Here is a 368734-nt window from a genome sequence, read left to right as displayed (position 1 = left end):
CACCGCCGAGCCGGAAGAACAGCTCCTGAATCTTCTGATCAGTCCCCACATACGCGATGTGCTGCACGTTGTCCGTCGGGGTGACCCAGCTCGTCAGGCTTGTGCGGAATCCGACCTGGATGCTGTGGGCGAAGCCGGGTGAGTTCGGGTGCCACAGGCCCGTAGGATACAGCGCGCGTACGGCGGCGATGTCGCCTGCAGACAGGCCGTTGCGTTGTCCCATCACGACACCCGGTGGCAGTTCCTTGCGCGGCACGATTGTGTCCTGCCCATTCGAGCTGAACGCATTTCGCGGGTAATGCATGATCGATCCGAAGTCGTAAGCACCGATATCGTCACCGTCGGTGATGTGCTGGTCGAAGTTGTGAGCTTCGCCGGGAATAATGTTGTCGAACCGGACATCGATGAACGTGTTTCTGTCTTCACGGCTTTGCTCGTGCCAGAGACCGATGGTATGGCCCATCTCGTGAATCACACTGCCCGTCGGGGCGTCGGCGCTCACCTCGATGTCTTGCCGTCCGCCCTGCCGACCGACTCTTGAGCGGGTCGCGTCACTTGGTACAAACCGCACGAAATCCGCTTGTGCTGAACGTGGGGTGAAACGCAAATGCGTGTTGGCGTGCCAGTGCGCGATCGCATCGGTGACTCGCCGCTGATCGGTGAGCGCGTCGTCGATCTCGAACGGAATCGTCGCGTTTAGCCACAGGGTTCCGGTGGTACCTATGCCCTCCAGGTCTTCGGGGGTTTGAACCTCCTCGAGTGCGCCAAGCACGATATCGCCTTCGAAGACGGCCAAGCCGTCGACGGCTGCGTACGTGACGCGCCTCTGACCTGCGGTAACGCTGAAAATTGTGGCGGTCCCTGCCGCCGGCCCCGAATGTAGCTCTCCTGTGTCGACGAGAGTAGTTGTGTTTGTCGGTGTTTCGAGGATTGTCATCGCTTCACTTCCCTCAACGCTAGGGTCCGCAACCTCAGGGGAGGCACCGCCCGGGCGATCTGTCGCAGGGCGGCGGAAGTTGCATTTCGATCGTCGCCAGGTCCGATCAGGGGCGCGTGAGTACCGAACTACCCGGGTTTCGGAAAGTGCTACCTGTTGGACCGCACGACAGCGCTCGTCGCCACCGTCCGGCTCGAGAAACTAGGTTTCCGTTCACTGCCCAGAGCCGAAGCCCATGCCGCCGGCGGTTAAGGGCACGGCTGGACGCTGGTCGAGTCCGCGCTCGCTACAACATCGCTTAATTCGCTGACGTACGCGTGCTGATTGCCTGACCCATGAGCCCATCGCATCCGTGGGACACGGGCGACATTCACGCAGACTGGGCCGCCTACTTCATTCCTGGCACTGACGGTCGACCTTCGCGCAGCTAGTCCGCTGCGCATCAGCTCATGCAGGTAGCCGCTGACTGTCCGACAAATGATAGTTGCATCTGACGGCGTCCCTAGTCATCGTCCGCTGGAGGCAGATGCGGCGACTTAGCTCCTCCCTCGCCCTTCGCGCCCCGGCGCCGAAGGATCGCGGCGAACAAGTGCGCTCGGGTGGTCAGCGTTGCCGAAATGGCGCTAGCGACGTCCTTCAACGGCACGTCAGGTCCGAGAGGGCGTCGACATATCACCTAGATCAGCCAGCGTGAGGACAGCGTGGACGAGTCTCGGGAGCGTCGTGCCGACCGTCGCCTGGTGCGCGGCCGGGTTGGAGCCCGTACAGCAGTCGCTGACGACGGTCGTGTGCAGTCCAGCCTCGAGAGCGTCCCGTGCGGTGGAATCGACTTCGATGTCTGTCCGAGCGCCGGCGACGATAACCCGGCCAAGCTGGGACGCCGCAAGAGCGGCGAACAATTCCGGATTGGTGAAGGCCGAAAGTCCGGCGAAGGGCTCGAGGACGATGTCGTCCTCAGTGGCCGCGAGTTCGGGATGAATATCAGCGCCGCGCGTGCCCGCCCGTAGGATGCCGGCCTCAAGAATCGCTTGCTGACTCGGCGTCAGCGTTGGCCGACCGCCCTCCGGTTGCGCCATCGGCGCGTAGATCACGGTGATGCCGGCGTCTCGCGCCACCCCGACGAGCCTGGTCAGGTTCGACACATCACCGGCGAGCAGGTCGGACTGCGGTGCCACCAATATGACTGCCGTATCGGCTGACCCATAGTGGAGGTGGGGCCGCATCCGGGCGGCGATGAAGCCGCGCATGGAGCGGTCCATCATCCGGTTGACGACATTCATGACACGAATTCCGTCGTAGTCATCAGCTTGTGGACAACGTGTCGGAGGGAGCCATTGACGGAAGCATCGTGGTCGGCTGGTGTCCAGGCTGCCACGGCGTCAGTCAGCACGGTGACGTGATAGCCGAGGTCGACACCGTGGCGGGCAGTGGACTCGACGCAGGTGTTGGTGAGCAGTCCACAGATCACGATCTCCTCGATCCCGACCGATCGAAGGTGCGCATCGAGGTCGGTACCCCCGAATCCGCTCGATACCTCGTGTAGGGAAGCGACGAAGTCTCCAGCCGCGGGGGCCAACTCGGGGTGAAATCGCCCACCGAAGCCATCGAAGAAGCGGATCAGCCGTATGACGTCTTGGTTGGGTGTGGGATACCGATAGGTTCGCCGTTCCCCTCCACCTCGATGCGGTGCGTAGACGACGGGCATGCCGCGGTCACGGGCTGCAGTGATGGCTGCTCGCATATTCGGGATCAGGCCGACGTCGTTGGCCATATAGCGGAGCATCGGCCATCCCTTTCCGCGGCGAGATACGAAGTCGTTCAATGGATCGACGACGACGAGTGCTGATGTCATGGGCGGCCCACCGGTTCCCTGAGTTGGCTGTTCAGCGAACTTAGCGTGAACAGGTACCGTCATTGCGATTCCCCTCCTTTTCTCACAGCGGTTCGGTTCGTCGGGGGCGAGGTTCTGGAGTGGGCTCGATAGTCGATACGCGGATCGGGAGACCTCGCCCCAGCTTCATGCGAGTCGACGGGATGGCGCGCCTTCTGATGCAACCGTGAGGCTCAACGCGGCGAAGGTCAGCGACAAGAAGGCAATTGCCGCGAAATGGGCTGTATCAGAACCCGACGCAGCACCTGCCGGGACGCCAAAACAAGCCACTGCGGCCAGAATCGGCACGAAACGCGCCGCCCCGGAGGCTCGGTCCTCGCGAAGGACAAGCGCGGCGGTACTGATCAGGCCAACGAGAGTGATTAGAAGCCAGAAAGACAGCAGTACCGGCGGGAGGTTGTCATTGAAGATGCAGGCGATATGCGCGGGGACGCCGAGCGCGAAGCCGACGGCGACCGGGAGATAGCTGCGTCCAGCTCTGAAACACCCGGCGGCGAGTATTGCGAGGGAGAACGCCGCAATGATCATGAATGGCATGGTCGGTGGGGTCGTAAACGTGCTGTACAAGCCGAGGCCGGACAGGAGCAAGCCACCTGAGGCGATGAGTCCACTGGCGCGGTTCATGAGAAGGTCCTTTCGATATCGAATGTGATCGAGTTCCTGAAGTCTCGCGGCCGGAGAATCACAAAGAGAAGGTCAGTTCGACCCATACCGCCGGGACGTTGCCCGCGGTATCTAGGTTGATTTGCCTAGTGATCTAGGTAGCGAGATCAGGCAGGATCAACTCATGGATTCGCGACGTAGGCTTCGGGGCCACGTCGTCGGTGCCGGGGTCCTGTTGGTGGTTGCTGTCGTGGCGGCCGTCGTCGGGGACTTCGCCGCGGGGATCGATGGCGCAACGGCCGTCGATTCCTTCCAGGTGCCCAACTTGATGCTGGGTGTACCCGCGGCCGCGTGCGGACTCCTGATTGCGTGGCACCGCGCGGGTAACCGGCTCGGCTGGTTTCTGATCGGCGCGGGAGCGGCAACCGTTGTGTCCGCGCTGTCGGTTCCGTTGCTTCACGCCTCCTTCGAGCGCGGCTGGCCGTTCGCGCTGCAACGGACGCTCGGGACGACATACACGACCTGGACCGCGTGTCAGTTCCTGTTCGTGCCGCTCGCGGTGCTGTTTTTCCCCGATGGTCGACTACCGAGCCCGCGGTGGCGCCCTGCCGTGGTCTTTGTGTGTCTCACTTTCGTCGTCGAGGCGCTTCGCTTTGCCAGCCTCGGCAACAACCCGCTCGACAGCGTGCCGCGGTGGCAGGACATCCACGCCCCGACGTGGCTGGCAAGTTCTGCGTTCGAGAACTTCGGGGCCGCGCCGGCGCTCGAGTTCCTGGACTATTTCCTGATCTTCGCCGTCATCGCCGTTCGCTATCGCCGCGGCGACGAGCAGGTCCGGCGTCAGCTCTTGTGGCTCCTCTGGGCACTGACGGTAGCGGTGGGACTGATCGTCGTTGACCTGACCGCAGTATCGACGGGCACACTCGTTCCGATCTTCATACTCGGGTTTGTCGGTCTGATCCCGGTGGCGATGACCATCGCTGTCCTGCGGTATCAGGTGCTCGACATTCGTTTGGTCTGGTCGCGCACCGTTGCCTGGCTAATCCTGACCGCTCTGGTTTTCGGCACGTACTTTGCCCTCGTCACTGCCACCGAACCCGTGCTCGCGGGAGTGGTCCCGGCTTCGGCACCCGCGGCTGTGATAGTCGCGGCTGGATTTCATCCAGCCCGGATGCGGCTTCAACGGGCGGTCGATTCCCGGCTGTACGGCGAGCGAGCCGACCCGGTCCGGGCCGCGCGCTCGGTTGCGGCGCAGATCTCGACGACGGTCACCACACCTGCGGAGCTGCTGGTGCCGATCCGTTCCGCGCTCAGGTTGCCGTACGCCGAACTTCGGGATCGAGCGGGGTTGGTGGCAAGCAGTGGTGAACGGGTATCGCTGGTGGAAACGATCCAGCTCGAGCATGCCGGCGCACACCTCGGCGAACTCGTCGTCGGCGTTCGGGTCGGGCAACGACGACTTTCAACGGCCGACCAATCGGTGCTCGCATTGATTGCTTCGCCACTCGCACTTGCCATTCATACCGCGACCCTGAGCGCCGAAGTCCAACGATCGGCCGAGGAGGCTTCGCGCGCCCGCACCGCCGAGCGGCGCCGACTTCGACACGATCTGCATGACGGTCTGGGGCCGCTGCTCACGGGCATTGCGTTCCACGCCGACGCGGCGGACAACCTCCACGTCCGCGATCCCGAACGCGCGCACCTACTCGTGACAAGTATCCGCGAGACGGTAGCTGAGGCGATCTCCGAGGTCCGGGTTCTGCTGGACCAACTACGGCCCACCAGCGTCGAGGAGCTCGGCCTCGTCGGGGCGATCGAGCATCACGCAGTGTCGATGTCGCAGCGTGCGGACGGGTCGAGACTCATGATCGTGATCGACGCTGATGACCTCCCGCAGCTGTCACCTGTGGCTGAAACCGCCATCTTCCGGGTTGTCAGTGAGGCGCTCAACAATGTTGCGCGGCACTCGGCTGCCGAACGGGTCGATGTCGAGATCACCAGGATCGACAACCGACTCACGGTCTGTGTCCAAGATGACGGAGGATGCGGCGCCGAGTGGACACCCGGGGTGGGACTGCGCTCAATGCGGGAGCGAGTTGTCAACCTCGGCGGGCGATTCGACGCCGCCCCTGGAAAGATCGGCGGGCGAATCGTGGCCGAGATTCCGGTAGAGGTGACTTCATGACGATCCGCGTCCTGCTTGCCGACGACCATGTCGTGGTGCGCGAGGGACTGTGCGCGCTGCTCGGGTCCATCGACGGCATCGAGGTCGTGGCAACCGCCTCCACCGACGCCGAGGCTATCCGCAACGCCGTGGTGGAAAAGCCAGACGTAGCAGTCCTTGATGTATCCATGCCGGACCACGGCGGACTGCATGCAGCGCGAGAGATCAGGCGCCGCGCACCGGAAGTCGGCATTCTCATGCTCACCATGCACGACGACGACGAGACGGTGCGCGAAGCGCTCGCGGCCGGAGCGCGCGGCTACCTTCTTAAGGGCGCCGACCAGAAACAGGTCGTGCGCGCAATAGAGACTGTCGCTGCTGGCGACGCTGTGTTCGGCGGCAGCATAGCGGGGCAAGTCATTGGTACGAGCGGGCGGCGTCCGCGCGCTGCGGACTACCCATTTCCGAGTCTTTCCGCCCGCGAGCGTGAAGTGCTGGCACTGCTCGCCAGCGGGTTACCGACCGGGGCGATCGCCGATCGCCTCACAGTCAGTCGAAAGACGATCAGCAACCACCTGTCGTCAATCTTCCCCAAGCTCGGGGTCGGTACTCGCACGGAAGCCGCGCTTCGCGCGCGCCGCGCGGGGATCGGTGACTGAACGACCACCGGCCCGAATCCGGTCGAGAGTTACGTCCGCCGATCGCTGCAGCAACCCCGCGACGAGAAGGCGATCCAGCCATCCTTCGTAGTGCTCAGCTGACCATCTCTGGTCGCGCGCGAGGAGTGGCCACCGTTCAATCGGACGCCTGCGGGAACCGGATCGTCCATGCCATCAGCGTGCCCCGGAGGGTCCCAGCCGTTGGAGAAACGTCACGGAGTAGCAACTGAACGCAACTCGGACCGTTGAGAATCAGGCCGTTAGGCGTTGAAGCGGTAGAACGCTTCGGGTACCTGCTGGTCGACGCCCAGGTAAGCGATGTGCTGCGGCTGGTCGTTCGGGGTGTACCGCAGATCTGCGCAATAAATGCACTGTTAGCCGTGGTGCAGGTCCATCGAACCCGGTGGGTCGATCGTGACGAAAGGGATGTCGGTGCGGTCTTTGCGCGCGTCTGCGTAGCGGTCGACAGCATTCTTCGCCTCGCCGACCGCAGCGGGCGGCTAGCCCGTCGGCAGCGCGAACTCGCTTCGGATGTCGTCGAAGGAGAACGCGGTCGCCGATAGCCGTTTACCCATGGTCGCGACGGTACTAAATGACTACGTCAATGCATGACCACCTGGGCCATCCTGCGCGAAGATGACCTGAGGGCATCCACCCGATCGCCACAGGGATTGCGGGAAATATGAAGCTCGACGGTATTCGAATCGCCCGCGACGTCGTCCGCTCCGGCTTGTCCCGAGTCACGGACATCGCCGCGGCAATCAAAGCAACTGATGAGCCGGTGGGTGCCGATGACGGCTACTTCCCCGAAGGGTCGATGATCCGGCGGGTCCAGTCCGAACACACAGTCGGGCTCCTTTACGGGTCGCGTGCCATGACGATCGGCGTGATGGACCCGCGAAACTTCACCGGCACGGCAATGCACACCTTCGACCGGAAACGGTTCTTCGTCCGGATGGCCCACACCGGAACCGTCTTCGAAACCATTTTCTTCGGCACGAAGGCCGAAGCTGATTTCGCCCTCGCACGCGTGCACCGACTTCACGAAAATGTTCACGGCGCGCTACCCCAAGACGTCGGCCGGTGGAAGGCGGGAACTCCGTACGCGGCGTTCGGACATGAGGAGATGGTGTGGACGGTTGCCGTCATCTTCGAATCGGCGTTGACCATCTACGAATTGCTCGTGGCGAAACTCAGCGATGCTGAGCGGGAACAGCTTTGGGCGGACTACCGGCGTTGGGGCGAACTCTTCGGAATGCCCGGCGATGCCGCACCAGCCACCTATCCCGATTTCGTCGAGTACTGGAATCAGCGAATGACCAGCGGTGACCTGTGCCTTTCGGAAGAGGCCAAGGTCATGGGGTACAACCTGAGCTTCGGTGCACCGTTGCCGTTGCTTCTGTTTCCGGCGAAATCGATGATCGAGTTGATCCTCAAGGGCAGCCTTCCCGATTGGATTCGCGACGCCTACGGGGTGTCCTACAACATTGCCGATGCCGCGCAGTTCGAAGCGCTCACGCGTGGCATTCGAGGGTCCCGCCTCGAGCGCCCGACCTCGGTATCCCGCACACTCTCGAAGGCCTATGGAACACCGTGGCGTGGCGACAACGCCGCGTTCTTCGATCTCGTCGCGCGCACCGAGAGGAACCGCGTCAAGCGCGGGCGAACGAGCATGCCCGGCTTCTCGGATGTGGAGTAGTCCGGCTGTTCTACCAGCCGAGTCCGCTTCGGCTGGCACAGTCGACAAGGATCTTCTCGACGGCGTTGAAGACCTCCTGGAGTGAGCTTTCGGCCGCAGGAACTGCCGCCGTGAACGCGGCGAAACCATGGATCAGCGTTGGACCAGGCACATGCTCGACGGCCACACCGAACGATGACAGCCGCTCAACGAATGCCAATCCTTCGTCACGCAGCGGGTCGAACTCGGCGGTCGCCACCACCGACGGCGGAAATCCGGTGAGGTCCGCGTGCAGCAGATCGATCTCGGGAGCCTGCACCATCCATGCTTCGGGCAGGAGCTGATCGAGGAACCAACGCAGATCGCCCGCCGTGAGGAAGTAACCTTCGCCGCTCTCGCGGACCGACGGGTGCGACATCGTGGGGTCGGCGGGCGGATAAAGCAGCAATGCCGCATCCACCCGGGGGCCGCCATCGCGCGCCCGCATGGCGGCACCGATCAATAACGCCGCGCCGGCACTGTCGCCCGCGACGATGTGTTTCCGGTCCGGGTACGTTTTCGACGCCCAGGCCAGGACCGTCGAGACATCTACCAGACCGGCGGGGAATGGGGACTCGGGTGCGAGCCGGTATTTCACCGACACGACCCGCGCACCGAGACTATTGGCGATCCGGCGGGCGAGGGGGTCATGGGTGTCGAGGTCGCCAACCACCCATCCACCGCCATGCGCATAGGTGACAACTCGCCCGCGATCCTCCACCGGTGTGTATACCCGGATGAGGATTGGCCCCGACGGAGATTCCACCGACTGATCCGAAACGTCGCTGACCTCCTCCGGGACATAACCGGCGACTCGTCGAGCCATCGAAAGAGCCTTGAACCGGTCCCGCGCCTGCTGGGCGGAGCCGCCGCTGAAGGGAGTAAGCATGCCGGCGGCGTCGAGGTTGTCGAGCATCGTCGACAAGTAGGGGTCGATGGGCAATTCAGCCACGTCCGATCTGGTGTGCCCGGCGTTCATAGCGCGCCGGTGGTGCGGAAATGTTCGATGGACCTAGACGCCGGCGCCGAGGAAGGGCTGGCAGGTGATCGGTCGCGCGTGCGCGGGGTCGAGGGCGTTCAGCACGAGGCTGAAGACATTCGGGTCGAAGGTGAGTCCGAGGTGTCCACTGCTGTCGGCGGGGCACACGTCCTGCAGGACGATGTTGGTGACGTTCGCGCCGGGGATGATTCCGCTGGTGTACGGAGTTATGACCTCGTCCAACGTGGTCACGATATTCGTGTACTTCGGCCGTGCCACCGCGACGCCGCCGGCGTTCATGTTGGTGATGAAGGTCGAGTCGGGAGCGAATTCCTGGCACGATTCGCAGCCACCGGCGGCGAGGATCGGGGTGATCCCCGTTTCGTTGGCGAGGGTGAGGATGCCTTGCGCGGTTGAGCCATGGTATCCAGGGCCTAACGCGACAAAGTTCTTTACCTTGGCGGCGCCGTCAAGGAACTTCAGGTAATACGCGGTGACCTCGGTACCTTCGGAGTGGCCCACGATGTCGACCTTGCGGGCACCTGTGGACGAGAGGACCTTGTCGACGAAGCTGCTGACTTGGCCAGCGCTGGTTTCTATTTTTGCGAGGCCGCCGACGGTCGGTCCAAAGTTGGTCGTGCCGTAGGTCTGGGAGTACACGCAGTAGCCGGCCGCGGCGAGGGTCGGCGCGAGGGTGGCGTAGGTCGACGAATCGTTGGCACCGAGGCCATGGAGCAGCACGACCGGCTCGGGGTGCTCTGCGCTGGGTTTGCATGTCCAGTCGTTGTATCCCGTAGTACCCGCGGCTGAGGCGGATGGTGCGACGGCGGCGAGAATGCCGGCCGTCGCAAGGGCGGTGAGCGCGGTTGCTACAAGTGTCGAGCGCATAAGAGTCTCCTGGGGTCGCCGTTGACGGATCCCAGTAGAGCAGGACTTCATGTTATGAACAAGCATACGTTTCCGTAGCAGGAACGCCAGTCGGATAACCTTCGGAGTATCTGCTCGGGCGCTCAGTGCCTGGTCAGAGCGGTTCTGACACTCGCATCTCCACGGACAAAAGCCCATAGGTCACCGCCATGAAGAAGTTATGCAGATCACGGACCAGGCTGACCACCGCTGTCTCGTCGGAGGGGTCGGCATCGAGCGTCCAGTCGGCGACGATGTCGACCATTCCGCCGGCAACTCCGTTCGCAACGCCAGGAACACTGGTCGTGGAGACAACCCCGTATCGCCGCCAGATGCTCTCGATGAATACCGCGGTCCAGCGCCGGTTCAGACGACGCTGACGCTCCGCGCCGGGCGTCGCGGCGCTGCCTTCGCCGAAGGCCACCTTCGCCAGACGGACATCGTCAACGAACGCGTGCGCGAACGTCTCAGTTAGCGCCAACACACCGGAGACTTGGTCAGTAGGCGCATTTTCCAGCGCAGACGCCATGATTGCCGCGATGTGCACGCCACTTCGCTGTAGCAACGCGACATAGACAGCTTCTCGGTTTTCGAAGACCTCGTAGAAGCTCTTCGTGCCCACATAGGCCGCCTGGCAGATCTGCTCGATCGACGTGTTGAGGTACCCCTGACGGGCGAATAGGTCCAATGCTGCATCGAGGAGATCGTTGCGGCGCTGCTTGCGCCGCTCGTCCGCATCGAGGCCTCGAATTCGACGACCAGCCGGTGATGGATTCTGCGCTGCCATGGCTCCAAGCTACATGTTGGCCATTTCCCGACAAGCCGTCATGTTCCTAACCAGCGGATTAGTCGACTGCCATGATCCGCAGCGTCAGGCGCTCGCAGTCGGTGACAAGTTCGTCCCGCGTCGCCTCGAAATTGCCGGATTGCCAGGCGAGGAAGATTGCCCCGATCGCACCAAACAGGCCAATGCTCACAATCGCACGCTCGCTAGGCCGGCCAGTCCGCGGCAGTGTTGTACGGATCAGCTTGGTGAACGTGGGAATGGTCGCAAGAGTGATGGCCCGAAGCGCGGGATCACTGAGTGATTCCACGATAAAAAGACGGCCTTTACGCGGATCCGCGAACGCGAAGTCGACGATGGTCTCCGCCAGTGCACGGGCAAAAGCTGCAGGGTCGCCCTTCGCGGCAGTCTTGGCGATTGCGTCGGATACCTCCTTGGCGACCTGCACATAGAGATTGACAAGCAATTCGTCGCGACTCTCAAAGCTCTCGTAGAAGTAGCGGTCAGCCAAACCCGTCTCGCGACACAACGCTCGCATAGTCACGGCCGCAGTCCCCTGCTCACCAATGAGGTCGAGCGCGGCTGACATGAACGCCGCTCGGCGCAATCCACGGCGCTCATTCAACGTCCCCCCGCTCCGATGAGCGTCCTCGCGTTCATCCGCCTGCGCCATGACACCTCCACTGTGACGTGCATCACGAGGATCCCCAATTGACGACCCATCCCTACTGGGCGCATTGTAGACAGACGCCAGCTGCTGGCGGGTGCCTACAGCATATGCCTACTGCATATGCCTGCAGTATCAAGAAGGGGGCCAAGAGTGCCTGAAAGAGTGTTTGTCATCGGCGTCGGAATGACGAAGTTCGAGAAGCCTGGACGCCGCAAGAACGAAGACGGCAGCCAATGGGACTACCCCGATATGGCACGCGAGTCCGGTACCAAGGCACTCGCCGACGCCGGCATCGACTATCGCGAGGTCGAGCAGGGCTACGTCGGCTACGTCTACGGCGAATCGACGTCCGGTCAGCGCGCGCTCTACGAGCTCGGCATGACCGGCATCCCGGTGGTCAATGTGAACAACAATTGTTCGACCGGATCGACCGCGCTCTATCTCGCGGCGCAGGCAATTCGGGGCGGTCTCGCCCACTGCACGATGGCCCTCGGCTTCGAGAAGATGCAGCCGGGTTCGCTGGAGTCAAAGTGGGACGACCGCGAGCAGCCCATGGCCAGGCAACTCATGGCCTTAGCCGAGATCTCCGAGGTTCTCTTCCCGCCGGCGCCCTGGATGTTCGGCGCGGCAGGTCGCGAGCACATGCAGCAATACGGTTCCACCGCAGAGCATTTCGCCAAAATCGGGTACAAGAACCACAAGCACTCGGTCAACAATCCGTACGCGCAGTTCCAGGACGAGTACACCCTCGACGACATCCTGAACGCACGCACCGTGTACTCGCCGCTCACAAAGCTGCAGTGCTCCCCCACGTCCGACGGCTCCGGTGCCGCCATCCTGGCATCGGAGTCGTTTGTCGACCAGCACGGGCTCGCCGCGCAGGCGGTGGAGATCGTCGGTCAAGCCATGACGACCGACTACCAAACGTCCTTCGACGGCAGCTGCAAGAACCTCATCGGCTATGACATGAACGTCCAGGCCGCGCGCAAGGTCTACGACCAAGCCGGTCTCGGCCCGGAGGACTTCCAGGTCATCGAGCTGCACGACTGCTTCTCCGCCAATGAGCTGCTGCTCTACGAGGCACTGGGACTGTGCCCCGAAGGTGATGCCGGCAAGCTCATCGACGCCGGCGACACGACCTACGGCGGCAAATGGGTGGTCAACCCCTCGGGCGGACTCATCTCGAAAGGCCACCCACTCGGCGCCACTGGCCTGGCTCAGTGCAGCGAACTCACCTGGCAGCTCCGTGGACAGGCAGACAAGCGCCAAGTCAACGGAGTCACCGCTGCCCTGCAGCACAACATCGGACTCGGCGGCGCCGCCGTCGTCACCGCATATCAGCGCGCAGACCGCTGATTCACCCCACAAGAAAAGGAACAAGAAAAATGGGACACATCGAAGCTAGCAAGGACCTCGCGGCCAGCCCCGAAGCGATCTGGGCCGTGGTCGCGAACCCCCAGACCTGGGGCGACTGGTTCACCATCCACGAGAAGTGGATGGAAGAGCCGCCCGTCACGCTCACCGTGGGCGCCAAGCTTGTGGACAAGATCGTCATGCTCGGCATGGCCAACAAGCTCGAATGGACGGTGGCCGAAATCAACGCCCCGACCGCGCTCGTCGTGACCGGTACCGGGATGGCCGGGGTCAAGATCACCTCGACGTTCGCAATCGAGCCCAAGGGCGAGGGAACCAACTTCACTGTGTCTGTCGACTTCGACGGCGCGCTAATCAAGGGCGCACTCGGCAAGGCCGTCGAGAAAGACGGATTGCGTGAGCTCGAGAAGTCGGTCGAGGCCCTCAATGCACTCGCGGTCCAGACGGCCTGACTGTCACCATGTCTGACGAGTACGTATTCAACGACGATGCGGTCGGCACCTGGACCGAGCCAACGGCATTCGAGGTAGCCCGAGAGCGGGTCGCCGAGTATGCCGCGGCTACCAACGATCCGGTGCCGGCCCACCGGAGTGGCGACCTCGCATCGCCGGTGTTCGCGATCGTCCCGGTTTTCGAGGCGATGATGGAACCGGCCTTCGAAGTGCTGCCGATCCAGGCGATTCCGCGGATCGTTCACGGTGAGCAGGACTTCCACTTCCACCGGCCGATCACACCGGGACAGACGCTGTCTTCTCGAGCCCAGATGTTGGGTTACGACGGACTCGAGAACGGCACCGCGGCCGCCGCCCTCATCGAATGCCGGGACGAGGCAGGCAACCTGGTCAACGAGCAGTACGTGACGGTCTTCGTCCGCGGGATCAATGCCGGCCGCACCGTCGGTTCATTGGGCCCGACGCACAAGTTCGACGAATCATTGCGGTCTGTCGCACCGGTTGCCAAGGTGGCCCAACACATCGACGACGACCAAACGTTCCGGTACGCCGGGCCGTCCGGCGACCCCAACCCGATTCACGTCGATGCTGACGTCGCACGCGACGTCGGACTCCCCGGGATCATCAACCACGGCTTGTGCACGATGGCGTTCGCGTCGTGGGCGGTACTCACTGAGGTTGCCCATTCGGACGTCACCCGGCTCACCCGATTCGCGGTTCGCTTCGCCAAGCCCGTCCTGCCCGGTCAAGACATGGAAACCACGATCTGGCTCGTGGGCAGCGAAGGCGGCTTCACCACCTACCAATTCGAAACGACGGTCGGCGAAGACGTCGTCATCAAGGACGGTCTCGCGGTCATCGCGGACTAGAGGAGATCACCATGGGAGCACTTGAAGGACGGGTCGCCGTCATCACCGGGGCGGGCCGCGGAATCGGGCGCGAGCACGCGTTGCTGTTCTCCCGGGAGGGCGCCGCGGTCGTCGTCAACGACCTCGGCGGAAGCAACGCGGGCGAGGGCACTGACACCGGTCCGGCCCAGGCCGTCGTCAACGAAATCGTCGCCGCAGGTGGTCGGGCGGTCGCCAACACCGCCAACATCGCCACCTGGGACGGCGCGAAAGGCCTCGTCGACCAGGCGATTTCGGAGTTCGGACACCTGGACATCGTGGTGAACAACGCCGGCATCCTCCGCGATGGATTCATCGCCGGTCTGGAGGAATCTCAGTGGGATTCGGTGGTGGCCGTTCACCTGAAGGGCCACTTCAACGTCCTCCGGCACGCCGCGGCGTACTGGAAGGACCAGGTCAAAGCGGGCAAGACACCACTCGCCTCGGTCATCAACACCGCGTCGGCGTCGGGTGTCACCGTGCCGAACGCCGGCCAGGCGAACTACGGGGCCGCGAAGGCGGGCATCGCTGCGTTGACCCTGGTCGCCGCAGACGAGCTCGAGCGCTACGGCGTGCGAGTCAATGCCATTGCGCCAATGGCTCGTACACGGCTCACCGTGGCAACCCCCGGCATGGGCGCAATCCTCGGCGCGGCCGTCGAGGAAGGTGAATTCGACGGTTTCAGTCCGGCGAACATCGCGCCGCTCGTGGCGTACCTGGCGACCGAGAAGTGCCCGCTGACCGGCAAGGTCTTCTCGGTCACGGGCGGGGCCATCTCCGAGCTCGGCGGCTGGCACGACGTGAAAACGATTGAAACCGACGGCATGTGGGAGATTGACGACATCGCGAATCGCCTGCCATGACGTACACGACGATCACCTACGAGGTCGCCGACCGCATCGCAACGATCAGTCTGAACCGGCCTGAGGCCCGGAATGGATACACCATTCCGATGTCCGACGAGCTGAACTCGGCTTTCGACCGCGCGGACGGTGATCCCGAAGTGCGGGTCGTCGTGTTGACCGGCACCGGCAGCAACTTCTGTGTCGGTGCCGATCTGGCGGGCGGCTTGGAAGGCGGCGAAAACTGGGGCGACGGCGAGGACTGGAACGAGCCCGCGGGTCGGTGTTCGATGCGCATCTTCGAGATGAACAAGCCGGTCATCACGGCTATCGAGGGCGCGGCTATCGGAGCGGGGTCCACGATCGTGCTCCCCGCGGACTATCGGCTGGCGGCCACGACCTCGCGCTTCGGGTTTGTCTTCGCGCAGCGCGGGATCTATCCCGAAGGTGCGTCGGTGTGGTTCCTGCCCAAGCTCGTCGGACTCGGCGCGGCGCTCGACTGGATGGTCAGCGGGCGAGTTTTCGGAGCCGACGAAGCCCTGAACAAGGGGCTCGTGCACAGCCTGCACGAGCCGGGCACTGTCCTCGACGCGGCCTACAATCTGGCCCGCGAACTCATCACGAAGTCAGCGCCGGTGTCGGTCGCGGTCATCCGGCAGATGCTGTACCGGCTGTCGTCGCTGGAATCGCCCTACGCCGTTCAGCGGATCGATTCGAAGCTGATCGCCGGCATGCTCGAGCAAGACGACACGATCGAGGGGATGTTGTCATTCCTTCAGAAGCGGGCGCCGGAGTTCACCGGCAAGGTCCCGGACGACATTCCAGCGTTCTTGCCGTGGCGCGGCGACACGCTTTGAACACAGCTGAATCGATCGTCGAGGTCGGCGCCCACCGAGTCAACGTTGTTGACGTGGGCGCCGGCCCGGCGATCGTTTTCGTGCACGGCTGGCAAATGTCATGGCACAGCTGGGCGTTCCAGATCCCGATCTTCGCGCAGACGCACCGCACAATTGCCTTGGACCTGCCCGGCTTCGGCAACTCGGGACCTCCTGTCCCGCCGGTGACAATCCCCCACTATGCCGAGCTCGTCCTGCAGGTTTGTGATCGGCTCGGTATCGAAAGTGCGGTCTTCGTCGGCAATTCCATGGGCGGGCTCATCGCGACCGAAATCGCACTCATCGCACCGCAGCGGGTCCGTGGGCTGGGGCTGGTGACGGCGATCGGAATGAGTCGCCGCATAGTGTTTCCCACGATGCTGATTCGGCATCCGATCGGCGCAGCCGTCAGCCGAGCGCTCTTCGATCCCACGCTGCACCCCTGCTGGACGAGGGTTCAACGGCTCGGAGTGAAGGCGCTTTCTCAATTGTCGATGCGCATGGTGTTCGCCGACCCGAGTCGAGTCCCCGATCAGCTCCTGACACAGATTCAGCAAGGACTCGGTGCACCAGGCGCTTACGTCGGGGTACAGGCATGCGTGCGCCACGAGAACCGACAGCTGATGAAACGTATTTCGTGTCCCACGTTGGTGGTGTGGGGTGCCGACGACCGACTGCAGCCGGTCCGCAACGCGCATCGCTATGCGCGGTCATTGCCGAACTCTCAACTGGTCGTCTATCCCGACACCGGGCATTGCCCGCAGATCGAGCGACCACACCGGTTCAACGTCGATCTCGCGGACTTTGTGACAACCCTTCAGAGCACATTGTGAATGCGTGCGTCGTACTTAGCCCGTGCCGCGGAATCGCTATGCCGCATGACCGTGTCGAGGCCCATGATCCGGGCGGCGAGCCATTGTAGCCGTTCAGGTGCGGGATGCAACGCGAGCGCAAACGTTCCAGCCAACCGCGGGACTACGCGCAGTCCGCTGTCGCCACTGGTGACAGCTCCTACGATCGCCTGCGAGATGTTTTCGGGCTCGACGAAGCCGAAATGCCTGACGAACCAACTCGGCGCGAGGCCGGCAATGAGCTCGGTATTCACGAACCCCGGCGCGATCGTCGTCACCGTGATGCCCTGCGGCTCCAGTTCTTGCGCCAAGGCCTGCCCGAGCCCCACAACCGCAAACTTCGTCGCGGAATAGACCGCCGCCCCCGGACATGCCGTAAGCCCAGCGATCGACGCAACGTTGACGATGTGGCCATTACGCTGCTCGGCGAAACGCTGCCCAGCAAGCCGCGACCCGATGATCACACCGCGCAGGTTGATATCCACGACAGCGTCCGATTCCGTCGGCGCTTGGGACACGAAGTCCCCGGTGGGCATGATGCCTGCGTTGTTGATCAACACGTCCAGTCCGCCGAAATGCGATTCTGCGGCTGCCAGGAATGCGGCGAAGGACGCGGAGTCGGTGACGTCGAGGCGTACGCCGTGGGCCGCGTCGCCGATCGATTTCGCCAGCGCCACTGCACCGACAGCGTCGATATCTCCGATGCATACCGAAGCGCCGCGCTCGACGAATGCCCGTGCAGTTGCGGCCCCGATTCCTCGGGCACCGCCGGTGATCGCGACGACGCGGCCAGTGAGATCCTTTTTGCTCATGTCATCAGTCCAGGAAGATGTCGGTCGCCAGGTCCGCATCACTGCCGGCCTCGCTGTTTCGATAGCCCGAGAGATCGGTGATCCCGTGCGCGGCGAGGATTTCGTCGTCGATGAAGAAATTGCCGGTTGTCGAATCGGCAGGCGAGGTGAGGATCGCGTAGGCGGCATCGGCCATGATCGTGGGCTTGCGTGACGAGTTCAGCATGAAATCGCCACCGACCATCGCAATCGCAGCGGTCGCGATCGTTGTTCGTGGCCAGAGTGAATTGACGCCGATTCGCACAGCCTTGAGTTCGTAGGACAGACCAAGCGTCGTCAGGCTCATCCCGTACTTCGCGATCGTGTAGGCGAGATGGTTGCCAGCCCATTTCGGATCGAGGTTCAGGGGCGGAGAGAGCGTGAGAATGTGCGGGTTGCCGCCAGCGTCGGCCGACTTTCGCAGGTATGGGATCGCCGTTTTCGACAACAGGAAGCTGCCCCGGCAGTTGATGTCCTGCATCAGGTCGTAACGCTTCATCGACTGGTGTTCGGCCGGAGTCAGATCGATCGCGCTCGCGTTGTTGAGCACGATGTCGATTCCGCCGAATCGTTCCACCGTCGCCGCGACCGCCGCAGCGACAGAGTCGTCGTCGCGGACGTCACCCACGAACGCAAGCGCCTGACCGCCCGCAGCCTCGATTTCTGCCGCGGAGGTGTGCACGGTTCCCGGCAGAGTGGGATGCGGCTGATCTGTCTTCGCGATCATGGCGACATTGGCGCCGTCGGCGGCGGCTCGGAGCGCAATCGCGAGTCCGATTCCGCGGCTTCCACCGGACATGATGATCGTTTTGCCGGCGAGCGTGGGGGTCATGAGACGAGTCCTGTCGAGGGTTAGCGGCCGGGCAGCACGCGCAGCAGCCGGATGATGGGAGTTCGGACGTGGCGAGCGAGGTCTGCCGGCAAACCAAGTGGGCTGTCTATTTCGGTGTATGCCGTGCCCACCGTTTGGCTCTCGCAGTACTTGAGCAGCCCTTCGGGACCGTGCCTCCGGCCAAGACCAGAGACACCCATGCCGCCCATCGGCGCCGCCAGGCTCCCGAACGCGACACTGTAACCGTCATCGACGTTGACCGTGCCGGCTCTGAGCCGGGCCGCGATATCCTCGCCCGCACGGGCGGAACCCGCGAAAACACTTGCGTTCAAGCCATATTCGGTCGCATTCGCCCGACGGATCGCCTCGTCCACGTCGGCCACCGGATACACCGATACCACCGGGCCGAAGGTCTCGCCCGCGAAGCACGCCATCTCCTCGGTGACACCGGTGAGGATCGTCGGTTCAAAGAATGACGGGCCCAGGTCGGGTCGTGCCCGACCACCAGTCACCACGGTCGCGCCCTTCGCCCGAGCGTCGGCAACGTGCGCGTCCACAGTCTCCAGGTGTTGCGTTGAGATGAGACTTCCCATGGTCGCGCTGAAGTCGTAATCCGGCGCGACCCGAATTGCCTGGGTCTGTTCGACGAACCGGTCCAGGAACGCAGACGAGACGCTTTCCTCGACGTAGATCCGCTCGATCGACAGGCATAGCTGTCCGGCATTGTCGAAGCATGCGTGCGCAGCGACCCGCGCGGCCCGGTCCAGGTTCGCACCCGCGGTCACGATCATGGGGTTCTTTCCGCCCAGTTCGGCGGAGAATCCGATGAGCCGCCGCCCGCACTGCTCGGCGAGGTGGCGACCGGTCGCGGTCGACCCAGTGAACATCAGAAAGTCACAGCTCTCGACGATCGCCGAGCCCACGACCGACCCGGGACCGGGGACCACCGCGAGCAGATCCCGCGGCAGGCCCGCCTCGAAGAGGAGCTCCGCGCAGGCGAGCACCGAGAACGGGGTATTCGAATCGGGCTTGATGATCACCGCATTGCCCGCGACCAGGGCCGGTAGCGCATCGCCGATCGTCAGCGAGATCGGATAATTCCACGGCCCGATGACGCCGACGATGCCCTTGGGCTGATAGCGGACGACCGTCTTCGTCAACACCGGCAGCAACGGATCAACGCCTCGTGGAGCCAACAGTTTTGGTGCTTGAACAGCGTAGTACCGGGCGTTCGACGCAACATCGATGACCTCGGTCTGCGCGATCCCGCGGGCCTTGCCGGTCTCGGCTTGCAACACATCCATGACGTGATCGGCCCGCTTCAGCACCAATGTGCTGAAGCGGTCGAGGACGGCGGCGCGATCGGCCACCGGCCGCGACGCCCATTGCGCCTGTGCCGCGCGGGCTTTGGCGACAGCGGTCACAACGTCATCCGCGGTGCCCACGGGGACACGGCCGAGTTCATCGCCGGTGAATACCTCGGTCACGGATTGCGCGTCGCGCACGGAGCGGTCCGATATCGCGACCAGTCCGACCAGTCGCTCGAAAGTTTCTGTGGGAATATGCATGTCAGGCTCTTAACAGACCCTTGGCGACGTGCGTGATCTGCACTTCGTTCGCGCCGGCGTAAATCATGAGCGACTTGGCGTCTCGCGCCAACTGCTCGACGCGGTACTCCCGCATGTAGCCGTTACCGCCAAATAGCTGGACCGCGTCCATCGCCACGTCGGTTGCCGCTTCGGAGGCGTACCACTTCATCGCGGACGCTTCAGCCAGCGACGGCGTCTTGCCGTCCTTCTGCATGGCAAGCACCTTGAAAAGCATGTTCTGCACGTTGACGCGGGCGACTTCCATCTTCGCGAGCTTGAGCTGGATCAGCTGGAAGTCAGAGATCGGCTTGCCCCACAGTTCGCGCTTCTTCGCGTAGTCCAGCGAGACGCGCAAGCACTCCTCGATGACGCCGAGGCTGAGTACGGCAAGCCCGACGCGTTCCTGCACAAACCCAGATTTCGCGCTCTCACGCCCATCGCCCTGGCCATGGTTCTCGGTCTCGCCGAGAAGCCGGTCCGGAGTGAGACGGACGTTGTCGAAGAACAGTTCACCGGTCGGCGACGAGTTGATGCCCATCTTCTTGAACCGCTTGCCCTGCGTGAGGCCTTGCATACCGCTGTCGAGGACGAAAGTCAGCACCTTGCGACGCCGCTTGTCCGCGCCGTCGCCCTCATCGAGCTTGGCGTACACGACGATGACGTCCGCATCAGGGCCGTTCGTGATGAACGTCTTCTGTCCGTTGAGGATGTAGTCCGCGCCGTCGCGGCGAACGGAGGTCTTCATTCCGCCGAACGCGTCCGATCCCGAGTCCGGCTCGGTCAATGCCCATGCGGCGATCTTCTCGAGCGTGACCAGCTCAGGCAGCCAGCGCTTCTTCTGAGCCAGCGTGCCTCGCGCCATGATCGTCGAGGCGCCAAGCCCGATGCTGACACCCATGATGGAGCACAGTCCCATGCTGACTTTCGTCAGTTCCTTGGTCATGATCAGCATCATGGCTTGCTGTGCGGCCATGGCGTCTCCACCGCCTGATGACTTCGTCCGCTCCGCCTGCTTTCCCGCCTCGCGGTCGGCTTGCTTCGCAAGCATCTTCTCGACGGATTCACGCGCCATTGCGTCGATACCAAACGTGGCAAAGAGCTTGCGCAGCAATGGGTATGGCGACATCGTGCCGTCTTCAAGCGCATCGATGTGCGGCCGGATCTCAGCATCGACGAAGTCGCGAACTGCCGCCTCGACGAACTGCTCGGTTTCATTCCACTCGTACATGGGACCTGCCTTGGAAGGGAAGTAGTGACTTCAGTTCAGTCGGCGATGAGGATCGCCCGGAGGGGACAACTGTCGATCGCGAGGTAGACCTCATCGACCAGTTCCGACGGAACGTCATCGACGAGCACCTCGGCATTACCGTCTGCGCGCAACCCAAAAACGCTGGGAACGAGCGCAACACACATCGCGTGGGCGTCACAAAGGCGCTGATCAACCGTGATTTTCACGACTCGAGCCGCTCCAGGCGGACGGGCATGCCGTCGATGGGAGTTGGTCCCGTCGCCCAGCCGAGTTCCGGTTCGTAGCCGTCGGCAATACTCACTCGGAAGTCCAGGAGCAACTGGTGGACGATCGACTTGACTTGCAATCCGCCGAAGTACTGGCCGATGCACTTGTGAGCGCCGCCACCGAACGGAGCCCAGGCAAAGCGATGCGCGTCATCCTCGTGGCGCTCTTCGGTAAACCGTTCGGGGTCGAACTCGTCCGGGTCGATCCACGGTGCCATTCGCATCCCGGCGTACGGACTGGCGATCACAATCGTCCCCTTGGGAATGAACCGGCCACCGATCTCGGTGTCGCGGACCGCTTGCCGAGCGTGCTGTCCAACCGGCGCGTAGAGGCGCAGGGTCTCCTTGAACACCAGCTCCAGGCTCGGCAGCTGGCTGAGATCGTCGAAGTCCAACGTTTGTTTGCCAAGAGCCTGAGACTCCGCCCGCAGACGGTCTTGCCACTCGGGGTACTTCGCAAGGTGGTAGAGAACCATGGTCGTGGTGACGGTCGTCGTGTCATGTGCGGCCATCATCAGGAAGATCATGTGGTCGACGACGTCGTCGTCCGTGAAGGTGTGGCCCTCGTCGCTCTGGATGTGACACAGCGCGCTGAACAGGTCGGTTCCAGTTCCCGCCCGCTTTGCCGGCATGTCGCGGCGGAAGTACTTCTCAAGCAGTCGCCTGCCCGCCAGTCCACGCGCCCAGATGCCGCCAGGGACATCAGCGCGGATCATCGCCTGCCCGCCGTGGACCGCATCCTCGAACGCGTCTTTCAGACGGGTGGCCTCGGGCCCGAGTTCCGTGCCCATGAATACTTCGGCAGCGATGTCAAGCAAGACCGTCTTGACCTCAGGAAACACGTTAAAGGAGGCGTTTGGTTGCCAGTTGCGTACCGCTTGTTCGATGCGCGGATTCGCCAGTGCGAGGTACCCCTCGAGGCGTGGCCGGGTGAAGGCCTTCTGCATGATCCGGCGATGGTAGATGTGATCGTCGAAATCACGCAGCAGCAGGCCATCTTTGAAGAACGGGCCGATCAGGAATCCGTAACCGCCTTTGGCCGAGAAATCATGGTTGCGATCCAGCAGCAACTGCTCCGTGAGCTCGGGACTGCCAAAGCCAACGACCTTGCGTCCCAAGACGCCGAACCACGCGATATCACCCTCTCGTTGGAACAACTCGCGGGAGAAGCCGAGAGGGTCAACGAGAGCATTCAGGCTGTACCCGATCAGCGGCGGTCCGTACGACCCCATCACGGGGATGAGGTCACTGCCAGGAGGCGGCGTTGCCAGAGGCGTGGAGCGTTGTGGGTAAAGCTTCGAGAGTGAAGCGCCGGCAGTTTGAAGCCGCCGGGAAAGTGTCGTGAGCAAAATGCCCCCTTCGCGTCATTGCGATGGATCGTCGTTACAAATCGAACTCGATCCGGTTCGTAGGACAGTACGCCCTCCGAATGTCCTACGCTAGGCCTGGCGCCGATATGATTCACTGTGTGATGACCGCAACAGACCCCAGCGAATCCGATGGCGATCGGTGGCGAATTCGGGATCAGGCCACAGATCTGACTCGCGAACGAATCGTCGATGCCGCGATCAGCGAATTCGCCGCGCGCGGAGTCCGTCAGACGTCGATGGAACATGTGGCGCTCGCCGCCGGCCTGGCGCGATCCGGGGTGTACCGGTACTTCCCTTCGAGACCCGAGCTGATCCAAGCGGCACTGATGCAGCAGCTGTCTCGGTTCCTCGTCGAATTCGACCGCGCCACGCAGCATTTGCCCGACGTCGCAGATATCGCGGTCGAGGGATTCGCTTTCGTGGTCAGCTTCGGTAGGCGCAATCCTTTGCTCGCGGGCGTGCTGACCGGCGATTCCGACGAGCTGATGCCCTATCTCGCAGCGCATGAAGCGTCCATGATCGACATCGGCCGGCAATTCGTGACAGCTCGACTCGACCGCGTTGTGGCCGATCATGTCCCCGCAGAACTGAAGCAACAACTTGCCGAGACTGCTGCACGACTGACGCATTCGTTTCTGGTGAACCAGCAAAGCGTTGTCGATCTCGATGACCCGCGCGCGGTTCGCGAATACGCACGGGCCTTCCTAGCCCCGTTGGCGGCTGGACTGACGGGACACGACAGGTAGTGCCGACTAACGCCGCTGGTTGAGCCGCTTGCCGAGCAACTGAGCCGCGATCGTGTTCTTGAGCACCTGGATCGTGCCGCCAGCGATCGAGGAGACAATGACGTCGCGGAAGCAACGCTCCGGCGGGAAGCCCGTCACCAGCCCATTTCCGCCGAGCACTTGCATCGCCTTCCAACACACATCGCGAGCCATGTCCGCCGCATGGAGCTTGGCGACCGAGACGTCGAGGGCGTTAGGAAACTTGCCGTTTGCGGCGGTCAAGGCCGCCTTGTAGGTGAGGTAGCGGACAGACTCGATCTGTGTCCACATCTCCGCAATGAGGTGATAGACGGCTTGGAATTCGTTGATCGGCTGACCAAATTGCTCGCGCTCATGGGAGTAGGCGACCGCTTCATCGAACGCTCCTTGGGCCAGGCCCAGGCACATCGATGCGATGTAGAGGCGTTCCATGTTGAACGCTTGCATCAGCGTGGGGAAGGACCCCTCCCCGAGTAGCAGGTTCGACGCAGGAATGCGGCAGTCCTTGAAGTACAACTCTCCGTGCGACGAGCCACGTGAGCCCATGTATTCCGGCCCCTCGCCGAGGGTGAATCCTGGAGTGCCCTTTTCGATGACCACCGCGCCGATGCCCTTCATACCCGGCGTGCCATTGAGTCGCACGAAGGTGACGTATACGTCGTAGTCCGGTGCACCCGTGATGAACCGCTTCTCGCCATTGATGACGAGCTCATCGCCGTCGAGGTAGGCCGAAGTTTCGATGTCGGTGACGGCCGAGCCGTGCTTAGGCTCGGACAGTGCGATCGCGGCAGTCTTCTCCCCCGACGCGATCATCGGCAGGTAGCGCTCGTGCGCCGCCTTGTTGTCGGAGATCATGATGACCGACGGTCCGGTGCACGTCGTAGCAAACAGGATGTCTCCGGCCATCCACGATTTCATCGCGCGACAGGCTTCCTCGACCGCAAGCGAGAACTCGATTGCGGTCAGTCCCCGCCCACCGTATTGGGTGGGGATCGTGAGTCCGGCGAGTCCCAACTCGACGGAATGCTGGACCATCTCGGCGATCGGCGCCGAATCGGCACGGTCGATCTCGGCCGCCCTTGGCGCCCACTTTTCACCGAATAGTCGTGCCCTCGCACGAATGTCCTGTTGGACAGGGGTCAGGTCGAACGCTGAAGAATCCACGGTGGTCCACTCCTCGATGAAGATGCGCAAAGTTTAATCGATATTAAATTAAAAATTGAACAGGTGACGCTCTCGTCAGGACGCCGAAAATCCGATCAGAGCCTGCGCAACTCGCGCTTGAGCACCTTTCCCGTCGGGTTGCGGGGCAATTTGTCGATGAACAGCACGTCGCGCGGGACCTTGTACCGAGCGAGGTTCGACTTGACGTGGTCCTTGACGTCCGCAGCCGTGACCGCATGACCGTTCCGGACAACCACGACAACCCGGAGGCGCTGGCCGTACTGCTCGTCGTCAACGCCGAACGCGCTGACTTCTTCGATCGACGGAAGCGCAGCGAGCAACTCTTCGACCTCCCCGGGGAAGACGTTCTCACCACCGGACACGATCATGTCGTCATCGCGCCCGTCGATGAAAAGTCTTCCGGCCGAGTCGAAGTGACCGACATCGCCAGAGGCCATCAACCCATTGATTCGGTCCTTGTCACCGCCCCCGGTGTAGCCCTCGAACTGGAGGGAGTTGCCGACGAAGATGCGTCCGATGGCGCCGGGTGGAACCTCCTTGCCGCTGTCGTCGTAGATCTTCACCACAGCGCTGCGAACAACACCCCCAACACAGGAAGGCTCGGCGGCCAGGTCGGCCGGGGTAGCAATCGTCGCGTACCCGACCTCGGTCGAGCCGTACATGTTGTACACGACGGGGCCTAGCGCATCGGTCGCCCGCTTGCACAGGTCGGCACCCAAGTGTGAACCGGCCGCCCACACGATCCGCAGCCTGCTCAGGTCGCGTCCAGCGCGCGCGTCAGGACCGAGATCGACGATGCGCCCGAGCATGACCGGTACCAGGACCATGGCGGTGGCGCCGTGCTCGGAAAGACTGTCGAGTGTCTGCTGCGGGTCGAAGCGACGGCGAATCACCAACGTGGAGCCGAGAATTGCAGCCAGCATGACGTGCGCGAAACCGAGGGTATGAAACAACGGCGCCGGGCACTCGGTGACTTCCTCGGTGCGAAACGGAACCTTGCTCAACACGGCGCCAAACGGCGCGAGAGACTTTGGCTCGCTCCGCGGTGCACCCTTCGGAGTACCTGACGTGCCGCTGGTGAGAAGGATGAGTTTCGGCTCCATTGTGGCCGGTGGCGGCGCTGCAGACGATCCGCTCGCGATCAGTGCCGCAAGCGAGTCCTCGCACGGCGTATCGGTCCAGGCCCGGAATCGGCCGCGACGAGTTTCGACACCGACGAGGATGTCGGAGTATTCGTCATCGAATACCAGCAGGTCCGCACCCTCGCGCGCTGCCACTTCACGCAGCTGCGGCCCGGCAAAGTCGGTGTTCAGCAGCACGATCCGCGCTCCGCACTTGGCCGCGGCGAAGACGGCATAGTGAAAACCGCGGTGGTTGCGGGCCAGGACTGCAACTCCCTCACCCGGCTGGAACCCATTGCTGCGCCACGCATTTGCGATCGCGTTTGTGCGGTCGTCGAGCTCGCGGAACGTCACCGTCCCGAGCTCGTCGATGATCGCCGCCCGGTCGCCGTAGCGTATTGCGCCAATCGTGGGTATCGCGCCGATGACACCGCTGCGACGAACGGCCGCGATCATTCTCACGAGTTTGTCCGGCCGTTGCGGTGTAAGCAGGCCGGCCTCGGCGGCCAACTTGGCGTACGTCGCTTCGTCGACGACACGGTTGACTGTGCGTGCGGCGCGGGACAGTAGAGCCTTCGTCATGAGTTGCTCGCTGACTCAGGAGTCCGAGTCCACACGTCCTCGAAGGCCGCCGCCTTGGTCGGCGGCGGAGTCGGCACGTTTGGCGGAGTTCGCGAAAATCGTGGCGCGGGCGCGTGCTGAGGGATGTTGTCGATCGCGACAACAGACTCGCGAGCCACCAGGTGTTCGTCCACGATGGCTTCGGCGAACGTGAGGACGGGCGTCACACAGGCGTCGGTCCCCCGAAAGACTTCCGTCCACTCGTCGCGTGTTCTGGCGGCGAATGCCTCGGTAAACAGCTTGGCGAGGTGCGGCTGACCCGCCGGATCGTATTGGGCAGGCAGTCCGTCCGGATTGATGCCCAACCCGCTGAGCAACTGAGCGTAGAACTGCGGTTCGATCGCGCCGACGGCCATGTACTTTCCGTCGGACGTCTCGTATGTGTCGTAAAACGCCATTCCACCGTCAAGCAGATTGACCCCACGTTCGTCGGACCAGAATCCCGTTCCACGCATGCCCCAGATCAGATGGGACAGCGCGACCGTGCCGTCGACCATCGCCGCGTCGACAACCTGTCCCTGGCCGGAATTCTGCCGCTCGAATAGCGCGGACATAATGCCGAAAACCAGGAACATCGAGCCGCCGCCGAAGTCGCCTACGAGGTTCAACGGAGCTACCGGTCGCTCCCCCTTTCGACCCATGGCGTGCAGGGTCCCGGTCATCGAAATGTAGTTGATGTCGTGGCCGGCACGGTCCGCCATCGGCCCATATTGACCCCACCCGGTCATCCGGCCGTAGACGAGTCGCGGATTGCGGGCCAGACATTCGTCCGGGCCCAGGCCCATCCGCTCCGCGACACCGGGCCGATAGCCCTCGATGACAACGTCGGCCTTGTCGATCAGGTCGCGCACTCTCTCAAGATCAGCCGAGTCCTTGAGGTTGGCCTCAACGATCGTGCGTCCGCGCGACTGCGGGCGGTCGGGCGAACCCACCAGCTGGCCGGGTCGCTGCACGCGCACGACATCGGCACCGAGATCTGCCAGCAAAAGAGCCGCATGCGGACCCGGGCCGATCCCGGCCAACTCCAGGACCCGCAGTCCGGTCAGCGGACCGGCACTTATGGTTGCCTTCATTTCAATTCCTTTCTCATGGGTTGAATGGCGAGGGTGAGAATCCAGGTGGCCGCGAATAGCGCAGCGATGAGGACTCCCGACTCGCCGAAATCGATGTGCGTCGTCCAGCCGAGCGGCCCGACGACCGAGACGATTTCCTGAACACCGATCACGAGCGCAACTGCCACTGACAGTCCAGTGACGGCCACGTTGTAAGTGAGCTTTCGACCCGGCCTCGCGAACGCCGAGCCGTAGACGCGGGCCATCAACGAACTGTCCAAGACGTCGAAAAGCACCATCCCGGCCGAGAACAAGATCGGCAAGACCAGGATCGAATACCACGGCAATCCTTTGCCGGCCGCAGTGCCGGCGGTGGCCAACAAGCCGATTTCCGTCACAGTGTCGAAACCCAGGCCGAACAGGAATCCGACGGGATACATGTGCCACGGCTTCCGGACGACATTCATGAGCGGACGAAGGACACGGTTCAAGAACCCTCTCGAATCCAGCTCGCGATCGAGAAGTTCAGCGTCCGATCGCGCTCGAAGGATGCGGACGAGCGAAGCGAGGTTGAGTAGTCCGATGACCACCAGAAAGACCCCGGAGACGGTTGGCCCCAACATGCCCGCGGCGCGCTGCAACGGCGAATCCGGGTCGATGACGTCAGTCGCCCCAACCCCGATCGCAGTCAGCGCCACAAGAATGACCACAACCGTCGAATGCCCGAGCGCGAACCACATTCCGACCGATACGGGCTTGACGGTCGGGCGCACGAGGCGTCGCGTGGCGTTGTCGATCGCGGCGATGTGGTCGGCGTCGAACGCGTGCCGCAGGCCAAGCGTGTACGCGGTCAGCCCGAGCCCGATCCCGAGCGCGCCCGGCCTTTCCAACACGAGCAGTCCGCCGAGGCCGACCAGATGCAGAAGTACAACGGTCAGCCACATGCGGCTCACCTCATGCCCCACGAGCCGCAATTTCGTCGTGTGCATGCGCCAGAGCCGATGTCCAGACGGCCTTCACCGTCCGACCGGTCTCCTGGGCAACCCGGACACAGTCGCGGTGCTCCGGCTTCAGGTTGACGATTTCGTCGCCGAGCAGGCCGAGCTTGATGCTCACCGGGTGGCCGTCGACGTGCACGGTGATGAACTCGCGTTGTAGCGCCCATCGATGTTCCGAGCGTCGAGCACGAACCCCAAGAGCGGTCGTATGACGCAGGATGACATCAGCGACAGGTCGTTCCTTGGCCTCCGGGACCAGCGCACACAGGGTGATTCCCGGCCGGCCGCGCTTCATGACGATCGGCGTCGTCCACGCGTCGGCAGCGCCGGCCGCGAGGCATGCGTCGATGATGTCGGGGACGAATTCCGGGACGAGGTCATCGAGGTTTGTTTCCAGCACGATCGGTCCGCTCGATCGGTCGAGCCCGGCCGTGCGTTGCCCGATCAGCGCCCGGACGATGTTCGGAACGTCCTTCGAATCCCGCTGCCCGGCACCACAACCAACCGATGCCAAGGTCATGACGGGAATGCCGCCGAAGCTCGAGGCCAGTGCCGCAACGAGGGCGGCGCCAGTCGGGGTCACCGTTTCGCCGGGAACGACAGCTCCGGACACCGGTACGCCTCGCAGCAGCGCCAAAGTGGCTGGCGCGGGAAGCGGTAACAGTCCATGCGCGCCCTTGGTGACACCTCGCCCGAGCGGCAACGGCGAGCACACGACTTCGTCGATGTCGAGATCCTCGAGAGCCAAAGCGACGCCACAGATGTCGGCGATCGCATCGTGCGCACCGACCTCATGAAATTCCACCTCGTCGGGCGATACGCCGTGTACATGCCCTTCGGCGATGGCGAGCAGTTCGAAAGCTTTGTGGGCCCGGACACGTGCACGTTCGGGCAACTCAGCGGAATCGATGATCGCTCGCACGTCGCGCCAGGTCCGATGTGAATGGTCGTGACCCGTCACCGCGACGTCGAGCAGGAGCGCGCCCGCGCCTTGCCGCTCGACCCGCTTGACCTGCAGCTCGACGCCCACAGCGGGCAGTTGTGCCTGGATTGACGTCAACGAAGCGCCGGCATCGATGAGCGACGCCATCAGCATGTCGCCGGCGATGCCGCCGACGCAGTCGATGTACAGCACGTTTCCGCTCATAGCGTCACTCCTTGTCGTGGCATCTTGACGAAATAATACGATTACTATTATTTTTAGTCCAGAAGGAGGTCCCGATGACGACGAATGGCCAGCCCGAAGCCAAGCAGGATCGCTCACGTGCCAACCGCGAGTTGCTCGTGGACGCATTCCTCGAACTGCTGCGCGAGAAGCACTACTCCGACATCAGCATCGCCGAGGTCGCTCGCCGCGCCGGACTCACCACCGGTGCGGTCTACGCCCGATTCGGCGATAAGAGCGGTGTCGCGGTTGCGGCGCATGACCGGTTCGCCGAGGAATCAGTTCGAACGATGACCGCGTGGGCCGGCCAATCCCGATGGGAGACCGCCACACCCGCGGCGATCATCGACAGCTGGACGCGTGGCGCCATCAACTTCGCGCGCACGTATCAGCCGATGCTGGTTCTCATGTTCGCCGACCCGGCGGTCGGTCAGCGGTATGAGTCGCTCATCGCGGAACCTCCGGAACTCCTGTCCCGACTGCTCAGCCGCGTAATGCCAGAACGCGAAGGATTCCACGACGACGTCGTGTGGGCCGGACGAGCAGCTCTTGTCGTCATCGACCGCTTCGGCCCGGATTCCGCGGACCTTGCCGAGCGGATTCACACGATGCTGCACAAACTAATCGGAGTGTCCTGATGTTCATCACTTCCGCGATCGTCGCAATCGACGACGAGAAATGCGTTGGCTGCCGTCGTTGCACCGCCGTATGCCCATCAGAAGCGCTCAGCATGGACGGCCACCTTGCGGTGCTGACCGACTCGAAGTGCGTCGGCTGCTTCAAATGCGTCGAAGCCTGCTACCCCTACAGCGCGATATCGATCAAGCGCGATCCGCAGCCGCGTGAGCTTAAGGTGCCCGAAGCCGACTACCCGCAGCCGGAAGTCGACGACCTCTGCGCGAAGGCGAGATTCGCGCCCGACGCGATCGTGTGCGTGTGCACGCAGACGACGGCAGCGGAGATGGCCGCGGCCATCGTCAACGGAGTTCACACCCCGGAAGAGTTGACGCTCGCCACCGGTGCACGCACCAAGTGCGGTATGTGGTGCCTCACTCCGACGATGCGATTGCTCGACGCGCATGGAGTCACGATCGACCGACCCGCCGCCGACCGTCGCATTTATCCAGAGGGCTCGGGCACCGAAACCGCGATCTGGACCATTCCGGAACACGTGGCCGCCAAGTACCCCGAATACCGCATCGCCGAGAACATCGCCGCCATCGAAAACGGCACCAGTCCCCAGGCGCAGTTGTTCCCAGATATTCAACCCGGCAGGAGTGACTCATGATCCGGCCAGCGGTGACGCCTCCCCCACTCGACTTCTCCTACTTCGCCTACGGACGCACGCCGCCCGCCACCCGTGCTGCCGAGTTACCCGGCATGTGTTCGGTCGCGGTGCAGGACCTCTTCGACGACCTGCCCGATCCCATTTACAACAGCGGCGGTGACCCCGCGCCCGTCCGTAACGCCGCGCATGAGTCGCTCGCCGGCGTCGACATGGCGATGATCGGACCCGACGACTCGGTGAACATTCTGTGCTCCGAACACGGCTTCGCGTTGATGGGCGGCCACGCGTACGCCGAGTTGCTCAAGACGATCCGGGACGAGGTGGTCCAGCGGACCGGCACCGCGAACATCAAGCTCGCGCTGTCCTCCGCGTCGAGCAAGTTCGAGCGGTTCGAAATCCTTCCAAAATATGGACTCGACACGTACTTCGAGGGCAAGGTCATCAGCTTCGGCCCATATGACACCGGTATCGAGATCGAGACCGAAATTGGTGTGCTGTACGGGATTCGGGCCGCGTACAACGCCCGGTGGCTCATCCACGTGCACTACGACGACCCGCGCGAGGTCCACTATCACCACGTCAACGGCCGACTCCTGAAGTCGTTCACGATGAGCTACGCCCGCATGGAAACGCGTTCGATCTTCCACACGAACTTCCCCACGCGCAGTGCCAACATCGTGCCCCGCGCGATCTACGAATCCATGTATATCCAGGAGCGATTCGCCTTTGCGGTCGCGCTCAAAACCGCGCCCACCGGCGTGATGGGCGTCGACGCCGACAACGATCTCATCGCGCTAGATCACCGCGTGTGCGGGCACATCTTGCGGCGATTCGGAAAGATGCTCGAACTCTTCAACACGGTCGACTCGTGTTTCGTCGTCGCCGACGACACCCGATGGCTGCCCTATCAGCACGCCGGCGGAATGACCGCATGCGCGTTGTACGCGGCCGGAACCGACCATCTGGACCTCGATTTGCCGACCGATGGACAGGTCCATCACGTCAGCAAGACGTCGCTGGGCGGACCAGTCAAGGCGGTCGTGCTGAATTACGCGTGGAAGCTGTTCTTCGCGCACAATCTGACGATCGCCGCTGGCGCCGTCGTCGGCAAGGACGCGCAACGAATCCACGCCAATCGTGAAGTCATCGTCGCGACAGACCTCGCCGAGGCAGTGCGTATCGCCGCTGAACGGACCGGCACCGAACGGGGCATCGTCTTCGACGGCTCGTACGGCGCGATCAACATGACCCGGGCGATGGCCGAGTATCTCCTCGCGCAAGCGCCCGAAGTGTCCCGCCGCGTAGACGAAGAACTCATGCCGAAGTGGTTGCGCCAGCGCAACCTGTCCCCTGTGGCCTGACCATGGCGCATACATTTCGCGCGGCAATGACGCCGCCGTACGACTTCGGTCCGGGTTCGGTGGAGCGCACGGTCGAGTTCATCCAGTGGGCCGAATCGATTGGCTACCAAGATGTTTGGCTTCCCGATGCCGGACGGATCGACGCGCTGACACTCGCCGCAATCGCTCTCGCGCGTACTGAGCGGATGCGGGTTGGCATTGCGGTCGTGCCGGCATTTACCCGTACTCCCGCAGTGCTCGCGGCGACCGTTGCCACCCTTGCGGACATCGCACCCGGCCGGTTCGCGCTCGGGTTGGGATCGTCGTCCGAAGCGATGATCGAGGGCTGGCATGGGTTATCGCTCGACCGGCCATTGACCCGGATGCGAGAAACCCTCACGGTGTTGCAGCAGATGCTCGATGGAAAGAAGACAGACTTCACCGGCAGTCTGGTGCGCAGCACTGGGTACCAGCAACCACCACTGAGCAGAGACGTTGCGATACTCCTCGCCGCACTCGGCCCAAAGATGACCGAGCTCGCCGTCAGCTCCGCCGACGGGATCATTCTCAATTTGTTTCCGTTGCAGGTGCTCGACGAGACGATTGCCCAGATCCGGGCAGCAGCTCATTCAGCCGGGCGCGAGCCCGGTGACATCGAGATCGGCAGTCGGTTCCAGGTGGCGGTAACCGACAACGTAGACGAGGCACGCGCGATTTTTCGTTTCGCGTTTTCGCCCTATTTCACCAACCCGGTGTACAACCGCCACCTGGCCTCGGCCGGCTACCCCGAAGAAGCAGCCGCGATCCTCGAAGCAGGGTCGACGCGCGACTGGACGCGTGCACGAGCTGCGATGACCGACGACCTTGTCGATTCGATCGCCGTGATCGGCGACAAAGAGTACTGCCAGGAACGCGTTCGAACCTACGTTCGCGCTGGCATCACAACGCCAATGCTGTTCTGCCTGTCGTTCGATCCGAACGTCCAGCGCGACACCTTTGCCGCGTTCGCGCCCAAGGAGTTCCAACCATGACCGATCCACGAGCACTGCTCTTCGCCGAAATCGTATCCCAGCAGGTCACAGCGGCAATTATCGCTCACGAAAGTGGCATTGTCGCCGGAGTCGACGCCGCGACGGACGCTGCCGCAGCACTGGGACTGACCATCGTCGACAGTACGACCGACGGTAAGCCGGTGTCCCCGGGCGATGAAGTCATCCGGATTTCCGGAACGCCGCTTCAGATCGCTCAGGCTGAGGAACAGTTGATTGGCCTCCTCGGGAAGCCGTCGGGTATCGCGACCGCCGCCCGCGTGTTCGTGGACCGTGCCGCCGGAGGTCCACGCATCGTCTCCGGGGCGTGGAAGAAACTGCCGTTATCGCAAAAGGACATGATTCGCGCGGCGATCACCGTCGGCGGGGCCAGCCCTCGAATCGCTAAGTGGCCGTTCGCCTACCTCGATAAGAACATCGTCACGATGCTCGGCGGAGTCCAGGCGACGATGGATGCCGTTGATGCCCAGCCCGGACTGAACGGATTCCGAACCACGATCCAGGTCACCAATGGCGAGGACGCCGTCATCGCAGCCCGCGCCGGCGCGGACATCGTCTTCGTCGATACCGGTCGTATCGACGATGTCCGGGCTGCCGATTCGCAGCTCCGGGAGTCAGGATTTCGAGAGAGCGTCGAGCTCGCTTTCGGCGGCGGCGTCCGGCTCGAGGACATCGATGAACTACGCGCCCTCAAAGTCGACATCGTCGATATCGGCCGGGCCATCGTCGATGCACGACTCCTCGATATGAGCCTGAAGGTCGTGGACGTCAAATGACCGCCCCCGAATGGAACTTGCTGGAAAAGACCGAGTTCCGCATCGAAAACATCGCGCTGACGGGCGCCAACCTCACCGAGGTCGCCGCTGTGGTCGCGGATGTTCTCGGCTTGCCGCGCGCGGACGTCGTCGTCATCGATGCCCGAGACGAATTGCTCACTCTCGACATTCTCCGCACAACGCTGGACCCCTATGCGGTGGCTGGCAAGCAGTCGATGCTTCTTAAGGCGTTGGGCCAACTGCCTGGAATCAACGTCGACGAGCGCACTTCCGTCTGCTCGGAAGGTGTTCTTGGCTGGCTCGCAGCGGATTCGGCGGAAGCAGCCCAGGCACTCGACCGTTCGATAGAAATGGCGAGCGAGATCACGCGCCGCATCGCAAGCCGAGCGATCGTGTTCTCCACCGGGCCGGAGGTCATCTCCGGACAAATCGAAGACACCAACAAGCCGTGGATTTCCGAACGACTGCGTGGCGCCGAATTCTCCGTCACCGAAGGCCGCAACCTGCCCGACGATTCCGAGCTCATCGCGGCGACGATTCGGCAAGCGGGTGAGGAAGGCGGCTACGGGCTCATCATCACCACGGGTGGCGTCGGTGCCGAGGGTAAGGACGGCACGGTCGAAGCTTTGCTGTCGCTCGACCCGGAAGCGGCAACGCCCGCGGTCTTCTTTGTCGAGCAGGGGCACGGGCGACATGTGAAAGGCCAGGTCCGCATCGGTGTCGGCACGGTCGGCACCGCGATCGTCGTATGCCTCCCCGGCCCCCATACCGAAGCGACTTCCGGAACGGACGCGCTTCTCGCGGCACTGAAGTCATCGCGGGAGCCAGCCCGACTAGCGGCCGCTGTCGCGGACACGCTGCGGGCCCGACTCCGCCATCATCACGAGGCGCACTGATGACCCCCGATGTGATCCTCGACTTCGAACGCACCCGCCGGATCGGTATCAGCGAGGCCGTACTGTGCGATCCGAAGACCGACGCCCAGATCGTTTCGGTGCTTGAGAAGGCCGACGCAGCGTGTCGAGCCATGCTGTTGACGAGGCTCGACGCAGACCGATTCGAGCGACTTCCGGCGGATTTTCGCGACCGCATGGATTACGAGGAACTGTCGCGGACCGCGTTCTTCGGAGCGCCCACCGCACTCTCGACCACAGCGCACGTAGCCGTCGTCACGGGCGGCACGTCGGACATCCCCGTCGCGCGCGAAGTTGTGCGCACGTTGGCCTTTCATGGTCATCGCGCCGACGAGACGTACGACGTCGGGGTGGCCGGCCTGTGGCGAATCCAGCAACACGTCGCAGAGATCGCTACCCACCAAGTCGTCATCGCCGTCGCGGGAATGGACGCGGCGTTGCCGACCGTGCTCGCCGGTCTCGTCCCCGGAGTGATCATCGCTGTGCCGACCTCCGTGGGCTACGGAGTGTCGGCCGGCGGAACCACCGCACTGCACAGCGTGCTTGCCAGCTGCGCGCCCGGACTGGTTGTCGTCAACATCGACAACGGTTATGGAGCGGCCTGCGCCGCGATGCGGAGCCTGCGGTGACCAGCCAATTCGATGCACTGGTCGCACATTTGCGGACGCTCCCACCGATAGCGGTCGCGGTCAGCGGCGGAGTCGACAGCCTGACCCTCGCCACGCTCGCGCATCGCGTCCGCGGCGCGGACACCGAGATGTTTCACGCGGTCTCGACAGCCGTTCCCGCCGAGGCGACCGGCCGCGTGCGCGAATACGCGCTCCGCGAAGGCTGGACGCTGCACGTCATCGACGCAGGCGAAATGAATGATGCTGCATACCTGCGTAATCCAGTGAACCGCTGCTACTTCTGCAAGACCGATCTCTACGGATCGATTGCCGCGCGGACGAGCGCAATACTGCTCTCCGGTACGAACACCGACGACCTCGGTGACTATCGGCCGGGACTCAAGGCCGCGCTCAAGCATGGAGTCCGGCACCCCTACGTCGACGTCGACATCGACAAGATGGGCGTCCGTGCGATCGCCCGCCAGATGAACCTCGACGACGCCGCCGAGCTGCCCGCAGCACCCTGCCTCGCGAGCCGGATCGAAACCGGCATACCCATCGCACCCGGGCGATTGATGTTCGTTCATCAGATCGAGCGCGCGCTCACCGAACTTCTCAACCCGGAAACCGTCCGGTGCCGCGTCCGGGACGACGGCGTCGCCATCGAACTCGACGAAGCCGCGCTGCGACGCATGACACCGATTCACAGACAGCTGATCGCCGCCGACGTCAGGAAGCTCTGGCCGGACGAAACACCACCTCACACCATCGAATTCGAGTCCTATCGGCGCGGTAGCGCCTTCCTCCATTTACCGAAAGCGAACTGACATGACTGATCTCAGCGGAAAAGTTGCCCTCGTCACCGGCGGCAGTCGCGGACTTGGGCGCGAGATGGTGCTCGCGTTTGCCGAGCACGGCGCCGACGTCGTCATCGCGAGCCGCAAACTGGATTCGTGCGAGAAACTCGCTGCCGAAGTACGCGAACGGTTCGGGCGCAAGGCATGGCCCGTCGCGGTCAACGTGAGCAATTGGGAGCAGTGCGACGCCCTCACCGAAGCCGCGTATGCCGAGTTCGGACGCGTGGACATCCTGGTCAACAACGCGGGCATGTCTCCGCTGTTTCCCAGTCTGTCCGGCGTGACCGAGGCACTCTTTGACAAGGTCATCGGGACCAATCTCAAGTCCGCGTTCCGGCTGTCGGCAACGATCGGCGAGCGTATGGCGGCCGGCTCCGGCGGCACGATCATCAATATCTCGTCGTTCGGTTCCCTGCGCCCCGACCCCGTGTTTCTGCCCTACGCCGCGGCCAAGGCCGGACTCAACGCACTGACCGAGGGCTTCGCCAAGGCCTACGCACCCAAGGTGCGCGTCAACACGATCGTGTGCGGAACCTTCGCCACCGACATCAGCAAGGCCTGGACACCGGAGATTTTCGATCTCATCAGTAAGCAGATTCTTCTGGGACGGGTCGGCGAACCCGCCGAGATCGTGGGCGCTGCGCTCTACTTCGCGTCCGACGCTTCGAGCTACTCCACCGGCACCCTTTTGCGACTCGACGGAGGTCCGCGATGACACACGTCATCACCCAGCGATGCTGCAACGATGCGAGCTGCATCGCCGCCTGCCCCGTCGACTGCATCCGCCCGAATCCGTCGGACCCGGATTTCTCCACCACCGAGATGCTCTACATCGATCCCCAGACGTGCATCGATTGCGGAGCGTGCGCCGATGCGTGCCCGGTCGACGCGATCTTCACCGAGCACGACCTGACGGCCTCACTCGCGCGCTACACGGACATCAACGCTGCCTACTTCGAGCGCAATCCATTGACGCCATCTGTCGCTCAGCCGACTCCGCCGCCACGCATTCACACCGAGGTCGGGCCGCTTCGGGTCGCGATCGTCGGAGCGGGTCCGGCCGCGTGTTATTCGGCGGTCGAACTGCTGACCCATACGAACGCCCAGGTCGAGATGCTCGAACGACTGCCGACTCCGTATGGCCTCGTGCGAGCCGGCGTCGCTCCGGATCACTCCGGCACCAAGGGCGTGACGGCAACGTTCGAATCGTCGTTCAAGCGGGCGGCGTTTCAGTACCACTTGAATGTCGAAGTCGGCAAGCATATTTCACACGAGGAACTGCTCGAGCATCACCATGCGGTGATCTATGCGGTCGGCGCGTCGACAGATCGCCAGCTCGGGATTCCCGGCGAAGATCTGCCGGGCAGTGTGGCCGCGACTGAGTTCGTCGCCTGGTACAACGGTCATCCCGATTACGCCGATCGGAAGTTCGATCTCTCTGGCGAACGGGTGATCATCGTCGGCAACGGCAACGTCGCGATTGATGTGGCACGGATTCTCACCATGAGCCCCGGCCAACTAGCGCGCACTGATATCGCTGATCACGCGCTTGAAGCGCTGCTTCAGAGCAACGTCAGGGAGGTCGTGCTGCTGGGCCGACGCGGGCCCGCGCAGGCGGCCTACACCTCCCCCGAGTTCCTCGCGTTGGGCTACCTCGACGGCGTCGACGTGATAATCGACGATGAGCTGAAGCCTTCACCCGAGCTCAAGGTCCAGCTTGCCTACGAGTACTCGCAGCGTGCGGCCAGCCCTGACCATCGTCGGATCGTGTTCCGCTACTTGGCTTCACCCGTCGAGGTGCTCGGCGCCGATCGAGTCGAAGGCGTCCGGATCGTCAAGAACGAACTTGTCGCCGACGGAGCAGGGTTCAGCGCCAAGCCGACCGGCGAGACCGAGACGATCGAAGGATCGCTCGTGATCAGGTCGATCGGCTATCGCGGGGCGCCGATCAGTGGTCTGCCCTTCGACGAACGCCGCGGTATCGTCCCGAATCACGAGGGTCGCGTGCTCCATGACGGCGAGACCATCGCCGGGGTCTACGTGTCCGGTTGGATCAAGCGCGGGCCGCGCGGGGTCATCGGCACGAACAAGACCGACGCCGAACAGACCGTCGCAGCCCTGATCCAGGACTTCGCCAACGGGAAGTTGGACCGACCCGTCAATGATCGGAAATCGCTGGACGAATTGCTGGCCGAGCGTCAGCCCGATCGAGTTGACCGGGCTGGATGGCACGCAATCGACGAAGCCGAGCGACGTCGTGGCAAGCCGCAGGGGCGGCGACGGATCAAGTTCACCAAGGTCGACGAGATGGTCAACGTCGCTCGTACAAGTACTGACAATGTTTGAACGCGAACAGATTTCGACGGGGACAGCCGACTTCACGAAGGGAAACCAAGCATGTCTGCCGTGATCGTTGATGTCGTTCGCACGCCGTCTGGGAAGGGCAAGGCCGGTGGAGGTCTGTCCGGCATTCACCCGGCCACGCTGCTCGCGGGGGTGCTGCAGGACCTCATCACCCGCAACGACCTGGACCCCGCACTCGTGGACGACGTCATCGGCGGCTGCGTCACCCAAAGCGGCGAACAAGCATTCAACATCAGCCGCACCGCCGTACTCGCCGCCGGATTCCCCGAATCGGTTCCCGCCACCACGGTCGACCGCCAATGCGGGTCAAGCCAGCAGGCCGTGCACTTCGCCGCCCAAGGCGTGATGGCCGGCGCGTACGACATCGCCATCGCGTGCGGCGTCGAGTCGATGAGCCGCGTCCCCATGTTCTCCAACGCCCAAGGCCACGACGCCAACCGTGGTCCCATCGAGCACCGCTTTCCCGGTGGGCTGATCGGCCAAGGCATCGCCGCCGAGCTCATCTCGCGGCGTTGGAAACTCGACCGGGCCACCCTCGATGAGTTCGCGGCCCGCTCACACCAACTCGCGGCTTCGTGCGCCGCAGCGGGCGGCTTCGACAACGAAATCGTTCCGGTCGGCGACTTTGTAGCTGACGAGACGATCCGCGCGACCACCACTGCCGAAGGTCTCGCGGGTTTGAAGCCGGCGTTCACCGACGACACCATGCACGAGCGCTTCCCCGAGATCGAATGGTCGATCACGCCGGGTAACTCCTCGCCCCTGACCGACGGGGCCTCCGCCGCTTTGATCATGAGCGAAGAAAAAGCCAACGCCCTCGGTCTGAAGCCGCGCGCACGTTTTCACTCGTTCGCCGTGACCGGCGGCGACCCGCTGCTCATGCTCACCGCCGTCATCCCCGCCACCCAGAAAGCGCTCGCCCGGGTAGGCCTGACGATCGACGACATCGACGCCTACGAGGTCAACGAAGCCTTCGCGCCGGTACCGCTCGTCTGGGCGCATGACCTCAACGCCGACCCCGCCAAGCTCAATCCGCGCGGTGGAGCGATCGCGCTCGGACACCCGCTCGGTGCATCGGGCACGCGCATCCTGGCCACCATGCTCAACCACCTCGAGCAGACCGGCGGCCGCTACGGCCTGCAAACCATGTGCGAAGCCGGCGGCTTGGCGAACGCCACGATCATCGAACGGCTCTAACCCATGACGATCGAACTGTCGCACTCCCCCAACGTCACCGACCTCGTCGAACGCACCCGCCATCTCGTCGACGAGATCGTCCTGCCGGTCGAAACAGCGCACCGCGGGTCCGGACACGATGCGCCCGATTCGGTGCGCCGCGCGTTGCAGACCGCAGCCAAGGACGCCGGGGTGTTCGCACCCCACGTCTCCGCTGAGTTCGGCGGACTCGGACTCAATATGCGCGACCGCGCACCCGTGTTCGAAGCCGCCGGGCACTCGGTGTTCGGGCCGCTCGCGCTCAACTGCGCCGCACCCGACGAAGGGAACATGCATCTGCTCGAGGTCGTCGCGACCGAGCAGCAGAAGCAGAAGTTCCTCGCGCCACTCGCAGCGGGCGACACCCGCTCATGCTTCGCCATGACCGAGCCCTCGCCCGGTGCCGGGGCCGACCCCTCAGCCTTGAGCACCGCCGCGACCAAGACCTCCGCGGGTTGGCTCATCAACGGCAGTAAATGGTTTATCACCGGCGCGAACGGCGCTGGTTTCGCGATCGTCATGGCCCGCACCAGCGGCGAGCCAGGTAGCCGGGGCGGGGCGACGATGTTCCTCGTCGACACCGACACCCCCGGCTTCAAGCACGTCCGCGACATCGACACCCTCGACATCAGCATGTTCGGCGGACACTCCGAACTGTTGTTCAACAACCTCGAAGTCGGCGACGACGCCGTCCTCGGTGAGGTCGACAAGGGCTTCGAATACGCTCAGGTCCGCCTCGGCCCGGCCCGCATGACGCATTGCATGCGCTGGCTCGGCGCCGCCCGCCGCGCCGCCGACATCGCCATCGAACGAGCCGCCACCCGCAAGGCCTTCGGCGGCCGGCTTGGCGAGCTTGGCATGGTCCAGCAGATGATCGCCGACAACGAGATCGACATCGAAGCCAGCCGCGCCTTGATTCTCAAGGCCTGCTGGGACCTCGACACCGGGGCACCGAGTGCGCAGATCACCTCGATCGCGAAGACCTTCGTCGCCGAAGCGGTCAACCGGATCGTCGACCGATCACTGCAGGTCTGCGGCGCACTCGGTGTCTCCGGCGACGCACCCCTTGCCCTGATCTACCGCGAGGTCCGCCCGTTCCGCATCTACGACGGACCCTCCGAAACACATCGCTGGGCCATCGCCAAACGCGTCATCCGGGAAAGGCAGCGGACCTCGTGACCGCCACCGCGTTGATCACCGGCGGGTCCAAAGGAATCGGCGCCGCGATCGCGGCCCGCCTCGCCGACGAGGGTTACGTACTCACCCTCGCGGCACGTAGTCAGGACGACCTCGATAACACGGCTGCTCGTTTGAACACCGAAGTCCACACGGTCGTGGCTGACATGAAACGCGAGGAGGACGTCCGCGCGCTCGCCGCATCGCACCGAGAACGGTTCGGCCGGCTCGACGTACTCGTGATCAGCGCCGGCGTCGGCACCGCCGGACCCATCGCCGACATGCCTATGCGCACCTACGAACGCACCCTCGACGTCAACCTGCGTGCACCAATCGTGCTCATCCAGGAGACCCTTCCGATGCTGCGGGCCGCCGCGGCAGCCAACCCGAAAAGCGGCGCGAAAATCATCGTCCTGTCATCGATCACCGGCGTCGCCGGCGAAGCCAACCTCGCCGCCTACGGCGCCAGCAAGGCCGCGCTCATCTCCCTGTGCGAAACCGTCTCCCTCGAAGAATCCGCCCGCGGTGTCGCCGCAACCGCCATCTCCCCCGGCTACGTCGACACCGACCTATCCGCCTGGAAACAATCCGAACTCGACCCGTCAGCGATGCTCACCGTCGACGACGTCGCCGAGCTCGCGATGGCGATCACCCACCTGTCCGCCAACGCCGTCGTGCCCAACATCGTCCTCTCGCGCGCGGGCAATCAGCTCTGGCGCGCGTGAGCACTCTCCTGAACGGCAAACCATGGTGAACACGATCTGTGGTGCCCCGATGCCGCCGGAATAGCGGCGGCCACCAGGTCCCTCATCACGTGATTGAAAACCGCGACGAGCAACTCATCGTTCAGCCGGGCACACCGACATGCTCAGCCGATTCGACATGGCTCAAGGGCGGACCTTGAGCCACTCGATGACGTCCCTCATGACGGTCTCTTTCTCGGGTTCGTTGAGAACCTCGTGGTAGAGCCCGTCGTAGGCCTTGAATGTCAGATCCGTCGACGAGACGGTGTCGGCGAGGATCTGGCCACTCGACGGCGAAACGATCTGGTCGCCAGTGCCCTGCAGGATCAGCAGCGGCAACTCGATCCGGGGCAACCGGGACTCGAGGTTCTCTGCTGTCTTCAAGATCTCGGCGCCGGTTCGCGCTGGGACTTGGCCGTGATGGTTCAGCGGGTCGTTCGCATAGTCGTGAACGACTGCTGGATCGCGGCTGACCTGTGACGGTTCGATAGCCACGACCCCAAGGTTGGGTGCAAGGCGCGACAAAATCGACGCTGCTAGCCGCTCAAGGGCTGAGCCAACGGTGATCTCGACCGCTGCACCCGAGAGAATCAGTCCACGCAACGCGGCCGGTGAACCCGACATGTATTGCATCGAGATCAGGGCGCCCATGCTGTGGCCCAGCAGGTATACCGGAAGACCGTGGTTCTTGTCGCCGGCGATACCGATGAGAGTGTGCAGATCGGCGACGACACCGTCCATGCTGTCGATGTTGCAGCGTTTTCCGCCGGACTTTCCGTGGCCCTGATGGTCGATTGCGTAGGACGCGTAGCCGTGGCTCGCGAGCTGCTGCGCGACCCAGTCGTAGCGCCCGCCGTGCTCGCCCACGCCGTGGGAAAACACGACGACGCCGATTGGTGGATTTTCCGGAATCCAAGCTTGCCAATGGATGTGGTCTCCGGACGCCCCGGTGAATCCGTCGTCGATGTGGGTTGTCATTAGAGGGTCCTTCCAATAAGTTCTTTCATGATTTCGTTAGTGCCGCCGTAGATCTTCTGCACTCGGGCGGCGGCGTACATCTGCGCGATCGGGTATTCCATGACGAAGCCGTATCCGCCGAAGAGTTGCAGGCAGCGGTCGATAATCTCGACCTGCTTGTCCGTGCCCCACAGCTTGGCCATGGACGCGGTCGCGGCGTCGAGCGTGCCGTCGATGCAGCGCTGGATGCAGTAGTCCATGAGCGTGCGGCCCGCGAGGAGCTCGGTTTTGCATTCGGCGAGAACGAACTTCGTGTTCTGGAACTCCAGGATCGGCTTGCCGAACGCCCGGCGGTCTTTGACGTAGGCAATGGTTTCGAGCAACGCGGCTTCGGCCATCGCGAGGCCGCCGACTCCGATGATCAACCGTTCCCGTGGGAGTTGCTTCATCAGCTGGTAGAAGCCCTGGCCCTCGACCCCGCCGAGCAGGTTCGCCGCAGGCACGCGCATGTCGGTGAAGGACAGCTCGCGGGTGTCCATGCCGTTCGCGCCGATCTTGTGCAGCACGCGACCGCGTTCGAATCCGGGAAGATCCTTCGTCTCGGCGACGAGCAGCGAGATTCCCTTCGACCCGAGGGAGGGGTCGGTTTTGGCGACGACGATCACCAGGTCGCAGTGCGATCCGTTGGTGATGAATGTCTTTGAACCGTTGACGACGTAGTGGGCACCGTCGCGAAGGGCTGTTGTGCGCACGGCCTGCAGGTCCGAGCCAGTGCCGGGTTCGGTCATGGCGATCGCCGCAACCAACTCACCGGACGCGAGCTTGGGCAGCCAGGTGCGCTTCTGCTCGTCGGTGGCGAACGCCTGGATGTAATGGGCGCAGATCGTCGAATGCACGCTGAAGGCAATCGCCGTGTCGTGGGCGTAGGCAATCTCCTGCCACACGGTTGCCTCGTGCCCGAAGTCCCCGCCGCCCCCGCCGAACTCCTCGGGGATGTCGGTGCACAGGAGTCCGGCGGCGCCGGCCTTGTTCCAGAAGTCGCGGTCGACTTCGTGCTGCTCAGCCCACCGTTCCTGATGGGGTGTGGCTTCTTTGCGGAAGAACGTCGACGCATGTTCGCGCAGCAGTCCGTGTTCCTCGGTTTCCCAGGTGGACCGGTAGTCGGGGAAGAGTGCGTTCACCAGGGATTGCCTTTCTAAAAGTGAAGCTCAGACGCGCCTTAGCGACTACCGGGACTTTGGTTATTTGCTTTCCGCGGATCGACACCTTCACGCTCGAAGGCCTCGCGCGCCCAGGGCACGTACAGAATGCTCAGCGGAAGCCGGTTGAGGATCGGATTGAGGCCACGCATCATCGCGGCGAAGGTTTGGAAACGTCGCTCCTGCGCCTCGGACCACGGCAGCTCGCAAGCGGCCTTCATCTCGTCCGGCAGCGTGCCGACGATGACATTGCGGATGAATAAATTCAACGGTGCCGCAACCACATTCCATACCGGCCGGGGGATCCCCCTTGGACCTGGGACGCCCTTCCGGATATAGCCGGTCGCAAAGAGGATCGTCTTGTGCGGGACGAACCGAGTGAGCATGTCGTTCCAGTACTCGACGAACTCGTCGTAGTTCTGCGGCTGACTCCGCGAACTCACGCCATACCGGGAGTACCAGACCTTGCTCTCCTCGAAGATCTGAGACTTCTCCTCGTGACTCAACCGCCTGATGAAGGTATCGGTCATGGTGATGACCTCATCGACGAACGTCGCATGGGCCCAGTAGTACAACTCTGGGTTGAGCGCGTGGTAGCGCGAGCCGTCGGAAATCGTGCCCTTGATCGACTTATGGAAGTCACGAACAGTCCGGCCCCACTGCTCGGCATCTTCGGCATACAAAGCTTTGTTGATCGGGGGTGCTGACCGCCGACCCCGGCCGAGGGGGTCGGTGAAAGCCATGGAGTGGTCGAGAACGCCCTGGCCCAGCTGCTCGATGGAGTTCTCAGTCCCCGCCAACCGCTGAAATCCAAAGAACTGAACACGCAGGTCGCCGAAATACTTCCAGGTCAAACTGTCGGGTCCCAGCAGTGTCGTCGACGACGGCTCGGCTGCACCCAACCCGACCAGCATGGGTTCGGCCTCGCGAATCCTCTCGTCAAAGTGCGCGTGGCCGATTGTGTCGACTCGTTCTGTCTGCGCCATGCATGCTCACCACTTCCATCTCGTGTCGTGAGACATTAGCGCAGAAGTGTCCCATTGTGCCGTAACGTGCGTCACTCCCCGCGAAGGACCATGGGACAATGTTGTACATAAGTACCGCACGGGAAACCGGTCCCGACGGAGAGCGAGGGTTCCTCACGTGAAACCAGAAGTCCGCGATGACGACCCGCTCTTTGCAGCCGCGCTGGTCGAGTTTGAGCGTTATGGAATTCGCCGTGCGAACGTTGACGACATCGCAAAGCGGGCCGGCGTCAGTCGCAGCACCTTCTATCGCCATTTCACCGGCAAAGACGACATTCTGAATCAGTTGGTCATGCGGTACGTCGACCAGTTCTTCGGGGCCCTCCAAGCGACCGTGACGGGCCTCGGACCGGGCGAGGCGATTATTCAGGCGTTCGTTGCGGGAATCAGTCTCGTTCGCCAAGTCCCACTCTTCGTTTCGATTCTCGAAAGCGAGCCGGACCTGATGGTGCGCATGAACGCCGTGGCAGAGGGAACCGCCATCGTCGATATTTCAGCAAAGGTGGCAAGCACACTTCGCCAAGCCGGCGCGACATTGAGCGACGAACGCCTACGCGAAGTCTCCGAACTACTGCTCCGAATCGCGATCTCTTTCATCGCTTTTCCGAACGGCGGAATCGACGTCGCCAGCGATGGTCAGGCGCGTCGCTTCGCCGAGGATTACCTGGCACCGTTGATCGACAACGGTGGTGGCAACCACCACTAGGCGAACCGAACCGAGGTGCGCGAGATCGGCTCGCCACAGTGACCGCAGGCTAGGACTGAGGTGAACCGCTCCCCACACGGAAGGTGCGTCAGCGGGACCGGTGGATTGCCGTCAGCGAGCCAGCGATCACCCCACGTCATCATCGCGAGCGGCACGGGATAAAGGTCGATCCCCTTGCGCGTGAGTCGATACTCATGACGTAACGGCTGCTCTTGGTACGGAACACGGTCCAGAACCCCGAGCTCAACGAGGCGGTCCAAGCGCTGGGCCAGGATGTTCGTAGCGATCGAAAGTCCCCGCTGAAAGTCGTCGAACCGGCGCACGCCGAAGAAGGCCTCGCGCAGGATCAACGCGCTCCAGTGCTCTCCGAGGACCTGCAGCGTCCGCGCGACCGACGACGGCCGCTCGCGTTCGAGGAGAGCCAAGTCCGGCGTCCGATGACGCCGCGAATCCGCGCGGCCGGGCCGGGGGCGGCTTTCAAAGCGCACCGCTTGAGCCTCGACCCGGTCGTGGCAATGCGAGCACCGCACTTCGGCTGACATCCGCTCACCGCAGCCGATATGGGTCACCACGTGAGGTATTCCGGCGTCGTCGGCAAACCAACGGTCACCCCACGTCAGCGCGAGAATCAGGCACCCGAAGAAGTCTGCGCCACGGTCACTGAGCAGGTAAGCCCCACCAGGTCCGCGCCGCAGCACGTCGCCCGCAACCAGATGTTCGAGGCGCGCTGCCAACGTCGAACGGGCAACACCCAGCCGAGATCGGAAGTCCTCAAAGCGCGTCACGCCGCTGAAAATCGCTTCGCGCAGGACCAACCACGACCAAGCGTCACCGATCACAGTGACGGTGCCGAAGACCGAATCTTCGCCCGCCAACACCGACATCTCGTCAGACATAAAAATCACCCTACCGGTTACTTGCATAGCGAGACTCGTTCGACTTAGTCTCTATATGCAAGTGACACCAACTAGGAGGTTCCCATGAGCACCGAGACATCCCCATCCCCCTCCGGCAAACTGCTGGTCAGTCGAGACGGCCAGATCACCACAATCACGCTGAACCGACCCGAGTGCCACAACGCACTCGACAAGGAACTGTCGGCTGAGCTCAACGTCGCAATCAAAGACGTTTCGGTCGACCGGAACTGCCGCATCCTCGTGATTCGCGGGTCCGGGAACACGTTCTGCGCCGGCGACGACATCAAGGACTTCACCAGCTGGGTGCCCGAAGACCTCATCTGGCAGATCCGTCAGTACCAGGAAACCGTGAACCTCCTCGAGAACCTCGTCCCGATCACCATCGCGGCCGTCGACGGGATCTGCACGGGAGGCGGACTGGAGCTGACCCTCGCCTGCGATTTCGTGGTCGCCACCGACCGCAGTCGCTGGGGTATGCCCGAAATCAACTGGGCAATCACCCCTGGTTGGGGCGGCGTCTCACGGCTGGGCAAGTTCGCCGGACGGCGCAAGACGAAGGAATGGAACATGATCGGCGGCCTCTTCGATGCGGCCACCGCCGAACGGTATGACCTCGTCAACCGCCTGTGCCTGCCCGAGACGCTCGATCGGGACGTCAACGCCCTGATCGAGACCATTCTCGACAAGGACCACCGGGCTCTTCACGTCACCAAGTACTACCTCAACAAGGCGGCAGAACTGAGTGCGGAGCAGGGCATGTGGTTCGAGGGCGCACCTCAGCGACCACTGGATGGGGCCGGCATCCTCGACTTCGTGATGCCTGAGACTCGCGAGCGTCGCCGCAACCTGGCGATGAATCTCTGGCAGGACTGACACCCGGCGCACACCACGCTGAAACGCGACCACGCCCGCCGTTCGGTACGAACGGCGGGCGTGAGTGGCCTTCACGATATCCAGAACAGCGCTCACCCACCCAGTGATCGGCGACCTCGCAATGTTGAAGACAGCAACGGAGCAACACTCAGGCCCAGCACAGCTGCGGAGTGTGTCGTACACGCAGATCGCGCACGCAGCCCTGCGGAAGTCGGTGCTGGCGGCTGTGGACGAAGTCGTCCGGGACGTCGGCTGGGCGGCCACGACGATCGGCGCGGTTGCCACCCGGACCGGCGTCAGCCGACAGACCGTTTACAAAGAGTTCGGTTCCCGTCAGTCGATCGCCCAGGCCTACGTCATTGATCGGCTCGACAAACTCGTCGACTCAGCGTCGTCCGTTGTGCGCAGGCATGCCGATGATGATCTCGAGAAGGGTCTTCGTCAGGCGCTGGGTCTCATTTTCGATGCCTTCGACGAGCCGCTTATCCAGACGGCGCAAGCCGGCGGAGGGATCGGTTCGCCGGAGCTGATGATGCTGATGCAGACCGCGAACGAGCGCGCGACGATCAAGGTAAGTGCCCTCCTGAGCGACCTTCGCCCCCAGCTCACGAGCCAGGACACAGTGACCTATGCCGATGGCTTGATCCGCATCGCACTCACCCTCGGAATCGCACCTACGCGTCCCCGCGCCGAGGCCCTGGACCGGATGGTGAAGATCGCCATGCTGATTGTCGGGGAGCCCACTGGCGTCATGACGCCGCTACCCGGCTCGTGAAGCTGCCATGAAAGCCTGGGAAGAAGTGGCGGTCCAGCCGCGCGACGGCGATGGGAGCCCTGGAGGGGTCACGTGCGTCGAGGACGACGAGAGCCGAGCGGTGTTCGGCAGCGATGTAGACCACCGTGAGCAACCACCCGTCATCCTCGGCCGCAGTCGCGGAGCGGGGCACGAAGATCGGCTCGCCGACCGCGTCACCTGGTTCGAAGACGTGCTCAACGTGCCGAGCAGTGTGTGCGTCGACTTTCACGATCCGATTGACCGCACCCGGGCGGGAGTCGAGCGTGGTGTGGTAGCCGTACCGGTATTCGCGCGAGGTGCGTCGCCAATCATGTTGCGGCAGCTCGGTTTGCTGGTCGCTGAAGTCTTCGACGGTGACCTTGTCCGCGGTGCCGACCCTTACCCGCGACGCGAAACCGCCCACCACAGATCTCGTTCGGAAGTCGCGTGCCCGATCGAAGAAATCGTCGTAGTGGTCGTACCGAACAAGATCGATGACCACGTCACCACGATCCTCGAAGGCGTTGTTGATGTGGATGTACATCAGCGGCGGGCATTCGATCTCGCGGTGCCGGCCGCCAGCTCGAGGAACGAGCACAATCTTCGTGCCAAGGTCGGGTCGATGAGACATCGCGCGCTCGGCTGTCTTCAGCCCTAGCATCGCCTGGACCGGATCAAGAACGATCGGGGCGAGGACGAACACGAGGTAGTGCTCGGTGATCGCGAAGTCGTGCTGAATGTATGCGTAGCGCAGCGGAACAGTCGCTTGGGTATGCAAGCGGCCGGCCCGATCGACCCGATAGCAGTGCATTGTGATCGGGAGCTTCGCCGACAGATGCGGTGTGAAGTCGAGCCCAAAGTTGAACATCTCGCCGGTGACCGGGTCGAACCGTGGATGCGGTGAGAACCGCGACAGCACGGGCAGCTTTCCGTCGAAGTCACAGGCGCCGCGTGTGGTGAGGTCGTCCAAGTCGATCTCCCACGGACGGCCGGCATCAGAGAGCGCGAGCAGCCGGTTGGCCTGCACAACTGCGTGAGTGTTGGCGCTGTCAGCCGGGAAGCGACCGATGTTGGCGAGAATCCCGCCGGGACGCTGGTTGCCCATGCCTCGAACGGCGGCGCCGTTACCTGCCTCCTCCTGCCGGAACTTCGAGGTGCGGACGTACCGACTCTGAAACCGCACCGCACCGCCGTCGATGACGAACTTCGAGATGAGCCCGTCCCCGTCGAACGCATGCTGAGCCACGAAACCACCGCCCTCGAAACGGCCGGGCCCATTGCGATAAAGCGTGCCGCGGAGCTCTGCCGGGATCTGTCCGGTGACGTCGAGGACAATCTCGTCGGACACCTCGCGCGCCGGCGAAAGTGCTGGGTGGGCGTTCGAGTTCAACGCTGAAGTCGTCATGACACTCCTGAACAATCGGTTTGTTGTCGAGCGGTGTTGTGAGCCGGGGCCTACTTGGCGCCGTTGATCAGCAGGAGCGGACCGATTTCACGCTGGCCGGCCCCTGCGATTTCCGCTGGGCCAGGCCTATTTGCCACCCGAGCTACCGCCTGGTGGTACTCAACGCCTCCGCCGATCGCTTCTTGCGCCGCGATGATCGCGGTCTTGACGGCAGCGCGCATCGGCTCTCGCACGACCGCAGGGATATTCGGGTAGCGAAATAGTTCTCGTGCCCAGTCCGGCAATAGATCGATCGCGATCCACCGCAACACCGACCATGTCACGCCGGCTGTCCCCGTCACGGTCTTCCCCTCGAACGGTGCGATCAGTCGCAGGGCGTCGTAGGACAGGGCCAACTGCGGGCGGATGTAATCGAAGTAGTCCTCGATGCCACGCATCGTCGTAGGTATGTCGGCCGCCCCGAGTGCGGTCCCAATCACCGCCCAGTCGGCGATGTAACGGTCGAGATCATGGTCATTCAGTGGCGCGGGATGGTATCGCCGATGCGCGGTAGCAACGCCGTAGGCGAGGTTGGCGTAGGCGAAGCGCAACGGTTCGGGGTCATTCGCGGCGTAGGGAAGCCCGTTTCCAAGAGTGCCGTTGACCCGGCCGTGCATCGCACGCACGATCCGGCACGACCGGTCGGCGACTTCGGTGGACCCGAAAGTGACGCTGGTGAGGAACGATTGGGAACGACCGAGACGCTGGAAGATGCCGTTCCACCCGGTCTCCGGGCGGTACATCACGGAGTGCTCGGTGACGCCGCGGGCCAGGACCGGATGACCCGCTTCCGCCCACAGACCGGAGAGACCTCCCAAGCCCGTCGACAGGTGCGAGTGGACGTACCAAATCGCACTGTCCGGCCCGAACCAACCCCGATCGCCCGGCGGGTCGGTGAATTGCACGCCGGGCAGGCTGCCGGCCCGAACCGCCTTACTGACGAAGGTGTCGAGCGCGCTCGACACTGGAGTTGCGCGAAGCGCACGTCCCGCGACATTTCCGAAAATCGGGCTGACACTGCGTTCGGTCATGATGCCTCCTCGTTGAGATAGGACGAGCGTAATCCGAGCAAATGCTCGGTTTCTACTCCGTTTTTGAAAACGACTTCACTAGGATGGGATCCATGCCATCAAGCCAGTTCCCGGTACGTGCTGCCCCTCGACAGGCCCGATCTCGGCAGACGGTCGAGGACATCATTACGGCCGCCGCTCAGGTTTTGGCGAAGGAAGGCTACGACGGCGCATCCACCAACAAGATCGCTGCGAAGGCCGGCGTCGGCATCGGATCGCTCTACCGGTACTTCACCGACAAGGAAGAGATCGTCACGGCTGTCGTGGGCCGGGTCATCCGTCGGTCCGAGGAGGAACTCAGCGCAGCGATGCTCGCCGCACTGAGTGAGCCGTTTGAGACGGCGTTGCGGACCACACTCTTGGCGCTCGTCTCAAGCCTCGAACGCGACGCCGACTTGGTTCGCGTTCTGCTCGAAGAACTACCACGCTCGGGCGGCACGCACCGGCTTGGAGGCACCGAGCAGCGCATGTTCCAGGTCGGGCGGGCAGCGCTCGTCCACCTTCTCGGTCCCTTGCCGGCGACGGACATCGCCGCAATCAGCTACCTCGGTGGGAGCACGCTACTGGCCCTCTCGGTGCGAATCGCGCTTGAACGCCCACCCGAGATCGAACGAGAACTCCTCGTCGACCACGCCACGCGCTTGTTGAGCGCGTGGCTTGGTCAGTACCGGACAGCCCCCTAGAAAGCCGCGTCGTCAAGGTCCATGACGTCCTTGTCGATCGACTCGATGATCGCCCGCACCGCCGACAGATGCGGCAGAACGTTGCGTGCAAAGAATTGTGCCACGGCAACTTTGCCCTGGTAGAAGGCCACGTCCTTACCGATCGCTCCGGCGTCCACTGCGGCCAGCGCGACCTGCGCCCCGACCAGCAGTCGCCACCCGACGATAAGGTCACCGACCGCATGCAGGAAACGCACCGATCCAAGACCGACGCGGTAGACCTCCGTCCGGTCACCGGCCGCACCGAACGTGTAGAGAGTCAGCGTGCTGACCATTTCCTCGACGTCCGACAAGGCCGTGCTCAGCAGCTCGCGCTCCACCTTCAGCTCGGGACGACCGCCATCGACCGTCGCACGAATCTGCGACACGACATGACCGAATGCCACTCCGCCATCACGGATGAGCTTGCGGAAGAAGAAGTCGAGCGCCTGAATAGCGGTAGTGCCTTCGTAGAGACTGTCGACCTTCGAATCGCGGATGTACTGCTCAATCGGATAGTCGCACAGGTAACCCGACCCCCCGAGCGTTTGCAAGCTCTCGGTGAGCAGCTCGTAGGCCTTCTCGGACCCGTATCCCTTGACGATGGGTAACAGCATGTCGTTGACCCGGGCGGCCATTTCTGCGTCCGCGCCTGAAACGAGGGCCGCGACCTCCGGATCTTGATGGGCCGCTGCGTACATGTAGAGCGCGCGCAATCCCTCGGCGTGCGCCTTCTGTGTCATGAGACTGCGGCGGACATCGGGGTGCCGAATGATCGCGACCCGCGCCGCATTCTTGTCCATCATCTCGGTGAGGTCGGCGCTCTGAATCCGCAGCTTCGCGTATTCGAGGGCGTTGAGATAGCCCGTCGACAGCGTGCCCGCAGCCTTCGTGCCCACGCCCATCCGCGCGTTTTCGATGACTTTGAACATTTGCGCGATGCCGTCGTGTACGTCGCCGACAAGCCAGCCGACGGCCGGAACGCCGTGCGCGCCGAAGGTCAACTCACACGTCGGCGACGCCCGCAAACCCATCTTGTGCTCAAGACCCGTGGCGAACACGCCGTTGCGGGTCGTGAGTTCAAACGTCTGCCGATCGAACAGGAACTTCGGCACATAAAACAAGCTCAAGCCTTTGGTGCCCGCGCTTGCCCCTTCGGGCCGTGCGAGCACGAGATGGAATGAGTTGGGCGCGGTATCCCCGACGTCCCCACCGGAGATAAACCTCTTGACCCCCTCGATGTGCCAGGTGCCGTCAGCTTGGGGAATCGCCTTGGTCTTTCCGTCGCCGACGTCCGAGCCCGCATCGGGCTCGGTGAGGACCATCGTCGCGGCCCAGCCTCGCTCGATACCTTCCTTCGCCCATACCTTCTGCTCTTGCGTTCCCAGTTCGTAGAGCACGGAACTCATCAGCGGGGCCAGGTTGAAATACAGCGCGGAACTGTTCGCCGCGCACAAGATCTCACTGACCGACCACTGCAGCGCTGCGGGGACCTGCACGCCACCGAGCGCCTCGGGTATTCCCACGCGCGACCAGCCCGAATCCTTGATCGCCGCAAGAGTCTTCTTCATCGACTCCGGGACGATGACCTCATGGTTGACCGGGTCGAACCGCGTGGGGTTGCGGTCCGCGTCGGCGAACGATTCGGCAATCGGTCCTTCGCCCAGGCGGGCAACTTCGGCCAGAATGTCGCGGACAGTCTCCGCGTCGAGGTCACCCCAGACCCCGGCATCGAGTAGCCCGCCGATCCCGAGTACTTCGAACAGGTTGAACTCGAGGTCGCGGACGTTGCTTTTGTAGTGGCCCATCAGCTTTCATCTCCCAACTGCAGGCCGTATTTCGCGCGCGCCGCGGCGGTCAGGTCGGGCAGGAACTGGGTCGGCCAAGCGCCCGGTGCGGGTTTGTATCCCTTGAGAACTTGTCGGGCGATGATCTGCTGGTGCACCTCGTCGGGTCCGTCCATGATGCCCAACAGCGGCGCGGTGAGCCAGAGCTTCCCTAGCGGCGTCTCGTTGCTGACACCGAGTGCGCCGTGGATGTGCATGGACCGGTAGACGACGTCGCGGTACACGCGGCCTGCGGCGATCTTGCAGGCCGAGATCTCCGCTCGCGCCTTGGAGGTTCCCACCTGATCGCACAGCCAGGACGTGTGCAGCACGAGCAGGCGGAACTGGGCGATGTCGAGGTAACAGTCGGCGATGGCGGCTTGTACCAGCTGCTTATCCGCGAGAATCCCGTCGCTGACCGTGCGAGACAGCGCTCGCTCGCACAGCATGTCCAAGGCCTTCTTCACGGACGCGACCGTGCGCATCGAGTGATGCAGTCGTCCGCCGCCGAGCCGTTCCTGGGCAATGACGAAGCCGGCACCCTCGGGTCCGAGAAGTGCGTCGGCACCGACGCGGACATCGGTGTACTTGAGGTGGGCGTGCAGGCCGCGGCCAGTCGGTTCGCCCATGACGCCGAAGTCGCGCAGGAACTCGATTCCCGGAGTGTCGGTGGGGACGATGAACATCGACATCCGCGCCAGGGGATGCGCGTCCGGGTCGGTGACCGCCATGACAATGAGGAAGTCGGCGTTTCGGGCATTGCTCGTGAAGTATTTCTCACCGTTGATGACCCAGTCGTCACCGTTCCGGATCGCACGGGTGATGAACAGGCGAGGATCGGCGCCCGCCTGCGGTTCGGTCATGGAGAACGCGGAAAACAGCTCGCCATCCAGCAGCGGCTGGAGATACAAGGCCTTCTGTCCTTCAGTGCCGTGTATCGCGAGGATTTCCGCGTTGCCCGTATCCGGTGCCTGGCAGCCAAAGACGACCGGAGCCCACAAGGACCGCCCCAGGATTTCGTTCATCAGGGCCAACTTGAGTTGGCCGTAGCCCTGACCGCCGAGTTCTCCGTCGAGGGCACAGGCCCACAGTCCCTGGGCTCGAACCTGGTCCTTCAGTGGGTTAATGATCTTTCGGAACTCGTCATCGAGCTTCTGGTACTGACGTTCCGGGAAGGCGAGGTCGAGAGGTTCGACTTCCTCGCGAACGAATGTGTCCATCCAGTCGAGCTTTTTCTGGAACTCGGGTTCAGTGGTGAAGTCCCACATGAGTGTCTCCGATCAGTTTTTGCGCGCGGCCGAAGAGGCCGAGTGCGAGCGAGTGAAGGAAGTCGCCGGTCGCGACGGGCGCCTTGCCCGCGCATGCGCGGGCATGCGTGCCTTCCAGGACGATGCCGAGCTTGAAACAGGCCAGGACTGCGTACCAGTCGATGGCAGACAGGTCGCGGTCACTGTGTTCTGCGTAGTGGGCGACGAGTTCTGCAGGCGACGGGAGCCCGCCCGCCAGGCTGATCGAACCGGCCAAGACTCCGATCGCATCCGAGCCGGGCCAGGTAGCCAGGAGCCAGCCGAGATCGAGCAGTGGGTCTCCGATGGTGCACATCTCCCAGTCGACGATCGCCGCGAGAGCTGGGCCGTCATACGCGAACATCAGGTTGGCCAGGTGGCAGTCGCCGTGCATGATGCCGGGCTGCCAGTCGGCCGGACGGTTCGCCTCGAGCCAGGCTGCAACCTTCTCGAGTCCGGGGATTTGCGGGCCGGCGTAGCCGTCGAGAGCGTTGTAGGACTCGAGCTCGCTCATCCAGCGGCCGACCTGACGCTCCAAAAACCCGTCGGGTTTGCCGAAGTCGGTCAGCCCAGCCGCCTCGTAGTCGACGGCGCCAAGTGCGGCGATGCCGGTTGCCGCGTTCAGTCCCATCTGGTGTCGAATCGCGGGGTCGCCGGCGTGCAACGCGGGAAGCATGGTGGCCGGGTTGAATCCGTCGATCGGCTCCATCAGGTAGAACACCGCGCCGCCCAGGATGCTGTCGTCCGCGCATCCGGCGATCAGTCGCGGAGCGGGGACCGGAGTTGATTCGAGCGCGCCCAATACCCGCATCTCTCGGCGCAGAACCTCGTTGCTCTTGGCCCGCAGGTGCATCGGAGGGCGCCGAAATACGTAAGCCTCGCCGCCACGCCGGAACCGGTACATCAGGTTCTGCGTGCCTCCTTTGAGGGGCTCGACCTCGACGATCGGACCATCCGGCAATCCCTGTTCGTTCATCCACTCCGCGATCGCGGAGAAGTCCATGTCTGGCATGAACTCACCATAATGCATACGCATTAATAGTCAATATGATTGAATGAACCAATGTCAGAGACTGCCGAACGAGCGACCAATACCCGCGAGAGTCTGATCGCCACCGCGGCGACACTTTTCGCAGAGCAAGGCATCACCGGGGTGTCACTGCGGGAGATCCTGCGCGCGTCCGGAGTTCGCAATACAACGGCACTGCAATACCACTTCGGCGATCGCGCCGGATTACTGCGAGCCATCCTCGACAAGCACAACAGCGCGGTCGAGGTGGCCCGGCACACGCTGATGGATGCGTACGAAGCCGGGGGTAACGCCGATATCCGCGCCTTGGTGGCAGCACTTGTCCGACCACTGTCGGCAAAGCTAGACGGTGCCGACGGGGGCCGGGAGTACCTGCAGATTCTCGGCGAATTGGCGAACCACCCCAGGCCGGAGCTGCCCACCGATGATCTTGAATCGAACGACAGCCTTCTCCGCTGGCGGTCGCTGATTGGGCCGCTCCTCGAGCCCGAAGCGGTACGGATGCATCGCCGATTCGTCGCCATCAGATTCACGTTCATCGAACTCGGGCGTCGAGCTCAAAGTGGTCCACACACCGACGATCGGCTGTTCATCAGCCACCTCATCGACCTCGTTGTCGCCGTACTGGTCGCGCCGCTCAGTCCCGAAACGCTCCGTCTCGAGACCGAGCGAAATGCTCTGCAGGACAACTAAAGGCAGGCAGTGAGCAACCCCGCTGGTTAGTGGCTCAGCCCGCCCCGGCTGATCAGCTGACTGATGATCACGTTGCGCTGGATCTCGTTCGTCCCCTCGCCCACGATCATCAACGGTGCGTCGCGGAAGTAGCGCTCGACGTCGTATTCGGTGGAGTAGCCGTAGCCGCCGTGGATACGCACTGCGTTGAGAGCAACCTCCATGGCAACTTCCGACGCGTACAACTTCGCCATTCCGGCTTCCATGTCGCATCGCTGACCCGATTCGGCTCGCTGCGCGGCGTGCAGAACCAACTGCCGGGCGGCGGTGAGCTTGGTCGCCATGTCGACGAGGTAGTTGCCGATCGACTGGTGCTTCCAGATCGGCTGACCGAATGTCTCGCGCTCCTGCGCGTACTTGAACGAGTCGTCGAAGGCCGCCTGCGCGACACCGAGCGCCCGGGATGCGACCTGAATGCGGCCCGTCTCCAGGCCCTTCATCATCTGGGCGAAGCCCTGGCCTTCTTCTTCGCCGAGCACCGCATCGAGCGGAGCGCGGTAGCCGTCGAACGCGAGCTCGCAGCTCTCCACGCCCTTGTAGCCGAGCTTGGGCAGATCTCGCGACACCGTCAGTCCAGGACCGTGCTCGACCAGCAGGATGCTGATGCCCTTGTGCCGCGGCCGGGCATTCGGGTCGGTCTTGCACAGCAACGCAATCAGTCCGGAGCGGCGTGCATTGCTGATCCATGTCTTCGAACCCGAGACGACGTACTCGTCGCCGTCACGGCGTGCGATCGTCGTCATTGCCTGCAGGTCTGAACCGCCACCCGGTTCGGTGAGGGCCATCGTGGCCCGCATCTCCCCGCTCGCCATCTTGGGCAGGTACTTCTCCTTCTGTGCCGCGGTCCCGAAGGTGACGAGCAACTTGGAGACGACAGTGTGCCCGCCCATCGCACCCGCCAAGCTCATCCAGCCACGCGCGAGTTCCTCGGTGACGCCGACATAGCACGGCATCGAAACCGGCGTTCCGCCGAATTCCTCGGGGATTGCCAGCCCGAAGATCCCGAGTTCTTTCATGCGGTCTATAAGGGACTCGGGATAGGTGTTGGCCTTCTCGAGGTCGTGCGCGACGGGCCGGACGTCGCGGTCGACGAAATCCCGAACGGTCTTGACGACGAGCAGTTCGTCCTCGCTGAGCATGGTCATATCGTCCTCGCTTATGCAGTCGCGCGTGCGGAGCAGCGGCTTTCGGCGAATCGAACCGCGTCGCCCCATTCCGTGCGCTTGGTGATGAGCCCGCTGAATTTCATGATGTCGGCCTGGCCGTTGAGGGTGAGCGCGCCTGACAGGCGGTCGCCCGCCCGGTAGAGCGCGGTCAGGCGGTCGCCGCGGTCTTCGATCGTGACGATCTCGTCCGCGTCCGGGGACCCGACGAACTGGATGCGCGATCCGTACCAGTCCGACCAGAAGTAGGGCACCGTCGAATATGGTTTGGCCGCATCGGGATTGAGCGCATTGCGAGCTGCCGACGCACCCTGCTGCGCGGCGCTGGTCCAGTGTTCGAGGCGCATACGGCGCCCGAAAAGCGGGTTGTGCCAGTTGGCCACATCGCCCGCCGCGTACACCCCCGGAGTCCCGGTCCACAGGTTTTCATCGCACACGATGCCGTTGTCGATCCTCAGGCCGGAACCACGCAACCAGTCCGTCGCCGGGACGGCGCCGATGCCGACGACAACGAGGTCCGCGCGGATTTTCGTCCCATCAGACAGGACAACCAACTCCACTCGGCCGTTTCCTTCGAGCCGTTCAACTCCGGCGCCACATCGCAGTTCAGTGCCGTTTTCGACGTGCAAGCGGGCCAGGCGTGAGCCCATTTCCTCCCCCACCGCTCGGATCAACGGCGTGGGGAGCGCTTCGATCACCGTCACCGGTAGTCCACGCTTCCGCGCGCCGGAAGCGATCTCGGACCCGATGAATCCGGCGCCGATCACCACCGTTCTCGCGCCCGCATTCAGAGCAGCCCGGATCTGCGCGGCATCGTCGAGGGTTCGCAATGCGTGGACGCCGACGAGACTGTCGGTGCCCGGCAGCCTTCGAGCCGTGGCACCGGTCGCAATGACGAGTGCGTCGTACGTCAGTTCGCGACCGTCAGCGAGGGCGATCACCCGCGAATCGGTGTCGAGACCGGTTGCGGCGATACCCAATTCGAGTTCGACAGCCAATTCACCGCGCAGAGTCACCTCGTCGCGGAACTCGACGGTCGGCGGTTCCGCGTCGTCGAGGTAGGCCTTGGACAGCGGCGGCCGGTCGTACGGCAAGTGTTCTTCGCTGCCGACGAGCGTGATCTGTCCGTCGAATCCGGACTTGCGTGCGGCCTCGACCGCGCGCAAACCCGCCAGTGAAGCTCCGACGACTACCAGGCGATGCGTCATCGCACGAGGCGCAGGGCCGCGGTTGGGCACCCCGCGATTGCCTCTTCGACACCCAGGAGTGTGTCGTCGGTGACGTGCTCATCGAGCAGGACCAGCTCGCCCTCGTCGTTGACTTCGAAGTGCTCGGGCGCCAACGACTCACAGATACCCAGACCGGTGCATTTGGTGCGGTCCACAAGGATTTTCATTGTTCACTCCACTGGGAACTGGCCGTGGATCTCATCCACGACGATCTTGGCGGTCTCCGCACACGCGGTCGTTCCGCCGTTTCCGTACTCCTTGACCGCATCGCCGACATTCCACAGGTTCGGGATAGGCGTCGCATACGGCATGTCATAGCCGGCGACGGCACGCTGCGGCGGCCAGCCGTCGCGCGTGACGTTGATCGACAGAATCCGCGCCTCGTCGAAGCCCTCGATCTCGTCGCGAAGGTCTTGCAACACGAGCTCGGTTTCGGACTTCTCGTCGAACTCACCGACGGAGGGCTTCGGGACGCCGGTGCCCTGATAGAGGTGCCAGCCCTCGGGAGCCATCTCGGGGCACAGCTCGGTGAAGTTCGCGACGTAGCAGAGACGACGGGTGGTCGCGAAGCTCAAGAGACCAGGTGCGGTGCTGAGCTTGCGACGGCTCGCGAAGTTGACCGAGATCATCGCGCAGGGCCGGTTGCCCTGTTCGATCTGTGCCACGTAATCGGCTGGGAGGTTCTCGCGGCCCACCAGATCGAGGGTCGCGAACGGACCGATGTCGCTCACGGTGAACCGACTGGTCACGTCGGTGGTTTCCCCACCGCGGCGGATCGAAGCGCCGGTGATCCGACCGTCGGTCAGCGTCAGCTCAGTGACCTCGGCGTCGAGCCACACTGAACCACCGTTGTTCTCGATCACTTCGGCGAGCGCCTTCCAGACGCCGATTGTCCCGTCCGGGCAGAAGCCGAACTTCTTGAACGCGCTCTTGCGGGTGAAGTACGTCAGGAACACGCGGGCCGGCAATTCTTCCGACCCCACCGCGAACACCGAACCGCACATGTTCCGGAAGATGCCGTGGACGGATTCCTTCTTCGTGTACTTGCGCACCCAATCCGCGGTCGAGATCTCGTTCTCGGGCATGCCGCTGTCGTTGCGCGCGGCACCTAGGCCCGTCACCAGCTTGGCGCCCTGACGGGTCAGCTTCGACAGGAGGAATCCCCAGCCACCACCGGTGACGTCGACATCCTTCTTACCGATGCGGTAGAGAATCGGCGGCTGCGGTCGGCGAATGTCGAACTTGGCGCCAACCTCCTCGAACGTCTCCTGCGTGATGCCGCCGAGTTCGATGACGATCGCGCCGTTGTTGACCTTGAAGCCTTCGACCTCGTCAGTGGATGCGCGTCCGCCGACTTTATCGAGCCGTTCGATGACGAGAGTCTTGTATCCGAGGTGCGAGAGCCGGGCCGCGGTGAGCAGCCCGCCAGCGCCGGCACCGATGACCAGGGCATCGAAGTTATTGTCAGTCATGTTCTATCCCAACGGGTTCGAGCCGAGCTCAGCGCTCGACAGGTCGGTGATCTGGTCCCACTGGGCGGCAACCTCGCCGATTCCGGGTGGGGAGGCGAATACGGCGCCCTTCGTCTGGAACTGCGCAACGCGGTAGACGCGACCGCCGCCCGCGACGACGACCGTCGAGGTGTCCGAGCACTCATCGCTGACGAGGAAGCCGACCACACCGGCAACGTGCGCGGGAGGCAGCGTGTCGAGGAGTGCCTGCGGTGCGACATCCTCCGTCATGCGAGTCGCGGCCAGCGGAGCAACCGCATTGGCGAGGATGTTGTAGCGGGCACCCTCGATGGACAACGTGTTGATGAGTCCGACGAGACCCGCCTTCGCGGCGCCGTAGTTGGCTTGGCCGAAGTTCCCGAACAATCCGCTCGTCGACGTCGCCATGACGATGCGCCCGTGCTTCTGCTCGCGAAAGTAGGGCCAGGCCGCCCGGCTGACGAAGTATCCGCCCCACAAGTGCACGCGCTGCACAGATTCCCAGTTGTCCACGGTCATCTTGTGGAACGCGCTGTCGCGCAGAATTCCGGCATTGTTGACGACGGCATGTACCGCTCCGAATTCATCGATGGCGGTCTTGATCAGGCTGTTGGCGCCTTCTTCGGTGGCCACGCTGTCGTAGTTGGCGACGGCGGTGCCGCCCGCGGCGCGAATCTCGTCGACGACCTGGTCGGCCATCGAATGTCCCGCTCCGGTGCCATCGCGGGACCCGCCGAGGTCGTTGACGACGACTTTGGCGCCCTCACGAGCGAGCAGCAATGCATATTCGCGGCCGAGTCCCCCACCTGCTCCGGTGACGACGACAACGCGATCTTGTACTCCTGGCATGTTCGAGAATCTCCTAGTAGGACGCAGGAAGGTTGAGGCTCGTCTGAGCCACGAAGTTGAGGACCATCTCGCGGCTCACCGGCGCGGTCTTGAGCAGGCGGGCAGAGAACCAGAGTTCGGCGAGGCCGTACTCCTTCGACAGTCCGTTGCCACCGTGGGTCTGAATGGACTGGTCAAGGGCTTTGAGCGAGGCGTCCGCGGCAGCGAACTTGGCGATGTTGGCAGCCTCCGCGGCCGGTTCACCGGCGTCGAACAATTCGACAGCCCGATAGGTAGCCATCCGGGCGAGTTCGACAGCGATGTGCGATTCGGCCAGCGGATGCGAGATGCCTTGGTGCGCGCCGATCGGCGTCGACCACACCGCGCGGTCGCGGGCGTAGGAAACCGCCTTATCGACCGCATACCGGCCGATGCCGCAGCTGATGCCCGCGGCCAGAATGCGTTCGGGGTTGAGGCCGGCGAAGACCTGCTTCAGCCCGTCGCCTGCCGCGCCGATGAGCGCCTCTGGGCCGACCCGAACGTCATCGAGGAACACCGTGAACTGACTGTCTGGGGAGACAACGGCGGTCGGTAGTGGCTGCAGCGTGAGGCCGGGATCGTCGGTCGGGACCACGAACATCGACAGCGGCGATTTCCGGGTTCCGACGAAGTCGGCATCGCGTGCAATGAGCAGCACCGCGTCGCACTCGTCGATCGCGGAGATGAAGTACTTGCTGCCGGAGATCACCCAGCCGTCACCATCGCGGCGGGCCGTGGTGGTGACGTTGTGGCTGTTCGAACCTGCGTCCGGCTCGGTGAGTCCAAATGCCATCTTCTTACTGCCATCGGCGATGCCGGGAAGCCACTCTCGTTTCATCTCGGTCGAACCGTGAGCGGCGAGAATCGATCCACAGATCGCTGGCGAGATGACCGTGAGTAGCAACGGGATGCCGTGCGCAGACAGTTCCTCGATGACGACGAGAAGTTCGGCCAAGCCGGCTCCCCCTCCGCCGAACTCCTCTGGGAGGTGAACGCCGAGGAGCCCCGCCTGGCCGAGTTCGGTCCACAGTTCGTCGACCTTCTGGCCGGCGCGGGACCGTTCCAGGAAGTATTCCTGGCCGTACTTCTCGGCGATCTTGGCGACGCTCTCGCGGATCAGTTTGTGCTCGTCAGAGTCGACGACGAATGCAGACAAGGTTCCTCCTCTTTTCGAATCTAATATAAATTAAGTTTCGTGAAGGAGGCAAGACCCGGCTTCCGCGAAGCCGAACATGGAACTACGGAACGTCAGGAGCCTCGCATGACCGATCTCGCTGCTTGCCTGTCCGGCTGGCACCCCGAACCCCTCGTCGAGCACGACGACATGGGATCTGCCGAGTCAAGCCACTTTGCCGCGCTGCTCGACTCTCCCCCACCGGACAACGGGCTACTGCCGCCGTTGTGGCACTGGTTCCACTTCCTCAAATGGCCTGCGCAACGGGACATCGGCCTCGACGGACACCCGGCGAATGGTCACTTTCTGCCGCCGATTCCCGATCGCCGTCGGATGTTTGCCGGCGGTCGGGTCACGGTGGAACGCCCACTCGAACTGGAGGTTCCCGCAGATCGTCACGTGAGTCTTCGTAATGCCGTGGTCAAGCATGGCCGATCCGGCGAGATGGCGTTCATCACCGTGCGCAGCGAGTATCGCCAGAACGGCGAGCTATGCGTTCTCGAGGATCAGGATCACGTCTATCGCAGCGGCGATGGACCCGCACGTTCGTTCAACGCACCGAGCGGAGAACTTCCGGACGCCACCTGGCAGTCCTCGCCAGTCGTGGACCAGAGTCTGCTGTTCCGCTTCAGCGCGATCACCGCCAACTCGCACCGAATCCACTACGACGAGCCGTACACGCGCAACGTCGAGGGTTACCCAGGGCTGGTCGTCCACGGGCCCCTGTTGGTGCTGCTGATGCTCGAACTCGTGCGCGATCGGCAGGTCACGTCGGTCGACTATCGGCTGCAACATCCAGTCTTTCTGGGCGACAGCTTCCGCGTGATCGGAGAACCTGCAGGCGATCTCGCGGTGGTCAGCCCTGGCGGCACCAAGAACGCGGTCGCGAAAGTCCGCTTCCAGTGACCTTTCGAGAGAAGATCGCACACGCTCAGACATTCCTCTTCGTCCCTGGAGATCGTCCGGAACGCTTCGCGAAAGCCGTGAACTCCGGTGCCGACGTGATCATTCTCGACCTCGAGGACGCGGTGGCTGACGACCAGAAGAACGACGCGCGCGAAGCAGTGGCCGATTGGCTGACGGACTCCCCGCACGCCGTTGTGCGGATCAATGCCGCCGGAACCTCGTGGCACCGCGAAGACCTCGCGATGATCTCGGCGTTCGACTGCGCAGTCATGGTCCCCAAGTCTGAGGAGCCGTTCGTGTGCATGCTCCCAGTGATTCCACTGATCGAAACCGCCGCCGGAATTCTCAATGCGGTCGAGATCTGCCGCGGCACGATGCGTCCGGCTTTCGGCAGCATTGATCTCGCCGCTCAGCTGCGGGTCGATCCCGATGACCGCGACGCCCTCGCGACGGCTCGCTCGACGCTGGTTCTCGCTGCCGCGGCCGCGGGCGTAGCCGCCCCGATTGACGGCGTGACCACCGCGTTGTCGGACTCAGGCCGACTGGCCGACGACGTTCACTACGCGCGGCGGCTGGGATTCACCGGCAAGCTCTGCATCCATCCGTCGCAGATCGCTCCGGTGCATCACACGCTCGCGCCCACTGCGGCTGAGATCACGTGGGCAGAGCGGATTGTCGGTGCGGCTGGAGGCGGTGCGATTGCCCTCGATGGCTCAATGGTCGACAAACCGGTCATCGAACGCGCCCGCCGGATACTTGGTTTGGTCACCGAGCCAGGTCTCGGCCGATGATTTCCTTCATGATCTCGGTCGACCCGGCGTAGATGGTCTGGATCCGGGTGTCGACGCACGCCCGCGCGAGCTCATGGTCAGCGTCATAGAGGTCGCGTTGCACGGTCGGATTTCTTCTCATTGCCAACGACCGCCGCGAACGAGACGCAGGCGCCTGGGCGACCGCCGAGGTTGTGGGTGAGGGCGAGGCGCGGGTCTGCGAGTTGGCGGTCCCCTGCCTCGCCGCGAAATTGCAGCCAGCATTCGTAGAGCATCCGGAGGCCGCTCGCTCCGACCGGATGACCGAACGACTTCAACCCGCCGTCGGGGTTGATCGGCAGGCGGCCGTCGAGATCGAACGCGCCGTCGAGGACGTCTTTCCAGGCCTGACCGCGATCGGCGAACCCGAGGTCTTCCATGAGAACGAGTTCGGTCGGGGTGAAGCAGTCATGGACTTCGGCGAACGAAATCTCCCGGCACGGATCGCTGATTCCTGCCTGTTGGTAGGCATCCCGCGCGGACCGGACGACTTCCGGGAACGTCGTGTAGTCGTAGTCCGGATCCATCCCGCCGCGCCCTGGACCCGCCGCCAGCGCGAGACCCTTCACGTACATCGGAGTGTCGGTATAGCGATGCGCATCTTCGGCGCGGACGATCAGCGCGCACGCAGCACCGTCGGAGACGCCCGAGCAGTCGAAGACTCCGAGGCGGCCGGCTACCAGTGGAGCTGACGCGATCTTCTCCTTCGACACTTCCGACCGGAACTGGGCCTTCGGATTGAGTGCACCGTTGCGGTGGTTCTTCCACGCGACGTGGGTCATCGCGTCGCGCATCGCTGATGCGTCGACTCCGTACCGTGCGCAGTAAGCGGGGTCGAGCAGGGAGAAGGCAGCCGGCGCCGTCAGGGAGAGTTCGGCGGCGGTGCCATCGCTCGGCGGGTCACCACGCAAAAGACCCGAGAATCCGGAATCTTTGAGCTTCTCGGCACCGATCGCGACGACCCGGTCGTAGGCACCGGACGCGACCGCGTAACAGGCGTTCCGAAACGCCTCCGACCCACTCGCACAATAGTTTTCGACGCGGGTAACGGGCGTGAAGTCCAGACCAAGCGCTTTGCTCACCACGAGGCCGCTCTGCCCGCTGCTGAGCGTGCCGAACCAGTAGGCGTCGACGGAGTCCCGGTCCTGGCCACGGAAGCACTCGTCCATCGCTTCGATGATCAGGTCTTCGACAGATGCGTCCCAGCGCTCACCGAACCGAGTGCAGCCCATCGCAACGATGGCGACCTTGTCGCGGATTCCGTTGCTACTCATGCAACTTTGGCTTTCCAGAAGTAGTTGTGCACTCCCCCGGCGCTGTGCAGCCTCCGGAAGGTCGTGGCGACCCGGGCACCGACCGCTAGACGGTCACTCCCATCGGTCACTTCGAGCGTGTACCGGCCGCCGCCCTCGAAATCGACGACTGCCTGGGCAACCGGCGGAGCCAACGAGTAGGCGAGTCGGTCCACGGTGAAGGTCGCGACAGTGCCGCCCCGGCCGCCCCATCGAACGGGCGTCATGGCGTCGATCGCACTGCATTTCTTGCACACGCGGGCGGGCGGGAGGTGCACGAAACCGCATGCTGTGCATCTGTTTCCGGTGAGCCCGAACTTCCAGGCCTGCGATCGCGCCGACGGGGGCGCGGCTGCGCGATCAGGTTCTGGGCGCCGTGGTGGTTCCTGATCGAGAAGCCCGCGCCAACGCAGGTACGTCAGATAGTCGACCGGTGAGCCCGCTTCAACCTGGGTCGCAAGGGGCACCGGCTGCCGACGTTCAGCGGAACGTTCGGTCGTGCGTAGCAAGATCGCATCGCAGCCGTCGGCGGCCGACACGACCAGAATCGTCTCGTCCGGTTGGGCCTGATCGAGAACCGCCGCCAACGCTAGGCCCACATCGGCCGTACCCGCATGCCCAATCGGCGACAGAACAGTAGATACTTTGCCACGCAATGACTTTGACGCTCGCTTGGCCAGGGCGAGATTGGGTGACGCGATCACCACGTGGTGCGCCGGCTCGAAGTCCTTCGTCACGGCTTCGAGCAAGGGCAAGTACTGCTCGACGCCGAAGCGCTCCTCCCACTGCGTGCCGTAGATCGAAGACGGGTCGCGCCAGCGGTCGAGAAATTCAGCGGTGACCGACGACTGCGAGACGACCTCAGCGAGCGGATCCGCGCCGAACAGGAATGCAGCAGCGCCATCGCCACCCGAGCGTTCGTCGGCCGATCCGGGCCGGCCGGTACGAAGGTCGGACAGCACGGCGAGCCCACCGGATGCCTTGGCGGCGCGAAGTGCGGCGACCCCACTGCGCGCCGATCCGCAAAGATCTGCGGCGAAACTCCCGGGCGGCATACCGAGCGCCGCATGTATGGCGGTTGCGTTCGTCTTGTCGAGATACGCAGGCGACGTGGTGGCGAAGTAGAGTGCCTCCGCAGATCGACCACCGAGAGCGACTGCGCCCGCCGCGACGCCCATTGTCGTGCTGTCTTCATCGAACGACGCCGCCACGCGCTGCGACCGGCCGATCGAAACACGATGTGCGGGAATGTAAGTCCCGTAGCTGACGATCCCGTTCACGGCGCCTCGAACAGCGCAGCAATGCCCTGACCGCCGCCCACACACATGGTCTCCAGCGCGTACCGCCCGCCGCGACGCTTCAGCTCGTGCAGCATCGTGGCGAGAATTCGCACTCCGGTCGCGCCGATGGGATGGCCTAGTGAAATGCCGGAACCGTTGACGTTGATCCGGTCGATGTCGTCGAAACCCCAGCCCTTCATGACGGCAAGCACCTGCACCGCAAAGGCTTCGTTCACTTCGACGAGGTCGATGTCGTCGAAGGTCAACCCCGTCCGAGAGAGCAGCTTCTCCACGGCCGGCACGGGTCCAATGCCCATCCGCGAGGGATCACACCCCGCCGCGGCCCAGCCGACAAGAAACCCGAGTGGCTCGAGCCCGAGTTCGTCGAGCTTGTCTTCAGCCACGACCAGGCATGCAGCCGCCGCGTCGTTCTGTTGGCTCGCGTTTCCCGCAGTCACCGTTCCGCCGGGCACGATTGCCCGCAGTTTTCCGAGCCGCTCGACAGAGGAGTCCGGCCGGACGCCTTCGTCGCGATCGAAGATCAGCGGATCGCCCTTCCGCTGCGGAACAGTCACCGGCACTATCTCGTCCGCGAACGTGCCTGACTCCCACGCCGCTGCTGCGCGCTGATGGCTGCGAGCCGCGAACTCATCTGCGGCATCGCGGGTGATGTTGTAGTCGCGGGCGAGGTTCTCGGCGGTTTCGATCATTCCGCCGATGTGCCCGAACCGAGCTTCCGGCTGGGACCGCTCGCGCCCCCTGTCGAGCCGGTCGTAGAACACCGTGTTCCCGGCTCGCGAGCCCCAACGCATGTCTTGCGTGTAGTACTCGATGTTGCTCATCGACTCGACTCCACCGGCGAGCACGACATCAGCCGCGCCGGTCTGCACCATCATCGCGGCGGTGACGACGGCCTGCAGACCACCCCCGCAGCGGCGATCGATCTGGAAGCCCGGCACCTCGATGGGCAGGCCCGCGTTGAGCGCGGCCCACCGCCCGATGCACGGCGCTTCCGAATTCGCGTACGACTGTGCGAAGGAGACGTCGTCGATCCGTGCCGGGTCGATGCCAGACCGTTCGACGACGGCCTTGATCGCCGCGGTCGCGAGTTCTTCCGCACGAACCGACCGCAACGATCCACCGAACGCACCGACCGGGGTGCGCAGCGGGCTGACGATTGCCGCTCTCCTCATGCGTTCTCCTGCAGGGCATCTCGGTGATTTGGGTGAGCGATCGCGAGCATTCGTTCGCGGCGCTGGCCGAGCGTCAGACCGCGGAGGTCGGCGACGCCGAATTCGGTGACGAACACCCCGGCGTCGGCCCTGGCGGTAGTGACCGGCCCAGACAAGCGGCTCACGATGCGGCTCTGCTGCCCAGCCGTCGACGGCAGCGCGACGATCGGGATCCCGCCCACCGAACGATGCGCGGCGCGAAGGAATTCACCGCCGCCGCCGACTGCGCCGACATAACGGCCACCGGCGGTTTCGGCATTGATCTGACCGGTCAGATCGACCTCGATCGCGGAGTTGATCGCGACGAATTTGTGCTGGCCGGCCAGTCGTTCCGGGTCGTGGGTGTAGCTGATCGGGCATAGACACACGTTCGGGTTGTGGTCGACGAAATCGAACAGCCGAGCCGAACCCATGAGCAACGTGGTCACGGCCTTGGCGACGACGCCGCCTTCCATGAGGCCGACTGCGGCATCGGTGAAGATTCCCGAGTGGATCCCGAGATCGCGGTGTTTGGTCAGGGCTCCGAGAACCGCTTCCGGGACCGCTCCGATTCCGAACTGGAGCGTCGCGCCATCGGGAATGAGTTCGGCCGCCAGCCCTGCAATCGCGTGCAGGTCGGCAGTCGGCGCGGCGAAGACGTTCTCCGGAACGGACCTCGAGGTGTGCACCACCACGTCGATGTCCGCGTCGGTCAGATACCGGGCGCACGTGGAGAACGGCAATTGATCGTTGACCTCTGCTACCACGACCCGAGCCGAATCGATCGCCGCCGATAGGTAGTCGTCCGCGAGCCCCAGGCTGTACCGGCCGGCCTCGTCAGCCGGTGTGCACTGGACAAGGACAACGTCGGCCCGCGAGACGAACTGCGGCAACGTCGAATAGGCCCCGGGATAGATGTCGAGCAGTCCCGCGGCGGCAAGGTGGCGGTTCGTGCCGGTGCCGCAGTAGCTGACGAACCGAATGTGGTCGGCGTGTTCTGGGCGAACCGTTCCCGCGACCGGAATTCCGATGAAGCACGTGATTCCGCCCAGCTCCGCCCGTTGGCTGAGCAACTGCTCGACGAGAGGCACCGGTTCGGCACAAGCCTGCCCCCAGACAACGAAATCGCCGGGGCGGATCAGCTCAGAGAAGTCGATCATCTGTTCTCACGCCACCGATCGGCTGATGGGTCGAGCAACTGCTCGAGTCGCCCTTCGGGCAGCCAGACGAGCGTCTCGAGTTCGAGCGCGTCGAGGTACCGGACCCGGCCGGACTTGAGGTCCTCCAGTCGCAGGCGCGGGCCATTCGCCGCGGCGTCGACCTCGACGCGGACGTTGGCGAATTCGCTGCCGACAATCTCGGACATCAGATCAGGAACCCCATCGTGGGAACCGCCTCGGCGTTGTTCACGAGCAGGACGGTCTTCGCGACCAGCCGCATTCCGTCGTGGGTGTTGCGCAGGCGATAGATGTAGCGGCCGCCCCAGGTCACCAGGCCGCGGGGCTTCGATTCGAGCAGCAGAAAATTCGCGCCGACGAGTACGTCGCCAGACTCGCTACCCAGGATCTCGACGTTGGAAATGCTGCGGCGCAGGTTGGACGGCGGCGACTGCGCGTACCGTTTCCCGGTCCGAAGCTGAGCGAGCCGCGTACTGATCCGGCGGCGGTTGTCGTAGATGATCGACACCTTGCGGTCAGGGTCGATCAGTGAATCGCTCGTCGGGACCCAATACACGGCGTCGTCGGTCCACAGCGCCTCCCATTCGTCGTAGTCGTGTTCGTCGGCGAACCGGGCCTCGCGGTAGAGGAACTGCTCGATCGCCCGAATATCGACGCTCTCCTGCACGCTTGTCATCACTGCTCCATGAGGTTCTTGTAGTGCTGCCAGAACGCCCGCATCGCCGTCTCGTCGGTGGCACCGCCGATCCGGAAGCCGTCCGGATCAGTGCTTTCGCGGCCGACTCCGCGCCGAATGTCGAGCCATTCGGGTAGACGCTGTTCCACACCGCGCTGGTTGCGCTCGTACATCTCGGTGTCGTCGGCGAGCAGCATTCCGGCCGGTCCGACCGAACCGATCGACTGCGACAGCATGCGCTTGTTGAGTTCCGGTGCGCCATCGAGTTGGACGGCGGTCGAGAACTGGACGCACTCGTTGTAGGAGATCGGCTGGATGTTGAACACCTGGATCTCGGCGACGAACAGGTTCGGGAAAACCATCACGTGGGGAGCACCCTCGATGAGAATCTCTTCCGCTGCGTCACCGTGTTTGGCCCGCATTGCCGCAACGTATTCGGGAACCCGGTCCGGGGTTGTGCCGAACCATCGCATCGGCTCGGCGAACTTCCGGAACTCCGGCCGCAGATCGTTCTCGCTGTGCCCGTTGCCGAGCGCACGGGTCACCGCAGTCGAGTTGTCGCTGTATAGCGGACCGATCGTCGAACCCGTCACCGAGAAGATCGACCCATGTACGAACTGCGGGTGATACCCGTCAGTCTCGTTCTCCGCGAGCAGCTTCCAGTTCGCGTGGGTCTGGTGACGCAGCCACCCGGCATCGAGGGAGACGGTACCTTCCGGCGATAAGCGCGCCAGACGGTCGAGTTCACCCGCAGCTGCGCCGAGGTGTTCCTTGAGCGGGACGACCTCGGGATTGAAGCTGCCGAACACGAAGCCGTGGTACGACTCGACGCGTGGCACGACACCGAGCTTGAGGTCGAGATTTCCCTTGCCCCCGTACCCCTTGTTGTAGGGGTAGCCGAGCAGCTCACCGGTGTTGCGGTACGTCCATCCGTGGTACGCGCAGCGAAACGCACTCGAGTTGCCGCTCGGCGCATCGCAGACCAGGTTGCCGCGGTGGGCGCAGCGGTTCACGAGCAAGTGGATCTCGCCCGCCCGGTCACGCGTCATGATGATGTCCTGCGGACCGATGTTCTTACGCACATAGTCGTTCGGCTCGCGAACCTCGCTCGCGTGGCCGACGAAAACCCAACCGCCGTACCAGATCCGCTCGAGCTCATCGGCGAAGATCGCGGGGTCGGTATAGAGCGAGCCGTGGACCCTGGTCGGTTGAATGAGAGCCGAATAGTCCACTCGTGTTGTCGTTGTCATGGGAGTTCCTATCGCCCAGTGAAGACGGGTGTGCGGCGGGAATGGAAAGCCGAAATTCCCTCGGCGAAGTCGTAGGTATCGAAGAGCCGAACTTGCGCGTCGACCTCGTGGTCGAGGAGCTCCTGCGGGTCACTCGGCCATCGGGACAGGAGCGACTTCATCGCCGCGACGGCCATCGGCGGCATCGCGGCGATGCGCTCGGCATCGGCGATCGCGGCTTCGAGCGTCTGTCCGGACGGGACGACCGCATCAGCCATCCCCAAGGTCACGGCGTCAGTACCCGAGATCCGGGCCGGAAGCAGCATCAACTGACGGGCCTTGGCCACTCCCACCCGCGCCGGCAATGACGCGAAGATGCCCATGTCCCCGGCGAGACCGACGCCGGTGAAGGCGGTGCTCAACACCGCGTCGTCGGCCACGACGACCCGGTCACACGCCAGCGCGAGAGAAACTCCTGCTCCGAAGGCCGATCCTTCGACCGCCGCAATGACCGGCTTTGGTCCACCCCAGATCGCTCGGACCACGCGCTGTGCAGCCTCGGCGCGCGGACGCGCCTTCTCTTCGGGCATCCGCGCCATGGTCGAAATGTCTCCACCCGCACAGAAACTCGTGCCCGCACCGGTGAGGACGACCGCCCGGATCCCGGGGTCGGCCATCGCTGATTCGATTGCCTCGGCGAGCACCACGCGCAAGGCCATATCGATCGCATTCCGGCGCTCGGGCCGGTTGAGGGTGATAATCCGGACCGGGCCGCAATCGTGAGTCAGAACGATCATCGCGAACCGAACCTCGGTTCGCGGCGTTCGATGACCGCCGCGAGACCCTCTCGGGAGTCGGCCGTACCGGACAGTTGGGCGACGGTGCGCGCCTCTTCGGGGAGCCGATCTGCCAGCGTCGCGCCGACGCCACCCCACAGCAGGCGCTTGGTGGCACCGATCGCCTCAGGTGCGGAGTTCACGAACTGCCGGGCGCAATCGAGCGCCGCGGTTTCCAGCTTGTCGTCCGGAACGACGCTGGTCAGAAGGCCGATCTGGTGAGCCTCGGCGGCACTGAGCACCTGGTTCGTCAGGAGGATTTCCATCGCCTTCCGAAACCCGACGAGCTGCGTGAGCGTGACGGAAACTCCGGCGTCCGGTGCCATCCCGACGCGGACCGCACCCGACATGAACTTCGCCGATTCGGCCGCGATCACGAAGTCCGATGCGCACACCAGGCCGAATCCGCCGCCACCGGCAGCGAAGCCGTGCACGGCCGCGATAACCGGCACGTTGAGCGAGGTCAATGCCGCGATCGAGATCTGCAGCCACGCCGTCGCCTCACGCAAGTAGTCCGGCAATTGCTCGCCCTTCGAGGCGAAGACCTTCACGTTGCCCCCGGCACAGAAGTTCTTACCCTCGCCCGATAGCACGACCGCCCGAATCCGGGGGTCTGAGTGGATGGCGAGAATCGTCGTGTGCAGAGCCTGCAGAAATGGCACATCCATTCCGTTGGAGGTGTGCGGGCTGTTCAGGACGAGGCGGGCGATGCCATCGTCGTCGACCGCGAGTCGTACCAGGTCTGTCATGACCGTGCCCCCACTCCGGATTCGACGACATGGGTCAACACGGCCTGAAACTCGAGGTCGAGGCCATCAGCGAGCGTCGTGTCCTGGCTGGCGTTGACGAGCTGCTTGACTCGGGCCAACGCAACGGCATCTTTGGCGGCCAACCGATCCGCGAACTTCTTTACCCCCGAATCGAATTCGGCTGTCTCGAAGACCCGGTAGGCCAAGCCCCACTCGAGCGCATCGGTTGCCGTCAGACGATCTCCGGTGAGGATGTGCGCGAGTGCACGCTGTCGTCCTACCAGGCGAGGAAGCCGCTGGGTGCTCCCGCCGCCCGGGATCTGACCGAAGCGGGTGTGGGTGTCGGAGAGGACGGCGTTCTCGTGAAGAAGCACGATGTCGGCGGCTTGGATCAGCTCGAACCCGCCTGCCATCGCGTAGCCCTCGACCGCGCAGATCACCGGGACGGGCAACGTGGCGATGACATCACACGCGGCGCGGAAGTTCGCAAACAGCGGCGCCATCGCATCGCGACCGTGCGCACGCAATCGTTCGAGCTGCCGAAAGTCTCCGCCAACACAGAAGTTGCCAGCGCTGCCCCGGATGACGATCACGTTCACGCCCCTGGCGAGCAAGACGAGCGCATCGCGGAGCTCACGGCCGAGCTCGACAGTGATGGCATTCATCTGTTCGGGACGATTGAGGACAATCGTCCCGACGTCACCGTCGACAGTGGTCAATACCTCGCTCACATCAATCGCCCCCCGCCGACTTCGAGAACCGCTCCGGTCATATAGCTCGACAGGTCGGAGGCGAGGAACAGTGCGACACCGGCGACCTCATGCGGCTCGCCGGCCCGCTTCATCGGGATCGCCGCTTCGCGCTCGGCGAAGACCTCCGGCGGCATCGCGGCGGTCATCGCGGTGCGAATCAGACCAGGTTGAATTGCGTTGACTCGCACGCCTTTATGCGCAAGCTCCTTCGCCGCCGCCTTCGTGAGCCCGACGATGCCCGCCTTGGCCGCGCTGTAGTTCGTCTGCCCCGGATTTCCCGACTTTCCCGACAGCGAGGACATGTTGATGATCGAGCCGGAGCCCGCATCGCGCATGACCGCCGAGGCGGCACGGACTCCCAGCCACGTACCGCGAAGGTGCACGGCGATCACGGCGTCGAAGTCATCGGGGGTCATCTTGCGCAGCGAGGCATCGCGCGTGATTCCGGCGTTGTTGACGTAGATGTCCAGCCGTCCTGACCGCCACAGAGTCTCGTCGACGAGTGATTGAACGGACGCCTCGTGGGTGACATCGCACTCGACACCGATCGCACGTTCACCGAGAGATTCGGCGGCCGCCTGGGCCGCATCGACATCACGATCGGCCAGCACAACGCTGGCTCCGTGGGCGTGGAAGCTTTCTGCAATCGACAGCCCGATTCCGGTGGCTGCGCCAGTGACGATGGCGGTCCGGCCGGTCAGCAATCCGGTCATGCCACGAACCTGGCAATCGACTCGGCGACACAGGCTGGCTTCGGCGACCCTTCGACCTCGATGGTCGTGCTCATCTTCGCCTGGACTCCGCCGGGAACGCGCTCGACCGAAGTGATGGTCGATGTTGCGCGGACGCGCGCGTTCACGGGCACCGGCGAAACAAAGCGCACCTTATCGAAGCCGTAGTTGACGGCCATGGTGATGTTGTCGACGCGATACAGCTCGTGGGTCAGCACCGGCAGGAGGGACAGAGTCAGCAGGCCGTGCGCGATCGTCGATCCGAAGGGTCCGTCCGCCGCACGCGTCGGATCGCTGTGAATCCACTGGTGATCACCCGTCGCCGTCGCGAACGTGTCGATGCGCGTCTGGTCAATCGTGATCCAGTCCGTCGTGCCGAGCGAATCCCCTTCCGCGGCAGCCAGTTCGTCGATTCCTCCGTAGACCTTCACGCCCACTCCTTCGCCAGATTTGAATTTAATATAGATTCAAAACAGACGCCGGGCAAGCCCCCGGGATAACCGCCCAACCCAAGCTCGATGCGAATACCCTCGGTGTGAAGATCGCAGAAGGTTGGCAGCGATGTCGTCGAGTAGGCAGCCGCAGCACGGTGACCTGAAGTCGGGTCCAAAGCTGTATTTGGTGTTACTGACTTCCGTACTTGTTGCGGCCGGATGCTCGAACCTCGGAGTCCAGACCCCGACGATTCCCCACATCATCGCCACGATCGACCCGGCGACCGGCCCGATTCGGGACGTGGCGTTTGACGGCCGGCGGCATCGCGCATACCTCACGAGCGAGGGCGGCCGGTCCATCGTCGAGATCAGCCCGCGTTCGGTGGCTGCCAAGTTCGGTCTCGCGTCGGCGCCATCTGGCGCGGCGATCGATGAATCAACGCACACCGCGTTTGTCACGGCTCCGGCCGACAACCTCGTCATGGCCGTAGACCTAAATACCGGTGAGACCACAGGCACCGTCCGGGTCGGTGCGGAACCACAGGGCGCAGAGGTGGACCCGGACCTCAATGCCCTCTATGTCGCCAATGTCGATGACGGCTCGGTGTCTGTAGTCGACCTCCGGACCAGGGTGGTGAAGGCGGTCATCGAGGTTGGCGGGAAACCGTCGAAGATGGGTGTCGATCCGAACAGTCACCGGCTCTACGTGGCGAATTCGAGTGGCGGGATATCGGTGATCGACGGGCATTCGCATAGAGTCGTCGCGACCATTCCCGACGACCAGAGTCCGCGGGACGCAGCTGTCGATCCGGCGACCGGAGCCGTGTACGCCCCCAACTTCGACGACGGCTCCGTATCGGTGATCGGCACTGACTCCAGCGCGGTCATCGACACAATCAAAGTCGGTGCGCAACCGAGCGCCGCGACCGTGGATTCGGTTGCGAACCTCGCATACATCACCAACTTCGCGGACGACACCGTCACCGTGATCAACACCAAGACGCGGATTGTCGCCGGCACGATCAAGGTCGGGGATGGACCACAGTTCGTCGCCGCCGACCCCGTCAGTCACGTTGTCTGGGTCGTCGACGCGAACAGCAACACGGTCACGGTGCTCGGTTTCTAGTACGTCGTTTCCTGGGCAGACAAGGCTTGCCACTTGCCGTCGATCCGCACAAACACATCCGTGAAGCGCTCTCGGCCCACCAGCTTGCCATCCTGCATCAGCGTGTTCACTCCATGGATGACCGCGGTGTCACCGACGATGTCGACGATTTGTTCAGACGGGTTCATCGTGAACGGGAGCGGCGTCATACTCGCCATCTCCCCCGCCCGGTCGACGAGTTTGCCGTCGCTGCTGATGTGTCTGAAGCCTTGCGCCAAGATGCCGTCGACCGTCGCGCGGTCGCCCGCAGTGATTGCCGCGAGCCATCGCCCTTCGAGAGCAAGCACGTCGTCGGTCGGAACGCTCGTCACCGAAGAACCTGAGTCGTTGGGCGCCGTGCTTGTTCCGCACGCGGCGAGCGGGCTCGACAACGCGGTTATCACCATCAGAGCGATCAGGAATCGTTTCATTGTCAGCCTCAGGTTGCGGCGCAAATCGTCGTCCCACAACCGTCGCACAGCGGGCGGCGCCAAAGTGAGGATTAGCGTGCTCCACGGCCTTTTCTCCAGGAGTCATATAGTTTCGTGACGTGGTCAAGAAGACGGCACCAGCCGCGCCGAACGCCGACGAGGGCGCCGCAGACACCAAGTCCGCGCGCACCCGGCAACGAATCCTCGACGCGGCAGCGAACGTCCTGAGCCGCAAGGGATATGCCGGCACTCGGCTGTCTGAGGTCGCCGACATCGCCGATCTCCAGACGCCCGCCATCTACTACTATTTCCCCTCCCGCGACGACCTCGTCGAAGAAGTGATGTGGTCGGGCATCGCCGGCCTCAAAGAAGAGGTCACAGCCGTGCTCGCGGATCTCCCTGCCGATACCCCGCCGATCGAACGGATCATGGTGGCCGTCGAGACGCACCTGCGGCACGAACTGGAGGTCTCGGACTACGCGACCGCGTCGATTCGCAACTCCGGCCAGATTCCCGAGAAGATGCGCACACGCCAGAAGGAAGAGGATTCCGCCTACGGCAGGATCTGGCGAGAGCTTTTCGATGACGCGGCCGCCGCGGGTGACCTGCACCCCGAGCTACACCCGGTCATTGCCCAGATGCTGGTCGTTGGCGCGCTGAACTGGGCGGCCGAGTGGTGGTCACGCAGCCGGGGCTCGCTCGATGACGTCGTCCGGAACGCCCAGTTGATGATTCGGAACGGACTCAGTCCCGACCGAGGGTGACCGTCGCGGAGGCGATCACTCGCTGTTGCGCTATCTCGACCTCGATCACTGCAACCCGGGCGCCCACCCGCTGCACAACAGCCTCGGCAATCATCTCGCCGCCGATGCGTGCCGGTCGCTGGAGGTTGATATCGAGACTCAACGTCCGGAAGTCCTCCCCCAATTCGTTCCCGACAACACCGACTGCCAGGTCTACGAGCGCGATCGGAATTCCGCCGTGAACGATCCCGTAGGGATTCGCCATCCACGGCTCCGCCACCGCGCGCAGACGCGCACGATCCCCCCTTGCCTCCAACTCCTCGATGCCGAGAAGATCGGCCAAGCTCCCGCCCGCAACCTCGATGTCCGGCGGCGACTCGGCGACCGGCGCGACAACACCCGGCACGACGATGAACCGCGCCGACACCGATGCAACGAGCTGCCCGGCTGCGGTCCGTAGGTCGGCGACCGCGAGCACATCACCGCCCGCAACATCTTTGACCAGGGCATACGCGTCCACGACATCGCTGGTCCCCGGCCTGCCGCTGCCCGTTTCGAAGTGAATCGTCGCGGTTCGTATCCCTCGGTCTGCGGGCACGACCCCCTGCACTGCGCGTCCGGTTGCGAAGTCGGCAAGCACGCCGAGCCAACCGAGTTCTCGGCCCTGGGCGATTTGCTTGGCCGTGACCGCCTGTGCGGAAAAGCCGGTTTGGACAACGCCGAATCGGTTCTCGGGCGCGGTGTTCGGGAACCGTGCAACGTCGGCGGCGCGAGCGTTCCGTCCGCTTGCTGGCGTCTCTGAAATCACGACATCCCCCTTGTACATGCTTTCTAATATAAATTAGAATCGAATCCTGACAAGGGAGCTCGGATGACCATCGAACTGGCAAAGCGCTTATATGAAGCACTGGCGACCGGCGACCGCGCCACGTTGACCGAGGTACTGCACCCGGACTTCGAAGGCCACACGGCAGCCGGCCTCCCGCTGTCCCTCGGTGGCGTTTACCGCGGACCTGACGCGATGCGCAAGGAATTCTGGGGCGTTGTCGCTCGCCACTATCAGGCTCGGGCGACCCCGGAATCCTTTGAACCTCTCGGCACCGAATCGCTGCTGGTCATCGGCCGGTACATCGGCGTCGCCAAGGCCTCGGGCCGAGAACTGAACGCCGGATTCACGCACCGGATCGACGTCGCCGATGGCCAGATCCGGCGGCTCGATCAGCTGACCGACACCCAGGCCTGGCATGACGCGCTGGACGGCGAACTCGAGACGATCGACTACTCGGTGCGCGACGCGGTAGCGACAATCTGCCTGAACCGCCCCGCGGAACGAAATGCGATCAATCAGCAACTCGCGGATGATCTGCTGACGGTCGCCCGCCGCTGCGCCGAAGATCGCGACATTCGCGCTGTGCTGATCACCGGCAACGGACCCGCGCTCACTGTCGGTGGCGACATCGACTACTTCACCCAAACGCCGACAGCCGAGTATGGGACGCTGTTTCGGCAGATGACCGGTCCGTTCCACGAAGCGTTCCGGATTCTGAGCCGGTTACGCGTGCCGATCGTCACCGCCGCGCATGGCTCGGTCGCGGGTGGCGGCCTCGGATTTGTCTACATCGCCGACTTCGTCCTCGCGGCACCCAACACGAAGTTCGCCACCGCGTTCGCTGCCATCGGGTTGTCCGGCGACGGCGGTGGAACGTGGTTCCTCCCCCGGCTCGTCGGCCCCCGCCGCGCGGCACGCATGTATCTGCGCAATGAAGTGCTCGACGCCGACACCGCCGCCGAATGGGGCCTGATCACCGAAGTCGTTCCCGCAGAACAGCTTCAGGAGAACGCTCGGCAGCTCGCGATCGAGCTCGCCGCCGGACCCACCGAAGCCTTCGGGCACATGCGGGCACTGCTGCGGACCGCATGGGACAACACACTCTCCGAGCAACTACTCGAAGAGACCGAGTCGCTCGCACTGACCGGATCCACCGACGACGCCGCCAACGCGATCGCAAGCTTCGTGGAGAAGCAGCGCCCGACCTTTCGAGGTCGACAGTGGACCTAGGACTTCGCGAATCACGGGTTCTCGTCACCGGCGGCGGTTCGAACATCGGGCGCGGCATCGTTCACGGTTTCGCGCGCGAAGGATCGCGCATTGTCATCAGCGACATCGACGGACCTCAAGCCCAGCGGGTCCGCGCCGAGGCGCTCGAACTCGGGGCGGCCGAAGCGGAGGTCCACATCGGAGATCTCACGCAGCCGGGCGTCGCGGACGCTGCGGTTCAGCAAGCCTGCAACCGCTGGGGTGGACTCGACGTCGCGGTCAACAACGCCGGTTGGAGCGTCCCCGGTTTCATCGCCGAAGACACCGATCGAGCCAAGTGGCAGCGAACGGTCGAGGTCAACCTCTACACCGCGATCGCCACCACCCAGGCCGCCATTGCCCCCATGCGCGCGGCGGGCAGCGGCTCGATCGTCTTCATTGCGAGCGACGCCGCATTCGGCCAGATCCGGCAAGGGATCTACGGCGCCACCAAAGCCGCTCTCATCGCGCTCGCTCGGACAACGGCCCGTGAGCACGGCCGCCACGGAATCCGCTCGAACGTCATCTGCCCAGGTCTCGTCATCCCGGAGGGTCCAGAGGCCGTGGGCGAAGCGAGCCTCTGGGCGGTCGGTGACGACGCCGTCTTCAATGACAATCAGATCGAATTCCTGCGGAAAGACATTCCCCTGCAGCGCCTCACCACCGCACTGGACATCGCCAACGCAGTGGTGTGGATCTCGTCCGAGACGGCCGCACGCCAGGTGACCGGGCAGGTCTTCTCGGTCAGCGGCGGGTACACGATGCCATGACGACTCCAAGCCGGGACCGCATCCTCGCAGCCGCAGCCGCGGTTCTGTCTAAAAAGGGCTACGCCGCAACCAGACTCACCGACATCGCGGATGTCGCCGAATTGCGCGCGCCCGCCGTTTACTACTACTTCCCGTCGCGCGAAGCGCTCGTCGCCGAAGTCATGATCACCGGCCAGCACTGGGTTCGCCGGCACGTGGAAGAAGCGCTGGATGCACTCCCCCACGACGTCACCGCACTCGACCGGATCTGCGCCGCAATCGACGCCCACCTGCGTGTGGAACTCGAACTAAGCGATTTCGCGACCGCAGTCACCCGGAATGCCGGACAACTCCCTCCAGACGTTCGCGATGCGGTGGCGAACGAGAGCGCTGAGTACCACGCACTGTGGAGGCACCTCTTCGCCGATGGTCGCGCAGACGGATCTGTGCGCGTCGACATCGATGCCAGCTCGGCCCGCATGCTCATCATCGGCGCGCTCAACTGGGCGCCCGAATGGTGGAGCGGCACAAAAGAACCCATAGCTGCGCTGATCAAGACAGCGCAGACCCTAGTGCGTGCCGGCCTCGCCGCGCGCAAAGAAGGAGAGTTAGATGCCTGAGGCATACATCGTCGACGCCGTCCGGACGCCCGTCGGCCGCCGCAAGGGCGGATTCACCGAGGCGCATCCGGCAGACATGGGCGCGCACGTCATCCGCGCACTCGTCGAGCGCGGCGACTTCGACCCCAGTGCCATCGACGACGTCATCTTCGGTTGCCTCGACGCGATCGGCGCGCAGGCCGGCGACATCGCACGCACGTCGGCCCTCGCCGCCGGACTACCGGAAACGGTGCCGGGCGTCACGATCGATCGTCAATGCGGATCGTCCCAGCAGGCCGTCCACTTCGCGGCACAAGGCGTCATGAGCGGAACCCAGGATCTCGTGATCGCGGGTGGCGTGCAGAAGATGACGCAGTATCCGATTCTGTCGTCGTTCAGCGTCGGCGAGCCGTTCGGTGCGACCGACCCATGGCGGGGCTGCAAGGGCTGGGAGCAGCGCTACCCGACCGACATCAATCAATTCCGGTCTGCCGAGATGATCGCCGACCAGTGGAACCTCACACGCGAGGAGATGGAGATCTTCGCGCTCGAGAGTCATACGCGGGCGATCACGGCACGGACCGAGGGTCGGTTCGATCGGGAAATCGTCCCGTTCGGCGAACTCCGCCATGACGAAGGCCCGCGTGACACCAGCTTGGCGAAGATGGCAGCGCTCGACACGCTGGTGCCCGGCGGACGTCTGACGGCCGCGGTCTCGAGCCAGATCTCCGACGGCGCAGCTGCGCTTCTCATTGCCTCGGAGCACGCAGTGAAGTCCCACGGATTCACTCCGCGGGCCCGGATTCACAACCTGACCGTGCTCGGCGCCGACCCCGTGATGATGCTCCACGCTCCGATCCCCGCCTGTCAGCGAGCTCTCGATCGCGCGGGAATGAGCATCGACGACATCGATCTCGTCGAGATCAACGAGGCCTTCGCGTCAGTTGTCATGGCGTGGGTGCACGACCTCAAAGCTGACCACGCCAAGGTCAACGTCAACGGCGGCGCCATCGCGCTCGGGCATCCGCTGGGCGCGACTGGTGCACGCTTGCTCACGACGCTTCTTCATGAGCTCGAACGAACCGGCGGTAGGTACGGGCTACTGACCATGTGCGAGGGCGGCGGTCAGGCGAACGTCACGATCATCGAGCGGCTGTAGCGGTGAGGCACCGCCGTTAGTTCTCTCGCTTCGCGTCCGCAATCGCTCGCTCGATGGCCGCGACCGCGGCGGGCGTGAAGTGCTTCACCAGCGTCGTTCCGTCGACGTCGAGCGATCCGTCGATCCATCCGAGGATGGCTTCGAGAAGCCCGCCGACGACCATGAAGGCGGCGACGTCGACGCCCGCGCGGCGGTCGCTCGGGACACCGGATTTTTCGCACGCGAAGGTGGAGAGCAACTGCGCTGAGCCGTGCAGATACGCGACCCGTCGCCGCATGACCGCTTCACTGCCCCACGCTTCGATGAATCCGATGCGCATGGCCCGTTCGTCGCGGCTCATGACGACGAACGTTTCCCCCACGGCGCGCACCGCGCTCTCGATCGTCGCGCCCGGATCGAGGAAGACCTGCGTCGATTGGCCCAATGTTCGAGTCGTCACGTCATCGAATACCGCAACCAGGAGCTCGTCGATGTTCGCGAAGCTCTCGTAGAAATACCGGCTCGACAAACCTGCTCTGGCACATACGGCACGCACACTCGTACCAGCTGTTCCCTCGGTGCCGAGCAGGTCAAATCCCGCCGCGACCAAGCGTTCTCGACGTTCCGCGCGGCGCTCGTCGGCGAGCTTTCCCGCGTACGGCTTTTCGGTGGTCACACCGAACATCTTGACAAATGCGGAACACAGACTCAGAGTGAATACGCGCGTATTCAGATACAACGAACGTATCCAGATGGAGGCATCGCTGCCATGGCCGCTACGATCCCGAATACCCGGCAATACAACGCCCGCGCGTTCGAGGACGCCCGGGAAGTCCCCCGCGAAGTCGAGCTTGCGCTGATTGGTGTTGTGCCCCAAGAACTTCAGGGAACTCTCTATCGAATCGGACCGGGCCGATTCAACTCTGGCGGATTCGCCGCCGACCACATTTTCGACGGCGACGGCCTCGTGTCGAAATTCGTCATCGAAAGTGGCACTGTCCGCTTCCAGTCTCGGTACGTCCGCACTCCGAAATTTCACGCGCAGGAAGCCGGGCGTGGCGGGCAGGTGCGGGGGCTCTACACCCAGGCCCGCGGACTCCGACACAACGCCGGTCAATTCCCGGCAGACAGCGCCAACACGCATGCGGTCGTCCACGCCGAGAGGCTCCTCGCCCTCAGCGACATCGGCCGTCCCTGGGATATCGATCTCGACGACCTCACCACGAAAGGCGTGTGCGATTTCGACGGCCGCCTTCCTCGCCTCACCAGATTCTCGGCACACCCCAAAATCGACCCGGTCACGGGCGAACTGTTCAATTTCGGTCTCGATCTCGCCCCGCGACTGGGGATGCACATCCCCGCCGGGCTCCGGTGCTATCGCGTCGATCCGAGCGGCCGCCTGACCACCATGGGCGTCGTGCCGCTCGAGGACGTCATCGTCCAGCACGACTTCGCCATCACCGAGCGCTATTTGGTGTTCGCACTGTCGCCCATTTTCGTGGACCCGATCAAGGGTGCGCTGGCGCTTGCCGGATTCGGGACCACCGGGGATGCCGCCGATTACCGCCCGGAGAAGGGAATGAAGATCGTGCTCGTCCCTCGGGACGGTGGCCGGCAGCGTGTGATCGAGTGCGATCCGTTGGTCTACTTCCATGTCGGAAACGCATATGAAGACAACGGAGACATCGTTCTCGATGTCGTGCAGCATGAATCGTTCGAGTTCCTCTCCACCGGGCTCAAGACATTCCGCGATGGCGTTCTTCCGAACGCCGCGTGGCCCACCCGGCTCCGTATTACGCCGCGCGGGCGAGTTCTCCGCGAAGAGATCGAGATGGCCGCGTGCGAATTCCCCACCCATGATGAGCGCCGCACGGGACGCGAACACCGATTCACCTATTTCACCGAATATGTCGACGGCTCCAGCGTCATCGCCAAGCTGGACCATGTCACCGGCGAGCATCGCCAACATGCATTCGAGTCGAGCACCACGGCCGGGGAGCCGATCTTCGTACCCCGCTCAGACAACGCCGCCGAGGACGACGGCTGGATTCTGGTCCTTACCTACAACGCCGCCGAGCACCGGACCGAACTGCACATTCTGGACGCGGCCAAGATTGAGGACGATGCGGTGGCAATCGCCCGCCTGAACGGCCACTTCTTCCCTGGTTTCCACGGCAGCTTCACGCCGCGGGTCGCAGTATCGAAGGCATGACCGAACTCGCCTTCGGCGAAGATGCGCCGCTGTTGAACGTCATGTCGACGATGCGTGCCATGCGGCGCCTGAAGCCCGATCCGGTCCCGCGCGAGCTCATCGAGAAGCTCATCACGGCGGCTACATATGCCCCGAGCGGTGGCAACAATCAGAGCTTCACGTTTCTCGTCGTGACCGATCGGGAGCAGATCGCTCGCCTGGCTCCCGTGTGGCGGCGCATCGTCGACTGGTACATCGGAACGCAATCGCCACCGCCGCACATGACGCCGGAAAAGTGGAACGGCCTCATGAAAGCCCTTCGCTACCAGGCTGATCATTTCGACGAGGTGCCCGTACTCATCGTCGCGTGCTACGAGTTGCGCGGGATGCTGGGACGGATGGCGAAAGCCCTCAATCGGCAGGCGTCCGCCTTCGCGAAACTCGGTGTAGCGGACTCACTGCGGTCGCTGCGGAACACTCGACGCTCCCTCGAGATCGGTGAAGCATCGTCGATCTATCCAAGTGTGCAGAACCTGCTACTCATGGCCCGCGCCCTCGGATTGGCCGCGACCATGACCACCTGGCACACGATGTTCGAGCAGGAGTTCAAGTCGATTCTCGGCGTGCCCGGCCACGTGAATATCTACGCGATCGTGCCGGTGGGTTGGCCGGCCGGAAAGTTCGGGCCGGTGTCCCGACGACCGGCGGCCGAAGCGATCCGCTGGGAGCGGTGGTAGTCAGGCTGTGGGTTCGCGGAGAGAGGGAAAGCCAATGGCGACTGTCAAACGCACGCCCAAGGTCGTGATCATCGGAGCCGGCGTCGCCGGTATCACGACCGCGGTCACGCTGCAGAAAGCCGGGTTTCACGATTTCCTCGTCCTCGAGAAGGGCGGCGACGTCGGCGGCGTTTGGTATTGGAATCACTACCCTGGCCTGACCTGCGACGTTCCGTCCAGCCTGTATCAGTTCTCGTTCGCGCCAAACCCCGACTGGTCGCACATCTTCGCTCCGGGTTCGGAGATCCAGCGGTATATGAGCGACGTCGCCGACAAGTTCAATCTTCGCGCCCACACCCGCTTCGATGCCGAGGTCGTCGCCGCGAACTACACCGAATCCGGTTGGCACGTCACGACCGCCGACGGCACCGAATACAACGCCGACTTCGTCATCGCTGCGACCGGCGTGCTTCACCATCCCTCCATGCCGGACATCGAAGGTCTCGAATCGTTCGAGGGAGACGTCGTCCACACGGCCCGCTGGGACGACTCACTGAACACGAGAGGGCGGCGGATCGCGGTCATCGGAACCGGCTCAACCGGAGTCCAGGTCGTCTCGGCGCTACAGCGCGAAGCCGCGCGCATCACCCACTTCGTCCGCACGGCCCAATGGGTCGTGTGGGCCCCGACCGGTATGCCGCAACTGCCCCTCACCGGTGCTGTTCTCCGCCGACTACCGCGAGTCAATCGCGCCGTCTACGACACGCTTCTCTGGGGCTCCGGGTTCCTCGCCGACATCACGACCAAGCCGACGTGGCGCCGCCGCGCGGTCCAAGGTGCCGTACGGGCAAGCCTTCGCGTTCAAGTTCGGGACCGGGAGCTTCGCGAACAGCTCACGCCAGACTACGAACCGTTCTGCAAACGCCAGGTTGTGTCGGGCTCGTACTACCGGGCGATCCGGGCCAGCAATGCGGAACTCGTCAACTCGAAGATCGAGCGCATCACTCCGACCGGAATCGTGACGGCCGACGGGCGCCACCACGACGTCGATCTGCTCATCTTCGCGACAGGCTTCAAAGCCCATAACTACATGCGGCCGATGAATCTGCGTGGACGCGATGGCCTGTCGATCGATGACGCGTGGGACAAGGGCCCGCGGGCGTACTGCATGTCCGCAATCCCAGGGTTCCCGAACTTCTTCACCGTGCTCGGCCCGAACTCGCCCACGGCCTCGATATCGCTCCAGTACTCCTCTGAGGTCACTGCCCGGTACATCGCACGCTGGCTGGAGCGGTTCCGCGACGGGGAGATCTCGACGGTCGAGGTAACGGAGGAAGCCACGACTCGATTCAACGACGGCGTTGCCGACGCCCTCGGACCCACGGTGTGGAACACCGGCTGCAACTCGTGGTACCTGACCGAGGGCGGAACCGTCGACCTCTGGCCGTACGACCGAGCGACCCTGACCCGGATGCTGAGCAAACCCGACGACCGGGATTACCACCTGACCTAAGGCAGACGCGCCCTAAATCATCGGCTTCCCGAGCCTGCGCCGTATGCGCAGGTTCCAAGCCATCCAGTTCGTCGGGACGCGGCGGAGGGCGAAGGGCAGCGGACGCGAGACGGTACCGAGCAATCGCATCAACCGACGGAACGTCCGCTCGTCGCTTTCGGTCCACTCCAAGCCCAGTTCATCGCGCAGCTCCCGCGGCAGGAAGCCGATGTTGAAGAACCGCATCGGCGCACCGAAGAACACCTTGAATACCTTCTGTGCACCCGGGAAGAAATCGGAATTCACCAGGTTACGGGCATAAGCGCGCGTTTCATCGTCCCAGTGCGTCTGCCGCATTCCGTCGGCCCAGTACGTCTCGAATGCCTGACGATTCGGGTGCCACATCTCCGCTGGGATCTGCAGCGTGGTGCCCATCCGCGAGGACGCCTGGAGCAGGTCTTCCTCCTCCTGATCGGTCAACGGTCCGTGCAGGCCGATGGTCATGTCTCGAAATCCGTAGTAAAGGCAGCTCGCAACCCACAACTGCAGGTGACGATTGAAGGCGTTGTACTGAACCGGACTCGCATCAGTCGAGTGAATATGGCGGTGTGCACCGTTGATCGCATTGCGGTAGTCCGCACGGAGTTTGTCGTCGCCGAACAAGGAGATGTCGAGGTAGCCGACCGTCGTACGGAAGCGCTTGAACGGATGCTTGAGTACGGACCCGGACTCGACCTTGCTTTCGGTGATTCCGCGCGCGACCGGATAGTTGGACATCTGCATCACGACATTGGCCGGTCCGGCCAGAAATACCGCCGGCCCGAGCCACAGTCGACGTACCAGCGCCTCTTGACTCTCTGTTCGGGCATCGGAATAAGGAGCCTGGCTCCCCTGTCCTTGGGTCACCTCAATAGCTTGACGGCTGTTCTCGAGCTTTCGGGCAGACATCGTTGACTCCCTCCGCTTGCGCGGCAGCAATATGTGCGGAACCACATCCGCTTGTGATAGAAGTATCGACCCTTTCTATCACCACGTCAACGACTGCTGATAGATTTCCATGAGAGTTCTATCGCCCGATTCGTCGATTGCACATCGGCTTACGGGACCCTTTGCCGTAGAAAGAGTTCTCATGGACTTCGGTTTCAAGACTGTTCACACACCCACGATCATGCGGTTCTTCTACGCCATCGCGCCGCTGGGACTGGTCGCGCTGTGGGCGCTCCTCGCGGGCCTGGGTTTCTGGTGGAACACGTGGGCTGGCCTGGCCGCCCTGTTCGTCGTCGGGCCTGGACTGCTGGTCGGCGGAATGCTCGTCCTGCGTGTGTTGTGTGAACTTGTCATGCTGGCGGTGCGCGCCGCCGACGATGTGCACGCGATGCGCACCGCACAATCCGGTTCGGACAGCTGACCCCCGTGAAGGCACAAGCAACACAGAAGGGCTCGGCGCTTTACCGCCATTTCGGCGACAGCCGGGCCGGGTTCTTCGCGGTGCGCGCACTGCTGCTCCAAGTCATGCATCCCGACGTTGGCGCGGGTGTCACCGACCATTCGGACTTCAAAAATGAAGCCTGGAAACGGCTCACCGAGACCGTGATGTCGCTCGCCAACTGGGTTTATGGCGGCGAGCGCGGCTCGATGCTCGAGGCCGCCCGACTGCGTGAGCTGCACGTTCGCATCGCCGGAACCCGACCCGATGGCGAGCGCTACACCGCGTTGAACCCCTCTCCGTGGGCGTGGGTGTTCGCGACGCTGCTCAAAGGGTCGCTCGATGCGCAGCAGTACTTCGGCCGCCAGCTCAAGCCCGAACTCCTCGAGGAGATCTATCAGGAGGGCCGAGAGCTCGGCGCCCTCATGGGAATTCGGCCGCACGATCTGCCGGAGACGTATCCGGAGTTCGAAGTGTATTTCGACGATATGTGCACGAACACCTTGCGCCGAACACAGGCCTCGGATGACGTGCTCGACTTCATCCTGCATGTCACCCGTCCGAAGCCGCTGTGGTTCGTACCGCGGTTCCTGTGGCGGATCATCGTATGGTTCCCGGCTTGGCTGGCGCTGATCGTCACCGCCGGAACGCTGACCCCGCAGCTTCGCTCGCAGCTGGAGCTGACCTGGTCGCGCTTCGACGCCGCGGTCCTCGCGACGTTCCGCGGAATCGTGCGGGCGCTGACGTTCCTCCTGCCGCAGTCGGTGATGGTGCTGCCATCGGTGCTGCTCGGGAAGGTGAGTCTGCTCGTCTTGGAGCAACGCGCGCTGTCCACCCGGAACGAGAATGCGATGAAACGGGCTGGTCAGTTCGATACGAATTGGTCGTACGCCGACGTCCCGCTCCTGGAACTGCCGGCGCAAGCTGGCCTTCAGTGCCGGCCTGGCCCGAAGCTGGCGCTCACGTCAGTTCCGGACCTTCGCAACACCGAACAGCGTATTCGCCAGTTCCCACCTCCCGACCGGTCGATCAAAAGCTGGGCGGACGTCGCGCTCGAAACGGGCTAACGCGGCAACGCGAGCCGCGTCTCGTCGACCCGCCCGCGCAACAAGACCGACTCCCCCAGTTCCCAGTTCGCCGCCTCCTCGGCGCTCGCTGCCGAAAGTGTCGCTTCAGATGCCACGAGCAGGGAGTCGTACTGTTTCGAGAGGTCACACAGACGCGCCGCCTCATTGATCGGGTCGCCGATGACGGTGTACTCGAACCGGTCTCGCGCACCGATGTTGCCGGCGACCGCAGTGCCGTACGAGACACCGATACCGACCGAGATCTCCGCGACCTCCGCTTTGAGCCGACGAGCGATCACGCGCCCGGCGGCCAACGCCTGGCCCGCCGGGTCCTCGATCTCGAGCGGCGCGCCGAATACCGCGAGTGCTGCGTCGCCCTCGAATTTGTTGACGAACCCGCCGTGCGCGTCGATCTCGGCGACGACGACATCAAATACTCGGTTCAGGATCTCGACGACCTCCTCGGGCGGACGGGTCGCGGCAAGCCTCGTCGAACCGATGAGATCGAGAAAGAACGCAGCCACCTGACGCTCTTCTCCGCCGAGCGTCGGGTTCCGCTTGACCGCCTCGGCCGCGACATCGCGACCGACGTGGCGACCGAACAGATCGTGGATGCGCTCGCGCTCGCGCAGGCCTTCCGCCATCCGGTTGAAGCCACCCTGAAGCTGGCCCAATTCCGTTCCGTCATAGACGGACAGGTGAGTCGTCAGGTCGCCTTCGGCGATCCGCTGCATCGCCTGGGTAACGGACCTGATCGGCTGGACCATCAAGCGAACCGTCAAGGTCGTCAGTCCGAATCCGATCACGAGGCTCAATAGCGCGAGCCCGCCGGCCGCGCGCGCCAGCTGCGGAACGGTCGTCGGATGCGACAGGTTGCTCAAGGCGACGAGCAGGATGCTCGCCAACGGGATTCCGGTCCCGAGAATCCACGCCGCACGAACGCGCGAGGTGACCTGCGGCAGACGACCGCGGTCTACGGCACCGGTTTCGATGACAACGGCGGCGACGGCACGAAACGAGAATTCGGCGAGCTGGTAGCTGAAGGCCGACACCGCAATCCCGGTGAAACCGATGGCGAAGAACAGCTTGGGGATCGCCGATGGGTCGATCTTTGCGGCGGCGACGATATACAGAACCGTCGCGGCCAGCCAGAAAAGGCCCTGCAGAATCGTGAGTCGTCGGGGCAAGGCAAGCGAGCGCGCGGACTCCTCCGCGTTTGGCGTTCGGCCCTCGTAGTGCCATCGATTCGTCGCGAGCCCCAACCGGGTCCCCACCGATCCGGCGATGACAAAAGCGCCGAGGACATAAACCGGCAGCACGACGAAGTTCATCGTCTGCCACGCAGGCGTGAAGATCGACGGGGTCGGCAAGACAAACAGCACGAGCACGATAGCTATCGCTGCACCGATACCGTTCGCGGCCACGAGAAGTGCCGTCGCCACGATCTGAACGCGGATTCGCTGCCGGTTCAGAGGGTCGGTCGGAGCGCCCAACAGCCGTGAGCCCAAGGGCGCATCCGCCAACCGTGGAATGCCGAGGCGCATAGTGAACTGTAAGTCCGGCGCGCTCGACTACGTGCCGAATCGCATGTCAGGTGAGTGCTGCATACCGGTCGAGATGCCATTCGCGCGAACCGAATTCGTACTCGATCGCGGTCAGGCGCTTGAAGTAGTGGCCGATCGCGAGCTCTTCGGTCATGCCCATCGCGCCGTGCAGTTGGACCGCGTTCTGGCCGACGAACCGGGCCGCCCGAGCGATCGTCGCCTTCGCCGCAGAAACCGCACGTGCTCTGACCGCAGGCTCGGCATCGAGCTTGAGCGTCGCGAGATACTGCGCTGCCGCCGCCTGCTCGACCTCCATGTACATATCGACCATGCGGTGCTGCAATGCCTGGAAGCTGCTGATCGGTACGCCGAACTGCGAGCGCTGCTTCGTGTACTCGACCGTGTCGGCGAGGACCTTCCGCATACACCCGACCGCTTCCGAGACGATCGCTGCGGCCCCCTCATCGCGGGCTTGTTCCAGCGACGCCCAAGCGTCCTCGACCAGCAACGCGTCAGCGGGCAGACGCAACCCATCGAACGTCAGATCAGCCGCGGTGCGGTCATCGATCGTGCGCATCGGCTTGACGGTCAGTCCGGCGCGGGTCTTTGTGTCAAGCACGAACAAGCCGATTCGGTCACCAGTGCGCGCACTCACGAGCAGGTGTGTCGCGATCGGCGCGGCAACCACGGCGATCTTCTCGCCATCGAGCACCCATTCATCGCCATCCTGCCGAGCGGTGGTCGTCACGTCCTCCCACTCGGTAGCCGCGACCGCGATGACCGCGTCGCCCGCGACGATCTCACTCAACAGATTCTCTGCGCCGGCCCGCTTCAACAAGCCACCCGCGAGCACCACAGTCTCGACGAATGGTTCGATGACCAGCGCGTTTCCGAGTGCTTCCAGGATGATCATGAGTTCGGTCGGACCGCCATCTAGGCCGCCGACCGACTCCGGGAACGTGGCTCCGAGGATGCCGAGTTCGTCGGCGAAACCGCGCCAGACGTCCGGTTGCCAGCCCTTGCCAGTCTTTGCCGCCGTGCGACTCTTGTCCAGGTCATAACGCGCCGCAAGGAACTTCGAGACAGTGTCCCGCAGCATTTCTTGTTCGCTGGTGAAGGAGAAGTCCATCGTCTTCAGAGCCCCAATGCTGCTTTGGCGAGAATGTTTCGCTGAATTTCGTTGCTGCCGGCGTAGATCGAGCCCGCGCGGTCGTTGAAGTAACGCAGCGGGGCTACCGCCTGCCAGGGTTCGCCGCTGACGTAACCGTCAGCCGGTCCGGTGAAGTGCGGGACGTGGCCACCAGGCATCGTGGCGTGCGGTTGGTACAGCCGGCCGCGAGGACCAGCCGCTTCCAGTGCCAGCTCGGTGATCGCCTGGCTGAGCTCGGTGCCGAGAATTTTGAGCATCGACGCGGCCGGACCCGGGTTCTTCCCCTGAGCGATCGCCGACACCGTCCGGAACTCGACGATCTCCAGCACATCGGTGCGAATGCGAGCATCGGCAAGTCGCGATCGGAAACCCGGACTGTCCATCAACGAACCGGCTTGCTCGGCAATGTCGTTGACCCACACCTGCAGCATCGGTGCCATCGCAGCACCGCCACGCTCGAAGTTGAGCAAGTACTTGGCGACCGTCCAGCCGTCGTCGATCTGACCGATGACGTTGGCTTTCGGAACCCGGACCTGATCGAAGAACACCTGGTTCTGCACTTCTTCACCGGAGCTCATGACCAGCGGACGAATCTCGATTCCGGGCGCGGTCATGTCCATCAGGAGGAAGGTGATGCCCTGCTGCTTCTTGCTCGTGCGCGACGTACGCACGAGGCAGAAGATCCAGTTGGCCTCGGTCGCGTGCGTTGTCCAGATCTTGCTTCCCGTGCAGATGAGGTCGTCGCCGTCCTCGACCGCCGCCATCGACAGTGACGCCAGGTCTGAGCCTGACTCGGGCTCGGAATAGCCCTGGCAGAAGAAGACCTCGCCGGTGAGGATTCGGGGCAGGAAGTAACCCTTCTGCTCCTCGGTCCCGAATGCCGAGATCGCATGCGCGACGAATCCGATGCCCATCGGTGACAGCAACGGCGCACCGGCGAGCGTGCATTCTTTGCTGAAGATGTAGTGCTGCATGAGCGTCCACTTGCACCCGCCGTACTTGACCGGCCAGGTCGGAGCCGCCCACCCCTTCTGCCGAAGGATCTCCTGCCACTTCATGCTGGACTCGTGGTCCGGATAGACGCTCGTCATGAGCTTGCCGGCCCGTCGGATGTCGGGCGTGAGGTGTTCATCGAGGAACTCGCGCACCTCGGTCTGGAACGCCAGATCCTCTGGCGAAAGACTGATATCCATCAGGCGTATTCCTTGCGTAGCTGCGGTTTGACGACCTTGCCGCTCGCATTGCGCGGCAGTTCCGGCACGATCACCAGGTCCTTGGGGTGCTTGTAGCGCGCGAGCCGGTCGTTGAGGAAGGGTTCGAGTTCGGAGAGGGTCAGTGAGTCGTCACCGGCGACAATCGCGACCGGTACCTCGCCCCACTTGTCGTGTTCCCGCCCGATGACCGCTGCCTCGCGAATCTTCGGGTGGCTGAACAGCACATTCTCGACTTCGGCGCAGTAGATGTTCTCCCCACCGGAGATGATCATGTCCTTCTTGCGGTCGACCACGTAGACGAAGCCTTCGTCGTCGACGCGGACGAGATCGCCCGAGTGGAACCAGCCACCTTCGAACGCCTCGGCGGTCGCCGCCGCCTTGTTCCAGTAGCCCTGCATCATGGTCGGACCGCGATACACGATCTCGCCGATCTCGCCGGGAGCGACGTCGTTCATCTCTTCGTCGACGACTCGCGTCGCGATCGTCGGGATCGGTTTACCGACCGAGCCGAGCTTGCGGATCGCGTCGTCGCCGTCGAGAACGCACGTGATCGGCGACATCTCGGTCTGGCCGAACACCGCGACGTTCTGCGCGTTCGGAAAAACGTCGGCCATCGCTTTGAGCACCGAATCCGACGCCGGCGCCGCGCCCCACGAGATGGTTTCGAGTTTGAGGTTGCGGTCGCGGACAGTCGGGTCCGCGCACACGATCTGCCATTGCGCGGGCACGAGGAACACCGAGGTGGCGCCTTCGCGCTCCCAGGCATCAAGCGTGTCGGCTGCATTGAACAAGCCAAGTGGCTGGATGACCGTCTTGGCACCAAGCAGGATGTTCGGCGCGATGCTGCCCAGGCCCGCGATGTGGAACAGCGGGGCTGCGCAGAAGTAGATGCTGTCCCGACTCGTTTGCAACGCTCGAATGCACGTGAACGCCTGAGCCTGCATGTTGCCGTGCGACAGGATCGCACCCTTCGGGCTGCCCGTGGTGCCCGACGTGTACATGATCAGGGCAGGGGTGTCCTCCGGGACGTCGACGTCCGGATGCGGCTCGCCATCCTCGGCGATGAGCGACTCGAAGGCCACCGCATCACCGACTGGTTCCGAACCCAGGACGATGCTCAACTCGATGCCGGGAACCTGCTGGCTGACCGCGGCAATGAGCTTGACGAGCATGCCGTCCGTGATGACGACCTTCGCGCCGCTGTCGCTGACGATGTACCCGAGTTCTGGCGGCGTGAGCCGGAAGTTGACCGGCACTGCGATGGCACCGAGCAGGTTGATCGCCAGCACCGACTCGATGTACTCGGTGTAGTTGAGCATGACGATCAATACGCGATCGCCGAAACCGACTCCCCTGCGCGCCAACGCATCCGCGAGCTTTTGCGAGCGGTCGTGCAGTTGCTTCCACGTGGTGTCGACGCCGCTGAATTTGAACGCAACAGCGTCAGGCCGCATGTCCGCGTGGATCGCGACCTGGTTGTTCCAATGGTTGCGTCGGGAACGCAGGGGCTGGTCGGTCATGTCGTTGTCCCTTAGCTTCGAACCGAGATCGGGTCGCTGACGAGCGAGCTCAGCCGGCCACGGATGATGTCTTCCGACTCGCTGACCATGCGCTCGACCAGCGCCGCGACGGTCGGAATGTCGGTGATGAGGCCCTGGCAGATGCCGGCGGTCCAAATGCCCGCGTCGACATCGCCCTCTTCGAAGACTTTGCGTCCGCGCTTTCCGGAGACAAGGTCCTGAATGTCGGCGAAGGTTCCGCCCGCCTTCTCGATCTCGACGACCTGACGGCTGATGGCGTTGTCTGCCACGCGCGCGGTGTTATGCAGCGTGCGGAAGATCAGCTTGGTGTCGAGCTCGCTGTTGGCGACGATCTTCTCCTTGACCGACTGGTGGATCGACGACTCCTGCGTGCACAGGAATCGGGTGCCCATGTTGACGCCGTCAGCACCGAGAGCGAGAGCGGCAACCAGACCGTGGGCATCGGCGATACCGCCGGACGCGAGCACCGGAATGTCGAGCTCACGGACCGCGGCCGGGATCAGGACGAGCCCCGGAATGTCGTTCTCGCCCGGGTGTCCGGCACATTCGAAGCCATCGATGCTCACGGCGTCCACACCGACGGACTGTGCCTTCACCGCATGCTTGACGCTGGTCGCCTTGTGAATGACCTTGATGCCGTGCTCTTTGAGGTGCGCGGTGTGGGTCGCCGGGTTCGCGCCCGCGATCTCGACGATCTTCACGCCGCTGTCGATGATGGCCTGGCGGTATTCCTCGTACGGCGGCGGCGTGATCGACGGCAGGATCGTCAGGTTGACGCCGAACGGCTTGTCCGTGAGCTCCCGGGTCCGCTCGATCTCGAGCCGGAGGTCGTCGGGAGTCGGCTGGGTCAGCGCGGTGATGAAGCCGAGGGCTCCGGCGTTGGCCACCGCGGCGACGAGCTCGGCCCGGCCGACCCACATCATTCCGCCTTGGACGATCGGATGTTCGATTCCGAACGCCTCGGTGAATTTTGTACGCAACATGTGTTCGTTCTTCCTCTGCGAGTTATTTGTCGTATCGCCAATTACCCGCAGCATATGTGACAACCTTCGTTGTCCAAAGAGATAATTCCGGCCAGTCTTCAGACCGGCCGAGACAACGCTTCCGACCGCGATCCGTTCTCTAGAACGGGCACTTCCCCGGCTTTTCCTCGGGCTTGAACGAAGTGAGCCCGGCGTCCAAATAGGAGGCGGCCATCTGCTGGTACTGCAGACGGTTGTAGGCCAGCGGCGTGTAGTGGAATCGCTTGGGGAGATAGCGGTACGCGAGGCGAACGCCCTGCGTCAGCACCTTGAACTCCACGTCATGGCGCCGATTCCAGCGAAATCCCGTCAGTTCGCGCACGCGTTCGTGGGCCGCTCCAAACGACAGCACCGCGAACGTGTGACCGACGACCGGACCGGCAACCAGCCACAGCGGAGCGAAGACCCGGGGCAGGAAGTTCGGGTAAGGCGAGCGCAGGAGCAGATCCATTGCCTGCTTGATCTCCGGAGTTGCCTCGAGTTCGGCTTGGACCATCCGCTCGTAGAACTCACACACCCCGTCGTAGGTCGTCGGCAGTGCACCGTTGCCAGAAAGCTGAAGCCCGTCGCTAGCGTGTCGCCAGTAGTCCCAGAAGTCCTGACCGTCTTGTGGCGTGAGCTTTTCGCCGGTGATCGGTTCGTAGGCATTCCGCAGCGCCATGAATGCACTGACGAGGATGAAGTTCCAGACGTCGGGTTCATAGGCATGGAACTTCTGGCCGTTCCGGCCAATGCCCTTCACATCACGATGCAGACGGCGAAGGCGCTCGAATTCCACCCGCCGGTCCGCCTCGTCGCCGTACAGCACGATCTGGTCGGCCACGCCCGTGCGTAGAGCCCTCCCCCAGGGGTCGTCGCGGAATCGGCTGGTCCAATCGATGGCCGCCGCAACCGGAGGCAGTGCCGCCTGGTCGTACACGCCGAAGAAGTACAGACCGGTGAACGCCGACGCGGCGTACCACTTGAACTTCTCGAAGCGGACGGTATCAACGCTGGCGTCAGCGGTGGGGACTTGCGCTACTGCAGACATCAGATCGCTCCTTTGCGATAGGATATGAGCAATTTTCTATCACCAACTACCGATAAAGCAAGGGAAACTTCGCCGTGGCATTTCGTAGACTTGTCGCGAGATGACAAACGACGCTGGTCGCGGGCCTGAAACCGACCCAACAACAACGCGGATCCTCGACGCCGCTCGGGACTGCTTCGCCGAGACTGGCGTCCGAAAGACGACCATGAACGCCGTGGCCGACCGGGCCGGCGTCGGCGTTGCGACGGTCTATCGCCGCTTTCCCCAGAAGCCCCAGCTCGTCCGCATGGTTCTCTTTCGCGAAGCGACCCAGTTGGTCGACGGCGTCGATGCGGCGATCGTCGGTGCCACCACGGTTGAGGATCAACTGCTGACCGGCTTCGTGGCCTTCACGCGCGAGTTTCAGCAGCGAAAGCTGCTGCACGACGTTGGCGACTCCGACGACATCGCCGACGCCTTGAAGGCGCTCCCCGGCCACGGATCGCCGATCCTCGGTTTGGGCCGCATGTACCTTGCTGATCTCATCCGCAAGTGGCAGGCCAACGGACAACTCAGCGACGATTTCGACGCCAACATGGTCGCCGAGATCTATGCCCGGCTCGCCCATTCACTCGGCATGATCCCTGACGGCGTAATCCCCCTGAATGACCCCGCCAAGGCGACCGCCTTCGCCCGCAAGTACCTCTTGCCGCTTTTGCGGCCAATTCCCGAAATCTGACGGCCGGCGACCCTCACCACCCGCGGATTCCCTTGGGGATATTGGAAATTCGGTAGATTTCGGTTCCAGCTACCGGCCAGCTACCGTTTGAGCCAATGTCCGATTCTGGCCGAAGTTGATCTCTTGTGACCAGGTCAACATGACCTGCCATTTGTCCAGGTCAGCATGTCCAAGGAAAGCTACTTGCCGGTAACCTCGGGTTGTCTCTTTGTTTGCCAACCTGTAACCATAGTAGCCATGGCAACTACTCATTTGATGGCTCCGGGCCATCTCGCAGTCAATGACGACTCGGCGGTTGAGAAGCTGCCGATGGCCGTTCTCACCGCTATGTGTCTGGCACTCGTTCTCGTCGTCGCTTCGGTGACCGCGATCAACCTGACGTTGCCGGACCTGGCTCTCGGCTTGCACGCGTCGAACACCCAACTGACGTGGGTCGCCGATGGCTACACCGTCACCCTGGCGGCGCTGGTCCTCCCCCTCGGCGCCCTCGGTGACCGCATCGGCCGACGCCGCCTGCTCATCGCCGGCGCGGCAGTGTTCGCGATCGCGTCCTTCTTTGCGGGTCGCGTCGACACCGTCGAACAACTCATCGGCTTCCGTGTTGCCATGGGCACCGGCGCCGCGATGATCATGCCGGGCACGCTCGCCACGATCACTGCTGTCTTCCCCGCCGAACTTCGTTCCAAGGGTGTCGCGGTGTGGTCCGGTTGCGCCGGAGCGGGTGCGATCTTCGGACTTCTGGTGTCTGGCTTTGTGCTGGAACACTCCGACTGGCGGATGATCTTCACGATCAGCGCGGTTGCCGCCGCCATGGCCGGCCTCGGTGCCCTGATCTTCGCGCCGGAAACTCGCGACGAGAACCCCCCGAAGGCCGACTACTTCGGATCGCTGTTCACCGGCCTGTCGATCGGCTCGCTCGTGTACGCCATCATCAACGGTGCGCGCCGCGGCTGGACCGACCACATCGTGATCGCGATGTTCGTTCTCGCCGTCGTATCGATCGTCGCTTACGTCTTCACTGGCTTGCGCACGAAGCACTCCGTCCTGGACCCCCGGTTCTTCGCCCGCCGCGGCTTCCTCACCGGCTCGGTCACCGTCGTCATGCAGTTCATGGCAGTCATGGGCTTCTTCTTCGTGGGCCTGCAGTACCTCCTGCTGATCCGCGACTTCAGCCCGCTCGAGGCGGCGGTCGCACTGCTGCCGGTGGCCGGAGTCATGCTTCCGGTTGCAGCCCTCACCCCGACCCTGCTGCGTTTCGTCTCGGTGAACATAGCCACCGCTACGGGCCTGTTCCTGATGGCCGGCTCCATGGTCTACGCCTCGACGTTGACCGCCACCTCGAGCTACGACCAGTTCCTCGTCGGTCTGCTCGTGTCCGGTGTCGGCCTGGGTATCACCAGTTCGACCGGAACGAACCTCATCGTGAGCTCGCTGTCGCCGCAGCAACAGGGCACCGCCTCGGCGGTCAACGACTCGACGCGTGAGGTCGGTTCGGCCGTGGGTATCGCGCTCATGGGTTCGATCTTCGCGACGAACTACCGCAGCAACCTGCCCGATCTGTCGATGCTGAAGCCGGACGTGGCGACCCACATCCGGGACTCGGCGCCGAGCGGCATCACCATCACCCAGCACATGGGTCCGGCTGCGGCGAACCTCGCCGAGGGCGTCCGCACCGCGTTCATGCACGGATTCTCGACGTCGCTGATGATCGTGTCGATCTTCCTCTTCGTCGGCGGCGTCGTGACGCTGTTCGCACCGAAGCGCATTCCGGTCGGACACGGGCACTAGCCTTTAACGACGCGTTGGAACCTGACCAGTTCCAACGCGTCGTTGCCGCACCGGCGGCTGAAAAACCACTTAGGATCAGGGCTCGTGTTGACCACCCTGATCTTTCTGCTGCCGCCGGGACGTCTGAAGAACCGCCTGCTCTGCCGACTCGGTCACGACATTCATCCGTTGGCTCATGTCGGCATCTGCCTCGTTCGGGGCGTTCGTCGCTTCGAACTCGCCGAAGGCGTCAAGATCGGACACGGCAACGTCTTCCGCGGGCTGCTACTCGTCAGAATCGGCCTCGGCGGCTTGATCCATCAATTCAACTGGATCAGCGGGGACTCCGGCGCCAACAAGGACCTCACTGAGCTGCCCAATGCGCGATCGCTGATCATGGCGAGAAATTCGCACATCTACAGTCGCCATTACATCGACTGTGGGGGCGGTATCGAGATGGGTGAGGACACGTACATCACCGGCGTGCGGAGCACGTTCATGAGCCATGGCTACGAGCCAACCAGCGGACTGATCGTGCTGTCTCCTACACGACTGGAGGCCAAGTCGATGATCGCCTTGTGCTCGACGATTCTCCACGGCACAGTCGTGGGTGCGGGAACCTTCATTGCCGCAGGCGCGGTGACCAAACCCAATCAGCAGCTCGAACCGCATTCCCTCTACGGCGGCTCGCCGGCGAAACGGATTTCCGATTACGAGATCAACGAGATCACGTACGACATCAACCGCTATATCCCGAAGTAGTCCCCGAGTTCGCGACGGGCGCGTGCGTAGCCTGTGACCCGATGTTGGGGCGAACGAGCCGGCCGTAAGCCGGATTTTGTTGGAGCGGTCATCCATCTGGGCACACCGTCGCCGGGTACCTCGAGCAGTCCACCCGCAGGCTCGGGCGAGCAGCCCTCAAACGCCTGCGCAGCCGCACGGTAAGGTGCGGCCTTCGACCTTGCTCCGGGTGGGGTTTACCTAGCCACCCCAGTCACCTGGGGTGCTGGTGCGCTCTTACCGCACCTTTTCACCCTTACCTCGGTTTGAATGAATCCAAGCCGCGGCGGTCTGTTTTCTGTGGCACTTTCCCGCGGGTCGCCCCGGGTTGCCGTTAGCAACCACCCTGCTCTGTGGAGTCCGGACTTTCCTCGGCAGCGGGCAGCGACAGCAAGCTGCCCGTTCCCGCCGACGCGACCGCACACCGACTCGTTCGCTCGTGAAATGGTACCCGGCCGCGGCGCCATTCCTGGACTGCGCGACCGTCGCGCTAGGCTCTCCGGTAATTACGTTCAGTCCCACACGGAGGTGCATGCTTTGTCACTGGGTGACAGGCGCGGCGGCACGCGCGAGATTGGACCGTTCCTCAAGGGCCGTTCGCTCCTGCTGTCGGACTACTACGAGGTCGGACGCGAGAAGGTCCGCGAGTACGCCAACGCCGTCCAGGACATGAACGCAGCCCACTACAGCGAGGCCGCCGCGCGCGAGCTCGGCTACGACGGCCTCGTCGCTCCTTGGACGTTCCTGGCGATGTGGTCCTGGAACTGCATGCTCGAATTCCTCGACGCCGAGGGAGTCGGACTGGACTTGCGTTCGCTCGTCCACACCGAGCAGGAATACCAGTTCCACCAACCGATCATCGCGGGCGATCGGCTACGCGGGGAATTCCACGTCGACGTCTACCGCGAAATGGGCAAGATCGCGACGATCCGCGCACGTACCGAGGTCACCAAGATGGACGGCGATCCGGTTGCCACCGTCATCAGCACGCTCGTCAAGCACGACCGCGGACTCGACATCGAGATCCCCGGACTCTGATTACTTCAGATACGACGTGTCGTTGACGAGCCGAACGGCAGATCCGCCGTCGGGATAGAACTCGGCGATACTCAACGACGCCAGATCCAGGTGCAGGCGGTACAGCAGCGCCGGACCGACACCCAAAGCCAGCTGGAGCAACGTCTTGATCGGCGTCACGTGGCTCACCACAACCACCGTCTGATCGGTGTACCGCTCGCAGATGGCGTTCCGCGCGGTGATGATCCGCTCCCGAACGGCGGCAAAGCTTTCGCCGTTCGGCGGCGCCACCGTCTCGTCGGCAAGCCAGCGCCGATGCACGGCCGGATATTGCGCAGCGGCTTCGGCGAACGTCAAACCCTCCCACGCGCCGAAATCGGTCTCGATGAGGTCGGGCATGACCACCGGCTCGATCCCGATCGCCTTGCCCACTTCGGCAGCCGTCTGCATCGTGCGACCGAGCGGCGAGCACACGATCGCGCCGATGTCCGCACGTTTGGCGATCGACTCCGCTGCCGCCTGCGCCTGCGCGAGACCCGTCTCCGTGAGCGGCGGGTTCCCGCGGCCCGAGTAACGCTGTTCGATGGACAGCGCGGTCTGTCCGTGGCGAAGGAGCAACAGTCGCGTGGGTTTGCCGGTCGACGACGTCCAACCGGGTGAGCGGTACTCCCCTGCCCCGGCCTTCGCAGGCTCCATAGCGGCGGCGCCATCCATCGCCTGGTTCGCGAGCGAATCAGCATGAGAGTTCTCGGCCCGTGGAATCCACGTGAACGTGATGCGGGAGAAGCCTTGAGCGAGGTCCTGCGCGCGGCGGAACCGCGATTGCATGTCGGCATGCTTGACCTGCCAACGCCCGCTCATCTGCTCGACAACGAGTTTGGAGTCCATCCGCACGTCGACCTCGTCGGCGCCGAGCTCGATCGCGGCGGTCAGTCCGGCGATGAGTCCCTCGTATTCGGCGACGTTGTTGGTCGCCGTGCCGATCGACTCGGCACGTTCGGCCAGGATGTGCGCGTGATCTCCGGTGAAAACGACAGCGCCGTAGCCGGCCGGGCCGGGATTCCCGCGCGAGCCGCCATCGGCCTCGACGATCACCTTCACTGCGTCAGATACCCGACTCGTCCGTGCGGATGAGGATGGTGCCGCATTCCGGGCACGTCACGACCTCGTCTGAAGCCGCGTTGGTGATGGCCGCCAGGTCGCCGCGATCGATCTCGATGCGGCAGGCTCCGCACTGACGGGCGCGCAGCAACGCCGCGCCCAACCCGTAGGTCGCACGCTGCCGCTCGTACGCGGTGGCGAGTTCGTCGGGAATGTTGCCGATCAAGGACTCGCGTTCCGCGGACTTCGCCAACGACGCCTTCTCGAGTTCGGTGACGGCGTCTTCGAACGCTCCCCGCGCGGCCGCGAAATCGATTTCGAGTTTCGCCAGCTCATCTGTCTTCGCGCTGAGCTCTGCGACCGCCGTCTCACGCCGCTCCATGACCTCGAGCAGGTCCTCTTCGAGATTCTCCTGACGCCGATGCAGCGTCTGGAGCTCGTGCTCGACGTCGGTCTGCTGCTTTGCCGGAAGAGCGCCTGACGCGAGCAGCTCGTCATCGCGCGTGATGCGCTTGCGCACGCCGTCGACATCGGCCTCGAGTTTCTTGATATCGCGGTCGAGGTCATCGATCGTGATTTCCACGGCGACGGCCGCGTCCTTGCTGGACTGACGGCTCTCGGCCAGTCGAGCGACTTGCGCCTCTTCCGGAAGCGTCTTGCGCTTGTGCGCGATCCGCACCAGCTCGGCGTCGGCAGCGGCCACGGTCAGCAGGCGGGCTTGAACGAATGGGTCGACCTTCACGCGGGTTCGCTCTCCAGTTCTTTGTGCCAGCAGTTAAGAGCTAACCGTACCGACCGTCCACGGGTCCGTGCGCACGGTACTGACGCGGACCTCGACTCCGAGTTCCCGCGCGACGATGTCGGCCGCTTGGCCGCACCACGGCGACTCGCTCGCCCAATGGGCGACATCCACCAATGCCGGGCCTCCGCCACGGAGATGTTCGTCGGCCGGATGATGACGCAGGTCGGAGGTCACATAGACGTCGACCCCCAAACGTTTGACCGTGCTCAGGAACGAATCGCCCGAGCCGCCGCACACCGCGACCGTCTTGATCAGGCGGTTCGGGTCACCTGCCGCGCGGATCCCCCAGACCGTCTTGGGCAGCGCGCGCTCGACTCGTTCCACGAACGCGGCCAACGTCTCGGGTTCGGGCAGCTCGCCTACCCGTCCAATGCCGATCTCGCCGGGAACGCTGGCAAGTTCGACGATGTCGAAGGCCGGTTCCTCGTACGGGTGAGCCTCGAGCATGGCCTTGGTGACCGCGGTACGCAGGCTCCGGTCGGCGACGAGCTCGATGCGGCCCTCACGCACCGTCTCGACGCGGCCCACGGCCCCGATGTGCGGGTTCGCACCGTCGACGGGCCGGAATTGGCCAACGCCCTCGACGCGCCAACTGCATTCGCGATAATCGCCGATCGCGCCGGCGCCCGCGTCGAACATTGCCTTCTGGACTTCTTGACCCATCTTGAGGGGCACCATCACGACCCACTTGTCGAGCGGGCGAGATGGCGCAGGCTCGATGGGGCCGGTGATGGTGAGGCCAAGAGCCTCGGCCAGCGCGTCGTTGACGCCGGGCTTGGCCCGATCGGCGTTTGTGTGGGCACTGAACAGTGCACAACCGCCGCGGATGAGTTTGTGGAGCAGCGCACCCTTCGGCGTGTGCGCGCCGACCGTATCGACACCACGCAACAGCAGCGGGTGATGTACGACGAGCGCCTGCGCACCCCAGGCCAGAGCCTCGTCGACCACTTCTGCGGTCGCGTCGACGGCGAACAACACTTTCTGCACGTCATCGGCCGGGTCGCCCGCGACAAGACCCACCGAATCCCAGCTCTCTGCGAGCTCGGGCGGATACGCCTTATCGAGCGTCCCGATCAGATCCGCCAGTTGGACGGTCACAGCAGCTCCCTCAACACAGAGATCAAGCGGTCGATGTCTGGTCTGGTCCGAACCGCCAGACGCAGATAATCCGGTCCCAGCGATGGGAAGGTATCGCACCGGCGGACGGCGATTCGATGATCGCGTGCGAGCCGGTCTCGCACTTCCTCCGCGCGCGGCACGGACACCAGGAGGAACGGGGCTCGGGCCGGCTCAGTGACGCGCAGCCCGAGTTCGGTGAGTTGGTTGATGAAATGGTCGCGGTCTGCACGCATGTCCGCCGCCTTCGCGGCAGCCTCGGCCACCGCTCCGGGCTGCGAGCACTGATAGATCGCCTCGAGTTGCAGAGTTCCGAGTGGCCAGTGCGGGCGGCGCGATTCGAGGCGCTTGACGAGCTCGGGTGAGGCCAGGAGGTAGCCGCACCGTAGTCCAGCCAGGGCCCACGTCTTGGTGAGGCTCCGCAGCACGATGACGTCGTCGCAGGCGTGGCGTGCCAACGACTCGGGTTCGTCGGCCTCCGCGTCAGCGAATGCCTCGTCAACAACGACGACCCGTCCCGGTGCCCGAGCCGTAAGGATGGTCTCGCGCGGATGCAGCACGGACGTCGGGTTGGTGGGGTTGCCGACGACGAACAGGTCGGCGTCCGTGGGGATGCTCGTCAGCTCCAGGCCGAACCCTTCGTCGCACACGACGGGACTGACGCGGACACCGGCTTCGCGAAGTACGTGCTCGGGCTCGGTGAAGGACGGCTGAACCACCGCCGCGTGCTTCGATCCGAGGTTGGCCAGCAGGGCAAAGCCTTCAGCCGCCCCAGACAACAGCAGCACGTCATCCGGGCGTCGATGGTGGCGCGCTGCGACCGCGTTGCGTGCCCGTTCTTCGTCCACTTTCGTCGGATAGCTCGCGAGGTCCGTGAGCCGAGCGGTCAGTCGATCCTGGAGCCAACGCGGAGGTTCGGCCAGCCGCACGTTGACCGCGAAGTCCAACATGCCCGGCTCGACGGCCTGGTCTCCGTGATAACGCAGCACGGGATGGAAACTACCGTGCTGCTGACCGTCCAGCGGCAGCACCTCAGCCGTTGAGTATCAACGGAACCAGCTGCTGGCGCGCGAAGTCGCGCATCTCCACCTCAGTGTTCAGGCGCGGTGCCGCTTCCGGGGTCATGACCAAGGAATGCAGCAGGCGAGCGATTATTGCTGCGATCAGATGGGCGTCTCGGCGTTGAGGCACCGCGACCAGTATCCGGTCGGCGACAAAAGATGCGGCGTAGTCGATGATCGCGCCGGCATCGCGAGTCAGTGCAACATACGTTTCCGCTGCGTCGACGGCGAGTGCCTTCACCAAGATCGTGTTTGTTCGCAGTGATACGAGCGTTGTCACGAACCCTGCGATCACCCGTTCGCGGTCGTCTTCGATGGGGTCGACCGACTGGCCGATCGAATCGAGGACGTGGGCCGCTTCGCGTAACAGTGCCGCGCGCACGATCGCGTCCTTCGACCCCATGCGACGAAACAGCGTAGCGCGGTTGACCCCCGCCTCGCGAGCGATGTCGTCGATTGTCGTCCGCTTGATGCCGACTTCGGCGAACAGTGTCAGCGCGGCGTCGAGTATCCGGGCATCGGTGCTGGTGGGCGCGGGCGTGGTGGGCATCACATCGAATCGTACTGGTGACTTGTCGGACGGAAGCCTTGTGCCAATGGGCGCCCAATGCGACTATGTGATTAATATAGTCGCATTGATGCACTGACGACAAGGAGGTCGGCATGACATCGACAGAAGCGGTGAATGTGCCGGAATCGGCTCCGCTCGGACCTAGTTCTCTGACGTGGAAATATCTCGGCGATCGCCGCGTGCTGCTCTTTCTCGGACGTACCGGAACACTGCAGAACATGCACCCCGCTGTGGGAGCGGCCTTGCAGGACCACTCGAACTTCTTCGACGACCCCTGGGACCGATTCGTCCGATCAATCCCCCAAATTCTCGGCACCGTCTACGACGCGGACACCGACACGAGCGCCGTAAGGGTCCGCGACTATCACAAGGATCTCAAGGGTTCCGACTCGCACGGCCGCCGATACCACGCCCTGAATCCCGACGTGTATTGGTGGACGCACGCCACATTCATCGAGCTGATCATCACGGTCAACGAATACTTCGGAACACCACTCAGCACCGCGGAGAAGAACCAGGTCGTCCGCGAGGGCGTCACCTGGTGGCGCTCGTACGGGCTGTCGGACCGCCCGGTCATCGACAACTACGTCGACTTTCAGCGGTATTGGAACCACATGCTCGAATCCGAACTCGAGTCGAATGCCACTACGGACTACGCCATTCACGCCGCGACGGTGAACGTTCCCGCTCCGCCCGGACTGCCAGGTCCGCTGTGGGCGGTCTTGCAGAAGCCGGTAATGATGTCCAACGTGTGGCTGCTCAATGCGCTGATGCCCGAGCGCGGTCGCGACATCCTCGGCCTTACCTGGTCCGCCAACGACGAGCGCCTGTTCCGAGCCACCTCAACCGTCATCCGCCACGTCTGGCCCAAGCTGCCTGAGCGGGTCCGTTACTACGCGCGGGCCTACGAGGGCATGCAGCGAGTTGCCCGGACCGCCGGCTAACGCGCTGCCCGCCAGTCATCGACAACGCGTGGTGGCGCCAGCGCAAGCCACGCGTCCTCCACCAGCTCCGCGAGGACGCTCGGCTCGACCTCCTCCAATTCGACCAGGACGGCGTTGAACCCATTGAAGTGCTCGATCGTGAAGACACCGGAATGTCCTTGCGCGAGAACCGCTTCCTTATCGGTTTGATCAGCGACGCGGAACGCGACGATTGGCTGGCTCGGAATCGGTGCGGTGCCGAATCTCTTGATGTCGGCCTTCGAGAACAAACGCTCCCACGCGAACGTCTTGCCACCGACCGACCACGTACGGGTTCCGCGCCGGTCGGCTTCCTCTGACTCCGGGAGATCGGCGACAAGCTGTGCAATGTCATCGAGTGTGGCCATGACTGACACTTACCCGGCCCCGGAGTTGCGCGCATGTCGAACGGGTGGGGACTTCCAACCCCTTGGGTTGGTGTTCGCCCGGATTGTTCGTCGACAAGATCAAAAGGACCCGCCTCGACAGAAAGTGCGCCCATGACCATCCTCACCGCCGCCAGTCTTGTCACCGTTGTGTTCGGCGCGGTCATTCGCCTTGGGACACGCACGCTTGCCGAAGAGTCCGAGTGTGGTCCGTGGACAGTCGGCCGGCGGTGAGTTGGCTCCGGCTCCGCTGACGGCAAGACGCCGACAGCTGATTCACTGGAGGCGTGACCGACATTGATCAGCTGGTGCAGGCGAATGAGTGGTACCGCCTCAGGTTTCCCGAGCCACGACCACGGAAGCCAAAGCGGCAGCTCGCGATCGTGTCGTGCATGGACTCGCGCCTGGACCTGTTCAGTGCGCTCGGTCTCGACGTGGGTGACGCCCACATCATCCGAAACGCCGGCGGCCTGGTCACCGACGATGTCCTCCGATCGCTTGCCATCAGTCAGCGCGAGATCGGCACTCGCGCGGTCATGATCGTGCAGCACACCAATTGCGGAATGTTCGGCTTCGACGACCAGAAGTTCCGCCGGAGGTTGCTCGACGAATCCGGTCAAAAACCCGCCTGGGACGTCGCGGGCTTCTCGAGTCTCGAGCGCAGTGTCCGAGAGTCGATCGCGAAGGTAGCAAGCTGCCCATGGCTGATTCGCGGTGGCGAAGTACGCGGCTTCATCTTCAACGTGACGAGTGCCGAAGTCACCGAGGTGCCCCGAGTCGCGGAAACGCCGTCCACGTCTGCCTAGCCCACCCTGTGGCATCGTGGTCACATGACTGCTGGTGGTCCCCTGGTGACGGTGTGCTTCGTGTGCACCGGGAACATCTGCCGATCCCCGATGGCGGAGAAGATCTTCGCGGCGCACCTCGTTCGTGAAGGCCTCGACGCCGCCGTGCAGGTGACAAGCGCCGGAACCGGTAGCTGGCACGTCGGCGACGAAGCCGATCCGCGAACGATCCGTGAGCTGCGCGAACACGGCTACCCGACCGCGCACATCGCCGCCCAGTTCGGTCGTGAGCACTCGCGCTCGGACTTGGTCATCTCGCTCGACGCCGGGCATGACCGGGCGCTCGCACGACTCGGTATCCCAGCGAACCGCCGACGGCTGCTGCGCAGTTTCGATCCGGCCGCGGACGGTACGGATGTCGCCGACCCGTACTACGGCGGGCGTTCGGGGTTCATCGAGTGCCGCGAGCAGATCGAAGCTGCGGTGCCGGGCATGCTGGAATGGGTCCGAAACCGACTCGCCGCCGACGACGACTAAGTTTGTTGGCGTGCGACGACTGAGGTTTCTGCTGCGACCGAGCTGGATCATGCTCGCGGTCGTCGTCGCCGCTTTCGCGTACCTGTGTTTCCACGTCCTGGCTCCGTGGCAGCTCGGCAAGAACCACACGACGCAGGAGCGCAACGACCTCATCCAAGCCTCGATGAGCGCGGACCCGGTGCCGGTTGCGAGCGTGCTCGGCACAAACGAACCGAAGAAGTCCGACGAGTGGCGCCGCGTCAGCGCGAGTGGCGTATACGAAAGGTCGAACGTGCTGGTCCGGCTGCAGTCGTACCAGGGCTTTCCCGCCTTCATGGTTCTGACTCCTTTCCATCTCGACGACGGTTCATCGGTTCTCGTCAACCGTGGCTATGTGAAGGCCAGCGAAGCGAACCAGCCGCCGACCCTGGCGCCAGCGCCGGCCGGCCACGTGACGATCGAAGGGCGGCTGCGTCTGCGCCAGATCGCGGCCGAAGACAAGAAGCCGGTGTTCGAGTCCGGCTACTGGCAGATCTACGCCGTCGACCCGATCGCGGTCGGGAGCATTCTCAAGAGCAACGTGCCCTCGGGTTACCTGCAGTTGTCCGACGGCCAACCCGGTGGCTTCGCGGCGGTCGAACTCCCCCAGCTCGACTCCGGGCCATACCTCTCGTATGGCCTCCAGTGGCTTGCATTCGGAGTGATGGCCCCGCTCGGTCTTGCCTACTTCATCCGGGCTGAGCTGCGGGAACGTCGCAAGGAACAGCCGGCGAAGGTCGCTGGGTCACCGACTGCCACGCCCACGCCTCCGACGTCTGCGGACAAACTCACCGATCGCTACGGCAAGCGTCGCTGAACTGACCACGGCACCCGCCTGCACCGCGGACGACAGTCTCACCGCCCGTTTGAGATCCGAGACCGTCGGTGCCGGACCGTCGCCCAGGGACGGGCGTTGTTCGACTCCGTGCGCATAGACCGTCGTGCCGCCGAGACCCACGCCCAACGCCCCCGCCATCGCCGATTCGACGACGCCCGCATTCGGGCTGGGGTGCTTGCGTGCATCCCGTCGCCACGCCCGAATGGCACCGCGCGGACTGCCCCCGACGACAGGCGCGGTCGCGACAATGAGAGCACCGCACAAACGGGCCGGGACATAGTTCAGAACGTCGTCGATGCGAGCCGACGCCCAACCGAACCGCTCGTACTTGGCGTTCCGATAGCCGACCATCGCGTCGAGAGTGTTCGACGCTCGGTATCCCGCGATACCCGCCGAACCGCCGACCGCACCCCAGAAGAGCGGCGCAACCGTCGCATCGGAGGTGTTCTCCGCAACCGACTCGAGTGCCGCACGAACCAGACCCGCCTCGTCGAGCGACTGCGGATCACGTCCGCACAGCCACGGCACGAGATCACGTGCCGATTCCAGGTCTCCGGCTTCGACATGCTCCGCCAACTGCAACGCGGTCCGGCACAGTGACCGGCCGCCGATCGCCGACCACGTGGTCATCGCGACGGCCACCGTCCCCTTTCCGCGGGAACCGACCAAGGCTGCGCCGGTGATGAGCGCGGCGGCGTAGAGAAGCCCCGCTCCTCGAGTGTCTCGGTAGGTCAGCGACTCCAGCCGCCCCGCGACCGTGCCGAAGCCCGCGACCGGATGGAAGCGTTGCGGGTCGCCGACGGCCAGGTCGGCGGCGTAGCCCGCCACCAACCCAGCCGCGCGGCGCTGAAACGGATTCCTCACCGAGCCGACCCCGCGATGGCGGTCCGGCGTTCGAAGTCCAGCAGGTAGCGCTTGGTCTCGACCCCACCGAGGTAGTTACCAAACGATCCATCCGACCGCACAACCCGGTGACACGGCACGATGACCGGCAGCGGATTCGTCGCGCACGCGGTGCCCGCCGCCCGAACGGCCTTCGGATTTCCCACCGCCGCAGCGACTTCGGTGTAGCTCTCCGTCGCGCCGAATCCAATCTGGACCAGGTGCTCGAGAACCGACAGACGGAATCCCCGGCTGAGCCGGAAATCCAACGGGAGGTCGAAGCGCCAACGCCGGCCTTCGAAGTACTGGTCAAGCTCGCGCGCCGCAGTGTCGAGCCGAGCCGGAGTGCGCAGGATGCGCGGGCTCACGGTCGACGCCAAGCTCTCGAGTACGACGTCGTGGTCTTCGTTGGCGAACGCGAGTCGCACGAGTCCCTGGTCCGTCGCGGCCAGCAGCAGGCTGCCGATCGGCGAATCAATGGTCCGGTAGGCGACGTCGATCAGCCCCTCGGCCTGTGCCTCCTCCGCGAGCCGTCCGCGTAGTTTCTCCAGCGTGTCGGCCTCAGTTCGCATCGCTGTCCCCCTTCTGTCGGTTCTCTCGCACCTGTGCCCGTAGTGCGCGGATTCCGTCCGCCGCCGCTCGTCGTGCCGCCGCCTCGGTGCCACCGCTGTGCTCGGCGACCTCCGCGTAGGACATGCCGTCGAGATAGTGCTGCGCGACCGCCGTTCGCTGTCGGACCGTCAGCAGGGCCAGGTCGAACTCGGCATCGATCTCCGCTGCCTCCTGGATCAGGTCGGGAAGCCTCCCAACCGGGATCGGTCGGCGGACGGCTGACCGCACGAAGTCCAGTGACCTCCGCTTGGCTATCGTGACGAGCCACGCCTCGGCGTTGACCTCGACATCGAGGTCCGGGTAGGCACGCAGCGCTGACAAGAATGTCTCCGACCAAGCGTCTTCTGCCTCATCGGGACCCAGCAGCGCAGCACAGATACGCAACACGGCAGCACCGTGCTCGTGGACGAGCGACTCAAACGGTTTTTTGTTCCGCACACTCTGTAGACGTTCGTGAGCGTCACTTTGTGAGGTCATCACGCGAATTCTCCTCCGGTCGGTTGGACGATCCGCGGTCATGGTGTGGCTCCGGTCTGACACAACCGTCTTACCGGACGCCCTGGCTGTGGATAACCGTGGACCGGGTAAAGGGCCATCGTCGACCCGAAACCGGCGGCTGCCATATCCTCGACTCCAGATCCCATGCGGAGGTTCAATGTCGATCGATTTCACGCCTGACCCGCACCTCTATCCGTTCGAGTCACGCTGGTTCGACTCGAGCGCCGGACGACTTCATTACGTCGATGAGGGCACCGGTCCAACGATCGTCATGTTTCACGGCAACCCCGCCTGGAGTTTCCTGTACCGGGACATCATCGTGGCGCTCCGGGATCGCTTCCGCTGCATCGCCATCGACTACTTGGGCTTCGGCCTGTCGGACCATCCGGAGAACTACGGCTACACCGCCGCCGAACATGCGAACACCGCCGGAGAACTGCTCGACAAGCTCGATCTTCGCGACTTCGTCGTATTCGGACACGACTGGGGCGGACCGATCGGGTTGCACGCCGCGGCCGCGCGGGCCGGCGACGTCCGCGGTCTGATCTTGGGCAATACCTGGTTCTGGCCCACCGATACGAAGCTGCTGCGCACCTACGGAAGGGTGCTGTCGCTACCGCCGCTTCGGTTCGCCATCCGAGCCCGCACGACGTTCGCCGAACAGCTGATTCTGCGCACGACTGCGACGAAGCTCGACGACGAGATCATGGCGCACTATCGCAAACCACTGCCGACTCCGGCCTCGCGGCGAGCGGTCGCCGAGTTTCCCCGGCAGCTCATCGCGGCACGTCGATTCCTGGGCCAACTGGCCCAGGACGTTCCCGCCAAGCTCGGGTCGAAACCGACGCTTCTGGTGTGGGGGATGAAGGATCTGGCCTTTCGGCCAAGCATGCTCACGCGAATGCAGGGCGTCTTTCCCAACCACACGACGGTGCCCCTCCCGGATGCCAAGCATTACATCCAGGAGGACGCACCTGAGGCGATCGCCGAGGCGATCATCTCCGTCTTCGGGTGAGCTAGTGAGACTCCCCGTCGCTTCGCTCGCCCTTACTCGCTGAGCAGGGCGATCGTCGAGTCGGCGAGATAGAACGGCTCGAGGCGCTTGCGGATCTCGGCAGCCAGAACACCGTTCTCGTTGAGCTTCGCGATCGCAGTCGGGCCGAGCAGGCTCGCGAACTTCGCGAGGTCGTCCTTCGCGAGGCCGGTCTTGTCGAGCAGCGTCTTGAGATCGGTGTCGCCGTAGAGCTTGAAGACCATGTCGATTCCGCCGTCGACGACGGCCAGGACGTAGTCGCGGTCGCGCGAGGACTTGGCGATCTGGTGACCCAACTCGGCGATTTCCTGCACCTCAGCGAGGGTGGCGTACTTGCGCTGCTCGCTGATCGGCTCGTTCGCGTGCAGGTCCCAGATCTCCATCGCGGCCTGCTTGAGCGGGCCGTCCTTGAGCAGTTCGCGAACGGCCTGCTCGGTGACCTTGAGAGCCATCACGGCGCCGCGGTCGGCAGCCTTGTCGAGGTTCGTGGCCTTGGCGGCGGCAGACGCGAGCTTTCCACCGAGGGAGAACGCCGAGCCCATACCCGGGATCTTTTCGGCCTTCTGACGCTGAGCCCCGACGATGCCGTCGACGATCTTTCCGGTGAACGCTGAGGCGACGAGTGCCGCGGACGGGCTCTCCAGAAGCTTGTCGAGGAAACGGTTCTGACCTGCACGGTTGCGCAGCACCGCTTCGACGATCTTCTCGACCTTGTCGCGGTCGACGACGTCGCCGAGGGTGTTGTCCGAGGCAGCCGGCAAGTTGTAGAACATCTCGGCCGACGGCGCGATGAGTTCGTCGATCAGCGAACCCTCGCCAACCTTGTCGATTCCGAGGCGCGCAGCGGCCTTCACGTCTGCGGGATTCACGACTTCGGCCAGCTTCAGCGTGGCGGCCGTTTCGAGTGCCCAGTCGAGCTCGCGGCTGACCGTGTCGGCGAAGCGATCGGTCACCTCCGCGACGAGATGTTGTACGTGTGCGTCGAGTAGCTTCGCGGCCAATGCCTGCGGATCGGTGCTCATGTGGCTGACGCTAGCAGGCGACATTGTGATCCAAGTAGGGTCGCGGCGGAATGTACTGAACGATCAACGTGGGTCCGCCAGTAAATTCTTTTCCGTTGCAGAATTGCTTGGCGTGCTTGGCGCTGTAGGAACCCATTGCGACCCAGTTCGGCCAGCCTGGCTTCCATCCGCCCGTGATCTGCCACCACAGTGACGGAGTGGAGTACACACCGACGGTCGAGATGCCCCGCTTCTTCAGCGCGTCGTACGTGCCTTGAATGCTCGCGCGGTTCTGGGCGTAGTTCTTCGTCCAGTCGTTATCGGTTTCGACGTCGAGCCACCATTTGTCGCTGACGATGTGGGAGTCCATGGCGACCTTGTGGGCGTGTACCGCGGCATTGAATCCGTAGTTGTAGGCCAGGCACACTTTGTCGTTGTCGCGACACCGCTTTGGCGAATTCTTGTTGACGCCCTTGGTCTGTCCGTGCCACTCCGTATTGACATAGAGGCTGAGGTTCGGCCAATGGATCCCCTTCGTCTGTTCTTTCAGACAAGGGTTTTTCGTATACGGCCTACCGCCGTTGACCCCGACAATCCGGTACGCGACATCGGGCTGCGCGGCCCCGCAGTTCGGCCAGGAGATGTCGATCCCGATTTTGTTTGTCGGGTATCCCCCTGAGGCTGCCGCGGGCGCAAAACTACCCAAAAATGAGATTCCCACCGCTGCAGCAACTCCGACCCAAATCCGCTTCACGCTGAGGAAGGTACCGGTGCTCGGATAACGGGCATAAGGGGCGTTTCTGAGCGGTTATCGCTAGCAGGCCAGATCGTGATCCAGGTTTGGACGACGTGGAATGTATTGCACGAGCCACGTCGGGCCGCCGGTGAAATTATTTCCGGCACAGAAGCGCTTGGCCTGGAAGGTATTCTCGGTGCCCGTTGCCACCCAGTTCGGCCAGCCCGTCTGCCACCCCGCAGTGATGACATCCCACTGGTACGCAGTCGAATACACACCGACCGTCCCGACACCGCGAGCCTTGAGCGCATCGAACGTGCCCTGAATGCTCGCGCGATTCTGGTTGATGTCTTCGTTCCAGCTATTCATGGTCTCGACGTCCAGCCACCATTTGCCGCCGCTGAAAGCCTTTGCAGCGACGGCGGTGTCGAATGCCTGCCAACCCGAGTTGAAGCCGTAGTTGTAGGCGACGCACACCTGGTCCGCGGGAGCGCATTTCTTGGGCGCAGTGGGGTTGATGTTCGGCGACTGATCGTTCCAACCGGTATTGACGTACAGGCTGAGATTCGACCCGAAAGCCGCCGCCTGCGCGGCCAGACATTTGTTCTGCGAATAGGCGGTGCCACCGGTCACGCCAACGATTCCGAATGCAGCTTTGGGCAATGCGACCCCACAGTTCGGCCACGAAACATCGAGGCCAACCTGGTTTGTCGGGTACACGCCGGCCGCGCTGGCGAGACTGCCGATCAGCGAGAGACTCACAGCGGCGACAAGACCAGACAGTGCGCGCTTCACCCGGCGAAGGTACCGGCGGCTTCATAACGATTAAGGAAGGCGCGTCCGGGCGGTTACCGAATCGCTATAGCCCCAGCGCCGCTCCGGCCCCGGCACGTGCCTCCGCCGGCGACGACGCGGCCAGCGCCGCAGCCGCCGCATTCTGGCATTGTTCGAGGGTCACCGTCGCCAGTTGTGCACCCACGCGTGGCAACGCGTTCGGGGCAGCGGACAGCGACGTCACCCCGAGGCCCACAAGCACACAGGCCAGGCGCGCATCCGCGGCCGCCTCACCGCACACGCCCACCGCCTTGCCCACGCCGGCACCGGCCCGCGCGGCGATCGACACGAGCGCGAGAAGGGCGGGCTGCCACGGGTCCGTGAGGTCCGCCAACGGCGCCGACATCCGGTCCGCGGCCATCGTGTACTGCGTCAGGTCGTTGGTGCCGATCGACAGGAAGTCGACATGGTGAAGGATCTGTCCCGCGAGCAGCGCAGCCGCCGGAACTTCGATCATGACGCCCGGCACCATCCCGCGGTCGCGCACTTTCTGTGCGAAATCGCGTGCTTCCTCGACGGTCGCGATCATCGGCGCCATGACCCATGGGGTGCTTCCGCTGCGGGCGCCTGCCTCGGCGATCGCATCCAGTTGCCGATCCAGAAGTTCCGGGTAATCCCGCGCGATCCGAACGCCGCGCACACCCAATGCCGGGTTGGCCTCGACCGGGCTTGGTACGAACTTGAGCGGCTTGTCCGAACCCGCATCGAGCGTCCGGATGACCACTTTCTTCCCCGGGAATGCCCGCAGGACATCGGTATACAGCGCGGCCTGCTCGGCGACCGTCGGCTCGGTGTCGCGATCGAGGAACGCGAGTTCGGTGCGGAACAGCCCGACTCCCTCGGCGACGCCACGGCCGGCCGCCTGCGCCGTCTCGCCATCCTGAACATTCGCGACGATGGCGACGCGGTACCCGTCCCGCGTCGAGCCCGGACCGCTCCACGAACTCGCCACGTCGCGCGCAATCCGGTCCTCGGTGACCGCGCGGGTCGCCAGCTCAGCGTCGGGTTCGATCTCGATGACGCCCGATTCACCATTCACCAGAACGGTCGTTCCCGCCTCGATCGCACCCAGGCCCGCCGCGGCGACCACGCACGGAATGCCCAACTGACGCGCGATGATCGCGGTGTGGCTGGTCGGGCCACCGAACTCGGTCACGAGGGCGACGATCGAGCGCGGGTCCAGTCCCGCGGTGTCCGCCGGCGCAAGGTCATCGGCGAACAGCACCGACGGCGTTGCCGGCTGCGGTATTCCCGGTTCGGGCAGGCCCTGCAACTCGGCGACCATGCGGTTTCGAATGTCGCGAAGGTCGGTGATCCGTTCGGCCATCAAGCCGCCGATTCGCTCGAACTTCACCGCGAACTTCTCGATTGCCTGGTCGACCGCGTGGGGCGCGGGAGTTCCGGCGTCGATGAGTTTCATGGCGTCACGGTTCCAGCCGCGGTCGACCACGAGTGATGCGGTGGCCGTCAGCACCTCGGCAGCCGCGCCTGAGGCGTGCGTCGCCCGCAGGCGGATGCGGTCCGAGACGGTTGTCGCGGCGGTGTGAAAGCGAGCTGCCTCATCGATTCGGGCAGACTCGGGCAGAATTCCACATTCCGCAGCAAGCTCCGGCATCGGGGCCGGCCGCACGACCGATCCATAGCCGATACCTGGCACGACGGGCGTTCCCACAAGAACTGTTCGGGTGGTCATTCACTTCTCCCTGACCTCGATCTGTGAGCCACGTTACTCCGCGCTATTGACATGTCAATACATTCGGGCGTAAAACAACATATATCAACATGAAGCGGGTGGATATGTACGCAGAGGAACGCCAGCAGGCAATCGCCGCACTGGTCACACGCGACGGTCGCGTCTCCGTCAACGACCTAGCTGACGACTTCAACGTCACGACCGAAACCGTTCGGCGCGACCTCGCCGCGCTGAGTCGTTCCGGCCTGGTTCGGCGCGTGCACGGCGGCGCAGTCCCGGCCCGCACGCTCATCTCGTTCGAGGTCGACGAGGCCGAACGGTCCGCACAACAGTCCGCCGAAAAGGACCGCATCGCGAAGGCCGCACTCGCGTTCCTGCCCAAGTCCGGCGGCAGCGTCCTGTTCGACGCCGGAACCACGACCGGACGGATGGCAAGCCTCATGCCTAACGATGTTCCCCTCACGGCGGCCACTCACTCCCTACCGATCGCCGCGACGCTCCTGTCGCTTCCCACGATCAGCCTGCAACTCATCGGTGGCCAGGTCCGATCGCTCACCCAGGCCGCCGTCGGGGCCGATGCCGTCGCCGCAATCTCGGCGCTCAAGGTCGACGTCGCCTTCGTCGGCACGAACGGCATCAGCATCGAGCACGGGCTCTCCACCCCCGATGCTGCGGAAGCCGCGGTCAAACAGGCGATCGTGCGCGCGGCTAAAACGGTCGTCGTGGTGGCGGACTCGTCGAAGGTCAACACCGAGACACTCCGCTCGTTCGCATCGTTCGACGAAGCGGACGTACTCGTCACCGATTCGGGTATCTCCAAGGAAGCACTGCGGCAATACCGTGCCCAGGGACTCGAAGTGGTGGTCGCATGATTCTCACCCTGACCGCGAACCCCAGCATCGACCGGACCATCGCCCTTTCCCAGCCGCTCCGTCGTGGCGAAGTACATCGGATCGCAGCAACGTACGACGAGGCCGGTGGCAAGGGCGTCAACGTCGCACGGGTTGCCTACGACTCCGGACTCGACGTGCTCGCCCTCTTCCCCAGCCCGGCCCGCGACCCGTTCACGATCGCCCTCGGCGACTCCGGTCTCCCCCACCTCGCGATCGATTCCGTGCTTCCGGTTCGCGCCAACCTGACGATCACCGAGCCCGACGGCACCACGACGAAGATCAACGCACCCGGCGGAGTCGGGTCGCCCGGAGTTCTGACCCTGTTGGCATCGGCGGTCGTCGAAGAAGCTCGAGACGCCAAGTGGGTCGCACTGTCCGGATCTCTGCCCGCCGATGCCCAGCCCGACTTCTACGCACGCCTCATCACCGAACTCCGCAAAGTGACCCGCGCGCGCATCGCTGTCGATACGTCCGACCAACCGTTGCTCGAAGTCATCGCTCATCTGCCCGCGAGCGCACCGGACCTGCTCAAGCCCAATGCCGAGGAGCTCGAACAGATCACCGGCGAGACCGGCCTCGAAGAAGCGGCCGCATCCGGAGACTTCGCGCCGGCGGCGAAAGCTGCCCGCACACTCATCGACCGCGGTGTCGGCACTGTCCTCACCACGCTCGGGTCCGCGGGCGCGCTGCTCACGACCTCGGTCGCCAGCTGGGTCGCCACGCCTCCCCCGATTCAGCCGAAAAGCACAGTCGGAGCGGGGGATTCGGCACTCGCGGGATATCTCGTGGCCGCGAGTGCGGGACTTCCCGAGCCGGATCGCCTCCGCTACGCCGTCGCGTACGGGAGCGCCGCCACCGCTCTCCCGGGGACCCGGCTACCGACTCCCGCACACCTCGACCTCACCGCAGTAACCGTCACTCCCCTAGCACCATAAGGACGCACCCAAATGTCCACTCCGGTCATCACTCCCGAACTCATCGTTCTGGACGCTGATTTCGGCCCCGGCAAGGACGGCGTGATCAACGCACTCGTCCAACGCCTCACCTCCAGCGGCCGCGCGAACAGCGCACAAGGCCTACGCGACGCCATCGATGCACGCGAAGCCCAGTCGGCGACGGGCCTCCCCGGAGGCATCGCGATCCCGCACTGCCGCAGCGCCGCGGTCGAGACAGCGTCCCTCGGATTCGCGCGCCTGGCTCAACCCGCCGACTTCGGCGCTGCCGACGGACCCGCCGACATCGTGTTCATGATCGCGGCTCCCGACTCGGCCGGGTCGGCCCACATGAAGATCTTGTCGAAGCTCGCCCGCGCGCTCATGAAGAAGGACTTCGTGGCCGGACTGCGCAGCGCAGCGACCGCGGATGAGGTCGTGGCACTGGTCGATTCCGTGGTGAATCCGGCACCCAAGACGGTCGAGGCCAAGACGGTCGAGGCGCCAGCCGTCGCCGCGCAAACCACTGCCGCTCCGGCCAAGCGCACCTCGATCCTCGCGATCACCGCCTGCCCGACGGGAATCGCCCATACGTACATGGCCGCTGAAGCCCTGCAAGGAGCGGCCGCCTCCGCCGACGTCGACATCGCGATCGAAACCCAGGGCTCGAGCGGAACCACCCCGTTCACGGCCGCCCAGATCGCCAACGCCGACGCGGTCATCTTCGCGACGGACGTCGGGGTCAAGGGCAAGGAACGTTTCGCCGGCAAACCGGTCGTCGCCTCGGGCGTCAAGCGAGCCATCAACGAGCCCGCCAAGATGATCAATGAAGCGGTCACCGCCGCGAAAGACCCGAACGCCCGCCGGGTGGACGCCCAGGCCGCATCGTCAGCCGAGCCCCAAGCCGGTGAACTCGGCTGGGGTACCCGCATCCGGCAGATCCTCCTGACCGGCGTCAGCTACATGATTCCGTTCGTCGCGGCCGGTGGCCTGCTCATCGCCCTAGGCTTCCTGTTCGGCGGATACGAGATCACCAAGGTCGCCGACGACATCGTCACCACGAACACCCTCACCAACCTGCCCGCCGGCGGACTCATGACGTACATCGGTGCGGTCCTATTCAAAATGGGCGCCCTGGCGTTCGGGTTCCTGGTACCCGCACTGGCCGGTTACATCGCGTTCGCGATCGCAGACCGTCCCGGAATCGCACCGGGATTCACCGCCGGTGCCATCGCCGTCGCGGTCGGAGCTGGATTCATCGGTGGTCTCGTCGGCGGTCTGATCGCGGGATTCGTCGCGTATCAAATCAGCAAACTCAACGTTCCCAGGTTCGTCCGCGGCCTGATGCCCGTCGTGATCATCCCGCTGTTCGCGACCCTCATCGCCGGCGGCGCCATGTTCCTCGTGCTCGGACGTCCGCTCGCCGCCCTCACCGAGGGACTCACGAACTGGCTGAACGGAATGTCCGGCGCCGGGGCCGTCCTGCTCGGCATCATCCTCGGACTCATGATGTGCTTCGACCTCGGTGGACCGGTCAACAAGGCGGCCTATGCGTTCGCGGTCGCGGGTCTGTCGGTCACCAACCCGGCGTCGCTGAAGATCATGGCCGCCGTGATGGCTGCTGGCATGGTTCCGCCGCTGGCCATGGCGCTGGCGACCGTCATCCGGCCCAAGCTCTTCACCGAAGCCGAACGCGAAAACGGCGTCGCCGCATGGTTGTTGGGTGCGTCGTTCATCTCCGAAGGTGCGATCCCGTTCGCCGCGGCCGACCCACTGCGCGTCATCCCGTCCATGATGGCCGGCGGCGCACTCACCGGAGCGCTCATCATGGCCGAAGGCGTCACGCTCTCGGCGCCCCACGGCGGACTCTTCGTGTTGTTCGCGATCGGCGGGCCAATCAAGTTCATCGTCGCCCTCGCCGCCGGAACCGTGCTCGGGGCGGCTGCCGTCGTCGCCGCCAAGTCGCTCACCACTCGCCCCGTCCCGGCACTCGCCGGCTGACATCGCCCCTCAAGAAATCGAAGGAAATCCCATGGCAAGCACCACCGTCGTCGTCGGATCTGCGATCGGATTGCACGCCCGACCTGCCGCGATCATCGCCGAGGCCGCCGCCAAGTACGAGGACGAGATCCTCATCGAGTTCGATGACGAGGAGGCGGACGCCGCGTCCGCACTCATGATCATGGCGCTCGGTGCCGAAAACGGTGCCGTGGTGACCGTGACCTCGGACAACGAGGAGGCTTTGACGGAGATCGTCGCGCTCGTGGCACAGGACCTCGACGCCTGAGCGGCTATCGTCGTTCTCGTGTACGTGAAGATCTGCGGGCTGACCTCGATCGCTGCGGCCGAGACGGCGATCGCCGCCGGCGCTGACGCGATCGGCGTCGTGATGAACAAGACGAGTCCCCGCCGACTCGACATCGACGCGGCTCGCGAGATCCTCTCGCTCGCCGGAACGCAAACGGACACGGTCCTCGTGGTCAATGACATGCCCGCCGCCGACGCCGCCGAGATCGCTCTCAAGATCGGCGCCGGGGTCGTCCAGCTCCACGGCAACTACACCCGTGACGACTTCGCCGCGGCGCTCGAAGTCGGCCCGCGCGTCTGGCGCGCGACCTCCCTCAAGACCAACCCGAACCTCACCGTCGGCGCGTTCGGCGAGGAGATTCTCCTCCTCGACGCTCCGACGCCCGGGTCCGGCGAACGCTGGGACCTGTCCGCGCTGGCCACCGCCAAACCCACTGGGCAGTGGATTCTCGCCGGCGGGCTGAATCCGGAGAATGTGGTGGGGGCGATCCAGGCGGTTTCTCCTTGGGGTGTCGACGTCTCAAGTGGCGTCGAAGCCAGTCCGGGCGTCAAGGACCTGGCGAAGATCCGTGCGTTCATCGCGGCCGCACGTAGCTGCTGAACCTCCGTCTGAGGTCGTCGCACTGATTCCGGACTTCTGTACCGGGTAGTTCCGGAGATATGGCGGACACTCTTTCTGCCCGCCTCGGAAATGTCCTGATCACTGGTGGCGCCTCCGGACTTGGCGCAGCAACGGTCACCGCAGTGGCCGAGGCCGGCGGAACAACACTCGTTCTCGATGTCACTGCACCCAATCGTCGTCGGGCCATCGACCGAAACCTCGTGACCCGCACGTGCGCTCGGCGCCGCCGGTTCGGTGCAGTTGATCGAGAATTCCGAGTTCAGACCGTTAGAACGCCGTTTGGCAGGGAACTCAACCCATACCAAATGACGCTGTAGGAGGCCAGTCATGATTGCATTGGGAGTAGTTCTCCTGCTTCTCGGATACCTTCTGGGAGTGCCGTTCCTCTGGACGCTGGGCATCATCGCCCTCATCGTCGGAGCGGTCTTCTGGATCATGGGCTCGGCTGGCCGTCCAGTCATGGGTCGCCGTTACTGGTATTGATCAACCCATGAGTCCTCGACATGAGTGATTTGACTCAGGAGGACTGGAGCCTCAAAGAGAGGCATGAAACATCGGCTCAGCGGCTGGACCGCAACTGGTCTAGCCTTCTGCAAGAACTTCGCGTCGTGCAGACCGGGGTCCAGCTGCTGACCGGGTTTCTCCTCACCCTTCCGTTCCAGCAACACTTCGACACTCTTTCGCCGCTTCTCAAGGGCGTATACCTCGTCGCCGTCGCCGCATCTGTGATGGCGACGTTGTTGCTTGTCAGCCCGGTTGCGGCGCACCGAATTCTCTTTCGGCAACGCAAGCTCGAAGCCACCATCATGACCGCGCACCGGTTGGCGCTCGCAGGTCTGGGTCTGCTCGGCATCGCTTTGGCCGCAGTCACATTCATCATCTTCGCCGTCGTCGCCGGGAGCCTCTGGTCGATGGTGGCGTGTGGGGTCGCGGTGGCCGCCTTCGTCATCTTCTGGATCATCGTGCCGACCATGCAGAAGCCGTCCCACGATTGACGATGGAACCGTTTACCCACTTTGCGCGGGGGTAGGCCGACATCTGTACGGGTTTCGTCCAGGGAGAAAGGAATCGAAACCATGCCCAAGCTCAGCAAGCGCGGAACAGTCAGGCAGGACGAACTCCCCGACACGCTCAAGCGCTCCCCCAAGAAGGCGCAGCGGACGTTTGCGAAAGTTCACGACTCGGCCGCCCAGCAGTACGGCGACGGTGAACGTGCACATCGCGTAGCGTTCGCCGCTGTCAAGGACGGCTTCGAGAAGGTCGGTGACCGCTGGGAGGCCAAGGACAAGCGTGGCCCCTCCGACGAACGTTCCAAGAGTGGTGGCCCGAACGCGACGGGGCGCGCCGATGAGGGCGTCAATGCGAACTCGACCAAGGTGCACCTGTACGACGTCGCCAAGAAGCTGGACGTCCACGGACGGTCGAAGATGAGCAAGCGCGAACTCGTCGAGGCGATCAAGAAGGAAAACCGCCGCCGTTCCCGCAGTTCCCAAGATCGATCGCGTTGAGGCGCTAGGCCGCGATCGCGAATTTCGTCGGCGTCACCTTACGCACGAACTCGCCGATCGCGGCGACGGCCTCGAGCGCGGGCCGTGTCGCGAACGCCGCGGCCGGGAACGCGTGAATCTGGCCCTTCCACACGTGCAGGTCGACTGACCGGCCGGCAGCGACAAGTCGTTGCGTCATGAATTCGGCATCCTGCAACAGGAGCTCTTCGGCGCCGGCGTGAATCTGCACCGGCGGCATCGCGGACAGATCGGAGTCGACGGGCGACTGCAGCGACGTCCACGTCCCGTCTTCGGCAAACCGGGCCTGGACCACATGCAGATGCTCAATGAATGCCTCAACTGCTTGCAGTGTGAAGAGTGCGCAGCGGTCGGCGTTGCGGTGCCGTGCCTTGCGAGCCACATCGAGATCGGTCAGCGGCGACATCGCGACGATGCCGGCCGGAGCCGGTAAGCCACTCTTACGCAGCGCGAGCGCCGTCATGAAGGCCAGGTATCCCCCGGCGGAGTCGCCCGCCAGGACGATGCTGTTGAAGCCGCGCGCGTAGAGCCACTGATAAGCAGCAACCGCATCCTCGACGGCGTCGGTGAGCGGGTGCAAGGGCAGCATCCGGTATTCGAGGTTGAGCACCACCGAACCCGCGGTCTGGGAGATCCGCGCCGCGATCGGCCGGTGCGAATTGAGCCCACACGCGACAAACGCTCCGCCGTGCAGATACAGAACGGCCCGTGTCGCAGACCACCGTGGATTGGACGCGGCGGCTTCGGTGAGGCCACGGCTCGCACTGATCAGCTCAGCGCGGCACTGCGGGACGTGCACTGTCGCGATCGTCGTGCCCCGTGGCAACGGGAAGATTCGCGCGGTGTCATCGATCAATCGAAGCGGCCACGCGAAACCCCGCGTTCGGGTCCACACATTGATCGCCGGCCGGAATATCCAGCGCGCGGCGGCGGTCGCGATTCGGCCGCTTTCGGCGTGATGGAATGTCACGTGATTGCGGATCTCCGATGGAAATTCAGCGAGCTCCGCGGGCCTTGCGTCGGTAATCCGACGGCCTCTCGAATCCTTGTCGGTTGCGTAACTTTCCATATCTAGCGAATACCCTGCTAGTGACCCCTAAAACGACCACTAAACGACCGAGATCCACGATGGACGTGTTTAGCCACTGACCTCTCGGGTACGCCTTCTTATGCAGGGAACAACTGCAAAACACGGAAGGATTTCTCACGTGACTGAACACAAGAGTGGCCCACGCGAAGGTGTCGAAGGCGTCGTCGAAGGCGTCAAGGGCAAGGCGAAGGAAGCCGCTGGCCGCGTATTCGGCAATGACCGACTCGAGGACGAGGGCCGTGCTCAGGCGGACAAGGCAGAGCACCAGCGCAGTGCCGCCAAGGAAGAAGCTGAGGCTGAGCGCGAACGCGCGGCGGCCAAGGCTGACGAGGCAGTGCAACGCGCTAACGAGCGCTGACTTCGAAATCACGAGCCTGTGTGGCGCCCCAACGGCGGGGCGCCACACCCCTGTTCGGGCTACTTTCGCTGCTTCCGGCGATGCGAGGTGTCGCACAACGGATAGTTCGCGCTTCGGCGGCACATGCAGACAGCGACCACGAATCGGTCCGAACACACGTGAGTACCGTCCGGGAGCACGATGTCCACCGGTCCATCGATCAGCATCGGTCCATCGGGCATGATGCGAACGCGCCGGCTTCCTTCACTCACTCGTCTTATCGGCACGGTCACGAGCTTTCTCGTCGTTCTACGCCAATCGAATCCGCGAGTTCCTCGCGCGCTTTGCGCATTGTCTGATCATCCGGACCAAGATTGTCGCCAAGGTGCTGCATGATATCCAGCAATGCGGTGGCTACCGCATTCAACTTCTGCTGAACCGCATCGTTTGCCCGCGATTCGCTATTCTGAAACAGGGCCACGAGAAGGAATGTGATGATCGTCGTCGCGGTATTGATGACGAGCTGCCAGGTGTCGATGTTTCGAATAATCGCAATTGACGGAAACCACACCACAACCAATGTCACGCACATGGCGAAGAACCACGCTCTCGACGCGAACTTCGACGCCGCCGACGCCATTCGATCGAAGAACGAGATATTCGACGTGACCTGCAACGGCATGGTTGCCGACTTCTTGTCGTCCATCAGCGTCGACATCTCCCTCCGTTGGGGACCAACGAAGGGAGACGTACCCAGCGGCGTCCGCATCAAACGGCTCCTCGCTGACGGTGATGCGCCGGCGAGTACTCGACGCGTGTCACAACGCTGCCGGTGGTTTGGTGGACACCGGCAAGGGTCGCAACACCGTTCCAGTTCTCAGTGACACGTCACGGCGACGGCTGCGGCAATTCCGGCTTCTTGCACTCGCCGACGTGCGGGTTCAAGCCCATGTAGTTCAGCGGGCCCGAGATAACCGTGAGCACGACAGTGCCGATACCTTCGCACGTGTCGTTCGATGAAGTGAAATACCCTCGCTGGCCGGCGGCAATTGCACCGATGATCAGCCAGATGAGAATAATTCCCGATCCAATTCGCATTCCTTCGATATACCCATTTTGAGGGCTGTTTGAACAGAGGCACCCCGGGTAGCCGCAGGGCATGAGGGCGCGACTATCGAGCATGACCGGATCGACCCTCGGCGTCGAAGAAGAGTTCCTTCTCGTCGACGCCGAGGGAATACCGACTCCGCAGAGTCCAGCGCTCCTGGGGAAGTTGCCGTCGAACTTCAAGCCCGAGTTGCGAGCAAGCCAGATCGAGGCCGTCACACCGCCCCGCAAGACGCTTGCCGAACTGCGCCAGGATCTCGTCGAATCGCGTGAGCACCTTGCGGTTACGGCACACGAGATGGGCGTGCGGGTGCTTCCGGTCGGCTCGCCGATCCGGGCAGACGAACCAGCGTCGGACTTCACCACGACCGATGCACGTCACCGCGGAATTCATGATCTGTATGCCGGTTCGCTCCGTGACTACAACGTGTGCGCGTGTCAGATACACGTGTGCGTCGAGGACGACGATCTGGCCATCGCGATCCTGAACCAGGTTCGCGAATGGTTGCCTATTCTCCTGAGCCTGGGCGTCAACTCCCCATTCGCGAATTCGGTCGACACCGGATTCAGTAGCTGGCGAGTAATTCAACAGTCCCGATTTCCCTGTTCGGGACTTCCGCCGTATTCCACGTCCGCCGACCAATACGAGGACCGCATGTCAGTGTTGACGTCGGTAGGCGCCCTTTTCGACGATCGCACCTCGTTCTGGCTCGCGCGACGCTCCCCGCGCTACCCGACGATCGAATTTCGCGTCGCGGACTCCGCGGCAACGGTCGATGACGCGATTCTGCAAGCCGCGCTGTGCCGTGCTCTGGTGAACACGGCCATCGCTGACCTAGAACGCGGGCTCGAACCGCGCAATTTCGACGAGCAATGCGGATCGGCGGCAGTATGGACAGCCGCGCGGTACGGATTGACCGGCCCGTCGATCGATCCAGTCACCGGAGAAAGCTTCAGCGCCACATCGCGGGCTGCAGAACTGTTCGACTACGTCGCTGAGGCACTAGCCGACACCGGGGACTACGACCTCACGGCGCAACTGCTCGACGACATCGAGAGACATGGAACCGGTGCAGCCAGGCAGCGAAAGCTCGCGCAGGGCGGCCTCGACGCTCTCATCGACGGGATAGCCCTGACGACCGGGTCCGGAAGCATGTCTCGCCAGACGGGAGAGAACTCCGTATGACCGCTATTTTGCCGAGTCCACGCGGGCCGCTCTCGGAGCAACTGATCGACGTTCTGCAGAACGACCGGTCGAACCCGAAGCTGCCGCGACCCATCATCGATGACCCACTCGACGAAGACGTCCAGCTGGCGCTGTACACCTGCTACGAGCTTCATTACCGCGGCTTTGCAGACGTCACTGCGGACTGGGAATGGAACCCGGATCTGCTCAGGTGGCGCGCGTACCTGGAAGTCGAATTCCGGCGCTTCCTACGATCGGTGACTTCGGGGGGCGATGACGTCGAGCGCACGATCGACCAGCTGACCCTGGTCCCCGCCGAGGAAGTCGGGATGTCGTTTCACATGCAGCGACAGGGCACGTGGGACCAGATGCTGGACCTGTTCAAAGCCAGGTCGATGTATCACCTGAAGGAGGCAGACCCGCACGCGTGGTCGATTCCCCGCCTGACCGGCCAGGCGAAGGCGGCATTCGTCGCGGTCGAGTTCGACGAATACGGCGGCGGCCGCGGCGAGCGCATGCACTCGGTTCTCTTCGGCGACCTGATGGAGGCCGCTGGATTGAGTCGCGACTACCTGTACTACCTCGATGACGTTCCCGGCCAGGCGTTGTCGAACGTGAATTTCATGTCGATGTGCGGACTGCATCGCGGTTTGCGCGGCGCGATGGTCGGGCTGTTCACGGCCGGCGAAATCGTCAATGCACCATCCTCCCGCCGCATGGTCGAGGCCCTGACACGCCTCGGCGCCCCATCGGAATGCATCCGCTTCTACGCCGAACACGTCGAAGCCGACGCGATGCATGAACAGGTCATGCGAAACGATGTACTGCGCGACCTCATCGAACGAGAGCCCGAACTGCGGCGCGACGTCGTGTTCGGTGTCGAGTCCGCGGGCTACCTCGAGTCTCGCCTGGCGACTCACTTGATTGAAAGGTGGGAGTCGACCGCGGCGGCCTGAGAGTCGGCCGCCGTGCCGCGTCGGAAGCTAGTCCTCGACCGACGCGCGCTCGCGAAGGAACTGCAGTGTGCGAGCGAGCATGCGCGAGATCTGCATCTGCGAGCAGCCCAGCTTGGTGGCGATCTGCGATTGCGTCATCTCATCGAAGAACCGCATCTTCAGCACCGCCCGTTGTTCATCGGACAGGAGCGCCAGCAGCGGCTTAACGCTGAGGAATTGGTCGACGAACTCGAATCCAGTGTCATCGACGGCCAGCCGATCGGCCATCGTCCGCTCGTCGTCCGAGCCGGCATGGGTCGCATCGATCGACTCCGGGGTGTGCGCGAATCCCGCCAGCAGCGCATCGTTGACCGCCTCGCGGCCCAACCCGATCTCCCGGGCGATCTCATCGATCGTCGGTGCCCGGCCGAGCCTGGACGTCAGGTCCTCGACCGCCGGACCGATGCGCAGATGGTTTTCCTTGGCGGCGCGCGGAACCGACACTGACCAGCTTCGATCACGGAAGTAGCGACGAACTTCGCCCATCATCGTCGGGATCGCGAACGACAGGAACGACGAACCCTTGGACGGGTCGAAACGGTTGACAGCGTTCACAAGCCCGATGCGGGCTACCTGCTCGAGGTCTTCGAGCGCTTCTCCCCGGCCCTTGAACCGCAGTGCGATGTGCTTGGCGAGCGGCAGGCAGATGGTGATGATGCGAGACTCGAGTCGGTTGCGAACGGCGTCTCCGTCCACGAGCGAGTTGAGCGTGAGGAGCAGCGGATCGACGTCGCGATAGGTGATGGTCTCCCGGCCGGGCTTCTCAACCCTGCTCGGTGCACGACGCGGACGAACGCTTCGCACAACGGGAGCCGCGGCACTCGGGCATCTCTGATTTGAGAGCACGGCGGTCTCGAGGGGTTGCTGGACTGACTGTTGAGTGGTCGGGGACATTGGTTTTACACCTCCATGGCGACCACAAGTGCAGCGAGGAACTTCCTCAGAAGCCGGACACTTGATGAAACAGACAAGTCTGTCTCGATCGCCTCTAAACGTTCTGTACCCCGCGATGCGGATACGTTAAACCTGATTTCCACCCAAAGATTCAGACAGGTCTGTCTCTGGGTAGGCTGGAAGTAGAGGATTGATATGGCAGACGACGACAGCCCCACCCTCGATCCGAACGGCCGGACAGTATCCGCTCGCGAGCGAATCCTTCAGGTGGCTTACCAACTCTTCACCAGGCGCGGCATTCGCGACGTCGGGATCGATGAGCTCATCGCGCGTGCGAAAGTCGCGAAGGCGAGCTTTTACCGGCACTTCCCGTCCAAGAACGACCTCATCCTGGAAGTGCTGCAGCGCCGCGAACAGTTATGGACTCACGGGCTGGTCGAAAAGCAGTCCCGGGAACGGGGCGCGACACCGGAAGAGCAACTGCTAGCGATTTTCGATGTCTTCGATGACTGGTTCCATCACCACGAGGCATTCGATGGCTGCTCGTTCATCAACGTGCTCCTCGAGATGGGCAGCTCCCACCCCGCGGGCAAAGCCAGCATTAGATACCTCGAGAACATTCGCGCCATCCTGCAGGACCGCGCGCAACAGGCCGGGCTACGCGACGCCGAAAATTTCGCGCGGTCATTCCACGTTCTGATGAAGGGCTCGATCGTTTCCGCGACCGAGGGCGACCTTCTCGCCGCCCAGCGCGCCAAGACGATGGCTCGGTCCTTGATCGATTCGCACCGCTGACGAGAGTCAGAGCCCGACGGACCTCTCCAACTCGTCGAGCGCGGAGTCGATGTCGACGGCGATCTCGTCCGGCTCCGGCACGACGTCACTCGCCGCCGTGAGGCCCACACTGATGCGGTCACACTGGCTCACACATGTGATGTTGAGGGCGAGTCCGGAAACCGGTATCGACAACGGGTGAATCTCTTCGAGCAGCGCTCCATTCCAATACAACGGCTCGCTGGGGCCCGGAATGTTCGAGATCACGACGTTGAACGGCGGGTTGACCAACAGATTCCGGCCGAGCATCACCATCGGTGCCAGACCAGCCACGGCGGCCGCACTGGTGACCAGATTCTGGGTGGCATTGTGACTGGCGATGAAGTTCTTTCCTTCGCGCATCCGCGCACTGACGTGCAACAAGCGCTCGCGGGCATCCGGAATGTTGGTTCCCAGGCTGCAGGTCAGCAAGCCCACCTGATTCCCCGCTGTCGTGTCGTCGGACTGCGGGCGCATCGACACCGGCACCATCGCCACCAGTGACTTGCGCGGCAACTCCCCCATCTCGATGAGGAATTCGCGCAGCCCGCCGGCGCACATGGTCAGGACGACATCGTTGACCGTGCAATCGGCACTCTTGGCGATGAGGCGCAGCCGCTCCAGCGGCCAGGACTTCGCGGCGTAGGCACGCTCTTCGGAAATGTCCTGTGTGAAAACCGTTTTCGGTGCCGAGATGGACAGCGGACCGCCGCGCGAGGCGAGCGACCGCAGAGTCATATCGGCAAGCGCGGGTGCGGTCGACACCCCGTCCTTGACGAGCGACACGAGAGATCGAAGCGGACCCGCACCGCTGTGAGACGGCTGTTCCTCGGGCGCCGCGTCCACCCACGGAGCAGGCATCTCGCGTATGTCCGGATCGTCGGAGAGTCGGCTCCGCAACAGCGAAAGCGCTGCCACACCATCGGCGACGCTGTGGTGGATCTTGGCGTACAACGCGAACCGGTCCAGTGGAAGACCCTCGATCACGTGGATCTCCCACAGCGGCCGCGAACGGTCGAGACGTTCCGAATGAAGCTGTGCGCACAGGGCCAAGAGGTCACCTTCGGACGCACCCGGCGGCAATTGGTGTCGCTTGACGTGTTGATCGAAGTCGATGTCGGCGTCGTGGCGCCAGGTCCACGCAGTCCCGGCGAAGTGCGGCTCCGCGACATTGCGCAGGAAGTCGGAGACTCGCCGGTCTTCGAGCGCTTGGTTGATGAGGTCTGACGAGGTTGAGTCCTCCGGCGCACCGAAAATGAGAAGGCCACCGACATGCATCGGCTGTTTGTCGGTCTCGGTCAGCAAGAACAGCGAGTCGGTCGGCGACATGAAAGCCATGGCATCGTCCTTGTCTTCGGGTGAAAAGTGAGTCCCGGGCGGACGACGACGACGGCGATTTCCCAGAAGGCGGACCTACCGTCTGGTCGTACCCCGCGTTCTCGCCGACAAACCCGCACGAGAAATATTTCGAGAACGTCATGTCGGCTGTTTGTGCCCGGATTCGTGGGCAAACGAGAGTTAGCCTCGGAATCGTGGCTGAACTGATCGAGATTCCGGCCGGCGACGGCACTACGGAGGCGTACCTCTCCCGACCTGAGGGAGATCCGAGGGGTGGCGTTCTGTTCTTCATGGATGCCATCGGGTTGCGCCCCCGCATCGCCGAGATGGTCGACCGAATCGCTTCCTGGGGCTACGTCGTACTGGCACCCAATGTCTTCTACCGCTGGGCGACGTCCGCGGACCTCGCACCCGACGTCGACCTCCGCGTTCCGGAGAATCGTGCGGTCTATTTCGCGAAGGTGCCGATCATGCAGTTCATCGGGAAGCTCACGCCCGAGCTCTCTGCGCGAGATGACGAAGCGTACGTTGCCGAACTCGACCGTCACCTCGGTCCGGAAGCGAAGCTCGGCTCAACCGGTTACTGCATGGGTGCGCGGCTGGCTACTCGAGTGGCGTCAGAATTTCCGGACCGGTTCGTCGCGGTCGGCGGATTCCACGCTGGCGGCCTCGTGACCGACGCTCCGAACAGCCCGCATCTCGTCGTCACCGGCAGCGTCGAATACCTCTACCTCCACGCCGACCACGACGCGGGAATGAGCCCAGACCGGGTTGCCGAATTGGCCCGAGCCCTGGACGCCGTTGGCGCGACGTACACCAACGAAATCTGCCCCGGTGCGATGCACGGCTACACGATGTCGGACACGGCAGCGTGGAACGACGACGCGACGGAGAGGCACTTCCGGGAGCTGAAGGCGTTGCTGGGGAGAAGGATCGACTGACCCTATCCAAACCTGGCGGCGCGAAGCGGATCGTCGCTGGTTAATCGGGCCCTGTCGGGGGTAATCAACCACAGGTCCGCGGCCCGTACAACCGCGATTTTGGAGGGAATCCTCCACTCCTCCTGTACCGCGGCGGTAAGTCGACGGCCACGAGCGACGGTCCGAGATGGAGTGACAGATGATTGGTGCCGCCGTCTTCATCGTCGGGTTGAGCCTGCTCCGGGCAACGGGCCAAGCTGCCGGCGGGGCTCGGCGAATCGCCGATCACCTACCGCGACCGACTCCGCGCCGCACACCACGCGATGAGCACCCCTCCCTGGTGGAAACGGCGGAGGAAGGCCACGGCGGCCTGGTTGGGCAACCACACACCCCCGAGGAAGGCGAGCTGATCATCGCCGCGGAAGCAGACGCGACCCGGATCAGAACCTCGGAGCATCCACTTGGTGAACCCGGACGCCGTTTCGATCGTCGTTCACCGTTCATGATCGGAATGTTCGCCACCGCGGGCGTCGCGGTGACCTACGGCGCGATCGAATTGATGATCGCCGCCAGCGACATGCTTATTCTGATCGCGATCTCCCTTTTCCTGGCTGTCGGTCTCGAACCTGTGGTGTCGCGACTGGTTCGCCCGCAGTTTCCGCGGTGGGCAGCTGTGACCGCCGTATTCGTCGTGGTCGCCGGCCTGTTCGCGGGGTTTCTCGCGGCCGCAATTCCGCCGCTCGTGACTCAAGGGGTCGCGCTTTTTCGTCAGGCCCCCGGGTATGTCGACCGGCTTGCTGAACGCTACCCAGTGATCGGCTCGATCGAATCCCGATTCCACGTGCAGGAATGGCTCCAACAAAGCCTCGGCGCCGACGCTTCGAGCGTGGTGCAAAATGTGTTGGGCGCCGGTGAGATCATCTTCAGCGTTGTTGGTGCGACAGTGATCGTTGTGGTCCTGACCGGCTTCTTCATGGCCAACTTCCCACAGATTCGCACCTCGACCTACCGACTGTTTCCACGATCGCGCAGGCCCCGCGCAATCCTGCTCGGCGACGTCATCTTCGCCAAGGTCGGCAGCTACATCTTGGGGAACGTGCTGATCTCGGTCGTCACCGCGGTGCTGACGTTCGTGTGGCTGCTTGTTTTCGATGTTCCATACCCTTTGCTCCTGGCCGTCCTTGTCGCCGTCCTCGACCTGATCCCGATCGTGGGCTCAACCATGGCCGGGATCATCGTGGCGCTCGTGACGCTGACGGTTTCGCTCCCGGTCACCGTCGCGACCATCGTCTTCTTCGTCGCCCTCAGACTGATCGAGGATTACTTGCTCGTCCCGAAGATCATCGGGAGAGCCGTGGAGGTACCGCCATTGGTCACCGTGGTTGCTGTTCTTCTCGGCGGCGCGTTGCTCGGCATCGTAGGTGCCCTGCTTGCCATCCCGATCGCGGCCGCCGTCCTACTGCTCGTGCGCGAAACCGTGCTGCCGCAGCTCGATAGTCAGAAGTAGCGGTCACCCGCAGAGCTGACGACAGTGGCACTCGATCCTGTTTACAGAGCCCATGAACGGGTAGATCGGACGCGACGGCAACTCGGTCTGCGACGCAAGTCGCCCCCGAATTGTTCCACTCCGTCTCCTTCAAGCACCGAATCCAGGCCAGATCATCATGATCGTTCTCGGAATCATTCCTATCGTTGCCGGACTGCTTCTTGGAATGTCCCTGCGCCCGCGGTCCGCGGAAGCGTGATGGGTCTCAACCCCAACAGTCACGAATTGCCGCGCTCTGCATCCCAACCCACCACAACCCATCGGCGCACTCGCGCGAATCCTGTTGGGAACGAAATCAACCCCGACAGTCGATGCTGCAATCACAATCGTCAGGAACGAAAATGGATACCAGCTCTATCGTCTGGATCGTTGTAGCGGCAGTCGCTGCACTCCTCCTCGTCGCACTACTCGTAGTGCTATCGCAGCGGAAGCTCAAGGAGCACCACCGCGAAGAAGCCACCACCATCCGCGATCATGCCGCTGAACAGGCACATGAGGTCGGGCAACGCGAAGCGCGCGCCGACGAGGCAGCCGCCAACGCACGTGTGGCGCAGGCGCAAGCCGAGGCGAAGGCGGCAGTAGCGGCGCGCTTGCAGCACAGTGCAGCCACTCGCCGGACTGAGGCCGTCTCCGCACGCGCCGAGGTCAACAAAGAGTTCGAACGCGCAGACAAGATCGACCCCGACTCCCAGGCACGCCAGACCCGCGACAATTCCCGCACGGACTCCCAGGTCCGCGAGAACACCCGCAAAGACTCCCAGGCCGACGAGCCTGACTCGGGAATCCGCAAGGCGGGATAGGGGTCTCGGCCGGGTCCGACCGACGGATCGTGGCCGCAGTCTGACGGGGTTGCTGCGAGCCCCTCCGGTTCGTCGACTCCGGCAGGAGCTACCGCAATGTCATTCAACAAATCTCCATCGATCGCGACCGACATGGCGGCCCTGGCGCAGAACGGCGTCTTGGAGTGGTGCGCACGCGGCGGGTTCGTCGTGAGTGGCTTGGTTCATCTGATCATCGGCTACATCGCCGTCCGGATTGCTTCCGGCGGTAGGAACGGGGCAGCCGATCAATCCGGTGCGCTTGCCGAGCTGGCGAGCAAGCCCGGTGGGACTCTCGCGCTATGGGTGGCCGTGGGCGCGTTTGCGGCAATGGCATTGTGGCGGCTCGCCGAAACGTGCCTCGGGCGCTCGACCGAACCCAAGTCCCAAGGCCGGTTAATGGAAGTGTTCGACCGAGCCACGGCGTTTTCGCTGGCCATGGTCTACTTCGCCCTCGCATTCTCGACCTACGGGTTCGCCCGGGGTGCCGGAGAGTCGAGCAGTGCGCAAAACGCGAGTGTCAGCGCGCGCCTGATGGAGTCCAATGTCGGCAGAGTGGCGCTGATCGCAGTGGGGTTGATCATCCTCGCGGTCGGTGGCTACCACGTCTACGAAGGTGTGAGTAAGAGCTTTCTCGAGGAGCTGAAGGGGGTCTCGAGCGCCCTCGTGCGGCGACTGGGAATGATCGGGTATGTCGCGAAGGGCTTGGTGATCGCGGGGGCCGGAGTCCTGGTCGTAGTCGCGACGATCTACTCCGAGCCGGAGAAGGCGACTGGTCTCGATGGCGCCCTCAAGACTCTCGGGGCGCAGCCCTTCGGTGCAGTTCTGCTGATCGTCGCTGGTCTCGGAATCATGACCTACGGCGTCTTCAGCTTCGCCATGGCCCGGTACACCAAGATGTAACAGCAACGGCCTTACGGTGCAGAACGAGATGCCGTAAGAAATCACGGAGTGGGCGCGGAGGGTTTCGAACTCTGATCCGACCGCCGGTCGCCGGTTTGAAATCCTCCCTACCAGTACCTTTGACATCACTGGGGATATGTGCCGATCACTCGTTTTCGGAGTCGATTGTGCTCAGAATGTGCTCACACAAGGCTGTTCCCATCTGCGGGAATGCGGCGAGTCCTCCAACATCGCGGAGCGGTTCTATCCGATATTCGAGCAATGACCGACCATACGTTCCGTACGAACAGCGATGCCGTCGACGGCGACCTTACGATCCGAATCGACGACCAGCGGCAAACCGTCGTCCTCGAGCATCGCCACGAACACGGCGTCGCAATCATCGACCTGGACGGCGACGTTGCGATCGCAGTTGCCGATGCGCTCCGCGCCGCCGGCGAACAAGCGGACGCCGCGGTCGACGCGTATTTCGCGAATGCCTAACGAGATCGGCGACGCGTACCTCGGGGGTCGCAACGCGACTCGAGGCGCCGTGAATCCGTTCGTTCCAGCACTGGACGAACGGACACAGTTCCTCGCGCGAATGTGGTGGGCCGGGTACGGATCTACGCACTACCCGCCGGACAAACTGCCGGACCGGACCGCCGATGTCGACATCGCGTTCGGCGACACAACAGACGACGACGGCGTCGGTCGCTACCTGCTCGAACGACGGCGGCGGGGTCTACCCAGTCCGTAAGGCTCTATCTATCGCGGGAACGCTTACCGCGACGTTTCTTGCTCGTTGACGGTGGCCAGCGCACGAGGTCTGCCCAGCCGTCTGCGCCCTCAGCTGGCTCCGCCTTGCCTGATGCAATCTGCCCACGAATTAACTTGATGCTGACGCTTTTGGGACCTGCGGCTGGCTTTGCGATTGTCACGACCTCGGGCTGAGGAGTCGGGACGCTGATCCTTCGCACGCGCGGATTCACCGGGGTGGCCGGCGGATGCTTCGGTCGATCGTTGTCCCACAGTTCGTCCCACGTCGCCTGCACGCGAGCTTCCCGCTCCGAGAGTCCCCGTTCTATCAGATAGCGCGCTCGAGCCTCGCGTAAGGAGTCCAAGTGAGTCTCGTCCTCGGCGTACCCGCGTGACTGCGATCGGGACGCATTTGCCCAGACGCGGTCGAACTCCGAGATCGGTCGCGTGACCTGCGCGGGTTCCGGCTCGGAGAGATGCACCGCGTTCGCGCGCTGTTCAGCCGCCCTCTGCATGAGAGTGTTTGCGCGAGAGGTGATTGGAGTCAGGTCCCCCAGGATGTCATACGCAAACAGCGCCATTCCAACAGCTTCCGCCCACTCGATAGCAGTCTTGGCATATCCAGCTGAGAAGAAAAGCTTCTCCTTGTGCGGCTCAACGGCGCATGCTCCGAGAAAAAATTGGAGTTTCGGGCGTCCAGTGTCAACCGCTTCCCGCTTCACCTGAGCCAACGCCCCGCCCGCACGAACATCGATCCCGCTATCGGCGCCAGAACCTGTGGCTTGCGCGTCGCTAAAGCCGAGTTCACGCATGCGGACGACCGCATTCGATTCGGCTTCCTGCCACGACCTGATGAATTGCGGTGTGGTCAACTTCGACGGCCTCTCCAAATGATTCGTGCAATTCCGGCAGACCGTTAGAAAACGTACCGGGCACGGCTTCCCTCCGCGCCCGGTTCAGGCAGACACTACGAGGACGGTCTGACAAGCCCCGCTGCCCGACGACACGATCGGGGCTTGAGCATCCGGCAAGTCGTGCGAGGAATTCGGCGACGGTCGCGTACATAGTCGGTTTGCTATGACTGCGGATCGCGGTTCTATGAGGCGCGCAAGCTGACGCCGAAACTCACACACCGAACGACCCGCGGCAACCGTCATAACGTCCAGATTGCACCGGACGGCAGACATTCAGTGCTGCCGCCCCGACTCCGTCGGGTTGCCTACGAAACCGCAAAGCCGTCACCATGACGCCGCTACCCGTGCCCCTGGGCGCATCGTGCGACCGCCTCCCCCGCGTTGCTTCGCCAAATGGAACGCACGCCGGTCGAACGCGATGATCGATGCGATCGCAGCGTCAATCTTCCGGGCCGAACCACGTTTGTCCTTGTAGATCAGATCCCCCATTGGCGTCGACTTCGCGACCGCGTTCCCGAAATGATCCGCGAGACGCTGATCCCCGTCATGCGTGACGGTGCCGTCGACGAGTGCTTGATACATGCGGTCCGTTGCGGGTGCCATTCGCGCTGCGGCACCGGTGTTCCACTCGATCACCTTGCGACGCCAGCGTCGCGACCAGGACTCGAGTTCCGAACGCCATCCCCACGGGTCTGCTGCGAGCTCTGCAACGTCGTAGGTCGTGAATGCTGCCGTGACAGCGTCGTCGACCTCCTCGCGAGGCACACGCCAACGCGGATCGTCCTCCGCGCGTTCCCACAGTCCGACGACGAACAAGTGACCGTCCGTTGTGCATCCGATCAATGCCGTCGAGTCGCCCGACGCGGAACCGTCAAACGCCAACCACACTTTCTCGCCGGGATGCACGATCCGTCCGGCATCCTGCCGGGACTCCCACAACCCCCACGGAAGCCACCTGTCGACCTGCCCGACCCATTGACCGAGGCGCAGCTGCCGGAACACGGGTTCCCGCAACGTCCGGCGTGCCGCCTCGAGGCCATCTTCCGCGAGGAACGGATCGCGGCAGGACAGAGCCGGGTTAGCGACCCGCCACGCGTCACGATCGGTCGTCTGACAATCGTCCGGCGCGGAGTACTCGGTAAGGACGAAGGCGCGGTCGTCACGGTTGCCGCGACCGTAGGCGACGAGCCGCCACATGACCGACTCTGTCGAGTTGGCCGGCGTACTGATCGCAAGCGTCAACGACTGCGGACGCTTACCCGTCATCGACGTAACTGCTTCCCACACGGACTCGGTCACGACATGCAATTCGTCGATGATCAGCAACGACGGGTCGTGACCATGCAACGCGCCCGGTTCCGCCGGTAGCGGCAACAGGATCGAATCGTTCTCGGGAACCGTGATCCGATCGGCATAGATATGCGCGCGGTCCGCGAGCTCCGGATTCAACTCGATCATTCGCTTCGCCATACGTAGCGTGATGTTCGCCTGACGCTGATCCGACGCCACGACCAAGACTTCCGCCGACGGATCTCCGACGAACAACTCCGCGACCGCCAACATCGCAGCTAGAGCGGTCTTTCCGTTCGCTCGAGGAATGCTTACCAGCGAGGTCCTAACGCCAGAGGCGAACGACCGCCGAATTATGTCCCGCTGGAAATCGCGCAACCGGACCGGTTTACCCGCGCCAAATCCCTTCGGCACGACGAGGTATTCGCGAATGAACTTCTCGCGACGCTTCGCGCGGTCCCGCGGCCACCCCGTGAAGTCGAGCGCAATCGCGTCGATTTGTCCCTTTGGTCCAGCCTTCATGCCAAACTCCCGGCATGGGATTCTCCGTACACCTTGACGCACACAAGAAGAAGGTTCTGTACTTCGACGACAGCGTCGAATATGACATCACCGATGGGGGTGTACTCCGGATCTCGGTACCGGGACGCGATGACGTTGATGTGTTCGCGCCTCATGCGTGGCACCACATCTTCGATCGCCCGATTCACCTCGAGGACGAAGACGAGGACGACGACTCGGACACCGATGATGACGACGAAGGAATCGGTTCCCTCAAGTAGTTCATACGCCCGACCGGAGTGAGTCCCAAACTTTGCTAGGCGCGGGGCAAACAGGACGGACGGGGTGGCGGGTGTTCCCCCCTGGGGCCTGTGTGGCTGAGTGTTACTGCTGGTCATTTGGCGCCTTTGCTCGAGTTGTGTCGTCGGCATAGGACTTGCACATTTGTTGGGTCGTTGGCTGCTGCTCCGAGGATTGCGCGCGGGATGATGTGGTCGGCGGTGAGATCTTCTGTTGTTCCGCACACTGTGCAGTAGGGCTGTTCGCGTATGGCGCGCTGTGCGATCTCTCGCCATTGGCGTGTGTCGAATCCTGTGTGTGCGCGTCGCTGCTTCTTGTGCACGTCGGCGTGGTGTGCGCAGTCGGGGCAGCGTGTGTGCTCCGATGGCTCACCGCAACCGATGCAGGCTTTGAGCAACGTCATCGCGTTATCGGATTCGGGGGGCGGTGCCGCGGTTGCGTGCCTGTTGTTCTGCTCGCTTGCGTTCCTCGAGCTGGTCGAGTTCCTGCAATCGCGCTGCATAGCCTTCCTTGTTGCCGCACCACGACAATTCGGCTCCTGCCCTGTGTGCGTCCCATGGGTTTCCGCCGCATCCGAGTTCGTGAACATCGATCGCTGGGTGGTGCAGGAGTCGGGCGTCGAGGGCGCCGCGGGTGACGCTGAGTGCAGTCCAGAGGTTGCCGAGATATTGGAGTCGGTCGACGGCGAGCGTTGCTGCGTGCCATTCGCTGCCGACGCCGGATGCCAGGACTTCTGTTGCGACCGCTTTGGTCGTGAAGCCGGGTGCCTTGTCGACGATGGTTCGGATTGCGGCGTATGACACTTCGGCGGCGGCGCTCATTTGCCCGATGATGTCGTCTTTGCATGCGGCGATCGCGTCGTGCTCGAGGTGTAGTAGACGCTGCTCGAACGCGGCCCGTACTTCTGGGTTCCTGAGGGTGAGTGCGTCGAGTGCGACGCGAATGTTCTTCGAGGGCTTTCCGGTTGTGGCTTCCTCGAGCATGCAGGCGGCGATTTCGTCGGCGGGATTGTTGGACTTGGTTCGCTTGTCGAGTTCGACGCGCAACAGTCCGAGGTTCTTGCGCGCCTCGGTGATGCTGTCGGGGATGGTGACGCCGGCGCGGCTTGCGTCGTTGATGACGGTCGAGAATCTGAGGTTGCTCACTCTTGCTCCTGGTCGTCGTATTGGCTCGGGCCGGTGAACATGCGGTCGACGGCGCGTGCGAACTGTTCGGAACGATTCGAGGGCGCTGTGTGTGTTGGCCCGATCGTGCCGAGGGTTTCGAGGCCGCCGGCGGATCGCCCGAACTGGCTTTCAGCCCATCGCGCGAATGCGCGTCCTGCGTTGCGATCGGGGTCTCTTGCGTCGGCGACGACTTCGGCGAACTGGTCGTCGCTCAAGTCGGCTAGGGCTTTCACAAGATCCTGTCGCCGGATTCGGTTCGGTCGGTTCATGCGGTTTTGTCTCCTATGGCATCGGCGGGTGTGAGCCATTGCCCGGTGCTTGTTTGGCGTCCGTAGCGGCGTGCGAGCCGGTATGCGGTGCTGTCTGAGCAGCCGAGGCGGTGCTGTATTTCGCCGGTCGTGATCCAAGTTTGTTCGTCACGAGTTTTTGCCTGACCGATGTCCGTCATGTGGGTGTCTCGGAGTAGGCAGTAGTACTGCGCGTCTGGCTCGAGGCCGCGTCGGTTCAGGTCGGCGATGCGGCTTGCGACGAGGCGTTGTATTAGCGGCAGGTGGTCGAGAATCACTGCGACTCCTGGTCGAACAGGTCCGGTTGTTCCGCGTCGAGGTCGGGGTGGTGGACGCATCGGATCGCTCCGGTGCCGTCTTGCGAGACGAGACTGCGGCACGGTCCTTGTCCGTGGTGTCGGGGTGCTCCGCAGACGACGAACGTTGCGAGTGTGCGGGTTTTCACGCGGCGTCCTCGGGGTTGTTGGGTATCTGGAACAGTCCTCGAGCCTTCGTCGGAGCCGCCATTGATTCCGCGTGCGATCGCATAGATTCCATTGATTCCGCGTCTAGATCTATGGGTTTTGGACCGGAATCTTTGGAATCTATGGAGGGATCGACGGAATCTATGGACCAGTGCCATGAGGCGCCGGGTCCGAATCCGATCCGTTTGGTGTGGACACCGATCGACTTGCGAACCTTCTTTACGGCGTTGTCGGTGAAGCCTGCGGCGCGCGTCACCTTGAGCACGTCGCCGGCGGGCGCGGTTCCTCCCTCGCGCGTCATGTAGTCGTAGATGACTTCTTTGATTTCTGATTTCTCGGAGTCATCGTCGATGGGATCGGCGCGTTGCTTTGAGGCTTCGTGGGAGTCGGCGATGTGTTGGCTGATCGATTTGTCGGAGTCTCCGATGACCTCGAGGACGGGCACGGTGCCGTCGTCGTCCTCGGTCGGTTCGAACCGTTGGATTGCTCTGATGCGGAACTTCGTCGCGGGCAGTTTTCCGGTGGTGTTGGACTTCTCGGGTCCAACGATCAGGACGCCTTCCTCGTGGTCGTCCGCTTGTGCGAACAGCGTCATTCGCGCTTTCTGGCGCAGCGTTCCTGTTGCGCCGTACTTGTCGCGTGCGTTCGCGGTGGCTTCCCTGTTGGTGTGGCAGAGCAGTAGGACGGCGGCGCCGGTCTTGGTGGCTGCTTCCTTCCATGGGTGAAGTGCTTGCCTTGCCTGTTGCGGGTCCCGCACTGCGACTCGGGTGGACACGGTGTCGAGCCATGCGTCGATGACGACGAGGTCCGGTTGCGGGTCTGCGTCGAGGACGAGTTCCATCGATGCGGAGCCACGCGCGAATGTCGGCGCGCCTGATCCGTCGGGTTCCTCGCAAATGACGCGGATGCGTGTGAGGTCGGCGTCGGCTTGCTCGAGCCGCGGACGAACGACGGTCGACCAGTCGTCCTCGGTGACGACCAGGATTACTTCGCCGGGGTTGCGTTCGGGGATTCCGATTTCTGGGAGAGCGTGACCGCGGGTGACGGCGGCAACGAAGACGACCCACAACAACGATTTGCCGATGCCTTCGTCGCCGATGAGGAGCGTGATCGCGGCGCGCGGGATGCGTCCCTTCGCGAGCCAGTCGGCACGGGCGGCTTCCTCGAGGTCGGTCGCGTTCCAGAGTCGCGGGCCGTGGTCGAGCTCGTCGTCCTGGGCGTGATCGTCGTCGTTCACGCGGCCTCCTTGCCGAGGATCATGTCGGCGGCTTCTCGGAGCCATCCGTGTCGAAAGTCGTCGTCCGCGATCACCTGCGAGAGTTTTGCGCGGAGTAGGTCAATGCAGAGTCTGTCGGTCGCCCGGTTTCGGGTGACCGATGTCCGTCTCTGCGATCCCCAGATGTGGGTATAGAGCGGATCGCCGCCAGCGGTGCGCTGTGAGGCTTCCCGCCGGCGCATAAGCTGTGCCTGTCGTTCGGAGTAGGTCCGAGTGCGGGTCGTCCCCGCCGCGTGAGAGGCGGCGGGGACGTTCTGGTCACTGGCCATCGGGCTTCGGGTCGGCGCAGTCGTCGCATAGACCCGCGGTGTAGGTGATGCAGCGCTTTACGACCGACACGACGGTCATCGATGCGCCGCGACAGTAGGTGCCGCATCCGTCGCATGTCTTGTTCTCGATCCGCTTCGCCGCGAGTGTGTATTCGCAGCGTCGGCAGACGATGACGCCGCGACGCCACGCGACCGCGAACAGAGGTTGGGGTGACTCCGGTGTCGGGTTGTGCGTGCATGTCTGCCATTCGCCATCGACAAATCCACGGACGGCGTCCTCGAGGTCCTTGCGCATCCATGCCGGTGTCTGGTTTGGCGTGACGATGTCGGCACCCGTCAATTCGCCGACACCGAACAGCAACTCGAGAGATTCGCTTTCGGCGGCATCGAGTTGGTCGCGAAACGCGCGCCGGCGGAGTTCGTGGTGTGACCGACCGGACATTAGGCGGACTCTTTCGCGAGCTTGTCGTAGTGGTTGCGGACGTCGTCCCATCGGTAGAGGACTTTTCTGCCGTCCTTGATGAACGGAATTCCGCGTTGGAGGTAGCGGTCCTGGGCGAGGCGTTGGACCGTGGTCCGGCCATAGCGCGCGACTTCCGACGGGATCGCGTAGGGACTCCCGCCATCGTCGATGGTGTGTGCCTTTTGAGGGTGCCTGTGGCTGTTTTGAGGTGTCGGTTCGATCACGGCCATCAACGTAGCGGAGGTCTATGAGATCCCGCAATATCTCCACTAATATCCGCAGAATGACCACAGACCACGAGAGGCCGAAGCGGAGACGAGTTGAACTCGGGCCGACCGGCAACACGGTTCGCGAGAATCTGGCCCGTTTTCGTAAGCTGCGGAGTTTATCGCTGCGCGAGTTGTCCTCGCGGATGACAGACATCGGACGCGTCCTGTCGCCGAACGCGTTGAGCGATATCGAGATGGGTGGTCGGCGCGTCGATGTCGACGACTTGATGGCGTTGTCGATCGCGTTGAACGTTCATCCTGCATCGTTTCTGACGCCAGACTCTGCGACGAAATCCGAGCTGTTCGCGGTGACGGGTGCGCGAAATCCAGTACGCGCCGACCACGTTTACGAGTGGTTGCACGCTGGGAGTTCCCCTGTCGCGGGTGACATCGTCGAGTACCTCGAGGGAACGTGGCGTCCGCGTTGGTTCCGCGAGTCGAAGCATGCTCGCCTACTCCGCGAGTACCACGACCTACAGGACAAGCTGTACGACGAGAAAGATCCGGCGGTTCGCGCTGATCTCGAGGCACAGTTGCAGCGGTTGCATGATGGCCCGGATTGGTGGACTGATGGCGACGATTGAGGCTTACGACACCGCTGGCGGGAGGCGATACGCGGTTCGGTATCGGAAGCCTGATCGTAAGCAGACGATGAAGCGTGGCTTCCGCACGAAAGCCGAGGCTAAGTCTTTCGCGGCCACTGTCGAGGTCGACAAGATGCAGGGCAGTTATGTTGCGCCGTCGCTAGGTCGAATCACGGTCGGCGAACTGGCTCCCGATTGGCTGCGTCGCAAGGAGGCCGATCTGAAACCGTCGGCCTACCGTCCGCTCGAGACGGCGTGGCGGGTTCATGTCGAGCCACGGTGGGGATCGTCGCGACTGACGGATATCGACCTTGACGCTGTCGAGCAGTGGATCGCGGACATGGGCCGCACTGTCACTGATCGCGACGGGAAGGTCGAGAAACGCGGCAGCGGCGCGACGGTCGTGATCCGCGCCTATCAAGTCCTGGCGTCGATCCTTGATTCAGCAGTCAAGTCCCGCCGGATTCCGAAGAATCCGGCGCGTGGTGTCGAGAACCTGCCCCGCAAGCGTCGCAAGGAACGCGTGTATCTGACGCACGTCCAAGCGCAAGCGGTCGCCGAGGCATCCGGCGACTACGCGACGCTAATCTATGTCTTGGCCTACACAGGAATCCGTTGGGGCGAGGCGATCGGGCTGCGGGTCAAACATCTAGACCTGTTACGGAAGCGGCTCACGGTCACGGAGAACGCCGTACAGGTTCACTCGAGGATGTATGTCGGCACTCCGAAGAGCCACGAGTCGCGGTCGGTACCTATCCCCCAGTTCCTCGTCGTCGAGCTCGCGAAACGCTGCGAGGGCAAGCGGCGCGACGATCTCGTTTTCCCCGGCGAAGACGGCCATATGACGCGACCGCATACGGGTTCCGGTTGGTTCGATAAGGCCGTGTCCGAGGCGGAGATTCCTCGGATCACGATTCACGACCTGCGACACACGGCGGCAAGCCTCGCGGTGTCGGCTGGCGTGAACGTGAAAGCACTGCAACGGATGCTCGGGCACGCGTCCGCTGCGATGACTCTGGACACCTACGCGGACCTGTTCGACGACGATCTAGACGCAGTCGGGATCGCGTTGGATAAGTCGAGATCGGAGACGGTTGTGTTCAAAATGTGCTCACAACCGGATCAGAGCACGACGAAAACCGTCGTTGATCTGCATAAATAATGGTGGGCGCGGAGGGTTTCGAACCCCCGACCGTCGGTGTGTAAGACCGAAGCTCTACCACTGAGCTACACGCCCCGATTCGAATCCTGATATCTAGGTGGCGGTCAGCGCCACCTAGATATCAGAATCGCAAATGCCCTAAGACGATAGCGCGGCGAGCGCGTTCTCCCAAGCTGACTGGTCACGGGGCTGTCCCGGCTGGTTCATCTCGGCCCAGCGGATGACTCCGGCCTTGTCGATGACGAAGGTGCCGCGGTTAGGAGTGCCGTTGTCTGTGTTCAGCACGCCGTACTCGTCCGCGACGGCGCCGTGCGGCCAGAAGTCCGACAGGATCGGGAACAGGTAGCCGTTCTGCGCCGACCAGATCTTGTGCGTCACGGCTGGTCCGACGGAGATCCCGATGGTCTCGACCTGGTCGTTCTGGAACTTCGGCAGTTCGTCGCGGACTGCCGCGAATTCGCTCGTGCAGATGCCGGTGAAGGCGAGCGGGAAGAACACGAGCAGAACGTTCTTGACCCCGCGGTACGACGACAACGTCACGGGCTGGTTGTTCTGATCCTTGAGTGTGAAGTCCGGTGCTTCGGTCCCGACGGCAAGCGGCATACCTACGAGCTAACCAAACGCGTCTAACGCTTCGGCACCCGGGACTTCGGTTGGACGAGTCGGCTGCCGATCCACGACCCCAGATTGACGGCCGAGGTCTGCGTGAGACCGGCGGTCGGAGCGGATTCTGCGATCTCGCTCGGGGCGACATGTCCGTCGTGTCCGGTTTTGGGGGTGAGAACCCAGATGATGCCGTCGTCGGCAAGCGGACCGATGGCGTCCATCAGCGCGTCGACAAGGTCGCCGTCGCCATCACGCCACCAGAGAACGACGACGTCGATGACTTCGTCGGAGTCCTCGTCGAGCATCTCCTCGCCGATGGCATCCTCGACGTCCGCACGGAGCTCGTCGTCGACATCCTCGTCCCACCCGAGCTCCTGCACCACCATCCCGTTGGAGATACCGAGCTTCTGCGCATAGTTCGTCTGGTCCGACGCCGACGCCACGGTCATTCCTCCGCTCCCTGGTGTGCATTGGTGCTGGACAAAAGCGAACCTTGTTACGCGCGTGTGCGCAAGAGAATGGCGAGAATTCCCCGTTAATAGGGCGCACAAGCCTCTTGAGCGGCATCCGCAGCCTTGTTCAGGGCGTCGCCCTTGGGATTCAACGCATCCGCCTCGTCCTTGCGCTTCAGACTATCCCCTACCTCGCCGGCCGCTTTACGCCAGGCCTCGAGAACGGTTTTGATCTCCGGTTTGACCTCCGGAACAAGATCGCGCCCGACGGTGCCGGTCCACTTGTCGATCGTCTCGAGGGCGGTCGTGAGCTTGGGCCCGGCCGTCGGCCCGTCATAGCCATGCTCGGTGTTGTAGGCGTCCACGAAGTCGTTCAGGGCTCGAATCACCTGAATTCGACCGTCCCGGAAGTCCTGGCACGCCTTGACCGTCACGTCGTGGATGTGCTGCTGGCGAACCTCGGCTTGGTGGGCCGCAAGATCACTCGGATTGGCCTTCCCGGTGCCATCGATCGAGGCGGAACAGCCCGATACCAGGGCGGGGGAAAGAGCGGCGAACATAATGAACAGGACAGCTCTACCAGTTCTTTTCGCCACCAAAATCCCCTAGGTTAGGAATTGCGCCGTCCCACCAGACGGACCCCAATATCGTCCCACGACGCACCCATCGCGGGACAAGGATGCATCACCCTACAAGGAGAATGACCTTGGCAGCTCCGGCCAATCAAGACTCGGAAACCACCCGCGGCGGTCGCGTTCACGTCATCCGCGACGGCGTTGCTTCGTACTTGCCCGATATCGATCCAGAGGAAACCGAGGAGTGGCTGGACTCCTTTGACCAGTTGCTGGATCGGTCGGGTTCGGTCCGCGCGCGGTACCTGATCCTGCGAATGCTCGAACGCGCACGCGAGAAGCGAGTCGCGATCCCCGCGCTGACGTCGACCGACTACGTCAACACGATCCCCACCGAAAACGAACCCTGGTTCCCCGGTGATGAAGAGATCGAGCGCCGCTATCGCGCCTACATTCGCTGGAACGCCGCGATCATGGTGCACCGCGCCCAACGCCCGGGTGTCGGCGTCGGCGGCCACATCTCGACCTACGCCTCGTCCGCAGCACTCTACGAAGTCGGCTTCAACCACTTCTTCCGCGGCAAAAACCACCCCGGCGGCGGCGACCACGTCTTCATCCAGGGCCACGCCTCCCCCGGCATCTATGCCCGCGCCTTCCTCGAAGGCCGGCTGAGCACCAACCAACTCGACGGGTTCCGTCAGGAACACTCCCACGCCGGCCTCGGCGGTGGCCTGCCGTCGTATCCGCACCCGCGGCTGATGCCCGACTTCTGGGAGTTCCCGACCGTCTCCATGGGCCTCGGACCCATGAACGCCATCTACCAGGCGCGGTTCAACCACTACCTGAACGACCGCGGCATCAAGGACACCACCGACCAACACGTGTGGGCATTCCTGGGCGACGGCGAAATGGACGAACCCGAATCGCGTGGCCTCATCCAGGTCGCGGCGAACGAGGGCCTGGACAACCTGACGTTCGTCATCAACTGCAACCTGCAGCGTCTCGACGGACCCGTACGCGGCAACGGCAAGATCATTCAGGAACTGGAGTCGTTCTTCCGCGGCGCGGGCTGGAACGTCATCAAGGTCGTGTGGGGTCGCGAATGGGACGCCCTGCTCCACGCGGACAAAGACGCCGCCCTGGTCAACCTCATGAACACCACCCCGGACGGCGACTACCAGACCTACAAGGCCAACGACGGCGCGTTCGTCCGCGAGCACTTCTTCGGCCGCGACCCGCGCACGAAGGAACTCGTCAAGAACCTTTCCGACACCGACATCTGGAACCTCAAGCGCGGCGGCCACGACTACCGCAAGGTCTATGCCGCCTACCACGCCGCCATGGCCCACAAGGGCCAGCCGACCGTCATCCTCGCCAAGACGATCAAGGGCTACACGCTCGGGCAGCACTTCGAGGGCCGCAACGCGACTCACCAGATGAAGAAGCTGACGCTCGACGACCTCAAGGACTTCCGCGACGTCACGCGGGTGCCGATCAGCGACGCTCAGCTCGAAGAGAACCCGAAACTCCCGCCGTACTACCACCCCGGCTCGGACGCCCCTGAGATCCAGTACATGCTCGAACGCCGGCAGAACCTGGGCGGCTTCCTGCCCAGCCGCCGAAACCACTGCAAGGTGTTGAAGCTGCCCGGCGACGACGTCTACAAGCCACTGCTGAAGGGTTCGGGCAAGCAGGTCATCGCGACCACGATGGCGTTCGTCCGCACCATGAAGGAACTGCTGCGCGACCCGGAGATCGGCAAGCGCATCGTGCCGATCATCCCCGACGAAGCCCGCACGTTCGGCATGGACTCGTGGTTCCCGTCGCTGAAGATCTACAACCGACTCGGCCAGCTCTACACGTCCGTCGACGCCGAACTCTTCCTCGCGTACAAAGAGTCTGAAGCGGGGCAGATTCTGCACGAAGGCATCAACGAAGCCGGCTCGACGAGCTCGTTCACCGCGGTCGGAACGTCGTACTCCACCCACGACGAACCGATGATCCCGCTGTACATCTTCTACTCGATGTTCGGCTTCCAGCGGACCGGCGACAGCTTCTGGGCGGCCGCCGACCAGATGGCCCGCGGATTCGTGCTCGGCGCCACGGCCGGTCGCACGACGCTCACCGGTGAAGGTCTTCAGCACGCCGACGGGCAGTCCCAGATGCTTGCGGCGTTGAACCCCGCCTGCCTCGCGTACGACCCGGCCTGGGCCTTCGAGATCGCGCACATCGTCAGAGACGGACTTCGCCGCATGTACGGGGAGGACTCGGAGAACGTCTTCTACTACATCACCCTGTACAACGAGCCGTACCAACAGCCGGCCGAGCCCGAAGACCTCGACGTCGAAGGTCTCGTGAAGGGCATCTATCGATTCCAGGCCGCACCCGAGGGCGACGGGCCGACGGCGCAGATCCTCGTCTCCGGAGTCACCGTCCCGGACGGGCTCCGAGCCCAGCAACTCCTCGCCGAAGACTGGGGCGTTCGCGCCGACGTCTGGTCAGTGACCTCGTGGAGCGAACTGGCCCGCGACGGCATGGCGTGCGACAAGCAGGCATTGCACCACCCCGGCGACACCCCACCGATCCCCTACATCGAGAAGGTGTTCCAGAACGTCAACGGTCCGTTCATCGCCGCGTCGGACTGGGTACGGGCCGTCCCGAACCAGATCCGCGAGTGGATTCCGGGCGAATACATCGCTCTCGGAACGGACGGTTTCGGTTTCTCCGACACCCGTTCCGCCGCACGTCGCGTGTTCAATGTCGACGCCCAGTCGATCGCCGTGGCCGTGCTCATGGGACTCGTCCGCGAAGGTGAGCTCGAACCATCGGTAGCGGAGGCAGCTGCCCACAAGTACGCCATCGACGACGTGAACGCCGCTCCGATTTCGACGGCCGATCCCGGTTCGGCGTAAGGGGTAGGGCGGCAGCCTGACCAGTCTCGCAAAAAGCGGCTTGTACGAAACTCATGTTTCGTACAAGCCGCTCTGGGCGAGACTGGTCACCCCGGAGTCGCGCACTCCCCCGGCGCGATCATCGCTGTCGGGCGGCGCACGCATCCTCGGCTTCCTTCAGCGTGTCGAAGTACTTGTCGATGACCTTGTCTCCACCTTCTTCGAAGGTGCGGAACGCCCGTGCCATGTCCGCGGCAGCGGTGACGTATTCCGTCATCACCGGACGCAGGTCGGCCGGCACCTTCGGGGTCAGCGCCTTCTTGACGCCGTCGCTGGCATTCTGAATCGCGTCCGCCAGCTCGGGCGCCGGAGCCTTACGGTCGAGCGCCGCCGAGATCCCGGCATGTCCGGTGGTCACGGCGTCACACACCGCGGTGGCCGCCTTGGCTGCGGCCTCGGCTTGGACCGCCTTGACGTCCGCGGCGTTCACCCGCGCCGAACCAGCAACGTCGTTTGAGCAACCACCGAGCACACCGATCGAGGCGGCGATGGTGATCATGGAAAGCGTGGCCCGGGTGCGTCGACCGATCACGAGAAGCCCCCTCATTCAGGACGAATGGCCGAACTACGACGGATTCCATCGTGGCATGCCAGGCTCGAGCTCGACAGTCAAACGAATCGCCGGACGGTTACACGCCGTGGGTGCTGCACGCGGTACGAACTTGCCGCAGCGCGGCGAAGTAGTCGTCGACGAGGGCCTTACTGTCCCCGTTGCCAGTGCGAATGTAGGTCGCCATTTTCTCGGTCGCGTCGATGAACGCGGTGGCGGGCGTCTTCACCGACGGCGGGACATCCTTGGTCAGGCTCGCTTGGACGTCCCGGACCATGTCGTCGAGCACTGCAAGCCCCTCGGTTCCCGTCGAGTCTTTCTTGGCGACGACATCGGAAAAGTTCTTATTGCCGGTTTCGACCGCATCGCAGACCGCATCGGCCGCCGCCATCCGGACCGAGGTGACCACGGCCGCGACATCTGCCTTGTTTTCGACTGCGGTGCCCTGGACGGTTGTCGAGCACGCAACCAGGAGGGTGATCGCACCGATCAGTGTGGCCAGAGAAACCGCTGGGCCAACGGTCCGTGCACGCATGATTTGGCCCCCTCACGTGCGGAAACGATCGGGAATTCCTGCCAATTAAAGGGTAGCGCCGGTGCCGATCATCGCGCACGTCGTCGATCGATCCAGCGAGACGTTCGTCCCGTTTGGGCAAACGCGCGGCATACCGGATCGGGAACAAGGCGCGTCCCCCTTGCAGTGGCATAGTTGCACTCATGTTCTCCGGATCCAGCGACGCCCCACGGGACCGGGCCGCGACACGACGCCGCCGCCCGGAGCACGAGGTTCACCTCGGTACGGAAACCCTCGTTCCGCAGCGCAAGCACAAGGAAGATCTGCCCGACGCGCTATTGCGCCGGGTGAAGCAGTACTCGGGTCGGCTGTCGATCGAAGCCGTCAAGCTCATGGACAACCGGCTCGACTTCTTCGCCGAACTCGACGCGTCACAGCGTGCGTCCGTGCAGATGCTGACCCAGACGGCGCTCATCAACTTCCTCGAGTGGCTCGAAGACCCGGACATGGACATCACGTTCAGTTTCGATGCGTTCAATGCGCCACAAGAGATCGCTCGACAGCTGACGCTGCGCCAGACCGTCGACATGGTCCGCGTCGCCATGGACTTCTTCGAGCAGTGGCTGCCGGCCCTCGCCCGTGACGATCGACAGCTGACCGTCCTGACTCAAGCGGTGCTCCGCTACGGCCGCGAACTCGGTTTCGCCGCCGCCGGTGTGTACGCAAGCGCCGCCGAATCCCGAAGTGCATGGGACACGCGACTCGAGGCGCTCGTCGTCGACGCCGTGGTGCGCGGCGACACCGGACCGGACATGCTTTCGCGCGCGGCGACCCTCAACTGGGATGCCGGCGCTCCCGCGACCGTCGTGGTCGGCTCACCGCCGTCGGATCAGGGAGTGCCGGCCGTCGCCCGCATCCACACGATCGCCGAACAACGCGGCCGATCGGCGCTCGCCGTCATTCAGGGCTCACGAGTCGTGGCGGTCCTCAGCGGCCATCTCGACGGCGTCTTTGTGAACGAACTTCTCGGCGCCTTCTCGAACGGCCCGGTCGTCATCGGGCCGACGATGCCCTCCCTCACGGCCGCACACACAAGCGCCAGCGAAGCGCTCGCCGGTATCGGTGCCGTCGCCGGCTGGCGCACCGCGCCGCGTCCGGTCCACGCCTCGGATCTATTGCCCGAGCGCGCGCTCCTCGGCGACACGGGTGCGATCGCCGCCCTCAGTAACCAGATCGTCGAACCGCTCGAGCGCGCGGGCGGAACTCTCGCCGACACCCTCGACGCATATCTCGACTGCGGAGGTGCAGTCGAGAACTGCGCACGACAGTTGTACATTCACCCAAATACGGTCCGATACCGCCTCAAGCGGATCGCTGAAATCACGCGTCTCGACCCTCTCAATCCGCGCGATGCGTACGTTCTTCGGACCGCTACGACCGTTGGTCGACTGCTACGAATTGATAACGAAGCGCATCAAATGCCCACGCATACCTCTGATAACCCATATCGCGAGGTAGGCGCCTAAGAAAGCCCTCTCCGGCCCGCCGTGCACGAGTTGAGACCTCTTTTGTAGGGTTCCTACAAAACACGGTTGTAAGCTTCATCGTGGCGAACATCATTGAAACCGGAGTGTCGGGTGTTTTCTTTTAGCGTGATCGCATTGCTTGCTCCCGGACAGGGTTCCCAGACGCCAGGAATGCTCGCCCCTTGGCTCGAGCTTGAAGGCGCGCGCGAACGGCTGGAAAGCTGGTCGCACGCGTCGGGGCTCGACCTCGTTCGCCTCGGTACGGAGGCGGATGCGGACGAGATCGCCGATACGGCGGTGACGCAGCCCCTTGTGGTGGCTGCGGCCCTTCTGGCGTACGAAGAGATCCGCTCCCGCGGTCTCGCACCAAGCAGCGCAGTTGTCGCCGGACACTCGGTCGGCGAGCTTGCCGCTGCGGCCGTCGCCGGCGTGCTCACGAGCGAGCAGGCGGTCACTCTCGCTGCCATCCGCGGCGCGGAGATGGCCAAGGCGTGTGCCCTCACCCCCACGGGCATGTCGGCGTTGCTGGGCGGCGATGAAGCAGAGGTGCTTGCGCGCCTCGACGAACTCGGACTCATCCCGGCCAACCGCAACGCTGTCGGCCAGATCGTCGCTGCGGGCCCCCTGGACGCTCTGGAGGCCCTTGCGGCAGAACCTCCGGCAAAGACACGCGTTCGAGCCCTCAAGGTCGCTGGCGCCTTCCACACGGCCTTCATGCAGCCCGCTCAGGACGCGGTCACGGCCGCCGCCGCGAAGATCACCCCCGCAGAGCCGGAACTGACCCTGCTCTCGAACTCCGACGGTCAGCCGGTCACCTCGGGCGCTGATACGCTCGCCAAGATCGCCGCTCAGGTCACGCGCCCCGTGCGGTGGGACCTGTGCAGCCAGGCAATGCGTGATGCGTCGGTCACCACTGTTGCCGAACTTCCTCCCGCGGGCACGCTCGCCGGCATCGCAAAGCGCGAACTGCCGGGAACGACGATCCTCGCCCTCAAGACTCCCGACAATCTGACCGCTCTGGCCGAACTGGCCGGATCAGTCTGATTCCTCCGCCGGCGTTCAGGGAGAAACTCACGCCGGCAGTTTCCGCTGTATCGAAGTTGTAGTTAGCCAACGAAGAAGGGAGCCACATCGTGGCCACTCAGGAAGAAATCATCGCCGGTCTTGCGGAGATCATCGAGGAAGTGACCGGCATCGAGCCGTCTGAGGTCACTGTCGAGAAGTCCTTCGTTGACGACCTGGACATCGACTCGCTGTCGATGGTCGAGATCGCAGTCCAGACTGAGGACAAGTACGGCGTCAAGATTCCGGACGAGGACCTCGCTTCGCTGCGCACGGTCGGTGACGCCGTCAACTACATCCTCAAGCTCGAGTCCGAGGACACCGAGGTCGCCGCAGCGGTTCGCGCAAAGTTCGAAGCCGGCCAGGAAGGCTAGTCGACAAATGAGCATTCCTTCCACTCGGAGTGGAAACTTCCCCAACGTCGTCGTGACCAGCTTGGCGGCGTCGACAGCAATCGCGGGTGACGTCGACGCCACGTGGAAGGGCCTGCTCAACGGCGAGAGCGGTATCGAGACGCTCGAAGACGAGTTCATCACAAAGTACGACCTGCCGGTCCGCATCGGAGGGCACCTGAAGGTGCATCCGGAGACTTTGCTGACTCGTCTCGAGAACCGCCGGATGTCCTTCGTCGAGCAACTCGCGTGCGTTCTCGGGCGCGAGGTGTGGCGGAACGCCGGAAGTCCCGAGGTCGATCACGATCGCCTCGCCGTCTCGCTCGGCACCGGCATCGGTGGCGCCGAGCGCCTCATCGAAGCCGTGGACACCATTCACACGGCCGGTTACCGCAAGGTGTCACCACTCGCTGTGCAGATGGTGATGCCAAACGGTCCGGCGGGCGTGCTGGCGCTGGAGTTGGGCGCCCGGGCCGGGGCGAGCACTGCGGTCTCCGCGTGCTCGTCCGGGAACGAGGCGATCGCCAACGCATGGCGGATGATCGTCATGGGCGACGCCGACATGGTGGTCACCGGCGGAGTCGACTCGTTCATCCACGAGTTGGCGATCTCGACGTTCTCGGTCATGCGGGCTTTGAGCACGCGCAACGACGAACCGAAGCGCGCCTCTCGCCCGTTCGACCGGGACCGCGACGGCTTCGTCTTCGGCGAAGCGGGAGCGCTCATGACCGTCGAGACCGAAGAGCACGCCATTGCACGCGGTGCCACGATCCACGCTCGGCTCCTCGGAGCCGGCATCACGTCCGACGCGTACCACCTTGTCGCGCCGGACCCGGCCGGCACCGGTGCGGCGCGGGCGATGAGTCGGGCGTTGATGTCCGCGGGTCTTCAACCGCGGGACATCGACCACGTCAACGCTCACGCAACGTCGACCGGTCTCGGCGACCTCGCCGAGTCGAAGGCCATCAACAAGGCCATCGGCAACCACGTTTCGGTGTATGCACCGAAGTCGGCGCTGGGCCACTCGATCGGCGCCGTTGGTGCACTCGAGTCGGTTCTCACGGTGCTCAGCGTTCGCGATGGAATCGTGCCGCCGACGCTCAACCTGGAGAACCAGGACCCCGAGATCGACCTCGATGTCGTTCACGGAACCGCCCGGGAACAGAAGATCGAGTACGCGCTCAACAACTCGTTCGGATTCGGTGGCCACAACGTGGCTGTCGCCTTCGGACGGTACTGACGGGCAACACAGCAGGACGCAAGAGTCACGGTGGGCAGCCAGCCCACCGTGACTTTTGTTTGGGTCAGTACGCCCCGTTGGGTCGAACCACGGCGCGGATCGTCTTGAGGACGAGGAGGCAGTCGGTGACGAGCGACCAGTTCTCGACGTAGTACAGGTCCAGGCGCACGCTCTCGTCCCACGAGAGGTCCGACCGACCACTGACTTGCCACAGGCCGGTGAGACCGGGACGCACGAGCAGACGCCGGTGTACGGCACCGTCGTACGTGGAGACTTCGTTCGCCATCGGTGGGCGCGGTCCCACGATGCTCATGTCGCGCTTGAGCACGTTGATGAACTGCGGCAGCTCGTCGAGGCTGTAGCGCCGGATGATCTTGCCGACGCCCGTCACGCGCGGGTCCTCGCGGATCTTGAACAGCGGACCGCCGGCCTCGTTCTGGTGCTCGAGCTCTTCGCGTCGCGCGTCGGCATCGACGACCATCGACCGGAATTTGAGCATGCTGAACGGCTTGCCGTTGAGCCCGACGCGTTCCGCGGCATAGAAGACCGGACCGCGGCTGGACAGCTTGATACAGAGCGCAATGATGAGCATCACCGGAGCGACCGCGATCAGCGCCATCGTCGCGAACAACAGGTCGAACGTCGTCTTCGCCACCCGCTGCGCGCCCGAGTAGGTCGGCTTGCTGATGTGAATCAGGTTCACGTCGTTGCCGGGGTGCAGCATCATGCGCGAGCCCGCCACGTCGGAAACACCCGGGGTCACGAGCAACTCGATGTCATACGGCTCCAGGGTCCAGATCAGTTCCTTGATTCCCCGCGAGCCGAGTTGCTCGGTCGCCGTCACGGCGACCGTGTCGGCGCCGAAGTGTTCGATCGCTTCGAGGATCGACCGCTCGTCGCCATAGATCGGGATCATGCGGTTCCCGCCGTGGATCACCTTGCCGCGTCGACCGGCGTAACCCGGAACGCAGGCACCGACAACCTGCAGGCCGTCGCTCGGGGAACCCGAGAACCGCACGGCAAACTCGCGGACTGCATCGGGGTTACCGATCACCACGACCGGCGACAGCGAGGCACCGGCCCGTCGCTTCGCCACGAGACGCTGCCGCCACAACCATCGCGAAAACAGCAGCAGGACGAGTCCCAGCGGCAGGGCAATGGCGAGGTACCCACGGGCGATATTCAGCTGGAAAACCAAGGCCACGATGGCAATGCCACCGAAGAGCCGGAGCGTGCTGTCAATAACCCGGCGGTACTCCTCCGGTCCCGAGCCGACGATCCACGGTGTCCGCGTCCGCAGCATCGACAACAACGACAACCAGCTGAGAATCAGAAGAATCGACAACGCGGTGTAGGTGAATTCGGAGTCAACCGGCGCGACGATCGGATGCGTGCGGAATCCGAAACGTCCGAATTGCCCGGCAAACACCGCTACCGTGACAGCCATCGCGTCGGTAATACGAATACCGTTGACCAACTGCGGGCGCCACGCTGCCTTGCGAACCTTGGGCTCCGGTAACCAGTGCTCAGGTTCTTTGGATTCCTCCGCTGCAAAATGCGCGGCCGCAGACATAAACGTCGTTCCCCTCGCCAGGACGCAACTGGTCGACTGCCTTGTCAACCAGTTGGAATTGTTACAGCTTAGGCTCAATTTGGCACCGAATTGACACAAGCCGGTCAGAGGTTCTTACCGGGCCCAATAAGAGACTCGGAACCTGTTATTACCAGCTTGTTGCGACATCAATTTGTTCGGCACCGATTTCACTTGCGCCACATTTGTCTCCACGTAGGATGAGCCGACTCAAGGAGGGTCGAATGCGCGAAAGCGGCGGTCCGGCAACGATGCACGACGACCTCACCCGCGCATGCTGGAGCGCCGGCCGTGGGTAGACACACTGCTCGCCACTCCGGTTCGAACCGTCCCCCGTCGAATCGTCGTCGGCGTCGTCGCGAACCCACACCTGTTGTCGAGCACGTCACTGCGCCCGAAGTCTCCGGCGTATCGAGCGAGCCGACGGAAGCCCCGGTCGCCCGCACGCGCAAGCGCAAACGTCGCACCGTCAAGATCGGGCCGCTCAAATTCAACGTGCCCACCGCTTCGCAGCGCGAACTGGTCCGGTGGGGGCTCTACGGGGTCGGGATCTTCGCCGTGCTGTTCGTCGTGACGTTCGGCCTGATGGTCTGGCGCGTCTACTACGACATGACCTCCGTTCGGAACAACATCAGAACCGCCGAAGCGGCGATGCTCGCCGGCGACATGAGCACCGCGAACGAGGCCACCACCAACGGCGCCGACGCGGCGTCGGAAGCACGGAAACTGGCGAATTCGTTCGTCTGGGTAGCACCCGCCAATCTCCCGGTCGTCGGAACGCCTCTACAGACCGTGCGTCACCTGGTGAACTCCGTGGCGATCGTGGCCGAGAAGGTGGTCCCGAAGGCATTCACGGCGGTGTCGTCGATGAGCCGGCCGGACTTCCGCCGGTCCGACGGCGGCGTCAATCTCGCGGTCCTCGAGGCGGCTGCTCCGGACGCGATCGAGGCCGCCGACCAGGCGAACGCCGCCCGGTGGGAAACGTCGAAGATCAGTCGCGTCGAGTGGCTTCCATTCTTCAACGACACCATCGACAAGGCGAAGTCCGACATCATCCAGATGACGACGATGGTGGAGCACCTGCGAAAAGCCGCGCAAGTACTGCCGACCGTGCTGGGCCGCGACGGCCCGCGCACCTATCTGCTGATCTATCAGACCAACGCCGAGGCGCGTGGCACGGGCGGATTCGTGGGTGGTGCAGGACTTCTCCGGGCGGAAAACGGGTCGGTCCATGTCGATCACTTCGGCACCAACGTCTCACTTCGCGGCGACTTCCCGCCGCTCGACCTCGGTCCGGATTTCATGGGGTTGTACAGCCAGTTCGGTGCAACCGGCAACTGGTACAACTCGAACATGAGTCCGCACTTCCCCGATGCGGCGCGGACCTGGCAGTACCTGTGGGAGATGAAGACCGGTATGCGCGTCGACGGCGTCATTGCCGTCGATCCCTTCGCGCTCTCCCGAATTCTGGCGGTCACCGGTCCACTGCCCCTTCCCGATGGCGGGATCATCAACGCCGCCAACGTCGTTCCGGTCACCGAGAAGACGTCGTACGAACGATTCGCCGACGATCAGGAGGGCCGAAAGGCATTCCTCACCTCGATCGCCGAGGTCGCCGCCGAGGCGGTGACGACGAAAACCAACAGCACGTTTGGCGCGGTCCGCGCCCTGAGCATGTCGATCGGCGAAGCGCGGGTGTCGGCGTGGAGTAGCCACCCCGAGGAACAGACGATCATCGCGACGACGCCGATCGGTCACACGGTCCCCTACGATCGAACGCCGTACGCCAGCGTTGTGGTCAATAACGGCGGCGGCAACAAGCTCGATTACTACCTGTCGCGGAGCATCTCGTACACCGGAGAAACCTGCCAGAAGAGCGGTGAGCGGACGACGACGGTCACAATGCGACTGACCAACAACGTCCCGGTCGGCCAACTCCCCTCATACGCCATCGGTACCGTCTTCGGAGGCCGCGATCCGTACGTCAACAGATCGATCGTGACGTTCTATGGAACCGCCTTCGCACAAGTGAAATCGGTGAAGGTGAATGGCGTCGACGCCCAGTACCAACTCGGGTCCGAACTCGGGCATCCAGTGGTGCTGTCAACAGTCGACACCGCTCCCGGAATTCCCTCGGAAATCGTGTACGAATTGGTCGAACCGAACTCGCAGGGAGCGCCGCGAGTTCCCATTCAGCCCCTCGTGCAACCGGTCCAAACGACCATTTCGCTCAAGGCCTGTAATTGATCACGAAAGAATGTCGAATCGTGCCCGTCAAGGCAGCGAGGTTTGAGCTGTCGGCGAGTACACTTCGGCTTGTCTCAGCGTTTGGATTCAACGAAGGAGTTGCGATGAGTCGGCCATGGCGAAACTCAGCCCGGGTCCTCATGGCGACCGCCGGCGTTTTGACTGCAGTGACGGCCGGAACCGGCGTCGGCTCCGCGATCCCAGGGTTCTACCCACCCACGCCGGGCGACCCGCCACCGCCGATCGTCATCGTCTTCCCGCCGATCAGCTCGTTCCCGATCGTGGTGACACCCGGCAGCGCGAACACGATCTACTCGCCGCAACTTCCGGCCGGCATTGCGCGTCCGATCATCTCCCCCGGCATGTACCCGGTGCAGTCGCCGACGGGCGCGGATCCGATCGCCACTAGCGGCATCAGCAACTGGGAGCCGATTCGCCTCGCCGGCACCTTTGCGCTGACTCTGGCCGCAGGAGCCTACGCGGCGCGACGCCGCCAGCTCGCCACTGCCTGACGGCGTCGATGCCCGTAAAACGTCAGGCGTCCACGCGCGCAAACCGTTGGATTGCGGCTGGCGTGTCCCTCCTCGCCTGTACCGCCATGGTCTTTGCCTTTGCCGTGGCGTGCGGCAACTCCGACGCCGCCTCGAACGTTCCCGCCGGGGACCGCAACGCGCACGCCCGGCCATCGAACGTCGCGGCGATCAATCCGGTGCCGGTCGTTCCGATCGATCCGGGCCAGCTTTACGTCCCGGCGATCGGCATCAACACCAACATCATGACCTTGCCGACCGTCATGGCAGCCGACCCGTTCCTTGGCGGACAGATCGTGACGACATTCGGCGTTCCCCCCGACCTCGTTCAGACCGCATGGTGGTCGGACGGCCCGCAACCCGGCGCTGATGGCATGGCCGTCATCACCGGCCACTCGCAGCCCGGACCGCAATATGGCGTGTTCGACGACATCGACAAGCTCAAGAACGATGACCTCATCCGGGTGGAGAGCAAAGACGGCTCCATGGTGCTGACCTTCAAGGTCATTAAGGTGCAGACCGGGGTTTCGAAGACCGACCCGACCGCCCTGCAGAGCGCATTGACGTTGCATCCACCGGAGGCTCGCATCGCACTGCTGACGTGCGGTGGCCTCTTCCACACGGACTATGACGCCAGCGAACAGAACGTCATCGTCTTCGCGGCACTCGCCTAGCGCGGGTCTACCATCGGCGCGGAGTGCATGACTGGCAGGGCGGGCTTCGTCTCCGGTGCCTTCGGTTTCGCGGGGCGCACCCGTTCCGCGATTTCCCGCAGCCACGCCGGCGGTGAGCCACCGTCGAGCGCGAGCGCCGCGCCGATGCACCACCAGAACGGAATGGCGCCGAACGGCGATTCGAGGATGACACCGAAGCTGATGGGCAGAGCCAGCGCCAGCGGCGTCAAGTAGATCAGCATCCGGAACGGGTCTTCGGCCAGGTCACGTCGTTCGCGCCAGAAGAGGAAGAGGAAGACCACCAGCGGGATGATGCCGATGAAACAACCGACCACCCCGAGGTGCGCGTACGTGTTGACCCAACCGCTGTGCGGCGCACGCACGGATTCGTTGAGTCCGACACTCAATTTGGCGCCGGCACCCGAAATATCCATGATGTTGTCGCGGAACCCGTGCCCGAACACCATTCTCTGGCTGTCCGAGTTCGTCCATTCGATCAGCTGATTCCAGGCCGCACGCCGGGTATTCGTCGTCGCCGAACCATCGGTCGTCGCCGCGTTCGTATCGTCTTGGGTGAACGTCGTCAGCAAGCGCTTGCCGACCGTCGTCGACGCGATGACAGGCACCGCGGCCACCATTCCCAGCGGGATCGCGGCAGCCACGAGGTAGGCCATACTGCTGTCCCGGTGGCGTGCGTTCAGCACGAGGAACAGTCCGATACACACCACCATGCCGGCGCCCAGGAAGCCGGCGCGATTCTGCGTCGACAGTACGGTCGCACCGCACAGGCCCAGCACCGCCATGATGACCGGACGCCACTTCGGCATCGAGTTCATCTGGCCGATGAGCAATGCCGCGAACAGTCCGACGATCGGATAGTCGATATCGGGCCGCACTTCGAAGATCTGCTGCGTGATGCCCGGAATGTGGATGCCGCCCTTTTTGATGAACGTCGTGAAGACCGTCCACGCCGCGTGTCCGGCGAGGGCCCAGAAGAGCACGTTGTAGGTGGGCTTTCGAACGGACTCGTGGACGACGGTGGCGCCGGCAAGCAATCCGACGGCCACGTAGATCGTGTACGGAGCAGCGTCGCGAATGGAGTCCAGACTGACTTCGCCGGAGAGCAACCACCGCAATCCCGCGTAACCCATGAGCCACCACAGCATTCGGAGTGCGTCACGGCCCGGTGGAGACGGCTCGCCGCTGGAATAGATCCGGCGCATCCCGTAGTGCGCGAAGGCGAGAAGGATCAGCGCGTCACCGATATAGATCGGCGGCACCTTCAAATGCGAACCCCAGCGAGTTCCGAAGAGCATGACTGCGACCGCCGCGACACCGCCCACATAGTGCGGTGCTTTCAATTGCGGCATCACATGCCCCTCTCTCCTGACGCCCGACTGCCACACACAATGTAGTAGTCGTAGGTGGTTCATACGGGCGAACGAACAACCGGGAAGCTGTAGTGTGACCTCGTCAAATTCGCGACGATGGGAAGATTTCGAATGTCATTCGCCGGTGACGGAATTCGGCTGAGCGTCGTGATCCCCGCATTCAACGCGGGCAGTGCATTGGCGGAACAACTCGAGTCGCTCGCCACCCAGACGTTTCCCGAACCGTTCGAGGTCGTGATCGCAGACAATGGCTCGACGGACAACACGCGACAGATTTGTGAACAGTTCCGTCCTCGGCTCCACACCTTGGTCGTCCTGGACGCCACCGGCGAACGTGGTCCGGCCTTCGCCCGGAATACCGGGATCGCGGCCGCGAAATCCGACGTCATCCTGACGCTCGATCAGGATGATCTGGCCGCGCCCGATTACGTCGAACGCATGGCGAAAGCACTCGAAGACCACAACTGGGTCGCCGGGCGGCTCGACTATCTCCGCCTCAACCCCACGTGGGCACTCCCCTTCGGCGAGCTATTGCAGTCCGAATCCATCCAGACCTACATGGCCCATCTGCCGGCGGCGGCGACGTGCGTCATGGGCTTCCATCGATCCCTCTGGGAGAAGGTCGGCGGCTTCGACAATCGAATGCGGCTCGGGGACGACATCGACTTCTGTTGGCGCGCCATCGCGGCCGGCGAGGAGATCCACTTCGAGCCCGCGGCGGTCGTGCACTACCGCCTGCGCCACACGATCCGGGCCCGGTACCGCCAGGGTCTGGGCTACGGCGAGTCCCGCGCCGAGATCGTCGCGCGGTACCACCCACCGCGTCCGCCGGGGGCGGTGTCGAATGTCCGTCAGCCCAGCGCACTGACCCGACTGATCAAGAACGCCCTACGGGAACCACGCCGGACCGCGATGTCGACGGCCGGGCTCATCGGCGGCAAGCTCGGCGAGCGCCGCGCCAACCAGGCCCGTGCGGCCGTAGAACGGAGTTGACCGGTGCGTTCGTCGAACACCGACTCGAACCGCTCGCTGCAGACCGCCACGCTCATCTCCCCCGTCGGACAGTGGCGGCCGAGCATGGTCCGGCTCGCTGACGAGCTGACGGCCGGGCTCGAGGGACGCGGGATCACGGTCCAGCGGCCGACTCCCCCGACGTCGAACTGGGCCGGACGATTCGCCTTCTATCCGGTCAGTGCGGCCCGAGCCAAGGCGGACATCTATCACGTCGCCGACCACTCGCTCGGACACACCGCAGCCTTCCTGCCCAAGCGGCGGACCATCATCTCCTGCCACGACTTGTTCCTGTTGCGGGCGAAGGAGCTGTTTCCGGACGAGAAGATTCCGCCCCGTCACCTCGCGCAGTTCAAATTCAGCATCAGCTACCTACGCAAGGCCGCCGCGGTGGTGGCGCTGACCGCGGCAACCAAGGCCGACATCGTGCGATTGCTGGACGTCGATCCGGAGCGAATCGACGTTGCGCATGTCGGCGTTCACGAACGTTTCCGCCAGTTCAGCGAGGACAAGCGGGCCGAGATCCGGTCGCGGCTCGGCGAACACGGCCCGTTGATTGTCCACGTGGGTAATTCGCCCTATAAGAACATGACCGGAATCGTCGATGCGCTCGCACGCGTGCGTCGTCAGGGCGTCGAGGCGAGGCTCCTGCACGTTGGCGATCCCATTTCACCGGCGCTCACCGAATCCTTCGGCGTCACCGATCACATTCGCGAACTCGGCCGCATCTCCGACGACGAACTGGTCGAGATCCTCAACGCGGCCGACGCCATGATCTTCCCGTCGTTGTGGGAAGGCATGGGCTGGCCGCCGCTCGAGGCAATGGCATGTGGACTGCCGGTCGTGACGTCGAACATTGCGCCCGTGGTGGAAGTGGCCGGCGATGCGGCGCTGACGGCCGACCCCACCGACCACGCTGCGCTGGCCGACCATCTGGGAGGTCTGCTGACGGACTCCGGTCTTGCGGACCGCATGCGGAGCGCCGGGTTCGTCCAGGTGAAGCAGTTCACCTGGGCACGGACGGTCGACAAATATCTATCGGTCTACCAGCGCGTATGGGAAGCCCGCTGACGCGATTGCCGCGAGCTTCCCGGCGCTAGCCGACGTACCGGTTGCGCTGCTTCAACACGGCCGCAAGCTCGAGCGGCCCCAGCCGGCGCGCCGGCGCTCCGCCATAAAGCGACTTCTCATTGAGAATCTGCTTGGCCCAGATCGTCGAACCGGCCGCGACCAACGTGTCCGTACCGATGACGCTTCCCGGCAACACCGTGCAACACGTGGCGATGATGGACCCGCTCTCCAAACGCACCGGCAGGAGCATGACTCCACCGTTCACCGGGTCGAACGAATGGGACATCACCGTGGTTCGAACTCCGGTGATCCACGAGTCGTCCTCCATGACCAGACCGCCACCGCAGTCGATGACGTGCCGGCTCACGATGTGGGAGTTCGTCGCCATGTGCAATTGCCGGAGATAGCCGTTGTCCTCCGCGCCGACCTCATGCCCCGAACATCCCGTGATCCAGTTCAACTGGTGGATGAGGGACCCCCGGCCCATTCGAACGAGCGCCAGTCCGCGGAAGATGTTGAAGTGTCCGATTCCGACGCCCTCGTCGAGTTCGAACTTGTCCACGTTGCGAACCAGGCACATACCAACACGTGCCTTCGGATGGACGTCATGTCCGAGAGCGTTCAGCAATCGGTTCTTCAGGCGGCCTGGCGGCAGCAGGAAGATCAACGTCGTGAGCAGGGCGCGCATGTACTTCAATCCTCAATTAGTTGGTGTGATCCTGGATGCGCGAAGCCCGTCAGGCCGCGTAGAAGTCCAGGATCTCGCCGACGGTTCGCACGTTGAGCCCGGCACTGAACGGGTCCGATCCCAGTTCGTCTTCGAGGATCGCGGAGAGCTCCGCGGTCTGCAATGAGTCCAGGTTCAGCGCGTTCTCGTCGCCATACAGTGGGGTCGTCGCGTCGAGCTGCAGACCGGCTTTGCCGTTGCGCTCCAGGAGCCCATTGATAACCGCGATGACCGATACCGTCTGCTGGTGCACTTCATTCCTTTCCAGAACTGGTTTGTCGAGCGTTGACAGGACTGCTGGCGGATCGTCAGCAGGTGAGACCTCCGTCGACGACGAGAACCTGACCCGTCAGGTACCCGTTGTCCGGGGAGGTCAAGAACATGGCGGTCCGGGCGATGTCTTCCGGAGTACCGAGGCGACCAGCGGGCGTTCGCCGCACGATCTGAGTGAGCTGCCCCTGCTCGAGCTGGCCACTCATCTCGGTGTCGAGATAGCCGGGCGCGATAGCGTTGACCATGATTCCGCGCGACCCGAGCTCACGCGCCATTGCGCGCGTGAACCCGTCGAGCGCCGCCTTGGTCGCACTGTAAACAGACAGACCGCGGTAGCCGCTTCGGCCGACGATCGACGACACGTTGACGATGTGTCCGCCGCCGCGGGCGAGCATGCGCCGGCTCACCAGGCGCGTCATATAGAACGTGCCTTTGAGATTCAGGTCGACGACAACGTCGATGTCCTCGTCCGAGGTGAGGGCCAGCATTCCGTCCCGCGCCACGCCGGCGTTGTTGATGAGAATGTCCGGCGCACCCCAACGTTCGACGACCTGTCCAACGAACGAACGCGCCTCTTCCTGACGCGACAGGTCGGCGGTCGAGAAGAGAAATCGATCCCGCGTCTCCGGGTCGCTCTCCCAGGCGTCGACCTCAGCGGTGCGCGAGCGAGCGCACGTCGCGACGCGATCGCCATGCTTCAGGTACGCCCGCATGAGTCCGGCGCCCAAGCCACGACTGCCGCCCGTGATGATGACGACTCGACCCTGTTCCGTCATTACTAGACTGTTCTCCTCACGATTTTTCCGCCGACTGACGCAATCTCGTCGACCGCTCGCACGCTGCGCGGACGCGCCTCGGCGGCCAGATCCTGACAGGCATTTCGCACAGCTCCGATCACGTTCTCCCGTACGAAGCCGGGTGCGACCACCAGCTCGACGGCCACGACCATGCCGGTCAGCGCATTCGACCGCCCGAAAACCCGCGCCGCCTGGACGCCGGCCGTCGCGGTCACGCGTTCCTCGACCGGCAACGGGTGGACCTTGACCCCGCCCACGTTGATCACCTCGGACGTGCGTCCGCGGAAGCGGATGCGGCCATCGACGACTTCGACGAGGTCGCCGGTGGGCCGCCAACCGTCCGATGCCGCAGCGGCCCGCCCGTATTCGGCGATCATCCCGACTCGCGACCGCACCAACAGTTCGCCGTTGTCGATACGCAACTGGACGTCCGACGGATTGTCGTCATCGAGCAGGCTCAGGGGCAGCCCGGCCAGGCCGTCGCTCACGTTGATCGCACCGAATTCCGTGGCGGCATACACCTGGGTGATCCGGGCTTGCGGGAACTCCCCGCGCAGCGCATCGAGAAGGTCCGGACTGGACGCCTCCCCGCCCATGGTGATCTGTTCGAGTGCGGGAAGCGGCCCGCCGTCCGCGCGCATCTCGGACATGAGGAACCGCCAATACGTCGGCGTCGCACTCGCATGCGTCACCCCGAACTCGCGCATCGCCGCAAGTCCGGCCGCGGGCCGACGCGGAACCGGCGCCACCAAGGTGGCAGCGACGGCACACACGTGCAGGAGAACCTGAAGTCCGCCGAATTGGTGCACGCCATAGGCCAACAGCCATTTCTGAGACATCGATTGTCGATCGGGGTCCACGCGCAGCGCAGGCTCGGTCAAGCGCGACCAATCGTGAACGATCCCCTTCGGAGTGCCGGTCGAACCGGTGGTCAGGACCAGGTGCCGCCGTTGTGCCGGCAGCTTCCCCGCCATCGGTTCGCTTGCCGCCAGTTCCAGCTCCGCCAGCGGGAGAACATTGGAGAACTCGCCGGCGGGCACGTCCGGAGCGACGACCACGTCGAGATCGAAGCGGTCGGCAATGACGAGCGCTTCGGACAGGTCGACCGGCGGCAGCACACACGCTCGGGCACCAACCAGAGACGCTGCACCGAGCAGCCCGAGAACCTGCGCGGCATCGGTCGACGCGATTCCGAAACTGGTGATCTCACGTGCCGCGATCGCCGACGCAAGACGTTCACTCGAATTCAGGAGATCGCGGTACGTGACAGCGTTGGAGGCCGACTCGACCACCGCGACACCATCTGGACTGACCGCAGCGGCACGACGCAGCAGCTCGATCAAGACAGACCTCCAGTGGCCGGCGGCGTCCTGCTGAACGCCGTGAGGAACACTAGTGAGGAAGTACCGCGGCGTCTGTCAAGTCGTTGAATTGTTTACAAAGTCGCATTGGTGCGTTTCGGTCGAAATCGACATTGCGCGTGGGAACCGCCGGGCACCTACGAGCGGCGCTCGCACACGAGGTTGACCCAGCGCTTGTCGCCCGGCGTGAATCGTGCCGTCAGTTCCGCGTCGTCCACCGGCTTGACAACGCCCGAGTCGAGCTCGCCGATCGAGTAACCCGCACCGCGCAGCGTCGTCAGCAGCGCCGCCGGATCGTTGCCCATCGCCGTGATCCCATCCGGCCAAAACTCCATGAGGATCCGCTTGGGTGGGTTGGTGCTCAGCACGCGGTGCATGCCGGCCAAGGCGATCGGCTCGAAGCCCTGGATGTCCATCTTGAGCAGGTCGATCGGACGGCCGAGCCCCTCAAGTTCATCGTCGAGCGCACGCACTTCCACCGCGACCGACGATGTGTCACCGTCGAGGGCGAAGAAGCGATTATCGCCGCGATTCTCGCTCGAGTAGTGCAACTGCCGCTGTTCGGAAACCGCACCGGCGGCAACCTGGCGAATGTCGACGTTGTGGTATCCGTTCCGCGCGACGTTCCGGCGAAGGATTGCCGAGATCTCCGGGTCCGGCTCGAAGGCGAGCACCAGCCCCGTCGGGCCGACGAGCTTGGCGAACAACAACGTGAAGTATCCGATGTTCGCCCCGACCTCCAGAACCACGTCTCCGGTCTTGACGTTCGCCTGGTACCAGGCGGTCTCTTCGAGTTCGTAGCTACCGCGCATTGCAATGTGCAGGGTGTCGTTGGCGTCGACCTCGAAATCGTGGCCGAGTACTTGCACGCGGTTGACGCCGAGCGCCCGTCGCACTCGCGAATGTGCGGTCCACAGAATGGGGAAACGGGTCGCCAGACCCCGTCCACGCAGCGGAGCCGTCGCCTTCCCGAGGATCGTCCAACCGGCTCTACCCAGAGCGGTCGTCTTCTGGGACGGCTTCGGCATTGTGGCTCCTCGCAATGGGTCGGGATAGCGCGGACAAACCCTAGCCGAACTGCCTCGCAGATCGGTCGGGATTCCTGCCGAAATTCTGGCGAATCGTCCTTCGTTTTGGGGCTTGACAAATACCCACTCGTTTATGGGTTCGCGCCCGACGACCGGGGTCTAGCATGTGCGCGTACCTGAGGAGGAATTATGGAGGCGCCTGCGCCGGACAAGCACGCCAACCTGGCGTTGGATGTGGTCCGCGGTGTTGCTGCGTTGCTGGTGCTACTCGCCCATGCCCGCCGCACGGTAGTTCAGATGTCCGGCGTGCAGACCCCGACCGGAGGCCTGGAACTGCTGTCGATGATTCCGACATCATTCGCACGCGAAGCAGTGGCGGTCTTCTTCGTGCTCAGTGGTTATCTGGTCGGTGGCCAGGTGCTTCGCGGCCAGGCGGCAAACCGATTCAGTTGGTCGTTCTATATGGGCAGCCGTCTGTCACGATTGTGGACGGTATTGCTGCCGGCGCTCGCCGTGACCGCGATTCTCAACGTGTTCTCGCACATGCACTACCCGTACCTGTTCAGCCTGGTTCCCGAGGGCAGCCAGCCGCTGACGGTGTCTTCGGCAGCATGCAACGCCGTGTTCCTCATGTACGCGCGGTGCCCCAGCTTCGGGTCGAACGGTCCCCTGTGGTCACTGGCGTTCGAATTCTGGTTCTACGTCCTGTTCGCCGCGTTCGCGGCTCTCTGGTACACGGTTCGACGTGGCAATTACCGGCAGGCAATCACCATGCTCGTGGTGATCGTCGCTGGTTCGGTCCTCTTCGGCAAGGACGTCTATCTGTTCGTGCCGGCCTGGTTGTTGGGCGCGGCCATTGCCTACTTCGAGCCGAAGATCATGCAGAGCCGCGAGCACGGGGTCATGCGCTTCGTGATGAAGCACTACCTACTGTCGGTCTTCGCGTCGCTGTGCATCCTGGGCCTGGCCATGATCGTTTCGAACCTCATGCACGCCGGGTATCCGCCGACCCTGTTGCTCGTCGGCGCCGCGGCCACGCCGCTCATCGTGATCCTGATCGCCAACCCGACGTACTTCCACGGACGGTCGGTCGCCCGCCTGGCCAAGCTCGGCACCATTTCCTACACGCTGTACGCGTTCCACAGCCCGATCGTCGAGTTGATCATCGCCGCCGGGACGGGATTGTGGAGTGACAGTGCGCTGTCGCGGGGCATCGCCGTCTACGCGGTGAGTGCCGTCACCGTGGTGCTCGTCGTACCACTGTGGTGGCTTTTCGAACGCAACACCCCCGTCGTCCGCAAGACGCTCGTCAAGCTCTTCACCCCGACGACCGCCCGGCACGCCGCACTCGCTCGGCGCTGATCCCTTTCCCCCAACCTCCCTCCCCCTACCAACGACGAAGTCGGAGTCGCGCATGGCCGAACCGGTTTGCCGCATCTGCAGTAACAGCCGTGGGAACAAGACGTACACCGCGCGCGAGATGATGTTCGGTCTCCGTACGGAGTTCCACTACGCCGAGTGCGTCGAGTGTGGCTCATTGCAGCTGCTGGATATTCCGGACGATCTGTCGCCGTACTACGAGACCGACTACTACTCGATGGCTGGTCGCGCGCAGCCCATCAAAGATCGGCTCCGTACGATTCGTTCCCGCCAGGCCCTGGGCAAACCATCGCTCGTCGGGCGCGCCCTGGAGCGAGCACTCGGCAAGCCGGACTGGACGAACTGGGTCATCCCCGCGAAGCTCGCCTGGGATGCCCGCATCCTCGATGTCGGATGCGGCTCGGGTCGCCTTTTGGAAGACATGTTCAAGGCCGGATTCAAGAACGTCACGGGTGTCGACCCGTTCACCGACGCGAGCCGAAGGATCGGCACCACGGGACGGATCATCAAGGGCGAACTCGGTGATCTCGCCGGCGAGAAGTTCGATTTCGTCATGATGCACCACTCGTTCGAGCACGTGCTCGACCCGGAAGCAACGCTCAAGCTCACCGCAGACCTCCTGGCACCTGGCGGACTGCTGTTGATCCGGACTCCGGTCGCCGACTCCTACGCGTGGCGCAAGTATCGACAGAACTGGGTCCAACTCGACGCACCGCGGCACATCTGCATCCAGACGGAGGCGAGCCTCGGATTACTCGCACAACGGACCGGCTTCAAGATCGTGAATGCCATCCGGGATTCGCAGGCCGCGCAGATCTGGGGCAGCGAACAGTACGAGCGCGACATCCCCCTCGAGGACCCACGTTCATTACTGACCGGACCGAAGGACGCGATCTTCACGCCCGACGAGGTGCGTCAGATGGAAGCCCGGGCACGAGAGCTCAACGAGTCCGGCGAAGGCGATCAAGCCTGCTTTTATCTCGCCCGAATCGACGACTGAACGCGTCCGAATTGTCCGCTGAATGGTTGTCGACTGATTAGACGACAGAAAACGTACACTGCCCATTAGCATGGCTGCCGTGACTGATGGTGCGACCAGTGTCGCAAACACTGCCGAGTTGGGTGACGTCGTGACCTCGGATGACATTCGCAATCGCTATATCGACCTTCTGCGTGACTCGCTCACCATGATGCTGTGGCGTGGCGCCGACGGAAACACGAGCGGCCGCGACGCCGACAGCCATGGCGCGATGATGCGCGAGAACGGGCGCGATTGGCCAAAACTCGCGCACTCGATGATCGGCGCCAAGCGCATGAACAACCTCCAGTTCTGTGTCGAGGACGTTCTCAAGCACGACATCTCCGGCGACCTCATCGAAACCGGCGTCTGGCGCGGCGGTGCGTGCATCTTCATGCGCGGCATCCTCGCGGCGCACGGCGACAAGAGCCGGCGGGTCTGGGTTGCGGACTCCTTCGAGGGCTTGCCGAAGGCGAACGCATCGAAGTACCCGCTCGACGCCCTCGGCGCGCCCTTCCACCGATTCCGGCAGCTTGCCGTGTCGGAGGAGCAGGTCGCAGAGAACTTCCGTCGCTACGGGTTGCTCGACGACCAGGTCGTCTTCCTGAAGGGGTTCTTCTCGGAGTCGCTCCCGGGTGCGCCCATCGAGAAGCTCGCCGTCCTACGGCTCGACGGCGACATGTACGAGTCGACCATCGACGCGCTGGTCAACCTCTATTCCAAGGTCTCCGACGGTGGGTACATCATCGTCGACGACTACGCGATCGAAGGCTGCCGCGAGGCGATCAACGACTTCCGTCGGGACAACGGAATCGACGATCTCATCCGCACCGTCGACTGGAGCGGAGTCTTCTGGCAGAAGGGGTCGGGTCCCGCGCCCGCCACCCTCTCCACCGACGAGATCGAGCACGAGAAGAAGGTGCTCGCCGAGACCTTCGACCGCAGCCCGGGTTCAACCCCGGCGACCGGGGTACGCGCACTTCGTACCGAGGTCATCAACCGGATCCCGATCCCGGTGCGGAACCGACTGGTGGCCGCCCGTCGCGCGCTACGGAGCATCGTCAAACCGCAGTGAAGCACGTGCACTGAATCTGTCGGCCGGACGCGCGAATCAGCGTTTGGCCGACAGTTCTTTGAGCGCCGAACGCACCATGATCACGGACGGAATGCCGACGATCACGGCGTAGGTGATGACGCTGCCGAGATAGGCTCCCGGCGCGCCCATGATGTCGGTGGTCAGCCACACGACGGCGACATTCACCAGCAAGGCGACCATCGAGATGGCGGCCTGCTTCGAGGCGCGGCCCATCGCGGCCAACATTCCGCCCACCTGGAAGATCACCACCGAGTACACGACCCACGGTGCGGCGAACAGCAGCACCGACCACGGCGGAACGAAGTCCGCGCCGAAGAAGAGTCGCGAGACTGGACGCGCGATGAGGACGACCGCACCGCACGAGGCGACGGTGACGACGAGCGTTCCGAGCACAACCTTTCGCAGCCGGGATACGACCCAGTCGTGATCACCGCGTGCGACGGCCTCGGACATCGCCGGCCACAGTTGATTCGACGCGATGACGAGACTCGTCAGTACGGGAGCGAACAGGCTCGTGGAAATCGACAGAATCGCGGCACCGTGCGCGCCCACCTGGTGTCCGACGATCACGATGTCGGCGCTGATGGCGAGCGATGACAGTTGCAGTGCGGCGTACGCGGGACCCGACTTGAACAGGTCACGCGCGCATTCCCAGGTCGCCTCGCTGAGCTTCGGCTTGAGCTCCGGGAACGTTCGATTCATGACCCAGAAGAACTGCACCGCATTGACGGCCACCGGGACGCCCAGGCTCGCCGCCACGAAGCACCACAGCGGCGCATGGGTGAGGAAGCACGCGACGATTCCGGAGAAGACACCCAGGGCGACCCACAGCAGCCACCGCTGCGCTGTGGCCTCGCGTTGCATCCCCGACAGCACCCCGGTGCCACGACTCAGCGGAAGCCCGAAGGCGAGGCACAACGCGACCACGTAGACGACGGCGTTCACTTCCGCCCGGGAGAGCTGCGGCGCGCCGAGCACGACAGCCCAGTTGACCCACAGCGTGCTGGCGAACGCGATCGCACCGATACCGATGCCCATCGCGGTCGTCGTGAGAGTCGCTGCGGCGATCGTGGTTCGCATCGCGGCGATGTCGTCGCGCCCGTGCTCGCTGGCCAACCGATTCGCCATTGCCCGGCCGGTACCGAAGTCGCTCACGAGCAGGATCGTCATCGCCGACAAGACCGCGGCGAAGACACCGAACCGGACTGGACCCAGATCCCTCGTGGCCAGGGCAGTCGTCACGAAGCCCAGTGGAATCGTCAGAAGCCGAATGACCACGCCGTTGAGCATCGCTTTGCGCAGGGCCTGATCCCGGTCGTTGCTGGACCAAGACAACGTACTGCTCACGTCGGGTCGCCAACTTCCTGACGCGCCTCGCTCCACGCCTTGTGAGGCGCCGGGAACGGGCACGATCGTCACTGGGGTCGCGCGGACTCCCGAATGCTAACAGCCGTCACAGACGTACGATTCGGAATGCGAGGACGTCCCAGGACGCTCCCGCGTATCATCCTCCCGTGCCATCAGCCCCTGCCAAACAAGTCGTTGTTTACATCGTTGGCCCCGGGCGATCGGGCAGCACACTTCTCGAACTCGTGCTCGGCAGTCTGAGCGGCTTTCACAATGTCGGCGAGATCGTCGAGTTCGCGACGCGCGGCGTCCTCGACGACGAACTGTGTTCGTGCGGAACAAACTTCAGGTCCTGCGACTTCTGGAACGAAGTCGGCGATGTCGCGTTCGGCGGTTGGACGCGGGAGCAGGCGCTCCGCATGTTCGATCTTCGATGGAAGGTCCAGCCCCGCTCGAAGCTGCCCGCCACGATGCTCGATATTCGCCATCGTCGCGGACCGGTGATCGAGTACTCGGCAGTCTTCGGGAAGCTGATCCGTGCGGTCGCCCAGGTGGCCAAAGCCGACGTGGTGGTGGACGCCAGCAAGCTCGTCACCCAGGCGGTTGCCCTCAGCGCCTCGGACGATCTCGATGTGCGACTGCTCCACCTGGTCCGCGATGCTCGCGGTGTCGCGTACTCGTGGACCAAGCAGGACGTGGCGCGCCCGTCGGCGAACGCCGTCTTCACCGAGATGAAGACCCACAAGCCGGCCGCCTCGGCGGCGCGGTGGTGTGTCGACAATGCCCTCGCCGAAGCGATCGCGCGGCGCGGACTTCCCTATCACCGGATGCGCTACGAGGACTTCGTGTCCACACCCGGCCCCACGGTCGAAGCCGCCCTGCGCGGCCTGGAGATCGAAACCCCGTCCGGCTTGGCCACCCAGTTGGGATCGCGCACCGTGCACATACCGAAGGGCCACGCCCTGCTGGGCAACCCCTCCGGCTTCGGTCGCTCCGAAGTGACCCTGCGGGAAGACACCGGATGGCGCAACGGGCTCGGATCGCGGGACCGCCGTCTCGTGACCGCCCTCAGCGCACCGATGCTCGCTCGGTACGGCTACCCCATGCGCTCTGACCAGAATGACTCCCCCACCTTGAGAGAGGCATCCCGATGACCTATAAGCCACGCTTCAGCCTCGAGGGCACCACGCTGCAACACAAGGTGCTCTGGGCCCGGAAGATGGCCGCGCACAATGTCGTTCGGCCGCGCGAACTGTTGCACCCGGCCGATCTCGCGCGCGGCGCGGCGCTGCACGCGAAACTGCGCAGCGGCGGCTGGACGATGACTTCCTCGCGGCACGGACGCACGCTCTATGCACTCGCCCGCGACATTCGCCGGAACGGAGTCCCCGGTGCGCTCATCGACTGTGGCGCGCGCAACGGCGGGTCGAGCGTCCTGCTCGGGTCCGGCGCCGGTGACCGCACTGTGTGGGCCTTGGATTCGTTCGAGGGCTTGCCGTCGCTGACGGCAGAGGACGGCCGGGATGCCTCCTGGGCGGGCGAACTCAAGGGCAGCGAGCAGATGCTCGCGGAAGGCTTCGCCAAGTACGCACCCGACGTCGACTACCGCATCGTCAAGGGTTGGTTCAACGAGACACTGCCAAGCGTGCACGTCGACAAGATCGCCGTCCTGCACATCGACGCCGACCTCTACGAATCGGTGAAGGACGTCCTCGACGCTCTCGTGGATCGCGTGAGCCCGGGCGGCTATGTCGTCATCGACGATTACCAGAGCTGGGACGGCTGCCGGGTCGCCACCGACGAGTATCTGGCGGCGCATCCGGAGATCACCTTCGTCGACAAGCACTACTGGCAGGTGCCCGCCTAGCGGAACACCGGGCTAACCGGCCGTCGCCGCATCGGCGACGGCCGTTTCGTACCACTCGGTCAGCAGGTCCGGGAATCGTTCCCGGCTGAATCGGTCGCTGGGCTCGTCACGCTGCACGGTCTGAACGGCCCGAGCCAGGTTCGCCACGGCGTGGCGGTCCGGCTTGACGATCGCACCCGATGTGCCCTGGACCAGCACGGGCGGTCCGCCGAGGTCGAGGCAAACGACCGGGCAGCCGACGCGGATGGCCTCGGCGACCGTGTACGAACTGCCGTCGTTCATGCTCGGGAAGAGCAGAACATCCGCATCGCGCAGCGCCTGCTCCACTTCCGCGCGGGGACGCACACCCAGGAAATGCACTCGATCAGAGATACCGAGCCGTTCGGCGCGGTCTTGGATCAGCTTCTCCTCGACGCCGGTGCCATAGATGTCCATGTGCCACTCGGGCGGCAGCTTCTTCATCGTCGCCAGGGCGACGCCGGCGCCTTTGAACGCCACCAACCGCCCGACGAACAGAATCGTGCGACGCCCGGGATCGGTGGCGCGTGCCGGAACTGCGGTGGGCGCAGTGGACACCGGGTCGAGGGCGCAGGTCGCTTCGATACGAATATTGCGCGCTCGCCGGAAGAACCGTGCGGTGTGACCGCTGACCGCCACGACGACCACGCCCGGGCGGTTGACCTGCGCCAGTCGGCCGATCCGGAACAGACGAGTGACGATGTGCCGCATCGCCTGCGCTCCGATGCTGCGGAGAAAGAGGTACGGGATGAGAAACCACGGCACCGGCGCGAGGCTGCCGACCGGACCCCACACCACCGGAAGGCTCTTCTGCGAAAGCGCGGCCGACGGCTGCCAGTCGCTCGTGTAGGTGACGTGATGGACGACGTCATGGTCCGGCGCGAGTTCGGTGATCACTCGGCGAGCTCGGCGCTGCCACAACAGGTAGTCGAGGTGGCCGAGCCCGAAACCGTAGGCCTTCGCCGCCAGCGGCTTCGGCGTTGTGATGGCGACGACTTGCACATTGGAAATGCCGGCCTGCTCCAAGGCCTCACGCGTCTGCGCCGCGTTGACCTCGGTGGTCAACACGGTGACGTCGTGCTTGCGGGCCGCCATGACGAGCATTTCCCAGCCGACGCCCGGCTCGGACCCGGCATAGGGCACGCACGCGTACGCGCTCATCAGGACTCGCATCTAACTCCCTCGGGCGAATGCGATCGACAGTTGGCTGGCTAGCGGCGCCACGACCGGCGCTTGGCCGGCTTGGCGTGTTTGGCAGCGTGCCGCGGACCGCTCGACTCCGCGGGCGCAGCCTGACCCACCACGAGCGTGGCACCACGTGCGACAAACGTGCCGAACTCGGCGTCGGTTCGCACCGGCAGTTGGGTCTGGGTCTTGAGTTCCGTGGCGACCGTCGAAGTCCGCGCCGGGTCGCCGAGCACGATGATCTCATCGACCGTGCCGGTTCGGATGGCATCCTCGGCCAGGGAAACGGCGGCCGCGCGCACGTCTGAATCATCATCGAGCGCGCTGCGGCCAATAATCTGTCCGGTGGCTGCAGCGGCCGTCGTCCGCCAGGCGCGCACTGCGGAATCGGAGATATCCATCAGCAGGATCGACGTATTCGGCGGCAATTCCGCGGCTGCCCGAATCCCGGCCCAGAATGCGGCTTCGGGCTCGGCGTAGGTCAAGTTTCCGAATTGCCGCAAATGCGGATCGAGCTTGAGTTCGTCGGCTTGGGCGGGTGTACATGCCACGGACGTGCACTCGATGTGATTCGGACCCTGCTTGATCCGGATATGCATGACACCGATCGCGGTGACCACGCGTTCCCGCAGCGTCCAGCCCTTATCCCAGCCAATCGCCGCAGGCCAGTGCTCGCACTGAGACGGCGCGTCTGATCGCACGGCGCGAACGCCGTCCGGTCCAACCGCGATTCCCACAACGACGCCGGGCACTGTGGCTCCCCTCCTTGTCACGCGCTACTGAATGGTAGCCGCGAGTCCCATCCTTATGTATCACTTGTAGGACAGACGTCTGTGTAATCACCTGCCTCGGGGGACAACTTGGGCCTAGACTTTCCTCGCCCCATCGGGTGAGTATTAATTTCTGCCAATAGCACAAGGAAGTGAGTTGCGCATGGAGTTCCGGGACTACCTCAATATTCTCCGGGCTCGGTGGCGCACGATTGTCATCGCAATGACAGCGGTCCCACTGCTCGCCTTGGGCGCCTCGCTGCTGATGACGCCGATCTATCAGGCGTCTGCGTCGTTGTATGTCTGGGCGACGGAAAGCGACAACGTCAACGAGGCGTACGCCGGAACCGTGCTGTCGCAACAAAAGGTCAAGTCCTACCAGTACCTGGTGACGAGCCAGGCGGTGGCGGAACGGACGATCGCTGACTCCAAACTGCGGATGACACCGCAGGAACTCGCCGCGAAGATCAGCGCGGTGAACTCGCTGGGCACCGTGATCATCAACCTCATCGTTTCCGACAGTGACCCGGTCGTCGCGCGCAATCTCGCGAACGCCGCAGCCAACGGCTTCATCGAAGTCGTTCAGGAAGTCGAGACTCCCGCCGGCGGCGGACCACCGAGCGCTCGGGTCTCGATCATCCAGAGTGCCGTGACGCCGACCAGTCCGGCGTCTCCGAACATCTTCAAGAACGTCGAACTCGGTCTTCTGGTGGGTCTCGCGCTCGGTCTCTCGCTTGCGGTACTGCGCGATCGTCTCGACAACCGCATCAAGAGCCGAACCCAGTTGGAGAAGGTCAGCCAGATGCCGCAGGTCGGCCAGCTCCCCTATGACCGGGCGCTGGAAGGAAAGGCGACCATCGACTTCGCCGACGCGAGATCGGGCAGCGCCGAGGCCTATCGAACACTCCGGACCAACCTGCAGTTCCTGGACGTGGATCACCCTCCACGCGCCATCGTGCTGACCAGTCCGAAGCCGGAAGAAGGAAAGACGACCGCCGCGATCAACCTGTCGATCTGTCTTGCCGAGGCGGGCAACTCGTGTCTCCTTCTCGAAGGTGACATCCGGCGACCGCGCGTGACCAAGTACATGGGTCTCGTCTCCGGCGTCGGACTGACGACGGTGCTGTCGGGTCGGGCACCGGTCGAGGACGTGATGCAGCAGACGTCGTACCCGAACCTCAGCGTCATCGGCGCTGGTCCGGTTCCTCCGAACCCGAGCGAATTGCTGGGCTCACAGGCCTTCAAGACCATGCTCGACGAGCTCAAGGTGCGATTCGACTACGTCATCATCGACTCGCCGCCCACGCTCCTCGCGGTCGACGCCGCGATCCTCGGCACGGTCGCGGACGGCGTCCTCATGATCGTTCGCCACGGAAAGGTCAAGCGCGAGGAACTGACGCGGTCGCTCTCCAACTTCACTGCCGTTGGAGCGACCACGCTGGGTACGGTGCTGACCCTCGTTCCGTCGAAGGAAGCGAACGCGTACTCGGACGGTTACTACTACTACTATTCGGACCGCGAATCGACGACACCGGTTTCGTCGACGACCCACGTACGCCCCGCCGTACGCGCCTAGTCCACGACCACAAAGCATTGAGGCCGACCGCAGTTTGCGGTCGGCCTCAATGCTTTGTCGAGGACTTGCGGATAGAACTTACGGCTACACCACTTCGCGGCGGAGCCAGGTGACCTCGGCGCCGAACTCGCCGCCACGGCGATAAGGCTCGAGCGCCTCATCCCACGCAGTGCCAAGGGCGTTGTGGATCTCGTTCACGAGGAATTCCGTGCCGCTCGCCATGAGGGCGTGCAGTCGGTTTTCGCTCACGACGATGTCGCCGTTTGCGCTCATCTGTCCACGCCACAGCCCGAGGCCGGGCACATGGCTGAACCGCTCACCGTCGACGCCCTCACTGGGGTCTTCGGTGACCTCATAGCGCAGCATCGACCATGACCGCAGTGCATGGGCGATCTTGGCACCCGTACCAACTGGGCCTACCCAGTTGGTCGTGGTGCGCAAAAGTCCGTCGGAGGCTGGCTGGGCGGTCCACTTGAGATTCGCCCGTGCCTCCAACGCCGAGGTCAGTGCCCACTCGACATGCGGGCACAGCGCAGCCGGTGACGAATGGATGTACACAACACCGGTCGTCAACTCTGCGAACTGGTTTGAAGCACGCACAACCCACCTCCGAAACTCGACGAGAATCGTCTTCCCCAAGCGGCTCTCGGCGGGTTACAGAACAGGCTGTCCGCAGTTACTAGTGTGCCTGCTGTGGCCTATGTTGCGCTAGTTCTTCTATGAGGTGTGTCTTGCGTCACCGCGTGTCTCCCGAATCGACACCACGACCGAGTCGTTGAAATCCGCCCATAGCGGTTTCGCCCACTCGTCGAAGGGCCGATCCGTCAGTACCACGCAGCCGGACCGCAATGGCGGATCGACCCACAAGAATGTACCCGCCTGCCCGAAGTGCCCGTAGGCGGCCGGCGAGGATTCGTGGCCGAGCCAATGCGGCTCCTTGTGGTCATGCAGTTCGAATCCCAGACCCCAGTCACAGGGTCGCTGTGGACCATACCCCGGAACCACACCGTTGAGGCCCGGGTACTGCACCGACACTGCGTCTTGGTACAGCTGTGGCGAAATGAGTCTGGGCTGTAGTAATTCGCCGAGGAAATACGTGAGGTCGGCGACCGTGGACCGGGCACCGTGTCCCGCCGAACCGACCAACATCGTGCGAGTCATCCCGAGCGGCTCGAACACTGCCTCCCGGAGATAGTCCGGGAACGGGATGTCCGTCTCGCTCGCGATGAAGTCCGCGAGCACTTCGTAGCCGGTGCTCGAATAGATGCGCCGTTCCCCCGGCTTGCGGCGGATCGCATCCATCCGGAACGACAACCCCGAGGCATGCGCGAGAAGATGGCGGACCGTCGACCCCGGCGGGCCGGCCGGCTGCTCGAGCTCGATCGCACCTTCTTCGACCGCAACGAGAGCGCCGTACGCGACCGGCAGTTTCGTCACAGACGCAAGTTGGAAGATGTGTTCGGTGTGGCCGTACGTTTCAATCCCGTTCGGCGTGACGAGAGCAGCCGCGACATTGTCGACCGGCCAGGACCCAAGTTGATCGAGGACCGCCATGCAAGAAGCGTAACGGGGCGCGTCTGCAAAACCCTGCTGCGCAGGATTCAGGTTTCGAAGGCGGGGGCCCTCGGTATGTTCAGACGGTGCCAAGCGATTCACGCCGTCCCCTGCCACCGCCGATCCGCGTTCTCGTCAACGGCGGGTCCACGGTGGTGCAGCAGTCGACGCGTGCAAACGAGCGCCCCGGCCTGTCGTTGTCTCGGTTGATCGAGGCGAAGTTGTTCGCCGCCGGCTGCCCGGCGATCGTGCACACCGAGGCCCGACCCGGCGGCTCCTCACGGACGCTGCTGCGCACCGTCGACCGTGATCTGGTCGCATGGACTCCAGACGTCATCATCCTGCACACCGGCCACTACGAATCGATCAACCTCTTCATCCCGCGGTGGTTCGAGCGACACACGATGACGACCGCCGCCCGCCCCACGCCGATTCGCTCCTTCTATCGGCACAAAGTGCTGCGCAAGGTCTACGGGTTGGTCCGCCGCGTTCAGACCCAGGCCGACAAGAAGTCGCCAACACTGCTGTGGCGGACCGAACTCAAGCACATCCTCGCGGTCACCGAACGCTATATCCAACTCGCCCACCGGGGTGGATCGCCGCTCGTCATCCTCGTGGGGACGCTGCCACCGGCAGCCCGCTTCGCCAACCCGTTCCCCGGGATGGCCGAGCGCGTCGAACTCCTCAACGACGGTCTGCGAAGCCTGGCCGAAAGCATCGCGCTGCCCGATGTCGTCTACCTCGACACCGAGGCACTACTGCTCGGCGACGGAAGCGATCTCGAAGAGGTGGCCCCGGACGGGGCGCACTACACGCGCGACTGGAACGAGCGCCTCGGTGCGGCACTCAGTGCACGGATTCTGGAGTGGGCGGAGAAGCAGGACCACCTTCAGATTCCGCACTAGGTTGCATGAGGAACGCGATCATCATCCAGATCGGGCTGAACCAAAATGCGCTGGTCAGCGCTGATGCGATGAGGAAACACCCGAGAATTCCGGCGGCGAGCGGGCGTCGCGACGGCGGGGTGCGCCACATGACCGCGCCGAACATGGCCGACAGGATCAGCACGCCCACGATGCCGGCGTCGTAGAGGATCTGCGCCGGAAGCATGCTCAGGTCACCCGTGCCACCGCCGTACTGAGCGGGTCGATCGTGCCGCAGCGGATACGTGTTGACGCCGTTGCCGAACCAGAGATTCGCCCCGTGCATGTCCTGCGCGGCGAGGATCAGAATCTGCTTCCGGAAGTCGAGGGTCCCGCCGCGACTCTGCTCGTCGGTGGCCGACAGCTTGTCCAAGTTGACGTGCGTGTTCCCGGGTGCGACCGGCACCGTGATGACGGCGGTGGTCCCTTGCGGAGTCTGCACTTGCACCGTTTTGACGGGCGGCGGAGCCGGCTCCTGTTCGAGCGCCCCGGTGGCGAATTTGAACGCCCCCAACATGACGGCGGTCCCAACGAGTAGCGCGACCGGAGCCACGAAGAGCGCGAGGTTCCGTTGTCCCGACCGCTTCTGGCGGATCGCCTCATACGCGACGTAGAGCGCCACGCCCGCACCGAGGGCAGCCAGCGAGGCGCGCGTCTGCGCCGCGATCAAGCCCAGCGGGAAAACGATCGAAATGGCCGCGATGGTCCGCCAGCCCTTCATGGTGCCCAGCACGAACAACAACGTCCACAGCAAGAGGAACGTCGCGTAGATATTCGATTCGAATGCGGTGAGGACTGCGACGTACAGGTTGTGGTTGTACTCGAACTGGGTGCCCAGGCGCGCTGACCCCTTCGTCGCATTGGCGATCACGAACGTCAAGAAGCCCGCAGCGGCCCACGCGAAGCTGATGGGTCCGCTCAATCGACGAACGACCGTCACCGCTGCACCGACCGAAAGCAAGGTGACCAGGAGGAGCCAGTCGAGACCGAGCCAGCCAAGGATCGCGGCACTCTTCGTCAGCCGTGGCGAGAACAGCAGCGACGAGAACGCACCCCACACGAGATAGGCACCGAAGAGCAGCACCACCGGATGGCGTAGCGCACGGAGTCCGGCAGCTCGACCGTCCGCCCGCGCGAACACCACGGCCGCCAGCACAAGGGTTGCGAGGTGCTCGGGACGGACACTGAACCCCGCGACCTCGACCTTGAATCGCCCGGTCAGCGAGACCAAGGCCGTCGCACCGACGGCGATTACGGTCCAGTTGATCGTGCGATTCGGCACGGTCGGTTTCTCGACGGTATCCATCGGCGCCGCCATCAACACCCTTTCGCGATCGATCCGACGAAGTGCACTGTAGTCATCAGGCTCGTGCCAACCGGCGGAATCCGGTGACTACATCGCGCGGGCGCGGAACGAGGGATTCGAACGGCACGCGGAGCCGCGTCAGGAAGACCACGAGCACGACGCCGAACGCGATCGCGGCGGCGATCGACGCGCCCACCAGCCCAAACGGACCAGACATCAAAAGCAGGAGAACGACGTTGGTGGCCAACCCGAGGGTCTGGGCGGCGGTGATCACGTGGCCCCGCCCTTCGGCGACCAGAGTGACCGAACATGGCACCGAGGCGAGCATCGCGGCCCCACCGACGAGATAGATGACCGTCGGGACGACTGCGGCTTCGAACTCTCGGCCGAAGGCGATGGGCACGAGAACGATCGCGGTCAGGATCAGCAGCGGAGTCGTGACCGCTGCGACCGCGAGACCGACTCGGCCGGCCTCGGCCTTCAGTTCGGCCCGAGCGTCGCCTTCGGCATTCGCCATATCGGCGAAATATGCGCCCCCGAGAGCCTGCCCGATGGCCAGTGGAACCACGCCGAACGCAAGTCCGATCGAATACAGGCCGGCGTCATGGACGCCGAGCAGCGGCACGATCAGCACTTGGTCGAGGCGGTTGAGAGCGGCGTCCGCCACATTGCCGCCCGCCATCCGCAGGCTGGGCGGCAGGATCGTGCCGAACTCCATGTGCGGTCCCCGCGGGCTCGTCCACGTGAACATGAGCCCGAGCACGCACATCACCGCCGAACTCGCGATGCTCGCGAGCATGACGGTCGCCGTCGTCGCGGTGCCGGTGATCCACAGGAAGACCACGGCCGCGAGGAATGTTGCGGCATTGGACACCCGCTGCACGAACAGCGCCCGGAATCGCTTCTGCGCGATAAGGACACTGGAGTCGACCATCCAACTGACGCTCAACGGGCACAGCGCGACTCCGGCCGCACACGCGAGGCGCGCGGTGGGCTCGAAGTCGGAGAAGATCGTCCAATAGGCGATGGCGGCAAAGCCGGTCGCGGGCACGAATCCGACGAGCGCGATGACCCGTGCGCTGCGCAGCGCCTCGGCAGTCTTTCCCCGCGCGGCGAGCCGCGCGATCTCGAGCGGAAGCCCGATCGCGAGCACCACGGCGAGGAGATAGACGAGCGTGTTTCCGGCTGCGGTCTCACCTCGGCCGCTCGGTCCGAGCGCGCGAGCGATAACGGGAACCGCCAGTACCCCGAGTCCCGCGGCGATAAGGTTGGCGCCGATCACCAGAACGGGCGAATCCTGACGCGCCAAGGTGAGGGCGCGTGACACGATTCCCGCCCTCTTCTGCACGGTCCCCTCGCTCAATTGAGTCAACGCTTCCTGGAAGAAAACGGTTGCTTCCAGAGTGCACCTGCGTGGATGCGGAATCGGTGCGACTCACGAATCCACTCATCACGGCGTTCCCGCCGAAGTCGCGCGAGGACACCGAAGGCGACCGACCGCGACGCCAGGCCGCACACCACGACGACTTTCCACAGCGCCATGTGAATCCGGGTCGGTGCGAGAAACGCGCAGTAGTAGTCGAACAGATTGAGGATCCACGCGGAGTCCGGCGGCGCATCGGGGTCCGAACTCGCGCCGAGGATGTGCGTGGCGGTGACGTTGGGCAACGCAACGATCCGGAACCCCGCGGCACGCACCCGATGACAGAATTCGATGTCCTCGGCGTACATGAACCAGCGCTCACTGAGGCCGCCGAGTTGTCGCCACACCTCGCCCCGCACCGCCATGCAGGCGCCGGTGACCCACTCGGTGTCGATTCGTCCACCGGCGATCCTTGACTGAAAGAGGTAGTGTCCCTTCATTATTCGAGACGCGGACAACCTGGACAGGCCGGAGAAGTGAGTGAAGATCGGCCACAGGTGCGGCTGCCGACCTGCGGACATGATGCGCAGTCGCCCGGTCGGATGGTCGATGCGCGGTCCCACGACACCGACACCGGGTCGCAGGACTTCCTCGACCAACTCGCGGACACCCGCAGCACTGATGACGGCGTCCGGATTGAGCAGAAGGACGACGTCACCGCGCGCTAACTTCGCCGCCGTGTTCACCGCCACGGCAAATCCCGCGTTGACCGGGCTTTCGATGACGGTGACCTTCGGGAACCGCGACCGGACAACCTCGACGGTGTTATCGGCCGAGGCGTTGTCGATGACGCTGATCTCGAAATCCGGGGAGTCGGCGAGCGGTTCGAGGCAGTGCGCGATGTGATCGGCACTGTTGTACGTGACGATCACGACCGACACGAGGGGGTTCATCAACCTCGTTGCCGCACGACTCGCGCCGGCGCCCCCACAACAATCGCGTTCTCGGGCACATCGTGCACCACGACCGACCCGGCACCGATGACGGCTCCCGAGCCGATCGTCACGCCCGCGGTGACGACGACGTTCGCACCGAGCCAGCAGTTGTCACCGATGCCGACCGGCGCACGGTCCTCGCCCTGCAGGCGGATCGGCAGGTCGAGGTCACCGATCCGATGGTTCTCGCTGACGACCACGACGTTGGGCCCGAAGAGGCAGTTCTCGCCGATCGTCACGCCACCCTGTCCCCAGATGACGTTGAACGACCCGATCGACGTGCCCTCTCCGATGGAGATGCCCTCGCCCGGGTTGGCGATGACGCCCGACCCGAGGATCGACGCCCCGCGACCGACGGTCACGTAGTCGCCGATGGTGACGCCGTTCCGCGAGAACGCATCGATGACGACGTCGTCGCCGAAGCACACCCATTTGCCGACGGTGAGCATTCGGGAGGTTCGGACCTGGACCCGGCGTCCGCGGAGATGTACCGAAACCCGGCGCGAGGCAAACGATCGAACAGTTCCCCGGACGGCATCGGCACCGCGGTGGAAGGCAAACGCCAGCGCCACATCCGACGGAACCTCGTCCGCCATCGGCCGACCCCGAACCTTGCGGTACAGGTCGCGGATCACGCGTTCAACGGGCACGGAAAATGTCACCTTTGTCGGGCCGCATGGAGGGCATCCCGGATGGTCCGGACACACTCGTTCCACGCCGCGGCAGGATCTGTCGGGGTCTTTGTTACCCGGTCCGCGGTGATCTTGGAGGCGATCTGCTCCGAAAGTTGTCTACCGTTGAGCGGATTGACGAATGTCACCCCGTCCATCCCGTCGAGTGACTCGCGTGTCGCCGGAATGTCACTCACGATCACCGGCGCCCCGAATTCGTGCGCCTCCACCGGCGGCAGTCCGAATCCCTCGTCAAGGGACAGGAACAGAAACAGCGCACAGTTCTCGTAGAGCCAGCGCAGTTGCGCATTTGATCGATGGCCCACGAACCGAACCGCGCCCGCAGGTGCGTCGACGGACCGTTCGCCACGGCCGTCCTCCCCACCGACGATGATCAGCGGACAGTCCGCAGTCACGACTCCCGACTCAAGCGACGACTCGATCGTGCGCTCGAGGTTCTTCCGGATATTCAGCCGTCCCACCGACAGCAGAAATCGCCCCCGCTTGAGCCCGAGATCTGCCGGCTCCTCGGACGGGGTGTTCGCGAGCTCGGTCGCAAGTCCGAGTCCCGTGGCCACGACCGGCCCGGTTTTCGGGATCTCGTGCCGAATCCGCGCGGCCTCCGCGCTCGACGACGTGAGAACGACGGCCGCTCGCCGGGCCATCGCGGGAATCGGTGCCAGGTACAGACGTTCGGATCGCGTGAACCACTCGGGATGCGACTTGAACAGCGCATCGTGGATGAATACCGCTGATCGACCGGTCCAGGGCGCGAAATTCTGCGCGACGACCGCGTCGAATTCACGGGACAGCCGCGCGAGCTCGATCCCATTCACCAGCGGATGAAGATTCATCATGGTTCCGATGACGGCGACACCCGCCGGAATGTCTGCCACGGACAGGTCGCGCCGAGGCACCGCGAGTGTCAACGCGTCGTCCGGGTATGCGCGGCGCCAGGCCCGAACGGTCTCGCGCAGGACAGTCCGCCCGGACGGTGGACCGGAATGCCACCAGAATCCGTCGAAGAGAACCTTCAACGCGACGCCGGTCGACGCCCGATCGCGTCTGTGAGGGTCTCGTTGTAGGCGCGAAGCACCGCGTCCCAGCCGTAGCGCGATTCCGCCTCGCGACGGACGCGCTTGCTCAACTCTTCCTGACGCGGCGGGTCCGCGAGCAGCGTCTGGACCGCGTCGGCGATATCGCCCGGGTCCGGTTCGGTGAAGACACCGGCGTCGCTGAGCACTTCGCGGTTGAAGATCGTGTCGCGCGCGACGGTCGGCGAGCCGCACGCCATGGCCTGCACGAGCGCGGGGTTGGTACCACCGACGCTGTGACCGTGGAAGTACGTGCCCGCATGCTGCCACAGCGAGAACAGAACATCGTCGTCTTCCAGGTGGCCGAACCAGTGCACCCGATCGTTCGACCTCGCCAGGTGACGGACGCGGTGATCGAGCGGTCCACCATGCGCCGCGCCGCCGACGATTACGACGTCCCAGTCCCGGCTGATGATGGTCGTTGCGTCGAGGAACTCGCTGATCGTGTTCTCCGGAACGAATCGGCTCACCATCAAGGCGTACGGGTTGCCGTTCAACCGGTCGACCCGCGGCAACGGCCCCGGAGTCTCCGCACCGTACGGGATGTAGATGCTCTCCCGCTTGAACTCGCGGCGCCACAGCTCGGCGATGGCCTTCGAATCGCACACGATGACATCGGCGTGCTTCGCCACGAGCCGCGCACCCTTGTAGAACACCGCACGGGCGGGCTTGCTCCACTTCGCGCGCTCCCACTCGACTCCGTCGACGTTGACGACGGTCGGGATTCCGCGCTTCTTGAGCATCGGGAGGAAGTAGCCGTTGGCGACGTTCATGATGAGCGCGACGTCGGGCTTGCGCCAGCTCGCGTGCACCGCGGCGCTCAACCCGTAGGACAGGGTGCTCGCCGAGGTGGTCTCGATTCCGGGAGTGACGATCGTATGCACGCGCGGATCGGCGACGTGTTGGCGACGGTCGATGCCTGCGCGGTTGTAAACGGTGACATCCCAGCCCTCGTCGCACAGGTAGGGCGCGATTCGCCGAACCATGGTCTCGAAGCCGCCGTAGTAGCTCGGATATCCCCTGGTCCCCAGCACCGTTACTGAGGGCATACCGCGATCCTCCAAACGAAAATGCAGACGAGGCTACGGAACGTACCAACCGGACGGTTTATTCTAACCCGCAAGCGCACCGTTCCACCCCAGTCGGTCCCAGAATTATGCGCGTGATCAAGTCCAACTGTCAGTCAAACCGACTACAAGGTCTGCAGTGGGGCGGCCGCCGAGTCCGGACGAACCCGGCAATCCCGCCAAAGCGGAAAGCATCTTTTGGCAAATAGGCTGGGAATTCGATAACGGTTTCCTGTGAGGTGAATACCCGTAATTCCCGAATTCACAAGTCGATTAGGGACATTCATCTATTCGCAGGGAAATTGTGACCGCATCGACTACCTGGTGATCGTTTTCGCTCAGCGCAGCCGATAGCATCCACGCATGCACCGGACAGTGGAGACCACCTCGCGTCTCGTGCATCGTGCTGCGCAGGCCGTGGCGATGGTGTTGTCGCTGGTCATCCTTGGCACGTCCGGGTATGGCTGGGCCAGCCTGAACCACCTCACCAGCGGCGTCTCGTTCATCGACATCGGCACGGGAGACAACACCCCGGACGTCGACGGCGAAGACCAGAACATCCTCTTGCTCGGCGACGATCACCGTCCCGAAGGCATGACCCAGCAGGAAATCGACGAACTCCACGCGGGCACGCACGCCGACACTGCCGACCTCAATACCGACACGATGATGTTGCTGCACGTGCCGGCCAACGGCGCCCGAGCAACCGTCATCTCGTTCCCCCGCGATTCGTGGGTGACGATTCCCGGCGGCTATGGCAAACGCAAGCTCAACGCCGCCTTCTCACTCGGCAACGAAGCGGGCGGCGAAGCCGGCGGAATCCGACTGCTGGTGCGCACGATCCAAGGCATGACCGGACTCAAAATCGACCACTTCGTGCGCGTCTCGCTGCTCGGCTTCTACACGATCGCCCAGGAACTCGGCCCCATCAAGGTGTGCCTCAACGAGGCGACGTACGACGAATTCTCCGGCGCCGACTTCGCGGCCGGCGAGCAATACCTCAACGCGTCCCAAGCACTGGCCTTCGTCCGCCAGCGTCACGGTCTCCCCCGCGGCGACCTCGACCGCCAGGTTCGCCAGCAGTACTTCATGTCTGCTGCGCTGCGGAAGGTCATCTCGAGCGGCATGTTGCTCAAGCCCGCCCGCTTGCAGCGCCTCCTCGACGCCGTATCGAATGCCCTGCAGACCGACCCGACTCTCGACCTGCTCAAGTTCTCGCGCCAGATGCAGAACATCTCCGCTGGCAATGTCACCTTCGCGACGATTCCGATCACCGGAACGCCGACGATCGAGGGCGACGGCGGCGAGGAGATCTCGATCGTGGCCGTCGACTGGAACGCGATGCCGGCCTTCATCTCGACCGTCGTCGGTGAGACGAAGGAATACAGCGAGGCGACGATCCTTCCGCGCAAGGACGTGTCCGTTCAGGTCCTCAACGGCACGGGCGAATACGGCCAGGCTGACACTGCGACGGAGAATCTGAAATCGCTCGGCTTCACGACGCTCGAACCCGACGCGCTCGAGGACACCACGACCCTCACCACGATCACCTACGGGCCCGGTATGGAAGCGCAGGCCAAGACACTGGCCAAGGCTGTTCCGGGCGCGATCGTCGGGTTCAAGAAGTCGGCCACCACGGTGACACTGGCGCTCGGCACCGACGGAATTCAGGTTCCGTCGCAGGGCGATGAGACGACGACCGAAACCACCACCACCAAGACGAAAACGTCCACGTCCGAATCCGGTTCGTCGAAGGGTGAGTCGGACACTCTCGACCGCACGTACACGTCGGAAGACTGCATCAACTAACGTTTTTCGCATCCATCACTGGTTGGGAAAGCAATGACTGTCCGGCTGCACGTCCGACGGATCGATCGGGCGATCGATCCGGAAGCGGCGTTCGAGCGGCTGTTCGGTGACGCCGAGAACGCTTTCTGGCTCGACCGGACGAGTGCGGTGTCGTACCTCGGAGCCTCCGACGATGTGATCATCGGCCCGCACGCCTTCGACGAGCTCGCGCCCCGGCTGCGCGACTCCGTGGAGTCCCCCGAGCTTCCGTTCGACTTCCTCGGCGGATTCGTCGGCTACTTCGGCTACGAGATGAAGGCCGCGTGCGGCTCCCCCGTCGGGCATCGATCGTGGGTGCCGGATGCCGGCTGGATCTGCGCCGACCGCTACCTCGCGATCGACCACATCGGCCGGGCCACGTATTCGGTGTCGGTCGACCCGGATTGGGCTCCCGACCTGGCGGAAATCCCGGACGACCAGCCGGTCGCGTACGAGACCGCGGTCCCCGACCTGCACAAGGTCGAGGCGGCACTGAGCGTCGGGCGCACGGACTACATGGAAGACGTGCGCCGGTGCCAAGCCCAACTGCAGGCTGGTGAGTCGTACGAGATCTGCCTGACGAACCACGTCGTGGTCGACGCGATCGAGTCCGGATTCGCGTTCTACCGGCGCCTGCGCCGCAGTAACCCGGCGCCCGAGGCCGCGTACCTGCGGTTCGGGACGGTCGAAGTCGCCTGCTCGTCGCCGGAGCGATTCCTGCGCATCGATCCCGGGCACCGGGTCGAAACGCGGCCGATCAAAGGCACGGCCCGCCGCGGCGCGACACCGGAAGAGGATGCGGCCCTGCGGGACTCACTGTTGTCCGATCCGAAGATCGCGGCCGAGAACCTCATCATCGTCGACCTGCTACGCAACGACCTCGGCCGGGTCTGCCTACCGGGGTCGGTCAAGGTGCCTGAGCTCATGGTGACCGAGACCTACCCGACGGTGCACCAACTGGTGTCGACGATTCGCGGGCAACTGCGGCCGGAGGCCACCGTCCTCGACTGCGTCCGTGCCTGCTTTCCGGGCGGATCGATGACCGGAGCACCGAAGATCAGAACGCTCGAGATCATCGATGAGCTCGAGCCAATGGCTCGCGGGATCTATTCGGGGACGATCGGCTACCTCAGCCTCAACGGGGCGGCCGACCTCAATGTCGTCATCCGAACGGCCGTCTTTGCCGACGGTCAGATGCATGTCGGCGCCGGCGGAGCGATCGTTCTCGACTCCGATCCGCATGCCGAGTTCGATGAGGTCGTGCTCAAAGCCGCGGCCACCTTGCGCGTTGATTCGCGATTCAACCAGTAACAACAGTCACTTTCGTACCACTCGTATCATTTATTTGAATGTCCTACGAACGCAGGACTGACAGCCTTAACATCCCAACTGGTCCGTTTTTGTGAACAGAAGGGAAACTGATGACCACTGTCGCCCGGGTCGATGTCGGTCCGGTTCCTTTCGATGCGACGAACCCGCGGCTTGCGGTGAAAACGCTGCTCGAGCTGGTGAACAGTGGAGTGGGTCAGCCAGTGCGTCTGGTCAACGCGTACTGCGTTGCGGAAGCCTCGCATGACCCGATCTATCGGAACCTTCTTCGCGGTAAAGGCATCAACCTTCCGGACGGAACGCCCGTCGCCTGGATCATGCGGCACCGCCTGCACGACCAGACCGTCGCCACCGTTCGGGGACCCGGATTGCTCCCGGCATTGGCGGCTGCGGGCCGAAAAACCGGCCTCCGCCATTTCTTCCTCGGTACCACTGATGAAACTCTCAACAAGATGACTGAGAAGCTTCAGGCGCGCTATCCGGAATTGATCGTCGCCGGCACGTATTCGCCGCCGTTCGCACCGGTCAGCGAGGCATTCATCGCCGATTGCGTGGCCAAGATCGAAGCGGCAAAGCCACAGGTGGTCTGGGTCGGACTCGGATCGCCGAAGCAGGATTACGTCGCGGCCGCGATCGCGGAGCGGACGAACACCGTAGCCGTCGGCGTCGGTGCGGCGTTCGACTTCATCGCCGGCACCGTGCGCGAGGCGCCGATGTGGTTGCACGGCACCGGCTTCGAGTGGATGTTCCGGCTGGCGATGGACCCGAAGCGGCTGTGGCGCCGCTATCTGTTCGGCAACACGCTGTTCCTCAAGATCGCCGTCACACAAGAGTTCCGGCGCAAGCAACTGCCCGAAACCAACTGACCGAACGGCTAGTTGGCAACTCCGGCCGCACAACTCGGGCACTCGTGCCGGTGCGTCGCCGGGGTCAGTCCTAGGGCGTCATTGACCGTATTCGGGAACATGTATCCCCGGCACTCCTCGATCCCGGTCTTCGCGCGCACGATGTCCGCCTGGACCATGTGCGCAACCACTTCCCGAAGTGACACCTTCGGACCCCAGCCCAGCGCGGAGCGTGCGCGGTCGGCCCGTCCCCACGTCTGCGGAACATCGGCAGGCCGGAGATACGCGGCATCGAACTCGACATGTGCCCACGGGTCCTCGATCCCGACCGCTTCGAACGCGATCGCCACGAAGTCACGAATGGACGCAACCTCACCGGTCGCGATGACGAAGTCCTGCGCCGACTCCTGCTGCAGCATTTCCGCCATCGCCTCGACGTAGTCCGCCGCGCTACCCCAGTCGCGCCGGGCATCGAGGTTGCCCAGAGTCACCTGGTCCCGCATACCGAGACTGATTTCGGCCACTGCCCGTGTGATCTTGCGCGTGACGAACCGAGCCGGCCGAATCGGACTCTCGTGGTTGAACAGAATTCCGTTGCAGGCGTAGAGGCCGTACGACTCCCGGTAGTTCACCGTCAGGTGATGGGCGAAACTCTTCGACGTGCCATAGGGGCTGCGCGGGTAGTGCGGAGTCCGCTCGTCCTGCGGCTGCTGGTCGGCCATGCCGTAGATTTCCGAACTCGACGCCTGGTAGAACCGGGGCGCGTAGCCGAGGTCGTCGCGCAACCGCACGAGCAGTTCGAGCAGACGCAGCACCGACATCCCGTTGACCTCGGCGACCTTCTCCGCCATCTGCCACGACTGACCGACCGAACTGATCGCCGCGAGGTTGTAGATCTCGTCGGGCCGCTCGCGGCGCAACAGTTCGGACATCGCATCGGTGTTGCGGATGTCGAAGGCGATGAGCTCAACGCCCTGCAGGTACGGGAAGTGCCGAGCCAACGAGAACGACGTGCCGATGACCCGGTACCCACGCTCGAGAAGGACGCGAGCAAGGTAGATACCGTCTTGTCCGGCCACACCGGTGATGAGCGCAGTCCTATGAGCTGCCATGCGTCAGTCGACCTGCGAGTCCGCTAGCGCTTCTTCGGTTTCGGCGGCACTGGTGCCGAGCCCGGCGTCTGCGCGGGCGGCGGCGGTACCGGCTCATCGGAAATGAGCCCGGTCATCTTCGACACCTGCGAGATGATCGGCAGGTTCATCAACGACTTCGTGAACGTCGCACCCGTGTTCGCGGCTTCCTCGAGCGCCGGGATGATGCTCTCGAGTCCCCCGACGACGGTGTCCAACGCGTTGACGAGCGGCTCGAGCAGGTTGAGAACGCGCTCCAACCGGTCGACCGTGGCATTGACCCGCTCCGTGGCCGCGGCCAGGTTGTCGAGCAGGTCCGGAGCCTGCGCCGCCAACCGCGTTGCGGCCGGTGGCGTCCGGATCGCGACATAAGCCGTATCCGACGCCACCTGCTGCGCGGCGATCAGTGCATCCTGCAGCGCAGTCACCAGCCCGGTCGGAATCGGTGCCACAGCGCTCCGCGCGGTGTCTCCGGCGAACTGCTGTGCCGAACGCGCGGTGTCCCCGGCGAACTGCTGAGCGGACTTCGCCGTACCGGACGCAAGCTTCTGCGCCCTTTCCAATGCCTCTTGAATCGAAGCAACCAGACCCGTCGGCGTCGGCGGAGGAGGTGGAGTCGTCACAGGTTGACTATGGCGCATCCCTGGGATACGCGCGGGAATCCCGGTGATGAATTCGGTTACGAAACCGCTGAAATCCGCTACTGGGACACCAAAGAGAGCTGTCGAACCTGCATCGGCGGCGTCGCGTTTGACCGCAACGCTGCCGTGTCGATCGACTCGGGCCGGTACGGCAGGCGTTCGAGCCGGTCGCACATCGCCTCGACGTGGGACTCGATAGTGTCTTGACGGGCTGATACGAACGCCCATTCGTGCTCATCACTTCCGTAGTAGGCAACCGTTCCGAAAGCGCGAGTGAAGCGCTCCCAGGACAGTTTCAAAGTCTCGTTGCGCCAGACGGTCGGACAACCGGCCTGGGTCGAGACAACGCCACCGGGCGCGAGCACTGCAGCGCAGTTTGCCAGGAAGTCCAGGCCATACAGGCGGTTGTGCTGGGCCTCGGGGTCAGTCGTCTCATCGGGAAGATCGATGACGACAACGTCATAGCGATCAGTTCCGGCGGCTGCTTCGGCGAGGAACTCCCACCCGTCACGGTAGTGGACGCGGATCGGACCGTCCTGATTCACGGCTTTCGCCAGTTCGCTCGGCGTGTAGCCGTACGGAAGCTCGCGAGCGCACACTTCGACGACTTCCTGGTCGATGTCGACGTGGTCGACGACCTTCGCGCCGGCGGCCACCGCGAGCTGCGAGGCAACACCCTCGGACGAACCGATGATGAGGACCCGCTCGAGCTTCTCGGCGAGAACCATCGCCGGAATCATGAGCGCTTCGTGGTAGATGAGCTGGGTCTGCTCGGTGCTCTGGCGCTCTTCGTCGCAGAACAGCGAAAGTCCCTGTGCCGTACGGCCGATCGTGTAGTGCTGGAACGTCGAGTTGGCGTCGACAACGACCTCGGTCATCTCCCAGCTGCGGGTCATGCCCTCGCCGACCGACTCGGTCATCACGGCAGCCGGTGCGTTGAGCCCGCGACCAACGGTCTTGCTGTGCAGCGTGCCACCGACGGCCGTCGCGAACAGCTGTGCCGCCTTCTCCGGGTCAGCCTGCTCGCCGCACGTGAAGAAGTCGAGGAACGCGCAGCCGTGCTCCGGGTACGTGTGGATCGACGCGTGCGACTCCGCGAGAAGTGCGAGCATCGTCACACCCTGCGGGTCGAACTTATGGGACATCAGATTCAGGACGGTTGCGCCGGCCTCGGTGAGCGCTGTCTCCAGCGAACTACGGAGAAACTCTTCGTCGTCGAGTTTCGCAGCATCCACATCGGTCAGCTCAGCCAGCACGTGGCGTCCAGCGAAATGACCGACCTCGTTGGAGTCAGCAGTCATCGATAAAATCTCCCTCGGTTGAGTGGCGCCCAGCGTGTTTCGCGGGCGCAGCAAGGTGGCTCGTTCACCGGCAGTTAACGATGTCGACTTCCCGCGTTAGTTGCAAATCAACACGATACTTGCACGGTCCGTTGAATATCATCGGTCAGTCCGACCGGTTTTCGCAAGCCGATGGGGCTAACCCCAAAGTGAATTAATTCTCCTCGACGACCGTGTCGCCCGAGATGCAGATCGTGCGCAGCGGCTCGATGCCGTTGAACGCGACCGACGAATAGCTCGACGTGTACGCCCCGGTGTTGATGATGTCGATCCGGTCGCCCGCCTTCAGATCCAGCGGAAGCTTGTACGGCGTCTTCTGATACAGCACGTCATCGCCATCGCACGTCGGTCCCGCGATCACGACAGAGCTGTCCTGAGTGCGTGCTCCGCCGACGACTTCGAGCTTGTACGCGATGTACTCGTTCTCGGTCTCGGCCATGCCGTTGTAGCGGCCGACGTCGAGGTAGACCCAGCGCCGACCGTCGGGGCGACGAGCCACGAGCACGACCTCTGTGCGGAGGATGCCGGACTCACCGGCGATTGCGCGGCCCGGTTCGAGCAACAGTTCGGCGACCCCGTTCGGGAAATTCTCCGCGAGCGCGCGATGGATGACCTTGGCGTACGTCGAGATCGGCGGGGCCGGCCGGTCGTAAGTGACCGCGAACCCACCGCCGAGGTTCAGTCGGGTCAGTTCGTAGCCGTCCTTGGCGAGGGTGTCGAACACCCACCGCGCGTCCTTGATGCCGGCGATGTACGCAGAGGTCTCCATCTGCTGCGAACCGACGTGGAACGAAACACCCATCGGCTCGAGTCCGCAATCGGCGGCATGCAGCAGCAGCTCCGCCGCGACGCGCTTGCTTACCCCGAACTTGCGGCCGAACGGCGTGCCCGAGTCCGGCGCCGCGACCAGCATGCGCACCGACACCTCCGAACCCGGTGCGTACGCGGCGATCGTCTCGATGTCCTCGATCGAGTCAGTGACGAATTCGCGGACGCCCTTGGAGTAGGCGTAGGCGATGTCCTTGCCCTTCTTGATCGGGTTTCCGAAGGAGATGGAGCGCGGGTCCGCGCCCTCGGCGAGGCAGAGATCGATCTCGGCAACGCTGGCCACATCGAACTGACCCCCGCCGTTCACGATCGTCTTCACGACCGAACGAGCCGGATTCGCCTTGACCGCGTAGCAGATTCGGAAGCCCAGAAACTCCCGATGGAAGTCCTCGAGGCGAGCGGCGACCGTGTCCAGGTCGATGACCACACAGGGCGTGGTCGGATTCTCACGATCGAGAAACGTCCGGATCGTCGTGCGCGTGTCGACGATCGAAGGCGAAGAAGTCACGGCTATAGGGTAGGGCCTCTCAGCAGGAACTTCAGCGCCGGATCTGCGGACCTTCCAGCAACGTGGCCCGCAGGCGCCGGCTGAATCCGAATCGCTTTTTCGCGTACTCGAATTCGTCGGGCAGCGCGTACTTCGCGGCGAGCGCCACGTCGAGTGCGGCCTGCTTGGCCACTCCCTTTCGCGCCCGGCGCCGCCACCGCCGGAATGCTTCGCGATCGTCGAGATCGAACGCGGACGGTGGTTCCTCCCCCGCCAGCAGCGCGGCGCGGTAAGCCCGCCGCAGGCGAGTGGTCATCCGCTTGCCGCGACTGTCGCGGGCAAATCCGTAGGTCGGTGCCACTCCGACGTCGGCGCGACCCTCGATCACCGCGTCGGAGTACTCACGGCACAGTCGGTCGATGCCCTCGCCCGAACGAAAGTCGGAGGTCGAAAACCCCAGGCGCGAACTGAGTTCTGTGGGGTCCTCGGGATCGAACCCACTGAAGTGGAACAGCCGCAGCGGCACATCGCCGGCGGCAGTTGCCACGACATAGCCATCCCGACATTCGATGGGCCGTTCGTGGGTGTTCCAGGTCCCCACGTTGTATCCGTAGTGCCGCAACGCATGCGCGCCGAACAGCACACTGCCGACGTCCATCCACTTCTGGTCGACGAACATGCCCAGGAGCGGGTACTTGAGACATTCGAAGCGAAGCCGCTCGTGCCACCAGTCCAGGAACGGTTTCGCCCTCCGGCTCACGGCGCAGAATCCCAGGTTGTAGGCCCCCACCGTCAGTGAGTGCGCCTCCGACAGCAGCTGCGACCCCGGCGCGATGGCTTCCAGGAAGTGCGGCGTGAGGAGGATCGAATGCTCCGCCAAGAGGTCGGGCAACTCCGCGAGGGGCGACACCATGAAGGTATCCGGATCGAGGTAAACCACCTGGTCAAAGCCTTGGAGGAGCGTCGCCAGGAACATCGGTTTGAGGGCGGTGCACAGCTCGACGACGTCGTACATTGCCGCCCACCGGAGGAACTCGCGACGGCTGATCGGGAGGAAGTCGGGCCCGACGATCCGCAGGTCGACGTTGAGGTCCGGACCGTCGTCGACGACGAGGACGAACAGTGGTCGGTGGGGCTCATGGGTCATGACACTGGCGTGCAGCGCGGCCGCTTGCGGCAGATAATTGCGCGCGACGATCGTGCAGTACGCGAGGCTCGGTTCGCCTTGGCGTTGCGGGCCCGCTGACGTCACCGGACCATCGTGCCACGGCAAGATACCCGTGACCGGCAGGCTAGGCTAGTGCCCGTTGTCAAGGGCGATACGACTATGGAGGGTTCGTTGCCACAGACTGTGCACGATTACCGCCTGAGCCACCTTCGCGCACTCGAGGCGGAGTCAGTTCACATCTTCCGCGAGGTTGCGGCTCAATTCGAGCGCCCTTGTCTGCTGTTCTCGGGCGGCAAGGACTCGGTGGTGATGCTGCACCTGGCGACGAAGGCTTTCTGGCCGGCGCCGGTGCCGTTCCCGGTGATGCACATCGACACCGGGCACAACTTCGATGAGGTCATCGACTTCCGCGACCGCACCGCTGAGCGACTGAGCCTCAAGCTCATCGTGTCGAGCGTCCAAGACGACATCGACGCTGGTCGAGCCGTCGAAGACACCAGTGTCGCGGCAGGCCGCAACCGTATTCAGACGGTGGCACTGCTGCGCGGCATCGAGGAGAACAAGTTCGACGCGCTGTTCGGTGGTGCGCGCCGCGATGAGGAGAAGGCCCGCGCCAAGGAGCGCGTGTTCTCGTTCCGCGACGAGTTCGGTGCCTGGAACCCCCGGGCACAGCGTCCCGAACTGTGGTCGCTTTACAACGGTCTGCACCGCAAGGGCGAGCACATTCGGGTGTTCCCGCTGAGCAACTGGACCGAGCTCGACATCTGGCAGTACATCTTCGAAGAGAACATCGATATTCCGGAGATCTACTTCGCGCACGAGCGGGAGGTCGTCGAACGCGACGGCATGCTCCTGGCGGTCAACCGCTTCGTCGAGCCCAAGCCGGGCGAAGAAGTCTTCGTCAAGATGGTTCGGTTCCGGACCGTCGGTGACGCCACGGGTACCGGCGCCGTCGAGTCCACCGCTGCGACTCGACTCGAAGTCGTCGAGGAAGTCTCGGCGACCCGCATCACCGAACGCGGCGCGACCCGTGCAGACGACCGCATTTCCGAAGCCGGCATGGAAGACCGGAAGAAAGAGGGCTACTTCTGATGTCGGGGCGAGCGAAGCGACGGGGGATCCGGTGAAGTCTCAGCTGCTGCGCGTTGCCACGGCTGGGTCGGTCGACGATGGAAAGTCGACGCTCATCGGGCGCCTTCTGTATGACTCGAAGTCGATCTTCGAAGACCAACTCGAAGCCGTCGAGCGCACGAGCGAGGCGCGCGGTGACGAGCAGACGAACCTCGCGCTGCTCACCGACGGTCTGCGTGCCGAGCGCGAACAAGGCATCACGATCGATGTCGCGTACCGCTACTTCGCGACGCCGCACCGCAAGTTCATCATCGCCGACACGCCTGGTCACGAGCAGTACACGCGCAACATGGTCACCGGCGCTTCGACCGCCGACCTCGCGCTGATCCTCGTCGACGCCCGCCACGGGATCGTCGAGCAGACCCGTCGCCACGCGTTCATCGCGAGCCTGCTCGGTCTGCCGCACGTCGTGGTCTGCATCAACAAGATGGACCTCGTCGACTGGTCGCAGGAGCGATACCTCGAGATCGAGCAGGATTTCCGCAAGTTCGCGACGAAGCTCGAGGTCAAGGACCTGTCGTTCATCCCGGTGTCGGCGCTGCTCGGCGACAACGTCGTCGACAAGACCGAGAACATGCCGTGGTATCACGGCACGTCACTGCTGCATCACCTCGAGCAGGTGCACGTCAGCTCCGACCGCAACCTCATCGACGCGCGTTTTCCCGTGCAGTACGTCATCCGTCCGCAGAAGCAGACGGACCAGGAGATGCACGATTTCCGCGGCTACGCGGGAACCGTCTCCGGCGGTGTCTTCAAGCCGGGCGACGACGTCGTCACGCTGCCCTCGGGCTTCCCGACGAAGGTCAAGGCCATCTGGGCGCCCGGCGGCACCCGCGTGGATGAGGCGTTCGCCGGTATGGCCGTCACGATCGAACTGACCGACAACATCGACATCAGCCGCGGCGATGTCCTGTGTCGGCCGCAGAACCGTCCGCACCTGGGCAACGACATCGACGCGATGGTGTGCTGGTTCTCCCCCGACGTCGCACTCAACCCGAACTCGCGCTTCACCCTGATGCACACGACCAAGCTCACCAAGGCCAAGGTCTCGCGCATCGACTACAAGCTCAACGTCAACACGCTGCACCGCGACGAGACCGCAGAGTCTTTGTCGCTCAACGAAATCGGACGCGTCCAGCTCCGCATTCAGACGCCGCTGCTGTTCGACGCGTACCGCCGCAACCGCACCACGGGCTCGTTCATCCTCATCGACGAGACGACGAACAACACCGTCGGCGCGGGAATGATCACCGGCCCGACGCTGCAGAACAGCAACGTCGTCTGGCACGACACCGCGGTCTCGCGCGACCAGCGCAGCAGCCGCGGCGGCACCATCTGGCTGACCGGCCTTTCGGGCAGCGGCAAGTCGTCGGTCGCGGTCGAACTCGAGCGTCGCCTGGTCGCCGCCGGGCGCAACGCCTACCGCCTCGACGGCGACAACCTACGTCACGGCCTCAACGCCGACCTCGGGTTCACGCACCAGGACCGCGTGGAGAACGTGCGTCGTATCGGTGAAGTCGCGCGCATCCTCGCCGACTCGGGTGTCATCGCGATCGCATCGATCATCAGCCCGTACGCCGAGGGCCGCGAGGCCGTGCACGAGATCCACAAGGCTGCGGGTCTGCCGTTCGCCGAGATCTTCATCGACACTCCCCTCGAGGTCTGCGAGGAGCGGGACGTCAAGGGCTTGTACGCGAAAGCCCGGGCCGGTGAGATCAAGGAATTCACTGGGATCAGCGACCCGTACGAGCGGCCGGCGAACCCGACGCTGCACTTCACTCCGGCTGACGGCGGCCCCGGCGAGATCGCCGCGAAGATCTTCGAGTGGATCAATTCGTGAACGACGCGGAGCTGGCAGCCCATCTGGCGGTCGAAGCGGGAAAACTGCTGAAGACGCTCCGGGCTGATTCCGGTCTCCATGGCTGGGAGCTCGGCAAGAAGGGCGATCGTCTGTCCGACGACTACCTCCTCGACCAGCTCGCGATCGAGCGTCCGAACGATGCGGTCCTGTCCGAGGAGTCGGCGGACAGCGAGGACCGCCTGACGTCCGAGCGGGTGTGGATCATCGACCCCCTCGACGGCACGCGGGAATTCGGCATTCTCGGCCGTCCGGATTGGGCCGTGCATGTCGCGTTGTGGGAGTCGGGCAGCTTGAGCGCGTGTGCGGTGTCGCAACCCGACATCTGCGAGGTCTACTCAACCGCGGACGCGGTTCTCGGGCCCCGCACCGACGGTCCGCTTCGCATCGTGTGCAGCGCTTCGCGTCCGCCGGCGGTCGTCGTACGTCTGCGTGACGAGCTTGGCGCCGAGCTGATCCCGATGGGTTCCGCAGGTGCGAAGGCGATGGCGGTCCTGCGCGGTGACGCGGACGCATACGTTCACGGCGGTGGCCAATGGGAGTGGGACTCGGCCGCGCCTGTCGGCGTCGCGCTCGCCGCTGGTCTACATTGTTCGCGATTGGACGCCTCTCCCCTCCTGTACAACCAGCCATACCCGTACTTGCCAGATCTGGTGATCTGCCGACCCGAGTTCGCCGAGCAGATCCTCGCGGTCACCCGCCGACACTGACCCTGTCGCACCGGAGCGAAAGGACCAACATTGTCGGAACGCGACGCGCCTCCACGCCGACGATTGTTCAAGCGCGTCCTTGCCGGCATTGCGATCGCCGTCTTCGGCGGTTTCGTGCTCTTCGTGGGCATCGCGGGCTACGACCTCAGCCGGGTGAAGGCCGAGCTCGAGGCAGCTCAGGACTCGTTGACGAGTCGGGATATGGCGTCGGCGAACGACCACCTCGACACCGCCCAGGGCAAGGCGAAAGACGCGCTCTTCTGGACTGAATCGTCGCCGTGGCAGGCCCTCGCGAGCATTCCGTGGGTGGGGCGCCCGTTCGAAGCGATCGGCGATTCGGCGGTCGTCATCCGCGATGTCGCCACCCAGGTTGTCCCACCGGTGGCCAAAGCGGCCCAGTCAGTTCTTGGCGGCAACTCCGGCGCCTTGAACCTCGACATCACGCGTCTGACGCCGATGCTCCCGTCCCTCAACAAGGCGGCGGAATCGGCGGCGAAGATCGACGCTCGAGCGCAGGAGATCCGCACTGACTCGCCGCTCTGGTTGGTCAACAACGCGGTTCGCCAACTGCAGGACAAGACCGACGAGCTGAACACGACGATGAAGCTCGCGCAGATGGGCGCGCAGATCGCACCCTCGATGCTCGGTGGCGAAGGTCCGCGCGACTACATGCTCGCATTCCAGACCCCGGCCGAAGCCCGCGGAACGGGCGGCCTGCTCGGTGGTTGGGCCGTTCTACACGCCGAGGGTGGTCATCTCACGCAGACCGCATCGGGCAGCAACGAGAACCTCACGTCACCTGGTCACATGATTCGCCCCGAGCCCGGCCCGGCCGACCTCGGCAAGGACTGGAACGCGAACTGGGGCAACTGGAACAAGATGGGTTTCTGGCGGGACTCGAACTTCAGCCCGCATTTCCCGTACGCCGGTGAGCTGTGGGCCGGGGTCTACCAGACGACATTCGGCAAGAAGGTCGACGGCGTGATCGCGACCGACCCGATCGCCCTCGGCTACATCCTCGACGCGACGGGTCCCGTGACTCTGTCGAGCGGCGAGACGATCACCGGCAAAGACGTCGCCACGCTGACGATGAACACCGCGTACTTCAAGTACCCGACGCGGGCACCGGGTCCGCAGGGCGCACGCAAGGCCTACCTCCAGGAGATCCAGAAAGCCGTCGTCGATCGTCTGACGTCGAGCCTCAACAAGGGCGCGATGTTGAAAGCGGTGGGCCGGGCGATCGAGGAAGGTCGCATCCAGGTCTGGAGCGCCAACGACAAAGAGCAGAAGGTGCTCGAGACGAGCCCCATCGCCCACGCTCTCCCGCAGACTGCCGCCCCGTTCTCGTCCGTGGTGCTGAACAGCGGTTCGGGCAGCAAGCTCGACTTCTACCTGTCGCGCGAGATCTCGTACACCGGGCAGTCGTGCACAGGTGATCGGCGCCAGACCGAGGTGAGGTTCAAGCTCACGAACACCGCGCCCAAGCTCCCGACATACCCCGACTACCTGCAGATTCAACCGTTGCTCAACCCCAACGGAACGCCGATCTTCAACGTCAAGGGCGCGCCCGGCACCAACCGGGTGACGGTGATGCTCTACGAGACGCCGGGATCGAAGGCCGTTTCGGCAACGAAGGACGGTGTGCCGGTCTTCATGACACCGTTCAATGAACTCGGGCATCCGGTGCAAGCCACGGTCGTGGTGCTGGGACCCGGCAAATCGACCGAGTTCGTGTTCAAGCTCGACGAGCCGAGCGCGGCCGGCAAGCCGGTTTTGCAGGTTCAGCCGTTGACAGACACTCCGAAGGTCGAGTTCGATGTGCCGGAGTGCAAGCCTCGGTAGGTCCGTTCCGGTGGTCCGGACCAGTGGATCGACCCCCTGCCCCTCGTCCCGATCGATTGCCGTATTACGCACCTGATCAGGTGCGTAATACGGCAATCGATCGGGGTCAGAGCCGCTGGAACCATGGCGAAGGAGCATCAACCCGACTTGTGAGGTTCTTCCCGAGTCTACGAATCATGTCCGCTGGCTCGTCGAGGTCTTTCCAGCCCCAGCGCACGACGTTCCAGCCCGCGTCACGCAGGCGTCCTTCGCGCGCCTTCTCGAGACCTACGACGTTGGGCGCGTCGGACGAGCGGTACTTGTCGTCGCCGTCGAACTCCCCGACAAGTCCGTACTCGGGCCAGCACAGGTCGACTCGACCGATGAATCCGCCCGAATGATCCAGGATCGTGACCTGTACCAGCGGCTTCGTGATCGATTTTCGGTCGATCAGCACTCGGCTCCTCGACTCACCTACGCTCTCGGATCGACCATCGAGGAACTCAAGTGTGCGACGCGCCTGTTCGTTGCCACGTCGGCGGTCCAAGTTGGTCGGAAGTTGCGCGCCACGACGCAGGGCAGCATCTCCTACGACGACGGCCTGCTCAAATGGCAGCGTCCGCACCACATCGAGGAGCGTCCGATTCAGCGATGTCACCCGGATACCGTCGATCGACACAATCTCTTCCGAGGACAACGGCTGTCCGATGAACTTCACCCGGGTCGTCTCGCACGTCGTACTGCCGGGCCGCGTGACGTACACCCGGCCGATGTCGGTGCGCCAGAGCGGCAGCCCATGGAGCACTGCCGCGGAAACATGGCTGACGACCGAATCCTTGTGCAGACGCGGGATCGATGCAACAACCATGATGCGATGCTTGTCCTCAGCGAACAGTTCGCCGAACTCGCACGCGAGGGCATACGCGCCGTTCCGCAGGCGCACCCTTTCCCCTTTGGCCACAGCCGCCTGTAGCTGTTCATCGGACGTGCCGTCGCGGAGAGCCTGACGGCGAAAGATCGGTTCCACGACGGCGATAGTGGCTGGTTACACATCGTTTCGCCAGGTCGTCGCGCCCGAGTGTGCTGGATCTTGCGTGTTGTAGCGCCTTCAAACTCGGATCGATTGCCGCAGCGCATACCTGATCAGGTGCGTTGCACGGCAATCCATCGGAGTTTGAGGTGGTAGAGGGTGCTCATCACGGAATTTCATGAACTTTTGGAAGCAGCTGGGGAATCGAACACTTCTGGCGTGGGCGACAGAATCCCGAACCGCTGGAACGGCTTCTGGCCATGCGCGCGGCGCACGAATGCCCACGCGATCGGTCCGAGGGTGATGAGCGCAATCGCGACTCCCCCGACGACATACGGCGACTTCGTGAGCATCGCGACGCCGGTGATGACGAGCACGATCACGAGGGCGCGACGGACCATCGACTGCGAGACGGAACCCGCGAGGCGTGCGCCCAGGAACGTGCCGGGCGTGCCACCTGCGATGAGCGGAAGCAGGATGTTCCAGTCGACGCCGCTCACCAGGATGTGGCTCAGCGCGGCCGAAGCCACGAGCGGGACTGCCTGCACGAGGTCGGTGCCGACGAGACGGACCGGCGACAGCATCGGGTACATGACCATGAGCAAGACCATGATGATCGAGCCCGAGCCGACCGACGTCACGCCGACGATCAAGCCGCCGAACGCGCCGAGCAGTACGGTCGGCACCACGCGGATCTCAATGTGATCGCTTTCGACCTGGTGGCCGGCGATCGCCCGGCGCATGCGAACGAGCGCGCGGAATGCGTACGCACCGGCGGCGAGGATCAGCGTGCAGCCGATCGCGGATTTGACGAAGTGCTGCTGTTTGGCCGATTCACCGAAGGCTTCGATGATGAATGCCCCAGCGAAAGCCGTGGGTACCGAGCCAGCGATAAGGCACGCCGTCAGCTTGAGATGTGCGGACCCTGCACGCCAGTGGACGATCGCGCCGGTCGACTTGTTGACCGCGGCCGCGACGAGGTCGTTGGCCACCGCCGCCGTTGGCGGGATGCCAAGGAAGATGAGCGCGGGCGTCATGAGGGCCCCGCCGCCCATGCCAGTCATCCCGACGACGATGCCGACGAAGAACGCGACAGCGAGCAGCGTGGTCACGTCGGTCATGCGGCGATCACGTCATCGTGGAGGCTTGAAGGCACCCGGACATTCTGCCACTCGACGGATTGACTACTGGAGGTCATGCCCAATTCGGGTCAGCGGTGGCGGAGCAATACAAGCCGAACGGTTGCCACCGTGGCGGTTGCGATCAGCAGGCCGCCGAGGACGTCGGAAGGCCAGTGGGCGCGGTAGAGAACGCACGCCGCCGCCATCGCGAATGCACCTAACGCGGCAAATACAAGCGCCTGATTCTGCTGTTTCCAGTGGAGGAATGCGCAAACGGCGACGACGCCGAAAAGCGTGGCAGTCGCCGTTGTGTGCGTAGAAGGGAAAGAATGCATCTGATCAGCCCATCCGGCCGGACGCACCGAGGGCAGTAGGGCTTTGAGGGCACCGCTCACGGCACTTGCCACCCCCACAGCCGTGGGGATCAAGGCACCCCGCAGAAGTGATTTCCGCCAAACGGCAATGCTCACGCCCGCCACGACCGTGAGGGGAATCAGCACCTCCGGGTCGCCGGCGCTGAAGATGAGCTGGGCGAGGTGCGTTCGCCGCGGCGTCATGTGCGCTTTGACCTTGAGCCCGATCCGCCAGTCTGCATGAACGACCAGACCGTCGAGATTGACTGCAATAGCAAGTGCGACAAGCAATCCCACGCTGATGAGGACCAACCAGATGAGCTGAGTTCGACGGCGCGCGCTAATGGCTAACGTCCCCGTCCGTCGGGGCGATCACGGACGGCGATCACGGCAGCGGTAGGGGCGGAAGACACTCGGCCATTGTGACATCTGCTACCCAAAGATCAACTGTTGAAAGGACGACCACACTGGATTTCCGCAGGTCGGAACCGTGTCCTTCAACCGCATGACTTTGGCCTTGCCGACTCGAAGTTTCGAGTTCAAGCAGCTATCGTTTCGGCGAGAACAATTTGTTGAACGTTTGTCGACTGAAAACTTCAGTTTCAGCCGCAAAGAAGTTTGGGAGAAATCCAATGCGCGAAACCTACTCGGCTCCGAAGCTCGTTGACCTGGGTTCCGTGCGTGAGCTGACGCTTGCTCCGAAGCCCAAGTTGGGAAGCAAGCAGGACGCATCCAACCAGCGACTGTCGTAAGAGAATGCGCTAGTTGTTCACGTTGTCGTTCAACCAAGCTGCGTGAAGCAGCATCACTGACTGAGGCGAGCACTCCCCTTGCAACCATGTCTCGCGCAGCACCTCGACATCGACATCGTCGGTGTTCAGTCCGTGCCCTGACCAGTTCTCGGCGAACTGCCGAACGCCCTCGCCGAAGCGCGATTCGCCAAACGCCGCTTTCGAGGTTCGGGCGAGAACGTCGTCGGGAAGCAGATCACCCGCAAGCAATCGCATGGACTCAGTCCTGGTCAGACCAAACTTCGGACTGTGCTGAGTCCACGAATGAACAAATTCAGTCTGTTTGAGCGGTTCGACAAGTCCAGTCCCGAAGAGCCCCGAGACACCGCGGCAGGCTTCATCCATTAGCGCGACATACCGTGAACTGAGCGTCTCGCGAACCCCCGCTGACCACCAGAAGCGTTCGCGCAGATCGCGCCGGAGCATTTCTTCGAACCTTCGCCGCGGAGCTTGTTTCAGCCATGGAAAATTCTCGCCAGCAATTCCGACGGAAATTCGGGGAAAAATTCGGTGGTTGATTGAATTCAGAACGCGTCGCCGTCCAACACCGCGCGCGTTACCCCGAAGCGCTTGCCTAATTGCCGTTGACCGATAGGTCCAAAAAAGTTCGTCTCCGAACTCCCCGGTGACGACTGTCCCCCCGGGAACCAGCGCTGCGTTGAACACCGTTGCACTGATCGCTGGCGGAAAGAGCACGCGCCCTACTCGTTTGAGGACGCTGGTGGTCATCGGAGCGAGGACATTCAACTCCTGATCGATCTCGACCTTATTCCACTCGAACCGAAGACCGAGGCCTTGCAGGTGCCCGACTACCCGCTCCTGCCATTGGTCCTCGTTTGCTTCAACGTCGTCGGACGCATATCGATGGGTCAGCGCGACAGGTGGTTCCAGTCCGTGTTCTCGAGCAGTCCGTGCAGCGTAAGCAAGGATCAGCGACGAGTCCCGCCCACCCGAGAAGGCGACCACACATGGTGGGCGCGACAGCGCGCCAGCAAGAATGTCAGAGAGGACGTGCTCGGGACGTTCGGTACGGGTTCCCCGGATTCGCTCCAATTCCTCGGCACGTCGATGATCGACCCCGTCGGGAAACCCGAAAAGGATTTCATCAGGTAGGAGCGGCGAAAGGTTCAGCTCGCCGGGCGGCAGTTCGAATGTCACTTGTCCCTATTTCCAGCTAGGGCCCCGTTCGACGGTGCGCGGTAGTCTGAATCCTGTCGATCTGAACGAGGAACCAACTGCTTGATACGCAAAATTAGGCTCGTCCCGCTAGCAGCGCGAATTCTCGCTCGGCTGCTGGCCGTCGAAATCGGACTCAGGATCACCAAGCTTCCATCCGTTTGCCGGCTGTTGAGAATCAGACTCGACATGTCGGCGTCACGGCCGGCATCCATGTCCGAGGTCGAGATTCCCGGACGATTTGTCCGGGCTGTGAACTTGACGAACTGGACAACGCAGCGATGGCCCTGGGGTGACACCTGCCTACGTCGCTGTCTCGTGCTCGCAGTACAACTGCGGGACTTGGAACCGGTTGTCCGAATCGGTGTCACCCGCGACGCTCGCGGAGCCTTCCTGGCACATTCATGGTTGGAAATCAGCGGACAGTCAATCGATCCCATGTCGGCAGACTTCGTGACGCTCACACGTAGCCTGCCGACTGAAGGCTGAACAGCTCGCTGTACAAGCCGTCATGTGCCATCAATTGTTCGTGAGAACCGGCTTCCACAATTTCGCCATCCCTCATCACGTATATGAAGTCTGCGAGTCGCGCACTGGCAAAGCGGTGTGTGATCAGCAATGCGGACCGCCCCTCGAGAGTCAAACGGACATCGGAGAAGAGCTCATACTCGGCTCTTGGGTCGAGCGCTGCTGTTGGCTCATCCATCACAACTAATGGCGATCCCCTTAGAAGGGTCCGTGCAAGGCCGATTCGCTGCCACTGGCCTCCCGACATATCGACGCCCTCATCGAAGACATTGCCGAGTTGCGTATTTAGGCCATCCGGTAATCGGTCCAAGGTGTCGGCCAATCCGGCGCGGTGCGCAACACGAACAACGTCATCGTCGCTGACAGGTCGGTCGGTCGCGCCGATAGCAATGTTTTCTCGCATGGAGAAGTTGAAGCGGTCGAAGTCTTGGAAGAGACAGGCGATCGCAGATCGCGCGGTTCGAGGGTCTGCCAGCTCGACACCATCCCACGTGTATCGACCGCTCTCGGAGAGATAGAGGCCAGCAACAACCTTGGCAAGGGTCGTCTTTCCTGAACCATTCTCACCAACGAGGGCGACGACCTGGCCCTTCCGAATTTCGATGTCGACCTGCTTCAGCGCCAAGGTCATTGAACCCGGATAGCGATAATTGACGCCCTCGAGCCGTATTTTGTCGTCGAAATCGTGTTTGGACACCTCGGCGACGCTGGTTGCGTAAGTCCGCTCGAAGATTTCGAAATCACGGATGAACGGCAGAGCCTCGGTGAGCCTTCCGAGGTCGGAAAGAAGTCGACCGACATTGTTCGCCAAGTATCGCGCGGCCACAAAAGATGAGCCAGCCGCTGCGATGGAGAGGGACCCGCTATTGATGAGGAGCATCGCTGTTCCCAGCGTGAGGGCCAAACCCAGCCCGGCGAGCACTCCGCCAGCAATGCCGTAACGCTGGCGAGTCGCGACCACTCTTCGCAACTTCGTCAGCAAAGTCGCCTCGAGGTCGTAATGGCGTGAAGCCAGGTATCGCGCCGATTCAAAGGCACGCAACTCAGCAGCGTGAGGTTTTTGGGTCATGAGCAATCGGAGGTAGTACAGGCGACGACGGGTCGGCGTTACGTCGGTCGCGTAGAGGTACTCCGCATTGCTGGAACGTACCGCGAAATAGGCGGAGGGAATCGCCACCAGCAATAGGGGCGGAACCAAGAGAGGTTCAATCACCAGGACGGCAAAGCCGACTGTCACGCAGCCCAGAAGCGAGCCAATGAAGTCGAACAGCGACCGCGCCGCATCGACGGGTTTGTCCATCGCGTTGGTCACTACGCGATCGAGATGCTCAGCGAACCGTGGCGACTCGAACCGGTCCAGATCTACTCTGGTCGTTACCTTGAGCAGTCGGTCCCAGATTTGTTGCTCCACTTTGTGGCCGAGGATCCGATCATGTTGCGCTTCGAGGATCGCAGCCGAACTGGTTACTGCGGTCAGCACGGTAAGCGCAACCAGAGGAACGACAAGCGCGGAGATCGAGCCACTGCGGCCCGCGCTCATGATCGCCTCGATCACCGCCTTGCTTGCAACAATGATCAGCAGGGTCGAGACGACTTGTGCGATCTGCAGGGAAGCGCCGAGCGCGGTTCGAACGCGGTCAGCGCGCCAAAGTACCTTTACCGCCGTCGCCGTGTCTCTCAACGCGGAAAGTCGATTCGCGTAGCGCGCGAACATCCCATTCATAGCAAGAGGTTCAATGCGTCATGACTCTTCGAGCAAGCCGCGGGACCGCAGATCGTTCAGGAATGCCCTCACGTCTGTGGTCGCCGTCGGCACATCCACATCGAACCGAGCCGTCAGGGCGGATACCAACTGCTCCTCTGAGGAGCCTTCCTGAAGCAGGCGCACCAGAACAACCCCCGTACCCGACGCTGAGAGATACCGCGAACTCTGCAGATCGAGAAGGACGACTTCGCCGTCGAGTTCGGTGAGGGCAACATCGGTCGGACGAAGACGAATACTCATCCCCTGACTCCTTTGCTGGATTGCGCCGAGAATTCAACGTCGATCACCCGACACAATTCCTCGGCAAGGTTTTGGTCGAATGGTGGTCCCCACGGGATCGACACGTCCCAGATCGGCGTGCGGCGCACCAACTCTGCGGACACCTGGAACTGTTCCGAGAGAACGTCTTTGTCAAGCCAACCGATCATTCTCGGGTAGCTGAGCAAGGTCTTCAAAGCCTCAACTCCGGTAAGGCGGCGAGCGGTGACCCTTGAAGACGTTCGGTCCGGAGTTGGAATCGCGATCGCGGACAGTGGGAGAATCTCTGCCTCTGATCTGCTCAGTAAAGCCATAGTCCGGTCGTCGGCCGTCTTTCGAACCGGAACGCTTCCTGCTCCGCCTAGCAGCTGCCTCGCGCCTTGCCGTAGTCGCGTTCCTGTGGCACCGGGGAAGACCTCAACCACATCCCCTAAATGGATACGAAGCACGTCGTCGGTGACGAGCTTGGCTCCTGCCATCGCCAGAATCGTCGCCATCGTGGACTTGCCCATTCCCGAGGCACCCACGAAAGCAAGCGCCTGTCCCCCGACATCGACCGCGCTTGCATGAAGAACCGGATGCCCTGCGAGGTAGAGATGGAGGGAAAGAACGATGCCCTCGGCTATGACTGGAAGGAGTTCGCGTTTGGTCTCGTCTGCGGGATGGGCGACGATCCGGCGAAACTCCTGGTCGCCTGTCAATTCAGCGATGTCCGACAGGACAAGCCGAAGTCCCTCGGCTCCACGCTCGAGCGCTTGAAAACCGCCGTCCTCGGGCCAAACACGTTCGAGTAGCACGTCGGCGTCGGGGTTCATTCGTGGCACCGACCTGATATCGCCAGATTCGATCGTGACGTCTGGCAGTGCCGTCCCACCAATCTCGCGCAAATTGAGCTGCATGTCGGACGCAACAACAAGTCCGTGGCCACTGTAAGCCCGCAAGTCGGTCACGTCAGGTCCTGCGCATTGTGTTCTATGCGCTGAGAATCGTCGCGATTGGCCGGACGCATCGGCAATCGCCTCATCCGCTCGATTCCGAGCGTGCCCGCCGCACCAAGGAACCCACGAACAGGTCCTTCGTTTTCCCGCCCTGTCAAACGGTCGCTCGGAACTATCACGGCGGCGACAAGCCGTAGGACGTTCTTCGGCGATGGACCCAACTGAATACGACGGATGAGTTTTGCAAACGACGAGAGCGGCCGATAACCGCGATCGGCGCGCGGATCTGGATCACGTTGATTCACCGAAGCTAACCGCAACGCTCGACGTAGCGACGGAGCGGTCCGCTCTGGAGGCTCCACGAGTAAAGCCCGTGCCACAGAAAGACTCGCTCGTTGCCGTCGATTCAGTCCACTCGGCTGACGGTCAGACCGTTGACTCAGTAGTGCGATGTCCAGAGAGCTGCGGAGATAGGCCCATTCATCTCGCGCCGCGTGGCTACAAGAATGCTGCAGCGCGTGCTCAAGTCCGAGCGTCGAAATCGAGGATCCCGCGAGGTCGACTTCGACTCGTTGCCGCCACAGCTCATCAAATACAGGCAGGTCACCGACCAATGGCGAAAGTCGCCAGTGAAGATCCACAGCTTCGCCTGACCGCTCGAGTGTCGTCTCGTAATACGTCGCCAATCGATAGCGCCAGACCCAACTGTCGGAAGGGAGCGGCTCGCTCGGGTTTGGCTGCCAGCCCGCTGAGCTCAGAATGTCCAGCGCAGTCGGAAAGTCGTCCGGCGACACGAGTAGATCGATGTCCCCAACACCTCGAGCGGTGGTGTTTCCGTACGCCTGAACAGCCAAGGCCGGGCCTTTGACGGCTAGGACGCGGAGCCCAGCGTCCGCCAATAGTCCGTAGGTCTCGGCAAAGACCCCGATCAGATTCAGCGCGAGAAGAACCACGCTTGTGCCACTCGCGCGCAGCTCATTGAGTGTGGAGTCGTCCGCGTCGATCCGGTCGATACTGTGCCGCAAGAAGGGCAAGACCATGTGACGCTGCGCGACCGCCACAAGCCGAGAGTTGCGAAGCTCGGCAGGCACCAGCCATCTCGCCGTCGGATCACTTATCAGGACTTTCAGCCCATGAATAAGAGCGCTGACTTCGTCGCGAACAGGCTGCCTTTGACTAACGTGCACGTCGACCTCGAACGCAAGCTTGGCGCTGCATTAAGCGCGCACTTCGCCCACGTGCCGCCGATACCACTCGACCGTCGACTCGATTCCCTCACGAAGCCCGATCGAAGCCTTCCAACCAGCCTCTCCGAGCTTGCTGACATCCAGCAGCTTCTGCGGGGTTCCGTCCGGCTTGCTTGTGTCCCAATGGGTTTCACCTTCGAATCCGACGACGTCGGCGATCACGTCGGCGATCTCGGCGATGGTCACATCGGTGCCAGTGCCGACGTTGACCTGCTGAGGTCCGTCGTAGTGCTCGAGAAGGTGGAGGCAGGCCGATGCCATGTCGTCGACGTGGAGGAACTCGCGCCGAGGCGCGCCGGTCCCCCAGTTCGTGACCGTCTCGGCACCGCTTTGCGCGGCTTCGTCGTAGCGACGAATGAGCGCCGGCAAGACATGCGAGCCGGTCGGTGAGAAGTTGTCGCCAGGGCCGTAGAGGTTGGTCGGCATCGCCGAGATCCAGTGCTTTCCGTACTCGCGCCGAATTGCCTGAACCTGCAGGATGCCCGCGATCTTCGCGATGGCATACGCATCGTTGGTCGGCTCGAGGTGCCCGGTGAGGAGTGCATCCTCCGTAATCGGCTGCGGCGCGAACTTCGGGTAGATGCAGGACGAGCCGAGGAACAAAAGTCGCTCAGTTCCGTGCTTGAGCGCTGCGTCCATGACATTGAGCTGGATCTGCAAGTTGTCCGAGAGGAACTCATGCGGGTAGGTGCTGTTCGCCAGAATTCCACCGACTTTGGCGGCGGCCAGTACGACGTAGTGGGGCTGTGTTTCGGCGAAGAAGTCGAACACCGCGTTGCGGTCGCGCAGGTCGAGTTCCGACGAGGAGCGGCCGACAAGCGAGTTGAAGCCTTCGTCCGTCAGCTTCCTCCAGATCCCGGAGCCCACCAGTCCACGATGGCCGGCGATGTAGGTCGTCGCGTCCCGGTCGAGCGGTTGCGGGACGAAGTCATCCACGACGGAGCTCCGAGTGCAGCGGCCAGCCCGAGAGCCGCGGCTGGTCGATGTAGCCGTCACCGTGCTCGAGGGCCTCGATGTCGCAGTCGACCATGATGCGGGCGAGCTCGTCGGGGGCGACGGTCGCCTTCCAGCCGAGCTTCTCCTCTGCCTTGGAAGCATCGCCGATGAGGGCGTCGACCTCGGTCGGGCGCAAGTAGCGCGGATCGAACTTCACGTACTTCTGCCAGTCCAGGCCCGCGTGGCTGAAGGACGCTTCGAGGAAGTCACGCACGGTGATGCCGATGCCTGTGGCCAGAACGAAGTCGTCCGGGGCGTCGGCCTGGAGCATGCGCCACATGCCCTCGGCGTACTCGGCGGCGTAACCCCAGTCACGGATCGCGTCGAGGTTACCCATGTACAGCTCGGACTGGCGGCCGGCCTTGATGCGGGCGACCGCGCGCGTGATCTTGCGGGTCACGAAGGTTTCACCGCGTCGCGGCGACTCGTGGTTGAAGAGGATGCCGTTGACCGCGAACATGCCGTAGGCCTCGCGGTAGTTCTTGGTGACCCAATACGCGTAGACCTTGGCGGCGCCGTATGGCGAGCGCGGGTAAAACGGAGTCTCCTCGTTCTGCGGTGGCGGGGTCGCGCCGAACATCTCCGAAGATGAGGCTTGGTAGTAGCGGCAGTGGAGACCGGTGAGCCGGACGGCTTCGAGCAGTCGCATCGCGCCGACGCCAGTTGTGTCACCGGTGTGCTCTGGCTCGTCGAAGGACACTCGAACATGCGACTGAGCAGCGAGGTTGTAAACCTCATCCGGCCGAATCTCGGAAAGCAGCGTCACCATGCGCGCACCGTCGGACAGGTCGCCATAGTGCAAGAACAGCCGCGCGTCCGGGTTGTGGCTGTCGACATAGAGGTGATCGATGCGTGCAGTATTGAAGGTCGAGGCGCGTCGGATGAGGCCATGGACTTCGTAGCCCTTGCCCAGAAGCAACTCCGCAAGGTAGGAGCCATCCTGGCCCGTGATCCCGGTGATAAACGCCTTCTTCGCCTGCGTCACGTGTGTCCCCAAATTTCGAGCTGACGGTCGATTGACCCGGGAATCATATCGAAAAAAGCATGCTTCGAGATGCCCAGAGGAACTCCGGGAGAGATTCCACCACTGCTCGAAAATCGTTGTCGTCCAATTGGATGACATACGTTCGTCAGTTCTGTCATTCAGGGAACCGAGGTGCGGTTTTCGCAAATTCCGGCGGATACCATTCACAGCATGGAACAGGCAGCCCGCCGGGATCTCTCAGGCTTCACGGGAGCCGGTTACGACAAGGGTCGACCAGTCATCGTGCAGGTTCTCTGGTTCTGCGTCTCGAACCTCGTCTTCATGAAGTGGTGGCTGCCGGCCCGGGTTCGTCCAGCGATCCTCCGGGCCTTTGGTGCCCAGATCGGCAGAGGGGTTCTGATTCGCCATCGAGTACGGGTGCATTGGCCGTGGAAGCTGGCCGTCGGCGATAACTGCTGGATCGGTGAAGGCGCGTGGCTCCTCAACTTGGAGTCGATCACCATCGGCACGGACACTTGCATCTCCCAGGAGGCACTCATCTGCACGGGAAGCCACGACCGCCGGTCCCCTACGTTCGAGTTCGACAACAGGCCGATCATGATCGATCAAGGCGTTTGGGTTGCCGCCCGAGCGATCGTCCTTCGAGGGACGCACCTTCATGCTGGGGCAATCGTCTCCGCTGGATCAGTAGCGCGCGGCGAATTCGTCCTTGCGGATCCGCCGAGGTAGCGGAGTGCGAATCCTTCACATCGTCACACTTGTCACACCATCGGGTGCCTTCGGCGGCCCAATTCGAGTCGCGGAAAATCAATGTCGCGAGCTACAGAACCGGGGGCACGACGTAGTAATCGCTGGAGCATACGATGACTACGCGCATCCGCCGACTCTGGTTGGCGGAGTGCCCGCTCAGCTTTTTCGCGCGCGTCGAGTCGTCACACGAACTGGATTTTCGGGCCTGAGTTCCCCCGCGCTTATGCGATGGCTACGGAAGCACGTCGCACAGTTCGACGTCGTACATATTCATCTCGGACGCGATCTCGTGACACTGCCGGCCACGCACATCGTTCGACGTTCAGGCGTCCCTTATGTTGCCCAACCACACGGAATGATCGCTCGAAGCTCCAATCGGCTGGCAGGTCCCCTCGACTTCCTGATGACACGCCGGAATCTGCAAAGCGCTAAAGCGGTCTATTTTCTGACATCAACGGAGCGAACTGAGTTGGCGGCGGTCGCCCAGCTGAGAAACCTCCGATTCCTACCCAACGGAGTCCCGGCGACTACCGATCAACCACAATCGCCTAGCGGGAAACCGGAGGTGCTCTTCTTAGCCAGACTGCATCCCCGCAAGCGGCCGGACATGTTCGTCGACGCAGCAGCAATCCTTCTCAAGCAAGGCCTCGAGGCGAACTTCGTCATTGCCGGGCCCGACGAAGGAATGCTCACATCCCTCAAAGCCGAGGTTAGCGGCAGCCACTTGCCCGACATACGGTTTGAAGGTCCCGTTGCACCTGAGAACGTGATGCAACGGCTGTGCCGTTCTGCGATCTATGTCCTGCCGTCGGTCGACGAGCCGTTCCCAATGACCGTCCTCGAAGCAATGTCTGCCGCGACACCCGTCATAATCACCACCTCGTGCGGCCTCGCTGAACACGTCAGAAACTCACGGGGAGGAATAGTGATCGAGCCGACCACTACCGCCTTGGTGTCCGCAATAAAGTCGCTCCTGGAGAGCCCTGGCAAAGCTCGCGAAATAGGCAATGCAGCGCGCGCCTATGTACGGACTCATATGTCGGTCGACGCGGTGGTCACCGAACTCGAGGCCATGTACTCAACCGCGAACCGGGACAACAAGACTAGCCCGCGCAAGGGTCTGCGCAGGTACCTGGATTGAAAGAACTATGGATTGTGCAACCGTATCTACCGCGATACCGACTGCAGTTCTTCGAGCAGGTTGCAAGCCGTTTACTTGAACTCGGCATCCACGTGCACGTCGCAGCGGGCGACCCAGAATCCTCCCAAGCGCAACGCGGCGATGCGGAGAATCCGGACTGGCTAGTTCGACTTAGATCCCGCAAACTCGGGCCGGCCGTCATGACACGTTCATGGAGCCTTGTTCGGGACGCGGACGCCGTCATATATCCGCATATGGGCAGCTGGATCGAACTGAATCGCGCACTTCTCTCCCGAGCACATTCTCGTTCGCCGAAGATCGGGGTTTGGGGGCACATCGCAAGCTATGTGTCGGACGCCAACCCCGTCGATGCATTGATCGAACGATGGCAACTACGTCGCGCCGACCATGTCTTTGCGTATACCGAAGGAGGCGCGAACTACGCGCATCGAGTCGGAGTACAGCCGAATCAACTGACCGTTCTAAACAACACGGTCGACACCTCCACGCTTCGGAAAGCAATCGCCGAACTGTCAGTGGATCAGGTCTCCGCCTTCGTCGCGGACCACGATCTCACCGAGGGAAAAACAATTGCCTACATCGGTGGCCTCGATGCATCCAAGCGGATCGACCTTCTCGCCTCGGCACTCGACGAACTCTGGAACCTCGATCCAGCCGTCAAAGTACTAATCTGCGGGAAGGGGGAGCTGGCGCCGCTATTCACAGCCTCGACGGCTCGCGGTCAAAGTGTGCTGCTCGGCTATGTCGGGGATCTCGAAAAAGCTCTGATTTCAAGAGCGGCGTCGTTGATCGTGAATCCAGGGCGAATAGGGCTTATCGCCGTCGAGGCCTTGACGATGTCACTTCCGGTCGTGACGACCCAATTTGCCGCTCACGCCCCCGAGGTTGAATATCTTGTCGACGGACAATCCCTCTTCAAGGCCGACACCTCAGACCCTCGAGAGTTTGCGAAATTCATACTCGATCGAATGATCGCGGCACCGCAACCGCAACCCAATGAATCAGTTCCCGACTTGAGTGCGATGGTCGATTCCTTCTGTCGTGGTGCCGTTCAACTCTTGTCGACAAAAGCATGACTACTGGGTAGTCGACTTGGCGGTGCAAATTACAACAATTGCCAGGGCACAGGCCGTTCCCAACTGCACACCGAGATTTCCCGACCAAGGGGAATAGAGCAGCGCCCAAAAGGATTGAGCTGAAACAATCATCACCAGAGGGCCGAACTGTCCCCTCGCCAGCGTGAACGCCCACGCGAATACCGCTAACAACAAGAATGGAAGCATCGCCCCAAATACGCCGGCTTCGACCCAGGTACTCAGGACAATCGAATGCAACGATATGAAGCCATTCGGGAGGACCCAGTATTGTAGAAATTGGTCTGGTTGATTCATGCCGAAATCGCGCGCAATAGCAATCCCAGACGATATAACTTGCGCGTCGATAGTCTGAGCATTGCCCCAGCCCCAAATCGGTTTCTCTGCAATTGCCGCAATCGACAGCGGCGTCTCGGTACGCCCACCGAACAAGAGCGGGGTGTCGCCCGAGGTTTGATAGTCGGTCTTTGCCTGAACCGAGGAACCAAACACTCCGCTCAAAATCGCTTGTTCAAGGCCAACTATCGCAAGGTAGGCAACAAGCGGCCCGACGACGAGCATGGCGACGCGCTTCTTACCACTGATTCGACTCAGCAGCACGAACATCGCACTCAGAATGCAGATGCCCCCGTGCGACCTGTATCCCAAGAAGAGACCCAACAGACCGATTGCCACCAATGCGAATACAGTCACGGCAAGGCGTGCCGAGGGCAGCAAGCAGCACAAATAAATGATCAACGTTGTCGCCGGATACGCGAGCCCATACTTCCAAGAAATCTCCAGTCCGCTCCCCTGTGCAACGCCGAATATTGCCAGGTAACCCACGGAGCTAAGCGCTACCCACCCCGCCAACTGGGCGGCATGCCGGACATTTTCGACGCTGCGAATCGCGACCGCCACGAAGAATCCAAATACAGCCACCTGGCCGATAGAAAAGTAGTCCGGGCGAGTGCGATTGATAAGACTGGCGACGAAATAGAGGGCAACGGACATCCCGGCAAGGTATGTAATCCAATGCGCCGGACGACCAAAACGAAACTTCCCACTCGGCAGCGCGAGCGCCCCGATTACAGCCGCGACAGGCACCGTGGTGACCAGAGTCGGTACCGCTGCGGTAATGCCCAGCAGCCTGCGCCACCAATCCGCATAGGTAAAGCGCGACGATTCGCCAGATCTCGGGCGTCTTCTCTTGCCCCACGTACGAGTCGAAGTTGGTTTGATGACGTCCACACCGTTCATCGGGTAACCGCCTGTCGTATCGCGTCAAGGAACACGTCAGCGAATCGGTCCGGGCTGTACTCAAGAATTGGCGGATTTTGAAGTGGGCCGTTCCATTGAACAGCACTCTCCCGCATGGCTTCAGCGATTGAGTTCGCATCAGTTGAGGTGACCCACACACCTGGCATTTCTGCAACTTCCTCCGCAACTCCGCAACAATGCGAGACGACGACATGAAGACCAGCCGCCAACGCCTCATTTACGACCAAGCCCCATACTTCAGTGAGTGAGGGAAGGACAAGCGTGGCATGTTTCGCAAGTTCCGATGGAATATTTCTATTTTGAGCGAACCCAATCACAGTTACTCGGTTCGTCATTTCACTGCGGATAATTCGACTCGCCAGTTCGTCGGAGCCAGGGCCACGCCCGATAATTGTCAATGTACTGAATTCAGGCAAGGTCTCGAAGGCAGTGATCAGGGCATCGATGTTCTTACGATGCACAATCTGCCCGATGTACACGTAACTGTAACGTCCGGCCGCAGACTGCGAGGCATCGCGGAAGTCACGTGCAGCCTGGTAGAAGTACGCTCCATCAACCGGGTTAAATCCTCGACGAACCCGACTGTCATCAACACCGGCGGCCGAAACAGCTCTCTGTGCCGCTTTACCTGGAACCACCACACTTGCAGCCCCGGTCAGTACAGCGGACCGGATACGCGCAACAGGCCCCCGTCGAAAGCGATTAGTTGCCATGGTCGATTCATAGAATGAGATGTATGGAACCCTTGCGGTTCGACACGCCATCGCAACTTGCCAGTAGGCCGGCGACTCCCACCCGGCCAAGACCACAACATCGAAATCCCTTACGAGCCGAGCTGAATGGCGTTTAAGGATGTAATACGGTTCGTCACCATAGCGAACGAAGCGGGACTCCAACGGCTGAAAACGGACGTGTTGGGAACTAGCCGATGCGGCGGTCCAGTCGTCGCCGCGTCGAGCGTCGGTGGCGACAGAAGCATCCGGGTGCAGCAGAAATACAGTCAGCTGACAGGACCGAGCCAGCGCTTCCCAAACTGGCAAACGGTAGGGACTAGCCAGATTTGTAAACCATGCGACCCTAACTAGCGAGTCGTGGATTTTCCTCGGATCTTCCGAAAAGTCGGGCTGCCGTTCGAGATCCAAGTCAGCGCTCTCGTGGCCCTTCACATGTCTCCTACCGATGACGCGAGAATTCTTGCGGGGACTCCGCCCACGACGGAGCCGCTTGGAACGCTACGAATAACAACCGCATTAGCACCTACGGTGACGCCGCTGCCGATCTTGACCGAGCCAAGAATCTTTGCACCGGCGCCCAACACCACATCGTCACCGACAGTCGGGCCTCCTGGGCGCTGCGAGCTCGATCGGCTCATGTTCTCGCCGAGCGTTACTTGTTGAAGGATGGTGCAGTTTTCGCCCACACTTGCAGTTCCGCCGACGACGATTCCGTTTGGATGACGCATAACTAGCCCTCCTCCAATACGGCAGCCTGGGACGAAATCAGCTCCCGTGAGAATGAGATTCACCGTGCGAAGCAGCTTCTTCACTGCGACAACGCGTCCAAACGGTGAATGCTCCTGCAATCGGAGCAGCACGGATGCACGGACACCGGCAATCGTGACGAACGCCCAGATCATCCGCACGACTCCGGTACCAGCAACGTCGTCGTATCTACCGAGGTCCATCGCGAGCAGCTGTCGCCAGCTAGATTCCGAATGTTCAGTCGAATTGGATACCATCAAACGTTCCTAATCGACGAAATGGCAGACTTTGCTTCGCTGACACGGAAGCCCACAACGAACAACGTCAATACAGTGCCGTGTGCCGTTAACAAGGCGATCCAAATGTAATCCTGCCATCCGGACAGAGCGAGTCCTACGAGCAACGTAATTGCCAGCACGCGCCCAATTGCAATATTTATCGCACCAATCCCGGGACGGCCTTCTGAAATCAGAACTGAATTGATCATTTGCGCAACACTGGACAGTGCAGCCGAAACTACTACAGCATACAGAAGAGCACGTGCCGCATCGTACTCTGAACCAATAACGCGGAGAACAACTGCAACGATAACCGGGGAGAGGAGCACAAGAACCGCCCCGTACCCTATTCCCGAAAGCAAAACGACCCGCCTTACTTTTGAGCGCTTGGGGCCATCTGCCCGCGCCAACTCCGGAATTGCGATCGACTGCAGAGCGGCGATGCACATCGTCAACGGATTCATCAGGCGGCTTGCGAGTGCATACTGTCCTGCGATCGCAGCGGAGGCGATTGGTTGGAGAACGATGATCTCGAGCTGGTTGGCACTCGACACCGCCGAACTGAATAGATAGCCGACTGAACTTCTTGCTAGTGCCCGCATGTCTCGCCAAACGAATCGGACCGTCCCGAGTTCGACAACCGTCCACATAGTGGCAAGGATTGCCGAAAGGACGAGGCCACCCCAGACGCCGAGCGACGCAACCGACAGCCCTGCGACGAGTCCCCCGAACAACAACAGTCGCTGAGCCACGATTACGACGGATGCTCGCGTGTTTCGATGGTTCCCGGAATGCTTCGCCAGCACGTACTCAGCCAGCTGATCGCTTGCTCCCACAACCGTCCCTGCGAGAACGATCGCAAAGCCGTAGTTGAAGAATCCGTCTACGATCGTCAGAACAATAGGGATCGCCGCGATCAACCCGACCAGCCTTAATGCCGTTAGAGCATTAGCAGTCAATTCGGGTTCATCCTCGGACGAAATACGCAAGATGCGGGTCGACGCTCCGAAACCAAGAACTGTTGCAGCAACGAGCGTGGCCGAATACACGACAGAAAAGGCGCCGAGATCTGTCGGCCCGACGGCTCGGGCAAGCACCAGCAAGAACCCTGCCTGCAAAAGGGCTGCAAACATACGAGCGCCGACCCGATTCAACGAGTCAGCCGCTAGGCGCCACTTCGGACGTGCGATGCCGTTCATCTAACGAGCGATCAACTGCTCGAAGAAGTCATCAGCGCCTGACACTTCAATAGGTTGAGCAGGAAGGATCGATTTGACCTTCAGCAGTGCTTCTCTGATGCCCTCGATTGACAGCGGCGCTGTCAATGAAGCCGGGAAGTTACGAATGTACCGCTTCAATCCGGGCGGCCCCGCGACGATGGGCAGCACGCCGACCGCAAGTGATCGACCTAGTATCCCGCTGGCGCCTTCGTTTGAATGTGCGATGACAGTGACGTCCACCGACTCAAGAGCACGATCGAAGGTCTCGTTGTCGAGGTAGCCATCGATCCGGACGACGGCGCCTCCTTGATCCTGAAATGCGCGAAGGAGCGGCTCACACTTGTCTGCAACGACTTGCGTCATACTCCCGGCAACCATCAAGCCGAACTCGCCGCACTGCAGGCCGAGCATGGCTCGAATAATTAGATCCGGATTCTTTCTCTCAGATATGTGACCGAGTATTCCGACCCATATTCGACCCGACTCCAGCCCGAGCATAAGGCGCGACTCAGTTCGACCTACCGATGCCGACTGTTCGATTGGGTCAGGTACGCGATGTCTGCAATCCCGCCATAGGTCGACGGGGCCTGCCGGCACGAGGTACTTGACGCTCGCACCGCGCAATCTACACAGGTTGGCTAACGCTAGCTTCAACAGACCGATCAATCGTTGCCTTAGATCACCAGACCTAATTTGTGGTGGGCGCATCAAGAGCAGGACTGTCCTACGAAAACGGCGGAAGTCGGCAAACTGCCACTGCATTATCCGGTCGGCGTCAAGGACCACTTGACGGGTATGCCCTGAGTTGCCTCGGCCCGCAGTCTCAGCAGCTCGCCGGTACCACTCGCGCGAGATCTGACCAGTCCGTCGATTTATGCCCCTGTCTTCGACGACGATCGATAGTCGTTCGGGTCGCGCCCCGAAATGCGCCTCAAATTCGACCGATGCACGCGCGGCACTGGTCGTCACGAGCGTAAACGCTGCCCCACGCTTCGATGCCTGACGTGCTAGTACTGCGCAGTAATAGAAGCGATGCCCACTTGGATTCGGCTCAAGCACGACGAGCGAATCGGGGAACGCTTGACTGCGTGACTTTCTCACGAACGCCAGTCGCTTTCCTAGAAGTGATCGCTTGTTGGTACGGACCGTCACCGCATCTGTTCCCAAGCCCCTGTATTACGGCACTATCCGCGGTTCGCCTTGAGCGATCGCACCCACTCGTCATACGCAGCCACCGCCGCATCCTGCGACAATACCGAGTTCGCGTATTGCTCACCCCGAAGTCCAAGAAGCGTCGACCGACGCTCGTCACCGCGAAGTTCCAGAATCTTGGCAACCAGCGCTGAAGGCTCCCCCGGCTCGACACGAACCCCAGCCGCGGAACGACGGATCTCCTCCGCGGTTGCGCCGCCCTTTCCTGCCGCCGCCAGAACTGGCCGTCCTGCCGCAAAGTACGTCGTCAATTTGCTCGGCACCGACATGTCGGTCACACCCTCCCGCTCATTGACCAGGAGGACGTCCGCTGCTTGCAGTGCTTGGCGGAAGGCGACATCAGGCAACGGTCGCATGAACTGGATCGATTTCACTCCCGCGGCCGCAGCCTCGAGTGCCCGTCGCTCGCCACCATCGCCAAGAAGGACGAATTTGACGGGAAGTCGCCTCTCGTCGACCACGCGCGCGGCGGCCACAACATTCCCTAAGCCTTGCTTAACGCCCATCGCGCCCGCATGCAGGACGACGATGTCGTCCGCAGTCCAACCGAATGCCGATCTGAATTCCTTGACGTCGAACACCTCTGCCGGAGGCACATGCGTCCAGTTGCGGATTACCGAAACCTTTTCGGCTGGAACATCCAAGGTGTCAACCAGACGGTTCTTGAACCGCTCGTGAATGACCGAAACGCCGTCAACGTGACGAAACAGGCGCGACTCCACCTTCTGCACGAAACCGGCCGACCGTGACGATCCGACGCCCGTCTCGGCCAGGCCGAGTGAGTAGATGTCCTGAACGACGACGCCGATCGCAGGCGACGACGAGTGACGTCGAGCGCGCGATACTGCGATTCGCGACGCGAACAGTAGTGGGCTAATGCAGATGACGACGTCCGGATTATTCAGCCGCTTAGGCGAGATCCGTGCCCCGACTCCGATTTCGTAGAGCAACCGCTTTGCCGCCGACGGCTCCTCTGGAACGTAATGACGCAGTCGCTCGACGCGCACACCGTTCCGCATCTCTGTTGATCGACGCGGAACACCCTCCGGTTGATTCCACGCCGGATAGTGCGGATAACTTGTGACGACGGTGACCTCATGTCCAGCAGCCGCCAGGCCTTCCGCCATGCCAGTCGTGTACGGAGCGATGCCGGTCGGCTCGGGCGCATAGTTCGCGCCGATAATCGTGATTCGCAGTGATCCAGACATTCCGGCCCCTCAGTACGCGCCGTGGCGGCTAAGAACCGCACGGAATGTCTTGCAGATGATCGCCACGTCGAATCCCATGGACCAGTTGTCGACGTAGTACTGATCGAGCTGCATCGCCTGCTCGACCGTGAGGTTTGAACGCCCGCTGACTTGCCACAATCCGGTGACGCCAGGCTTCACGAGAAGCCGGCGGCGCATGTCTGGCGTGTAGACCGCAACCTCACGTCCTAGCGGCGGTCTCGGCCCGACGACACTCATGTCGCCCTTCAGCACGTTCAGGAACTGCGGAAGTTCGTCGACGCTCAAGCGACGGAGCACTCGACCGAGTTTCGTTACGCGCGGGTCGTTCTGAAGTTTGAACAGCAATTGATCGCGATGACCGCCATGTGCATCGATCACGGAGAAGACCTGCTTGTCAGCACCGTGAAACATCGATCGGAACTTGATCATCTGGAACGGTCGGCCAGACACCCCGATGCGCTCCGAGCAGTAGAACACCGAGCCGCGACTCGTCAGCTTGATGGCGATGGCAATGGCAATCATCAGCGGCGAAGCGATGGTTAATGCCACAAGGGCGAACAACCGATCGAACAGTGCCTTGCCAAGCCGGTTTGCTCGGGAGTGCCGGGGTGGCTCGACGTAGAGCAGCGGCACATTTCCGATCGATCGCAGCAACATGCGAGGAAGCGCTACGTCGGTCACTCCAGGACTAACGATGAGCTGAGCGTCGTGTTCTTCGAGACTCCACGTCAGCTGGCGGATGAATTCCGGCGCCAGGTGCTCGGATGCGGTGACGGCGACTGCGCGGGCTCCGCACTCCTCGACAGCGCGAATGATGCCGTCGTCGGTACCCCAGTAGACAGGCACCAGTTCGCGCTGGGACCAGTCCAGAACTGACGGACGCGCATCTCCGACGAGGTACAGACCCGCGACGCGGTATTCGCCGATCACGTCGCCATCGAGGACGGTTGCCAAGTTTCTCGCCGACTCAGCGTTGCCGACAACAAGCACGGGGGTCCGCAGTACGCCATGCGCGTGGAATCGGTGAATGCCAACCCGCCATCCAAACCGAGACAGCAACAATCCGAAGAGTCCGAGCGGAAGCGCAATCATCAGCTGGTCTCGACCGAAGTCGACGGCGAGGAACAGAGTCACGATCGTCGCCAGCCCGAACACCGACAGCGTTGCGGTGATCACCCGCTTCACGTCGTCAGGGCCACCGATCCGCACCGACGAGCGATTGTCGCCCAATCGCAGCAGCCCAAACCAAGCCAAGGCGATCACAAAGGATGCAGGCTCCCGCCAGGTTCCGAAGCCAACACCGGCACGAACAAACAAATGAAACGCATGCGCAGCGGCGACCGCGAACGCGATGACGAAGCCGTCAGTCAGGGCGACCGCGACTGACAGTCCCACTCGGAAGTCGCGTTTGCGGTGTGCAGGCAAAGATTCAGCCGGGGATGACTGGGCTTTTTCCGAAGATGATGTCGGTGCCTCGGCAAGGAACACAGCTGACACCCCACTCCCCAGTCCAGATTGTCGAAAAGGCTTCTCCGCAATTGCTGGTATTCGTCGCCTCGACGAGATCAAAGGTTACGATGCGCGCGGAAATTTGGAGAGCCGGCGATCTGCCGAACAGCGGGCACTGCTAAACGCAGTCAAACAATAGACAATAGATTCCGAATTCTTTCAGCATTCAACCTTTTCGGATCGTAATTATTCCGGCGAGATGTAACTTTGACGCCGCACTTTTCCTGCGTGTCAGTCAATGGAATGAACTTTTGCCCACGATGGCCCGAGACGCCCTCAAACGCTCCCAAATCGCCTTCATAGGCTTTAGCGCAGTCCAGCACCGTATAAGCTTTCGCACGGTCCTCTTCTTTGACTGAGGAACTCACTGCAGCAACCAAGGAAGAGTGAATTGGAACTTAGGGACTACCTGCGCATCCTTCGAATGCGCTGGATAAGTGTCGCTGTCACGACTGCTGTAGTGATCCTTGCCGCCCTCGCATACTCACTGACGACGACGCCCGTCTACCAGGCGTCCACCCGCCTATTCGTTTCGACGTCGGCGTCTGCCGACATCAACGACGCCTACCAGGGAACGCTCTACAGCCAAGAGCGCGTGTTGTCCTACACGCAGCTCCTGACTGGCAGCTCCCTCGCAAAGCGGACGATCGACCGCCTCCACTTGGACATGTCACCGGACGAGTTGGCGGCCAACGTGACCGCCGAGGCGGCCCCGAACACCGTCCTCATCAACGTCCACGTGAACGACACGAATCCCGCTCGAGCGGCCGACATCGCAAACGGCTTGTCCGACGAATTCGCCGCGTTCGTGAAGGAACTCGAGACACCCACCAGCGGTGGCAACCCGACTTCACGAGTCGTCGTGGAGCAGCGCGCGGAAGCTCCTAGCGGACCGATTCTTCCGGCGACCACCCGCAACGTCGCCCTCGGCGCCATCCTCGGCCTCCTTCTCGGCATCGGTGGCGCGCTTCTCCGCGACCGCCTCGACAACACCGTGAAGGACCGTTCAACGGTCGAGGACCTCGGCGAAACCGGCCTCGTCGGCACCATCCCCTTCGACAAGAACCGCCAGAAGTCTGCAGCGATCCGATTCGCTGACGAGTCAAGTCCGAGCGCCGAGTCATTCCGCTCACTCCGGACGAACCTGCAATTCCTGGATGTCGACAATCCCCCGCGCGCGATCGTCATCACGAGTTCGATGCCGGCCGAGGGCAAGAGCACGACGGCGATCAACCTCGCTCTCGCACTCGCCGAAGGCGGCCACAAGGTTCTCCTGCTCGAGGGCGACCTCCGTCGCCCCATCGCAACGAAGTACCTGAACGTCGTCGGCACCGTGGGACTCAGTAACGTTCTGGCCCATCAGGCTTCGCTCGACGATGTCATTCAAGGCACCAGCAGCAGCTTGCAGGTCCTTGCGGCAGGCCCGATCCCACCGAACCCGAGCGAGCTGCTTGGTTCCGAGACGGCCAGGTCAACGATCGAGAAGCTGCGCCAGATGTTCGACTTCGTGATCATCGACGCTCCCCCGGTCCTCCCCGTCACCGACGCGGCGATTCTGGCGAGTGCCGCCGACGGCGCCCTCGTGATCGCTCGCCACGGCAAGACGAAGCGTGATCAGTTCGAACGCGCCGTCGACAACCTGCGCGCCGTCAACGCTCGGGTGCTTGGCGCGATCATCACGATGTCCCCAAGTCGCCGGGGGGACGCCTACTACGGCTACTCTTACGCGTACACAAAGGCGCCCAGGAGGGCCAAACACGACAAGTAGAGAATGCGAATCCTGTTCGTCTGTACCGCAAATGAATGCAGGTCCCCCGTCGCCGAGCGACTCGCACGAATGCTCGGGGCAGATGCGGTCAGCGCCGGAACTCGCGCTCTTCAAGGTCGGCCCATGGTCACCTCCGCGGCCGAGGCACTCGTCGAGCTCGGAGGCGACCCGAGCGGGTTTGCCTCTCGACGCGTGACGCCCGCCGTCATCGCCGAGGCGGACCTCGTTCTCGCGATGACAACCGTGCACCGCGACAGCGTCCTCTTGACCAGCCCGACCGCATTCCGCCGCACGTTCACGCTGTCCGAAGCGGTTCGATTGATCCATGACCAAGACGCCGAGACGGTCGCTGACCTGCACTCCGCACGCCCATTTTCGACGGCTGAACCCAACGAGGACATCCTCGATCCGATGGGCCATCCGTACGCCGAATTCCAGTCGGCCGCAACGAGAATCCTCGACTTGACGCGCGTCGTCGTGGACCGGATTCACGACTAACTGGACAGTTGCTGCATCGTGCAAATAACAGCGGCTTCACACGATCCACATCCGTCGCGAAACGCCCATGGATCGGGAAAATGCTGCGGAACTTGAGAATTCTCTAATAGGTTGAGTCCCGGCTCACAGAATCCTGTTGGCCAACTATTCGCTACGAGATTGCAAGATCACGTAGTCAACTGCGCCTCTCGCTCAACTTTAAGAGGAGTCAGCTATGTCGCTGAATCGCAAGTTCCGTATGGCCGCAGGCACTGCGGCAATCACCATCGCCGCAGCTTTGGCAATGCCTGGCATCGCTTCAGCAGGCGGCGGCCACCACCACGATGACGGCGATGACTACGCCGCAACCGCTGAGCACCGCGGGGACGCCGGCGAAGCCGACCACCACGGTGACGACGCCGACCACCACCGTGGCGACGCACCTTGCGACACGGACAAGACGGATGAGTCGAAGCCTGCCGCACCTGCTGCTAAGACCACCACCTACCCGACGCAGTCCAAGACTGGCTCGATCTCGGTTCCGAACTCCTCGGACTCGGGCATCGTCCTGATCACGCTGGCCGCTGCAACGGCCTTGGGCGGAGTTGCCGTACGCCGTGCGACCGCACGCTAGGTTTCTCCAAGCTCTCGCAGTATCCGCAATCGCCGCAGCCCTCACCACGGGCTGCGGCGATTCGGGCACTAGCGGGACAGTTCCAGTCGGCGACGCCTCTGCCGCCGCTCGACCCTCCAACACCTCAGCGGTGCCGGTTACCCACGAACCGATCGATCCTGGTCAGCTGTACATTCCCGCGATCGACGTGAACTCACCGATGATGTCGCTGCCGACCGAAGTCTCGCCAGATCCCTTCTTGGGCGGAAAAGAGGTCCAGAGCTTCGGCGTCCCGCCAGACATGACGCACACCGCGTGGTGGTCAGACGGGCCGAAGATCGGGAGCGACGCCATGGCTGTCGTTCTGGGTCACGCGCAGTTCGGCGGGGGCTTCGGGGTCTTCAACAACATCAAAGATCTCAAGGCCGGCGACGAGATCACCGTCGAGAGCCCCGACGCCTCGCAACGCGTGAGATTCAAGGTCATCTCGGTGAAAACGGGCATCTCCAAGCGAGACCCGGATGCGCTGGTGAACACGCTGAACGCACAACCAAGCAACGCTCGCTTGGCCCTCATCACGTGTGGAGGTCAGGCCGACCTGTCCGTGATGGAGACCGACGAAAACGTCGTTGTCTTCGCCGCCCTCGCGTGACCGACGGTTACTGGCGATCTACGGCACGCACCAGATCCAGTGCGCGTCGTGCCAGTGCCGGCCATCCCAGTAACCCGGGAGCCAGTACCACGCACCGACGTGGAAGTAGTTCTCATTGTCTCGGCAGGCGTCGCTGTAGACCGGGTCGTGGTCGTGGCGGTTCGCCGAGGCGGTTCCCTGACCGCCTGCGATGCTCACGACAAGTAGCCCAGCCACTCCAAGCGCGGCAAGCCCACGGCTAATCGTTGACCTCATTGGCGCCCCCAGCCGGTCCGAAACCCGACTACCACCATCGTAAATCCGCAGCTAACGGCGCGAAAGTGGTAGTTCCGGTTCCGTCCCTTGCTGTGAGAAACCTGGGAGAACGCGGCTAACGCGCGTCCGGCATCGGCCGGTACAGGTGGTGCCTCGTCGGGACGTCGAGGACCGCCAAGATCGCCGCCACGTGGTTGCTGGCGGTCTTGCGGGAGATCGTCAGACGCTGCGCGATTTCGGCATCCGACAACCCGTCCTGGAGTAGCGACAGCACTTCGATCTGACGCTTGGTCATGACGCTGGAATCGTCGGGACTCAAGATGTCGGAGATGTTCTGCAGCGCAGCCCACAACCGGCGCGAGTACGCCCGGGCGACGACCGAATCGGCCATCGTGAACCACTTCCCGAAGCCGGTTCCGAACGTCATCGTCAAGTTCACCCGCGTGTTGGTGCCAACCGCATGCAGTGTCGTCTCCGTCGAGAATTCGAACGGGGAATCGACGCTTCGGAACTCATTCCGGCGGGGCCGATCGATGACTGTGAACTCCCCGACCCAGTCGACGCGGCGTCCGAGAAACCTGCTGTATCCGGCGAACTGTGTGCCAACCCCTAAGGGCCCCTCGGTAATTCGGCGACATTCCTCAGCTGACGGGGTCCAGACCGGGATGTTGACGAGGTCCGTCATGAAGTCCCAGACATCCGCGGGCGCACGAAAAACCAGTGCAGATGCCCGCGCAATGACCATGGTGTAACTCCGATAGGGGACATCGATCGATATAGGGAATGATCCCTATCTTTTCATTGAATTGTCCCCTAGCGGGGCCACGTGGTGATTTGGGAGGCCTGGACATCCCTACTATTTCCCTAGTTCGGCTCGTTAGTGGGCGCATCAACGACGTGGAGGACGAGCGCATGACACTCTCTCCTGTGCGAACCAGCACCCGCCAATTCCGCAGCCCCGAGCTCTCCGCACGGGAAGAGCAAGTGCTGCGTGCGTGGCTCATGTGCGACACCAAACAGGAAGTCGCCGACAGCCTCTTCGTTTCGGTCGGCACCGTCAATACGCACCTCGGACGAATTCGCTCAAAGTACGAACGCGCCGGCCGCTCCGCCAACACAAAGGCGTCGCTTCTCGCACGCGCGCTGCAAGACGGAATCATCCGCCTCGACGAGGTCTAACGCTCCCACTGCTTGAACCAGGGCTCCACTGCGGTCGCGATGGCCTTCGCTTGATCGCAGTGCGCCTGCTGGTCGTTGTAAACGAGAACGAGCATCAGTCCGAACTTGAAGTCGGTGATGACACCGCACACCTGATTGCCGAGCGCAGGACGAAGGAATGCCTTTCGGCCGGCAATTTCGGTTGGCTGGAACAGGAAGCCGTTGAAACCGTCCACCAAGGACTGTGTGTCCTGCGCACGGAAGTCGATCGCCACGCGCAGATCCGGATTGTCGATGACGTAGTAGCGACACTGGGTCGCCTTGACCGTCTTCCCTGGGCCCGCGATGCTGTCTCGCGGCACGGGGCGCTTCCAGAAATTCTTCAGCCCCGCTTTCTGCAAGACGTTATGCGAGATGTTGCAGGGGTCCGGCAGATGAATCCTGGGCTTGATCTGTGACGCCGTCGACGGGACAAACGACTCATCGGCCGGATCGTTCGCCCCTGGTTCGTAAGTCGGCGACGGGTGCGTGCATGCGGAGATCGCAGTCGCAACCAATAGGGCCGCCAAGGCTCTTCCCGGCAAGGACATGCAGAGATTCAAGCACGCAATCTCGTCGGCATCCGGCAACCTGAAATATCGCCTTTGTTCGGTGATCAACCGCAAACGTGATCTTGGTAGGGCGCGCCGAACGGCTGCGTTATCTCCTCGGCACCAAGACCCAACTCAAGTCGCGACACGATAACGATCAGTCAAGCCGCGGCGGCATTCGATTTCGATCAGGGCAATCCGGGCGCCCTCTTTCATCCGGTTGAACACGATGAGCTATCAATCGGCCTGCGTGTCCCAGGGGGAGTCATGAGGAAACTAGGAGTTTCCGCGGGTGCGGCGGTCGCTATCGCGATCGCCTCGTCCGGAGTCGGCCACGCCGCGGCGATGACTCCGGACATGCAGACGGTGTACTCGTCCGCAGTGGATTTGGTCAGCAAGTACTGGGCTGCGCACTACTCCGACTTCTTCGCAGGCACCTATACGCCTCCCAAAGTCATCGGACCCGACCAGACGTCCGGCAGTACCGCGTGCGGACGCGTCGACACCAACGACTCGATTTACTGCCACGACGACCACACGATCATCTACGGCACAAACTATTTGGGGCGCGCGGACCAACTCGGTGATCTGTTCATCTACGAGGTGGTGGCACACGAGTGGGGCCATGCGATTCAACAGAATTTGAAGTCGGGCTTCGTGGAACTCGTCGCTGACTGTCTCTCCGGCGCGGTGCTCGGCGTGAGCGCCAAGGCGGGCAATAAAGCCCTTGAAGGTAGCGATGGGGCCGCCGCCGAAAAGATCTTCAATGACTTCCTTGGCGAATCGCGACCAGCGACGCGGCCCGAGGACCACGGGACCGCGGAACAGCGGCTCGGCTCATACCTGAAGGGCTGGAACCTTGGGGTGACTGGCTGCCTCGACAGCAAGTACTTGAAGCCCCAAGCACCCACGCCAACGACCTCGACTCCAGTCCCGCCGGCCCCCGCGGTGGAGCCCAGCCCAGCGCCAACAGGTGGCACGACACCGCCGCCGGCCGCGCCGGCGCCTACCGCGGCTCCCGCTCCGCAGGGCGCGGCGACTCCCCCATCGGATACCGGCACCGAGATTTCGGATCTGCTGAACAGCCTCGGGAGCCTCTCCTGAGGCCCGACACGACATTTGTGGGGCGGGTGGGGCTCGAACCCACGACCAGCGGATTATGAGTCCGCGGCTCTAACCGACTGAGCTACCGCCCCTTGGCCTGACGATCTTATCGGGGCTCGCCGGCCACCTGAACGTCGAACTTCACATCGTCGCCGCTGACTTCCCGGACCGTGACAACCGCGTCGTAGACATCCGAGCCGTCATGGATGTAGCACGTTGTCGTGGCGCCGACGACCGCCGGAAGATCGTTCGGGCAGTTCACCATGTCAGCAGGACGTCCGGTCTTGGCCAGGATCTGCTCGGCCACCTGCTTGGCGACGTCCTCACGACCGACGTAGACCTCAGGCTGCGTCGTCGGCGCGTTGAGCGGCGCACCGGTGTCGAGTTTGAAGTCGACGTTCTTGCCGTCGACCTTGACGACCGTCACGGTCACCAAGTGGTCGACACCATCGTCGGTGACCACGCACGTCTGCTTCTGTTTGACCTCGCCGCGCAGCGCGGACGGGCACTTCACCTTCTGCGGGTTGTGCCCCCACTCCTTCGCCAGACGCTCGAACACCTGGTTCTCGAGGGTGTCCTTGTCGACGATCGGGATCTGCGCCGTACAACCCGCAATACCGGCCATTGCGATCGCGGCGACCAACAACCGACCGAGCTTCATGCGCTTCCTCTCGACTGCGCGAGCGATTCGCCCGCAACTGAGCCCTGCAAGGATATCGGTGCGCAGCGATCAACGTGAACCGGAGATCAGCAGGCCGGCACGCTCACCTTGACCGGACCGTTCTCGATGAGCGGTTGAACGTCCAGAGTCGGTGTTCCCTTTGCGGCCGGCTCCGACAGATTGAACACGAGGTCGACCGGCTCTCCGGGAAAGAGCGCGAGGACGAGGAAGAACACAGGGTGGCCACGCTCGACGCCCTCACCAATCGCCTCGGTCACCGGGTCTCCATCCCGGGTAATCGACGTCAGTTCGGCACCGTCGGTCGCATACAGGTAGACCGTGACGACGTTCGTCCCCTTCGGACCGTTGAATCCGATGATCTTGTCGACGTAGTCCGGAAGGTTGCCCGGCGCGGTATTGGTGAGTGTGACACTGACTTGGCTGTCCCGCCGACCGTCTTTGCAGTCGCCGGCCGTGTACGCCAGGTCGCGGCGCAGGTAATAGTCGAGCTTGCTTGGACCAGAGTTGATCACGGTGACGTTGGCATAGGGGGCACCAGTCTCTGGTATCTGGTGGCCGAGCGACGTCTGCTCGAGGACCTTCTGCTCGTCGTCGTGTGCGCTCCAGATCATCAGGCGGTGTTCGTTGGCAGCCTTGCCTGCCGCTTCGATGAGGGTGGGCAGACGGCCCCCGCCCGCGGCGAGTTTGTTGAAGACGGAGGAGGCGATGACCGTGAGGAACTTCTTGCGGGCCAGCTGATCCGTCGGGAAGCGGTCGTACACCTCTGACTCGGTCAGATGGACGACGTTCTGACTGGTCACCTTCTCACCGTTGGGCAACGTGACTTCACCAATCGCGGCCAGCACGTAGCTCAGCGCGACCGGGTCGACAGCGATCACCCCGTCAACATTTGTCTTCCAATTCTTTTGCGCCATGTCTCGCCAGATTTTGGCCGCATAAGGGAAATGCGGACTGATATTGGAATTCGACCAGAGGGAAGTCGCCTCCATTTCGCCGTAAAGCTGGTCAAATTCCGGACCTAATTCGATACCTTGAGAAACACTTCCCAGATCGTAATTCTGCGCGAGGCGGTCGATCGAAATATTTCCGGCCGTCGCCTTCAGCAGCGCGGTACCACCGAGGAGACCTCCGGTCCCCCGCAATTCAGCATTCGTCTGAAATGCCACGAGGTACACGCGATCTCCGTGTGCCCCCAGCATCGACGGCGCCAGCTGGGTGGCCATACCTGCGTTGACCAGCACTTCGTCCAGCTCTGCTACTTGTTTGCGAAGTTGGTCGCGGACGTCATTCACAGTAGATACAAAACGCGCATCGGGGATTTTGGCGGCGGCGACGCGAACATTCGCCATTGCCGCGACCGCTTCTGCAATTGGCTGGTGCGCGCGCGAAAGCTGATCAACGTTTAAACCACCTCCCACCAGCCGTAATTGATCGAGGTTGAGCACGCGACCAGCAGCGACAAGATGTGGCATAACGCCATCAGTAAGGCTTGAGACGGTATCTGAAATGCCTTCGAGGGCATCGAGCGGATCGCCAAAGAACGGAACCGCGGCAACTATTCGGCAAGGGGTCGACCGCAGTGCGTCGCGTGCGTTCGTGGCCGCTTCGCCGGCTGCGCGAGCCTGCGCCTCGGCTGCGGATTCGTCACCGTTCACGATCGCCGAGCGCGCCGCGACCACGTGCGCACGCACTGCCTCCAGGGAGGATTTGGCAGTGTAAAGGTTCCAGGCAAGCCACGCAGCGAAAACGCATAAGGCACTCAAAACCATGATCAATATGCGTTTACGTGGACTGCCTGATTCACGCTCCACAGCGTGGGCAGGTCGCTTTTCCAACTCGACACCAAGCATGAAACAAACTTATCGGTATGCCCTAGTCAAGAATAGTCGGGTTTGATAGATTATCTAAGCAGACCGCGGCAGAGCCGGGATTCCAAGAGGTGCATTGATGAAGACAATGACGAACGCCCTTCGAATTGGCCTGGCCGCCGCCACGATCGCGGTGGGTAGCGCCGTCGTGACCGCACCGCCTGCGTCAGCCGATTTCAACCGGATCTGCAACACCCTGCCTGCCATGGACTTCCACATGGGCCCTAAGAAGGGCTATCCCCCGCGCTACCGCTTCCACATGCATCTGCGGGCCCGAACGTTCTGTCACGTCACCCTGCCGTTCACCTCGACGGGCTCCGGCAGCGTGAACGTGAACCCGCCCTTCAACCACCCGCCGTTCAACTTCAACCTGGGCCGCATCACCTTCAGCGGATTCGCGAACGTCAGCTAGGTTTCGACAACTGTGGCCGGGCTCTTGAGGAGTCCGGCCACAGTCGTCTTCGCACCTATCGCGGCTTGGCGGAAATCCCGATCTCGAACTCCACGTCAACACCCTCGACCTTCGTCGCCCTCACCGAAACGTCGAAGACATCACGGCCCTCGTGCAGGTAGCAGGTGACACTCGCGTCGAGCTTGACCGGCAGGTCTTCCGGGCAGACGACACGGTCCGGCGCCTTGCCATCCTGAGACTGCGCAAATTCGGTGACCGCATCGACCAGTTCCGCCTTTCCGATCATGGGTCCGTCGATCGGCTTTCCAGGCTCCTGGACGGGCTCACCGCTCATGCTGACGTCGAAGGAAACCTTGTCGCCCTTCACCTCGGACGCGGTCACGACAACGTGGTAGTCGACGCCGTCGTTCTTCATCGTGCAGGTCTGCTTCGTGCCCTTCACCGCTGTGAGTCCGCCGGGACAGGTCACCGACTGTGGCTTGTAGCCGAGAGCAGCTGTCAGCTTGTCAAAGAGCTGGTGCTCCAAGGATTCGCGCGAAACTTCCGGTGTCGGCGACGAACAGGCGCCGACGGCCACCACCGACAGACCGATGGCGAGCGCTCCCCTGAATCTCATTGCCGCCCTTTCACAACACGCAAATGCGTCCCGTCAGGATATTCGGTCAAAGCTCAGCACGCGGGGACGTCCACTCGCTTCGTGCCGTTGTCCACGAGGGGTTGCACGGCCAACGTCGGTGCGCCCTTACTCGACGGCTCGGACAGCTCGAACCTCACGTCAATGGGCTCGTTCGGAAACAGAACAACCGTCAAGAAATAGACCGGGTGCCCACGTTCGGCACCTCGACCGATCGTGTCGAGAACCGAGACACCGTTGATCGACACCGCCTTCAGTTCAGAGTCGGTCGTAGCGTGCAGATAGATCGTTTCCACATTCGTCCCGGGCGGACCTTCGACTCCCTCGATTTGATCGACGTAGTCCGGCAGATTGTCTGGCGCGGTGTTGGTCAACTTGACGGCGACGCTGCTTTTCCGACGATTGTCTGTACAACTCTCGGCGGTGTAACTCAGCTCACGCCGCAAGTAATAGTCGAGTTTGCTTGGCGCAGAATTGATGATGGTCACGTTCGCATAGGGTGAAGCGGTCTCCGGCACCGCGTGAGCGAGTGGAGTTTGTTCGAGAACCTTCTGCTCTTCAGGATGTGAACTCCACACCATCACACGGTTTTCGCTGACGCCCTTACCGACGCCTTCCAGGATTGCCGGCAAGCTTCCATTTCCCGCAGCCAACTTCTCGAGCACAGCCGCCGCGATCGTCGTCAGGAACTCCTTCCGCGCCGTCTGATCAGTCGGAAACCGCTCGTATACATCAGATTCCGTGAGCTTGACCACGTTGTCGCTGGTGACTTCCTCGCCGCTCGCGAGCGTGATGGGCCCGGTCGCCTTCAGCAGGTAGCTCAGTGCGACGGGGTCCACCGCGATGGCGCCGTCGATATCCGTTGCCCATTCTTTGCGCGCAATGTCTTGCCAAATCTGACCGGCGTACGGGAAATGCGGACTGACATTCGAGTTGTACCACATCTTGGTCGATTCCAAATCGCCGTAAAGGCCATTGAAATCGGGGCCCAGATCAATTCCCCAGTCGAGCGCCTTCAATTCTCGATTACTGCCGAGACGGTCGATGGAAACCCGCCCATTATTGGCTCGCAACAATGCCGTACCACCGATAAAGCCGCCAGTGCCGCGCAATTCAGCGTTGGTCTGGAAGGCCACGAAGTAGACGCGTTCGCCGCTTCCGCCGAGCATCGATGGCACCAACTGAGCAGCGCGCTCGGAGTTCGAGAGGAGGGAGTCAAGCTCGGCAACCTGTTCGCGAAGCTTCGCGCGAGCATCTTCGACGGGCGGAGCGAACCGCGCGCTAGGGATCTCCGCCGCCAGGGCCCGCACGTTGTCCATCGCGTGAACTGCCGCATTGAGCGGTTCTCTTGCACGTGACAGCCGCTCTACGTCAAGGCCACCCCCCGGTAGGCGCAGGTGATCGAGGTCGATCGCCTCGCCGGCGTCGATGAGGTGGGGCAAAACGTCGTTCGTCACTGCTGACACCGTGTCCGAAATGCCGGTGGCGGCGACGACCGGTGAGCCCACGAACGGGATACCAGCAACTATTCGGCACGGCAAAGAGCCGAGTGAAGACTGTGCATCAGCCGCTGCCGAGCGCGCCTGCTCGGCATCCGACTTCGCGGTTTTCGAGTCGCCATGCGAGATCGCTTCCCGCGCGGACAGGACGTGGCTGCGAACCGATTCGAGCGACGACTTCGCGTCAAGCAGGTTCCATACGAACCAGCCCACGAATACGGTGAACCCAGCAAGAATTACGAGCAAAACACGCTTACGCGGACTCACAACCACTATTGCCCTGTCAGTCGATTGAATGAATTACCACTTTCAAACAGCAGATAAGCGGGATATGGCGCCTCTCCGGTGCGCAAGTTTAGCCACGGTTTGATACTTTATTGCTGCCGAGGACACCGGTCCGGCAGCGAATTAGTGAGAGGTTGGCCATGGGGAAGACGACGACCGCCCGACGAATGGTGCTTGGAGTTGTCGCCACCGCGATCGGCGTTTCACTGCTCTCGTCCGCGCCGGCATCCGCGAAGGCCACGAAGGTCTGCACCACGATTCCGGCCCACGACATCATCATCGGCAAGAAGACCTATCCAGCTCGTCCCGGCAGCGTCATCCACGTTCCGGAGAAGACGGTCTGCCGCGTCGTGTTCACGCGACACTAATCGACTCAGTTACTGTGTCCGGGTCCCATGGGACCCGGACACAGTCGTTTCTCGAGGTGGTCCTGAACGTCTGACGGAAGGCCGCCGCCATGCATATCGAACAGACGACCGACCGTTCCTACCTCGTCACTACCGAGGGCGTGAACTGGACGATCCTGGCCGACGACACTGGCGTGACGCTCGTCGATGCCGGCTATCCGGGCGATTACGCCGAGGTTGTCGACTCGCTGCAGCAGATCGGGCACAGTCTCGACTCCGTCCGCGCGGTTCTGGTCACCCACGCGCACGTCGATCACATCGGTTCACTCCCCCAGCTGCTGTCGAAGGTTTCAGTACCCGTCTACACCTCGACTGAGGAAGCCCGCCACGCGCGGCGCGAGTACCTTCAGCAGGCAACGCCTCTCGACGTCGCAAAGAACGCGCTCCTGCCCGGGATACTCCGGTGGTCGATGCACATCATGGCGAAGGGCGCGATGAAGAAGGTCGCCGTGCCGACGGCGACCGGAGTTCCGCTCGACGTTCCCCTCGATGTTCCGGGCAATCCGGTGCCGTTCCTGGTGCCTGGCCATACGGACGGACACACGTGTTATCTCGTCGGCGATGTGGTCATCACCGGCGACGCACTGTGTACCGGCCACATGCTCAGCCGGACCACCGGCCCCCAGATACTGCCCGCATTCTTCGACCACGATCGCGTGGAACATCTTTCGACGTTGTCGACGCTGGCATCGGTCGCCGCGACGGTGATGCACCCGGGCCATGGACCCGTTCATCGTGGGTCCATGGCCGAGGCGGTGGAGAAGGCGCTCGCCGGCCGCCACTAGCGTCCTACCCCGTACGGCAATCGCTATGAGTGCCAACCATGACGCACTTGGACGATCCCTTTCACGAGCGCCATGGTCGACGCCTTCCGCGCGAAGGTGAGCAATTCCATGCCAGGGATCGCCCGCCGGCGCTGGGGCATCCCCGCAGTAGCCGATCCCGTACTCAACGTTGCATTCCAGATGACCCGGCCGCCCCTCGCTTTGCTCAGCGTCCCGGCAATCGGCGATCGGGTAAACCGGTGGCCCCTCGGCCCCGATGGCTTTGCGCTGGTGGAGAACGCGCGCATGCTGCAGAAGCAGCAGAAACAGGCAGTGCCCACTCCCGAGCTCGCCGCCTGATCCGAACGAACCTGACGACGACCCACTACGATGGACCCTCGATGACCACGCAACAGATCGCCGGAGGCTGCGAATGACGGCTTCGATCAATCCAATTGACGTTCCGGCGTTCGACGCGGTCTCCATCAAGATCCTGGAAGCGGCGCTCGCGGAGTTCACCGAATTCGGGCTACGACGCGTCAGTGTCGACGATATCGCCGGTCGCGCAGGCGTCCACCGCACGACGATCTACCGGTACTTCAAGACCAAGCAGGAGATCATCCAGGCGGCTGCGGCAAAGTGGATCCAAGACCTCTTTGTCGCCGTAGCGATCGAAGTTGGTGCGCAGCCCACGATCGAAGATCAGCTTGTTGAAGGCTGGGCGACGTGCTTCGGACGCATTCTGGATTCTCCTCTTGTTCAGCGAATCCTCTCTACCGACACCGACGCCGGGGTGCGCGCGGTGACGGTCGACGGCGGTCCGGCACTAACAATGGTGAGCGGAATGTTCGCCGTCTGGCTCAAGCAAGCCTGCAACACCGACATAGGTGGCGACTTTGATCCCGAAGGGCTCGCGGAGATCGTCGCGCGTCTTGGCCTGTCCATGGTCTTGACACCGCAAAGCCACTTCCACCTCGACAGCGCCGACGGGCGGCGGGAGTTCGCTCGTCGCTATCTCGTTCCCTTCCTGCCCGCATCCAGGCAGTCCTAACCCTTGTCCCCAAACGGGCCCGCGCAATCGCGCGGGCCCGTTTCGTCTTTACAGACAGTCGCTGAACCCCTTACAGAACGAGCATTCTGTTTGGATGCTACATTCCATCACAAAGTGTTGTGTTGTAGACTGTGAACATGAGTCAAAAGTTCAAGGCGATGGTTGCCCGCGAAGCCGACGGCAAGATTGTTGTGGCCGCGGAAACCGTCAACGAGAAGTTCCTGCCCGCCGGTGACGTCACGATCAAGGTCGAGTACTCGAGCGTCAACTTCAAAGACGCACTGGCCGTGACGCCGCGCGGTGGCGCCGTTCGGGACTACCCCTTGGTTCCCGGGATCGACTTGGCCGGCGAAGTCGTCGCATCGAAGAGCCCGGACTTCAAAGTTGGCGACCGCGTCCTTGCACACGGCTACGGAATCGGAATCTCGCAGCACGGCGCCTACGCCGAGTTCGCTCGGGTTCCGGCCGGATGGGTCGTGCCCCTTGGCGAACTCTCGGCTCGAGATGCCGTCACCATCGGTACGGCCGGATTCACCGCCGCCCTGAGTGTTGAAGCGCTCACCAAGCACGGCCTCACGCCAGCTGACGGACCGATTCTGGTCACCGGCGCAACCGGCGGAGTCGGCAGCGTCGCTGTCGATCTGCTGTCGGCCGCGGGCTTCGACGTCGTCGCTTCCACCGGCAAGCCGGAGGCGGCTGACCTGCTGAAATCGCTCGGTGCGTCATCGATTATCGGCCGGCTTCCCGAGGATCCGAGTGCACCGATCCGCCCCCTCGGTCGCGAGACCTGGGCAGGTGCCGTCGATTGCGTTGGAGGCAAGACCCTCGCTCACGTGCTCAGCACGGTGAAGTATGGCGGCGCGGTTGCCGCGAGCGGTCTGACCGGCGGTCCCGACCTTCCGACGACCGTTCTTCCGTTCATCCTGCGTGGCGTCTCGCTGCTCGGCATGGACTCCGTCCAGGTCGACATCGAGCGGCGTCGTGCACTCTGGCAGCGACTCGGCACCGACCTTCGGCCGCGCCACCTTGCTTCGCTCGCTCACGAAATCCCCGTCCGCGACGTCGTATCCGTGATCAACCAGGTACGTGCGGGCCGGAACACGGGGCGGACCGTCGTTCGCGTCGCCGGCGGATTCTGAGAGGTATCTATGACCGCCACGAACGGGCACGACCACGCCCCATTTCAGAACAAGTTCGACGAGCATGTCGGCGATGGATTGCCAATCCTGGCTGAGCCCGACGCCAGCGTGGCGCTCGATGCTCCGCGCCTTGGCGCTGACTCGCTGATCTGGAAGTACTTCGGCGACTGGCGAGTTTCGCTGTTCGGCTTCCAACGCATTGCTGGAACCGAGACCGTGATCGCGCAAATCGGTACCGCACTCTACGAGCATTCGGCGGTGTGGAACGACGCTTTGGGGCGAGGCCAGCGGACCATCCGCAACCTCATGCAGGTGATCTATGGCGACGACCAACAAGCCTGGGGTCACAAGGTTCGCGACTATCACAAGAACATCAAAGGATCGATGGACGACGGGACGCGCTACCACGCCCTGAGCCCGGAGCTCTGGTACTGGATCCATGCCACGTTCGTCGACGCCGTCATCTACAACACCGACATGTTCGTGCGACGGCTCTCGTACGCGGAGAAGGTGCAGATCTTCGAAGAGGGTAAGGCCTGGTATCGGCTGTACGGAGTCAGCGATCGTTCACAACCGCAGACCTACGACGAATTCCTCGAATACTGGGAGGACATGGTCAGCCGCGCCGTGCCCACACACACGCTGATGTATGGCACTGGCTATCTCCGTAAGGGCGTTCCCCGCCCGAAGGGCGTACCCGGTCCCGTGTGGAAACTTCTCTCCGCGCCGCTGAACGTTTACGGACGGACGATGATCGTCGGCACGCTCCCACCTCAGGTTCGCGCGACCTGTGGGCTCGAGTGGAATGACCGGCAGGAGAAGAGATTTCAGCGCGGCGCGGCGCTGATCCGCAGACTCAATCCGGTCTTCAACCGACTGCCCGTCAACGTTCTCTACCAACCCCGGGCCGCGGACGCCTGGGCACGCGAGGGGATTGATCCCCGCAAGATCCACAACAAGTCCATCGGCGCCTGACGTCGTGCACCACTCCGTTCGCCTTCCCGTCCTGGAAGTCGACACCGAAAGAGGAGTCATCAATGAAGATGCCGCAACACTCCACTCATCCGTTCCCGCCGCCTCCGGGTAGCGACCTCAAAGCCATTCCGGGGCATGCGGGTCAATTGCCGTACGTCGGTGACACGATCGCCCTCATGCAGGATGTGAACCGCTACCTGAAGGAGGGATACGAGGCGGATGGCCCGATCGCGTGGCGTCGCCTCTTCGGCTTCAACATCGTTGCACTCACCGGGCCCGACACCTGGGGCGTTGTGCACCAGAACCGGGACAAAGCGTTCTCGCATGCCGAGGGCTGGAGTCGGATGATGGGCGCGTTTTACCACGACGCGATCATGCTCAAGGACTTCGACGACCACATGTTCCACAAGCGAATCCTTCAATCGGCGTTCGGGCGCGCCAAACTCCTCGGCTACCTGGACGGCATGAACCAGACGATCGATGCCACCCTCGATACGTGGCCTGCCGGAAAGGACTTCCGCGTCAGCCCGGCCATCAAGCAGATGGCGCTCAACATCGCGACCAAGACGTTCATGGGCGTGGAGCCGGGCGAGCGCGCGGACAAGATGAATCGTGCCTTCGAGGACATCCTCGAAGCGCTCGGTGCGATCGTCCGATTCAGGACGCCGGGCTCGCGCATCAAGATTCCCGTGTTGGACAAGCACCTGCCCGGCACGACCTGGGCGCGCGGCCTGAAAGGACGCGCATTCCTCGAGCGCGAGATAGGCCGGCTGATCCCGGAAAAACGGGCCGGCGACGGTAGCGACCTGCTCAGCGTGCTGTGCCACGCGACGTCCGAGGACGGCGACACGTTCACCGACCAGCAGATCATCGATCACATGATCTTCATCATGTTCGCCGCGCACGACACCTCGACCCTCGCGATGACGATGATGGTGCACCACCTGGGCAAGCATCCCGAATGGCAGGACCGGTGCCGCGCGGAAGCGCTTGCACTGGGAGACCATCCGACCTTCGAAGAACTCGAGGGCATGGAGTCACTTGATCTGGTGCTGAAGGAAACGCTGCGGTTGAACGCGCCGGTTCGCCAGATGTTCCGGGCGACCGTCAAAGACACCGAAGTGCTTGGCTACCACCTGCCCAAGGGCACACTCTGCATCGTCGCACCGCATATCAACCATCACTTGCCCGAGTACTGGACGGACCCCGAGAAGTTCGACCCCGAACGTTTCTCGGAAGCGCGTCGTGAAGACAAGGCTTACAAGGACATCTACGTCCCGTTTGGCAGCCACGCCCACAAGTGCATCGGCATGTACTTCGCCGGCATGGAGATCAAGTCGACCCTGCACCAGATGCTGCGCAAGTTCGAGTGGTCGGTCCCGGCCGACTACGAAATTCCCTGGTCCGCAACAGTCCTGCCGAAGGTCAAGGACGGGCTGCCGATTCGATTGGAGAGAAGGCCGTCATGAGAGTCGACGTCGACAAGGCTCGATGCGAGATCAACGGCATCTGTATCGGCATAGCGCCCGATGTGTTCGATCTCGACGACAACGACGAGCTCGCGATATCGAACCCCGTTCCGGACGCGCTCAGCGGCGCTGTCCAACAAGCAGTCGCACAATGCCCTCGGGCTGCGCTGCTCATCGTGGAAGACCAGGTGTAGCCATGGCTGTTCCGTCACGCGCCGACCTCGAGCGACTGCGTACTCTCGTTGCGATCGACGACGTCGATTCGCGCCCGAGTAAGCCGATCACCGAGGTGTTCACCGGCACTGAGATCGCCACGATCCCCGTCGGCACCGCCGACGACGTTCTCGCCGCAATCGCCAACGCGCGTACAGCTCAACGCGAGTGGGCCGCCCGTTCGCCGAAGAAACGTGCAGAGGTGCTGGAACGTTTCCGCGGCCTCGTGTTCAAGCATCGCGAGTTCCTGATGGACGTGGCGCAGGCGGAAACGGGCAAGTCGCGTTCCGCTGCCCAGGAGGAAGTCGTCGATCTGGCGCTCAACGCGCGCTACTACGCCAAGGAGGGACCGAAACTTCTTGCCCCGCAACGCGTGCAGAGCGCGATGCCGGGAGTGATGAAGACGGTCGTGCACCACCACCCCAAGGGTGTCGTCGGCGTGATCGCGCCCTGGAACTATCCGATGTCGCTGTCCATCTCCGATGCCATTCCCGCCCTCATGGCGGGCAACGGCGTGGTGATCAAGCCCGACAGCCAGACTCCGTACTGCACGCTCGCAAATGTGGAGCTGCTGTACGAGGCGGGCGTCCCTCGTGACCTCCTCGCCGTCGTGCCCGGACCGGGCTCGGTCGTCGGCACGGCGCTCGTGGAGAACTGCGAGTACCTGATGTTCACCGGATCGTCTGCCACGGGCCGACTGCTCGCGGAGCAGGCCGCGCGTCGACTGATCGGAATCTCCGCCGAGCTCGGCGGTAAGAATCCGATGATCGTCACCAAAGGTGCAAACCTCGACGTCGTCGCTCAGGCCGCGACTCGGGCGTGCTTCTCGAATGCGGGCCAGCTGTGCATCTCGATCGAGCGGATCTACGTCGAGGAACCTGCCTTCGGCGAGTTCGTCGAGAAGTTCGGGCAGAAGGTGCGCGACATGAAGCTCGGCACTGCCTACGACTTCACCGTCGACATGGGATCGCTCATTTCCGACGACCAACTCGCCACGGTGTCGGGTCACGTCGAGGATGCCAAGGCGAAGGGCGCAAAGGTGATCGCGGGCGGCAAGCATCGTCCCGACATCGGACCGCTGTTCTTTGAACCCACCGTGCTCACCGGTGTCACCGATGACATGGAATGCGCGCGGAACGAGACGTTCGGACCACTGGTGTCGATCTACCCGGTCGCCGACGTCGAGGAAGCGATCACGCGGGCCAACGATTCGATCTACGGGCTCAATGCCAGTGTGTGGGCACGCTCCAAGTCCGAGGGCGAGGCCATCGGTATGCGACTGCGCACCGGCACGGTCAACGTCGATGAGGGCTACGGTGCCGCGTTCGCCAGTACCGCAGCCCCGATGGGCGGCATGGGTGCATCCGGCCTCGGCCGTCGCCACGGCCCTGAGGGCCTCCTGAAATACACCGAGGCACAGACGATCACGACGACCAGCTTCATCAACGGCGACCCGCCGTTCGGACTCCCGAACGCGATTTGGCAGGAGGCTTTCCTCCCGCTCTTCCAGGTAGTACAGCGCCTTCCCGGCCGCTGAGCCGAACTTCTATCGCCACAAGGGAGTGTGCGGAATGACTGTTGTAGCAATTACCGGCGGCGGCCGGGGAATCGGGCGTGCGATCGCCGAGCGGTTGGCTGCCGACGGCATGCGGGTCGCCATCGGCGACGTCGACGTAGCGTCGGCACGCACCGCCGCCACCGAGATCGAGGGGGCCGTCGGGCACCATGTCGATGTATCGGACGCGGCGAGTTTCGAGCGGTTCATCGACGAGGTCGAAGCATCGCTCGGTCCGATCGACATCCTGGTGAACAACGCCGGCATCATGCCGATCGGCCCGTTCCTCGAACACGACGTGGCACTCGCACAACGAGCCGTCAACATCAACCTGCACGGTCCCCTGAACGGCATGCGTGCAGTCCTGCCGAGGATGAAGGCGCGCGGCGGCGGACACATCGTCAACGTCGCCTCCACTGCCGGGGTGCGCGGCGTGCCGGGCGGGGTGGTCTACTCGGCCACCAAATTCGCGGTCGTCGGAATGAGTGAGGCCGTTCGGCAGGAGTTCGCTGCGGACAACGTCACTGTGACGACGGTGCTCCCGTCATTCACCAACACCGAACTCATTGCGGGAACCAAGGGACTCAAGGGAGTTCCGACCGTGGAGCCCGCCGATGTGGCGAACGCCGTCGCCAATGCGATCGCACGCAAGCACGCGACGGTCTTCGTCCCCGGTTACCTCGAACCCCTCGCTGCCCTGCAGCGGCTAGTCCCTGGTTTCGTCCTCGAATTTCTGACGAAGTTGACGGGCGCTGACCGGGTATTTCTCGACGTCGACCACAAAGGTCGCACGTCCTACGACAAGCGAATTGCTGGCTGATGGCTGGAGTGAACATGAGATCTGCGGTAATCGTCGACGTGGTGCGTACCGCCACCGGCAAAGGCAAGCCCGGCGGCGCGTTGTCGAACGTGCATCCGGCAACTCTGCTCGCCGGCGTGCTGGCTGAACTCGTCGCCCGCAACGACATCGATCCGGCACTCGTTGACGACGTCATCGGCGGCTGTGTGTCGCAGAGTGGTGAACAGACCTTCAACATCAGCCGGACCGCGGCCCTGGCCGCCGGCTTCCCCGAGTCCGTCCCGGCCACGACCGTTGACCGGCAATGTGGTTCGAGCCAGCAAGCCGCACACTTCGCGGCGCAGGGTGTGCTGTCCGGTGTGTACGACGTTGCCATCGCGTGCGGTGTTGAATCGATGAGCCGCGTGCCGATGTTCTCGAGCGCGCAGGGCAAGGACGCCAACCAGGGCCCGGTCGCGCACCGCTTCCCCGACGGCTTGGTGTCGCAGGGCATAGCGGCCGAGATCCTCGCGGGACGCTGGAAGCTGGACCGGGACAGTCTCGATGAGTTCGCAGCGCGTTCTCACCGACTTGCCGCCGAAACGGCAGCGGCCGGCGGATTCGGCCGCGAAATCGTCGCCGTGGACACCGTCGACGCTGATGGCCGACCGATACGGCATGACCGAGACGAGACAGTCCGTGCATCAACCACTGCAGCCGGGCTGGCTGGTCTGAAGCCGGCGTTCACCGATCCGGAGATGAAGGCACGTTTCCCGGAGATCGACTGGTCGATCACCCCGGGCAATTCCTCTCCCCTGTCCGACGGCGCATCGGCGGCGTTGATCATGAGCGAGGAGAAGGCGCTTGCACTGGGGCTCACCCCGCGGGCGCGTTTCCATTCATTCTCGGTCGTCGGCGACGACCCGTTGCTCATGCTGACGGCGGTCATCCCGGCGACCCGGAAGGCGCTGGCACGCGTGAATCTGTCGATCGATGACATCGACGCTTTCGAGGTCAACGAGGCATTCGCACCGGTCCCGCTGGTGTGGCAGCACGAACTCGGTGCCGACCCGGCAAAGCTGAATCCGCGCGGCGGAGCGATCGCGCTCGGCCACCCCCTTGGCGCGTCGGGCACCCGCATTCTCGCGACGATGGTGAACCACCTCGAGCAGACCGGCGGGCGCTACGCGCTGCAGACGATGTGCGAGGCCGGCGGCCTCGCCAACGCGACCATCATCGAACGGATCTGAGCGTGGCTATCGACTTCGAGTTCGACGGCTCTGTCACCGAGACCGTCGAGCGCACGAAAGCACTTGTGCGCGAACACATCATTCCCGTGGAGAACGAATACCGCGGCTCTGCGCACGATGCGCCCGATGCACTGCGCAAGCAGTTGCAAAGCGTGGCCCAGGTAGCGGGCGTCTTCGCTCCGCACGTCAGCACCGAGTACGGCGGTCTCGGTCTCAACATGCGCGACCGTGCGCCGGTGTTCGAGGCGGCCGGCTACTCGTTGTTCGGACCGCTCGCGCTGAACTGCGCGGCGCCGGACGAAGGCAACATGCATCTGCTCGAGATCGTCGCGACCGAAGCGCAGAAGGAGAAGTTCCTTCGACCGTTGGCGACCGGCGACACCCGATCCTGTTTTGCGATGACCGAGCCTGCTCCCGGAGCCGGTTCCGACCCGACGGCGCTGGCGACCACCGCGACGAAGACCTCCAACGGCTGGGTGATCAACGGCCACAAGTGGTTCATCACCGGCGCCACCGGGGCTGCCTTCTCGATCATCATGGCGCGTACCAGCGGTGAGCCCGGTTCGCGCGGCGGTGCCACGATGTTCCTGGCGGACACGAACACCCCGGGATTCAACATCCAGCGTGACATCGAGACCCTCGATATCAGCATGTTCGGCGGGCACTCGGAGATCGTCTTCGAGAACCTCGAAGTGGGCGACGACGCCGTCCTCGGAGAGGTCGACAAGGGCTTCGAGTACGCCCAGGTGCGCCTCGGACCCGCCCGCATGACGCACTGCATGCGCTGGCTGGGTACCGCACGCCGCGCGGCGGATATCGCCGCGGACCGGGCGAACACCCGAAAAGCGTTCGGCGCCAAACTCGGCGACCTCGGCATGATCCAGCAACTGGTCGCCGATAACGAGATCGACATCGAAGCGAGCCGCGCGCTGATCCTCAAGGCCTGCTGGGACCTGGACACCGGAAATCCGTCGGCACAGATCACTTCGATCACGAAGACCTTCGTCGCCGAAGCGGTCAACCGCGTCGTCGACCGGTCGCTGCAGATCTGCGGGTCGCTCGGAGTTTCCGGGGATGCCCCGCTGGCTCGCCTCTATGCGGAGGTTCGTCCGTTCCGGATCTATGACGGCCCGTCCGAGACGCACCGCTGGGCGATTGCCCGTCGCGTACTGCGCAACATCGAGAAGGGGAAAGCGTGACCGCCACGATTGCAGGGTTGGATCTTGTTGCCCTGCAACGATTCTTCGAAACGAACGTGCCGGACCTGGCGGGGCCGCTCGAAGCGTCGCTGATGGCAGGCGGCAAGTCGAACCTCACGTACCGACTCGGCGACGGCGTGCACGACTGGGTACTGCGCCGTCCGCCGTTGGGCCCGCTGACGCCCACCGCACACGACATGTCCCGCGAGTTCCGAATCGTCAAGGCGCTCAACCAGACCGACGTGCCCGCCGCCGAGGCGGTCGTGTTGTGCGAGGACGAGTCGGTGATCGGCGTGCCGTTCGCGGTCGTCGCGTTCGTCGCCGGCCGGTCATTGCAGGACGGCAATGACACCGAAAAGCTGACCACGGCGGAGGCGCGCGACTGCTCTCTCGCCCTGGTCGACGCGCTCGCGCAGCTGCACGCAGTGCCGTACGCCGAGGTCGGTCTCGGTGAATTCGGCAGGCCCGCAGGCTATCTGGGACGTCAGGTCAAGCGTTGGCGCGGTCAATGGGATCGGGTGGCCACCCGCGAACTCGACACCCTCGATCAGCTTCGTGAAGCACTCGAAAAGGCCATGCCGGAACAGTCCGGGTCGACCATCGTCCACGGCGACTACCGCCTGGACAACACGATCATCGACCCGACGGACTTCGGGCGGATCGCCGCGATCGTCGACTGGGAGATGGCGACCCTTGGCGACCCGCTCGCCGATGTCGGCCTGCTGCAGGTCTATTGGGATCCGAGCAGCGAACCAGTGCTCGGTGTTCGGCATGCGCCGAGTGCGAATCCGGGTTTCCTCAGCGGAGACGAGATCGCCGACCGGTACGCCGCCGTCACGGGTCGCTCGCTGGACAACCTGGCGTTCTACCGGGCACTGGGCTACTTCAAGCTCGCCGTCATCGCCGAAGGCATCCACCAGCGCTTCCTCGCCGGGAAGACGATCGGTTCGGGATTCGACACCTTAGGCTCGGCGGTTCCGCTGCTGCTCGACCGCGGACTCGAGACGCTCGCATGACGAACCCGAGAACGGCACTCGTCACGGGCGGGTCCCGGGGCATTGGCGGGGCGATCGCTGAACGTCTTGCGGCTGAAGGCTATTCGCTCACCATCGCGGCTCGGCAGGAAGCCGCGCTGCTTGACGCCGCACAGCGCTTGCGCAAAGTCCATGGCGTAGAGGTCCATACGGTCGTCGCGGACATGACCGACGAGGACCAGGTTCGAGCCCTGGGCGCAGCACATGCGGAGAGGTTCGAACGCCTCGACGTCCTCGTTCTGGCCGCGGGGCTCGGTACTGCCGGACCGGTGGCGACGATGTCGAAAAAGACGCTCGAGCTGATGCTCAACGTCAATCTGCGCGCTCCGATCGCACTACTTCAGGAAACGCTGCCGCAGCTCCGGAAGTCAGCCGCGCTCGAACCAGGGCGGGGCGCGAAGGTCATTGCACTCGCATCCATGGCCGGAGTCGCCGGCGAGGCGGGCCTCGCTGCCTACGGGGCGACCAAAGCCGCACTGATCTCGCTGTGCGAGACGCTGTCCCTCGAGGAGTCGTCCGCGGGAGTCGCCGCGACCGCCATCTCCCCCGGCTACGTCGACACCGACATGACCGCCTGGAAACGCTCACAACTCGACCAGGCGGCGATGCTCACGACCGGCGACATCGCGGAAATGGCGATGGCGATCACTCGACTTTCGTCGAATGCCGTTGTCCCCAACATCGTCATCTCGCGAGCGGGCAGTGAACTCTGGCGCGCCTGACGATTGGTCAGGTGGGTCGCACCACCTGAGTATCAATTGTCTTCGCCCGGCGACTCCAAGCACCAATTGCATTCACCACTCGGCTTCATCAAGGTGTGGCACATTCCGGCCTCGCAGTGAAGGGCGGTGAATCTCGTAGTGATATCCGCGCACAGCTCAGCACCCAACGACCAGTCCGTGTCCGCTGGCGTCGAGTCGCGAGTCATCGAAGCAGCGATCGAAGAATTCACCGAGTACGGAATCCGTCGCGTCAACGTCGAGGACATCGCGCGTCGCGCGGGCGTGCACCGTGTGACGGTCTATCGCTATTTCAAGAACAAGGACGAAGTCGTCACAGCGGCCGCAATCGCGTGGCTCGGCCGATACTTCACCCGTATCGGCAGTGCAGTGAAAGACCTGCCAACGATAGAAGAACGCCTGGTGGAGGGCTTCGCGCTCGCACTACACACCATCCGCACCGAGCCTTTGGCCATCCGAGTTGTCCAGAGCGAACCCGAGACAGCGCTCCCGTACCTCACCACGAACGGCGGAGCAACGATCGCGGCCTGCCGAATGTTCTTCGCCGCGCAACTTCGCGTTGCTAGCGACCTCCCGGAAGACGTCGATCTCGACGGCGTGGCGGAGATGGTGACCCGGACCGGGATGTCGCTTCTCATGACGCCGGACAGTTACCTGGACTTGCACGATCTCGACGCTATCCGCCGCTTCGCGCGGACTTACATCGCGCCGCTGCTGTCCGCCCGCAACCGCCAATGAAACGACCGGGTCGACGGGGTGTTCAGGTAATCGAAGAGAGTTCCTTCGGCGATGCCGGCCTGAAACCCGGTTTGCCGCGGCTTACGCCGAGTCGTAGGTCGCGGCAAACGAATGCACGACCTTCTTGCCATCGCGAACGACGATGGTGTCCGCCGCATACTTCGAGATACCGCCGCTCCATTCGCAGAACGCGACGTCACCTTCGACCTTGACGTTGCTCAGGTCGACGCTCGCTCGTACGTCCGCCGGGTAGTACTGCTCGAACACGGCCGGATAGAACCCTCGGATCGCGTCCTTGCCGACGAAAACTCCGGCGCCGTTGATCAGCACACCGTCCTCGGCCCAGTCAGCCATAACGCCGTCGACATCGCCGGCACGCCAGGCCTTCAGATGACGCTCCAGAACTGCACGGGTTTCTTCGGTAGTCATTTCGCGAAGGCCTCTCGGTGAAGGGTCGGGATGTCTAGATCTGCTGCCTTTTGCCCAGTGACGATGGCCTTTCGGCACCGCAGCATCATTCGTGGATCGTCGAGGATGACCGCACCGACGCAAATACCCTCCGCGTTTGCGTAGACCGCGAGGAAGCCAGGCTCATCTGCGCTTCCACGGGTCACCGCCACGTGGCCGAGCGATGGGCGTCCGATGATCTGAATTCGGCGCCCGTACTGATCGGACCAGACATACGGGGGCTGTGAAGTCGGAGAGGGCGCACCCATGATGGCGGCCGCAACGATCCCACCGTGTTCACCCGCATTGGTCCAGTGCTCGATTCGGACTGGTGTCTGGTAGATCGGATGCTGTCGTAGCGCGATGTCGCCCGCCGCGAAGATCTCCGGGAACCCAGGTACCCGCAGGTTCTCGTCGCATTCGACACCGTTGCTGATGGGCACTCCGGAGTCCGCGAGCCATTCCGAGTTTGTTTGAGTCCCGATGCCAATGACAACCAGGTCGGCGGGCAGGGTACGTCCGCTGGCCAGCTCGACGCCGGTCACTCGGTCCGTGCCGAGGAACCCGGAAACCTGTTCGCCGGCAAGCACCGTTACACCGTTGAGGGCGTGCAGCCCGGCTAGTTGACGGCCGACGCCTTCCCCAAGAATGTGCGCGAGCGGCGTCGCCTGCGCCTCCACAATCGTCACCGAGGCGCCGTATTTCACTGCTGCCGAGGCGAACTCGGCGCCGATGAACCCGGCTCCGATCACGACGACCTGTTTTGCCCGAGGCAATTCGGCGCGTAATTCCCGGGCGTCCTCCGCCTGCCGGAGCGTATAGACACCCGCGAGTCCATCTGTGCCGGGCAACGTGCGCGGCCGGACGCCGGTGGCGATCACCAGCGTGGAATAGCCGAATTCTCGGCCGTCCGCAGTATGAACGACCCGGCGGTCCGGGTCGAGTCGCACAGCGCGAGTAGCGATATGCAGGTCAATCTCGAGCGCGCTCACCTCATCTGAAGACAGCAGCGGAACCGCCGTACCCGGGCTGCTCTCCGCAAGCATCTCCTTCGACAACGGTGGCTTGTCGTACGGAAGTTCGGTTTCCTCGCTCAGCATCGTGATAGAGGCCTGGCATCCCGACGTACGCAACGCCTGCGCGGTGCGTACGCCGGCCACGGAGGCGCCGACAATCAGAATGTCGCTCACGGCTGGGCCTCCTGAAGGGCATCGAGGGTGCGCCGGAGCACCTTCCCCGATGAACCGCGCGGCAAGTCGGGAACGAAAATGACGTCCCTCGGCATCCGTGATCTGGACAGTCGGGCGCCCAGATACTCACGGACGTCATCGACGGCGAGAGAGTCGTCTGCCGGCACGATGTAGGCGCGAAGACGCTGGCCGAAGTCAGGGTCATTGACGGGAGTCACGGCAGCGTCCGCGATGTGCGGATGGGCGAGCAACGCCTGTTCGACTTCTTCGGGGAAGACGTTTTCTCCACCCGAGACGATCATGCCGTCGGAGCGACCCGTCACATGCAACGCCCCTGCGGCGTCGAGGTGGCCGACGTCGCCGGTGTCGAGGAAACCATCGGCGCGGCTCTTCGCGGTTCCGTCGGTGTATTTGTCGATCTGCGTCGGTGTGCGAACAAGAATGCGCCCGGTCGCCCCGACTGCAACGGGTTTGTCGTCACCGTCGAGAATTCGCACAGTTGTGCCCGGCGTGGGCCGACCGGCGCTGTCGGGAGACACCGCCAGATCCTCGGGTGTCGCGATGGTGATGTACGCGGCTTCAGTTGAGCCGTACAGATTGTGCAGAACCTGCCCGAAGGCGTCGGTGACACCGCTGACGACGGACGGATCGAGCCGTGCACCGCCGCTGGCGACGATGCGCAGCGCACGCAGATCGGCGCGTGCCACCTCTTCTTCGAGGGCGAGCACCCGACGAAGCATGGTGGGTACCGCGATGAACACGGTGCACTCGTGGGCTTCGAGATCACGGACCGCGCGGGCGGGATCGAACCGGCGATGAAGCACGAGCGTCGCGCCCAAGACCAGTGCAAGGGTGGCAATCGACAGGCCCCAGCCGTGGAAGATCGGCGCGGAAAGCAGGATTCGATCGTTCGGTCGCAGCGGTATCTTGCGAAGCAGGCCGGCTGGCAGCAGCGCGGTATTCATGTTGTCGCGAGGCGCGCCCTTCGGGGTACCAGTCGATCCACTGGTGAGGATCACCAACGCCGCCCGCTGAGCCGGCCGCGGCGGCAGCGTGCTGGGATACGCGGCACGCAGGCGCTTCGTGGAGTGCAACGGCTCGACATCCGCCCACCACGTACACCAGCGCTTTCCCGCGAAACCTTCGGCAGCCGCACCGAACTCCTCGTCGTAGAGCAGACATTCAAGACGTTCCCGAGCTGCGACGTCAGCTACTTGCTGACGGCTGAAGTCGGAGTTCAGGAGCACGACGCGCGCACCGATAGCGTTCGCGGCAAAGAGTGCGATCACCGACTCGCTGTGGTTGCGGCAGAGGATCCCTACACCCGGGCGACTCGGCGACAGCTGTGCACGCAAGGCGTACGCAAGCTGATGCGTGCGGCGTGCAAACTCGGCAAACGTCACTTCCCCTCGGTCATCGATAATGGCGACTCGATCGCCGTGACCGGCGGCACAGAAAGCCGGTAATCCACCCAATGGGCCCAGTTGGACAATCGCACGTCCGCCCGCCACGAGTGCGCGCGGATCCGTCGGCACTATTCCGGCACGACGTAGTACCTCGACGGCAGCGATCTCATCGCGGAGCCGCGTCAGACGGGTGGGGATCTTCATGGAAAGCCTTAGATTCTTGCGCGCTCTGTAGGGCTTGAATTCCCCACTCGCGGCTTACGACATAGAGACAGTTAGCGTATTACTGTAGCAACTGGATAGACGGGCGCAGTTCGCGAACGGTCCACGGGGCCTATGGCGTCAGTCCTTCAGGTACTCGAGATCCGAGAATCCAGGGATGCTCGTACGCCCACGAAGCACGCGCCGGCGTTCGGTCCGCGCGACCATGTTGAACAAGTAGGCGTTGTCGCCGCGCCACGGTTTCCCATACGCCTTCGTGAGCCGCCTTGAGACGGACATCGGCTTTTCCAACCGCGACGCACGGATAGCCCTCGTCACCGCCTCGAATCGCGCGGCGTCGGCGAGGTTGTACGTGAGCCGGTACTGTTCGCGAACCCACGGCGGGAGACTGCCCTTGAGGATCAGCTCCATGATCGACTGAATGGGTTTCATGAAAAGCGGCAGCGGCAGGCCGAAACTCAGGTGGTAACCCATCGCTTTGGCATCGTCGCTGAGGCAGAGTTCGCCGCTGTTGATCCGGCCGTTCCAATATTCGACGAAATCCGGATAGGTCGCGGGCATCAAGCTGCGGTCCATCCCGAAAAGCTCGCCGAACAGCCGGTAGTCCTGCCACAGCTGCTCACGCTCGGCGTCGGTGAGTTTGGCGACGAGCAACTCGTAGAACGTCAGTGCCGCGTCGAACATGGACCCGACCGTCCACAGTTGCTCCTCGGGGCCGAATGCCGAATAGGGCGTTCCGGCTTTCCAGGTCCCAACGTTTCGAGGGATGACACCCTCGACGGATTCGTGCATCTTGTGCACCCGGGCAAGCGCCGCGTCCGCTTCGGCTTTCGAACCGAAGAATACGGTTTCGAAGACATGGCCAGTGTGCGCCATCCGGAGGAAGAACCGTTTCCGGTTGAACGCGTGAATGGCTGTTCCGGAGAACACCCGTGGGTCCAGCACGAGCGTCGTCATGGCGCGCGGCCCGAACAACAGGCCTACCGCATGCTCGGACTGGACCCGGCGGATCATCGACCCCTCCGGAAAGTAGCCGTCGTCCGAGGCGGGGATCAGATCGTCATCACCGCGAAGCAGCAGCAGGTCGGCGCCGCGGGTCATCTGGGTCCGCACCGCCTCGTTGCCGGCTCGCAGCAGGTCGTCGAATTTCATGCGGACCTCCGCTGCAAACACCGATCGCTCGGTCTTGGTGTCCATTATCGGATCACCCCGCGCTAACGCGAAGCAGTTCGCCCAGGTCGCTGAGCTTGACGCGCGGACGCCCTTGACTGCGCCCGGCGGTGCGCTCGACGTCGTCGATCCGGCGCCATCCGGCGATGTCGACCACGTGACTTTGGCGCTCGCGCAGCGCCTTTTCGACATCGGTGCGACTGAGCGTTCCCGCAGTATGCAGACTCCCGGCCGTCGCGTCGGCAAGGAACGAGCGAACGGTGTCCCGCGCACACTTCTTGTTGGTACCGATGATTCCCTGGGGTCCGCGTTTGGCCCACCCAGTGACATAGACGCTCGACACGGTGGCCTCGCCGTCGACAACTCGCCCCTCACGATTCGGAATGGTTCCGGAACTGGCATCGAACGGCAGACCAGGCAACTCGGTTCCGAAGTAGCCGACCGCCCGCAGGACGAGCCCGGTTTCGATGACCTTCGTCTCGCCGCTCGGCCGGGCCACGACCTGCCCGTCCGGTCCGGGTTCGAGCCGGTTGCGGCCCACGACGAGTGCATCGACATGGCCTTCCCCGCGCACCTCTACCGGGGATGCGAGAAAGCGCAACACGATCCGACGGGGGTTACCGGTCGCCCCGCGCTTGGCGTATCGCCGCAGAGTGTCCAGCTTGCGTGCGGTCGTGGCATCGGCTCCACGAACCTCAGCAAGATCATCGCCTTCGACGACGATGTCAACACCGTTGAGCTCATCGAACTCCTCGAGCTCTGGGTTCTTGAACGCAGCATGCTGAGCATCTCGGCGACCCAACACGACAACTTCGCGGATCCGGCTGTTCCGGAGCGCCGCCAGAGCGGTGTCTGAGATATCGGTCTTCGCCAGGACATCTGGATCAGTACTCAGAATCCGGGCCACGTCCATCGCGACGTTGCCGTTGCCCACGACCACGGCACGTTCGCCGCTCAGGTCAGGAGCAACGCCATTGAAGTCCGGATGCCCGTTGTACCAGGCCACGAACTCGCGCGCCGAGAGGCTACCGGTCAGATCCTCGCCAGGAATTTCCAGGTGAGCGTCGCCGCTTGCCCCGGTCGCATAAATCACCGCGTCGTACCACTGGGCCAGCTCGTCGGCCTTCACGTCGCGACCGAGTTCAAGGTTGCCGAAAAACCGGAATCCCGAAAAATCGGCCACCTCGTCAAACACCGAGGCCGCCTTCTTCTTTTCCGGATGATCCGGCGCCACTCCGTGACGAATCAGACCATAGGGGGTTGGCAGGCGGTCGAGCATGTCCACCTCGACGGCGACCTTCGGGCCCTTTCCGCCGAAGCCGGCCAGCAAGTGCTTGGCCGCATACATGCCAGCTGGCCCCGATCCGACGATCGCGACGCGCAACGGGCCGCTCACGACAGCTCCTCGAAATACTGCGCGTTGATCTGCTCGTAGTGCGCCCACTTCGGAGGCAGCAGATCAGCTTCGTACACTGCGTCCACGGGACATACGTCGACGCAGACTCCGCAGTCGATGCAGTTTTGCGGGTCGATGAACAGTTGCTCTGCCTTGTCGAAGCCCGGGTCGTCCGGACCAGGCGAGATGCAGTCCACCGGACACGCTTCGACGCACGAATAGTCCGCGATACAGGGCGCGGCAATCACAAATGCCATGACGGCCTCCTTGACGTCTGCCGGGGTTGATGCCGGCCGGCTCGCCGAGCAATCGCCTGCGCAACAACTCGACATGTTTTGTACTATTGTAGCTTCCACTCGTCGTCTGCGGAAGGGATGCAGCAGTGACGAGCGTCTTATCGCCCAGCGCGGGCGAGTAACCGCCGCGCCTGTTTGTAATGCGGGGCGTCGACCATTCGACCCCCGAAACTGATCGCTCCCCCGCCCGCCGAGTCGAATGCCTCGACCAGCCGCTCGGCGTGCTCGATGCTCGCGTCGTCCGGCTGGAAGATGGAGTTGATGACGGTGACGTGCGATGGGTGGATCGCCGCCTTGCCGTCGAAGCCCATTCCGGAACACTCGAGAGCCTCTCGGCGCAGGCCCTCGAGATCCTTGAGATCGACGTAGGTCGTGTCGATCGCCGAGATGCCTGCGGCCTTAGCGGCGAGCAGCGTGTTCGACCGCGCAACCCGGAACACTTCGCGCAGGCGACCGCCTGGCTCACGGGAACCGTTGGCGCCGATATCAGCAGCGAAGTCTTCCGCCGCCCATATGACTGCTGTCACCGAGGGGTACTGGCACGACTCATCGAGGTTCCGGTACCCGACGGCGGTTTCGGTCGGCAGGATCCACAGCGGCACACCGTTGCGGCCGAGCAGTTCCTCGAACTTCGCGAGGTCGGCGGCACTGTCCACCTTCGGCAGCATCACCGCATCGGGGAAATGATCGAGACTCCGCAGCCACTCGATGTCACGTGCAGCCAGTGCGGTGTCCATCGCGTTGATCCGGACGATCGTCTCGGCGCCACCGAAGTCGACCTCGTGGAGCGCCGCCGCTACGACCGCGCGTCCCTCATCCTTGGCCGCGGGTGGCGTGCCGTCCTCGAGATCGAGGACGACGCAGTCCGGTTCGCACCGCGACATCTTCTCCAGCAGCGCCCGATTGTGTCCGGGCGCAAAAAGAGTGGATCGACGGCGGGCACTCACGCCGCTGCCTTCTTCCGGAACAACGCCGAGCGCACCACTCGAATCACGAGCTCGTTTCGCTGGTTGTAGCCACGGTGTTCGAGCTTGACGATGCCCATCGTCGGGCGGGATTTCGACTCACGAGCCTCGAGAATCACGCTCTGCACGCGGATCGTGTCACCGTGGCGAACCGGAGCCGGCATCTCGACGACGTCGTAACCGAGGTTGGCGATCGTCGTCCCCAGGGAGATGTCGGTGACCGAAAGCCCGATGACCAGCGACAACGAGAACAAGCCATTCACGACGCGCGAGCCGAATTCCGATTCCTTGCCGAACTCCTCATCGAGGTGCAACGGCTGCGGATTCATCGTCAGCGTGCTGAATAGCACGTTGTCGGTCTCGGTGACCGTCCGGCGGATCGGGTGATCGAACTCCAGTCCAGGCGTCAATTCTTCAAACCACATACCCACGATCGACGCCCTACCGCTGCCCGGCCAGATCGCGACCGATGATTTCCTTCATGATCGCGGTCGTGCCGCCGTAGATGGTCTGGATGCGTGCGTCCTTGTAGGCGCGGGCGACGGCGTACTCGTTCATGAAGCCGTAGCCACCATGCAGTTGCAGACACCGGTCGATGACCCGCAACTGCAACTCGCTGGTCCACCATTTGCCCTTGGCCGCGTCCACCGCGGTGAGCTCTCCCGCGTTGAAGGCAAGGACCGACTTGTCGAGGTAGGCCTCAGCAACGTCGATCTCTGTCGCAATCTCAGCGAGCTCGAATCGCACGTGCTGGAAATCGGCGATCGGCTGCCCGAAGGCCATGCGGTCGGAGCAGTACTTTCGGGTGACGTCGAAGATCGCCTTGGCGCTCGCGACCGCACCGGTGTAAACACCGAGCCGCTCGCTCGGCAGGTGGGCCATCATGTGGCCCATTCCGCGGCCGATTTCCCCGATGACGTTGTTCGCCGGGACGCGGACGTTGTCGAAGTAGAGCTCCGACGTGTCCTGCGAGGCGAGTCCGAGTTTGTCGAGCTTGCGACCGCGCTCGAAGCCCGGCATTCCGGCCTCCACCGCGAACAAGCTCAGCGAGCGAGATCCGCCATTGGGGTCCGTGCGGGCGGCAACGATCACCAGGTCGGCGCTGATACCGCAGCTGATGAACGTCTTCTGCCCGTTGAGCACCCAATCGTCGCCGTCTTGGACGGCGGTCGTCCGGAGGCCCTTCAGATCACTGCCCGCGCCGGGTTCAGTCATCCCGATGGCGCCGATCATCTCGCCCGTGGCGAATCGCGGTAACCAACGTTGCTTCTGCTCCGGGGTGCACAGGTGCAGCAAGTACTGCAGCACGATGTCGTCCTGCAGACCGAACGCCACGGCCAGAGACATCGCGTGTACGCGGTAGACCTCCTCGTGCACGACCACGCGGTACCGGTAGTCGGTCTCACCACTTCCGCCGAATTCTTCCGGGATGCTCAGGCCGTAAATCCCCTGCTCAGCCGCCTTCAGATACAGGTCGCGCGGAGTGAACTTGTCGGCCTCCCACTTTTCGTAGTGGGGTACGACCTCGCGCTCCATGAATGCGCGGACTGTCTCCCGGTACTGCTCGTGGTCCGCCGTGAACAGGTTGCGCTTCATCAGCCAAGCCTCTCGATAATTGTGACGTTTGCCTGTCCGCCGCCCTCGCACATGGTCTGCAAGCCGTATCGCTTGCCGGTGCGTTCGAGTTCATGCAGCAGGGTGGTCATGAGACGGGCGCCGGTGGCGCCGATGGGGTGGCCGAGGGAGATCGCGCCGCCGTTGACGTTGACCCGGGCGGGGTCGGCGTCGAGGTCCTTCTGCCACGCCAGCACGACGCTCGCGAAGGCCTCGTTGATCTCGACGAGATCGATGTCGTCCATGGTGAGCCCACATCGCTTGAGCGCGTGCTGGGTGGCGGGAATCGGCGCCGTCAGCATGAGGACCGGGTCTGCGCCGCGCACCGAGATGTGGTGGATGCGTGCCCGCGGCGTGAAGCCGTGCGCCTTGACCGCTTCTGCGGATGCGATGAGCAGCGCCGAGGACGCGTCCGAGATCTGGCTCGACACCGCCGCGGTGACCCGACCGCCCTCGACGAGGGTCCGCAGTGCTGCCATCTTCTCCAGCGAAGTGTCGGGGCGTGGCCCCTCGTCTGCGGCAATGCCTTCGACACTGAGCAACTCCCGGTCAAACCGGTTTTCAGACTGTGCCGTGAGAGCGCGCTGGTGACTGGCGAAGGCGAACTCCTCCATATCCTCGCGGGAGATGCCCCACTGCGACGCGATCCGCTCCGCAGAGTCGAACTGGGACAACGGTTTCGGGCCGTATCGGGCCACCCACCCGGGCGAGGAGGTCCACGGATCCGTGGCGCCGTAGGGTTCGCCCGCGGTGTACGCGGACAACAACGGGTACCGGCTCATGCTCTGCACCCCGCCGGCGATGACGAGGTCGGAGGTCCCACTCATCACTGCCTGTGCGGCGAAGTGCACGGCCTGCTGGGACGAGCCGCACTGCCGGTCGACGGTCACGCCAGGCACAGATTCCGGCAGGCCGGCCACGAGGGCCGCAGTGCGGGCGATGTCCCCAGCCTGTGCGCCGATCGTGTCCAGGCAGCCGTAGATGACGTCGTCAATGGCGGCGGGATCGAAGTCATGTCGCTCGACGAGTGCGCGGATGGGTATCGCACCCAGGTCCGCAGGCTGGTAGCCCGCGAGCCCGCCGTTACGACGGCCGACCGGGGTGCGGACAGCGTCGATGATGTATGCCTCAGGCACAGCTTCTCCTTGTAGGAATGGTGTTCTCAACTAGCGGCGAACGAGGCTGATCTTCAGTCCGTCGCGCGGCTTGGGAAGTGACGAATAGTCCATGTCGAGCTTGTAATCGGCCGGGACGGACCAGGTGAAGTTCAAGAGCATCTGGTGCAGCAGCGCCTTGACTTCCATACCGCCGAAGTACATTCCGATGCATTTGTGAACGCCGCCACCGAACGGCATCCACGCGTCCTTGCCTTCGCCGCGAACGTGGCGCTCGGGGTCGAACGTCTTTGGGTTCTTCCACACGTCTTCGAGCTGATGCGTCGTGTGCATCGCCACCGTGACGTAGGAGCCCTTCGGCACGTGGTAACCGACAAGTTCGGTGTCCTTGACCGTCTTCCGGATGACCCCCGGAATCGGCGTCGTGATTCGGATCGATTCCTTCATTACGAGGTCGAGCGAAGCGAGTTTGTCGAGATCTCCGTACTCGAGCTCGGCTTTGCCGAGCGCTTCGGACTCCGCCCGGCAGCGCTCCTGCCATTCCGGGTGCTTGGCGAGTTGGTAGATCATCGCGGTCGCGGTGACGGTCGACGTATCGTGTGCCGCCATCAGGAGGAAGATCATGTGGTTGATGACGTCTTCGTCGCTGAACCTCTCCCCACCTTCGTCCTCGATGTGGCACAAGGCGGCGAGCAGATCTTCCCGATCGGCTTTTCGAGCCTCGGCGACGCGCGGCTTCAGATAGGTCTCGAGGAACTCGCGTCCCCGAAGTCCGCGCCACCACAACGTGCCCGGGATAGGTGCCCGGACGATCGCCGTCGTCGCTTCGACGCAGTCGACGAAGGCCTGGATCACCTTGTCGTTCTCGGGCCCGACCTCTTCCCCGACGAAAGTCCGGCTCGCGATGTTCAGCGTCAGATTCTTCACCGCCGGGAACACGCGGAAGTCCTGGCCCGCCTTCCACCGGCCGAGAATGTCGCGCATCACCGGGGTCATATTGGCCAAGTAGCCGATGAGCCGATCACGCGTGAACGCTTGTTGGAGAATCCGGCGGTTCTGGAGGTGCTCATCGAAATCGAGGAGCAAGAGACCACGCTTGAAGAAGGGCCCCAGGAAGAACGACCAGCCCGGCTCATTCGCATACGCCCGGTCGGAGTTCTTGAACACCACCTTCGAAGCTTCCGGCCCGACCACGCTGACCAGCGTGATTCCGAAGCTCCTATACCAGGACACCGGCCCGAATCGCCGGTACCAGTCCGCGTTGTAGTTGAACGTGCCCAACAGGTACTCGAGCGACCGCCCGAGGATCGGTAACCCGGGATCACCCGGAATGGGCTTGAGGCCCGCAGCTTTCGCATCGGGTGCCGCTAGAACTGGCATCGGAATCTCCCTTTACTCGGCGGCCTGCCCCCTTTGCGGAGGCTAACACACTCAGATACGGTGAACCTCGGAAGGTTGACTGTAGCTAAATGTTGCAGACCTGCGAGTTGGAAGCAATACCTTCCCGGGGACAAGGGAGTACCTCACGTGAAGAACCTCTTTGAAAAAGCACTTCTACCAGTGCGAATTGCGGCGGAAGCGGTGTATCCCGAGCCCACCTACGAGGTGTCCGGCCGAGTTGCAGTGGTGACTGGCGGCGCTGACGGGATCGGTCTTGCACTTGCTCGAAAGCTCAAGACCAGAGGAGCCAGCGTCGCGATCATCGATCGGAACGCCGAGGCCCTGGAGTCTGCGCGAACAGTCCTACGCGACGGAGTCTTGTACCTCGAAGCCGACGTTCGGGATCGCGAGGTAATGGCAAAGCACATCCAGCATGTCGTCGATCACTTTGGTCGCCTCGACATCGTGGTCGCCAATGCCGGTGTTTCTCCCGACCCCGCCACCATTCGTACGATCGAAGCCGACGAATTCGAGCGAATCATCGACGTCAACCTCATCGGCGTATTCAACACAGTGAAGCCCGCGATTGAGCCCATCATCGAAAGTCAGGGCCACATCGTCCTGGTCGCCTCGGCGGCCGCGTTCATGCCCGGCATGGGAATGGCCGCCTACATGGCCAGCAAGGCCGGCGTCGAACAGCTCGGCCGGGCGCTCCGGATCGAACTGGCGCCACACGGCGCATCCGCGGGAATCGCCTACTTCGGCTTTGTCCAGACCGCGTTCGTACGCCCCCTCGATGAGGACCCGCTGCTTCGCGAGTTCAACGCGCAGGTCCCACTCCCCTTGCGCCACCGGGCCACCCCCGAACAGGCGGCAAAGGCCGTTGCCGACGGGATCAGCCGCCGCGCCGCCACGACCGTCACCCCAGCAATCTGGGAATCCATCGCTCTGCTTCGAGGGCTCCTCGCGGCCCCCATCGATCGCTATCTCACCGCCGATTCCTGGACCCACGGAGCCATCCGGGCGATCGAGCAACGGTTCTTCGACCACGAAAACTCTGCCAAGCATGCACAGGAGGCACAATGAGGATCTTCACGAACGCTGACGAGATGGCCGCCGCGGTCGGCGAAGTATTGGGCACGAGCGACTGGTTCGTCGTCGAGCAGGACCGTATCGACACCTTTGCGGACGCCACCGATGATCACCAGTGGATCCACACCGACCCCGAGCGGGCGAAGACCGGCCCGTTTGGCGGAACGATCGCGCACGGATTTCTCACGCTCTCTCTGGTCCCGGTGTTCCTCGCGGAGAACTTCAAGGTCGAAGGCCTGAAGATGGCGATCAACTACGGCCTGGACAAGGTGCGATTCCCCGCGCCGGTCCCCGCGGGTTCCAAGATTCGCGGCACGACGACCTTGGTCGACGTGGCCGTAGACGGCAATTCCGCACAGACCAAGACCCTAACCGTCGTCGAGATCGAAGGCGGTTCGAAGCCTGCGCTGATCGCCGAGCAGATCGGCCGGTACTACTTCTGATGTTCGAGACAGTCGATTACTCGGTGACCGACCGAGTCGGGGTGATCCGCCTCAACCGACCAACTGTTCTCAACGCGTGGTCGGGCACGATGGGTCGAGATCTCACTGCCGCCGTCGCGATTGCCTCGCGTGATCCGAGCGTGCGCTCGATCGTGCTGTGTGGCGCGGGGCGTGCGTTCTGCGCGGGCGGCGACCTCAACGAGGATTACCCGCGCAATGCGGCGGGCTACATCGATATGCGGCGCACGATCGAAAAGGTCTCCACGCCGCTCATGCTCGCTCTTCGCGACGCGCCGAAACCGGTGATTGCCGCCGTACATGGTCCCGTCGCAGGGATCGGATGTTCGTTGGCGTTTGCCTCGGACTTCGTCCTCGCGGCCGAATCCACGTACTTCCTCCTGGCGTTCACGAAGGTGGGTCTGGTTCCCGATGGCGGGGCACTCGCGTTTATCAACGCGCGCATAGGTCCGACTCGCGCCACGGAACTGGCGCTGTTGGCTGAACGCCTGCCAGCAGTACGCGCACTGGATTGGGGCCTGATCAACGCGATCCATCCCGCCGACGCGCTTGAAGCAGAAGCCTTCGCGCTGGCGCAACGACTGGCTGACGGACCTCCCGTCGCGTTCGCGAACACCAAACGGATGGTCAACGCCGCCGCCTACTCGACGTTGCGCGAGCAACTGGCTCTCGAGGCGGACCTGCAGCAGGAACAGTCCGAGTCCGGCGAATACGACGAAGGGGTCGCGGCATTCCTCGAGAAGCGCCCGCCGCGGTTCGGCGATCGCGTCCAGACCTTACAACTGAACAACTGACCAACGAGAAGGGTTGAACGACAACATGATCGGACTAGAAGGCAAAGTCGTCACAGTCACCGGCGCCGGTAATGGCCTCGGTCGCGAATACGCGCTGCTCTGCGCCCGCGAAGGAGCCAAGGTGGTCGTCAATGACCTCGGCGGCAGCCGCGACGGCACGGGCGCGGCACACGCAGCCGCAGACGCAGTCGTCGACGAGATCAAGGCCGCCGGCGGCGAGGCTGTCGCCAACTACGACAGCGTTGCCACCGAGGCCGGTGGCGAAGCGATCGTCGCCACGGCACTCGACACGTATGGCCGCATTGACGGAATCGTGTCCAACGCCGGAATCCTGCGCGATGTCTCATTCCACAAGATGACGAGCGACCAGTGGCAGGCCGTTATCGACGTGCACCTCACCGGTACGTACAACGTCATCCGTGCCGCGTGGCCGCACATGCGAGAGCAGAAGTTCGGCCGCATCGTCGTGGCCACGTCGACGTCAGGACTGTTCGGGAACTTTGGCCAAGCGAACTATGGCGCGGCGAAGATGGGCATGGTCGGCTTGATTAACACCCTGGCCATCGAGGGCGCGCGCGTGAACATCACCGCCAATGCCGTGTCACCGCTCGCCGCCACTCGCATGACCCAGGAACTCGTCACCGAAGAGTTCGCCGCCAAGATGCCGCCTGGTTTCGTGGCGCCGCTGGTGGCCCACCTTCTGAACGAGTACACCACCGACACCGCAACGGTCATCGTGGCAGGTGCCGGTCGGATGTACCGGACGCAGCTGTTCGAGAACGAGGGCGTGACCTTCGACGGCATTCCGTCCGTCGACGACGTGGAAGCCAAGTGGGGCGAGATCGTCGGGATGGAGAACGCGCGGGTAGGTGTCAATCCGCTCTGACAAAGAACCCTCTGAGAGAGAAATTGCTCCCCCTCGAGTTGGACGAGTTCCTGCTACGAATCCAGATGGAGACCTTGCTGGCATGACCAGTACAACCCCCAATATCCGGCAGTACAACGCCCGCACGTTCGAAGACGCCCCGGAAGTCCCGCACGAAGTCGAACTCGAGCTGACTGGTGTTGTGCCCCAAGAACTTCAAGGAACGCTCTATCGAATCGGACCGGGCCGGTTCAACACTGGCGGGTTCGCCGCTGGCCACATTTTCGACGGCGACGGCCTCGTCTCGAAATTCGTCATCGACGGTGGCGCCGTTCGCTTCCAGTCTCGGTACGTCCGCACGCCGAAATTTCGTGCGCAGGAAGCCGGGCGTGGCGCGGAGGTACGAGGGCTTTACACCCAAGCCCGCGGACTCCGACACAACGCTGGCCAGTTTGCGGCGGACAGCGCCAACACCCACGCGGTCGTGCACGCCGAGCGGCTCCTGGCTCTCAGCGATATCGGCCATGCCTGGGATATCGATCTCGACGACCTCACCACGAAGGGCGTGTGCGATTTCAACGGCCGCCTTCCGCGCCTCTCCAGGTTCTCGGCACACCCCAAGATCGACCCGGTCACGGGCGAGCTGTTCAATTTCGGTCTCGATCTCGCCCCGCGACTGGGGATGCACATTCCGGCCGGGCTCCGGTGCTATCGGGTCGATCCCAGCGGCCGGCTGACCACCATCGGCGTCGTACCGCTCGAGGACGTCATCGTTCAGCACGACTTCGCCATCACCGAGAACTATCTGGTGTTCGCCCTGTCCCCCATCACCGTCGATCCGATCAAGGGTGCGCTGGCTCTGGCCGGATTCGGGACCATTGGGGATGCCGCCGAGTACCGACCGGAGAAAGGGATGAAGATCGTGCTCGTCCCCCGGAACGGCGGAAGACAGCGTGTGATCGAGTGCGATCCGTTGGTCTACTTCCATGTGGGCAACGCGTACGAGGACAGCGGCGACATCGTTCTCGATCTCGTTCAACATCAATCGTCGGAGTTCCTGTCAAGCGCCCTCAAGACGTTCCGCGACGGCGTTCTTCCGCTGGCCGCGTGTCCGACCCGGCTGCGGATAACCTCGCGCGGGCGCGTTCTCCGCGACGACATCGAGATGGTCGCTTGTGAGTTCCCCACCCATGATGAGCGCCGCACGGGACGCGAACACCGCTTCACCTATCTCACCGAATTTGCCGACGGCTCCAGCGTCATCGCCAAGGTGGACCATCTGACCGGCGAGCTTCGCCAACACGCGTTCGAGTCGAGCACGACGGCCGGGGAGCCGATCTTCGTACCCCGCTCAGACAACGCCGCGGAGGACGACGGCTGGGTTCTGGTCCTCACCTACAACGCCGCTGAGCACCGGACTGCACTGCACATTGTTGACGCCGCCAGGATCGAGGACGAGCCGGTAGCAATCGCCCGGCTGACCGGCCATTTTTACCCTGGTTTCCACGGCAGCTTCACGCCGCGGGTCGCCGGATCGAAGGCAGCCTCCCAAAAGTGATTATCGAAAGAAGCGCGAGATGACGAGTCTTTGCGCACCACGAAAGCCGATGCATCACGAACACTGCTTCGGGTGTGGAACTAAGAACCCGTCTGGCCTGCACCTGAAGCTGGCTCAGGACGGTCCGGACGCCGTGGCGGGCACGTTCGTCCTACGGTCCGATCTGCAGGGGCCGCCCGAGATCGGGCACGGTGGTGTGCTCGCACTCGCGCTCGACGAGGCGATGAGCTTGCTCATTCACGTCCGCGGCACGACAGCGCGAACCGCCGCCCTTGCGATCGAGTACCACGCACCGGCACCGGTCGGCGCCCGACTCGAGGTCCGAGCGTCATTGGTGTCAATGGCCGGCAGCCGGCTGTACATCCAGGGAAGCGTGTTCCGGGCCGACAGACCACGACCGTTAGCCACCGGGACGGCGACTTTCGTGGCGATCGGCGGTGATGCTCCGTAAGGGCTCTGTCGCGCCAGTTCCTACCCAAGCGGATTCACATCCACGCGCAGTACCAATTATTGGTAACCTTGATTTATGGGTAAGAACACATCGTTCAGCCTCGACGAGCACTACAGCGCCTTCATCGATGCTGAGGTCGCCGCTGGCCGCTATCGCTCAGCCAGCGATGTGGTCCGTTCGGCGCTGAGATTGCTCGAAGATCGTGAAACCCAGCTTGGCGCGCTGCGCAATGCGTTGGTCGAGGGTGAACGTAGCGGTACTTCTACGGCGTTTGACTTCGATGCTTTCGTGGCCCGCAAACGAGCTGGCCTCGAGCCCTAGCCTCGGTGAGTAACTACGTACTATCGCCGGCCGCTCAAGCCGATCTTGAAGGCATTTGGGAATACACCGCCCAACAGTGGAGCCTCGACCAAGCCGAACAATATGTGCGGCTCCTCCAACGAGTGATCGAGCGGGCTGCCGCAGCACCGGGGATCGGTCGTCGATGCGACGAGATTCGATCCGGCTACTTCAAGCTCGCCGCTGGAGCGCATGTGTTTTTCTACCGGATCGCGAACGACGGCGTCATGGACGTAGTTCGCATCCTTCACCAGCGAATGGATGTCGACCGCAGTCTATGAACACGATGAGCTCCCCCATTGTCATTGGGGGAGCTCATCGTTCATGCCGAATCAGGACGCGTAGAGCGCATCCACCTCAGCCGCGTACTTCTTGACCACGACATTCCGCTTGAGCTTCATCGTCGGCGTCAGTTCCTCTCCTCCGGCTTCCCAGAAGACCGGCAGGATCGTGAACTTCTTGATCTGTTCGACGCGCGCCAGTTTGGCGTTCGCCGCTTCGACCCCGGCAGCGATCGCTGCCGCAATGCCGTCGTTCGACGCCAGCGCCGCCGCTGAGGTGTCGGTCAGGCCGGTCTTCGCGGCGTACATGGCCGTGATGTCCGGGTCGAGCGTGATGAGCGCGGTGACGTACGGCTTGGCATCGCCGATCGCCACCACCGAACCGACGAACGGACAGCTCACCTTCACCAGCCCTTCGATGTTCGAAGGTGACATGTTCTTGCCGGCGCTGTTGATGATGAGTTCCTTCTTGCGGTCCACGATCCGGACATAGCCCTCGTCGTCGATCGTCGCGATATCCCCCGTGTGCAACCAACCGTCGGGATCAACCGCCTCCGCAGTCTTCTCCGGATCGTTGCGGTAGCCCTTCATCACGAGAGGTCCACGCACGAGCAGTTCGCCATCGGGCGCCAGCGTGACCTCGTTCTTGCCCGGAATCGGCTTTCCGACCGTACCGATCTTGACGCCGCCCGGAGGGTTCGCGAGGAGCACCGCGGACGTCTCGGACATCCCCCAGAGCTCGCATACGTCGAGACCGAGCGCGAGGATGAACGCGGTCGCGTCCGGGGCCAGCGCGGCTGCGCCGGAAGCTGCGAAGCGAACTCGGTCGAGCCCGACCTTCGCGCGGAGCTTGCTCAGTACGAGCGCCTCCGCCGTGGCATGTTCGGCGGCGAGCTCGGCTGGGACCGGCTTACGGTCGGACTTCAGCCACGCGACCTTCGTGCCAACCTCGATCGCCCACTTCGCGGCGGTGCGCTTGGTTTCGTCCGGCTCGGCGTTGATGGCTGCCTCGACCCCGGCCTTGATCTTGTACCAAACCTGCGGCACGCCACCGAAGTACGTCGGACGAACCGAAAGCAGTGTGGGAACCAATTGTTTCGGGTCAGCGAGAGTCGTGACTTGCACGCCACGACACAGGTTCGTGTAGTGCACTCCCCAGCGGTTGGCGATGTGCGCATCCGGCAGGTACGAGATGAGGCTGTCATCGAACCCGAGAGGCATCAATTCGCTCATGCCATCGACCTCGGCAAGCAGCCCCGCGTGGGTGAGTTCGACGCCCTTCGGCGGCCCGGTCGTCCCAGACGTGTAGATGATCGTCAACGTGTCGGCTGGTTCGACGGCACGCCAGATGCGTTCGAAGTCGAAACCCGGGCTGTCGAGGTCTTCGAGTTCGGCCAGGGTCATGACGCCGTCGATATCGGCATCAACGCAGACGATGTGCTGGACGGTTCCGGCGGCGTCCGCGGCCAGGATCTTTTCGAGGAATTGCGCCTCACAGACGACCACGCGTGCTTTCGCGTTCGAGAACAGGTGGGCGATCTGCTCCGACGCCAACGTGGCGTAGATCGAGAACGGCACTGCGCCAAGGTGAATCGCAGCGTTGTCGACGATGTGGAACTCGGGTCGATTGGTGAGCATGAGGGCCACCGGGTCGCCGCGGCGCACGCCGAGTGCGTGCAAACCTCGGGTGGCGTTCTCGACTCGCCTGGCGTAATCCGCCCACGTCAGTTCGACGGCTCCGTCGGAGCTACGAATGGCGACTTGCTCTGGCCGCACGGTACGCGTCTGCTGGAATGCCTCGCACATCGTTGCCGGCGCAGTCGGGGCATCCCCTCGCTTGCTGCTGATCTTCGTCCACAGCTGTCGGGTTGTATTAAAGAGATCGGTCATGAACTTGGCTCCTGGGAAGTCGAATTCTGTTCGTGGACAGGCGGTCTCAGATGCCCAGCCGACGCCGAATGTCGCGGCCTCCCGTGAAGCGCATAAAGACGCCGAAGGCTTTGCTGCGCGCAGCGGTATAAGGGAACCAGGCCATCTGGACGGCGGCCGCGGTACCGGGTACGGAAGACACGACGGAGCGGACCTTGCAGTACTTGCGAATCCCGTCGATGCCGAATCGCCCGCCGATGCCGGAGGATTTCCATCCGGTCGAGGGTGCCGGGAAGCAGATCAGATGGGCAGCTGAGGTGTCGTTGACGTCGACCGCACCGACTTCGAGGCGCTGCGCGATCTCTTTGCCGCGCTTAGTGCTCGCCGTCCATACCGTGGCCCCCAACCCATAAACGGAGTCGTTGGCCAGTTCGACCGCGTGATCGATGTCGCGCACCCGCATGACGGGCAGGATCGGACCGAACGTTTCCTCTCGCATGACGAGCATTGAGTGATCGACGTTGGTCAGCACCGTGGGTTCGAAGAATCCCGGTGCCAGGCCAGGTTTTCCGCCGGTCTTCACCACCGCGCCACGGTGGATCGCATCAGCGACATGCTTCTCGACGATCGTGAATTGCTCGTCGGTGATCAGCGGACCGAGATCGGTCTCAAAGCCGCTTTCGCCGTTTTGACGCAGTGCCGAAACCTGCGCGACGAGTTTGTCGACGAATTCGTCGTGGACCGATTCCTCGACGTAGATCCGCTCGGTGGACACGCACATCTGGCCAGAGTTCAGCAGCGCGCCGAAGGCGATGCCGGAGGCCGCGTAGTCGAGATCGGCGTCCGCGGCGACGATGGCCGGGTCCTTGCCGCCGAGTTCGAGGCTGTACGGAATGAGCCGCCGGCCAGCCTGTTCGGCGATGGCCCGGCCAGTGCGAGTCGAGCCGGTGAACTGCACGAAGTCGACGTTGTCGACGACCGCGGCGCCGGTCGCGCCAGCGCCGCCCGCGAATGCGAACACTGGCGGCGCGCCGATTTCCTCCCACCCCTTCAACACGTAGTGGACGGCGAGCGGGGTGTGCTCGGACGGCTTGACGATGACCGCTGCACCCGCCAACAGCGCGGGAATGGCATCCCACAGGGTCAACGCGATCGGGAAGTTCCACGGGCTGATCACGCCGACGACCTGGTGCGGTACGTAGCGGACAGTCATCCGGCGGCCCGCGGTCATGAGACCGTGCGGACGGGGATGCTCGTCGGCGAGGAACTTCGCCGCATTGTTCGCGTAGTAGTTCAGTTCGTCCACGACGAAGGGCACTTCGAACACCGCTTCAGCCCGCGGCTTACCGGTCTCTGAGCGGAGGAGGTCCGCGATGTGGTCTTGGTTGTCCAGCAACCAGTCTCGATACTTGGCTACCCACGCGGCGCGACCAGCGACCCCGAGTGCGGCCCAATCCGGTTGGTGGTCGCGCAGGCTTGCGACGATTGCGGCAACCTGCTCTGGAGTCGACTCTGGGACGAATCCGGTGGCAGTACGCGTCAGCGGACTGAGGACGGGCAGTTGCAGCTCAGCGATGATTTCGGTCATTGTGCACCACATTTCAGATAGACGACACCGTCGAGATGTCAACAACCTCTAGCACCGGTGGACATCTAGAGGTTGAAGGTATCCGAAATGGGGAACTTTGGCCACAACCGACTACCCCACTGGCGAGGGCAGTCCAAGGGCGCGACTGATGGCCGTCTGTAGCACCTCTGCCGAGATCGAGGAATCGGCGGCGGTTTGGAATCCCAGACCCAACGCGATGCTGAGGACGACGAGTGCCGTCTCATCGGGAGTCAGCAGTAGTTGCGATCCAGACTTCTCGGCAGCCTCGGCAAACACCGCGCTTGCCATCTCGCGCATGTACCCGACCCGTTTTGCGGTAGCCGCCTTCGTCTCGTCGTTGTAGGCACTCGCACCGGCAACCTCCATCTCGAGGCGAATCCATTGCGGAGCACCAATCGCTATCTGCACCCACTGCGAGAGCGTCGCGACCACCTTGCCGAGGTCGTCGAGTCCGCTGGCACGCAGAGTCTCCGCCGCACTGTCGGCCGCTTTTCGATACATATCGTCGAGAACCGCGGCACCCAACTCCGCTTTGCTTTCGAAGTTGCTGTGCACCGCGCCGCGGGTGTAACCCGCCTCCTCAGCAACCTGATCGAGCGATGTCGCCTTGAATCCGTCTCGCAGGAACAGCTTGGTGGCCGCCTCAACGAGAGCGCCGCGGGTGCGCTCCTGACTCTCCGCACGAGTAAGACGTTTGGCCATGAATAAACCGTATCCGAATACGTCAGACATCTGGATGTTTAGCTAGGTAAATCACGTTCTTCCCAGACCTCGTGCTCTTGCGCGATGAGGACCTCGGTTTCACCAATGAAGGTGCGTTCGAAAGCGATCAGGTCGACGCCGGCCGGACTGGCGAGGGCTTGGCCGACCGCATCACGGTCGTCGAACCAGAGTTCGGCCACACCGTCCCAGGGCCAGCCTTTCGCGCGCGGGACTGCATGGTTCTGCCGGTACGCGCGTAGGCCGGGAAGTTTCTTCACTCGCGGCGGCAGATCTTCGCGCCAGATTCGGTAGAACTCCGCCAGCTCGATTTCGGGGCGCCGACGTATGAGGCCAATCAGTTTCACCATGCGAACATCGTCGCGCGCTCATTGCCATGTTGGCAACCTTCGGATACGTTGAACCTCTGAAACGCTTTGACAATGCCGTTGGAGGTATTCGATGACAGGGCAGATCTTCGACCACGAGGTGGTAATTGTCGGCGCCGGTTTCTCCGGAATCGGGGTGGCAATAAAACTCGACGAGGCCGGGATCAACGACTTCCTCATCGTGGAATCAGCGTCCGGTGCCGGCGGCGCCTGGCATTCGAATACCTATCCCGGCGTCGTCGTCGACGTGCCTTCGTTCGCCTACTCATTCTCGTTCGAGCAGAGCTCCGAATGGTCCGGCGTGTATGCGAAGGGTGCCGAACTCAAGGCTTATGCCGAGCACTGCCTCGACAAGTACAACCTGCGCTCGCGGTTGGTCCTGAACACTGCGATCACGACAGCCGAGTTCGACGACGAACTCCATATCTGGCGCCTGACGCTCAGTACCGGCAGAGAAGTGACGTCCCGTTTCCTGATCACCGCGACCGGCGCGCTCACCCAGCCAAAGACGCCCGACATTCCAGGTGCCGACGACTTCCGCGGCGTCACGATGCACTCGGCGCGCTGGAATCACGACGTTGACCTGGCCGGCAAGCGCGTCGGCATCATCGGAACGGGCGCGTCGACCGTCACCATAGCGCCGACGATCGCACCGACTGTCGAGCACTTGACTGTGTTCCAGCGGACGCCGATCTGGATCATGCCCAAGCCGGAGGCCAAGCTCGACGGGCCGCAGCGGACCGTTCTACGCCATGTACCCGGCGTACTGCCGGCCCTGCGAGCGGCGAGCAATGTACTCGGGGAGGTCAGTTACACCCTCACCACGAACTACTACCGGCAGCTTCCCATCGTGCCGAAGGTGTACGAACGGATCGGTCGCCTGCAGCTGCTTCACCAGGTGCGCGACAAGCAGACAAGAAAAGCGCTCACGCCGAAGTACGCCGTCGGGTGCAAGCGAGTCGGCTTCTCCAACGACTATCTACCGACCTTCAATCGGCCGAACGTCACGTTGGAAGCGTCCGGGATCGAACGCATCACCCCGACCGGAATCCGCGCCAAGGACGGAACTGAACACCATTTCGACGTCCTGATTTTCGCCACGGGCTTCAAGACCTTCGAGAGCGGCAACATGCCTCCGTTCCCCGTCCTCGGCGCAGGCGGAGCAGATCTCGAAGCATTCTGGGACGAACACCGCTATCAGGCCTACTACGGCGTGAGCGTTCCCGGTTTCCCGAACCTTCTCTTGATGAATGGCCCGTACGCCTACAACCTGACGGTCTACTTCCAGTTCATCGAGAGCCAGGCGAGGTACATCGTCCGCCTTCTCGGCACTGCCCGCCGGATCAAGGCAACGTTCGTCGACGTCAAACGCGAAGCAAATGACCGGTACTTCGCCAGCATGCTCGCTCGCCGACGCAATCAGATCTATTTCAGCGACAGCTGCAACGGCTCGAACAGCTACTTCTTCGACCAGCACGGCGATGTGCCCATCCGTGCTGCCCTGACACCCGAAGTTCATTGGACCAGTGGCCATTTCAACCTGAAGGACTACGACATGCACACCGCCCCGAAGAGCGCCGTAGGAGTGAACCGATGAGCCGTGACAGAAGTATCGAAGGCAAAGTCGTCGCCATCACGGGTGCCGCACGCGGCATCGGATACGCAACCGCCGCGCACTTGCTGAGCCAAGGCGCGCGGGTCGCGATCGGTGACATCGATGCAGCGGCGGTGAGGTCAGCTGCGACGTCTCTCGCACGTGGCGTCGTCGCGCTCCAGGTCGATGTTTCGAACGACGAATCTGTCGCGGCGTTCATCGCAGCTGCCGAGGACGCACTGGGCACCCTCGACATCCTGATCAACAACGCCGGCATCATGCCGATCGGTCATTTCCTCGAGCAGAGCCAAGAGCTTCAGCGCCGCACGTTCGACATCAATGTCTATGGCGTCCTCAACGGGATGCGCGCGGCCCTGCCCGGAATGATCGAACGGGGCAGCGGTCACATCATCAACGTCGCCTCGAGCGCGGGCAAGGCTCCCGTGCCGGGAGGACTCGTGTATGGCGCGACCAAGGCCGCCGTTGCCTCACTCACTGATACCGCGCGTATCGAGTTCGCCGGCGACAACATCGATTTCACGTCCATCCTGCCCGCGTTCACCAACACCGACCTGATCGCCGGCACCAAGGGGCTCAAGGGTTTCAAGACCGTCGAACCCGAAGACGTCGCGCAGGCGATCGCTGATGCCATAAGTCATCCCGTGCCCGAGAAGTGGGTCCCTGGTTCGCTGGCGGGAACCGCGGCCATTTTCGGGCTCATCCCCTATGGCGTGCGGGACCGGATCAACCGCGCACTCGGCGCCTACGACGCCTTCCTCGATGTCGATCAGTCTGCGCGCAAGGTCTACGACGACCGGATCACCCAGCACTGATTTCCCTGTCGGCGGCCCAACGATTGTGCCGCCCCACCCTAGGAGATTCACCATGGTCGAGCTCATCAAGGGAAATTCCCCGGTCGGCCCCCCGCCCAAGGATCTACCGATTGCCCTGAAAGCCGGCGCAACCGCTTTCGAGGCGTACAAGCACATCTTCACCGGCCCTTTGGCGCACCTACTCTCCCACCCAAACCAAGTGCAGTACCGCGGCTTCGACATGGCACTCCAGATCGAGAATATCGTCGCCGAAGCCCAGGACGTCGTCAGCATCACCCTCGTCTCCCCTACCGGCGAGGACCTGCCGCAGTGGCGAGCGGGCTCGCACCTCGACGTCTTCCTGCCGTCGGGCAAGCAGCGACAGTACTCACTGTGCGGCGATCCACAGGATCGTCGCCGCTACCGGATCGCTGTGCGGTTCATCCGGGATGGCGGCGGCGGATCACGAGAGATCCACGAATCCCTGTCGGTCGGCGACACGGTTCGCATCCGCGGGCCCCGCAACGCTTTCCAACTTGCCGATGCCGAGTCATACCTCTTCATTGCCGGTGGAATCGGAATCACCCCGATCCTGCCGATGGTCCGCGCTGCGAATCGGGCAGGCAAGCCGTGGCGCATGGTCTACCTGGGCCGAAGCCGCGAAACTTTGCCATTCCTCGACGAACTCGCCGCGCTGAAAGGTGGACGAGTCGAGGTACGGACCGACGACGAGTACGGCTTGCCGAACATGACGACGATCCTGGAAGGACGTCGCGACACCGAAGCGGTCTACCTGTGCGGCCCGCCTCCGTTGCTCGACGCCGCTCACCGACTCATGCCTGGCGGCGGCCGTGCCGAGCTCCACACCGAACGGTTTTCTCCCCCACCCGTCGCCGGCGGACAACCGTTCCAGGTCTCGTTGGCGCGTAGTGCAATCCGGGTCGAGGTCGGAGCCGACGAGTCCGCTTTGGCGGCAATTCGCCGGGTCAAGCCCGACGTTTCCTACTCGTGCCAGCAGGGCTATTGCGGTACCTGCATGGTCAAGGTGCTCGCCGGAAGGGTCGAGCATCGCGATCACAAGCTCCTCGACTCCGAACGCGACGCCGGCGGCATGCTCGTGTGCGTTTCCCGGTGCGACGGACCCCTTCTCATCGACCTCTAAGACTTCAAAATCCACCCTCAATGTTGAGAGGAGCGCCGACATGGCGAAGGAACCGACCAAGAACACGTATCAGAAGGAAGGGCACGTCATCGCTCCGCGGGACGTCTCGTTCGACTGGAACGACGTGCCGTTGCATTACATCCCGAATGAACCGTTCGCGTCGCAGTTCTGGAACATCATGCACCTGCTCGTGCCCGAAGGTGAGAAGGCCATGGCCGGCACTGTGTCTGAGGCACTTGCCTACATCACCGACGAACGCCTTCATGAGGAAGCGGTCGGCTTCGTTGGCCAAGAAGCGATGCACGCGGTTTCTCACGAGAGCTTCCACAGCCGTCTCGCCGAGGAGGGCGTCAACGTCGAAGCGATCATCTCCGCGTACAACTTCTGGTTCCGAAAGGTGGTGACCGATCACGGATTGAAGGGGCGCGCCAAGGAAGAGTGGCTCAAAGAACGTCTTGCGCTCTTCGCTGCGATGGAGCACTTCACCGCGGTCGTCGGGCAGTGGATGCTCGACAACGAGGCGCTCGAAGAAGCCGGCACGCATCCGATGGTCCTAGACCTTCTCAAATGGCACTGTGCCGAAGAGGTCGAGCACCGCAACGTGCTGTTCGATGTGTACCAGCACCTCGACGGCAGCTATATCCGCCGTCTGCGCACCGGCCTCGTCGGAAGCGTCGGGTTGGCGGTGTGGTGGCTCGGTACGGCCCACTACCTCATGAAGCACGACCCGGCTCCGAAGAAGTGGTGGAAGCCGTGGCCGGTTCAGATGATCGAGGCCACTCGAAAGCACCTCTTGCCGGGCATCCAGTTCGTCGTCACTGATCTGCCCCCGTACCTCAAGCCGAACTTCCACCCCTCCGAAATGGGGCCAATGGATAAGGCCATCAAGTACCTGGCAACGTCTCCAGCCGCGTTGGGCGCGCAGCACTGATGCCAAGAGTTGCCATCCCAGACCGGCTGTTTCTCGCCGCTGACAGCGCTGAAACGCCTCAACACATCACCTGTCTCGCCACGTTCACGCCACCCGACGGCGCATCGAAGGACTGGCTCGACACGTTGGAACGGGATCTGCGAGCGCAGCGGACTGCGGCGGCTCCGTTCAACTTCCGGCTCCACGACCCGGCGCGGCGGGCCTATGCACCGCGCTGGGACGTGGTTTCCAACGACGAGATCGACTTCGATCACCATTTCCAGCGAATGACGCTGCCCGCCCCTGGTGGCCAGAAAGAGTTGCACGAACTGCTCTCCTGGCTGCACACCGTCCCCCTGGACCCAAGTCGTCCATTGTGGGAGTTCCGTCTGATCGACGGCCTCGAGCGTGGCGGGATCGCGATCCACTTCAAGGTGCATCACGCGATCATGGACGGTGTCGGGGGAATCGGCCGGTTGTCCGAAATGATCACGGGTGACCCACACCTGATGACGCCACGAGCCGTCTGGACCGTCGGACCCGCGGTGAGCGACAACAGCCCTTCGTTCCGGCACCGACTCGGACACGCTGGTTCGGCGCTGTTCGAGCTGGCTGAGACCGTCATGGGCCTCGGCAGCTACGCATGGACAGTCGCGACTGGCGGCCGGTTCGGTACCGAACCGGATGTGCCGCTTCCGTTTGCAGTCCAGCCGACGATGCTCAACCGGCCAATCAGCAACGAACGCGAAGTCGTCACCCTGACGTACGACTTCAACCGAATCCACGGCCTTGCCAAGGCCGCGAACTGCAAGATCAACGACATCTTTCTGGCGATGTGTTCGGGCGGTATTCGTCAGTACCTCGCGGTCACTGACAACCTGCCGGCGACGTCCTTGACCGCAGCCGCTCCAATCAATACCCGTGACGGCGACGACCAATTGACGGCCAACGCGTTCACCGTCTTCCTTGTGGCCCTCGCCACCGACATCGTCGATCCGATCGAACGCCTCGCCGCTATCGCGCGATCCGGCAGGGCGGGCAAAGCATTACTGGAGAAGCTGCCGAAGAAGACGTCCGAGCTGTACCCCGCGGTCTACATGGGTCCGCTGATCGGAGCCAGCATCGTCGGCCTGGGCGGACGCACCACGCCACCGTTCAGTATCTCGACCTCGAACGTCCCCGGTCCGCGTGCGCAGCAATATCTCGCGGGCGCCAAGCTCGAGGCCCTGTACCCGATGGCGATGCTGTACCACGGCAACGGATTGTTCGTCGGTCTGCTCACCAACTCCGGGCGGGTCGCGATTTCGCTGGTCGGCGACAAGAAGACCGTGCCGCACCTCGACCGGCTCGCGGAGTACTTCGACGCCGCATTGGTCGAACTCGAGGACGCAGTCGACACCGATGTCCAAGCTGTCGGCTAGGCCGGCAAGACCCGCAACGGAGGCCTTATCATGAAAATCGTCGCTGACCTGAGCAAATGCGATGGCCACGGTATGTGCGAAGCGATGTCCGAAATCTTCGAGGTGGGTGCGGACGGGTTCGTCCACATCCTCAACGAATCTCCCGATGAAGCGGACCGCAAGTACGTCCTCGCCGCCGTAGAAGCATGCCCCGTCATGGCGTTGAGCGTGCAGCAATGACTCTTCTCGACAACCTCGTTCGCCGCACACAGGTCGCCGGCGTGCAGCTTTACGACCGGCTTCCGGGCCAGCGGCGGGCGTTCGCGGAACCGCCGCCGGACAGCGATCTCAAACCGGTGCTCGGCAAACCGGGGGCGCCGCTGTTCGGCTATGCACCCACCATCTTGTACGACAGCATCCGTTGGGGGAGAAAGGTATTCGCCGAGACTGGACCGGTGTCGTGGACGAACTTCGGGCCCACGCCGGTGGTGTTCCTCTTAGGTCCCGAGGCACTCGAGATCGCTTGGATGAATCGGGACAAGGCCCTGACCGCGAGCGGGCTCGAATTCTTCATCGGACCGTTCTTCCACCGCGGTTTGCTTCTTCTCGACTTCGAGGAGCACTTGGAGCACCGCCGGATCATGCAGCAGGCGTTCAGCCGACCCAGGCTGGACGACTACATGAGCCGCATGAAGCCGACGATCGAGCGGGAACTGGCCAGTTGGCGCCCTGGTGACGACTTCCACATGTACACCTGCGCGAAACAGTCGCTGCTGCGTTTGGCTACGGAAGTGTTCGTCGGGACAACAAGCGGCCCCGAATCCCGTCGCATCGAGAACGCATTCGTTGATTGTCTGAACGCTGGCCTATCGGTGATCCGTTTCCCGTTGCCGGGGAACGCGTGGTCGCGCGGCCTTGCGGGCCGGCGGACGCTCGACGAATACTTCCACGCTCAGATCCCGGCGAAGCGAGCCGGCGACGGCGTAGACCTGTTCAGCGTGCTGTGCAATGCGGAAGACGAGGAGGGGCAGCGGTTCAGCGACGACGACATCGTGAACCACATGCGATTCGTCATGCTCGCCGCACACGACACCAGCACGATCACGCTGTCGATGATGACCTACCTACTCGGTAAGCATCCGGAGTGGCAGGAGCGCGTTCGCGCCGAGTCCGAGGCGCTGGGCAAGCCGGCACTCGACGTGGCCGATCTCGACCGCCTTCCGTCGCTCGATCTGGTGTTCAAAGAGACGTTGCGAATGTTCGCGCCGGCCGGAGGGCTCGCGCGAGAGGCGATCAAGGACACCGAGATCCTCGGACACTACATTCCGGCCGGAACCAAGGTGCTGCTGCAGCCCTTCGTCTCGATGCGCCTGGAAAAGTGGTGGCCGAATCCGGACACCTTCGATCCCGAACGCTTCGCCGACGACCGACGCGAGGATCGGGTGCACCGGTTCGCCTGGTCGCCCTTCGGTGGTGGCGCACACAAGTGCATCGGGCTGTACTTCGGCGGAATGACGGTCAAGGCGATCATGCACCAGATGCTGCTGAAGTACCGGTGGAGTGTTCCCGCGAACTACGAACCGCCCCTCGAGTGGGGCACGGGTCCGGTACCAAGCGATGGGTTGCCGATTCGTTTGGAGACCGTCTAGAGCTCCAATTGAGCCAGTTGCTTGAGCACGATTTCGGCACGCTCTGCGACCGCCCAGTTGACGTCGAAGGTCAGTCGAGTCGCGCCGGCTGACACGAGTTCACGCAGATACTGCGTGTATTCGGCGGTACCGACCTGGCGACCGGGAGCAGCGACCCGCAAAGTGACGTCGAGGCCATCGGGATCTTTTCCGGTGGCCTCGGCCTTCGCGCGCAAGCGTTGAACAACCGACTCCAAGTGTGCCGGAGACATCGTTCCCCCGGCCGAGGTGCCGAACCAGCCGCCGGCTGCGACCGCGCGCCTGATGGCGGCTGGCGACTCTCCGCCGACGAGGACCGGGACCGGGTTCTGGAACGGCGTCGGGTGACTGCGGATGCCTTCCGGAATACGGTACGGCCCGTAATCGCCGGCCGCGGGTGCACCAGTCCAGACCTCGCGAAGAAGTGCGATACCTGCGTCAGTACGCTTTCCGCGCTCATCGAACGGGACGCCCAGCGCCTCGAACTCCTCTGCCAGCCAGCCGGCACCAATACCCAGCGACACGCGGCCACCGGAGAGGCGGTCGATCGTGGCGATCTGCTTGCCGACGGTCACCGGGTGACGATGGGCCAAGATGGCGACGGCCACGCCGAGTCGAATGGTCGAGGTCAGTCCAGCCAGATACGACAACAGAACAACCCAGTCGTACCAGTCCTCGTCGGGCGGGCTGATGAACTGGCCGGTGTCACTGAACGGGTAGAGCGAATTGGTCTTCTCGGCCAGGACGGTGTGGTCCGGAACCCACGCGCTCTCGAATTCGTACTGTTCGGCCAGCGCGACCATTCCCGCGAAGTCGAGCTCGCCCCAGGGCTCACGGTAGGGCAGATGAACCCCGAGGTGGACGCTCATGCGCGTCGATATCCGACGAGAACGCTGTCGTCGACGTCGTCGAGATTGACGACGATGTTCTCCGGCGTACGAGTGGTCAGCCAGATGAGCTCGTCGGTCGTCGACATATTGACCTCGACGTGCGGCATGAACGGCGGCACGAATACCCAGTCGCCCTCGCTCATGTCGACGTACTCGGAGTAGTTCTCGCCGAAGTAGATGCGAGCGATTCCCTTGAGCACATATCCGCCGGTCTCGGCCTCACCGTGGTGGTGCGGGAGCGACCGAAATCCAGGCTCGTTGGACACCTTTCCGAACCAGATCTTCGTGGCCGGCGTGTGGGCGATGCTCACGCCCGACACGCGGTGCGCTCCACCGGACTGTGCGGTGCCCTGGTGCTCTTCCCCGCATTTCGTGACGACGGGACGGGCTTGAACCTGTGCGGTCATGTCAACTCCTGTACAAACAAACGTTTGTTTGTAGAATACTTGTAAACGTTCTGCGAAGCAACAGTCGATGCGTAGGATGACCGAACCAAGGGAAGGGACCAGGCATGTCGCAAGACGTCGAAAGCGCGACTGATGCGCGCTCCTCCCGCGGCCGTTCGCGTGGCAAGTCCCGCGGCCCGGCCGGGAGCACGTCCGATGCCATCTACCGTGCTGCTGAAGACCTCTTTTTCGAGCGCGGGTACGGCGGGACGAGCCTGCGCGACATCGCCGATACCGTCGACCTCACCGTCGGCAGCCTGTACAACCACATCGCCTCCAAGGAAGCTTTGCTCTTCGCGATCATGAAGAGTGCGATGGACGGCGTGCTCACCGCGGTCGATGAAGCGGTCGAGGGGATCAACGATCCCGTTCGCCGGCTCGAAGCGCTCATGAAGACGACCATCAGGTACTACGGCGAGAACATCCGGCGATCGGTCATCGGCAACACCGAGCTGCGGTCCCTGCCGGCCGATTACCGGGTCCAAATTCAGGCCCTTCGTGACGCCTATGAAGACCGACTGACCGCCGTCCTGCGGGAATGTGCCGCGACCGGCCTCGACATTCCTGATGTGCGAATGGCGGCATATGCCTGCATCGCCATCAGCGCACACGTTTCCACCTGGTACCGCGAGGGTGGCGACCTCAGTCTCGACGAGGTCGCCGATACTCTCACCAGGATGTATGCGCCGCTTGCCGGACCTCCGCGACAACAGGATTGACGAGTAGGCCAATTCCAGGCAGCTCGACCTCGACAGTGTCGCCAGGACGCATCCAGAGTTGCGGCGTGCGTGCGGTACCGACGCCACCAGGCGTTCCGGTTGCGATGACATCGCCCGGCCGCAGCTCGGTCCACTCGGAGCAGTACGCAATGAGCTCGGCCACCGAATAGAGCATGTCGGCAAGAGGGGCCTGCTGGACCACGGCACCGTTGAGCCTTGTTGTGAGAACCCTTGTCTCGAAGCCACTTTCGAGTTCGTCAGGCGTCACCAGCCAAGGCCCCATAGCTCCACTGCGCGGGAAATTCTTGCCGGGGGTGAATTGGGTGCTGTGCCGCTGGTAGTCGCGGATGGATCCGTCGTTGAACAACGTGTAGCCGGCCACCATCTCGAGTGCACGGTCCACGGGAACGTGACGTCCGCTGCGGCCGATGACGACGGCGAGCTCACCCTCATAGTCGAACGATTCGCTTACTTCTGGCGCGATCAACGGCTCCCCCGCGCCGACAACCGTGTCCGCGAAGCGCGCAAAGACCGTGGGCCGCGGCGCGCGCTCGCGCTTCATCTCTCGCTGATGGTCGGCGTAGTTCAGGCCGATACACAGGATCTTTCCGGGTGACGGAATCGGCGGCAGGAGCTCCACGGACTCAAGGGGAATCGTTGCCACGCCTTTGGAGTACCACTCCTCGATCTCCGCAGTCCCGAACGCGAGCGCATCGACGATCGAGTACGCAGGCTCCAATCCCCTGCCGAATTCGATGATGGCATCGCCCTCTACCGCGCCCCACGACACCTTGTCCTGTAGGCGGAACGTCACGAGCTTCATCGTCAGAACGCCTTTGGCAGACCGAGCAGGGTGGTGCCGAGGTTGTTGCGCACCATGTCGTTGGCCAGCGGAGCGAAGACCCACAGCCGCACGTCGCGGAACCAGCGCTGCATCGGGATCTCCCGACTGAAGCCGGCGCCACCCAGGATCTCCATCCCATCGGTGGTCACCTTCACCGCGGCCTCCGACGCGGCGACTTTGGCCATCGACGAAAGTATGTCGGCGCGTCCGCCGGCCGCTTCCACAGCCGCGGCTCGGGCAACCAATCCCCGCGCACTTTCAATCGCCAGCGCACCGTCCACCAGTCGGTGCTGGACCGCCTGAAACGCACCGATGCTACGTCCGAATGCCTGCCGCTCGTTCGCGTAGTTCACCGCATACTCGAGTGCTCCGCGCGCGGCGCCGATCGATCCTGCCGCCGCGTTGATCCGTTCTCGGTTGAGCGTGCCGAACAGCATGCGGAAACCTTGATGCACTTCTCCCATCACCGCCGACTCCGGGACCGTGACGTTGTCGAAGAACACCTCACACGTCGACAAGCCATGGACCGCGACCGTCGGCAACTCGCGCACCGAGATTCCCGGCGTATCAGCGGGCATGACGAACATCGTGACGCCTTCGACCGCGGACCGTTGTATCGGGGCCGTCCGCGCGACAACGAGGAAGACGTCAGCGTGGGTCGCTCCCGAGATCCAGGTCTTCTGCCCGTTGATGACCCACGAGCCGTCGACGTTCCGTGCCGATGTGCGCATCCCGCGCGCGATGTCGGTGCCTGCGCCCGGCTCGCTCAAAGCAAACGAGAACTTCGCGTCGCCGGACAGCAGCCGGCCTAACCATTGCGCCTTGTGTGCCGGTGAACCGTGGCTGCTGAACACCTCCACACCCATGTAGTGCACGACCATGTTGATGGCCATCGACGTGGGGCCGGCGGCCAGTTCTTCGACGACGGTCGCCTGCTCGCGAATGTCACCCATCCCGCCGTCGGACTCGGGCGCCCCGATCGACATGATGCCGAGTTCAGCCAGGCGCTTGTGCAACACCTCGTCGAACTCTTCGCGATCGTCGAGTTCGAGGGTGCGGTCCACCGGTGCTGCGGCCTCGATGACGGATCGGATCATCGCCCGCAGTTCGAGCTGTTCCGGCGACTCCGCAAGCGGATCAGCGTTCCGGCCGATTGCGTCGGTCACTTCCAAAGCCATTGTGTCTCCTGCACATTCAGACGGGGTAGACGCCATTGCGGCGTGGGGAAACGTGCTTGCGACGCCCGCGGTACAGCGCAAAGCGGGCGATGAGCTCGTGCCGCAGGTCTTCGACCGGGACCACGGCTTCCACCGCGTTCTCGTTTGCGATCTGGAAGACGTCGATTTTCTTGTCGTACTCGGCACGCAGATCGTCGATGTACTTCGCACGTACGTCGAGGTCCTCGATCGCCATGACCTTGTTGTAGTAAATGCCGTTGATCGCACCCTCGGGGCCGAGCAGCGCGGGCTTCGCGGTCGGCAGCGCGATCACCGCATCGGGGTTCATTGGACTGCCCGACATCCCGAGGTAGCCGCCGCCGTAGGCCTTACGGACTAGCACTGCGATGCGCGGAACGGTCGACTCCGCGACCGCGTACAGCATCTTGGCTCCGTGCCGGATGATGCCTTCTCGTTCGGCAACGGTGCCGAGCATGTAACCCGGCACGTCGACGAGGAACAGCAGCGGAACGTTGTAGGCGTTGCACATCCAGATGAAGCGCGCCGCTTTGTCGGACGAGTCGCTGAACAGAACGCCGGCCTTGACCGACGACTGATTGGCGACGATGCCGACCGGGCTACCGCCCATCCGGGCAAAGCCGGTGACGAGTTCGGGCGCGAACAGTTCCTTGTGCTCGAAGAACGTGTTCGCGTCGACGATGGCGTCAATGAGTTCGTGCACGTCGTACGGTGTCGCCTGATCCTCGGGAACGATCGAGCGAAGGTCATCGACCGGAACCGGATCCCACCCTTCGATCACGGGAGGCTTGTCCTCCCACGACGGCGGCAGGTACGACAGGTAGAGGCGTACCGCGGCGATCGCCTCTTCTTCGGTCTCGGCAAGCAAGTCGGACAAGCCCGATACGCGCGAATGTAGATCCGCGCCGCCCATTTCCTCCAGCGAGACCTTCTCGCCAGTGACCATCTCGGCGACCCGCGGCGACCCGATGTATGCGGTCGCGGTTCCGCGCACCATGATCGTCACGTCGCAGAGGGCCGGCACGTACGCCGAACCAGCCGGTGACGGCCCGAACAGCGCGCAGATCTGCGGCACTCGTCCGGAGATCTGGATCTGGTTGTAGAAGATGTTGCCCCACGCCTTGCGCCCGGCATAGCTCTCGAACTGCTCGTCGATGCGCGCACCCGCGGCATCGACGAGATAGACCAGGGGCAGGCTCAGCTCGTCGGCCAGGCGCTGCATCGCGGTCATTTTCTCGAAGGTGCGCTTGCCCCAGGCACCCGCCTTGACGGTGAAGTCGTTGGCGATCACGCAGACTCGTCGTCCATCGACCGTGCCGATGCAGGTGACGACGCCGTCCGCCGGCAGGTCCTCGAGGTGGCGAGCGAGCAGCCCGTCCTCGATGACATCCGTGCCTGCGTCGAACAGCAGCTTCAGGCGGTCCCGGACGAATAATTTGCCGGCCGCAGCGAGCCGTTCGTGGTTCTTCGCTGGCCCGCCGGCACGCGCGGTGTCGAGCCTGGCGAGCAGTTCGTCGTGGACGGAGTGGTTCATGGTCGATGTCATGACGCGTCTTCCTTGCGGTCAATCAAGGCGAGAGTCTCACCCGGGGCAACGGTCGCTCCGACGGAAGCCGTGATCGCACGGACTGTTCCGTCGACGTCGGCGCGAACGACGTTTTCCATCTTCATGGCCTCCACGACGCAGATGACGTCGGTGGCTTGGACGGTTTGGCCAACGGTGGCAAGGACTTTCACCACGGTCCCCTGCATCGGCGAACGGACCGTACCGTCGCCGGACTGCGCATCCGCGACCCGGGCTTGCCTTTCGGTCATGGCGCCGGGGGGACGGTGGTCAGCGACTCCGTGACGCGGAATCCAGTGCTGCCGCCCCGCGACGGTCACGACCGAACGTTGCGCCGGAATGCGGAAGGCCTCAGGCAGAGTGACGGTGTCTTCGAGCCAGCGGGTGTAGTGCCGGTCGGCGACGAAATCCTCGTGATCGAGGATCATCCGCTGCGCGGGAACCGTCGTCTTGATTCCGGTGACGGAGAATTCGTCGAGCGCCGCCTTCGTGCGCTCGATCGCGTCCGCCCGGTCCCGGCCGTGGACGATCAGCTTCGCGACCAGACCGTCGTAGTACTCGCTGACGGTGTCGCCGGACTCGTAGCCGTGGTCGACCCGGACACCGGCACCGCTTGGCCAGCGGATCTCCTTCAGCGTTCCCGGTGTTGGAATGAAGCGTCCCCCGGCCGGGTCCTCGGCATTGATCCGGATCTCGATCGCATGACCGGTGGTCACGATGTCGCTCTGCCGCAGGTTGAGCGCCTCACCAGCGGCGATCCGAAGTTGCTCGACGACCAGGTCGATTCCCGTCACCATCTCGGTCACCGGATGCTCGACCTGCAGACGCGTGTTCATTTCGAGGAAGTAGAACTCGTCGTCTTCGACGAGGAACTCGACCGTGCCGGCGTTGACGTAGCCGACCTCGCGCGCGAGCGCCACGGCCGCCTCCCCCATGCGCGCACGCAGGTCCGCGTCGAGGACCGATGCCGGTGCTTCCTCGATGAGTTTCTGGTGACGTCGTTGGACCGAACAGTCACGGTCACCGACCCACACCGCGTTGCCGTGGGCGTCGGCGAGGATCTGGATTTCGACGTGACGCGGTCGGTCGAGGTAGCGCTCGAGGAAGACATCGCCCCGCCCGAAGTACGAGAGTGCTTCGCGCTGAGCCGCTTCGAGCGCATCCGCGACTTCCGTGGCATATCGCACCACGCGGATTCCGCGGCCACCGCCACCGAAGGACGCCTTGATAGCGATCGGGAACCCATGCTCCGAGGCGAACTCGAGCACTTCGTCGGCGCCGACCACGGCGTCGGCAACGCCCGGCACGCTGGGCACACCCGCGGCAGTGGCGAGTTTGCGGGCGGTGATCTTGCTTCCCATGGAGTCGATGACGGCTGCACTCGGGCCAATGAACGTGCGGCCTTCTGCGGTCAACGCATCAGCGAGCAGAGTGCTCTCCGACAGAAACCCGTAGCCGGGATGCACTGCCTGGGGACCGGACCTTCGGACCGCCGACATGATCGCGTCGACGTTCAGATACGTCTCCGCGGCGGTGTTGCCCGGGAGGCGGTAGGCCTCATCGGCGAGCCGAACGTGTAAAGCATCCGCGTCCGCATCCGAATGGACGGCCACCGACGTCACGCCGAGCTTGCGGCACGCTCGGATCACCCGCACCGCGATCTCTCCACGGTTCGCGATAAGCACCTTGTCGAACATTCATCCAGCATACAAACAAACGCTTGTTTGTACAGTGTGCAATGTCGTGCATTCCGCGAAGAGAGTCCGGAACGCCTGGACCGCCGCGCAACCCGCTGCTTACGCGGGCCTTGGGCACTTTCCGCTCCCCCGACTGGACTCGAACCAGCAACCGCCAGAGTGCCAAAAGGGACGACAAATGGAGGCAACCGTTGAGCGCTCACCGTCAGTCGAAATGGCGGTTTACCTGTGCGAATGGCACATGTTCGACCACTTCGGACGATCGAACGCACTGTTGAACAACGCTGACGTTCGACGAAGAAGGCCCTGTGGGCTTGCGGGTGCGTCTTTCGTTGCACATTGCTACGCTCGTGTAGCAGGGTGTAACGGAATTGGGGTGGTGAGTGTGGATGGCCAAGTCGGCAGCCGATAAGGTCACGCGGTTCTCTGCGGACCTGATCGAGAGTGCGGCGGTCGAGGGTGTTCGTCAGAACCGTTCGGGTCGCCAGCAGCTTGAGCATTGGGCTCGCGTAGGCCGGGCGGTGTCGATTCGGCACACCGCGGCTCGCCGCCGGGTCGAGGCGGCGCTCGCCGGCGACCTGCCGCTCGTTGACCTCAGCCCAGAGGAAGGAGAGGTCTTCAATGCGGAGATCGATGCTGCGATCGCCGAGCAACTGGCCGCCACCAACTATGGCGAGGTGCTGGCCCGTCAGGGCGTAACGACTGTCGCGCTGGACGAGCAAGGCAGGCTTGTCGAATACCGGCCCGATGGAACGAGCAGGATTCTGAGCGCTGAGTGAAGCGGCTCGACCTGGTCATCGGATCCAACGGTGCCGGCAAAACCACGTTTGTCACGACAACGCTGAAGCAGGTGCTGCCCGGCAGCGTCTTTGTCAACGCCGATGAGATCGCCAAACAGCGTTGGCCCGCTGATCCGGAGGCTCACTCGTACGAAGCGGCCGAAATCGCGGCGAACACGCGCAACCGTCTTATCGACAGCGGTGTGTCCTTCATCGCGGAAACGGTGTTCTCGCATCCGTCCAAGCTTGCACTCATCGGCGACGCTCAGGCGAAGGACTACCGGGTGATCCTGCACGTGCTGATGGTTCCCGAGGAGCTCACGGTTCTGCGTGTGCACTACCGAGTGCAGGCCGGCGGACATAACGTTCCCGAGAACAAGATCCGTGAACGCTATCAACGAGTGTGGCATCTGGCGGCGGCAGCGATGCTGCGCAGCGATACGGCGACGCTGTACGACAGCAGCAGTCTGGCGGGTCCTCGCGCGGTGGCGACGTTCAGTTCGGGAATCGCGACCTGGGTCGGGCAGTGTCCGGCGTGGACCCCTGCGCCGCTGAAGCGGGTTCTTGGATAGGTGCGGCCCTTTGACCGACCCGGCAAGCGTTTTTGGGTACAAAAATAGCCCGCTGATCCTGCACAGTTTATGCAGGTCAGGGGCTTTTTCTTGCTCCCCCGACTGGACTCGAACCAGTAACCGCCCGATTAACAGTCGGGAGCTCTGCCAATTGAGCTACGGAGGAATGTCCCTCTCGGGAACGCATGTGACTTTAGCGCACGCGCGGCGGCTCTCCCAAATCGCGAGGACAGGCGTGGCGGCGGGGTTCCAACTTCGTTAAAGCGGGCGGTCGATCGTTGGCAGACCGCTGGTCGTCGGGCAGTATGGTCCGCATGTTTCGCCTCATGCTCGGTATCTCCATCGGCTACGTTCTCGGAGCCAAGGCTGGGCGGGCACGCTATGAGCAGATCGCCCGCGTCGGTCGCGCGCTGCGCGACAGCCAGGTGACCCGTGCGGTGGTCGACGCCGGCCGCAACAAAATCGCCGCCTCGATCAGCACTCAGCCGCAACTCGAGCCGTTGCACACGATTGACGAAGAGACCACAATCCTGGTCCCCCACGAGCACCTGCGGGTCCGCTAAAGCCCGTTGATGTTGTTGCCCATGGCCTGCTCGAGCAGGCTGCGGCGGTACTGCTCCAGCGCGACAAGGTCGCCGAAGATCGCGTAGTAATCGTCGGGCTGCTCGGACGGCGAGATGCGGTGCAGCTTCGACTTCAGATCCGCGATCTGCTGCCCCACCCACACCTCTTGAAGCCGCGCGAGCACGCTGGCGACGTAGCGGTCGATCGCGTCCTCGGTGACGTCGAGCGGCTCGACGCCGAGCCCGCTGAGCAACTCCTTCAACGCATCGTCACGAAGGTTCCCCGATACCGCAGCGATCCACCCGCTGCCGCTCAAACCCGCCGCCGTGCCGCCAGCCGCGGCGATCGCTCGCCTGACCTCGGCATACGCCGGATGCGTGAACGCCTCGGCCGGCAGCGAGTCAAACACCGGTCCCGCGATCGCCGGGTACTGCAACGCCGACTTCAGGGAGTTCCGCTGCAACCGCAGCGACGGATCTTTTGCGTCGGGCATCGACGGGGCCACCGGCTTGCGAACCGGGGGCTGAACCGGAGCTCCCTCGTCCTTCGCTGCGACCTCACGAACGCGCCGAACGACCGCATTGATGTCGTCCCAACCGACCCAACCGGTCAGCTGACGCGCGTAGTCGTCCCGCAGCGCGCGGTCCTTGATGCGGGCAACCATCGGCACCGTACGACGCAGGGCTTCGACTCGACCTTCGCCGCTGTCGAGGTCATACTCGGCAAGCGCCGCTTTGACCGCGAACTGGAACATCGGAACGCGCCGAGCCACCAGATCCCGCACCGCCGCGTCGCCGGACTTCAGGCGCAAATCGCAGGGATCCATTCCATCCGGTGCAACGGCCACGTAAGTCTTTCCGGCCATCTTCTGATCGCCCTCGAACGCCTTGAGGGCCGCCTTCTGCCCCGCCTCGTCACCGTCGAAGGTGTAGATGATCTCGCCGCGATACCACGAGTCGTCCATGAGTAGTCGGCGCAGCAATGACAAGTGGTCCTCGCCGAAGGCCGTGCCACATGATGCGACGGCTGTCTTGACACCGGCTAGGTGCATCGCCATGACGTCGGTGTAGCCCTCGACCACGACCGCCTGATGAGACTTGGCGATCTCGCGCTTCGCGTGATCGATACCGAACAGCACCTGCGACTTCTTGTACAGAACCGTCTCAGGAGTGTTGACGTACTTCCCCGGCATGGTGTCGTCGTCGTAGAGCTTGCGCGCCCCGAAGCCGATCACCTCGCCCGACAGATTCCGGATCGGCCAGAGCAACCGCCTATGGAACCGGTCGATCGGTCCACGCTTGCCTTGCAGGGCAAGGCCGGCTTCAATCAGCTCCTTGAACTCGAAGCCTTTGCGAATCAGGTGCTTGGTGAGCGTGTCCCAGCCCGCGGGCGCGTAGCCGCAACCGTAGAGGCGGGCCGCATTGCCGTCGAAGTTGCGTTCCGTCAAGTACTTTCGCGCGGCAGATGCCTCCGGCGAGTTCAGCTGCTCGGCGTAGAACTTCTGCGCTGCTTCGTTGGCTGCGACAAGTCGCGTACGAGTTCCGCGGTCACGCTGGACCGACGTTCCGCCACCCTCGTAGGTGATCTGATAGCCGAGCTTGTCCGCCAGGCGCTCAACGGCCTCGATGAAGCCAATGTGCTCCATCTTCTGCAAGAACGTGAAGACGTCGCCGCCCTCGCCACAGCCGAAGCAGTGGAACGTGCCGACGCTCGGACGCACGTGAAACGACGGGGTCTTCTCATCGTGGAACGGGCAAAGACCCGGCATCGAATCGCCACGCGCCGCTTTCAGCGCGACGTACTCACCGACCACGTCCTCGATATGGGCGCGCTCGCGAATCGCCGTGATGTCACGATCAGGAATCCGGCCAGCCACTCGAACAGGCTACCCGCCACTCGCGGCCATGCGTTCGAGCCGGCTCTCGGTGTACGACGCAATCTGATCGACGACGACGCGGACCCGCTGCGCTTCGGTGCTCGAGGCCTGCCACATCGGCAGGAACATCGCGTCCAACCCAACTGGAGCCCACTGCATCATCCGGTCCGCGACCTCGTGAATGAGCTCACGCTGCCGCTCCTGCCGCTGCAGATGCTGCTCATTGCTCATGACAAACCGAAGTGCGACAGTCTTGAGCAGCGCGACCTCGGCGGCCACCGTCTTGGGGACGCACAGATCGGCGCGGTAACGAGTGAGCGGGTCCGGACCGTACTTGTTCCGCGTCGACGTCACGACGGCCGTGGCGAACCGGCCCACCAACTCACTCGTCATCCGCTTGAGAACGACCTGACTGGCGAGCGTCCCGTCCCAGCGACCGGCGTCGACGACCGCCGGCAGGGCGGACAGTCGTTGCGCCGCAGCGATCAAGTCGTCGCTCGAGACGTCGTAGTGGTGGCCGGCGCCCATGGCCGCGAGGAACCGTTGTTCGGTCGGGTCGGCGAGGGCACGCAGCGACACTCGGCCCGCGATGATTCCGTCCTCGACGTCGTGCACCGAGTACGCGACGTCATCCGACCAGTCCATGATCTGGGCCTCGACACACTGCCGCTGACCAGCCGCACCGTCCCGCACCCACGCGAGCTGGTGCCCGTCGATCGCGTAGGCACCGAACTTCTTGCCGGTCGCGGTCCGCACCCACGGGTACTTCGTCACGGCGTCGAGCGAAGCTCGCGTGAGATTCAGGCCCACGCTGTGGCCGTCGGCGTCGAGCACCTTCGGCTCGAGGTACGTGAGGATTCGCAGGTTCTGCGCATTGCCTTCGAATCCGCCATAGCCCTCGGCGAACTCATCGAGCGCGCGCTCACCGTTGTGGCCATACGGCGGGTGCCCGATGTCGTGAGCGAGTCCAGCGAGGTCGACAAGGTCGGGATCGCAGCCCAGGCCCTCGGCGATACTCCGACCGATCTGCGCCACTTCCAGCGAATGCGTCAGCCGGGTGCGCGGGGTGTCACCCTCGCGCGGGCCCATGACCTGGGTCTTGTCGGCGAGCCGACGGAACGCAGCACTGTGCAGAACCCGGGCACGGTCACGGGCGAAGTCGGTGCGCCGATAGGGCTTGCTCAGACCAGCGGTCTTCGGCTGCTCATCGACCACACGCTCATGGTCATGGTCGTTGTAGAGGCTCACTGAGCCGCAGTGTATTGGAAATCTGCCGAAGAATGGGTGAGCTGGTACCAGAGCAATGCGCCTGTCTCCCGGATGATTCCGTGGAGCTGCGACTCGCGTGTGAACACCGCGGGGCCCTGTCGGGTGGGAGAGGTCCACGCATCGATGCCGAGGTCGCGGGCCATCGTCCGCGTGCGCATCTCATGCCAGGGGTCGCTCACGAGAACCGCGGATTTCATTCCGCGCGTGTCCATCTCGTTCTTCACCGCCTCGATGCTCTCGAGGGTGTCATTGCCGTGTTCGACGGCGATGAGGTTGTTGACCGGAACGCCTGCCTTGGCGAGATAGGACCTGCCGGAGCGAGCTTCGGTGTAGTTGTCACCGACCTGCTTGCCGCCCACGGTGATGATCGCCGGCGCGACGCCTTCCTCGAAGAGCATCTTGGCCCACTCGAGTCGCGCCTCGAAAACCGAGGACGGTGTGCCGTCGTATTGCGCCGCCCCGAGCACCACGATCGCATCAGCGTGTGTTCGGTCGTCGATCCTTGCGACCTGCCACGTTCGGACGGCGGTCGCGCCCACAACGAGCGTCGCCATCACGATCGCGCCCACGAACAGGCGGACGAACCAGGTGACCACACTGCCGAGGAAGGACCGGCGCGGCGCCTCGAGCTGAGGTTCCCAGTATTCGTCGGTCGGCGAAAAACTCACTCCATCAGTGTGCCAGGTAGCCGGGAAAGTTCTGACGCGGCGACGCAGTGCACCCTCACGCCGGTTCTGCAGCGACGCTAAACCAGCGTGAGGGTGCCGGGCCGGTTCGGAGGGGTCCAAAACCGGTTTCGCCGCGTCTATCCGTTCATGGAATTCGAACCGTTCCCTGGCAGTTGGGCAATCGGCTCGGGCTTGACTCGCAGCCAACTCGAATCACGAAACAAGCGGATCTTTCCCGACGTGTGGATCGACAAGCGAGCCGAAGTCGACTTCCGGACTCGGAGCCTCGCGGCCGGGCACTGGATGAAGGGAGACGGCGTGCTCTCCGGGTTCTCCGCGTCAGCGCTCCACGGCGCAGAATGGATCGACCCGCACCAACCTGCGGAGATAACCACACGTAGCCGCTGGCGAAAGCACGCCGGCCTGACCGTTCGGCGGCAGATTCTCCTCCCTGAGGAGATCATCGAGCTTGCCGGGTTCCATGTCACGACGGCTGCCCGAACCGCATACGATCTCGCGCGGGGGCTCTCCTTCGACCCCGCGGTCATTGCTGTCGATGCGCTCGCACATGCGACCAAGATTGACGCCGAAGCCGTGCTCGAGGTCCTGGAGAACCACCCCACCCACAGCAAACGCGTTCACGTCCGTGCGGTCGCGCACGCCATGGATGGCGGTGCCGAGTCACCCCAGGAGACCCGCACTCGGCTGACGATCGTCGAACACGGACTCCCCCGGCCTGAGACGCAAATCATCATTCGCGATGCGAGGCACAGCTTCGTAGCACGCTGCGACATGGGCTACCGCCAATGGCGGGTCCTCATCGAGTACGAAGGTGGCGATCACGACAACGACGAGCAGTTGGTGCTCGACGTCGAACGCTATTACCTGCTCGACCAGCTCGGATGGAAGGTCCTTCGAGTGACGAAGGACCTGCTCAGGTCTCCATGGCTGCTTGTCGACCGGGTCGAAAGGGCCTTGCGCGAACAGGGCTGGCGGCCTGAATAGCCGCTGCGCACCCTCACACTGGTTCTGGCGCGACCCCAAACCGGCGTGAGGGTGCAGGACCCCTAAGCTTCGACCGCTTCCCGCTTGTTCCGCCGCACCGAGGCAAAGAATGCAGCCAGGATCAGCATGATTCCGACCATTCCGGTGACGATCTCGGGCACGTGCACCTTGATCGACAGCAGCAGGATGAACGCCAGCGCACCGATCGCCCAGTGGGCGCCGTGCTCGAGGTAGACGTACTCGCCGAGCGTGCCCTTGCGGACCAGGAACACCGTGATCGACCGAACGAACATCGCACCGATGAGTCCGAGGCCCAGCGCGATGATCACCGGGTCGGAGGTGATCGCGAAGGCGCCGATCACGCCGTCGAACGAGAAGGACGCGTCGAGCACTTCGAGGTACATGAAGAGGAAGAATCCGGCTTTACCGGTCGCGACCACCGCGGCCGAGGGACCAGCTTGGTCCTCCGGATGGAACATCTTGCCCAGGCCGTCGACCACGATGAACGTGACGAGACCGACCAATCCGGAGACAAGCACCGTCGCCTGCTCGCCGTCCGGCGCGATCGATCCGATCACCAGGATCACCACAGCGCTGATGACGACCGCCAACTGATCGAGCTTGCCGATCTTGGCCAGGAATTCCTCGACGTGGGTCAGCCACGTGATGTCGCGCTGCGTGAACACGAAGTTCAGGAACAGCATGAGCAGGAAGATTCCACCGAACGATGCGATCTGCGGATGCGCGCCGGTGAGGATCGTCTCGTAGCTCGGCGAACCGTCCGGGAAGGTCGCCGCCCCGTTTGCCGGCGGGTTCAGCGCGAGGTCGACCGCCCGAACGGGATCAAGACCAGCGGTGACCCAAACGATCGCGAGCGGGAAAACCAACCGCATACCGAACACCGCGATCACGATGCCGACCGTCAAGAAGATCTTCTGCCAGAACTCGCTCATACGCTGCAGGATCGTGGCGTTCAGCACTGCGTTGTCGAACGAAATCGACACCTCGAACGCGCCCAGAATCAGGACGAGAACGAACGCTTCCCAGCCGCCGTACCAGAACCCGGCGGCGAGTGCGAGAAGGCTGACGCCCAGAGACCACCCAAAAATTCTTAGCACCCATGCCCTTTCGTTACCTTCGAAGATACCTGGCAATTTCGGACATTCCGGAAACGCGAGGTGTCCGGGACACTCACTGCATGACGAATTCCGGTACGGCAGAACTTATCGCAGCACTTCACAACCGAGTGCAGAAGGCGCAGAGCGAGGCCCGGGCGATCGAAGATCCCTCGACCCGGCGGGCGATCGACGAACTCGCGCAAGCGGTGCGCGAGATCGCCAAGCACCTGAAGTCCGCTAGCAGCCCTTCAAACGGGTAGCCAGGTAGTCCTCGACCTGCGACAGCGCGACGCGCTCCTGAGTCATGGTGTCCCGCTCCCGAACGGTCACGGCCTGGTCTTCCAGGGTGTCGAAGTCGACGGTCACGCAGAACGGAGTTCCGACTTCGTCCTGTCGACGGTATCGACGGCCGATCGCACCGGCGTCGTCGAATTCGACGTTCCAGTACTGCCGCAACTGAGCCGCCAGGTCCTTGGCCTTCGGCGTCAGGTCGGCGTGCCGCGACAGCGGCAGGACCGCAGCCTTGATCGGCGCGAGTCGACGGTCGAGCTTGAGCACCGTGCGCTTGTCGACGCCACCCTTGGCGTTCGGGGCCTCGTCTTCGAAGTACGCGTCGACGAGGAACGCCATGAGCGAACGCGTCAAACCAGCGGCCGGCTCGATGACGTACGGCGTGTAGCGCTCACCCGTCGTCTGGTCGAAGTAGTTGAGGTCGGTGCCGCTGTGCTTGCTGTGCGTCGTGAGGTCGAAATCGGTGCGGTTTGCGACGCCCTCGAGCTCGCCCCACTCGCTACCGGCGAACTGGAAGCGGTACTCGATGTCGACGGTCCGCGTCGAGTAGTGCGACAGCTTTTCCTTCGGGTGCTCGTACAGCCGCAGGTTCTCCGGGTTGATGCCGAGGTCGGTGTACCACTTCAGACGCGTGTCGATCCAGTACTGGTGCCACGTCTCGTCCTCGCCCGGCTTGACGAAGAATTCCATCTCCATCTGCTCGAACTCGCGCGTGCGGAAGATGAAGTTTCCGGGCGTGATCTCGTTGCGGAAGCTCTTACCGATCTGGGCGATACCGAACGGCGGCTTCTTGCGCGCGGTCGTCATGACGTTCGCGAAGTTCACGAAGATGCCCTGCGCGGTCTCCGGACGAAGGTAGTGCAGGCCCTCCTCGGACTCGATGACACCGAGGTAGGTCTTGAGCATCATGTTGAAGTCGCGCGGCTCGGTCCAGCGGCCCTTGGTGCCACAGTCCGGACAGACGATCTCTTCCATCGGGATCGATTCCGGGTCGGCGATGCCCTTCTTCTCCGCAAGCGCTTCCTGCAAGTGATCCTGGCGGTGGCGCTTGTGGCAGTTCAGGCACTCGACCAGCGGGTCGTTGAAGACGCCGACGTGACCGGACGCGACCCACACCTGGCGCGGCAGGATGACCGAGGAGTCAAGGCCGACAACATCTTCGCGGCTGGTGACCATCGAGCGCCACCACTGCTTCTTGATGTTCTCCTTGAGCTCGACGCCGAGCGGGCCGTAGTCCCACGCGGACCGCGTTCCGCCGTAGATCTCACCGCATGGGTAGACCAGTCCACGGCGCTTGGCCAGGTTGGCGACGGTGTCGATCTGGGACTTCACAGCCACGACGAAACTCTCCTGCTCTTCAAACTCGGAACCCGAGCAAGCCTATCGGTACCGGGCCGCGGTCTCTTCATCGGCGGGGAAGAACGACTCGATCGCGAGTTCGGCGAGTGTGATGTCGAGCGGGGTGCCGAAAACGGTGGTTGTGGTGAAGAAGGACGCCCCGTCCTTGAGGACGAGCGGCACGACCAACGGATTGGTGTCAGGCACCTCGTCCGAGCTGCCGGGATATTCGCTGAGCTCGGTTTCCAGCGCCGCAAGCTCGGCGTCTCCGCTGGCGGCGACCTGCCGAGCCAGTCGTTCGAGAACGTGCGCCCGCCACTGCCCGAGGTTCGCGATCCGCGGCGCGAAGCCCTCGGGATGCAGGCTCAGGCGCAGCACGTTCACGGGCGGTTCCAGTAGGAAGCCCGCGCATCCGACAGTGAACGCCGCCACGGCTGCATTCGCGTCGACCATGTTCCAGTGCCGATCGACCACGATCGCGGGGTACGGCAATTGGGCGTCGAGAATCTTCCGGATCGCATCCGAAATGACCGACACGGGCAGCTCGCTTTCGTGGAACACGGGCGCGAATCCACCGGCGAGCAGCAGCGAGTTCCGCTCACGGAGCGGTATGTCCAAGTGCTCACCGAGTTTGAGCAGAAGAGCGCGCGAGGGCTGGGACCGACCCGTCTCGACGAAGCTGACGTGCCGAACCGAAACGCCTGCGCTCGTAGCGAGTTCGAGCTGGCTCATACGGCGACGCTCCCGCCACTGGCGAAGGAGGGGTCCGGCAGTCATGGTCACAGCTTGAGGGCCTTCGCCCAATATTCGTCGGAGATCTGACCGTTCGATCGCATCACGAGGGCGAATCCGGTGGCCATCGCGATCCCGAGCAAACCGAGCCACAAACCGAACAGACTCACCATCACCCACAGCACGGTGGTGACCGTGGGCCAGGGCGAGACCAGCGCGAGGATCGGCGCGAAGAAGAACCCGCAACCGACGTACCAGGACGAGCCGTCCCGGTCCGCGCACACAACGAGATGCAGCCAACGAGGAACTTCGGTTTCGGACATGCCTCAACGATCCGTCCGAGAGGTAAATCGGGCAATTACCTCAGAGGTAATACCTAGCGGAGCGCAGCGAGGAGGTCCGCGTACGCCGATCGCGTCTCGGCGCGCAGTTCCTTCCAGGTGATGAGCGAGCCGGACGCGAGATGCGGGTCATACGGGACCGCGACGACCGTTCGCACCCATCCATCGAGGTGTTTCCGCAGGTGAGATGCAATATCCGCCGCGTCAGGAGCCTGTGCGGTCACGGCAATCGCACAGTCGCGCACGACGAACTCGCCGAATTCGCGATCGAGCCATTGCAGTACCGGAAGCAGTCGGTTCGCGGCATCCGCGCGGGCCGAAACCGTCATGACGACCGGCACGCGGGGGTCGTACAGCAGTGGCCGGATGAGACGAGATTGTGCCGGCGCACCGGCGTCATAAACGGGGACGTGCCCCGCGGCGGTGAGGTGCCGATGCACCGAGACCATCGTCTCGCGACCGGGGAACGGTTCGTCGCCACGACCGAGAACCCGCATCCCCGACTTCGACTTCCCACATGCCTGATCGATCGATTCCGGCAGGTACGGCTCCCCCGACGCCAACCACGTCTGCACGCTGGCGAGTCCCCGCGATTCGTCACTGGTTCGCAGTGCCGCGTCGCCACCCGCAGGCGTGGCATCGACGAGGACAGCAGCGTGGCCGTCGGAAGCAAGAACGGAACCGAGCCCGGCCGCCGTCGTGGTCGAACCCGAGCCGCCGCTCCCGCCGAGAACCAGAACTGGCGGCGGGAGCGGAGCACCCGTGGAGATGCGGATAGCAGCGTTTCGCGGATCGGGCACCGCCGTCACCGGCGGCAAGCCCGATTCCCGCATCCACTCGGGCTGAGCGTCGGAGGTGTCCGAACTACTCATCAATCGGACGGACAGCGCTGATCATGGGGCGGCCTTCGACGTCAGTGACGATCATGATTTGGCCCCACGTTACGGCTTTTCCGTCCGGTGAGAGCGCGTCTATATGAACCCGGAATCGTTGTGGCGCTTCCACCACGATTTCGACGCAATACTTCGTCCCGACCGGCACCGCGTCGACAGCACGACGCATGGTTTCGAGCGATGCCACCGGCGCTCCCGGGGCGAACGCCGAGTGCAGCGCGTCCGGATCCCGCTCGACGTAGTAGGCGTGTTCCCACCACAGGATCAGCCCGGTCCCGGTCCGCAGATCGCCCTTGCCCGAACCCATAATGTGCTTCGGTTCGTTGATCTCCGGGCACCAGTCCGACGGCGTGAGCTCGTTGACGCTCTGCAGGGACGGTTCGGCCAGGGTGTGAGTGGTCGAATCCGATCCACGGGACAACGCATAGGCCGCGCCGATGCCGACCAGAGCCATGGCCACGACCATCGATGCCGCGCCGGGCATCAGCCAGCGCCGACGAGTCTTCCGCGGGGTCGCGGCGACGACCGGCTCGGGCTTCGGCTCCGGTTCCGGCTCGTTGACGAGCCACGCGGGAGCGCGGATCTCCGCCTCAACCGGCGCCTCGACCGGCGGCGGGGCTGGAACTGGCGGTGCCGCGACGGGCGGGAACCACGGTCCTGCGTAGTCGCGGTTCTGCTCGCCGGCCACTACGGCGCCAGCAGCGGGATCCCGGCGACCGCGTCGCCGAACGAACCGCTGTCGGACGGGGTATCGCCGTTCTCACTGCGCACCTGGTCTTCGGCCACCTTCGCGCCGACGTTTCCGCCGACCTCTGAGCCAACCGAAGCGCCGATGTATCCGGCGATCGCACCGGCGGCGACGCCACCGATGACCGCACCCGGGATGGTGCCCACCGGACCGGCAACTGCCGTGCCGATGGCGCCACCCGCGACGGCACCTGCAGCCGCGGCGGGCGCGCCGGCGGCGGCAGCGCCACCAGTGGCGCCGACCGTCGTACCGGCCGCCTGGCCGTTGTCGACGAACTGCTGCTGCTCGGCGGTCAGCGGTGCGGGTCCGAGCGGGGTGGACGACGCCGCGAGCACGACGGTGTTCTCACTACCGGCCGAGACGCCCGCGCCGATCTTGGTGTCGGTCGTCGGCTCGGTCACCTGAGATTGAGCCTGGGCGCTGTCCGTCGGCGCCGGGTCGGCAGCCGGCTGTACGGTATCCGCTACTCCTACGCCCGCCGCCACAACGGCAACTGCCATCGGCAGCGCGCCAATCGCTGCGATTTTCCGCGCGATGCGGTTCCCTTCACCGAGACGCTCGTTCGCCATGGGTGCCCCTCCAAAAAACACAACAACATTTCCCCCGATTTGCGCATTTCGTCGCAAACCTTGAGTTACGATACGGTCCGCATTTTTGGCGGGATGTAGTCGATTTGACGGGCACAAAATTCAGCCCTGCGAGTCGAATTTTGAATTACATTGCCGGCCAAAATAATTCAGAAAGAGTTACAGGTCACAGTTGATCAATCCTGTGACTATCGCCATAGCTGGACGGCAGCTGAACGAGCCCTGAACGCGAGGTACGTGCGGGTTTTCGTATGCTTGATCTGTGTCCGACACCAGCAACGAGTCCGCCGCCATCGGCGTGCGCAGCACCAAGCAGCGCAGTGCGATCTCGTCCCTGCTCGACGACATCGACGAGTTCCGTTCCGCACAGGACCTTCACGAGGAGCTGCGCAAGCGCGGAAACCCCATCGGCCTGACCACGGTGTATCGCACACTCCAGAGCCTGGCCGAAGCCGGGACCGTCGACACCTTGCGCACGGACAGTGGTGAATCGGTCTACCGCCGGTGCTCGTCAGGCCACCATCACCACCTCGTGTGCCGCAACTGCGGATACACCGTGGAGGTCGAGGGCCCGACCGTCGAGCGGTGGTCACGCCAGATTGCCGACGATCATGGCTTCTCCGACGTCAGCCACACGCTCGAGATCTTCGGGCTGTGCGCGAAGTGCAGCTAGGTCGGCCGGCTCGCCACGTATCTGCGCGACCCAATGTCTCGCGCCGGGCGGCTTGTACAAAAACCTAGTTTTGTACAAGCCAACTTTCGAGAGACTAACGTCCGCGAAGTGCCTACTTGACCCCGCCGAACCGGCGATCGCGCTTGGCGTACTCGAGGCACGCAGCCCACAGGTCCCGGCGATCGAAGTCGGGGAACAGTTTGTCCTGGTACACGAACTCCGCATAGGCCGATTGCCACAGCAGGAAGTTCGAACTCCGGAATTCACCCGACGGACGAAGGAACAGGTCGACGTCCGGCATGTCCGGCTCGTCGAGGAAACGCGCAATGGTCGACTCGTCGATCTTGTTCGGGTCGAGTTGCCCAGCCGCGGCCAATCGTGCGATTTCCCGCGTCGCGTCTGTGATCTCCGCGCGGCCGCCGTAGTTGACACACATCGTCAGATTCATGACCGTGTTGTCCTTGGTCATTTCCTCGGCGATTTCGAGCTCCTTGATGACGCTGCGCCACAGCCGCGGGCGGCGACCGGCCCACCGGACCCGGACACCCATTTCGTGCATCTCATCGCGGCGACGACGAATCACGTCGCGGTTGAAGCCCATGAGGAATCGCACTTCGTCGGCGCTGCGACGCCAGTTCTCGGTCGAAAACGCGTACGCCGACAGCCACTTCACCCCGATGTCGATGCAACCGCACACGGTGTCGAGGAGGACCGCCTCACCCTTTTCGTGGCCGGCGGTGCGAGGAAGGCCACGGTCCTGAGCCCACCGGCCGTTGCCGTCCATGACAAGCGCAACGTGCCGCGGAACCAACTCGGCGGGGATCTCCGGCGGGGTCGCTCCACTTTCGTGCGGGAACGGCGGTCGAACGATGCGCTGGGCTGAACGTGGCACCCGTCTATCCTGCACTGACCACCATCGACTCAGAAACCGACCCCACGGTTTGCGAGGCCTTGTGCGGCGCCGTCCGTTCGATGAGCGGCAGTGTCCGCAATTGACGTTCGAGATGCCACTGCAGATGAGCCGCGGTGAGGCCAGTTGCTTGCTTACGCAACATCTCCGGCGTCTCCTCGGCGAAGGCCCAGTCCCCCCGCATCAACGCGTCCATCAGATCCAGCACACCCGTTGACGGCACGGCTGCACCTGCCGGACGACAGTGCACGCACACTGCCCCACCAGCGGCGACGTGGAAGGCACGATGCGGTCCGGGAGCGGCACAGCGGGCGCAGTCGTCGAGCGCGGGGGCCCAACCGGAAATACTCATGGCACGCAGCAGGAAGGCATCGACGACCAATCCAACGGCATGGGCTTGAGTGGCGATCGCACGCAAGGCGCCGACGGTGAGTTGGTGCAACGCGAGGGCCGGCGCCTTCTCCTCCCCCGACAGGCGTTCCGTGGTCTCGAGAATTGCGCACGCTGCGGTGTAGCGACCGTAGTCGTTGACGATGTCGCCAGCGAAGGCGTCGATCGTCTGTACCTGGGTCACGGTGTCGAGATTGCGGCCCGGATAGAGCTGAATGTCGACGTACGCGAACGGTTCCAGGCGGGCGCCGAACTTGCTGCGCGTGCGGCGAATTCCCTTGGCGACCGCGCGGACCAGACCATGCTCGCGAGTGAGCATGGTGACGATGCGATCGGCTTCGCCAAGCTTGTGCTGCCGAAGCACCACTGCCCGGTCCCGGTAAAGCCGCATTCTCCCAGTGTTCCACGCACCACCGACAGATTCGGACAACCATCGACCGCTGGCAAGCGCGTGTCCATCTACCTGTGCAAAACTGGAGCACGTGCGTATCGACCGGACCATGATCGGCTACGCGCTCATCGGATTTTTCACATTCTGCGTCGACATGTTGATTCTCACGGTGGCGCACAATTCCCTGCATTGGCCGGTACCGGTCGCGGCGAGTGCTGGGTACGGCACTGCTCTGATTCTGAATTTCGTGCTCAACCGCACGTTCAACTTCCATGTCCACGGACACTTCGGTCAGCAGGCCGGAAAGTTCGCGGTCGCGGTCGGAATCAATTACGTCGTGTTCGTGCTGGGTGTGGTCAGTTTGCTGGTCTACCTCGGGGTGGAATTCCAGATCGCGCGTCTGGCGGCCGCCATGATGGAAGGCGCGTTCCTTTACTGCGCGATGCGTTTCTCCGTCTTCCGCGAACGCCAGCAAGTTAACGCAGCTGGAACGCCAGTACATCCGGTGACAACACCCGCGGCATAGCGTCGAACGCAACCACTCCGACGAAGGGGGTTGCGCGATGTCTCGCCCGGGTAAGCCGCTGCTGCGCAGCGTTTCACGCACTGAATCGCAACTGACATTCCGTCGCATCCACGGGTATCGACGCGCGGTCCGAGTCTGTGGTGACGGCCCTCCCCTGCTGCTGATTCACGGCATCGGCGACAACTCCGAGACGTGGCTCGATGTCATCCCGAGGCTGGCCACCAAATACACGGTCATCGCACCCGATCTGCTCGGCCACGGCGCATCCGACAAGCCGCGGGCGGACTACTCCGTCGGCGGCTATGCCAATGGCATGCGGGATCTGCTGTCGGTTCTCGGGTACGAACGGGTGACCGTGATCGGACACTCCCTCGGCGGAGGCGTCGCTGCCCAGCTCGCCTACCAATTCCCGGAGGTGGTGGAACGGCTCATTCTGGTGTGTCCGGCGGGCGCCGGCCCGGAAGTCCATCCGCTGCTGCGCTTCGCGAGCGCACCCGTGTTGGGTTCAGCGCTGGTCGCACTCCAACTGCCCGGTGTCGGCCCGTTCCTGGACGGCCTGCGAATGCAGCTCAAAACCTTCTATGAAACGACCGGCTTCACCACCGCCACGATTCTCCACGACGCGGTCGATGTCCTGCGGGTGCTCGCCGACCAGGCCGAATCCGGCGGCCAGCAGGCCTTTCAGCGAGTCCTCCGCGCCGCGGCCGACTGGCGCGGCCAAGCCATCACTTTCCTCGACCGCTCATATCTGCTGCAGGGCGTTCCGGTGCAGATCATCTGGGGACGGAACGATCGAATCATTCCGTCCAAGCACGCGCGCTTCGCCCATGCGGCGATCCCCGGTTCCCGGCTCGACATGTTCGAAGACTCGGGACACTTCCCCTTCCGCGACGACCCGGCCCGATTCGTCCGCGTCGTCGATGAGTTCCTCGAGACCACGAACCCATCCGAATACGACCAGCAACGCTGGCGCCAGAACCTGACGAGAGGGTTTGCTCCGTCGTCAATCAGTGGAAGCCACACGAGCCGGATGGCCGTGCTCGACGCCATGGTTGCCGGCGAGCGCAGCGCGACCTAACCGACGAGCTTTCTCAACACGGCCGCATCCCCGACTGCTGCGGCGTCGGCGTCGTTGTTGAAGTAGGCGTAGACGTCACAACCTTGTTCGCGAAGATCGCCGAGCCAGGTAGCCCACTCCTGCAACCGCTCCCGGCCGTAGCTTCCGTGATACGGCGTCTTCGTCGCATTGGGGCCGTGAAATCGGACGTACGTCCAGTCGGTGGTCAGCACCCGCGGATGATCCGCGATCAGATCGTGGATACACAGGGCGGCACCGTGGCGCCGCAGCACCTCGTAGATCGATTCCTGCAACCATTCCGGATTTCGGAACTCGATCGCCCAGCGCACGGACGGCGATGCCACGGCAAGGAATTCGTCCAGCCGATGCGGGTTGGGTCGCCACCGAGCAGGAAGCTGAACGAGCGTCGGCCCCATTCGAGCACCCGCTGCGCTCACCCGATCCAGATGGTTGGGGAGCCACCCCGCGGGATCGCGGAGCTTCATGCGATGTGACCCGAACTGACCGAGCTTGAACGAGAAGCAGAACGACGGCGGAACCCGCGACGCCCATTGTTCGACCGCGGTACGCGGCGGCAGGCGATAGAACGTGCTGTTCACTTCGACCGTCTCGAACCGTTCCGCGTATGCCTCGAGCCAGCGCGACTTCGGCAGCGTCCACGGGTAGACGCTGCCGCGCCACTGCTCGTACATCCAGCCGGAGCATCCGATTTCGACAGTGCTCATACCGTCGGGATACCCGATGTTTCACACTTCAGTGAGACCCTCGCGCATCGCAAAAAGCGCTGCCTGAGTTCGGGTCTTGACACCGAGCTTGGTGAAGATGTGCTCGAGATGGCTCGACACCGTCTTGCGCGAGATCGACATCTCGGCCGCGATCTCCGGATTCGACAACCCGCGAGCGAGCCCGAGCAGCACCTCGACCTCACGTTCGGTGAGCCCGTTCGGCGGGCGTCGGCGCGCCGTCCCCCGTTCGCCGGCAGCGGCCAGAACCGCCTCCACGGCATCCCCGTCGAGCTTGCCGTCACGAACTTCCTGGAGCAGGATCTGCCGGGCCTTCGCCGTCGAATACGCCGGTCGATGGGGCCGTGGTTGCTGCAATGCGACGAACACATCCGCCGCGGCCAGCACCCGCGCCGTCATCGGGATCGCCGCGCCGCTCAACCCGTGCGGGTAGCCCGACCCGTCGAGCCGCTCGTGGTGCATACCGGCGCAGCGAGCCACGGCCGACAGACCGGGCACGTGCGCCAACATCCGCTCGGCCAGATACGGGTGCGTCTGCGCGCGCTCACGCTGCATCCGCGTCCACGGCTTCGTCGACTCCCAGATCGTGCTCGGGACCCCGACCATTCCGAGGTCATGGACGAGCGCCGCGCGCCGGACCAGCCGGACGTCTTCCGCGTGCATCGACAAATGTTTGGCGGCCGCCTCCGCGAGACGCGCTACCGCTCGCGAGTTCCCGGTCCGGCTCGGCGACTTCAAATCCGCGAAGTCGGCGAACGCCTCCAATGCCACGTCGACCTGAGCCTGCGTCAACGGGACACCGAGCTGCGGGTCCTCCCGAACGATCTCTTCCCAAGCAGGCAGGTCGTCGAGGCCGGCGAGCACGTCGTCGTGGTGGGCGAGAAAGCAGTCCGCCAGGTCCGGGTCGAACTGCGTCCCGCGGCGATCGCGCACGACGTCCAGCGCCGCGTGCGGTCCCGTCGCATGGTGAAAATGTTCGATGTTGTCGGCGATCTGTGCGAGCCGGATCGGCAGCGCGAGATCTTCTGCCTTCACGTCGCCCGGCACGCCACGACCATCCCAGCGCTCGAACGCCTGCGTGAGCGCCCGCGACACGTCTTGTCCGAGATCGAGGCGCTCGGCGAAATCACTCGCGGCCTGACAGTGCGATCGCATGACCTTCTCGACGGACCCGCCGCCGGTCGCGAAGAACTCGCCGACCATCCCGACCCGTCGCAGACCCGAGCCGCCCCGGCCGAGACGACGCAGGACGAACGCGGCCATCGCGGCGCCACCGAGGTCGCCGTCGTGGGTTTCGGCGTATAGCTGAGTCTCGTCGCCGAACAGTTCGGCGAGATCGCTCGTATCGACCGCGCACCCCAACCACATCAGCAGCGATGTGTAGTACGTCTGCGACTTCACCTGTGCGGGAAGGCCCGCTTTGTCCGCGAGCCGAAGTGCGACAACGGTCTGTCGAAGCACCCGCTCAGACGGTCGCCCCATGCCCAGATCGGACACGAGCGACATCGCCGAAACGAGTTCTGCCAGGCGGATCGACGGCGGGGCCATACGGCTCAGAAGCCCAGCCGACCGAGCTGCTTCGGGTCGCGCTGCCATTCCTTGGCGACCTTCACGTGCAATGACAGGAAGACCTTGGTGCCGAGCAACTTCTCGATCTGCTTGCGCGCGGTGGTCCCGATCTCCTTGAGTCGCGAACCGCCCTTGCCGATCACGATCGCCTTCTGGCTCTGGCGCTCGACGTAGATGAAAGCGTGGATCTCGAGCATGTCATCGCGGCCTTCGCGCTCGATGACCTCCTCGATCGTCACCGCGATCGAGTGCGGAAGTTCGTCGGTGACGCCCTCGAGTGCCGCTTCGCGAATGAACTCGGCCATGAGCGTTTCTTCCGGCTCATCGGTGAGTTCTCCGCCCGGGTAATACTGCGGACCGTCGGGCAGTTGTTGGGTCAGCACCTCGACCAGCGTGTCGACGTTGTCCTTCGACACCGCGGACACCGGAACGACTTCGGCCTTCGGCCCGAGCAGCTTCGTCACCGCGAGGAGTTGCGCGAGGAGCTGGTCACGACCGACCTTGTCGATCTTGGTGACGACACCCAAGATGGTGGTCTTTGGCGCGACGGCTCGAATCTGCTCGGCGATCCATTGATCGCCCGGACCGATCTTCTCGTCGGCCGGGAAGCACTGGGCGATGACGTCGACCTCGGAATAGGTGTCGCGCACGAGGTCGTTGAGTCGCTTGCCGAGGAGCGTCCGCGGCCGGTGCAGACCAGGCGTGTCGACGAGGATGATCTGCGCGTTCTCGCGGTTCACGATGCCGCGGATCGTGTGCCGCGTGGTCTGCGGACGATCCGACGTGATCGCGATCTTCTCCCCGACGAGAGCATTCGTCAGAGTCGACTTGCCGGTGTTCGGACGACCGACGAAGCACACGAATCCGGAGTGGAAGTCACCCATCGATACTCACTACCTCACCATTAGGCCTCGCGACGATGACCTTCGCGGCAGCCGACACCTCGCGGAGAGCTGCCACACCGTCATCGGTCAGGTCGGCACCGAGAACGACCGCAGCTTCGAAACCCTCCGCACCGCTGGAGAGCGCAGCCGCGACCGCCGACTGCAGCGCCGACAGCTTCAGCGTCGAAAGCCATACGGGCCCAGCGGCATACGTGCGTCCGTCGCTATCCCGCACAGCAGCACCGGACGTTGCGTTCGCGCGGCCCATCGCGCCGCGGGCCAAAACCACGAGCTTCGAGTCCTCCGCATCGAGATCACTCATCGCCACCGTTGTCCTTCTTCTTTTTCGACGTCGCTACCTCAGGTTCCTTCGCGCGCGGCGTCCGCTTGACGAGAACCGTGTTAATTCTCATTCGGCCGCGCTCGTCGGCGCCGCCTTCGCCCTTGAGGACGAGGCCATTGCTGACGACCTTGCTGCCGGGCAGCGGTACCCGGCCCAGCCGGTGACCGAGGAGACCGCCGACGGTCTCGACCTCGTCGTCCTCGATCTCCATCCCGAAGATCTCGCCCAGTTCCTCGAGGCGCAGTCGGGCCGAGACGCGGTACTTACCGTTGCCGAGGTCCTCGATCGGTGGGGTCTCGCTGCCGTCGTATTCATCGGCGATCTCGCCCACGATCTCTTCGAGAACGTCCTCGATCGTCACGAGGCCCGCGATGCCGCCGTATTCGTCCACGAGCAGAGCCATGTGGTTCCGGTCCCGCTGCATCTCCGCGAGCAAGGTATCGAGCGGCTTCGAATCCGGCACGAACACCGGCGGACGCATGACATCGCGCACGGGCGTGTTGCCGCGACTCGCGGTCAGGTGGGAAACGAGGTCGCGCAGGTAGACGACGCCGAGGACGTCGTCGACGTTCTCGCCGATAACCGGGATACGCGAATGCCCACTTCGAACCGCGAGAGACGCCGCCTGCTGAATCGTCTTGTCGTCTTCGATCCAGACCATCTCGGTCCGCGGCACCATCACGCCACGCGCGGCCGTGTCGCCGAGTTCGAAAACCGACTGGATCATGCGTCCTTCATCGGCCGCGACGACGCCGCGTTCCTGCGCCATATCCACGATCTCGCGGAGTTCGATTTCCGTCGCGAACGGACCGTTCCGGAAACCCTTACCGGGCGTGATCGCATTACCGAGAAGGATGAGCAATTGCGTCACCGGCCCCATGACCGTGCGCAGCAGCTGCAGCGGCCACACGGCCACGAGCATGATCGAGTACGCGTGCTGTCGACCGAGGGTTCGCGGGCCAACACCGATGACGATGTACGCGACCAGCGCCATGACCAGGGCAGTCGTCAGCAGAGCCCAGCCCGATGCCATCAATTCGAGCAGCGCGTCCGCAAGCAACACCGTTGCCGCAACCTCGCAGACGATGCGCAGCAAGACCATCAGGTTGACGTAGCGGGCCTTGTCCGCCACCACCCGGACGACGCGGCGCGCGCCGGGACGGCCATCACGGACCATCTCCTCGGCGCGGGCCGCCGATGTGGTCAGAAGTGCAGAGTCGACAGCCGAGAACAATCCTCCGAGGATGACCAGCACGACCGCGAGGAAGATCGCCGAGATCGGGCCGATCACTGCGTTTCGTCGACCGGCAGGAAGCCCGTTTTCCCGAGCAGCTTCCGGTCGCGCTCCGCTTGGAACGCCTTGCGCTCGCGCTTGCGAACTTCGGCGAGCCACTCGGCGAGGATCTGGTTCTGGATGCCGAACATCTCCTTCTCCTCGTCCGGCTCGGCGTGGTCGTACCCCAGGAGGTGCAGCACGCCGTGGATCGTGAGAAGCCAGAGCTCCTGGTCGAGAGAGTGCCCGGCCTTCTTCGCCTGACCCAGCGCGAACGACGGACAAAGCACAATGTCGCCGAGCATCGACGGCCCGACCGGCGACGCGTCAGGACGGCCACCCGGCGTGAGCTCGTCCATCGGGAAGCTCATGACATCAGTCGGTCCGGGCAGGTCCATCCACTTCATGTGGAGGTCGGCCATCGTCGCGTCATCGACGAGGATCATCGACAGCTCCGCACCTGGATGCACGTCCATCTTGTCGATGGCGAACTTGGCGACAGCCATCAGATCAGCCTCGTCGACGTCCATCCCCGATTCGTTGGAGACCTCGATACTCATGCCGAAACCTTAACGCCGACCACGCCGTTGCTGAGCATCGCGCCGCTGAGCCCGGTTCCCGAGATCCTGCCCGTCCTCGTACCTCTGGTACGCGTCGACAATCTGGCTCACGAGCCGGTGGCGCACAACATCCGCGCTGGTCAGCTCCGAGAAGTGGATGCCGTCGATGTTGGGGAGGATCTCCGCCGCAGCCCGGAGGCCGGACGTGGCGCCACCAGGCAGGTCGATCTGGGTGACGTCGCCGGTGATGATCATCTTCGAGTTGAAACCAAGCCGGGTGAGGAACATCTTCATCTGCTCACGCGTGGTGTTCTGCGCCTCGTCGAGAATGATGAACGCATCATTGATCGTTCTACCCCGCATAAATGCCAGCGGCGCGACCTCGATGACTCCGGCTTGCATCAGCTTCGTCACCGACTCCGGGTCCATCATGTCGTTGAGCGCGTCGTACAACGGACGCAGGTACGGGTCGATCTTTTCGTTGAGCGTGCCCGGCAGGAAGCCCAGCCGCTCCCCCGCCTCGACCGCCGGACGCGTCAGGATGATGCGCGTGACCTCTTTGATCTGCAGCGCCTGAACAGCTTTCGCCATCGCCAGGTACGTCTTGCCGGTACCCGCCGGCCCAATCCCGAACACGATGGTGTTCTCGTCGATCGCGTCGACGTAGCGCTTCTGGTTGAGAGTCTTGGGTCGAATCGTCTTACCGCGGCGCGACAGAATGTCGAGGCTGAGCACCTCGGCGGGCGATTCGTGCAGCCCTTCGGTCAGCATCGAAAACGTGTGCCGCACCGACTCGGGCGTGACGCGCTGACCCCGGCGCTGCAGATCTGACAGCTGCTCGACGACTCGCTCGGCAAGCGCGACATCACCGGCCTTGCCGGAGATCGTCATGATGTCGCCGCGGACATGAAGATCGGCGTCGAGAAGCGTTTCGAGCGTGCGGAGATTTTCGTCTGCCGTGCCGAGCAGCGTGAACACCGTTGCGGGATCCAGTTGGATGCTGGACCTGACAGTCCGGTCAGTCAGAGTGTCGTCCTCAGGTGTGGTCAATGAGCGCTCGAACCTTCTCTCGGTAGATGTCCCTCGATTCTATCGCCGGGTACGACTGATTCGCTTTTCAATAGTCGCGCCGCGCTATTGCGCACTACTGCGCATTGCGTGGTAGCGTCCAAACCGCAAGAGCGGAAGGAGGCATATTGGACACCAGTCAACTTCTCAAGGGTGTGCTCGACCTCGCGGTGCTGACGGTCCTGCGGGACGACGACGGATACGGCTACGACGTACTCCGCCGCCTCCGCACCGCGGGTCTCGAAGAAGTCGGCGACGCGTCGGTCTACGGCACCCTTCGGCGCCTGTACAAAGCGGGCGCTCTCACGTCGTACGTCGTACCCAGCGACGAAGGACCACATCGCAAGTACTACGCACTCAACGACGCCGGACGGACCAGGCTCTCCGAAGGGGCCACCGCCTGGAACTCCTTCGCCAACGCCATGAACTCGCTTCTCAAGGGGGAACAGTGAACGCCATAGCCACCCGTGCAACGCACGAATATCTGACCCGGGTGCGGACGTCGCTCGCCGACATCCCCGGCACCGAAGTCGACGATCTCCTCGACGATGTCCGACCGCACCTCGCGGACATCGCGGCCGAAATCGGGCCCGACTGCACGTTGCGGGACATGATTGGCCGGCTCGGGACGCCCGAGCAGTACGCCGCGGAACTGCGATCGGCGGGCGACTACCCGCCGGCACCGACCGGCACGACAAACGTCTCCCGGCGTCCCCGCCTCGCGCTCTGGAGCATGCTCATCGCGAGCTTCGCACTCATGTGGTTCGCGTTGATCGCTATCGTGGACGGCGCGGCGGAGGCGCTCTTTGTCGGGATCCTGCTGTGCGGCACAGTGATCGGATTCAGCGCCGTCTCGGTGGTGCGACGCGGCACGGGCGCTTTCGAAGAGCTTCCGGAGGTCGTCTGGTTGCGCGAGTCGTACGACTCCCCGACTGGCCGCTACCTGAAATCGCTCGCGCCCGGTTGGTGGATCGGCGCCGCATTCATCTTCGTCGGAGCGGCGTTATTTCTCACCCGCCACAGCGATGCGGCCCTTGCGCTGCCGATCTTCGCGGCGAGCGCCGGCCTCATCATCTTCGCTGGACCTCGCGTGGGCACGAATCGTGCCTGGTTGTGGGCGACCGTTCCGCTCTCGGCCATCGCGATCGGGTCCGTTCTGGGCGTACCGGAGGCGATGACCGATTACGCCCGCACCGATTACCGCCAACCTGCCGTGCTCATGCCCGGCATGAACGGCGACGTCACCAACATCTACGGGTTCACGCCGGACGGCAAGCCGATCCCTGACTTCTACCTCGTCGATCAGGACGGTCACCCGATCAATATCAACGGCGCGAAATGCGGTCAGTACGGCATGGAATCCGCGGGCACCGACAACCACTTCCCCAAGAACACGGTGACCGACGAGGGTCAGTGCAAGGAGTCGCGAGAAACCCCGTTCACCGTCGCGATTCCACAGTCGGCCGCACCGACCACCAGCACAACCACGACAACTCCGGCGCCGACGACGACTGTGGAACCTGCCCCGGCGCCGTAACGCGACAGTGCTGCACCCTCACGCTGGTAGCGCCTTCCCTCAAAACCAGCGTGAGGGTGCAGAACTCAGACCCGGTCCGACCACTCCACCGGCGCTGTATCCCAGCGCCCAGTCCGAACGCCGATTGCACCCAGCGCGACAGAAGCTGCCGTCACACTTCGTAAGACATTGGGTCCCAAGAGAACCGGCACTGCGCCGGCCTCCCGCAGCGACGCGATCTCGCCGTCGGCGATACCGCCCTCGGGACCGACGATGAGCATGACCGCCGGAACATCGAGATCGACATCAGCCATTCGAGTCGCCGCGGACTCATGAAGCGCCAGCACCAAACCATCGAAGACCCGCACCTGCTCGACCAATTGCTTCGTCGACACCAAGTCCGAGACGATCGGCAAGTACGGCCGCCGCGCCTGCTGGGCCGCTGAGCGTGCCACCGCCTGCCACTTTCGAGCGCCGGCGGTGGCCTTCTCGCCCTTCCACTGCGTGATCGACCGCGACGCCTGCCACGGGATCAAAACGTCGGCGCCAGCCTCCACCGCGAGATCGACCGCGAGCTCGGCACGCTCCGACTTCGGCAAGGCCTGAACCACCGTCACCGCAGGTCGAACGCGGTCCGCAGCCTTCCGAGACACGACATCCAAAGACACCGTGTCCCGATCGACCGCCGAAACAACAGACGACGCGAGGCCGCCGACGCCGTCGCTCAGCACGATCTTCTCCCCCACGCGCAGCCGAAGAACGCGGGCCGCATGGTGGCCGTCCGGGCCGGTCAGCTCGGCGACGCCACCGTCCGGCAGCGCCTCAACGTAGAAGACGGTGGCTGCCACTACCGGCTGAAGGAAGCACGCAGGCGCGAGAACAACCCGCCCGAGTGCGCCGAGGAGCTTGAGACAACCTCAGCCTTCTCGTGGAGCCGGGCCTTGAGGTCACGCACGAGGTCGGCCGACTTGCCGTCCAACTTCGACGGAATGACCACCTCGAGGTGCGCGTGCACGTCACCACGGATCGACGAACGCAGCTTCGGCATGCCGTGACCGCGCAAATGCGACACCGACCCCGGCTGGGTGCCCGGAGCGATCGTGAGCTCGACCGGACCGTCGAGGATCGTGTCGATCACGACGGTTGTGCCGAGGGCCGCGTCGACCATGGGGATGCGGATCGTGCAGTGCAGGTCGTCGCCATCGCGGACGAAGACATCGTGCGGTGCTTCGAGCACCTCGATGTACAGGTCACCGGCCGGACCGCCACCGGGACCGACCTCACCCTGCGCGGCCAGACGCACACGCATACCGCTCGCGATGCCCGGCGGGATGTTCGCGGTGATCTCGCGACGCGAACGCACCCGGCCGTCGCCACCGCACTTGTGGCACGGGTCGGCGATGACTTCGCCGGCGCCACGGCACGTCGGGCACATGCGGGACGTCATGACGTTGCCGAGGAACGAGCGCTGGATCGACTGCACTTCACCTGCGCCGCCACACGTACCGCAGCGCTCCGGCTTGCTCCCGCTGCGCGTTCCGGCACCGGTACAGACATCGCACAGGATTGCGGTCTCGGCGACGATGCGCTTCTGGACTCCAGCCGCACATTCCTCGAGCGTCAGGCGCGTACGAAGCAGCGAGTCGGCACCCGCCTGGACGCGACCGCGCGGCTCGCGACGGCCGCCTCCACCGCCCATGCCAGCACCGAAGAACGCATCGAAGATGTCGCCCATACCGCCGAAGCCCTGGCCGCTGAAGCCACCCGCGCCGCGCTGCTCGAGCGGGTCACCGCCGGCGTCGACGATGCGGCGCTTCTCCGGGTCGTTCAGGACCTCGTACGCCTGCGAGATCTCCTTGAACTTCTCGTGCGCGTCTTCGCCCTGATTGACGTCTGGGTGGTACTCACGTGCCAATTTGCGGTATGCCCGCTTGAGCTCCTGCTCGTTGGCGTTTTTTGCCACCCCAAGGATGCCGTAATAGTCGCGTGCCACTTCTCTGCTCTCGTCTCATAGCCTGCGTATAGACCGCGGGTCAGCGCGTTGCCAGGACCTCACCGATGTAGCGGGCGACCGCGGCCACCGCGGAGATCGTTCCCGGGTAGTCCATGCGGGTCGGCCCGAGTACACCCATGCCGCCAAATACGGTACTAGCTGTGCCGTAGCCGGTAGAAACCACCGAGGTCCCGCGCATCTGCTCGACTTGCGTCTCTTCCCCGATCTGCACGGTCACCATGCCGGGATGCTGGGACGCGGCGAGCAATTTCAGCACCACGACCTGCTCTTCGAGGGCCTCGAGAACCTGCCGCAACGACCCCGGGAAAATGCCGAAATCAGCAGCGCTCGCAGTGAGATTCGCGGTACCGCCCAGCACCAGACGCTCTTCCCGGTGCTCGACGAGGCTCTCGACCAGCACCGTCGAGATACGGATCATCGCGTCGCGAAGATCCTGCGGTGCTTCGACTGCGAGATCGACCACAGCGGTCGACGCAACCGGGAGTCGCTTGCCATCGACGGCGACGCCGACCAACGACCGGATCTTCGCGAGCTTGTCGTCCGTGACCGTGTCGCCGAGTTCGACGATTCGCTGGTCGACGCGACCGGTGTCGGTGATGAGGACCAGCAGCAAGCGCGCTGGAGTCAGCGCGACGATCTCGAGGTGTCGAACCGTCGACGCCGAAATCGTCGGGTACTGGACCATCGCGACCTGACGCGTCAGCTGGGCGAGCAGGCGAACACCGCGACGGAGCACGTCGTCGAGGTCGACGCCCTCTTCCAGGAAGCGCATGATCGCCGCGCGTTCCTGCGGCGAAAGCGGCTTGACCTCGGAGATGCGATCGACGAACTGCCGGTACCCCTTGTCCGTCGGGACGCGGCCCGACGACGTGTGCGGCTGGGTGATGTACCCCTCGGCTTCGAGAACTGCCATGTCATTGCGAACCGTCGCGCTCGAGACCCCGAGGTTGTGGCGCTCGACGAGGACCTTCGAACCCACGGGTTCCTTGGTCGAAACGTAGTCGGCGACGATCGCGCGCAACACTTCGAACCGACGGTCATCCGTGCTCGACATGATCATCACCTCCTCGTGCTTGCACCCTGCACCAACAGTTTAGTCGGCCGCACATCAGCATCCGGCGACCTTGGTCACAGGTTGATCTTGAGTCACGGCTGCCGACGGAGCGTGCCGGTGATGTTTCCCGAGTTCCCCGGCATCGTCCAAGCAATCGTCGAACCACCTTCGAGCGTGATGGTCGACGTCGTGCTGTCGTCCAGGCAGCTCGCCGGCCCGTCCTTCAATCGTCCTTGCAGATGCGCGGTGCGCCCATCGACGGACACCAGGTCCTCGTCACGCATGCAGGTGTCGCCGTTGGACTTCACATAGGTCGAGGTTCCGACCGTGTCGCCGACGTTGCCCGCGTACAGGTACATCTCGACCGTGTACTGGCCGTTCGGCCCGGTCGCCGAGCCCTTCCAACCGCCGTCGAACGTCGATGGCCACACACCGCCGACCGCACCGCTGGGAGCCGGGCCGCCCGAAGTTCCATCGCCGGACCCGCGTGTTCCCCACCATGCGGCGAGTGCAACCGCCGCAATCGCGACCACCGACAGCGCAACAAGTGGCCAGACCATCCGCGACGACCTACGCACCGGCGTGGGCTCAGCCTTCGGGACTGTCGGCGGCTTGCTGGCAGCGGTCTCGACGTCGATCGCCGCGGCCGTCTGCGTATCGCTCTCCGCGGCGGGATGCTCGAGATCCAGCATTCCGACTGTTCGCCGCCCCACCTCTTCGAGAATCTGCGGTGGCAACCAACCACTCGTGCTCTCCGGCCGAAGCGGAGCCAGCATCTCAACGAGCTCGTCGATCGTGGGTCGGTCGGCCGGGTCCTTGGCCAGGGCCGCCGCGACGATCGAACGAAGCGGGTAGGGCACCTTGCTGACATCCGGCTCTTCCTGGACCACCCGCCACAGCATCGTCATCGTGTCGGCCTCGCCGAACGGACCCACGCCGCGAGCGGCGTAGACGACGACGCCCGCCCACGCGAAGATGTCGGTTGCCGGTCCGACTCTCTCGCCCTTCACCTGCTCGGGAGACATGAAGCTGGGTGACCCGACGAGTTGGCCCGAGGCGGTCAGCACCGAATCATCGGCGGCTCGGGCAATGCCGAAGTCGATGACCCGCGGTCCGTCGAGTCCCAGAATCACGTTCGACGGTTTGAGATCGCGATGAATGACTCCCGCCGAATGGACGGCGTGAATGGCCCGAGCGAGCCCATCGGCCAGGACCGTGACCGTCAAGTCGGGCAGTCTGTCGAATCTGCGGACGGCCTCGGTAAGCGTCATCCCGGCCACGAACGCCGTGGCGAGCCATGGCTGCGCGGCCTCGAGGTCAGCGTCCAGAACCGCCGCGGTGAACTGGCCACTCACTCGCCGGGCCGAGGACACCTCGTGACCGAACCGCGCACGGAAGTTGTCATCGTCGGCCAGGTCCGGGCGGATGACCTTCACCGCCACCGTGCGGCCGGTTTCGCTGCGCCCGAGATAGACGCGGCCCATGCCGCCGCTACCGACCACACCGAGTAGTCGGTACTTCCCGATCTCTGTCGGATCACCGGGCTCGAGCGCTCTCATCCCGGCAAATCGTACGGCCGCTGGCGATCCGACGCATCGGTTACAGCGCGCCCCGCGACGCTGCGGCCGATACTGACACTCATGGCCATCGAACCGCCCGCCGAGACCACCGAGCGATCGCTCAATGAACCTCTGCGCGAGGATGTTCGCCTTCTGGGCGCGATCCTCGGTCAGGTCGTTCGCGAGCAAGAAGGCGACGAAGTATTTGATCTCGTCGAACGAGCGCGCGTCGAATCGTTCCGGCTGCGTCGCTCCGAGATCGACCGCAGCGAACTGTCCCGCCTGTTCGACGGGATCACGATCGGGAAGGCGATCCCGGTCATTCGCGCGTTCAGCCTGTTCTCGCTCCTGGCGAATCTCGCCGAAGACCTGCACCGCGAGCGTCGCCGCCGAGCGCACGTCAAGGCCGGTGACCCGCCGCTCGCGAGCAGCCTGGCCGCGAGTTATGCCCGCTTGGACGCGGCCCCACCGAGCCCCGATCGCGTCGCCGACCTCCGGCACGCTCTCGTTTCGCCGGTGATCACCGCGCACCCCACGGAGACGCGTCGCCGCACCGTGTTCGAAACCCAGACGCGAATCATGGACTTGATGCGCGAGCGGGACCGCGGAGACGGCGACAACGCCGAGATCGACAAGCTGCTCCACCGGCAGATCCTCATGATGTGGCAGACCGCCCTTATCCGGCTCAATCGGCTGCGTATCGAGGACGAGATCACCGTCGGCCTGCGGTACTACGTGCTGTCGCTGTTCGAGACGCTGCCCGGCATCAACGCCGACGTGCGCGCGGAACTCACCCGTCGCTGGCCGGACGCGAACGTCCTGCGGGAGCCACTCGTCCGCATGGGTTCGTGGATCGGCGGCGACCGCGACGGCAATCCGTTCGTCACGGCCGACATCGTGCGGACGGCGACCCACCGCGCGAGCGGCACCGCGTTCGAGTTCTACGCCGACGAGGTCAACACGCTCGAGCAGGAATTGTCGATGTCCGCGCGCCTGGTGACGGTGAGCTTTGCGCTGCAAGAACTCGCCGATGACTCCGGCGACGAATCAGCTGGTCGCGCCGACGAACCATATCGGCGCGCGCTGCGCGGTATCCGCGCCCGCATCACGGCGACCGCATTGAAGCTGCTCGATCAGGCACCCCGAGCGGTGCTCGATCTCGGGCGTCCGCCGTACACGACAGCTGCCGAACTGAAGGCTGAACTCGACATCGTCGACGCCTCCCTCCGCGGTCACGGCGATGCGATCCTGGCCGAAGACCGGCTGTTCAACCTCCGCAACGCGGTCGAGACGTTCGGTTTCCACCTGTCCGGACTCGACATGCGACAGAACTCGGAAATGCACGAGACGGTCGTGGCGGAGCTGCTGGCCTGGGCCGGAGTCCACTCCGATTACTCCAGCCTGAGCGAAGACGAGCGCGTCGAAATCCTGTCGCGCGAGCTCAGCATGCGCCGACCGTTGACCGCTCCGGACAGCGACCTCAGCGAGCTGGCGGTCAAGGAACTGAATATCATTCGCTCGGCCGGCAACGCGATCCGAAAGTTCGGCCCGGGCTCCGTGCCGAACTACATCATTTCGATGTGCATGTCGGTGAGTGACCTGCTCGAAGCCGCCATCCTGCTGAAGGAAGGTGGCATCCTCCAGCCCGGGAAGCCGTGTTCAGTCGGCATCGTGCCGCTCTTCGAAACCATCGAGGACCTGCAACGATCGGCGGCGACCGTCCGCGCGGCCATGGCACTGCCGGTCTACCGCGAGATCGTCGACAACCGCGGCGGGCATCAGGAAATCATGCTCGGCTACTCCGACTCGAACAAGGACGGCGGATACCTCGCCGCGAACTGGGCGCTCTATCGCGCAGAACTGGACCTCGTCGACGCCGCCCGCGACACCGGTATCCACATGCGACTGTTCCACGGTCGAGGCGGAACGGTCGGCCGTGGTGGTGGACCGAGCTACGACGCGATCCTGGCCCAGCCGGCCGGCGCTGTTCGAGGCTCGCTGCGTATCACCGAGCAGGGCGAGGTGATGAGCGCCAAGTACAGCGATCCGAAGCATGCGCGCCGGAACATCGAATCGCTCGTAGCCGCGACGCTCGAATCGACGCTGCTCGACGTCGAAGGCCTCGGTGACGACGCCGAACGGGCCTACGCGATCCTCGACGACCTCGCGGCCCGGGCCCGCAAGGCCTACGGGGAACTCGTGCATGAGACGCCCGGCTTCGTCGAATACTTCCGTCTCTCGACTCCGGTCGCGGAGATCGGCGAGCTGAACATCGGCAGTCGCCCGTCATCGCGCAAGCAGACGAACTCGGTATACGACCTCCGCGCGATCCCGTGGGTCATGTCCTGGAGTCAGTCGCGCGTGATGCTGCCCGGTTGGTACGGCGTGGGCAGTGCGTTCTCCAGCTACATCGACGAGAGCCCGGCGCACCTGGGCGAACTGCAGGACCTGAATCGGCGGTGGCCGTTCTTCAAGACCGTGTTGTCGAACCTCGCGATGGTCATGAGCAAGTCCGATCTCGGCCTCGCCGCCCGGTACGCCGAACTCGTACCCAACAAGGAACTGCGCGAGCACGTCTTCGGCATGCTCAGCGCCGAACACACGCGCACGGTGCAGGTTTACCTCGACATCACCGGGCTCGACAGCCTGCTCGCCGACAACCCCGCGATGGCACGATCGACGATCAACCGCTTCCCCTACCTCGAGCCGCTCAACCACCTGCAGGTCGAATTGCTGCGTCAGTACCGTTCGGGAGACGACCGCGAGCTCATCAAGCGCGGGATCCTGCTCACGATGAACGGGCTGGCCACAGCACTGCGGAACAGCGGCTAAGGCTTACGGGCGATCAGCAATTCATCCTCGCCGATACTCGACAGGACCAGTGTCCCGTCCCGCTCGGCGACCGCCGTCACGAAGCCGTAGCTGCCGTCGTCGAGCCGCAGGTCGTGCACCGGATTTCCGTCGAGGTCGTAGGCCATGACCCATGCGACGTGGGCCGGCTTCGGTCGGAGAAAGGCAGGCAGGTTCCACGAGATCGTCCGCAGGAATCCCGGGAGGGACAGCAAACGGTCCACGAGCGGATTGCGCGGTGCGACGATCGCGACCCACAGCAGTCCGTCGCTGCCGAGACTCATGTTGTCGGGGAACCCGTGCAGGTTCTCTCGAATCAATTCATCCTCGCCGGCCTGCGGACCGGTCAGCCAGAATCGGTTGATGCGGTAGCCGGCGGTCTCGGCGAACAGCAGGTGCGATTCGTCCGGGGCCAGCACGAGTCCGTTGCCGAACGCCAGGCCGTGCACGAGAACGGTCACTGTGCCGTCCGTCGATACCTGTACCAGCCGGCCGGTGCAGGAATGTTCGAGGATGTCGCCCTCGTGGTGGTCGACGTCCCAGCGGCTCGTCGACGTGGTGAACCAGATGGTGCCGTCACTGCCGACCACGACATTGCTCGCGAACGTGAGCCGCTCGCCTTCGATTTCGTCGACCAGAACCTCGACCTGACCGTCGCGGAGCCGCAGCAGGCCTCGATCGTGGTCGGCCACGAGAACACTTCCGTCGGAGCACGACTGGACGCCGAGTGGTCGCCCACCGGTGTTGCCAAGCAGGGTTCGTACGCCAGAACCAACGTCGATCGCGACGATGCTGCCATCTCGAAGCCCGGTGACGACGGCTCCGTCGGAGTCGAAGCAGACATCCTCGGGGCCGTGCCCGCCGGACGCGATTCGCCCGACGACCGCGAGCTCAGCGGTCAACTCAGTTCGGCCGTCATTCGCCGGCGCCTTCGGCGGGGACCAGTTGTTGGTATTCAGCAGACGACGGTTCTGCTTCATCGGGCTCCTCAGGCGCTCAGGTCGCGGACGACAGCGTCAGCCAGCAAGCGACCCCGGTCCGTGAGGACCAAGCGGTCACCCTTTCGTTCTAGCAGCCCGTCGTCCACCAGGGGCTGTGCGCCGGGCCGGTCCGCGATGCCGTCCCGAATCCGGACCGAGAGCATGAGCTGTTCCAGCGCCTGATCGTCGGGAGTCAGCAGTTCGGACCCATCGACCGGCAGCACGCCCGCAGCAAGTGTCTCGGTGTACCGCGCCGGATGCTTGACGTTCCACCAGCGCAGCCCACCGATGTGGGCGTGCGCGCCCGGACCGGCACCCCACCAGTCGCCGCCCTGCCAGTAGATGAGGTTGTGGCGGCATCGCGCACCCTCGTCGCGAGCCCAGTTCGACACCTCGTACCAATGCAGCCCTGCGTCGGCGAGACGGCGATCGATCTGCTCGTAGCGAGACGCCAGGACATCGTCATCGGGTGCCGGAAGCTCACCGCGACGCACCTTACGAGCGAGCGCAGTGCCCGATTCGACGATGAGCGCATACGCCGAAACATGGTCGACGCCCGCGTCGAGCACGGCATCGAGTGACGCGTCGAGGTCGGCGTCGGTCTCCCCCGGCGTGCCATAGATGAGGTCGAGATTGACGTGGTCGAAGCCGGCCGCCCGCGCCTCCCGAGCTGCGTCGACCGCCCGACCCGGGGTGTGCGTCCGATCCAGCACCCGGAGCACATGCGGCGCCGCGGACTGCATGCCCAGGGAAATCCGGGTGTACCCCGCTTCCCGCAGCCCACCGAAGAACGACGGCGAGGTCGACTCGGGGTTCGATTCGGTGGTGACCTCGGCATCTGGTGCGAGTCCGAATGTCTGTCTCACCACATCGAGGACCGTGGTGAGACCGTCCCCACCGAGCAGCGAGGGCGTGCCACCGCCGACGAAAACGGTCTCCGCCGGGACGGCTCCGACCATCTCAGCACCCAGGGCGAGCTCACGCTTGAGCCCTTCCATCCACGACTGCGGCGAGGCGGAGCTGCCCAGCTCACCGGCGGTATAGGTGTTGAAGTCGCAATATCCACATCGCGTCGCGCAGAACGGCACGTGAATATAGACACCAAACGGCCGCTGACCGAAATCGGTCAGGCATTCCGCCGGTATCTCGAACCCACTCATGCTTGCCGGTTCACTCCGTCGCACGGTCCGCTCCTCGCTCGTTCCTCGCTGCGATGCTCCCGCGCTCCTCTCGCTCACAATTACCCAGTTTCCGGCACGACGTGGTTCGAGTACCAATCCGCGTGGCAAAATGACTTCTATGCGCGCAACTGCAGTTCGACTCGTGGCACGTCGCCACGTGGACTTCAAGCGCGTATGCAGCTGCTGCTGTCGGTGAACTCTGTCCACCATTCAAGTCCGGTTTCACCGGCACAATCTGCAGCAGGAGCTCGTACTTCATGGAAGAGCGTTTGGCGGTCGTCGAAGGTCAATTGGACAACGCCGATACCATATATAGAAATGTGCTTCGGACCGGCAGCCCCGGTCTGGATGTGCCGTTTGGACGCAATTCGCGCCGACACAAGGTCGCCACGACACCGCTCGGGGAATACATCGACCGTGTGATGCGTAGAAACGTCATGCACCGAAACGAAAGTGCGGGGTCACCTGTGTGGGTGACCCGTGCTGAGGAAGGCGACCTGAGATGAACACCCGATTGAGCGATGAGGTTCTTCGCGAGATCGCCGCAGATGGCGCACGCGAACTTCAGGGCGCATCTGCGCTCGAGCTGCTCGAGTGGACCGAGAAGACGTTCGGCAACGACTACATCGTCGCGTCGAACATGGAAAACGGCGTTCTGGTCGACCTGGCGACGAAGGTTCACCCCGGCGTCGATGTCCTCTTCCTCGACACCGGCTACCACTTCGCCGAAACGATTGGAACCCGCGACGCGGTGATCCAGGTCTACGGCGCGAACCTCGTGAACGTGACCCCCGCACAGACCGTCGAGGAGCAGGACACGCTCATCGGCCGGAACCTGTTCTCGAGCGAGCCGGGCCGCTGCTGCGGACTTCGAAAGGTCGAGCCGCTCAAGGGCGCGCTCAAGAACTACCAGGCATGGGTGACCGGCATCCGCCGCGTCGAGTCGCCGACCCGCGCGAACGCGCCCCTCATCTCCTTCGACGACGCTTTCGGCCTCGTGAAGATCAACCCGCTTGCCGCGTGGACTGACGAGGACATGGAGAACTACATCGTCGAGAACGGGATTCTCGTGAACCCGCTCGTCGAGGAGGGCTACCCCTCGATCGGTTGCGCACCGTGCACCGCGAAGCCGGAGCCGGGCTCCGACCCGCGCAGCGGCCGCTGGGCCGGCTTCGCCAAGACCGAGTGCGGGCTGCACGCGTCATGACCGCGGTCCTGTCCGGAAGCTCGTCGAGCGTCGACACACTCGGCGCTCTCGAGTCCGAGTCGATCCACATCTTCCGTGAGGTCGCCGGCGAGTTCGAACGCCCGGTGATCCTGTTCTCCGGCGGCAAGGACTCGACGGTTCTGTTGCACCTGGCGATCAAGGCGTTCTACCCCGCCAAGATCCCGTTCGCGCTGCTGCACGTGGACACCGGCCACAACTTCCCGGAGGTCATCGACTTCCGCGACGAGGTTGTCGAGCGCTACGGACTTCGTCTGTTCGTCGCGAAGGTCGAGGACTACCTCGCCGACGGTCGCCTCGAAGAGCGTGCGGATGGCATCCGCAACCCGCTGCAGACGATCCCGCTTCTGGACGCCATCGCCGAGCACCGCTTCGATGCGGTCTTCGGCGGCGCACGTCGTGATGAGGAGCGCGCCCGGGCGAAGGAGCGCATCTTCTCGCTGCGCAACGCGTTCGGACAGTGGGACCCGAAGAAGCAGCGTCCGGAGCTGTGGAACCTCTACAACGGCCGGCACGCGGCCGGTGAGCACGTCCGCGTGTTCCCGCTGAGCAACTGGACCGAGCTCGACATCTGGCGCTACATCGCTCGCGAGAACATCTCTCTGGCGAGTCTGTACTACGCCCACGACCGCGAGGTCTTCCAGGACCGCAACGGCATGTGGATGACCCCCGGCGAATGGGGCGGACCGCAGGACGGCGAAGGACTCGAACTCCGCTCGGTGCGCTACCGCACGGTCGGCGACGCGTCGACCACCGGCGCCGTGCTCTCCGACGCATCTGACAACCAGGCAATTCTCAACGAGGTTGCGGCGTCCCGACTGTCCGAGCGCGGTGCTTCGCGCGGCGATGACCGGGTATCTGAAGCGGCGATGGAAGACCGCAAGCGGGAGGGATACTTCTGAGCACGTCAGCTCAACTGCTCCGACTGGCAACGGCGGGCAGCGTCGACGACGGCAAGTCCACCCTGGTCGGACGCCTCCTCTTCGACACCAAGTCAGTGCTCGCTGACCACATCGACGCGGTGGAGCGGGCCTCGGTCGACAAGGGTCTTGCGACGCCCGACCTCTCGCTCCTCGTCGACGGCCTCCGCGCCGAGCGCGAACAGGGCATCACGATCGACGTGGCCTATCGCTACTTCGCGACGCCGCAGCGCTCGTTCGTCCTCGCCGATACCCCCGGGCACGTCCAGTACACAAGGAACACCGTCTCCGGCGCCTCGACCGCGCAGCTCGTCATGCTGCTCGTCGATGCACGGAAGGGCGTCGTCGCGCAGACCCGTCGTCACGCGGCGGTTCTCGCGCTGCTCGGGGTGCCGAAGCTCGTTCTCGCGGTCAACAAGATCGACCTCGTCGAGAACCCCGCCGAGGTCTTCGCGAACATTTCCGCCGAGTTCAACCGGCTGACGGCTGGTCTGGGTTGGGCGCCTGAAGACGTCCAGGAAATTCCGGTCTCGGCACTGTTCGGCGACAACGTCGCTTTTCGCTCGGAGCACACGCCGTACTACGACGGACCGACACTCATCGAACACCTCGAGTCGGTCCCGGTCGATGCCGACAGCGAACGCACGGAGATCGGCCTGCGCTTTCCGGTGCAATACGTCATTCGTCCGCGGTCTGCCGCGTTCCCCGACTACCGCGGCTATGCCGGCCAGGTCGCCGCGGGCTCGGTTCGTCCTGGTGACGAGGTCGTCATCCTGCCGTCCGGCGTGCGCAGCACGATCGCGAAGATCGACACCGCCGATGGCGAACTCGAAGTGGCCGAGGCCGGCCGCAGTGTGACACTGCTGCTCACCACGGACGTCGATGTCTCGCGTGGCGACGTGATCGCCTCCCCCATCGACGCTCCGGAACCGCTGTCTGCCTTCGACGCGACCGTGTGCTGGCTCGCCGAGAAGCCACTGCGCCCAGGTGCACGCCTGTTGCTCAAGCACGGAACGCGGACCACGCAGGCGATCGTCGGTGCTTTGATCGATCGATTCGACGAGCAGAACCTGTCGTCGGACCCATCACCGGCGACGCTGGAACTCAACGACATCGGACGCATTTCCGTCCGCGTCGCGGAGCCGATCGTGGCTGACGACTATGCCGTCAACCGCCACACGGGCAGCTTCCTGCTCATCGATCCCGCCGGCGGAAACACCCTCGCCGCTGGTCTCGTCGGGGACGTCTTGACCGCCGTCGAGCTGGGCTGAGAGCCAGGCCACCAAGCCGCTTCTATTTGTTGAACACCTGTGTAAGGTCTTTACCGAGCACAGGTGTAATGTCCGCGTGGAGTCCACCTGGCCTGCCAAGACAAACAAAAGAGGAGCATTCATGGCCTTCACAGTTTCCGGAAAGTCCGTCCTCATCACCGGTGCGGCAATGGGTATGGGTCGTATCTGGGCCGGCTACGCCGTCGAGGAGGGCGCGTCGACCCTCATCCTGTGGGACATCGACCAGGTGGCGCTCGACAAGGCCGTCGCCGAGCTTTCCGGGAAGGGCACCAACGTCATCGGGCAGATCGTCAATGTGGCGGACCCGACGGCGATCTCGCGTGGTGCGGAAGAGGTCAAGCGGAACGTCGGTTACCCGGACGTCCTGATCAACAACGCCGGTGTCGTGCGCGCCAAGTACTTCTGGGAAGCCGACGCCGAGAAGGACATCAAGTTCACGATGGATGTGAACTCGATGGCTCCGATGTACATCACCCTCGAGTTCCTCGCGTCGATGGTTGCGAACCCCGAGCGCGAATGCCGCATCGTCAACATCGCGTCGGCCGCCGGCATGCAGGCGACCCCGAAGATGGCCGTCTACGCCGCCTCGAAGTGGGCCTGCCTCGGCTGGAGCGACTCGGTTCGCATCGAACTCGAGCAGCAGGGCGCCGGCCACGTCAAGGTGACCACCGTGTGCCCGAGCTACATCTCGACCGGCATGTTCGAGGGCGCCAAGGGCCCGCTCCTCGCCCCGATCCTCAAGCCGGAGGAAGTCACCACCGCGGTGTGGAAGGGCATGAAGAACGGCGACGCACTCATCGTTCTCCCCAAGACCGTTTACCTGGCACGCGCCGTCAAGGGCCTGCTCCCGGTCAAGCTGTACGACCTCATCGCCGACCGTCTCCTCGGTGTTTACCACTCGATGGATGACTTCAAGGGCCGCGGAACCGAGCGTTCGGGTCTCTAGGCAGACAGTCGAATTCGCCCGCCTCTCGATCGGATCGAGAGGCGGGCGAATTTGTTTTGGCCTACGTACGAATCGTCAGCGTGAAGGCGAACACTGGTGGCCGGAATCCGACTCCGTTGTCGGCGCGCAGGCTGAACCGGTATTCGCCCGCCACGGACGGGGTTCCCTCGAGCACGCCGCTGGACGAGATCGTGAGACCCGGGGGCAGCTGTCCACTCGCCAGAGACACGACGGGCGGCGGAGCACCGGTCACCGTGAATTCGTGACGGTATGGGACGCCGACCGTCCCAGCCGGAGGACTACCGGTGATACTCGCCTGCTGCGTGGCGATCTGGAGGCGGTACAGCTTCGTCACGGCACCGGCAGAGTTGCTCGCGGTCACCCGGAAATTGAAATAGCCGGTTTTCGTCGGCACGCCACTGAGCTTGCCCGTCGAAGACAGGCTCAAGCCGGCGGGCAGGGCACCGCTCGTCACCCGCGTCGTCGTGGTCGGTCCTCCCCCGACTGCGAATTGGAAGTCGTAGGGCCGCTTGACCAGTCCGCGCGGTGGCGTACCGGTCAGCGTGGGTGAACTGACGTTTTCGACTGGTCGGACACGCAGCACTTTGCCATCGGGCGACGCGTCCGTGGTGATGAGCAACGACCCGTCGGGCATTGACGTCACGCTCCGCAGCCGGCCGTTCGTGCCGTTCAAAGCCGGCGGAAATGCTGTCTCGGTCACCGATTGACCGTCGAGCCCGAGCTTCACGAGCATCAGCTTCTGCGCCTTCAGGGTCGCGACCGCGAGAGCTCCGCCCCAGCCTCCCCACGCCGCGCCTTGAACGACCGCCGCGCCCGACGTCGCCAGGGTCGGTTCGCCGGAACTCCAGATGGCATCGAGCGCTCCGGGCACTCGGACTTTGTCGGTCATCGGGACCGTCTCGTCGTACGCCGTGCGATCCGGACGCCAGCCGTAGTTCCCGCCGGGGACGAGCCGGTTGATCTCATCGTCGCGATCCGTCCCGTGCTCAACCGAGTAGATGAACCCGGTGTCGACCCGCATGGCCAACCCCTGCACATTTCGGTGGCCGAGCGTAAAGATCGGGCTCGATGCCGTCGGATTTCCGGGAGCAGGTTGACCGGACGTCGTGATGTGCAGAACCTTGCCGGCCAGCGACGTCGGATCCTGTGGGTTCGTGCCAACGGCCGCGTCGCCGGTGCCGACGTAAAGCGTGCCGTCCGGATGCGCAAGAATTCGGCAGCCGCCGTGCCGGCCGCTGTCGGTGTCGATGCCGGTGAGCACAGATCCCGCATACGTCACCGAGTTCCAGTCGGCCCCGATCGTGAAGGCGCTTATTCGAATATCCGTCGTGCCCGACGCGCTGTATCCGTGGCATGCGAACAGCCTCCGGGTCGTCGAGAAGTCCGTGGCGAGAGCGAGTCCCATGAGCCCGGTCTCGCCGCTGACCCACAATCCGGGGACTGCGCCGGCGACGGAATGAATTGCGCCGCCAGTCTCCTTGAGGACGAACCGGCCGGTCTTCTCGCCGGTGATGATCGTGCCGTCGGGCGCGGCGATCGCGTCCCACGGACGATCGAGATTGCTCAGTTCAGCCGTGACCGACAGGGTTGGGAGCGCCGTCGCAGCATTCGCGGGGACGGCCACCGAGAGCGCTCCCGCCGCGAGCGCCACAGACACGGTCAGGCGTACGAAATGCCGGATTTCCACACTTGAGAGAATGCTCCAGTAATCACGAGATGCGTTGTCGCCGTGCCACTCACATCAGTTGATGTAGTCAGCTTGTGACGTATGCGCCACTTGCCGTGGATCTAGCTCACCAGTTGGCAGACGTCGACGAATTCCTGGCGTCCGTGCTGGTCCAGATCACTCGACACGTAGTAGCCATTCGGATCGAGAACAAGAGTGCTCTTTGTGCTGCCAGCAGTGGATGCGACAGTCCGTCCGCCCGCGTCGACGAACCGGGTCGAGCCCGCGAAGAGCGCGATGTTGGTCTGGCCGTCTGCGTCGACAGTGACGCCGCCGTTCGAGCTCAAATTCTGATACTCGGTGACGACCTTGCCGGTCGCAGTGTTGGTCCACACAGTCGTGTTGTGGGCGCTCGCGGAGTATCGAGACCCGTCCCCGCCTTTGAATACGTAGGTCCCCCACGACGTCGTGGTGTAATCGACCGCTGTCCCCCCGCAGTCAGCAGTGGCTGACCATTCATCGTTGAATTTCCCGGCCTGTGCTGTCGCCGGCGATGCGATTACCAGCGCCAGTCAGACAACCGCGCTACCCATACCCAGAACCTTGCGCATAACAGTCCCCTCCTCGTTACCGCTACCGCGCAGCTAACGCTGCCGTGGGAGAGGCTAGCCGGAAAACGTCGTCAGTTTGGGTGACGTGCACTTAGTCACACCAGCCCCAAACCAGACAGGGTCTTGCTAGGCGACAAGCGATATACGCGCCCCGACCGGACGATGGTCACTCCCCGTCGCCGGTAGCACCCACGAACTCTTGGGCGTCACGCCGCGGACCAGGATCTGGTCGATCCGGACCACCGGGAACGTCGCCGGCCAACTGAAGCCGAACCCATCCCCCGCCGCGACCTGGACCGACGTCAGCTTGTCTGCAAGGTCGGCGAACGCACGATCGTCCATCGTTCCGTTCAGGTCGCCCATCAGCAGCACCCTCTCGTTCGGATCAGCGGCGATCGCCTTGGCGAGCGCTTCTGCGCCCGCGTCACGCTGATACGTCGAGAAGCCCGCCCGCGGGTTCACTCCGACCGATCCCAGATGTGCCACATAAACCGCCACCGGCCCGCGAGCGGTAACCACCGTGGCCCGCATCCCCCGAATCGGAACTCCATCCGTGGACACGAGAGTCGCGGTCGGCGGTGGAACGCCGACTTTGACGTCGATCGTCTCGCTCTCCGATATCGGCAGTTTGCTCCACAGCCCGACCGTGCCCCATACCGCGTGGTAGCGATAGGCCTGCGCCAACTGGGCCTCGTAGGTAGCCGCCGCGTCGGGCGTCATCTCCTCCAGCGCAAGCAGGTCCGCACCCGATGCGATGAGGTCGTGTGCCGTGGCAACCAGGTCCGCGTTGTTGGCACTGACGTTGTGACTGACCACCGTGAGGTCGCCGCCAGGCTGGGCCTTGCTGTCCATGACCGAGCCAAAAAGACTGAGCCACAGCATGATCGGAATCAACAGCGCAGCTCCCGCAACCACAGACCGGCGCCAGAGGGCACCGACCAGCAACACCGGAATCAACAGGCCGAACCAAGGCAGGAAGCTTTCGACGAGGCTGCCCAGATTCCCGATCTGAGGGATCTCCGCATGCCCCCACAGGAGCAGCCCGAGCACGAGCGCCGACACCGCGATCGCCCAACCACGCTTGGGACGAGGCTCGACGTGGACCTCCGTATGCGTGTCGATCACTGCTGCGTCCTCGGGTCCTGCGTCGGGTCCGCATACATCACTGGGCACCCGGATCCAGCTGCCTTCGGGCGCAGTTCGTAGTGCCACGGTTCGTTTTCGTAGATCTGGCACAGCCCGTACTCGGCGCCGTGCCGGGAAAGCCACGCGGTCGCATCGGCGTTGGCGATGTCGACCGCCGCACCTTTCACGTGTTGAGAGGTGGCGGCGGTCGCCACCCACCGCGCGGCCTCGGCTTCGGATCCGTAGGTGGCGACCGCATCGCGCAGAAGCTGGTTCTGGTACTCCGGAGAACGCCACCCGCTGCTGACGGAGAACGTGATTCCAGCATCGGTGGATGCGTGCCGAAGTGCGCCGAGGAGGTCCGCATCGAGGTTCGTCACGGCCGGCATCGAACTGTCGAAGACCGATACGTCGCGGGAGACGACACCGTCCGCCTCCCCAACCGAGCCGTGAAGGACGTACGCGATGGACGTCGCCGTGTAGGACTTCGGCAATTGATACGTGCAGGCGGCGATGGCAACAGCAAGGCCGGCACCGAGCAGCCATCGAGCTAATGGTCGAGATTGAGACATACGACCAGTCAAGGCATCGCGATGTTGCGAGCCCGTATGCGAATTTCGATATGCCGACGATATGCACCTGCTCGTAGCATCGAAGAAGTGCGTGTGTTGATCGTCGAGGACGAGCCCTATCTGGCAGAGGCGATCCGCGACGGACTACGCCTGGCAGCGATCGCGTCCGACATAGCGGGCGACGGTGACACCGCCCTCGAACTACTGAGCATCAACACCTACGACATCGCCGTTCTCGATCGCGATATCCCAGGGCCATCCGGCGACGAGGTCGCCAAACGCATCGTGACCTCCGGCACTGGCATGCCGATCCTCATGCTCACTGCCGCGGATCGACTCGACGACAAGGCGTCGGGATTCGAACTCGGCGCCGACGACTACCTGACCAAGCCGTTCGAACTCCAGGAACTCGTCCTCCGATTGCGAGCGCTCGACCGCCGGCGGGCCTACAGCCGACCTCCCGTGCGCGAACTCGCAGGCCTGCGCCTCGACCCGTTCCGTCGCGAGGTCTATCGGGATGGTCGCTTCGTGGCGTTGACCAGAAAGCAGTTCGCCGTGCTCGAGGTCCTGACCGCGGCCGAAGGCGGGGTTGTCAGCGCGGAAGAGCTTCTGGAGCGCGCCTGGGACGAGAACGCCGACCCATTCACCAACGCCGTACGCATCACTGTCTCGGCCTTGCGTAAGCGCCTCGGCGAGCCGTGGATCATCGCCACCGTGGCCGGGGTGGGCTACCGCATCGACACCGGAGACACGGATGCATAGAGATCCCGGCTTGAGCGTTCGGCTTAAGCTCACCCTCAGCTACGCCGGGTTTCTCATGGTCGCTGGAATCCTGTTGCTCGCGGTCGTCTGGGTCTTCCTCCTGCGGTATGTCCCCGACAACGACGTGATTCTCGGGCCGAGTGGATGGATTCCCAATCGCGGAGACCTCGAGCGCGCGTTCGTACCGAAGGTGGTCTGGATGCTCGGCTTTCTCCTGCTGTTCGGCTTGGCGGGCGGCTGGATTCTGGCCGGACGCATGCTCGCCCCTCTCGCCCGAATCACCGACGCCACCCGGGTCGCCGCAGGCGGATCGCTCTCGCACCGCATTCAGCTGCCCGGCAGCCGCGACGAATTCCGCGAACTCGCCGACGCCTTCGACGCGATGCTCGCCCGACTCGAAGCGCACGTCGCCGAACAGCAGAGATTCGCCGCCAACGCATCGCACGAGTTGCGCACCCCGCTCGCTATCACGAAAGCCGTACTCGACGTGGCGCGCAACGATCCGGACCGCGACACGAGCGCTCTCATCGACCGTTTACAGGCCGTCAACACCCGAGCCATCGACCTCACCGAGGCCTTGCTCCTGGTCAGCCGCGCCGAACAGGGTTCGTTCGCGCGCGAACGCGTCGACTTGTCCCTCCTTGCGGAGGAAGCCACCGAGACGCTTCTCCCCCTCGCCGAAAAGCATGGCGTCACCATCGAGACCAGCGGTGACATCACTCCGACCGTCGGGTCATCGGCACTTCTCTTGCAGCTCACGATGAACCTCGTGCACAACGCGATCGTCCACAACGCGCACGGTTACGGCACGGTCTGGGTCAAAACCCACGTGCGACCGACGACTGTCGTGCTCACCGTCGAAAACACTGGTGAGTTCTTGAGCCCGGAGCTGGTCTCGACGCTGACCGAACCGTTCCAGCGCGGCACCCAACGCATCCATAGTGACCACGCTGGAGTCGGCCTGGGCCTGGCGATCGTCAAGACGATCACCGAAGCCCACGACGGCACCCTCACGCTCACACCGCGTGCTGCCGGTGGGCTGCACATCAGCGTGGAATTGCCTCAGACTCCCAGCGCGGGAATCCGAACCGCACGGGCGTAAACGGTCTCGCCTTCCTGCAACTGCAGCGCACCGGCGTCACCGCGGGTGATCTGCGCCGTGAAGAGCTCCCCGGTGGCGGCGTTGCGAAGCTCGACGCGAACCTCGAAACCCAGGTAGACGACACGAATGACGGTCGCACGAGTGATTCCCGCGGATTCGGCGGTCCCCTCCGTTTGCGCGACCGACAGCTTCGGGTTGCGGCCCACGCGGATGTCGTGGGGGCGGACGAGGTGACCGTTGAGCTTGGCGACATCCCCGAGGAACGACATGACGAACTCGTTCGCCGGACGGTCGTAGACCTCGTCCGGTGTGCCGTGCTGTTCGATCCGTCCCTTGTTGAGAACCGCGATCTGATCGGCGACGTCGAGTGCTTCCTGCTGGTCGTGCGTCACGAGAACCGTGGTCACGTGGACCTCTTCGTGGAGTCGTCGCAGCCACGCACGCAGGTCCGCACGAACCTTCGCGTCGAGTGCACCGAACGGCTCGTCGAGCAGCAACACCTGCGGATCGACCGCCAGCGCGCGAGCCAACGCCATGCGCTGACGCTGGCCACCGGAAAGCTGCGCCGGGTAGCGATGCTGGAAGCCGTCGAGACCGACGATCTCGAGCAGGTCGTCGACCTTCTTCTTGATCTCGTCGGCGGGACGCTTGCGGATCTTGAGGCCGAACGCCACGTTGTCGCGGACGGTCATGTGCTTGAACGCGGCATAGTGCTGGAACACGAAGCCGATGTCCCGCTTCTGCGGAACGACGTTCGTGACGTCCTTGCCGTGGATCTGAACGGTTCCGGAATCGAGGGCCTCGAGTCCCGCGATCGACCGCAGCAGCGTCGACTTGCCCGAACCTGACGGCCCGAGCAGGGCGGTCAACGAACCCGGTTTGATCTCCAGGGTCACGTCGTCGAGCGCCTTGAAGTCGCCGTAATGCTTGTTCGCACCGATGACGGTGATCATTTACGAATCTCCTGATTTGTTGGCGCGCTTGCGGTCGAGAACCGTCATGAAGAGCAGCGTGATGAGCGCAACTCCCATGAGCAGTGTCGCCGCACAGTAGGCGCCGAAGGTGTTGTGGTCATCGATGTAGCGCGCGTGCACGAGCAGCGTGAGCGTTTGGGAGACGCCGGGGAAACCGGACGACACCATGATCACCGCGCCGAACTCGCCGAGCGATCGCGCGATCGTGAGGACGACGCCGTAGGTCAATCCCCACCGGATCGCCGGCAGCGTGATGCGCCAGAACGTCTGCATGTTGGAGGCGCCGAGCGTCGCGGCCGCGAGTTCCTGGTCCTCGCCGATCTCGTGGAGCACCGGCTCGACCTCGCGCACGACGAACGGCAACGTCACGAAGATCGTCGCGATGACCATGCCGGGCAGGCTGAAGATGACCTTGAATCCCCACGACTCGAGGAAGCCGAACCAGCCGCCGGCACCCCACAGCAGGATCAGCGAGACACCGACGACGATCGGCGACACCGCGAACGGAAGATCGACGACACCTTGGATGAGGCTGCGTCCCGGGAATCGACCGCGAACGAGCGCGATCGCGGTGAATACACCGAAGACGACATTGAGCGGAACCACGATCGCCACGATGAGCAGCGACAGGTTCAGCGCCGAGATGGCGGCTGGGGTGCTGACCGAGTTGTAGAAGGCGATGAAGCCCTGCTCGAACGTGCGGAACAGAATGACCGCAATCGGCAGCACGAGCAGGATGAACAGGTAGCCCAGCGCCACCGTGCGCAGCGAAATACGCGTCAGCGGTGAGAGTTTCATACCGACGCCGCCTGTCGGCGCAGGCTGCGCTGAGACACCAGACGCAGGATCAGGAGCACCGCGAAGGACACTGCCAGCAGCACCACGGACACCGCGGCCGCATTCGTCGGGCGGTCGATCTCGATCTGCTGCTGGATGTACTGCGAGGACATCTGCGTGAGGCGAGGAATGTTGCCGCCGATGAGGACGACGGAACCGTACTCGCCGATCGCTCGGGCGAAGGCCAGTCCGGCGCCACCGAGAATGGCCGGTGCGAGCGCCGGGAAGATGACCAGACGGAAGGTCGTCCAGTTGTTGGCCCCCAGCGATGCCGCCGCCTGTTCGACATCCCGGTCGACCTCGAGCAGAACAGGCTGGACCGAGCGGACGACGAAGGGCAGCGTGACGAACAGCAACGCCACCACGAGTCCCGGTCGCGTCGCGTTCAGGTGAATGTCAACCGGGCTCTGCGGTCCGTAGAGAGCCAACAGGACGATGCTGGCGACGATCGTCGGCAGGGCGAACGGCAGGTCGATCAGTGCGTTGACGATTCCCTTGCCCGGGAATTCGTCGCGGACGAGGACCCAGGCAACCAGGGTCCCCATCACGGCGTTGATGAGAGCCACGACCACCGATACACCGACGGTCACCTGGAGGGACGCGATCGCCGTCGGAGCGGTGATCGCGTCCCAGAACCCAGTGATTCCTTCGTCAAACGACGCGAAGGTCAGAGCGGCTAGTGGAAGCAACACGATGATGCTCAGCCACAACACCGCAGTGGCGATGCCGGCCGGTCCCACGGTGCCGCGGACCTTCGGCCGTTTGAAACGAATTGTCATGACTCCCTTATGAATCAGTTCCCGAGGAACCGAGGCGTTACTTGGTCGCGGCGTCGTAGATCTGAGCGATCGAACCGGTGCCTTCGGCGAACAGTTCGTCGTTGACCTTCTTCCAGCCACCGAGGTCTGCGATCGTCCACAGCTTGCCGACGGTCGGCAGTTCCTTCGAGAACTCTGCCAAAACCGACGGGTCAACCGGGCGGAAGCCGGACTGCGCCCAGATTCGCTGGCCGTCCTTCGAGAACAGGAAGTCGCGGAACGCCTTGGCCTTCTCCAGGTTCTTGCTGGTCTTGAGGACCGCGCCCGGGTTCTCGATCTTGAACGTCGAAGCCGGGTTGACGTGCTCGACCGGGTCGCCGTTCTTCTCGGACTGGATCGCCTCGGCCTCGTAGCTGATCAGGACGTCGCCGGTTCCCTGCAGGAACGTCTCGGTCGCTTCACGTGCCGACTTCGGCTGAACGTGAACGTGGTTGGTGACCAGGTCCTTGATGTAGTCGAGGCCGGCCTGCGGGTTCTTGCCACCGTCGCTCTTGACCGCGTACGGCGCAAGCAGGTTCCACTTGGCACCACCCGAGCTGAAGGGGTTCGGGGTCACGACCTCGACGCCTTCCTTGAGCAGGTCGTCCCAGTCGTGGATACCCTTCGGGTTGCCCTTGCGCACGACGATCGTCACGACCGAACCGGCCGGGATGCCCTTGTTGGCGTCATCGGCCCACGTCGTGTCGACGAGGTCGGCCTTGACGAGGCGGGTGACATCCGGCTCCAGCGAGAAGAGGACGTAATCGGCCGCAGCACCCTTCTCGACCTTGCGCGACTGGTCGCCCGACGGGCCGTACGAGGCCTGGAAGGTGACGTTCTTGCCGGCGTCGGTCTTGTTGAACGCGGTGGCCTCTGCGTCGAAAGCACCCTTGGTGATCGAGTACGAGTAGAGGTTGATGACGCCGCCGCTGCCATTGTTGCCCTGTGCCGGGGCACCAGCAGTGTCACTGGAACCACCAGAGCAAGCAGTCAGTCCGACCGCGGCGATCGACGCGATGGCTGTTGCTACGAGAGAGGTACGAATCCTCATGGGGTTTAGAGCCTTTCCGGGCAGGTGATTTAAAGAAATCATGAGCAAGAACAACTGTGCAGCTCAACCGGTACGGCGAATGAGCGTCAATTCGACGCAGAAAGACATGGAGATGACGTCAGACCCGTGCTGGTTGAATCGCTAGGACTATCTAGCGACAACAGCAACAGTTGACATCGGCCACAGCGAACGTGCTCATGCCAATGAACGCCAGGTCCTGGCGCATTGGGTGCTGAGCAACTCGTGACACGCCGGCAACCTTAGCAGAGGGTTTACGCGTAGCGCGAGACGAACCACGCAATAACGACAAGCACGATCAAAGCGAGCAGGGCCTGGGTCACCCGGGAGCGTGGCATCAGCGTTCAAACCCCCGACCCAGAGCGGCCAACACCGCATTCACCAAAACGTCTAGAAGCCAAGCGATTCCGAAACCAACAGGAATCAGAACCGCGAGCACCAGCACGAACTGCGGAATGAACGGAAGGCCCGCGATCCACAGTTCGACGGAGTCCCACCACTCGCCGACGCTTGCCACCGCCTCAGCCTAATGCACGGCGGACCATGGCATGTGAAGCCGATCTCGGGAAGCATTGAGCTATGGCGGATACAGAAGAAAAGATCGACGAAGCCATAAAGCCTCCCAAGGGCCAAAATGGCAGCACCCGAAAGCGTAAACGCGAATCACCGCCTACGACTCCACCCGCGATGCTCGCGGACGGTCCGGAGAGCAAATCCGTGGCACCGACGTCTTCCCATCGCACGTCGTTCCCGCCGATCGACGAGTACGCGTTCCTATCCGACTGCGAGACAACGTGTCTCATCGCCCCGAACGGGTCTCTCGAGTGGATGTGCGTGCCCCGACCGGACTCCCCCAGCGTTTTCGGAGCCCTCCTCGATCGCAGTGCCGGCCACTTCCGAGTCGGCCCCTACGGTGTCAACGTTCCGTCCGCGCGTCGATATCTACCCGGCGGCATGATCCTCGAGACAACGTGGCAGACCGAGACCGGTTGGATTGTCGTGCGCGATGCGCTCGTATTGGGCCCTTGGCACAACACCAAGACACGATCCAAGACACACAAACGCACGCCGATGGACTGGGACGCCGAGCACATTCTCCTGCGCACCGTGCACTGCGTGAACGGCGTGGTCGAGCTTGAAGTTCGATGTGAGCCCTCGTTCGATTACCACCGCGCCGGGGCCCGCTGGACCTACACCGGCGACGGTTACGGCGAAGCCACCGCGGCCGCATCGACCAAGCCCGACGAACATCCGGCGATGCGCCTCACCACCGATCTCCGGCTGGGCCTCGAAGGCCGGGAAGCCCGCGCTCGAACTCGAATGACCGAGGGTACAAAGTGTTTCGTCGCCCTCTCCTGGTCGGAACTCCCCGCACCCGAGACGTACGAGGAAGCGTCGCGCAAAATGTGGATGACGACCGAAGGCTGGCGTCAGTGGATCACCATCGGCAGGTTCCCAGACCATCCGTGGCGACTGTTCCTGCAGCGCAGCGCGCTCACGCTCAAGGGGCTCACCTACGCACCGACCGGCGCACTCACCGCTGCGTCCACCACCTCCCTACCGGAAACGCCAGGCGGAGAACGTAACTGGGACTATCGGTATGCGTGGGTCCGGGACTCCACCTTCGCCTTGTGGGGTCTCTACACGCTGGGACTCGACCGTGAAGCCGACGATTTCTTCGCCTTCATCTCCGACGCGTGCCACCGAAACGACGACGTCGACCCCATGCCGATGCAGGTGATGTACGGACTCGGTGGTGAGCACACGCTCGAAGAGTTCGAACTCAATCACCTGTCGGGCTACGACGGGGCCAAGCCGGTGCGAATCGGCAACGCCGCGTACAACCAGCGTCAACACGATGTCTGGGGCACGATGCTCGACTCGGTGTACCTGCATGTGAAGTCTCGCGAGCAGGTGCCGGAAACCTTGTGGCCGATGCTGAAGGTGCAGGTCGAGGAGGCGATCGCGAACTGGAAGGACCCCGACTGCGGGATCTGGGAAGTGCGCGGTGAGCCCAAGCACTTCACCTCGTCGAAGGTCATGTGCTGGGTTGCGCTCGATCGCGGCAGCAAGCTCGCCGTCATGCACGGCGAAACCAAGTACGCCGAGGATTGGAGTGCGCTCGCCGAGGAGATCAAAGCCGACGTCCTGGAAAACGGGGTCGACAAGCGAGGCGTGTTCACCCAGCACTACGAAACCGATGCGCTCGACGCGTCCCTGCTGCTCATGCCGCTGTTGCGATTCCTTCCACCGACCGACGATCGAATCCGTGCGACGGTTCTGGCCATAGCGGACGAACTCACCGAGGACGGCCTGGTCCTGCGGTACAAGGTGGAAGAGACCGACGACGGGCTGACCGGCGTCGAGGGGACGTTCACGATCTGCTCGTTCTGGCTCGTTTCGGCTCTCGTCGAGATCGGCGAACTCGATCGGGCCCGCCACCTGTGCGAACGGCTTCTCGGATACGCGAGCTCCCTCGGCCTGTACGCCGAAGAAATCGACACCCGGACCGGACGCCACCTCGGTAACTTCCCGCAGGCGTTCACGCATCTGGCCCAGATCAACGCGATCATGCACGTCATCCGCGCGGAGGAGGCCGCTCGTGCGGGCCGGTTCAACCCGGCACACGCCAGCGGCTGATCGTTTCCCACGCTCGGAGCAGGGTACTTCTTCGGTAGAGCCAGTGCGGAAGGAGACATCGCGATGGGTCTCAAAAAGTTCTTCTCGAAGTTCCGGAGCCGGACGGAGGATGCCCTCCATTCATCGGCCGAGACACCGAGCCTCGAGCCGATACCGAAGCAGAAGACGCTGCGGGAGAAGCATCCGCCTGATCGCCCGCTGGACTGAAAAACGGTGGCGAGCTGTGTGCTCGCCACCGTTTTCGTTCTACTTCAGGCCTGATCGGCGTCGCTCATCGCGCTTGTGCTCGTCGCCGAGCTCACGTTCGGCCTGGCCTTCCGCCGCCAACGCCGGATTTCCGAGGATTCCTCCCGCGGTCTCCTTGAGGGCGCCCTTGGCCTGCTCCACTGTCGCTTTGGCTTCCTCTTCGAGGTGCTTCCTGTCAACCATCGCTCGACCTCCTACCCCGTAAACGGCTCCTCGGACGCGGTACCCGGCGATGTGGTCTTCAAACGAACCGATTAGCCCACTGGCTGCCGGGTACGCCAACAAGAGCACGAGAAATCGAACTTTTGGGGGCACGACGATATGGACCGTCCAGACGACCTACGGGCGAACGATCCGTCGACGATCGGCAAACCGGGCGACCCGCTGATGGATCCGAAGACCGAGCCCGGATACATCCTGTTGGGCCTCGGCCTCGTCACGTTCGCTCTCGCAGTCATCGCGGCAGCCAATGATCTGATGGGCTGGATGGCGATTTCTCTCGCTATCTGTGTCATTTCCGTCGTCGGCGGACTGGCGTGGGTGCTCTACGAGCGCGGCCGGATGAAGGACGTCATGCGACACACCCCGCGGCGCGTACCGCCGCGACTACGCCGGCTGTGGCGCAGTTCCGACGGCGCGTAGCTAGCTGAACGTTCCCGCCATGTGGAGCTTGTCCCCACTCACCAGGCGGACGGGTGACTTACCGTCGGCATCTGCGGGCCCGACTTCGACACTCAAGTCGTTCGAGGGCAACGAGACCGGCTTGAGGAAGCGCACGTCGATCTCATGGACGGGCGTGCTCGCCGCCAGCGACTCGTAGGTACGAACGAACATCCCGAAGCCGTGCAAGACGGTGCGCCCGAACGGCGACATCTTGCCGGCCAGACCGATCCAGTGAATCGGGTTGAAATCGCCCGTCAGCAGGGCGAACCGGAACCCATCACTACTCTCGGTACGCCATGTGCCGACCTTCTTCCACGCGACCGGCGCTTCCGCGCGCTCGGTCTTGGGCTCCTTCGGTCCGGGCAGCGGGAAAACGCAGTGCAGAATCGCGCTGACCGCGGTCGGGTTGTCCGCGTTGCCCGAATCCAGCGCCACACTCACGCGGGCTCGGGTGGGCGTCTCCTCGAGAGAGTGCAGGCGAGCCGTGACGATGATCGGCTCGCCGCGGCGGATTTCGCCGTTGACCTGCATCGTCACGCCTTGGTTGAGAACGCTCGCCAGGTTGTACCGGCTCTGGCGCAGAATCTGCGACGCCACCGGCATCGCCCACTGCGAGAACATGTGCGGCGGAAGAGTCCTCGAGTAGTCGCCGGTCGCACCGGACCACGCGACGTAGCTGTCGACCAGTGCTTCGGGAAGCGCGTCGATCGTCGTCGTCACGGGTTCGAAGGTGGCGGGGTTGGACTTGCGACCACCCGGCAGGACCGAACTGACCATGATCTGGCCGAGCGTCTTGATCATCGGCAGCTGATAGCGAACAAGCTTCAGCGGAACTGCGGTTCCAGAACTCATGAGACGCGTGACCTTTCGTCGAGGGCGTTCAGCTCACCTTAGGCCGAGTAGAACGATCAGTCTAGACAAGCGGGACGGCGGCACCTTGTCGGTGCCGCCGTGCCTCAACGTGCGTTAGCTCTTGTTGGAATCCGCTACACCCAACCAGAACTCCGCCTCATGTCGCCCAGCCTCGGCGTCGTGTTCTCGCTGCGCTTCGAGCTTCCGGTTCTCCTGCGCCACGTTCGATCGCCGTTCGACACGGTCCCGGGCATCGAGCGACCTGGCAGTCGCCGTGTCCACCGCCGAGACTGACGCCTCGACCTTGTCTTGCACCAGGTCATTGAGCGTGCTGTCGACGGTATTCATCGCTTCGGCGTGAGCCAGATCCTCCGTGCGACGAGCGTGGGCGTAACTTCGCGCACGCTGCGATTCAGCGCGATTCCGGAGGTGAGACGCACGCCGTTCATCCCATCGCGCGCGAATCGAGGATTTGACCTGCTCGATCAACGCACGACCGCGCCGGCTGACGACAGCGTTGCCGGTCACCCGTCCCGCCACGGTGTCCATTATTCCGAGGCCACCTTCGGCGCCTAATCGAAGAATCGACTCCTCCGGCAGACGGCTGGCCAACGTCCGCTCGACGAAAGCCGCCGGTGCTCGGACCAGTCGGTACTCGGCGTCCAAAATGTCCTGTACGAGCGTCATATCAGTGTCCCTTCGTGGCTTTGTCGGCAAAGCGGCGATAAATGGCCGCTTCTTCGCGATGTGCTTTGGCCTGCTCTTCGGCGATCTCCGCCTCGTTAATCAGCCGGCGATACTCCGCGTCCGCAAATGAACGCTCTGCGGCAGCTTCGCTCGACTTCTGATCAGCCTCTTCGGCGACCCGCCAGATTGTGGTCGCCGCGCGGCCTTCGATGCGTTCGAGCTTCTCGTCGAGGGCGCGTTGTTCCTGTGCCGCAATCTGTTCAGCGGCAGTCGTTGCATCCTCGGCGATCTCGCGCTGCTTCTTGCCGAATTCCCGTTCCGCGTCCGCCATGGTTTCGCGGTCGGCATAGATGGCGTCACGACGTTGTTCGGCAGCTGCCCGCTCTTCGTCCGCGGCCCGCGTATCGGATCGAGCGGCGGCCCTCTTGGCTTGGGCGGCTTCTTCTCGAAGCTTTCCCCGCGCGGCCATCTCGCCGTCCCCGATCACCGTGCCCACGGTTTCCTGAGCCTTGCCCGCAATGACATTGGCGTATCGGTTCAGCGTGCTTCCGGCGGTTGCATTCTCAGAGTTGTTGCCCTCTTCGGACATCACATCACCTTCTCGAGTCGGTCGAATCCGACTCATTCGGTTGTGCATTTGTGAGCCTGTCCAGCGCTGGACAGCCCTCAACCTTCACCCCCACGGCCTACCCGATCAGGCAGATACGCAAACTGCCCGGCACTTGTGTGCCGGGCAGTTTGAGAGAGTTTTGGCAGGTCAGCCAGCCAATCGGCTTTCCGTGATCGGAATGAGCTGGGCCACATGCGTGGGCCGGGCCGGCGTGCGGCGCTTGGGCCGACGCAGTCCGGAACGAATCCAATCGAGCGTCTCGCACAGTTCCTCGATCTTCCGCCGCGCGATGAAGGCCGGCGTCAAGAAGAACTCGATGAGTCCGATGATCTGGTCGACGCGGGCGAAAACCTCGTCGACGTTAGCGCGGATCTCGGTAAGGCCACTGAGTTCGGCGCGGGCCATGGCGAGAGTCTCATCAAGGTCCCGAAACATCGGCTCCGCAACGCCTACCAGCTGCGATACCTCGGTCATGACGTTGCTCGCGTGGTCAGCCATGGTGTCGACGCGCTGGAGCGCGGCTTCCGCCTGCTGCGCGGCTGCACCGATACGCTTCATGCCGTTGACGACAGCGTTGTTGGTGCCTGCACTCTTGGCGGCGCCGTGAACGTTTTCGTCACGTGCCAAGAGGTAGCCAGCGGCAACGCCGGCCGAAACCTTCATGACAGCCAATACAAACCTCGTCGTCCGGGTGCATCGATGCACCGACCACTAGTTCTGCGCTAGAGCACGCTGCCTCAACTTAGCGTGACCAACGTCACGAGCCTAGTTCCTTGCACAGTTTTGTCTAAGCAAGCAGGTGGCGGTCCGCGTGTCGGCAGGGTCACCGGCGTGTCACGTTTTGACGCATCGTTCGATGCGAAACGGCCAAGGGACCTGACAGCTTCGCCATCAACATATTTCGATGGAAAGACTGTCAGGTCCCTTGGCCGTTGAGCTACTTCTTCGGCTTGTCCGAACCCGCCTCGGACGACAGCGCAGCGACGAAGGCCTCCTGCGGCACGTCGACGCGACCGATCGTCTTCATGCGCTTCTTGCCCTCTTTCTGCTTCTCGAGCAGCTTGCGCTTACGGGTGATGTCACCGCCGTAGCACTTCGCCAAGACGTCCTTACGGATTGCGCTGATGTTTTCGCGCGCAATGATTTTGGAGCCGATAGCGGCCTGGATCGGCACCTCGAACTGCTGACGTGGAATGAGCTGCTTCAGCTTCGTGGTCATCTTGTTCCCGTACGCGGCGGCGGAGTCGCGGTGCACGATCGCCGAGAACGCGTCAACGGCCTCACCCTGCAAGAGAATGTCGACCTTGACGAGATCGGCAACCTGTTCGCCGGACTCCTCGTAGTCGAGCGACGCGTAACCCTTGGTGCGCGACTTCAGCGAGTCGAAGAAGTCGAAGATGATCTCGCCCATCGGCAACGTGTACCGCATCTCGACGCGCGTCTCCGAGAGATAGTCCATACCCCCCAGCTCGCCGCGGCGCGACTGGCACAGCTCCATGATCGTGCCGATGTACTCACTCGGCGTCAGGATCGAGCACTTCACGACCGGTTCATGGACTTCGCGGATCTTGCCCGACGGCCAGTCCGTGGGGTTGGTGACAACCCGATCCGAGCCATCCTCGCCGACCACTCGGTACACGACGTTCGGGGCCGTGCTGATCAGATCGAGATTGGACTCACGCTCGAGCCGCTCCCGCGTGATTTCCATATGCAGCAGCCCGAGGAATCCACACCGGAATCCGAAGCCCAGCGCGACCGAGGTCTCCGGCTCCCACACCAGCGCTGCGTCGTTGAGCTGAAGCTTCTCGAGTGCTTCACGCAGCACCGGATAGTCGGAGCCATCCACCGGATACAGACCCGAGTAGACCATCGGCCGCGGCTCGCGGTAGCCGGTGAGAGCCTCCGTCGCACCGTTGCGCATCGAGGTGACAGTGTCACCGACCTTCGACTGCCGAACGTCCTTCACACCCGTGATGAGGTAACCAACCTCACCGACGCCAAGGCCCTGAGTGGGCTTCGGCTCCGGCGACACGATGCCGATTTCGAGGAGTTCGTGCGTTGCGCCCGTCGACATCATTTTGATCTTCTCGCGCGGCGACAGCTTGCCGTCCACCACACGGATATAGGTGATGACGCCTCGGTAGGTGTCATAGACCGAGTCGAAGATCATCGCGCGCGCGGGCCCATCAGCGTTACCGACGGGCGGCGGCACCTTACGGATCACGTGATCGAGCAGTTCTGGAACACCCATGCCGGTCTTGCCAGATACGCGCAGCACGTCGTCGGGTTCGCAGCCAATGATGTGCGCGATCTCCTCGGCATAGCGTTCCGGGTCAGCCGCCGGCAGGTCGATCTTGTTCAGAACCGGGACGATCTCCAGTTCTTTGTCGAGAGCCATGTAGAGGTTCGCGAGCGTCTGCGCCTCGATGCCCTGCGCAGCGTCGACCAGCAGAATCGCGCCCTCACATGCCTCGAGTGCACGGGAGACCTCGTACGTGAAGTCGACGTGGCCGGGTGTGTCGATGAGGTGCAGAACGAAGTTCTCGCCCTTGTGCTCACCCTCGCGAACGGTCCATGGAAGTCGGACGTTCTGCGCCTTGATCGTGATTCCGCGTTCCCGCTCGATGTCCATGCGGTCGAGGTACTGAGCGCGCATGTCACGTTCGGCCACGACACCGGTGAGTTGGAGCATCCGGTCGGCCAGCGTGGACTTGCCGTGGTCGATATGCGCGATGATGCAGAAGTTCCGGATCTGGCTCGGGTCCGTGAACGTCGTGTCGGCGAACGTGGAAATCGTCTGTACCTCTCTCACAGGGGTGCATACAGAATCTCACAGTTCAAGGGCGTGACTATCCTCAGAGGTTATGGCGATCAACTGGGGCTCCCTCGGGCGTGATCTCGGCAACTTCGTGGTCCAGCAGGGTCCGAAGCTCATTGGCCAACTCCAGAAACCGCCCACGAAGCAGGGCCGCCCCGTCGCTTCCAATGCGCGACCGACTGAAGAGCGTGCGCGTCGCATCGCGTACTCCCCCGACCTCGACGGCAAAGCCGACCCCGGCGAAGTCGTGTGGACGTGGGTCACGTTCGAAGAAGATGCCACTCAGGGCAAGGACCGCCCGGTTCTCGTCGTCGGCCGGATCGGCCCGAAACTTCTCGGCTTGATGCTGTCGTCGAACCCCCGGCGTGAGGCCGACCCGAACTGGATGTACCTCGGCGAAGGCGAATGGGATGCCGAGCGCCGGCCGAGTTGGATTCGGCTGGATCGGGTGCTCGACGTGCCGGAGGCCGGTATTCGGCGCGAGGGTGCCGTGCTTGGGAAGGTGGCGTTCGAGCAGGTCGCGGTGCGATTGGTGAACGAGTACCGCTGGCGGCGTTAACCGCTAGGCCGAGCCCCCGACCTGTACCCGTCCAAAGCGAACGTCGAATCTCTCGGACAGCGCCGTCAGGGCGGACACACAGTGCTTCCGGTCAGCCCGCTGAGTAAGCAGCAAACCGATCGCCCCGGCCATTCGGCGCGGTGCTGGATACCAGCGATCGAAGTCCAACCCGCAATCCAAGATGACCTTGTTCGGCAGGGCACCGGCGACGATCCCGAGGTTCAGCAGCGACTGCGTGAAGGCGGCATACATGAGGGCCGTCCTGGACTTCTCCCCGAGCGCCTCTAGGTCAAGTTCGTAAAGGCCTGCGGTGCCAAGTTTCTCGCGAAACATCAGATGGCTGACGTAATACCCCGCGAACGAGGTGAAGGGGCCCGTGACGCACGACCGCAATTGCACAGATGCGACGTTCCCCGATTCGGAAACGAATGGCTCATACGGGTGTGGCGTCCGGACCAGGTAGCCCGTGCAATTGACGATCCAGCTACCCGCCGGGATGGGCAGCTTTCTCCCGTCCCGGAAGACCAGTTCCGGGCCAGCCGGCGAATCAGCCACATCGGCCAGATAACCCGCCTCGACGTGGTCCAGCCCAGACTGCACTGTCGTGCACTCCTGTTCCGACAGATAGGCGCTGAAGAACTGTCGGGCAGCACCGGCCGGGTTGAGGCCGTAGGTCTCCTGGAACCAGCGCGCGACGTCGTCTTCATTGGTGCCGTCGAACCGAAGTGCGGTTTCTCGCAGCATGGCGTTGATGCGCGTTCCACCCACCCAGCGCTGCACGCCCGTCGGGAAGAACGTCTCGCGCCGGGAGAAGAAGGTGCCCGATCCGGCGACCATGTTGACCGACCGCCCGGGATCGGCCGTCAACAGCATGTGCGCGGTGTCGATCGCGGTCTTTCCGCTGCCGATGATCCAGACCGGGCTGACACTGGCGGTCAGTTCCTCGGACTCAGCGGTCAGCCGCTCTGGCGTCGTCGAGCGAACGTTCGCACTCGACAACGACAACGGACTGCTCGGGAGCACGCGGTTCCCGAAGGCCTTGATCAGCCGCTTGGTGGTCACGACGCGCACCTGACCGTCCGGCGCGCGGAACCGCACGTGAATCGATCCGGCCGCTTCCTCATGATCGAGGTATTCGCAGCCGAACTGTTCGGTGAGGTCGACCTTGTGCCGTGCGACATCGACGCAATGCTGCAGGTGGTCGAGCACTTCTGTCTTGGCGGCGAGATAACTTGGCTCGCGGCGGGGCCGCCACGCGATGTTGCCAGCGGTGAAGATCCGGTGTGGCTGGTGCAACCGGACGTAGTCGTAGGTGTCGACCCACATGCCGCCAGGCCGCTGGCGTGCATCCACCAGAACAACGCGGTCGTTCCGACCGAGGTACTTGGTCGCGGCAACCAGGGCATTGAGACCGGCGATGCCCGCACCGACGACGCAGAGCTCGAACGTATCCGGTGTCGTCGTGACGCCTGCATCAGCCATGACGACAGTGTGGGCCTAACGTCAGCCCAGTTGGGTCAGTTCGACAGTCAGGCCCGGAACACCTCGACGATCTTCGTGCAGAAAGCCGGCAGATCCTGCGGGTTCCGGCTCGTGACGAGCTGATCGTCGACGACCACTTCCTCGTCCGTCACTTCCCCGCCGGCGTTGCGAATATCGGTGTGAATACTCGGGTAGCTCGTGAGGGTTCGCCCGCGAACGACATCCGCCTCGACGAGCATCCACGGCCCGTGGCAGATCGCGGCGACCGGCTTCGAGCGGGCGAAGAATCCCTTCACGAAGTCGACCGCTTCTGGACTGCGGCGGAGTTTGTCGGGATTGGTTGTCCCACCAGGCAGGAGCAAAGCGTCGAAGTCGTCGGGCGTGACGTCGCCGACGAGTTGGTCCACGACGTAGGAGTTTCCCTTCTCGACGTCATGATTCATCGCCTGGATCTGGCCGAGGTGCACCGAAACCAACTGGGTCGTCGCACCTGCCGCCGAGAGCACATCCCGAGGCTGAACGAGTTCGACCTCCTCGACGCCGTCCGTGGCGAGAATCGCGACTTTGAGGCCGATCAAGGAACGAGTGGGTGAGGTCATGACAGCCGCGTACCCGGCGGACCTGCGGCCAAACAGCCACCGCGCTGCACCCTGACGCTGGTTTTCCGGCGCGGACGAACCAACGTCAGGGTGCAGAGCGTCTAGCCCAGCCGCGTCACCTCAACGGTCACCTTCAAGTCCGCCGTACCGCCGCCCGAGATGATTCCCTTCAGCGGCGCCACATCGGAGTAATCACGGCCCGTTCCGACAGTCACGTGCTGCTCGGTGATCGGGGTGTTGTTCGTCGGGTCGAGGCCCCACCACGATCCCGTCCACGCCTCGATCCAGGCGTGGCTCTCCCCGATTTCGGTCTTACCGATCTCGGCCGACTTCTTCGGATGCAGGTAGCCGGACACGTAACGTGACGGAATTCCCATGGTGCGCAACAGAACCAACGTCAGGTGGGCATAGTCCTGGCAGACACCCTTGCGGTCCGCCCACGCTTCGACCGCCGAGGTGTGCACCGACGTCGAACCCGCTTCGTACTCCATCTCGGCATGCACCCAGTTCACTGCCGCGATGACGGCCTGCACCGGGTTCGCGCCCTTCATCAGGGTCTTCGCTATCGCGGTGAGCTTTCGATCGCGGGGCACGTAGCGGCTCGGGACCAATAGCTCGTGGTACCGGTCAGCGACCACATCGGTCGCGAGATCCTCCCATGACGCCTCCGACTCCGCCGGCACCCAACTGCGGTCCGTTTCGACGACCGACGAACTCGTCACGATGAGCTGCAGGTGCGGCGCATGCAGGTCGAATGCCGTGACCGCAGTGCCCCAGTAATCGAGATACCGGTAACCACGGGTCGCGGGAGATGTCTCGACACGATTGAGGATGACGTTCTGCCGGGTGTCTCCGCGGGGCGTCACCCGAGCCTCGTTGAACGACGTCACCACCGGGTGGTCGTACTCGAACTCGGTCGTGTGCACCACACGCATACGCCAGGTCACGCTTCTCCCTCCACCAATGCGCCGGTTCGCGCCGACGAATCCACCCACGCCACCCAGGGCGCAGCGTGGAAGTACTGCAGGGCGATCGATTCACCAACCGCACGGCACGTCTGCTGCAGTGCAACGAGACGGTCGGCAAGTCCGTTCATGAGCTCGCCTTCACCCATGAACTCCAGTTCCGACCGCGCCCGGCCGAGCAGTCGCTGCGCCTCGTGTCGCGAACCGACCCAGCCAGCCGGCCGTTGATCGAGTTCGAGCAGGCAGCGCTCGGCAACGCGCACCGTATGGAACACCGACCTCGGGAAAAGCCGGTCCAGCATGATGAACTCGGTCACCAGTGCCGCATCGAGAACGCCGCGGTAGGTGCGGAGATAGCTGTCGTGGCCGCCTGCAGACCGCAGCAGCGTGACCCACGCCGGCGAGGAAGTCTTGTCTCCCGCACGCGACAGCAGAAGTCGCACCATCATGTCGATCCGTTCGATCGACATGCCCAGCAGGAGGAATCGGTAGCCGTCGTCGCGGCTCATCGTCGAGTCCGTGAGGCCGGCGAACATTGCGGCGCGTTCCTTGATGAAACGGAAGAACTCGTGCGGCCCGAGACGCTTGGCGGCCCGCTCCCGATCACCGAGCGCGTTGTAGGTCGTGTTGAGGCACTCGAACATCTCGGTCGAGGTCACCTCGCGGGCGCCGCGCGCGTTCTCCCGAGCCGCGGTGATCGAGTTGACGATCGAATTGCTGCTTTCCCTGCTGAACGCGACGACCTCGGTCACCGACCACACATCGAGCACGCCCTCTGGCGGCTCGATGCCGAGGACGCGAAGCAGCTGCCGGGACATGCGGTCCGGGTCGACCGTCGCGTCTTCGAGCAGTTGGTGCACCGCAACGTCGAGGATTCGCGAGGTGTCATCGGCGCGCTCGACGTAGCGCCCGATCCAGTACAACGACTCCGCGTTACGTGCGAGCATCGGTGCCCTCCTCGATCCGGCCTTGCTGCTGCTGTTGCTGCTGCTGGGATGACGTGAGCTCGGGCCCTTGCACTGCCTCGCCGACTTCTGGTGCGTCACCGACGAATTCACCGCCGCCGAGTTCACGCTCGGTGCTCACGAATGGATTCGCGAGTACCCAGGTGTCCTTGCTTCCGCCGCCCTGGCTCGAGTTCACGACGAGCGAACCCTCCCGCAACGCGACGCGAGTGAGGCCGCCGGGAAGAACCCAGACGCTGTCGCCGTCGTTGACCGCGAACGGCCGCAGATCGAGGTGCCGCGGCACGAGCTTGTCCCCCACGCGCGTCGGCGAGGTCGACAGCTGCACGACCGGCTGCGCGATCCAGTCCCGCGGATTGCCCCTGATCTTGCGGGACATTTGGTCGAGCTCCTTCTGGGTGGCTGTGGGTCCGAACACGATGCCGTAGCCGCCCGATCCCTCGACCGGTTTGATAACCAGCTCGTTGATCCGGTCGAGGACCTCTTCGCACTCCTCCTCGAGCCAGCAGCGATAGGTGTCGACGTTCTGGAGCAGTGGCTTTTCACCGAGGTAGTACTCGATGATCGTGGGCACGTACGTGTAGGTGAGCTTGTCGTCGCCGACGCCGTTACCGACCGCACTGGAGATGACCACGTTGCCCGCGCGAGCCGCGTTGAGGATGCCGGCGATGCCTAGCACCGAGTCCGGACGGAAGTGCATCGGATCGAGGTAGTCGTCGTCGATTCGCCGGTAGATGACGTCGACCTGGCGCTCCCCTGCCGTCGTCCGCATGTACACCGTGTTGTCGCGGCAGAACAGGTCGCGACCTTCGACGAGTTCGACGCCCATCTGGCGCGCGAGCAGCGAATGCTCGAAGTACGCCGAGTTCGCGACACCCGGTGTCAACACGACGACGGTCGGGTCGGCGACGTTCGAGGCCGCGGACTTTCGGAGCGCACGCAAGAGGTGGCTTGCGTAATCGCCGACCGCACGAACCCGGTGCGAGGTGAACAGGTCCGGGAAGACGCGCGCCATGGTTCGGCGGTTCTCCATGACGTAGGAGACGCCGGACGGCGAGCGCAAGTTGTCTTCGAGGACGCGGAAGTCACCCGCTTCGTCGCGAATGAGGTCGATGCCGGCGACGTGAATCCGGACTCCGTTCGCCGGCGCGAATCCGACCGCCTCGCGGTGGAAGTGCTGGCAGGACGTCACCAGCCGCTTCGGAATCACGAGGTCGCGCAGGATCTGCTGCTCGCCGTAGACGTCGGCGAGGAACATCTCGAGAGCCCGGACCCGCTGGCTGATGCCCTGCTCCAGCTTCGACCACTCCGCGGCCGCCAGCACGCGCGGAACGAGGTCCAGCGGGAATGGTCGCTCCTGGCCGGACAGCGAGAATGTGACGCCTTGGTCGACGAAGGCTCGGGCAAGCGCTTCAGCGCGAGCCCCCAAATCGCCTGGTTCCGATGGAGCCAGTGCGTCGTAGATGCCCTTGTACGCCTTCCGTACCGTTCCGTCGTCGAGGAACATCTCGTCAAAGGCACGTTCAAAGTGCTTTGCCTCGTTGTATCCGTCGAAGACGGCGGCCGCGGCGTCCGCGAGCGAACCTCGGGGTGGAGGCGTTCGGGTGCTCATGGGTACCCATGCTTCTACAGGCGAGGAAACAGCGCTGTTTTAGCCACGTAAAATTTGCGCGACAGCGGTACCAGTTCGGCTCCGGATTCTCACGGTTTGGGTCAATCGATCACGGCTGGTAATCTGATGCGTCGGCAGAGTCGTGGTTCATCACCTCGCCGCCCACTTACCCCCACCCGCCGGGCAGACCGGCACCTAGCCGGAACACAAAGGACAGCACGCGTGGCAAACATCAAGTCTCAGATCAAGCGGATCGGCACCAACGAGGCTGCTCGTCAGCGCAACCAGTCGGTGAAGTCGGCGCTGAAGACGGCCATCCGTCAGTTCCGCGAGGCCGTCGCCGCTGGCGAGACCGACAAGGCCGGCGACCTGCTGAAGTCGGCGAGCCGCAAGCTCGACAAGGCCGCCAGCAAGGGCGTCATCCACACCAACCAGGCTGCCAACAAGAAGTCGGCCATGGCGACCGCCCTCAACAAGGCGTAATTCCAAGCTTCACGATCGGGCAGGGTCCACCACGGACCCTGCCCGATTTTTTGTTGCGTGCCTAGGCTGAGACTCAGCCGACCTCGGGAGGTGCGATGTCCACTCGGCAATCAATGACATTGTTGGCCGCGCTCGCCGCTGTTGCTGGGTTTGTGGCGGGCTGTGGAAAGGAATCGGGGACGGCGGTGGGCGAATCCTCGAGAGCCACCACCGCGGAAGCCACGACGACCGAGGAAACCTCGACGTCCACGGAACCGACGGGAACCGTTCGCTTCGAAGTCTCCGGAAGCGGTACCGCCTATTCGATCGACTGGGACCCCGGCGAGAACGGCAAGGCGGACCGCAAAACGAACGTCGACCTCCCCTGGTCCGCGGAGTTCCCGGACCCCGGCGACGTGCTCGTCTACCAGGTCGTCATCGTGGGCGGCTCAGACGTTGGATGCCGCATCTTGATCAACGACAAAGAGGTGGCGTCGGAGCCGCCGGGTGGCAGCGCGCACTGTTCGTACACGCCGTAGCGTCAGCGGGCGCTTGTTCGATAGCACAGCATCCCGTCGGTCAACCGGTGGGCCGTTGCCCGGTCAGCACCGACGAGCTCGGACTAATGGTTGGGAAACGCGGCCTAATGGTTGGGAAACGCGGCCCGAAGAAGCTTGGTTTCGGTGCAGATACTGCGCTTCGACACCGAGTGCGGCCGGTTTCCCCGCAGGCCAAGCCCGATCCCACCTCAGACAGATCCGAGCCACGCGCGCAATCCGCGAATAACAGTGGCACCGCTGCGGATCTGGTGTTGGTCGTGGCTTTGCCCTCAGATGCTGATGACGACTTTCCCGCTCGTACCGTGTTCCACAAGTTCGTGGGCGACGGCGATGTCATTGAGCGTGAGTCGCTCTGCGATGGTGACCTTCAGTTGCCTGGCAACGAGTGCCTGAGTGAGTTCGGTTGCCGCACCGGCTTTTACGGCGGGTGGGAAGTCGTCGCTGCCCAGCAGACGAAGCGTCGTGTCGGCGAAGCCGAGTTTCCAGTACGGGATCCGAGGCCGGTCGTTGCTGGAGTAGTAGGCACTGATGACGCCGCCGACAGCGATGACCTCGGCGTTGATGTCGATGTGGGCGTTGAAGTCGACGTCGGCGACGCGGTGTATGCCCCCTGGAGAGGCCTGGCGGATGCGTTCGACGAGATCAGGGTCGCTGTCGTGAAGCGCCGTTTTGACGCCGAAGCTGCGGACGATTTCCCGCTGTTCTGGAGTGCGCACGACAGCGGTCACAGACGCCCCGTCGCGGATCGCCATTTGTGTGGCGATGGACCCGACCCCGCCGGCGGCGCCGTAGACGAGCACATTGAGTCCGTTGACGGACCCATCGGCGAAGACAGCGCGATACCCGGTGATCCCAGCGATACCCAGGCTTGCAGCCTGCTGCAGGATCTCGGGTGAGACGTCATCTGGCAGTGTCAGGGCGAGTTCGCTTGGTACAACGGTGTACTCGGCAGCCGTCCCGAAGGCACGGTAGGACTGAGCGCCGTAACACCAGACGGTTTCCCCGATGCGGCTCCGATTGACTCCCTGCCCGACCGCGTCGACGACGCCAGCACCGTCGCTGTGTGGGATCACTCGCGGAAACGGCATTGGCGAGCCTAACCAGCCGGAACGTTTCTTGACGTCCCCGGGGCTCATGCCGGAGTACCGCATTTTGATGCGAACCTCACCCGGCCCGGGGTCGGGTGTGGGCAGCTGCCCCAGCACCAGAACCTCGTGTGCTGGTCCGCGATTGTCGTACCAAGCTGCTCGCATCAGGCGTGTCCTTCGGTGTCGGTGGGTTCGTAGGAGATCAGTGGGCGATGGTGCCCGGCCGTACGGATCGCGGCAAGCGCACCTGCGACGTCCCATCAGAAGCACGTAGCACTGACAATGACATCTCCAGGTCGATCGTGCTGCCATCAGCCCGCTGCGCTGTCACGGTCGTTGGCTCGCCAGCACTATCGGTGGGCGTGGCAACCGGCCCCGCACCTGACGTCGAGGGTCAGGCGGCCTCTGACTTGTTGAACATGTAGCGGGCGATCTTCCACTCGCCACCGCCGCGGGTGAACACGAAGACCTCGCGGTTCGCCTCATCCACCGTGATGCCCGGTTCGAGAACACTCACCTGACCTTTGGAGTCGGTCGTGGCGAACGCCAGGTCGCCGTTGACGACGACCTCGTGCACGGTGAACGCGACGTTGAGCTTGATCGTGTTGAAGATCTGTCGGTAGGCAGCCAACAGCTCGCCGGTTCCCGTCGCGGTCGGCAGGTTGTACGGGTAGAACACGCCGTCTGCCGCGTACTGAGCGACCGCCACCTCAGCGTCGGAGTCGTTCAACGACGTCGCGTACCGGTCGAGGACCTCGCGGATCTTTGCCACATCACTGCTGCTCATCTTCGCTCCCATTGTTCGTGTGCGGATTATCCCTATGCGGACTATATCTATAACAACTGTCCTCGCGCTAGTATTTCCGGGTGGCCGAAGAAGATTTGACGATGCCTCGGAAACATGAGGTCGCGTGGCGTCAGTGGCTGCGCGCTCACGCGCTGCTCGAACGTAAGCTCGACGGTGATCTACGCACCGAACACGGGTTGAATCTGCTCACCTATGACGCGCTCGTGCAGCTGTCGGAAGCGCCCGAACGGCGCCTCCACATGAAGGACCTCGCCGAAGCCCTTGTTTACAGCACGAGCGGGCTAACCCGAATCGTCGACAACCTCGAGCGCAGCGGCTTCGCCAGACGTGAAGTCGATCCCAACAATCGACGCGCCACCTTGGTCGTTCTCACCGATGAGGGGTTCGCAACTCTTGAGGCCGCGTGGCGCACGCACGCCAGAGGAGTTCGCGACCATTTCACGCGCCACGCCACGGTCGCTCAGGTCACGGCCATTGCCGACGTCTTCCGCAAGGTCGTCAACGATCTAGAACCCCCGCGCAGCTAACAGCAGAATGTAGAGATCCGGGCCGGACTCGACAACGCGCTCGCTGCGGTCACCCCGGCTGCGGCCGAAGCTGGCGAAATTCTGACGGACCAACCCATCGCACCAGCAGTGGAAAGAATGGGTCTCCCCTGACATCCCGTACACGACCCTCTGCCCCGATCTACCGATCAAGCCTGACTGACGACCTCACGAACGCAGCGCCACGATCTTTCGCACCGCCGATTCGAGCGCATAGCCGGAGTCGTACGCCCCGCCCTTGACGTCGCCGTTGAGTTTCGCCGCGAGCTTGAGCGCCTCAGCGATCGAGCTCGACTTCCAATACCGAGCTTCGTTCTGAAGTCGTTCGACCGCCTTCGGAGGCGCGCCGATCGTCGACGCCAGGCTCATGGCGCTCACCCGGCCAGCAGCGTGCGTGCGCGCGAGACGGTGCATCGCCTCGCCGATCGCGTCGGCGAGAACAACGTGCGGCGTGCCCTTGTACATCGCCCACCGCAGCCCTTCGAGCGCGGCCTTCAGGTTTCCTTCGACGACCCGGTCGGCAATGTCGTATCCCTTGACCTCAGCGCTGCCCTGGTAGTACTTCCGGACCGCAGCGACGTCGACCTTGCCGCCCGTGTCCGATAGCAGCTGCGAGACCGCCGCCGCGAGTTCGCGGACGTTGGTACCGACGCCGTCGACGATCGCCGCCGCGATTTCGTTGGTCACCCGCACGCGGTGGTTGCGGAATTCGTTGCGGACAAATCCCTCGAACTCGTTGGACCACTTGAGCTTCTTGCAGTCGTAGGTCTGCGCGCCGGCCTTCTGCAACGTCCCGACCATCGACTTCGCGCGGCCGCCCCCGCTGTGGACAATGACGAGCGAGATGCCTTCTGGAACGTCCGCGACGACCTCTTCGATCGCGGCCACGGCCTCTTTGCCGGCCTCGTCGGCGTCGTCGAGAATGACGACGCGAGAATCCGCGAACAGGGACGGGCTGAGCAGTTCGGCCAGTTCAGCTGGGGTGACATCGCCCGCCCGAACACGATCGACCGGCATATCAGGCTGCCCGGCACGGGCCTGGGCCACGACGCTGCTCACCGCGCGCTCGACGAACAAGTCCTCATCACCAAGGACGAGATGAACCTGCGGGGAGTCACTCACTGTTCGATCGTCGCATGCGCCACCGACAGACCTGCAAGGCAACCCAGTACCGACACGAATGCCACCTTCCGAACAACAGGTATCCGCATCGCCAGGAGCGCCAGCGCAACAGCAATGGCGGCCGACACTGCGGCGAAAACACCGTCGTGGACGGGAAACGACGCCCACGACACTCCCGCCGCCCACCGTGCGACGCTCAGGAGCCACCACAGCGGCGGGCCGGTCAGTCGGATCACCAGCACCGCCAACGGCTCCCACCCGACCGCGAGAACCGCGCCCGCCGCACCGAGGATCGTCACCGGCGCGACGACCGCCGCTACCAGGACATTCGCAACGACGCTGACGACCGACACCGTCCCCGTCAGGCCGACAATGACCGGCAGCGTGACGACGTAGGCACTCGATGCGACCGCCACGGTCTCGGCGATGAACCGCGGCACTCCCCTTTCCCGGAGCGACTCGCTCCACCCCGGCGCAACGAGGATCAGACCCGCGGTGGCCACCACCGACAACAGAAAGCCAGCCGAGACGGCGAGAGCGGGATCCATCGCGATCAGTACGATGATCGCCGCGCCGAGCGCGGGCAATGCCTGCTTGGACCGGCCGATGACCAGCGCCAGCACTCCGATCGAACCCATGGCAGCGGCGCGCACCACACTCGGCGACGGGCGCGCCAGAACTACGAAGAACCCGAGCACAACCACGCACAACACCGCGGTCGACTTCGGGCCGACGGCGACCGCGCGTGCCAGGGCCAACACTGCGGTCAACAGGATCGCGAAGTTCGCCCCGCTGACGCTCGTCAGATGCGACAGTCCGGCTGCTTTCATGTCGTCGACGACGTCTCCGGGTGCGTGAGACATGTCCCCCACGACCAACGCAGGAAGCAACCCGGCGGCGTCCGCCGGCAGCGCATCCGAGGCCGCGACCGCGAACCGCTCCCGAATGTGCCCCGCCAGACGCTGGTACCAGGGGGCCTCGCGAATCAGCTGTGGTGCCCCGCTCGCCCGGATCGTCCCCGCGGTGAGATCCCTGCGCGTGGGCTTGGCCACCGTCCCGCGCACGAGAACCGTCTCCCCCGGCATCACGTCCCGCCACGTTCGACCCGCCGCCATAATGCGGACAGCCACCGACCCCACATTGGCAGCGACGGTGACGGTGCCACCCGACAGCTTCGGGTCGTCACGAACCTCGACGACGACTTCGACATCCGATCCCGGCTCCGTCATCCGGAGCCAATGCGTCGACACCGCGGCCTCGCGCCAGGCGACGGAAACGGCGACCGCAAACGCCAGAACAATCGTTGCAAGAATCGCTTCGCGGGCCCTCGAGAACAGCATGCCCACCGCAACGACACCCAATCCCACTGCCGCACAAATCATCCCGATTCGCCAACCGCACGCAATCACCGCCACGGCCACCAGCCACGACGCCAACGCCGGAAACACCAGCCGGCCATCAAAGACCTGGGTCATACCGTCACGAGATCCCGTAGTTTGCTCAGCCGACTCGGGCCGATGCCTTCAATCTGGGCCAACTGATCGACCGAATCGAAGCGGCCGTTCTTCTTGCGGTACTCGACAATCGACGCCGCGGTCACCGGACCCACACCCGGCAGACCGTCGAGTTCGGCCTCCGTCGCAGTGTTGAGGTTGACCTTCGCGCCCTGACCGCCGGGACCCGACGATCCGCCCGCAGACAGCACGGCGCTGGGATTGCTGCCGCCGGACGCCGACCCGACCACAACCTGATCGCCGTCGTTCAGGCGCTGCGCAAGATTGAGCGCGACGAGGTCAGCACCTCGCGCGGACCCGCCCGCAGCCTCGATGGCGTCGGCGACGCGCGCGCCGGGCTTGAGCTTCACCAGCCCAGGATCGAGCACTAACCCAACGACACTGACGACGATGTCCGTGGGCACCACCGTGCTCGACGCGGTCGCAGCGGAGACCGGCATGACCGCGGGCACCGGGCCGCGCTCGGGTGGTTGCCGCAGGACGAGAGCTGCGGCCACGATCGCGATCACCGCGCCGAGGCCGGCCAGCGCGAGCGTCCCGCGGCGCCCGGGATCGAGTCGCGCCGTGCGCAGTCGCTCCGGCAGCCAACGCTTCGACGGCGACTCCTCCGGCTCAGCCTCAAGCCAGTCCGGAACACGACCCTCGTCTGGGTCGGCCGGCGAGGCCGCGGCCGGGGATGCGTCGGCCGGCGATGATGCAGTCAGCGCACGGAGCCGGCGCCGGGTGAGTTCGCGGTCCTCTGTCGTCGTCACAAGACGGGACGCTATCGACGGCGTCGGTCCGGCGGGCGCCGCAAAGGCGCGGACGCAGGGCTACCTGTGGATAGCCCGAGACCGGGTAAAGACTCCTACTCGGCGACCTTCGGCACCACGATCACCGCGACCGCTCCAGGTCCGAGATGAATTGCGAGGCTCGGGCCGAAGTGCGCGATACGCACGCGTTCCGAGTCCAGCCGCTCCGCCAGCGTGGTCGCCAAGTCGGCCGCTTGACCGGGCGAATCCACGTGCTGCACACCGATATCCAACGCACCGTGCGGGCAGGCCTCGACTGTCATGTCGATGAGCTTCGCCAACGCCTTCGACTGCGTCCGCACCTTGTGAGCCAGGAAAAGCTTGCCGTTGTGGACCTCGAGCACCGGTTTCATCGACAGCGCGTTGCCGACGAACGACGTGATCGGGCCGATCCGACCACCGCGACGAAGGTGGTCAAGACGGTCGACCATGAAGGTCGCCTTGGACCGCTCGGCGGTCGTCAGCGCGATCTTTCGCACTTCATCGAGGTCGGCTCCGGCTTGTGCCGCTCGTGCCGCGGCGAGAGCCGCGAACCCGACCGCGAGGCCTGCGGTCTTCGAATCCACCACGCGAACCTGACCGTCGAATTGCCCTGCGACCTGTTTGGCAGCGATGTACGTCGCCGACAGTCCGCTCGAGATATGAATCCCGACGACACCGCTGCCCTCGCTGGCCGCTAGCGCCCGCCGATAAGCAACTTGGAGCTCCCCAGGGGAAGCCGCAGCGGTCGTGGCTTGGCGCGTGGCGATGTCGTCCGGCACCTCGTCGACGTCTTCCCGCAACTCCTCGCCATCGACGACCACATGGAGCGGAACGATGATGAGGCCGAGCTGTTCAGCTTCCAGCGGATCGATGTTCGCCGACGTATCCGTCACCACGACGACCGTCATAATGCGGCTGTCTCAACTGCCGAGATCGCCTTGATCATCGCCTGGGCGACGTTCTCATGGCCCTGCCAGCCCCAGTGGATTCCATCGGGGTTCGCGTCTGGCCCGCCGACGTGACCGTCGACCGGGGGCTTCAGGTCAACCAGCGGAAGATCATGTGCGGTCGCCCATTCTGTGGTCCGGCGGACGGCGGGCTCGCGGCCGACGTGAACGTTGGCGTAGGCAGCGCACTGGTGCACCGCGGGCAACGTTGCGATGATCGGCAGCTCGGGGCGCAGCGCCGACAGCGCTGCGCGAATCTGTTCGAGGTAGTCAACGCTCACGTGGGGTGGAAGCGCCACCGGCCAGCCGAGAGGTGACAACCGTGGCTGCAGCCAGCCGTACGCATCACGAACGCGGCGGCGCAACGCGGCCGGCCGGACATACCGGATCTGCTCCCGCAAGGCCGTCGGAAGCGGCGACGGGAGTGTGTCCATGCCTCCGGTAGCGATCACAACTGCGGACGCATGCGGAACCGCAGCCCAGACACGCGGGTCCTGGACCAGCGCCCAGTACGCGTCCCGGCAGGTCCAGCCAATCCGGGCGATCAACTCGACATCCCAGTCGAATTCGCGCCCAACGAGATTCGGCCAGATTCGAGGGTCGTCGGCGGGCAGACCGCCCTTCGGGCCGTAGTAGGCCAACGAGTCGGCCAGGACCAGGAGTTTTCCCCTAGAGGACATCGGACGCCACCCGTGCCGATGCGTTCCACACATCGAGACGCCAATGGTGACCGCGGCGACTCAACTGCACCCAGCTGGCGTTTCCAAGTCCACCGAAAACTGCCCAGTTCGGGACCGGGAGATTAAGCAGCGCAGCGGTGAGGGCCGCGATCAACCCGCCGTGTGCAACGCAGACCACCGGACCCGACGCCCATTCGGGATGCGTCGCCAGCAATTCCTCGATGACCGGCACCGACCGATGTGCGACCTCAACGCGACTCTCGCCGCCGGGAGGCGCCATCGTCGGGTCCGCACGCCACGCCAAGCGAGCGCCCGGGAATTGCGCGTCGACCTCAGAGTGGCTGAGTCCCTGCCAATCACCGAGTTGCGTCTCGCGCAGGCGCTTGTCGGTCAGCACTTCCAAACCCGTGAGGTGTCCGATCTGGGTGGCCGTGTCGAACGCCCGCAGCAGGTCCGACGACACGATGATCGACGGGTTCATCATGGCGATCACGCGGGCGGCTTCGACCGCCTGAGCGCGGCCGAGAGGCGTCAGATGAGTGTCGATCTGCCCCTGCATCCGGTCATCGGCATTCCATTCGGTCTGCCCGTGCCGGAGAAGAATGAGCCGACGGACGTCCGTCCCAGCCGTCACTCGTCGCCGTTCCATGAGATAACCGGGCAGTCCTTCCACAGGCGCTCGAGGGCGTAGTAACCGCGTTCCTCGCCGTGGAGGACGTGAACGACGACGTCGACATAGTCGAGAAGGACCCACCGACCGTCGCGCTCCCCTTCGCGACGCACTGGCTTGACGCCGGCCTCGCGCAGCTTCTCCTCGACGAAGTCGACAATCGCGTTGACGTGGCGCTCGTTCGGCGCCGACGCGATGACGAAGCAGTCGGTGATGACCAGATGCTGGGAAACGTCGAGGATCGTGACGTCGGTCGCGATCTTCTCGTCCGCAGCGCGCGCAGCGATTCGGGCGACTTCGATCGCGGCTTCCGTGGCAGTCACGTGGTGTTACCTTCCCTCAGGGCTTTCGTGTGTAGTCACCGTCGGTCGTGGCGGCGATACAACCGGCGTTTGGCGATGTACTGAACCACACCGTCCGGCACGAGGTACCAAACAGGCCGCTTTTCGCTCACGCGCACTCGACAGTCACTTGACGATATCGCGAGAGCCGGTACCTCTATCAATGTGAGAGCGCCCTCAGGCAGGGATTCCAGGTGCGCGGCGAGATGGTCGATGCTCAATTCGTATCCCGGGCGCGTGACGCCGACGAATTTCGCGAGGTCGAACATGTCCTGCCAGTTCTGCCACGACAGGATGTTGGCCAGCGCATCGGCCCCGGTGATGAAGTACAGCTCAGCCTTCGGATGCGTATCGCGGAGATCCCGCAGGGTATCCACGGTGTAGGTCTGCTTGCCACGATCGACGTCGACTCGGCTCACCGAGAATCGCGGGTTGGACGCGGTCGCGATGACGGTCATGAGATAGCGGTCCTCGCCGGAACTCACGTGCCGATCGGCCTTCTGCCACGGCTGCCCGGTCGGCACGAAAATCACTTCGTCGAGTTCGAACCGGTTCGCGACCTCGCTGGCCGCGACCAGGTGCCCATTGTGGATGGGATCGAAGGTCCCGCCCATCACGCCAATCCGCATGAGCAAGGAGCCTAACGAACGAACATCACCGAGCAGGCAGAAGATCACCGACGAACGCCGTGAGCTGCTTCACGGACTTGCATTCGTACATCTCGATGACCTTCTCGTACTCGAGCGCGGCCGAGTCGCCCTGCCCCCACCAGTCGCGGTTCTCGGGGTTGAGCCAGTACGCATGCTTGGCGACCGCCACCATTTCGCGCAGGGTGTCGAGCTCGGGATTGCGATAGTTCGTGCGAGCGTCACCCAGAATCATGAGCGAACTGCGCGCGGTCACGGCGTCCGGGAACTTGCGCCGGAACTGCTTGAGAACCTCGCCGTAGTCCGAGTTTCCCCAGGCCACGACGTCGTGCTCGTCCATCATCCGCGTGAGGGTTTCGCTCGGTGCGTGGTCGGCGGTGAACAGCTCGGTGACCTCGTCGATCGCGTCGACGAACGCAAAGATCCGCACCTTGGAGAACTGACGGCTCAGCGATCCGACAAGGTGCATCGTGAACTGGCTGAAACCGGCGACCGACCCGGAGACATCGCACAGAATTACCAGCTCGGGACGCGAAATCCGGGGCTTCTTACGAACCAGGTCGATGGGGACGCCACCGGTCGACAGCGATTTCCGCAGCGTGTGGCGCAGGTCGATCGTGCCGCGGGCACCCCGGCGACGACGCATCGCCAGCCGTGCGGCCAGCAGTCGTCCGAGTGAAGACACGCTGCTCTGCAACTGTTGAAGTTCGGCCTCGCTGGCGTTGAGGAACACCACTTCATCGAGTTTTTTCGGCACTGAATACTTCGCGACGCGATCGCGGCCCTTGACCTCCGCGACCCGACGCCGAGCCTCTTCCTCGACCTTCTTCCGGAAGTTCGCCACCATCGCCTGCGCCGCGCGCCCGGCTAACGCGTTGCCGAACTCCGCGGAGGCATCGCCCGGGCGGGACAACCCGTCAATGAGCTTCGAGAGCAACTGATCGGCCGAGATCGCCTGCATGGTCTGGTACGCCGAATACGACTTTCCACCACTTCCATTCGGTCCGGAACCACCTGAGCCGCTTTGGTATTCGCCGAATTCGCCGACCAGTTCACTGATCAGCGGATCGATCTCGGGCGAATCCTTGACGAGGTAGTCCGCGATGAGGTCGCGAATCTCCTCCATGCGGTCGTCGCCTTCGGGCAGATCCATCTCGACGTCGCTCGACCGCTGCCCGACCGCTGGCGGAAACCAGAGATCGAAGAGCGCGTCGAACACCGGGCGGTCCATCGGGCGGCGAATCAAGGCACACGCCAAGCCCTCGCGGACCACTTCACGATCGGAGAGATCGAGCACCGACAGCACGCGGCCGGCATCGACCGTCTCGCCCGTCCCGACGTTCACGTTGCGGGTCCGCAGTTCGGTGACGAACGAGATCAGCTGCCCGGGAAGGCCGGCCCGTTCGGTCAACATCAGTTGAGCTTCAGCTCTCGGGCAGCGATGTCTTGATCGCTGCGATGCTTGAGCACCACGCCGAGCGTCGACTTCACGGCAGCGTCGGACAGCGTGTTCATCCCGAGCGCGAGCAGCGTGCGACCCCAGTCGATGGTTTCGGAGACCGACGGCAGCTTCTTGAGCTGCATCCCGCGCAGCACGCCGATCACGCGCACGAGGTGCTCAGCGACTTCCTCCGAGAGCTCCGGGACCTTGTGGTTGAGAATCCGCAGTTCGAGGTCGGGGTCCGGGAAGTCGATGTGCAGGAAGAGACAGCGCCGCTTGAGCGCTTCGGACAGCTCGCGCGTCGCGTTCGACGTCAAAACGACGAAGGGCTTGCGCACCGCGTGCATCGTGCCGAGCTCAGGGACGGTCACGGAGAAATCGCTCAAGACCTCCAGCAGGAGGCCTTCGATCTCGACGTCGGCCTTGTCGACTTCGTCGATGAGCAGAACCGTGGGGTCTTCGCGCCGGATCGCGGTGAGCAGCGGGCGGCTCAGCAAGAACTCCTCGGCAAAGACGTTGGACTTCGCCTCATCCCACGACGTACCACCTGACGCCGCGGCGGTCTGGATACGCAGGATCTGCTTCGCGTGGTTCCACTCATAGAGCGCACGCGATTCGTCGACGCCCTCGTAGCACTGCAGGCGAACGAGTTCTGCTTTCGCCACTTCGGCGACGGCCTTGGCCAGCTCAGTCTTGCCGACGCCGGCCGGCCCCTCGATGAGCAGCGGCTTACCCAGCCGATCCGCGAGGAACACCGCCGTCGCGGTCGCGGTGTTCACCAGATAGCCAGTCGCACCGAGCTTGGCGACCGCGTCTTCGACGGAAGCGAAGATCGGACGTGATTGAGGGACTACTTTGTCCACGTTTCTCCTGCCCTAGAACTCAGACGGGACGTGTCTGCCCGGTTCCCCACACAACCCACTTGGTCGTGGTGAGTTCCGGCAGTCCCATCGGACCACGCGCATGTAGCTTCTGGGTAGAGATGCCGATCTCTGCACCAAATCCGAACTGCTCGCCATCGGTGAATGCCGTCGATGCGTTGACCATGACCGCCGCCGCGTCGACACGCGACGTGAAGGCCCGCGCGGCCGCGAGATCGCCCGTCACAATCGCCTCGGTGTGCCCGGTCCCCCACTCGTTGATGTGTTCGATGGCCTCGTCGATGCCCGAAACGACCTTGAGCGCGATGTCGAGCGAGAGGTACTCATCCGCCCAGTCAGTGTCGGTCGCCGGAACGAGCCCAGGCAGGTCACCGTGAATGGTGACGTCTTTCGCCTCGAGCGCAGCGATCATCCGCGGAACCGCGCTGTCTGCGATCGCCTGGTCGATCAGGACCGTCTCGGCGGTGTTGCACACGCTCGGGCGACGGGTCTTCGAGTTGATGAGGATGTTCTCGGCCATGTCGAGATCCGCGGCCGAGTGGATGTACACGTGGCAGTTGCCCGTGCCGGTCTCGATCGTCGGAACCTGCGCGTCCCGCACGACCGCGTTGATGAGGCCAGCGCCTCCGCGCGGAATCACGACGTCGACGAGCCCGCGCGCCTGGATGAGGTGGATGACGCTGGAACGGTCTTCGCTCGGCAGCAGTTGGACGGCATCCGCGGGCAGCCCCTGCTCCTCGAGCGCGCGACGGAGCACGGTGACGAGAGCTTCGTTCGACCGACGCGCCGACGACGAACCTCGAAGGAGTGCCGCGTTGCCCGACTTGAGCGCGAGACCGAAGGCGTCGACGGTGACGTTTGGACGAGCCTCGTAGACCATGCCGACCACGCCCATCGGCACCCGAACCTGGCGCATCTCGAGGCCATTGGGCCGAACCGAGCCCTGTACGACCGTACCGACCGGGTCCGGCAGACCCGCGACCTGCCGAAGACCGGACGCAATGCCCTCGACGCGCGCCTGGGTCAGGCGCAGACGATCGAGCAGCGACTCTCCGGTGCCACCCGCGCGCGCCGCGTCGATGTCCGCTTCGTTGGCCGCGAGGATCTCAGCCGCCGCCGCGAGGAGCGCGTCTGCAGCTGCGTGCAGCGCGTCGTCTTTGTCCTTCGTGGTCAGTTGAGCCAGCACTCGAGACGCCACCCGCGCGCGACGAGCAGCCCCGTGAACGGCTTCGCGAACCGCGTCAGTGGTGTGCTTCGAGTCGACAACTGCAGTCATAGGTACAGGGTAACTACTCGCGAGAACAGACAGCCGCCCGTGCTCGGATAGCCTTGTTCATCGTGTACAGCGGCGAAAACCGATCAGCGCCAGGGGCAGAGGCTGCCCGACCGGAGTCGATCATCGTGCTCGGCAGCGTCAACATGGACCTCATCGTGGTGGCGCGGGAGCTCCCCCGCCCGGGTGAAACGATGCTCGGACAGCACTTCCGGATGAACCGCGGGGGCAAGGGCGCCAACCAGGCGATCGCCGCAGCACGCTGCGGCGCCATCGTCACCTTCCTGGGTGCCGTCGGACAGGATCACTTCGCGGAACAGTTGCGCCACGACCTGTTCATCAACGGCATCGAAGCGGACCTCGTGCGCGACGTCGACGGCACGAGCGGAGTCGCGATCATCGTCGTCGATGAGCACGGCGAGAACCGGATCATTGTCGTCGGCGACGCGAACTCGGCGATCACTGGGCTGACCACTCCCGAGAAGGACGCGATCGCCAAGGCCGACATCCTCATGTTGCAGCTCGAACTCCCGATCGCGGCGAGCGTCGCCGCAGCCCGGGAAGCGCACGCACACGGCACCATGGTCTTCTTGAATCCGTCTCCGGTGCAACCGATTCCGGGCGATCTCCTGGACTGCATCGATGTGCTCGTGCTCAACGAGCCCGAGGCCCAGCGCTACGGCGATCACCTGCTCGATTCGATTCCGCACGTCATCATCACCAAGGGCGCCGCCGGCTGCGTCTACCGCGGACCGGAGGGACAGATGAAGGTCCCTGCCTTCGAGGTCGAGGCGGTCGACACCACCGGCGCCGGTGACGCGTTCGTCGGAGCGCTCGCGGCAACCTGGTCGCTTGGGCCGGACGAGGCTCTCCGCTGGGCGTCGGCGGCCGGAGCGCTGTCCGCGACGCATCTCGGCGCCTACCAACCGACTCGCGAGCAGCTCGAAGCGGTTGTCCACGGGAGTTTCTGAGGCTGCCCACCCAGCAACGCGACCCCTTGACGCTCGTCGTACCGATGCCCGAAACCGGGTGGATTGTCGGTCGCAAGCAGCAGATCCACCGAAGTCTGCAGGAACGTCACGACCGGGAGCCACGGTGCCCGCGGCGATCTCCCGCCTTCGATCACGCAGCCGGTCGGCGGGGACGACGGCACGACCAGCAGTGTCGGTGACCACGTGACGACCGGATCGGAGCTGTTTACGAGGCTCGCTGAACCACGGTCGCCCACGCCCCCGGGTGGTCCGACGAGGAGGCTCCCCGCGATGGGAAAACCGATGTCGCGGGCGTGGACCGCGGCTGCGCGTACGCCCAGGGCACCAAGGCTTTGTCCATAGAAGTAGATGGGCGGGTGGTTGCGAGGTAGCAGTCGATCAAGCGAGTCGACGATTGCGACCGACACGTCCTCGACCGCTGAACGTTCGAAGAGATACGCCAACCAGCTGCGCATTTGCGTGTACTGGACAGCGAGGATCGCGACCTTTCCGTCGACCGCCTCCTCAGTGCTTCGCACGAATCGAGCGTCAACCCAGCCGGACCCGGTCGGAAGGGCGACCACGATTGCCCGCATGTCGAGGCCACCGGAATCGACGAGTCGATGCACCGCTCGATCGGTTCGATGTGTGACCGGCTCGTCGGTCAGGGGTTCGTAGACGCGCAGCCCACGTGCGCTGGATTCGATGCCTGCGAAGACCTCGCCGGGAGCTCGTTGAGCGGTTGCGACGCCCGACCAATTCCCGAGTCCGACAAGGGCCGCCACGACGACGACCAGAGCCTTCCGGAGCGGCAATGACGACAGCACGACGGGAGTCAACGCCGCCACTGACCACACGACGGCAGCAGATCCGACCGCGACAACGTCCTGACCGCTCACCGCGCGCAGCTCGTTCTGCCACCACAACCACATCGCAAAGCCGCAGGTGGTGACTCCGATGGCGATCAGCGCGGTGCGCGAGGCCGACCACGATCGCAGCGATCGACGGGTCATCAAGAATCCGATGGTCCCGAATATCAAGATCACGAGGCATTCGGTGAGAGTGCCGCGGGCGAACTCATTCGGGTAGAAGGCCACGACCGCGCCGGCACAGAACCCGATCGAGGCACCGGCGGACGGCAGGCGGATCATCGCCGCACCGCCGCCAGGACGAATGATCCAGCGATCTCTCCCGCGGTCTCCGGAACAGGTACACCGGCGTGCTGCCGCCACGTATTCACCCGGACGGCAGCACTCGCCACCTCGGCCGTGGCCGCGCAGGAGACACGCTCAAGGCCTGAGCGCAACAAGCACGCCGTGTGCAGCCGACGGTCGAACGTCGAGTCGAGGAGTTCTCGCGCCCACGGCCCGAGCGGATGTCCCTTCGCCGCCGCATAGCGCAGGAGGTCGTAGCCGAGATCATGTGCCTTGCACGGCTCGTCGAACACCGCCGGCAACGCGATCGGGGAACTGCACCCGCCATCGGGATCGACGGCATAACGGGTTCCGGCGGGCCGGTACCCGAAGTCTGCGGGCACCGCCGCGACCTGATTCGCAACAGGATCATCGCTGGTCAATGCCCGTATGGCCGCCGCGCTTGCGGGATCTTCATCCCCGGCAGCGCGCGCTGAGACCGGCTTCCAGAGCGCGAGGAACACAACGAGAAGGAGTAGAAGCGAAGTTCGAAAACGGTCCATGGCGGCGACGCTAGAAATACAGCGCACTCCGCCGGATCGGCTGAAACGGGGATTCTTGGACGGTGAATCCCCAACACGTAGGGGTCGAATATCCCTCTCACGTAGGGGGCGTCAATGGGCGCACCGCGCCTAGGTTGGTCGTGTGAGACGCATCCGACGGACAAAGGGCACGCTGCAACAGTTGGCGAGCCACAACAGCGCGACGATGTACGGCGGCGCGCTACACGGCACTCCGCTGGGCGATTACCTGGCCCGGGTGTCGAACTGGTTCTTCCTCACTGTGGCACTCATCATGTGGGCCATCGCGTGGCCCACGCTGCAGCTGACTTTCCACGTCTCGCCGGAGTTGATGCCCGTGTTCAGCGGCGCCGCGGTGTTGCCGCTCGCCCTGCTCGGCGCGAATACCCGGCTCGCTTGGGGAGTCATTGCCATAACCGCTTTGGTGTTCCCGGTCTTCTACTCGCCGTTCGGACGGTACGAGTTCGACTGGCAGGTCTGCCTTGTCATTTCGCTGCTGGTGAGCACCGTTTTCATGTACCTCCGGCAGCCACTGCCCGAGGCGATCGGAGCATGGGCAGTCGGCTCGATCCTGTTCGCCGCACACGCTCCCGGTGGCGGCGGTTGGATTGCCGGACTGACCGTGCTGCTCGTCGTGTGCCTGCTGATCCGCCTGATCCTGCGGTCTCGCCAGATGCTGGCCAGCCAAACCGAGGAAAACGAACTCGAGCGCGCCCGGCGAACCGTGCTCGAGGAACGCACCCGTATCGCCCGGGACCTCCACGACATCGTCGCCCACCGGATGTCGCTCGTTGTGGTGCAGGCGCAAACCGCGCAGTACCGCGTGCCCGCGCTGAGCGACCCGGCCAAGGCCGAGTTCGAAGGGATCGCGGTTGCCGCCCGAGAAGCTCTCAACGAGGTCCGCAGCCTGCTCGGAGTGCTTCGCCTCGAAGGTCAGGCCGTCCAGCATGCTCCGCTGCCGACTCTCGCGAGCATCGACGACATGATCGAAGGCACTCGCGCGGCCGGCATCCAGGTGGACTACCTCCCCGCGCCTAACGTCGAATCCGTCAGCGATGCAACCGCTTTGGCGGCTTACCGAATCGTGCAGGAGTCGATCGCGAACGCCAGCCGGCACGCCCAGGGAGCGTCGATCACCGTCGCCCTCATCGTCGACGGCCCAGTCCTCAACATCCTCGTCGAGAACGGGCCGCGCATCACCGACCGCGATCACGGCGGCGTCGGACTCGGACATGGCATCACCGGCATGATGGAACGTGCGCAGTCGATCGGCGGTTCGCTCGCGGCGGCCCCGCGACCCGACGGCGGGTTCGCGGTGCGCGCGATCCTCCCGCTGACGACGGTCCCGATCTCGGTTTAGGCTGGCCAGGCGATCAGGAAGGAACCATGGCACCGATAACTGTCTTCATCGCGGACGACCAGGCCATGGTGCGACAGGGTTTCGGTGCTCTTCTCGCTGCCCAGCCGGACATCTCGGTTCTCGGCGACGCACCCGACGGACAGACCGCGGTCTCCGAGATCACGCGCCTGCGTCCGGATGTCGTCCTCATGGACGTTCGCATGCCGGTGATGAATGGCCTTCAAGCTGCAGAGGCGGTCCTGCGTGCCCTCCCCGCCACGCGCGTCCTCATGCTGACCACGTTCGACATCGACGACTACGTCTACGAAGCGCTGCGCATCGGCGCTTCCGGATTCATGCTCAAGGACGCTCCCGCGGAGGAACTCGTTCGCGCGGTCCGCATCGTGCACGACGGCCAGGCACTGCTCGCGCCGTCGGTCACCAGGCGCCTGATCGCCGAAGTGACCCGCACGCGGAATAACCGCCGAACACCGCCGGCGGCACTGAAGACCCTTACGCCGCGGGAACACGAGGTGCTCGAACTCGTGGCGACCGGTCGATCGAACGTGGAGATCGCCGAAGCGTTGTTCGTCGGCGAGCAGACGGTGAAGACGCATGTCAGCAACGTGCTCGGCAAGCTCGGGCTACGCGACCGGTCGCAGGCTGTGGTCTTCGCCTACGAAAATGGAGTCGTCACGCCGGGCTGACTCAGTCTTCTCCTAGCCAGAAACGATCACTTTCGGCGGGCTTTGCGTCCGCCATCCACCACTCGGTGATGACGCTGTCGACGACGCGCACCACGATCGCCGCGAAGTTGAGCAACGTGCGACCGCTGCGGCTCGCTCGCACTTCCACCATCATCAGCACCAGCTCCGACCCGATTGTCACCGGATCCTGAGTGAGCGCCAGAGAGAACTGTGCGGCCGGCAGATCCATCGCGTCGACGCGCGCCAGGTATCCATCCCGCCCGTCGACGCGGTCAGCGCCTCCGGCTCTGTTGGTGATGTAGGCAACGACATCGTCCGCCAACAGGTTTCGCATCGTCTCGACGTCGCCCCGGCCGAACGCGTCCAGAAACTCTGTCGCAACCTTCGTCGCATCACTTGCCATGTTCGCGACCTCCCCACTTAGTGTGAGCGCGAGACACCGCATTCTGAATCCTTTGCGGCGCGTTCCGCAACGACGGTCCGTACCAGGTGAGACTCCGGCCATCGACGAGTGCGACCGGAAGGCCCGGAAACGCCTCGGGTCCATCGGTCTCGGTGAAGACGTACGGCTCATCCGGCAGGATCGCGAGGTCGATTCCTTCGTTGAGTTCGGCTTCCGACACCTTCGGATACCGCTCGTCCCGCGCCGCGTGGACGCAGTCATATCCGAGTCGCCGAGCGAGATCTCCGGTGAACGTGTCGCGACCGACGACCATCCACGGGTCGCGCCAGATCGGAATGACGACCTTCCGCGCAGGCGCCGGCACCACATCGGCCCACACCGTCTTGGCCTCGGAAAGCCACTCCGGCTCACCCAGCCCGAGCCCCTCGGCGAACAGCCTCGTCATCGACGACAGGGCTTCGTCGACCGATTCGATCTTCGTCACCCACACCGCGATCCCCTGATTTCGAAGCCGATCCACGTCGATCGCGCGGTTCTCCTCCTGGTTTGCGAGCACCAGATCTGGTCGCAACTGTGTGATTGCGGCGACATTCGGATTCTTTGTTCCACGTACTCGCGGAACGTCCAGAACGGGGTGCGTACACCAGTCAGTCGCCCCGACGAGCAGCGATCGATCGCTCTCCGCAACGGCCTCCGTGAGCGACGGAACAAGCGAGATCACCCGTCGGACCGGCCTTTTCAGCTCGACGACCGCGCCTAAGTCATCCTGAACCACAACGGTGCTCACCCCAACGATTCTGCCCGAACGCGAGGGCCTCTCAGTTTTGTTGTTTGGGACACAAAGTCCCAGTGTCAGATTGTCTGGACAGAGAGTCCAAGGTAGCGTCGGCCGAGTACAAATCGATGACATTTGTCAACGAACCGGACAATGGGAGCTGCAATGTCGCAGAACTTAATGGCCTACGAGCGTCACGGCGCCGGAGAGCCACTGGTGCTGATTCATGGAATCGGCCACAACCGCAAGGCGTGGTCGCACATGATTCCCCACCTTGCCCGCTACTTCGATGTCATCGCCGTGGACCTTCCGGGTCACGGAGACTCGGCGGCTCTCGACCTCGAAGGTCGCGATATCGCCGAGGTCTTCCGCGCCGAATTCTTGGCATTGTTCGATTCGCTGGGCATCGACAAGCCGCACGTCGTCGGTAACTCGCTCGGTGGTCGAATCGCGCTGGAACTTGCTTCGTACGGCGATGTACGCGGCGCGACGGCGATCTCACCGGCCGGATTCTGGGCGAGCAGCCTCGAGTTCCTCTACACCGAGGTTCTGTTCGCCAGCGTCGTTCTGGCTGCACAGGCCAGCGGACCGCTCGGCAACGCAGTCGTCGAGTCCCCGATCGGCCGCAATGCGCTGAAGATCTTCATGGAGCGACCGGCGCGCCTGGACCGGTCCGAGGTTTCCGGAATGCTCAACGGCTTCCGCAAGGCTCGCCCGGCTCTCAAGTCGATCATCAAGCAGGCATCGAAGTACGACACTCCGATCTCCGCGGACATCCCGGTGACGGTCGTGTGGGGAACCCGCGATCACGTCCTGCCGTACGTCCAGTCCGCCCGAGCCCGGAAGGTGCTGCCGAACGCGAGCCACGTCTCGCTGCAGGACTGCGGCCACGTGCCGATGTCGGACGCCCCGGCGCTCATCTCCCACATCGTCCTGGCGGACAGCGCGAAGTCGCGCGTGACCGTCGCCGCTTAGACCCAGCACTGACAAGGAAACTTCAATGACGAAGCACTTTGACGTACTCATCGTCGGCGCCGGCGTTGCCGGTGTCGGAATGGCTTCCCACCTGACCAAGGAATGCCCGGACCTCAGCTACGCGGTCCTCGAGCGCCGCGCCAATGTCGGCGGCACCTGGGACCTCTTCAAGTACCCGGGCATCCGCTCCGACTCCGACATGTACACCTTCGGCTACGGCTTCCGCCCCTGGGGCGGCACGAAGGTGCTCTCCGACGGACCTGGCATCCGCCAGTACGTCGAGGACACCGCCAAGGAATATGGCGTCTTCGAGAACATCCGCTTCGGCCGCAAGGTCCTCACAGCGAAGTGGTCGACCCCGGACACGCGCTGGACAGTCGAAGCACTCGACGAGTCGACGGGTGAGACCGAGACGTACACCGCCACGTTCATCGTCGGCTGCACCGGCTACTACAACTACGACCAGGGCTACAGCCCCGAGTTCCCGGGCGCCGCCGACTTCAAGGGTCAGATCGTGCACCCGCAGCACTGGCCCGAGGACCTCGACTACGCCGGCAAGAAGGTCGTCATCATCGGCAGTGGCG

General features: G+C 63.6%; 388 protein-coding genes, 3 tRNA genes, 1 other RNA gene and 3 pseudogenes (1 of these 395 cut by a window edge). 167 read left to right on the top strand and 228 right to left on the bottom strand.

What is annotated here, in order from left to right:
- From legP to F600_RS0116010, 4 genes are all read right to left on the bottom strand, one after another.
- A partial coding sequence (gene legP, locus F600_RS28635) for a Dot/Icm T4SS effector Zinc-dependent metalloprotease LegP (protein WP_211220075.1) occupies positions 1–937 on the bottom strand: 937 nt, incomplete at its 3' end.
- 647 nt (positions 938–1584) lie between these two features.
- On the bottom strand, positions 1585–2217 hold the full coding sequence (locus F600_RS0116020) for a cysteine hydrolase family protein (RefSeq protein ID WP_018161643.1): 633 nt from the start codon (positions 2215–2217) through the stop codon (positions 1585–1587).
- Entirely contained in the window at positions 2214–2789 is a 576-nt protein-coding gene (locus F600_RS0116015) for a cysteine hydrolase family protein (RefSeq protein WP_018161642.1), read from the bottom strand. Before F600_RS0116015 ends, F600_RS0116020 begins: the two co-directional genes overlap by 4 nt.
- Before the next feature lie 165 nt (positions 2790–2954).
- Positions 2955–3452: a hypothetical protein gene (locus F600_RS0116010; protein WP_018161641.1), complete on the bottom strand. Its 498-nt coding sequence runs from the start codon at positions 3450–3452 to the stop codon at positions 2955–2957.
- 163 nt (positions 3453–3615) lie between these two features.
- Between F600_RS0116010 and F600_RS28630 the strand changes: the two genes are divergently transcribed.
- Together F600_RS28630 and F600_RS0116000 are read left to right on the top strand one after the other, a co-directional pair.
- Complete coding sequence (locus F600_RS28630; RefSeq protein WP_018161640.1) at positions 3616–5616, top strand: sensor histidine kinase; 2001 nt, start codon at positions 3616–3618, stop codon at positions 5614–5616.
- Positions 5613–6254 carry a response regulator transcription factor gene (locus F600_RS0116000; protein WP_018161639.1) on the top strand — a complete coding sequence of 214 codons (642 nt, stop codon included), beginning with the start codon at positions 5613–5615 and terminating at the stop codon, positions 6252–6254. Before F600_RS28630 ends, F600_RS0116000 begins: the two co-directional genes overlap by 4 nt.
- Before the next feature lie 386 nt (positions 6255–6640).
- Here F600_RS0116000 and F600_RS32415 read toward each other — a convergent pair.
- Positions 6641–6829, bottom strand: a pseudogene (locus F600_RS32415) (RNB domain-containing ribonuclease); the annotation flags it as partial.
- Between the two features lie 107 nt (positions 6830–6936).
- Here F600_RS32415 and F600_RS0115990 point away from each other — a divergent pair.
- Positions 6937–7953 (top strand): oxygenase MpaB family protein, encoded by a 1017-nt coding sequence (locus tag F600_RS0115990; RefSeq protein WP_018161637.1) that lies wholly within the window; start codon positions 6937–6939, stop codon positions 7951–7953.
- A 10-nt stretch (positions 7954–7963) separates the two neighbouring features.
- On the opposite strand, the gene F600_RS0115985 is transcribed toward F600_RS0115990, so the two are convergent.
- The 4 genes from F600_RS0115985 to F600_RS0115970 all read right to left on the bottom strand — a co-directional run bounded on the left by F600_RS0115985 (position 7964) and on the right by F600_RS0115970 (position 11313).
- Entirely contained in the window at positions 7964–8923 is a 960-nt protein-coding gene (locus F600_RS0115985) for an alpha/beta hydrolase (protein ID WP_211220074.1), read from the bottom strand.
- Between the two features lie 60 nt (positions 8924–8983).
- Positions 8984–9838 carry an esterase/lipase family protein gene (locus F600_RS0115980; RefSeq protein WP_018161635.1) on the bottom strand — a complete coding sequence of 285 codons (855 nt, stop codon included), beginning with the start codon at positions 9836–9838 and terminating at the stop codon, positions 8984–8986.
- Positions 9839–9971: 133 nt separating this feature from the next.
- Positions 9972–10643 carry a TetR/AcrR family transcriptional regulator gene (locus F600_RS0115975; RefSeq protein ID WP_018161634.1) on the bottom strand — a complete coding sequence of 224 codons (672 nt, stop codon included), beginning with the start codon at positions 10641–10643 and terminating at the stop codon, positions 9972–9974.
- Between the two features lie 58 nt (positions 10644–10701).
- Positions 10702–11313 (bottom strand): TetR/AcrR family transcriptional regulator, encoded by a 612-nt coding sequence (locus F600_RS0115970; RefSeq protein WP_018161633.1) that lies wholly within the window; start codon positions 11311–11313, stop codon positions 10702–10704.
- Positions 11314–11460: 147 nt separating this feature from the next.
- Here F600_RS0115970 and F600_RS0115965 point away from each other — a divergent pair, with 147 nt between their 5' ends.
- From F600_RS0115965 to F600_RS0115940, 6 genes are read left to right on the top strand one after another with little or no spacing between them, the layout of a single operon-like run.
- Complete coding sequence (locus tag F600_RS0115965; protein WP_026306591.1) at positions 11461–12666, top strand: lipid-transfer protein; 1206 nt, start codon at positions 11461–11463, stop codon at positions 12664–12666.
- Positions 12667–12695: 29 nt separating this feature from the next.
- Positions 12696–13136 carry a type II toxin-antitoxin system Rv0910 family toxin gene (locus tag F600_RS0115960; protein ID WP_018161631.1) on the top strand — a complete coding sequence of 147 codons (441 nt, stop codon included), beginning with the start codon at positions 12696–12698 and terminating at the stop codon, positions 13134–13136.
- An 8-nt stretch (positions 13137–13144) separates the two neighbouring features.
- A complete protein-coding gene (locus tag F600_RS0115955) occupies positions 13145–14005 on the top strand; it encodes a MaoC/PaaZ C-terminal domain-containing protein (protein WP_018161630.1) in 861 nt (286 codons plus the stop codon).
- Between the two features lie 11 nt (positions 14006–14016).
- Complete coding sequence (locus F600_RS0115950) at positions 14017–14886, top strand: SDR family oxidoreductase (protein ID WP_018161629.1); 870 nt, start codon at positions 14017–14019, stop codon at positions 14884–14886.
- The gene (locus F600_RS0115945) at positions 14883–15722 is read left to right on the top strand and encodes an enoyl-CoA hydratase-related protein (RefSeq protein WP_018161628.1); all 840 of its coding nucleotides are present in this window, start codon (positions 14883–14885) and stop codon (positions 15720–15722) included. Before F600_RS0115950 ends, F600_RS0115945 begins: the two co-directional genes overlap by 4 nt.
- Positions 15719–16573 (top strand): alpha/beta fold hydrolase, encoded by an 855-nt coding sequence (locus F600_RS0115940; RefSeq protein ID WP_156024613.1) that lies wholly within the window; start codon positions 15719–15721, stop codon positions 16571–16573. Before F600_RS0115945 ends, F600_RS0115940 begins: the two co-directional genes overlap by 4 nt.
- Here the strand turns inward: F600_RS0115940 and F600_RS0115935 are convergent.
- From F600_RS0115935 to F600_RS0115910, 6 genes are read right to left on the bottom strand one after another with little or no spacing between them, the layout of a single operon-like run.
- Positions 16558–17403: an SDR family NAD(P)-dependent oxidoreductase gene (locus F600_RS0115935; protein ID WP_018161626.1), complete on the bottom strand. Its 846-nt coding sequence runs from the start codon at positions 17401–17403 to the stop codon at positions 16558–16560. The two genes, F600_RS0115940 and F600_RS0115935, sit on opposite strands and share 16 nt — an antisense overlap.
- Positions 17404–17407: 4 nt before the next feature.
- Positions 17408–18253 (bottom strand): SDR family oxidoreductase, encoded by an 846-nt coding sequence (locus F600_RS0115930; RefSeq protein ID WP_018161625.1) that lies wholly within the window; start codon positions 18251–18253, stop codon positions 17408–17410.
- Between the two features lie 20 nt (positions 18254–18273).
- The gene (locus F600_RS0115925; protein ID WP_018161624.1) at positions 18274–19821 is read right to left on the bottom strand and encodes a succinic semialdehyde dehydrogenase; all 1548 of its coding nucleotides are present in this window, start codon (positions 19819–19821) and stop codon (positions 18274–18276) included.
- 1 nt (position 19822) lies between these two features.
- Positions 19823–21070 carry an acyl-CoA dehydrogenase family protein gene (locus tag F600_RS0115920; protein ID WP_018161623.1) on the bottom strand — a complete coding sequence of 416 codons (1248 nt, stop codon included), beginning with the start codon at positions 21068–21070 and terminating at the stop codon, positions 19823–19825.
- A 35-nt stretch (positions 21071–21105) separates the two neighbouring features.
- Entirely contained in the window at positions 21106–21297 is a 192-nt protein-coding gene (locus F600_RS0115915; RefSeq protein WP_018161622.1) for a ferredoxin, read from the bottom strand.
- The gene (locus F600_RS0115910; protein ID WP_018161621.1) at positions 21294–22589 is read right to left on the bottom strand and encodes a cytochrome P450; all 1296 of its coding nucleotides are present in this window, start codon (positions 22587–22589) and stop codon (positions 21294–21296) included. Before F600_RS0115910 ends, F600_RS0115915 begins: the two co-directional genes overlap by 4 nt.
- 239 nt (positions 22590–22828) lie before the next feature.
- Here F600_RS0115910 and F600_RS0115905 point away from each other — a divergent pair, with 239 nt between their 5' ends.
- Positions 22829–23473: a TetR/AcrR family transcriptional regulator gene (locus tag F600_RS0115905; RefSeq protein ID WP_169798394.1), complete on the top strand. Its 645-nt coding sequence runs from the start codon at positions 22829–22831 to the stop codon at positions 23471–23473.
- 6 nt (positions 23474–23479) lie between these two features.
- Here F600_RS0115905 and F600_RS0115900 read toward each other — a convergent pair whose 3' ends face one another.
- From F600_RS0115900 to larC, 5 genes are all read right to left on the bottom strand, one after another.
- The gene (locus F600_RS0115900) at positions 23480–24655 is read right to left on the bottom strand and encodes an acyl-CoA dehydrogenase family protein (protein ID WP_026306590.1); all 1176 of its coding nucleotides are present in this window, start codon (positions 24653–24655) and stop codon (positions 23480–23482) included.
- Between the two features lie 95 nt (positions 24656–24750).
- Positions 24751–26379, bottom strand: a complete 1629-nt coding sequence (locus tag F600_RS0115895) for an acyl-CoA synthetase (protein WP_018161618.1) — start codon at positions 26377–26379, stop codon at positions 24751–24753.
- Positions 26376–27497 (bottom strand): CaiB/BaiF CoA transferase family protein, encoded by a 1122-nt coding sequence (locus F600_RS0115890; RefSeq protein WP_370670692.1) that lies wholly within the window; start codon positions 27495–27497, stop codon positions 26376–26378. Before F600_RS0115890 ends, F600_RS0115895 begins: the two co-directional genes overlap by 4 nt.
- Positions 27488–28414, bottom strand: coding sequence for a HoxN/HupN/NixA family nickel/cobalt transporter (locus F600_RS28625; RefSeq protein ID WP_081628887.1), 927 nt, complete (start codon positions 28412–28414; stop codon positions 27488–27490). Before F600_RS28625 ends, F600_RS0115890 begins: the two co-directional genes overlap by 10 nt.
- 10 nt (positions 28415–28424) lie before the next feature.
- On the bottom strand, positions 28425–29615 hold the full coding sequence (larC, locus tag F600_RS28620) for a nickel pincer cofactor biosynthesis protein LarC (protein WP_018161615.1): 1191 nt from the start codon (positions 29613–29615) through the stop codon (positions 28425–28427).
- Positions 29616–29689: 74 nt separating this feature from the next.
- Here larC and F600_RS30555 point away from each other — a divergent pair, with 74 nt between their 5' ends.
- From F600_RS30555 to F600_RS0115815, 13 genes are read left to right on the top strand one after another with little or no spacing between them, the layout of a single operon-like run.
- Positions 29690–30271 carry a TetR/AcrR family transcriptional regulator gene (locus tag F600_RS30555; protein WP_018161614.1) on the top strand — a complete coding sequence of 194 codons (582 nt, stop codon included), beginning with the start codon at positions 29690–29692 and terminating at the stop codon, positions 30269–30271.
- A complete protein-coding gene (locus tag F600_RS28610) occupies positions 30271–30921 on the top strand; it encodes a 4Fe-4S dicluster domain-containing protein (protein WP_018161613.1) in 651 nt (216 codons plus the stop codon). Before F600_RS30555 ends, F600_RS28610 begins: the two co-directional genes overlap by 1 nt.
- On the top strand, positions 30918–32282 hold the full coding sequence (locus F600_RS28605; protein ID WP_018161612.1) for a hypothetical protein: 1365 nt from the start codon (positions 30918–30920) through the stop codon (positions 32280–32282). Before F600_RS28610 ends, F600_RS28605 begins: the two co-directional genes overlap by 4 nt.
- A gap of 2 nt (positions 32283–32284) precedes the next feature.
- Positions 32285–33292 carry an LLM class flavin-dependent oxidoreductase gene (locus F600_RS0115860; RefSeq protein WP_081628874.1) on the top strand — a complete coding sequence of 336 codons (1008 nt, stop codon included), beginning with the start codon at positions 32285–32287 and terminating at the stop codon, positions 33290–33292.
- The gene (locus F600_RS0115855; protein WP_018161610.1) at positions 33289–34086 is read left to right on the top strand and encodes a hypothetical protein; all 798 of its coding nucleotides are present in this window, start codon (positions 33289–33291) and stop codon (positions 34084–34086) included. Before F600_RS0115860 ends, F600_RS0115855 begins: the two co-directional genes overlap by 4 nt.
- Entirely contained in the window at positions 34083–34982 is a 900-nt protein-coding gene (locus F600_RS0115850) for a molybdopterin-binding protein (protein ID WP_018161609.1), read from the top strand. The genes F600_RS0115855 and F600_RS0115850 overlap by 4 nt, the downstream gene beginning before the upstream one ends.
- A complete protein-coding gene (gene larB, locus F600_RS0115845; RefSeq protein WP_018161608.1) occupies positions 34982–35629 on the top strand; it encodes a nickel pincer cofactor biosynthesis protein LarB in 648 nt (215 codons plus the stop codon). Before F600_RS0115850 ends, larB begins: the two co-directional genes overlap by 1 nt.
- Positions 35626–36435, top strand: coding sequence for an ATP-dependent sacrificial sulfur transferase LarE (gene larE / locus F600_RS0115840; RefSeq protein WP_018161607.1), 810 nt, complete (start codon positions 35626–35628; stop codon positions 36433–36435). The genes larB and larE overlap by 4 nt, the downstream gene beginning before the upstream one ends.
- A gap of 1 nt (position 36436) precedes the next feature.
- Complete coding sequence (locus F600_RS0115835) at positions 36437–37180, top strand: SDR family NAD(P)-dependent oxidoreductase (RefSeq protein WP_018161606.1); 744 nt, start codon at positions 36437–36439, stop codon at positions 37178–37180.
- A complete protein-coding gene (locus F600_RS0115830) occupies positions 37177–38811 on the top strand; it encodes an FAD-dependent oxidoreductase (RefSeq protein ID WP_018161605.1) in 1635 nt (544 codons plus the stop codon). Before F600_RS0115835 ends, F600_RS0115830 begins: the two co-directional genes overlap by 4 nt.
- A 51-nt stretch (positions 38812–38862) precedes the next feature.
- Positions 38863–40026: a thiolase family protein gene (locus tag F600_RS0115825; protein WP_018161604.1), complete on the top strand. Its 1164-nt coding sequence runs from the start codon at positions 38863–38865 to the stop codon at positions 40024–40026.
- Between the two features lie 3 nt (positions 40027–40029).
- The gene (locus F600_RS0115820; RefSeq protein ID WP_018161603.1) at positions 40030–41223 is read left to right on the top strand and encodes an acyl-CoA dehydrogenase family protein; all 1194 of its coding nucleotides are present in this window, start codon (positions 40030–40032) and stop codon (positions 41221–41223) included.
- Complete coding sequence (locus F600_RS0115815) at positions 41220–41945, top strand: SDR family oxidoreductase (RefSeq protein ID WP_018161602.1); 726 nt, start codon at positions 41220–41222, stop codon at positions 41943–41945. Before F600_RS0115820 ends, F600_RS0115815 begins: the two co-directional genes overlap by 4 nt.
- 162 nt (positions 41946–42107) lie before the next feature.
- Here the strand turns inward: F600_RS0115815 and F600_RS0115810 are convergent, their stop codons facing one another.
- Genes F600_RS0115810 through F600_RS0115800 form a run of 3 tightly spaced genes read right to left on the bottom strand, consistent with a single transcriptional unit; the run spans position 42108 to position 45105 of the window.
- On the bottom strand, positions 42108–42941 hold the full coding sequence (locus tag F600_RS0115810) for an alpha/beta hydrolase (protein ID WP_018161601.1): 834 nt from the start codon (positions 42939–42941) through the stop codon (positions 42108–42110).
- Positions 42941–44101 (bottom strand): acyl-CoA dehydrogenase family protein, encoded by a 1161-nt coding sequence (locus F600_RS0115805; protein WP_018161600.1) that lies wholly within the window; start codon positions 44099–44101, stop codon positions 42941–42943. The genes F600_RS0115810 and F600_RS0115805 overlap by 1 nt, the downstream gene beginning before the upstream one ends.
- A 38-nt stretch (positions 44102–44139) precedes the next feature.
- Positions 44140–45105, bottom strand: a complete 966-nt coding sequence (locus tag F600_RS0115800; RefSeq protein WP_051090830.1) for an oxygenase MpaB family protein — start codon at positions 45103–45105, stop codon at positions 44140–44142.
- A gap of 157 nt (positions 45106–45262) precedes the next feature.
- Here F600_RS0115800 and F600_RS28600 point away from each other — a divergent pair, with 157 nt between their 5' ends.
- Positions 45263–45850 (top strand): TetR/AcrR family transcriptional regulator, encoded by a 588-nt coding sequence (locus F600_RS28600; protein WP_018161598.1) that lies wholly within the window; start codon positions 45263–45265, stop codon positions 45848–45850.
- Here the strand turns inward: F600_RS28600 and F600_RS28595 are convergent.
- On the bottom strand, positions 45847–46746 hold the full coding sequence (locus F600_RS28595; RefSeq protein ID WP_018161597.1) for a winged helix-turn-helix transcriptional regulator: 900 nt from the start codon (positions 46744–46746) through the stop codon (positions 45847–45849). The two genes, F600_RS28600 and F600_RS28595, sit on opposite strands and share 4 nt — an antisense overlap.
- A gap of 84 nt (positions 46747–46830) precedes the next feature.
- Here F600_RS28595 and F600_RS28590 point away from each other — a divergent pair, with 84 nt between their 5' ends.
- The gene (locus tag F600_RS28590) at positions 46831–47640 is read left to right on the top strand and encodes an enoyl-CoA hydratase/isomerase family protein (RefSeq protein WP_018161596.1); all 810 of its coding nucleotides are present in this window, start codon (positions 46831–46833) and stop codon (positions 47638–47640) included.
- Between the two features lie 172 nt (positions 47641–47812).
- Positions 47813–48415, top strand: a complete 603-nt coding sequence (locus F600_RS30550; protein WP_162141432.1) for a TetR/AcrR family transcriptional regulator — start codon at positions 47813–47815, stop codon at positions 48413–48415.
- Here the strand turns inward: F600_RS30550 and F600_RS0115775 are convergent.
- Together F600_RS0115775 and F600_RS30545 are read right to left on the bottom strand one after the other, a co-directional pair.
- Positions 48390–49820 (bottom strand): carotenoid oxygenase family protein, encoded by a 1431-nt coding sequence (locus F600_RS0115775; protein ID WP_018161594.1) that lies wholly within the window; start codon positions 49818–49820, stop codon positions 48390–48392. The two genes, F600_RS30550 and F600_RS0115775, sit on opposite strands and share 26 nt — an antisense overlap.
- A 50-nt stretch (positions 49821–49870) precedes the next feature.
- On the bottom strand, positions 49871–50890 hold the full coding sequence (locus F600_RS30545) for an oxygenase MpaB family protein (RefSeq protein WP_018161593.1): 1020 nt from the start codon (positions 50888–50890) through the stop codon (positions 49871–49873).
- 92 nt (positions 50891–50982) lie between these two features.
- Between F600_RS30545 and F600_RS30540 the strand changes: the two genes are divergently transcribed.
- On the top strand, positions 50983–51612 hold the full coding sequence (locus F600_RS30540) for a TetR/AcrR family transcriptional regulator (protein WP_162141431.1): 630 nt from the start codon (positions 50983–50985) through the stop codon (positions 51610–51612).
- On the opposite strand, the gene F600_RS0115760 is transcribed toward F600_RS30540, so the two are convergent.
- From F600_RS0115760 to F600_RS0115750, 3 genes are read right to left on the bottom strand one after another with little or no spacing between them, the layout of a single operon-like run.
- Positions 51609–53438: an acyl-CoA dehydrogenase gene (locus tag F600_RS0115760; protein WP_018161591.1), complete on the bottom strand. Its 1830-nt coding sequence runs from the start codon at positions 53436–53438 to the stop codon at positions 51609–51611. The two genes, F600_RS30540 and F600_RS0115760, sit on opposite strands and share 4 nt — an antisense overlap.
- Positions 53438–54724 carry an acyl-CoA dehydrogenase family protein gene (locus tag F600_RS0115755; RefSeq protein WP_018161590.1) on the bottom strand — a complete coding sequence of 429 codons (1287 nt, stop codon included), beginning with the start codon at positions 54722–54724 and terminating at the stop codon, positions 53438–53440. The genes F600_RS0115760 and F600_RS0115755 overlap by 1 nt, the downstream gene beginning before the upstream one ends.
- On the bottom strand, positions 54705–55772 hold the full coding sequence (locus F600_RS0115750; protein ID WP_018161589.1) for a phosphotransferase family protein: 1068 nt from the start codon (positions 55770–55772) through the stop codon (positions 54705–54707). Before F600_RS0115750 ends, F600_RS0115755 begins: the two co-directional genes overlap by 20 nt.
- A gap of 33 nt (positions 55773–55805) precedes the next feature.
- Between F600_RS0115750 and F600_RS0115745 the strand changes: the two genes are divergently transcribed.
- Entirely contained in the window at positions 55806–56465 is a 660-nt protein-coding gene (locus F600_RS0115745; protein WP_018161588.1) for a TetR/AcrR family transcriptional regulator, read from the top strand.
- A gap of 26 nt (positions 56466–56491) precedes the next feature.
- Here the strand turns inward: F600_RS0115745 and F600_RS0115740 are convergent, their stop codons facing one another.
- From F600_RS0115740 to F600_RS0115715, 6 genes are read right to left on the bottom strand one after another with little or no spacing between them, the layout of a single operon-like run.
- Positions 56492–57649, bottom strand: coding sequence for an acyl-CoA dehydrogenase family protein (locus tag F600_RS0115740; protein WP_018161587.1), 1158 nt, complete (start codon positions 57647–57649; stop codon positions 56492–56494).
- An 11-nt stretch (positions 57650–57660) separates the two neighbouring features.
- Positions 57661–58875: an NAD(P)/FAD-dependent oxidoreductase gene (locus F600_RS0115735; RefSeq protein ID WP_018161586.1), complete on the bottom strand. Its 1215-nt coding sequence runs from the start codon at positions 58873–58875 to the stop codon at positions 57661–57663.
- A complete protein-coding gene (locus F600_RS0115730) occupies positions 58872–59063 on the bottom strand; it encodes a ferredoxin (protein ID WP_026306586.1) in 192 nt (63 codons plus the stop codon). The genes F600_RS0115735 and F600_RS0115730 overlap by 4 nt, the downstream gene beginning before the upstream one ends.
- Positions 59064–59066: 3 nt before the next feature.
- The gene (locus F600_RS0115725; protein ID WP_018161584.1) at positions 59067–60368 is read right to left on the bottom strand and encodes a phytoene desaturase family protein; all 1302 of its coding nucleotides are present in this window, start codon (positions 60366–60368) and stop codon (positions 59067–59069) included.
- 3 nt (positions 60369–60371) lie between these two features.
- Positions 60372–61235 carry an SDR family NAD(P)-dependent oxidoreductase gene (locus tag F600_RS0115720; protein ID WP_018161583.1) on the bottom strand — a complete coding sequence of 288 codons (864 nt, stop codon included), beginning with the start codon at positions 61233–61235 and terminating at the stop codon, positions 60372–60374.
- 13 nt (positions 61236–61248) lie between these two features.
- Positions 61249–62409 (bottom strand): acyl-CoA dehydrogenase family protein, encoded by a 1161-nt coding sequence (locus tag F600_RS0115715; RefSeq protein ID WP_018161582.1) that lies wholly within the window; start codon positions 62407–62409, stop codon positions 61249–61251.
- A gap of 105 nt (positions 62410–62514) precedes the next feature.
- On the opposite strand from F600_RS0115715, the gene F600_RS0115710 reads away from it, so the two are divergent.
- Entirely contained in the window at positions 62515–63333 is an 819-nt protein-coding gene (locus F600_RS0115710; protein WP_018161581.1) for an HTD2 family dehydratase, read from the top strand.
- Positions 63330–64124, top strand: coding sequence for an HpcH/HpaI aldolase/citrate lyase family protein (locus F600_RS0115705; protein WP_018161580.1), 795 nt, complete (start codon positions 63330–63332; stop codon positions 64122–64124). The genes F600_RS0115710 and F600_RS0115705 overlap by 4 nt, the downstream gene beginning before the upstream one ends.
- Here the strand turns inward: F600_RS0115705 and F600_RS31255 are convergent.
- The 13 genes and pseudogenes from F600_RS31255 to F600_RS0115640 form a co-directional block, all read right to left on the bottom strand.
- Positions 64099–64257 (bottom strand): annotated as a pseudogene (locus tag F600_RS31255) (acyl-CoA dehydrogenase family protein); the annotation flags it as partial. The gene F600_RS0115705 and the pseudogene F600_RS31255 sit on opposite strands and share 26 nt — an antisense overlap.
- A complete protein-coding gene (locus F600_RS0115695; protein WP_018161578.1) occupies positions 64208–65416 on the bottom strand; it encodes an acetyl-CoA acetyltransferase in 1209 nt (402 codons plus the stop codon). The gene F600_RS0115695 and the pseudogene F600_RS31255, both read right to left, overlap by 50 nt.
- On the bottom strand, positions 65413–66714 hold the full coding sequence (locus F600_RS0115690; protein ID WP_018161577.1) for an OB-fold domain-containing protein: 1302 nt from the start codon (positions 66712–66714) through the stop codon (positions 65413–65415). The genes F600_RS0115695 and F600_RS0115690 overlap by 4 nt, the downstream gene beginning before the upstream one ends.
- Complete coding sequence (locus F600_RS0115685; RefSeq protein WP_018161576.1) at positions 66711–67907, bottom strand: acetyl-CoA C-acetyltransferase; 1197 nt, start codon at positions 67905–67907, stop codon at positions 66711–66713. Before F600_RS0115685 ends, F600_RS0115690 begins: the two co-directional genes overlap by 4 nt.
- Positions 67904–69085 carry an acetyl-CoA hydrolase/transferase family protein gene (locus F600_RS0115680; protein WP_018161575.1) on the bottom strand — a complete coding sequence of 394 codons (1182 nt, stop codon included), beginning with the start codon at positions 69083–69085 and terminating at the stop codon, positions 67904–67906. The genes F600_RS0115685 and F600_RS0115680 overlap by 4 nt, the downstream gene beginning before the upstream one ends.
- Entirely contained in the window at positions 69082–69291 is a 210-nt protein-coding gene (locus F600_RS0115675; protein WP_018161574.1) for a hypothetical protein, read from the bottom strand. Before F600_RS0115675 ends, F600_RS0115680 begins: the two co-directional genes overlap by 4 nt.
- Complete coding sequence (locus F600_RS0115670) at positions 69291–69779, bottom strand: aromatic-ring-hydroxylating dioxygenase subunit beta (protein ID WP_018161573.1); 489 nt, start codon at positions 69777–69779, stop codon at positions 69291–69293. Before F600_RS0115670 ends, F600_RS0115675 begins: the two co-directional genes overlap by 1 nt.
- Complete coding sequence (locus F600_RS0115665) at positions 69779–71029, bottom strand: aromatic ring-hydroxylating oxygenase subunit alpha (RefSeq protein WP_026306583.1); 1251 nt, start codon at positions 71027–71029, stop codon at positions 69779–69781. Before F600_RS0115665 ends, F600_RS0115670 begins: the two co-directional genes overlap by 1 nt.
- Positions 71030–71037: 8 nt before the next feature.
- Positions 71038–71805, bottom strand: coding sequence for an enoyl-CoA hydratase/isomerase family protein (locus F600_RS0115660; RefSeq protein ID WP_018161571.1), 768 nt, complete (start codon positions 71803–71805; stop codon positions 71038–71040).
- Complete coding sequence (locus F600_RS0115655) at positions 71802–72593, bottom strand: enoyl-CoA hydratase/isomerase family protein (protein ID WP_018161570.1); 792 nt, start codon at positions 72591–72593, stop codon at positions 71802–71804. Before F600_RS0115655 ends, F600_RS0115660 begins: the two co-directional genes overlap by 4 nt.
- The gene (locus tag F600_RS0115650; RefSeq protein WP_018161569.1) at positions 72590–73324 is read right to left on the bottom strand and encodes an enoyl-CoA hydratase/isomerase family protein; all 735 of its coding nucleotides are present in this window, start codon (positions 73322–73324) and stop codon (positions 72590–72592) included. The genes F600_RS0115655 and F600_RS0115650 overlap by 4 nt, the downstream gene beginning before the upstream one ends.
- A complete protein-coding gene (gene fabG, locus F600_RS0115645) occupies positions 73321–74058 on the bottom strand; it encodes a 3-oxoacyl-ACP reductase FabG (RefSeq protein ID WP_018161568.1) in 738 nt (245 codons plus the stop codon). Before fabG ends, F600_RS0115650 begins: the two co-directional genes overlap by 4 nt.
- Positions 74055–74507, bottom strand: a complete 453-nt coding sequence (locus tag F600_RS0115640; RefSeq protein ID WP_026306582.1) for a MaoC family dehydratase — start codon at positions 74505–74507, stop codon at positions 74055–74057. Before F600_RS0115640 ends, fabG begins: the two co-directional genes overlap by 4 nt.
- A gap of 190 nt (positions 74508–74697) precedes the next feature.
- Here F600_RS0115640 and F600_RS0115635 point away from each other — a divergent pair, with 190 nt between their 5' ends.
- Positions 74698–75636: a YncE family protein gene (locus F600_RS0115635; protein WP_162141430.1), complete on the top strand. Its 939-nt coding sequence runs from the start codon at positions 74698–74700 to the stop codon at positions 75634–75636.
- Here the strand turns inward: F600_RS0115635 and F600_RS0115630 are convergent.
- Positions 75633–75986: a nuclear transport factor 2 family protein gene (locus tag F600_RS0115630; RefSeq protein ID WP_245541545.1), complete on the bottom strand. Its 354-nt coding sequence runs from the start codon at positions 75984–75986 to the stop codon at positions 75633–75635. The genes F600_RS0115635 and F600_RS0115630 overlap by 4 nt on opposite strands.
- A 218-nt stretch (positions 75987–76204) precedes the next feature.
- Between F600_RS0115630 and F600_RS0115625 the strand changes: the two genes are divergently transcribed.
- A complete protein-coding gene (locus F600_RS0115625; RefSeq protein ID WP_018161564.1) occupies positions 76205–76849 on the top strand; it encodes a TetR/AcrR family transcriptional regulator in 645 nt (214 codons plus the stop codon).
- Here F600_RS0115625 and F600_RS0115620 read toward each other — a convergent pair.
- A complete protein-coding gene (locus F600_RS0115620; RefSeq protein ID WP_162141429.1) occupies positions 76830–77636 on the bottom strand; it encodes a PaaI family thioesterase in 807 nt (268 codons plus the stop codon). The two genes, F600_RS0115625 and F600_RS0115620, sit on opposite strands and share 20 nt — an antisense overlap.
- 63 nt (positions 77637–77699) lie before the next feature.
- On the opposite strand from F600_RS0115620, the gene F600_RS0115615 reads away from it, so the two are divergent.
- Genes F600_RS0115615 through F600_RS0115600 form a run of 4 tightly spaced genes read left to right on the top strand, consistent with a single transcriptional unit; the run spans position 77700 to position 81412 of the window.
- Positions 77700–78887, top strand: a complete 1188-nt coding sequence (locus F600_RS0115615; RefSeq protein ID WP_018161562.1) for an enoyl-CoA hydratase-related protein — start codon at positions 77700–77702, stop codon at positions 78885–78887.
- Entirely contained in the window at positions 78878–79675 is a 798-nt protein-coding gene (locus F600_RS0115610; protein ID WP_018161561.1) for an SDR family NAD(P)-dependent oxidoreductase, read from the top strand. Before F600_RS0115615 ends, F600_RS0115610 begins: the two co-directional genes overlap by 10 nt.
- Positions 79672–80274, top strand: a complete 603-nt coding sequence (locus tag F600_RS0115605; RefSeq protein WP_018161560.1) for a TetR/AcrR family transcriptional regulator — start codon at positions 79672–79674, stop codon at positions 80272–80274. The genes F600_RS0115610 and F600_RS0115605 overlap by 4 nt, the downstream gene beginning before the upstream one ends.
- The gene (locus tag F600_RS0115600) at positions 80267–81412 is read left to right on the top strand and encodes an acetyl-CoA C-acetyltransferase (protein ID WP_018161559.1); all 1146 of its coding nucleotides are present in this window, start codon (positions 80267–80269) and stop codon (positions 81410–81412) included. The genes F600_RS0115605 and F600_RS0115600 overlap by 8 nt, the downstream gene beginning before the upstream one ends.
- 16 nt (positions 81413–81428) lie before the next feature.
- Here F600_RS0115600 and F600_RS28570 read toward each other — a convergent pair whose 3' ends face one another.
- The gene (locus F600_RS28570) at positions 81429–82067 is read right to left on the bottom strand and encodes a TetR/AcrR family transcriptional regulator (RefSeq protein WP_245541544.1); all 639 of its coding nucleotides are present in this window, start codon (positions 82065–82067) and stop codon (positions 81429–81431) included.
- A gap of 93 nt (positions 82068–82160) precedes the next feature.
- On the opposite strand from F600_RS28570, the gene F600_RS28565 reads away from it, so the two are divergent.
- The 3 genes from F600_RS28565 to F600_RS0115580 are packed head-to-tail and all read left to right on the top strand — an operon-like array spanning position 82161 to position 85811.
- On the top strand, positions 82161–83603 hold the full coding sequence (locus tag F600_RS28565) for a carotenoid oxygenase family protein (RefSeq protein WP_018161557.1): 1443 nt from the start codon (positions 82161–82163) through the stop codon (positions 83601–83603).
- A complete protein-coding gene (locus F600_RS0115585) occupies positions 83600–84319 on the top strand; it encodes a nitroreductase family protein (RefSeq protein ID WP_018161556.1) in 720 nt (239 codons plus the stop codon). Before F600_RS28565 ends, F600_RS0115585 begins: the two co-directional genes overlap by 4 nt.
- Positions 84320–84353: 34 nt before the next feature.
- Positions 84354–85811 (top strand): flavin-containing monooxygenase, encoded by a 1458-nt coding sequence (locus F600_RS0115580; RefSeq protein ID WP_018161555.1) that lies wholly within the window; start codon positions 84354–84356, stop codon positions 85809–85811.
- Positions 85812–85823: 12 nt separating this feature from the next.
- Here F600_RS0115580 and F600_RS0115575 read toward each other — a convergent pair whose 3' ends face one another.
- Entirely contained in the window at positions 85824–86738 is a 915-nt protein-coding gene (locus F600_RS0115575) for an oxygenase MpaB family protein (protein ID WP_081628869.1), read from the bottom strand.
- A gap of 181 nt (positions 86739–86919) precedes the next feature.
- Between F600_RS0115575 and F600_RS0115570 the strand changes: the two genes are divergently transcribed.
- On the top strand, positions 86920–87198 hold the full coding sequence (locus F600_RS0115570) for a DUF4282 domain-containing protein (protein WP_018161553.1): 279 nt from the start codon (positions 86920–86922) through the stop codon (positions 87196–87198).
- 5 nt (positions 87199–87203) lie between these two features.
- Positions 87204–88283: an oxygenase MpaB family protein gene (locus F600_RS28560; RefSeq protein ID WP_018161552.1), complete on the top strand. Its 1080-nt coding sequence runs from the start codon at positions 87204–87206 to the stop codon at positions 88281–88283.
- Here the strand turns inward: F600_RS28560 and F600_RS0115560 are convergent.
- The 6 genes from F600_RS0115560 to F600_RS0115535 form a co-directional block, all read right to left on the bottom strand.
- Positions 88280–89827 (bottom strand): adenylate/guanylate cyclase domain-containing protein, encoded by a 1548-nt coding sequence (locus F600_RS0115560; protein ID WP_018161551.1) that lies wholly within the window; start codon positions 89825–89827, stop codon positions 88280–88282. The genes F600_RS28560 and F600_RS0115560 overlap by 4 nt on opposite strands.
- Positions 89828–89873: 46 nt before the next feature.
- Complete coding sequence (locus tag F600_RS0115555; protein ID WP_018161550.1) at positions 89874–90956, bottom strand: acyl-CoA dehydrogenase family protein; 1083 nt, start codon at positions 90954–90956, stop codon at positions 89874–89876.
- A gap of 5 nt (positions 90957–90961) precedes the next feature.
- Complete coding sequence (locus F600_RS0115550; RefSeq protein ID WP_018161549.1) at positions 90962–92170, bottom strand: acyl-CoA dehydrogenase family protein; 1209 nt, start codon at positions 92168–92170, stop codon at positions 90962–90964.
- A complete protein-coding gene (fadD5, locus tag F600_RS0115545; protein ID WP_018161548.1) occupies positions 92170–93711 on the bottom strand; it encodes a fatty-acid--CoA ligase FadD5 in 1542 nt (513 codons plus the stop codon). Before fadD5 ends, F600_RS0115550 begins: the two co-directional genes overlap by 1 nt.
- Positions 93712–93722: 11 nt before the next feature.
- A complete protein-coding gene (locus tag F600_RS0115540) occupies positions 93723–94715 on the bottom strand; it encodes an NAD(P)H-dependent flavin oxidoreductase (protein WP_018161547.1) in 993 nt (330 codons plus the stop codon).
- A gap of 139 nt (positions 94716–94854) precedes the next feature.
- A complete protein-coding gene (locus F600_RS0115535) occupies positions 94855–95784 on the bottom strand; it encodes an oxygenase MpaB family protein (RefSeq protein ID WP_018161546.1) in 930 nt (309 codons plus the stop codon).
- Positions 95785–95884: 100 nt separating this feature from the next.
- Between F600_RS0115535 and F600_RS0115530 the strand changes: the two genes are divergently transcribed.
- The 3 genes from F600_RS0115530 to F600_RS0115520 all read left to right on the top strand — a co-directional run bounded on the left by F600_RS0115530 (position 95885) and on the right by F600_RS0115520 (position 99031).
- Positions 95885–96502: a TetR/AcrR family transcriptional regulator gene (locus F600_RS0115530; RefSeq protein WP_018161545.1), complete on the top strand. Its 618-nt coding sequence runs from the start codon at positions 95885–95887 to the stop codon at positions 96500–96502.
- A 237-nt stretch (positions 96503–96739) separates the two neighbouring features.
- Entirely contained in the window at positions 96740–98290 is a 1551-nt protein-coding gene (locus tag F600_RS0115525) for an MFS transporter (RefSeq protein ID WP_162141428.1), read from the top strand.
- Between the two features lie 84 nt (positions 98291–98374).
- Positions 98375–99031: an acyltransferase gene (locus F600_RS0115520; RefSeq protein ID WP_018161543.1), complete on the top strand. Its 657-nt coding sequence runs from the start codon at positions 98375–98377 to the stop codon at positions 99029–99031.
- Between the two features lie 49 nt (positions 99032–99080).
- Here the strand turns inward: F600_RS0115520 and rnpB are convergent.
- Positions 99081–99482: RNase P RNA component class A (rnpB, locus tag F600_RS30560), an RNA gene on the bottom strand.
- A gap of 104 nt (positions 99483–99586) precedes the next feature.
- Here rnpB and hadA point away from each other — a divergent pair.
- Positions 99587–100087: a (3R)-hydroxyacyl-ACP dehydratase subunit HadA gene (hadA, locus tag F600_RS0115515; protein WP_162141427.1), complete on the top strand. Its 501-nt coding sequence runs from the start codon at positions 99587–99589 to the stop codon at positions 100085–100087.
- Here hadA and F600_RS0115510 read toward each other — a convergent pair whose 3' ends face one another.
- The 5 genes from F600_RS0115510 to F600_RS0115490 are packed head-to-tail and all read right to left on the bottom strand — an operon-like array spanning position 100088 to position 104696.
- Entirely contained in the window at positions 100088–101167 is a 1080-nt protein-coding gene (locus F600_RS0115510; protein WP_018161541.1) for a bifunctional RNase H/acid phosphatase, read from the bottom strand.
- A gap of 4 nt (positions 101168–101171) precedes the next feature.
- Entirely contained in the window at positions 101172–101909 is a 738-nt protein-coding gene (locus tag F600_RS0115505) for a zinc ribbon domain-containing protein (protein ID WP_018161540.1), read from the bottom strand.
- Positions 101910–101942: 33 nt separating this feature from the next.
- Positions 101943–103067, bottom strand: coding sequence for a Nif3-like dinuclear metal center hexameric protein (locus F600_RS0115500; RefSeq protein ID WP_018161539.1), 1125 nt, complete (start codon positions 103065–103067; stop codon positions 101943–101945).
- Positions 103064–104074 carry an Rv2231c family histidinol phosphate aminotransferase CobC gene (gene cobC / locus F600_RS0115495; RefSeq protein WP_026306577.1) on the bottom strand — a complete coding sequence of 337 codons (1011 nt, stop codon included), beginning with the start codon at positions 104072–104074 and terminating at the stop codon, positions 103064–103066. The genes F600_RS0115500 and cobC overlap by 4 nt, the downstream gene beginning before the upstream one ends.
- A gap of 43 nt (positions 104075–104117) precedes the next feature.
- Complete coding sequence (locus tag F600_RS0115490; protein WP_018161537.1) at positions 104118–104696, bottom strand: TetR/AcrR family transcriptional regulator; 579 nt, start codon at positions 104694–104696, stop codon at positions 104118–104120.
- A 113-nt stretch (positions 104697–104809) separates the two neighbouring features.
- Here F600_RS0115490 and F600_RS0115485 point away from each other — a divergent pair, with 113 nt between their 5' ends.
- Complete coding sequence (locus tag F600_RS0115485; RefSeq protein WP_018161536.1) at positions 104810–105661, top strand: oxygenase MpaB family protein; 852 nt, start codon at positions 104810–104812, stop codon at positions 105659–105661.
- On the opposite strand, the gene F600_RS0115480 is transcribed toward F600_RS0115485, so the two are convergent.
- Positions 105658–106047, bottom strand: a complete 390-nt coding sequence (locus tag F600_RS0115480) for an MmcQ/YjbR family DNA-binding protein (protein WP_026306576.1) — start codon at positions 106045–106047, stop codon at positions 105658–105660. The genes F600_RS0115485 and F600_RS0115480 overlap by 4 nt on opposite strands.
- A 305-nt stretch (positions 106048–106352) precedes the next feature.
- On the opposite strand from F600_RS0115480, the gene F600_RS0115470 reads away from it, so the two are divergent.
- From F600_RS0115470 to F600_RS0115460, 3 genes are read left to right on the top strand one after another with little or no spacing between them, the layout of a single operon-like run.
- On the top strand, positions 106353–106871 hold the full coding sequence (locus F600_RS0115470; protein WP_018161533.1) for a beta-class carbonic anhydrase: 519 nt from the start codon (positions 106353–106355) through the stop codon (positions 106869–106871).
- Between the two features lie 24 nt (positions 106872–106895).
- Complete coding sequence (locus tag F600_RS0115465) at positions 106896–107387, top strand: low molecular weight protein-tyrosine-phosphatase (protein WP_169518409.1); 492 nt, start codon at positions 106896–106898, stop codon at positions 107385–107387.
- A gap of 10 nt (positions 107388–107397) precedes the next feature.
- A complete protein-coding gene (locus tag F600_RS0115460; RefSeq protein WP_018161531.1) occupies positions 107398–108222 on the top strand; it encodes an SURF1 family cytochrome oxidase biogenesis protein in 825 nt (274 codons plus the stop codon).
- On the opposite strand, the gene F600_RS0115455 is transcribed toward F600_RS0115460, so the two are convergent.
- Genes F600_RS0115455 through F600_RS0115445 form a run of 3 tightly spaced genes read right to left on the bottom strand, consistent with a single transcriptional unit; the run spans position 108151 to position 110214 of the window.
- Entirely contained in the window at positions 108151–109107 is a 957-nt protein-coding gene (locus F600_RS0115455; RefSeq protein WP_018161530.1) for a cobalamin biosynthesis protein, read from the bottom strand. The two genes, F600_RS0115460 and F600_RS0115455, sit on opposite strands and share 72 nt — an antisense overlap.
- Positions 109104–109697 (bottom strand): methylated-DNA--[protein]-cysteine S-methyltransferase, encoded by a 594-nt coding sequence (locus F600_RS28555; protein WP_018161529.1) that lies wholly within the window; start codon positions 109695–109697, stop codon positions 109104–109106. The genes F600_RS0115455 and F600_RS28555 overlap by 4 nt, the downstream gene beginning before the upstream one ends.
- Positions 109687–110214, bottom strand: a complete 528-nt coding sequence (locus F600_RS0115445; RefSeq protein ID WP_018161528.1) for an RNA polymerase sigma factor — start codon at positions 110212–110214, stop codon at positions 109687–109689. Before F600_RS0115445 ends, F600_RS28555 begins: the two co-directional genes overlap by 11 nt.
- A 178-nt stretch (positions 110215–110392) precedes the next feature.
- On the opposite strand from F600_RS0115445, the gene F600_RS0115440 reads away from it, so the two are divergent.
- Entirely contained in the window at positions 110393–111250 is an 858-nt protein-coding gene (locus F600_RS0115440) for an alpha/beta fold hydrolase (RefSeq protein WP_018161527.1), read from the top strand.
- A 32-nt stretch (positions 111251–111282) separates the two neighbouring features.
- Here the strand turns inward: F600_RS0115440 and F600_RS0115435 are convergent, their stop codons facing one another.
- From F600_RS0115435 to ptsP, 4 genes are all read right to left on the bottom strand, one after another.
- Positions 111283–112290 carry a hypothetical protein gene (locus F600_RS0115435; RefSeq protein ID WP_018161526.1) on the bottom strand — a complete coding sequence of 336 codons (1008 nt, stop codon included), beginning with the start codon at positions 112288–112290 and terminating at the stop codon, positions 111283–111285.
- 10 nt (positions 112291–112300) lie between these two features.
- On the bottom strand, positions 112301–113023 hold the full coding sequence (locus F600_RS0115430) for a glycoside hydrolase family 25 domain-containing protein (RefSeq protein WP_026306573.1): 723 nt from the start codon (positions 113021–113023) through the stop codon (positions 112301–112303).
- A gap of 60 nt (positions 113024–113083) precedes the next feature.
- Complete coding sequence (locus F600_RS0115425) at positions 113084–113800, bottom strand: glycoside hydrolase family 25 domain-containing protein (RefSeq protein WP_018161524.1); 717 nt, start codon at positions 113798–113800, stop codon at positions 113084–113086.
- Between the two features lie 64 nt (positions 113801–113864).
- On the bottom strand, positions 113865–115454 hold the full coding sequence (gene ptsP, locus F600_RS0115420) for a phosphoenolpyruvate--protein phosphotransferase (protein ID WP_415837781.1): 1590 nt from the start codon (positions 115452–115454) through the stop codon (positions 113865–113867).
- A gap of 182 nt (positions 115455–115636) precedes the next feature.
- On the opposite strand from ptsP, the gene F600_RS0115415 reads away from it, so the two are divergent.
- The 8 genes from F600_RS0115415 (at position 115637) to F600_RS0115375 (ending at position 121794) form a co-directional block, all read left to right on the top strand.
- A complete protein-coding gene (locus tag F600_RS0115415) occupies positions 115637–116404 on the top strand; it encodes a DeoR/GlpR family DNA-binding transcription regulator (protein WP_018161522.1) in 768 nt (255 codons plus the stop codon).
- Positions 116401–117360 carry a 1-phosphofructokinase family hexose kinase gene (locus F600_RS0115410; protein ID WP_018161521.1) on the top strand — a complete coding sequence of 320 codons (960 nt, stop codon included), beginning with the start codon at positions 116401–116403 and terminating at the stop codon, positions 117358–117360. Before F600_RS0115415 ends, F600_RS0115410 begins: the two co-directional genes overlap by 4 nt.
- A 12-nt stretch (positions 117361–117372) precedes the next feature.
- Entirely contained in the window at positions 117373–119358 is a 1986-nt protein-coding gene (locus tag F600_RS0115405; RefSeq protein ID WP_018161520.1) for a PTS fructose transporter subunit IIABC, read from the top strand.
- A gap of 31 nt (positions 119359–119389) precedes the next feature.
- On the top strand, positions 119390–119644 hold the full coding sequence (locus F600_RS0115400; protein ID WP_018161519.1) for an HPr family phosphocarrier protein: 255 nt from the start codon (positions 119390–119392) through the stop codon (positions 119642–119644).
- A gap of 18 nt (positions 119645–119662) precedes the next feature.
- Positions 119663–120265, top strand: a complete 603-nt coding sequence (locus tag F600_RS0115395; RefSeq protein ID WP_018161518.1) for a phosphoribosylanthranilate isomerase — start codon at positions 119663–119665, stop codon at positions 120263–120265.
- Between the two features lie 348 nt (positions 120266–120613).
- Positions 120614–120769, top strand: coding sequence for a DUF6131 family protein (locus F600_RS32025; RefSeq protein WP_018161516.1), 156 nt, complete (start codon positions 120614–120616; stop codon positions 120767–120769).
- 20 nt (positions 120770–120789) lie between these two features.
- The gene (locus tag F600_RS0115380; protein WP_018161515.1) at positions 120790–121281 is read left to right on the top strand and encodes a DUF6328 family protein; all 492 of its coding nucleotides are present in this window, start codon (positions 120790–120792) and stop codon (positions 121279–121281) included.
- Between the two features lie 81 nt (positions 121282–121362).
- A complete protein-coding gene (locus F600_RS0115375; protein WP_018161514.1) occupies positions 121363–121794 on the top strand; it encodes a ChaB family protein in 432 nt (143 codons plus the stop codon).
- 4 nt (positions 121795–121798) lie between these two features.
- On the opposite strand, the gene F600_RS28550 is transcribed toward F600_RS0115375, so the two are convergent.
- Positions 121799–122782, bottom strand: coding sequence for an alpha/beta hydrolase (locus tag F600_RS28550; protein ID WP_018161513.1), 984 nt, complete (start codon positions 122780–122782; stop codon positions 121799–121801).
- A gap of 238 nt (positions 122783–123020) precedes the next feature.
- Between F600_RS28550 and mbp1 the strand changes: the two genes are divergently transcribed.
- On the top strand, positions 123021–123260 hold the full coding sequence (mbp1, locus tag F600_RS0115365; RefSeq protein WP_018161512.1) for a microaggregate-binding protein 1: 240 nt from the start codon (positions 123021–123023) through the stop codon (positions 123258–123260).
- 59 nt (positions 123261–123319) lie between these two features.
- Here mbp1 and F600_RS0115360 read toward each other — a convergent pair whose 3' ends face one another.
- The 3 genes from F600_RS0115360 to F600_RS0115350 form a co-directional block, all read right to left on the bottom strand.
- A complete protein-coding gene (locus F600_RS0115360; RefSeq protein WP_245541555.1) occupies positions 123320–123466 on the bottom strand; it encodes a CDGSH iron-sulfur domain-containing protein in 147 nt (48 codons plus the stop codon).
- A 62-nt stretch (positions 123467–123528) separates the two neighbouring features.
- Positions 123529–123957 (bottom strand): low affinity iron permease family protein, encoded by a 429-nt coding sequence (locus tag F600_RS0115355; RefSeq protein WP_018161510.1) that lies wholly within the window; start codon positions 123955–123957, stop codon positions 123529–123531.
- 170 nt (positions 123958–124127) lie between these two features.
- Entirely contained in the window at positions 124128–124337 is a 210-nt protein-coding gene (locus tag F600_RS0115350; RefSeq protein WP_018161509.1) for a hypothetical protein, read from the bottom strand.
- Positions 124338–124419: 82 nt separating this feature from the next.
- On the opposite strand from F600_RS0115350, the gene F600_RS0115345 reads away from it, so the two are divergent.
- The gene (locus tag F600_RS0115345) at positions 124420–125532 is read left to right on the top strand and encodes a carboxylate-amine ligase (RefSeq protein WP_018161508.1); all 1113 of its coding nucleotides are present in this window, start codon (positions 124420–124422) and stop codon (positions 125530–125532) included.
- A complete protein-coding gene (locus F600_RS0115340) occupies positions 125529–126488 on the top strand; it encodes an iron-containing redox enzyme family protein (RefSeq protein ID WP_018161507.1) in 960 nt (319 codons plus the stop codon). Before F600_RS0115345 ends, F600_RS0115340 begins: the two co-directional genes overlap by 4 nt.
- A 27-nt stretch (positions 126489–126515) precedes the next feature.
- On the opposite strand, the gene F600_RS0115335 is transcribed toward F600_RS0115340, so the two are convergent.
- A complete protein-coding gene (locus F600_RS0115335) occupies positions 126516–127331 on the bottom strand; it encodes a SigB/SigF/SigG family RNA polymerase sigma factor (RefSeq protein ID WP_018161506.1) in 816 nt (271 codons plus the stop codon).
- Positions 127332–127616: 285 nt separating this feature from the next.
- Here F600_RS0115335 and F600_RS0115330 point away from each other — a divergent pair, with 285 nt between their 5' ends.
- Positions 127617–128216 carry a TetR/AcrR family transcriptional regulator gene (locus tag F600_RS0115330; protein WP_018161505.1) on the top strand — a complete coding sequence of 200 codons (600 nt, stop codon included), beginning with the start codon at positions 127617–127619 and terminating at the stop codon, positions 128214–128216.
- Positions 128217–128222: 6 nt separating this feature from the next.
- Here the strand turns inward: F600_RS0115330 and F600_RS0115325 are convergent, their stop codons facing one another.
- Positions 128223–129572, bottom strand: coding sequence for a WS/DGAT/MGAT family O-acyltransferase (locus F600_RS0115325; protein ID WP_018161504.1), 1350 nt, complete (start codon positions 129570–129572; stop codon positions 128223–128225).
- A 194-nt stretch (positions 129573–129766) separates the two neighbouring features.
- Between F600_RS0115325 and F600_RS0115320 the strand changes: the two genes are divergently transcribed.
- From F600_RS0115320 to F600_RS0115290, 6 genes are all read left to right on the top strand, one after another.
- The gene (locus tag F600_RS0115320; protein WP_018161503.1) at positions 129767–130513 is read left to right on the top strand and encodes a dienelactone hydrolase family protein; all 747 of its coding nucleotides are present in this window, start codon (positions 129767–129769) and stop codon (positions 130511–130513) included.
- Positions 130514–130832: 319 nt separating this feature from the next.
- Positions 130833–131999, top strand: coding sequence for an AI-2E family transporter (locus F600_RS0115315; protein WP_026306570.1), 1167 nt, complete (start codon positions 130833–130835; stop codon positions 131997–131999).
- A gap of 380 nt (positions 132000–132379) precedes the next feature.
- On the top strand, positions 132380–132838 hold the full coding sequence (locus F600_RS0115305) for a hypothetical protein (protein WP_018161501.1): 459 nt from the start codon (positions 132380–132382) through the stop codon (positions 132836–132838).
- Between the two features lie 96 nt (positions 132839–132934).
- Positions 132935–133759, top strand: coding sequence for a DUF1206 domain-containing protein (locus tag F600_RS0115300; protein WP_018161500.1), 825 nt, complete (start codon positions 132935–132937; stop codon positions 133757–133759).
- 261 nt (positions 133760–134020) lie between these two features.
- Entirely contained in the window at positions 134021–134242 is a 222-nt protein-coding gene (locus F600_RS0115295; RefSeq protein WP_018161499.1) for a hypothetical protein, read from the top strand.
- Positions 134235–134498 (top strand): hypothetical protein, encoded by a 264-nt coding sequence (locus tag F600_RS0115290; RefSeq protein WP_018161498.1) that lies wholly within the window; start codon positions 134235–134237, stop codon positions 134496–134498. The genes F600_RS0115295 and F600_RS0115290 overlap by 8 nt, the downstream gene beginning before the upstream one ends.
- A 4-nt stretch (positions 134499–134502) precedes the next feature.
- On the opposite strand, the gene F600_RS32710 is transcribed toward F600_RS0115290, so the two are convergent.
- Together F600_RS32710 and F600_RS0115275 are read right to left on the bottom strand one after the other, a co-directional pair.
- Positions 134503–135369, bottom strand: coding sequence for a restriction endonuclease (locus tag F600_RS32710; protein WP_370670691.1), 867 nt, complete (start codon positions 135367–135369; stop codon positions 134503–134505).
- A gap of 366 nt (positions 135370–135735) precedes the next feature.
- Positions 135736–137223: a terminase large subunit domain-containing protein gene (locus F600_RS0115275; RefSeq protein ID WP_018161496.1), complete on the bottom strand. Its 1488-nt coding sequence runs from the start codon at positions 137221–137223 to the stop codon at positions 135736–135738.
- 14 nt (positions 137224–137237) lie between these two features.
- Between F600_RS0115275 and F600_RS0115270 the strand changes: the two genes are divergently transcribed.
- Complete coding sequence (locus tag F600_RS0115270) at positions 137238–137483, top strand: hypothetical protein (protein WP_018161495.1); 246 nt, start codon at positions 137238–137240, stop codon at positions 137481–137483.
- A gap of 113 nt (positions 137484–137596) precedes the next feature.
- Here the strand turns inward: F600_RS0115270 and F600_RS32705 are convergent, their stop codons facing one another.
- The 9 genes from F600_RS32705 to F600_RS0115230 are packed head-to-tail and all read right to left on the bottom strand — an operon-like array spanning position 137597 to position 141657.
- A complete protein-coding gene (locus tag F600_RS32705; RefSeq protein WP_162141426.1) occupies positions 137597–137905 on the bottom strand; it encodes an HNH endonuclease in 309 nt (102 codons plus the stop codon).
- 4 nt (positions 137906–137909) lie between these two features.
- Positions 137910–138647, bottom strand: coding sequence for a hypothetical protein (locus tag F600_RS31900; RefSeq protein WP_018161494.1), 738 nt, complete (start codon positions 138645–138647; stop codon positions 137910–137912).
- Entirely contained in the window at positions 138644–138937 is a 294-nt protein-coding gene (locus F600_RS0115260) for a hypothetical protein (protein WP_018161493.1), read from the bottom strand. Before F600_RS0115260 ends, F600_RS31900 begins: the two co-directional genes overlap by 4 nt.
- A complete protein-coding gene (locus F600_RS0115255) occupies positions 138934–139233 on the bottom strand; it encodes a hypothetical protein (protein WP_018161492.1) in 300 nt (99 codons plus the stop codon). The genes F600_RS0115260 and F600_RS0115255 overlap by 4 nt, the downstream gene beginning before the upstream one ends.
- Positions 139230–139400 carry a hypothetical protein gene (locus F600_RS31680; RefSeq protein ID WP_018161491.1) on the bottom strand — a complete coding sequence of 57 codons (171 nt, stop codon included), beginning with the start codon at positions 139398–139400 and terminating at the stop codon, positions 139230–139232. The genes F600_RS0115255 and F600_RS31680 overlap by 4 nt, the downstream gene beginning before the upstream one ends.
- Positions 139397–140656: an AAA family ATPase gene (locus F600_RS0115245; RefSeq protein WP_018161490.1), complete on the bottom strand. Its 1260-nt coding sequence runs from the start codon at positions 140654–140656 to the stop codon at positions 139397–139399. The genes F600_RS31680 and F600_RS0115245 overlap by 4 nt, the downstream gene beginning before the upstream one ends.
- Entirely contained in the window at positions 140653–140964 is a 312-nt protein-coding gene (locus F600_RS0115240) for a hypothetical protein (RefSeq protein WP_156024606.1), read from the bottom strand. The genes F600_RS0115245 and F600_RS0115240 overlap by 4 nt, the downstream gene beginning before the upstream one ends.
- The gene (locus tag F600_RS0115235) at positions 140954–141406 is read right to left on the bottom strand and encodes a hypothetical protein (protein ID WP_018161488.1); all 453 of its coding nucleotides are present in this window, start codon (positions 141404–141406) and stop codon (positions 140954–140956) included. The genes F600_RS0115240 and F600_RS0115235 overlap by 11 nt, the downstream gene beginning before the upstream one ends.
- On the bottom strand, positions 141406–141657 hold the full coding sequence (locus F600_RS0115230) for a hypothetical protein (RefSeq protein WP_018161487.1): 252 nt from the start codon (positions 141655–141657) through the stop codon (positions 141406–141408). The genes F600_RS0115235 and F600_RS0115230 overlap by 1 nt, the downstream gene beginning before the upstream one ends.
- A 17-nt stretch (positions 141658–141674) precedes the next feature.
- Here F600_RS0115230 and F600_RS31245 point away from each other — a divergent pair, with 17 nt between their 5' ends.
- Positions 141675–142280: a helix-turn-helix domain-containing protein gene (locus tag F600_RS31245; protein WP_306303894.1), complete on the top strand. Its 606-nt coding sequence runs from the start codon at positions 141675–141677 to the stop codon at positions 142278–142280.
- Entirely contained in the window at positions 142267–143442 is a 1176-nt protein-coding gene (locus tag F600_RS0115220) for a tyrosine-type recombinase/integrase (protein ID WP_040631418.1), read from the top strand. The genes F600_RS31245 and F600_RS0115220 overlap by 14 nt, the downstream gene beginning before the upstream one ends.
- On the opposite strand, the gene F600_RS0115215 is transcribed toward F600_RS0115220, so the two are convergent.
- The 4 genes from F600_RS0115215 to F600_RS0115200 all read right to left on the bottom strand — a co-directional run bounded on the left by F600_RS0115215 (position 143443) and on the right by F600_RS0115200 (position 145096).
- A tRNA-Val gene (locus F600_RS0115215) sits at positions 143443–143517 on the bottom strand.
- Between the two features lie 63 nt (positions 143518–143580).
- Complete coding sequence (locus F600_RS0115210) at positions 143581–144045, bottom strand: peroxiredoxin (RefSeq protein ID WP_018161484.1); 465 nt, start codon at positions 144043–144045, stop codon at positions 143581–143583.
- 23 nt (positions 144046–144068) lie between these two features.
- Positions 144069–144497 (bottom strand): DUF3052 domain-containing protein, encoded by a 429-nt coding sequence (locus F600_RS0115205; protein WP_018161483.1) that lies wholly within the window; start codon positions 144495–144497, stop codon positions 144069–144071.
- An 86-nt stretch (positions 144498–144583) separates the two neighbouring features.
- Positions 144584–145096 carry a hypothetical protein gene (locus F600_RS0115200; protein WP_156024605.1) on the bottom strand — a complete coding sequence of 171 codons (513 nt, stop codon included), beginning with the start codon at positions 145094–145096 and terminating at the stop codon, positions 144584–144586.
- Positions 145097–145200: 104 nt separating this feature from the next.
- Between F600_RS0115200 and aceE the strand changes: the two genes are divergently transcribed.
- Positions 145201–147984: a pyruvate dehydrogenase (acetyl-transferring), homodimeric type gene (aceE, locus tag F600_RS0115195; RefSeq protein ID WP_018161481.1), complete on the top strand. Its 2784-nt coding sequence runs from the start codon at positions 145201–145203 to the stop codon at positions 147982–147984.
- Positions 147985–148102: 118 nt separating this feature from the next.
- Here aceE and F600_RS0115190 read toward each other — a convergent pair whose 3' ends face one another.
- Positions 148103–148555, bottom strand: a complete 453-nt coding sequence (locus F600_RS0115190; RefSeq protein WP_018161480.1) for a hypothetical protein — start codon at positions 148553–148555, stop codon at positions 148103–148105.
- 97 nt (positions 148556–148652) lie between these two features.
- Entirely contained in the window at positions 148653–149108 is a 456-nt protein-coding gene (locus tag F600_RS0115185) for a hypothetical protein (RefSeq protein ID WP_018161479.1), read from the bottom strand.
- A 182-nt stretch (positions 149109–149290) separates the two neighbouring features.
- On the opposite strand from F600_RS0115185, the gene F600_RS0115180 reads away from it, so the two are divergent.
- The 4 genes from F600_RS0115180 (at position 149291) to F600_RS0115165 (ending at position 153307) form a co-directional block, all read left to right on the top strand.
- Complete coding sequence (locus tag F600_RS0115180; RefSeq protein WP_018161478.1) at positions 149291–150613, top strand: PucR family transcriptional regulator; 1323 nt, start codon at positions 149291–149293, stop codon at positions 150611–150613.
- 126 nt (positions 150614–150739) lie between these two features.
- Positions 150740–151657: an ACP S-malonyltransferase gene (locus F600_RS0115175; protein WP_018161477.1), complete on the top strand. Its 918-nt coding sequence runs from the start codon at positions 150740–150742 to the stop codon at positions 151655–151657.
- An 86-nt stretch (positions 151658–151743) separates the two neighbouring features.
- Positions 151744–152049: a meromycolate extension acyl carrier protein AcpM gene (gene acpM / locus F600_RS0115170; protein ID WP_026306567.1), complete on the top strand. Its 306-nt coding sequence runs from the start codon at positions 151744–151746 to the stop codon at positions 152047–152049.
- Between the two features lie 7 nt (positions 152050–152056).
- Positions 152057–153307 carry a KasA/KasB family beta-ketoacyl-ACP synthase gene (locus tag F600_RS0115165; protein ID WP_018161475.1) on the top strand — a complete coding sequence of 417 codons (1251 nt, stop codon included), beginning with the start codon at positions 152057–152059 and terminating at the stop codon, positions 153305–153307.
- A 64-nt stretch (positions 153308–153371) separates the two neighbouring features.
- Here the strand turns inward: F600_RS0115165 and F600_RS0115160 are convergent, their stop codons facing one another.
- The gene (locus tag F600_RS0115160; protein ID WP_018161474.1) at positions 153372–154880 is read right to left on the bottom strand and encodes a sugar transferase; all 1509 of its coding nucleotides are present in this window, start codon (positions 154878–154880) and stop codon (positions 153372–153374) included.
- A gap of 309 nt (positions 154881–155189) precedes the next feature.
- Between F600_RS0115160 and F600_RS28530 the strand changes: the two genes are divergently transcribed.
- The 3 genes from F600_RS28530 (at position 155190) to F600_RS30530 (ending at position 158349) form a co-directional block, all read left to right on the top strand.
- Complete coding sequence (locus tag F600_RS28530) at positions 155190–157145, top strand: DUF4012 domain-containing protein (RefSeq protein ID WP_018161473.1); 1956 nt, start codon at positions 155190–155192, stop codon at positions 157143–157145.
- A 104-nt stretch (positions 157146–157249) separates the two neighbouring features.
- Positions 157250–157657: a hypothetical protein gene (locus F600_RS0115150; RefSeq protein WP_156024604.1), complete on the top strand. Its 408-nt coding sequence runs from the start codon at positions 157250–157252 to the stop codon at positions 157655–157657.
- 62 nt (positions 157658–157719) lie between these two features.
- Positions 157720–158349, top strand: a complete 630-nt coding sequence (locus tag F600_RS30530; RefSeq protein WP_245541543.1) for a class F sortase — start codon at positions 157720–157722, stop codon at positions 158347–158349.
- Here the strand turns inward: F600_RS30530 and F600_RS0115140 are convergent.
- A complete protein-coding gene (locus F600_RS0115140) occupies positions 158346–159719 on the bottom strand; it encodes an O-antigen ligase family protein (RefSeq protein WP_162141425.1) in 1374 nt (457 codons plus the stop codon). The genes F600_RS30530 and F600_RS0115140 overlap by 4 nt on opposite strands.
- Positions 159720–159851: 132 nt before the next feature.
- Here F600_RS0115140 and F600_RS28520 point away from each other — a divergent pair, with 132 nt between their 5' ends.
- Together F600_RS28520 and F600_RS30525 are read left to right on the top strand one after the other, a co-directional pair.
- A complete protein-coding gene (locus F600_RS28520) occupies positions 159852–160733 on the top strand; it encodes a glycosyltransferase family 2 protein (protein WP_018161469.1) in 882 nt (293 codons plus the stop codon).
- 3 nt (positions 160734–160736) lie between these two features.
- On the top strand, positions 160737–161822 hold the full coding sequence (locus F600_RS30525; RefSeq protein WP_018161468.1) for a glycosyltransferase family 4 protein: 1086 nt from the start codon (positions 160737–160739) through the stop codon (positions 161820–161822).
- Positions 161823–161847: 25 nt separating this feature from the next.
- Here F600_RS30525 and F600_RS0115125 read toward each other — a convergent pair whose 3' ends face one another.
- The 5 genes from F600_RS0115125 to F600_RS30520 form a co-directional block, all read right to left on the bottom strand.
- On the bottom strand, positions 161848–162510 hold the full coding sequence (locus F600_RS0115125; protein ID WP_018161467.1) for an acyltransferase: 663 nt from the start codon (positions 162508–162510) through the stop codon (positions 161848–161850).
- Between the two features lie 49 nt (positions 162511–162559).
- Positions 162560–162802, bottom strand: coding sequence for a hypothetical protein (locus F600_RS0115120; RefSeq protein WP_018161466.1), 243 nt, complete (start codon positions 162800–162802; stop codon positions 162560–162562).
- A gap of 55 nt (positions 162803–162857) precedes the next feature.
- Complete coding sequence (locus F600_RS0115115; RefSeq protein ID WP_018161465.1) at positions 162858–163598, bottom strand: SDR family NAD(P)-dependent oxidoreductase; 741 nt, start codon at positions 163596–163598, stop codon at positions 162858–162860.
- Positions 163599–163600: 2 nt separating this feature from the next.
- Positions 163601–164962, bottom strand: coding sequence for a class I adenylate-forming enzyme family protein (locus F600_RS0115110; protein WP_018161464.1), 1362 nt, complete (start codon positions 164960–164962; stop codon positions 163601–163603).
- A gap of 155 nt (positions 164963–165117) precedes the next feature.
- Positions 165118–166008, bottom strand: a complete 891-nt coding sequence (locus F600_RS30520; RefSeq protein WP_018161463.1) for an FkbM family methyltransferase — start codon at positions 166006–166008, stop codon at positions 165118–165120.
- A gap of 189 nt (positions 166009–166197) precedes the next feature.
- On the opposite strand from F600_RS30520, the gene F600_RS0115100 reads away from it, so the two are divergent.
- The 3 genes from F600_RS0115100 to F600_RS28505 all read left to right on the top strand — a co-directional run bounded on the left by F600_RS0115100 (position 166198) and on the right by F600_RS28505 (position 169481).
- Positions 166198–167370: an acyltransferase family protein gene (locus tag F600_RS0115100; RefSeq protein WP_018161462.1), complete on the top strand. Its 1173-nt coding sequence runs from the start codon at positions 166198–166200 to the stop codon at positions 167368–167370.
- A 52-nt stretch (positions 167371–167422) separates the two neighbouring features.
- Positions 167423–168388: a class I SAM-dependent methyltransferase gene (locus tag F600_RS0115095; RefSeq protein WP_018161461.1), complete on the top strand. Its 966-nt coding sequence runs from the start codon at positions 167423–167425 to the stop codon at positions 168386–168388.
- A 70-nt stretch (positions 168389–168458) separates the two neighbouring features.
- On the top strand, positions 168459–169481 hold the full coding sequence (locus tag F600_RS28505; protein ID WP_018161460.1) for a TylF/MycF family methyltransferase: 1023 nt from the start codon (positions 168459–168461) through the stop codon (positions 169479–169481).
- A 36-nt stretch (positions 169482–169517) separates the two neighbouring features.
- On the opposite strand, the gene F600_RS0115085 is transcribed toward F600_RS28505, so the two are convergent.
- A complete protein-coding gene (locus F600_RS0115085) occupies positions 169518–170849 on the bottom strand; it encodes a lipopolysaccharide biosynthesis protein (protein ID WP_156024603.1) in 1332 nt (443 codons plus the stop codon).
- A 167-nt stretch (positions 170850–171016) separates the two neighbouring features.
- Between F600_RS0115085 and F600_RS28500 the strand changes: the two genes are divergently transcribed.
- On the top strand, positions 171017–172003 hold the full coding sequence (locus tag F600_RS28500; RefSeq protein ID WP_162141424.1) for a sulfotransferase: 987 nt from the start codon (positions 171017–171019) through the stop codon (positions 172001–172003).
- The gene (locus tag F600_RS30515) at positions 172000–172716 is read left to right on the top strand and encodes a TylF/MycF/NovP-related O-methyltransferase (protein ID WP_018161457.1); all 717 of its coding nucleotides are present in this window, start codon (positions 172000–172002) and stop codon (positions 172714–172716) included. Before F600_RS28500 ends, F600_RS30515 begins: the two co-directional genes overlap by 4 nt.
- Before the next feature lie 12 nt (positions 172717–172728).
- Here the strand turns inward: F600_RS30515 and F600_RS0115070 are convergent, their stop codons facing one another.
- On the bottom strand, positions 172729–173907 hold the full coding sequence (locus tag F600_RS0115070; protein WP_018161456.1) for a glycosyltransferase family 4 protein: 1179 nt from the start codon (positions 173905–173907) through the stop codon (positions 172729–172731).
- 38 nt (positions 173908–173945) lie between these two features.
- Entirely contained in the window at positions 173946–174671 is a 726-nt protein-coding gene (locus F600_RS0115065; protein WP_026306565.1) for a hypothetical protein, read from the bottom strand.
- Between the two features lie 181 nt (positions 174672–174852).
- Here F600_RS0115065 and F600_RS0115060 point away from each other — a divergent pair, with 181 nt between their 5' ends.
- Positions 174853–176265 carry a tyrosine-protein kinase domain-containing protein gene (locus F600_RS0115060; protein ID WP_018161454.1) on the top strand — a complete coding sequence of 471 codons (1413 nt, stop codon included), beginning with the start codon at positions 174853–174855 and terminating at the stop codon, positions 176263–176265.
- Between the two features lie 84 nt (positions 176266–176349).
- Here the strand turns inward: F600_RS0115060 and F600_RS0115055 are convergent, their stop codons facing one another.
- Together F600_RS0115055 and F600_RS0115050 are read right to left on the bottom strand one after the other, a co-directional pair.
- Positions 176350–176865, bottom strand: coding sequence for a DUF3145 domain-containing protein (locus F600_RS0115055; protein WP_018161453.1), 516 nt, complete (start codon positions 176863–176865; stop codon positions 176350–176352).
- 117 nt (positions 176866–176982) lie between these two features.
- Entirely contained in the window at positions 176983–177819 is an 837-nt protein-coding gene (locus tag F600_RS0115050; RefSeq protein ID WP_018161452.1) for a serine hydrolase domain-containing protein, read from the bottom strand.
- Between the two features lie 86 nt (positions 177820–177905).
- On the opposite strand from F600_RS0115050, the gene F600_RS0115045 reads away from it, so the two are divergent.
- Positions 177906–178724, top strand: coding sequence for an SGNH/GDSL hydrolase family protein (locus tag F600_RS0115045; protein WP_018161451.1), 819 nt, complete (start codon positions 177906–177908; stop codon positions 178722–178724).
- Here the strand turns inward: F600_RS0115045 and F600_RS28490 are convergent.
- The 6 genes from F600_RS28490 to F600_RS28475 are packed head-to-tail and all read right to left on the bottom strand — an operon-like array spanning position 178666 to position 185220.
- On the bottom strand, positions 178666–180048 hold the full coding sequence (locus tag F600_RS28490; RefSeq protein WP_156024602.1) for a hypothetical protein: 1383 nt from the start codon (positions 180046–180048) through the stop codon (positions 178666–178668). The two genes, F600_RS0115045 and F600_RS28490, sit on opposite strands and share 59 nt — an antisense overlap.
- A 55-nt stretch (positions 180049–180103) precedes the next feature.
- Positions 180104–181375 carry an oligosaccharide flippase family protein gene (locus F600_RS28485; protein ID WP_162141423.1) on the bottom strand — a complete coding sequence of 424 codons (1272 nt, stop codon included), beginning with the start codon at positions 181373–181375 and terminating at the stop codon, positions 180104–180106.
- Between the two features lie 41 nt (positions 181376–181416).
- On the bottom strand, positions 181417–182364 hold the full coding sequence (locus F600_RS0115030) for a glycosyltransferase family 2 protein (protein ID WP_018161448.1): 948 nt from the start codon (positions 182362–182364) through the stop codon (positions 181417–181419).
- Positions 182364–183056 carry an acyltransferase gene (locus F600_RS0115025; RefSeq protein WP_245541540.1) on the bottom strand — a complete coding sequence of 231 codons (693 nt, stop codon included), beginning with the start codon at positions 183054–183056 and terminating at the stop codon, positions 182364–182366. The genes F600_RS0115030 and F600_RS0115025 overlap by 1 nt, the downstream gene beginning before the upstream one ends.
- An 8-nt stretch (positions 183057–183064) precedes the next feature.
- A complete protein-coding gene (locus F600_RS28480; RefSeq protein WP_018161446.1) occupies positions 183065–184114 on the bottom strand; it encodes a glycosyltransferase in 1050 nt (349 codons plus the stop codon).
- A complete protein-coding gene (locus F600_RS28475; RefSeq protein WP_040631413.1) occupies positions 184111–185220 on the bottom strand; it encodes a DUF1972 domain-containing protein in 1110 nt (369 codons plus the stop codon). The genes F600_RS28480 and F600_RS28475 overlap by 4 nt, the downstream gene beginning before the upstream one ends.
- A 381-nt stretch (positions 185221–185601) precedes the next feature.
- Here F600_RS28475 and F600_RS28470 point away from each other — a divergent pair, with 381 nt between their 5' ends.
- From F600_RS28470 to F600_RS0115000, 3 genes are all read left to right on the top strand, one after another.
- Entirely contained in the window at positions 185602–187047 is a 1446-nt protein-coding gene (locus F600_RS28470) for an LCP family protein (RefSeq protein ID WP_018161444.1), read from the top strand.
- A gap of 33 nt (positions 187048–187080) precedes the next feature.
- Complete coding sequence (gene pabB, locus F600_RS0115005; RefSeq protein ID WP_018161443.1) at positions 187081–188376, top strand: aminodeoxychorismate synthase component I; 1296 nt, start codon at positions 187081–187083, stop codon at positions 188374–188376.
- A 110-nt stretch (positions 188377–188486) separates the two neighbouring features.
- Positions 188487–189260, top strand: a complete 774-nt coding sequence (locus F600_RS0115000; protein ID WP_018161442.1) for a WecB/TagA/CpsF family glycosyltransferase — start codon at positions 188487–188489, stop codon at positions 189258–189260.
- A gap of 8 nt (positions 189261–189268) precedes the next feature.
- Here the strand turns inward: F600_RS0115000 and F600_RS0114995 are convergent, their stop codons facing one another.
- From F600_RS0114995 to F600_RS30505, 5 genes are all read right to left on the bottom strand, one after another.
- Positions 189269–190351 (bottom strand): GDP-mannose 4,6-dehydratase, encoded by a 1083-nt coding sequence (locus F600_RS0114995; protein ID WP_018161441.1) that lies wholly within the window; start codon positions 190349–190351, stop codon positions 189269–189271.
- Between the two features lie 23 nt (positions 190352–190374).
- Positions 190375–190992, bottom strand: a complete 618-nt coding sequence (locus F600_RS30510) for a hypothetical protein (RefSeq protein WP_156024601.1) — start codon at positions 190990–190992, stop codon at positions 190375–190377.
- A gap of 77 nt (positions 190993–191069) precedes the next feature.
- Positions 191070–192311 carry an adenosylmethionine decarboxylase gene (gene speD, locus F600_RS0114985; protein WP_018161439.1) on the bottom strand — a complete coding sequence of 414 codons (1242 nt, stop codon included), beginning with the start codon at positions 192309–192311 and terminating at the stop codon, positions 191070–191072.
- Positions 192312–192504: 193 nt separating this feature from the next.
- Complete coding sequence (locus tag F600_RS0114980; protein ID WP_018161438.1) at positions 192505–193686, bottom strand: type III PLP-dependent enzyme; 1182 nt, start codon at positions 193684–193686, stop codon at positions 192505–192507.
- A gap of 31 nt (positions 193687–193717) precedes the next feature.
- Positions 193718–194917: a glycosyltransferase family protein gene (locus tag F600_RS30505; protein ID WP_018161437.1), complete on the bottom strand. Its 1200-nt coding sequence runs from the start codon at positions 194915–194917 to the stop codon at positions 193718–193720.
- 75 nt (positions 194918–194992) lie between these two features.
- Between F600_RS30505 and cysD (F600_RS0114970) the strand changes: the two genes are divergently transcribed.
- The 4 genes from cysD (F600_RS0114970) to F600_RS0114955 are packed head-to-tail and all read left to right on the top strand — an operon-like array spanning position 194993 to position 200374.
- Entirely contained in the window at positions 194993–195925 is a 933-nt protein-coding gene (gene cysD / locus F600_RS0114970; RefSeq protein ID WP_018161436.1) for a sulfate adenylyltransferase subunit CysD, read from the top strand.
- Positions 195926–195956: 31 nt separating this feature from the next.
- Positions 195957–197804 (top strand): adenylyl-sulfate kinase, encoded by a 1848-nt coding sequence (gene cysC / locus F600_RS0114965; RefSeq protein WP_018161435.1) that lies wholly within the window; start codon positions 195957–195959, stop codon positions 197802–197804.
- On the top strand, positions 197801–198532 hold the full coding sequence (locus tag F600_RS0114960) for a 3'(2'),5'-bisphosphate nucleotidase CysQ (protein WP_018161434.1): 732 nt from the start codon (positions 197801–197803) through the stop codon (positions 198530–198532). Before cysC ends, F600_RS0114960 begins: the two co-directional genes overlap by 4 nt.
- A gap of 30 nt (positions 198533–198562) precedes the next feature.
- A complete protein-coding gene (locus F600_RS0114955) occupies positions 198563–200374 on the top strand; it encodes a DUF4012 domain-containing protein (RefSeq protein WP_156024600.1) in 1812 nt (603 codons plus the stop codon).
- A gap of 106 nt (positions 200375–200480) precedes the next feature.
- On the opposite strand, the gene F600_RS28455 is transcribed toward F600_RS0114955, so the two are convergent.
- From F600_RS28455 to F600_RS0114940, 3 genes are all read right to left on the bottom strand, one after another.
- Positions 200481–201380, bottom strand: a complete 900-nt coding sequence (locus tag F600_RS28455) for a type IV toxin-antitoxin system AbiEi family antitoxin domain-containing protein (protein WP_018161432.1) — start codon at positions 201378–201380, stop codon at positions 200481–200483.
- Positions 201381–201559: 179 nt separating this feature from the next.
- On the bottom strand, positions 201560–202504 hold the full coding sequence (locus F600_RS0114945; RefSeq protein ID WP_018161431.1) for a sulfite exporter TauE/SafE family protein: 945 nt from the start codon (positions 202502–202504) through the stop codon (positions 201560–201562).
- Positions 202505–202593: 89 nt separating this feature from the next.
- Positions 202594–203154: a phosphatase PAP2 family protein gene (locus F600_RS0114940; protein WP_156024599.1), complete on the bottom strand. Its 561-nt coding sequence runs from the start codon at positions 203152–203154 to the stop codon at positions 202594–202596.
- 335 nt (positions 203155–203489) lie between these two features.
- On the opposite strand from F600_RS0114940, the gene F600_RS31675 reads away from it, so the two are divergent.
- A complete protein-coding gene (locus F600_RS31675; RefSeq protein ID WP_018161429.1) occupies positions 203490–203609 on the top strand; it encodes a lasso RiPP family leader peptide-containing protein in 120 nt (39 codons plus the stop codon).
- Between the two features lie 9 nt (positions 203610–203618).
- On the opposite strand, the gene F600_RS32410 is transcribed toward F600_RS31675, so the two are convergent.
- Positions 203619–203864 (bottom strand): hypothetical protein, encoded by a 246-nt coding sequence (locus F600_RS32410; protein WP_245541539.1) that lies wholly within the window; start codon positions 203862–203864, stop codon positions 203619–203621.
- A gap of 153 nt (positions 203865–204017) precedes the next feature.
- Positions 204018–204806, bottom strand: a pseudogene (locus tag F600_RS32700) (asparagine synthase-related protein); the annotation flags it as partial.
- Positions 204807–204887: 81 nt separating this feature from the next.
- Between F600_RS32700 and F600_RS32695 the strand changes: the two are divergent.
- Positions 204888–205313 carry a lasso peptide biosynthesis B2 protein gene (locus tag F600_RS32695; RefSeq protein ID WP_081628859.1) on the top strand — a complete coding sequence of 142 codons (426 nt, stop codon included), beginning with the start codon at positions 204888–204890 and terminating at the stop codon, positions 205311–205313.
- On the opposite strand, the gene F600_RS0114920 is transcribed toward F600_RS32695, so the two are convergent.
- The 6 genes from F600_RS0114920 to gmd form a co-directional block, all read right to left on the bottom strand.
- Complete coding sequence (locus F600_RS0114920; RefSeq protein WP_081628858.1) at positions 205285–207075, bottom strand: ABC transporter ATP-binding protein; 1791 nt, start codon at positions 207073–207075, stop codon at positions 205285–205287. The two genes, F600_RS32695 and F600_RS0114920, sit on opposite strands and share 29 nt — an antisense overlap.
- Positions 207076–207093: 18 nt before the next feature.
- On the bottom strand, positions 207094–207357 hold the full coding sequence (locus tag F600_RS0114915) for a PqqD family protein (RefSeq protein ID WP_018161425.1): 264 nt from the start codon (positions 207355–207357) through the stop codon (positions 207094–207096).
- A complete protein-coding gene (locus F600_RS31670) occupies positions 207354–208325 on the bottom strand; it encodes a phosphoenolpyruvate carboxykinase (ATP) (RefSeq protein ID WP_156024598.1) in 972 nt (323 codons plus the stop codon). Before F600_RS31670 ends, F600_RS0114915 begins: the two co-directional genes overlap by 4 nt.
- Positions 208322–209404, bottom strand: a complete 1083-nt coding sequence (locus F600_RS0114905; protein WP_156024597.1) for a nucleotidyltransferase domain-containing protein — start codon at positions 209402–209404, stop codon at positions 208322–208324. The genes F600_RS31670 and F600_RS0114905 overlap by 4 nt, the downstream gene beginning before the upstream one ends.
- A gap of 126 nt (positions 209405–209530) precedes the next feature.
- The gene (locus F600_RS0114900; protein ID WP_018161422.1) at positions 209531–210496 is read right to left on the bottom strand and encodes a GDP-L-fucose synthase family protein; all 966 of its coding nucleotides are present in this window, start codon (positions 210494–210496) and stop codon (positions 209531–209533) included.
- Positions 210489–211541 (bottom strand): GDP-mannose 4,6-dehydratase, encoded by a 1053-nt coding sequence (gmd, locus tag F600_RS0114895; protein ID WP_018161421.1) that lies wholly within the window; start codon positions 211539–211541, stop codon positions 210489–210491. The genes F600_RS0114900 and gmd overlap by 8 nt, the downstream gene beginning before the upstream one ends.
- Positions 211542–211751: 210 nt before the next feature.
- Between gmd and F600_RS0114890 the strand changes: the two genes are divergently transcribed.
- From F600_RS0114890 to F600_RS0114880, 3 genes are read left to right on the top strand one after another with little or no spacing between them, the layout of a single operon-like run.
- Positions 211752–212270 carry an LbetaH domain-containing protein gene (locus tag F600_RS0114890; protein WP_018161420.1) on the top strand — a complete coding sequence of 173 codons (519 nt, stop codon included), beginning with the start codon at positions 211752–211754 and terminating at the stop codon, positions 212268–212270.
- Positions 212271–212274: 4 nt separating this feature from the next.
- Positions 212275–213432, top strand: coding sequence for a glycosyltransferase (locus F600_RS32625; RefSeq protein WP_162141422.1), 1158 nt, complete (start codon positions 212275–212277; stop codon positions 213430–213432).
- 14 nt (positions 213433–213446) lie between these two features.
- Positions 213447–214529 (top strand): glycosyltransferase family 4 protein, encoded by a 1083-nt coding sequence (locus tag F600_RS0114880; RefSeq protein ID WP_255222392.1) that lies wholly within the window; start codon positions 213447–213449, stop codon positions 214527–214529.
- On the opposite strand, the gene F600_RS0114875 is transcribed toward F600_RS0114880, so the two are convergent.
- The 7 genes from F600_RS0114875 to F600_RS0114850 form a co-directional block, all read right to left on the bottom strand.
- Positions 214530–215786, bottom strand: a complete 1257-nt coding sequence (locus F600_RS0114875; protein WP_156024596.1) for an O-antigen ligase family protein — start codon at positions 215784–215786, stop codon at positions 214530–214532.
- Positions 215783–216973, bottom strand: coding sequence for a glycosyltransferase (locus F600_RS31230; RefSeq protein WP_081628854.1), 1191 nt, complete (start codon positions 216971–216973; stop codon positions 215783–215785). The genes F600_RS0114875 and F600_RS31230 overlap by 4 nt, the downstream gene beginning before the upstream one ends.
- Positions 216970–217545 carry a serine O-acetyltransferase gene (locus F600_RS28440; RefSeq protein ID WP_018161416.1) on the bottom strand — a complete coding sequence of 192 codons (576 nt, stop codon included), beginning with the start codon at positions 217543–217545 and terminating at the stop codon, positions 216970–216972. Before F600_RS28440 ends, F600_RS31230 begins: the two co-directional genes overlap by 4 nt.
- On the bottom strand, positions 217545–218765 hold the full coding sequence (locus F600_RS0114865; RefSeq protein WP_018161415.1) for a lipopolysaccharide biosynthesis protein: 1221 nt from the start codon (positions 218763–218765) through the stop codon (positions 217545–217547). Before F600_RS0114865 ends, F600_RS28440 begins: the two co-directional genes overlap by 1 nt.
- On the bottom strand, positions 218766–219197 hold the full coding sequence (locus F600_RS0114860; protein WP_018161414.1) for a hypothetical protein: 432 nt from the start codon (positions 219195–219197) through the stop codon (positions 218766–218768).
- Positions 219198–219970: 773 nt separating this feature from the next.
- Positions 219971–221206, bottom strand: a complete 1236-nt coding sequence (locus tag F600_RS0114855) for a glycosyltransferase (protein ID WP_018161413.1) — start codon at positions 221204–221206, stop codon at positions 219971–219973.
- Positions 221207–221215: 9 nt separating this feature from the next.
- A complete protein-coding gene (locus F600_RS0114850; RefSeq protein ID WP_018161412.1) occupies positions 221216–222622 on the bottom strand; it encodes a sugar transferase in 1407 nt (468 codons plus the stop codon).
- Between the two features lie 505 nt (positions 222623–223127).
- Between F600_RS0114850 and F600_RS28435 the strand changes: the two genes are divergently transcribed.
- The 4 genes from F600_RS28435 (at position 223128) to F600_RS0114830 (ending at position 226246) form a co-directional block, all read left to right on the top strand.
- Positions 223128–224504, top strand: a complete 1377-nt coding sequence (locus F600_RS28435) for a tyrosine-protein kinase domain-containing protein (protein ID WP_081628852.1) — start codon at positions 223128–223130, stop codon at positions 224502–224504.
- Between the two features lie 3 nt (positions 224505–224507).
- Entirely contained in the window at positions 224508–225002 is a 495-nt protein-coding gene (locus F600_RS0114840) for an arsenate reductase/protein-tyrosine-phosphatase family protein (RefSeq protein ID WP_026306559.1), read from the top strand.
- A 214-nt stretch (positions 225003–225216) separates the two neighbouring features.
- Entirely contained in the window at positions 225217–225615 is a 399-nt protein-coding gene (locus F600_RS0114835) for a hypothetical protein (RefSeq protein WP_018161409.1), read from the top strand.
- Between the two features lie 130 nt (positions 225616–225745).
- Entirely contained in the window at positions 225746–226246 is a 501-nt protein-coding gene (locus F600_RS0114830) for a class F sortase (protein WP_018161408.1), read from the top strand.
- Positions 226247–226264: 18 nt separating this feature from the next.
- On the opposite strand, the gene F600_RS0114825 is transcribed toward F600_RS0114830, so the two are convergent.
- Both F600_RS0114825 and F600_RS32400 read right to left on the bottom strand, forming a co-directional pair.
- Entirely contained in the window at positions 226265–226501 is a 237-nt protein-coding gene (locus tag F600_RS0114825; RefSeq protein ID WP_156024595.1) for a hypothetical protein, read from the bottom strand.
- A 115-nt stretch (positions 226502–226616) separates the two neighbouring features.
- Positions 226617–227246 (bottom strand): SRPBCC family protein, encoded by a 630-nt coding sequence (locus tag F600_RS32400; protein WP_018161406.1) that lies wholly within the window; start codon positions 227244–227246, stop codon positions 226617–226619.
- 167 nt (positions 227247–227413) lie between these two features.
- Between F600_RS32400 and F600_RS0114815 the strand changes: the two genes are divergently transcribed.
- Positions 227414–227680: a response regulator transcription factor gene (locus F600_RS0114815; RefSeq protein WP_040631614.1), complete on the top strand. Its 267-nt coding sequence runs from the start codon at positions 227414–227416 to the stop codon at positions 227678–227680.
- Here F600_RS0114815 and F600_RS0114810 read toward each other — a convergent pair.
- A complete protein-coding gene (locus F600_RS0114810; protein ID WP_156024593.1) occupies positions 227677–228249 on the bottom strand; it encodes a DUF3558 family protein in 573 nt (190 codons plus the stop codon). The genes F600_RS0114815 and F600_RS0114810 overlap by 4 nt on opposite strands.
- Positions 228250–228516: 267 nt before the next feature.
- Here F600_RS0114810 and F600_RS0114805 point away from each other — a divergent pair, with 267 nt between their 5' ends.
- On the top strand, positions 228517–229353 hold the full coding sequence (locus F600_RS0114805) for a neutral zinc metallopeptidase (RefSeq protein WP_018161403.1): 837 nt from the start codon (positions 228517–228519) through the stop codon (positions 229351–229353).
- A gap of 18 nt (positions 229354–229371) precedes the next feature.
- Here F600_RS0114805 and F600_RS0114800 read toward each other — a convergent pair.
- The 3 genes from F600_RS0114800 to F600_RS0114790 all read right to left on the bottom strand — a co-directional run bounded on the left by F600_RS0114800 (position 229372) and on the right by F600_RS0114790 (position 231885).
- Positions 229372–229445: transfer RNA gene (locus F600_RS0114800), tRNA-Ile, on the bottom strand.
- A gap of 14 nt (positions 229446–229459) precedes the next feature.
- Entirely contained in the window at positions 229460–230014 is a 555-nt protein-coding gene (locus tag F600_RS0114795; protein ID WP_018161402.1) for a DUF4333 domain-containing protein, read from the bottom strand.
- A gap of 86 nt (positions 230015–230100) precedes the next feature.
- The gene (locus tag F600_RS0114790; RefSeq protein ID WP_156024592.1) at positions 230101–231885 is read right to left on the bottom strand and encodes a DUF4012 domain-containing protein; all 1785 of its coding nucleotides are present in this window, start codon (positions 231883–231885) and stop codon (positions 230101–230103) included.
- Between the two features lie 97 nt (positions 231886–231982).
- Between F600_RS0114790 and F600_RS0114785 the strand changes: the two genes are divergently transcribed.
- Entirely contained in the window at positions 231983–232315 is a 333-nt protein-coding gene (locus tag F600_RS0114785; RefSeq protein ID WP_156024591.1) for a hypothetical protein, read from the top strand.
- 55 nt (positions 232316–232370) lie between these two features.
- On the opposite strand, the gene F600_RS30485 is transcribed toward F600_RS0114785, so the two are convergent.
- Both F600_RS30485 and F600_RS28420 read right to left on the bottom strand, forming a co-directional pair.
- Positions 232371–232931, bottom strand: coding sequence for a DUF4333 domain-containing protein (locus tag F600_RS30485; RefSeq protein WP_018161399.1), 561 nt, complete (start codon positions 232929–232931; stop codon positions 232371–232373).
- A 53-nt stretch (positions 232932–232984) separates the two neighbouring features.
- The gene (locus tag F600_RS28420) at positions 232985–234661 is read right to left on the bottom strand and encodes a DUF4012 domain-containing protein (protein ID WP_245541538.1); all 1677 of its coding nucleotides are present in this window, start codon (positions 234659–234661) and stop codon (positions 232985–232987) included.
- A 212-nt stretch (positions 234662–234873) separates the two neighbouring features.
- Here F600_RS28420 and F600_RS0114770 point away from each other — a divergent pair, with 212 nt between their 5' ends.
- The 15 genes from F600_RS0114770 (at position 234874) to F600_RS0114700 (ending at position 248045) form a co-directional block, all read left to right on the top strand.
- Complete coding sequence (locus F600_RS0114770; RefSeq protein ID WP_018161397.1) at positions 234874–235101, top strand: hypothetical protein; 228 nt, start codon at positions 234874–234876, stop codon at positions 235099–235101.
- Between the two features lie 89 nt (positions 235102–235190).
- A complete protein-coding gene (locus F600_RS0114765) occupies positions 235191–235925 on the top strand; it encodes an MBL fold metallo-hydrolase (protein ID WP_018161396.1) in 735 nt (244 codons plus the stop codon).
- A gap of 108 nt (positions 235926–236033) precedes the next feature.
- Positions 236034–236264 carry a hypothetical protein gene (locus F600_RS31890; RefSeq protein WP_162141421.1) on the top strand — a complete coding sequence of 77 codons (231 nt, stop codon included), beginning with the start codon at positions 236034–236036 and terminating at the stop codon, positions 236262–236264.
- 73 nt (positions 236265–236337) lie between these two features.
- Positions 236338–236955, top strand: a complete 618-nt coding sequence (locus F600_RS0114755) for a TetR/AcrR family transcriptional regulator (protein WP_018161394.1) — start codon at positions 236338–236340, stop codon at positions 236953–236955.
- 137 nt (positions 236956–237092) lie between these two features.
- Positions 237093–238094, top strand: coding sequence for an oxidoreductase (locus F600_RS0114750; RefSeq protein WP_018161393.1), 1002 nt, complete (start codon positions 237093–237095; stop codon positions 238092–238094).
- A 9-nt stretch (positions 238095–238103) separates the two neighbouring features.
- Positions 238104–239069 (top strand): oxygenase MpaB family protein, encoded by a 966-nt coding sequence (locus tag F600_RS0114745; protein WP_018161392.1) that lies wholly within the window; start codon positions 238104–238106, stop codon positions 239067–239069.
- A 62-nt stretch (positions 239070–239131) separates the two neighbouring features.
- Positions 239132–240538: a cytochrome P450 gene (locus F600_RS0114740; RefSeq protein WP_018161391.1), complete on the top strand. Its 1407-nt coding sequence runs from the start codon at positions 239132–239134 to the stop codon at positions 240536–240538.
- A complete protein-coding gene (locus F600_RS0114735) occupies positions 240535–240732 on the top strand; it encodes a ferredoxin (protein WP_018161390.1) in 198 nt (65 codons plus the stop codon). The genes F600_RS0114740 and F600_RS0114735 overlap by 4 nt, the downstream gene beginning before the upstream one ends.
- 2 nt (positions 240733–240734) lie before the next feature.
- On the top strand, positions 240735–242288 hold the full coding sequence (locus F600_RS0114730; RefSeq protein WP_018161389.1) for a succinic semialdehyde dehydrogenase: 1554 nt from the start codon (positions 240735–240737) through the stop codon (positions 242286–242288).
- Positions 242289–242322: 34 nt separating this feature from the next.
- Positions 242323–243126, top strand: a complete 804-nt coding sequence (locus F600_RS0114725; protein WP_018161388.1) for an SDR family NAD(P)-dependent oxidoreductase — start codon at positions 242323–242325, stop codon at positions 243124–243126.
- Positions 243127–243140: 14 nt separating this feature from the next.
- Entirely contained in the window at positions 243141–244334 is a 1194-nt protein-coding gene (locus F600_RS0114720) for a thiolase family protein (protein ID WP_026306554.1), read from the top strand.
- A 2-nt stretch (positions 244335–244336) separates the two neighbouring features.
- Positions 244337–245533, top strand: a complete 1197-nt coding sequence (locus F600_RS0114715) for an acyl-CoA dehydrogenase family protein (protein WP_018161386.1) — start codon at positions 244337–244339, stop codon at positions 245531–245533.
- Positions 245530–246549: a phosphotransferase family protein gene (locus tag F600_RS0114710; protein WP_018161385.1), complete on the top strand. Its 1020-nt coding sequence runs from the start codon at positions 245530–245532 to the stop codon at positions 246547–246549. Before F600_RS0114715 ends, F600_RS0114710 begins: the two co-directional genes overlap by 4 nt.
- Positions 246546–247289, top strand: coding sequence for an SDR family NAD(P)-dependent oxidoreductase (locus F600_RS0114705; protein ID WP_018161384.1), 744 nt, complete (start codon positions 246546–246548; stop codon positions 247287–247289). Before F600_RS0114710 ends, F600_RS0114705 begins: the two co-directional genes overlap by 4 nt.
- A 177-nt stretch (positions 247290–247466) precedes the next feature.
- Positions 247467–248045, top strand: coding sequence for a TetR/AcrR family transcriptional regulator (locus F600_RS0114700; protein ID WP_026306552.1), 579 nt, complete (start codon positions 247467–247469; stop codon positions 248043–248045).
- 81 nt (positions 248046–248126) lie between these two features.
- Here the strand turns inward: F600_RS0114700 and F600_RS28415 are convergent, their stop codons facing one another.
- The 11 genes from F600_RS28415 to F600_RS0114645 all read right to left on the bottom strand — a co-directional run bounded on the left by F600_RS28415 (position 248127) and on the right by F600_RS0114645 (position 259246).
- On the bottom strand, positions 248127–248474 hold the full coding sequence (locus tag F600_RS28415; protein ID WP_018161382.1) for a YybH family protein: 348 nt from the start codon (positions 248472–248474) through the stop codon (positions 248127–248129).
- Positions 248471–249682: an NAD(P)/FAD-dependent oxidoreductase gene (locus tag F600_RS0114690; RefSeq protein ID WP_018161381.1), complete on the bottom strand. Its 1212-nt coding sequence runs from the start codon at positions 249680–249682 to the stop codon at positions 248471–248473. The genes F600_RS28415 and F600_RS0114690 overlap by 4 nt, the downstream gene beginning before the upstream one ends.
- Entirely contained in the window at positions 249679–251292 is a 1614-nt protein-coding gene (locus F600_RS0114685; protein ID WP_018161380.1) for an AMP-binding protein, read from the bottom strand. The genes F600_RS0114690 and F600_RS0114685 overlap by 4 nt, the downstream gene beginning before the upstream one ends.
- 138 nt (positions 251293–251430) lie before the next feature.
- Positions 251431–252507, bottom strand: a complete 1077-nt coding sequence (locus F600_RS28410; protein WP_018161379.1) for an oxygenase MpaB family protein — start codon at positions 252505–252507, stop codon at positions 251431–251433.
- A 7-nt stretch (positions 252508–252514) separates the two neighbouring features.
- On the bottom strand, positions 252515–253828 hold the full coding sequence (locus F600_RS0114675) for an FAD-dependent oxidoreductase (RefSeq protein WP_081628884.1): 1314 nt from the start codon (positions 253826–253828) through the stop codon (positions 252515–252517).
- Positions 253829–253872: 44 nt separating this feature from the next.
- The gene (locus tag F600_RS0114670) at positions 253873–254133 is read right to left on the bottom strand and encodes a 4Fe-4S dicluster domain-containing protein (RefSeq protein ID WP_018161377.1); all 261 of its coding nucleotides are present in this window, start codon (positions 254131–254133) and stop codon (positions 253873–253875) included.
- A gap of 137 nt (positions 254134–254270) precedes the next feature.
- Complete coding sequence (locus F600_RS0114665; RefSeq protein WP_026306551.1) at positions 254271–255119, bottom strand: HpcH/HpaI aldolase/citrate lyase family protein; 849 nt, start codon at positions 255117–255119, stop codon at positions 254271–254273.
- Positions 255116–255571, bottom strand: a complete 456-nt coding sequence (locus tag F600_RS0114660; RefSeq protein WP_026306550.1) for a MaoC family dehydratase — start codon at positions 255569–255571, stop codon at positions 255116–255118. The genes F600_RS0114665 and F600_RS0114660 overlap by 4 nt, the downstream gene beginning before the upstream one ends.
- 7 nt (positions 255572–255578) lie before the next feature.
- Positions 255579–256733, bottom strand: a complete 1155-nt coding sequence (locus tag F600_RS0114655) for an acyl-CoA dehydrogenase family protein (RefSeq protein ID WP_018161374.1) — start codon at positions 256731–256733, stop codon at positions 255579–255581.
- Positions 256733–257887, bottom strand: coding sequence for an acetyl-CoA C-acetyltransferase (locus F600_RS0114650; RefSeq protein ID WP_018161373.1), 1155 nt, complete (start codon positions 257885–257887; stop codon positions 256733–256735). Before F600_RS0114650 ends, F600_RS0114655 begins: the two co-directional genes overlap by 1 nt.
- A gap of 30 nt (positions 257888–257917) precedes the next feature.
- Complete coding sequence (locus F600_RS0114645; RefSeq protein ID WP_018161372.1) at positions 257918–259246, bottom strand: cytochrome P450; 1329 nt, start codon at positions 259244–259246, stop codon at positions 257918–257920.
- Between the two features lie 147 nt (positions 259247–259393).
- Between F600_RS0114645 and F600_RS0114640 the strand changes: the two genes are divergently transcribed.
- The 8 genes from F600_RS0114640 (at position 259394) to F600_RS31225 (ending at position 265087) form a co-directional block, all read left to right on the top strand.
- Positions 259394–260332, top strand: coding sequence for a short-chain dehydrogenase/reductase (locus F600_RS0114640; protein WP_245541537.1), 939 nt, complete (start codon positions 259394–259396; stop codon positions 260330–260332).
- The gene (locus tag F600_RS0114635; RefSeq protein WP_018161370.1) at positions 260329–260781 is read left to right on the top strand and encodes a MaoC family dehydratase; all 453 of its coding nucleotides are present in this window, start codon (positions 260329–260331) and stop codon (positions 260779–260781) included. The genes F600_RS0114640 and F600_RS0114635 overlap by 4 nt, the downstream gene beginning before the upstream one ends.
- Positions 260781–261593 carry an enoyl-CoA hydratase/isomerase family protein gene (locus tag F600_RS0114630; RefSeq protein ID WP_018161369.1) on the top strand — a complete coding sequence of 271 codons (813 nt, stop codon included), beginning with the start codon at positions 260781–260783 and terminating at the stop codon, positions 261591–261593. The genes F600_RS0114635 and F600_RS0114630 overlap by 1 nt, the downstream gene beginning before the upstream one ends.
- 25 nt (positions 261594–261618) lie before the next feature.
- On the top strand, positions 261619–262479 hold the full coding sequence (locus F600_RS0114625) for an SDR family NAD(P)-dependent oxidoreductase (RefSeq protein WP_026306549.1): 861 nt from the start codon (positions 261619–261621) through the stop codon (positions 262477–262479).
- An 82-nt stretch (positions 262480–262561) separates the two neighbouring features.
- Positions 262562–264016 (top strand): carotenoid oxygenase family protein, encoded by a 1455-nt coding sequence (locus F600_RS28405; protein WP_018161367.1) that lies wholly within the window; start codon positions 262562–262564, stop codon positions 264014–264016.
- 19 nt (positions 264017–264035) lie between these two features.
- The gene (locus F600_RS28400; protein ID WP_018161366.1) at positions 264036–264467 is read left to right on the top strand and encodes a PaaI family thioesterase; all 432 of its coding nucleotides are present in this window, start codon (positions 264036–264038) and stop codon (positions 264465–264467) included.
- Between the two features lie 75 nt (positions 264468–264542).
- Positions 264543–264788 carry a type II toxin-antitoxin system ParD family antitoxin gene (locus F600_RS0114610; protein WP_018161365.1) on the top strand — a complete coding sequence of 82 codons (246 nt, stop codon included), beginning with the start codon at positions 264543–264545 and terminating at the stop codon, positions 264786–264788.
- A 5-nt stretch (positions 264789–264793) separates the two neighbouring features.
- The gene (locus tag F600_RS31225) at positions 264794–265087 is read left to right on the top strand and encodes a type II toxin-antitoxin system RelE/ParE family toxin (RefSeq protein WP_060934635.1); all 294 of its coding nucleotides are present in this window, start codon (positions 264794–264796) and stop codon (positions 265085–265087) included.
- 51 nt (positions 265088–265138) lie between these two features.
- On the opposite strand, the gene F600_RS0114600 is transcribed toward F600_RS31225, so the two are convergent.
- The 4 genes from F600_RS0114600 to F600_RS28395 all read right to left on the bottom strand — a co-directional run bounded on the left by F600_RS0114600 (position 265139) and on the right by F600_RS28395 (position 269635).
- The gene (locus tag F600_RS0114600; RefSeq protein ID WP_018161363.1) at positions 265139–266977 is read right to left on the bottom strand and encodes an AMP-dependent synthetase/ligase; all 1839 of its coding nucleotides are present in this window, start codon (positions 266975–266977) and stop codon (positions 265139–265141) included.
- A 46-nt stretch (positions 266978–267023) separates the two neighbouring features.
- Positions 267024–268544: an aldehyde dehydrogenase family protein gene (locus tag F600_RS0114595; RefSeq protein ID WP_018161362.1), complete on the bottom strand. Its 1521-nt coding sequence runs from the start codon at positions 268542–268544 to the stop codon at positions 267024–267026.
- Positions 268545–268655: 111 nt separating this feature from the next.
- Positions 268656–269267: a TetR/AcrR family transcriptional regulator gene (locus tag F600_RS0114590; RefSeq protein WP_018161361.1), complete on the bottom strand. Its 612-nt coding sequence runs from the start codon at positions 269265–269267 to the stop codon at positions 268656–268658.
- 38 nt (positions 269268–269305) lie between these two features.
- Positions 269306–269635 carry an EthD family reductase gene (locus F600_RS28395; protein WP_018161360.1) on the bottom strand — a complete coding sequence of 110 codons (330 nt, stop codon included), beginning with the start codon at positions 269633–269635 and terminating at the stop codon, positions 269306–269308.
- Positions 269636–269726: 91 nt separating this feature from the next.
- Here F600_RS28395 and F600_RS0114580 point away from each other — a divergent pair, with 91 nt between their 5' ends.
- From F600_RS0114580 to F600_RS0114550, 7 genes are read left to right on the top strand one after another with little or no spacing between them, the layout of a single operon-like run.
- Entirely contained in the window at positions 269727–271250 is a 1524-nt protein-coding gene (locus F600_RS0114580; RefSeq protein ID WP_018161359.1) for a flavin-containing monooxygenase, read from the top strand.
- Positions 271247–272080, top strand: coding sequence for an SDR family oxidoreductase (locus tag F600_RS0114575; RefSeq protein ID WP_018161358.1), 834 nt, complete (start codon positions 271247–271249; stop codon positions 272078–272080). Before F600_RS0114580 ends, F600_RS0114575 begins: the two co-directional genes overlap by 4 nt.
- Positions 272081–272132: 52 nt before the next feature.
- Positions 272133–273221, top strand: coding sequence for a PDR/VanB family oxidoreductase (locus tag F600_RS0114570; protein ID WP_018161357.1), 1089 nt, complete (start codon positions 272133–272135; stop codon positions 273219–273221).
- A 40-nt stretch (positions 273222–273261) separates the two neighbouring features.
- Complete coding sequence (locus F600_RS0114565; RefSeq protein WP_018161356.1) at positions 273262–274152, top strand: metal-dependent hydrolase; 891 nt, start codon at positions 273262–273264, stop codon at positions 274150–274152.
- Positions 274152–275552: a wax ester/triacylglycerol synthase family O-acyltransferase gene (locus F600_RS0114560; RefSeq protein ID WP_018161355.1), complete on the top strand. Its 1401-nt coding sequence runs from the start codon at positions 274152–274154 to the stop codon at positions 275550–275552. The genes F600_RS0114565 and F600_RS0114560 overlap by 1 nt, the downstream gene beginning before the upstream one ends.
- A 30-nt stretch (positions 275553–275582) precedes the next feature.
- Positions 275583–275771, top strand: a complete 189-nt coding sequence (locus F600_RS0114555; RefSeq protein ID WP_018161354.1) for a ferredoxin — start codon at positions 275583–275585, stop codon at positions 275769–275771.
- Entirely contained in the window at positions 275768–277180 is a 1413-nt protein-coding gene (locus tag F600_RS0114550) for a cytochrome P450 (RefSeq protein ID WP_018161353.1), read from the top strand. The genes F600_RS0114555 and F600_RS0114550 overlap by 4 nt, the downstream gene beginning before the upstream one ends.
- Here the strand turns inward: F600_RS0114550 and F600_RS30480 are convergent.
- Both F600_RS30480 and F600_RS0114540 read right to left on the bottom strand, forming a co-directional pair.
- Positions 277177–278067: a TIGR03619 family F420-dependent LLM class oxidoreductase gene (locus F600_RS30480; RefSeq protein WP_018161352.1), complete on the bottom strand. Its 891-nt coding sequence runs from the start codon at positions 278065–278067 to the stop codon at positions 277177–277179. The two genes, F600_RS0114550 and F600_RS30480, sit on opposite strands and share 4 nt — an antisense overlap.
- Positions 278064–278495, bottom strand: coding sequence for a cupin domain-containing protein (locus F600_RS0114540; protein WP_018161351.1), 432 nt, complete (start codon positions 278493–278495; stop codon positions 278064–278066). Before F600_RS0114540 ends, F600_RS30480 begins: the two co-directional genes overlap by 4 nt.
- A gap of 104 nt (positions 278496–278599) precedes the next feature.
- Between F600_RS0114540 and F600_RS28385 the strand changes: the two genes are divergently transcribed.
- A complete protein-coding gene (locus F600_RS28385) occupies positions 278600–279253 on the top strand; it encodes a TetR/AcrR family transcriptional regulator (protein ID WP_018161350.1) in 654 nt (217 codons plus the stop codon).
- Here F600_RS28385 and F600_RS0114530 read toward each other — a convergent pair.
- The 4 genes from F600_RS0114530 to F600_RS0114515 are packed head-to-tail and all read right to left on the bottom strand — an operon-like array spanning position 279204 to position 284554.
- The gene (locus F600_RS0114530) at positions 279204–280076 is read right to left on the bottom strand and encodes a fumarylacetoacetate hydrolase family protein (RefSeq protein WP_018161349.1); all 873 of its coding nucleotides are present in this window, start codon (positions 280074–280076) and stop codon (positions 279204–279206) included. The genes F600_RS28385 and F600_RS0114530 overlap by 50 nt on opposite strands.
- Positions 280077–280078: 2 nt before the next feature.
- The gene (locus F600_RS0114525) at positions 280079–281275 is read right to left on the bottom strand and encodes an acyl-CoA dehydrogenase family protein (RefSeq protein WP_018161348.1); all 1197 of its coding nucleotides are present in this window, start codon (positions 281273–281275) and stop codon (positions 280079–280081) included.
- A 16-nt stretch (positions 281276–281291) separates the two neighbouring features.
- The gene (locus F600_RS0114520) at positions 281292–282839 is read right to left on the bottom strand and encodes an acyl-CoA carboxylase subunit beta (protein ID WP_018161347.1); all 1548 of its coding nucleotides are present in this window, start codon (positions 282837–282839) and stop codon (positions 281292–281294) included.
- The gene (locus tag F600_RS0114515; protein ID WP_018161346.1) at positions 282836–284554 is read right to left on the bottom strand and encodes an acetyl/propionyl/methylcrotonyl-CoA carboxylase subunit alpha; all 1719 of its coding nucleotides are present in this window, start codon (positions 284552–284554) and stop codon (positions 282836–282838) included. The genes F600_RS0114520 and F600_RS0114515 overlap by 4 nt, the downstream gene beginning before the upstream one ends.
- Positions 284555–284943: 389 nt before the next feature.
- Between F600_RS0114515 and F600_RS0114510 the strand changes: the two genes are divergently transcribed.
- Together F600_RS0114510 and F600_RS0114505 are read left to right on the top strand one after the other, a co-directional pair.
- Entirely contained in the window at positions 284944–285333 is a 390-nt protein-coding gene (locus tag F600_RS0114510) for a TA system antitoxin ParD family protein (protein ID WP_018161345.1), read from the top strand.
- Positions 285330–285905 carry an ATPase gene (locus F600_RS0114505; RefSeq protein WP_018161344.1) on the top strand — a complete coding sequence of 192 codons (576 nt, stop codon included), beginning with the start codon at positions 285330–285332 and terminating at the stop codon, positions 285903–285905. The genes F600_RS0114510 and F600_RS0114505 overlap by 4 nt, the downstream gene beginning before the upstream one ends.
- 93 nt (positions 285906–285998) lie before the next feature.
- Here F600_RS0114505 and F600_RS0114500 read toward each other — a convergent pair.
- Positions 285999–286071: transfer RNA gene (locus F600_RS0114500), tRNA-Asn, on the bottom strand.
- A gap of 148 nt (positions 286072–286219) precedes the next feature.
- On the opposite strand from F600_RS0114500, the gene F600_RS0114495 reads away from it, so the two are divergent.
- A complete protein-coding gene (locus tag F600_RS0114495) occupies positions 286220–286468 on the top strand; it encodes a hypothetical protein (RefSeq protein ID WP_026306546.1) in 249 nt (82 codons plus the stop codon).
- Here F600_RS0114495 and dnaG read toward each other — a convergent pair.
- The 3 genes from dnaG to F600_RS0114480 are packed head-to-tail and all read right to left on the bottom strand — an operon-like array spanning position 286465 to position 290210.
- Positions 286465–288345, bottom strand: coding sequence for a DNA primase (dnaG, locus tag F600_RS0114490; protein WP_018161342.1), 1881 nt, complete (start codon positions 288343–288345; stop codon positions 286465–286467). The two genes, F600_RS0114495 and dnaG, sit on opposite strands and share 4 nt — an antisense overlap.
- 9 nt (positions 288346–288354) lie before the next feature.
- Positions 288355–289593: a deoxyguanosinetriphosphate triphosphohydrolase gene (locus F600_RS0114485; protein ID WP_018161341.1), complete on the bottom strand. Its 1239-nt coding sequence runs from the start codon at positions 289591–289593 to the stop codon at positions 288355–288357.
- Entirely contained in the window at positions 289590–290210 is a 621-nt protein-coding gene (locus F600_RS0114480; protein ID WP_245541551.1) for a YdcF family protein, read from the bottom strand. Before F600_RS0114480 ends, F600_RS0114485 begins: the two co-directional genes overlap by 4 nt.
- A gap of 219 nt (positions 290211–290429) precedes the next feature.
- Here F600_RS0114480 and F600_RS0114475 point away from each other — a divergent pair, with 219 nt between their 5' ends.
- Complete coding sequence (locus F600_RS0114475) at positions 290430–291287, top strand: DUF559 domain-containing protein (protein WP_018161339.1); 858 nt, start codon at positions 290430–290432, stop codon at positions 291285–291287.
- Between the two features lie 62 nt (positions 291288–291349).
- Here the strand turns inward: F600_RS0114475 and F600_RS0114470 are convergent, their stop codons facing one another.
- Positions 291350–292405: a DUF475 domain-containing protein gene (locus F600_RS0114470; protein WP_018161338.1), complete on the bottom strand. Its 1056-nt coding sequence runs from the start codon at positions 292403–292405 to the stop codon at positions 291350–291352.
- Between the two features lie 80 nt (positions 292406–292485).
- Here F600_RS0114470 and F600_RS0114465 point away from each other — a divergent pair, with 80 nt between their 5' ends.
- A complete protein-coding gene (locus F600_RS0114465; RefSeq protein WP_018161337.1) occupies positions 292486–292665 on the top strand; it encodes a hypothetical protein in 180 nt (59 codons plus the stop codon).
- Here the strand turns inward: F600_RS0114465 and F600_RS0114460 are convergent.
- The 6 genes from F600_RS0114460 to F600_RS28375 are packed head-to-tail and all read right to left on the bottom strand — an operon-like array spanning position 292643 to position 297317.
- Positions 292643–294034 carry a glycine--tRNA ligase gene (locus tag F600_RS0114460; RefSeq protein ID WP_026306545.1) on the bottom strand — a complete coding sequence of 464 codons (1392 nt, stop codon included), beginning with the start codon at positions 294032–294034 and terminating at the stop codon, positions 292643–292645. The genes F600_RS0114465 and F600_RS0114460 overlap by 23 nt on opposite strands.
- Before the next feature lie 42 nt (positions 294035–294076).
- Positions 294077–294811 (bottom strand): helix-turn-helix domain-containing protein, encoded by a 735-nt coding sequence (locus tag F600_RS31665; protein ID WP_026306544.1) that lies wholly within the window; start codon positions 294809–294811, stop codon positions 294077–294079.
- A 2-nt stretch (positions 294812–294813) separates the two neighbouring features.
- Positions 294814–295089, bottom strand: a complete 276-nt coding sequence (locus tag F600_RS31660) for a hypothetical protein (protein WP_018161334.1) — start codon at positions 295087–295089, stop codon at positions 294814–294816.
- 53 nt (positions 295090–295142) lie between these two features.
- The gene (locus F600_RS28380) at positions 295143–295979 is read right to left on the bottom strand and encodes a MinD/ParA family ATP-binding protein (RefSeq protein ID WP_018161333.1); all 837 of its coding nucleotides are present in this window, start codon (positions 295977–295979) and stop codon (positions 295143–295145) included.
- Positions 295972–296688, bottom strand: coding sequence for a DUF8176 domain-containing protein (locus F600_RS0114440; RefSeq protein WP_018161332.1), 717 nt, complete (start codon positions 296686–296688; stop codon positions 295972–295974). The genes F600_RS28380 and F600_RS0114440 overlap by 8 nt, the downstream gene beginning before the upstream one ends.
- Complete coding sequence (locus F600_RS28375; RefSeq protein ID WP_018161331.1) at positions 296688–297317, bottom strand: hypothetical protein; 630 nt, start codon at positions 297315–297317, stop codon at positions 296688–296690. Before F600_RS28375 ends, F600_RS0114440 begins: the two co-directional genes overlap by 1 nt.
- Before the next feature lie 280 nt (positions 297318–297597).
- Between F600_RS28375 and F600_RS0114430 the strand changes: the two genes are divergently transcribed.
- Complete coding sequence (locus F600_RS0114430) at positions 297598–298008, top strand: Fur family transcriptional regulator (protein WP_018161330.1); 411 nt, start codon at positions 297598–297600, stop codon at positions 298006–298008.
- 112 nt (positions 298009–298120) lie between these two features.
- Here the strand turns inward: F600_RS0114430 and F600_RS0114425 are convergent, their stop codons facing one another.
- Both F600_RS0114425 and recO read right to left on the bottom strand, forming a co-directional pair.
- Positions 298121–298900, bottom strand: coding sequence for an isoprenyl transferase (locus F600_RS0114425; protein WP_018161329.1), 780 nt, complete (start codon positions 298898–298900; stop codon positions 298121–298123).
- A 4-nt stretch (positions 298901–298904) separates the two neighbouring features.
- Positions 298905–299699 (bottom strand): DNA repair protein RecO, encoded by a 795-nt coding sequence (recO, locus tag F600_RS0114420; protein ID WP_018161328.1) that lies wholly within the window; start codon positions 299697–299699, stop codon positions 298905–298907.
- A gap of 91 nt (positions 299700–299790) precedes the next feature.
- Between recO and F600_RS28370 the strand changes: the two genes are divergently transcribed.
- Positions 299791–300225 (top strand): GtrA family protein, encoded by a 435-nt coding sequence (locus F600_RS28370; RefSeq protein WP_211220072.1) that lies wholly within the window; start codon positions 299791–299793, stop codon positions 300223–300225.
- Between the two features lie 37 nt (positions 300226–300262).
- Positions 300263–301303: an alpha/beta hydrolase gene (locus tag F600_RS0114410; protein ID WP_018161326.1), complete on the top strand. Its 1041-nt coding sequence runs from the start codon at positions 300263–300265 to the stop codon at positions 301301–301303.
- On the opposite strand, the gene F600_RS0114405 is transcribed toward F600_RS0114410, so the two are convergent.
- From F600_RS0114405 to F600_RS0114375, 7 genes are read right to left on the bottom strand one after another with little or no spacing between them, the layout of a single operon-like run.
- Entirely contained in the window at positions 301300–302028 is a 729-nt protein-coding gene (locus tag F600_RS0114405; RefSeq protein WP_018161325.1) for a DUF72 domain-containing protein, read from the bottom strand. The two genes, F600_RS0114410 and F600_RS0114405, sit on opposite strands and share 4 nt — an antisense overlap.
- A gap of 21 nt (positions 302029–302049) precedes the next feature.
- Positions 302050–303642 (bottom strand): HD domain-containing phosphohydrolase, encoded by a 1593-nt coding sequence (locus F600_RS0114400; protein WP_217999898.1) that lies wholly within the window; start codon positions 303640–303642, stop codon positions 302050–302052.
- Positions 303600–304499, bottom strand: coding sequence for a GTPase Era (gene era, locus F600_RS0114395; RefSeq protein ID WP_018161323.1), 900 nt, complete (start codon positions 304497–304499; stop codon positions 303600–303602). The genes F600_RS0114400 and era overlap by 43 nt, the downstream gene beginning before the upstream one ends.
- Complete coding sequence (locus tag F600_RS0114390; RefSeq protein ID WP_026306541.1) at positions 304492–304821, bottom strand: cytidine deaminase; 330 nt, start codon at positions 304819–304821, stop codon at positions 304492–304494. Before F600_RS0114390 ends, era begins: the two co-directional genes overlap by 8 nt.
- Positions 304814–306133 carry a hemolysin family protein gene (locus F600_RS0114385; protein ID WP_018161321.1) on the bottom strand — a complete coding sequence of 440 codons (1320 nt, stop codon included), beginning with the start codon at positions 306131–306133 and terminating at the stop codon, positions 304814–304816. The genes F600_RS0114390 and F600_RS0114385 overlap by 8 nt, the downstream gene beginning before the upstream one ends.
- Complete coding sequence (gene ybeY / locus F600_RS0114380; RefSeq protein WP_018161320.1) at positions 306130–306675, bottom strand: rRNA maturation RNase YbeY; 546 nt, start codon at positions 306673–306675, stop codon at positions 306130–306132. The genes F600_RS0114385 and ybeY overlap by 4 nt, the downstream gene beginning before the upstream one ends.
- Positions 306676–306684: 9 nt before the next feature.
- Entirely contained in the window at positions 306685–307725 is a 1041-nt protein-coding gene (locus F600_RS0114375) for a PhoH family protein (RefSeq protein WP_018161319.1), read from the bottom strand.
- A gap of 146 nt (positions 307726–307871) precedes the next feature.
- Between F600_RS0114375 and F600_RS0114370 the strand changes: the two genes are divergently transcribed.
- Together F600_RS0114370 and F600_RS0114365 are read left to right on the top strand one after the other, a co-directional pair.
- Complete coding sequence (locus tag F600_RS0114370) at positions 307872–308195, top strand: PadR family transcriptional regulator (RefSeq protein WP_018161318.1); 324 nt, start codon at positions 307872–307874, stop codon at positions 308193–308195.
- Positions 308192–309280: an HAAS signaling domain-containing protein gene (locus F600_RS0114365; RefSeq protein ID WP_018161317.1), complete on the top strand. Its 1089-nt coding sequence runs from the start codon at positions 308192–308194 to the stop codon at positions 309278–309280. Before F600_RS0114370 ends, F600_RS0114365 begins: the two co-directional genes overlap by 4 nt.
- Positions 309281–309345: 65 nt before the next feature.
- Here the strand turns inward: F600_RS0114365 and F600_RS0114360 are convergent, their stop codons facing one another.
- The 4 genes from F600_RS0114360 to F600_RS0114345 all read right to left on the bottom strand — a co-directional run bounded on the left by F600_RS0114360 (position 309346) and on the right by F600_RS0114345 (position 313886).
- Positions 309346–310107: a 16S rRNA (uracil(1498)-N(3))-methyltransferase gene (locus F600_RS0114360; protein WP_018161316.1), complete on the bottom strand. Its 762-nt coding sequence runs from the start codon at positions 310105–310107 to the stop codon at positions 309346–309348.
- Complete coding sequence (dnaJ, locus tag F600_RS0114355) at positions 310107–311252, bottom strand: molecular chaperone DnaJ (RefSeq protein ID WP_018161315.1); 1146 nt, start codon at positions 311250–311252, stop codon at positions 310107–310109. Before dnaJ ends, F600_RS0114360 begins: the two co-directional genes overlap by 1 nt.
- Positions 311253–311292: 40 nt before the next feature.
- Positions 311293–312327, bottom strand: coding sequence for a heat-inducible transcriptional repressor HrcA (hrcA, locus tag F600_RS0114350; RefSeq protein ID WP_026306540.1), 1035 nt, complete (start codon positions 312325–312327; stop codon positions 311293–311295).
- A gap of 92 nt (positions 312328–312419) precedes the next feature.
- Complete coding sequence (locus F600_RS0114345) at positions 312420–313886, bottom strand: serine/threonine-protein kinase (RefSeq protein WP_018161313.1); 1467 nt, start codon at positions 313884–313886, stop codon at positions 312420–312422.
- 81 nt (positions 313887–313967) lie between these two features.
- Between F600_RS0114345 and ppc the strand changes: the two genes are divergently transcribed.
- A complete protein-coding gene (gene ppc, locus F600_RS0114340; protein WP_018161312.1) occupies positions 313968–316718 on the top strand; it encodes a phosphoenolpyruvate carboxylase in 2751 nt (916 codons plus the stop codon).
- Here ppc and F600_RS0114335 read toward each other — a convergent pair.
- Both F600_RS0114335 and hemW read right to left on the bottom strand, forming a co-directional pair.
- On the bottom strand, positions 316715–317716 hold the full coding sequence (locus tag F600_RS0114335; protein ID WP_018161311.1) for an SMP-30/gluconolactonase/LRE family protein: 1002 nt from the start codon (positions 317714–317716) through the stop codon (positions 316715–316717). The genes ppc and F600_RS0114335 overlap by 4 nt on opposite strands.
- Positions 317717–317724: 8 nt before the next feature.
- Entirely contained in the window at positions 317725–318876 is a 1152-nt protein-coding gene (gene hemW / locus F600_RS0114330) for a radical SAM family heme chaperone HemW (protein ID WP_040631395.1), read from the bottom strand.
- A 523-nt stretch (positions 318877–319399) separates the two neighbouring features.
- Here hemW and F600_RS0114325 point away from each other — a divergent pair.
- The 4 genes from F600_RS0114325 to F600_RS0114310 all read left to right on the top strand — a co-directional run bounded on the left by F600_RS0114325 (position 319400) and on the right by F600_RS0114310 (position 323280).
- Complete coding sequence (locus F600_RS0114325) at positions 319400–320104, top strand: phosphoadenylyl-sulfate reductase (RefSeq protein WP_018161309.1); 705 nt, start codon at positions 319400–319402, stop codon at positions 320102–320104.
- Positions 320101–321024: a sulfate adenylyltransferase subunit CysD gene (cysD, locus tag F600_RS0114320; RefSeq protein ID WP_018161308.1), complete on the top strand. Its 924-nt coding sequence runs from the start codon at positions 320101–320103 to the stop codon at positions 321022–321024. The genes F600_RS0114325 and cysD (F600_RS0114320) overlap by 4 nt, the downstream gene beginning before the upstream one ends.
- Positions 321021–322313 carry a sulfate adenylyltransferase subunit 1 gene (locus F600_RS0114315; RefSeq protein WP_026306538.1) on the top strand — a complete coding sequence of 431 codons (1293 nt, stop codon included), beginning with the start codon at positions 321021–321023 and terminating at the stop codon, positions 322311–322313. The genes cysD (F600_RS0114320) and F600_RS0114315 overlap by 4 nt, the downstream gene beginning before the upstream one ends.
- A 121-nt stretch (positions 322314–322434) precedes the next feature.
- A complete protein-coding gene (locus F600_RS0114310; protein WP_018161306.1) occupies positions 322435–323280 on the top strand; it encodes an SDR family NAD(P)-dependent oxidoreductase in 846 nt (281 codons plus the stop codon).
- Positions 323281–323341: 61 nt separating this feature from the next.
- Here F600_RS0114310 and F600_RS28365 read toward each other — a convergent pair whose 3' ends face one another.
- The 4 genes from F600_RS28365 to F600_RS0114290 all read right to left on the bottom strand — a co-directional run bounded on the left by F600_RS28365 (position 323342) and on the right by F600_RS0114290 (position 327275).
- Complete coding sequence (locus F600_RS28365; protein ID WP_081628846.1) at positions 323342–324988, bottom strand: PQQ-dependent sugar dehydrogenase; 1647 nt, start codon at positions 324986–324988, stop codon at positions 323342–323344.
- A 101-nt stretch (positions 324989–325089) separates the two neighbouring features.
- Positions 325090–325362: a hypothetical protein gene (locus F600_RS0114300; protein ID WP_018161304.1), complete on the bottom strand. Its 273-nt coding sequence runs from the start codon at positions 325360–325362 to the stop codon at positions 325090–325092.
- A gap of 342 nt (positions 325363–325704) precedes the next feature.
- Entirely contained in the window at positions 325705–326703 is a 999-nt protein-coding gene (locus F600_RS28360; protein WP_018161303.1) for an endonuclease/exonuclease/phosphatase family protein, read from the bottom strand.
- The gene (locus tag F600_RS0114290) at positions 326700–327275 is read right to left on the bottom strand and encodes a M15 family metallopeptidase (protein WP_026306593.1); all 576 of its coding nucleotides are present in this window, start codon (positions 327273–327275) and stop codon (positions 326700–326702) included. Before F600_RS0114290 ends, F600_RS28360 begins: the two co-directional genes overlap by 4 nt.
- 87 nt (positions 327276–327362) lie before the next feature.
- On the opposite strand from F600_RS0114290, the gene F600_RS0114285 reads away from it, so the two are divergent.
- Together F600_RS0114285 and F600_RS0114280 are read left to right on the top strand one after the other, a co-directional pair.
- Positions 327363–328037, top strand: a complete 675-nt coding sequence (locus F600_RS0114285; protein ID WP_018161301.1) for a response regulator transcription factor — start codon at positions 327363–327365, stop codon at positions 328035–328037.
- Positions 328038–328047: 10 nt separating this feature from the next.
- Positions 328048–329139, top strand: a complete 1092-nt coding sequence (locus F600_RS0114280) for a sensor histidine kinase (RefSeq protein WP_018161300.1) — start codon at positions 328048–328050, stop codon at positions 329137–329139.
- Here the strand turns inward: F600_RS0114280 and F600_RS0114275 are convergent.
- From F600_RS0114275 to F600_RS0114250, 5 genes are all read right to left on the bottom strand, one after another.
- Positions 329100–330092: a sulfate/molybdate ABC transporter ATP-binding protein gene (locus tag F600_RS0114275; RefSeq protein WP_018161299.1), complete on the bottom strand. Its 993-nt coding sequence runs from the start codon at positions 330090–330092 to the stop codon at positions 329100–329102. The two genes, F600_RS0114280 and F600_RS0114275, sit on opposite strands and share 40 nt — an antisense overlap.
- Positions 330093–330911 (bottom strand): sulfate ABC transporter permease subunit CysW, encoded by an 819-nt coding sequence (gene cysW, locus F600_RS0114270; protein WP_018161298.1) that lies wholly within the window; start codon positions 330909–330911, stop codon positions 330093–330095.
- The gene (cysT, locus tag F600_RS0114265; RefSeq protein ID WP_018161297.1) at positions 330908–331729 is read right to left on the bottom strand and encodes a sulfate ABC transporter permease subunit CysT; all 822 of its coding nucleotides are present in this window, start codon (positions 331727–331729) and stop codon (positions 330908–330910) included. The genes cysW and cysT overlap by 4 nt, the downstream gene beginning before the upstream one ends.
- A gap of 37 nt (positions 331730–331766) precedes the next feature.
- Positions 331767–332798, bottom strand: coding sequence for a sulfate ABC transporter substrate-binding protein (locus tag F600_RS0114260; RefSeq protein WP_018161296.1), 1032 nt, complete (start codon positions 332796–332798; stop codon positions 331767–331769).
- A 355-nt stretch (positions 332799–333153) separates the two neighbouring features.
- Positions 333154–333333 carry a hypothetical protein gene (locus tag F600_RS0114250; RefSeq protein WP_018161295.1) on the bottom strand — a complete coding sequence of 60 codons (180 nt, stop codon included), beginning with the start codon at positions 333331–333333 and terminating at the stop codon, positions 333154–333156.
- Between the two features lie 170 nt (positions 333334–333503).
- Between F600_RS0114250 and F600_RS0114245 the strand changes: the two genes are divergently transcribed.
- Both F600_RS0114245 and F600_RS31655 read left to right on the top strand, forming a co-directional pair.
- A complete protein-coding gene (locus F600_RS0114245; protein ID WP_018161294.1) occupies positions 333504–335456 on the top strand; it encodes a glycoside hydrolase family 15 protein in 1953 nt (650 codons plus the stop codon).
- 63 nt (positions 335457–335519) lie between these two features.
- Positions 335520–335663, top strand: a complete 144-nt coding sequence (locus F600_RS31655; protein WP_018161293.1) for a hypothetical protein — start codon at positions 335520–335522, stop codon at positions 335661–335663.
- A 39-nt stretch (positions 335664–335702) separates the two neighbouring features.
- Here the strand turns inward: F600_RS31655 and F600_RS0114235 are convergent, their stop codons facing one another.
- Positions 335703–335885, bottom strand: coding sequence for a CsbD family protein (locus tag F600_RS0114235; RefSeq protein ID WP_026306537.1), 183 nt, complete (start codon positions 335883–335885; stop codon positions 335703–335705).
- A 138-nt stretch (positions 335886–336023) separates the two neighbouring features.
- Here F600_RS0114235 and F600_RS30475 point away from each other — a divergent pair, with 138 nt between their 5' ends.
- Complete coding sequence (locus F600_RS30475; RefSeq protein WP_018161291.1) at positions 336024–336344, top strand: hypothetical protein; 321 nt, start codon at positions 336024–336026, stop codon at positions 336342–336344.
- On the opposite strand, the gene F600_RS0114225 is transcribed toward F600_RS30475, so the two are convergent.
- The 5 genes from F600_RS0114225 to lepA form a co-directional block, all read right to left on the bottom strand.
- Positions 336345–337217 (bottom strand): MaoC family dehydratase, encoded by an 873-nt coding sequence (locus tag F600_RS0114225; RefSeq protein WP_018161290.1) that lies wholly within the window; start codon positions 337215–337217, stop codon positions 336345–336347.
- Between the two features lie 114 nt (positions 337218–337331).
- A complete protein-coding gene (locus F600_RS0114220) occupies positions 337332–337904 on the bottom strand; it encodes a hypothetical protein (protein ID WP_018161289.1) in 573 nt (190 codons plus the stop codon).
- A gap of 1 nt (position 337905) precedes the next feature.
- Positions 337906–338493 (bottom strand): hypothetical protein, encoded by a 588-nt coding sequence (locus F600_RS28350; RefSeq protein ID WP_018161288.1) that lies wholly within the window; start codon positions 338491–338493, stop codon positions 337906–337908.
- Positions 338494–338661: 168 nt separating this feature from the next.
- Complete coding sequence (locus tag F600_RS0114210) at positions 338662–339177, bottom strand: hypothetical protein (RefSeq protein WP_018161287.1); 516 nt, start codon at positions 339175–339177, stop codon at positions 338662–338664.
- A gap of 274 nt (positions 339178–339451) precedes the next feature.
- Entirely contained in the window at positions 339452–341326 is a 1875-nt protein-coding gene (lepA, locus tag F600_RS0114205) for a translation elongation factor 4 (protein ID WP_018161286.1), read from the bottom strand.
- Between the two features lie 52 nt (positions 341327–341378).
- On the opposite strand from lepA, the gene F600_RS0114200 reads away from it, so the two are divergent.
- Positions 341379–341891, top strand: coding sequence for a type II toxin-antitoxin system PemK/MazF family toxin (locus F600_RS0114200; protein WP_018161285.1), 513 nt, complete (start codon positions 341379–341381; stop codon positions 341889–341891).
- A 3-nt stretch (positions 341892–341894) separates the two neighbouring features.
- Here F600_RS0114200 and F600_RS0114195 read toward each other — a convergent pair whose 3' ends face one another.
- From F600_RS0114195 to F600_RS0114175, 5 genes are all read right to left on the bottom strand, one after another.
- Positions 341895–343373, bottom strand: coding sequence for an FAD-dependent oxidoreductase (locus F600_RS0114195; RefSeq protein ID WP_018161284.1), 1479 nt, complete (start codon positions 343371–343373; stop codon positions 341895–341897).
- A gap of 47 nt (positions 343374–343420) precedes the next feature.
- Complete coding sequence (locus F600_RS0114190; protein ID WP_018161283.1) at positions 343421–343972, bottom strand: type 1 glutamine amidotransferase domain-containing protein; 552 nt, start codon at positions 343970–343972, stop codon at positions 343421–343423.
- A 101-nt stretch (positions 343973–344073) separates the two neighbouring features.
- On the bottom strand, positions 344074–344919 hold the full coding sequence (locus tag F600_RS0114185; RefSeq protein WP_018161282.1) for a transglutaminase family protein: 846 nt from the start codon (positions 344917–344919) through the stop codon (positions 344074–344076).
- On the bottom strand, positions 344916–345884 hold the full coding sequence (locus F600_RS0114180; protein ID WP_018161281.1) for an alpha-E domain-containing protein: 969 nt from the start codon (positions 345882–345884) through the stop codon (positions 344916–344918). Before F600_RS0114180 ends, F600_RS0114185 begins: the two co-directional genes overlap by 4 nt.
- Complete coding sequence (locus F600_RS0114175) at positions 345871–347514, bottom strand: circularly permuted type 2 ATP-grasp protein (RefSeq protein WP_018161280.1); 1644 nt, start codon at positions 347512–347514, stop codon at positions 345871–345873. The genes F600_RS0114180 and F600_RS0114175 overlap by 14 nt, the downstream gene beginning before the upstream one ends.
- A gap of 222 nt (positions 347515–347736) precedes the next feature.
- Here F600_RS0114175 and rpsT point away from each other — a divergent pair, with 222 nt between their 5' ends.
- Together rpsT and F600_RS28345 are read left to right on the top strand one after the other, a co-directional pair.
- Complete coding sequence (gene rpsT / locus F600_RS0114170) at positions 347737–347997, top strand: 30S ribosomal protein S20 (protein WP_018161279.1); 261 nt, start codon at positions 347737–347739, stop codon at positions 347995–347997.
- Between the two features lie 95 nt (positions 347998–348092).
- Positions 348093–348515, top strand: a complete 423-nt coding sequence (locus F600_RS28345) for an MmpS family transport accessory protein (RefSeq protein WP_081628845.1) — start codon at positions 348093–348095, stop codon at positions 348513–348515.
- Positions 348516–348805: 290 nt separating this feature from the next.
- On the opposite strand, the gene F600_RS0114160 is transcribed toward F600_RS28345, so the two are convergent.
- Positions 348806–349789 (bottom strand): NADPH:quinone reductase, encoded by a 984-nt coding sequence (locus F600_RS0114160; protein ID WP_026306536.1) that lies wholly within the window; start codon positions 349787–349789, stop codon positions 348806–348808.
- A gap of 229 nt (positions 349790–350018) precedes the next feature.
- Positions 350019–350411, bottom strand: a complete 393-nt coding sequence (locus F600_RS0114155) for a YybH family protein (protein WP_026306535.1) — start codon at positions 350409–350411, stop codon at positions 350019–350021.
- 80 nt (positions 350412–350491) lie between these two features.
- On the opposite strand from F600_RS0114155, the gene F600_RS0114150 reads away from it, so the two are divergent.
- On the top strand, positions 350492–350959 hold the full coding sequence (locus F600_RS0114150; RefSeq protein WP_211220071.1) for a MarR family winged helix-turn-helix transcriptional regulator: 468 nt from the start codon (positions 350492–350494) through the stop codon (positions 350957–350959).
- A 186-nt stretch (positions 350960–351145) separates the two neighbouring features.
- Here F600_RS0114150 and holA read toward each other — a convergent pair whose 3' ends face one another.
- The 11 genes from holA to F600_RS0114095 all read right to left on the bottom strand — a co-directional run bounded on the left by holA (position 351146) and on the right by F600_RS0114095 (position 361269).
- Entirely contained in the window at positions 351146–352099 is a 954-nt protein-coding gene (gene holA / locus F600_RS0114145) for a DNA polymerase III subunit delta (RefSeq protein ID WP_018161274.1), read from the bottom strand.
- Positions 352096–353574: a ComEC/Rec2 family competence protein gene (locus F600_RS28340; protein ID WP_018161273.1), complete on the bottom strand. Its 1479-nt coding sequence runs from the start codon at positions 353572–353574 to the stop codon at positions 352096–352098. The genes holA and F600_RS28340 overlap by 4 nt, the downstream gene beginning before the upstream one ends.
- Complete coding sequence (locus F600_RS0114135; protein ID WP_018161272.1) at positions 353571–354365, bottom strand: helix-hairpin-helix domain-containing protein; 795 nt, start codon at positions 354363–354365, stop codon at positions 353571–353573. The genes F600_RS28340 and F600_RS0114135 overlap by 4 nt, the downstream gene beginning before the upstream one ends.
- Positions 354366–354460: 95 nt before the next feature.
- Positions 354461–355294 carry a DegV family protein gene (locus F600_RS0114130; protein WP_018161271.1) on the bottom strand — a complete coding sequence of 278 codons (834 nt, stop codon included), beginning with the start codon at positions 355292–355294 and terminating at the stop codon, positions 354461–354463.
- A complete protein-coding gene (gene octT, locus F600_RS0114125) occupies positions 355291–356013 on the bottom strand; it encodes a diglucosylglycerate octanoyltransferase (protein ID WP_018161270.1) in 723 nt (240 codons plus the stop codon). The genes F600_RS0114130 and octT overlap by 4 nt, the downstream gene beginning before the upstream one ends.
- Positions 356003–356662: a histidine phosphatase family protein gene (locus F600_RS0114120; RefSeq protein ID WP_040631388.1), complete on the bottom strand. Its 660-nt coding sequence runs from the start codon at positions 356660–356662 to the stop codon at positions 356003–356005. The genes octT and F600_RS0114120 overlap by 11 nt, the downstream gene beginning before the upstream one ends.
- Positions 356644–357006, bottom strand: a complete 363-nt coding sequence (gene rsfS / locus F600_RS0114115) for a ribosome silencing factor (RefSeq protein ID WP_018161268.1) — start codon at positions 357004–357006, stop codon at positions 356644–356646. The genes F600_RS0114120 and rsfS overlap by 19 nt, the downstream gene beginning before the upstream one ends.
- A 35-nt stretch (positions 357007–357041) precedes the next feature.
- Positions 357042–357653: a nicotinate-nucleotide adenylyltransferase gene (gene nadD / locus F600_RS28335; RefSeq protein ID WP_018161267.1), complete on the bottom strand. Its 612-nt coding sequence runs from the start codon at positions 357651–357653 to the stop codon at positions 357042–357044.
- Positions 357654–357678: 25 nt separating this feature from the next.
- Complete coding sequence (locus tag F600_RS0114105; protein WP_018161266.1) at positions 357679–359085, bottom strand: VWA domain-containing protein; 1407 nt, start codon at positions 359083–359085, stop codon at positions 357679–357681.
- Positions 359085–359975, bottom strand: coding sequence for an AAA family ATPase (locus F600_RS0114100; RefSeq protein ID WP_018161265.1), 891 nt, complete (start codon positions 359973–359975; stop codon positions 359085–359087). The genes F600_RS0114105 and F600_RS0114100 overlap by 1 nt, the downstream gene beginning before the upstream one ends.
- A 19-nt stretch (positions 359976–359994) precedes the next feature.
- On the bottom strand, positions 359995–361269 hold the full coding sequence (locus F600_RS0114095; protein ID WP_018161264.1) for a glutamate-5-semialdehyde dehydrogenase: 1275 nt from the start codon (positions 361267–361269) through the stop codon (positions 359995–359997).
- 53 nt (positions 361270–361322) lie between these two features.
- Between F600_RS0114095 and F600_RS0114090 the strand changes: the two genes are divergently transcribed.
- Entirely contained in the window at positions 361323–362237 is a 915-nt protein-coding gene (locus F600_RS0114090) for a ribokinase (RefSeq protein ID WP_018161263.1), read from the top strand.
- On the opposite strand, the gene F600_RS30470 is transcribed toward F600_RS0114090, so the two are convergent.
- Both F600_RS30470 and F600_RS28325 read right to left on the bottom strand, forming a co-directional pair.
- Positions 362186–363388, bottom strand: coding sequence for an alpha/beta-hydrolase family protein (locus tag F600_RS30470; protein ID WP_018161262.1), 1203 nt, complete (start codon positions 363386–363388; stop codon positions 362186–362188). The two genes, F600_RS0114090 and F600_RS30470, sit on opposite strands and share 52 nt — an antisense overlap.
- Positions 363385–363933 (bottom strand): hypothetical protein, encoded by a 549-nt coding sequence (locus F600_RS28325; protein ID WP_040631386.1) that lies wholly within the window; start codon positions 363931–363933, stop codon positions 363385–363387. The genes F600_RS30470 and F600_RS28325 overlap by 4 nt, the downstream gene beginning before the upstream one ends.
- 142 nt (positions 363934–364075) lie before the next feature.
- Here F600_RS28325 and F600_RS0114075 point away from each other — a divergent pair, with 142 nt between their 5' ends.
- Positions 364076–365311 carry a sensor histidine kinase gene (locus F600_RS0114075; protein ID WP_245541535.1) on the top strand — a complete coding sequence of 412 codons (1236 nt, stop codon included), beginning with the start codon at positions 364076–364078 and terminating at the stop codon, positions 365309–365311.
- 26 nt (positions 365312–365337) lie between these two features.
- Complete coding sequence (locus F600_RS0114070) at positions 365338–365997, top strand: response regulator (protein WP_018161259.1); 660 nt, start codon at positions 365338–365340, stop codon at positions 365995–365997.
- 1 nt (position 365998) lies between these two features.
- Here the strand turns inward: F600_RS0114070 and F600_RS0114065 are convergent, their stop codons facing one another.
- Together F600_RS0114065 and F600_RS28320 are read right to left on the bottom strand one after the other, a co-directional pair.
- Positions 365999–366400 (bottom strand): nuclear transport factor 2 family protein, encoded by a 402-nt coding sequence (locus F600_RS0114065; RefSeq protein WP_018161258.1) that lies wholly within the window; start codon positions 366398–366400, stop codon positions 365999–366001.
- Entirely contained in the window at positions 366390–367187 is a 798-nt protein-coding gene (locus F600_RS28320; protein ID WP_018161257.1) for a helical backbone metal receptor, read from the bottom strand. The genes F600_RS0114065 and F600_RS28320 overlap by 11 nt, the downstream gene beginning before the upstream one ends.
- Positions 367188–367340: 153 nt before the next feature.
- Here F600_RS28320 and F600_RS28315 point away from each other — a divergent pair, with 153 nt between their 5' ends.
- Complete coding sequence (locus tag F600_RS28315; protein ID WP_245541534.1) at positions 367341–368150, top strand: alpha/beta fold hydrolase; 810 nt, start codon at positions 367341–367343, stop codon at positions 368148–368150.
- Between the two features lie 25 nt (positions 368151–368175).
- Positions 368176–368734, top strand: partial view of a flavin-containing monooxygenase gene (locus tag F600_RS0114050; protein ID WP_018161255.1) — the 5' end (the start) only. The gene runs 899 nt beyond the window's last position; the window shows 559 of its 1458 coding nt (coding positions 1–559); the start codon lies at positions 368176–368178; the stop codon falls past the right edge of the window.

It is taken from the genome of Smaragdicoccus niigatensis DSM 44881 = NBRC 103563, from assembly GCF_000380645.1.
In the GTDB taxonomy this organism is placed as follows: Bacteria; Actinomycetota; Actinomycetes; order Mycobacteriales; family Mycobacteriaceae; genus Smaragdicoccus; species Smaragdicoccus niigatensis.
This window is presented reverse-complemented; position numbering and strand designations above follow the sequence as displayed.

Coding starts and splice junctions, on each gene's coding strand:
- F600_RS0116020 (WP_018161643.1), bottom strand. CDS start 2,217: ATGAATGTCGTCAACCGGATGATGGACCGCTCCATGCGCGGCTTCATC.
- F600_RS0116015 (WP_018161642.1), bottom strand. CDS start 2,789: ATGACATCAGCACTCGTCGTCGTCGATCCATTGAACGACTTCGTATCT.
- F600_RS0116010 (WP_018161641.1), bottom strand. CDS start 3,452: ATGAACCGCGCCAGTGGACTCATCGCCTCAGGTGGCTTGCTCCTGTCC.
- F600_RS28630 (WP_018161640.1), top strand. CDS start 3,616: ATGGATTCGCGACGTAGGCTTCGGGGCCACGTCGTCGGTGCCGGGGTC.
- F600_RS0116000 (WP_018161639.1), top strand. CDS start 5,613: ATGACGATCCGCGTCCTGCTTGCCGACGACCATGTCGTGGTGCGCGAG.
- F600_RS0115990 (WP_018161637.1), top strand. CDS start 6,937: ATGAAGCTCGACGGTATTCGAATCGCCCGCGACGTCGTCCGCTCCGGC.
- F600_RS0115980 (WP_018161635.1), bottom strand. CDS start 9,838: ATGCGCTCGACACTTGTAGCAACCGCGCTCACCGCCCTTGCGACGGCC.
- F600_RS0115975 (WP_018161634.1), bottom strand. CDS start 10,643: ATGGCAGCGCAGAATCCATCACCGGCTGGTCGTCGAATTCGAGGCCTC.
- F600_RS0115970 (WP_018161633.1), bottom strand. CDS start 11,313: ATGGCGCAGGCGGATGAACGCGAGGACGCTCATCGGAGCGGGGGGACG.
- F600_RS0115960 (WP_018161631.1), top strand. CDS start 12,696: ATGGGACACATCGAAGCTAGCAAGGACCTCGCGGCCAGCCCCGAAGCG.
- F600_RS0115955 (WP_018161630.1), top strand. CDS start 13,145: ATGTCTGACGAGTACGTATTCAACGACGATGCGGTCGGCACCTGGACC.
- F600_RS0115950 (WP_018161629.1), top strand. CDS start 14,017: ATGGGAGCACTTGAAGGACGGGTCGCCGTCATCACCGGGGCGGGCCGC.
- F600_RS0115945 (WP_018161628.1), top strand. CDS start 14,883: ATGACGTACACGACGATCACCTACGAGGTCGCCGACCGCATCGCAACG.
- F600_RS0115935 (WP_018161626.1), bottom strand. CDS start 17,403: ATGAGCAAAAAGGATCTCACTGGCCGCGTCGTCGCGATCACCGGCGGT.
- F600_RS0115930 (WP_018161625.1), bottom strand. CDS start 18,253: ATGACCCCCACGCTCGCCGGCAAAACGATCATCATGTCCGGTGGAAGC.
- F600_RS0115925 (WP_018161624.1), bottom strand. CDS start 19,821: ATGCATATTCCCACAGAAACTTTCGAGCGACTGGTCGGACTGGTCGCG.
- F600_RS0115920 (WP_018161623.1), bottom strand. CDS start 21,070: ATGTACGAGTGGAATGAAACCGAGCAGTTCGTCGAGGCGGCAGTTCGC.
- F600_RS0115910 (WP_018161621.1), bottom strand. CDS start 22,589: ATGGGGTCGTACGGACCGCCGCTGATCGGGTACAGCCTGAATGCTCTC.
- F600_RS0115905 (WP_169798394.1), top strand. CDS start 22,829: ATGACCGCAACAGACCCCAGCGAATCCGATGGCGATCGGTGGCGAATT.
- F600_RS0115895 (WP_018161618.1), bottom strand. CDS start 26,379: ATGACGAAGGCTCTACTGTCCCGCGCCGCACGCACAGTCAACCGTGTC.
- F600_RS28625 (WP_081628887.1), bottom strand. CDS start 28,414: ATGTGGCTGACCGTTGTACTTCTGCATCTGGTCGGCCTCGGCGGACTG.
- larC (WP_018161615.1), bottom strand. CDS start 29,615: ATGAGCGGAAACGTGCTGTACATCGACTGCGTCGGCGGCATCGCCGGC.
- F600_RS30555 (WP_018161614.1), top strand. CDS start 29,690: ATGACGACGAATGGCCAGCCCGAAGCCAAGCAGGATCGCTCACGTGCC.
- F600_RS28610 (WP_018161613.1), top strand. CDS start 30,271: ATGTTCATCACTTCCGCGATCGTCGCAATCGACGACGAGAAATGCGTT.
- F600_RS28605 (WP_018161612.1), top strand. CDS start 30,918: ATGATCCGGCCAGCGGTGACGCCTCCCCCACTCGACTTCTCCTACTTC.
- F600_RS0115860 (WP_081628874.1), top strand. CDS start 32,285: ATGGCGCATACATTTCGCGCGGCAATGACGCCGCCGTACGACTTCGGT.
- F600_RS0115855 (WP_018161610.1), top strand. CDS start 33,289: ATGACCGATCCACGAGCACTGCTCTTCGCCGAAATCGTATCCCAGCAG.
- F600_RS0115850 (WP_018161609.1), top strand. CDS start 34,083: ATGACCGCCCCCGAATGGAACTTGCTGGAAAAGACCGAGTTCCGCATC.
- larB (WP_018161608.1), top strand. CDS start 34,982: ATGACCCCCGATGTGATCCTCGACTTCGAACGCACCCGCCGGATCGGT.
- F600_RS0115835 (WP_018161606.1), top strand. CDS start 36,437: ATGACTGATCTCAGCGGAAAAGTTGCCCTCGTCACCGGCGGCAGTCGC.
- F600_RS0115830 (WP_018161605.1), top strand. CDS start 37,177: ATGACACACGTCATCACCCAGCGATGCTGCAACGATGCGAGCTGCATC.
- F600_RS0115825 (WP_018161604.1), top strand. CDS start 38,863: ATGTCTGCCGTGATCGTTGATGTCGTTCGCACGCCGTCTGGGAAGGGC.
- F600_RS0115820 (WP_018161603.1), top strand. CDS start 40,030: ATGACGATCGAACTGTCGCACTCCCCCAACGTCACCGACCTCGTCGAA.
- F600_RS0115810 (WP_018161601.1), bottom strand. CDS start 42,941: ATGACAACCCACATCGACGACGGATTCACCGGGGCGTCCGGAGACCAC.
- F600_RS0115800 (WP_051090830.1), bottom strand. CDS start 45,105: ATGGCGCAGACAGAACGAGTCGACACAATCGGCCACGCGCACTTTGAC.
- F600_RS28595 (WP_018161597.1), bottom strand. CDS start 46,746: ATGTCTGACGAGATGTCGGTGTTGGCGGGCGAAGATTCGGTCTTCGGC.
- F600_RS28590 (WP_018161596.1), top strand. CDS start 46,831: ATGAGCACCGAGACATCCCCATCCCCCTCCGGCAAACTGCTGGTCAGT.
- F600_RS0115775 (WP_018161594.1), bottom strand. CDS start 49,820: ATGACGACTTCAGCGTTGAACTCGAACGCCCACCCAGCACTTTCGCCG.
- F600_RS30545 (WP_018161593.1), bottom strand. CDS start 50,890: ATGACCGAACGCAGTGTCAGCCCGATTTTCGGAAATGTCGCGGGACGT.
- F600_RS30540 (WP_162141431.1), top strand. CDS start 50,983: ATGCCATCAAGCCAGTTCCCGGTACGTGCTGCCCCTCGACAGGCCCGA.
- F600_RS0115760 (WP_018161591.1), bottom strand. CDS start 53,438: ATGGGCCACTACAAAAGCAACGTCCGCGACCTCGAGTTCAACCTGTTC.
- F600_RS0115755 (WP_018161590.1), bottom strand. CDS start 54,724: ATGTGGGACTTCACCACTGAACCCGAGTTCCAGAAAAAGCTCGACTGG.
- F600_RS0115750 (WP_018161589.1), bottom strand. CDS start 55,772: ATGCATTATGGTGAGTTCATGCCAGACATGGACTTCTCCGCGATCGCG.
- F600_RS0115745 (WP_018161588.1), top strand. CDS start 55,806: ATGTCAGAGACTGCCGAACGAGCGACCAATACCCGCGAGAGTCTGATC.
- F600_RS0115740 (WP_018161587.1), bottom strand. CDS start 57,649: ATGACCATGCTCAGCGAGGACGAACTGCTCGTCGTCAAGACCGTTCGG.
- F600_RS0115735 (WP_018161586.1), bottom strand. CDS start 58,875: ATGACGCATCGCCTGGTAGTCGTCGGAGCTTCACTGGCGGGTTTGCGC.
- F600_RS0115730 (WP_026306586.1), bottom strand. CDS start 59,063: ATGAAAATCCTTGTGGACCGCACCAAATGCACCGGTCTGGGTATCTGT.
- F600_RS0115725 (WP_018161584.1), bottom strand. CDS start 60,368: ATGACTGACAATAACTTCGATGCCCTGGTCATCGGTGCCGGCGCTGGC.
- F600_RS0115720 (WP_018161583.1), bottom strand. CDS start 61,235: ATGCCAGGAGTACAAGATCGCGTTGTCGTCGTCACCGGAGCAGGTGGG.
- F600_RS0115710 (WP_018161581.1), top strand. CDS start 62,515: ATGACCGATCTCGCTGCTTGCCTGTCCGGCTGGCACCCCGAACCCCTC.
- F600_RS0115695 (WP_018161578.1), bottom strand. CDS start 65,416: ATGAGTAGCAACGGAATCCGCGACAAGGTCGCCATCGTTGCGATGGGC.
- F600_RS0115685 (WP_018161576.1), bottom strand. CDS start 67,907: ATGAGGAGAGCGGCAATCGTCAGCCCGCTGCGCACCCCGGTCGGTGCG.
- F600_RS0115680 (WP_018161575.1), bottom strand. CDS start 69,085: ATGATCGACTTCTCTGAGCTGATCCGCCCCGGCGATTTCGTTGTCTGG.
- F600_RS0115675 (WP_018161574.1), bottom strand. CDS start 69,291: ATGTCCGAGATTGTCGGCAGCGAATTCGCCAACGTCCGCGTCGAGGTC.
- F600_RS0115670 (WP_018161573.1), bottom strand. CDS start 69,779: ATGACAAGCGTGCAGGAGAGCGTCGATATTCGGGCGATCGAGCAGTTC.
- F600_RS0115665 (WP_026306583.1), bottom strand. CDS start 71,029: ATGACAACGACAACACGAGTGGACTATTCGGCTCTCATTCAACCGACC.
- F600_RS0115660 (WP_018161571.1), bottom strand. CDS start 71,805: ATGATCGTTCTGACTCACGATTGCGGCCCGGTCCGGATTATCACCCTC.
- F600_RS0115655 (WP_018161570.1), bottom strand. CDS start 72,593: ATGACAGACCTGGTACGACTCGCGGTCGACGACGATGGCATCGCCCGC.
- fabG (WP_018161568.1), bottom strand. CDS start 74,058: ATGACCGGATTGCTGACCGGCCGGACCGCCATCGTCACTGGCGCAGCC.
- F600_RS0115615 (WP_018161562.1), top strand. CDS start 77,700: ATGACCATCGAACTGGCAAAGCGCTTATATGAAGCACTGGCGACCGGC.
- F600_RS0115605 (WP_018161560.1), top strand. CDS start 79,672: ATGACGACTCCAAGCCGGGACCGCATCCTCGCAGCCGCAGCCGCGGTT.
- F600_RS0115600 (WP_018161559.1), top strand. CDS start 80,267: ATGCCTGAGGCATACATCGTCGACGCCGTCCGGACGCCCGTCGGCCGC.
- F600_RS28565 (WP_018161557.1), top strand. CDS start 82,161: ATGGCCGCTACGATCCCGAATACCCGGCAATACAACGCCCGCGCGTTC.
- F600_RS0115585 (WP_018161556.1), top strand. CDS start 83,600: ATGACCGAACTCGCCTTCGGCGAAGATGCGCCGCTGTTGAACGTCATG.
- F600_RS0115580 (WP_018161555.1), top strand. CDS start 84,354: ATGGCGACTGTCAAACGCACGCCCAAGGTCGTGATCATCGGAGCCGGC.
- F600_RS0115575 (WP_081628869.1), bottom strand. CDS start 86,738: ATGTCTGCCCGAAAGCTCGAGAACAGCCGTCAAGCTATTGAGGTGACC.
- F600_RS0115570 (WP_018161553.1), top strand. CDS start 86,920: ATGGACTTCGGTTTCAAGACTGTTCACACACCCACGATCATGCGGTTC.
- F600_RS0115560 (WP_018161551.1), bottom strand. CDS start 89,827: ATGCGCCTCGGCATTCCACGGTTGGCGGATGCGCCCTTGGGCTCACGG.
- F600_RS0115555 (WP_018161550.1), bottom strand. CDS start 90,956: ATGGACTTCTCCTTCACCAGCGAACAAGAAATGCTGCGGGACACTGTC.
- F600_RS0115550 (WP_018161549.1), bottom strand. CDS start 92,170: ATGGATATCAGTCTTTCGCCAGAGGATCTGGCGTTCCAGACCGAGGTG.
- fadD5 (WP_018161548.1), bottom strand. CDS start 93,711: ATGACCGACCAGCCCCTGCGTTCCCGACGCAACCATTGGAACAACCAG.
- F600_RS0115540 (WP_018161547.1), bottom strand. CDS start 94,715: ATGTTGCGTACAAAATTCACCGAGGCGTTCGGAATCGAACATCCGATC.
- F600_RS0115535 (WP_018161546.1), bottom strand. CDS start 95,784: ATGTCTGCAGTAGCGCAAGTCCCCACCGCTGACGCCAGCGTTGATACC.
- F600_RS0115530 (WP_018161545.1), top strand. CDS start 95,885: ATGACAAACGACGCTGGTCGCGGGCCTGAAACCGACCCAACAACAACG.
- F600_RS0115525 (WP_162141428.1), top strand. CDS start 96,740: ATGGCAACTACTCATTTGATGGCTCCGGGCCATCTCGCAGTCAATGAC.
- F600_RS0115490 (WP_018161537.1), bottom strand. CDS start 104,696: ATGCCCACCACGCCCGCGCCCACCAGCACCGATGCCCGGATACTCGAC.
- F600_RS0115485 (WP_018161536.1), top strand. CDS start 104,810: ATGACATCGACAGAAGCGGTGAATGTGCCGGAATCGGCTCCGCTCGGA.
- F600_RS0115480 (WP_026306576.1), bottom strand. CDS start 106,047: ATGGCCACACTCGATGACATTGCACAGCTTGTCGCCGATCTCCCGGAG.
- F600_RS0115465 (WP_169518409.1), top strand. CDS start 106,896: ATGACTGCTGGTGGTCCCCTGGTGACGGTGTGCTTCGTGTGCACCGGG.
- F600_RS28555 (WP_018161529.1), bottom strand. CDS start 109,697: ATGCGAACTGAGGCCGACACGCTGGAGAAACTACGCGGACGGCTCGCG.
- F600_RS0115445 (WP_018161528.1), bottom strand. CDS start 110,214: ATGACCTCACAAAGTGACGCTCACGAACGTCTACAGAGTGTGCGGAAC.
- F600_RS0115440 (WP_018161527.1), top strand. CDS start 110,393: ATGTCGATCGATTTCACGCCTGACCCGCACCTCTATCCGTTCGAGTCA.
- F600_RS0115435 (WP_018161526.1), bottom strand. CDS start 112,290: ATGAGCACCGATCCGCAGGCATTGGCCGCGAAGCTACTCGACGCACAC.
- ptsP (WP_415837781.1), bottom strand. CDS start 115,454: ATGCCGGAGCTTGCTGCGGAATGTGGAATTCTGCCCGAGTCTGCCCGA.
- F600_RS0115415 (WP_018161522.1), top strand. CDS start 115,637: ATGTACGCAGAGGAACGCCAGCAGGCAATCGCCGCACTGGTCACACGC.
- F600_RS0115410 (WP_018161521.1), top strand. CDS start 116,401: ATGATTCTCACCCTGACCGCGAACCCCAGCATCGACCGGACCATCGCC.
- F600_RS0115405 (WP_018161520.1), top strand. CDS start 117,373: ATGTCCACTCCGGTCATCACTCCCGAACTCATCGTTCTGGACGCTGAT.
- F600_RS0115400 (WP_018161519.1), top strand. CDS start 119,390: ATGGCAAGCACCACCGTCGTCGTCGGATCTGCGATCGGATTGCACGCC.
- F600_RS32025 (WP_018161516.1), top strand. CDS start 120,614: ATGATTGCATTGGGAGTAGTTCTCCTGCTTCTCGGATACCTTCTGGGA.
- F600_RS0115380 (WP_018161515.1), top strand. CDS start 120,790: ATGAGTGATTTGACTCAGGAGGACTGGAGCCTCAAAGAGAGGCATGAA.
- F600_RS0115375 (WP_018161514.1), top strand. CDS start 121,363: ATGCCCAAGCTCAGCAAGCGCGGAACAGTCAGGCAGGACGAACTCCCC.
- F600_RS0115360 (WP_245541555.1), bottom strand. CDS start 123,466: ATGCTGATCGATGGACCGGTGGACATCGTGCTCCCGGACGGTACTCAC.
- F600_RS0115355 (WP_018161510.1), bottom strand. CDS start 123,957: ATGTCGACGCTGATGGACGACAAGAAGTCGGCAACCATGCCGTTGCAG.
- F600_RS0115350 (WP_018161509.1), bottom strand. CDS start 124,337: ATGCGAATTGGATCGGGAATTATTCTCATCTGGCTGATCATCGGTGCA.
- F600_RS0115345 (WP_018161508.1), top strand. CDS start 124,420: ATGACCGGATCGACCCTCGGCGTCGAAGAAGAGTTCCTTCTCGTCGAC.
- F600_RS0115340 (WP_018161507.1), top strand. CDS start 125,529: ATGACCGCTATTTTGCCGAGTCCACGCGGGCCGCTCTCGGAGCAACTG.
- F600_RS0115330 (WP_018161505.1), top strand. CDS start 127,617: ATGGCAGACGACGACAGCCCCACCCTCGATCCGAACGGCCGGACAGTA.
- F600_RS0115325 (WP_018161504.1), bottom strand. CDS start 129,572: ATGGCTTTCATGTCGCCGACCGACTCGCTGTTCTTGCTGACCGAGACC.
- F600_RS0115305 (WP_018161501.1), top strand. CDS start 132,380: ATGGATACCAGCTCTATCGTCTGGATCGTTGTAGCGGCAGTCGCTGCA.
- F600_RS0115300 (WP_018161500.1), top strand. CDS start 132,935: ATGTCATTCAACAAATCTCCATCGATCGCGACCGACATGGCGGCCCTG.
- F600_RS0115295 (WP_018161499.1), top strand. CDS start 134,021: ATGACCGACCATACGTTCCGTACGAACAGCGATGCCGTCGACGGCGAC.
- F600_RS0115290 (WP_018161498.1), top strand. CDS start 134,235: ATGCCTAACGAGATCGGCGACGCGTACCTCGGGGGTCGCAACGCGACT.
- F600_RS0115275 (WP_018161496.1), bottom strand. CDS start 137,223: ATGAAGGCTGGACCAAAGGGACAAATCGACGCGATTGCGCTCGACTTC.
- F600_RS0115270 (WP_018161495.1), top strand. CDS start 137,238: ATGGGATTCTCCGTACACCTTGACGCACACAAGAAGAAGGTTCTGTAC.
- F600_RS32705 (WP_162141426.1), bottom strand. CDS start 137,905: ATGACGTTGCTCAAAGCCTGCATCGGTTGCGGTGAGCCATCGGAGCAC.
- F600_RS0115260 (WP_018161493.1), bottom strand. CDS start 138,937: ATGAACCGACCGAACCGAATCCGGCGACAGGATCTTGTGAAAGCCCTA.
- F600_RS0115240 (WP_156024606.1), bottom strand. CDS start 140,964: ATGGCCAGTGACCAGAACGTCCCCGCCGCCTCTCACGCGGCGGGGACG.
- F600_RS0115235 (WP_018161488.1), bottom strand. CDS start 141,406: ATGTCCGGTCGGTCACACCACGAACTCCGCCGGCGCGCGTTTCGCGAC.
- F600_RS0115230 (WP_018161487.1), bottom strand. CDS start 141,657: ATGGCCGTGATCGAACCGACACCTCAAAACAGCCACAGGCACCCTCAA.
- F600_RS31245 (WP_306303894.1), top strand. CDS start 141,675: ATGAGATCCCGCAATATCTCCACTAATATCCGCAGAATGACCACAGAC.
- F600_RS0115220 (WP_040631418.1), top strand. CDS start 142,267: ATGGCGACGATTGAGGCTTACGACACCGCTGGCGGGAGGCGATACGCG.
- F600_RS0115210 (WP_018161484.1), bottom strand. CDS start 144,045: ATGCCGCTTGCCGTCGGGACCGAAGCACCGGACTTCACACTCAAGGAT.
- F600_RS0115205 (WP_018161483.1), bottom strand. CDS start 144,497: ATGACCGTGGCGTCGGCGTCGGACCAGACGAACTATGCGCAGAAGCTC.
- aceE (WP_018161481.1), top strand. CDS start 145,201: ATGACCTTGGCAGCTCCGGCCAATCAAGACTCGGAAACCACCCGCGGC.
- F600_RS0115185 (WP_018161479.1), bottom strand. CDS start 149,108: ATGCGTGCACGGACCGTTGGCCCAGCGGTTTCTCTGGCCACACTGATC.
- F600_RS0115180 (WP_018161478.1), top strand. CDS start 149,291: ATGTTCTCCGGATCCAGCGACGCCCCACGGGACCGGGCCGCGACACGA.
- F600_RS0115165 (WP_018161475.1), top strand. CDS start 152,057: ATGAGCATTCCTTCCACTCGGAGTGGAAACTTCCCCAACGTCGTCGTG.
- F600_RS0115160 (WP_018161474.1), bottom strand. CDS start 154,880: ATGTCTGCGGCCGCGCATTTTGCAGCGGAGGAATCCAAAGAACCTGAG.
- F600_RS0115150 (WP_156024604.1), top strand. CDS start 157,250: ATGAGTCGGCCATGGCGAAACTCAGCCCGGGTCCTCATGGCGACCGCC.
- F600_RS0115140 (WP_162141425.1), bottom strand. CDS start 159,719: ATGCCGCAATTGAAAGCACCGCACTATGTGGGCGGTGTCGCGGCGGTC.
- F600_RS28520 (WP_018161469.1), top strand. CDS start 159,852: ATGTCATTCGCCGGTGACGGAATTCGGCTGAGCGTCGTGATCCCCGCA.
- F600_RS0115125 (WP_018161467.1), bottom strand. CDS start 162,510: ATGCGCGCCCTGCTCACGACGTTGATCTTCCTGCTGCCGCCAGGCCGC.
- F600_RS0115115 (WP_018161465.1), bottom strand. CDS start 163,598: ATGACGGAACAGGGTCGAGTCGTCATCATCACGGGCGGCAGTCGTGGC.
- F600_RS30520 (WP_018161463.1), bottom strand. CDS start 166,008: ATGCCGAAGCCGTCCCAGAAGACGACCGCTCTGGGTAGAGCCGGTTGG.
- F600_RS0115100 (WP_018161462.1), top strand. CDS start 166,198: ATGGAGGCGCCTGCGCCGGACAAGCACGCCAACCTGGCGTTGGATGTG.
- F600_RS0115095 (WP_018161461.1), top strand. CDS start 167,423: ATGGCCGAACCGGTTTGCCGCATCTGCAGTAACAGCCGTGGGAACAAG.
- F600_RS28505 (WP_018161460.1), top strand. CDS start 168,459: ATGGCTGCCGTGACTGATGGTGCGACCAGTGTCGCAAACACTGCCGAG.
- F600_RS30515 (WP_018161457.1), top strand. CDS start 172,000: ATGACCTATAAGCCACGCTTCAGCCTCGAGGGCACCACGCTGCAACAC.
- F600_RS0115070 (WP_018161456.1), bottom strand. CDS start 173,907: ATGCGAGTCCTGATGAGCGCGTACGCGTGCGTGCCCTATGCCGGGTCC.
- F600_RS0115060 (WP_018161454.1), top strand. CDS start 174,853: ATGGAGTTCCGGGACTACCTCAATATTCTCCGGGCTCGGTGGCGCACG.
- F600_RS0115050 (WP_018161452.1), bottom strand. CDS start 177,819: ATGGCGGTCCTCGATCAACTTGGGTCCTGGCCGGTCGACAATGTCGCG.
- F600_RS28490 (WP_156024602.1), bottom strand. CDS start 180,048: ATGGATACCGTCGAGAAACCGACCGTGCCGAATCGCACGATCAACTGG.
- F600_RS0115030 (WP_018161448.1), bottom strand. CDS start 182,364: ATGAACCCCCTCGTGTCGGTCGTGATCGTCACGTACAACAGTGCCGAT.
- F600_RS28475 (WP_040631413.1), bottom strand. CDS start 185,220: ATGCCCTCAGTAACGGTGCTGGGGACCAGGGGATATCCGAGCTACTAC.
- F600_RS28470 (WP_018161444.1), top strand. CDS start 185,602: ATGCACCGGACAGTGGAGACCACCTCGCGTCTCGTGCATCGTGCTGCG.
- pabB (WP_018161443.1), top strand. CDS start 187,081: ATGACTGTCCGGCTGCACGTCCGACGGATCGATCGGGCGATCGATCCG.
- F600_RS0115000 (WP_018161442.1), top strand. CDS start 188,487: ATGACCACTGTCGCCCGGGTCGATGTCGGTCCGGTTCCTTTCGATGCG.
- F600_RS0114995 (WP_018161441.1), bottom strand. CDS start 190,351: ATGGCAGCTCATAGGACTGCGCTCATCACCGGTGTGGCCGGACAAGAC.
- speD (WP_018161439.1), bottom strand. CDS start 192,311: ATGACTGCTGACTCCAACGAGGTCGGTCATTTCGCTGGACGCCACGTG.
- cysD (WP_018161436.1), top strand. CDS start 194,993: ATGGAGGGTTCGTTGCCACAGACTGTGCACGATTACCGCCTGAGCCAC.
- F600_RS0114945 (WP_018161431.1), bottom strand. CDS start 202,504: ATGACCGACGTGACCACGCTGCTCGCTGTCGCGTTCTTCGTCGGCATC.
- F600_RS31675 (WP_018161429.1), top strand. CDS start 203,490: ATGCGCGAAACCTACTCGGCTCCGAAGCTCGTTGACCTGGGTTCCGTG.
- F600_RS32410 (WP_245541539.1), bottom strand. CDS start 203,864: ATGCGATTGCTTGCGGGTGATCTGCTTCCCGACGACGTTCTCGCCCGA.
- F600_RS0114920 (WP_081628858.1), bottom strand. CDS start 207,075: ATGAATGGGATGTTCGCGCGCTACGCGAATCGACTTTCCGCGTTGAGA.
- F600_RS0114915 (WP_018161425.1), bottom strand. CDS start 207,357: ATGAGTATTCGTCTTCGTCCGACCGATGTTGCCCTCACCGAACTCGAC.
- F600_RS0114890 (WP_018161420.1), top strand. CDS start 211,752: ATGGAACAGGCAGCCCGCCGGGATCTCTCAGGCTTCACGGGAGCCGGT.
- F600_RS0114875 (WP_156024596.1), bottom strand. CDS start 215,786: ATGAACGGTGTGGACGTCATCAAACCAACTTCGACTCGTACGTGGGGC.
- F600_RS28440 (WP_018161416.1), bottom strand. CDS start 217,545: ATGGTATCCAATTCGACTGAACATTCGGAATCTAGCTGGCGACAGCTG.
- F600_RS0114865 (WP_018161415.1), bottom strand. CDS start 218,765: ATGAACGGCATCGCACGTCCGAAGTGGCGCCTAGCGGCTGACTCGTTG.
- F600_RS0114860 (WP_018161414.1), bottom strand. CDS start 219,197: ATGCTCGGCCTGCAGTGCGGCGAGTTCGGCTTGATGGTTGCCGGGAGT.
- F600_RS0114855 (WP_018161413.1), bottom strand. CDS start 221,206: ATGTCTGGATCACTGCGAATCACGATTATCGGCGCGAACTATGCGCCC.
- F600_RS0114840 (WP_026306559.1), top strand. CDS start 224,508: ATGCGAATCCTGTTCGTCTGTACCGCAAATGAATGCAGGTCCCCCGTC.
- F600_RS0114835 (WP_018161409.1), top strand. CDS start 225,217: ATGTCGCTGAATCGCAAGTTCCGTATGGCCGCAGGCACTGCGGCAATC.
- F600_RS0114825 (WP_156024595.1), bottom strand. CDS start 226,501: ATGAGGTCAACGATTAGCCGTGGGCTTGCCGCGCTTGGAGTGGCTGGG.
- F600_RS32400 (WP_018161406.1), bottom strand. CDS start 227,246: ATGGTCATTGCGCGGGCATCTGCACTGGTTTTTCGTGCGCCCGCGGAT.
- F600_RS0114815 (WP_040631614.1), top strand. CDS start 227,414: ATGACACTCTCTCCTGTGCGAACCAGCACCCGCCAATTCCGCAGCCCC.
- F600_RS0114810 (WP_156024593.1), bottom strand. CDS start 228,249: ATGTCCTTGCCGGGAAGAGCCTTGGCGGCCCTATTGGTTGCGACTGCG.
- F600_RS0114805 (WP_018161403.1), top strand. CDS start 228,517: ATGAGGAAACTAGGAGTTTCCGCGGGTGCGGCGGTCGCTATCGCGATC.
- F600_RS0114795 (WP_018161402.1), bottom strand. CDS start 230,014: ATGAAGCTCGGTCGGTTGTTGGTCGCCGCGATCGCAATGGCCGGTATT.
- F600_RS0114790 (WP_156024592.1), bottom strand. CDS start 231,885: ATGCTTGGTGTCGAGTTGGAAAAGCGACCTGCCCACGCTGTGGAGCGT.
- F600_RS0114785 (WP_156024591.1), top strand. CDS start 231,983: ATGAAGACAATGACGAACGCCCTTCGAATTGGCCTGGCCGCCGCCACG.
- F600_RS30485 (WP_018161399.1), bottom strand. CDS start 232,931: ATGAGATTCAGGGGAGCGCTCGCCATCGGTCTGTCGGTGGTGGCCGTC.
- F600_RS0114770 (WP_018161397.1), top strand. CDS start 234,874: ATGGGGAAGACGACGACCGCCCGACGAATGGTGCTTGGAGTTGTCGCC.
- F600_RS0114765 (WP_018161396.1), top strand. CDS start 235,191: ATGCATATCGAACAGACGACCGACCGTTCCTACCTCGTCACTACCGAG.
- F600_RS31890 (WP_162141421.1), top strand. CDS start 236,034: ATGCCAGGGATCGCCCGCCGGCGCTGGGGCATCCCCGCAGTAGCCGAT.
- F600_RS0114755 (WP_018161394.1), top strand. CDS start 236,338: ATGACGGCTTCGATCAATCCAATTGACGTTCCGGCGTTCGACGCGGTC.
- F600_RS0114750 (WP_018161393.1), top strand. CDS start 237,093: ATGAGTCAAAAGTTCAAGGCGATGGTTGCCCGCGAAGCCGACGGCAAG.
- F600_RS0114745 (WP_018161392.1), top strand. CDS start 238,104: ATGACCGCCACGAACGGGCACGACCACGCCCCATTTCAGAACAAGTTC.
- F600_RS0114740 (WP_018161391.1), top strand. CDS start 239,132: ATGAAGATGCCGCAACACTCCACTCATCCGTTCCCGCCGCCTCCGGGT.
- F600_RS0114735 (WP_018161390.1), top strand. CDS start 240,535: ATGAGAGTCGACGTCGACAAGGCTCGATGCGAGATCAACGGCATCTGT.
- F600_RS0114730 (WP_018161389.1), top strand. CDS start 240,735: ATGGCTGTTCCGTCACGCGCCGACCTCGAGCGACTGCGTACTCTCGTT.
- F600_RS0114725 (WP_018161388.1), top strand. CDS start 242,323: ATGACTGTTGTAGCAATTACCGGCGGCGGCCGGGGAATCGGGCGTGCG.
- F600_RS0114720 (WP_026306554.1), top strand. CDS start 243,141: ATGAGATCTGCGGTAATCGTCGACGTGGTGCGTACCGCCACCGGCAAA.
- F600_RS0114705 (WP_018161384.1), top strand. CDS start 246,546: ATGACGAACCCGAGAACGGCACTCGTCACGGGCGGGTCCCGGGGCATT.
- F600_RS28415 (WP_018161382.1), bottom strand. CDS start 248,474: ATGACTACCGAAGAAACCCGTGCAGTTCTGGAGCGTCATCTGAAGGCC.
- F600_RS0114685 (WP_018161380.1), bottom strand. CDS start 251,292: ATGAAGATCCCCACCCGTCTGACGCGGCTCCGCGATGAGATCGCTGCC.
- F600_RS28410 (WP_018161379.1), bottom strand. CDS start 252,507: ATGGACACCAAGACCGAGCGATCGGTGTTTGCAGCGGAGGTCCGCATG.
- F600_RS0114675 (WP_081628884.1), bottom strand. CDS start 253,828: ATGTATGCGGCCAAGCACTTGCTGGCCGGCTTCGGCGGAAAGGGCCCG.
- F600_RS0114670 (WP_018161377.1), bottom strand. CDS start 254,133: ATGGCATTTGTGATTGCCGCGCCCTGTATCGCGGACTATTCGTGCGTC.
- F600_RS0114655 (WP_018161374.1), bottom strand. CDS start 256,733: ATGAAGCGCAACCTGTTCACGGCGGACCACGAGCAGTACCGGGAGACA.
- F600_RS0114645 (WP_018161372.1), bottom strand. CDS start 259,246: ATGCCAGTTCTAGCGGCACCCGATGCGAAAGCTGCGGGCCTCAAGCCC.
- F600_RS0114635 (WP_018161370.1), top strand. CDS start 260,329: ATGAGGATCTTCACGAACGCTGACGAGATGGCCGCCGCGGTCGGCGAA.
- F600_RS0114630 (WP_018161369.1), top strand. CDS start 260,781: ATGTTCGAGACAGTCGATTACTCGGTGACCGACCGAGTCGGGGTGATC.
- F600_RS0114625 (WP_026306549.1), top strand. CDS start 261,619: ATGATCGGACTAGAAGGCAAAGTCGTCACAGTCACCGGCGCCGGTAAT.
- F600_RS28405 (WP_018161367.1), top strand. CDS start 262,562: ATGACCAGTACAACCCCCAATATCCGGCAGTACAACGCCCGCACGTTC.
- F600_RS28400 (WP_018161366.1), top strand. CDS start 264,036: ATGACGAGTCTTTGCGCACCACGAAAGCCGATGCATCACGAACACTGC.
- F600_RS0114610 (WP_018161365.1), top strand. CDS start 264,543: ATGGGTAAGAACACATCGTTCAGCCTCGACGAGCACTACAGCGCCTTC.
- F600_RS0114600 (WP_018161363.1), bottom strand. CDS start 266,977: ATGACCGATCTCTTTAATACAACCCGACAGCTGTGGACGAAGATCAGC.
- F600_RS0114595 (WP_018161362.1), bottom strand. CDS start 268,544: ATGACCGAAATCATCGCTGAGCTGCAACTGCCCGTCCTCAGTCCGCTG.
- F600_RS0114590 (WP_018161361.1), bottom strand. CDS start 269,267: ATGGCCAAACGTCTTACTCGTGCGGAGAGTCAGGAGCGCACCCGCGGC.
- F600_RS28395 (WP_018161360.1), bottom strand. CDS start 269,635: ATGGTGAAACTGATTGGCCTCATACGTCGGCGCCCCGAAATCGAGCTG.
- F600_RS0114580 (WP_018161359.1), top strand. CDS start 269,727: ATGACAGGGCAGATCTTCGACCACGAGGTGGTAATTGTCGGCGCCGGT.
- F600_RS0114575 (WP_018161358.1), top strand. CDS start 271,247: ATGAGCCGTGACAGAAGTATCGAAGGCAAAGTCGTCGCCATCACGGGT.
- F600_RS0114570 (WP_018161357.1), top strand. CDS start 272,133: ATGGTCGAGCTCATCAAGGGAAATTCCCCGGTCGGCCCCCCGCCCAAG.
- F600_RS0114565 (WP_018161356.1), top strand. CDS start 273,262: ATGGCGAAGGAACCGACCAAGAACACGTATCAGAAGGAAGGGCACGTC.
- F600_RS0114560 (WP_018161355.1), top strand. CDS start 274,152: ATGCCAAGAGTTGCCATCCCAGACCGGCTGTTTCTCGCCGCTGACAGC.
- F600_RS0114555 (WP_018161354.1), top strand. CDS start 275,583: ATGAAAATCGTCGCTGACCTGAGCAAATGCGATGGCCACGGTATGTGC.
- F600_RS0114550 (WP_018161353.1), top strand. CDS start 275,768: ATGACTCTTCTCGACAACCTCGTTCGCCGCACACAGGTCGCCGGCGTG.
- F600_RS30480 (WP_018161352.1), bottom strand. CDS start 278,067: ATGAGCGTCCACCTCGGGGTTCATCTGCCCTACCGTGAGCCCTGGGGC.
- F600_RS0114540 (WP_018161351.1), bottom strand. CDS start 278,495: ATGACCGCACAGGTTCAAGCCCGTCCCGTCGTCACGAAATGCGGGGAA.
- F600_RS28385 (WP_018161350.1), top strand. CDS start 278,600: ATGTCGCAAGACGTCGAAAGCGCGACTGATGCGCGCTCCTCCCGCGGC.
- F600_RS0114530 (WP_018161349.1), bottom strand. CDS start 280,076: ATGAAGCTCGTGACGTTCCGCCTACAGGACAAGGTGTCGTGGGGCGCG.
- F600_RS0114525 (WP_018161348.1), bottom strand. CDS start 281,275: ATGGCTTTGGAAGTGACCGACGCAATCGGCCGGAACGCTGATCCGCTT.
- F600_RS0114520 (WP_018161347.1), bottom strand. CDS start 282,839: ATGACATCGACCATGAACCACTCCGTCCACGACGAACTGCTCGCCAGG.
- F600_RS0114515 (WP_018161346.1), bottom strand. CDS start 284,554: ATGTTCGACAAGGTGCTTATCGCGAACCGTGGAGAGATCGCGGTGCGG.
- F600_RS0114510 (WP_018161345.1), top strand. CDS start 284,944: ATGGCCAAGTCGGCAGCCGATAAGGTCACGCGGTTCTCTGCGGACCTG.
- F600_RS0114495 (WP_026306546.1), top strand. CDS start 286,220: ATGTTTCGCCTCATGCTCGGTATCTCCATCGGCTACGTTCTCGGAGCC.
- F600_RS0114475 (WP_018161339.1), top strand. CDS start 290,430: ATGGAATTCGAACCGTTCCCTGGCAGTTGGGCAATCGGCTCGGGCTTG.
- F600_RS0114465 (WP_018161337.1), top strand. CDS start 292,486: ATGACGAATTCCGGTACGGCAGAACTTATCGCAGCACTTCACAACCGA.
- F600_RS31665 (WP_026306544.1), bottom strand. CDS start 294,811: ATGACTGCCGGACCCCTCCTTCGCCAGTGGCGGGAGCGTCGCCGTATG.
- F600_RS31660 (WP_018161334.1), bottom strand. CDS start 295,089: ATGTCCGAAACCGAAGTTCCTCGTTGGCTGCATCTCGTTGTGTGCGCG.
- F600_RS28380 (WP_018161333.1), bottom strand. CDS start 295,979: ATGAGTAGTTCGGACACCTCCGACGCTCAGCCCGAGTGGATGCGGGAA.
- F600_RS28375 (WP_018161331.1), bottom strand. CDS start 297,317: ATGGCGAACGAGCGTCTCGGTGAAGGGAACCGCATCGCGCGGAAAATC.
- recO (WP_018161328.1), bottom strand. CDS start 299,699: ATGCGGCTTTACCGGGACCGGGCAGTGGTGCTTCGGCAGCACAAGCTT.
- F600_RS0114410 (WP_018161326.1), top strand. CDS start 300,263: ATGTCTCGCCCGGGTAAGCCGCTGCTGCGCAGCGTTTCACGCACTGAA.
- F600_RS0114405 (WP_018161325.1), bottom strand. CDS start 302,028: ATGAGCACTGTCGAAATCGGATGCTCCGGCTGGATGTACGAGCAGTGG.
- F600_RS0114400 (WP_217999898.1), bottom strand. CDS start 303,642: ATGGCAGCGCGACCCGAAGCAGCTCGGTCGGCTGGGCTTCTGAGCCGT.
- era (WP_018161323.1), bottom strand. CDS start 304,499: ATGGGTGACTTCCACTCCGGATTCGTGTGCTTCGTCGGTCGTCCGAAC.
- F600_RS0114390 (WP_026306541.1), bottom strand. CDS start 304,821: ATGAGTGATCTCGATGCGGAGGACTCGAAGCTCGTGGTTTTGGCCCGC.
- ybeY (WP_018161320.1), bottom strand. CDS start 306,675: ATGAGTATCGAGGTCTCCAACGAATCGGGGATGGACGTCGACGAGGCT.
- hrcA (WP_026306540.1), bottom strand. CDS start 312,327: ATGTCGAGCACGGATGACCGTCGGTTCGAAGTGTTGCGCGCGATCGTC.
- F600_RS0114345 (WP_018161313.1), bottom strand. CDS start 313,886: ATGAGAGCGCTCGAGCCCGGTGATCCGACAGAGATCGGGAAGTACCGA.
- ppc (WP_018161312.1), top strand. CDS start 313,968: ATGGCCATCGAACCGCCCGCCGAGACCACCGAGCGATCGCTCAATGAA.
- F600_RS0114335 (WP_018161311.1), bottom strand. CDS start 317,716: ATGAAGCAGAACCGTCGTCTGCTGAATACCAACAACTGGTCCCCGCCG.
- hemW (WP_040631395.1), bottom strand. CDS start 318,876: ATGAGTGGGTTCGAGATACCGGCGGAATGCCTGACCGATTTCGGTCAG.
- F600_RS0114325 (WP_018161309.1), top strand. CDS start 319,400: ATGAACACCCGATTGAGCGATGAGGTTCTTCGCGAGATCGCCGCAGAT.
- cysD (WP_018161308.1), top strand. CDS start 320,101: ATGACCGCGGTCCTGTCCGGAAGCTCGTCGAGCGTCGACACACTCGGC.
- F600_RS0114310 (WP_018161306.1), top strand. CDS start 322,435: ATGGCCTTCACAGTTTCCGGAAAGTCCGTCCTCATCACCGGTGCGGCA.
- F600_RS0114290 (WP_026306593.1), bottom strand. CDS start 327,275: ATGTCTCAATCTCGACCATTAGCTCGATGGCTGCTCGGTGCCGGCCTT.
- F600_RS0114275 (WP_018161299.1), bottom strand. CDS start 330,092: ATGATCACCGTCATCGGTGCGAACAAGCATTACGGCGACTTCAAGGCG.
- cysW (WP_018161298.1), bottom strand. CDS start 330,911: ATGAAACTCTCACCGCTGACGCGTATTTCGCTGCGCACGGTGGCGCTG.
- cysT (WP_018161297.1), bottom strand. CDS start 331,729: ATGACAATTCGTTTCAAACGGCCGAAGGTCCGCGGCACCGTGGGACCG.
- F600_RS0114260 (WP_018161296.1), bottom strand. CDS start 332,798: ATGAGGATTCGTACCTCTCTCGTAGCAACAGCCATCGCGTCGATCGCC.
- F600_RS0114245 (WP_018161294.1), top strand. CDS start 333,504: ATGCTCGCGGACGGTCCGGAGAGCAAATCCGTGGCACCGACGTCTTCC.
- F600_RS31655 (WP_018161293.1), top strand. CDS start 335,520: ATGGGTCTCAAAAAGTTCTTCTCGAAGTTCCGGAGCCGGACGGAGGAT.
- F600_RS0114235 (WP_026306537.1), bottom strand. CDS start 335,885: ATGGTTGACAGGAAGCACCTCGAAGAGGAAGCCAAAGCGACAGTGGAG.
- F600_RS30475 (WP_018161291.1), top strand. CDS start 336,024: ATGGACCGTCCAGACGACCTACGGGCGAACGATCCGTCGACGATCGGC.
- F600_RS0114225 (WP_018161290.1), bottom strand. CDS start 337,217: ATGAGTTCTGGAACCGCAGTTCCGCTGAAGCTTGTTCGCTATCAGCTG.
- F600_RS0114220 (WP_018161289.1), bottom strand. CDS start 337,904: ATGACGCTCGTACAGGACATTTTGGACGCCGAGTACCGACTGGTCCGA.
- F600_RS28350 (WP_018161288.1), bottom strand. CDS start 338,493: ATGTCCGAAGAGGGCAACAACTCTGAGAATGCAACCGCCGGAAGCACG.
- F600_RS0114210 (WP_018161287.1), bottom strand. CDS start 339,177: ATGAAGGTTTCGGCCGGCGTTGCCGCTGGCTACCTCTTGGCACGTGAC.
- F600_RS0114200 (WP_018161285.1), top strand. CDS start 341,379: ATGGCGATCAACTGGGGCTCCCTCGGGCGTGATCTCGGCAACTTCGTG.
- F600_RS0114195 (WP_018161284.1), bottom strand. CDS start 343,373: ATGGCTGATGCAGGCGTCACGACGACACCGGATACGTTCGAGCTCTGC.
- F600_RS0114190 (WP_018161283.1), bottom strand. CDS start 343,972: ATGACCTCACCCACTCGTTCCTTGATCGGCCTCAAAGTCGCGATTCTC.
- F600_RS0114180 (WP_018161281.1), bottom strand. CDS start 345,884: ATGCTCGCACGTAACGCGGAGTCGTTGTACTGGATCGGGCGCTACGTC.
- F600_RS0114175 (WP_018161280.1), bottom strand. CDS start 347,514: ATGAGCACCCGAACGCCTCCACCCCGAGGTTCGCTCGCGGACGCCGCG.
- F600_RS28345 (WP_081628845.1), top strand. CDS start 348,093: ATGTCCACTCGGCAATCAATGACATTGTTGGCCGCGCTCGCCGCTGTT.
- F600_RS0114160 (WP_026306536.1), bottom strand. CDS start 349,789: ATGCGAGCAGCTTGGTACGACAATCGCGGACCAGCACACGAGGTTCTG.
- F600_RS0114155 (WP_026306535.1), bottom strand. CDS start 350,411: ATGAGCAGCAGTGATGTGGCAAAGATCCGCGAGGTCCTCGACCGGTAC.
- F600_RS28340 (WP_018161273.1), bottom strand. CDS start 353,574: ATGACCCAGGTCTTTGATGGCCGGCTGGTGTTTCCGGCGTTGGCGTCG.
- F600_RS0114130 (WP_018161271.1), bottom strand. CDS start 355,294: ATGACGGTCGTCGTGGTGACGGATACGTCGGCGAACATCGATCCGCTG.
- octT (WP_018161270.1), bottom strand. CDS start 356,013: ATGTCCTCTAGGGGAAAACTCCTGGTCCTGGCCGACTCGTTGGCCTAC.
- F600_RS0114120 (WP_040631388.1), bottom strand. CDS start 356,662: ATGGAACGGCGACGAGTGACGGCTGGGACGGACGTCCGTCGGCTCATT.
- nadD (WP_018161267.1), bottom strand. CDS start 357,653: ATGCGGATTGGCGTGATGGGCGGGACCTTCGATCCCATCCACAATGGG.
- F600_RS0114105 (WP_018161266.1), bottom strand. CDS start 359,085: ATGTTGACCGAACGGGCCGGCCTTCCCGGGCAGCTGATCTCGTTCGTC.
- F600_RS0114095 (WP_018161264.1), bottom strand. CDS start 361,269: ATGACTGCAGTTGTCGACTCGAAGCACACCACTGACGCGGTTCGCGAA.
- F600_RS30470 (WP_018161262.1), bottom strand. CDS start 363,388: ATGATCCGCCTGCCGTCCGCCGGTGCCTCGATCGGGTTCTGTGCCGGC.
- F600_RS28325 (WP_040631386.1), bottom strand. CDS start 363,933: ATGGACCGTTTTCGAACTTCGCTTCTACTCCTTCTCGTTGTGTTCCTC.
- F600_RS0114070 (WP_018161259.1), top strand. CDS start 365,338: ATGGCACCGATAACTGTCTTCATCGCGGACGACCAGGCCATGGTGCGA.
- F600_RS0114065 (WP_018161258.1), bottom strand. CDS start 366,400: ATGGCAAGTGATGCGACGAAGGTTGCGACAGAGTTTCTGGACGCGTTC.
- F600_RS28315 (WP_245541534.1), top strand. CDS start 367,341: ATGTCGCAGAACTTAATGGCCTACGAGCGTCACGGCGCCGGAGAGCCA.